Annotated in this window: 379 protein-coding genes, 2 tRNA genes, 17 pseudogenes and 1 riboswitch; of the genes and pseudogenes, 232 read left to right on the top strand and 166 right to left on the bottom strand. The window is 72.7% G+C overall.

Annotated elements, in window-relative coordinates:
* Positions 1 to 228 precede the first annotated feature (228 nt).
* The 4 genes from OYE22_RS11360 (at position 229) to OYE22_RS11345 (ending at position 5,093) form a co-directional block, all read left to right on the top strand.
* Entirely contained in the window at positions 229 to 1,365 is a 1,137-nt protein-coding gene (locus OYE22_RS11360; RefSeq protein ID WP_277324087.1) for a sugar kinase, read from the top strand.
* Positions 1,362 to 2,108: an IclR family transcriptional regulator gene (locus OYE22_RS11355; protein WP_176163749.1), complete on the top strand. Its 747-nt coding sequence runs from the start codon at positions 1,362 to 1,364 to the stop codon at positions 2,106 to 2,108. The genes OYE22_RS11360 and OYE22_RS11355 overlap by 4 nt, the downstream gene beginning before the upstream one ends.
* Before the next feature lie 259 nt (positions 2,109 to 2,367).
* Positions 2,368 to 2,781, top strand: a complete 414-nt coding sequence (locus OYE22_RS11350) for a RidA family protein (RefSeq protein WP_277320305.1) — start codon at positions 2,368 to 2,370, stop codon at positions 2,779 to 2,781.
* A 770-nt stretch (positions 2,782 to 3,551) separates the two neighbouring features.
* Complete coding sequence (locus OYE22_RS11345; RefSeq protein ID WP_277320304.1) at positions 3,552 to 5,093, top strand: SLC13 family permease; 1,542 nt, start codon at positions 3,552 to 3,554, stop codon at positions 5,091 to 5,093.
* Positions 5,094 to 5,197: 104 nt separating this feature from the next.
* Here the strand turns inward: OYE22_RS11345 and OYE22_RS11340 are convergent, their stop codons facing one another.
* Positions 5,198 to 5,743 carry a VOC family protein gene (locus tag OYE22_RS11340; protein ID WP_277320303.1) on the bottom strand — a complete coding sequence of 182 codons (546 nt, stop codon included), beginning with the start codon at positions 5,741 to 5,743 and terminating at the stop codon, positions 5,198 to 5,200.
* Between the two features lie 173 nt (positions 5,744 to 5,916).
* Between OYE22_RS11340 and OYE22_RS11335 the strand changes: the two are divergent.
* Together OYE22_RS11335 and OYE22_RS11330 are read left to right on the top strand one after the other, a co-directional pair.
* Positions 5,917 to 7,105: pseudogene (locus OYE22_RS11335) on the top strand (WYL domain-containing protein); the annotation flags it as partial.
* A gap of 78 nt (positions 7,106 to 7,183) precedes the next feature.
* A complete protein-coding gene (locus OYE22_RS11330; RefSeq protein ID WP_277320302.1) occupies positions 7,184 to 8,038 on the top strand; it encodes an alpha/beta fold hydrolase in 855 nt (284 codons plus the stop codon).
* Positions 8,039 to 8,311: 273 nt separating this feature from the next.
* Here the strand turns inward: OYE22_RS11330 and OYE22_RS11325 are convergent, their stop codons facing one another.
* Complete coding sequence (locus OYE22_RS11325) at positions 8,312 to 9,658, bottom strand: M14 family metallopeptidase (RefSeq protein WP_277320301.1); 1,347 nt, start codon at positions 9,656 to 9,658, stop codon at positions 8,312 to 8,314.
* Positions 9,659 to 9,935: 277 nt separating this feature from the next.
* Here OYE22_RS11325 and OYE22_RS11320 point away from each other — a divergent pair, with 277 nt between their 5' ends.
* Positions 9,936 to 10,886, top strand: coding sequence for a serine protease (locus OYE22_RS11320; protein WP_277320300.1), 951 nt, complete (start codon positions 9,936 to 9,938; stop codon positions 10,884 to 10,886).
* A gap of 156 nt (positions 10,887 to 11,042) precedes the next feature.
* On the opposite strand, the gene OYE22_RS11315 is transcribed toward OYE22_RS11320, so the two are convergent.
* The 6 genes from OYE22_RS11315 to OYE22_RS11290 form a co-directional block, all read right to left on the bottom strand.
* Positions 11,043 to 11,705 (bottom strand): class I SAM-dependent methyltransferase, encoded by a 663-nt coding sequence (locus tag OYE22_RS11315; RefSeq protein ID WP_277320299.1) that lies wholly within the window; start codon positions 11,703 to 11,705, stop codon positions 11,043 to 11,045.
* A 77-nt stretch (positions 11,706 to 11,782) separates the two neighbouring features.
* The gene (locus OYE22_RS11310) at positions 11,783 to 12,265 is read right to left on the bottom strand and encodes a hypothetical protein (RefSeq protein ID WP_277320298.1); all 483 of its coding nucleotides are present in this window, start codon (positions 12,263 to 12,265) and stop codon (positions 11,783 to 11,785) included.
* Positions 12,266 to 12,444: 179 nt separating this feature from the next.
* Positions 12,445 to 13,293, bottom strand: coding sequence for a helix-turn-helix transcriptional regulator (locus tag OYE22_RS11305; protein WP_277320297.1), 849 nt, complete (start codon positions 13,291 to 13,293; stop codon positions 12,445 to 12,447).
* Between the two features lie 17 nt (positions 13,294 to 13,310).
* Entirely contained in the window at positions 13,311 to 13,835 is a 525-nt protein-coding gene (locus tag OYE22_RS11300) for a DUF6879 family protein (RefSeq protein ID WP_277320296.1), read from the bottom strand.
* Positions 13,807 to 14,049, bottom strand: coding sequence for a hypothetical protein (locus OYE22_RS11295; protein ID WP_277320295.1), 243 nt, complete (start codon positions 14,047 to 14,049; stop codon positions 13,807 to 13,809). The genes OYE22_RS11300 and OYE22_RS11295 overlap by 29 nt, the downstream gene beginning before the upstream one ends.
* A 249-nt stretch (positions 14,050 to 14,298) precedes the next feature.
* A complete protein-coding gene (locus OYE22_RS11290) occupies positions 14,299 to 15,192 on the bottom strand; it encodes an NADP-dependent oxidoreductase (RefSeq protein ID WP_277320294.1) in 894 nt (297 codons plus the stop codon).
* A gap of 70 nt (positions 15,193 to 15,262) precedes the next feature.
* On the opposite strand from OYE22_RS11290, the gene OYE22_RS11285 reads away from it, so the two are divergent.
* Complete coding sequence (locus tag OYE22_RS11285; RefSeq protein WP_277320293.1) at positions 15,263 to 15,841, top strand: TetR/AcrR family transcriptional regulator; 579 nt, start codon at positions 15,263 to 15,265, stop codon at positions 15,839 to 15,841.
* A gap of 77 nt (positions 15,842 to 15,918) precedes the next feature.
* Positions 15,919 to 16,458, top strand: a complete 540-nt coding sequence (locus OYE22_RS11280) for a GNAT family N-acetyltransferase (protein WP_277320292.1) — start codon at positions 15,919 to 15,921, stop codon at positions 16,456 to 16,458.
* A gap of 75 nt (positions 16,459 to 16,533) precedes the next feature.
* Here OYE22_RS11280 and OYE22_RS11275 read toward each other — a convergent pair whose 3' ends face one another.
* Positions 16,534 to 17,856: a serine hydrolase domain-containing protein gene (locus OYE22_RS11275; protein WP_277320291.1), complete on the bottom strand. Its 1,323-nt coding sequence runs from the start codon at positions 17,854 to 17,856 to the stop codon at positions 16,534 to 16,536.
* An 887-nt stretch (positions 17,857 to 18,743) separates the two neighbouring features.
* Between OYE22_RS11275 and OYE22_RS11270 the strand changes: the two genes are divergently transcribed.
* Both OYE22_RS11270 and OYE22_RS11265 read left to right on the top strand, forming a co-directional pair.
* Entirely contained in the window at positions 18,744 to 19,274 is a 531-nt protein-coding gene (locus OYE22_RS11270) for a hypothetical protein (RefSeq protein WP_277320290.1), read from the top strand.
* Between the two features lie 40 nt (positions 19,275 to 19,314).
* On the top strand, positions 19,315 to 20,121 hold the full coding sequence (locus OYE22_RS11265; RefSeq protein ID WP_277320289.1) for a hypothetical protein: 807 nt from the start codon (positions 19,315 to 19,317) through the stop codon (positions 20,119 to 20,121).
* A gap of 5 nt (positions 20,122 to 20,126) precedes the next feature.
* Here the strand turns inward: OYE22_RS11265 and OYE22_RS11260 are convergent, their stop codons facing one another.
* The 3 genes from OYE22_RS11260 to OYE22_RS11250 all read right to left on the bottom strand — a co-directional run bounded on the left by OYE22_RS11260 (position 20,127) and on the right by OYE22_RS11250 (position 21,800).
* Positions 20,127 to 20,663 (bottom strand): GNAT family N-acetyltransferase, encoded by a 537-nt coding sequence (locus OYE22_RS11260; protein ID WP_277320288.1) that lies wholly within the window; start codon positions 20,661 to 20,663, stop codon positions 20,127 to 20,129.
* Between the two features lie 106 nt (positions 20,664 to 20,769).
* Positions 20,770 to 20,967, bottom strand: a complete 198-nt coding sequence (locus OYE22_RS11255) for a DUF397 domain-containing protein (protein ID WP_277320287.1) — start codon at positions 20,965 to 20,967, stop codon at positions 20,770 to 20,772.
* Positions 20,952 to 21,800: a helix-turn-helix transcriptional regulator gene (locus OYE22_RS11250; protein WP_277320286.1), complete on the bottom strand. Its 849-nt coding sequence runs from the start codon at positions 21,798 to 21,800 to the stop codon at positions 20,952 to 20,954. Before OYE22_RS11250 ends, OYE22_RS11255 begins: the two co-directional genes overlap by 16 nt.
* 149 nt (positions 21,801 to 21,949) lie before the next feature.
* Here OYE22_RS11250 and OYE22_RS11245 point away from each other — a divergent pair, with 149 nt between their 5' ends.
* From OYE22_RS11245 to OYE22_RS11230, 4 genes are all read left to right on the top strand, one after another.
* Positions 21,950 to 22,141, top strand: a complete 192-nt coding sequence (locus OYE22_RS11245) for a hypothetical protein (RefSeq protein WP_277320285.1) — start codon at positions 21,950 to 21,952, stop codon at positions 22,139 to 22,141.
* Entirely contained in the window at positions 22,134 to 22,430 is a 297-nt protein-coding gene (locus OYE22_RS11240; protein WP_277320284.1) for a hypothetical protein, read from the top strand. Before OYE22_RS11245 ends, OYE22_RS11240 begins: the two co-directional genes overlap by 8 nt.
* Before the next feature lie 91 nt (positions 22,431 to 22,521).
* Positions 22,522 to 23,019: a hypothetical protein gene (locus tag OYE22_RS11235; protein WP_277320283.1), complete on the top strand. Its 498-nt coding sequence runs from the start codon at positions 22,522 to 22,524 to the stop codon at positions 23,017 to 23,019.
* Between the two features lie 264 nt (positions 23,020 to 23,283).
* Complete coding sequence (locus OYE22_RS11230) at positions 23,284 to 23,790, top strand: DUF3592 domain-containing protein (protein ID WP_277320282.1); 507 nt, start codon at positions 23,284 to 23,286, stop codon at positions 23,788 to 23,790.
* A gap of 75 nt (positions 23,791 to 23,865) precedes the next feature.
* Here OYE22_RS11230 and OYE22_RS11225 read toward each other — a convergent pair whose 3' ends face one another.
* A complete protein-coding gene (locus tag OYE22_RS11225) occupies positions 23,866 to 25,206 on the bottom strand; it encodes a M14 family metallopeptidase (RefSeq protein ID WP_277320281.1) in 1,341 nt (446 codons plus the stop codon).
* Positions 25,207 to 25,447: 241 nt separating this feature from the next.
* Between OYE22_RS11225 and OYE22_RS11220 the strand changes: the two genes are divergently transcribed.
* Positions 25,448 to 26,359, top strand: a complete 912-nt coding sequence (locus tag OYE22_RS11220) for a serine protease (RefSeq protein WP_277320280.1) — start codon at positions 25,448 to 25,450, stop codon at positions 26,357 to 26,359.
* Positions 26,360 to 26,420: 61 nt separating this feature from the next.
* Here the strand turns inward: OYE22_RS11220 and OYE22_RS11215 are convergent, their stop codons facing one another.
* The gene (locus tag OYE22_RS11215) at positions 26,421 to 26,903 is read right to left on the bottom strand and encodes a DUF4188 domain-containing protein (RefSeq protein ID WP_277320279.1); all 483 of its coding nucleotides are present in this window, start codon (positions 26,901 to 26,903) and stop codon (positions 26,421 to 26,423) included.
* A 115-nt stretch (positions 26,904 to 27,018) separates the two neighbouring features.
* Complete coding sequence (locus OYE22_RS11210) at positions 27,019 to 28,299, bottom strand: amidohydrolase (RefSeq protein ID WP_277320278.1); 1,281 nt, start codon at positions 28,297 to 28,299, stop codon at positions 27,019 to 27,021.
* A gap of 473 nt (positions 28,300 to 28,772) precedes the next feature.
* Between OYE22_RS11210 and OYE22_RS11205 the strand changes: the two genes are divergently transcribed.
* The gene (locus OYE22_RS11205; protein ID WP_277320277.1) at positions 28,773 to 29,522 is read left to right on the top strand and encodes a dienelactone hydrolase family protein; all 750 of its coding nucleotides are present in this window, start codon (positions 28,773 to 28,775) and stop codon (positions 29,520 to 29,522) included.
* 211 nt (positions 29,523 to 29,733) lie between these two features.
* Here OYE22_RS11205 and OYE22_RS11200 read toward each other — a convergent pair whose 3' ends face one another.
* On the bottom strand, positions 29,734 to 30,768 hold the full coding sequence (locus tag OYE22_RS11200; protein ID WP_277320276.1) for a chitinase: 1,035 nt from the start codon (positions 30,766 to 30,768) through the stop codon (positions 29,734 to 29,736).
* Positions 30,769 to 30,955: 187 nt separating this feature from the next.
* On the opposite strand from OYE22_RS11200, the gene OYE22_RS11195 reads away from it, so the two are divergent.
* Complete coding sequence (locus tag OYE22_RS11195) at positions 30,956 to 32,278, top strand: Nramp family divalent metal transporter (protein WP_277320275.1); 1,323 nt, start codon at positions 30,956 to 30,958, stop codon at positions 32,276 to 32,278.
* Between the two features lie 216 nt (positions 32,279 to 32,494).
* Here the strand turns inward: OYE22_RS11195 and OYE22_RS11190 are convergent, their stop codons facing one another.
* Entirely contained in the window at positions 32,495 to 34,162 is a 1,668-nt protein-coding gene (locus tag OYE22_RS11190) for a glycoside hydrolase family 18 protein (protein ID WP_277320274.1), read from the bottom strand.
* Between the two features lie 697 nt (positions 34,163 to 34,859).
* On the opposite strand from OYE22_RS11190, the gene OYE22_RS11185 reads away from it, so the two are divergent.
* The 11 genes from OYE22_RS11185 to OYE22_RS11135 all read left to right on the top strand — a co-directional run bounded on the left by OYE22_RS11185 (position 34,860) and on the right by OYE22_RS11135 (position 45,149).
* Positions 34,860 to 35,741 carry a hypothetical protein gene (locus OYE22_RS11185; RefSeq protein WP_277320273.1) on the top strand — a complete coding sequence of 294 codons (882 nt, stop codon included), beginning with the start codon at positions 34,860 to 34,862 and terminating at the stop codon, positions 35,739 to 35,741.
* 142 nt (positions 35,742 to 35,883) lie between these two features.
* Positions 35,884 to 36,597, top strand: a complete 714-nt coding sequence (gene cpaB / locus OYE22_RS11180; protein ID WP_277320272.1) for a Flp pilus assembly protein CpaB — start codon at positions 35,884 to 35,886, stop codon at positions 36,595 to 36,597.
* Between the two features lie 40 nt (positions 36,598 to 36,637).
* Positions 36,638 to 38,401, top strand: a complete 1,764-nt coding sequence (locus OYE22_RS11175) for an AAA family ATPase (protein WP_277320271.1) — start codon at positions 36,638 to 36,640, stop codon at positions 38,399 to 38,401.
* A gap of 48 nt (positions 38,402 to 38,449) precedes the next feature.
* Positions 38,450 to 38,941, top strand: a complete 492-nt coding sequence (locus OYE22_RS11170) for a TadE/TadG family type IV pilus assembly protein (RefSeq protein ID WP_277320270.1) — start codon at positions 38,450 to 38,452, stop codon at positions 38,939 to 38,941.
* 141 nt (positions 38,942 to 39,082) lie between these two features.
* On the top strand, positions 39,083 to 40,426 hold the full coding sequence (locus tag OYE22_RS11165; RefSeq protein ID WP_277320269.1) for a CpaF family protein: 1,344 nt from the start codon (positions 39,083 to 39,085) through the stop codon (positions 40,424 to 40,426).
* A gap of 82 nt (positions 40,427 to 40,508) precedes the next feature.
* On the top strand, positions 40,509 to 41,447 hold the full coding sequence (locus tag OYE22_RS11160; protein ID WP_277320268.1) for a type II secretion system F family protein: 939 nt from the start codon (positions 40,509 to 40,511) through the stop codon (positions 41,445 to 41,447).
* A gap of 92 nt (positions 41,448 to 41,539) precedes the next feature.
* Positions 41,540 to 42,433 carry a DUF5936 domain-containing protein gene (locus OYE22_RS11155; protein ID WP_277320267.1) on the top strand — a complete coding sequence of 298 codons (894 nt, stop codon included), beginning with the start codon at positions 41,540 to 41,542 and terminating at the stop codon, positions 42,431 to 42,433.
* A 503-nt stretch (positions 42,434 to 42,936) separates the two neighbouring features.
* Positions 42,937 to 43,101, top strand: a complete 165-nt coding sequence (locus tag OYE22_RS11150) for a hypothetical protein (RefSeq protein ID WP_176163787.1) — start codon at positions 42,937 to 42,939, stop codon at positions 43,099 to 43,101.
* Positions 43,098 to 43,844 (top strand): pilus assembly protein TadG-related protein, encoded by a 747-nt coding sequence (locus tag OYE22_RS11145; protein WP_277320266.1) that lies wholly within the window; start codon positions 43,098 to 43,100, stop codon positions 43,842 to 43,844. Before OYE22_RS11150 ends, OYE22_RS11145 begins: the two co-directional genes overlap by 4 nt.
* A 20-nt stretch (positions 43,845 to 43,864) precedes the next feature.
* Entirely contained in the window at positions 43,865 to 44,473 is a 609-nt protein-coding gene (locus OYE22_RS11140; RefSeq protein WP_277320265.1) for a hypothetical protein, read from the top strand.
* A gap of 127 nt (positions 44,474 to 44,600) precedes the next feature.
* Positions 44,601 to 45,149 carry an OmpA family protein gene (locus OYE22_RS11135; RefSeq protein ID WP_277324086.1) on the top strand — a complete coding sequence of 183 codons (549 nt, stop codon included), beginning with the start codon at positions 44,601 to 44,603 and terminating at the stop codon, positions 45,147 to 45,149.
* Between the two features lie 347 nt (positions 45,150 to 45,496).
* On the opposite strand, the gene OYE22_RS11130 is transcribed toward OYE22_RS11135, so the two are convergent.
* Entirely contained in the window at positions 45,497 to 45,979 is a 483-nt protein-coding gene (locus OYE22_RS11130) for a DUF192 domain-containing protein (RefSeq protein WP_277320264.1), read from the bottom strand.
* Between the two features lie 173 nt (positions 45,980 to 46,152).
* Here OYE22_RS11130 and OYE22_RS11125 point away from each other — a divergent pair, with 173 nt between their 5' ends.
* The gene (locus tag OYE22_RS11125; RefSeq protein WP_277320263.1) at positions 46,153 to 46,911 is read left to right on the top strand and encodes an A24 family peptidase; all 759 of its coding nucleotides are present in this window, start codon (positions 46,153 to 46,155) and stop codon (positions 46,909 to 46,911) included.
* 188 nt (positions 46,912 to 47,099) lie between these two features.
* Here OYE22_RS11125 and mgrA read toward each other — a convergent pair whose 3' ends face one another.
* Positions 47,100 to 48,134 carry an L-glyceraldehyde 3-phosphate reductase gene (gene mgrA, locus OYE22_RS11120; protein WP_277320262.1) on the bottom strand — a complete coding sequence of 345 codons (1,035 nt, stop codon included), beginning with the start codon at positions 48,132 to 48,134 and terminating at the stop codon, positions 47,100 to 47,102.
* Positions 48,135 to 48,323: 189 nt separating this feature from the next.
* On the opposite strand from mgrA, the gene OYE22_RS11115 reads away from it, so the two are divergent.
* The 4 genes from OYE22_RS11115 (at position 48,324) to OYE22_RS11100 (ending at position 53,694) form a co-directional block, all read left to right on the top strand.
* A complete protein-coding gene (locus OYE22_RS11115) occupies positions 48,324 to 49,085 on the top strand; it encodes an isoprenyl transferase (RefSeq protein ID WP_176163794.1) in 762 nt (253 codons plus the stop codon).
* 386 nt (positions 49,086 to 49,471) lie between these two features.
* Entirely contained in the window at positions 49,472 to 50,794 is a 1,323-nt protein-coding gene (locus OYE22_RS11110; protein WP_277320261.1) for a PhoH family protein, read from the top strand.
* 392 nt (positions 50,795 to 51,186) lie between these two features.
* Complete coding sequence (locus tag OYE22_RS11105; RefSeq protein WP_277320260.1) at positions 51,187 to 51,951, top strand: transglycosylase SLT domain-containing protein; 765 nt, start codon at positions 51,187 to 51,189, stop codon at positions 51,949 to 51,951.
* Between the two features lie 126 nt (positions 51,952 to 52,077).
* On the top strand, positions 52,078 to 53,694 hold the full coding sequence (locus OYE22_RS11100; RefSeq protein ID WP_277320259.1) for an AI-2E family transporter: 1,617 nt from the start codon (positions 52,078 to 52,080) through the stop codon (positions 53,692 to 53,694).
* Between the two features lie 485 nt (positions 53,695 to 54,179).
* On the opposite strand, the gene OYE22_RS11095 is transcribed toward OYE22_RS11100, so the two are convergent.
* Positions 54,180 to 54,713 carry an alkyl hydroperoxide reductase gene (locus OYE22_RS11095; RefSeq protein WP_176163798.1) on the bottom strand — a complete coding sequence of 178 codons (534 nt, stop codon included), beginning with the start codon at positions 54,711 to 54,713 and terminating at the stop codon, positions 54,180 to 54,182.
* A 23-nt stretch (positions 54,714 to 54,736) separates the two neighbouring features.
* A complete protein-coding gene (locus OYE22_RS11090; protein WP_277320258.1) occupies positions 54,737 to 55,294 on the bottom strand; it encodes a peroxiredoxin in 558 nt (185 codons plus the stop codon).
* A 132-nt stretch (positions 55,295 to 55,426) separates the two neighbouring features.
* Here OYE22_RS11090 and OYE22_RS11085 point away from each other — a divergent pair, with 132 nt between their 5' ends.
* Positions 55,427 to 56,389 (top strand): hydrogen peroxide-inducible genes activator, encoded by a 963-nt coding sequence (locus OYE22_RS11085; protein WP_277320257.1) that lies wholly within the window; start codon positions 55,427 to 55,429, stop codon positions 56,387 to 56,389.
* Between the two features lie 327 nt (positions 56,390 to 56,716).
* Here OYE22_RS11085 and OYE22_RS11080 read toward each other — a convergent pair whose 3' ends face one another.
* Positions 56,717 to 57,247: a hypothetical protein gene (locus OYE22_RS11080; protein WP_277320256.1), complete on the bottom strand. Its 531-nt coding sequence runs from the start codon at positions 57,245 to 57,247 to the stop codon at positions 56,717 to 56,719.
* Positions 57,248 to 57,865: 618 nt separating this feature from the next.
* On the opposite strand from OYE22_RS11080, the pseudogene OYE22_RS11075 reads away from it, so the two are divergent.
* Positions 57,866 to 58,219, top strand: a pseudogene (locus OYE22_RS11075) (LysR substrate-binding domain-containing protein); the annotation flags it as partial.
* A gap of 13 nt (positions 58,220 to 58,232) precedes the next feature.
* On the opposite strand, the gene OYE22_RS11070 reads toward OYE22_RS11075, so the two are convergent.
* The 6 genes from OYE22_RS11070 to OYE22_RS11045 form a co-directional block, all read right to left on the bottom strand.
* Positions 58,233 to 58,829 (bottom strand): Uma2 family endonuclease, encoded by a 597-nt coding sequence (locus OYE22_RS11070; protein WP_277320255.1) that lies wholly within the window; start codon positions 58,827 to 58,829, stop codon positions 58,233 to 58,235.
* Positions 58,830 to 58,916: 87 nt separating this feature from the next.
* Entirely contained in the window at positions 58,917 to 61,397 is a 2,481-nt protein-coding gene (locus tag OYE22_RS11065) for an ABC transporter permease (RefSeq protein ID WP_277320254.1), read from the bottom strand.
* Complete coding sequence (locus tag OYE22_RS11060) at positions 61,394 to 62,080, bottom strand: ABC transporter ATP-binding protein (protein WP_277320253.1); 687 nt, start codon at positions 62,078 to 62,080, stop codon at positions 61,394 to 61,396. Before OYE22_RS11060 ends, OYE22_RS11065 begins: the two co-directional genes overlap by 4 nt.
* Positions 62,077 to 62,601, bottom strand: coding sequence for a PadR family transcriptional regulator (locus OYE22_RS11055; RefSeq protein WP_176163802.1), 525 nt, complete (start codon positions 62,599 to 62,601; stop codon positions 62,077 to 62,079). Before OYE22_RS11055 ends, OYE22_RS11060 begins: the two co-directional genes overlap by 4 nt.
* 236 nt (positions 62,602 to 62,837) lie before the next feature.
* Positions 62,838 to 63,248, bottom strand: coding sequence for a hypothetical protein (locus OYE22_RS11050; protein WP_348652202.1), 411 nt, complete (start codon positions 63,246 to 63,248; stop codon positions 62,838 to 62,840).
* On the bottom strand, positions 63,194 to 64,153 hold the full coding sequence (locus OYE22_RS11045) for an SPFH domain-containing protein (protein WP_277320252.1): 960 nt from the start codon (positions 64,151 to 64,153) through the stop codon (positions 63,194 to 63,196). Before OYE22_RS11045 ends, OYE22_RS11050 begins: the two co-directional genes overlap by 55 nt.
* A 274-nt stretch (positions 64,154 to 64,427) precedes the next feature.
* On the opposite strand from OYE22_RS11045, the gene OYE22_RS11040 reads away from it, so the two are divergent.
* Complete coding sequence (locus OYE22_RS11040) at positions 64,428 to 66,920, top strand: transglycosylase domain-containing protein (RefSeq protein WP_277320251.1); 2,493 nt, start codon at positions 64,428 to 64,430, stop codon at positions 66,918 to 66,920.
* A 126-nt stretch (positions 66,921 to 67,046) separates the two neighbouring features.
* Here OYE22_RS11040 and OYE22_RS11035 read toward each other — a convergent pair whose 3' ends face one another.
* The 5 genes from OYE22_RS11035 to OYE22_RS11015 all read right to left on the bottom strand — a co-directional run bounded on the left by OYE22_RS11035 (position 67,047) and on the right by OYE22_RS11015 (position 74,345).
* Positions 67,047 to 69,143 (bottom strand): SpoIIE family protein phosphatase, encoded by a 2,097-nt coding sequence (locus OYE22_RS11035; protein ID WP_277320250.1) that lies wholly within the window; start codon positions 69,141 to 69,143, stop codon positions 67,047 to 67,049.
* A 56-nt stretch (positions 69,144 to 69,199) separates the two neighbouring features.
* Positions 69,200 to 69,904 carry a class I SAM-dependent methyltransferase gene (locus tag OYE22_RS11030; RefSeq protein WP_277324084.1) on the bottom strand — a complete coding sequence of 235 codons (705 nt, stop codon included), beginning with the start codon at positions 69,902 to 69,904 and terminating at the stop codon, positions 69,200 to 69,202.
* Positions 69,905 to 70,024: 120 nt separating this feature from the next.
* A complete protein-coding gene (locus tag OYE22_RS11025) occupies positions 70,025 to 70,720 on the bottom strand; it encodes a DUF402 domain-containing protein (RefSeq protein ID WP_277320249.1) in 696 nt (231 codons plus the stop codon).
* A gap of 303 nt (positions 70,721 to 71,023) precedes the next feature.
* Positions 71,024 to 72,415: a class II fumarate hydratase gene (locus tag OYE22_RS11020; protein WP_277320248.1), complete on the bottom strand. Its 1,392-nt coding sequence runs from the start codon at positions 72,413 to 72,415 to the stop codon at positions 71,024 to 71,026.
* Positions 72,416 to 72,668: 253 nt separating this feature from the next.
* A complete protein-coding gene (locus OYE22_RS11015) occupies positions 72,669 to 74,345 on the bottom strand; it encodes a fumarate hydratase (RefSeq protein WP_277320247.1) in 1,677 nt (558 codons plus the stop codon).
* A gap of 178 nt (positions 74,346 to 74,523) precedes the next feature.
* Between OYE22_RS11015 and OYE22_RS11010 the strand changes: the two genes are divergently transcribed.
* Together OYE22_RS11010 and OYE22_RS11005 are read left to right on the top strand one after the other, a co-directional pair.
* On the top strand, positions 74,524 to 75,228 hold the full coding sequence (locus OYE22_RS11010) for a DUF1707 domain-containing protein (protein ID WP_277320246.1): 705 nt from the start codon (positions 74,524 to 74,526) through the stop codon (positions 75,226 to 75,228).
* A 225-nt stretch (positions 75,229 to 75,453) separates the two neighbouring features.
* Positions 75,454 to 75,810 (top strand): WhiB family transcriptional regulator, encoded by a 357-nt coding sequence (locus tag OYE22_RS11005; RefSeq protein WP_176163812.1) that lies wholly within the window; start codon positions 75,454 to 75,456, stop codon positions 75,808 to 75,810.
* A 176-nt stretch (positions 75,811 to 75,986) separates the two neighbouring features.
* Here the strand turns inward: OYE22_RS11005 and glpX are convergent, their stop codons facing one another.
* Positions 75,987 to 77,018, bottom strand: coding sequence for a class II fructose-bisphosphatase (gene glpX, locus OYE22_RS11000; RefSeq protein ID WP_176163813.1), 1,032 nt, complete (start codon positions 77,016 to 77,018; stop codon positions 75,987 to 75,989).
* A gap of 222 nt (positions 77,019 to 77,240) precedes the next feature.
* On the opposite strand from glpX, the gene OYE22_RS10995 reads away from it, so the two are divergent.
* Positions 77,241 to 77,825, top strand: a complete 585-nt coding sequence (locus OYE22_RS10995) for a DUF4245 domain-containing protein (protein ID WP_277320245.1) — start codon at positions 77,241 to 77,243, stop codon at positions 77,823 to 77,825.
* 209 nt (positions 77,826 to 78,034) lie between these two features.
* Here the strand turns inward: OYE22_RS10995 and OYE22_RS10990 are convergent, their stop codons facing one another.
* Together OYE22_RS10990 and OYE22_RS10985 are read right to left on the bottom strand one after the other, a co-directional pair.
* A complete protein-coding gene (locus OYE22_RS10990; protein ID WP_277320244.1) occupies positions 78,035 to 78,628 on the bottom strand; it encodes a malonic semialdehyde reductase in 594 nt (197 codons plus the stop codon).
* A gap of 243 nt (positions 78,629 to 78,871) precedes the next feature.
* Positions 78,872 to 79,150, bottom strand: a complete 279-nt coding sequence (locus tag OYE22_RS10985) for an exodeoxyribonuclease VII small subunit (protein WP_277320243.1) — start codon at positions 79,148 to 79,150, stop codon at positions 78,872 to 78,874.
* A gap of 218 nt (positions 79,151 to 79,368) precedes the next feature.
* On the opposite strand from OYE22_RS10985, the gene OYE22_RS10980 reads away from it, so the two are divergent.
* On the top strand, positions 79,369 to 79,785 hold the full coding sequence (locus tag OYE22_RS10980; RefSeq protein WP_277320242.1) for a hypothetical protein: 417 nt from the start codon (positions 79,369 to 79,371) through the stop codon (positions 79,783 to 79,785).
* An 88-nt stretch (positions 79,786 to 79,873) separates the two neighbouring features.
* Here OYE22_RS10980 and xseA read toward each other — a convergent pair whose 3' ends face one another.
* Together xseA and OYE22_RS10970 are read right to left on the bottom strand one after the other, a co-directional pair.
* Positions 79,874 to 81,097: an exodeoxyribonuclease VII large subunit gene (gene xseA / locus OYE22_RS10975; protein ID WP_277320241.1), complete on the bottom strand. Its 1,224-nt coding sequence runs from the start codon at positions 81,095 to 81,097 to the stop codon at positions 79,874 to 79,876.
* A gap of 164 nt (positions 81,098 to 81,261) precedes the next feature.
* Positions 81,262 to 82,797 carry an APC family permease gene (locus tag OYE22_RS10970; RefSeq protein WP_277320240.1) on the bottom strand — a complete coding sequence of 512 codons (1,536 nt, stop codon included), beginning with the start codon at positions 82,795 to 82,797 and terminating at the stop codon, positions 81,262 to 81,264.
* An 87-nt stretch (positions 82,798 to 82,884) separates the two neighbouring features.
* Here OYE22_RS10970 and OYE22_RS10965 point away from each other — a divergent pair, with 87 nt between their 5' ends.
* Complete coding sequence (locus OYE22_RS10965) at positions 82,885 to 83,937, top strand: 4-hydroxy-3-methylbut-2-enyl diphosphate reductase (RefSeq protein ID WP_277320239.1); 1,053 nt, start codon at positions 82,885 to 82,887, stop codon at positions 83,935 to 83,937.
* Positions 83,938 to 84,221: 284 nt separating this feature from the next.
* On the top strand, positions 84,222 to 85,043 hold the full coding sequence (gene ppgK / locus OYE22_RS10960) for a polyphosphate--glucose phosphotransferase (RefSeq protein WP_277320238.1): 822 nt from the start codon (positions 84,222 to 84,224) through the stop codon (positions 85,041 to 85,043).
* A 143-nt stretch (positions 85,044 to 85,186) separates the two neighbouring features.
* Here the strand turns inward: ppgK and OYE22_RS10955 are convergent, their stop codons facing one another.
* Positions 85,187 to 85,960 carry a DUF6542 domain-containing protein gene (locus OYE22_RS10955; RefSeq protein ID WP_277320237.1) on the bottom strand — a complete coding sequence of 258 codons (774 nt, stop codon included), beginning with the start codon at positions 85,958 to 85,960 and terminating at the stop codon, positions 85,187 to 85,189.
* A gap of 307 nt (positions 85,961 to 86,267) precedes the next feature.
* Between OYE22_RS10955 and ychF the strand changes: the two genes are divergently transcribed.
* The 3 genes from ychF (at position 86,268) to OYE22_RS10940 (ending at position 88,240) form a co-directional block, all read left to right on the top strand.
* The gene (gene ychF, locus OYE22_RS10950; RefSeq protein ID WP_277320236.1) at positions 86,268 to 87,356 is read left to right on the top strand and encodes a redox-regulated ATPase YchF; all 1,089 of its coding nucleotides are present in this window, start codon (positions 86,268 to 86,270) and stop codon (positions 87,354 to 87,356) included.
* A 204-nt stretch (positions 87,357 to 87,560) separates the two neighbouring features.
* The gene (locus tag OYE22_RS10945; RefSeq protein ID WP_081219171.1) at positions 87,561 to 87,845 is read left to right on the top strand and encodes a hypothetical protein; all 285 of its coding nucleotides are present in this window, start codon (positions 87,561 to 87,563) and stop codon (positions 87,843 to 87,845) included.
* A complete protein-coding gene (locus tag OYE22_RS10940) occupies positions 87,827 to 88,240 on the top strand; it encodes a PIN domain-containing protein (RefSeq protein WP_121799751.1) in 414 nt (137 codons plus the stop codon). The genes OYE22_RS10945 and OYE22_RS10940 overlap by 19 nt, the downstream gene beginning before the upstream one ends.
* Positions 88,241 to 88,280: 40 nt before the next feature.
* Here the strand turns inward: OYE22_RS10940 and OYE22_RS10935 are convergent, their stop codons facing one another.
* Entirely contained in the window at positions 88,281 to 88,862 is a 582-nt protein-coding gene (locus OYE22_RS10935) for a Uma2 family endonuclease (protein WP_277320235.1), read from the bottom strand.
* A gap of 76 nt (positions 88,863 to 88,938) precedes the next feature.
* On the opposite strand from OYE22_RS10935, the gene OYE22_RS10930 reads away from it, so the two are divergent.
* Together OYE22_RS10930 and OYE22_RS10925 are read left to right on the top strand one after the other, a co-directional pair.
* The gene (locus OYE22_RS10930; protein WP_277320234.1) at positions 88,939 to 89,535 is read left to right on the top strand and encodes a TetR/AcrR family transcriptional regulator; all 597 of its coding nucleotides are present in this window, start codon (positions 88,939 to 88,941) and stop codon (positions 89,533 to 89,535) included.
* Positions 89,536 to 90,660: 1,125 nt separating this feature from the next.
* Positions 90,661 to 90,918, top strand: a complete 258-nt coding sequence (locus OYE22_RS10925; protein ID WP_277320233.1) for a winged helix-turn-helix domain-containing protein — start codon at positions 90,661 to 90,663, stop codon at positions 90,916 to 90,918.
* Positions 90,919 to 92,214: 1,296 nt separating this feature from the next.
* Here the strand turns inward: OYE22_RS10925 and OYE22_RS10920 are convergent.
* On the bottom strand, positions 92,215 to 92,370 hold the full coding sequence (locus OYE22_RS10920) for a hypothetical protein (protein WP_277320232.1): 156 nt from the start codon (positions 92,368 to 92,370) through the stop codon (positions 92,215 to 92,217).
* A gap of 140 nt (positions 92,371 to 92,510) precedes the next feature.
* Between OYE22_RS10920 and OYE22_RS10915 the strand changes: the two are divergent.
* The 4 genes and pseudogenes from OYE22_RS10915 to OYE22_RS10900 form a co-directional block, all read left to right on the top strand.
* A pseudogene (locus tag OYE22_RS10915) lies at positions 92,511 to 93,311 on the top strand (helix-turn-helix transcriptional regulator); the annotation flags it as partial.
* 37 nt (positions 93,312 to 93,348) lie between these two features.
* On the top strand, positions 93,349 to 93,558 hold the full coding sequence (locus tag OYE22_RS10910; protein WP_277320231.1) for a DUF397 domain-containing protein: 210 nt from the start codon (positions 93,349 to 93,351) through the stop codon (positions 93,556 to 93,558).
* 550 nt (positions 93,559 to 94,108) lie between these two features.
* Positions 94,109 to 94,369: a hypothetical protein gene (locus tag OYE22_RS10905; RefSeq protein WP_277320230.1), complete on the top strand. Its 261-nt coding sequence runs from the start codon at positions 94,109 to 94,111 to the stop codon at positions 94,367 to 94,369.
* A gap of 98 nt (positions 94,370 to 94,467) precedes the next feature.
* Positions 94,468 to 94,737 (top strand): hypothetical protein, encoded by a 270-nt coding sequence (locus tag OYE22_RS10900; protein WP_277320229.1) that lies wholly within the window; start codon positions 94,468 to 94,470, stop codon positions 94,735 to 94,737.
* Positions 94,738 to 95,680: 943 nt separating this feature from the next.
* On the opposite strand, the gene OYE22_RS10895 is transcribed toward OYE22_RS10900, so the two are convergent.
* Positions 95,681 to 96,475, bottom strand: a complete 795-nt coding sequence (locus OYE22_RS10895; protein WP_277320228.1) for a GntR family transcriptional regulator — start codon at positions 96,473 to 96,475, stop codon at positions 95,681 to 95,683.
* 239 nt (positions 96,476 to 96,714) lie between these two features.
* Here OYE22_RS10895 and OYE22_RS10890 point away from each other — a divergent pair, with 239 nt between their 5' ends.
* The 6 genes and pseudogenes from OYE22_RS10890 (at position 96,715) to OYE22_RS10870 (ending at position 104,048) form a co-directional block, all read left to right on the top strand.
* Positions 96,715 to 97,026: a hypothetical protein gene (locus OYE22_RS10890; RefSeq protein ID WP_277320227.1), complete on the top strand. Its 312-nt coding sequence runs from the start codon at positions 96,715 to 96,717 to the stop codon at positions 97,024 to 97,026.
* On the top strand, positions 97,019 to 97,342 hold the full coding sequence (locus tag OYE22_RS10885; protein WP_277320226.1) for a hypothetical protein: 324 nt from the start codon (positions 97,019 to 97,021) through the stop codon (positions 97,340 to 97,342). The genes OYE22_RS10890 and OYE22_RS10885 overlap by 8 nt, the downstream gene beginning before the upstream one ends.
* Before the next feature lie 233 nt (positions 97,343 to 97,575).
* The gene (locus OYE22_RS10880) at positions 97,576 to 98,652 is read left to right on the top strand and encodes an FtsK/SpoIIIE domain-containing protein (protein WP_277320225.1); all 1,077 of its coding nucleotides are present in this window, start codon (positions 97,576 to 97,578) and stop codon (positions 98,650 to 98,652) included.
* A 491-nt stretch (positions 98,653 to 99,143) separates the two neighbouring features.
* Positions 99,144 to 100,475: a replication initiator gene (locus tag OYE22_RS33410; RefSeq protein WP_348652201.1), complete on the top strand. Its 1,332-nt coding sequence runs from the start codon at positions 99,144 to 99,146 to the stop codon at positions 100,473 to 100,475.
* 246 nt (positions 100,476 to 100,721) lie between these two features.
* A pseudogene (locus OYE22_RS10875) lies at positions 100,722 to 102,611 on the top strand (recombinase family protein); the annotation flags it as partial.
* Positions 102,612 to 102,851: 240 nt separating this feature from the next.
* Positions 102,852 to 104,048 carry an MFS transporter gene (locus tag OYE22_RS10870; protein WP_277324083.1) on the top strand — a complete coding sequence of 399 codons (1,197 nt, stop codon included), beginning with the start codon at positions 102,852 to 102,854 and terminating at the stop codon, positions 104,046 to 104,048.
* 64 nt (positions 104,049 to 104,112) lie between these two features.
* Here the strand turns inward: OYE22_RS10870 and OYE22_RS10865 are convergent, their stop codons facing one another.
* On the bottom strand, positions 104,113 to 105,009 hold the full coding sequence (locus tag OYE22_RS10865) for a nucleotidyltransferase domain-containing protein (protein WP_277320224.1): 897 nt from the start codon (positions 105,007 to 105,009) through the stop codon (positions 104,113 to 104,115).
* A 257-nt stretch (positions 105,010 to 105,266) separates the two neighbouring features.
* The gene (locus OYE22_RS10860) at positions 105,267 to 106,256 is read right to left on the bottom strand and encodes an NAD(P)-binding domain-containing protein (protein WP_277320223.1); all 990 of its coding nucleotides are present in this window, start codon (positions 106,254 to 106,256) and stop codon (positions 105,267 to 105,269) included.
* Between the two features lie 396 nt (positions 106,257 to 106,652).
* Between OYE22_RS10860 and OYE22_RS10855 the strand changes: the two genes are divergently transcribed.
* Together OYE22_RS10855 and OYE22_RS10850 are read left to right on the top strand one after the other, a co-directional pair.
* On the top strand, positions 106,653 to 107,657 hold the full coding sequence (locus tag OYE22_RS10855; protein WP_277320222.1) for a helix-turn-helix domain-containing protein: 1,005 nt from the start codon (positions 106,653 to 106,655) through the stop codon (positions 107,655 to 107,657).
* Positions 107,658 to 107,730: 73 nt separating this feature from the next.
* Positions 107,731 to 108,174 carry a spore germination protein GerW family protein gene (locus OYE22_RS10850; RefSeq protein ID WP_277320221.1) on the top strand — a complete coding sequence of 148 codons (444 nt, stop codon included), beginning with the start codon at positions 107,731 to 107,733 and terminating at the stop codon, positions 108,172 to 108,174.
* Positions 108,175 to 108,227: 53 nt separating this feature from the next.
* Here the strand turns inward: OYE22_RS10850 and OYE22_RS10845 are convergent, their stop codons facing one another.
* The gene (locus tag OYE22_RS10845) at positions 108,228 to 109,883 is read right to left on the bottom strand and encodes a M1 family aminopeptidase (protein ID WP_277320220.1); all 1,656 of its coding nucleotides are present in this window, start codon (positions 109,881 to 109,883) and stop codon (positions 108,228 to 108,230) included.
* 1,317 nt (positions 109,884 to 111,200) lie between these two features.
* Between OYE22_RS10845 and OYE22_RS10840 the strand changes: the two genes are divergently transcribed.
* From OYE22_RS10840 to OYE22_RS10815, 6 genes are all read left to right on the top strand, one after another.
* Positions 111,201 to 112,757 (top strand): class I adenylate-forming enzyme family protein, encoded by a 1,557-nt coding sequence (locus tag OYE22_RS10840; protein WP_277320219.1) that lies wholly within the window; start codon positions 111,201 to 111,203, stop codon positions 112,755 to 112,757.
* A 241-nt stretch (positions 112,758 to 112,998) separates the two neighbouring features.
* Positions 112,999 to 113,301 (top strand): phosphopantetheine-binding protein, encoded by a 303-nt coding sequence (locus OYE22_RS10835; protein ID WP_277320218.1) that lies wholly within the window; start codon positions 112,999 to 113,001, stop codon positions 113,299 to 113,301.
* The gene (locus tag OYE22_RS10830) at positions 113,301 to 114,899 is read left to right on the top strand and encodes an AMP-binding protein (RefSeq protein WP_277320217.1); all 1,599 of its coding nucleotides are present in this window, start codon (positions 113,301 to 113,303) and stop codon (positions 114,897 to 114,899) included. Before OYE22_RS10835 ends, OYE22_RS10830 begins: the two co-directional genes overlap by 1 nt.
* Before the next feature lie 207 nt (positions 114,900 to 115,106).
* The gene (locus tag OYE22_RS10825; protein WP_277320216.1) at positions 115,107 to 117,305 is read left to right on the top strand and encodes an anthranilate synthase component I; all 2,199 of its coding nucleotides are present in this window, start codon (positions 115,107 to 115,109) and stop codon (positions 117,303 to 117,305) included.
* Positions 117,302 to 118,288 (top strand): 4'-phosphopantetheinyl transferase superfamily protein, encoded by a 987-nt coding sequence (locus tag OYE22_RS10820; RefSeq protein WP_277320215.1) that lies wholly within the window; start codon positions 117,302 to 117,304, stop codon positions 118,286 to 118,288. The genes OYE22_RS10825 and OYE22_RS10820 overlap by 4 nt, the downstream gene beginning before the upstream one ends.
* 375 nt (positions 118,289 to 118,663) lie before the next feature.
* Positions 118,664 to 120,028, top strand: a complete 1,365-nt coding sequence (locus OYE22_RS10815) for a 3-deoxy-7-phosphoheptulonate synthase class II (RefSeq protein ID WP_277320214.1) — start codon at positions 118,664 to 118,666, stop codon at positions 120,026 to 120,028.
* Between the two features lie 136 nt (positions 120,029 to 120,164).
* Here the strand turns inward: OYE22_RS10815 and OYE22_RS10810 are convergent, their stop codons facing one another.
* Entirely contained in the window at positions 120,165 to 120,572 is a 408-nt protein-coding gene (locus OYE22_RS10810) for an ATP-binding protein (protein ID WP_277320213.1), read from the bottom strand.
* Between the two features lie 188 nt (positions 120,573 to 120,760).
* Here OYE22_RS10810 and OYE22_RS10805 point away from each other — a divergent pair, with 188 nt between their 5' ends.
* The 5 genes from OYE22_RS10805 to OYE22_RS10785 all read left to right on the top strand — a co-directional run bounded on the left by OYE22_RS10805 (position 120,761) and on the right by OYE22_RS10785 (position 124,801).
* Positions 120,761 to 122,047 (top strand): helix-turn-helix transcriptional regulator, encoded by a 1,287-nt coding sequence (locus tag OYE22_RS10805; RefSeq protein WP_348652200.1) that lies wholly within the window; start codon positions 120,761 to 120,763, stop codon positions 122,045 to 122,047.
* Positions 122,044 to 122,409, top strand: coding sequence for a hypothetical protein (locus OYE22_RS10800; protein WP_277320211.1), 366 nt, complete (start codon positions 122,044 to 122,046; stop codon positions 122,407 to 122,409). The genes OYE22_RS10805 and OYE22_RS10800 overlap by 4 nt, the downstream gene beginning before the upstream one ends.
* Before the next feature lie 66 nt (positions 122,410 to 122,475).
* The gene (locus OYE22_RS10795; RefSeq protein ID WP_277320210.1) at positions 122,476 to 123,021 is read left to right on the top strand and encodes an SMI1/KNR4 family protein; all 546 of its coding nucleotides are present in this window, start codon (positions 122,476 to 122,478) and stop codon (positions 123,019 to 123,021) included.
* 176 nt (positions 123,022 to 123,197) lie between these two features.
* A complete protein-coding gene (locus OYE22_RS10790; RefSeq protein ID WP_277320209.1) occupies positions 123,198 to 123,569 on the top strand; it encodes a YciI family protein in 372 nt (123 codons plus the stop codon).
* Positions 123,566 to 124,801, top strand: coding sequence for a DUF6596 domain-containing protein (locus OYE22_RS10785; protein ID WP_277320208.1), 1,236 nt, complete (start codon positions 123,566 to 123,568; stop codon positions 124,799 to 124,801). The genes OYE22_RS10790 and OYE22_RS10785 overlap by 4 nt, the downstream gene beginning before the upstream one ends.
* A 97-nt stretch (positions 124,802 to 124,898) precedes the next feature.
* Here the strand turns inward: OYE22_RS10785 and OYE22_RS10780 are convergent, their stop codons facing one another.
* On the bottom strand, positions 124,899 to 125,357 hold the full coding sequence (locus OYE22_RS10780) for a hypothetical protein (protein ID WP_277320207.1): 459 nt from the start codon (positions 125,355 to 125,357) through the stop codon (positions 124,899 to 124,901).
* A gap of 233 nt (positions 125,358 to 125,590) precedes the next feature.
* Here OYE22_RS10780 and OYE22_RS10775 point away from each other — a divergent pair, with 233 nt between their 5' ends.
* Both OYE22_RS10775 and OYE22_RS10770 read left to right on the top strand, forming a co-directional pair.
* Positions 125,591 to 125,995, top strand: a complete 405-nt coding sequence (locus OYE22_RS10775) for a hypothetical protein (protein WP_277320206.1) — start codon at positions 125,591 to 125,593, stop codon at positions 125,993 to 125,995.
* Between the two features lie 240 nt (positions 125,996 to 126,235).
* Positions 126,236 to 126,742 (top strand): carboxymuconolactone decarboxylase family protein, encoded by a 507-nt coding sequence (locus OYE22_RS10770; RefSeq protein ID WP_277320205.1) that lies wholly within the window; start codon positions 126,236 to 126,238, stop codon positions 126,740 to 126,742.
* A gap of 277 nt (positions 126,743 to 127,019) precedes the next feature.
* On the opposite strand, the gene ispG is transcribed toward OYE22_RS10770, so the two are convergent.
* Both ispG and dxs read right to left on the bottom strand, forming a co-directional pair.
* The gene (gene ispG / locus OYE22_RS10765) at positions 127,020 to 128,177 is read right to left on the bottom strand and encodes a flavodoxin-dependent (E)-4-hydroxy-3-methylbut-2-enyl-diphosphate synthase (RefSeq protein ID WP_277320204.1); all 1,158 of its coding nucleotides are present in this window, start codon (positions 128,175 to 128,177) and stop codon (positions 127,020 to 127,022) included.
* On the bottom strand, positions 128,174 to 130,093 hold the full coding sequence (gene dxs, locus OYE22_RS10760; RefSeq protein WP_277320203.1) for a 1-deoxy-D-xylulose-5-phosphate synthase: 1,920 nt from the start codon (positions 130,091 to 130,093) through the stop codon (positions 128,174 to 128,176). Before dxs ends, ispG begins: the two co-directional genes overlap by 4 nt.
* 349 nt (positions 130,094 to 130,442) lie before the next feature.
* Between dxs and OYE22_RS10755 the strand changes: the two genes are divergently transcribed.
* From OYE22_RS10755 to OYE22_RS10730, 6 genes are all read left to right on the top strand, one after another.
* Complete coding sequence (locus OYE22_RS10755) at positions 130,443 to 131,396, top strand: UbiA family prenyltransferase (RefSeq protein WP_277320202.1); 954 nt, start codon at positions 130,443 to 130,445, stop codon at positions 131,394 to 131,396.
* A 269-nt stretch (positions 131,397 to 131,665) separates the two neighbouring features.
* Positions 131,666 to 132,661, top strand: coding sequence for a 4-hydroxy-3-methylbut-2-enyl diphosphate reductase (locus OYE22_RS10750; protein ID WP_277320201.1), 996 nt, complete (start codon positions 131,666 to 131,668; stop codon positions 132,659 to 132,661).
* A gap of 67 nt (positions 132,662 to 132,728) precedes the next feature.
* Positions 132,729 to 133,811: a polyprenyl synthetase family protein gene (locus OYE22_RS10745; RefSeq protein ID WP_277320200.1), complete on the top strand. Its 1,083-nt coding sequence runs from the start codon at positions 132,729 to 132,731 to the stop codon at positions 133,809 to 133,811.
* A gap of 37 nt (positions 133,812 to 133,848) precedes the next feature.
* Complete coding sequence (locus tag OYE22_RS10740) at positions 133,849 to 134,415, top strand: dienelactone hydrolase family protein (RefSeq protein ID WP_277320199.1); 567 nt, start codon at positions 133,849 to 133,851, stop codon at positions 134,413 to 134,415.
* 257 nt (positions 134,416 to 134,672) lie between these two features.
* Positions 134,673 to 135,425, top strand: coding sequence for a GntR family transcriptional regulator (locus OYE22_RS10735; RefSeq protein ID WP_277320198.1), 753 nt, complete (start codon positions 134,673 to 134,675; stop codon positions 135,423 to 135,425).
* A 316-nt stretch (positions 135,426 to 135,741) separates the two neighbouring features.
* Complete coding sequence (locus OYE22_RS10730) at positions 135,742 to 135,933, top strand: SPOR domain-containing protein (RefSeq protein WP_277320197.1); 192 nt, start codon at positions 135,742 to 135,744, stop codon at positions 135,931 to 135,933.
* A 333-nt stretch (positions 135,934 to 136,266) separates the two neighbouring features.
* Here OYE22_RS10730 and OYE22_RS10725 read toward each other — a convergent pair whose 3' ends face one another.
* A complete protein-coding gene (locus tag OYE22_RS10725) occupies positions 136,267 to 137,694 on the bottom strand; it encodes an MATE family efflux transporter (protein WP_277320196.1) in 1,428 nt (475 codons plus the stop codon).
* 108 nt (positions 137,695 to 137,802) lie between these two features.
* Between OYE22_RS10725 and OYE22_RS10720 the strand changes: the two genes are divergently transcribed.
* The 4 genes from OYE22_RS10720 to OYE22_RS10705 all read left to right on the top strand — a co-directional run bounded on the left by OYE22_RS10720 (position 137,803) and on the right by OYE22_RS10705 (position 143,134).
* Complete coding sequence (locus tag OYE22_RS10720; protein WP_277320195.1) at positions 137,803 to 138,327, top strand: PadR family transcriptional regulator; 525 nt, start codon at positions 137,803 to 137,805, stop codon at positions 138,325 to 138,327.
* A gap of 77 nt (positions 138,328 to 138,404) precedes the next feature.
* Positions 138,405 to 138,809 carry an NUDIX domain-containing protein gene (locus OYE22_RS10715; protein WP_277320194.1) on the top strand — a complete coding sequence of 135 codons (405 nt, stop codon included), beginning with the start codon at positions 138,405 to 138,407 and terminating at the stop codon, positions 138,807 to 138,809.
* Between the two features lie 244 nt (positions 138,810 to 139,053).
* Positions 139,054 to 139,491 (top strand): ATP-binding protein, encoded by a 438-nt coding sequence (locus tag OYE22_RS10710; protein ID WP_277320193.1) that lies wholly within the window; start codon positions 139,054 to 139,056, stop codon positions 139,489 to 139,491.
* Positions 139,492 to 140,029: 538 nt separating this feature from the next.
* Positions 140,030 to 143,134: a SpoIIE family protein phosphatase gene (locus OYE22_RS10705; RefSeq protein WP_277320192.1), complete on the top strand. Its 3,105-nt coding sequence runs from the start codon at positions 140,030 to 140,032 to the stop codon at positions 143,132 to 143,134.
* Between the two features lie 157 nt (positions 143,135 to 143,291).
* Here OYE22_RS10705 and OYE22_RS10700 read toward each other — a convergent pair whose 3' ends face one another.
* From OYE22_RS10700 to OYE22_RS10685, 4 genes are all read right to left on the bottom strand, one after another.
* Positions 143,292 to 144,059 carry a succinate dehydrogenase/fumarate reductase iron-sulfur subunit gene (locus tag OYE22_RS10700; RefSeq protein ID WP_277320191.1) on the bottom strand — a complete coding sequence of 256 codons (768 nt, stop codon included), beginning with the start codon at positions 144,057 to 144,059 and terminating at the stop codon, positions 143,292 to 143,294.
* Positions 144,056 to 146,146: a fumarate reductase/succinate dehydrogenase flavoprotein subunit gene (locus tag OYE22_RS10695; protein WP_277320190.1), complete on the bottom strand. Its 2,091-nt coding sequence runs from the start codon at positions 146,144 to 146,146 to the stop codon at positions 144,056 to 144,058. Before OYE22_RS10695 ends, OYE22_RS10700 begins: the two co-directional genes overlap by 4 nt.
* Before the next feature lie 99 nt (positions 146,147 to 146,245).
* Positions 146,246 to 147,073 (bottom strand): hypothetical protein, encoded by an 828-nt coding sequence (locus OYE22_RS10690; RefSeq protein WP_277320189.1) that lies wholly within the window; start codon positions 147,071 to 147,073, stop codon positions 146,246 to 146,248.
* A gap of 552 nt (positions 147,074 to 147,625) precedes the next feature.
* The gene (locus OYE22_RS10685) at positions 147,626 to 147,910 is read right to left on the bottom strand and encodes a hypothetical protein (RefSeq protein ID WP_277320188.1); all 285 of its coding nucleotides are present in this window, start codon (positions 147,908 to 147,910) and stop codon (positions 147,626 to 147,628) included.
* Between the two features lie 348 nt (positions 147,911 to 148,258).
* Between OYE22_RS10685 and OYE22_RS10680 the strand changes: the two genes are divergently transcribed.
* From OYE22_RS10680 to OYE22_RS10650, 7 genes are all read left to right on the top strand, one after another.
* A complete protein-coding gene (locus OYE22_RS10680; RefSeq protein ID WP_277320187.1) occupies positions 148,259 to 150,712 on the top strand; it encodes an ABC transporter family substrate-binding protein in 2,454 nt (817 codons plus the stop codon).
* 334 nt (positions 150,713 to 151,046) lie between these two features.
* Positions 151,047 to 152,951, top strand: a complete 1,905-nt coding sequence (gene typA, locus OYE22_RS10675) for a translational GTPase TypA (RefSeq protein ID WP_277320186.1) — start codon at positions 151,047 to 151,049, stop codon at positions 152,949 to 152,951.
* Between the two features lie 976 nt (positions 152,952 to 153,927).
* Positions 153,928 to 155,559: an ABC transporter substrate-binding protein gene (locus OYE22_RS10670; protein WP_277320185.1), complete on the top strand. Its 1,632-nt coding sequence runs from the start codon at positions 153,928 to 153,930 to the stop codon at positions 155,557 to 155,559.
* A gap of 116 nt (positions 155,560 to 155,675) precedes the next feature.
* The gene (locus tag OYE22_RS10665) at positions 155,676 to 156,602 is read left to right on the top strand and encodes an ABC transporter permease (protein WP_277320184.1); all 927 of its coding nucleotides are present in this window, start codon (positions 155,676 to 155,678) and stop codon (positions 156,600 to 156,602) included.
* Positions 156,595 to 157,602: an ABC transporter permease gene (locus OYE22_RS10660; RefSeq protein ID WP_187063730.1), complete on the top strand. Its 1,008-nt coding sequence runs from the start codon at positions 156,595 to 156,597 to the stop codon at positions 157,600 to 157,602. Before OYE22_RS10665 ends, OYE22_RS10660 begins: the two co-directional genes overlap by 8 nt.
* 11 nt (positions 157,603 to 157,613) lie before the next feature.
* On the top strand, positions 157,614 to 158,672 hold the full coding sequence (locus tag OYE22_RS10655; RefSeq protein ID WP_277320183.1) for an ABC transporter ATP-binding protein: 1,059 nt from the start codon (positions 157,614 to 157,616) through the stop codon (positions 158,670 to 158,672).
* A complete protein-coding gene (locus OYE22_RS10650; RefSeq protein ID WP_277320182.1) occupies positions 158,665 to 159,831 on the top strand; it encodes a dipeptide ABC transporter ATP-binding protein in 1,167 nt (388 codons plus the stop codon). The genes OYE22_RS10655 and OYE22_RS10650 overlap by 8 nt, the downstream gene beginning before the upstream one ends.
* 176 nt (positions 159,832 to 160,007) lie before the next feature.
* Here the strand turns inward: OYE22_RS10650 and OYE22_RS10645 are convergent, their stop codons facing one another.
* From OYE22_RS10645 to OYE22_RS10635, 3 genes are all read right to left on the bottom strand, one after another.
* Positions 160,008 to 160,838 carry a DUF1206 domain-containing protein gene (locus OYE22_RS10645; RefSeq protein ID WP_277320181.1) on the bottom strand — a complete coding sequence of 277 codons (831 nt, stop codon included), beginning with the start codon at positions 160,836 to 160,838 and terminating at the stop codon, positions 160,008 to 160,010.
* Positions 160,839 to 160,966: 128 nt separating this feature from the next.
* Positions 160,967 to 161,203, bottom strand: a complete 237-nt coding sequence (locus tag OYE22_RS10640) for a hypothetical protein (protein WP_277320180.1) — start codon at positions 161,201 to 161,203, stop codon at positions 160,967 to 160,969.
* Positions 161,200 to 161,592 (bottom strand): ATP-binding protein, encoded by a 393-nt coding sequence (locus OYE22_RS10635; protein ID WP_277320179.1) that lies wholly within the window; start codon positions 161,590 to 161,592, stop codon positions 161,200 to 161,202. The genes OYE22_RS10640 and OYE22_RS10635 overlap by 4 nt, the downstream gene beginning before the upstream one ends.
* A 108-nt stretch (positions 161,593 to 161,700) precedes the next feature.
* Here OYE22_RS10635 and OYE22_RS10630 point away from each other — a divergent pair, with 108 nt between their 5' ends.
* From OYE22_RS10630 to OYE22_RS10620, 3 genes are read left to right on the top strand one after another with little or no spacing between them, the layout of a single operon-like run.
* Positions 161,701 to 162,585 (top strand): helix-turn-helix transcriptional regulator, encoded by an 885-nt coding sequence (locus OYE22_RS10630; RefSeq protein WP_277320178.1) that lies wholly within the window; start codon positions 161,701 to 161,703, stop codon positions 162,583 to 162,585.
* A 10-nt stretch (positions 162,586 to 162,595) separates the two neighbouring features.
* The gene (locus tag OYE22_RS10625; RefSeq protein WP_277320177.1) at positions 162,596 to 162,796 is read left to right on the top strand and encodes a DUF397 domain-containing protein; all 201 of its coding nucleotides are present in this window, start codon (positions 162,596 to 162,598) and stop codon (positions 162,794 to 162,796) included.
* A 58-nt stretch (positions 162,797 to 162,854) separates the two neighbouring features.
* Positions 162,855 to 163,055: a DUF397 domain-containing protein gene (locus OYE22_RS10620; RefSeq protein WP_277320176.1), complete on the top strand. Its 201-nt coding sequence runs from the start codon at positions 162,855 to 162,857 to the stop codon at positions 163,053 to 163,055.
* Positions 163,056 to 163,137: 82 nt separating this feature from the next.
* On the opposite strand, the gene OYE22_RS10615 is transcribed toward OYE22_RS10620, so the two are convergent.
* Positions 163,138 to 163,974, bottom strand: a complete 837-nt coding sequence (locus tag OYE22_RS10615) for an SDR family NAD(P)-dependent oxidoreductase (protein WP_277320175.1) — start codon at positions 163,972 to 163,974, stop codon at positions 163,138 to 163,140.
* Between the two features lie 202 nt (positions 163,975 to 164,176).
* Between OYE22_RS10615 and OYE22_RS10610 the strand changes: the two genes are divergently transcribed.
* Positions 164,177 to 164,815, top strand: a complete 639-nt coding sequence (locus tag OYE22_RS10610; RefSeq protein WP_277320174.1) for a TetR/AcrR family transcriptional regulator — start codon at positions 164,177 to 164,179, stop codon at positions 164,813 to 164,815.
* 75 nt (positions 164,816 to 164,890) lie between these two features.
* Here OYE22_RS10610 and OYE22_RS10605 read toward each other — a convergent pair whose 3' ends face one another.
* The 3 genes from OYE22_RS10605 to OYE22_RS10595 form a co-directional block, all read right to left on the bottom strand.
* On the bottom strand, positions 164,891 to 165,460 hold the full coding sequence (locus OYE22_RS10605) for a GNAT family protein (protein WP_277320173.1): 570 nt from the start codon (positions 165,458 to 165,460) through the stop codon (positions 164,891 to 164,893).
* Between the two features lie 130 nt (positions 165,461 to 165,590).
* Positions 165,591 to 166,160 (bottom strand): GNAT family protein, encoded by a 570-nt coding sequence (locus OYE22_RS10600; RefSeq protein WP_277320172.1) that lies wholly within the window; start codon positions 166,158 to 166,160, stop codon positions 165,591 to 165,593.
* A gap of 185 nt (positions 166,161 to 166,345) precedes the next feature.
* Positions 166,346 to 167,089, bottom strand: a complete 744-nt coding sequence (locus OYE22_RS10595) for a DUF6082 family protein (RefSeq protein WP_277320171.1) — start codon at positions 167,087 to 167,089, stop codon at positions 166,346 to 166,348.
* Positions 167,090 to 167,403: 314 nt separating this feature from the next.
* Between OYE22_RS10595 and OYE22_RS10590 the strand changes: the two genes are divergently transcribed.
* From OYE22_RS10590 to OYE22_RS10570, 5 genes are all read left to right on the top strand, one after another.
* Positions 167,404 to 167,610 carry a hypothetical protein gene (locus OYE22_RS10590; protein ID WP_277320170.1) on the top strand — a complete coding sequence of 69 codons (207 nt, stop codon included), beginning with the start codon at positions 167,404 to 167,406 and terminating at the stop codon, positions 167,608 to 167,610.
* The gene (locus tag OYE22_RS10585) at positions 167,594 to 168,124 is read left to right on the top strand and encodes a DUF6879 family protein (RefSeq protein WP_277320169.1); all 531 of its coding nucleotides are present in this window, start codon (positions 167,594 to 167,596) and stop codon (positions 168,122 to 168,124) included. Before OYE22_RS10590 ends, OYE22_RS10585 begins: the two co-directional genes overlap by 17 nt.
* An 11-nt stretch (positions 168,125 to 168,135) precedes the next feature.
* Positions 168,136 to 168,951: a helix-turn-helix transcriptional regulator gene (locus tag OYE22_RS10580; protein WP_277324082.1), complete on the top strand. Its 816-nt coding sequence runs from the start codon at positions 168,136 to 168,138 to the stop codon at positions 168,949 to 168,951.
* A gap of 72 nt (positions 168,952 to 169,023) precedes the next feature.
* Positions 169,024 to 169,542 (top strand): DUF6879 family protein, encoded by a 519-nt coding sequence (locus tag OYE22_RS10575; RefSeq protein WP_277320168.1) that lies wholly within the window; start codon positions 169,024 to 169,026, stop codon positions 169,540 to 169,542.
* Positions 169,543 to 169,804: 262 nt separating this feature from the next.
* On the top strand, positions 169,805 to 169,996 hold the full coding sequence (locus OYE22_RS10570) for a hypothetical protein (protein ID WP_277320167.1): 192 nt from the start codon (positions 169,805 to 169,807) through the stop codon (positions 169,994 to 169,996).
* Between the two features lie 104 nt (positions 169,997 to 170,100).
* Here OYE22_RS10570 and OYE22_RS10565 read toward each other — a convergent pair whose 3' ends face one another.
* Together OYE22_RS10565 and OYE22_RS10560 are read right to left on the bottom strand one after the other, a co-directional pair.
* Positions 170,101 to 170,370, bottom strand: coding sequence for a DUF5133 domain-containing protein (locus OYE22_RS10565; protein WP_277320166.1), 270 nt, complete (start codon positions 170,368 to 170,370; stop codon positions 170,101 to 170,103).
* 209 nt (positions 170,371 to 170,579) lie between these two features.
* Positions 170,580 to 172,859: a catalase gene (locus tag OYE22_RS10560; protein WP_277320165.1), complete on the bottom strand. Its 2,280-nt coding sequence runs from the start codon at positions 172,857 to 172,859 to the stop codon at positions 170,580 to 170,582.
* An 811-nt stretch (positions 172,860 to 173,670) separates the two neighbouring features.
* Between OYE22_RS10560 and OYE22_RS10555 the strand changes: the two genes are divergently transcribed.
* The gene (locus OYE22_RS10555; protein ID WP_277320164.1) at positions 173,671 to 174,540 is read left to right on the top strand and encodes an alpha/beta hydrolase; all 870 of its coding nucleotides are present in this window, start codon (positions 173,671 to 173,673) and stop codon (positions 174,538 to 174,540) included.
* Between the two features lie 51 nt (positions 174,541 to 174,591).
* On the opposite strand, the gene OYE22_RS10550 is transcribed toward OYE22_RS10555, so the two are convergent.
* The gene (locus tag OYE22_RS10550; protein ID WP_277320163.1) at positions 174,592 to 175,776 is read right to left on the bottom strand and encodes a Cmx/CmrA family chloramphenicol efflux MFS transporter; all 1,185 of its coding nucleotides are present in this window, start codon (positions 175,774 to 175,776) and stop codon (positions 174,592 to 174,594) included.
* A gap of 831 nt (positions 175,777 to 176,607) precedes the next feature.
* Between OYE22_RS10550 and OYE22_RS10545 the strand changes: the two genes are divergently transcribed.
* The 5 genes from OYE22_RS10545 (at position 176,608) to OYE22_RS10525 (ending at position 182,632) form a co-directional block, all read left to right on the top strand.
* Positions 176,608 to 178,242 (top strand): ABC transporter substrate-binding protein, encoded by a 1,635-nt coding sequence (locus tag OYE22_RS10545; RefSeq protein ID WP_277320162.1) that lies wholly within the window; start codon positions 176,608 to 176,610, stop codon positions 178,240 to 178,242.
* Between the two features lie 116 nt (positions 178,243 to 178,358).
* Entirely contained in the window at positions 178,359 to 179,282 is a 924-nt protein-coding gene (locus OYE22_RS10540; RefSeq protein ID WP_277320161.1) for an ABC transporter permease, read from the top strand.
* Entirely contained in the window at positions 179,275 to 180,282 is a 1,008-nt protein-coding gene (locus tag OYE22_RS10535) for an ABC transporter permease (protein ID WP_277320160.1), read from the top strand. The genes OYE22_RS10540 and OYE22_RS10535 overlap by 8 nt, the downstream gene beginning before the upstream one ends.
* 12 nt (positions 180,283 to 180,294) lie before the next feature.
* Positions 180,295 to 181,395: an ABC transporter ATP-binding protein gene (locus OYE22_RS10530; RefSeq protein WP_277320159.1), complete on the top strand. Its 1,101-nt coding sequence runs from the start codon at positions 180,295 to 180,297 to the stop codon at positions 181,393 to 181,395.
* Positions 181,385 to 182,632 carry a dipeptide ABC transporter ATP-binding protein gene (locus OYE22_RS10525; protein ID WP_277320158.1) on the top strand — a complete coding sequence of 416 codons (1,248 nt, stop codon included), beginning with the start codon at positions 181,385 to 181,387 and terminating at the stop codon, positions 182,630 to 182,632. The genes OYE22_RS10530 and OYE22_RS10525 overlap by 11 nt, the downstream gene beginning before the upstream one ends.
* Positions 182,633 to 182,650: 18 nt before the next feature.
* On the opposite strand, the gene OYE22_RS10520 is transcribed toward OYE22_RS10525, so the two are convergent.
* Together OYE22_RS10520 and OYE22_RS10515 are read right to left on the bottom strand one after the other, a co-directional pair.
* Positions 182,651 to 183,826 (bottom strand): methyltransferase domain-containing protein, encoded by a 1,176-nt coding sequence (locus tag OYE22_RS10520; protein WP_277320157.1) that lies wholly within the window; start codon positions 183,824 to 183,826, stop codon positions 182,651 to 182,653.
* Positions 183,823 to 183,969 carry a hypothetical protein gene (locus tag OYE22_RS10515; RefSeq protein WP_277320156.1) on the bottom strand — a complete coding sequence of 49 codons (147 nt, stop codon included), beginning with the start codon at positions 183,967 to 183,969 and terminating at the stop codon, positions 183,823 to 183,825. Before OYE22_RS10515 ends, OYE22_RS10520 begins: the two co-directional genes overlap by 4 nt.
* A gap of 164 nt (positions 183,970 to 184,133) precedes the next feature.
* Between OYE22_RS10515 and OYE22_RS10510 the strand changes: the two genes are divergently transcribed.
* The 3 genes from OYE22_RS10510 (at position 184,134) to OYE22_RS10500 (ending at position 186,883) form a co-directional block, all read left to right on the top strand.
* The gene (locus tag OYE22_RS10510) at positions 184,134 to 184,709 is read left to right on the top strand and encodes a hypothetical protein (protein WP_277320155.1); all 576 of its coding nucleotides are present in this window, start codon (positions 184,134 to 184,136) and stop codon (positions 184,707 to 184,709) included.
* Between the two features lie 165 nt (positions 184,710 to 184,874).
* Positions 184,875 to 185,846 carry a helix-turn-helix transcriptional regulator gene (locus tag OYE22_RS10505; protein ID WP_277320154.1) on the top strand — a complete coding sequence of 324 codons (972 nt, stop codon included), beginning with the start codon at positions 184,875 to 184,877 and terminating at the stop codon, positions 185,844 to 185,846.
* Positions 185,847 to 185,929: 83 nt separating this feature from the next.
* Positions 185,930 to 186,883 (top strand): LysR family transcriptional regulator, encoded by a 954-nt coding sequence (locus OYE22_RS10500; RefSeq protein ID WP_277320153.1) that lies wholly within the window; start codon positions 185,930 to 185,932, stop codon positions 186,881 to 186,883.
* 61 nt (positions 186,884 to 186,944) lie between these two features.
* On the opposite strand, the gene OYE22_RS10495 is transcribed toward OYE22_RS10500, so the two are convergent.
* Both OYE22_RS10495 and OYE22_RS10490 read right to left on the bottom strand, forming a co-directional pair.
* Positions 186,945 to 187,442, bottom strand: a complete 498-nt coding sequence (locus OYE22_RS10495; RefSeq protein WP_277320152.1) for a hypothetical protein — start codon at positions 187,440 to 187,442, stop codon at positions 186,945 to 186,947.
* 181 nt (positions 187,443 to 187,623) lie between these two features.
* Complete coding sequence (locus OYE22_RS10490; RefSeq protein ID WP_277320151.1) at positions 187,624 to 187,872, bottom strand: hypothetical protein; 249 nt, start codon at positions 187,870 to 187,872, stop codon at positions 187,624 to 187,626.
* A gap of 129 nt (positions 187,873 to 188,001) precedes the next feature.
* Here OYE22_RS10490 and OYE22_RS10485 point away from each other — a divergent pair, with 129 nt between their 5' ends.
* Positions 188,002 to 188,826 carry a helix-turn-helix transcriptional regulator gene (locus OYE22_RS10485; protein ID WP_277320150.1) on the top strand — a complete coding sequence of 275 codons (825 nt, stop codon included), beginning with the start codon at positions 188,002 to 188,004 and terminating at the stop codon, positions 188,824 to 188,826.
* On the top strand, positions 188,823 to 189,032 hold the full coding sequence (locus OYE22_RS10480; RefSeq protein WP_277320149.1) for a DUF397 domain-containing protein: 210 nt from the start codon (positions 188,823 to 188,825) through the stop codon (positions 189,030 to 189,032). The genes OYE22_RS10485 and OYE22_RS10480 overlap by 4 nt, the downstream gene beginning before the upstream one ends.
* A gap of 187 nt (positions 189,033 to 189,219) precedes the next feature.
* Here the strand turns inward: OYE22_RS10480 and OYE22_RS10475 are convergent, their stop codons facing one another.
* Positions 189,220 to 190,629, bottom strand: coding sequence for a hypothetical protein (locus OYE22_RS10475; RefSeq protein ID WP_277320148.1), 1,410 nt, complete (start codon positions 190,627 to 190,629; stop codon positions 189,220 to 189,222).
* A 637-nt stretch (positions 190,630 to 191,266) separates the two neighbouring features.
* On the opposite strand from OYE22_RS10475, the gene OYE22_RS10470 reads away from it, so the two are divergent.
* Positions 191,267 to 191,530, top strand: a complete 264-nt coding sequence (locus tag OYE22_RS10470; RefSeq protein WP_277320147.1) for a hypothetical protein — start codon at positions 191,267 to 191,269, stop codon at positions 191,528 to 191,530.
* Between the two features lie 113 nt (positions 191,531 to 191,643).
* On the opposite strand, the gene OYE22_RS10465 is transcribed toward OYE22_RS10470, so the two are convergent.
* Positions 191,644 to 192,273 (bottom strand): class I SAM-dependent methyltransferase, encoded by a 630-nt coding sequence (locus OYE22_RS10465; RefSeq protein WP_277320146.1) that lies wholly within the window; start codon positions 192,271 to 192,273, stop codon positions 191,644 to 191,646.
* On the opposite strand from OYE22_RS10465, the pseudogene OYE22_RS10460 reads away from it, so the two are divergent.
* Positions 192,262 to 192,516, top strand: a pseudogene (locus OYE22_RS10460) (transposase); the annotation flags it as partial. The gene OYE22_RS10465 and the pseudogene OYE22_RS10460 sit on opposite strands and share 12 nt — an antisense overlap.
* A 104-nt stretch (positions 192,517 to 192,620) precedes the next feature.
* Here the strand turns inward: OYE22_RS10460 and tgmC are convergent.
* The 6 genes from tgmC to OYE22_RS10430 form a co-directional block, all read right to left on the bottom strand.
* Positions 192,621 to 193,763, bottom strand: a complete 1,143-nt coding sequence (gene tgmC / locus OYE22_RS10455) for an ATP-grasp peptide maturase system methyltransferase (protein ID WP_277320145.1) — start codon at positions 193,761 to 193,763, stop codon at positions 192,621 to 192,623.
* Positions 193,764 to 193,877: 114 nt separating this feature from the next.
* A complete protein-coding gene (locus OYE22_RS10450; RefSeq protein WP_277320144.1) occupies positions 193,878 to 195,098 on the bottom strand; it encodes an oligopeptide/dipeptide ABC transporter ATP-binding protein in 1,221 nt (406 codons plus the stop codon).
* Complete coding sequence (locus tag OYE22_RS10445) at positions 195,095 to 196,312, bottom strand: ABC transporter ATP-binding protein (protein ID WP_277320143.1); 1,218 nt, start codon at positions 196,310 to 196,312, stop codon at positions 195,095 to 195,097. The genes OYE22_RS10450 and OYE22_RS10445 overlap by 4 nt, the downstream gene beginning before the upstream one ends.
* A 14-nt stretch (positions 196,313 to 196,326) precedes the next feature.
* The gene (locus tag OYE22_RS10440) at positions 196,327 to 197,304 is read right to left on the bottom strand and encodes an ABC transporter permease (RefSeq protein ID WP_277320142.1); all 978 of its coding nucleotides are present in this window, start codon (positions 197,302 to 197,304) and stop codon (positions 196,327 to 196,329) included.
* A gap of 128 nt (positions 197,305 to 197,432) precedes the next feature.
* Positions 197,433 to 199,220, bottom strand: a complete 1,788-nt coding sequence (locus OYE22_RS10435) for an ABC transporter substrate-binding protein (RefSeq protein WP_277320141.1) — start codon at positions 199,218 to 199,220, stop codon at positions 197,433 to 197,435.
* 163 nt (positions 199,221 to 199,383) lie between these two features.
* A complete protein-coding gene (locus tag OYE22_RS10430; protein ID WP_277320140.1) occupies positions 199,384 to 200,445 on the bottom strand; it encodes an ABC transporter permease in 1,062 nt (353 codons plus the stop codon).
* A 473-nt stretch (positions 200,446 to 200,918) separates the two neighbouring features.
* Here OYE22_RS10430 and OYE22_RS10425 point away from each other — a divergent pair, with 473 nt between their 5' ends.
* Both OYE22_RS10425 and OYE22_RS10420 read left to right on the top strand, forming a co-directional pair.
* Positions 200,919 to 202,184 (top strand): hypothetical protein, encoded by a 1,266-nt coding sequence (locus OYE22_RS10425; RefSeq protein ID WP_277320139.1) that lies wholly within the window; start codon positions 200,919 to 200,921, stop codon positions 202,182 to 202,184.
* A 156-nt stretch (positions 202,185 to 202,340) separates the two neighbouring features.
* Complete coding sequence (locus tag OYE22_RS10420) at positions 202,341 to 203,591, top strand: hypothetical protein (RefSeq protein WP_277320138.1); 1,251 nt, start codon at positions 202,341 to 202,343, stop codon at positions 203,589 to 203,591.
* Here OYE22_RS10420 and OYE22_RS10415 read toward each other — a convergent pair.
* Positions 203,588 to 205,846 carry a prolyl oligopeptidase family serine peptidase gene (locus OYE22_RS10415; RefSeq protein ID WP_277320137.1) on the bottom strand — a complete coding sequence of 753 codons (2,259 nt, stop codon included), beginning with the start codon at positions 205,844 to 205,846 and terminating at the stop codon, positions 203,588 to 203,590. The two genes, OYE22_RS10420 and OYE22_RS10415, sit on opposite strands and share 4 nt — an antisense overlap.
* A gap of 645 nt (positions 205,847 to 206,491) precedes the next feature.
* Here OYE22_RS10415 and OYE22_RS10410 point away from each other — a divergent pair.
* The 4 genes from OYE22_RS10410 (at position 206,492) to OYE22_RS10395 (ending at position 211,729) form a co-directional block, all read left to right on the top strand.
* Positions 206,492 to 206,686 carry a hypothetical protein gene (locus OYE22_RS10410; RefSeq protein WP_176163905.1) on the top strand — a complete coding sequence of 65 codons (195 nt, stop codon included), beginning with the start codon at positions 206,492 to 206,494 and terminating at the stop codon, positions 206,684 to 206,686.
* Positions 206,687 to 206,941: 255 nt separating this feature from the next.
* Positions 206,942 to 207,901, top strand: a complete 960-nt coding sequence (mshB, locus tag OYE22_RS10405) for an N-acetyl-1-D-myo-inositol-2-amino-2-deoxy-alpha-D-glucopyranoside deacetylase (protein ID WP_277320136.1) — start codon at positions 206,942 to 206,944, stop codon at positions 207,899 to 207,901.
* A gap of 326 nt (positions 207,902 to 208,227) precedes the next feature.
* Positions 208,228 to 208,596, top strand: a complete 369-nt coding sequence (locus OYE22_RS10400; RefSeq protein WP_277324081.1) for a DUF6113 family protein — start codon at positions 208,228 to 208,230, stop codon at positions 208,594 to 208,596.
* Positions 208,597 to 208,795: 199 nt separating this feature from the next.
* On the top strand, positions 208,796 to 211,729 hold the full coding sequence (locus OYE22_RS10395; protein WP_277320135.1) for a peptidoglycan binding domain-containing protein: 2,934 nt from the start codon (positions 208,796 to 208,798) through the stop codon (positions 211,727 to 211,729).
* 177 nt (positions 211,730 to 211,906) lie between these two features.
* On the opposite strand, the gene OYE22_RS10390 is transcribed toward OYE22_RS10395, so the two are convergent.
* Positions 211,907 to 212,737, bottom strand: coding sequence for a transglutaminase-like domain-containing protein (locus OYE22_RS10390; RefSeq protein WP_277320134.1), 831 nt, complete (start codon positions 212,735 to 212,737; stop codon positions 211,907 to 211,909).
* Between the two features lie 29 nt (positions 212,738 to 212,766).
* The gene (locus OYE22_RS10385; protein WP_277320133.1) at positions 212,767 to 213,942 is read right to left on the bottom strand and encodes a GNAT family N-acetyltransferase; all 1,176 of its coding nucleotides are present in this window, start codon (positions 213,940 to 213,942) and stop codon (positions 212,767 to 212,769) included.
* A 144-nt stretch (positions 213,943 to 214,086) separates the two neighbouring features.
* Between OYE22_RS10385 and fdxA the strand changes: the two genes are divergently transcribed.
* Complete coding sequence (gene fdxA, locus OYE22_RS10380; RefSeq protein WP_176163910.1) at positions 214,087 to 214,413, top strand: ferredoxin; 327 nt, start codon at positions 214,087 to 214,089, stop codon at positions 214,411 to 214,413.
* A gap of 341 nt (positions 214,414 to 214,754) precedes the next feature.
* Complete coding sequence (dapC, locus tag OYE22_RS10375) at positions 214,755 to 215,876, top strand: succinyldiaminopimelate transaminase (protein WP_277320132.1); 1,122 nt, start codon at positions 214,755 to 214,757, stop codon at positions 215,874 to 215,876.
* Between the two features lie 235 nt (positions 215,877 to 216,111).
* Here dapC and OYE22_RS10370 read toward each other — a convergent pair whose 3' ends face one another.
* The gene (locus tag OYE22_RS10370) at positions 216,112 to 216,519 is read right to left on the bottom strand and encodes an ATP-binding protein (protein ID WP_277320131.1); all 408 of its coding nucleotides are present in this window, start codon (positions 216,517 to 216,519) and stop codon (positions 216,112 to 216,114) included.
* A 461-nt stretch (positions 216,520 to 216,980) separates the two neighbouring features.
* Positions 216,981 to 218,087 carry a hypothetical protein gene (locus OYE22_RS10365; protein ID WP_277320130.1) on the bottom strand — a complete coding sequence of 369 codons (1,107 nt, stop codon included), beginning with the start codon at positions 218,085 to 218,087 and terminating at the stop codon, positions 216,981 to 216,983.
* 179 nt (positions 218,088 to 218,266) lie between these two features.
* Between OYE22_RS10365 and dapE the strand changes: the two genes are divergently transcribed.
* Positions 218,267 to 219,355: a succinyl-diaminopimelate desuccinylase gene (gene dapE / locus OYE22_RS10360; protein WP_277320129.1), complete on the top strand. Its 1,089-nt coding sequence runs from the start codon at positions 218,267 to 218,269 to the stop codon at positions 219,353 to 219,355.
* 215 nt (positions 219,356 to 219,570) lie between these two features.
* Entirely contained in the window at positions 219,571 to 220,359 is a 789-nt protein-coding gene (locus tag OYE22_RS10355; protein WP_277320128.1) for a TIGR00730 family Rossman fold protein, read from the top strand.
* A 113-nt stretch (positions 220,360 to 220,472) separates the two neighbouring features.
* On the opposite strand, the gene folP is transcribed toward OYE22_RS10355, so the two are convergent.
* Positions 220,473 to 221,333 carry a dihydropteroate synthase gene (folP, locus tag OYE22_RS10350; protein ID WP_277320127.1) on the bottom strand — a complete coding sequence of 287 codons (861 nt, stop codon included), beginning with the start codon at positions 221,331 to 221,333 and terminating at the stop codon, positions 220,473 to 220,475.
* A 122-nt stretch (positions 221,334 to 221,455) separates the two neighbouring features.
* On the opposite strand from folP, the gene OYE22_RS33405 reads away from it, so the two are divergent.
* Positions 221,456 to 222,106, top strand: coding sequence for a DivIVA domain-containing protein (locus OYE22_RS33405; RefSeq protein WP_348652199.1), 651 nt, complete (start codon positions 221,456 to 221,458; stop codon positions 222,104 to 222,106).
* On the top strand, positions 222,103 to 222,720 hold the full coding sequence (locus OYE22_RS10340; RefSeq protein WP_277320126.1) for a DNA-3-methyladenine glycosylase I: 618 nt from the start codon (positions 222,103 to 222,105) through the stop codon (positions 222,718 to 222,720). The genes OYE22_RS33405 and OYE22_RS10340 overlap by 4 nt, the downstream gene beginning before the upstream one ends.
* 183 nt (positions 222,721 to 222,903) lie before the next feature.
* Here the strand turns inward: OYE22_RS10340 and OYE22_RS10335 are convergent, their stop codons facing one another.
* Positions 222,904 to 223,704, bottom strand: a complete 801-nt coding sequence (locus tag OYE22_RS10335; RefSeq protein ID WP_277320125.1) for an enoyl-CoA hydratase-related protein — start codon at positions 223,702 to 223,704, stop codon at positions 222,904 to 222,906.
* Positions 223,705 to 224,273: 569 nt separating this feature from the next.
* On the opposite strand from OYE22_RS10335, the gene OYE22_RS10330 reads away from it, so the two are divergent.
* The gene (locus OYE22_RS10330; protein WP_003966491.1) at positions 224,274 to 224,441 is read left to right on the top strand and encodes a DUF3117 domain-containing protein; all 168 of its coding nucleotides are present in this window, start codon (positions 224,274 to 224,276) and stop codon (positions 224,439 to 224,441) included.
* Between the two features lie 727 nt (positions 224,442 to 225,168).
* Here OYE22_RS10330 and OYE22_RS10325 read toward each other — a convergent pair.
* Positions 225,169 to 225,843, bottom strand: coding sequence for an O-methyltransferase (locus OYE22_RS10325; protein WP_176163919.1), 675 nt, complete (start codon positions 225,841 to 225,843; stop codon positions 225,169 to 225,171).
* Between the two features lie 141 nt (positions 225,844 to 225,984).
* Between OYE22_RS10325 and sigE the strand changes: the two genes are divergently transcribed.
* The 5 genes from sigE to OYE22_RS10300 all read left to right on the top strand — a co-directional run bounded on the left by sigE (position 225,985) and on the right by OYE22_RS10300 (position 231,523).
* The gene (sigE, locus tag OYE22_RS10320; protein ID WP_277324080.1) at positions 225,985 to 226,761 is read left to right on the top strand and encodes an RNA polymerase sigma factor SigE; all 777 of its coding nucleotides are present in this window, start codon (positions 225,985 to 225,987) and stop codon (positions 226,759 to 226,761) included.
* On the top strand, positions 226,758 to 227,681 hold the full coding sequence (locus OYE22_RS10315; protein ID WP_277320124.1) for an anti-sigma factor: 924 nt from the start codon (positions 226,758 to 226,760) through the stop codon (positions 227,679 to 227,681). The genes sigE and OYE22_RS10315 overlap by 4 nt, the downstream gene beginning before the upstream one ends.
* A 210-nt stretch (positions 227,682 to 227,891) precedes the next feature.
* The gene (locus OYE22_RS10310; protein ID WP_277320123.1) at positions 227,892 to 229,901 is read left to right on the top strand and encodes a trypsin-like peptidase domain-containing protein; all 2,010 of its coding nucleotides are present in this window, start codon (positions 227,892 to 227,894) and stop codon (positions 229,899 to 229,901) included.
* Between the two features lie 380 nt (positions 229,902 to 230,281).
* The gene (locus tag OYE22_RS10305; RefSeq protein ID WP_277320122.1) at positions 230,282 to 230,719 is read left to right on the top strand and encodes a sec-independent translocase; all 438 of its coding nucleotides are present in this window, start codon (positions 230,282 to 230,284) and stop codon (positions 230,717 to 230,719) included.
* 192 nt (positions 230,720 to 230,911) lie between these two features.
* Positions 230,912 to 231,523, top strand: coding sequence for a hypothetical protein (locus OYE22_RS10300; RefSeq protein WP_277324079.1), 612 nt, complete (start codon positions 230,912 to 230,914; stop codon positions 231,521 to 231,523).
* Between the two features lie 328 nt (positions 231,524 to 231,851).
* On the opposite strand, the gene OYE22_RS10295 is transcribed toward OYE22_RS10300, so the two are convergent.
* The 3 genes and pseudogenes from OYE22_RS10295 to OYE22_RS10285 all read right to left on the bottom strand — a co-directional run bounded on the left by OYE22_RS10295 (position 231,852) and on the right by OYE22_RS10285 (position 235,201).
* Positions 231,852 to 233,018: an Mrp/NBP35 family ATP-binding protein gene (locus tag OYE22_RS10295; protein WP_277320121.1), complete on the bottom strand. Its 1,167-nt coding sequence runs from the start codon at positions 233,016 to 233,018 to the stop codon at positions 231,852 to 231,854.
* Between the two features lie 418 nt (positions 233,019 to 233,436).
* Positions 233,437 to 233,898: pseudogene (locus OYE22_RS10290) on the bottom strand (DUF1003 domain-containing protein); the annotation flags it as partial.
* Positions 233,888 to 235,201 (bottom strand): CBS domain-containing protein, encoded by a 1,314-nt coding sequence (locus OYE22_RS10285; RefSeq protein WP_277320119.1) that lies wholly within the window; start codon positions 235,199 to 235,201, stop codon positions 233,888 to 233,890. The gene OYE22_RS10285 and the pseudogene OYE22_RS10290, both read right to left, overlap by 11 nt.
* Before the next feature lie 346 nt (positions 235,202 to 235,547).
* Here OYE22_RS10285 and OYE22_RS10280 point away from each other — a divergent pair, with 346 nt between their 5' ends.
* Both OYE22_RS10280 and OYE22_RS10275 read left to right on the top strand, forming a co-directional pair.
* Entirely contained in the window at positions 235,548 to 236,336 is a 789-nt protein-coding gene (locus OYE22_RS10280) for a hypothetical protein (protein WP_277320118.1), read from the top strand.
* A gap of 133 nt (positions 236,337 to 236,469) precedes the next feature.
* Positions 236,470 to 237,306 (top strand): SDR family oxidoreductase, encoded by an 837-nt coding sequence (locus OYE22_RS10275; RefSeq protein ID WP_277320117.1) that lies wholly within the window; start codon positions 236,470 to 236,472, stop codon positions 237,304 to 237,306.
* Between the two features lie 48 nt (positions 237,307 to 237,354).
* Here the strand turns inward: OYE22_RS10275 and OYE22_RS10270 are convergent, their stop codons facing one another.
* Positions 237,355 to 237,975 carry a hypothetical protein gene (locus OYE22_RS10270; RefSeq protein WP_277320116.1) on the bottom strand — a complete coding sequence of 207 codons (621 nt, stop codon included), beginning with the start codon at positions 237,973 to 237,975 and terminating at the stop codon, positions 237,355 to 237,357.
* A 216-nt stretch (positions 237,976 to 238,191) separates the two neighbouring features.
* Here OYE22_RS10270 and OYE22_RS10265 point away from each other — a divergent pair, with 216 nt between their 5' ends.
* Entirely contained in the window at positions 238,192 to 239,142 is a 951-nt protein-coding gene (locus tag OYE22_RS10265; RefSeq protein WP_348652198.1) for a DMT family transporter, read from the top strand.
* Between the two features lie 99 nt (positions 239,143 to 239,241).
* Here OYE22_RS10265 and OYE22_RS10260 read toward each other — a convergent pair whose 3' ends face one another.
* Entirely contained in the window at positions 239,242 to 240,366 is a 1,125-nt protein-coding gene (locus OYE22_RS10260) for a magnesium and cobalt transport protein CorA (RefSeq protein ID WP_277320115.1), read from the bottom strand.
* Between the two features lie 486 nt (positions 240,367 to 240,852).
* Between OYE22_RS10260 and OYE22_RS10255 the strand changes: the two genes are divergently transcribed.
* Positions 240,853 to 241,464, top strand: coding sequence for a suppressor of fused domain protein (locus OYE22_RS10255; RefSeq protein WP_277320114.1), 612 nt, complete (start codon positions 240,853 to 240,855; stop codon positions 241,462 to 241,464).
* Positions 241,465 to 241,603: 139 nt separating this feature from the next.
* On the opposite strand, the gene OYE22_RS10250 is transcribed toward OYE22_RS10255, so the two are convergent.
* Positions 241,604 to 242,929 (bottom strand): MFS transporter, encoded by a 1,326-nt coding sequence (locus OYE22_RS10250; protein WP_277320113.1) that lies wholly within the window; start codon positions 242,927 to 242,929, stop codon positions 241,604 to 241,606.
* A gap of 164 nt (positions 242,930 to 243,093) precedes the next feature.
* Between OYE22_RS10250 and OYE22_RS10245 the strand changes: the two genes are divergently transcribed.
* The 3 genes from OYE22_RS10245 to OYE22_RS10235 all read left to right on the top strand — a co-directional run bounded on the left by OYE22_RS10245 (position 243,094) and on the right by OYE22_RS10235 (position 245,854).
* Positions 243,094 to 243,732, top strand: coding sequence for a DUF6758 family protein (locus OYE22_RS10245; protein WP_277324077.1), 639 nt, complete (start codon positions 243,094 to 243,096; stop codon positions 243,730 to 243,732).
* 253 nt (positions 243,733 to 243,985) lie between these two features.
* A complete protein-coding gene (locus OYE22_RS10240) occupies positions 243,986 to 244,879 on the top strand; it encodes a PHP domain-containing protein (RefSeq protein WP_277320112.1) in 894 nt (297 codons plus the stop codon).
* 369 nt (positions 244,880 to 245,248) lie between these two features.
* Positions 245,249 to 245,854, top strand: coding sequence for a MarC family protein (locus OYE22_RS10235; protein WP_176163935.1), 606 nt, complete (start codon positions 245,249 to 245,251; stop codon positions 245,852 to 245,854).
* A 282-nt stretch (positions 245,855 to 246,136) separates the two neighbouring features.
* On the opposite strand, the gene OYE22_RS10230 is transcribed toward OYE22_RS10235, so the two are convergent.
* The gene (locus tag OYE22_RS10230) at positions 246,137 to 246,289 is read right to left on the bottom strand and encodes a hypothetical protein (RefSeq protein WP_176163936.1); all 153 of its coding nucleotides are present in this window, start codon (positions 246,287 to 246,289) and stop codon (positions 246,137 to 246,139) included.
* Positions 246,290 to 246,488: 199 nt separating this feature from the next.
* On the opposite strand from OYE22_RS10230, the gene OYE22_RS10225 reads away from it, so the two are divergent.
* Positions 246,489 to 247,415, top strand: coding sequence for an NYN domain-containing protein (locus OYE22_RS10225; RefSeq protein ID WP_277320111.1), 927 nt, complete (start codon positions 246,489 to 246,491; stop codon positions 247,413 to 247,415).
* Positions 247,416 to 247,554: 139 nt separating this feature from the next.
* Here the strand turns inward: OYE22_RS10225 and OYE22_RS10220 are convergent, their stop codons facing one another.
* The 3 genes from OYE22_RS10220 to OYE22_RS10210 form a co-directional block, all read right to left on the bottom strand.
* Positions 247,555 to 248,592: an alcohol dehydrogenase catalytic domain-containing protein gene (locus OYE22_RS10220; protein ID WP_277320110.1), complete on the bottom strand. Its 1,038-nt coding sequence runs from the start codon at positions 248,590 to 248,592 to the stop codon at positions 247,555 to 247,557.
* Positions 248,593 to 248,780: 188 nt separating this feature from the next.
* Complete coding sequence (locus OYE22_RS10215) at positions 248,781 to 249,701, bottom strand: alpha/beta hydrolase (RefSeq protein WP_277320109.1); 921 nt, start codon at positions 249,699 to 249,701, stop codon at positions 248,781 to 248,783.
* A 289-nt stretch (positions 249,702 to 249,990) separates the two neighbouring features.
* Complete coding sequence (locus OYE22_RS10210) at positions 249,991 to 251,694, bottom strand: DEAD/DEAH box helicase (protein ID WP_277320108.1); 1,704 nt, start codon at positions 251,692 to 251,694, stop codon at positions 249,991 to 249,993.
* Between the two features lie 483 nt (positions 251,695 to 252,177).
* Here OYE22_RS10210 and OYE22_RS10205 point away from each other — a divergent pair, with 483 nt between their 5' ends.
* Positions 252,178 to 252,924 carry a ferritin-like fold-containing protein gene (locus OYE22_RS10205; protein ID WP_277320107.1) on the top strand — a complete coding sequence of 249 codons (747 nt, stop codon included), beginning with the start codon at positions 252,178 to 252,180 and terminating at the stop codon, positions 252,922 to 252,924.
* Positions 252,925 to 253,037: 113 nt separating this feature from the next.
* Here OYE22_RS10205 and OYE22_RS10200 read toward each other — a convergent pair whose 3' ends face one another.
* From OYE22_RS10200 to OYE22_RS10185, 4 genes are all read right to left on the bottom strand, one after another.
* Entirely contained in the window at positions 253,038 to 253,307 is a 270-nt protein-coding gene (locus tag OYE22_RS10200) for a hypothetical protein (protein WP_277320106.1), read from the bottom strand.
* A 197-nt stretch (positions 253,308 to 253,504) separates the two neighbouring features.
* Positions 253,505 to 253,732, bottom strand: a complete 228-nt coding sequence (locus tag OYE22_RS10195) for a DUF3107 domain-containing protein (RefSeq protein WP_277324076.1) — start codon at positions 253,730 to 253,732, stop codon at positions 253,505 to 253,507.
* 263 nt (positions 253,733 to 253,995) lie between these two features.
* A complete protein-coding gene (locus tag OYE22_RS10190; RefSeq protein WP_277320105.1) occupies positions 253,996 to 254,649 on the bottom strand; it encodes a TetR/AcrR family transcriptional regulator in 654 nt (217 codons plus the stop codon).
* A gap of 137 nt (positions 254,650 to 254,786) precedes the next feature.
* Positions 254,787 to 255,053 (bottom strand): hypothetical protein, encoded by a 267-nt coding sequence (locus tag OYE22_RS10185; protein WP_277320104.1) that lies wholly within the window; start codon positions 255,051 to 255,053, stop codon positions 254,787 to 254,789.
* Positions 255,054 to 255,357: 304 nt separating this feature from the next.
* Here OYE22_RS10185 and OYE22_RS10180 point away from each other — a divergent pair, with 304 nt between their 5' ends.
* The 13 genes and pseudogenes from OYE22_RS10180 to OYE22_RS10125 all read left to right on the top strand — a co-directional run bounded on the left by OYE22_RS10180 (position 255,358) and on the right by OYE22_RS10125 (position 275,669).
* Entirely contained in the window at positions 255,358 to 256,428 is a 1,071-nt protein-coding gene (locus tag OYE22_RS10180) for an alpha/beta hydrolase (protein WP_277320103.1), read from the top strand.
* Entirely contained in the window at positions 256,421 to 258,025 is a 1,605-nt protein-coding gene (locus OYE22_RS10175; RefSeq protein WP_277320102.1) for a DUF3152 domain-containing protein, read from the top strand. Before OYE22_RS10180 ends, OYE22_RS10175 begins: the two co-directional genes overlap by 8 nt.
* Before the next feature lie 337 nt (positions 258,026 to 258,362).
* A pseudogene (locus OYE22_RS33400) lies at positions 258,363 to 258,449 on the top strand (Ms4533A family Cys-rich leader peptide); the annotation flags it as partial.
* A gap of 207 nt (positions 258,450 to 258,656) precedes the next feature.
* Positions 258,657 to 260,381, top strand: a complete 1,725-nt coding sequence (locus OYE22_RS10170; RefSeq protein ID WP_277320101.1) for an ABC transporter substrate-binding protein — start codon at positions 258,657 to 258,659, stop codon at positions 260,379 to 260,381.
* A gap of 124 nt (positions 260,382 to 260,505) precedes the next feature.
* Positions 260,506 to 261,597: an ABC transporter permease gene (locus OYE22_RS10165; RefSeq protein WP_277324075.1), complete on the top strand. Its 1,092-nt coding sequence runs from the start codon at positions 260,506 to 260,508 to the stop codon at positions 261,595 to 261,597.
* The gene (locus OYE22_RS10160; RefSeq protein ID WP_277320100.1) at positions 261,594 to 262,583 is read left to right on the top strand and encodes an ABC transporter permease; all 990 of its coding nucleotides are present in this window, start codon (positions 261,594 to 261,596) and stop codon (positions 262,581 to 262,583) included. The genes OYE22_RS10165 and OYE22_RS10160 overlap by 4 nt, the downstream gene beginning before the upstream one ends.
* On the top strand, positions 262,580 to 264,619 hold the full coding sequence (locus tag OYE22_RS10155; protein ID WP_277320099.1) for an ABC transporter ATP-binding protein: 2,040 nt from the start codon (positions 262,580 to 262,582) through the stop codon (positions 264,617 to 264,619). Before OYE22_RS10160 ends, OYE22_RS10155 begins: the two co-directional genes overlap by 4 nt.
* A 152-nt stretch (positions 264,620 to 264,771) precedes the next feature.
* Positions 264,772 to 267,609 carry a DUF3492 domain-containing protein gene (locus OYE22_RS10150; RefSeq protein ID WP_277320098.1) on the top strand — a complete coding sequence of 946 codons (2,838 nt, stop codon included), beginning with the start codon at positions 264,772 to 264,774 and terminating at the stop codon, positions 267,607 to 267,609.
* Positions 267,606 to 269,813, top strand: a complete 2,208-nt coding sequence (locus OYE22_RS10145) for a hypothetical protein (RefSeq protein ID WP_277324439.1) — start codon at positions 267,606 to 267,608, stop codon at positions 269,811 to 269,813. Before OYE22_RS10150 ends, OYE22_RS10145 begins: the two co-directional genes overlap by 4 nt.
* 266 nt (positions 269,814 to 270,079) lie before the next feature.
* On the top strand, positions 270,080 to 271,141 hold the full coding sequence (locus OYE22_RS10140; protein WP_277320097.1) for an NAD-dependent epimerase/dehydratase family protein: 1,062 nt from the start codon (positions 270,080 to 270,082) through the stop codon (positions 271,139 to 271,141).
* A complete protein-coding gene (locus tag OYE22_RS10135; protein WP_277320096.1) occupies positions 271,129 to 271,878 on the top strand; it encodes a spherulation-specific family 4 protein in 750 nt (249 codons plus the stop codon). Before OYE22_RS10140 ends, OYE22_RS10135 begins: the two co-directional genes overlap by 13 nt.
* A gap of 61 nt (positions 271,879 to 271,939) precedes the next feature.
* The gene (gene moeZ / locus OYE22_RS10130) at positions 271,940 to 273,118 is read left to right on the top strand and encodes an adenylyltransferase/sulfurtransferase MoeZ (RefSeq protein ID WP_187089337.1); all 1,179 of its coding nucleotides are present in this window, start codon (positions 271,940 to 271,942) and stop codon (positions 273,116 to 273,118) included.
* 328 nt (positions 273,119 to 273,446) lie between these two features.
* The gene (locus tag OYE22_RS10125) at positions 273,447 to 275,669 is read left to right on the top strand and encodes a UvrD-helicase domain-containing protein (RefSeq protein ID WP_277324074.1); all 2,223 of its coding nucleotides are present in this window, start codon (positions 273,447 to 273,449) and stop codon (positions 275,667 to 275,669) included.
* Here OYE22_RS10125 and OYE22_RS10120 read toward each other — a convergent pair.
* The 3 genes from OYE22_RS10120 to OYE22_RS10110 form a co-directional block, all read right to left on the bottom strand.
* A complete protein-coding gene (locus OYE22_RS10120) occupies positions 275,666 to 277,270 on the bottom strand; it encodes an alpha/beta hydrolase (RefSeq protein WP_277320095.1) in 1,605 nt (534 codons plus the stop codon). The two genes, OYE22_RS10125 and OYE22_RS10120, sit on opposite strands and share 4 nt — an antisense overlap.
* Positions 277,271 to 277,339: 69 nt before the next feature.
* Complete coding sequence (locus OYE22_RS10115) at positions 277,340 to 278,872, bottom strand: alpha/beta hydrolase (RefSeq protein WP_277320094.1); 1,533 nt, start codon at positions 278,870 to 278,872, stop codon at positions 277,340 to 277,342.
* A gap of 346 nt (positions 278,873 to 279,218) precedes the next feature.
* Complete coding sequence (locus OYE22_RS10110; RefSeq protein WP_277320093.1) at positions 279,219 to 279,779, bottom strand: TetR/AcrR family transcriptional regulator; 561 nt, start codon at positions 279,777 to 279,779, stop codon at positions 279,219 to 279,221.
* A 105-nt stretch (positions 279,780 to 279,884) separates the two neighbouring features.
* On the opposite strand from OYE22_RS10110, the gene OYE22_RS10105 reads away from it, so the two are divergent.
* Positions 279,885 to 280,793 (top strand): NmrA family NAD(P)-binding protein, encoded by a 909-nt coding sequence (locus OYE22_RS10105; RefSeq protein WP_277320092.1) that lies wholly within the window; start codon positions 279,885 to 279,887, stop codon positions 280,791 to 280,793.
* Positions 280,794 to 280,848: 55 nt separating this feature from the next.
* Here OYE22_RS10105 and OYE22_RS10100 read toward each other — a convergent pair whose 3' ends face one another.
* Positions 280,849 to 283,680, bottom strand: a complete 2,832-nt coding sequence (locus OYE22_RS10100) for a lysylphosphatidylglycerol synthase domain-containing protein (protein WP_277320091.1) — start codon at positions 283,678 to 283,680, stop codon at positions 280,849 to 280,851.
* A gap of 182 nt (positions 283,681 to 283,862) precedes the next feature.
* On the opposite strand from OYE22_RS10100, the gene OYE22_RS10095 reads away from it, so the two are divergent.
* From OYE22_RS10095 to nudC, 5 genes are all read left to right on the top strand, one after another.
* Positions 283,863 to 284,390 (top strand): MGMT family protein, encoded by a 528-nt coding sequence (locus OYE22_RS10095; RefSeq protein WP_277320090.1) that lies wholly within the window; start codon positions 283,863 to 283,865, stop codon positions 284,388 to 284,390.
* Positions 284,391 to 285,157: 767 nt separating this feature from the next.
* Positions 285,158 to 288,880 carry an ATP-dependent DNA helicase gene (locus OYE22_RS10090; RefSeq protein ID WP_277320089.1) on the top strand — a complete coding sequence of 1,241 codons (3,723 nt, stop codon included), beginning with the start codon at positions 285,158 to 285,160 and terminating at the stop codon, positions 288,878 to 288,880.
* Between the two features lie 346 nt (positions 288,881 to 289,226).
* Positions 289,227 to 293,231: a UvrD-helicase domain-containing protein gene (locus tag OYE22_RS10085; protein ID WP_277320088.1), complete on the top strand. Its 4,005-nt coding sequence runs from the start codon at positions 289,227 to 289,229 to the stop codon at positions 293,229 to 293,231.
* Positions 293,232 to 293,395: 164 nt separating this feature from the next.
* Positions 293,396 to 294,805 carry a dipeptidase gene (locus OYE22_RS10080; RefSeq protein ID WP_277320087.1) on the top strand — a complete coding sequence of 470 codons (1,410 nt, stop codon included), beginning with the start codon at positions 293,396 to 293,398 and terminating at the stop codon, positions 294,803 to 294,805.
* Positions 294,806 to 295,061: 256 nt separating this feature from the next.
* Positions 295,062 to 295,994, top strand: a complete 933-nt coding sequence (gene nudC, locus OYE22_RS10075; protein WP_277320086.1) for an NAD(+) diphosphatase — start codon at positions 295,062 to 295,064, stop codon at positions 295,992 to 295,994.
* Positions 295,995 to 296,138: 144 nt separating this feature from the next.
* On the opposite strand, the gene OYE22_RS10070 is transcribed toward nudC, so the two are convergent.
* A complete protein-coding gene (locus tag OYE22_RS10070) occupies positions 296,139 to 296,381 on the bottom strand; it encodes a mycoredoxin (protein ID WP_176163963.1) in 243 nt (80 codons plus the stop codon).
* 160 nt (positions 296,382 to 296,541) lie between these two features.
* On the opposite strand from OYE22_RS10070, the gene OYE22_RS10065 reads away from it, so the two are divergent.
* The 4 genes from OYE22_RS10065 (at position 296,542) to OYE22_RS10050 (ending at position 300,149) form a co-directional block, all read left to right on the top strand.
* Positions 296,542 to 298,842, top strand: a complete 2,301-nt coding sequence (locus tag OYE22_RS10065) for an ATP-dependent DNA helicase UvrD2 (RefSeq protein ID WP_277324073.1) — start codon at positions 296,542 to 296,544, stop codon at positions 298,840 to 298,842.
* 145 nt (positions 298,843 to 298,987) lie between these two features.
* Positions 298,988 to 299,320: a hypothetical protein gene (locus OYE22_RS10060; protein WP_277320085.1), complete on the top strand. Its 333-nt coding sequence runs from the start codon at positions 298,988 to 298,990 to the stop codon at positions 299,318 to 299,320.
* Positions 299,321 to 299,463: 143 nt separating this feature from the next.
* Positions 299,464 to 299,832 (top strand): WhiB family transcriptional regulator, encoded by a 369-nt coding sequence (locus OYE22_RS10055; protein ID WP_176163965.1) that lies wholly within the window; start codon positions 299,464 to 299,466, stop codon positions 299,830 to 299,832.
* Positions 299,829 to 300,149, top strand: coding sequence for a hypothetical protein (locus OYE22_RS10050; protein WP_277320084.1), 321 nt, complete (start codon positions 299,829 to 299,831; stop codon positions 300,147 to 300,149). The genes OYE22_RS10055 and OYE22_RS10050 overlap by 4 nt, the downstream gene beginning before the upstream one ends.
* A gap of 869 nt (positions 300,150 to 301,018) precedes the next feature.
* Here the strand turns inward: OYE22_RS10050 and OYE22_RS10045 are convergent.
* Positions 301,019 to 302,449: an AarF/ABC1/UbiB kinase family protein gene (locus tag OYE22_RS10045; protein WP_277320083.1), complete on the bottom strand. Its 1,431-nt coding sequence runs from the start codon at positions 302,447 to 302,449 to the stop codon at positions 301,019 to 301,021.
* A 74-nt stretch (positions 302,450 to 302,523) separates the two neighbouring features.
* A complete protein-coding gene (locus OYE22_RS10040; RefSeq protein ID WP_277320082.1) occupies positions 302,524 to 303,687 on the bottom strand; it encodes a TOMM precursor leader peptide-binding protein in 1,164 nt (387 codons plus the stop codon).
* Positions 303,688 to 304,193: 506 nt separating this feature from the next.
* On the opposite strand from OYE22_RS10040, the gene OYE22_RS10035 reads away from it, so the two are divergent.
* The 4 genes from OYE22_RS10035 (at position 304,194) to OYE22_RS10020 (ending at position 308,451) form a co-directional block, all read left to right on the top strand.
* Entirely contained in the window at positions 304,194 to 304,775 is a 582-nt protein-coding gene (locus OYE22_RS10035; RefSeq protein ID WP_277320081.1) for a M48 family metallopeptidase, read from the top strand.
* 397 nt (positions 304,776 to 305,172) lie between these two features.
* Positions 305,173 to 306,978, top strand: coding sequence for a TerD family protein (locus OYE22_RS10030; RefSeq protein WP_277320080.1), 1,806 nt, complete (start codon positions 305,173 to 305,175; stop codon positions 306,976 to 306,978).
* An 11-nt stretch (positions 306,979 to 306,989) separates the two neighbouring features.
* Positions 306,990 to 307,673: an AIM24 family protein gene (locus OYE22_RS10025; protein ID WP_277320079.1), complete on the top strand. Its 684-nt coding sequence runs from the start codon at positions 306,990 to 306,992 to the stop codon at positions 307,671 to 307,673.
* 13 nt (positions 307,674 to 307,686) lie between these two features.
* A complete protein-coding gene (locus OYE22_RS10020; protein ID WP_277320078.1) occupies positions 307,687 to 308,451 on the top strand; it encodes an AIM24 family protein in 765 nt (254 codons plus the stop codon).
* 224 nt (positions 308,452 to 308,675) lie between these two features.
* Here OYE22_RS10020 and OYE22_RS10015 read toward each other — a convergent pair whose 3' ends face one another.
* On the bottom strand, positions 308,676 to 309,215 hold the full coding sequence (locus tag OYE22_RS10015; RefSeq protein WP_277320077.1) for an NUDIX hydrolase: 540 nt from the start codon (positions 309,213 to 309,215) through the stop codon (positions 308,676 to 308,678).
* The gene (locus OYE22_RS10010; protein WP_277320076.1) at positions 309,212 to 310,684 is read right to left on the bottom strand and encodes a zinc-dependent metalloprotease; all 1,473 of its coding nucleotides are present in this window, start codon (positions 310,682 to 310,684) and stop codon (positions 309,212 to 309,214) included. Before OYE22_RS10010 ends, OYE22_RS10015 begins: the two co-directional genes overlap by 4 nt.
* Positions 310,685 to 310,875: 191 nt before the next feature.
* Here OYE22_RS10010 and OYE22_RS10005 point away from each other — a divergent pair, with 191 nt between their 5' ends.
* The 4 genes from OYE22_RS10005 to OYE22_RS09990 all read left to right on the top strand — a co-directional run bounded on the left by OYE22_RS10005 (position 310,876) and on the right by OYE22_RS09990 (position 314,295).
* Positions 310,876 to 312,018, top strand: a complete 1,143-nt coding sequence (locus OYE22_RS10005; RefSeq protein ID WP_348652197.1) for an SDR family oxidoreductase — start codon at positions 310,876 to 310,878, stop codon at positions 312,016 to 312,018.
* A 99-nt stretch (positions 312,019 to 312,117) separates the two neighbouring features.
* A complete protein-coding gene (locus OYE22_RS10000) occupies positions 312,118 to 312,585 on the top strand; it encodes a molybdenum cofactor biosynthesis protein MoaE (RefSeq protein WP_277320074.1) in 468 nt (155 codons plus the stop codon).
* Between the two features lie 176 nt (positions 312,586 to 312,761).
* On the top strand, positions 312,762 to 312,932 hold the full coding sequence (locus tag OYE22_RS09995; protein ID WP_277320073.1) for a hypothetical protein: 171 nt from the start codon (positions 312,762 to 312,764) through the stop codon (positions 312,930 to 312,932).
* 256 nt (positions 312,933 to 313,188) lie between these two features.
* On the top strand, positions 313,189 to 314,295 hold the full coding sequence (locus OYE22_RS09990) for a PDZ domain-containing protein (protein WP_277320072.1): 1,107 nt from the start codon (positions 313,189 to 313,191) through the stop codon (positions 314,293 to 314,295).
* A gap of 199 nt (positions 314,296 to 314,494) precedes the next feature.
* Here OYE22_RS09990 and OYE22_RS09985 read toward each other — a convergent pair whose 3' ends face one another.
* On the bottom strand, positions 314,495 to 315,061 hold the full coding sequence (locus OYE22_RS09985; protein ID WP_277320071.1) for a PPA1309 family protein: 567 nt from the start codon (positions 315,059 to 315,061) through the stop codon (positions 314,495 to 314,497).
* A gap of 144 nt (positions 315,062 to 315,205) precedes the next feature.
* Between OYE22_RS09985 and OYE22_RS09980 the strand changes: the two genes are divergently transcribed.
* From OYE22_RS09980 to OYE22_RS09960, 5 genes are all read left to right on the top strand, one after another.
* Positions 315,206 to 318,223, top strand: a complete 3,018-nt coding sequence (locus OYE22_RS09980) for a UPF0182 family protein (RefSeq protein WP_277324072.1) — start codon at positions 315,206 to 315,208, stop codon at positions 318,221 to 318,223.
* Positions 318,224 to 318,264: 41 nt separating this feature from the next.
* Positions 318,265 to 318,338, top strand: a tRNA-Met gene (locus OYE22_RS09975).
* Between the two features lie 310 nt (positions 318,339 to 318,648).
* A complete protein-coding gene (locus tag OYE22_RS09970) occupies positions 318,649 to 320,550 on the top strand; it encodes a tetratricopeptide repeat protein (protein ID WP_277320070.1) in 1,902 nt (633 codons plus the stop codon).
* Positions 320,551 to 320,706: 156 nt separating this feature from the next.
* Positions 320,707 to 320,780, top strand: a tRNA-Met gene (locus tag OYE22_RS09965).
* Positions 320,781 to 321,163: 383 nt separating this feature from the next.
* Positions 321,164 to 322,207, top strand: coding sequence for a Rieske 2Fe-2S domain-containing protein (locus OYE22_RS09960; RefSeq protein WP_277320069.1), 1,044 nt, complete (start codon positions 321,164 to 321,166; stop codon positions 322,205 to 322,207).
* Positions 322,208 to 322,268: 61 nt separating this feature from the next.
* On the opposite strand, the gene OYE22_RS09955 is transcribed toward OYE22_RS09960, so the two are convergent.
* The gene (locus OYE22_RS09955) at positions 322,269 to 322,685 is read right to left on the bottom strand and encodes a Fur family transcriptional regulator (RefSeq protein ID WP_277320068.1); all 417 of its coding nucleotides are present in this window, start codon (positions 322,683 to 322,685) and stop codon (positions 322,269 to 322,271) included.
* Between the two features lie 157 nt (positions 322,686 to 322,842).
* Here OYE22_RS09955 and OYE22_RS09950 point away from each other — a divergent pair, with 157 nt between their 5' ends.
* Positions 322,843 to 324,318 (top strand): catalase, encoded by a 1,476-nt coding sequence (locus OYE22_RS09950; protein WP_277320067.1) that lies wholly within the window; start codon positions 322,843 to 322,845, stop codon positions 324,316 to 324,318.
* A 264-nt stretch (positions 324,319 to 324,582) separates the two neighbouring features.
* Here OYE22_RS09950 and OYE22_RS09945 read toward each other — a convergent pair whose 3' ends face one another.
* Positions 324,583 to 324,990, bottom strand: a complete 408-nt coding sequence (locus tag OYE22_RS09945) for a CBS domain-containing protein (protein ID WP_277320066.1) — start codon at positions 324,988 to 324,990, stop codon at positions 324,583 to 324,585.
* A gap of 194 nt (positions 324,991 to 325,184) precedes the next feature.
* Positions 325,185 to 325,976, bottom strand: coding sequence for a histidinol-phosphatase (gene hisN / locus OYE22_RS09940; protein ID WP_277320065.1), 792 nt, complete (start codon positions 325,974 to 325,976; stop codon positions 325,185 to 325,187).
* Between the two features lie 126 nt (positions 325,977 to 326,102).
* On the opposite strand from hisN, the pseudogene OYE22_RS09935 reads away from it, so the two are divergent.
* A pseudogene (locus OYE22_RS09935) lies at positions 326,103 to 326,444 on the top strand (helix-turn-helix domain-containing protein); the annotation flags it as partial.
* A gap of 658 nt (positions 326,445 to 327,102) precedes the next feature.
* Here the strand turns inward: OYE22_RS09935 and OYE22_RS09930 are convergent.
* The 4 genes from OYE22_RS09930 to OYE22_RS09915 all read right to left on the bottom strand — a co-directional run bounded on the left by OYE22_RS09930 (position 327,103) and on the right by OYE22_RS09915 (position 330,823).
* On the bottom strand, positions 327,103 to 327,426 hold the full coding sequence (locus OYE22_RS09930; protein WP_176163986.1) for a multidrug efflux SMR transporter: 324 nt from the start codon (positions 327,424 to 327,426) through the stop codon (positions 327,103 to 327,105).
* Positions 327,427 to 327,588: 162 nt separating this feature from the next.
* Positions 327,589 to 328,596: a ribosome small subunit-dependent GTPase A gene (gene rsgA / locus OYE22_RS09925; RefSeq protein ID WP_277320064.1), complete on the bottom strand. Its 1,008-nt coding sequence runs from the start codon at positions 328,594 to 328,596 to the stop codon at positions 327,589 to 327,591.
* 10 nt (positions 328,597 to 328,606) lie between these two features.
* Entirely contained in the window at positions 328,607 to 330,007 is a 1,401-nt protein-coding gene (gene aroA / locus OYE22_RS09920; protein ID WP_277320063.1) for a 3-phosphoshikimate 1-carboxyvinyltransferase, read from the bottom strand.
* Between the two features lie 102 nt (positions 330,008 to 330,109).
* Positions 330,110 to 330,823 (bottom strand): M50 family metallopeptidase, encoded by a 714-nt coding sequence (locus OYE22_RS09915; RefSeq protein ID WP_277320062.1) that lies wholly within the window; start codon positions 330,821 to 330,823, stop codon positions 330,110 to 330,112.
* Between the two features lie 443 nt (positions 330,824 to 331,266).
* Between OYE22_RS09915 and OYE22_RS09910 the strand changes: the two genes are divergently transcribed.
* The 8 genes and pseudogenes from OYE22_RS09910 to def all read left to right on the top strand — a co-directional run bounded on the left by OYE22_RS09910 (position 331,267) and on the right by def (position 340,619).
* On the top strand, positions 331,267 to 332,088 hold the full coding sequence (locus tag OYE22_RS09910; RefSeq protein WP_277320061.1) for an SOS response-associated peptidase: 822 nt from the start codon (positions 331,267 to 331,269) through the stop codon (positions 332,086 to 332,088).
* Positions 332,089 to 332,228: 140 nt separating this feature from the next.
* Positions 332,229 to 332,900, top strand: coding sequence for an alpha/beta family hydrolase (locus tag OYE22_RS09905; protein ID WP_277320060.1), 672 nt, complete (start codon positions 332,229 to 332,231; stop codon positions 332,898 to 332,900).
* 378 nt (positions 332,901 to 333,278) lie between these two features.
* Positions 333,279 to 333,941 (top strand): sigma-70 family RNA polymerase sigma factor, encoded by a 663-nt coding sequence (locus OYE22_RS09900; RefSeq protein WP_348652269.1) that lies wholly within the window; start codon positions 333,279 to 333,281, stop codon positions 333,939 to 333,941.
* Positions 333,938 to 334,210, top strand: a pseudogene (rsrA, locus tag OYE22_RS09895) (mycothiol system anti-sigma-R factor); the annotation flags it as partial. The gene OYE22_RS09900 and the pseudogene rsrA, both read left to right, overlap by 4 nt.
* Positions 334,211 to 334,949: 739 nt before the next feature.
* Positions 334,950 to 336,284 (top strand): annotated as a pseudogene (locus OYE22_RS09890) (HD-GYP domain-containing protein); the annotation flags it as partial.
* A gap of 694 nt (positions 336,285 to 336,978) precedes the next feature.
* A complete protein-coding gene (locus OYE22_RS09885; RefSeq protein ID WP_277320058.1) occupies positions 336,979 to 338,505 on the top strand; it encodes a metal-dependent phosphohydrolase in 1,527 nt (508 codons plus the stop codon).
* A gap of 328 nt (positions 338,506 to 338,833) precedes the next feature.
* Positions 338,834 to 339,832 (top strand): hypothetical protein, encoded by a 999-nt coding sequence (locus OYE22_RS09880; protein ID WP_176163993.1) that lies wholly within the window; start codon positions 338,834 to 338,836, stop codon positions 339,830 to 339,832.
* A gap of 130 nt (positions 339,833 to 339,962) precedes the next feature.
* Positions 339,963 to 340,619 carry a peptide deformylase gene (gene def / locus OYE22_RS09875; RefSeq protein WP_277320057.1) on the top strand — a complete coding sequence of 219 codons (657 nt, stop codon included), beginning with the start codon at positions 339,963 to 339,965 and terminating at the stop codon, positions 340,617 to 340,619.
* 143 nt (positions 340,620 to 340,762) lie between these two features.
* Here def and OYE22_RS09870 read toward each other — a convergent pair whose 3' ends face one another.
* From OYE22_RS09870 to OYE22_RS09850, 5 genes are all read right to left on the bottom strand, one after another.
* Positions 340,763 to 341,242, bottom strand: coding sequence for a hypothetical protein (locus OYE22_RS09870; protein ID WP_277320056.1), 480 nt, complete (start codon positions 341,240 to 341,242; stop codon positions 340,763 to 340,765).
* A 176-nt stretch (positions 341,243 to 341,418) separates the two neighbouring features.
* Positions 341,419 to 342,375, bottom strand: coding sequence for a ribonucleotide-diphosphate reductase subunit beta (locus tag OYE22_RS09865; RefSeq protein ID WP_277324071.1), 957 nt, complete (start codon positions 342,373 to 342,375; stop codon positions 341,419 to 341,421).
* Positions 342,376 to 342,473: 98 nt separating this feature from the next.
* Positions 342,474 to 344,957, bottom strand: coding sequence for a ribonucleoside-diphosphate reductase subunit alpha (locus OYE22_RS09860; protein WP_277320055.1), 2,484 nt, complete (start codon positions 344,955 to 344,957; stop codon positions 342,474 to 342,476).
* 156 nt (positions 344,958 to 345,113) lie between these two features.
* Positions 345,114 to 345,253: riboswitch (cobalamin riboswitch) on the bottom strand.
* Positions 345,254 to 345,780: 527 nt separating this feature from the next.
* On the bottom strand, positions 345,781 to 345,993 hold the full coding sequence (locus OYE22_RS09855) for a YbdD/YjiX family protein (protein WP_277320054.1): 213 nt from the start codon (positions 345,991 to 345,993) through the stop codon (positions 345,781 to 345,783).
* Positions 345,994 to 346,128: 135 nt separating this feature from the next.
* A complete protein-coding gene (locus OYE22_RS09850) occupies positions 346,129 to 348,315 on the bottom strand; it encodes a carbon starvation CstA family protein (protein WP_277320053.1) in 2,187 nt (728 codons plus the stop codon).
* Between the two features lie 942 nt (positions 348,316 to 349,257).
* Between OYE22_RS09850 and OYE22_RS09845 the strand changes: the two genes are divergently transcribed.
* On the top strand, positions 349,258 to 350,052 hold the full coding sequence (locus OYE22_RS09845) for a PIG-L family deacetylase (protein WP_277320052.1): 795 nt from the start codon (positions 349,258 to 349,260) through the stop codon (positions 350,050 to 350,052).
* Between the two features lie 110 nt (positions 350,053 to 350,162).
* Here the strand turns inward: OYE22_RS09845 and OYE22_RS09840 are convergent, their stop codons facing one another.
* Entirely contained in the window at positions 350,163 to 350,957 is a 795-nt protein-coding gene (locus OYE22_RS09840) for a GntR family transcriptional regulator (protein WP_277320051.1), read from the bottom strand.
* A 282-nt stretch (positions 350,958 to 351,239) separates the two neighbouring features.
* Between OYE22_RS09840 and OYE22_RS09835 the strand changes: the two genes are divergently transcribed.
* The 4 genes from OYE22_RS09835 to OYE22_RS09820 all read left to right on the top strand — a co-directional run bounded on the left by OYE22_RS09835 (position 351,240) and on the right by OYE22_RS09820 (position 356,019).
* Positions 351,240 to 352,511: an extracellular solute-binding protein gene (locus OYE22_RS09835; RefSeq protein ID WP_277320050.1), complete on the top strand. Its 1,272-nt coding sequence runs from the start codon at positions 351,240 to 351,242 to the stop codon at positions 352,509 to 352,511.
* Positions 352,512 to 352,603: 92 nt separating this feature from the next.
* Entirely contained in the window at positions 352,604 to 353,593 is a 990-nt protein-coding gene (locus OYE22_RS09830; RefSeq protein ID WP_277320049.1) for a sugar ABC transporter permease, read from the top strand.
* Entirely contained in the window at positions 353,590 to 354,420 is an 831-nt protein-coding gene (locus OYE22_RS09825) for a carbohydrate ABC transporter permease (protein WP_277320048.1), read from the top strand. Before OYE22_RS09830 ends, OYE22_RS09825 begins: the two co-directional genes overlap by 4 nt.
* A 39-nt stretch (positions 354,421 to 354,459) precedes the next feature.
* The gene (locus tag OYE22_RS09820) at positions 354,460 to 356,019 is read left to right on the top strand and encodes a glycoside hydrolase family 3 protein (RefSeq protein ID WP_277320047.1); all 1,560 of its coding nucleotides are present in this window, start codon (positions 354,460 to 354,462) and stop codon (positions 356,017 to 356,019) included.
* A 734-nt stretch (positions 356,020 to 356,753) separates the two neighbouring features.
* Here OYE22_RS09820 and OYE22_RS09815 read toward each other — a convergent pair.
* Positions 356,754 to 357,509 carry an SDR family oxidoreductase gene (locus tag OYE22_RS09815; protein ID WP_277324070.1) on the bottom strand — a complete coding sequence of 252 codons (756 nt, stop codon included), beginning with the start codon at positions 357,507 to 357,509 and terminating at the stop codon, positions 356,754 to 356,756.
* A gap of 80 nt (positions 357,510 to 357,589) precedes the next feature.
* Between OYE22_RS09815 and OYE22_RS09810 the strand changes: the two genes are divergently transcribed.
* Complete coding sequence (locus OYE22_RS09810) at positions 357,590 to 358,234, top strand: TetR/AcrR family transcriptional regulator (RefSeq protein ID WP_277320046.1); 645 nt, start codon at positions 357,590 to 357,592, stop codon at positions 358,232 to 358,234.
* Positions 358,235 to 358,595: 361 nt separating this feature from the next.
* A complete protein-coding gene (locus OYE22_RS09805) occupies positions 358,596 to 360,065 on the top strand; it encodes a PAS domain-containing sensor histidine kinase (protein WP_277320045.1) in 1,470 nt (489 codons plus the stop codon).
* 721 nt (positions 360,066 to 360,786) lie between these two features.
* On the opposite strand, the gene OYE22_RS09800 is transcribed toward OYE22_RS09805, so the two are convergent.
* A complete protein-coding gene (locus tag OYE22_RS09800) occupies positions 360,787 to 361,044 on the bottom strand; it encodes a WhiB family transcriptional regulator (protein WP_003953983.1) in 258 nt (85 codons plus the stop codon).
* A gap of 316 nt (positions 361,045 to 361,360) precedes the next feature.
* Entirely contained in the window at positions 361,361 to 362,329 is a 969-nt protein-coding gene (locus OYE22_RS09795; RefSeq protein WP_277320044.1) for a diacylglycerol kinase family protein, read from the bottom strand.
* Positions 362,330 to 362,720: 391 nt separating this feature from the next.
* Here OYE22_RS09795 and OYE22_RS09790 point away from each other — a divergent pair, with 391 nt between their 5' ends.
* Complete coding sequence (locus OYE22_RS09790; protein WP_277324069.1) at positions 362,721 to 363,095, top strand: hypothetical protein; 375 nt, start codon at positions 362,721 to 362,723, stop codon at positions 363,093 to 363,095.
* A gap of 117 nt (positions 363,096 to 363,212) precedes the next feature.
* Here the strand turns inward: OYE22_RS09790 and OYE22_RS09785 are convergent, their stop codons facing one another.
* The 4 genes from OYE22_RS09785 to OYE22_RS09770 all read right to left on the bottom strand — a co-directional run bounded on the left by OYE22_RS09785 (position 363,213) and on the right by OYE22_RS09770 (position 365,768).
* Entirely contained in the window at positions 363,213 to 364,118 is a 906-nt protein-coding gene (locus OYE22_RS09785; RefSeq protein WP_277320043.1) for an RNA polymerase sigma factor SigF, read from the bottom strand.
* 16 nt (positions 364,119 to 364,134) lie between these two features.
* Positions 364,135 to 364,548, bottom strand: a complete 414-nt coding sequence (locus tag OYE22_RS09780; protein WP_277320042.1) for an anti-sigma regulatory factor — start codon at positions 364,546 to 364,548, stop codon at positions 364,135 to 364,137.
* Between the two features lie 337 nt (positions 364,549 to 364,885).
* Positions 364,886 to 365,407: a GNAT family N-acetyltransferase gene (locus tag OYE22_RS09775; RefSeq protein WP_277320041.1), complete on the bottom strand. Its 522-nt coding sequence runs from the start codon at positions 365,405 to 365,407 to the stop codon at positions 364,886 to 364,888.
* A 100-nt stretch (positions 365,408 to 365,507) separates the two neighbouring features.
* Complete coding sequence (locus tag OYE22_RS09770; RefSeq protein ID WP_277320040.1) at positions 365,508 to 365,768, bottom strand: UBP-type zinc finger domain-containing protein; 261 nt, start codon at positions 365,766 to 365,768, stop codon at positions 365,508 to 365,510.
* Between the two features lie 335 nt (positions 365,769 to 366,103).
* On the opposite strand from OYE22_RS09770, the gene OYE22_RS09765 reads away from it, so the two are divergent.
* Positions 366,104 to 367,705 (top strand): Na+/H+ antiporter, encoded by a 1,602-nt coding sequence (locus OYE22_RS09765; protein ID WP_277320039.1) that lies wholly within the window; start codon positions 366,104 to 366,106, stop codon positions 367,703 to 367,705.
* 27 nt (positions 367,706 to 367,732) lie between these two features.
* Here the strand turns inward: OYE22_RS09765 and OYE22_RS09760 are convergent, their stop codons facing one another.
* On the bottom strand, positions 367,733 to 368,776 hold the full coding sequence (locus OYE22_RS09760) for a pyridoxal-phosphate dependent enzyme (RefSeq protein ID WP_277324068.1): 1,044 nt from the start codon (positions 368,774 to 368,776) through the stop codon (positions 367,733 to 367,735).
* Between the two features lie 292 nt (positions 368,777 to 369,068).
* On the bottom strand, positions 369,069 to 369,659 hold the full coding sequence (locus tag OYE22_RS09755; protein ID WP_277320038.1) for an N-acetylmuramoyl-L-alanine amidase: 591 nt from the start codon (positions 369,657 to 369,659) through the stop codon (positions 369,069 to 369,071).
* Between the two features lie 336 nt (positions 369,660 to 369,995).
* On the opposite strand from OYE22_RS09755, the gene OYE22_RS09750 reads away from it, so the two are divergent.
* On the top strand, positions 369,996 to 370,907 hold the full coding sequence (locus OYE22_RS09750) for a glutaminase (protein ID WP_277320037.1): 912 nt from the start codon (positions 369,996 to 369,998) through the stop codon (positions 370,905 to 370,907).
* Between the two features lie 190 nt (positions 370,908 to 371,097).
* Here OYE22_RS09750 and OYE22_RS09745 read toward each other — a convergent pair whose 3' ends face one another.
* The 3 genes from OYE22_RS09745 to OYE22_RS09735 form a co-directional block, all read right to left on the bottom strand.
* A complete protein-coding gene (locus OYE22_RS09745) occupies positions 371,098 to 372,036 on the bottom strand; it encodes a beta-ketoacyl-ACP synthase III (protein ID WP_277320036.1) in 939 nt (312 codons plus the stop codon).
* A gap of 267 nt (positions 372,037 to 372,303) precedes the next feature.
* A complete protein-coding gene (locus tag OYE22_RS09740; protein ID WP_277320035.1) occupies positions 372,304 to 372,618 on the bottom strand; it encodes a hypothetical protein in 315 nt (104 codons plus the stop codon).
* Between the two features lie 270 nt (positions 372,619 to 372,888).
* Entirely contained in the window at positions 372,889 to 374,139 is a 1,251-nt protein-coding gene (locus OYE22_RS09735) for a magnesium and cobalt transport protein CorA (RefSeq protein ID WP_277320034.1), read from the bottom strand.
* Positions 374,140 to 374,521: 382 nt separating this feature from the next.
* On the opposite strand from OYE22_RS09735, the gene OYE22_RS09730 reads away from it, so the two are divergent.
* Both OYE22_RS09730 and OYE22_RS09725 read left to right on the top strand, forming a co-directional pair.
* The gene (locus tag OYE22_RS09730; RefSeq protein WP_277320033.1) at positions 374,522 to 374,890 is read left to right on the top strand and encodes a hypothetical protein; all 369 of its coding nucleotides are present in this window, start codon (positions 374,522 to 374,524) and stop codon (positions 374,888 to 374,890) included.
* Between the two features lie 209 nt (positions 374,891 to 375,099).
* Entirely contained in the window at positions 375,100 to 375,567 is a 468-nt protein-coding gene (locus OYE22_RS09725) for a hypothetical protein (protein WP_277320032.1), read from the top strand.
* Positions 375,568 to 375,708: 141 nt separating this feature from the next.
* Here the strand turns inward: OYE22_RS09725 and OYE22_RS09720 are convergent, their stop codons facing one another.
* The 3 genes and pseudogenes from OYE22_RS09720 to OYE22_RS09710 all read right to left on the bottom strand — a co-directional run bounded on the left by OYE22_RS09720 (position 375,709) and on the right by OYE22_RS09710 (position 378,080).
* Complete coding sequence (locus OYE22_RS09720) at positions 375,709 to 376,113, bottom strand: hypothetical protein (protein ID WP_277320031.1); 405 nt, start codon at positions 376,111 to 376,113, stop codon at positions 375,709 to 375,711.
* 79 nt (positions 376,114 to 376,192) lie between these two features.
* Positions 376,193 to 376,723, bottom strand: a complete 531-nt coding sequence (locus OYE22_RS09715) for an NUDIX domain-containing protein (protein WP_277320030.1) — start codon at positions 376,721 to 376,723, stop codon at positions 376,193 to 376,195.
* 1 nt (position 376,724) lies between these two features.
* Positions 376,725 to 378,080: pseudogene (locus tag OYE22_RS09710) on the bottom strand (tetratricopeptide repeat protein).
* Positions 378,081 to 378,309: 229 nt separating this feature from the next.
* On the opposite strand from OYE22_RS09710, the gene OYE22_RS09705 reads away from it, so the two are divergent.
* The 4 genes from OYE22_RS09705 to OYE22_RS09690 all read left to right on the top strand — a co-directional run bounded on the left by OYE22_RS09705 (position 378,310) and on the right by OYE22_RS09690 (position 381,393).
* Positions 378,310 to 379,059: a hypothetical protein gene (locus OYE22_RS09705; RefSeq protein ID WP_277320029.1), complete on the top strand. Its 750-nt coding sequence runs from the start codon at positions 378,310 to 378,312 to the stop codon at positions 379,057 to 379,059.
* A gap of 77 nt (positions 379,060 to 379,136) precedes the next feature.
* Complete coding sequence (locus OYE22_RS09700; protein ID WP_277320028.1) at positions 379,137 to 380,048, top strand: phosphotransferase; 912 nt, start codon at positions 379,137 to 379,139, stop codon at positions 380,046 to 380,048.
* A 1-nt stretch (position 380,049) separates the two neighbouring features.
* Positions 380,050 to 380,781, top strand: coding sequence for a class I SAM-dependent methyltransferase (locus OYE22_RS09695; RefSeq protein ID WP_277320027.1), 732 nt, complete (start codon positions 380,050 to 380,052; stop codon positions 380,779 to 380,781).
* A 33-nt stretch (positions 380,782 to 380,814) separates the two neighbouring features.
* Positions 380,815 to 381,393 (top strand): HAD domain-containing protein, encoded by a 579-nt coding sequence (locus OYE22_RS09690; protein ID WP_277320026.1) that lies wholly within the window; start codon positions 380,815 to 380,817, stop codon positions 381,391 to 381,393.
* Between the two features lie 174 nt (positions 381,394 to 381,567).
* Here the strand turns inward: OYE22_RS09690 and sodN are convergent, their stop codons facing one another.
* Positions 381,568 to 381,963 carry a superoxide dismutase, Ni gene (gene sodN / locus OYE22_RS09685; protein WP_176164017.1) on the bottom strand — a complete coding sequence of 132 codons (396 nt, stop codon included), beginning with the start codon at positions 381,961 to 381,963 and terminating at the stop codon, positions 381,568 to 381,570.
* A gap of 143 nt (positions 381,964 to 382,106) precedes the next feature.
* Between sodN and sodX the strand changes: the two genes are divergently transcribed.
* Positions 382,107 to 382,616: a nickel-type superoxide dismutase maturation protease gene (sodX, locus tag OYE22_RS09680; RefSeq protein ID WP_348652196.1), complete on the top strand. Its 510-nt coding sequence runs from the start codon at positions 382,107 to 382,109 to the stop codon at positions 382,614 to 382,616.
* A 44-nt stretch (positions 382,617 to 382,660) separates the two neighbouring features.
* Here sodX and OYE22_RS09675 read toward each other — a convergent pair.
* Positions 382,661 to 383,149: pseudogene (locus OYE22_RS09675) on the bottom strand (CGNR zinc finger domain-containing protein); the annotation flags it as partial.
* Between the two features lie 97 nt (positions 383,150 to 383,246).
* Here OYE22_RS09675 and OYE22_RS09670 point away from each other — a divergent pair.
* Positions 383,247 to 384,032, top strand: coding sequence for a class I SAM-dependent methyltransferase (locus OYE22_RS09670; RefSeq protein WP_277320024.1), 786 nt, complete (start codon positions 383,247 to 383,249; stop codon positions 384,030 to 384,032).
* Positions 384,033 to 384,264: 232 nt separating this feature from the next.
* On the opposite strand, the gene OYE22_RS09665 is transcribed toward OYE22_RS09670, so the two are convergent.
* Genes OYE22_RS09665 through OYE22_RS09655 form a run of 3 tightly spaced genes read right to left on the bottom strand, consistent with a single transcriptional unit; the run spans position 384,265 to position 386,967 of the window.
* Entirely contained in the window at positions 384,265 to 385,017 is a 753-nt protein-coding gene (locus tag OYE22_RS09665; RefSeq protein WP_277324067.1) for an amino acid ABC transporter ATP-binding protein, read from the bottom strand.
* Between the two features lie 5 nt (positions 385,018 to 385,022).
* The gene (locus OYE22_RS09660; protein ID WP_277320023.1) at positions 385,023 to 385,970 is read right to left on the bottom strand and encodes an amino acid ABC transporter permease; all 948 of its coding nucleotides are present in this window, start codon (positions 385,968 to 385,970) and stop codon (positions 385,023 to 385,025) included.
* Positions 385,971 to 386,010: 40 nt separating this feature from the next.
* Positions 386,011 to 386,967 carry an ABC transporter substrate-binding protein gene (locus OYE22_RS09655; RefSeq protein ID WP_277320022.1) on the bottom strand — a complete coding sequence of 319 codons (957 nt, stop codon included), beginning with the start codon at positions 386,965 to 386,967 and terminating at the stop codon, positions 386,011 to 386,013.
* Between the two features lie 527 nt (positions 386,968 to 387,494).
* On the opposite strand from OYE22_RS09655, the gene OYE22_RS09650 reads away from it, so the two are divergent.
* Both OYE22_RS09650 and OYE22_RS09645 read left to right on the top strand, forming a co-directional pair.
* Positions 387,495 to 388,703 carry an NADP-dependent malic enzyme gene (locus OYE22_RS09650; protein ID WP_277320021.1) on the top strand — a complete coding sequence of 403 codons (1,209 nt, stop codon included), beginning with the start codon at positions 387,495 to 387,497 and terminating at the stop codon, positions 388,701 to 388,703.
* Between the two features lie 262 nt (positions 388,704 to 388,965).
* Positions 388,966 to 389,928, top strand: coding sequence for a zinc-binding dehydrogenase (locus OYE22_RS09645; RefSeq protein WP_277320020.1), 963 nt, complete (start codon positions 388,966 to 388,968; stop codon positions 389,926 to 389,928).
* Positions 389,929 to 390,083: 155 nt separating this feature from the next.
* Here OYE22_RS09645 and OYE22_RS09640 read toward each other — a convergent pair whose 3' ends face one another.
* Positions 390,084 to 391,217, bottom strand: a complete 1,134-nt coding sequence (locus tag OYE22_RS09640) for a hypothetical protein (RefSeq protein WP_277320019.1) — start codon at positions 391,215 to 391,217, stop codon at positions 390,084 to 390,086.
* A 517-nt stretch (positions 391,218 to 391,734) separates the two neighbouring features.
* Positions 391,735 to 392,319: a CGNR zinc finger domain-containing protein gene (locus tag OYE22_RS09635; protein WP_277324066.1), complete on the bottom strand. Its 585-nt coding sequence runs from the start codon at positions 392,317 to 392,319 to the stop codon at positions 391,735 to 391,737.
* A 381-nt stretch (positions 392,320 to 392,700) separates the two neighbouring features.
* On the opposite strand from OYE22_RS09635, the gene OYE22_RS09630 reads away from it, so the two are divergent.
* Both OYE22_RS09630 and OYE22_RS09625 read left to right on the top strand, forming a co-directional pair.
* Complete coding sequence (locus OYE22_RS09630; protein ID WP_277320018.1) at positions 392,701 to 394,119, top strand: MFS transporter; 1,419 nt, start codon at positions 392,701 to 392,703, stop codon at positions 394,117 to 394,119.
* A gap of 243 nt (positions 394,120 to 394,362) precedes the next feature.
* Entirely contained in the window at positions 394,363 to 394,797 is a 435-nt protein-coding gene (locus OYE22_RS09625; protein WP_277320017.1) for a hypothetical protein, read from the top strand.
* Positions 394,798 to 394,837: 40 nt separating this feature from the next.
* On the opposite strand, the gene OYE22_RS09620 is transcribed toward OYE22_RS09625, so the two are convergent.
* From OYE22_RS09620 to OYE22_RS09610, 3 genes are all read right to left on the bottom strand, one after another.
* Positions 394,838 to 395,524 carry an antibiotic biosynthesis monooxygenase gene (locus OYE22_RS09620; protein ID WP_277320016.1) on the bottom strand — a complete coding sequence of 229 codons (687 nt, stop codon included), beginning with the start codon at positions 395,522 to 395,524 and terminating at the stop codon, positions 394,838 to 394,840.
* 227 nt (positions 395,525 to 395,751) lie between these two features.
* Positions 395,752 to 396,978, bottom strand: a complete 1,227-nt coding sequence (locus OYE22_RS09615) for a PadR family transcriptional regulator (RefSeq protein WP_277320015.1) — start codon at positions 396,976 to 396,978, stop codon at positions 395,752 to 395,754.
* Positions 396,978 to 397,964 (bottom strand): DUF4097 family beta strand repeat-containing protein, encoded by a 987-nt coding sequence (locus OYE22_RS09610; protein ID WP_277320014.1) that lies wholly within the window; start codon positions 397,962 to 397,964, stop codon positions 396,978 to 396,980. The genes OYE22_RS09615 and OYE22_RS09610 overlap by 1 nt, the downstream gene beginning before the upstream one ends.
* A gap of 570 nt (positions 397,965 to 398,534) precedes the next feature.
* Between OYE22_RS09610 and OYE22_RS09605 the strand changes: the two genes are divergently transcribed.
* From OYE22_RS09605 to OYE22_RS09595, 3 genes are all read left to right on the top strand, one after another.
* Positions 398,535 to 401,354 carry a non-ribosomal peptide synthetase gene (locus tag OYE22_RS09605; RefSeq protein ID WP_348652195.1) on the top strand — a complete coding sequence of 940 codons (2,820 nt, stop codon included), beginning with the start codon at positions 398,535 to 398,537 and terminating at the stop codon, positions 401,352 to 401,354.
* A 103-nt stretch (positions 401,355 to 401,457) separates the two neighbouring features.
* Complete coding sequence (locus OYE22_RS09600; RefSeq protein WP_277320012.1) at positions 401,458 to 402,393, top strand: NAD(P)-dependent oxidoreductase; 936 nt, start codon at positions 401,458 to 401,460, stop codon at positions 402,391 to 402,393.
* A gap of 182 nt (positions 402,394 to 402,575) precedes the next feature.
* Positions 402,576 to 402,974, top strand: a complete 399-nt coding sequence (locus tag OYE22_RS09595; protein WP_277320011.1) for a nuclear transport factor 2 family protein — start codon at positions 402,576 to 402,578, stop codon at positions 402,972 to 402,974.
* A gap of 122 nt (positions 402,975 to 403,096) precedes the next feature.
* Here OYE22_RS09595 and OYE22_RS09590 read toward each other — a convergent pair whose 3' ends face one another.
* Positions 403,097 to 403,717, bottom strand: a complete 621-nt coding sequence (locus OYE22_RS09590) for a malonic semialdehyde reductase (protein WP_277320010.1) — start codon at positions 403,715 to 403,717, stop codon at positions 403,097 to 403,099.
* A 326-nt stretch (positions 403,718 to 404,043) separates the two neighbouring features.
* Here OYE22_RS09590 and OYE22_RS09585 point away from each other — a divergent pair, with 326 nt between their 5' ends.
* Together OYE22_RS09585 and OYE22_RS09580 are read left to right on the top strand one after the other, a co-directional pair.
* Positions 404,044 to 404,817, top strand: a complete 774-nt coding sequence (locus OYE22_RS09585; RefSeq protein WP_277320009.1) for a TetR/AcrR family transcriptional regulator — start codon at positions 404,044 to 404,046, stop codon at positions 404,815 to 404,817.
* Between the two features lie 137 nt (positions 404,818 to 404,954).
* Positions 404,955 to 406,019, top strand: a complete 1,065-nt coding sequence (locus OYE22_RS09580; RefSeq protein WP_277320008.1) for a hypothetical protein — start codon at positions 404,955 to 404,957, stop codon at positions 406,017 to 406,019.
* A 141-nt stretch (positions 406,020 to 406,160) separates the two neighbouring features.
* Here OYE22_RS09580 and OYE22_RS09575 read toward each other — a convergent pair whose 3' ends face one another.
* The 3 genes from OYE22_RS09575 to OYE22_RS09565 all read right to left on the bottom strand — a co-directional run bounded on the left by OYE22_RS09575 (position 406,161) and on the right by OYE22_RS09565 (position 407,917).
* Positions 406,161 to 407,018: a serine hydrolase gene (locus OYE22_RS09575; protein ID WP_277324065.1), complete on the bottom strand. Its 858-nt coding sequence runs from the start codon at positions 407,016 to 407,018 to the stop codon at positions 406,161 to 406,163.
* 380 nt (positions 407,019 to 407,398) lie between these two features.
* Entirely contained in the window at positions 407,399 to 407,686 is a 288-nt protein-coding gene (locus OYE22_RS09570) for a hypothetical protein (protein WP_277320007.1), read from the bottom strand.
* A gap of 51 nt (positions 407,687 to 407,737) precedes the next feature.
* Positions 407,738 to 407,917, bottom strand: coding sequence for a DUF6104 family protein (locus OYE22_RS09565; RefSeq protein ID WP_176164035.1), 180 nt, complete (start codon positions 407,915 to 407,917; stop codon positions 407,738 to 407,740).
* A gap of 427 nt (positions 407,918 to 408,344) precedes the next feature.
* Here OYE22_RS09565 and OYE22_RS09560 point away from each other — a divergent pair.
* The 10 genes and pseudogenes from OYE22_RS09560 to OYE22_RS09515 form a co-directional block, all read left to right on the top strand.
* Positions 408,345 to 408,680, top strand: a pseudogene (locus OYE22_RS09560) (CU044_2847 family protein); the annotation flags it as partial.
* Positions 408,681 to 408,709: 29 nt separating this feature from the next.
* Positions 408,710 to 410,872 carry a trypsin-like peptidase domain-containing protein gene (locus OYE22_RS09555; protein ID WP_277320006.1) on the top strand — a complete coding sequence of 721 codons (2,163 nt, stop codon included), beginning with the start codon at positions 408,710 to 408,712 and terminating at the stop codon, positions 410,870 to 410,872.
* A 213-nt stretch (positions 410,873 to 411,085) separates the two neighbouring features.
* Positions 411,086 to 412,090 (top strand): MoxR family ATPase, encoded by a 1,005-nt coding sequence (locus OYE22_RS09550; RefSeq protein ID WP_222624650.1) that lies wholly within the window; start codon positions 411,086 to 411,088, stop codon positions 412,088 to 412,090.
* A gap of 4 nt (positions 412,091 to 412,094) precedes the next feature.
* A complete protein-coding gene (locus OYE22_RS09545; protein ID WP_277320005.1) occupies positions 412,095 to 415,460 on the top strand; it encodes an SAV_2336 N-terminal domain-related protein in 3,366 nt (1,121 codons plus the stop codon).
* 86 nt (positions 415,461 to 415,546) lie between these two features.
* Entirely contained in the window at positions 415,547 to 415,771 is a 225-nt protein-coding gene (gene fxsA, locus OYE22_RS09540; RefSeq protein ID WP_277320004.1) for an FxSxx-COOH cyclophane-containing RiPP peptide, read from the top strand.
* Between the two features lie 689 nt (positions 415,772 to 416,460).
* Positions 416,461 to 417,588: an FxsB family cyclophane-forming radical SAM/SPASM peptide maturase gene (locus OYE22_RS09535; protein ID WP_277324064.1), complete on the top strand. Its 1,128-nt coding sequence runs from the start codon at positions 416,461 to 416,463 to the stop codon at positions 417,586 to 417,588.
* Positions 417,585 to 419,111, top strand: a complete 1,527-nt coding sequence (locus OYE22_RS09530) for an HEXXH motif-containing putative peptide modification protein (RefSeq protein WP_277320003.1) — start codon at positions 417,585 to 417,587, stop codon at positions 419,109 to 419,111. The genes OYE22_RS09535 and OYE22_RS09530 overlap by 4 nt, the downstream gene beginning before the upstream one ends.
* A 112-nt stretch (positions 419,112 to 419,223) precedes the next feature.
* Positions 419,224 to 422,223 (top strand): FxSxx-COOH system tetratricopeptide repeat protein, encoded by a 3,000-nt coding sequence (gene fxsT / locus OYE22_RS09525; protein WP_277320002.1) that lies wholly within the window; start codon positions 419,224 to 419,226, stop codon positions 422,221 to 422,223.
* Positions 422,224 to 422,361: 138 nt separating this feature from the next.
* Positions 422,362 to 422,913 (top strand): isochorismatase family protein, encoded by a 552-nt coding sequence (locus OYE22_RS09520; protein ID WP_277320001.1) that lies wholly within the window; start codon positions 422,362 to 422,364, stop codon positions 422,911 to 422,913.
* Positions 422,910 to 423,821, top strand: a complete 912-nt coding sequence (locus OYE22_RS09515; protein ID WP_277320000.1) for a DJ-1/PfpI family protein — start codon at positions 422,910 to 422,912, stop codon at positions 423,819 to 423,821. The genes OYE22_RS09520 and OYE22_RS09515 overlap by 4 nt, the downstream gene beginning before the upstream one ends.
* Positions 423,822 to 424,043: 222 nt before the next feature.
* Here the strand turns inward: OYE22_RS09515 and OYE22_RS09510 are convergent, their stop codons facing one another.
* The 6 genes and pseudogenes from OYE22_RS09510 to OYE22_RS09485 all read right to left on the bottom strand — a co-directional run.
* Complete coding sequence (locus tag OYE22_RS09510; protein WP_277319999.1) at positions 424,044 to 427,907, bottom strand: multifunctional oxoglutarate decarboxylase/oxoglutarate dehydrogenase thiamine pyrophosphate-binding subunit/dihydrolipoyllysine-residue succinyltransferase subunit; 3,864 nt, start codon at positions 427,905 to 427,907, stop codon at positions 424,044 to 424,046.
* 239 nt (positions 427,908 to 428,146) lie between these two features.
* The gene (locus tag OYE22_RS09505; RefSeq protein WP_277324063.1) at positions 428,147 to 429,235 is read right to left on the bottom strand and encodes an ATP-binding protein; all 1,089 of its coding nucleotides are present in this window, start codon (positions 429,233 to 429,235) and stop codon (positions 428,147 to 428,149) included.
* 1,853 nt (positions 429,236 to 431,088) lie between these two features.
* Positions 431,089 to 431,838 (bottom strand): response regulator transcription factor, encoded by a 750-nt coding sequence (locus OYE22_RS09500; protein WP_277319998.1) that lies wholly within the window; start codon positions 431,836 to 431,838, stop codon positions 431,089 to 431,091.
* Between the two features lie 111 nt (positions 431,839 to 431,949).
* A pseudogene (locus OYE22_RS09495) lies at positions 431,950 to 432,213 on the bottom strand (spermidine synthase); the annotation flags it as partial.
* Positions 432,214 to 432,375: 162 nt separating this feature from the next.
* Positions 432,376 to 432,582, bottom strand: a pseudogene (locus OYE22_RS09490) (spermidine synthase); the annotation flags it as partial.
* 249 nt (positions 432,583 to 432,831) lie between these two features.
* A pseudogene (locus OYE22_RS09485) lies at positions 432,832 to 433,077 on the bottom strand (hypothetical protein); the annotation flags it as partial.
* 1,316 nt (positions 433,078 to 434,393) lie between these two features.
* Here OYE22_RS09485 and OYE22_RS09480 point away from each other — a divergent pair.
* On the top strand, positions 434,394 to 434,954 hold the full coding sequence (locus OYE22_RS09480) for a rhomboid-like protein (RefSeq protein ID WP_277319997.1): 561 nt from the start codon (positions 434,394 to 434,396) through the stop codon (positions 434,952 to 434,954).
* 129 nt (positions 434,955 to 435,083) lie between these two features.
* Here the strand turns inward: OYE22_RS09480 and OYE22_RS09475 are convergent, their stop codons facing one another.
* Entirely contained in the window at positions 435,084 to 435,758 is a 675-nt protein-coding gene (locus tag OYE22_RS09475) for a winged helix-turn-helix transcriptional regulator (protein WP_277319996.1), read from the bottom strand.
* Between the two features lie 172 nt (positions 435,759 to 435,930).
* On the opposite strand from OYE22_RS09475, the gene OYE22_RS09470 reads away from it, so the two are divergent.
* On the top strand, positions 435,931 to 436,320 hold the full coding sequence (locus OYE22_RS09470) for a VOC family protein (protein ID WP_277319995.1): 390 nt from the start codon (positions 435,931 to 435,933) through the stop codon (positions 436,318 to 436,320).
* A 273-nt stretch (positions 436,321 to 436,593) separates the two neighbouring features.
* Here OYE22_RS09470 and OYE22_RS09465 read toward each other — a convergent pair whose 3' ends face one another.
* The 3 genes from OYE22_RS09465 to OYE22_RS09455 form a co-directional block, all read right to left on the bottom strand.
* Entirely contained in the window at positions 436,594 to 437,274 is a 681-nt protein-coding gene (locus OYE22_RS09465; protein ID WP_277319994.1) for a response regulator transcription factor, read from the bottom strand.
* Positions 437,271 to 438,524, bottom strand: coding sequence for a sensor histidine kinase (locus tag OYE22_RS09460; RefSeq protein WP_277319993.1), 1,254 nt, complete (start codon positions 438,522 to 438,524; stop codon positions 437,271 to 437,273). Before OYE22_RS09460 ends, OYE22_RS09465 begins: the two co-directional genes overlap by 4 nt.
* A gap of 106 nt (positions 438,525 to 438,630) precedes the next feature.
* Positions 438,631 to 440,853, bottom strand: coding sequence for an MMPL family transporter (locus OYE22_RS09455; RefSeq protein ID WP_277319992.1), 2,223 nt, complete (start codon positions 440,851 to 440,853; stop codon positions 438,631 to 438,633).
* A gap of 714 nt (positions 440,854 to 441,567) precedes the next feature.
* Between OYE22_RS09455 and lon the strand changes: the two genes are divergently transcribed.
* Both lon and OYE22_RS09445 read left to right on the top strand, forming a co-directional pair.
* Complete coding sequence (lon, locus tag OYE22_RS09450; protein WP_277319991.1) at positions 441,568 to 444,021, top strand: endopeptidase La; 2,454 nt, start codon at positions 441,568 to 441,570, stop codon at positions 444,019 to 444,021.
* Positions 444,022 to 444,465: 444 nt separating this feature from the next.
* The gene (locus OYE22_RS09445; protein WP_277319990.1) at positions 444,466 to 445,059 is read left to right on the top strand and encodes an NAD(P)H-dependent oxidoreductase; all 594 of its coding nucleotides are present in this window, start codon (positions 444,466 to 444,468) and stop codon (positions 445,057 to 445,059) included.
* Between the two features lie 294 nt (positions 445,060 to 445,353).
* Here OYE22_RS09445 and OYE22_RS09440 read toward each other — a convergent pair whose 3' ends face one another.
* Positions 445,354 to 445,938: a TetR/AcrR family transcriptional regulator gene (locus OYE22_RS09440; RefSeq protein WP_277319989.1), complete on the bottom strand. Its 585-nt coding sequence runs from the start codon at positions 445,936 to 445,938 to the stop codon at positions 445,354 to 445,356.
* A 390-nt stretch (positions 445,939 to 446,328) separates the two neighbouring features.
* Positions 446,329 to 447,171 (bottom strand): lysozyme, encoded by an 843-nt coding sequence (locus OYE22_RS09435; protein WP_277319988.1) that lies wholly within the window; start codon positions 447,169 to 447,171, stop codon positions 446,329 to 446,331.
* A gap of 209 nt (positions 447,172 to 447,380) precedes the next feature.
* On the opposite strand from OYE22_RS09435, the gene OYE22_RS09430 reads away from it, so the two are divergent.
* Complete coding sequence (locus OYE22_RS09430; protein WP_277319987.1) at positions 447,381 to 447,929, top strand: MarR family transcriptional regulator; 549 nt, start codon at positions 447,381 to 447,383, stop codon at positions 447,927 to 447,929.
* A 242-nt stretch (positions 447,930 to 448,171) separates the two neighbouring features.
* On the opposite strand, the gene OYE22_RS09425 is transcribed toward OYE22_RS09430, so the two are convergent.
* A complete protein-coding gene (locus OYE22_RS09425) occupies positions 448,172 to 449,017 on the bottom strand; it encodes a protein phosphatase 2C domain-containing protein (RefSeq protein WP_277319986.1) in 846 nt (281 codons plus the stop codon).
* Positions 449,018 to 449,534: 517 nt separating this feature from the next.
* On the opposite strand from OYE22_RS09425, the gene OYE22_RS09420 reads away from it, so the two are divergent.
* The 5 genes from OYE22_RS09420 (at position 449,535) to OYE22_RS09400 (ending at position 456,418) form a co-directional block, all read left to right on the top strand.
* Positions 449,535 to 453,152, top strand: a complete 3,618-nt coding sequence (locus OYE22_RS09420) for a nitrate- and nitrite sensing domain-containing protein (protein WP_277319985.1) — start codon at positions 449,535 to 449,537, stop codon at positions 453,150 to 453,152.
* A 5-nt stretch (positions 453,153 to 453,157) separates the two neighbouring features.
* Positions 453,158 to 453,691 carry a roadblock/LC7 domain-containing protein gene (locus OYE22_RS09415; protein WP_277324062.1) on the top strand — a complete coding sequence of 178 codons (534 nt, stop codon included), beginning with the start codon at positions 453,158 to 453,160 and terminating at the stop codon, positions 453,689 to 453,691.
* Positions 453,688 to 454,077, top strand: coding sequence for a DUF742 domain-containing protein (locus tag OYE22_RS09410; protein ID WP_176164060.1), 390 nt, complete (start codon positions 453,688 to 453,690; stop codon positions 454,075 to 454,077). Before OYE22_RS09415 ends, OYE22_RS09410 begins: the two co-directional genes overlap by 4 nt.
* A gap of 241 nt (positions 454,078 to 454,318) precedes the next feature.
* The gene (locus OYE22_RS09405; RefSeq protein ID WP_277324061.1) at positions 454,319 to 454,960 is read left to right on the top strand and encodes an ATP/GTP-binding protein; all 642 of its coding nucleotides are present in this window, start codon (positions 454,319 to 454,321) and stop codon (positions 454,958 to 454,960) included.
* 186 nt (positions 454,961 to 455,146) lie between these two features.
* Complete coding sequence (locus OYE22_RS09400; protein ID WP_277319984.1) at positions 455,147 to 456,418, top strand: styrene monooxygenase/indole monooxygenase family protein; 1,272 nt, start codon at positions 455,147 to 455,149, stop codon at positions 456,416 to 456,418.
* A gap of 36 nt (positions 456,419 to 456,454) precedes the next feature.
* Here the strand turns inward: OYE22_RS09400 and OYE22_RS09395 are convergent, their stop codons facing one another.
* The 3 genes and pseudogenes from OYE22_RS09395 to OYE22_RS09385 form a co-directional block, all read right to left on the bottom strand.
* Positions 456,455 to 457,372 (bottom strand): hypothetical protein, encoded by a 918-nt coding sequence (locus tag OYE22_RS09395; protein WP_277319983.1) that lies wholly within the window; start codon positions 457,370 to 457,372, stop codon positions 456,455 to 456,457.
* A 296-nt stretch (positions 457,373 to 457,668) separates the two neighbouring features.
* A pseudogene (locus OYE22_RS09390) lies at positions 457,669 to 458,688 on the bottom strand (chitinase); the annotation flags it as partial.
* A gap of 522 nt (positions 458,689 to 459,210) precedes the next feature.
* A complete protein-coding gene (locus OYE22_RS09385) occupies positions 459,211 to 459,480 on the bottom strand; it encodes a hypothetical protein (RefSeq protein WP_277319982.1) in 270 nt (89 codons plus the stop codon).
* Positions 459,481 to 459,588 lie beyond the last annotated feature (108 nt).

Here is a 459,588-nt window from a genome sequence, read left to right as displayed (position 1 = left end):
GGCCCCCGCCGGCCCGGCCGTGGCGCGCGGGGCCCGCGACGGGTGCCAACAGGACACGCAGCACACGCACCACACGCACCACCCGCAGGACACGTACGGGTTCCGCGAGGGGCCGGCCGCACCGCCGGGCCGGCCGCGAACGGAACTCCGCCCGACCCGCCGAGGGTTCCGGGCGGGCACAGACGACACCGCAGAGACGACGAAGACCGCGCGACAGGAGCGAGAGCGATCGTGACCGCAGCCCCGAGCAGCCCGGACGTCGATGTCGTGTGCCTCGGCGAGTCCATGGTCACCTTCGTTCCCCGACAGGTGGGCCGACTCGCCGACGTCCCCACCTTCGACCGTGGGATCGGTGGCGCCGAGTCCAACGTGGCCTGCTGCCTGGCCCGCGCCGGGCACTCCGCGCGCTGGGTGAGCCGGGTCGGCGCGGACGGCTTCGGCGACCACCTGGTGGCGGCCGTCGCCGCGACCGGCGTGGACACCGCCGCGGTCCAGCGCGACACGACCCGGCCCACCGGCGTCTACTTCCGCACGGCGGGGGAGCGCGCGGTGCGCGCCGCCGCGCCCGCCGGCGGCTCCGAGGTCGTCTACTACCGCGCGGGCTCCGCCGCCGCCGCGATGGCGCCCGGCGCCTTCGACCGGGCCACGCTGTGGAGCGGCCGGGTGCTGCACCTCTCGGGCATCACCGCCGCCCTGTCCGCCGACTGCCTCGCCCTGATGCGCGAGCTGACCACCCCGGCCACGGGCCGCCCGCTGCTCTCCTTCGACGTCAACTACCGGGTCGGGCTCTGGCGCGGGCGCGGCGCGGCCGACCAGGCCGGCCCCGAGGTGCTCGCCGACCTCGCGCGCGGCTGCGACCTGGTCTTCGTCGGCGAGGACGAGGCGGAGGCGGCCTGGGGCCTGAGCGGCCCCGAGGCCGTCCGCGCCGCGCTGCCCGAGCCCTCGGTCCTCGTGGTCAAGCACGGCGCGGAGGGCGTGACGGTCTACGCCCGCGAGTCCGCGAGCGCCGCGGCGGAGACCACCGCGCCGCCGGCCGACACCGTCACGTACGCCCCGGCCCTGCGCGTGGACGTGGTGGCCTCCGTCGGCGCCGGCGACGCCTTCGCCGCGGGCTTCCTCTCCGCCACCCTGCGCGACCTGCCGGTCTTCGCCCGAATCCGGCACGGGCACCTGATGGCCGCCGCCGCCCTCACCGTCCCCGGCGACCTCGGCACCCCGCCCTCCCGCGCCCAGGCGGACCGCCTCGCCGCGCTCGACCCGGACGCCTGGGGTGCGTTGCGCCTGTCCGCCGGCTGGACCGAGGCGGAGCCGGGCGCGGAGGTACCTACCGTAGGGGGAACCAACGCGGAGGTACGTAACCGATGAGTCAGACCGTCGACCGGGCGCTGAGCATCCTGCCGTTGCTCGCCGAGGGCCCGGCCAACCTGGAGCAGGTCGCGAACCGGCTCGGCGTCCACAAGTCCACCGCCCTGCGCCTGCTGCGCACGCTGCACGAGCACGGCATGGTCTACCGGCAGCAGGACCAGCGCTACCGGCTCGGCGCCCGGCTGTTCGCCCTCGCCCAGGAGGCCGTCGAGAACCTGGACGTGCGCGAGATCGCCCACGCCCACCTGGTCCAGCTCAACGAGAAGTGCGGGCACACCGTGCACCTGGCGGTGTACGAGGAGAACGAGGTGCTCTACATCGACAAGGTGGAGAGCCGCTACCCGGTGCGGATGTACTCGCGGATCGGCAAGCCGGTCGCGATCACCGTGGCCGCCGTCGCCAAGCTCCTCCTGGCCGACCTGCCCGAGCCCGAGCGGCGCGCCATCGCCGAGCGGCTCGACTACCCGCTCTACACCTCCCGTTCGACGCCCGGGCCCGCCGCCTTCCTGGCCGAGCTGGCCAAGGTGCGCGAGCAGGGCTGGGCCAGCGACCTCGGGGGCCACGAGGAGTCCATCAACTGCGTCGGCGCGCCGATCCGGGGCGCCGACGGGCGGGTGGTCGCCGCGTGCTCGGTCTCGGCGCCGAACGTCGTGGTCACCGCCGAGGAGTTGCTGACCCTGCTGCCGCTGGTGCGGCGCACCGCCGACGCCATCACCCGCGAGTACTCGGGGCGGCACCAGTGACCGCGCGCCGCGGGCCCACCCCGCGCGGAACCGGCGCGTTCGGGCGTGGCGTGCTCGGACGGGGCACACCCGGTCGCGCCGCGTACGCCGGGGCGCGGGCCACCACCCCGTACGCCGCGACCCGGTACGCCGCGGCCTCGTACGCCGTCCCGGCCGCGTACGCCGCCGCGTTACCGATCCGCCAGAGCCCGGCCGGCCCGTCCGGCCGACCCCCGTCCGTTGTGCCACCCCGGAAGTACGGAAGCAGAGGAACCCTCACATGAGCGACAAGCTCCAGAAGACGGCCATCACGCCCGCCACCCACACCGCGCCGCCGGCCAAGTTCTCGCACGGCGTCCGCAAGGGCAACATCCTCCAGGTCGCGGGCCAGGTCGGCTTCCTGCCCGCCGTCCCCGGCCAGTCCCCGACCCCCGCCGGGCCGTCCCTGCGCGAGCAGACCCTGCAGACGCTGGCCAACGTCAAGGCGATCCTGGAGGAGGGCGGCGCGCGCTGGGAGGACGTGATGATGCTGCGCGTCTACCTCACCGACGTCGACCACTTCGCCGAGATGAACGAGATCTACAACGAGTACTTCGCCGACCTGACGGAGGCCCCCGCCGCGCGGACGACGGTCTACGTCGGACTGCCGGCCGGGCTGCTCATCGAGATCGACGCGCTCGCCGTACTCGGCTGATCCCCGGCGCCGCGGTCCCTGCGGACCTACCCCCGTCGGAGGGCCCGCGGCGCCGGTCCCCGCCCCTTCCCGCCCCACACCCCGGGCCGGTAGCGGCACCCCCGTACGACCCCGGTGCGACATCCCGTACGACCTCGGTACGACACCCCCGCACCGACCAGTACGACATCACGACGTCTCGCGCACGACGCCCCGGCACGGCGCGCCCGAACCCCGGGCCCGCCCGCCGGCGGCACCAGGGGCGCCGCTCCGGCGCACCCCTCCCCGCGCGCCGGCCCGGCCTTTCCGCGCCGGCCGCGCCCCACCCGCGCCCGCCAGGGCCACCCTCCGTGGCCCGCGCGCCGCGCCGACCCCGCGGCCGGGACCAGCCGCCCACCCCGGGCGACCGGCCCCGCCGCACCACCGCACACCCGCACCACCGGCTCGGTGGAACGTCAACCGGGTTACAGAATCCCGGAGTTGGCGGACCGAGCGCACCGCCACACGTACGGCACGGGTGCCCGTCACCCGCTCCGGCCGGCGGCCCGACCCCGCGTCCCGCCCCGGCGCCCGCGCGGCCACCCGGGCCCGACGCCGGCACCCGGCGCGGCGACCGACGGCCCGGCCGACGGACCGGCCGCGGCCACCCCCCAACCGCTCCACACCCAAGGCACGTGACGCCCCACACCTCGCGCCCCCCGTTCCCCGTCCCCTTCTCCCCGGCACCCGGCCCGCGTTCGGCGTGCCGTGGCCCGCCCTACCCACCGACCCCTGGAAACAACGGAGTTCCCATGTTGTTCGCAGCCGCACCCGCGGCCGAGACGCCACCGCACACCGGTGGCCTCCTGCTGCTCATCGACGGCACCGCCGGCCTGCTGACGGTCGCCGCCCTCGGCATCGCGCTCCTGCTCTTCCTGATCATCAAGGTGCGGCTGCAGCCGTTCGTCGCCCTGCTCGCGGTCTCCATCGCGGTCGGCCTCGCGGCCGGCCTCTCGGTCACCGAACTCTTCGGCACCGTGCAGAAGTCCGACGCCGTCTCGCTCATCGAGTCCGGCATGGGCGGCATCCTCGGCCACATCGCGATCATCATCGGGCTCGGCACCATGCTCGGCGCGATACTCGAGGTCTCCGGCGGCGCCGAGGCGCTCAGCGCCCGGCTGCTCAGCCTCTTCGGCGAGCGCAGGGCCCCGCTGGCGATGGGCGTGACCGGCGTGATCTTCGGCATCCCGGTCTTCTTCGACGTCGGCATCTTCGTCCTCGCGCCGATCGTCTACGCCGCCGCCAAGCGCAGCGGCAAGTCCATCCTGCTGTACTGCATGCCGCTCCTCGCCGGCCTGTCCATGACGCACGCCTTCCTGCCGCCGCACCCGGGCCCGGTGGCCGCCGCCGGCCTCCTCGAAGTGGACCTCGGCTGGGTCATCCTGATGGGCGTGGTCTGCGGGATACCCGCGGTGCTCGCCGCCTGGGCGTACGCCGCGTGGATCGGTCACCGCGTCTTCGTACCCGTCCCGCAGGACATGGTGGAGGCCGCCGAGGAGGCCAAGGCCGCGGTCGCGGCCGAGCAGCGCGCGCACGCCGGCTCGACCGGCAAGGGCGGCGGCAAGGGCGGCGCCGGTGGGACCGGCGGCGAAGGTGGCGCCGGTGGGACCGGTGCCACCGAGGCGCCCGTCTCCGTCGGCACCGTGCTCGCCATCATCGGCACCCCGCTGCTGCTCATCCTCTGCGCGACGTTCTCCTCCATCGCCTTCGACCCCAGCACGGGCCGCTCGATCGTGGAGTTCTTCGGCCACCCCTTCGTGGCCCTGACCATCGCGCTGCTCCTCGCGTACTACCTGCTCGGGCTGCGGCGCGGCTGGTCGCGCAAGTCGCTGGAGACCGTGTCCACCGCGTCCCTCAAGCCGGTCGGCAACATCCTGCTGGTGGTCGGCGCGGGCGGGGTGTTCGGCGCGGTGCTCAAGGGCAGCGGCGTGGCCCAGGCGCTGGCCGACGCCTTCGACAGCGCCGGCCTGCCGGTCATCGTCCTGGCCTGGCTGATCTCGGTGGTGCTGCGGGTCGCGCAGGGCTCGGCGACGGTGGCCATCGTCACCACGGCCGGCATCGTCTCGCCGCTGCTGGCCGACGGCGACTACTCGCAGGCCCACCTCGCCCTGGTGATCATGGCGATCTCGGCGGGCTCCATCTTCGCCTCGCACGTCAACGACGGCGGCTTCTGGATGGTGGCCAAGTACTTCGGCATCTCCGAGCGCGACACCCTCAAGTCCTGGACGGTCCTGGAGACGGTCCTGTCGGTGGTGGGCTTCGTGGTGGCGGGGCTGCTGAGCCTGGTGATCTAGCGGTCCGCCCGGCGCACCGCGTCGGGCGCACCAGCGGGCGGCCCCGGCGGGCGCGCGGCGCGGCGAAGAGGCCGGCCCGCGCGCCCGCCGGGGCCGTTCGTCCGTCACCGGGGGCTGACGACGTCCAGTACCCACACCACCCCGAACCGGTCCCGGACCATGCCGTACAGCGCGGCCCACGGCGCCGGCGCCAGCGGGTGCAGCACGGTCGATCCGGCCCCGTCGGCGGCGAGCCGGTCCCACCGGGCGCCGATCTCCTCGGTGTCGTCGCCGCGCACCGAGACGAAGAAGGAGTTCCGCCCCTGCTCCCAGTCCATCCCGGACGGCACGTCGTACGCCATGACGCTGAAGCCGCCCTCCGCGACGACCTCGCCCCACATCACCCACCGCCCCTCGGCCGGGTCGGCGGCGCTGGCGGCGTCGGCGGCTGTGCTGGTGGCGCCGGTGGCGCCGGTGGCGCCGGCGGCGTCGGTGGCGCCGGCGGCGTCGGTCGCGTCGGCCGGGCCGCTCTCGCCGGCCGGGTCGGACGCGGCGGCGGCGTCCGCGTACGTCACGACGGTGGCGCGCCCGCCGAAGACGGAGCGGTAGAAGTCGAGCGCCGCGCGGGCCTCGCCGCGGAAGTTCAGGTGTGTGGTGGTCGTCAGGGACATGAGGGACTCCTCGCCTCGGTCTGGTCACGGGAGCGCCGGCGCTGCCGACGCGGTCGCGGGCCGGCTGGACCTTCGGGGCCGTTCGTGTGACCGCCCCCGGCCGCCGGACGCGAAGCCGACCGTCGCAGAGGGAGAGGACAGGATGTGTCCGCTACCCCGGCCAGAATGGGTTCGTGCCCACCACCTCCTCGCGGTTGCTCGCGCTCCTCTCCCTGTTGCAGGCCCGCCGGGACTGGCCGGGCGCCGACCTCGCCGTCCGCCTCGACGTCCACGTCCGTACGATCCGCCGTGACGTGGACCGGCTGCGCGAACTCGGCTACCCGATCGTCGCCACCAAGGGCCCCGACGGCGGCTACCGGCTCGACGCCGGCTCCCGGCTGCCGCCGCTGCTCTTCGACGACGACCAGGCCGTCGCGCTCGCCGTGGCCCTCCAGTCCACCGCGGCCACGGCCGGCTCCGGGCCCGGCCCCAATCCCGGTGGCGGGGCCGACATCGGCGAGGCCGCCGCCCGCGCCCTGCACACCTTGCGCCAGCTCATGCCCGCCCGGCTGCGGCACCGGATCGACACGCTCCGGGCCACCGTGATCGCGCCCCCGGGCGCCTCCGCCGCACCGCCCGACGGCCGCGTGCTCGCGACGCTGGCCGACGCGGTCCGCGCCCACGAGGAACTCCGCTTCGACTACGCGCCCCCGACCCCGCCCGCGCGAAACCCCGACGGCGCCACCGACGACCCACCGGCCTCCGACCACCGAGCCGACGACTCGCCACCGGCCCGCGACCACCGAGCCGACGACCCGCCGCCGGCCCCCCGACCACCGTGCTGCCACCCCGTCACCGAACCGCGCCACCACCCCCTCACCGCCGGGCCGCGAGGCCGCTCGCGTGCGGCGGCGGGTGCAGCCGCACCACCTGGTCGCCTGGGGCGGGCGCTGGTACCTGCTCGCATGGGACCTGGACCGCGCGGACTGGCGCACCTTCCGCGCGGACCGTGTCACCCCGCGTGTCCCCACCGGCCCCCGCTTCGCCCCGCGCGCGCTCCCGGGCGGCGACGTGGCCGCCTTCGTCGCCGGCCGGTTCCGTGGCGCCGACGGGCCAGGCGACGGGCCAGGAGCCGGGCCGAGCGACTGGCCCTGTCGTGGCGAGGTGATACTCGACCTGCCCGCGGCCGACGTCGCCCGCCACGCCTTCGACGGGCTCGTCGAGGAGCTGGGCCCCGGCCGCTGCCGGCTCGTCCTCGGCTCCTGGTCCTGGACCGGGCTGGCCTGCGCCGTCGGCCGGTTCGACGCCGACTTCGAGGTCGTCGGCCCGCCCGAACTACGGGCCGCCTTCGCCCGGCTGGCCCGGCGCGCGGCCGGGGCGGCGGCGGGGGAGGGCAGGTCACCCGAGGCCCGCCACCTGCCCCGACCTTGCCCAGAAGATCGTTTCGATGGAGGCTGAGGCATGCAGAATCAGCCAACCTTCGTCCTCGTCCACGGCGCCTTCGCGAACTCGTTCTCGTTCGCGCCACTCCAGGCCGAGCTAGCCCTGCTCGGACACCGCTCGGCCGCCGTCGACCTCCCGGGCCACGGCTTCGAGGCGACCTATCCCGCCGCCTACCAGGCGCCCCAGGACCTCGCCGCGCTCGCGGCGGAACCGGGCGCCATCAAGGGGGTCACGCTCGCCGACAACGTGGCCCGCGTCATCGAGATCCTGGAGCGGGCCAAGCGCACCGGGCCGACCATCCTCGTCTCCCACAGCCGGGGCGGCATCACGGCCACCGCCGTCGCCAACGCCCGGCCGGATCTGATCGACCGGCTGGTGTACGTGGCCGCCTGGTGCCCCGTCGAACTGGACGTCAACGACTACTACACGCAGCCGGAGATGGCGGACGTCGATCCCATGGCGTTCGCCAGCACGCTGGTCGGCAACCCGGCCGAACTCGGCCTGCTGCGCACCAACTTCCGCACCGCCGACCCGACGGCGCTCGCCGCGTTCAAGCGGGCGTTCGCCGCCGACCTGTCCGACGACGAGTTCCGCACCTTCCTGAACACCTTCCAGCCCGACGAGAACCTGGACGCCGGCACCTCCGCCGACCGGGCGCGGGCGGCGACCTGGGGCCGGGTGCCCAGGACGTACGTGCGCCTGACCGACGACGCCAGCGTTCCGCCCGCCGTACAGGACCGCATGATCCGCGAGGCCGACGCGCTCACCCCCGACAACCCCTTCGACGTGCGCTCGCTGGCGGGCAGTCACCTGCGCTGGCTCGTCCACCCGCGACCGGCCGCCGAACTGCTCGCGAGCCTCGCCACCCGCTGACCCACCCCGCGCCGTACCGGGCCGGCGGGCCGCGCCACCGGGCGTACGCCGGCGCATCGGCCCGACATACGCCGACCCACCGGGACGACATACCGAGACAACACACCGGGACGGCACACCGGGGCGGCGCACTCGGACAGCACACTTGAACAGCGCACTTGAACAGCGCACCCGGACAGCGCACGGCCCCGGTGCTCGGCGGTGAGGCCGAACACCGGGGCCGGTCAGGCGACTTCAGGGGGCGGCGACGGGCGCCGCCACCGCGCCAGCGACTCAGCTAGCGGAGCAGTACTGCTGCTCCTTGCCGATGGAGCGGTACATGCAGTCGGAGTTCTCCAGGAGGAGCAGCACGGCCTCGCGGTTGCGGCTGGTCTCCCGCTCGATGACCTCGTCGGGCGGGTAGAAGCCGCCGCCACCGCCGCCCGGGCCCGGGTACATCTCGAAGGTGTAGCCGAAGATCTTCTGGTTGCCCCACAGCCAGTCGTCGATCGACCCGTCGGTGACGTACAGGTCGCTGGACTGCTCGGGGGTGTAGCCGTTGGTGCCGGCCATCTTGCGGCCGACGGCGGCGAACGCGTCCCGGTCGTCCTGGGTCAGGCCGGGGGCGGTGTCCGCGGTGGTGTAGCCGAACGGCCAGAGGATGAGCTGGCTGTACGTGTGGAAGTCGATGCCGGTCTTGATCTGCTGCTTGCCGCCGACGACCCGGCTGCGCACGAAGTCCGCGACGACCTTCACCTCGGGCGCCGACTCGGCGCGCGGGCCGCGGTAGGTGTCGGAGGTCGGGGTGCCGGAGGAGCCGCCGCAGCAGCCCCACTTGAAGTCCCAGTTGCGGTTCTCGTCGGTGCCGGTGGCGCCGCCGTTGGGCTGCCGGTTCTTGCGCCAGCTCCGGTACGAGCCGCTGGCGATGTCGTACTCGCCGCCGTCCGGGTTCACGTCCGGCACGATCCAGATCTCGCGGCTGTCGATGAGCTTCTTGAGCCGCGCGTCGCTGGCGTACTTGTCGCCGAACTCGCGCAGCAGGTACAGCGCCATCTCGACGGTCAGGTGCTCGCGGGCGTGTTGGTGCGCGGTGAACAGCACCTCCGGCTCGGCCTCGTCGGTGCCGACGTTGTCGCTGATCTTGATCGCGACGATGTCCCGGCCCTGGTAGGACTTGCCGATGACGCGCTTGCTCATGATGTTCGAGTTCTTCGCGACCCGGTCGTTGATCTCCGCCGTGGCCTCGGCGTAGTTGTGGTAGCGAGAGTCGGCCGGCGGGAAGTCGCGCGGCGTGGCGTCCTTGCTGCCCGTCCGGGCGGGCGGCCCGGGCAGCGCCTTGACCTCGTAGCCGAGCGCGCGCACCCGCTTCAGCTCGGCCGGGCTCGCGGTGATGGTGACGGCGCCCTCGCGTACGGCGTCGATGGCCGCGCCGGTGCCGGCGATCTCCGTGCGCTGCCGCACGGTCTTCGGGCCGGTCACGTCGTACTGCCGGGCGACGTCGGCGGCCTCGGCCGCGGCGGGCTTGGCATCGCGGGCGCCGGAGTCCGCGTCGTTGGCGTTGGCCGCCAACGGAGCGGAGAGCGCGAGGGCTATCAGGGCGGCGACGACGGTGGTCCGCCTGCCCCTGGTTCGGAGTCGCATGAGGGTCTCCTGGTGGGGGTGGGTCCAGTAAATGCGACGTGCGAAAGCCGTGCCACCGGGGTGCGAGTGGACACGGGGCCCGCTGCGACGTACGGCGCGGGTGCCGGGGACAGTCTTGGGTTCTGGCATGCTCGGGTCAACATGTGGAGCTGATGTGAACCCGCCATTTTTTGAGGTTTCCGGTTCCTTGATTGCCCGGAGGGGTCGTTGCGCTCAGAATGCGCATGACAAAACCGCAGCACGTCCGCGGCACATCCGGAGGGAAGGACTCCCCCACGTGAACCGAACCGTCATAGGCGCGCTCTCCGCGCTGGCGCTGAGCGGCTCGTTGGTCGCCGGCGTCGGCGCCTCGTCCGCCGCGGCCCACACCACGGGCGCGACCGGCACCGGCACGAACGCCTCCGGCGCGACCCCGCCCCAGGTCAAGGCCGTGACGTACGAGGGCACGGTGGCGCTGAGCAACTGCTCGGGCTCGATCGTGAAGTTGCCCAACTCCACCGACCAGGACCCCGCCCTGGTGCTGACCAACGGCCACTGTCTGGAGGGCGGCATGCCGGGCGCCGGCCAGGTGCTCGTGGACCAGCCGTCCAGCCGGAGCTTCACGCTGCTGAACGCCAGCGCGGGCAACGCGGGCACGGTGCGGGCCACCAAGCTCGCGTACGGCACGATGACCGACACGGACGCCGCGCTCTACCAGGTCAACGCCACGTACGCGCAGATCAAGCAGCGCTACAACGTCAACGCGCTGGCCCTGTCCGCCGAGCGGCCCACCTCCGGCGCCGGCATCAAGGTGGTCTCCGGCTACTGGAAGCGCACCTACACCTGCAACGCCAACGGCTTCGTCAACCAGTTGCGGGAGGGGCCCTACACCTGGAAGGACTCGGTCCGCTACACCTCGCCCTGCAACGTCATCGGCGGCACCTCCGGCTCACCGGTCATCGACACCGCCAGCGGCAAGGTCGTGGCCGTCAACAACACCATCAACGAGTCCGGTCAGCGCTGCACGATGAACAACCCGTGCGAGGTGGACCAGAACGGCCAGGTCACCGTCCGCCGCGGGATCGGCTACGCGCAGCAGACGTACCAGATCACCCGCTGCGTCGGCGCCGGCAACCAGGTCGACCTGTCCCTGCCCGGCTGCACCCTGCCCAAGCCACGCGCGGCCCACACGGACGCCACGAACCGCCTCGCCACCACCACGACCCCGGGCCTCACCGCCACCAAGTAACGCCGGCCGCAGGCCCGTTCGCCCCCCGCCCGGCACGGCCAGGTGCTCGGTGTGCGTCAGGCGCGTGGTACGGCCCACGCGCCTGACGCGAACGATCCGCCCCCCGAGCGACCGTGAGAGGTCGGCTCGGGGGCGGGGTGTGGGCTCGTCGCGGGCTCAGGGTCGTACGCCGCGCACGATGAGCGTCCCGACGTGCCCCTCCGTCGGAGCGTCCAGGACGGTCGCCTCGACATCCTGGAACCCACTCCTGACCAGCAGGGCGGACCAGGTCCGAGGCCGATAGCTGTACCGGTAGGTGAATCTGGCCTTCCCCGCGAAGCCACCCTTGTACATGCCCTGCGGCCCGTACGCTCCGGGGATCGCCGGCGGCTGCGAAAAGGCCAGGACCCCGCCGGGGTTCAGGCGTCGCGCGAGGAGCGGGAGCAGCTTGCCCGGATCGGTGAACCACACCGCGCCGAAGACGGAGTAGATGGCGTCGTACGTCGCGTCGCTGGCCGCCAGGTGCTCCAACACCTCCGCGCAGACGAACTCCGCGCCGGCCGGTTCCCAGCGTTCGCGCAGGCGCGCTACCGCGACCGGCGACAGGTCGAGCCCGGTGACCTTGACGCCCCGGCCGAGGAGGAAGGCGAGGGCGCGCCCGGTTCCACAGCCGATCTCCAGTGCCGTCGCGGGCGCACCGAGGAGTTCCGGGCCGGGGCCGTGCCCCGGGTACTGCGTCCAGCAGAACACGGGCTCGGCTTCCAGGGCCTTGTCCTTGGTGCTTTCGGCATAGGCGTCCCACAGTTCGCGTTCGGCGTCGATGTCATGTTGAGCGGGCACCCGGTGTTCCTCGGTCTCACATGGGCTGGGGCCCCCGCCCGCGTGGGTGGGGCGGGGGGCGGCTGGCACGGGCGAAGCTAGTGGCTGTCGGGGACCTGGTTGTCACACGGCGAGCACTCGGCCGCGTCCATGGACCAGAGTTCAGCGTCCACGGCGAAGCCGTTGTCCCGGAGGATCTGCGCCGTGCGGAGCACGGTGCCGTCGCGACGCCGCGTGATCAGCGGGGCGTGGTGCTTGTACTCCCCGCCGTTGTACTCGTCGCACAGAGCGAAGTACAGCGGGGTGTCCAGGATGAGCGCGTGCACGGCCACGTCAACGGTGTACCCGACGCCCATGTCCACGCCTTTCCGCTCCATGGCCGTGATGGTGTAGGCGATGACCTGGCCCAGGAGTCGTTCAGCGGTGTCACGTGTCATGACGCTGTTGTCCCTCAACAAGAGGGCGACCTCACGCTCCCACAAGGTCAGTTCGGCGGTGGTGACGAGGTGCGGTACGCGGTGTGCGAGGGCGTTGAGGATGGCCTGCGGATCGCGGGTTCGGGTGTGAACGGCTGTGCTCATCGTGCCTACCTCCACGGAGATGCCTTCGTCGCGGAACTTCGTGCTGTCTTCCTGGCAGGTCGCGTGGACTGGTCGGGTATTGGGCCCGCGAGCGTCGAGCGGCCGCGCTGTCAGACGGTAAAGACGCTAGGAGCGGCTGTATGTCTCGGTCCACGAAGTTGCACGTGGTTGCACGGTCCTCAACGGAGCGAGTTCATCGCCCTCGTGATGCGGGCTTCGGCGGCAGCGCCGCGCTCTGCGATCCCCGATAGCTGGCTGAACGCCCTGAGATACGTGTGCACCTCGCTCGGGACCGTCACGTTGATCTCCGCTGTGAGCGTTTCCACCGCTACCCGGGCGTTGTCGAAGGCATAGAAGGTCTCCAGCGGCCAGACGGTCCGCCGAGCACCGAAGGGAATCACCCCGAGGGAGATGTTGGGGCGGCCCATCACGGATCTGAGGTATTGGAGTTGGCCCAACATGCCCGTGTCATCGCATACGCGGTAGTACAGGACCGCCTCTTCGAGGAGGAGGGCGAAGCGATGGTTGCCCTCTCGTACGACACTCGACCTTTCCAGCCGAGCTTGCACAGCCTGGGTGACGTCGTCCGTGGTTTTCTGGAAGTCGGTGATGGAGCGCAGCACCCCTGTCGCGTACGCGGCTGTCTGGAGCATGCCGGGAATGAGATTCGATGCGTAGACTCGGAAATTCCGCGTCCGTTGGTAAAGCGGCACGGTGCGTTGGTGAACATGTCGCATTCCGTCGCTGTGGATCTGCCGCCATTCCACGTACATGGACTCCGCGCTGCGCGAGGCCGCGATGAGGTCCGCTACCTGGTCCTCCGCGCCACACGCCAGACACCAGGCGCGGATATCGGTGTCTGACGGGGACGTCATTCCCCGGGCGATCCGCGACGACTTCGACTTGTGCCACCCGCACCGGACAGCCAGCTCGCGCCCCGTGAGCCCGGCGGCTCTCATGATCTCGTGCAGCCGCGCGGCCACGGCGGCACGTGCGGCTTCGGCACTGGAAAGCGGAGACGGGGGCATGAGCGGCCGGCTCCGCGTCACATGCTGTACGCGTCGTGTGGGATCGCGCGGGTCCAGACCGTCTCGAACGCCGAGGCGCACAGTTGGGCGACCTCGGGCTTGTCGCTGTGATCCGTGTGCACCCACCGGCCTTCGCCGTCGAAGATGTTGAACTGAACCAGTCGGTCGTCGAAAAGCCAGAAGTCGTTGCCGGGCAGGGCGATGTCCGATGCCTGTCGGCGAGGGAGCCAACGGACCTGCTCGCCTGCTACGACGTTGGTGAACGTGCCGGAGTGTTCGAAGCGAATGTATTCGCTTACCGGCTCCGAGAAGATGCGAGCGCGTCGCAACGACACACCTCGACCGGTGACTTCCTGTACGAGGTCGAGCCAAGGACGCCACCACGAAGCCCGGTTGGCCCGGTCCAGGCGATGGCCTTCCCGCCATCTGGCGAACGCCTCGTTCTCGTTCTCCACGCCGTAGCTGTCGCGCATTTCCAGGTGCACGGCCGACCGCTCAGCGGATCGAAGGAGATCAGCGAAGCTCGTCAGACTCTGCGACATCGAGTGCCTCCCTCAGCAGCGGGATCATCCGCCTCGGAATCCGGATCAGCGCCTCGTTCGCGGGCAGCGCGACGTCCCTGGTGCTCGCCATCGTCGTCTGCTCGTCCGCCGACCAGCCCTGAAAGAGCAGGTCCCTCGTCTCCTCGAAGACCCACGCGGCCGGGGAACCGTGGTCACCCGACTCGGGGTCCTTGCCGACGAACCGTAGTGTCATGACGACCTCCGTTGCCGAACGCGTGCCGCGTGGTCCAACGACCCTCGTGCGCACGGGTTCGCCCGTCAAGTGGGTACGACTGGTCGCGGTCGCGCGCCGAGGCGCCGCCCGAGCGCGCGTGGGCGAGGCGGGGCACGCCCGCCACCGGGGCCTGCGTCGCGCGGGCGGGCCGCCGCCTCGTACGCGGCGGTTCGTTCTGCCCGGACGGGCGGCGCTGCCGGTCGGCGGGCCGCCCGCCCCCGCCCCCACTCAGACGACGATCACCCGCCGTCCGCGCGTGTGGCCGGCCTGGCTGTCGATGTGGGCCGTCGCGGCGTCGGTGAGCGGGTACGCCTTCTCGACGGGGATGTGCAGCTTGCCGCGCGTGAGGAGGTCGACGGTCGTCGCGAGCGCGTCCGGCACGCTCCCGGCCACGCCGGAGAAGCGGACGCCGAGGTCGGGCGCGCCGAGGTCGGCGATGGAGACCACCTTGTTCGGGTCCCCGGTCAGCTCGATCAGTTCGCGGATCACGCCAGAGCCGGCCAGGTCGAGCGCCGCGTCGACCGGGCCGAGCTGGCGTACCCGCTCGACCCAGCCGTCCCCGTACGTGGTGGCGCGGGCGCCCAGGCCGCGCACGTACTCCTGGTTGGCGGGCCCGGCCGTGGCGATCACCGCGATGCCTCGGTCGCGGGCGACCTGCAACACGGCCGATCCGACGCCGCCGGACGCCCCGCTGACCAGCAGCGTCTGGCCGGGGAGTACGCCGACCTCGCCGATGACGCGCAGCGCGGTCTCCATGACGCACGGGTAGCCGGCCGCCTCCTCGAACGTGAGGCCCTCGGGCATCGGGGCCCAGTGCGCCAGCACGGCGTACTCGGCGTAGGTGCTGCTCCCCTCGCCGAACACGCGGTCGCCGACCGCCACCCCCTCCACGCCAGGGCCCACCTCGTCCACCACGCCGGCCGCGTCGAGGCCGACCCCCGAGGGCAGCGTGAGCGGGTGGGCCGCCAGCTTCTGTCCTTCCCGCACCCGCCAGTCGACGGGGTTCACGCCCGCCGCCCGTACGGCGACGCGTATCTGGCCGGGGCCCGCGTGGGGCTCCTCGGCATCGATGAGTTGCAGGACATCGGGGCCGCCGAACTCGGCGAAGCTCACTTTCCTCATGCGGCGAACCGTAGCACTAACGGTTAGCTTCTCAAAACGGTTATGGTTTCGCACCTGTTAGTCTGCGGCCATGACCGTGCCGACCGGACGCCGTGAGCGCAAGAAGGCCGCGACCCGTCAGAAGATCGCCGACACCGCCCTGCGGCTCTTCCTGGAGCGCGGGTACGACGCGGTCGGCATCCGTGACGTGGCGGCCGAGGCAGACGTGGCCGTCACCACGCTCTTCTCGCACTTCCCCGCGAAAGAGGCCCTGGTCTTCGAGCAGGACGCGGACTTCGAGCAGCGCCTCACCCGGGCGGTTACCGACCGCGCGCCGGACGCGCCGCTCATCCCCGCGCTGCGCCGCGAGGTACTGGCCCTGGTCCGCCACTGCACCGGGGACGGGGCCGGCCCGATCTGGCAGATGATCGACTCCTCGCCCGCCCTGCGGAGGTACGAGGAGTCGATGCGGCTGCGCCACGCGGAGGCGTTGGCGGCGGCCATCGAGGCCGAGTTCGCCCCGCCCCGTACCGCGACGGCCTGCCGGACGATCGCGCGGTTCGCCATCGCCGCGTACACGCTGGCCCGCGAGGCGGCCGAGCCGGAGGCCGCGTTGGACGAAACCTTCCAGATGATCGAGGCGGCCTGGGAGGCCACCCGCCCGGCGTGACGCGGGAGAGGGGGCGGTAACGGGGGGCGGGAGCGGGTGCCGGGCCAGGCCGGAACGCCCCCTGTTAGCGTGCGCGGATGGACGATCTGGGGCCCGTGGCCTGGCCACCCGAGCCGATCAGCACCGACAGGCTCGTACTGCGCGCGCCCGAGGCCCGGGACCGCGCGGCCTTCGTGGAGTTGTTCGCCTCGCCGGAGGTGCACACCTACCTCGGCGGTCCACGACCGCGCGAGGAGTTGGAGCGCGAGATGCCCGAGGTGCCCGGGCGGCGGCCCGGGAGCTTCGTCGTCGAACTCGACGGGGTGATGGTCGGCCAGCTCCTGCTCAGGAGGGCGACGGAGGACAGCCGCCCGGCCGCCCGGGGCAAGGTCGACCTCGGCTACCTCTTCCTGCCCCGCGTGTGGGGAGCGGGGTACGCCACCGAGGCGTGTGCGGCGGCGCTGGACTGGCTCGCCACCGCGCTCCCCGGCGAGCCGGTGGTGCTCACCACCCAGAGCGCCAACGTCGCCTCGATGCGTCTCGCGGCGAAGCTGGGGTTCACCGAGGTGGAGCGGTTCGATGCCTGGGGCGCGCGGCAGTGGCTCGGCATGCGGCCCCCGGCCCCGCCGTCCGGCTGAGCCCGTGACGCCACCGCCCGACCAGGCGCCCTCCCGACGCGGACCCGCCCGCGCTCCCGCCCTTCCCGGTGGGCCTCACCGTCGCGGCGAGGGGCGGTCCCCGTCGAGCGCCGACTCGACGGCCGCCCGGATGTGGTCGCTCTGGGCGTCCGAACTCCCCGGGCCCAGGTTGGCCATGACCGTCGCCTGCCGGCCGTCGACCGTGGCGCCGGCCATCGTCTCGTACCCGAGGAAGTCGCCGGAGTGCCCCCAGTAGCGGCCGCCGCCGGGCAGCGCCTTGCTCTCCAGGCCCAGGCCGTACGCCCGGTCGCCGTCGCCGCCGGTGGGCTGGGTGCGCTTCATCTCCCGCAGCTCGGCCGGTTGCAGCAGGTCGCCGCCGAGGAGGGCGGCAAGGAACGTGTTGAGGTCGGTGCCGCTGGAGATGATGCCGCCGGCAGAGCCGCCGATGGAGGGGTCGATCCGGGTGATGTCCACCAGCGGCGCGTCCTTGCCGGGCTGCGCGTACCCGTGCGGGTGCGGGCCACGGATCGTCACCTCGCTCGGCACGTACGTCTCGCGCAGGCGCAGCGGTTCGATGATGCGCTCGCGGACCTCGTGGGCGTACGTGTGGCCGGTCACCCGCTCGATGATCATGCCGGCGAGCAGGTAGTTGGTGTTGGAGTAGTCCCAGTTGGTGCCCGGCTTGTCGACCGGGGGGTGCTGGAGCGCGAGGGCCACCAGGTCACGGGGGTCGTGGTGGGCCAGCGGGTCGGCGACGATGTCCTGCGGCCTGAGGTAGTCGAGGAAGTCCGGCAGGCGGCTGGTGTGTTGGAGCAGTTGGCGGACGGTGATCCTCCGACCGTCGTTGCCGTTGCCCCGCACGACGCCGGGCAGATAGGTCTCCACCGGCGCGTCGAGCCGTACCTCGCCCTCCTCCACCAGTTGCAGCACGGTCGTCGCCGTGAACATCTTGGTCATACTGCCGATCCGGAACCGGCTGTCGCGGTGCACCGGCGCATGGCTGTCCACGTCCGCGACACCGCTGGTCAACACCGTGCTGCCGCGCCGGTCCCGCACCTCGGCGAGGGCACCGGGCACCCCGTCGTCGGTGGTCAGCCGGCGCAGGTACTCCCGCACCCCGGCGTGGTCACCGCCGTCCTTCGCCGCCCGTGCCGAGCCGGTCGTGGCGGCGGCGCTCCCCGGGAGCACGGCCCCCGCGACTCCGACCGCCACGGCGAGGGCGAGCGCCCCCGCGAGCGTGCGCCCGTGCTTCCTCACGTGGGTGTCCTGGTTGGTCACGCGTACGTCCTCAAGGGTCGGAGCCACGGCCGCGGTGACACCCCGCAGGGCGCCCTGCCCCGCCGCCTCGTGCGTCCCACTGTGCCCGCCGAAGGCGGGCCGTCGCGCTGGGGCGATCATCCGGATCGGGGGTCGGGTTAACCCCCGGACGTCCGGACGTCGTACGGGGGCCTTGCCCCGGCCCGCCCACGGTGCAATCAACGATCCGCCGGCCGACGGCATGTCGCGTCTCCGGTGTGCGGCGCCCGCCACCCCTACGCCGAGGCCGCGTTGACCGGTGCCGGCGGGTTGGGGGTGGGGAGCGAGGGCCCCGTTAGGCGCACGGGGCCGTTGGGGCATGTGTCGCCGTACGGGGGGAGAGCCCCCGGGAGTAACACGGTATTCAGCCCGTGTGTTCGAGGCGATCGGGGGGTGAAAGGGCCGTCGAACGAACCGCCACCGAGAAAGCCGGAATCCCGGGTAATTCCCCGGCCTTGTCCCCGACCTCGTCCTTGGCTCAAGCCTCCGTCGGAAACAGCGCACACGCGTCGCGAAACCACCGAGTCGGACGCGTAAAAACCGGAAGAGGCTCAATGTCACTCCCGGAACCCCTACGTGCTTGCGCTGTCGCACAGGCGCGCCTACCGTCACGTCTGCCTGTCGAAAACGCAAGGGGGAACGCGTGGTCGACAGCCTGGGCCAGTGGTACGTATCCGATACGCGGGTCGCGAAGAACCGACCCCGCGCCACGACGGAGCGAGTACGACCGATTCCGGTAAGCCGCCCGTGCACTCGCACGCCCACGGGGCCAGCGGAACAGGGCTCTGGCCGTAGCTGAGACGCGTGGGGGCGATCCGGGCGAAACCGCCGCCTCGGTCCCGTTCCACCTGCTCAGGGGTTACGTGCACGTCCGGTGAACCTCTCGACGAACGCGATTCGCGGGGGAGAGTCCGCCGGGCGCCGCGACACCACTCACCCACCCACCACAGCGACAACGTCCAGAACGTCCATACGGGGGAACAACGTTGATGAGCATGCGAAAAGCGGCCCGGGTCAGCATGGTCGGGCTCGCGGCACTGGCCCTCACCCTTCCCGCGACGGCCGCCGTCGCGGACACGGCGCCGACCGAGTTGGAGATCGTCCGCGGCCTGGCCAGTAAAGGGGATTACGCGTACCTCTCCGAAGAGGAATGGGAAATTCTCAAGGGGGCCGGGGTGTTCGAGACCCACGGCGACTACGTACACATCTCCGGGTCGGCCCCGCGCGCGGTGTCCGCGCACGGCTGGTGGAAGCGGAAAAGCGGACCGGCGAAGTACGCCAAGGTCACCATCGAGTTGCAGGCCCATGCCGGCGCGAAGTGGAAGACCATAGACACCGGCACCAAAAAGAAGGCGAAGTCCGGCGGCGGCAGCGCCAATCGTGCCCACGCCCGTAAGAACTGCAAGAATGCCACCACCGTGGTGAAGTTCCGCAGCCGGGTCGACGTGGACATCATCGGCTACTCCGACCCCCCTACGAAGCTGGTCACGCCGACCCGCAAGATCAAGTGCAAGGTCTGACCGATTGACCGACCCCCAGCAGGGATGGAAGGTGAGAGCCATGCCGAACGCGGAGCCCATGGTGGTGGGCGTTCACGGGACGCTGGAACTGCGACCGGAGATCCGTCGCGCGTGGGAGAGCGGCGAACTCGACGAGGACCTGTACAGCCTCACGGTCCAGCGCGCGGAAGCGTACGGTCTCACCTCCACCGTGCTGGGGGCCGCTCGGCCGCGCGGCGCGCGCTGGGCGCACAACGAGGCGGGCGGGGACTGGACCCAGGACGGCACCGTGCGCGAGATCGGCTACCTCCAGGTGGACGTCGCCGACGCGGCACCGGACCGGCCCCTGCCCACCCGCCCCGCCTTCACGGTCCTTACCGACGCCCTGCGCCACGTGGGGACCTTCGCCGTGGCCGGCGTACACGTCCTCGCGCCGCCCCGCCCCGGCGCGGCCGGGAGCGAGGACCTGACCTGGCCCACCGACGAGCCGGGCGGTACGACCACGGAGACGGGTGCCGAGGTGACGGTCACACTCGCCGCGCGGAACGGGAGCCTGGCCGACCGGGCGCAACCGATCCGCCAGGCCGTGACCGAACTCAGCTCCGGCAGGCTCGACCTCACCCCCGCCCCACCCGAGTCGCCGGCCCACGCGTTCGCCCACCCGCCCACCGGGACGATCCACCTGCCGGAGGCCACCACCGGCCCCGGCTTCCGCTGCCGGACACCCACCTGGTCCCTCGATGCGGCCGTCCACATCGCCGAACTGCTCCTCACCGCGCTGGGCCCGTACGGCACGGGCCCCGCACTCGTTAGCGTCGCTGGCCCGACGGTGGCGCGCGCTCGCGGGCCGATCGCGGGGAACGGCTGACCCGACTAGCTCCGCAGCATGGCGACCAGCCGGGGCGCCCCCACGAACGGGACACACTCGCCCACGCGCTCGTATCCCCAACTCTGGTACACCTCGACGACCTTCGGATGATCGATGGGAGTGAGCAGGGTGACCCGGCTTTCGGGCCGGCCGTGGAGCAACGCGTCGTGCAGGCGCCGTGCGGTGCCGGTCCCGCGCCATCCCCTGTCGACCAGCAACTCGGAGAGGGCAAAGGTACGCGCACCGTTCTCGATAGTCGCGGCCGTGTCCAGGGGTGGGGTGACACCGTCCCACCAACTGGTGTGGGAAGTCAGGGGAGCGCCGTAGGCATATCCGACCAAGGTGCCGTCGGGAGTGCGGGCGGCGGTGCAGGCGAAGTTCTCCGCGGCGAGCCAGTGATCGAGGAAGGGCGCGAACGCGTCCCGGGCGGCGAGGGGGTCGCCACTGCCCTCGTACACCGCGTCGTGCAGGTCGAGCAGTTCCTCCCGTACGGCCGCAGCGTGGTCGGCGGTGTAGTGCTGGATGGCAGACACGGTGTTCATCGCTCGCCTCCTGGGGGTTGGTTGAGCGCGGTGGCAAGAGAAGGCCCCTTGAGCGTCATTCAGTCATTGCTCAAGGGGCGTCGTCGCTGGTTGTCGTACGAGGACCTCAGCCTTGGAACTCGCCGGCTTTGATGCTGGCGATGAAGGCGCTCCAGGCGGCGGGTTGGAAGGCGAGGGTGGGGCCGTGGGGGTCCTTGCTGTCGCGGACGGGGACGACGCGGGCGGTCGTCGCGTGGTCAGGGGCCCACTCCACACACTGGCCCGCTTGCCCGCCGCTGTAGCTGGACTTCACCCATCGGTACATTCGTGTTCCCTCCGGATCTGGTGGATGAGGCGCAGCGAATCCGCTTCCGAAACGGCGGAGGCGCGCATGTGGTCAAACTTACCTGCCCACTCCCGCACGGCCTCCTGCGAGTCGTTGATGTGCCCTTTTCCTGTGGTCTCGGAGTAGAGAACGGGCGGCTCATCGTTCATGGTTGGCGACAGCAGCGTGAAAGGGATTTCTGCTGCTGGCGCGCCAGCCCGAAACGGAAGCACCTGGAACGTGAAGTGTGGTTCCGAGGCCCGCTCCAGTACGTAGTCGAGCTGTGCCGCCATGATCTTGGGGCTCCCCACTGGAATCCGCAGCGCGGCCTCGTGGATGATCAGCCAGAAGTGCGGGGGTGATTTCCGGTCCGTCACCTCACGCCGAGAGAGCCGCGCTTCCACATGAGCCTTGATCTCATCATCGCTCTTGCGTGGGGATGCGGAGCGGAAGATCGCCTCCGCGTACTCAGGCGTCTGCACCGCGCCCATCAGGAAGGTGTTGGAGTAGTCCGAGATGGATGCCGCTGCCTTCTCCAGCGCCACGTACGGCAGGAACCAGTCAGGATGGTTGCGCTCGCGGATGCGCTCAGCCAACCGGCCGAAGTAGCCACTGGTCTGGAACACCCGGTCGCACGACTCCGCGAACTGGGCCGAGCCGAGCAGGCTGCCGTTCTCGACGTGCGAGACGTACGTCCGGTCGTACGCCGTGGCCAGCGCGAGCTGCGTTTGCGTCATCCCCGCGTGCTCGCGCGCGAAGCGCACCTCGCTCCCGAAGAAGGCGTGGCCCCCAACGGGGACGTCTGGGTCCGCAGTTGATTGGCGCAGCGTCATCTTGTGCCCACCCCTTTCGGCTGTGTCCATGTGCGGGTGAGGGCAGGGCGCTCACCGCATTTGCCCTATCGAGGCTACGCAGTTTGGGTCGAAACTGTGAGGGATTCGTCACACGCGGTAATCCGCCAGTACGCCAAGGACTCGACCTCATGCCCCACACGATGACCCTCAAGGTCTACCGCAAGCGCCCCGGCGAAGAGCCGGTTCCGCTGGCCCCCGACACCACCGTCCACGTCGACCCGGAGGCCCTTACCGGTGAGGAACTTGAGGCGAAGTACCTGCCCACTGCCTGGGGTCCATGCCGGTGCCCGCGCCACCGACAGGGGCGGCCCGGTGAGTGACAACCCCCTGCACCGTGTGCTCACCGGCCGACACGAGGTGACGACCGTCTCCGGTGCCGTGCTGAGGTTCTTCATCGCCGAGGCCAAGCTGTCCGACGCGACATGTGTCTGGGAGGCCGTGTGCGACTGGGACTTCCAACACGCCTACGAGGAGTCGCTGTTCGACCGCGAAGCGATGGAACGGGGTGACCTTCGCGCCAACAGCGACCACATCCAGGTGGCTCTGGACGCCCTCGCCGGACCCGGCAGCTACTTCTGGCGGACGGGGACGCGAAGGCGGGGGTCATGACGACGAACGGTAAGACGCCCGAGGACTGTGGACTCGGCCTGGCGGAAGTCCGCAAGAGTCGCGAGGGTCGCGGTGGTCGGGAGGATGCGACATGAGCGTGGCCCAGCGGCTGCGCGTGGTCCTGGTGCTGTGGAAGCCGCGCGTCGAGAGCGACCCGGGCGACGTCACCACGGCCGGGTGGCCGCACGTACTACAGGTGCAACTCTCGGATGACGCGACGAGGTGGGAGCCTCCCGGCGTCGTCGTACGACCGGGGGAGCGGGTGACGGCCGCGGCGGCGCGGGTCGCTGCCGCGTTGGGCCTCGCTTTACCGAACCTGCACCGCGTGCTGGCCGTCGACGAGCGCCCCGCGCTGCCCGGCGTACCCGCCGAGATCGCACTGCTCATGGACGGGGGCTGGTGCACGGACGCGGACCTCGTGGAGGCGCCGGCCTGTCTCTGCGTCCACGACCGCGACTGTCGTCACCGCCGTCGCTGGGCCACCGCCGAGGAGGCGTGCGCGACGGACGCCGCCCTGGCGGTCGGGCTCAGCGCCGCCGTGGGGATCGCGCCGGCGTTCGTGGTGGATCGGGTGGGTTGGGGCGGGTAGCCGGGCGGGGCGCCTCGACGGCGAACCCGCGAGGGGAGGGAACGCGTAACCCGAGTCGGCTGCCAGCCCGTAACAGATACGCAAGACACTTCCGTGTCGCGGGACGCGGTGCCCTCGTGTGCGGGTTGCGCCGACGAGGTGAGTCGGGCACATGCTGCCAAGTTCGTGCGACCTGCGGGGTAGGACGCGATGTGGTCTGCGACCCTGGAGCCCGTTCACGTGTCTGGACGGACCGTCCACCCACGCCGTACCGAAGAGGCTGTCATGTCGGATCTCTCTGGGGTTGACCTGCCGGATCTGCTCGCGATCGTGCTCGCGGCCGGCATGGCCGGAGGGATCTGCCTGTGGCTCAAGAGAGATGACGAGCGGGAGGCGGACACCTTCCGGGTCCGCGGCGTACACACCACCGGCACGGTGGTCGGGCACGAGGTCCGCTCGGTCGTGGTGGACGCGGAGTCGGGCTGGCGGCACGACAGGCGGAGCCCCGTGGTGGAGTTCGCGGACGGGGAGGGGAACGTGGTGAGGTTCGTCTCCACTCTCATGACGCACCCGTCGGAGGCCGTGCCGGTGAACTCCCGGGTGGTGGTCATCTATCCGCCGGAAGACCCGGAGAAGGCGGAGATGGCCGACGCCCTCGGCAACCCGTCGGCGGGGCGCCTCCACCGCTCGGGGCAGTTCGTCAGTTCGTCGGGAGGCTACTGCGGGTTGTTCTTCGGCCTGTTCATCTTCCTGAGCGTCCTGTGCGTGATGGTCGTGCCGCTCTTGCTCTGACAGACCCTCATATCCCCAGCGCCACCGGACGGCCCCCGTTCGGGGACCGTCCGGCGACCGCGAGCGCAACCCGCCTCAACTACCCGCGCAGTACTGCTCCTCCTTGCCTATGGCGCGGTACATGCAGTCCGCGTTCTCCGTGAGCCTGAGGACCGCCTCGCGGTTGCGGCTGGTCTCGCGGTCGATGACCTCGTCGGGCGGGTAGAAGCCGTCGTTGCCGCCGTACATCTCGAAGGTGTACGTGAAGATCTTGTGGGCGCCCCACATCCAGTCGTCCGTCGAGCCGTCGGTGACGTAGAGGTCGCTGGCCTGCTCGGGGGTGTAGTCGTTGGTGGCGGCCATCTCCTTGCCGAAGGTGGCGAAGACGTCGTGGTCGTCCTGGGTCATGCCGTCGGCGGTGTCGTCCTCGGTGTAGCCGTAGGGCCAGAGCACCAGTTCGCCGTAGGTGTGGAAGTCGATGGCTGCCTTGATCTGCTGCTTGCCACCCACGACCCGGCTACGGACGAAGTCGGCGACGACCTTCACCTCGGGGGCGGACTCGGCGGCCGGGCCTCGGTAGGTCTCGTCACGCGGGTTGGGGCTCGAACCGCCGCAGCAGGCCCACTGGTAGTTCCAGTTGCGGTTGAGGTCGGTGCCGACGGCCTTCGTGCCCTTGTTGGGCTGGCGGTTCTTGCGCCACATCCGGTACTGGCCGCCGGTGATGTCGTACTCGCCGCCGTCCGGGTTCACGTCCGGCACGATCCAGATCTCGCGGCCGTCCACGGCCTTGTTGATCCGGTCGTCGCTGCCGTACTTGTCGCCGAACTCGCGGATCAGGTACAGCGCCATCTCCACGGTCAGGTGCTCGCGGGCGTGCTGGTGGTGGGTGAAGAGCACCTCCGGCTCGGCCTCGTCCTTGGCGACGTTGTCACTGATCTTCACGGCGACGATGTCGCGGCCCTCGACGGAGGTGCCGATGACCTTCTTGGCCATGGTGTCCGGGTGCCTGCCGACGGCCGCGTCGATCTCGGCGAGCGCCTCGCGGTAGTTGTGGTAGCCCGCGTCGTCGGCCGGGAAGTCGCGGGCGCCGGCCTTGGCCGCCGCGCCGCCGCGCTTCGGCGGGCCGGTCAACTCCTTGATTTCATAACCGAGTTGGCGTACGCGGGGGAGTTGGTCGCGGTGGGCGGTGATCACGACCGCGTCGCGGCGTACCTCGTCCACGGTGACGCCGGTGCTGGCGATAAGGGTGCGGGCGGCGGCGGTGTCGGCGCCGCGTACCTCGTACTGGCGGGGGATGGCGTCGGCGGCGCGTTCGGTGGTCGTGGGGTTGCGGGGGGAGTCCGGCTCCTGGGCCTGGGCGGCGATCGGGGCGGCCAGGGCCAGGGTGATGAGCGCGGCGATGGCGGTGGTCCGCCGGCCGCGGGTGCGCGGTCGCATGGTGCACTCCTGGGGTTCCAGTGCGACGGGTGGGGGGTGTGACGCCCGTGGCCTCGGCCCGGGCATCCCGCTCATGGTTGACGCATGTCGGGACACGGTCAAGAGGTGGCGGATAGCCGCCGTGGGCCCGGTCGGGCGGGGCGGGGCATTGTCGCGGGGCGGCGTGGCGCTGAGTATGTGCACGTCAAGTTCGTGCGTGTCACGCGCACCTCTGGCCCTCCGAACAGGGAGAACCCCCCACATGAACCGAAGCATCACCGGTGCGCTCGCGGCCCTCGCCCTGAGTGGCGCGACCCTCGTGAGCGTTGGCGCGTCGTCGGCGACGGCGGCCACCGAGGCGGGCCAACGGCCCGACGCCGCCGCACCGGTCACCGCCGACAGCCCCGCCCACGGCAAGGGCAAGCCGAAGCCCAGGCCCAAGGCCGTCACCTTCGAGGGCACCGTGGCGCTGAGCAACTGCTCCGGCGCCGTGGTCAGGCTCCCGGGCTCCGCCGACCGGGACCCGGCCCTGGTCATGTCCAACGGCCACTGTCTGGGGGGCGGTTTCCCGGCCCCCGGCGAGGTCGTCGTGGACCGCCCCTCCAGCCGCACCTTCACCCTCCTCGACGCGCGGGCCGGTGACGCGGGCACGGTGCGGGCGACGAAGGTCGCGTACGCCACGATGACGGACACCGACGTGTCGCTGTACGAGGTGGACGCGACGTACGCGGAGATCAAGCAGCGGTTCGGCGTCAAGCCGTTGGCGCTCGCGGCCGAGCGCCCGAAGGCCGGCACCGCCATCAGCGTCGTCTCGGGCTACTGGAAGAAGCAGTACACCTGCTCCATAGACGGCTTCGTGCACGAACTGCGCGAGGGGCGGTGGAGTTGGAAGGACTCGGTGCGCTACACGCCCGCGTGCCAGACCATCGGGGGCACCTCGGGCTCGCCCGTCGTGGACACCGCGACCGGCGCGGTGGTCGCCGTCAACAACACCGGCAACGAGTCCGGCGGGCGCTGCACGGACAACAACCCGTGCGAGGTGGACGAGAGCGGCCAGGTCACCGTCCGAAAGGGCATCAACTACGCGCAGCAGTCGTACCAGATCACCCGCTGCGTGGCCGACGGCAACCAGGTCGACCTGAGCCTGCCGGGGTGCACGCTGCCCAAGCCGTAGCGCGGGCGCGCCGAGGGGGCGGGCCGCCGGCCCGGCCCCTCGGGGTGGCTCCCCGCCGCCCTCAGTCCGCCAGTCGCTGCGCGGCCCGCTCACCCCGGCGGGCGACCGGTTCGACCCCGTGCGCCTCGCCGAGGCCGAACGGCGGCATGCCGTGGTAGATCGCCTCGTACGAGCCGGCCGGCACGATGTAGGTCTCGTGCCAGATGCCGACGGCGCCCTTGGCGCCGCGCGCGCGGCGGTTGAACGCCGCCCAGGCGGGGTGGTGTCGCCGCCGCGTGGCCGAGGCGTAGGCGAGCAGCTTCTCGTGTGACTCCCAGTACTGGACGACCGTGTAGGTGCGCGGTCCGGCCGTGTACGCGCGGTACCCCAGCATGCCGAGGCTCTTGTCGCGGGAGAGTTCCCGGAGCATGCGGGGCATGGCGGCGAGGACGGGCGGCCAGTGGCGCACGGCCCGCCATCGGTTGATCCGCATGCCGATGAGGAAGACCACCACGTCCCCCTTGGCCGCGGTCGTGACCCGCTCGGTGATCGGTGCCCTGCCCATGGTGTTCCCCCAGTTCCGCGCTGACTCGCTGACGCGTGCGCCTAATGAATAGTGGCACTATCCATATTTCGATAGTGCCACTATCCGTCATGGGGGGCAAGGGAGGCGCCGCGACCTATGAGCGGGCCGAGCGGCGCGCGAGCCAGCCCGCCATCGCCCGTACGCCAAGCCCGATGGCGCGCTCGTCCGGGGCGAAGTCCGGGTAGTGCGGATAGCTGGCCGTGATCGGGGCGCCGGGGGAGCGGACGCCGAGGAAGGTGAACGTGCCGGGGACGTGGTCCAGGTAGAGCGCGAAGTCCTCGCCGCTGAAGGGCGGGAACGCGGCGTGCAGCGGGGTCACCGCGGACCGGCCGAACGCGCGGCGCAGGTGGCGGGCGAGCGCGCGGCCCTCGGCCTCGGGGCTGACCATCGCCGGGAACGGATCGCCGGGGAAGCGCACCACGGCCCCCGGGTAGGAGGCGGCGATCCGCCGGACCTCCGCCCGTACCTCGACGTACCGCTCCTGCGGCCAACAGCGGTACGAGACGCCCACCGTGGCCTCCCGCGCCCTGGACTGGAGGGCGACGAACCGGGCCAGCGGGCCGGCCGGCGTCCGGGCGTCGGCGACCAACCGCTCCAGGTCGGCGGGGCCGTCGGGCAGCGCGACCGTGGCCAGCGCGCTGAGTTGGGCCGCCAGGCGCCGCGCCGCCTCGGGCGCGTCCGGCCCGGCGAGCGCCACCTCGCCCTTGTCCTGCCCGGGCAGCCCGAACCCCGCGGTGGTGGCGAACCGGCCGACCGGGAAGGGCCCGCAGTGCAGCGCGTGGATCTCCGCGACGCGCGTACGGTCGAGCACGCCCGCGTCGATCATCGCGCGGGCCCCGGACAGTGACTCCTCGGCGGGCTGGAAGAGGAGGACCACCGTCCCGCTCAGGTGGTGCCGCAGTCGCGCCAGGACCCGGGCGATGCCGACGCCCATCGTGGTGTGCAGGTCGTGGCCGCACAGGTGGGCGGGGGCCGGGCCGCCGCCGACGATGTCCTGCGGCGGGACCGCGTCCATGTCCGCCCGGTACGCCACGGTCCGGCCCGGCCGGGCGCCCCGCACCACGCCGACCACGCCGTGGCCGCCCACCCCGGTGGTGACGGCCAACCCGGCCGCCCGCAGCTCGCGGGCCACCACGCCGGCGGTGCGCCGCTCGCACCCCGGCGGCTCCGGGTGCCGGTGCAGGTCGCGCCGGAGTGCGAGCAACGCGCGCTCCAGGCGCGCCGCTTCGGCGTCCACCGCCTCCTGCGCGAGCCCCTGGCCCCGCCCGGTGGCGCCGGCCGTGCCCGCCGCCCCCCACGCGAGCCCGGCCCCCACCGCGGCCGTGCCGGCCAGCACCGTACGGCGTGCGAGGGCACGCTCCTCGGGACGATCCATGTCTGTTCCCCCTCCGTGAGCTACCGGACGCGCCTTCCGCGCGTCCGCCGGTCGCGTGGCCGCACGCCGTGCGTGCCGGCCGCCGCCGGGCGAGCGGAAGACCCGCTGTCGCCACGATCGCCGCGCGGGCGCGGTGCTGCCCAACCGGTGAGGCCCCGCCCGGGGGTGGCGCCAGGGCCCGGCGTCGGGGTGGCGGTAACCCCACGCCCGGGCCCGGTCCGGCCGCGCGCCCTTGCGTGGTCGGGGACGCGCCCGGGGGCGCTGGCACCGGCGTGAGCTGGGGGTTAGGCTGCTCGGCGATGACTACCGGGACGGCCTCGCGCCACACACGGATTGGTGACCCGGTGCTCCGCTGAGCGCCGCGCGGCCCGACACGGGCCCGTCACCCCACCGAGGAGTCGGCTCCGCCGCGCGGGCCCCGCCTCCGTCGTGTTGATCACAGCTTCGACAGGTCAACCACGACAGGAGACGCCATGCCCAGCACGACGGTTCGGATTCCCACCCAGGACGGCCAGGCCGACGCCTTCGCCGCCTACCCCGACGACGGCGAGCGGCACCCCGGGGTGCTGCTGTACGCGGACGCCTTCGGGCTGCGGCCCGAGTTGCGGGACAAGGCCCGCCAACTGGCCGACCACGGCTACTACGTGCTCGTCCCCAACATCTTCTACCGGCACGGCCAGGCGCCGGTGTTCGAGCTTCCCCCGTACATCGGGGAGGCGGAGCGGGCCGGGCTCTTCGACCAGATCATGCCGGTGGTCCAGGCACACACCGCCGAGCGCGTCACGCGCGACGCGGACGCCTACATCCGCTTCCTCGCCGCCCAGCCCGAGGTCGGCGCAGGGCCGCTCGGGACGATCGGCTACTGCATGGGCGCTTCCCTGGCGCTGCGCACGGCCGCGGCCCACCCGGACCGGGTGGCCGCCGTCGCCGGGTTCCACCCCGGGCTGCTGGTCACCGACGACGCCGACAGCCCGCACCGGCTGCTGGGCAAGCTCACCGCCGAGGCGCGCTTCGGCCTCGCGGAGGGTGACCTGACGCCCGAGGCGTTGGCCGAGCTGACCCGGGCGCTGGACGCCACCGGCGTGGACCATGCCATCGAGACCTACCCCGGCACCGTCCACGGCTTCACCATGTCCGACACCTCCGCCTTCCACCCCGCCGGCCTCCAACTCCACTGGGACCGGCTGCTGCCCCTCCTCCGCCGCACCCTGCGAGCCGGCTGAGGCGCGGTTCCGTACGCGACACCGCTCGTAGGCGTACGGGCCCCGGCGTGCCTCGGCCCCGTACGCGTGCCGGCGCCGCCCCAGCGTGGATCGCTGTGGCGGCGCCGGTGGGGCGGTGGCCGGGTGCGCGTCCGCCAGTTGGCCGCGCACCCGGCCCGTCGGGGTCCGGGCCGGCCCGGCGGCCGGGTGTGGCCGCCGGGCCGGGGGCCGGCTACGGGAGGCCGTGTACGTGCTTGCCGACCTGCGAGGAGAACTCGTCGCCGTTGCTGGCGTCCCAGTTGGTGGACCAGGTCATCGCGCCGCGCAGGCCCGGGTAGGTCTTCTCCGGCTTGAACGTGCCGCAGCCCGTGCCCTTGGTCAGGCAGTCGAGGGCGGCGTTGACCACGCTGGGCGCCGCGTACCCGCCGCCGGCCGCGCGCGGGGACGCCGGGACACCGAGGCCGACCTGTGAGGGGTCGAGGCCGTTCTCCAGTTGGATGCAGGCGAGGCCGGTGAGGAAGTCCACCGTGCCCTGCGAGTAGACCTTGCCGTCACAGCCGAGCATCGAACCGCTGTTGTAGTACTGCATGTTGACGACCGTCAGGAAGTCCTTGATGGCGAGGGCGGTCTTGAAGTACTCGCCCTGCGGCGACTGCATGTCCACCGTCTGCGGCGCCATCGTCACCACCAGACCACTGTGCTTCGCGTGGATCGCCTTGAGCGCCTTGGTCATGTACGTGGAGTTGAGCCCGTTCTCCAGGTCGATGTCCACGCCGTCGAAGCCGTACTCGTCCATCAGGGCCGAGATCGAGCTGGCGAAGGCGTCGGCCGAGGCGTCGTCGCTGACCGAGACCGCGCCTTTCTCGCCGCCGACCGAGATGATGACCGACTTGCCGGCCGCCTGCTTGGCCTTGACGTCGGCCTTGAACTGCTCCTCGGTGTAGTCCAGCGCCGGGTCGAGGGTGAAGTCCACCGCGCCGGGCTTGCCGGTGGCGTCGGCGAAGGCGACGGCGATGATGTCGTACTCGTCCTGCACGTCGCTGAGCTTCTGCACGGTCGCGCCGTTGTCGAAGTTCTGCCAGTAGCCGGTCACGGCGTGCTTCGGCACCGCCGCGCGGGCCGAGGCGGCGGGGCCCGCCTGCGCGGACGCGGCGGTTTCGGTGGTGCTGGCCTGCGCCGGGCCGACGAAACCGGCCGTCACCAACGCCGCCGCGGCGAGCGAGCCGAGCAGCCCGCTGCGGGAGATGCCTGATCGTGCGCGTACCACGACTGCCTCCGTGGGGGGAGAGAGATGGGGGGAGTGGTGCGGGTGCGCGTTCAGGGGCCCCTGAGCTTGCGGTACAAGGTGGTCCAGACCATTGCGGATGTCAACCCGTCGCGCGCCCTCTTGTGCGATCGGGTGCCGGACGGTGTCCTGATCCGCACACCACCGGCGGCGAGTGCGGAGGCCATGGATGACGCGCACCAACGACAGCGGCGAAGCCCACACCGGCCGCCCGCCGGCCTCCCGTTGGCGGGCCGTCGGGCCCGGCATCGTCGTCGCGGCCACCGGCGTGGGCGCCGGCGACCTGGTGGCGACGCTGATCGCGGGCAGCAAGTTCGGCTACACGCTGCTGTGGGCCGCGGTCATCGGCTGCCTGGTCAAGATCTCCCTCGCCGAGGCGGTCGGCCGCTGGCACCTGGCCACCGGGCACACCCTCTTCCACGGCTGGCGCACCCTGGGCCCGTGGACCACCTGGTACTTCGTCGGCTACGTGGTCGTCTGGGGCTTCGTCTACGGCGCGACCGCCATGTCCTCCAGCGCCCTGCCGCTGGTGGCCCTCTTCCCCGACTTCCTGGGCCTGAAGACCTGGGGCGTGATCACCGGCCTGGTCGGCCTCGCGTTCGTGTGGTGGGGCCGGTACGCGGTGGTCGAGAAGGCGATGACGGTGCTGGTCGGCGTGATGTTCGTGGTGGTCGTGTACGTCGCGGTGCGGGTCGGCCCGAACCTCGGGGACTCCTTCGCGGGCCTGGCCCCCACCCTGCCGGACGGCTCGCTGCTCTACACGCTCGGCCTGATCGGCGGCGTCGGCGGCACCATCACGATGGCCGCGTACGGCTACTGGGTGAACGCCAAGGGCTGGACCGGCAGCTCGTGGATGCGCACGATGCGGCTCGACAACCGGGTCGCGTACGTCACCACCGGCGTCTTCGTCGTCGCCATGCTGATCGTCGGCGCCGAGATGCTGCACTCCGCCGACATCGCCCTGCACAAGGGCGACAAGGGCCTCCTCGACCTCGGTGACGTGCTGGAGGAGCGGTACGGCGGCGGCACCGCCAAGCTGTTCCTCGTCGGCTTCTTCGCCACCTCCTTCTCCTCCCTGGTCGGGGTCTGGCACGGGGTGAGCGTCATGGTCGCCGACTTCGTCGAGCACTACCGGGCCGGTGCCGAGGCGGCCGCCGGCGGCGCCGCCCCGGTCGAGGCCGCCCCCGCCGCGGGCCCGGGCGCCATCGGCCGCCACGAGCGCTCGCTGCCCTTCCGGCTGTACCTGCTGTGGCTGACCTTCCCGCCGATCAGCCTGCTCTTCCTGGACCAGCCGTTCGGCCTGGTGATCGTCTACGGGGTGCTGGGCGCGTTCTTCATGCCCTTCCTCGCGCTCACCCTGCTGTGGCTGCTCAACTCCTCGCGCACGCCCCACCAGTGGCGCAACGGCCTCCTCAGCAACGTCATGCTCGTCGCCGCCGGGCTGCTCTTCCTCGTGCTGTGCGTGCAGCAGGTGCGCGAGCTGCCCTGGTAGCGGTCGGTCGCGGGTTCCGACCCCGAACGGGGCGGCCGTGCCACCCGCCGCGGGGGAGCGGCTGGGCGGCACGGCCGGTGGGGCGGGCGCCGCACGGTGTGCGGACCGTGCGGCGGCGCGCCGCGGGCGGCGACGCCCGGGCGTCGCGCGGGCCCGCGACGGGCGCCGCCCCCCGAAGGGCCCGCGACCCGAGCGGGTCACGGGCCGTGGCGCGGGTTACGGCAGGTTGTGCACGTGCGGGCCGACCGCGTTGGACCAGGCGTTGCCGGCCAGCGCGTCCCAGTTGGTGGACCAGGTCATCGCGCCGCGGATGTCCGGGTACGTGGTGGAGGGCTTGAACCGACCGCAGTTGGTGCCCTTGGCCAGGCAGTCGAGGGCGTTGTTGACGACGGTCGGCGAGACGTAGCCGCCACCGGCGCCGCGCGGCGAGGCCGGCAGGCCGAGGCCGACCTGCGAGGGCTTGAGGCCACCCTGGAGCTGGATGCAGGCCAGCGCGGTGAGGAAGTCCACCGTGCCCTGCGAGTAGACGTTGCCGTCGCAGCCGAGCATCGAACCGCTGTTGTAGTACTGCATGTTGACGACGGTCAGGATGTCCTTGATGTTCAGCGCCGTCTGGAAGTAGCCGCCGGACGTCGACTGCATGTCGATGGTCTGCGGCGCCATCGTGATGACCAGGTCGGGACCGGCCTTGGCGGACAGCGCGCGCAGCGCCTGGGTCATGTACGTCGGGTTGATCCCGTTCTCCAGGTCGATGTCGACGCCGTCGAACCCGAACTCCTGCATCTGCGCGTACACCGAGTTGGCGAAGTTGGTGGCCGCGGCCGCGCTGCCCACCGAGACCGTGCCCTTCTCGCCGCCGACCGAGAGGATGACCGACTTGCCGGCCGCCTGCTTGGCCTTGATGTCGGCCTTGAACTGGGCCTCGGAGTACTTCAGCGCCGGGTCCAGGTTGAAGTCGACGGCGCCCGGGGTCGTCGTGGCGTCGGCGAAGGCGACCGCGATGATGTCGTACTGGCTCTGCACGTCGCTGATCTTCTGGACGGTCGCGCCGTTGTCGAAGTTCTGCCAGTAGCCGGTCACGGCGTGCTTGGGTACGGTGCCGCCGTCCCCGCCGCCCGCGGTCGTGGTCGCGGTGATCTCGGCCGACTTCGGCGACTCACCAGCCGTGTTGGTGGCGGTGACCTGGAACTTGTACGAGGTGGCCGGCGCGAGCCCGGTCACCGTGGCCGAGGTGCCGCTGACCGCCTGCACCCGCTTGCCGTCCTGGTAGACGTGGTAGCCGGTGGCGCCCTTGGTCGGGTTCCAGCTCAGCGTGACCGAGGACGAGGTGGGCGCGGACGCGGCCAGGCCGGCCGGCGCCGCCGGCACCTCCTCGCCCGGGGTGCCGCCGCCGGGGCCGGTCAGCGTCAGGTCGTCGGCGTGGTAGGCGGGCTGCCCGTACCAGCCGTGCGTGTAGACCGTCACCGACGTGGTGTTCGGGCCGGTGGTGAACTTGGTGCTGAGCTGCTTCCAGTCGGACGCCGCCTGGCTCCAGGTGGAGACGTCCGTGGTGCCGGTGCCGCTCGCGCCCAGGTAGACGTAGCCGCCCTGCACCCAGCCGCTCAGCTCGTACGCCGAGTTCGGCTGGACGCTCACGGTCTGCGAGCACTTGGCGTTGTCGGCGCCGGCCGGGGTCGCCTTGAGCGAGGAGGCGCCGCCGTGCACCGGGCTGGCGGCGGAGCTGCCGCTGCCGCCGGAACACGTCCAGTTGTTCAGGCCGGCCTCGAAGCCGGGGTTCTGGATGAGGTTGGGCTCGGCGGCTGCCTGCGCGCCACCGCCGCCGAGGGCGACGAGCGCCGACGCGGCGAGGGCGGTCGCGGCTGCCGACGCCAACCCCCGGTTCATCCGCCTGCGGCCGGCGGGCCACCGTCTGCCTCTGGTGTACCTGTCGCGTAGTGCACGGTCCACTGACTGCCTCCGTGGGGAAGTGTGGGAGGAGGGGCTTGGGGACGGTGGCCACCGCTGGGCGTGAGACTGGTCCAGACCAATGCCCTTGTCAAGGGTGTGCGCAGGGACCCGAGGCCGCGTGCGTACGCCGCGGGCGCCGGCACGCCGCGCTCGACACCGGCCGACGCCGCCGGCCCCGACCGTCCCGCGAGCACCGGCCGCCGCCATGCCACCGGGCGCACGCCGTGGGCGCACGGGAGGCGCGGGAGCGGACGGGGTCGGGCGGGGAGGAGTACGGCGCGCGATACGGGGGACTGCGTACGGGGGAGTGGGGCGCGGGGCGCGCTCCGGGAGAGGGGGAGCGGCGTGCGGAAGGCGGTGGGTGATGTTCGGGCCGGTGGGTGGTGTGGGGCAGGGCCGCGCGGGGATGGTGGACGCCGCCGGTCCGTGACGCGCGGAGCGGTCCCGCGTGAACTCCCGGTGCCAAGGCCCGCGATAACCCCGGGGAACTGTTCTCAGCCGCCGCATTCGTGGATAAAGTGCTGAGGCATCTGTACGGGGAAGTAGCGGACGGTATCGGTCCGTGACGAGAGCGCCGCGCCGCGCGGGCCGGTCGGCGCGGACGGGTGGGGGCCCTCAGTGGACGGGAGCTGACGTGACCTGTGCGATTGCCCTCACCAGCCCCGAGTTGGTGCTCCCACCGCCCGACGGGCAGACCCCGTCGGCCGTCGTCCTCAAGGCGCCCGAGAACCAGCCACTTGAGGCGGCCGTCGCCGACGCCGCCTCCCTGCTCGACCAACAGGGCTACCTCGTCGCCCTGTTCCCGGCCGCGTCCGCGCCCGCGCTGGTCCGCCGACTGCACACGGTGCGCGCCGTCCTGGAGAGCGACCGGATAGCGCTGCTGCCCATCGACCTGCCACCGCTGGCCGTCGCGGTGTTGGCCCGGCAGTTGCGGCAGCTCTCGATGGCCGACTTCAGCCCCGGCGTACTGGCCTGCGCCGCCCGCCTACTCGCCCACTACATCTACGCCGGTGCCCAACTCGGCAGCGTCGCCCGACTGGAGAAGGTGCAGGTCACCATGGCCGCGCACGTACGGTCCTGGGTGCCGGGCAGCCAGTTCGGCGTGCTGAGCCACCCCACGCCGCGGGTCGTGGCCATCGGCCGCGACGCCAACCCGCCGGCCCCCGGCTTCACCACCCAGCTCACCATCGCCCGGGGCCAGCCGCACGCGGAGTGGATCACCTCGTCGCTCGCCGCCGCCTGGCAGGTCAGCGGCGTGCAGGAGGTGCCGCTGCCGGCCGAGTCGGCCCGCTGGTGGGGCACGCCCCGGGTGGCGGAGTTCGCCGCGGCCATCCCCGACCCGTCGGTGCTCTACCAACTCGTCGCCTCCGTTCGGCGCGAGGAGTGCCACTGGTGCGGCCTCGAACTCATCGGCGACCGGTGCGCGTTCTGTTCGTCGCCGCTGCTGCGTGACGAGGCCCCGCGCGCCCTGGCCGCACCGAACCGAAACACCCGGCCCGCCCTGGCGGCGCGTTGAGCCCACCACCGCACCACCGCACCGCCGGGCCCGTCCCGCGCCCCCGGCCCGTCGACCCGCGGCCGACGCGGCGCCCCGCGCGCGCCGCCGGTCGCCGACCCGCCTCCCGCCACCACGTCCCCGAACGAGGTCCCAGGTCTTCATGAATGCACGCCAGCGCCGCGGAGTGATCCTCCTGGTCCTGTCGGTCCTGTGCGCCGTCGGCGCGTTCATCGGAGTGCTCTCCGTCATCAACGACGTCGAGTCCAAGGTCGGCCCGGAGACCACGGCGTACCGCCTGACCTCGGACGTTCCGGCCTACAAGCCGCTGGACGCGGGCTCGTTCGAGAAGGTCTCGATGCCCGAGCGCTGGCTCCCCGACACCGCCGTCACCGACCTCGGCGACCTGCGCGGCAAGATCGCCGTCACCCCGCTGCGCAAGGGCTCGCTGCTCCAGGCCGACATGATCGTGGAGCGGCCCGCGCTCAAGCCGGGCCAGCAGGAGATCGCCATCATGATCGACGCGGCCACCGGCGTGGCCGGCAAGATCAACCCGGGGGCGCGGGTCAACATCTACGCCACCTTCGACGGCGAGCGCGAGGGCGCCAAGCCCACCTCCAAGGTGATCGTCGCCGGCGCGCGCGTCATCGACGTCGGCAAGCTCACCGCCCTGGAGCCGGACGGCGACGACCGCGACCGCAGGCGGCGCGAGACCGAGGCCGTGCCGATCACCTTCGCCCTGGAGACCCGGGACGCCCAGCGCGTCGCCTACGCGGAGTCCTTCGCCTCCCACGTACGGCTCGCCCTCGTCGCGCCCGGCGGAGACGTGGACATCGCGCCGGACGAGCGCACGTACACCCTCGACGGCGACCGGTAGCGGTCCGACGAAGCCGGAAGAAGCAGGAGGCGGTGGCCCGATGACGATCAGAATCCTCCCGACGGTCGGGGACGCGGACCTGGCCCGGTCCCTGGGCGGGCTGCTCAGCCAGCTCCCCGGCGTCGAGCCGTTCCCCGCGCTCGGCGACTCGACCGCGCTCCTGGACACCCTGGCCCAGCTCGCCGGCACCGCCGTCGACGAACTGCCCGAGGTCGTCCTGGTCCACGAGCACATCGGCCCGGTGCCGGCCCTGGAGCTGGTCCGCGAGGTCGCGCTGCGCTTCCCGGCGGTCGGCGTGGTCCTGGTGACCGCGGACGCCGGGCCCGCGCTGTACTCGGCGGCCATGGACGCCGGCGCGCGCGGCATCTGCGCGCTGCCCCCCTCCTACGACGAACTCGCCGCCCGCACCCAGGCCGCCGCCCAGTGGGCGCTCGGCGTGCGGCGCCACCTCGGCGGCGGGGGCGAGGCGCTGGCCGCCGGGCCCGGCGGGCGCCTGGTGACCGTCGCGGGCGCCAAGGGCGGCGTGGGCACCACGCTCACGGCCGTCCAGCTCGCGCTCGCCGCGCGGGCCGCCGGCCGTGGCGTGGTCCTGGTCGACATGGACCTCCAGTCCGGCGACGTGGCCTCGTACCTGGACGTGCAGTTCCGCCGCTCCATCGCCGACCTCGCGCAGATCAGCGACATCACGGCGCGGGTGCTCCAGGAGGCGGTGTTCCAGCACCCCAGCGGCATCGGGCTGCTGCTCGCGCCGGGCGACGGGGAGCGCGGCGAGGAGGTCACCGACCTGGTCGCCCGGCAGGCGGTGACGGCCCTGCGGTCCCGGTACGACCTGGTCATCGTGGACTGCGGCACCCAGATGACCTCCGCCAACAGCGCCGCGATCGAACTGGCCGACAGCGCGCTGCTGGTCACCACGCCGGACGTGGTGGCGGTGCGGGCCGCCAAGCGCATGGCGCGGCTGTGGGACCGGCTCCAGATCCGCAAGGCGGAGGAGACGACCACCGTCGTCAACCGGCACACGCGCGGCGGCGAGATCCAGCCCAGCCTGGTCGAACGGGCCACCGGCACCCGGGCGGCGCGCACCACCGTGCCCGCCGCGTACAAGGAGCTGCAACCGGCCGTCGACTCCGGCCGGATGCAGGACCTGGACGCCAAGTCGTCCGTCAGGCAGGCGCTGTGGACGCTGGCCGGCGAACTGGGCCTGACCGGCACCCCGGCCGACGCCGCCCCCGCGCAACGCGGCCGGGGCAGCCACGCGGACCGCTCCCCGACCGGGTTACGGCGCCGCCGCGCGCTGCCGGGCGGCGGCCAGGGCGGACCCGGCGACGGCGGCGCCGGCCGGACCCCGAACGGCCAGGACGGCGGCCACGGCGGTTACGGCGCGGCCGGCACCGGGCCGGAGGCGCTGACCCAGGTGCCGACCAGCCGGTTCCGCAAGCGCGGCGGGGGCGACCGGGGGCAGGTGACGGTCGAGTTCCTCGGCATGGTCCCGGTGATCCTCATCGTGCTGGCCGTGCTGTGGCAGTGCGCGCTGATCGGTTACACCTACTCGCTCGCCGGCAACTCGGCCGACCGTGGCGCCCGGGCCGCCGCCGCGCGCGACAGCGGCGGCGCCGGGGCCTGCCAGGAGGCGGCCCTGCGCGACCTGCCAGGCGCCTGGCGCGAGTCGGCCTCGGTCGCCTGCCCGACCTCGGGCGGCCTGGTGCGGGCCACGGTACGGATCAAGGTCCCGGTGCTCTTCCCCGGCGCGGGGGACTTCCCCTGGACCGTGACCGGCACGGCGGGCGCGGCGGCGGAGGAGTGAGCGATGCGCGGCGACGGCACGGTACGGGGCGGGGCGACGGGGCCGGGCATGCCTCCGGAGCCTGGCTCGACCCGGCGGCGCGGCCTGACCCCGGGGCGCGGCGTGACCGGGCGGCGCGGCCGGTCGCGGGGACCGTCGGGCCGTGGCCGGCCCGGGCGTGGCTCGCGGCGGGACGCCGGCTCGGTGGCCGTCGAGTTCCTCGGGTTCCTGCCCATCCTGCTCGCCGTCGGGCTGGCGGTGGTGCAGTTGGGGATCGCCGCGTACACCGTGCAGCAGGCGGGCACCGCGGCCCGGGCCGCGGCCCGTACGGCCACCGCGGACGACCCCGAGGCCAGCCCGGAGTCGGCCGGCCAGGCGGCGATCAGCGGCTGGCTCGCGGACGGCGCGCGGATCTCGGTGAGCGGGGGCGCGGAGGCGCGCGCCACGGCCAGCATCGAGATCCCCTCGATCATCCCCGGCGTGGACTTCGGCGACGCCCGGCGCAGCGCCACCATGCGCCGCCCGGAGCCCGACGGCCCGCCGGCGCCGGGCGATGAGTAGCCGCCCGCGCGCGCCACGCCGCCGCGGCCGCCCGCGCCCGCGGCCCGCCCCGGCCCACACCCGCCGGCGCCCGGCCCGCGTCCATCACGTCCGCCACGTCCGTCACCCCCATCACCCCCGTCCACGTTCGAGGAGCAACCCATGAGCCTGCGGGCGCGCATCGTGGCCCCCGAGCCGACCGGTGAGCAGCGGGAGAACGGCCACCTGGTCACCAGTTACCGCACCAAACTGCTGGAGGAGATCGACCTCGCCGAGATGTCCGCGCTCGCGCCGGGCGAGCGACGCTCCCGGCTCGAACGCGTCCTCGGCCACATCATCAGCCGCGAGGGCCCGGTGCTCTCCACCGCCGAGCGCGCCCAGCTCATCCGCCGCGTGGTGGACGAGGCGCTCGGCCTCGGCGTCCTGGAACCCCTCCTGGAAGACGCCTCGATCACCGAGATCATGGTCAACGGGCCCGACCAGATCTTCGTGGAGCGCGCGGGCCGGGTCGAGCGGGTGCCGGTGCGGTTCGCCTCACACGAGCAACTGATGCAGACCATCGAGCGCATCGTGTCCACCGTCAACCGGCGCGTGGACGAGTCCAACCCGATGGTGGACGCCCGGCTGCCGTCCGGGGAGCGGGTCAACGTCATCATCCCGCCGCTCGCCCTCGACGGCGCCACCCTCACCATCCGCCGCTTCCCGCGCGCCTACACCCTGCACGAGCTGATCGGCATGGGCACGCTCGACGAGCACATGCTCATGCTGCTCGCGGCGCTGGTGCGGGCCAAGTTCAACGTGGTGGTCTCCGGGCCCACCGGCTCCGGCAAGACGACGCTGCTCAACGCGTTGTCCGGGCTGATCCCGGACGGCGAGCGGATCATCACCGTGGAGGACGCGGCCGAGCTCCAGCTCCAGCAGACCCACGTGATCCGCCTGGAGTCCCGGCCCCCCAACGTCGAGGGCAACGGCCAGATCACCATCCGCGACCTGGTCCGCAACTCGCTGCGCATGCGGCCCGACCGCATCATCGTCGGCGAGGTCCGTGGCGGCGAGACGCTCGACATGCTTCAGGCCATGTCCACCGGCCACGACGGTTCGCTGGCCACCGTGCACGCCAACAGCGCCGAGGACGCGCTGATGCGGCTCCAGACGCTGGCCTCGATGTCGGACGTGGCCATCCCGTACGAGGCGCTGCACGACCAGATCAACAGCGCGGTGGACTGCATCGTGCAGCTCGTACGGAACGCGGACGGCTCGCGCCGGGTGAGCGAGATCGGGCTGCTCGACTCGCACGGTCACGAGGACTACCGGATCACCACCGTCTGCCGGTTCGACGCCGAGCCGATGGGCGCCGACCGGGTGGTGCGCGGCCGGTTCGGCTACGGACCGGTGCCCGAGCGCACCGCGGAGCGGCTGCGGCTGGCCAACGAGGCGGTGCCGCCCGCGTTCGGCGTCGCCGCCTTCCCGAACGAGCTCATCACCCGCCAGGCGCGGCGCGGATGACCACGCCGGGGGCGCGCCGGGCGACACACCGGGGAGTGCGACGGGAAGTGCGGCAGGAAACGAGAGGGGCGAGGAGGCACCGATGGACGACCTGGCCACGCTGACGGTCGGCGCGAGCCTGCTGTGCGGGGCGCTCGGCGTCGCGGGCGTGCACGCGTACGCGTCCGGCCGGGCCCGGCACCAGTCGCTGGTCCAGCGGCTCGCGGACGCCGAGGGCCAGCTGCTGCCGGGGCGCGGGCGCCGGTTCACCGGCGTGGACCGCAGGTTGCGCGGCACGCGGCTCGGCCGCGCTATCGAACTGCGCCTGACGGCGACGGGCCTTGACCTGACCCCGGGTGAATTCTTCGTCTACACGACGGGAACGGCGATCGGTCTCTGGCTGATCGCGCAGGCCACGCTCGCCACGTTCTTCGGGCCCATCGCCGCCGTCGTCACCGTCTGGGGAGCGTTCGCTTTCCTGAACTGGCAACGGCAAAAGCGCATTGAGCGATTCATCAGTCAACTACCCGAACTCGCGCGCATACTCGCCAACGCCACCCAGGCCGGACTCGCCCTGCGCACCGCGCTCGGCCTGGCCGCCGACGAGATGGAGGCGCCCGCGGGCGAGGAGCTGGCCAAGGTGGCGGACAAGCTCGCGGTCGGCCACTCCATCGAGGACGCGCTCGCCGAACTCGCCGACCGGCTGCCCTCGCGCGAACTCGTCGTCCTGGTCACCACGCTGGTGCTGGCCAACCGCGCCGGCGGCTCCGTCGTCAGCTCGCTGCGCAACCTCACCCAGACCCTGGAGGAGCGCAAGGAGACCCGTCGCGAGGTGCGCACCCAGCTCTCCCAGGTCACCGTCACCGCGTACGTGGTGCCGCTGATGGGCGTCGGCACGCTGCTGCTGATGGACAACGTGTCGAGCGGCTCCATCGAGCGCATGACCTCCTCGTTCTGGGGCCAGGCCGCGGTCGTGGGCGCCTTCACCCTCTACGCGATCGGCTTCTTCCTGATCCGCCGCATGTCCAAGATCGCCGTCTGAGCCCCGCGGGGCGACCGGCCCCGTACCGGCCCCGCACCGCCCGACGAGACCCGACCCGCGACCCCGCCCCCGACCCCGAGGAGATACAGAGGATGGGCATCGGCCTGTTGCTCGCGCTGGCCGTCGGCCTGTCCACGGCCGGTGCCTGCTACGGCATCGCGCTCTACCGCCGCGAGGCCAAGCTGCCCAGCGATCTGGCGGTCGCCCTTGAGGTGGGCGCCACCCGCACCACGGTGGTCGGCTCGGCCGTGGACCGGCTCGGCATGCGCTACGCGCCGCTGGTGCTGCGCCTGATGGGCCCGGGCCGGGTCGCCAAGGTGCGCCGCCGCATCGACCTGGCGGGCAACCCGGGCGGCCTGACCGTCGACCGGTACGCCGCCCGCCGCGCCGTCTACGGCGTGCTCGGCTTCGGCGGGGCGCTGGTCATGGCCCTGCGCGGGGAGTTCCTGCTGGCCGCGCTGCTCGTGGTCTTCGGCCTGTTCTGGATCGAGGTCGGCATCTGGGCGGCCGTACGCGAGCGCAAGGACGCCATCGAGCGCACGCTGCCGGACTTCCTCGACGTGTTGGCCGTGGTCGTCAGCGCGGGGCTCAGCTTCCGGCAGGCACTGGACCGGGTGGCGGACAAGTACGAGGGACCGTGGGCCGACGAACTGCGCATCACCCTGCGCCAGATGGACATGGGTGTCAGCCGCAGACAGGCATTCGAGGAACTGCGAAAGCGCAACGACTCCGAACAGGTGGCCCAGTTCGTCACCGCGCTCCAACAAGGTGAGGAACTGGGCTCGCCCATCGTCGAGACCCTGATTGCGATCGCTCACGACATGCGCCGTACCGACGCGCAGAACGCCCGCCGCCGCGCCGCCCGCGCGGTCCCCAAGGCGACGCTGGTCATCACCACCTTCATGGTGCCCGGCACCATGATGCTGCTCGTCGCCGCGTTCTTCATCGGCTCCGGAACCGACTTCGGCTCGGTTACGGGGGACTGACCGTGTGGTGTCAACTTGGCCGCTTGCAGGCGAAGTTGAGAGTGCGACGCGCTGTCGTGCGGCCGGCTCGACGGGGCCGGTCGGGCGGGGCGGGGCGCGTCACGCCGGCCGCGTGGGCCCGGCCCGTACCGGGAGGCTCGGGCGTCCCGATGGGCGGCGCGCGGTGGGTGGTGTGCGCCGCGACAGACGCCATTCCGTTACCGCCAAACTCTTCGCAAATGCAATCCACTATGGGACAGTCGTCGCGCGGGTATCGCGCGCCCAAGGGCGCGCGGTGCGAGGCGGCCGGGCCGAAGTGGAGGTGAGATCCATGGGCCGCGTGGGGTGTCTGCGACGAAGGCGACTTCAGAGGTTTCAACTCGGGTTGCGCGGAAGAGAATGCTTCGGGACGCCCTGTTCCGGTGCCGGTGTTTCGGCGTACTTTTCTTCTCGTGTCGCGAGCGGTACCACGGGGACCGACACGCCGAACCGGAGCGGAACGGCCGCCCATGGAGGGAAATACGATGGGGAAGCGCATTCTGGGAAACGACCGCGGACAGACCGCGGTCGAGTACCTGGGGATCATCGCGGTGGTCGTGGCGATCGTGATCGGCATCTCGGGCACGGATATCGGCAACGAGATCTTCAGCGCGATCACCGACAAGATTTCCGAGGTCACCGGCGTGTGAGACGCCTTCGACGCGTCGCGGGGCCCGGGGATTCCGGTCAGGCTTTCCCGATTTACATCACCGCGGTCGCGGGACTTCTCTTTCTCGGCCTGGCCCTTTTCGCCGTCGGCCAGGCGGGCGTCACCCGTAACGGGGCGCAGACGGCCGCCGACGCGGCGGCCCTCGCCGCGGCCCAGGATCACCGTGACGCGCTGCGCGACGAGTTGCTCGCGGCCATCGGCAGCGGCGACGCGTGGCAGGACATCCTCGACGGGATCGGCACCGGCAGCCCGCGGGCCTGCGACGAGGCGCGCTGGTTCGCCGCCGAGAACGACGCCGACGTCACCGACTGCACCGTCTCCGGCGGGCCGGTCCCCACCTTCCACGTCGCCGTGCAGACCCGTTACACCGTGGGCGACTCCATCGTTCCGGGTACGGAGTCGCGGCACGCCGAGGCGGAGGCCACGGCCGAGATCGAGCCGCGCTGCGTACGGTTGCCCGGCAAGCCCGACCCAACGCCGAGCCCCGACCCCCGCCCCACCGATGACGACGCCGACAACGGTGACGACGGCGAGGGAAACGACGCCGACGAGGGTGGCAACGGGGGCGGTGACGGGAACGATGGCGACGACAAGCCGGAAGAGAAACCCAAGGCACCGCCCGTGGAGTTCACGTGCGACGGCGAGGAGTGGTCCATCGACCCCGAGCGGCCCGACACGCTGCCGGACGTCACCGACCTCTTCTCCGTGCACCTCGCCGACTGACCAGTGAAGGGCAGCGACTGATGAGCATTCGGTACACCGCCAGGGCGCGTGGGGCGCTGGCCGCTGGAGCGGTCGCCGTCAGCGTGTCCCTGCTCGTGGCGGGTTGTGGTGGCGGTGGCGGCGGCGACGAGGGCGACGACGCCAGGCCCGCCGGCAGCCAGTCGGCCAGCGTCGGGGGCAACGCGCCGAAGGGCGACGGCGGCTCGGGCCAGGAACCGGTCTCCGACGTCGAGCCCATCGCCGAACTCCGGGGCGAGATGGGCATGGTGCTCTCACTCACCGACGCCAAGCGGGACTCCGGCGGCTTCGTCACGGTCACCGGGCAGGTCGAGAACACCGGCGACCGGATCTACACGCGCGCCAACAAGTGGCGGGGCGACGAGACCGACGTCATCAAGCACGGCTCGTCCACGGCCGGCGCGACCCTGATCGACCCGGGCGGCAAGAAGCGCTACTACGTGCTCCGCGACACCGACGGGCGCTGCCTGTGCACGATGGGGCTCGGCACCGTCAAGGCCGGCGCCACGGTGCCGGTGTTCATGCAGTTCCCCGCGCCCCCGGAAGAGGTGGACGAGGTGCAGTTCCAGATGCCGACGTTCCCGCCGGCCACGATCAAGATCGCCGGGTGACCGAGCCGTGACCCCCACCCACGCGACGGCTCGCACCGCCCACACCGGCCGTTCCGCGCGAGCCGCCCACACCGCCCGCGTCGCCCGTACGACCGTCCTCGCGCTCGCCGCCGCCTCCGCCCTCGCGTTGCCCGTCCCGGCCGCCCACGCCGACGAGGGGCCCGGCGTGCTCCAGGTCGCCGCGCCACCGGTCCAGGTGGACGCCGCGGACCCGGACCTCAAGTTGGCCGACGGCGCCCGGCTCGGTCAGGTCAAGGTGTTGGACATCAAGTCCATCGTGGAGACCGACAACGGCGAGGAGCGGCACGAGGTCACCAACGAGGACGTCACCTTCGCCCTCCAGTCCGAGGTGCTGTTCGACAAGGACAGCGCCGACCTCAACCGCCAGGCCAGCGCGCGCATCGACGTCATCGCCCGGGAGATCGAGGCCCAAGGCGCCCGCGAGGTCCGCGTCTTCGGCTTCACCGACGACCTCGGCACCACCGGGCACGGCGAGGACCTGTCCAAGGAGCGCGCGGACGCCGTGCAACGACGGCTCGCCAAGCAACTCGACTCCGGCGTGAAGTACCACATCCGTGGCTACGGCGAGGACTACCCGATCGCCGACAACAGCACCGAGTCGGGCCGCAAGAAGAACCGCCGGGTCGAGGTCAGCTTCCCGCGCGGCTCCGCCTGACACCACGCCGACGAGCGGCGAGGCCGCGCCGCACCCGGCGCGAGACCGCCGCGCCCGGCACGAGGCCGCCGTACCCGGCACGAGGCCGCCGGGCCGCGCCGCGCCGGTGGTGCGGTCCGGACGCCGCCGTCTGGCCCGGTCCCGCGGAGGAGCGGCGGCGGTCGGGCCGGCCATCTGCCACGACCGGGTGAGACGAAATAGAAGCGTAACGGACGCATCGCCTCAAAAGGGTTTAGTTCTGGCATGGGTGGCCTACAGTCGCTTACGCACTGCTCACACGCGACGAGCTGGAAGTGCATCGCGCGGGCCTGCCCGCATCCTCCTGCCCTGGGAGGGGTGCGTCCGCGTCAGGGAGACGAGCCACCAGCCGTCGCAGGGGTGCCGCGACCAGCGGACGACCCGATGCTCACGCGCACCCCGGGGCGCAGCCCCCAACGCTCCATCGCGCCCGCCTCGGCCTCCAGGACGTGGCGCGCGCGTGGCCGGGGCAGCCCGAGCCGTCCGGGCCGCATGGTGCGTACGGCGATGACGGTCAGCTCCCGGTCGAGGTAGGCGACGTCGATGGCGAACCGCATCCGGAAGGTGTGCACCCCGCTGGCCGGGCTGAGCAGCAGCGCCCCGGCGATGCCGGTCCGGCCCAACAACCCCCGGGAGCGCGCACGGTAGGACGCGGCGATCTCCAACGGCACCGCCAGCTCCGACCACCCCGGCGCCGCCCCCGGCCCGGCCTCCCGGGACCCGGCCGCCTGCCGCCCGCCCCCGGGTGGTGCGCCGCCCTCCCGCGCGCGCGGCACGCGCAACGTGCCCCGACCGTCACGCCAACGCCCCATCTCGGCCACTCCTCCGCCCACACTGCCTCGTCCGTCGTCGTCCGCCGACACCGCCGTGGCCGCCGGCGCGCGACCCGCGCGCCGTGCCGGCCGGCCCCGCGCCGCGCCGCGCGTCCGATCAGCGTTGTACCAGTCCTGCCGGCGCCCGTGGCCCGTTCCGTAGGCTCTGGCCCGTGCATGCGCTGCTGATAGCTCTCGCCGCCGGGTACGGCATCGCCGTCGGGCTCCTGGCCACCCGCCCGCTGTTCCGGCTCGCCGTCCAGCCCGACGAGCCCTGGCGCGCGGCCTGCCCGGACGGCCATCCGATCACCGGACCCGCCGCCGGCTGGCTCGGCCTCGCCCGGTGCGGCCCCTGCGGGCGCGCCGCCGACGCCGGGCCGGGCGCGTACGGGCCGAGCGGCGTGCTCGTGGCCGGGGTCTGCGCGCTCGCCTGCGCGGGGCTGGCGGCGGCCGTCGGCTCCCGGCCCGAGCTGGCCGTGTGGCTGCTGCTCGTGCCGCTCAGCGTGGTCCTCGCGGGCGTGGACCTGGCCGTGCACCGGCTGCCCGACGTGCTCACCCTGCCGATGGCGCTCGGCTCCGCCGCGCTCCTTGGGGGCGCGGCCCTGCTGCCCGGCGCCGCGGGCTCATGGTCACGCGCCGTGTTCGGCGGGCTCGTGTTGGGCGCCGCGTATTTTGTGCTGTTTCTCATCAACCCCGCGGGCATGGGGTTCGGCGACGTCAAATTGGCGATGACGCTCGGGGTCGCCCTCGGGTGGTACGGCTGGGACGTGCTCTTCCTGGGGGCGTTCACCGGCCTCCTGCTGGGCGCCTTCTACGGTGTAGCCCTAGTGCTGACAAGGCGGGCGAGCCGCAAGGCGGCGCTGGCGTTCGGCCCTTTCATGATCATCGGGGCCGGTGCCGGCGTGCTCGTGGGCGGCCTCGCGGCGGGCTGAGACGAGATTCCAGCGCGCCGTTACCTCCCGAGGTGCACGCAAGACCCCTCACGAAGGGTTATGGTGGAAACCCCCCCTCGGGCCGGTCCGTATCCCCCCCACGGACCGGCCCGCTTTTTCGTGCCCGCACACCCGCGCCCCCGCCCGCCCGGCGACCGGGCGGGACGGGGGCGCCGGGGCCGCGCCGGCTAGCGGCGGGCCCAGATGTTCACGCCCTCCGTGCTCCGCGCGTACTCGTCGATCTCCGCCAGCTCCTCGGCGCTGATCGGCGCGGCGCCCAGCGCGGCCACGTTCGCCTCCAACTGGCGCACGCTCGACGCGCCGATCAACGCCGACGTCATCCTCGGGTCGCGCAGCACCCAGCCCAGCGCGAGCTGGGCCAGCGACTGGCCGCGCCGCGCGGCGATCTCGTTCAGCCCGCGCAGCCGCCGCACCACCTCGTCGGTCAGCAGCTCCGGGTCGAGCGACTTGCCCTGCGAGGCCCGCGAGCCCTCCGGGATGCCGCTCAGGTACTTGTCGGTGAGCAGGCCCTGGGCCAGCGGCGCGAAGGCGATGCAGCCCATGCCCTCCGCCTCCAGCGTGTCGAGGAGCGCGTCGTCCTCGGTCCAGCGGTTGATCATCGAGTACGACGGCTGGTGGATCAGGGCCGGCACCCCCATCTCCCGCAGCAGCCGCGCGGCCTCCGCGGTCTGCTCCGCGTTGTACGAGGACACGCCCACGTACAGCGCCTTGCCCTGCTGTACGGCCGAGGCCAGCGCCCCCATCGTCTCCGCGAGCGGCGTGTCCGGATCGAACCGGTGGGAGTAGAAGATGTCGACGTACTCCACGCCCATCCGGCGCAGCGAGGCGTCCAGCGACGACAGCAGGTACTTGCGCGAGCCCCACTCTCCGTACGGGCCCGGGTGCATCAGGTAGCCCGCCTTGGTGGAGAGGATCAGCTCGTCCCGGTACGGGCGGAAGTCCCGGGCCAGCAGCCTGCCGAAGTTCAGCTCGGCCGAGCCGGGCGGCGGACCGTAGTTGTTGGCCAGGTCGAAGTGGGTGATGCCGAGGTCGAACGCGCGGCGCAGGATGGCGCGCTGGGACTCCAGGCTGCGGTCGTCACCGAAGTTGTGCCACAGGCCGAGGGAGATCGCGGGCAACTTCAGGCCACTGTGTCCACTGCGCCGGTACTCCATCGCGTCGTAGCGGTCGTCGGCGGCACGGTAGGGGGAGTTGTCGTTCACGGGGGTTCCTGCTTCCGCTTCGCGTGGTCGCTTCCCGGTTCCGGGGTCTGTCGTGGCCGACGCTATACGCACGTGACCGGCCCAGCTTCGCCGAACCCCCGCCCCGGCAGTAGGGTGGCGCCCTTGGAGCGGCGCCACGGACGAACCCGGACGAAGACGAAGGCGCCGCGGCATGGAGGGCTGGAGAACGTGAAGCTGCGCGACCTGGTGTACGGGCTCTACGCACGCCGGGTGGAATGGCGCCTCGATCACGACCAGGTGCCCAAGCACATCGGCGTCATCCTCGACGGGAACCGACGCTGGGCGCGCGCCGCCGGAGGCACCACGGCCGAGGGACACATCGCCGGCGCCAACAAGATCCGCGAACTCCTCGGCTGGTGCACCGAGACGGACGTCAAGGTCGTCACGCTGTGGCTGCTGTCCACGGACAACCTCAACCGCCCGGACGACCAACTCCAGCCGCTGCTGCGCATCATCGAGGGCGCCGTGCGCGACCTGGCCGCCGACGGCCGCTGGCGGGTGCACCACGTGGGCACCCTGGACCTGCTGCCCGCGCAGACGCAGACCGTGCTGAAGGAGGCCGAGGAGGCCACCCGGCACGTGAACGGGATAATCGTCAACGTCGCCGTTGGCTACGGCGGGCGGCAGGAGATCGCGGACGCGGTGCGCTCGCTGCTCCTGGACCACGCCAGCCGGGGCACCACGTTCGAGGAACTGGCCGAGGTCGTCGACGTCGAGATGATCGCCGAACACCTCTACACCCGCGGCCAGCCCGACCCCGACCTGGTCATCCGCACCAGCGGCGAACAGCGCCTGTCCGGCTTCATGCTCTGGCAGAGCGCGCACTCCGAGTACTACTTCTGCGAGGTCTTCTGGCCCGCGTTCCGCAAGGTGGACTTCCTGCGCGCGCTGCGTGACTACGCGGCACGCCACCGGCGGTACGGCGGTTAACGTCAGGTAGCGCCAGGGAACGGCAGACGACGAATCACCGACGTTGTCATATGCCCGGGCATGGGCCGCGCACTTGGCGGGAATGTTCCTCTCACGTCGGCACCCCACCCCTGGGGTGCCGGAATGCCAGCGGGCGGCATGGGTGCCGCCCGCCCGGGAGGGCCTTTGCACCCAGGACGCCCGTGCCGAACGGATGGCGCAGCCCCTGGCTTCGCCGCCACTTCGTGGACGGCGCTCGCGGAAGGCCGGCGCACGGCCCCCGCAGGGTCCGAGCCCGGCCCGTCCCCCGCCGCCGGACGGGGCCCGTGTGCCCCGCCATGGGCGGGGACACCCCACTCCCGCGACGCCGTCGCACCCCAACCTCTCCCGAGGGGGTTCGTCCACCCGTGGTGACCAGCAAGAAACGCCGCGAGCACGACCGGCGCACCTATGTCCTCGACACCAGCGTCCTGTTGGCCGACCCAGGCGCCATGGCCCGCTTCGACGAGCACGAAGTCGTGCTGCCCGTCGTCGTGGTCACGGAGCTTGAGGCCAAGCGGGCCCACCCCGAGTTGGGGTACTTCGCCCGGCAGGCGCTGCGCCTGCTCGACGAGTACCGCATCCGGTTCGGCCGGCTCGACGCCCCGATCCCGATCGGCGACCTCGGCGGCACGTTGCGCGTCGAGCTCAACCACTCCGATCCGGGCATCCTGCCGGCGGGCTTCCGCCTGGGGGACAACGATTCCCGCATCCTGGCCGTCGCCAGGAACCTCCAGGCCGAGGGGTACGACGTCACCGTCGTCTCCAAGGACCTGCCGCTGCGCATCAAGGCGTCGTCGGTGGGCCTGCTCGCGGAGGAGTACCGGGCGGAGTTGGCCATCACGGACTCGGGTTGGACCGGCATGGCCGAGCTGACCGTGGAGCCGGAGCAGGTGGACGAGTTGTTCGCCGCCGAGACCGTCCACCTGCCCGAGGCGGCGGAACTGCCCGTGCACACCGGACTGGTCCTCCAGTCGGCGCGCGGCAAGGCGCTCGGCCGGGTCACCGCGGACGGTGACGTACGCCTGGTACGCGGCGACCGGGAGGCGTTCGGCATCCACGGGCGCAGTGCCGAGCAGCGCATCGCGCTCGACCTGCTGCTCGACCCGGAGGTCGGCATCGTCTCGATGGGCGGCCGGGCCGGTACGGGCAAGTCGGCGCTGGCGCTGTGCGCCGGGCTCGAAGCCGTCCTGGAGCGGCGTCAGCACCGTAAGGTGATGATCTTCCGGCCGCTGTACGCGGTGGGTGGCCAGGAGCTGGGCTACCTGCCGGGCAACGAGGCCGAGAAGATGAGCCCCTGGGCGCAGGCGGTCTTCGACACCCTGTCAGCGGTCACGTCGGCGGAGGTCATCGAGGAGATCGTGGGCCGCGGCATGCTGGAGGTGCTGCCCCTCACGCACATCAGAGGCCGCTCGCTGCACGACGCGTTCGTCATCGTGGATGAGGCCCAGTCACTCGAACGGAACGTTCTGCTGACTGTTTTGTCCCGCATCGGGGCCAATTCGCGTGTCGTCCTCACCCACGACGTGGCGCAACGCGACAACCTTCGGGTCGGCCGTTACGACGGCGTGGTCGCGGTGGTCGAGAAGTTGAAGGGCCATCCGCTCTTCGCACACGTCACGCTCACTCGCTCGGAGCGCTCGCCCATCGCCGCCCTGGTGACCGAGATGCTGGAGGAGGGGCGGGTTTAGTCCGACTCGTCCACCACGACGCCGCGCGGCGAAGCCGGGAGCTTAGCCGCGCGGCGTCTTGTCGCGCTTGAATTTCCTCGAATAGGTGCCGCCAAACGCCATGTGAGCTTTCCCACGCAGCGGAGAATTGCGTCCGAGTCGAGGCTCCGGCAGGGTGTGGGTCCTGTCAGGCCCCGCATACGACACAGCCTCAACCCCAGCGTTGAGGCGCCCCATACAGAGCAGAACTGAACAGCGTTCGTCGTATGCCGCCCGAGCACCACGCGGACCTCTTCGGAGGGCGCACCGGGTCCGTGCCTCCCGTGACCAACCGTTCCCAGCACCACCGGGAGCGGCCGAGGGAAGCCAGCGCCAGGGGCACGATTGCGTCCGCGAGGTCACCTATGTGGACGATGCTGGAAGGAAACCGTGTGAGCCGGATCTCGGTCCGGGGATTCGCAGTGGCCTCGGCTACTGCGGTCACCACCGTCGGCGCCGTCGTGGGCGTCGCGTCAGGCAGCGACAAGGGCTCGACCACCGAACCGGTCGAGGCCACCGCGGCCGACACGACCATCCTCGCGGAGATTCCCGCCGGGCAGCAGGCCCAGGTGCAGACCGCGTCCCTGACGCAGCAGGCAGACGTCCAGTCCACCGCCGCCGACGCGGAGGCCAAGAAGTCCGCGGAGGAGTCGGCCCGCAAGCAGGCGGCCAAGGACGCATCGGCCAAGAAGGCCGCGGCGGAGAAGGCCGAGAAGGAGAAGGCGGAGAAGGAAGCGGCCGAGAAGAAGGCCGCCGAAGAGCGTGAGAAGGAGAAGGAAGAGGCCGCCAGCCGGTCCGCTTCCCGCGACTCCGTCTCCACCTCCTCCTTCCCCCAGCAGGGCTCCTACTCGGTCGCCGAGGTCCAGGCCATCGCCCGGCAGATCGTCCCGGCCGACCAGTTCCAGTGCTTCAGCAACATCGTGAACCACGAGAGCACCTGGAACTACAAGGCCACCAACCCGTCCTCGGGCGCGTACGGCTTGGTGCAGGCGCTTCCCGCCTCCAAGATGTCCAGCGCGGGCGCCGACTGGCGGACCAACCCGGCCACGCAGATCAAGTGGGGCCTCAGCTACATGAACGAGACGTATCAGGGCCCGTGTGGCGCCTGGTCGTTCTGGCAGTCCAACCACTGGTACTAAACGGCGTCAGGCCCGCTCCGGGGCCCACGTGACGTGACGAAGCCCCCGACCGCGACCGGTCGGGGGCTTCGTGTGTGTAACGTCATCCCGGACGGCCTCGGGGGGAGTGGGGGTAGGAAGTAATTCATGTCCAGATTGCCACGGTGGGTCGGCGGTCTCGGGGCCGGGCTGACCCGGCTCGCCGAGCGACTCGACGCACGACGCGAGGAGACGGGCCCGGCCGCGTCCGACGAGCCGCGCGACACGATACGTACGCCCGCGACGCGGCCGCCCGGCGCTGAGACCGTCGCCGCGTCGGGCGAGTCCACGGCCGGCGCCGGCGGTGCCGGGGCGCCCGCGCCGACAGCCGCGCGAGCGGCCGTGACGCCGCCGCGGGCCGCGCCGGCCGGCGAACCGGCGGGCGCGGGGGAGGCCCAGGTGCCGGCGCCGCCGCTGTACGCGCCGGCCATAGCGCCGCGCGCCGACCCCGTGGCCGCCGTCCCCTGGGGCGTGCGGGTCGCCGCGGAGGTGGGGTGGCGGCTGCTGGTCCTCGCGGGCACGGTCTGGGTGCTGATGCGGGTCATCAGCGCGGTGCGCTTGGTGGTCCTCGCCTTCGTCGCGGCCCTGCTGATCACCGCGCTGCTCGAACCGACGGTCTCCCGACTCCGGCGCCGGGGCGTGCCCCGAGGTCTGGCCACCGCCATCGTCTTCATCGCGGGCTTCGTCATCATGGGGCTGGTCGGCTGGTTCGTCGTCTGGCAGGTGATGGAGAACCTGGACTCGCTCTCGGAACGGGTCCAGGACGGCATCGAGGAACTGCGCCGCTGGCTGTTGAACAGCCCGTTCCACGTGACCGAGGACCAGATCAACGACATCGCGAAGAACCTGCGCGAGTCGATCGGGAACAACACCGAGGAGATCACCTCGGCCGGTCTGGAGGGCGTGACGTTCATCGTCGAGCTGCTGACCGGCATCATGCTCGCGATGTTCAGCACGCTGTTCCTGCTGTACGACGGGCCGAAGATCTGGAACTGGGTGCTCAAGCTGTTCCCCGCCTCCGCCCGGGAAGGGGTCGCGGGCGCGGGGCCGCGCGCCTGGCAGACGCTGACGGGTTACGTGCGGGGCACGGTGATAGTGGCTCTCATCGACGCGATCTTCATCGGCGTCGGCATCTTCTTCCTCGACGTGCCGATGGCGGTGCCGCTGGCCGTCTTCATCTTCCTGTTCGCCTTCATCCCGCTGGTCGGCGCGGTGATCTCGGGCGCGCTCGCGGTCGTGGTGGCGCTGGTGACCCAGGACGTCTTCACGGCGGCGATGGTGCTGATCGTGGTGCTCGCGGTGCAGCAGATCGAGGGCCACATCCTCCAGCCGTTCATCCTCGGCCGGGCCGTGCGGGTGCACCCGCTGGCCGTGGTCCTCTCGGTCGCGGCGGGCTCGCTGATCGCCGGCATCGGGGGCGCGGTGGTCGCCGTGCCGCTGGTGGCCGTCGCCAACACCGTCGTCGGCTACCTGCGGGCGCACGCCAAGGAGCAGGCGCTGCGCGCGATGCCGGGCCCACACGGGGCGACGGTGGCGGAGCTGACCCCGACCGTCCCCGCGCACGCAGCCTCCGCGCCCGCCGCCGCCCACCCCGCGCCGTCGGGGCAGCCGGCGCCGGCGGACGAGGCCGGGCCCATGCGGAAGCCGGCCGCGCCACCGGCCCAGGAACCGCCCGCGGCGCCCTCGTCGCCCGGCCCCGACCAGGCGCCCCCGCCGACCGACTGACGGCACCTCACCTCGCGTCCCGCCGGGCCCTCGTCCACCGCGACGGGGGCCCGGTCTGGTCTCGTCCCGTAGCGACGCTCCACCCGGCCGGCACGTACCCTCCCGGCGCCCGGGTCGGTCCGACGCGCCGGATGTCGCGCGCCGGGGCGGCCGCACGGCCCGGCGCCTACCAGTCCGCCATCCAGGTGAGCCGCGGGCGACCGCGCGACACGCCGCGGGGCCACGCGGGTGACCCTCGGTCGGCGTACCGGCAGTTGGCCCCCCTCACCCGGGTGGCCCCACGCCGCCCCGGCGACAGACCCCGAAAACACCCAGGGGCCTGAAACGCCCAGGCCCGAACAACACACAGGCCCCGTGGACAGCGAACTGTCCACGGGGCCCTCGTGCGGGGTGGCGCGTGCGTACCAGCGGCGTGCGCCGCGCCATCGTGCTCGTACGGCCGTGCCGGTCGTACGGGGTGAGCCGCGTCCTGCCGGCTCCGCCGGCTACTCGGCCAGGGCCGCCTCGGCGTCGAGCGTGGCGCCGACGGCCTGCAGCACGGAAGCGATCTTGAACGCCTCCTGGATCGTCTCGCGATCCACGCCGGCCTTGCGGAGCACCTGCTCGTGCGAGTCCAGGCACATGCCGCAGCCGTTGACCGCGGAGACCGCGAGCGACCACAGCTCGAAGTCGACCTTGTCCACGCCCGGGTTGCCGATGACGTTCATCCGCAGGCCCGCGCGCAGGTTGCCGTACTCCGGGTCCGACAGCAGGTGCCGGGTCCGGTAGAAGACGTTGTTCATCGCCATGATGGCGGCGGCCGACTTGGCCGCGGTGTACGCCTCGGGGGAGAGGTTGGCCTTGGCCTCCGGCTCCAACTCCCGCAGGACGCGCGGCGAGCGGGAGGCGATGGCGCAGGCGAGCACCGTGCCCCACAGCTGCTGCTGCGGCAGGTTGGAGTTGCCGATCACCGAACCGAGGTTCAGCTTGAGGTCCTTGGCGTAGTCCGGAACTGCGGACTTCAGGTCATCGAGTGCCACGGGTGTTCCTCAGTCTCGTTCGTTCACTCGCCGGAGAGCAGCGCGACCGGGTCGAGGGTCTCGTCGCCCTTGGTCCAGTTGCAGGGGCACAGCTCGTCGGTCTGCAGGGCGTCGAGGACCCGCAGGACCTCCTTGGGGTTACGACCCACGGAGCCGGCGGTGACCATGGTGAACTGGATCTCGTTGTTCTGGTCCACGATGAAGACGGCGCGCTGCGCGAAGCCGTCGGCACCCTCGACGCCGAGCGCGCGCATCAGCTCGTGCTTCGAGTCGGCCAGCATCGGGAAGGGCAGGTCCGCCAGGTCCGGGTGGTCCTTGCGCCAGGCGTGGTGCACGAACTCGGAGTCGCCGGAGACACCGAGGACCTTGGCGTCACGGTCGGCGAACTCGTCGTTCAGCTTGCCGAACGCGGCGATCTCGGTCGGGCAGACGAAGGTGAAGTCCTTCGGCCAGAAGAAGACGACCGACCAGCCGTTCTTGAAGTCCTCGGAGCTGTACTCCTTGATCTCCAGCTTGTCGGTCGAGGGGCCCTCGACACCGAGGAGCTGCCAAGCGGGGAACTGGTCACCAACAGTGAGCACGGGCTCTCCTTGTGAGCAAGGAAACCCCTGTGACAGGAGTTTCCTGGGGGCTGGACGAAGGCCACAGTGCCACAGAAGCCATTGATCGCGGAAATAGCTAAACTGGGAACAGTTGATCGGAGGTGGTTATCAGTGGTGGCGCCCGTCACACCCGGGAGCAGGCCCCGGCAGCCCAGTCTCGCCCAGCTCCGCGCCTTCGTGGCGGTGGCCGAGCACCTGCACTTCCGCGACGCCGCGGCCGCCATCGGGATGAGCCAGCCCGCCCTGTCGGGGGCCGTCGCGGCCCTGGAGGAGGCGCTGGGCGTGCAGCTTCTTGAGCGTACGACGCGAAAGGTGCTGCTCTCCCCGGCGGGGGAGCGGCTGGCCGAGCGGGCGCGTACGGTGCTCGACGCGGTCGGCGAGCTGATGGAGGAGGCCGAGGCGGCCCGGGCCCCGTTCACCGGGGTGCTGCGCCTCGGGGTGATCCCGACCGTCGCGCCGTACCTGCTGCCGACCGTGCTGCGGCTGGTGCGTACCCGCTACCCGCGGCTCGACCTCCAGGTGCACGAGGAGCAGACCGGCTCGCTGCTGGACGGGCTGGCCCACGGGCGACTCGACCTGCTGTTGCTCGCGGTGCCGCTCGGGGTGCCGCAGGTCGTGGAACTGCCGCTGTTCGACGAGGACTTCGTGCTGGTCATGCCGAAGGACCATTGGCTCGGCGGGCGCGCCGACGTGCCGCGCGAGGCGCTCAAGGAGCTGGACCTGCTCCTTCTGGACGAGGGCCACTGCCTGCGCGACCAGGCGCTGGACATTTGCCGCGAGGTGGGCCGCAACCCGGGCGCCCCGGTGGCCACCAGCGCGGCCGGGCTCTCCACGCTGGTGCAGCTCGTGGCCGGCGGGCTCGGCGTGACGCTGCTGCCGCGCACCGCGCTGAAGGTGGAGACGGCCCGCAACGACCAGCTCACCACCGGCTACTTCGCCGACCCCGCGCCCTCCCGGCAGATCGCGCTCGCGATGCGCGCGGGCGCGGCCCGGCAGCCGGAGTTCGAGTCCTTCGCCCAGTCCCTGCGCGAGGCGATGCGGGCCCTGCCGGTACGGGTGGCGGAGGCGCGTTAGGCGTACCGCCTTGGGAGGTTGGAGACGAGGTGGGCGCAGGTGCTGCGGGGCGGCTCTTTGGGCGCGCTGCGGATTTGGATGATCGGCCCGCCAAACGTTCCGGCACCCCACTCCGCGCGGTGCGTGGTGTGAGGTGCCGGAGTTTCAGCGGGCAGGGGCTAGTGCGGCCTTTTGCGGGCCCGCAATGGCGTCAGCCCGAGGGCCGGCCGCACTTCCCGTTGTGTTGTCGTTTCGGCGAGATACGCACGATCGCTCGCCGCCTTGCTACGAGTGTGCGCTTCAATCAATGCTGCGAGAGAAAGGCGCTGAAAGCTGTGCAGGCATTTACTAGTTGCAGGGGAAGACGTACCTGCTCGTGAAGTTGATGTACAGGCTGCTCGGGCTCTGCCCAGCCTTGGCGGTTACGGGCGCGCAGGCTACCTTGGGTACATAGACCGGGCCCGCGTGCTCGCTGAAATATCCGGAGTCCGTGTCGCAGTTCTTGCCGTCGATGTCACAGACCCCGACGTGCATGTACTTCTTCCCGACGGCGTTGTTGTCGAGAAGCGCGCACCCCCGCCCGTTGTTGCCGATGTAGGTGAAGAGGGCCGCCAACCGCTCGCGGGGGTCTACTCCCTCGGGCAGCGGCTTAACCTGGCTCACCTTGTCGAAGCCCGCGCCACAGATAGTGGCAGCCGCAGCGACGGCGGACGGGTCTTCGGCGACGATCATCCGGGTGTTCGCGTCCGCGTCGGCGGACAACGTGACGGTGGGCTTCTCAATGGGCTTTTCGGTGGCGCCTGCTTGAGGCGCGGTCACGAGCGCCCCGAGGAGAGCCGAAGAGGCGACAACTGAGTGGAGCAGTAACTTGCCACGCATGAGGACCACATCCTTGTATCGAAATGGCCGAAACGATTACCCCTCAGCAAACCTTGCTGTCTTTCGGTAGGTGACGGGCGGCAGTGCTCGTCTGAACGACGCTGACCATATCCGTAATTCGCTGCAGACGGCACAGGTTTATTTCTGCAGTGCCGGATGATCGCTTTCATGCGATTACGCAGAGTGGTGGCTGGATGAGGAGGAGGGGCAATGCGCAAGCTCGGAAGTCTGTCAGGTCCTTTCGGATTGCTACATTCTGTCAGCGTAGTGGTGTGCATCACATCGCCGAGAGGGCTGCAATGGGGCGATATCTTGCCTGTGTGAAAGATATGCACTGGCCTATTGGTGCATGGCAGCAAGATGACATGGGGCGCGGTCGAGACGCATCGCTGCTCATTTTCGCTTCGCGCGCTAAAGCAGACTCGCGGGATGAGAAGTGGTGCGCCCCACGGTGTGCTGGGTGTGGTGGGCCTTCGACGACTGCGGCATGCCCAAGCTATTTGGTCTGCCCCGCACCCAGCGCGGCGTGCTTGAGACGCTGGCCAGCTTTCCGTGGCGGGGAGGGTCTTGAGGCGGCCCCCGCCCCGTGTGGTGTGACGCTGTTGGTTTATTCGGGGGCTGGTCCTTCTGGACGAGGGCCACTGCCTGCGCGACCAGGCGCTGGACATCTGCCGCGAGGTGGGCCGTAACCCGGGCGCCCCGGTGGCCACCAGCGCGGCCGGGCTCTCCACGCTGGTGCAGCTCGTGGCCGGCGGGCTCGGCGTGACGCTGCTGCCGCGCACCGCGCTGAAGGTGGAGACGGCCCGCAACGACCAGCTCACCACCGGCTACTTCGCCGACCCCGCGCCCTCCCGACAGATCGCGCTCGCGATGCGCGCGGGCGCGGCCCGGCAGCCGGAGTTCGAGTCCTTCGCGCAGGCCCTGCGCGAGGCGATGCGGGCCCTGCCGGTACGGGTGGCGGAGCCGGCCTAGCGAGTGGCTGAGGTCAGGGCCGGGCGGCGTCGAGCACGGCCGCCACGTCCAGGGTGATCTCGGCGCCGATGGAGTCCGGCAGGGTGACGTGCTGGCCCGGGGCGTGCACGCGGTGCTCGTCGTACTCGTTGGCCACCGGGTGCCGCAGTACGTGCAGCCGCTCGTGCCTGCGGTCGACGATCACGTAGACCGGCACCTTGGCGATGGCGTAGGCCGTCACCTTCCGCTTGAGGTCGTTGCCGTAGTTGGCCGAGGTGACCTCGAGGACCAGGCGGAAGACGGCCGGGTCGTAGCAGTTGGCCAGGCTGGGGTGCTCCCGGTAGTCCGCGTCCACGATGGACAGGTCCGGTACGGCGTAGTCGTCCGGGCCGTCGGGGAGCCGGATGCCGATGCCCTGGATCACCCGGGTCGCGCCCCGGTGTTGAGGAACGAAGGCGAGGAGCAGATTGGTCAGCGACTCGCCGTGCGGTCCGTCCGGCGGTAGCGTGACCGTGAGCTCGCCTCCGATGATCTCGACGCGGTAGCCGGGGAGTTTGTCGGCGAGCCGCTCGGCCTCCCTGAGCAGGGCGGACGTGCCGGCGCAGGGGGGTTCGACCGCTGCGGCGGACATGGTGCCTCCTGGTGGCTGGTGTCGAGGAGATCGTCGTGGGGCGAGCTCACGGGTGGGTGCCGTACAGCGGGCTTCACCCGATCGGTATCACTCCGTCCGCAGCCCGTCCGGCCGCATCATCCGCCACAGGGGTGGCAGGCTGACCAGCGTCACCAGGGCGATGACGCCCGCGCCGATGCCGACCATCGGGACCAGGGCCGACCAGTCCTGTACCGGCCGGTCCACCATCTTGAGCAGGACGACGCCGAGCGCCGCACCGCCCGCGAGGGAGAGCGTGAGGCCGATGACGACGGGGATGGCGGTCTGCCACAGGACGGAGTAGGCCAGCGTCGAGCGCCGGGCGCCGAAGGCCACCAGGACCGACAGCAGGCGCCTGCGGTCGCGTAGTTGCTCAAGCTGGGTGACGACCATGGACGCCCCGATCAGCAGCAACGTCACCGTCGCGCCGACGAACAGGCCGGTCTGGATGTCCTCGAAGCGCTCGTTGCGTTCGATGGAGGCGTAGACCATCACGGCGGCGCCGGGGTCGGTGCGGATCGCCGTGTTCCGTACCCGCTCCAAGGAGTCCCGCACCGCGGGGTCCGTGTTGAGGTCGACGACCAACCACGGGTCGGCGAGGTCGTCGATGGGCACGGCCGACGGGGTGGCCACGATGCCCTCCACCACGTCGTCCGGCGCGTCCGCGCGCGGCGCCACGGTGCGGGCCGTCGCCGGCACCGTCCACAGGTGCTCCTCCAGCGTGTCGCCGTACCCGGGCGGGGTGACGTCGACGGCCGCGCCCGGCTTGGCGAAGCTGCTCGACGGCAGGCCGCTGCGGAAGACGTCGCCGTCCTTACACGAGCCGACGTCGTAGTAGACGCGCAGGCTCGCGCAGTCGGCGATGAACAGTTCCACGGTCTGAAGGTTCTCCGCCTTCCGGTCGGTGGCACCGGCCTTGCCGATGGTGGCCCGCACCCGGGCCACCACGTCGCGGGCGCCGGGCGTCTCGCGGATGGCGCTGATCGTGCCCACCGCGTCGGCGCTGTCCGTCACGCCCCGCGAGAAGCCGATGCGCGGTTCGTTGGCGTCGTGTCCGGTGTCCTTCTCGAAGTCGTCCTGGACGCCCGCGAAGAGCATCTGGATGGCGACCGCCCCGGCCACCGCGACGGTGACGCCGCTGACGGTACGGGCCGCCGTGCCGCTGCTCAGTTGCAGCCTGCGGATGGCCAGTTGCCAGGAGAGCGGCCCGCCCCGGAAACGGTTCACGAAGCCTTCGACCAGCCACGGGAGCAGGGCGGTCACCCCGACGAGGACCAGCACGGCGCCGGCCGCGACCTGGTAGGTGTTCAGGTCGGTGTCCGCCTGGTAGCTCACGCCGCCGACCAGCGGCAACAGCAGCCCGAAACCGAGCGCGGGCAGCGCCAGGCGCCACCACAGCCGGCGCCGTCTCGGAGCCCCGCCGCGCACCACGCCCAGCGGTTCGATGGTGATGCCGCGCAGCGCCAGCAGGGTGACCAGCACCGCGCACGCGGGCACGGACACCGCGATCAGCGCGGCGAGCGTGGGGTGCGGGGCGACGTCGGAGGGGAAGACGTTGATGTCCCACACCGTGACCGAGCCGACGAACTCCCGCCCGACCAGGAAGATCGCACAGCCCACGGCCAGCCCGAGGAGCGCGCCGACCAGCGACTCGCCGGCCGCGATCCGGTGCGTCATGCGCAGGTCGGCGCCGACCAGGCGTAGCGCGGCCAGCCTTCGGTCGCGCTGCTCGCCGCCGAACCGGACCGCCGTGCCGACGAAGATGGCCACCGGCATCAGCAGCACCACGCACACCATCACGGCCAGCAGGATGAGCACGGCGCTCATCGGTTCGCCCTCGCCGTCGTTGCCGAAGTGGTCGGTGCGTTGGGCGTTCTGCTCGGTGAGCCGGTCGCTGCCGGCCAGGTAGACCAGCTCGGCGGGGCCGAGCAGCCCCTCGTCGGCGATGGTGCCGACGATGCGGTAGTCGGCGAACCGCTCGCGCAGCACGTCGTTGCCGTCGCGCCGCAGCAGGTCGCGCAGCGCGGGCGAGACCATCATCTCGCCGGGGCGTGGCATGGCGGAGACTCCGGGCGGCGCCGGGGGCCGCGACCCCTCCGCGCGCAGCAGGCTGCCCACGATGTCCTCGCCGTGCCACTCGGTGTCGCCGCCGGCGTGCAGGAAGGTCCGGGGGCCCGCCTTGAGGTCCGCGCTCAGGTTCACGACCTGACGGGCCTGGCCGCGCTCCCTGCGGTTGTCGAGGATGCTGGGCACGGCCGCCGCGAGCAGCAGCAGCGCCACGCCGAGGCCGACGCCGACGGCGGTGAGCACCGTACGGGTCCAGCCCTGCCGGCCGCCGGTGACCGCGAACCGGGCGCCGAGCCCGAGGTCGCGGACCCAGCCGGCGAGGTCGAGCGGGCCGCGCAGGCCGCGCGGCTTACCGCCGGGGCCCGGGCCCGCGTCGACGACGGAGGCACCGGACGTCCGGTTGGCTGCGGACGCCCCAAGCGCGTCGCCCGCGCGGGTGTCGGCGGTGTCGGCGGTGTCGGGGGTGCGGGAGCGGGGGTTCACGCGGCGCCCGCCATGTCCCTGGCCTTGCCGTCCCGTACGACGACCTCGCGGTCGGAGTAGGCGGCCACCCGCGCCTCGTGCGTGACCAGGACCACGGCGGCCCGGGTGTCCCGGGCCGCGTCCGTGAGCAGTTGCATCACGCGCTCGCCGTTGAGGGAGTCGAGCGCGCCGGTCGGCTCGTCGGCGAACAGCACGCGCGGCCGGGTGACCAGCGAGCGCGCCACGGCCACCCGCTGGCCCTGGCCGCCGGAGACCTCGCCGGGGCGCTTGGCCCGCACGGTGTCCACCTCAAGGCGCTCCAGCCATTCCACGGCCCGCGCCTCGGCGGCCTTGCGGCCGGTGCCGCTGAGCCGCAGCGGCAGCGCCACGTTCTCCAGGCAGGTCAGCTCCGGGACGAGCTGCCCGAACTGGAAGACGAACCCGAACTCGCCGCGGCGCAGCGCGCTGCGCTCCCGGTCGGGCAGCGAGGACAGCTCGCGGCCGTTGTAGCGCACGGTGCCGGAGTCGGGCTGGACGATGCCGGCCAGACAGTGCAGCAGGGTGGACTTGCCGGACCCGGAGGGGCCCATGACCGCGACGACCTCCGAGGGGTGGATGGAGAAGTCCGCGCCGTCCAGGGCCGGGGTCGGCCCGTAGGACTTGCGCAGCGCGGACGCGACGAGCAGGGAACCGGCGGGGGTCATGCGCGTACCGCCTTGCTGAGTTGGTCGAGCCTGGCCGCGGTGAGTTCGAGCCAGCGCAGGTCGGCTTCGAGGTGGAACAGCGCGTGGTCGCAGATGAGCTGGTCGGCGAGGTCGCCGCCGCGCTTGCGCTGGGTCAGCTCGCGCATCAGCCGCAGGTGCTCGGCGCGCTGCGTGTCGAGCAGGTCGGCCGCGTTCCGGCCGGTCAGCAGCGCGAGGACCACCTTGGTGTAGAGGGTGGACTGAAGGTACGGTTCGGGCTTTTCGGGCTGCGCGAGCCACTGGGCGACGTCGGTTATCCCGGCGTCGGTGATGGCGTACCGCTTGCGCTCGGGGCCGCCTCCGGCCTCGATCCCGTCGACCTCCACGAGGCCGTTCTTCAGCAGGCGGGACATGGTCGAGTAGACCTGCCCGTAGTGCAGCGGGCGGTCGTGTCCGAAGCGTTCGTCGAACGCGCGCTTGAGGTCGTAACCATGGCGGGGCCCGGATTCCAGGAGCCCGAGAAGAGTGTGGCCGATGGACATGTCCGAGACTGTACATCACGTGTATACGCGGTATGTATAGCCGCTGCGTATAGCCGCGGCGTGCAGGCATCGCCCCTGGTGGGGAGGGGTTCGGCGGAATCGGGTCGGGGCGCGGGGCGTACGGGCCCGGGAAGCACGAAGCGACGCACCGCGCGGGGGCGCGGTACGTCGCCGGGGGGTCGGGGCGGGCCCGGGGAGCGGGCTCGGGCATCCGGAGTCGGGTCGGTGGAGCGCGCTCAGGCGTCCGGGTTCGGGGCCTGGTCCGGGTCCGGCTCGGGGTCCGGCTCGGGGTCCGGGGTGGTCGGGCTCGAGGTCGGGGCGGCGGGTGGCCCGGGCGCCTCGGTGGCCGGGTCGGCCGTGGGCTCCGGCGTGCGCGCCGTCTTCGGGGGGCGCCCGCGGCGCGGGATGGCGCCGACGTCGCCGGGGAGCCGGCCCGCGTCCGCGAGCGCCCGCCGCAGCAGGAACTCGATCTGGGCGTTGGCACTGCGCAACTCGTCCCCCGCCCAACGGGCCAGGGCGTCGTACACGGCGGGGTCGAGCCGCAGCAGCATCTGCTTGCGCTGCCGAGGCCGGCGCGGGGGGCGCTCCTCGGTCACTGGTAGAGCGAGCCCGTGTTCACGACCGGCTGCGGGGAGCGGTCGCCGCACAGCACGACGAGCAGGTTGCTGACCATCGCGGCCTTGCGCTCCTCGTCCAGCTCCACGATCTCGCGCGCCGCGATGCGCTCCAGCGCGTCCTCGACCATGCCGACCGCGCCCTCCACGATGTGCTGGCGCGCGGCGACCACGGCTCCGGCCTGCTGCCGCTGGAGCATCGCGGAGGCGATCTCGGGGGCGTACGCCAGGTGCGTGAAGCGGGACTCGATGATCCGTACGCCCGCCGCCTCGACCCGGGCGTGCAGTTCGACGGCGAGCTTCTCGGTGATCTCCTCGGCGTTGCCGCGCAGCGACAGGCCGCCCTCCTCGTGCGCGTCGTACGGGTACTCGATGGCGATGTGCCGTACGGCCGCCTCGGTCTGGGTGGAGACGAACTCCAGGAAGTCGTCGACCTCGAAGACGGCCTGCGCGGTGTCCTCGACCTTCCAGACCACCACGGCCGCCAGTTCGATCGGGTTGCCGTAGGCGTCGTTGACCTTGAGCACGGCCGTCTCGTGGTTGCGCACCCGGGTGGAGATCTTCTCGCGGCTGGTGAACGGGTTGACCCAGCGCAGCCCGTCGGTGCGGATGGTGCCCCGGTAGCGGCCGAAGAGCTGGACCACGCGGGCCTCGCCCGGCGCGACCGTGTTCAGTCCGCACATGGCCAGGAAGGCGGCGATGGCCAGCAGCGGGCCGCCGATGATCAGCGGCACGCCGGCCGCCGGCGTGCCGTCGTTGGCCAGCGCGATGCCGCCGACGAGCGCGCCGACGCCGCCGAAGAGGCCGAGCAGCCCGCCGAGCAGGGCGAGCCCGCCGCTGACGCTGTGCGCGGCGAACTCCCGTACCCGTGGCTCGGGCATCGCGGGCACGTCGGGGTCGTCGCCCGGGGTGGGCGTCCGTGGAGTGGTGTCGGTCATGGTGGGGTCCCCCGAGTCCGTGGGTTGGTCGCGCGCGGCACCGGGCCGGCGCGCGGCGGCGAGGTGGTCGCCCTCGCCCGTACGTAGTGTCTAGCAAAGTGATAACACATTTACGGCCGGGGCAACCCTCGGCCGCTGCCATTTGTCGGTTCTCAGTAGAGAAGTGCTCATTGTCACCTCCCGAAATGGCTTGATCGATGGGCTTTTGCCGTCTCTTGCGGTGTTAGCTACATGGTCTGACCTGGTGAGGTGAACGACTGGAGCGGCGGGAGACATGGGCCGAGCGGACGACAGGCGGGCGCGTCAGAAGCGCGCCCGCCGCGTGAGGAAACCCACTGGCGCCACGGCGGACAACGCGCCCGCGGCGATACCCGGCGGCACGCCCAGCGCGGCCACCGGCGCCGAAGGCCCCGCGCCGCGGAGCGCGCCGCGCTGGGCCGTACGCGGGCGCGCGTCCGCGAAAGCCGGCGAGGCGGGCAAGGCCGCCAAGGCCGGCGCCGCGTCGGCCAGGCCGAAGCGGACCGGCATCCGCCGCTTCTTCACCTGGCGGAAGCTGCTCGCCTACGCCCTCGGGATGGTCGCGCTTGTCATGGGCGCCCTCGCCGCGCTGTACGTGATCGTGGACGTCCCCTCGGGCAACGCCGCCGCCAAGGCCCAGTCCAACGTCTACCGCTACAGCGACGGGACGGTCTTCGCCCGCACCGGCGACATCAACCGCGAGTCGGTGAAGCTGTCCAGGGTGCCGAAGGACGTACAGCACGCGTTCGTCGCCGCCGAGAACAAGAACTTCTACAGCGACTCCGGCGTGGACCTCAAGGGCACCACCCGCGGCATCGTCAACACCGTCCTCGGCCGTGGCAAGCAGGGCGGCTCGACCATCACCCAGCAGTACGTCAAGAACTACTACCTCACCCAGGAACAGACCGTCTCCCGCAAGGTCAAGGAGCTGGTCATCTCGCTCAAGCTCGACCGGGAGAAGTCCAAGGACGAGATCCTGGAGGGCTACCTCAACACCAGCTACTTCGGCCGCAACGCGTACGGAATCCAGGCCGCGGCCCGCGCGTACTACGGCAAGGAGGTCGAGAAGCTGACCGTCCCCGAGGGCGCCTACCTCGCGGCGCTGCTCCAGGCCCCGAGCCAGTACGACTGGGCGGCGGCCGGGCCGGTCGCCAAGAAGCTGGTCAAGCAGCGCTGGAACTACGTGCTCGACAACATGGTCGGCAAGGACTGGCTGGACTCCGGCGCGCGGGAGGCCATGAAGTTCCCCGTCCCCGGGCCGCCCAAGGCGATCGCCGGCCACACCGGGCAGCGCGGCTACCTGGTGAAGCTGGCCGAACAGGAGCTGATCAGGGCGGGCGTGGACGAACAGGACCTGCTCGCCGCCGGCGGCTGGGACATCACGCTCAACATCGACCGCACCAGGCAGCGGGCCCTTGAGCGGGCCGTGGACACCGAACTCCTGGACGACCTCGACCCGAAGTCGCGACCGGTGGACGCGCGGGTGCAGGCGGGCGCGGTCTCGGTGGACCCGAAGACCGGCGGCATCGTCGCACTCTACGGCGGCCGGGACTACACCCGGCACTACGTCAACAACGCCACCCGCGAGGACTACCAGCCGGCCTCCACCTTCAAGCCGCTGATCCTCGCCTCGGCCTTCGAAAACGACGCCAAGACCCGCGAGGGCCTGCCGATCCGGCCCGGCACCATCTACGACGGCACCAGCGAGCGGCCGGTCAGGGGCAGCACGACGGCCTTCGCGCCGCCCAACGAGGACGGCCGCAGCTACGGCCCGATCAGCGTGCAGCAGGCCATGAACAAGTCGGTCAACTCCGTCTTCGCGCAGATGGCCGTGGACGTCGGCCTCGGCGACGTCAAGCGGACCGCCGTCGATCTGGGCATGAACCCGAAGGCCGGCGGCTTCGTCGAGCGGCCGGCGATGTCGCTCGGCGTGATGGGCGCCAGCCCGCTGGACATGGCCGGGGTGTACGCGACGCTGGACAACCACGGCAAGAAGGTCACGCCCACCATCGTGAAGTCGGCCGAGAAGCGCGACGACGAGGCGGACCTGCCGGACGCGGTGGGCGAGGAGGCCGTCAGCCGGAGCACCGCCGACTCCGTCACCTCCGTCCTCGCCGGCGTGGTGGACGACGGCACCGGCTCGGCCGTACGCACCGAGGGCCAGGCCGTCGCGGGCAAGACGGGCACGTCCGACGACAACAAGTCGGCCTGGTTCGTCGGCTACACGCCGGACCTGGTGACGGCCGTCGGCATGTTCGGCGAGGCCGACCAGACCAAGGGCAAGGTCAAACAGGGCGAGCAGGTCTCGCTGCGCGGCACGGGCGGTGGCGGCCGGGTCGACGGCGGCGCCTACCCGGCCCACATCTGGGCGGCGTACACCAAGGCGGCGCTGCGCGGCCAGGCCCCGTCGGCCTTCGACCTCGACACCGACCTCGGGCCGGCCGCCCCGACGACCCGGCTGCCCAGCGCGCCGCCCACGAGCCTCGCGCCGACCCCGGCCCCGACGACCAGCGAGCCGTCCCCGGAGCCGACCACACCGAGCCCGACGCCCACGCCCACCCCCGACCCGACCCCCACCTCGCCCGGGCCCACGCCGACCCCGGACCCGCCGTCGATACCTCCGACGCCCTCGCCGGACCCGACCGGCACGAGCCCGACCCCGGGCCCCGACCCGACGGGCGACCCGCCGATCGGCGCCGAGCCCGGCAAGCCGGGCCGCGAGAACCCGCGGTGGCCGCCGGCACCCTAGCCACGGCCACCCGGGACAGGCCCGGGCGCGCTCGCTCACGGAACGGGCCGTCCGGGGCCGGACGCACGGGCGCCCCGGGGCCCGGTGCAGGGGTCGCGGGGCGCGTTCCGGGTACGAGGTGGCCGGCTAACCAGGGTGGGCCGCGGCCTTGGGCGGCATGGCCAGCTCGAACCAGACCACCTTGCCGGTGCTCAGCCGGGTCGCGCCCCAGCGTCTGGCCATCCGGTTGACCAGGTACAGGCCGCGCCCGCCCTCGTCGGACGGGCGGGCCTGGCGCAGCCGAGGGAGCTGCGGCACGTCGTCGCCGACCTCGCAGCGCAGCACGTCCGTACGCAGCAGCCGCAGCGTGATCGGGCGCTCGGCGTACCGCACGGCGTTCGTCACCACCTCCGAGACCAGCAGCTCCACCGGGTCGGTCAGCTCCTCCAGGTCCCAGCGCGTCAGCGCCCGCCGGGCCAGCCGGCGGGCCTGTCCGGCGGTCTGCGCCTTGGGATCGAGGAACCAGTACGCCACGTCGCTGGGCGCGATGCCCTCGAAGCGGGCGGCGAGCAGCGCGACGTCGTCGTCCCGGTCGCCCGGGCCGAGCATGTCGAGCACCTCGTCGCACAGCGCCTCAAGCGGCGGCGGGTTCGGCCCGGTCAGCCGGGCGGTCTCGGTCAGCCGCTCGCGGAGCTGGTTGATGCCGGTCCACACGTCCCGGATGCGCGACTCGACCAGGCCGTCGGTGTAGAGCATGAGCGTCGCGCCCGCGGGCGCGTCCAGCTCCACCGCCTCGAAGTCCACACCGCCGACGCCGATCGGCGCGCCGGGCGGCACCCGCAGCACCTCGGCCCGGCCGCCGCGGTGCAGCAGCAGGGGCGGCGGGTGCCCGGCGTTGGCGACCACGATGCGGTGCGCGACCGGGTCGTAGACCGCGTACATGCAGGTGGCCATGCGGTCGGTGCCCAGGCGCTGGGCCTGCTCGTCCAGGTGGTGCAGCACCTCCTGCGGCGGCAGGTCGAGCCCGGCCAGCGTCTGGGCCGTCGTACGGAGCTGGCCCATGATCGCGGCGGAGGTCATGGAGTGGCCCATGACGTCGCCGACGACGAGCGCGACCCGGTTGCCGGGCAGCGGGATCGCGTCGTACCAGTCGCCGCCGACCCGCGCGCTCTCCGCCGCGGGCAGGTACCGGCTGGCCAGGCGCACCCCGGTGGGCTGGGGGAGCGAGTCCGGCAGCATGGTGCGCTGCAGCTCGTCGGCGATGTACACCTCCCGCCCGTACAGCACCGCCTTGTCCACGCCGAGCGCGGTGTGGGTGGCCAACTGGGCGGCGACCAGCAGGTCGTCCCGCTCGAAGGGCGGTCGCTCGGGGCGGCGGATGAAGACGGCGGCGCCGGTCACGCGGCGGCGGCCGCGCAGCGGCGCCAGGATGGCGCGGTTCCCCGTCGCCACGGTGCGGCCCTCGCCGAGCAGTTCCGGCAGCGCCGCGCGGGCCGCGGCCGAGTCGCCGAAGACCGGGCGCACCCCGCGCAACACCTCGGCCAGCGGCCCGCCGGCGCGTACCTCGCACAGGTCGGCCGCGGGCCCGCCGCCGAGCGCGGGCGACAGGTCGGGGCCCGATGGCAGCAGCGGCAGCCGGGTCTCGGTGTCGGCCTCCTCCGGAATGCGGTCGGTACGTCGCAGCCGCAGCATCACCGGGTCCACCGGGCGCTCGTCGCCGACCGGCAGCGGGTCCCGCAGGTAGACCAGGATCGCGTCGGCGAAGGTCGGCACGGTGGCTCGGCAGAGCCCGAGCACGATCTCGTCCAGGTCGATGCCGCGCGCGATGCGCCGGGTCGCGGCGCCCACGTAGCGCAGTCGCTCGCCGCCGCGCGCCGCGAGGGCGCTGGCGTCGGCCCCCGGCGTCCCGACGGCCGGGGGCTGCGCGGCCACGGGCACAGCAGGCCGCTGCGCGTCGGCGGGGGCCGGCCGCTCGGCGGGCGCCTGGGCCTGCCGGCTGACCGGGGCCGGTGCCCCGGGCGCGGCGGCCGGTGGCCCCGGATGGCGCGGCTCGGCCTCGTGCCCGGCCGGGCGCGGCCGGTGGTCGGGGTCGGGCTCAGACGTGGCGGCCGGACCGGGGCCCTGCCCCAGGCCGGTGCGTGGGTCGGGGACCGCGCCGTGCGCGTCTTCGGGCATGGCTGCGCCCGAGGCCGTCGCGGGTGCGGCGGCCTGCCTGCGGTCGTGGGAGGTGGGATGCTCCGTCACGCGTGGGTTTCCATCCGTCCGGGGCCGTGCGCCCGCGTCGGTCGGGCGCACCTGTGTCAGGCGCGTCGTCGGCAGTGCAGGAAGAGCTGGAGCTCCGGTGGCACGTCCGTGCTGGCTGGGGCGTACGCGTGCGAGTCCTCCGCCAGGACGTCGAAGCCGGCGTCCTGCACGACCTGGCGCAGTTCGTCCCGCAGGTAACCGGATACCCGAATCGTGTTGCCCAGGAACGGGATCGCGAAGTCGTCCACGTCCGCCTCCACCATGGCGATGGCCAGCAGGCCGTCGGGCTTCAGCAGCCCGTGCAGGGTGCGCAGCGCGAGCGGGATCTCCACGCGCGGCAGCATCAGCAGCGAGAAGTAGGCGCTGACCCCGTCGAAGCGGCCCAGGTCGCGCGGGCCGCCCGGGCCGAAGGGCGCCCCGGGCCGCAGCCCCGCGATGTCGGCGAGGTGGAAGGTGGCGCCCGGCACGTTGTCCCGGGCGATCTTGAGCATGCCGGGGGAGATGTCGATGCCGACGACCTCGTGGCCCGCGTCGCTCAGCTCGCGCGCGGTGGGCACCCCGGTGCCGCTGCCGACGTCGAGCACGCGGGAGTTCGCGGGCAGCGCGCCGGCCAGCCACCGGCTGGAGAGGACCTGCCCGTCCTTGTGGGGAAACGCTTCGTCGTACCGGTCCCCGATCGCGTCGAAGGCCTCGGCCTGACCGCTGCGATCGATCTCTAACCGGCCGTACGCCTCGTGCCCGTGGTGACCGTCACCGCTCACGACATCGCCCTTCTGTGACCGCACGTCAAATTCCGTACTTTGTTCGTGAGTTGCGTTTGATTGTTTCCTGCCGGAGCAGTGTTGCGGAGGACGATCCTACGTTTGAAGTCCAGGTGGACTTCAAGGGGCAGGCGACCTCGGGTGGCCCAGCGTGCGGTGCCAGTCCACCGGAAGCTCGGGTACCGGCCAGTTCGGGTCCGGGCGCCAGTCCTCCCAGCCGTCCCGGAACGGGGCCGTCCACGCGGTGATGGCCCGCACGGCGGCCCGGCCGGCGGACCGCACCCGTGCCGCCTGGCGCGGTGGCATCAGGCCCGCGCGCTGTGCCTGCGCGAACTCGTCCTCGTCCTTCCACTCCCAGCTCCGATCCGGGTAGACCGCGATGTCCAGGAAATGGTCCTCGGAGTCGACACCACCGCTCCAACGGACGCGGGGCTCCTCCAGGTTCACGTACCAGTTGCGGAAGCGCCAGCCACGGTCCCAGAACAGCCAGACCGACCACGGGTCGGCCGGCCGGGCCAGCTTGAGGACGCCGGTGCCCAGCCAGCGACACTGGGCGAGGGCGCGGGGCTTGGTGTAACGCGTGGTCAGCGGCTCGTGGTGGATCTCCGTGCCGTCGGCCAACCGCGGCTTGACGCAGCGCGTGTCGGCGGCCAGCCAGACGGCGAGCAGCTCGTCGGTGTCCTGTACGACGGTCACCGGACGGCAGATGTGGATGCGGTCGCGACCGTTGGCCCGGTAACGCCACAGGACCTGGTCCCCCGGCGACCAGTGGGCGGCGCCGGTCGCGCCCCTCGTCTCCACCGTGTCCGCTGTCATGAGCAGATCTTAGGCGCGGCAAAGCCGCCGCGCCGTGACGAATCCCATTTCCTGGAGTGCACGGGAGGCGGACACGGGGGGAACGGCTGGCGGCCGGGGGCGCGCGTCGCCCCTCGCCCGCCGCCGCCGACCTCTCGTGCGCCGCGCGACGGCGGCGCCGCGCGCCGCCGCGCCCCCGGGCCCGCGCGCCGCCCCGGCCCCACCGGCCGGCGCGCTACGGGGCCACCGGCGCGGGGCCCGAACGGGGTTCGCGCGGGGCTCGCACAAGTCCCGTACGGGGTGCCGCGCGGGCGCTCCGTGGGCCTACGGGTGCGTCATCCGCAACACGTCGAGAGCCTCGTCGAGCTGGGCGAGCGTCAGGTCGCCGCGCTCCACGTAGCCCGCCTCCAGGACGACCTGACGGATGGTCTTGCGCTCGGCCAGCGAGCGCTTGGCCACCTTCGCCGCCTCCTCGTAGCCGATGTACCGGTTGAGCGGGGTGACCACCGACGGCGAGGACTCCGCGTACTCCCTGGCCCGCTCGACGTTGGCGGTGATCCCGTCGACGGTGCGGTCCGCGAGCAGCCGGGCCGCGTTGCCGAGCAGCCGGATGGACTCCAGCAGGTTCTTCCCGATCACCGGCAGCATCACGTTCAGCTCGAAGTTGCCCGCGGCCCCGGCCGTGGCCACCGTCGCGTCGTTCCCGGTGACCTGCGCGGCCACCATCAGCACCGCCTCGGGGATCACCGGGTTGACCTTGCCCGGCATGATCGAGGAGCCCGGCTGGAGGTCGGGCAGCGCGATCTCGGCGAGCCCGGTGCGCGGCCCGGAGGCCATCCACCGCAGGTCGTTACAGATCTTGGTGAGGCCGACCGCGATGGTCCGCAACTGGCCCGAGGTCTCCACCAGGGCGTCGCGCGCGCCCTGCGCCTCGAAGTGGTTCCTGGCCTCGCTCAGCGGGAGCCCGGTGGTACGGGCCACCTCGGCGATGACGGCCGCCGCGAACCCGGGCGGGGTGTTGATGCCGGTGCCCACGGCGGTGCCGCCGAGCGGCAGTTCGGCCAGGCGCGGCAGCGCGCCGCGCAACCGCTCCACGCCGTAGCTCACCTGCGCCGCGTAGCCGCCGAACTCCTGGCCGAGGGTGACCGGGGTGGCGTCCATCAGGTGCGTGCGCCCCGACTTCACCACGGCGGCGAACTCCTGCGCCTTGCGCCCGAGGGCCTCGGCGAGGTGGTCGAGCGCCGGGATCAGGTCGGCGGTGACGGCCGCGGTGGCGGCGATGTGGATCGAGGACGGGAAGACGTCGTTGGACGACTGGCTGGCATTGACGTGGTCGTTGGGGTGCACGGGCCGGCCGAGGCGCTCGGTGGCCAGCGTCGCGATCACCTCGTTGGTGTTCATGTTGGACGAGGTGCCCGAGCCGGTCTGGAAGACGTCGACCGGGAAGTGCTCGTCCCACCGCCCGTCCGCGACCTCGCCGGCCGCGCCGGCGATCGCCTCCGCGATCTCCTTGTCGATCACCCCGAGCCCGGCGTTGACCGTGGCCGCGGCCGCCTTGATCTGGGCGAGCGCCTGAATGTGCGCCCGCTCGAGCCGCTGCCCCGACACCGGGAAGTTCTCCACCGCCCGCTGCGTCTGCGCCCGCCACTTGGCGTCCGCCGGAACCCGCACCTCACCCATCGAGTCGTGCTCGATCCGGTACTGCTCGTCGCTCATCGTCGACCCACCTCCTGGCAAGACCAGCGTCTGTCCGGTTCCAGGTGTTCCCGAGCGACCCTATCGCCCGTGAATACCGTGAGTAACGCAGCGAGAGGGCAGGTCGGAGAGGCGTACCGATGGCCTACGCGGGCCCGCCCCGGCCGCGCGGCGGCTCACGTCCCGACCGTACGACGAGCCGCCGCACGGCGAGAGCCCCCGACGCCGGGAACGCGTCCTGGCCGGGGGCTCTCTCGTACGGCAACGGCGCGGGTCAGTCCGCGGTGCGCACCGGGATGCTGGTCAGCAGGGGCTGGGTCGGGGACGGGTCGGCGAAGAAGTCGTTGCCCTTGTCGTCGACGACGATGAACGCCGGGAAGTCCTCGACCTCGATCCGCCAGACGGCCTCCATGCCCAGCTCCTCGTACTCCAGGACCTCCACCTTCTTGATGCAGTCCTGCGCGAGGCGGGCGGCGGGGCCGCCGATGGAGCCGAGGTAGAAGCCGCCGTGGGTGGCGCACGCCTTGGTGACCTGGGCGGAGCGGTTGCCCTTGGCCAGCATCACCTTGGAGCCGCCGGCCGCCTGGAGCTGCTCCACGTACGCGTCCATCCGGCCCGCCGTGGTCGGCCCGAAGGAACCGGACGCGTACCCCTCGGGGGTCTTGGCCGGGCCGGCGTAGTAGACCGGGTGGTCCCTGAGGTAGGCCGGCATCTCCTCGCCCGCGTCCAGCCGCTCCTTGATCTTGGCGTGCGCGATGTCGCGGGCGACGACCAGCGTGCCGGTGAGCGAGAGCCGGGTCTTGACCGGGTGCCGGGACAGCTCGGCCAGGATGGCGTCCATCGGCTGGTTCAGGTCGACGGCCACCGCGTCCAGGTCCGGGCCGGCGCCCTTGGTCAGCTCCTCGGCCGTGGTCTCCGGCAGGAAGCGCGCCGGGTCGGTCTCCAACTGCTCCAGGAACACGCCCTCGGCGGTGATCTTCGCGACCGCCTGCCGGTCGGCCGAGCAGGAGACGGCGATGGCCACCGGGCAGGACGCGCCGTGCCGCGGCAGCCGCACCACGCGCACGTCGTGGCAGAAGTACTTGCCGCCGAACTGGGCGCCGATGCCGATCTTCTGGGTCAGCTCGAAGACCTTCTCCTCCAGCTCCCGGTCCCGGAAGCCGTGCCCGGTGGGCGAGCCCTCGGCGGGCAGCTCGTCCAGGTAGTGCGCGGAGGCGTACTTGGCGGTCTTGAGCGCGTACTCCGCGCTGGTGCCGCCGACGACGATCGCGAGGTGGTACGGCGGGCAGGCGGCGGTGCCGAGGGAGCGGATCTTCTCCTCGAGGAACTTCATCATCGACGCCTCGTTCAACACCGCCTTCGTCTCCTGGTAGAGGAAGGACTTGTTGGCCGAGCCGCCGCCCTTGGCCATGAAGAGGAACTTGTAGGCGTCGCCGTCCGTCGCGTACAGCTCGATCTGGGCGGGGAGGTTGGAGCCGGTGTTCTTCTCGTCCCACATGGTGAGCGGGGCCATCTGCGAGTACCGCAGGTTGAGCTGGGTGTACGCGTCGTAGATGCCGCGCGAGAGGGCCTCCTCGTCGCCGCCGGCCGTCAGCACCTGCTGGCCGCGCTTGCCCATCACGATCGCGGTGCCGGTGTCCTGGCACATCGGCAGCACGCCGGCCGCCGCGATGTTGGCGTTCTTCAGCAGGTCGAGCGCCACGAACCGGTCGTTCGGGCTGGCCTCCGGGTCGTCCAGGATGCGCCGCAACTGGGCGAGGTGGGCCGGGCGCAGGTAGTGCGAGATGTCGTGCATGGCCTCGGCCGCCAGCTTCCGCAGCGCCTCCGGCTCCACCTTGAGGAACGTCCGCCCGTCCGCCTCGAAGGTGCTCACACCCTCGGCGGTCACGAGCCGGTACGGGGTGGTGTCCGGGCCAACGGGAAGCAGATCCGTGTACGCGAACTCAGGCATCGGGGGCCAATCCTCACTGCGGTTAGTCGCTGACGTCCATGGCAGGCGCTTCCCGGGGCAGAGCGAGGGGAGCGCCCACCAGAGTAGAACGGCGGTCCGACACCGTGTCGGTGAGGTGGGGCTCAGGAGACGCGGGCGCCTCTATCGCGATCTATCGCGTATCGCTAGGCTGGGGCGCGTGGACGAACACCAGCCGGTTCCCTTGACCAAGCCCGACGCCGCACCCCCGACCGCCACCCCGACGGTGGCCCCGGCCGTGCCGGCGGACGCCATCCGGGCCTCCGACGCCGACCGCGACCGCGTCGCCGACATCCTCCGCGAGGCCCTGGCGGAGGGGCGCCTGACCGCAGAAGAGCACGCCGAGCGGATCAGCGGGGTGTACGAGGCGAAGACGCGGGGTGAACTCACCCCGTTCGTACGGGATCTGCCGACGGCGGGCGCCGCGATGAGCCCGGACGGGACGCGGGCGGCACGCCCGGCCTCCGCCAGCACGCCCACGCTGCCGCCCCCGCGCAACTCGCTCACCGACAACCTGATCGCGGTCTTCGGCGGCGCCGGCCGCCGGGGGCGGTGGCGGGTCGGCCGAAAGACCAACGCGTTCGCGCTCTTCGGAGGCGTGGAGATCGACCTGACCGAGGCGGTCTTCGAGCAGCAGGAGATCGTCATCCAGGCCACCGCGATCTTCGGCGGCGTGGAGATCCGGGTGCCGGAGAACGTCACGCTGCGCTCGGCGGGCACCGGCATCTTCGGCGGCTTCGACGTCGCCGACACGGAAGCGGAGGATCCGGCGGCCCCGGTGGTGGTCGTCAGCGGCTTCGCGGTCTTCGGTGGCGTGGAGGCCAAGCCCAAGCGCGGGAAGCGGATCCGGAACCTGAACGCTTAGCGGCGCGAACGGACGGTCGAAAACCCCCAGTACGGCGGGTCGGAAACGCACAGCCCCACGCACCGAACGGAACGTCTGTACGACGCGAGGCAACCGTGTGCATAAGCACCCGCACAGCGGGTAAAGCTTCGTGCATCGTCTCTCGTACGGCTGCGGGCGCGAACGGTCGTGCGCAGCGAGGCGGGCAAGGGTGACCCAAACCGGAGCCGTCGTCAGGAGTAGACCGTGCTGCAACCGCATCACCCCCTGCAGGACGCCGCCGTGCCCCCGCAGCGTGAGCACGCTCGCGATCAGGCCGGCCCCTGGCATTCCGAGGCGGTGTGCCGCCGCGACGAAGCCGGGCTCTTCTTCGCCCCCTCCAAGGAACCGACCGCCGCCCGGCTGTCCCGGGAGGAGGCCGCGAAGCGGGTCTGTGCCCGCTGCCCGGTCATGGTCGAGTGCCGGGAGCACGCGCTCATACAGCCCGAGCCGTACGGCGTGTGGGGCGGCCTCACGGCGGCCGAGCGCCGCGTGGTGCTGGCCCGCCGCCGGCGGCGCGAGGCGGAGCTGCAGCGAGCGGTACGGGTCGCCGCGGCGGGCTGACGGCGCCCCCGCCGAGCGCCCGACTCCCGCCCGCGGCCCACGCCCCGACCTCACCCAGGTGCCACCGCTGTCCCGCGTCCCACGCGCGCGGAAAGCGGGGGAGCCGGGTCCGCCGTCCATCGGCGGACCCGGCTCCGTTGTGCCGTACCAGCGCTGTGCCGTACCAGCGCGGTGGGTCAGCGTGCGCGCTCGAAGTCGACCGAGGCGTACGCGCGCAGCTTGGACAGCCGGTGGGTGGAGTCGATCTGCCGGATCGTGCCCGACTTCGAGCGCATGACCAGCGACTGGGTGGTCGCGGTCTCGGCCCGGTAGCGCACGCCGCGCAGCAGGTCGCCGTCGGTGATGCCGGTGGCCACGAAGAACACGTTGTCGCCGCTGACCAGGTCGTCGGTCTGGAGCACCCGGTCCAGGTCGTGGCCCGCGTCCAGGGCGCGCTGGCGCTCCACGTCGTCCTTGGGCCACAGCCTGGCCTGGATGGTGCCGCCCAGGCACTTGATCGCGCAGGCCGCGATGATGCCCTCCGGGGTGCCGCCGATGCCGAGCAGCAGGTCCACGCCGGTGCCTTCGCGCACGGCCATGATCGCGCCCGCGACGTCGCCGTCCGAGATGAACTTGATCCGGGCCCCGGCCTCCCGGACCTCCTTGACGATGGAGTCGTGGCGCGGCCGGTCCAGGATGACGACGGTGACGTCCTCCGGGCTGGAGCGCTTGGCCTTGGCGATGCGCCGGATGTTCACGCCGACCGGGGCCGTGATGTCCACGAACTCGGCCGCTTCCGGGCCCGTCACGAGCTTGTCCATGTAGAAGACGGCCGACGGGTCGAACATCGAGCCGCGCTCGGCGACGGCGAGTACCGAGACCGCGTTGGCCATGCCCTTGGCGGTGAGCGTGGTGCCGTCCACCGGGTCGACGGCCACGTCGCACTCCGGGCCGGTCCCGTCGCCGACGCGCTCGCCGTTGAAGAGCATCGGCGCTTCGTCCTTCTCGCCTTCGCCGATGACGACGACGCCGTTCATCGAGACCGTGTGCACGAGCGAACGCATGGCCTTGACGGCCGCGCCGTCCGCGCCGTTCTTGTCGCCACGGCCGACCCAGCGGCCGGATGCCATGGCGCCGGCCTCGGTCACCCGGACCAGCTCCAACGCGAGGTTGCGGTCGGGGGCCTCGGGGCTGACTTCGAGGGGGGACGGCAGATGATGCTCGGTCATCGGAACGCACCTTTCTGTACGGCGACGGCCGTGTGACCCCTCCCGCCCGAAGCGGGGCAAGGAGGGCGAGGGTGTGCACGACTTTATCGGTACGCCGCGAAAATGAGCAGAGCACCCCACGTATGAGCGCGATCACTCGACCTGTGGAGATCCACCGCGCGGCGGATCGGGGCCGCTGGTCAGAGCGCTCGGGTCATAGGGGACCATGGTGCTGTGGCCGGTATGCGTGGTGAGAATCGAACCGTACAGAATCTGGTGCTGTCGTTGGGCGTGACGATGGTCGCCGCGGTGGGCATCTACGTCTTCATTCCGCACGATGACAGCAAAGACCCGATCAAGACGGTGAACACCCGCGTCGAGGTCGACCAGGTGCGCCGAACGGCCCCCTACGCCGTCGCCGCTCCCGAGGGGCTGCCCAAGGACTGGCGCGCCACCTCGGTCAGCTACCGGGGCAAGTCGGACTTCGGCGCCGTGTGGCACCTGGGGTACCTGACGCCCGACAAGGAGTACGTGGGCGTCGAGCAGAGCGACACGGACCGCGTACGGAACTACGTGGCCGACGTCACGCACAAGGCCAAGCAGCGCGGCGGTGCCGTCGAGGTCGACGGCAAGAAGTGGAACCGGTACGCGGGCGAGAAGTACAACGCGCTGGTCCGCGAGGAGCCGGGCGTCACGACCGTGGTCACCGGTACCGCGCCCGAGCGGGACCTGCTGCGCATGGTCGACGCGCTGGAGATGAAGAAGGGTCAGCGGCCCAGCTTCGCCCCCCAGGGCGCCGAGTCCGCCCCGGCCAAGCCCGCCGAGTGAGGCCCTAGCGGGCCCAGCGGGCCAGTGATCTAGCAGGTCAGTGGGCCAGCGGCCCAGCGACCCAGCGACCGTACGGGTTGGTGGGCCGGCGCGTAGGGTGCCGGGCCGCTTCCGAGACGCGCGACGCCCCCGACCCGGGTGGGGGCGGGGGCGCGGTACGGCGTGGCCGGCGGGCGGGGCCGCCGGCGGTGGCCGGAGCCGGGGTGGGCTCAGACGGTGGTGACGACCTCGTCGTAGTCCAGGCGGGGCGAGCGGGGGTTGAAGGCGCCCTCGCCCGGCTTGCCCAGGTTGACCACGGCCAGCACCTGGTGGTCGCCGTCGGCGAAGAACTCCTTGCTCAGGCCGGCCGCGTCGAAGCCGGTCATCGGGCCGGCGGCGAGACCCGCCGCGCGGACGCCGAGGATGAAGTAGCCGATCTGGAGCGAGGCGTTGAACGTGCCGGCCTGCTCGCGCACCGGGCGCTCGGCGAAGAAGGCGTCCTTGATGCCCGGGGCGTGCGGGAAGAGCTTCGGCAGTTCCTCGTGGAACTCGTGGTCCACGGCGAGCACGGCCACCAGCGGGGCGGCGGCGGTCTTCGGGCGGTTGCCCTCGGCCATGTGCGAGACCAGGCGCTCACGGGCCTCGGGCGAACGGACGAGCAGCACCCGCAGCGGCGACATGTTGAACGCCGTGGGGGCGTACTTGACCAGGTCGTAGATCGCCTTGATCTGCTCCTCGGTCACCGGCTCGTCGGTGAAGGTGTTGGCCGTGTGGGCCTCACGGAAGAGCAGGTTCTGGGCGGTCGCGTCCAGGGCGAGAGTCATGACATACCTTCTGCTTGTTTGTGCTGGTCTAGCGGCACAAGGCCGAGCTTGGCGTCTCTCACTGTACGCGTTTTAGATTAAGTTTCAACTAAAACGTTGCGGGGGTGCCCCAGGTCACGCGTTCCCGCGTGCCCGATCGTGGTGCGCCCTCGCCTTGCTCTCCCGCGCGGCACACGACGCCTCACCCGCCCGGGTCGCGTCGGCGCGGGTCAGATCGGGGTGTGGTCCGGCGGCGGCGCCGGGTCAGTCCGCGTCCTCGCCCTCGCCGGGTGTCGCGCCCGACGCGTTGTCGTCGGCGGCGGCGTCGGAGCGCTCGGCGAGGGCGGCGTCGAGCCGCGCCCGCGCGCCGTCCAGCCAGCGGCGGCAGACCTGCGCCAGCTCCTCGCCCCGCTCCCACAGCGCGAGCGACTCCTCCAACGTGGTGCCGCCCGTCTCCAGTCGCCGCACCACCTCGACCAGCTCGTCCCGCGCCTGCTCGTACCCGAGCGCGGTCTCGGTCGACTTCTCGCCCGTCTTCACCATGCCTCCAGCCTATGTGCGCGGTACGACAGCGGGGTTGCGGTCGTATGGCGTCACCCCGCAGGTCCGCCCCGGGCGGGGACCGGTCACGGCGGGCCGGCGTTACACCTGGACCGCGCCCGGGACAGGGCGCGGCGGGGAGCATCGGCCGTTCGTTCGTCGGCGTCCGTCCGCGCCCGTTGTCCGGCGTACCGGAGCCAGCCCATCGGAAGGAAACGATCGTGGCACGAACCCTGCGCAGGCTCAGCACGGCCACGGCCCTGCTCGGCGTGGTGATCCTCGGCGTGGCGGGCCCCGCGTCCGCGGCCGAGACCGCCCACAACAAGAAGACCCAGCACCTCACGGACCGGCCCACCAGCGGCATGGCGAAATCCTGCGTCGAACGCGGCATCCACCTGGCGGCGAGTACGTACGACTGGCTCCAGTCCGGAGGGATGGGGGAGCGCTCGAACCTGTACCTCGGCGAGGGCTCGTACACCTGGCGGGACTGCCTCTACCCGAAGAACGGCTACTACGAGCACTGGACGTCGCTGAACCCCGACCACCCCGACTGGGAGACGATCAAGCTCAACGGCGACTGGAAGCCGTCGGTTCCCGGCGACTGGACGTGGGGCTCCGTTCTCGACCCGCGCTTCTGACCGGTCGCCGCGCGGTGGCGAAGGGGTCCCGACGGCCTCGGCGCCACCGCCGGCCCCGGCCCGGCAGACCCGCGTACGCCCCCGCCCGCTACGACTCCCCGGCCGGTCGCTCCGCCGTCACCGTGAACGCGCCGTCGGCGACCCGGGCCCGCAGCCGCTCGCCGTCGGCGACCTCAGCGGCCTCCCGTACCACCGCGCCGTCCTCGTGCTGGAGCACCGCGTACCCCCGGCGCAGGGTCGCCGCGGGAGATAGGGCCACCACGCGCGCGCGGGTGTGGGCGAGTTCGGAGTCGGCGCGGTCGAGGAGGTGGCGCAGCGTGCCGCGGCTGCGGTGCAGCAGGGCCGCGACCTGCTCCTCGCGGTCGTCCACCATGCGCTCCGGCTGCCGCAGACACGGCCGGGCCAGGGCCGCGGCCAGGCCGCGCTCCTCGCGGTCGAGGTGGCCGCCGACCGCGCGCAGCGCGCGCTCGCGCAGGTGCCGTACCCGGGTCAGCTCCTCGCCGACGTCCGGTACGACCTTCTTGGCCGCGTCCGTGGGTGTGGAGGCCCGCAGGTCGGCGACGAGGTCGAGCAGCGGCGAGTCCGGCTCGTGGCCGATGGCCGAGACCACCGGGGTGCGGCAGGCGGCGACGGCCCGGATCAACTGCTCGTCGGAGAACGGCAGCAGGTCCTCCACGCTGCCACCGCCGCGCGCCACCACGATCACGTCGACCTCGGCGTGGGCGTCCAGCTCCTTGACCGCCTCGATGACCCGGGGCACCGCGTGCACCCCCTGCACCGGCACCGTGCGCACCTCGAACCGCACCGCCGGCCAGCGCAGCCGCGCGTTCTCCAGCACGTCCCGCTCGGCCGCCGAGGCCCGGCCGCAGACCAGACCGACGAGCTGCGGCAGGAACGGCACCGGGCGCTTGCGGTCGGCCGCGAAGAGGCCCTCGGCGGCCAGCGACTTCTTCAGCCGCTCCAGCCTGGCCAGCAGCTCGCCCACGCCCACCGGGCGGATCTCCGCCGCCCGCAGCGAGAGCTGGCCGCGCGGCGCGTACCACTCCGGCTTGGCGTGCACCACGACCCGCGCGCCCTCCGAGACCGAGTCCGCCACCTGCTCGAAGACGGACCGGAAGCACGTGACGGTCAGGGAGATGTCGTACGAGGGGTCGCGCAGCGTCAGGAACACCACGCCCGCGCCGGGCCGCCGGGAGAGCTGGGTGATCTGCCCCTCCACCCACACCGCCCCCAACCGGTCGATCCAGCCCCCGATGAGCCGGGACACCTCGCCGACCGGAATGGGCGTCTCCGCAGACGTTTGCCTAGCCATGCGCACGAGCGTAGCCGCGGCCACCGACAGCGCCCGGCGCCCGCCCGCCGCGAGCCCCGCCACCCCCGCCTCCCGCCGCGTACGGCGTGGCCGTGCCTCCACCGCGTACGGCGTGGCCGCGTACGGCCGGCGCCCGGGGTGGGCGCGTGCGCTCCCGGCCGCCGTCAGCGTGCGCCGGCGCCCGGGCCGCCGGGGCCGCTCGACGGGCCTGCCGTACCGCTCGTACCGCCCGTCGCGCGCCCGCGCCACTGCGCCGCCAGCACCACGAGGCCCACGCCCAGCCAGATCGCGCCGACGAGCTGCGCCGTTCCCGACGCCTCCACGATCACCGCGATGACGATGCCCATGCCGACCAGCGGCACCAGCACGTGCCGCAGCACGCTCGGCACCTCGGCCCGCTTGCGTACCCAGAACCAGCCGATCACCGACGCGTGCAGCAGCGCGAACGCGGTCAGGGCGCCGACGTCGACCACCGAGACCAACCGGTCCAGCCCGTCGTCGCGACGGGCCGCCCACACCGCCGCGATCAGCGTGACCACGGCGGCGCTGAGCAGCGCCCGGCGTGGCACCCCGCTGTGCGCGTTCACCTTGGCCACCACGCCGGGCAGCCGCCGGTCGCGGGCCATCGCGAACAGCAACCGCCCGGCCGCGGCCTGCCCGGCCAGCGCCGCGAACGCCGCGCCGATCGCCTTGCTCACCGCCACCAGGTCGTGCAGCCAGGTGCCCACGGAGGTGTCGACCGCGGCGTAGAAGGCGCCGCCCTGCGCGGCGGGGTCGGCGGCCAGCTCCGACGACGAGGTGGGGGAGAGCAGCGCGGCCAGATAGGTCTGCACGATGAACAGGAAGCCCGCCACCGCCAGGCAGGTCAGCACCGCGCGCGAGACCCGCGCCGGGCCAGCGGCGCTGCGCCACCCGCTCCCCTTACCCGCCGGCGCGCCCCCCTCGCCCCCCTCGCGCCCCCCGCCCTTCTTACGGCTCGTACGGCTCGTACCGGCCTTACCGCCCTCACCGTCACCGTCACCGTCGTCCAGCGTTTCCTCCGCGAACGAGGCGATGGCGTCGAAGCCCAGGTACGACAGGACGGCCACCGACACCGCGCCGAAGACGGCCGAGATCGTGAACCCGCTCTGCCCGGTCAGCGGCGAGAGCCAGTCGCGCTGCGCGCCGTGCGCGGCCAGTTCCACCAGCGCCGCGGCCACGAACACCAGCAGCACCGCGATCTCCATCGCGAGCACCAGGAACCCGACCAGCGCCGCCGCCCGTACGCCCCACAGGTTGAGCCCGGTGGTCACCACGACGGCGATCGCGGTCCACACCCACCGGTCCACCGACGGCACCAGCTCCTCCATCGCGATGCCGGAGAAGAGGTACGCGACCGCGGGGATGAGCAGGTAGTCGAGCATCGCCATCCACCCGGCGACGAAGCCGGGGCCCTCGCCCAGCCCGACCCGGGCGTAGGTGAAGACGGAGCCGGCGCGCGGGGCGACGCGGACCATCTGGGCGTACGAGTACGCGGTGAAGGCCATCGCCACCGTCGCCACCAGGTACACCAGCGCCACCGCGCCGTGCGACTTGGCGTCCAGGGTGCCGAAGACACCGACGGGAGCCATCGGCGCGATGAACAGCAGGCCGTAGACGACCAGATCGCGGAAGGTGAGCGTGCGTCGCAGTGTGGCCTGTGTGGTCTTCGGGCCGGCCATGATGCCTCCGTAGGTCGCGCGCCTCGGCTCAGTCTGATCCACCCGCGCGCCCTTTCCGCGCTGCGGCACGGCCGTACCATGGTCAGCATGACCGCAACGCCCAGCCCGACGCCCGCCACGGCCCCCGGCGGAGACGCCTCGCGCGCCACCGGCCGGGTCCTGCTCGCAGCCCCGCGGGGGTACTGCGCGGGTGTGGACCGTGCCGTGATCGCCGTCGAGAAAGCCCTGGAGCAGTACGGCGCACCCATCTACGTGCGCAAGGAAATCGTCCACAACAAGTACGTCGTACGGACCCTGGAGAAGAAGGGCGCGATCTTCGTCGAGGAGACGGAGGAGGTGCCCGAGGGCTCCATCGTGATCTTCTCGGCGCACGGCGTCGCGCCGGTCGTCCACGAGGAGGCGGCCGAGCGCCGCCTCGCCACCATCGACGCGACCTGCCCGCTGGTGACCAAGGTCCACAAGGAAGCCGTCCGGTTCGCCAAGGACGACTACGACATCCTCCTCATCGGCCACGAGGGCCACGAGGAGGTCATCGGCACCAGTGGCGAGGCGCCCGACCACGTCACGCTGGTCGACGGCCCCGACGACGTCGCGAACGTCGAGGTCAGGGACGAGTCCAAGGTCGTGTGGCTCTCCCAGACCACACTCTCCGTCGACGAGACGATGGAGACGGTGGACGCGCTCAAGGAGAAGTTCCCCCAGCTCATCAGCCCGCCCAGCGACGACATCTGCTACGCGACGCAGAACCGCCAGGTCGCCGTAAAGCAGATAGCCGCCGACTCCGACCTGGTCATCGTCGTCGGCTCGAAGAACTCCTCCAACTCGGTGCGGCTGGTCGAGGTCGCGCTCGGCGCCGGCGCCAAGGCCGGTCACCTGGTCGACTACGCGAGCGAGATCGACGAGGCGTGGCTCGAAGGCGTGCGCACCGTCGGCGTCTCCTCGGGCGCGTCGGTGCCCGACGTGCTGGTCGAGGGCGTCCTCGAATGGCTCGCCGAGCGCGGGTTCGCGGACGTCGAGGTGGTGCAGCCGATGCAGGAGAGCATCACGTTCTCGCTGCCCAAGGAGTTGCGCCGAGACCTGCGCGCCGAGGCGGCGGCAGCGGCCTCCCGTGGCCCCGCCGAGGGAGAAGCCACCGCCTGACCGGATCGGGCGTCCGGGCCCGGGCCGCCTGACCCGGCCCCGTGCCCGCCGTCGGCCGACGCTGCCCGGGCCGGGGCGCGAGCACCCCTCGCACCCCGGCCGGACCCGTTCGCCGGGCTCCGCGCGCCGACACGCTCCCGCCCGCCGGCCCGGTGGGCGGGGCCGAACCCGGTTCGGTTCGGTGGGGCGGAGCCCGGTGGGGCGGCGGTGAGCGGCGGCGAAGAAGGTGGCGGCCCCCGTCGAATCAGGGTCAGGGCCGGCCGCCCCGTCGTAGCGTGGTGTTCATGAACGTATTCGGTGTGGACATCGGCGGCTCCGGCATCAAGGGCGCACCGGTCGACCTGGAACGCGGCGACCTGGCGGCCGAACGACACAAGGTGCTCACCCCGCATCCGGCGACCCCGGACGCCGTGCTCGACGGCGTCTGCGAGGTGATCGAGCACTTCGGTTGGTCCGGCCCGGTCGGGGCCACCTATCCCGGCGTGGTGGTCGACGGCACGGCGCGTACCGCCGCCAACGTGGACAAGGCGTGGATCGGAGTGAACGCCGCGCAGAAGCTCGCCGAGCGGCTGGGCGCGCCGGTCACACTGGTCAACGACGCGGACGCGGCGGGCATCGCGGAGCTGCGGTTCGGTGCCGGGCGGGGGCGGACCGGGACCGTCATCCTGCTGACGTTCGGCACCGGCATCGGCAGCGCCGTCTTCAGCGGCGGGCAGTTGGTGCCCAACACGGAACTGGGCCACCTGGAACTCCACGGTCACGAGGCCGAGGCGCGCGCCTCCACCCGGGCCAAGGAGGAGGGGGACCTGAGCTGGCAGCACTGGGCGCGCCGGGTGCAGAAGTACCTCGCCCACGTGGAGATGCTGTTCTCGCCCGAGCTGTTCATCATCGGCGGCGGCATCAGCCGCAAGGCCGACAAGTTCCTGCCGCTCATCGAGGGCATCCGGGCCGACGTGGTGCCAGCGCAGCTCCGGAACAACGCGGGGATCGTCGGCGGGGCGATGGCCGCGGCGCTCGCCGCCCCTCCCGCCGGCTCGGCCTCCCACCCGCACCCGGCCGCGACCGCTCTGCCCGCAGCGGAGCCGGGCTCGGCCGCCGGCCTCTGAGTCGGGCTGTTCCGCGCACGGCCGCCCTGACCTGCCTGGCTGCCGTGACCAGCGGAGTCGTGGCCGCAGCCGGCGCCTCAGCTCCAGCGGGCGGCGCCGCCTCGGTGCCCGCGGTCAGGGCCTCAGCGCCCAGGGTCGGGGTCTCAGTGCCCGCGGGCGGCGGCCCGGCCGCGTCGCCCCTCGGGCCCGCGCCCCGCACGCGGAGCCGGGCGCTGGCCGTCGGCGACGTACGCGGCGTCCTCGCCCGGCGCCGCGTGCTGGCCTGGCGCCGCGTGTTGGCCCGGCGCCGGCCGGCCGGCCTCACGCTCGCTCGCGCCGGCGCGCTCGGCGCCGGCCGACTGCGCCCCGGCGTGCTGCCGGGCCCGCCGCTGGCGCCGGCCGACCAGCGCGACGCGGCGTACGAGGACGATCAGGCCGGTGATGAGCGTGCCCGTGTACAACCAGCCGACCTCGAGCGAGAGCGCGGTGACGACGTTCATCGCGTGCTCGCCGAGCCCGTCCCCGCCCTCGCCCAGCGGGACGAGCCCGACCGCGAAGGCGATCGGCACGCTCACCGGCCCGGCGATCAGGTCCGCCGGCCGCACCCACACTCCGCTCGCCGCGCAGACCAGCAGGAAGAACAGGCCGTACGCGACCGTCGAGCCGGACAGCAGCAGCGCGGCCAGGCACCCCACGGCGAGCATGGTGAGGGTGGCCAGCATGCCGGTGCCGAACCCGGTCAGCTTGGGCTCGGGCAGTCTGCGCACCGCGGCGAGCAGCGGCTCGGGCAGCGGCCCGGCGGCCCGCGCCCGGTAGACGGTGGCGTTCTCACCGGTGTCGGCGCCGGCACCGCCGACTCCGACACCGGCCGGACCTCCGGCGGGCGGCCGGGGCGGCGGTGCCGTACGGCGGGGCGTACGCGTACTGGGTCGTTCCACCGCACCAACGTAGGTCGCCCTGTGCCGGTGCAGGGGCCATGGACACGCGCTTTGACTCACCTTGATTGTGTGTTCGACCGATAGTCCGCCCGGCGGGGTACTCGATACGGCCGTACGGGCGCATGCCGGGCACAGCGGGAATCTGTGGCCGCGCGGGGGCAGGAGGTGGGCTCGTAGCGGGGTGGGGCGTTGGACCCCCGGGGTGGCCGGACGGCCGGGCGGGGGAGTGTTCGGAGCGGGCCCGTAGACTGGTGGACCGGCCCGTCCGGGCCCGCCCTACCCAATTCTCGCTACGGGAAGTCGCCACGTGTCGCTCACGATCGGAATCGTCGGCCTGCCGAATGTCGGCAAGTCGACCCTGTTCAACGCCCTGACCAAGAACGACGTGCTGGCGGCCAACTACCCGTTCGCCACCATCGAGCCGAACGTCGGCGTCGTGGGCGTGCCCGACCCCCGCCTCGACACCCTCGCCGAGATCTTCTCCTCGCAGCGCAAGCTGCCGGCGACGGTGGACTTCGTGGACATCGCGGGCATCGTCCGCGGCGCGTCGGAGGGCGAGGGCCTGGGCAACAAGTTCCTCGCGAACATCCGCGAGTCGGACGCGATCTGCCAGGTCATCCGGGCCTTCCAGGACGAGAACGTGGTCCACGTGGACGGCAAGGTCTCGCCCAAGGACGACATCGAGACGATCAACACCGAGCTGATCCTGGCCGACCTCCAGTCCATCGAGAAGGCGCTGCCCCGACTCACCAAGGAGTCGCGCCTGCAGAAGGACAAGGTGCACGTGGTGGCCGCGGCCGAGGCCGCGCAGAAGATCCTCGAAGAGGGCCGCACCCTCTTCTCGGCCGGCATCACCCGCAACACGGAGCAGGGCCAGCTCCTGCACGAGCTGCACCTGCTGACCACCAAGCCGTTCCTGTACGTCTTCAACGTGGACGAGGACGAGCTGGTCGACGAGTCCTTCAAGGACGCCCAGCGCGCCCTGGTGGCCCCGGCCGAGGCGATCTTCCTCAACGCGAAGATCGAGTCCGAGCTGATCGAGCTGTCCGACGATGAGGCCCTCGAACTCCTCCAGTCCATGGGCCAGGAAGAACCGGGCCTCGCCACCCTGGCCCGCGTCGGCTTCGAGACCCTGGGCCTCCAGACCTACCTGACCGCCGGCCCCAAGGAGGCCCGCGCCTGGACCATCAAGAAGGGCGCGACGGCCCCGGAGGCGGCGGGCGTCATCCACACGGACTTCCAGAAGGGCTTCATCAAGGCCGAGGTCATCTCCTTTGACGACCTGGTCGAGACCGGCTCGGTCGCCGACGCCCGCGCGGCGGGCAAGGCGCGCATGGAGGGCAAGGACTACGTGATGCAGGACGGGGACGTGGTGGAGTTTCGGTTCAACGTGTAGAGGGCGACACGTCATCAGATCGTTGACCTGGCAAACATGCAGGTCAGGGAGGGTCCGGCTCTTCGGGGTCGGGCCCTTTGTTATTCCCGTGCTGGGGCGGGGTGGGGGTGTCCGTGCTGGGATGTGTGTGAGCGGGGTGCCGACCGGGCCGTGAAGGTAGTGCGGACGTGGCGCTTTTCCTACTCATTTGACACAATTGATGGCATGGCTGAGGCGACGTACGGCATCGGGGAAGGGCCAGCGACGAGGGTGAGCTTGTCGCTGCCGGAGGGGACCGCGGAGGCGATCCGGGCTCGCGTGGGCAAGCGGGAGTTCTCTGCGTTCATCGCCGAGGCGGTGGAGCGTGAGTTGCGCGGGCAGGTCCTGGACGAGTACCTGGCGGACTACGAGAGCCGCAAGGGGCCGGTCTCCGAGCCGGCTCGTCAGCGGGCGCGGCAGGTATTCGACGAGGTGTTCGCCGAGGAGGCCGAGTGGCCCGCCGCAGGCTGAGTCACGAGGGGACGCTCGTCCTCGATAGCGAGGGGCTCTCGAAGCTGCTCGCTGACGAAGAACAGGTGGTGGCTCTGATCGCTGAGGCGCGCTCGCGCGGCATGGAGGTCGTGATCAGTGCGCTCACCATCATCGAGGCCGTCCACGCCCGTACGAACACGTCACGCCTGAACTGGGTGCTTTCCGGGCTGCGGGTCGTCCCGGTCGGTGACGAGGAGGCGAGGGCTGCCTCGAAGTTGCTGATGAATGCCGGGTTGCACGGACACAAGTACGCGATCGACGCGGCCGTCGCCGAGGCCGCGCTGCGACAGCACCGCCCCGTGGTCATGCTGACTTCCGATATTGACGATATGGCCAAGCTGTGCGGCGAGCGGGTGCGGCTCGTGGCGGTGTGATTTCCCTCCGAACCCGCCCCCCTATCCGCCCCCGTTCGCCTCAGTTCTTGCGGGGCGGAAGCAGTCTCGTCAGGTCAAGGCTGATCTCGAAGGGCACCGGGCGCTTGAGGGTGTCCCGGAAGATGCCGGCGGGGGCGTAGGCCGAGGTGGGGGCGTCCAACTCGTAGACGTGGACGACGGGGGCGCCGGCCTCGTCCTCGACGCACCAGTAGTGGGGGATGCCGGCCTCCGCGTACTTGCGGAGCTTGACCGTGCGGTCCCGGTGGGCGGATTCGGGGGACACCACCTCGATGACGAGCTGGACCTCGTCCGGCGTGAACCAAGTGCGGGCGGGGTCGAAGGGGGCGGTGGTGGTCAGGAGGTCCGGTTCGGGGCGGTTGCGGGCGTCGAGGCGGATGGTCATCTCGCGGCCGACGTGCGTGTTGGCGGGCGCCTGATCCATGAGGGCGACAGTCAGCAAGCTAATGAGGTGGCCGTGCCACCACCTCTGCGGGGACATCATGAAGACGAGCGCTCCGTCGATGAGCTCGGTATGGCGGGGTGCCTCGGGGAGGCGGTCCAGGTCCTCCGCGAACCAGCCTTCGGCGCGTGGTGGGCGCATCCAGTCGGGCAGTGCGGTCATGGTCCAACCGTAGCGGGCCCGCCCGCTCCCGGACCCGTATTGCAACGACCAGTCCAAAACCTGTTACGATGATCGCATGGCCCGACCGAGGACATTCGACGAGGAGCGGGCCCTGGACGCGGCTGTCTGGGCGTTCTGGGTGAAGGGGTACGAGGCGACCTCCACGCAGGACCTCTGTAGCGCCACGGGTCTGGGGCGGAGCAGTATCTACAACACCTTCAGCAGCAAGCGTGAACTCTTCACGCGGGCGCTGGCGCGGTACATGGACGTCATGACCGCCGGGCAGGTGGCCGTTCTGGAGCAGGTCGAGCGGTCGGCCATGGAGCGGTTGCGGGCGTTGTTCGACGTGGTCATCGACGGCGAGTTCGAGCGGCGGGTCGAGGGGCGCAGCGTCGGGTGTCTCACGGTGAACACCACCGTCGAGATAGCCGGCCGCGACCCGGAGATCGCGGAACTGTTGGCGCGGGACCTGGAGCGGCGGCTCGCGTCGTTTCGGGGCGTGATCGAGGCGGGGCAGCGAGCCGGGGAGATCTCGACGACTCGTGACGCGGACTCGCTGGCCCGATTCATCAACGCGGTGATCGGCGGCATGCGCGTCTCGGCCCAAGGGGGCGCCGACCGGGCCGTGTTGGAGAGCGTCGCCGATACGGCCTTGGTGGCCCTGTCTAGTTAGCCCGTTAGTCGGCCCGTCGGTCGGCTGAACCGCGTCGTCCCGTGGGGGCGGCGCGGCTCGGTGTGGGCAAGTTTTGTACTGATCTATCTAAAACCGGCGTCCGGTGTCTGGCGTTCATGTCGGTCTCGCCGACCCGCACCCCCACTCGCTCTCGTCCGTCAATTTCCATCAATTTCATCAACACAGGAGTAAATGTCGTGCCGCGTGCAATTTACGTGCTTTCGCTAGGAATCTTGGCGCCCGCGTCGGTGCGAGAGGGTAAGTGGCAAGATCACGAACACGTGGGCGGCCTGGTGCCGGTTGTGCTTGACGTGCAGTGACGGACAGTTCGCAAGCCAGCGCCCCGCCTAGCTTGATCGCTAGGCGGGGCGCTGGCCTGGTCTACGGCGGGGGGCTACTCGCGCCCCTCGGCGTCAGGGTGCGGGTCACGTACGACAAGGGGGGCGTCTCGGGGGCAGGCGCTGCGAACGAATCCGGGGGCGCTCGCTCGCTCGACGTAGCCAACTTGTACGGGCGCCTCGGTCCTCTCGCCGCAATAGACGCAGATGGCGCTGCGTGGGCTGGGTGGGCCAGCGGCGGTTAGCGCCTCGGCGTTCACGCGGCCACCCCTGGGTCACGGTTGGATATGAGGGTGTCAAGCGCTGCACTGCCGTGAACCCGCACCCCGGGATAGTCCAGTCCCCAGGTCGCCCATGCCAACTCCCTGCGTCGCCGACGGCGAACGCGGTCGGCTGCGAGGTGGGCGGCGTAGTACGGCCGAATGGCGGGGCCTCGGTCGTGGATGCGGTAGCGGCGGGGCGGCATGCTGCTGACTGGTGCTGGCGCGGGGAGGGTGAGCGCATGGCGCCTCTCGGCGGCGGGCGCGCGGGTGACGCTCCTGCGTGGCTTGCCGAGGATGGGCTGTAACAGCACGCGGAGCGCGCATTGCAGCGCTCGGAGGATAAGGTCTCGCATTGTCGTTCAGCTCCCTGAAGCTGTCTGGCGGTGCCCCGGCCAGCCGCGTAGGACCGGTTGGTCGGGGCCTTGGTGTGGTGCTTTGCCGACGGTAGAGCAACACGTCTAACACGTCTACCTGTCTACCTGTCTAAGTCGCCGACGCGTAGCCCTGTTGCCTACGCTCTCCCCATGGTCGAGAACTCCCCTGATCCACACGCTTCGCGCGCTCCGTACCTCCGCGTACTGGAAGCGGTGGCGGCGGACATTCGAGAGGGCCGGCTGCAACCTGGCGCGCGCATCCCTTCTGAGGCGCAACTCTGCGAGATGCATGGCGTGGCCCGGGAGACTGCGCGGCGCGCGGTGCGAGTTTTGCGGGAACGTGGGCTCGTGGTGACGGAATGGGGCAAGGGAACCTACGTCGTGGACCCGGATGAGGACGCCAACTAGCCTTGTTTCGGGGCGTTATACACATGGGGATATGCCCGGTGCAGCTTTTCGGCGAAATCGCCAACGGGGGGTTCTACGTACTTCCATGAATGCTCACCCGGATGATGCTTGAAAAGCAGGCAAAAATCCGTGCGCGACGCATTGGCAACACCGCAGTCGGCCCGGTATCGAATTCGTACGCCTAGGCGTCCGCCACCCCAAAAGACCCAAGCGGCGCCGAGAGCGTCGAAGTCTTTCAGGTACTGTGCATGTGGGCTGAGGTGGCCACTGCTTAGGTCGCATCCGACGGTATGCTTCACGTCGTCAGCTTCGAATACCAGACTGGCGACACAGGCTCGGAGCATTGCGCGGCTTTCGTTTCTGTAGACGGGGAAGTTGCTTTCTCGGTAGGCGGGTGCATGGCTCAGCTAGTTTGAATGCTGGGCTGCGGCAAGCGCAGTCCGCGTAAGCGGTCGTGCGGCGAAAGGGGCTCCACGCGATCGCGGAGCACCAGGAATTTCCAACCGCTCGCATTCGGGTCTGTGCGTAGGTCGAGAACCACGCGCGGTTCGCCAGGGATGTCAAGAATATCGCCGACCCTGACGGTTCCCGTCGTGATAGTGATGGGGCGCACTCTCCGTACTTCCCTCATTTTTCGTCTCCTCGCTACCGCATAAGCCTGGCGTTGCGCCGGGGGGAGCCATCCACTCGGCGCAACGCCAGGGGCACGGGGGGTTGTGCGTCCGCTGCAACTTCCGGTTCGGCGTGGTCAGTTCGACCTGACGTGATGGGCTGTCCGGGCCCGCCCCGGTCGCAGAGGGATGAGCCAACCCGGCGTGCGTCGGGTCTTCCTGTGGCTCGTGCGACCGGGGCGGGGGTCTGGGGGCCGCGCGGCGTCGGCGAGCAGCTCGGGGCCGGACCGGGTGACGGCGTAGATGACCATGAAGTATCGGCACCCCGGGTCGTTGAACTCCACGGCTACGGAACGCCGTTGGCGGAGCCTCGACAGGGCCGCACGCTGAGACTCGAAATCCGCGGCCCACCTTCGCATCTCTGCGGGGGCGTCGGGAGTCGGGTGCATCAACGGGTACGCCCGCAGACAAGGGCCGGCCCACGCAGCGTGTGCGGGGTCGGGGTCGAGACGATCGGCGATATTCATCACCTGACTCCGAACCCATCGCAAAGCGATTTTCGGAGAGATCGTCTCGGAGGTCGCGAAGACATAGGTTTCTCGCTCGCCCGTGCCGACCACCACGCCGTGCGCTGCTGCGGCGCACACGTACAACGTCACCTTAGGTGCGCCGTTGTGTCCGCTGCTCATGGCTTGCGGCCAAGGTTCGCGAGGTGCGCATCGATGGCCTGAGTCAACTGGTCTGCCAGGGCGTCAAGGTGACCGCTGTCGTGCAACTCGGCGCCTTCGACGGGGGTTTCGTCGGCGATGGGCGGTTGTGCGCCTGGAGGGGGTTCCGTCATGGGCCTAGCACTCCCTTGCAGGATCGCGCTGAGGGGGGGGGGTTACTGTCTGCGAAGTCATGGTTGCCCTATCGACGTTGCGGTTTCTACGATTCGACCGCGACAGAACCACCGTTGTCGCGCACGGAGAGTGATGGAGTGTGAAGCCAAGGCCAGAGGTGGGGCGGGGGGGTCGTACTACTTCGGCCGAACTGTTCGGCATACTCGTGCGCCGGTTGCGCATGCGAGCAGAACTGACTCAGGAACAGCTCGCGGCCGAACTGCCGGCGGACCGTTCCTTGGTCGGGTACATCGAGCAAGGCAAGCGTCGTCCGGACCTGGCGCACGTCAAGACGTTTGACAAGCTGCTCAACGCGGGCGGTCTGCTGGTCGAGATGTGGGGGGACGTGGACTGGTATGCAACTCATCCCGCGCATCCGGACTGGTTCACGGAGCGGGCGAAGATGGATGGTAAGGCGCTGGCCCTGCGGGAGTTCCAGACACAAGTGATGCCCGGACTGCTACAGACTCCGGCCTACGCTGAGGCGGTGTTCACGCGAGAGGGGCTGAGCACTGATCAGATTGACGCTCGTGTCCAAGCGCGATTGAGCCGACAAACACGTTTCCAAGATGTGGAGGGGCCCGCGCTACGGCTGGTCTTGGAAGAACACGTTCTCTACAACACCGTGGGGGGGCCAGAGATCATGCGTGATCAATGTGCACACCTTCTGCATGTGCAACGAACGGCGAACGTCTTGGTGCAAGTGCTGCCCGGGGACAGGCCGCATCTCGCGCGCCCGACAACGGCCTTCTCGGTGATCACGCTCCCTGCCGGTCGCGAAGTCGTCTATACGGAGGACGTTGATCGAGGGCATTTCATCCGTGATCCGGCTCGCGTTCGCAGCTTCGGACGGGTATACGATTCACTGCGGGCGGACGCGCTATCCGCTACGGAGACTGCTGCTCTGCTGAGAGACACTATGGGAAGGTATGGCCAGCATGAACACCCCCAACCTGAGCGTGGCAGCTTGGCGCAAGAGCAGCTACAGCAACGGCAACGGCGGCAACTGCATCGAAGTCGCCCCCGGATTCCTCGACGTCGTCCCCGTTCGTGACTCGAAGGACCCAAACGGCCCGGCGCTGACGTTTGAGCCGTCGGCCTGGTCGGCGTTTGTGGCTGGCGTCAAGTCGGGCGACTTCGACATCTGACCCAACGCTGCGCGCGCCCCCTGCTGCTTGGTCGGCAGGGGGCGCGTTCTGCTGTGCGGGGCGCTCTTAGCTGGGGGGTGGGGCTTCCTGCTGCGGGCCTGGGCGGCCTGTTGGGTCACGCTCTGGGCCTTGGTCGCGGCGGCGACGGCGGCAAGAGGTCGAGGGTCGGTCAACTCCTCGTTCTGAGGCGAGAGTTCGCGAGGGAAGGCGGCTCCGAGGAGGGGCGCGATGTGCTGGCGCTGCCAGTCGGCCCATGGGTCGGTACCGGCTGCTTCCCCCTCGGTCTTCTCCGTGTCGCCCGCAGAGATGGGTTGGCCGAACATGGTGCGGCCTCGCCACGCGCATTCGCGTCCGGCCTGGACTGCCACGGTTTGGAGCCGGTCTTTGCCGGTGTGAACGTTGCCAGCCGTGCGGCTCCGCTGGCTCACTCCTAACCCCCATGTCGGCCCATGTTCGCTGCGCGTCGAATCCCCTTGACGGTGCGTGTCGGACCTATGCACGCTAGGGCTGTCCGCTTATCAGACAACTGACAAGGTAGGAAGGTGACAGCTTGTACTACACCAGTCTGCGCTGGGCTATTTGGGCCACTGTTTTGATGTTGCTGCTGAATGAATGCTCAAAGTCGGATGCAACTCGGCGCGCGCTCAACTTCGCTCCCGCGCCGGTCGTCGGCGTCCAGCCCGTCAACTGCGATCAGGCCGTGGCGGGGTTGCACGGGGCTCCCCGGGAGGAGGCTTACAGCGCCTGCGTGCAGGCGAGTTCGGAAGAAACGGGTTTCAACGTGAACGCGCTCGGCTGGCATAGGAGTTGACGGAACGTCAGATGACGCCTGCCTAGTCCTCGTGTGTCGGTGGCTCCCCGTGAGGCGGTGGTGACTTATTGTGGGGCCCCCCGAAAAAAGAGGTGATCATGACAAATGCTGGTAATGACGAGGAGTGGGACCCTGACGCGCTGTTGTACGTGCCAGGCGTGCCGTACGTGGCTGCCTGGCAGGAGGCGCGGGAAGTGGCTGAGCACTGGGGTCGGGTAGCGAAAGAGGTGGGGGCGGAGATCCAGGCTCAAGCGATCACCGATGCCCAAGGGCGCGGAGTGGTCGAGCTGCGAGGGTCGCAACAGATCATGTGCATGCTGGCTCAACTGGTGCTGCGTGGTGCTAGGGAGGGGAAGTCCGATGGTTGATCGACGGGCTACGGGGCGTGGTCTGCGGGCTGGCGGCCGGGGTGAGGTGCACGTGGTGGTTGATGCCCGGGGGCGTGAGTATGTGGTCTGTTCGGCGTGTGGGCTGGATGAGCGGGTGACCGGTGGAGGTAGCGCTGCGTCTGTTCAGCGTCGGCACGCGCGCACGTGTGGTGGCGACGGTAGGGGGCGGCGGCGGGTCTGACTGCCTCAGCCAACGAAAGGTCACCACGATGGCGGTGCGGGCGGCTGGGCTGGCGCGCGTGTGCCTCCAGCAACCCCGTGCCGGCCGGTGTTGGTTGCTGTGGTCCTGGCCTCGGCCCCGGTTGGCCTGGTGGTCGCCAACGTGCCGGTCGGCTCGTTCTGATGGGGCGTCAGTTCGCGGGTGAGTCCGTGAGGGCGCGGAGCGCTATGGGAGGTCAGCCAGAGCGCGGTAGCTGCTGCTCCCCCTTAGCCACGGAGCGAGTGCGGTCTCCTCGCGGTGGTCATCTGGGACGGCGGGAGTACGGCGGGGCGGTCCGGGTGGCGGTGGTCGGCGCGAGGGAGCGTGCCCCGACTCCCCTCCTCCGCTGCTGGCCGGATCGACGCGCACAACAGCGGGGGGCAGTCGGCGACGTACGGGCCATGTAAACCGCTCAGCGATGCCGCAAGCCGTGGGGGCGCAATGCCGGTCCCGGCGACCGCAAGGCGACGTAGGCGAAACTGTCGTGCCTGCGTGGTGATCGGGTCGCGGGACAGGGTGAGCGCTCCTCGGGCTCGCCGCGGGCTGTGCCTGGCGTTCAGCGGCGAAAAGGGCGTGACCGGCTGCTTTGGGGTTGCCGCGGGGCATTGCGGGCGGCGGGCGCCGGGCACGACCGGCCGCCAGGCCGCAGCGTGCCCGAGCGTCCAACCGCCCGGGCGCGCCCCCGGCGCGCCCCTTGATGAAGTAGAGAAAGGTTGGACCGTTCTACACCGGCGCGTCAGAGTGTGCCGGCGTGATGCCGTACGCAAGGCGGGCCACTGCGCTGATGCGTAGCTCCTCCAGTAGGAGGGGCGCGCCGGTGGTACCCATAGTGGTGCGGGTGGCGACCAAGATGGGCACGCCGTTCGGGGCGCCAAGGGTGGTCCGTTCGTCCGGCGTCGCCGTGCGCGCGGTCACGGTCTCTTGCCAGGAAAGGCGCTGTCCTGCGGCGTGCAGTGCGGTGTAGATGCGCGCCGGGGTGTCTTCGGGGTCGATGGACAGGTTAAGCACGTCCGCCAGCATCGCGAACGGCAAGACAAGACGATGCCCCGCTCGCATCTCCTTGCCGTTGAGGTCTGGGCAACCAAGCAGCCTGTCCACCTGGAATGCGGCGGCCTGCGGGTCTAGGTGAAGCGCTTTGGCCGTGTCCTCGGCGAGTCGGATACGCGTGATCGCGGGTGGCTCAACTTGTGTGGCGTCCATGTCGCCGTGCGGGCCGGTCCTGATCACGCCCCCCGGGTGGTGGATGGTGATCGTCTGCGGCACGTCGAAGAACGGCGCGGGCGGGGGCACTAGCACTACGGTGCCGACCCCCTGGCGTGACTCGACAAGTCCCCGCTCCTGGAGGGCGGACATGGCGGCTCTGGCCGTATATCGCGTGATGCCGAACTCATGCCGCAACTGCGCTTCACTCGGCAGCTTGGTACCGGGTGGGTAGACGCCTTCGGCGATGCGACGGGCAAGGACAGTCACCACCTGGCGGTAGGGCGGCGGGGGCTGAAAGATCGTGTCGCGGTCCAACGAACTCGCTCCTCTTCGACGGGTGCCCGGCTCGATCTCGGCTCATCGGACATCTGACATCTGCGTGCCCACCAGATTAAAGGCTTGCCTGTGAGGGTCACCACCGTGCACTCTGCTTGTCGGACATCTGACATGTCCGACAAGCTGACGAGTGTGCTGGAGGCAAGTGCATGCAGCAAATACCGGTAGATACCGGGCGGCTGGAAAAGCTGATGTGTGTGGTAGCTCCGGAGCCACGCGTGGCCCGCGAAACGGGCCAAATCCGGGTGGACCGGGAGGGCCGGCACATCTACGTGGTGGGTGTTCTGGTGCGGCAGCTCGGCGCGCGCCGGGCCTGGGTCCTGGAGATCGCGGTCCCGGGCGACCCGGTGCTAGAGGAAGGCGACCCGGTCGAGATTGAGGGCCTGGTGGCCACGCCGTGGATGCTGGAGGGACGGTCCGGCGTGTCCTGGCGGGCCGACCGCATCGCGCGGGCAAAGGCGAAGACAGGTCCCGCCCCGGCAGGCGGCGACCCCACTGGCCCCGGGCGTAAGGGGGCGACGAGTGGGTGAGGTTCGGTTAGACAAGCTGATGGCCAGCCTGCGGGCAGACCTGCAAGTGGTTCAGGCAATCTACGGCGTCTTGCTCTCGGCTGTCGCCGACCCGATCCCTGTAGATCTCATGCAGGCGCTTGCGAAGCGCTTGGAATCGGCGGGCGCGTCGGCAAAGGCGGTGCTAGACCGTTTGGAAGAAATGGAAAGCATCGCGCAGCGTTTTGCCGCGCAATCCGTGGCTGAGACAGCACGTGCCAGTCACCCGGACCCGCGCGTTGAGTCCGAAGGGAAAGGGGAGGAACCGACCGGGGGTGAGCCATGGTGGCTTCCCTGATCGTCTGGGTGATAAGTGCTGGCCTTTGTGCCGGCATCATCCTGCAACGGCACTACGAGACTCGCCCTAAGCCTCAATGGGTCACCCGAATGCGGTCCATCCCGTGGGCGTGGTACCTGATCGGTTTCCCGGCGACCGCTATGCGGGTGCGGTGGACCTGGCGGCGCCTGGCACGCGAAACGGGACTGGCAATCTCTCAGAGTGCGCATTCCACGGTGGTTCACGGATCGGTAATGGATGGCAAGAAACTGCGGCCGATTCCGCCTAGGCTCGGGCATGCGAAAAGGACAACGCTCGGGTTCACCTTGCGCATTCACATGCATCCGGGGCAGACGGTAGAGCCGTACCTCGCTGCGGCTGAGGCGTTCACTCACGCCTGGCGTGTGCACGCGGTGCGAGTGACCTCGCCGCGACGCGGCCTGATCGTGGTCACGGCGCTGAAAAGCGATCCGCTGATGGGGGCGGAGGTCGGCGCTCCTCCGATGCCCTCGACCCTGCCACTTTTGACGGTGCGGGCTGGCCGTACGGAGGACACAGGAGATTGGACTCTCAGCTTTCGTGAGGTGCCTCACTGGCTGATCGCGGGTGCTACCCAAAGCGGGAAAAGCACACTCCTTTCAGCGGTGGTTGCGAGCCTGGCGCCGCAACCCGTAGCGCTCGTGGGAATCGACTGCAAAGGCGGCCTTGAGCTAGGCATGTACGACTCTCGGCTCTCCGCTCTCGCCTGCACTCCAAAAGAAGCTGTGCAGCTCCTTACCCGACTGGAACGGGAACTGCTGCACCGCATGCGCTTTTGCCGGACAATGCATGCGCGAGGGATATGGGATTTGGATAGCGAACTGCGTCCCGATCCTATCGTCGTCCTCGTGGACGAGGTGGCGGAACTCTATCTGTCGGACGGCTCTAAGGAGAGTAGGGAGCTGCGGGCTCAATGCTCGACTCTGCTTCTGCGGGTGGCGCAACTGGGGGCCGCTCTGGGAATTCACCTGGTCGTGGCCGGACAACGGATAGGTAGCGAGCTAGGACCTGGCGTTACCGCGCTGCGGGCTCAACTCGGCGGGCGCGTGTGCCATGCGGTGCACGACGAGGAAACGGCACAGATGGCCCTGGGCGACCTCGCCCCAGAAGCTGTCGAACTCGTCCAGCGGTTCTCGTCTGCGGAAAAGGGGGTGGCAATCTCTGCCGTGTCGGGCGAATGGCGGCGTGTGCGCTCGACTCGCATTAGCCGCGAAGAGTCCAAGGCAATAGCGGAAACACACGCTGGCATGACTCCATACATCCGGACTCTAATGGAAGGGGGTGACCTGTGACCCTGATAGCCGCACCAGAGGAGGTCCAGCAAAACCCGTTGGCCCTGCCTCTTATAGTGGTCCTGGGCCTCATGATGTGGTTTTTCGTCAGGTCCCGAGATGTGGCGTGGTGGATCGCTGGAATCATCTTCTGTTTCGGCGTCCTAGTCGGTATGACGCCTGCGGCTACAGGAATCTTTGCCGCCATGCAGTGGATCACCACATTTTCCGTGATTCCACAAGAGGGCCAATAATGCCACATCGCTACGTCCGATGCTTCACCTGCGGCAGGCGAAGGGAGAGAACACCATCGGGCCGGTGGCGCAAGTGCATATGTTGCCGGCGACCCAAAAACCGAAAGCGCTAGTAGCTGACTATTGATTTCACTCGGGGAGCGATACCGGAAATAGGGGCTGCACTCGGCGGCCCTGGGTACGCACAGAAAGGCATATCCCCTGAGTCTGCACTCCACCGGGCGCCCCGCTGATTGGGCGGGGCGCCCTTCCCTGAGTATGACCGAAAAGGAAATCCTGCGGCTGGTCGCTGACCCGGGCTTCGCGGACTGGCTCAACCAAATACAACGCGTTCACGGGTGCGCTCATCCCATATACCTTGCCGGCCGCACGGTCATCCGTGACCCGGAATCCGGAACGGTCCTGCACGAATACTCAACAGCAACTGCCCCGGGCGGGAAAATCGCTGTCCGGTGTCGGAACCGTAGGGAAAGCGTCTGCGCACCGTGTAGCTGGGTGCATGCCGGGGATACCTGGCATCTGGTGCGCGCCGGTCTCCTCGGCGGTAAAGGCGTGCCCCCCGCCGTCTCGCGACATCCGCGGGTCTTCGTGACGCTCACAGCTCCGAGTTTCGGGCCCGTTCATCGGCTGGGCGAGCAACGGCGTCGGTGTCGGCCTCGCAGAGATGCACCCCTCTGCCCGCACGGTAGGGAGCTGAGCTGTGCGCAAGTCCATTCGCGTACCGATCCGCTGATAGGGCAACCCCTTTGCCCGCAGTGCTATCGCTACTCGGACCACGTGCTTTGGAACGCGCTGGCGCCCGACTTGTGGTCGCGAACGGTACGGGTCATCCGGCGTCGGCTAGCAACAGCGGGAGGTATCCCGCGAGCCAAACTGAAAGAGCATTTGGGAGCGGCTTTCACGAAGGTGGCCGAATTCCAAAGGCGTGGTGCGATTCACTATCACGCGGTCATACGCCTGGATGGCCCGGACGGCCCCGCCTCCGAGCCTCCGGCGTGGGCAACAATAGAAGTGCTTTCTAACGCGATAGTGAGTGCGGTGCAATCGGTCTATTCCCCACTTCCCTACGCGCCAGAGATAGGGCATTTCGAAGCGCGTTGGGGTACTCAGCTTGATATTCACTCGATCACCGTTGGACGAGGTGCGGTGAGTGATCAGGCTGTCGCAGCGTACATAGCGAAGTACATCACCAAGGACGTAGGCAGCTTCGGGGGTACCGATCGTCGCCTTCTCACGCGCCACCAGATCGCACGGCGGCCCGTCTCGCGACACTTCCGGACGCTCATGCGCACGGCGTGGGACCTGGGCGACGCGCCCGCTCTAGCGTCCCTTCGCCTGCGGGCTCGGGCCCACACCTTGGGGTACGGCGGGCAGGCGCTCACGAAAAGCGCGAGGTACAGCACAACGTACAAAAAGCTGCGTGCAGCTCGGGCCGCGCACGCTGGTCCAGTTCTCCCCGTTGGTGAGATGGACGCGGCCTGGCGGTTCGTGGGGGCCGGGCACACTCCTGCTGAGGCTGAGATAGCGGCTGGGGTCGCCAGTGACCTCGCGTGGGCCCGTGAGGCGGCTAACGAGGTGCGCGATGCATGAGCCTGAAAGGGAAGGGGGGGAAGTCATCTGGCACCCCGAAGAGTTTTCGGAAGCTGACCGACTGCGGCTCTACCGGCTGCTTTTCGAGTGGGCGGATCATCGGGAAAACAATCAGCCAGGTTCGACGAACTCTATGTCTTGTGAGGGACGGGAGCGATAGAATACGTGGTAAAGACGCTATGGGGACCGGCGGCCACCGGTCCCCATAGCTGACGACGACTAGTGCCGAACAAGGGAGCCGTCGCTATGGCACATCTAAGCACATCGACACACGCGGCCGTGCAGGTAGTAGAGCGGGTTGTCTCCACTGCGCCCGGTCCTCGGTTGCGGGCTGTGGACTACCTGCGGGTGTCAACAGAAGATCAGTTGAAGGGTTACGGAATCCAACGGCAGTCGCGAAAGACTGTGGCCTATATCGAAAAAAAGGGCTGGATTCACATTGGTACGTACGCGGACGAAGGGGTGAGTGGAACTCTCGGCAGTGAGGAACGAGAAAGCCTAAAGCGTCTAATGCGTGATGCGACTGCGAAGCTCTTTGATGTAGTGGTGGTGCCAGAAGACAGGGTTATCGGTCGCAAGGGGCGTGCCTTCTGGCCGTGGGTCTGGGACCTGGAAGACATGGGTATTCACGTCGCAGTAGTGAAAGGCGATTTCGATAACACGACCGTCGAAGGTCGCGAAAAGATGCGTGATGCGGCTAGCTACGCAGAGAAAGAGCTAGAAGTTATCGCCTTCCGTATGCAAGGAGGGGCGCAAGAGAAAGCGCAAGAAGGTGGTTGGACCGGGGGGCGTCCGCCTTATGGTTATCGGATTGCGGATCAAGGGGTTCGCAAGATCTCTCGCCTAGAGCAGAATCCACAGGAAGTGGCTATTTTGCGGAAGGCGGCAGAGTACATCGTTCAGCACGGATGCAGTCGGCGTGAGGCTGCGGCTCGCCTGAATGGCTTGGGGCCGGAATGGTGGCGACGCTCCGGGAAGCCGTGGACTCCAAATGATTTATCGGCACGCCTGCTTTCGGATACAACACTCAAAAGCAGGTTCGTCTTCCGGAATACGGAAAAGGGGACGCGGGGACATCGAACCAGGGTTGACAGTTCTGGTAACCCTGTGTGGGGTGACACGGTGATCGTCAGTCTAGATCCCATCTTTTCCGTAGGAGAAGTTGAGGAACTGAAAGCGGCGCTTAGCGGACGTGCTCGACCGAAAAAGGAATCGGATCGCCGATACCCGCTGACTGGTCGAGTGGTCGGACCTTGTGGTCGTCCGTATGTGGGGGCTGTGCGCGTCCAAAAGAATGTGCGTGGATACCGCTGCAAGGGGTGGGATAAATTCACACCGGGGGTGCGGGATGAGCACATTACCCCTGACATGTTTACTAAGTCCTGCGGCTGCCCGGGAGTGTCGGCCCAAGCACTCGAAAAGCGAGTTTGGCGCGAAGTCGTGAAAAAGCTTGGGGACGCTGAAAGTCTCGCAGCCATGGCTAGTGACTGGTCTGCTGGTCGCAGTGACGCTACAGACTACTCGGGGGTGATTGAGAATCTAGACGAGGAGATTGCAAAGCAGCGAAAAGCAATCTCCCTCGCCCGCTCTGCTGCGGCGTTGGAAGCTGCGGAAGAACAGGCAACAGAAAGCGAAGCCAGGGAAATAATCGAAGAATCCACACGTGAGCTGCGTAAAGTCCTGGCGAGCCTCAAAGAGTCACGCGGTGAAGCCGAACGCCTGCAAAAGGAAGCGCACAATGCGGCGGGGCGTGCTGCTGGGATAGAGGCGGTTAGTGCGTTCGCGCGCTCGTTGTTGGAATCGGCCACGCTGAATTATCAGGAGGAGATTTACCGGCTGCTCGATATTCGGGTGACCATTACCGGCCCGGTTCCTAGGCGCCGTACTGGGCGGCCGTGCGCTGTCAGTGCTTGGTTCCGCGCACATGACCGACTGGTCCCTGACACGTTGTCTGACGCAGCGTGGGAACGCGTGCGGCGCCTTCTCCCTGCGCGCACTACTGCGGGCCGGGGCGTGCTCGACGCAGCGTTCTACAAGGTGCGCACGGGGCTGCGCTGGAGTGAGTTGCCGGCTACGGAGTTCGGGAGCATCGACACTGCCCGCAGTACGGTGCCCCGGTGGATGGGCTCGGGACTCTGGGATGTGATCTTGGACGCCTTGGCAACGGAACCAGGGCGCCCGGTGCCTCCTGAGCCTGAGCTGCTGCCTCCCCTTCGCATCGAGGGCCGAATCGATTCGCAGCTCATGCGCCACGCTGTTCGCGCCATTTCCTCGTCCAGTGAAACTATCGCTCTGGCGCCCGTGTCGGCGGGAAAGGGAAACCCGAACTCTGCTGGGCACCATATTTCCTCGCCCGGCGAAACTATCGCTTTCTCCATGGTCACGAGCGAATTCCTTGTCGCCGGGTTGATGCCACAGATGGCCGAGGGGTTGGACGTCAGCGTCGCGCAGGTGGGCTATCTGATCACCGCGTTCGCCGTCGCCATGGCCTTCGGTGGGCCCTTCCTGACCATCGCCCTGTTGCGGATGGAGCAGAAGCCGGCGCTGCTGGTGCTGTTCGGGATCTTCCTGGTGGGGAACGTGCTGGCCGCCACGGCGTCCACGTACGCGGTCATGATGGTGGCGCGCGTGATCACCGGTACGGCCTCGCAGGCGTTCTTCGGTGTGTCGCTGGCGCTGTGCGCCCGGCTGGCGCCGCCGGGGCAGGGCGGGCGGGCGATGGCCGTGGCGATGAACGGGCTGATGCTCGGCACGCTGCTCGGGTTGCCGCTGTCCACGCTGGTGGGCGAGCACTTCGGCTGGCGCGCGGCCTTCTGGGCCATCTCCGGGCTCGCCGTGCTGGCCGCGCTGACCACGGTCGTCGGCGTACCGGCCCTGGCGCGCGCCGAGGGCGGCGGTGACTTCCGCAGCGAGGCGGTGGCGTTGCGCGATCCGAGGCTGTGGCTGGTGCTGTCCACCTCGATGTTGATCATTGGTGCCACGTTCGCCGCGTTCAGCTATTTCAACCCGATCCTGACCGAGGTCACCGGGTTCGACGAGAGCATGGTGCCGTTGCTGCTCGTGGCGTACGGCGCGGCCACGGTCGTCGGCAACGTTATCGTCGGGCGGCTCGCCGACCGGCACACCCTGGCCGTGCTGCTGGCCGGCCTGGTGCTCAACACGGCCTTCCTGGCGGGCTTCGCGCTGCTGGCCCACGTCAAGGTGCCGGCGGTGGCGTTCATGATGGGCATCGGCCTGGTGGGCGTGACGATGAACCCGGCGATGATCACCCGCGTGCAGCGGGTGGCCAACCCCGGGGCGCTGGTCAACAGCGTGCACTCGTCGTTCATCACGTTCGGGATCATCATCGGTTCCGCGATCGGCGGCGTCGGCATCAACCACTTCGGGCTGCGCGCCCCGGTGTGGCTCGGGGCCGTCATGGCCGTGGCCGGCATCGTCACCCTCGTGCCCGACCTGCGGCGCCGGCGGGCCGAGCGGCGCGCCGACGCGGCGGCCGGGTCGGCCGCGCGCGGCGGGACCGGCCCGGCCGCCGACGACGCCCCGGTGGTTCCCGAGGCGTCTCCGGCGGCCTAGCTTGCCGGGCGCTGGCCTCCTGGCCCGGCGGGGCCTGACCTGAGGGCCCGCCGGGCCTCGCGTCCTAGCAGGTGGGCTCCTCGCCGGCCAGCAACGCGGCGATGTCGGCGTGTAGTTCGGGGGCGAAGCGGGTGTCCCAGCGCGCCGCGGCCTCGGCCGTCAGCTCGCGCGACCACCGCCAGCTCTGCCGGGCCGCGGCCCGCACCTCGGGAAGGTGGGCCGCGGCCGTGGTCGCGCGGTAGCGGGCGAGGTCGGCGGCGGGAAGGTCGGCCTCCATGGCCCGACTCGGGGTGAGCCAGTGCGCGGTGGTGTCCCGCAGCAGGCGGCACAGTTGGAGCTGGAACGGGGCGACCACCGTGTGCAGCAGGGCGTGCGCGCGGCCCGTCTCGCCCCTGGCCAGCACGTGGGCCAGCATCAGCGTCCAGTTGGCCAGCTCGTCCGCGAGTTGCTGGGCGGTCTCCACGGGCTCCGGCGGCTGGAACGTGGCGAGCCCACCGGCCGCCTCGGTCAGCCGGCCGTCGCGGTCGAGCAGCACGGCCGCCTCCGGGCGGGGCAGGTGCACCATGCCCCGCCACGAGTCGATCTCCGCGATGCCGGGCCCGGCCGCGACGAGGTGGAACTCGCCCCGCATCAGGTCGTCGAAGACGACCGCGAGGATGCCGTACAGGTTGGTGTACGCGAGTCGCAGCGGGGCCAGCCGCTCCACGAAGGCGCGGCCGTCGAAGTCGGCGAGCGCGTCGTCCTCGACGTACAGGTACGCCTCGATGTCGGAGTGCGCGTCGGCCTCGCCGACCGTCCACGAGCCGTACAGCAGCACGCCCGTCAGCCGGGGTTCGGCGGCGGCGAGTTCGCGCAGGCGGGCGATGCGGCGGTCGAGGGCGGGAGAAGCCGAGGACGCCGAGGAAGGGGAGAAGGCTGAGAAACCTGAAGAAGGTGAGGCGGGGGAGAAGGGGTGTGACATGGGTGGTGTTCTCCTGAGCGGGTGTTCGGGCGTACGGACGGAGCCCGGCGGCTCGCGGCCGGCCGGGCTGGGGGAACGCGCACTACGTCCGTGTGCCTAGGAGAAGACGCCCATGCGGGCAGCGTAGGTCGACGCGCGAGGCCGGTGCGACCGCTTTTCCGGCGACGGCACCGGCCCCGCGCGGCGCGTCCGGCCCCGCGCCGGGCCGCTCACGCGCTGGACCACCTACGCCCTGGACCACCTACGCGCCGGACCGCCTACGCGCCGGGCTCGGGCGCGGCGGTGGTCTTGCGGAACTGCTCGATCATCGCCGCGTAGCTGGACTCGCCGTGGCCCTCGGCTATGGCCTGGTCGGTCAGGGCCTGGACGAAGCGCGGCAGCGTGGTGTCCACGCCGCTCGCCTCGCTCTCGTGCAGGAGGTGGTGCATCGTCGCGAGGTGCGTGTCGATCTTCGCGTCCTCGGCCGGGTACGCCCCGGCGTCGATCTGCGCGGCGTACGCGGAGACGAAGCCGGTGACCGAGCCGAGCCACTGGTTGGCGAACGGCGCGAACTCCGTCGCCGGCACCCCCGCCGTGCCCAGCAGCGCCGCGCCGTGCAGGAAGCTGTTCAGGGCGCCCCACATCAGGCTGAGCAGCGCGACGTCGTACAGCGACGACAGGCCGTGGTCGGCGCCGAGGTGGGTGGTGCCGGCCGGGGCGAGGGCGCGCAGGGCGGGCTCGGCGGCCTCGTACGCGGAGCGTTCGCCGGCGTAGAGGATGAAGGCGTGCGGCGTGCCGACGACCGGCGGGATGGCCATGATCGCGCCGTCCAGGTAGTCGACGCCGTGTTCGGCCGCCCACGCGGCGAACGCCCTGGCCTGCGCGGACGAGCCGGAGGTGAGGTTGACCAGGAGCCGGCCGCGCAGGGCGTCGGCGAGCGGTTCGACCAGGGCGCGTACGGCGTCGTACTCCGTGACGCAGACGATCACCACGTCGCTCGCGATCACGGCGTCGCGCGCGGTCGCGGCGAGCGTCGCGCCCTGGGTGACGAGGTCGGCCGCCTTGTCGGGCGAGCGGTTCCAGACGGTGGTGGTGTGGCCGGCGCCGACGAGGGCGGCGGCCAGCGCCTGCCCCATCAGGCCGAGGCCGAGGACGCTGACGCTGGTCGGCGGGGCCTGCTGGGCCTGCTGTGTCTCCTGTGCCTGCTGGGCCTCGGGGGCGGTGGTGGCGGTCGTGGCGTCGGCGGTGTTGGGGCGCGAGGGGTTCATGGTGGGTGGTGCTCCTGTGGTGATGGGTGATGGGTGATGACTGGTGGGTGGTGCGGACGCGTAGGGAGACGGGCACGGCGGGGCGCGGCCCTGGCCGGGTGAGCGGGGAGGGGCCGCGGGCCGTGGGGTACGCCGCGCGGGGGCGTGGCCCGCCGGCCCGCGGCCCTCGGTCCCCGGATTCCGGGTCTCGGTGAGGTTCGCGGCGGGTGCCTCGCTTGGTCTCTACGCTCGCACCGGCCGAGCGCCCGGGACAGCGGCAGAACTGACGCCCTGCGCAAAATTCCTGCCAGCCGAAGTGGGCGGCGCCCGGCGGGCGCTGTCAGTGGTCTGACGTACGGTCGACGCCATGGACCATGGGTTTCGCGCTCTCGGGGGCGCTTGGCGGGGGAGTGGGGCATGAGGCCGGGCAGCGTGGCGATCGCCGTGGTGGACGACGTCGACGTGCCGCCGTGGGACCTGTACGAACTGGCGATCGCCTGTTCGGTGTTCGGCAAGCCGCAACCGGACCTCGCCGACACCTGGTACACGCTGCGGCTGTGCGCCGCCAGCCCCGACCCGGGCGGCGCGGCGGACGACGAGCCGCCGGGCGGCTTCGCGCTGCGCACCCGGTACGGGCTGGACGCGCTGGCGACGGCCGACACCGTCATCGTCCCCTCGGTGCCGATGTCGGTGGTGGACGGCGAGGCGCCGGTGCCGCCCGAGCTGGTGGCCGCGCTGCGGTTGGCGGCCGAGTCGGGCGCGCGGATGGTGTCGCTGTGCACCGGCGCGTTCGCGCTGGCCGAGGCGGGCCTCCTGGACGGGCGGCGGGCCACCGCGCACTGGATGCACACCGACGACCTGGCCAAGCGCTATCCGAAGGTCACCGTGGACGACTCGGTGCTGTACGTGGACGACGGTGACGTGCTGACCAGCGCCGGGATGACCGCGGGCCTCGACCTGTGTCTGCACCTGGTGCGCTGTGACCTCGGGGCGCGGGTGGCGGGTCAGCTCGCGCGGCGCATGGTGGTGCCGGCGCACCGGGCCGGTGGCCAGGCGCAGTTCATCGACCTGTCGGTGCCGGCCACCGACGACGCGGGGCTCGGCCCGGTCCTGGAGTGGGCGAGCGAGCGGCTGCACGAGCCGCTGACCGTGGTCGACCTGGCCCGGCGCGCGGGGGTGAGCCCGCGCACCTTCTTCCGGCAGCTCCAGGCGGCGACGGGCACCACGCCCCTGAAGTGGCTGCTCAACGAGCGCCTCGCACGGGCCCAGACGCTCCTTGAGACCACCACGCTGCCCATCGAGCGGGTCAGCGAGCGCAGCGGCCTGGGCAGCGCGGCCAACCTGCGCCGGCACTTCATGCTGCACGTCGGGGTGTCGCCGCGGGAGTACCGCAAGGCGTTCGCGGGGGCGCGGGCCTCGTGACACGCGTGGCCGGCCCGGGCGGATAACGTTCGTGGCCGACGCCGTTCGTACGCCACGCCGCTGGAGGCACTCGATGACCGCTCCGGACGCCACGACGGGCCGGCCCCCTTCCCGCCCCGCCTCCCGGCCCGCGCTTCCGCCGTCGGCCGGCCCGGGGCTGGAGGCCCAACTGGAGCGGCTGGCCGACGACATCGGTGAGCGGGTCTCGGCGGCGGTGGCGTACGGCGAGCCGGTCACCGCCGGGGGCGTGACCGTCATCCCCGTCGCCGAGGTCAGCGTCGGGTTCGGCGTCGGCATCGGCTCGGGGCCGAGCGCGGGCGTCGGGGACGGTGAGGGCGTGGGCGGCGGGGGTGCCATCACCCGGCCCCGTGGCTTCATCGAGATCAAGGACGGCACCGCGACCTACCGGCCGCTGCGCCGGCCCTGGCTGCTGGTCGCCCTGCCGCTCGCCGCCCTGCTGACCGGCGCCGCCGTGCCCCCGCTCGCCCGCCGCCTGGCCCGCCACCGCCGCGGCTGACCGCCCGAGCCGGGCGGGCGCCGCGCGGCGGTACGGCGCCCGCGCGGGCCCGGTCAGGACAGCTTCGGCCGACCCTTCTCGTACAGCCACGCGTCGAAGAGTTCGCCCAGGTCGCGACCCGACTCGCGTTCGCACAGGGCGATGAACTCCTCGGTGGTGACCGTGGCGTGCCGGTGTTCGGCGACCCAGGCGCGGACGATGGCGAAGAAGGCGCGGTCGCCGACCGTCTGCCGCAGCCGGTGCAGGGTCATCGCGCCGCGCCCGTACACCGGCGGGTCGAGGAGTTGTCCGGGCCCTGGCGGGGTGCCGGGTGGGAAGGCCCAGATGCCCTCGCTCTGGCCGTCGGAGCCGTCGTAGTAGTCGCGGAAGATCTCGTCCGCGGTGCGGCCCGCCGTGCCCCGCTCCACCTCCCACAGCCACTCGGCGTACGTCGCGAAGCCCTCGTTGAGCCAGATGTCGCCCCAGGTGCGCGGCGTGAGCGAGTTGCCGAACCACTGGTGTGCCAGCTCGTGGACCTGGAGGTAGGCGTCGGGCGGCGTGCTGTAGTACGGCTTGGTCTGGGTCTCCAGGGCGTAGCCGAGGTCGGGCGTGTCGTCGACGATGGCGCCGGTCGAGGAGAACGGGTACGGGCCGAAGATCCCGGTCTCCCAGTCCATGATCTCGGTGAGCTGGTCGGCCACGTGCCGGCTCGCCGCCGCCTGCGTCGGGTCGATCGCCACGTACTGCGGCACGTCGCCCCCGGCCCGTCGGTGGCCCTCCGGCCGCCCGTCGCCCCGTTGTTCGGTGTTCGGCCGCCCGCCGACTCGTCGCGCGTCGGCCGGCTGGCCGTCCCCGGCCCGGCTGTCGGGCTGACTGTCGGGCTGGCTGTCGGGCGGGGCGGGTTCGCGGGGGTCGTTCCGCCGTGCTTGCTGGGGTTTCTCCTGGGTGTCGATGTGGGGCTCCTCGGGGTCGGTGGCGTCGCCCGCGCGCAGGTCGCCGCGGGTGCGTACGTCGAAGGTGCCGATGGCGACCGTGGCCAGGTAGCTGGCCATCGGCTCGGCGCTGTGCCAGACGAAGGTGGTGCGGCCGTCGCGGGTCCGGCGTTCGCGCAACTCGCCGCCGGCCACGGCGGTGTAGCCGGCCGGGACGGTGACGGCGATGTCGTACGGGGCCTTGTCGCTGGGGTGGTGGTTGCCGGGGAACCAGGCCGTGGAGCCGGAGGGTTCGCCGAGCGCCACCGCGCCGTCCGTGGTCTCGATCCAACCCTCCTCGCTGTCGTCGGCGCCCACCAGCGTCCTGGGCGTCCCGGCGTACTCGACGGTCGCGGTGAACGCCCGCCCGGCGGCCAGCGCCCGGCGTGGGGTGAGCGTGAGTTCGGCGTCCTCGCGGGTGACGCCGGCCGGCGCCCCGTTGACGGTGGCCCGCAGTACCCGAAGCCCCGTCAGGTCCAGGTTGAAGGAGCTGAGTCGGCTCGTGGCGCGGGCGGTGAGGTGTGCCGTGCCGCGCAACCGGTTGCTCCTGGGCGCGTAGTCGAGGGCCAGGTCGTAGTGCGTGACGTCGTAGCCGCCGTTGCCGAGGCCGGGGAAGAGCCGGTCGCCGACGCCGGCCGCGCCGGGCCGCGCGGCGCCCGGGTCCCGGCCGGCGTCGGAACCCGACGCCCCGTCGCACGCCGCGCAGGCGATCAGCAACAGGGCGCACGTCAGCGCGCGCAGCGGATGGCGAGGTGACAAGGCGGGGCTCCTCGGTGAGGCACGGGCCCAGTCGTGTGCGGGGCCGGGGGCGCGGTGGTCGAAAACGGCGGAACACGGGGAATGGCCGTGAATCACGTCACCGACCACGATGGCCCAGGTGGGCACCGTGAAGCCGCGATTACCGCAATGTGGCGGCGTGTGTCATGGGGTTTTAACCGATCGGCGCGACATCACATCGCGGCCGCCGAGCGGCATTGCCTAGGCAGTTATCTGTCATACGCGCACCCCCTTGCGCGGCCGTAGCGTGGGGCTGCGCTCGGGGGAGCACCAGAGGGTCCACACCGCCCTCTTCGTCGCGCGGGATCGGTCTCAACTTCTGGTGTCCCTCCTTGTTTCCTTCCGGGGGTGTCCGCGACCACGTCGGCGCCCGCGATACGCAGCCGATGCGATCGAGAACGAACTGAGGGGGAATGCGACGTGCCGGGCAAGAAACGGGGGTTTCCCGCCGTGCGCCGCGTTGACCACGTCCAACTAGCCTGTGTCCGACCGGTGTCGGGCCGCGTGAACACCGTGAACGCGAGCCGAGGACACGGTAAGGGCGGAGCGCCGGGAGCTTCGGCGGCGCCGACGGAGGACTTCTTCATCGGATGGCAACACACCGGAAATTCCCCGGACCCTTCGGTCGTTGAATTTCGTTCTGTGATCTCTATGGCAGAGATTCCGGAAGGCGCTGCGCGAGGGTATCTTCCGATCGTCTGTATCGACCGCGCGCTCGCGTCATCGGGTGCCGCCCACACCGTTCGCCCGAAGGCCCGCCGGGCGGCCACCGCGAAATGCGGCGCGCCCCCGTGTCGCGTACGCCAATCCGTTCACCGTCTCATTCGCTCTTCCGCTTCCGATTCCGTGGGTGCCGCGGGTTCCCGGGGAACCCCGAGTTCCGCGAGTTCGCCGAGCGCGACGGAGCCGCGCGTGGTCCCACGGGGTCGGCGGTGCGGCGCGCGGCCGGCCGTGCCGCCACGGGCCCGCTGAGCGGCCCGCGACAGGCGGCGCCCGACCCCGGACCCGGTTCCGGGCACACCCCGTCACCATCGCGCCGACCGGCGCGACGGCGACGACCCGAGCCCCACGCCACTCGCGTCACCCCAGGCCGCCCCGGCCCCACGCGGCGCGAGTTGACCTCGTACCACCCGGCGTAAGTCGACCCCGTACCACCCGGCGTGAGCCGACCCGCGCGCACCGTCCGACCCGGCCTCGTCGCCGGGGCCGGGCGGGGGCGGGGCGGCTCGGGCCGACAGACCGAGCACCGGACGCGTCCGCGTGCACCAGGACGAGACCCAGGAAGGGGGGAGCGGACCGATGGGACGCATACGCGCCACGCTGGCACTCGCCACCGCGCCCCGGGAGGCGGCACGCAGGCACCCCGACGTACCGATCCACCTGGACCAGCCCCTAGACCTGTTCCCGGAAGCCGGGGACGCGCTGAACTTCGCGACCTTCGCGGAGCTGGTGGAGCGCGCCGCCGCGCTGCTGGTCGGCGCCGGCGTGCTGCCGGGAAACCGGGTGCTCGTCGTCAAGCGGGCCAACTTCGACGTCATCCTGCTGGCCTTCGCCTGCGCCCGGATGGGCGCGGTGCCGATCCTCACCCACCCCGACGTCGGGCCGACCTCGCTCGGCCTGCACGTGCGGCGCGGCGAACCGGCCGCGATCGTCACCGACGCGGACACCGAGTCCGCGGGCGCGCTCGACGAGGTGGGCGCGGCGCTGCCGCCGCGGCTCTACGTCGGCAAGCCCGGCCGGCACGGTGAGGCGCTCCAGGACCAGCCGCCCGGCGAGCTGCCGCACTCCATCGTGCCGCCCCGCGACGCGCCCCAACTGGTCACGCACAGCTCCGGCACCACCGGCGTGCCCAAGCTGGTGCTGCACACCGTGGAGAGCTTCGCCGGGCACGCCAAGCCGCAGGTCAACTTCCTGCGCGTGGTGCGGCTGCGGGACCCGTACCTGACCTGCGTCTCGCCGGTGCACGCGCGCGCCATGTCCGGGATGCTCACGGTGCTCGCCGTCGGCCTGCCGCTCGGCTTCATGACCGACCCCGACCCGCGCAACGCCGAGCGGATGCTCGCCCGGGTGCGCCCGGGGATCGTGGAGACGCTGCCCAACGCGTTCATCCGCTGGGAGGAGACCGCCGAGAAGCGGCCCGAACTCCTCGCCCAGGTACGGATGTTCATCAGCTCCTTCGACGCCGCGCACCCGCGCACCATCCATACCCTGCTGGCCGCCGGCCGCCCCGGCGCGCGCTACCTCCAGGCGTACGGGCAGACCGAGACCGGTCCGCTGACCATCAAGCTGCACCGGGCGAACAAGGGCTGTACCGACGGCCGCTGCGTGGGCCGGCCGATGATCGGCCACACCAGGCTGCGGATCAGCGATGAGGGCAACACCCGCCGGCTCGGCAGGGGCCAACTCGGCGCGATCTTCGGCAAGTCCGCCGGCGTCACCCCGGCCTACCTGGGCCAGGGCGACCAGCGGGTGGACGGCTGGTGGGCGATGGGCGACGTCGGCGTGGTCAGCAAGCGCGGCTGCCTGCACCTGTACGACCGGATCGTGGACCAGGGCAGCGGGATGGAGAGCCTGCTCCGGGCCGAGGACCAGATCCTGGAGGGGATGCGGCAGCTCACCGAGGCCGTGCTGATACCCGTCCCCGACGGCCCGCCCGTGCCGCTGGTGTGCACCCGCGGCGACCGCCCGCTGGACCACGCGGCCTGGGCCGAGGTCACCGCCGGGCTGCCCGAGCTGGCGCCGCCCGTGCAGTGCCGCTGGGAGGACATCCCGCACACCGCCACCTGGAAGGTCAAGCGCCTTGAGGTGGCCAGGAAGCTGGCGTCGGGGGAGTTGATCCGACTCGACGCCAGGTGAGGCGGGGCGGACGGGTGTGGCGCGCTACCCCCCGAGCCGCACCCGGTGCGCCGAGTCCCCCCTCAGGCCGCCCGCCCCGCCCACACCGAGCACCCGCCCACGCGGAGCGCCCCCACACCGAGCGCCCGCCCACGCCGAGCCCACGCCAAGCCCACGCCGAGCGGCGCCACCCTCCGTGCTTCTCCGTCCCTCTTCCATCCCTTTCCGTCCCCGAACACACCACGACAAGCAAGGGAAGCTCATGAGCGACCACCTGACCCCCGGCCACCGCCTCCTGCTGGAGTTCGTTGACCTGCCGCAGCTCATCGAGGGCGTGCCGGGCGACGCCGACCTGATCAACGCCGGCCTCAACTCGGGTGACCTGATCCGGCTGGCCCTCACCCTGGAGGAGCGCACCGGAACCCCGCTGGACGACGACGAGTTGGGCGCGCTGCACACCCTGGACGGCATCAACCAGGTCCTCGTCTCCCGCGAGGCCGCCGAGCTGACCGACGCCGCCGAGACCACCCCGGCCGCCGCGACCGCCAGCGGGGAGGCCCGCTGATGTGGATGGCGCACTTCGTCAAGCGCAACCGGCTGCTGCGCCCTGACCGCCTCGCGCTGGCCGACCCGAACCGCCGCCTGACCTGGCGGGAGTTCGACGAGCGCACGGACGCGTTGGCCACCGCGCTGCTGGAGCGCGGCGTCGAGAAGGGCCAGCGGATCGCGGTCAGCTCCCGCAGCCGGGTCGAGGTCCTTGAGCTGTACGTGGCGGGCGGCAAGGCGGGCGTCGTGGTCTGCCCGATCAACCCGTCGTTCCCCGCGCCCGAGGTCGAGCACATCGTCCGCAACGTGGAGCCGGTGGGCGTCTTCTCCGAGCAGCAGATCTTCGACCGGCTCGGCGACGCGTTCGGCGACGGCTGGCGGGTCTCGATCGGCTCCGAGGACTACGAGGAGATGGCGGCCACCAAGGCGCGCGAGCTGCCGCTGCCCCGGCAGGACGACATCTTCGCGATCCTGCACACCAGCGCCACCACCGGGCACGCCAAGGGCGTCGCGGTCACCCACCGCTCGGTCTCCGCCTGCTACACGGCGATGGCCGCCGAGGTCGGCTTCTCCGCCGACGACGTGATGGTCAACCCCTGCCCGCTGTTCCACGGCAGCGTTGTCATCGGCCTGGCGCTGTTCGCCTCCGGTGGCGCGCTGGTCCTGGAGCCGGAGTTCACGCCGCAGCGCTGGCTGGCCGACGTGGCCGAGTTCAAGGCGACCAAGACCTTCCTGGTGCCCTCGATGGCCCGCTTCGTGCTGCGTACCAAGGCGTTCGCGAACGCCGACCTGTCCAGCCTGAAGGACATCATGTTCGGCGGCGCCCCGATGCCGCAGGAACTCCTCCGCGAGTGCCTGGAGAAGTTCCCGGCCCCGATGCGCAGCATCTACGGCATCACCGAGGGCGGCGGCCCGATCGCCACCCACCTCTTCCGCCGGGGCGAGTGGCCGTTCGACGAGGAGGGCACCGTGCTGCCCACCGCCGGCCGCATGCTGCCCGGGTACCACATCGAGGTCCAGGACGACTCGGGCAACGCGCTGCCCACCGGTGACGTCGGCGAGATCTGCGTCCGTGGCGACGGCATGATGCTGCTGTACTGGCGCAACACGGAGGCCACCGCCAAGACCGTGCGCAACGGCTGGCTGCGCACCGGCGACGTCGGGTACGCCGACGAGGACGGCTTCCTCTACCTCGTGGACCGGCGCAACGACGTGCTCATCCGTGGCGGCCAGAACGTCTACCCGGCCGAGATCGAGCGGGTCCTGGCCACCCAGCCCGGCGTCCTGGACGTGGCCGTGGTCGGCGCGCCCAACGACGAGTGGGGCGAGGTGCCGGTGGCGTTCGTCGCGGCCGGCGACGAGCCGCCCACGGTGGCCGCGCTGATCGGCGCCTGCGCCCGCGAGCTGGCCAGCTACAAGCGGCCGACCGCGGTCCACTTCGTCGACGAGATCCCGCGCAACGGCGCCGGCAAGCTGCTGCGCCGGGTGCTGCGGGACCGACTCGCCGCCGAGGCGAGGGAGGCCGAGGCGGCGAAGAGCACCGAGCCGGCCGCCGCCGCGCGGGACGACAAGGCCACGGCCGGCACGGGCGGGGGCGGCTCCGGCTCCGGCGCCTGACCCGGGACGCGACAGGCGGGGCCCGGGGTGCGGCCCGGCGCCCCGCCGCCGACGCCGGACAACCGCCGTAGCGGGCGGAGAGCGCGCGTACGACACCGGCGCACGCGCCACCACGCGTCCGCCCGCTCGCACCACCACGCACCAGCGCATGCACGCACGCACCACCACACGCACCGACGTACGCAGCCATGGAGGGGAACGGTGGGGATGACCTCGACGGACACGACGGGGACGGCCCAGGAAGCGCGAGCGGAGACGGGTCGCTGGACCACTCCATCCGGGGTCGAGGTGGTCCGTACGACGGAGCACGCCGGCAGCGCCGCGGCGGCCCGCGCCCAGTTGGAGGCGGCGCTCGACGAGCGCCGCGGCATGGTCCTCTTCCGGGGCCGGGACCGGATCATCGGCTACGTGGACCCACCGCTTGAGGTGGCCGCGCGCGGCGACCGGCTGGCGGTGACCGCCCTCAACGAGCGCGGCCGGGTGCTGCTGCCCACCCTCCGTACCCTGCTGGCCGACCTGCCCGGCACGGTCCGCGCCGACGGGGACACGCTGCACGTCCACGGCGGCACGCCGCACGGCGTCTTCGCCGAGGAGGACCGCACCCGGCACGTGGGCGTCTTCGCCGCGATCCGGGCGCTGATCGCGGGGCTGGCCGTACCCGACGACGAACTGCTCGGCCTGTTCGGCGCGTTCGGCTACGACCTGATCTTCCAGGTCGACCCGATGGACGCCCGCCAGGAGCGGAACCCGCACGACCGGGACATGGTCCTCCACCTGCCCGACACGCTGTACGACCTGGACCTGCGCGGCGACACGGCGGTGCGCTTCCGCTACGACTTCCACACCCGGGCCGCCAGCACCCAGTGGCTGCCGACCGGGACTCCCAGCCAACCGTTCGTGCCCGGCCGGCCCTCGCGGGGCCGGCGCGACCACCGGGTGGGGGAGTACGCGCGGGTGGTGGAGGCGGCGATGCCGCTGTTCCGCTCCGGCGACCTGTTCGAGGCCGTGCCCAGCCAGACGTTTCAGCACGCCTGCTCCCAGACCCCGGCCCAGCTCTTCCGCCGCCTGTACGAGCGCAACCCCGCGCCGCACAGCCTGCTGATGAACCTGGGCGACGGCGAGTACCTGGTGGGCGCGTCGCCGGAGATGTTCGTCCGGGTCAGCCGCGGCATCGACGCCGACACCGACCGCTTCCTGGTGGAGTCCGCCCCGATCAGCGGCACCGCCCAGCGCGGGGCCAACGCCCTGGAGGACGCCGAGCGCATCCGCGAACTCCTCAACTCGGCCAAGGACGAGCACGAGCTCACGATGTGCACGGACGTGGACCGCAACGACAAGTCGCGGGTGTGCGTGCCCGGCACGGTCACCGTCACCGCCCGGCGCAGCATCGAGATGTACTCCACGCTCATCCACACCGTGGACCACGTACAGGGTGAACTGCGCCCCGGGTTCGACGCCCTGGACGCTTTCCTCGCCCACCTGTGGGCGGTCACCGTGACCGGCGCGCCCAAGCTGGCCGCCGTCGAGTTCATCGAGCGGCACGAGCGCTCGCCGCGCCGCTGGTACGGCGGCGCCGTCGGCCGGATCGGCTTCGACGGCTGCCTGGACACCGTGCTCACGCTGCGCACCATCCAGATCAGGGACGGCGTGGGCACCGTACGGGCCGGGGCGACGCTCCTGTACGACTCGGACCCGGTGGCCGAGGAGCAGGAGACCGAGCTGAAGGCGAAGGCCCTCCTGGAGATCCTCGCGGGCGACCCGCCGCCACCGGCCCGCGCCGAGGTGCGCGAGCGGCCCGGTGAGGGCCGCGACGTCCTGCTCGTGGACCACCGCGACTCGTTCGTGCACTGCCTGGCCGGCTACTTCCGGGAGACCGGCGCCGCCGTGGAGACCTACCGCAGCGGCGGCCACCTGCACCTCATCGGCGAGCGCCGGCCCGACCTGGTGGTGCTCTCGCCCGGGCCCGGCACGCCCGCCGACTTCAAGGTCTCCGCGACGCTGGCCGAGGCCGAGCGGCTCGGCATCCCGGTCTTCGGCGTCTGCCTCGGTCTCCAGGGCATCGTGGAGTACCTGGGCGGCGACCTGGCCACGCTGCCCGCGCCCGTCCACGGCAAGCCCTCCCGGGTGCGCCGCACCACCGTCGAGTCGGGTCTGCTCACCGGCCTGCCCGAGACGTTCGACGTCGGCCGCTACCACTCGCTGTACGCCGACCCCGGCCGGGTGCCGGAGGGCCTGCGGGTGACGGCCGTGACGGCGGACGGCGCCGTCGCGATGGCGGTGGAGGCACCCGAACGCGGCCTGGCCGCCGTCCAGTTCCACCCTGAGTCGATCATGTCGGGCGAGGGACGCACCGGCCACCAGGTGGTCGCCAACGCGGTCACCCACCTGACCAGATCCGCCCGATGACCGTGGATGCCCGCGTCGCCGAGCTGTTCGGCGCCACCACCGGCCCGGGCAGCGCGGCCCGGGCCGGTAGCGGCGCGCCCGCGCGCGGCCTGGGCCGGGGCCTCGGCTTCGGCCGCGGCCGGGGTCCGGGGCTCAGCAGGGCCCCCCGGGGCGGTGCCGTCGGCCACGGCGTCGGAGCCGGCGCGGTCGCCGGCACCCACGCCGGCGGCGCGGTGACGGTGGCGCACGCGACCGTCGGCGAACTGCCCTTCACCGGGCTGCCCGTCGCCGTGCGCGCCGCCCTGCCGGAGTACGCCGCCCCACGCCGGCGCGGCACGTACGCGGCCGGCCGACTCGCCGCGGCCCGCGCCACCGCCGCGCTGACCGGCGCGCCGCACTGGCCGCTACCGGGCGAGCGCGGCGCCCCGGGCTGGCCGGCCGGCGTGCGCGGCTCGCTCACCCACACGGATGAGCTGGCGCTGTGCGCGGTCACGGCCGCCGACGGGCTCGCCATCGGGCTCGACATGGAGCCGCTGGCGTCGGCGGACGGCCTGTACGCGGCCCGCCGCTACGCCGCCACGCCCGCCGAACTCGACCGCGCGCGGGCCGAGGCGCGACCCGAACTCGCGGTGCTGCGGCTGTTCTGCGCGAAGGAGGCGCTGTACAAGGCGCTGCCCGCGCCCCGGCAGGAGGGCCTGGCGTTCCGCTCGGTCACGCTGGAGTGGCCCGAGCCGGACCCGTCGGCCGCCGACGGGCCGGTGCTGCTGTCCGTCAGCCCCACCGCGCCCGCCCCGGCCGCGCTCCGTGGCGCCACGGCCCGATGTCGCGTCATCGGCGACCACATGGTGGCGGCCGTGACCCTGGCAGCGCCGCGCCCCGCATACGCTCCGGAGTACGCGTACGGGTACGAGACAGCCGCCCGGCACGCGGCGCACGCCTCGTACCAGGCGGACGCCTCGTACCCGGCGCACGCCGAGCGCGCGCCCGGAGCCACCGCCCCCTGACAGCACCTCCAGGCACCACGGTCCGACGTCACGGCCCGACGCCACGGGCCCGGCACCCCGCCGGGCCGCTGACCCGACTCCCACCCCGCAGTCCGAACTCCCCACACCCCACACCCCGAATGCCCCACCCCCGGTACCGGGCCCTCGGGCCCCGGGCCGTGGGCTCCGGGCCCCGGGCCCGGCACGCCGCCCGGGGCCCGCCGCACCGGATGCCGTAAGCCCCTCGCCGTCCCACCAGCCAGCCACCAACGATCGCCCCGCGGCACCTGTCCGTACCCCGGCCACCCCCACGTGGTCGACGCGACCGACGACAGTGCCACGAAGCGTCCAGGAAGGAGCGCGGCGGGTCGCACGGCCCGCCGCATACGACACCCCATGAACACACAGACGGCCGACACCTTGCCCACGCTGTCCGCGGCCGCCCCGCGGCCCGACTGGCGCTCGCTGCCCGCCGCGCAGCAGCCCGACTGGCCGGACCCCGAGGCGCTGCGCGCGACCCTGAGCGAGCTGGAGACCTACCCGCCGCTGGTCTTCGCCGGCGAGTGCGACCAACTCCGCGACAAGCTGGCCGCCGTGGCCCGAGGTGAGGCGTTCCTGCTCCAGGGTGGCGACTGCGCGGAGTCCTTCGCCGCGGTGGGCGCCGACCAGATCCGCGACAAGCTCAAGACGCTGCTCCAGATGGGCGCGGTGCTCACCTACGCCGGCTCGGTTCCCGTGGTGAAGGTCGGCCGCATCGCCGGCCAGTACAGCAAGCCGCGCTCCAAGCCGACCGAGACCCGCGACGGCGTCACCCTGCCCGCCTACCGGGGCGACTCCGTCAACGGCTTCGAGTTCACCGAGGAGTCCCGCCGGCCCGACCCGGAGCGGCTCAAGCGCATGTACCAGGCGTCGGCCGCCACGCTGAACCTGGTGCGCTCCTTCACCGGCGGCGGCTACGCCGACCTGCGCCAGGTCCACGCCTGGAACCAGGACTTCGTCAAGACCTCGCGCTCCGGGCAGCGGTACGAGGCGGTGGCCCGCGAGATCGACCGCGCCCTGAACTTCATGCACGCCTGCGGCGCGGACCCGGCCCAGATGCACTCGGCCGAGGTGTACGCCTCGCACGAGGCGCTCATCCTCGACTACGAGGCGGCCCTCACCCGTACGGACGAGCGCACCGGCCAGCCGTACGACCTCTCCGGCCACATGGTCTGGATCGGCGAGCGCACCCGTCAACTCGACGGCGCGCACGTCGAGTTCTGCTCCCGCATCCGCAACCCGATCGGCGTCAAGATCGGCCCGAAGGCCACCGCCGACGAGGTGCTCGCGCTCGTCGACCGGCTGGACGAGGACCGCGAGCCGGGCCGGCTCACGTTCATCGTCCGCATGGGCGCGGGCCACGTCCGCGACAAGCTGCCCGCCCTGGTCGAGAAGGTCACGGCGTCCGGCGCCCAGGTCGGCTGGGTCTGCGACCCGATGCACGGCAACACGTTCGAGGCCCCCAGCGGCCACAAGACCCGCCGCTTCGACGACGTCCTGGACGAGGTCAAGGGGTTCTTCGAGGTCCACCAGGGCCTTGGCACCCACGCCGGCGGCATCCACGTCGAGCTGACCGGCGACGACGTCACCGAGTGCGTGGGCGGCGAGGTCCACGCGGACGACCTCCGCCAGCGCTACGAGACCTTCTGCGACCCCCGCCTGAACCGCAGCCAGTCCCTCGACCTGGCGTTCCTGGTGGCCGAGACGTACCTGGACCGCTGAGCCACCCCCGTACCCACCCGGGCCCACCCGGCGGCCCGGCCCCTCGCACGGGGCCGGGCCGGCGCGGTGCGGCCTCCCGGGCGGGGGCGGTGGCGCGGGCCACGTCTTCGCCCGCCCGGACCGAGCGGCGCTTGGCTCAACACCGCAACTCGCCCCAGACCCGCTTGCCCCAGGGCAGCAGGTCGGTCCCCCACCGCCAGGCCAACGCCCGCACCACAACGAGCCCCCGCCCGCCCTCGTCCCGCGCGTCCACGTGGCGTACGACGGGCATCCGCTTGGTCTTGTCCACGACGGCGACGCGGATGTGGTTGGCGCTGGGTCGGGTGATGGTGACGCGGATCGGATACGAGCCGGTGTGCCTGACGGAGTTGGCGACGAGTTCGGAGACGATGGTGGTGGCGTCGTCGGCGAGGTGCTCGAGCCCCCAGGTGGTCAACGCGGCCCGCACCAATGCCCGTGCGTGCGCCGCACTCTCGGGAAGGCAGGACATGGTGGTGGTGTAGCCGGGGTGCCCGGTGTGGTGGGCCGTCGTGTGCGCGTACATGGGCGCCTCGTGAGGGTGAGGGTGGCGTGGGCGGGGCCGCCCCGTAGGGGGTTAGTGGGCAGACCCCGCTCCCTTGCAGCCGCCGGGTGGTCGATGGCCGGCGGCTGTCACTAGTGAACGGCCGAGCGGCGGGGCAGACCACGGCAAAGCCGACGCATTCATGCGGCGCACGCACTGCGTCGACTACTGTGAGCTGCGCTTACGTTACGGACGGAAGGCGGGCCGTGAAGGTCAGGCGAGGCCGGTTCGCGCGCCAGCGGCGGGCGTGTGGCTACAGTCAGGAGTCCCTAGCCGACGCGCTCGGTGTGGATCGCACGTCCATCGGCAGGTGGGAGCGTGGCGAGTCCGATCCTCGCCCTTTCCTCCTGCCCAAGCTGGCGGCCCTGCTCAGGGTGACGCTTCTGGAGCTGGACGCACTACTTCAACGGGACGCGATCACGGTGGCGCCGGTGCCCCGGACTAAGGATGGTGACCTTGACGACGTGATACGCCGCGATTTCCTCCAGATGGTGACCACGGCCACGATGCTTTCCGATCTGGGCGCCCTTGGTGAGGCGCCTGACGACGAGCATACGTATCAGTCGATGAATGACCACTTGTGGAGGCTGCACGCCCGAGCGCAGTCAAGGAGTCCTCTTTTTCCGCTCGTTCATTCTCAGATTGCGGAGCTAACGTCCGCATTGGACGGCGCTGGCTCTGAGTCCGTGCGGCGCCAACTATGCGGCGAAGCTGCCGAACTCTTCCAGCTAGCTGGTGAAGTGCTCTTCGACTGCGGAAAATACACTGATGCAGCGCACTGCTACACACTCGCGGCCAGCGCCGCAAAAGAAGTCGATAGCCCAGATCTTTGGGCATGTGCACTCACTCGGTATGCGTTCATTAGGTTGTACGCGGACCATGACTCTGGCAAGGCTGTGCAACTTCTCGACCACGCTGCGGCTCTTGCCCAACGTGGCGACAGCAGCTTGTCCACACGCCACTGGGTGGCTGCCGTGCAGGCAGAAGCCTATGCCGCAACAGGCGACGTGGACTCCTGCCAGCGTGCCCTGGACAGAGCCGTGGAAGTACACGCGCTGCGTGGCGATTCACGTAACCGGGGTTGGTTGCGCTTCGACGGCTCTCGGTTGGCCGAGCAGCGTGCTACGTGCTACGTACGGCTTCGACGTTTCGATCTGGCGGAGCCTGTGCTAGGTGAAGTCTTGCAGAAGAAGCTCTCAACTCGTCGTCAGAGCAGTGTGCTGACGGACCTCGCCATGGTGGGTGCACAACGGGGCGACGTCGACCAGGTCGTGGACTGTGCCCGGCAGGCAGTCACGCTCGCCCAACGCAATGCGTCGAGCTACACAGTGTGCAGGCTGCGCACTCTCCAGCCGACCCTCATGCATTTCCGAGCCGACCCGCGAGTCCGCGATCTCAGCGTACATATCGATGAGTTGAACACCACCGCTCCACAAAGCCGAGGGGGAGCCCTATGACCACCGAATCCGGCCAGATCTTCCGCCAAGCCTGGATCGCCGGGGTCACCCGGCACTATCCGGGCCAGCCGAAGCCCGGCTACATCGCTCCTTGGGATGTCACCCCGGAATGGGAACGCGCCGCCGCTGCCGCCGTGTTCGAGCAGGTGCGCCACTTCATCGAGATCAGCGGGGGCGCGACGCGTCAGCTCACCCGCGAGCAGCGGGGGCGCTACGTTGCCACGTGTTGGACCGCCCAGATCTACCACCGCATTGAGAACCCCAAGCCCGGGTACGTCGCGGACTACGCCGACTTGCCAGCCTGGCAGCAGGAAACCGACGCTGACATCTTCGACGCCATCGAGGAGCATCTGGGAAGCTAGCCCGTCGCCGGTTACCTGGGAGTGCACCGCCTAAGCTCGCAGGCCGGAAGCGATGTAGGGGGCTTGATGGGGCACTTCGCCGGCACCGAGGGTTTCGACGGCACGGACCTCGCGGATGACACGGACCTCTGGGACGACTCGCCGTACGCCCTGCGCGACTACGTCGATGACACGCCGCCCACGCCGGAGCTGATCGCCGAACTCGAAGCCGAACTGGGCGGCTACCGGCTGCCCCGCTCGTACGTCGCCCTCATGCGCACCCACAACGGCGGCATACCGAACCGGGCCTTCTTCCCGCTGCCCGGGGTGTCGTCCGCCGACGAGGCGGCCCACGTCGCCGTCAACGGCATCTACGGCATCGGGCGCACCAAGCCGAACTCACTCGGCGGCGAGTTCGGCAGCCGCTTCTGGATCGAGGAGTGGGAGTACCCGGACCTCGGCGTCTACTTCGCGGACACCCCGTCGGCCGGCCACGACATGCTGGCCTTCGACTACCGCGCCTGCGGCAGGACCGGCGAGCCGACGGTGGTCCACGTGGACCAGGGGGACGACTTCCGCGTCACCCCGCTGGCGGAGGACTTCGCCGCGTTCGTCCGGGGGTTGGTCGCGTAGTCACACCGCGCGCGGCAGGGCCGCCCGGGACGTCGACCGCAGGGCACGCTCCGGCCACGCCCCCGCCGAAATCCCGTGCCAGGTTTCTCGGCGGCGGATGTCAAGACGCGAGCGGCGGCTCCGACCAACCGGTCGAAGGGCCCCCGCCGGGGGCCGCGCACCACGAGGAGTACGCGATGCAGTTCCTGATCAGCATGCACATCAACCCGGCCGTGCTGGACGCGCTGACCGACGCGGAGAAGGCGGCGATCGGCGAGGGGCACGGGCAGTTCATCGAGTCGCTGAAGCAGTCCGGCGAGTTGATCACCACGCAGGCCCTCGTCGACCCGTCCCAGGCCGCCGTGGTGCGCGTGCGCGACGGCCAGCCGGTGGTCACCGACGGCCCATTCCTGGAGGCCAAGGAGCACCTGGGCGGCTTCTACCTGATCGACTGCGAGGACAGGGACCGGGCGATCGAGCTGGCCGCGCGGATCCCCGACGCCGCGATCGAGGGCCTGGGCATCGAGGTGCGGCAGGTGATGTTCGCTGACGGACCATTGGAGGCATGACAACACTCGTCGTGGAGGACCTGCTGCGCGCGCTGACGCCGCGGGTCCTCACCACGTTGGTACGGCGGTACGGGCAGTTCGACGACTGTGAGGACGCGGTGCAGGAGGCGGTCATCGCCGCCGCCGTGCGGTGGCCGACCGAGGGCGTGCCGGACAACCCGCGCGGCTGGCTGGTGACGGTGGCCTCCCGTCGCCTCGTCGACCAGATACGCAGCGAGCGCGCCCGCCGCGAACGGGAGTCCGCGCTGGCCAACGAGGTCGGGCCCGCCGAGCCGCCGGACACCGACGACACCCTGGTCCTGCTGTTCCTGTGCTGCCATCCGACGCTGACCCCCGCCTCCCAGACGGCGCTGACCCTGCGCGCGGTCGGCGGCCTGACCACCGCCGAGATCGCCCGCGCGTTCCTGGTCCCGGAAGCCACGATGGGGGCCAGGATCAGCCGGGCCAAGCAGCGGATCAGGGCGGCCGGCAGCTCGTTCGCCCTGCCGCGCGGCGCGGAGCTGCGGGAGCGGCTGCGGGTCGTCCTGCACGTGCTGTACCTGATCTTCAACGAGGGGTACACCGCCTCCTCCGGCAGCCGGCTCCACCGCCCCGACCTCGCGCACGAGGCGATCCGGCTGACCCGGATGGCGCACGCGCAGCTCCCCGGGGACGGCGAGGTGACCGGGCTGCTCGCGCTGATGCTGCTGACCCACGCCCGCCGCGACGCCCGCACCACGGCGGCCGGCGACCTGGTGCCGCTGGACGAGCAGGACCGTACGGCGTGGGACCGCGCGCTGGTCGACGAGGGCACCGCGCTGGTCAAGGCGGCGCTGGCCGGTCCGGCCCTTGGCCCGTACGCGTTGCAGGCCGCCATCGCCGCCACGCACGCCGACGCGGCCACGGCCAAGGAGACCGACTGGGCGCAGGTGCACGCCCTCTACCTGATCCTGGAACGCGTCGCGCCCAACCCGATGGTCACCCTCAACCGGGCGATCGCCCTCGCCGAGACCGAGGGCCCGGCGGCCGGCCTGGCCCTGCTCGCCACCCTGGACGGCGACGACCGGATGGCCGGACACCACCGGCTGCTGTCCGTACGGGCCCACCTGTTGGAGCGGACCGGCGACACGGCCGGGGCGTACGCGCACTACCGGCGCGCCGCGAAGGCCACCGCCAGCCTCGCCGAGCAGCGCTATCTGGAGCTTCGGGCCGGCCGGGTGAGGCCACCGACGGGGCTTCGCGAGGGGATGTAGTGAGGGCACGTCAGGGCGCGGGCCCACCGTCGCCACCTGTCGGTGAGTCCAGGCCCGCCCACCGCCGAGCGACCCGCCACGGCCCGCCGTCCGGGCGTCAGGCGTCCGCTTCCAGGTCCGTGCGCATCGCGTCCCGAAGCGTCTTGATCGCACGTATCAGCAGGTGGAGTTCCTCCTGTAACTCCTCGTCCGTCGCGCCCTCCTGGATGCGGTCCCGCACGTCGCGCAGCTTGCGCAGCGCCGCGTCGGAGTGCTCCACGACGGGCGCGGTGGCGGTGAGGGCCATCTGGTAGCGCAGCTCGTACGCGCCGCCCTCAAGGAAGATCGCGGCGGCCTGGCGCGCCCGCTCGTCCACGGCCAGGTCCGCGCGGCGGACCTCCTTGAGCCGGCCGCGCGTGCGCGTGAGGGCCGTCAGGTACTCGCCGTAGAGCTGGCGGCGGACGTCCTGTTTCCGTGTCGTCTCCTCCCGCTTCCAGCGGAGGCGGTCCGCGACGAGCGTGGCCCCCACACCGATCGTCGCGCCGAGCGCCGTGCCCACGAGTGTCCCCCAGTCCACGGGGTCACCCTAGAACGCCTGCCGTCCGTTCGGGCCGCGCGTGCGAAACGGGTCCGCTCACGCCCGCCCCTACCGCCCTCCCGTCCCCGGCAGCGTCGCGTTAGCAAAGCGTGAGCGCTCGCTGGCAGCCTCGGCGTGCAAGGGGGCCGGCCCTCGGGAGGGGCCGGCCGATGCTCGCGTACGGGTGCGCCTCCGGTGGTGCGCCGGCGCACCACCGGAGGAAGCGAACAGGTATGAAGCTCAGGAGAACGAAGGCCGTACTCGTCACCGCGGCGGCCGTGGCCGGTCTGGCCGTGGCGGCGTCGCCCGCGCAGGCGGACGTGTGCAACGTGGGTGGTGGCCGCGTCATCTGCGAGTACGCCATCGCCACGTACACCTTCGACAACGGGGTCAAGCAGGAGTTCGCGATCGGCACGGACTACGCCGTGTGGACGCGCTGGACCAACACCTCCGGCAAGTGGAACTCGTGGTCCTCCATGGGCGGCGAGGTGCGCAGCGGCGTCACCGTCTGCCCGTTGCCGCACGACACGTTCTTCATCTCGGTCACCGGCACCGACGGCAAGCTGTGGGAGCGCGTGCGCTTCAGCTACCCGAACGGTGAATGGTCCGGGTGGGAGCGCGGCTCGGGCTGCCACTGACCCGCACGCCGGCGCACGCCGGACGAAGCACCGCGAGGGCGCGCGCGGCCGGACCCCGGCCGCGCGCGCCCGCGTGCCGTCACGCCCTCATGGTCGCGGCGCCGATCACCGGTAGCGGCGGAGGTGGTCACCACCTCGGTCAGGCTGGTCCGTCAAAAAAATCCGCGCCAGGCTGTCACACGCGGCTGCCGCGATCCGTCAGGTCGGTGAAGGCAACAAGCCAGTACCGAGGAGACGATGATGAACGCACGCTTGATCACGGCAGAGGTTCCGATGGCCCCGCGGATGACCGAGGACCCCTCGGAGCTGGTCCCCGAGCTGGCGGAGGTGTCGGCGGCGCTGTTCAAGGTCGTCGGCAACGGCTCGGTACCGCGCTCCACGATCAGCCTGGTACACCTCCGCGCGGGTCAGATCGTGGGCAGCACCTATCTGACCGTTCTGCACACGGGATTCCTGCGTAAGGCACGGGTGTCGGAGGCGCAGATCACGTCGGTGGCCTCCTGGCAGGACTCGCCGTACTTCTCCGCCGCCGAGCGGGCCGCGCTGGCCCTGGTGGAGGCCGTGCTCCAGCCGGCCGCGTCGGGCGAGCGGGTACCGGACGAGCTGTACGCGCAGGTGGCCGAGTACTACGAGCCCAAGGCGCTGGCCACGCTGATGTTCGCGATCGGCCAGGTCAGCTTCTTCACGTCGATCGCGCTGGTCGCCAAGCCGGTCCCCGGCCGGTCCTTCACCGACCCCTGGAACTGATGCCCCCGGGGTAGGGCCCGAGCGCGGCTCGGGCCCTACCCGGCCCCGCCTCCGTCCGTGAGGCCGTGCCCGTACGGAGGCCGTGCACCGAGCCCGCGGGTTCGCGCCCGTACGCCCGTACGGGAGGCCGTGGCCGTACGCGAGGTCGTACGCACCCGCACCCGCTGACGCCACCGCCACCGCCGCCGCTGCCGCCGGCTCCGCGCGGCGTGCGGGAGTGGCCCCGCACGCCGAAGGGCGGCCACGCCGCAGCGTGACCGCCCCGATGCGCGGGTGCCTAGCCCGCCACGCTGATCTGCGGCTCGCCCGACTCGACGCCGGCCTTCTCCATCTCTTCGGCGATCTTCATGGCCTCGTCGATCAGGGTCTCCACGATCTTCGACTCCGGCACGGTCTTGATGACCTCACCCTTCACGAAGATCTGCCCCTTCCCGTTACCCGACGCCACACCCAGATCAGCCTCACGCGCCTCACCCGGCCCGTTGACCACACACCCCATCACCGCCACCCGCAACGGCACCTCCATCCCCTCAAGCCCGGCCGTCACCTCATCAGCCAGCTTGTACACATCCACCTGCGCCCGCCCACACGACGGACACGAAACGATCTCCAACCGACGAGGCCGCAGATTCAACGACTCCAGAATCTGGATACCCACCTTGACCTCCTCCACCGGAGGCGCCGACAACGACACCCGAATCGTGTCCCCGATCCCCTCCGCCAACAACGCACCAAAAGCCACCGACGACTTGATCGTCCCCTGAAACGCCGGACCCGCCTCCGTCACACCCAAGTGCAACGGATAGTCACACTGAGCCGCCAACTGACGGTAGGCATTGACCATCACCACCGGATCGTTGTGCTTCACCGAGATCTTGATGTCCCGAAACCCGTGCTCCTCGAACAACGAGCACTCCCACAACGCCGACTCCACCAACGCCTCCGGCGTGGCCTTGCCGTACTTCGCCAACAACCGCTTGTCCAACGACCCGGCGTTGACCCCGATCCGAATCGGCACCCCCGCATCCGAAGCCGCCTTCGCGATCTCCTTCACCTTGTCGTCGAACTGCCGGATGTTCCCCGGATTCACCCGCACCGCCGCACACCCCGCGTCAATCGCCGCGAACACGTACTTCGGCTGGAAGTGAATGTCAGCGATCACCGGGATCTGCGACTTCTTCGCGATCGCCGGCAACGCCTCCGCGTCATCCTGCGACGGGCACGCCACCCGCACGATCTGACAACCCGACGCCGTCAACTGCGCGATCTGCTGCAACGTCGCGTTCACATCAGCGGTCAACGTCGTCGTCATCGACTGCACGGACACCGGGGCATCACCCCCGACAGGCACCGAGCCCACCTGGATCTGGCGGCTCACCCTACGGTCAGCAAGCTTGGTCGGAACGGACGGCAGGCCAAGGGATACAGCGGTCATGAGACATCCTGAAGATGGTGGGCGCCGGCCGTGGCCAGCGATTCGTGGACTGTCTGGGCGATGTTGTCGGCGGTCAGGCCGGCCTCGTCCAGCAACTCGTTCCTACTGCCATGCTCGAAGAACTTCTGGGTCAGGGCGAACTCGCGTACCGGGGTCGTCACCCGGGCGTCGCGGAGGGCTTGGGTGATGGCGGAGCCGACGCCGCCGACGCGGCCGTTGTCCTCCACCGTGGCCACCAACTCGTGCTCGGCCGCCAACCCCACCAACGCGGAGTTCACCGGCTTCACCCACCGCGGGTCGACCACCGTCACCCCCACCCCACGCTCCGCCAACAACGCCGCCGCCTCCAACGACACCTGCGCCATCGCCCCCACCGACACCAACAACACCCGCGCCACACCCTGCGGCCGCGCCAGCACGTCCAACCCACCCACCGACGCCACCGGCTCGATGTCCGCACCCACCGCGCCCTTGGGATAACGCACCACCGTCGGCGCGTCCTCCACCTCCACCGCCTCCCGCAACAACGCCCGCAACCGCGCCCCATCCCGCGGCGCCGCCACCCGCAACCCCGGCACCACCTGCAAGATCGACATGTCCCACATGCCGTTGTGCGACGGCCCGTCATTACCCGTCGCACCCGCGCGATCCAACGCGAACGTCACCCCACACCCATGCAACGCCACATCCATCAACACCTGGTCAAAAGCCCGGTTCAAAAACGTCGCGTACACCGCCACCACCGGATGCACCCCACCAAGGGCCAACCCCGCCGCCGACGTCACCGCGTGCTGCTCCGCGATCCCCACATCGAAGACCCGCTTCGGATACGCCTTGGCGAACGCCTCCAATCCCACCGGTTGCAACATCGCCGCCGTGATCCCGACGATGTCCTCCCGCTCAGCGCCGAGCCTGACCATCTCGTCCGAGAACACCGACGTCCACGACGGGCCGGACGGCTTCTTCTTGGCGGAGACCGCGCCGATGGCGTGGAACTGGTCCAACTCGTGTTGCTCGGCCGGAGCGTGGCCCTTGCCCTTCTGGGTGATGCAGTGCACGATCACCGGCCCGCCGAAGGCGCGGGCCCGCCGCAGCGCCGACTCGACCTGCGCGGTGTCGTGGCCGTCGACCGGGCCGACGTACTTGAGGCCCAGGTCCTCGAAGAGGCCCTGCGGGGCGACGAAGTCCTTGAGGCCCTTCTTGGCGCCGTGCAGGGTGTCGAGCAGCGGGCCGCCGATGACGGGCGTGCCGCGCAGCCGGTCCTTGCCCCACTCCAGGAAGCGTTCGTAGCCCTGGGTGGTGCGCAGCGTCGTCAGGTGCTCGGCGAGGCCGCCACGGGTGGGCGCGTAGGAGCGGCCGTTGTCGTTGACGACGATGACCAGCGGCAGGTCCTTGGTGGCGGAGATGTTGTTGAGCGCCTCCCAGGCCATGCCGCCGGTGAGCGCCCCGTCCCCGATGATCGCGACCACGTGCCGGTCGGTGAACCCGCGCAGTTGGTGCGCCTTGGCGAAGCCGTCCGCGTAGGAGAGGGCGGTCGAGGCGTGGGAGTTCTCGATGACGTCGTGGTCGGACTCCTCCTGCGAGGGGTAGCCGGAGAGGCCGCCGCGGCTGCGCAGTCGCTCGAAGTCCTTGCGTCCGGTGAGGAGCTTGTGCACGTACGCCTGGTGGCCGGTGTCCCAGAGCAGCCGGTCGCGGGGCGAGTCGAAGACCCGGTGCAGGGCGATGGTCAGCTCGACCACGCCCAGGTTGGGCCCGAGGTGGCCGCCGGTCCTGGACACGGCCTCCACCAGGAACTCCCTGATCTCGCTGGCCAGGGCGGGCAGCTCGTGCGCGGCGAGGCCGCGGACGTCCGCGGGGCCGCTGATCCGGTCGAGGAGCGGCGTGCCGCTTGCCCCGGTCTGCGAGCGAGAACTCAAAATGCACCTCCATTACTGGCGCGTGGGCGACGCTGCCCGCGCGAAATTCCGTGGAACGGCGACCACGGTCAGGGAGTTCGTCGAGGCTGAGGAGGAGAGGGTACGGTGAGACCCTGGTGCGGCGCCCACGCTACGGCCGGCGGGGGACGTATGCGTATGGCAATTGATTGCCTGTGGCGCCACTCAGCGCGCACTGAATTGCTATGGCCAGCAGGTTCCTGTACTTCCTAGCGTGACAATCCCTTGGAATCTGGACGAGCGGCCGTGGCCGCGACGGAACCCAGAAGGTGCGCGCCGCCAGGTCGGCCATGGGAGAGCCCCCGCATCTTCGAACGGGGGGACACTTCTGATGGCGGTAGACACCACTAATCCGGTACGGCGGAGCGGGCGTTTTAACGCCTACGTCAAACTGGGTAAGTTCGCTTTTTTCGACTATGACCTGTGCGTACTGATCGTCTGGTGCGCGCTGCCGGGCCCGCTGCTGTGGGAGGCGTCGACGGGGGCGACCCTGTTGTTCTTCCTCATAGGCCAGGTGGCGATCTTCGCCGCGACGGTCACCTTCGACGACCTGACCGGGCTGCGGGACGGCAGCGACGCCGAGAACTACACGCCCGAGACCGGGCAGCTCCGCGACCTGGCCCGCAAGCCCCTGCTGTCCGGCGCGCTCACGGTGCGCCAGGCCCAGGTCTTCGGTTGGGGCTCGGTCCTGGTGGGCGCGTCCTGCTGGGCCGCCGCGGCCCTCGTCGCGCCGCACAAGCCCGGGTGGCTGCTGGTGCTGTTGCTGGTGGTGGCCGCCAGCGCGGTGCAGTACTCGTACGGTCTCAAGCTCAGTTACCGGGGCGGCCAGGAGGTGCTGATGATCGGCACCACCGGCATGGTGGTGCTGATGCCCTACGCGCTGCTGACCGGTGAGGTCAGCGGGTTGATCGTGTTGGAGACCGTCCTGTTCGGCGCGTGGGCGCTCCAGGTCGCCGCGTACTCGAACATGAACGACCTGGAGGGGGACCGCAAGGTCGGCCGGGTCAACGTGGCCACCATGACCAGCGCCGCCGGCTACCACGCCTTCCTCGTCGCGGTCGCCTCGATCGGTCTCGTCTCCACGGTCGTGGCGATCGCGGTGGACGCGGTGCCCGTGTGGTTCCTGTTGCTGCTGGCCCCGGTGTTCGTGCTGCGCGGGGCGCAGTTGCGTGCCGGCGTGGTGCGCGGCAACCCGCTGGCTGCCCGCATGCTGGGCATCCAGATCCACCGGCTGGGCGCGGTGCTGCTATGTGTAGGCAATCTGCTGTACGTCCACGCGAGCTGAACCGCGCGGCGCGCGGCGGAGCGCTCGCGCCACCGGCGCGCGGGCCGGGCCCACGACGGGGCCCGGCCCGCGCGCCGACGCCCCCGCCACGGGGTCGTGGCAGCCGTGTGACCGACGGCCATAAAGGCCGCCTGACCTGCACGGCAATTGTTTGTGACAGGAGTCTGCTATATCGCTCACACGCGTCGGAGACCAAGAATTGAGAGCGTCAGGCTTTTCCAGTCGTGCGCTACCCGTTCGATGTCCTCGATGCCTGCAGGGAGCAGTCGATGCCTTCGGTAAGTGACACCACGCTCACATCCCCGCAGCAGCGGCGGAAGCGAATCATCATGGCCGAGCCGCGGGGATTCTGCGCCGGCGTGGAACGCGCGATCGGCATGGTGGAGAAGGCCCTGGAACTGTATGGGGCCCCCGTTTACGTACGTAAGCAGATCGTGCACAACCAGCATGTCGTAAGTGAACTCGAGAAGCAGGGCGCGATTTTCGTCGATTCCGAAGACGAGGTTCCGGAAGGCTCGATCTGCGTCTTTTCCGCGCACGGCGTCTCGCCGGCGGTCCGCGGAAACGCGGTCGACCGCGAACTCAAGGTGATCGACGCGACGTGCCCGCTGGTGTCCAAGGTCCACCAGGCGGCCATCCGCTCGTCGAGCGCCGGCAACAAGATCCTGCTGATCGGCCACGCCAACCACGAGGAGGTCGAGGGCACGGTCGGCGAGGCGCCCGAGGACACCATCGTGGTGGAGACCGTGGAGGACGCGCGGCGCCTGGAGTTCGAGCCCGGCACCAACCTGTCCTACCTCACCCAGACCACACTCTCGCTGGACGAGACCAAGGACATCATCGACGAGCTGACCCGCCGCTTCCCCGACATCAAGGGCCCCGGCAGCGACGACATCTGCTACGCGAGCCAGAACCGGCAGAACGCGGTCAAGGACATCGCGGCCCGGTCCGACCTGGTGCTCGTCGTCGGCTCCGACAACTCCAGCAACTCGGTGCGCATGGTCGAGGTCGCCATCCGCCAGGGCACCCGGTCCTACCTGGTCAACGACGTCTCCAAGCTGGACGAGCGGTGGCTTGAGGGCGTGGAGTCCGTGGGCGTGACCGCCGGCGCCAGCGCCCCCGAGGTGCTGGTGCAGGAACTGGTGACCCGCCTGACGGAGTTGGGTTACGGGGACATCGGCAGCGTGACCACGACCACCGAGGACGTGGTGTTCTCCATCCCCGGCAGCCTGTTCGCACACGCCGGCACCAAGCCCGCGCGGTAGGAAGCCGCCAGGTCGCCGAACCGCCCGCCTGAACCCACCCCGTTCGCCCCGTTAGCAGGGAGACGCCGTGACCGGAACCGTGTCGAAGACCCCCGTGGCCACGGCCGACGACCCGACCGCAGAGCGCGCCGAACTGGGGCGGCTGCTGGGCGGGGTGCAGGGCCGGCTGGAGGAGCTGCTCGCCGCCGAGCGCCGCGAGTGGCACGCCGCCAACCCCGACTCGGTCGCCCTGGTGGACGCCATCGCCGAGGTGATATTCAGCGGCGGCAAGCGGCTGCGGCCCGCCTTCTGCGCGGCCGGCTACCTGGCCGCCGGCGGCGACCCGACCGCGCCCGAGGTCGTGGACGTGGCCGCGGCCCTGGAGGCGCTGCACACCTTCGCGCTGCTGCACGACGACGTGATGGACGCGTCCGAGCTGCGCCGCAACAAGCCCACCGCGCACGTGGCCCACGCCGAACTGCACCGCCGCGAGGGCTGGCGCGGCGAGCCCCGGCGCTACGGCGAGGGCGTCGCCGTGCTCGCCGGCGACCTGGCCCTGACGTACGCGAACCGGCTCGCGGCCGGGGCCCCGACGCGGGTCCGTGGCGTGTGGGGCGAGCTGTGCACGGAGCTGATGGCCGGCCAGTACCTGGACATCAGGGCCGCCGCCCGGTTCAGCCCCGACCCCGAACTGGCCCGCCACATCGCCCTGTTCAAGTCCGGCCGGTACACCATCTCGCGCCCCCTGTCCCTCGGCGGGTTGCTCGCCGGTGGCAGCGAGGTGACGCTGGCGGCGTTCGAGGAGTACGGCCTCGCGGTCGGCGAGGCGTTCCAGTTCCGCGACGACCTGCTGGACGCCTTCGGCGACACCGACGCCACCGGCAAGCCCAGCCAACTCGACTTCCGCCAGCACAAGATGACGCTGCTGATGTCCTTCGCGCTGCGCGACGAGCCCGCGATCAGCGACCTGGTCGGCGACGACCTGGCCGGCACCGACCCGGACGAGCTGTACGCGACGCTGGTCGCGACGGGCATCCGGGACCGGGTCGAGGCCGTCATCGAGGAGCGCGTCAAGGTGGCCTGCGAGGCGGTACGGGCCGCTGACATCAGCCCGGAGTGGGCGGCGGAACTGTCCACCATGGCCCACCAGGCCGCCTACCGCGACCACTGACCACCGCCCGCCCGGGCCGCACGGAGCATGATGTCCCATGACCACCATCGCGCTGTTCCACTCCGTGCTCGGCCCGCGTCCCGCCGAACTGGACGCCGCCGAGCGGCTCCGCCGCGCCGGCCACGAGGTCGTCACGCCGGACCTGTACGCCGGCGCGCGGGCCACCACCCTCGACGAGGGGTTCGCCCTGCTCGACCGGGTCGGCTGGGACACGGTGGTCGAGCGGGCCCGGCGGGCCCTGGCCGGGCTGCCGGACGAGACGGTGCTCGCCGGCGTTTCCATGGGCACCGGTGTCGTCAGCGACCTGTGGCCCGAGCGCCCGGCCACCGCGGGCGTGCTGCTCCTGCACGCGGCCGCCGAGTTGCCCGCCGCCGTCCGCCCCGGGCTGCGGGCGCAGTTGCACGCCGCGGACCCGGACGCGTTCGCGCCGCCCGAGCGCGTGGCGGCCCTGCGCCAGGCGGCGCACGCGGCCGGCGTCGCGCTGGAGGTCTTCCGCTACCCGGGCGCCGGCCACTTCTACACCGACCCCGACCTCCCCGACCACGACCCCGAGGCGGCCGAGCTGACATGGCGCCGGGTGCTGGACTTCCTCGCCTCGCTGTAGCGGGCGGCGCACGGGGACGGCGGCGGGGAGGGGCGGGGGCGGGGCGGACCTGGGCGGGCCGGGCCGCGCGTGCGGAGGGCACCCCGAGCCCGTAACTAGCGGAAACGCGCGGGAATAGTCCATTCCTGACCAGCAATGCATCACATCGGGTGATTCGCAGCCCAAAGATTGCCCGTGTTCTCGCACGGTTGCCAAGCTGATGCGGTCCGTTAACCCGCTGGGACCTGTGCTGGGACCTGTTGAAACTGGGAGGGGCCGTGGCCTTTGGCGAGCAGCCCGCTTATCTCCGCGTGGCCGGTGAGCTGCGACAGAAGATCGTCACCGGGGATCTGCCGCCGCGCACCCGCCTGCCGTCGCAGGCCCGCATCCGCGAGGAGTACGGGGTCTCCGACACGGTCGCGCTGGAGGCGCGCAAGGTGCTGATGGCCGAGGGGCTGGTCGAGGGCCGCTCCGGCTCCGGTACGTACGTGCGCGAGCGCCCCGTACCGCGCCGCCTGATCCGCACCGGATACCGCACGGTCGCCGACTGCACCCCCTTCCGGCAGGAGCAGGCCGACGAGACCGTGGCCGGCACCTGGGACGCGAGCAGCATGCAGGAGGAGGCCACGTCGGACATCGCCGCCCGGCTGCTCATCGAGCCCGGCGAGCGCGTGATGCGCACGCGGTACGTGTTCCGCGCCTTCAACGAGCCCGTGATGCTCTCCACGTCCTGGGAGCCGCTGGCCATCACGGGCCGCACGCCGGTGCTGCTGCCCGAGGAGGGCCCGCTGGCCGGGCGCGGTGTGGTGGACCGGATGGCGGCCATCGACCTGGTGGTGGACAACGTCATGGAGGAGGTCTCCGCGCGCCCCGGCCTGGCCGAGGAGACCCATGCCCTCGGCGGCGTACCCGGCCACGTGGTTCTGGTCATCTCGCGTACGTACTACGCCGGGGGCCGGCCCGTCGAGACCGCCGACGTGGTGACCTCCGCCGACCGCCATCGCCTCGCCTACCACCTGCCGGTCCGCTGACCGGGCCCCGCTCCTGACGTCCGCCGCCCCGCGCCCCGGCGCCGCCCGCCTCCGATCCGGCCCGCCGGCACGGCCCCGGCCACCGTTCGCTATCGCATCGGATGTGCCGGTGTGTGCCGGGTGGTCCGGGGCCGTTCGCCGTGCCGTCGCACCCACGACACGGGAACGCGGTGGCCGGATGCGTACCTCTTGGTGAGAACCCGTATCCGCTCCGTAAGGGTCGGGCGTAGGCTCGGGCATATGCGGACTGTGGTTTCCCAGAATGAATGTCGAGGGCGTACGCCGGGGGATGACCGGCCGAGCGAGGGGGTGCGGGATGACTGACAGCGGCCCCGAGCCGACGCTGCCGTGGCTGGTCGTCCGCGAGGACGACAACGGCAACCGCTACCGCGTCGGGCGGTACGCCACCAAGACGGAGGCCGAGCAGGTGGCCGACCGCCTCCACGCGCGCGGCGCCTGCCAGCTCTACGTGGTGGAGCGCTCCACCGCGCCACGACGCACCGCCTGACCCACCGCACCACCGGTCCCACCGCACCACCGGTTCCACCGCACGTCCTGTTCCACGGCACACCCCCCGCTCCGCGCGACTCCCCGAGCGCGCAGGCCAGCAGCGGGACCTCACCCTCACCCCGCGTTCCCACCAAGCCGCCGCACCCTGCCGGCGACCGGGCGACCCGGCTACACCGGCGCCCCGGCACGACGGGCCGCGTCGGCGCGACCCGAGGCCCGACCGCGCGCCGCGAAGCGCGGTCCGGCGGGTGGGTGCGACGCCGCGCGACCCAGTCGTCGCGGTCCACCCGGATCGAGCGGGGCGGGTCGGCGACGTGGAGCTGATCCGGGTTCAGGGCGTGGTGCGCCCGTCGGGCGTGGAGTCGTCGGCCACCGTGGCGGAGGTTTTCGGACGTCTACGGCCACGGCGCGCGACCGCCGGGCGTTCCGTACGCCGATATCTCCTGGCGACGGCCGCGCACTGCACTGCCATGGACGCCGCCATGGCGCCACAGACCCCGGGCAGCCCGGCCCCCGACAGGCCGTACGCGAGCCCCAGTTGGAGCGCCACCCCGACGGCGGTGACGCGCGCGAGCGCGGAGCTGTCGCCGCTGCCTTCGAAGACGCCACCCAGCGCGATGCAGCAGGCCAGCAGCGTGAGGTAGGGACCGATCCAGCGCAGATAGAGCGCTCCCGCCGCGATGACCACGCCCTCGGCGCCGAACGCCCGCATGATCCAGGGGCCGGCGGCGAGCAGTGTCAACGAGGCCGCCGCTCCCAACGCCCCGGCCAGCAGCAGCGCCTGCCGTCCGATGGCCCGGCGCTCGTCGCGGCCCGCCCCGAGCAGGCGGGCGGTGTGGATGGCGGCGCTCTGGCGCACCGCGTAGAACGCCATGGTCGCGACGTACGTCGCCTTGGTGGCGATCCCGTACCCGGCGGCCTCGGCGACGCCGAGCCGGGCGACGACGGCCACGAGGGTCAACGCGCCCGTCATCCGCAGGACGAAGTCGACGGACACGGGCAGCCCGACCGAGGCCGTTCGGCGAGCGTCGCGACCAAGCGAACGAGCCCGGCGCCGTAACGACCCGGCGCCGTGGGTGGGCGCCCCTCTGCCGTTCGCGTCGGCTGCCCACCGGAGCGTGCCGCCGCGGCGCAGGACGACGCAGCCGCAGACGAGCGCCGCCGTGCGGCCGAGCACCGTGGCGATCGCGGCCCCCCGCACTCCGAGGTCGCAGTCGAGGATGAGCCAGGGGTCCAGCGCGAGGATCAGCCCGTTCGCGAGCAACGCGAGCCGCATCGGGGTGCGGGTGTCGCCGGTGCCCTTGAGGATGCCGTCGACGACGTTGGTCGCGAAGAACACCGCGATGCCGGGCAGCGCGATCGAGAAGTAGTCGGTGGCGAGAGCCAGCGAGTCACTGTCGGCACCGCCGAGCACCAGGTGGGCGAGCGGCTCGCGGCACAGGTATCCGCCAATGGTGACGGTCGGCGTGATGAGCGCCCACAGGGCCCAGCCGCCGCGTACCGCGGCACGCAGCCCCGCGGGATCGCCCGCCCCGCTGGCGCGGGCGACCAGCACGGTCGTGCCTGATCCGGCGGCGAGGGCCACCCCGAGCAGCACGTTCTCGACGTTGGTCGCGACGGCTACCGCGGCGACGGCCGCCCCGCCCAGCCGCGCCACCCAGACCATGTTGATGATCCCGGCCACGACGCCCGAAAGGAGTTCGCAGTAGATCGGACCCGCCAGTGACACCAGTGCGCGCCGGTGTTCGGCCGCCTTCATCGCCGCCCCCTCTTTTCGCTGTACCTCGAAACGAGGTACAGCGAAAAGAGTTAGCATGCACCTTCGAGGCGTGCAAGGTTCGGATGGACGCGGGAAGGGGTGCGACGCGTGCTGGAGCTGTCGATGTTGGGGTTCCTCTACGAGGAGCCCCTGCACGGGTACGAGCTGAAGGCCCGCATCCGTGGCCTCAGCGGTCACCTGCGCCCGGTCAGCGACGGAGCGCTCTACCCGGCCATCGCCCGACTGGTGAAGGCGGGGCTGGTCGAGCAACGTACGGAGCCCGGCAGTGGCGCCGCGCCGCGCCGCATCCTGTCCCTCACCGAAGCGGGGCGGGCGGAACTATGGTCCCGGCTGCGGCATCCCAGGGACGTCGACATCACCGACGGCCAGCGCTTCTTCACGCTGCTCGCCTTCCTGCGCCACCTTCCGGACCGGGCGGAGCAGGTCGCGGTCCTCCGTCGGCGGCAGGACTTCCTCGATACTCCGGCGAGCTTCTTCTACCGCGACGGCGAGCCGGTGAGCGCCGAGGACGTGCCGGACCTCTTCCGCCAGGGCATGCTCCGCGTCGCCCGCGCCACCAGCGAGGCCGAGCGGGCGTGGCTGGCCGAGGCGATGGCGACCCTGACGGACTGAGCGCGGTCCGGCCCCCCACCCCCGCTCGTTAGGGTCCTGGCTGACGCGGGACGGACGACGACGGCGGAGGCGCGGCGATGGCGGCGGAACTGATCGACACGGTGGCGTGGGTGCGGGTGGAGGGCGGCAGGATTCTCTGCGCCCGGCCCCGGGGCAAGGACGTCTTCTACATCCCCGGCGGCAAACGGGAGGGCGCGGAGAGCGACCTGGAGACCCTGCTGCGGGAGATCGAGGAAGAGTTGACCGTGGTTCTGGACGCGGCCAGCGCGCGACACGTGGCCACGTACGAGGCCGAGGCGTCCGGGGTGCCGGGTGGTGCCGTGGTGCGGATGAGCTGCTACACGGCGGAGTACCAGGGGACGTTGTCGGCGAGCAGCGAGATCGCGGAGCTGGCCTGGTTCTCGTACGCGCACCGGCCGCTGGTCCCGCCGGTCGACCAGCTTCTCTTCGACGATCTTCGGGCCAGCGGCGAGTTGGCGTGAGGCCGCGCCCGGCTCGGGTACTCGCCTGAGCCGGACCCCGAGCCGGGCCCCGGCCGGGCCTCGCCGTACGGGCTCGGGTGCCCGGGCGGTCGCCTCCGGAGCACTCCGCCGTGGCGGGCCCCGGTAGGCCGAATGTGGCACCACGCCGCCGCTCGGACGATAGGCCCACCCGAATATCGGGTATGTGCTGATTAACCCCGTCTAACGTGGACAATTCGATGGGGCTCGTCGGCGTTCAGGGGAAGTGGTGGGCGTGAACGACAGCGCAGGAGCCGTGGCGTCCACGCCCGGCTTCGCCGAGTGGAGCTTTCCCGCGGCGCCCGACTCCGTGCGCCAGGCCCGGGAGCTGGTGCGGGACGCGCTGGCGGACTGGGGCCTGAAGGCGATGAGCGATGTGACGGTCCTGCTCGTCAGCGAGCTGGTCACCAACTCGCTCCGGTACGCGAGCGGCCCGATCGGCGTGCGCATGTACTTCCGACCGCTGCCCGACCCCGGCGGGCGCGCGCTGTTGGTCGAGGTGTCGGACCCGGTGGAGGACCCGCCCCGGGAACGCGCCGCCGCCCCCGAGGACGAGGGCGGGCGCGGGCTCCAGTTGGTGGCCTGCGCGTCCCGGCGCTGGGGGACGCGGCGGGGCACGGTGGGCAAGACCGTCTGGTTCGAACTCACCATCGCCGCCGAGTGAGCCACCCCGGAGCGAGCCGAAGAGGGCGGGCCCGTCAAGACCGGGGGCTTGGGCGCTGGAGTAACGCGTGGGGCGCGTGCGCCGACAGATGAGCCCACCGGGCTGGCCACGTCCCTGAACTGTCTGGTTAGAGTCGGGTCTGCCTGGTGAGGAGTCAGGCAGCAGCGGTCTGCGAAAGCGGCCTGGCCTGCCGCGATGAGCGGTCGGCGAGACCCTTCGCGGCGACGGGGGCCCGGCCGGCGCGCCATGGCCCCTCGGGGGCTGATGTGGGTCCGATGGGGAGCCGCTGAAGCCCGAACGGGTCCGTGCTGGACCCGGGGGACGGCTTGTTGAGCGTTCGCGATCGCCACGTCGCACGAGAGTGCGTCGAGACCGTGCTGTGATCGTGAAGGCCGTGCAGGGATTGGCTGGAGTGCTGGATACTCGGCCTTCTGGGCCGGTCCTAGCACCTGAGCCGGAGGAGACGGGCAGTGAGCGACATGCCAGCGGGAGCGGGGACGCCCGACGGGACGGAGACCGCGCCGATTTCGGCACCGATGTGGCAGGGCAGTCCGCCGGGCTCCATCTACGACTACGTCCAGGTGGCCTCCTTCTCGCTGGGACCGGACGGGCGCGTGGACCAGTGGAGCGAGCGCGCGGCCGAACTCCTCGGCGTGCCGGCGCACGAGGCGATCGGCCGCGACCCGGTGGAGGTCTTCGTCCCGCACGAGCTGCGCGAGCAGGGCCACCGCAAGGTCGCCGAGCTGCTCGACGGCCGCGAGTGGACCGGCCTCGTACCGTACCTGCGCCCCAAGCCCACCCCCGCCGACCAGCACACCAGCACCCCGCCCGGCGCCGCCCCGACCGCCCAGCGCCCCCCACCGCCCCGCCGCACGGCCCCACCTCCGCGCCCGGCGGCCCCGCCTCCGGCGAGCCGATATCCGACGCACCCGACCCGGCTCCGCACGCCGCCACCGAGACGCGTACCGCCCCCGGCCCGCACGGCGCGCCCGAGGCGCCCCCCGTGCCCGGCCAGCGCGGTGCGGGCGGCCCCGACGAGTGTCCGGACCCGCCCGTGGCGCGGGGCACCGGCCGCACCTGGGTAGGCGGCCGCGACCCGCGCGACGAACTCGGCGACGGGCCGTACGGGCTCGCCGAGATCTATCTGATGCCCACCCGGAACGACATGGGCGAGCGCTCCGCGCTGTGCATCGCGGTGGACGTCAGCGCGCTGCGCCAGATCGAGACCGACCTCGCGGCCTCGCAGGCCGTTTTCGGTCAATCTCCGCTGGGCTTCTTCTTCGCGGACAAGAATTTGCGCCTGATGCGGGTCAACGAGTGCTTCGCCCGCGCCTTCGGCCGCCCCGTCGACTGGCACCGCGGCCGCACCCCGTACGACTTCCTGCCGCGCGCCGAGGCCGAGCGGTTCAGCGCCTCGCTGCGCCGGGTGATCGAGACCGGGACGCCGGTCACCGGGATGCAGATCGTCGGCTCGCGGTACGGCGAGACCGAGCGGCACCGCTGGCAGGTCTCGTTCTACCGGCTGCACGGCGGCTCCGGGCGGCCGATCGGCGTCGCCGGACTGGTCATCGACATCACCGGGCGGCGCCGCGCCGAGCAGGAGGCCGCCGGCGTGCGGCGCAACCTCGCGCTGCTCAACGAGGCCGGGGCCCGCATCGGGACCTCGCTCGACCTGGAGACCACCGCCCGCGAACTCCTGGCCGTCGCCGTGCCGCAGTTCTGCGACCTGGCCTCGGTCGACCTCTACCAGGGGCTGCTCGCCGGCGACGAGGCGGTCCCTGAGCTGCGGGCCGCCACCCGCCCGTCGAGCCCGGGGCGCCGGCGGACCGGCGAGCCGGCGAAGGGCAGCGCGCCACTGCGCCGGGTCGCCTTCGCCAGCGCCGTCTCCGACGGCCCGGTGGCGCTCTCCGGCTACCCCGAGGCCGAGCCCGACGACCTGGCGGGCCCCATCGGCCTCGGCATACCCGGCGCCGCGAGCCACGCCGGCGCGTCCGGCCCGGGCGGCGGCACCCCCTTCGGCGACCGGGCGCGGCGCGCGGCGGGCCGGCGGCCGGTGCAGGTCGGCGAGGCCCACCGGTACCCGCCGCACTCGCCCTGCGCCACAGCCCTGGCCACCGGGCAGGTGCGCGTCATCCCCGGCCGGGACAGCGGCGCCGACCCGGACGCCGGGCCGGAACTGGGCGCGGTCGTACAGTCCACGCTCGCGGTGCCGATGGTGGCCCGGGACACCGTGGTGGGCCTGGTCCAGTTCTCCCGCGCGAAGGGCAGCGAGCCGTTCGGCGAGCGCGACACCGCGCTCGCCGTCGAACTCGCCGCCCGCGCCGCCGTGTGCATCGACAACGCCCGCCTCTACCGCCGCGAGCACGAGCGCGCGCTCATCCTCCAGCGCAGCCTGCTGCCGCCGGGCGACCCGGAGGCCGCCGGGCTCGACATCGCCTGCCGCTACCTGCCCGGCAGCGAGGCCACCGAGGTGGGCGGCGACTGGTACGACGTCATAGAGCTGCCCGGGCACCGCACCGCGCTGGTCGTCGGCGACGTGATGGGGCGCGGCCTGCGCGCGGCCGTGGCCATGGGCGAACTGCGTACCGCCGTGCGCACGCTGGCCATGCTCGACCTGGAGCCGGCCGAGGTGATGACCGCCCTGGACGAGATCGCGCAGGGCCTCGGCGCGCCCGGCACCACCCGCGCCTCCACCCGCACGGCGGGCCGCCAGGGTCCGGCCCGTGGCGGCAGGTCGGCCGGGGCACGCGGTGAGGCCGGCGACTCCGACCTGTCCGAGATCTACCTCGCGACCTGCGTGTACGCCGTCTACGACCCGGTCACCCGGCGGTGCACCATCGCCAACGCCGGACACCTGCCGCCGGTGCTCGTCCCGCAGGGTGGCCAGCCGCGACTGGTGGAGCTGCCGCCGGGGATGCCGCTCGGCGTGGGTGGCGAACCCTTCGAGGAGATGGAGTTCGAGCTGCCGGACGGGGCGCTGCTCGCGCTGTACACGGACGGGCTCGTCGAGTCGCGGGATTATTCCCTGGACGTCGGCATCGAGGCGTTGCGCGCCGCGCTGGCCGCCCCGCCCGCCGCCGCGGACGACGTCAGCCCGCTGGAGGGCATCTGCGACCACGTGCTGAACGCCCTCGGCACCCACCACGGTGAGGACGACACGGCCCTGCTGATGGCGCGGATGCAGGGGCTGCCCGCGCACGCGGTCGGCGACTGGCGACTGCCGCGCGAGCCCCGCTCGGTGGGCCGGGCCCGCGAACTGGCCTGTCAGCAGCTGCGCGAGTGGGGCCTTGAGGCGCTGGTGGACACGACCGAGTTGCTGGTCAGCGAGCTGGTGACGAACGCGCTGCGGTACGGCGAGCTGGGCGTGCCACCGGCGAAGCAGGGCGGCGAGATACGCGTGCGGCTGCTGCTCGACCGGGGCCTGGTGTGCGAGGTGTGGGACGGCGGGCTGGTGCAGCCGCGCCGCCGCCGGGCCCGCGACACGGACGAGGGCGGGCGCGGCCTGCAACTCGTCGGGCTGCTCAGCGCGGCATGGGGCAGCCGGCGTACGCCCCGGGGCAAGACCGTCTGGTTCGAGCTGGCCCTGCCGAGCGGCGAGACGAGCGGCGTGGACGCGACCGAGGCGCTGCTGAGCATGTTCTGAGGGCGGTTGGCCACCTCTGTGGCCCCGCGCCAAGTCGGCCTACCCGTAGGGCGGTTGACGAGCGCGGGCCCGCCCCGAGGGGGTCCGGCGCGCGGCCCGGTCCGGCACGCGCCCCGGGTGGTGCACGGCGCGGGGATCGCCCCGCGCCGTGCCCGGGTCACTGTCCGCGGCGCCTGATCTTGTTGCCCAGCCACACCAGCGGGTCGTACTTGCGGTCGACCGCGCGCTCCTTTAGCGGGATGAGCGCGTTGTCGGTGATCCGGATGCCCTCCGGGCACACCTCGGTGCAGCACTTGGTGATGTTGCAGTAGCCGAGGCCGTGTTCCTCCTGCGCGGTGCGCTTGCGGTCGATGCCGGCCTCGTCGGCGGCGTCCAGCGGGTGCATGTCGAGTTCGGCCACGCGCATCAGGAAGCGCGGCCCGGCGAACGCGGCCTTGTTCTCCTCGAAGTCCCGCACCACGTGACACGTGTCCTGGCACAGGAAGCACTCGATGCACTTGCGGAACTCCTGCGAGCGCTCCACGTCCTGCTGGGCCATCCGGTACTCGCCCGGGCCCAGCTCGGCCGGCGGGACGAACGCGGGGATCTCGCGGGCCTTGGTGTAGTTGAACGAGACGTCCGTGACCAGGTCCCGCATCACCGGGAACGTCCGCATCGGCGTCACCGTGATGGTCTCGCTCTCCTCGAAGACCGACATCCGCGTCATGCACAGCAGCCGCGGCCGGCCGTTGATCTCGGCGCTGCACGACCCGCACTTGCCGGCCTTGCAGTTCCAGCGCACCGCCAGGTCGGGGGCCTGGGTGGCCTGGAGCCGGTGGATGATGTCGAGCACCACCTCGCCCTCGTTGACCTCGACGGTGAAGTCGCGCAACCCGCCGCCCTCGGCGTCGCCGCGCCACACCCTGAAGTGCGCCTGGTAGCTCACCGGCTCAGCTCCTCGTCCGTCAGATACTTCACCAGTTCGTCCCTCTCGAAGAGCTGGAGCAGGTCCGGCCTGATCGGCGGGGTCGCCGTGCGGGCCAGCGCGATCTGCCCGGACTGGTCGCTGACCAGGCCGCCGAGCCCGGGCTCGGCGACGACCGGCTCGGCGACGACCGGCTCGGTGACGGACTCGGCGGTGGTGGCCACGCCACCCGCCGGTCCCGCGCCCACCGGTCCGTTCGCCGCGCCGCCCACCGGCTCCGCCGCCTGCGCTTCCTCGGTCGCCAGCCGGCACCGGAGGTTGACCGTGCGCCAGGCCCGGTCCATCGCGGGGTGGTCGTCGCGGGTGTGCCCGCCGCGGCTCTCCGTACGCTCCAGCGCCGCCCGCGCCACGCACTCGCTGACCAGCAGCATGTTGCGCAGGTCGAGCGCCAGGTGCCAGCCCGGGTTGAACTGCCGGTGCCCCTCGACGCCCGCCCGGCGGGCCCGCGCGCGCAGCCCGGCCAGCCGGTGCAGTGCCTCGGCCATCTCCTCGTGCCGCCGGATGATGCCCACCAGGTCGTTCATCGCCTGCTGCAACTCCTGGTGCAGGGTGTACGGGTTCTCCACCGGCCCGCCGGACGGGCTCGCGCTCGCCTCCTCGGCGCTGAACGGGCGCAGCGCCTCCGCCTCGGCCGCCGCGGCGTCGGCCGCCGCGATCACCGGCCGGTCGGCGCCGACGTCAGCGGCGTGGCGCGCCGCGTACAGGCCCGCCCGGCGGCCGAAGACCAGCAGGTCGGACAGCGAGTTGCCGCCCAGCCGGTTGGAGCCGTGCATGCCGCCGGCGACCTCGCCGGCGGCGAAGAGGCCCGGCACGCCGGTGGCCGCCGCCGTGTCCGGGTCCACCTCGACGCCGCCCATGACGTAGTGGCAGGTCGGGCCGACCTCCATCGGCTCGGCCGTGATGTCCACGTCCGCCAGCTCCTTGAACTGGTGGTGCATGGACGGCAGCCGCCGCTTGATGGTCTCGGCCGGCATCCGGGTGGACACGTCGAGGAAGACGCCGCCGTGCGGGGAGCCTCGGCCGGCCTTGACCTCGGCGTTGATGGCGCGGGCCACCTCGTCGCGGGGGAGAAGTTCGGGTGGGCGGCGGTTGTTGTCCGGGTCCTCGTACCAGCGGTCGCCCTCCTCCTCGGTGAGGGCGTACTTGTCCTTGAAGACCTCCGGGATGTAGTCGAACATGAACCGCTTGCCCTCGCTGTTGCGCAGCACCCCGCCGTCGCCCCGCACCGACTCGGTGACCAGGATGCCCTTGACCGACGGCGGCCAGACCATGCCGGTCGGGTGGAACTGCACGAACTCCATGTTGATCAGCGGGGCGCCGGCCAGCAGCGCCAGCGCGTGCCCGTCGCCGGTGTACTCCCAGGAGTTGGAGGTCACCTTGAAGGACTTGCCGATACCGCCGGTGGCCAGCACCACCGACGGCGCCTCGATGACGAAGAAGCGGCCCGACTCGCGCTCGTAGCCGAAGACGCCGGCCACCCGCGCCCCGTCCCCGCCCGCTGGCCCGGCCTCCTTGAGCACGCGGGTGACCGTGCACTCCTGGAACACCTTGAGCCGCGCCTCGTGGTCGCCGAACTCCCGCTCGTCCTCCTGTTGCAGCGAGACGATCTTCTGCTGGAGGGTGCGGATCAGTTCGAGCCCGGTGCGGTCGCCGACGTGGGCCAGGCGCGGGTACTCGTGGCCGCCGAAGTTGCGCTGCGAGATCCTGCCGTCGGCCGTACGGTCGAACAGCGCGCCCCAGGTCTCCAACTCCCAGACCCGCTCGGGGGCCTCGCGCGCGTGCAGCTCGGCCATCCGCCAGTGGTTCAGGAACTTCCCGCCGCGCATCGTGTCGCGGAAGTGCACCTGCCAGTTGTCGCCCTCGTTGACGTTGCCCATGCTGGCCGCGATGCCGCCCTCGGCCATCACCGTATGGGCCTTGCCGAACAGGGACTTGCAGATGACGGCCGTGCGCATGCCCTGTTCGCGCGCCGCGATGGCGGCCCGCAGCCCCGCCCCGCCCGCGCCGACCACGACGACGTCCCACGCCTGCCGCTCGACTTGCGTCATGTCTCTTGTTTCCCTCTCGCAGCCTTGGAGTTGCCCGGGCCCCGGGGGCGGCTCGCCGCCCGCGGGGCGGGCGCGTTGTCACCGCTCCCGTGGGCGGTGTCAGAAGAAGGTCGGGTCGTCGAAGGCTCCGATCGCCAGCAGGTACACGTACAGGTCCGCGAGCGCCACGCTGACCAGCGAGTACCAGGCGAGCCTGGCGTGCCGCGCGTTGAGCTTGCCGACCCAGCCCCACAGCCGGTAGCGCACTGGGTGCTTGGAGAAGTGCTTGAGCCGCCCGCCGACGATGTGCCGGCAGGAGTGGCAGGAGAGCGTGTACATCCACAGCAGTACGGCGTTGGCCACGAAGACGACCGTGCCGAGGCCCATGTGGCCCCACTCGTAGTGCTCGTCGCGGAAGGTGAGCACGGTGTCGTACGTCAGGATGCTGGCGACGAGCAGCGCGGCGTAGAAGAAGTACCGGTGGATGTTCTGCATGATCAGCGGGAAGCGGGTCTCACCGGTGTACTTCTGCCGGGGCTCGGGCACCGCGCACGCCGGGGGCGAGGCCCAGAAGCCGCGGTAGTACGCCTTGCGGTAGTAGTAGCAGGTCAGCCGGAAGCCCAGCGGCAGGATCAGGATCAGGACCGAGGGGGACAGGCCCCACCAGGTGCCGAACAGGGCCCAGTTGGGGCCGTCGCGCATCGGCTCGCAGTTCTCGGCCAGGCACGGCGAGTAGAACGGCGAGACGTAGGGCGCGTCGTAGTAGTCGGCGTTGGAGAACGCCCGCCAGGTCGAGTAGACGACGAAGGCGAGCAGTCCGGCCGCGGTCGCGGCGGGCGGCAGCCACCAGCGGTCGGTGCGCAGGTGGCGTTCCGGGATGGCGGCGCGCAGCGTGCCGTGCACGCCGCGCGCTCCCGTCCGGACGTGGGGGTCGGTGCCTGTGGCCAAGGGAGACTCCGCGGTGGCGTGGTAGCGGCTCGGATCTGCGGGCGGGTGGACGGGTGGCCGATGGTGGACGGGTGGGCCGGCGGTCGGACGGGTGGACGGATGGGGCGGTGAGCGGTGTGGTGCGGGTGCCGCGCGGCGGGGTTCGCGGTGCGGGCGCCGTGCGGGCCGGGTGCCGCGAGGGAGCGGGTCGGCGCGACGGGTGCGGCGCCCGGGCGGCCGGGGGCGTACGGGCGGTACGCGGGTGCGTGCGCGCGGACCGGCGCGCGGGCCGGGCGGGTGCGCGGGGGTGCGGCGGGTGGTGCGGGGCGGGGCGGTGGTGCGCCGGGCGCCGGCTCCGGCCGGGCGGTACGTGTCTCTGACCTGCGGCGGCCGGCCGGTCGCGGTGCGCCGGCGCACCGCACGCGCGAGGCGGGCGCCAGCTCCGCCGTACGCCCCGGCGTACGGGCGCTCCGGGGACGCCCGGCCGGGGGAGTGGCGCGGCCCGGGCGGCGACGCGCCGTGCGGCGCGTGCCGGCGCCCGGGCCCCGGCCTGCCGGCGGTGGAGCGGCTTCACTAGGGGGCGCGGCCCTCCCGGGAGCCCAGGCCCTCGTCCTCGGCGTCCGCCCACAGCGTGCGGTCGTAGGGGGTGTCGGGGACGGGCACCCGCTCCGTCCGGACCGGTTCCGAGGGGGACGCCGCGCGCAACAGCGCGACGCTCTCGCGGAGATGGTCCGCGTCGGTACGCACCCTGCGGACGTCCAGGCTGTCGGACCCGACCTGTTTCTCCAGGCGTCCGACGGAGCGGACCAGGTCGTCGAGACTTCGCTGAACGGCCGTCAAATCATCGTGTACGGACATGACTTGTCCTCACTTCCGCGGTTGCGGACGGCGACACTCATGCGACAGCGAGTGTCGCGCGCCGCGCCCGCTGTTGGGAAGAGATCTGCCGGGATTCTGGGCGCACACCGGTCATATCGCGCCCCTCCCGCCTCAAGACTAGACCCGCGCGAAGGCCCGGTTCGGCACCGCTAGGCCGTCCGGGTGGCGCGCCGTCGAGGCCGTGACGTCGCTGGTCAGAATGGGCTAGGCCGGCCGGGTGGCGTTGAGTTGTGACCCGCCGTGTCGGCGTGGCGTGGCGCGCGACGTCGCCTTCAGTGAGTGATCAGCCCATCCGATGAGCGGTGAAGTCACCCGGAGGTACCAGCCATGCCCGTCGACGGCGTCACGAGGGGCCCGGCGGCCCGTACCCGCCGCTGCGCCGCGCTGTTCGCGGCCGGGGTGCTGCTGCCGCTTCCGTTGCTGGCCGGGTGCAGCTCGGAGGGCGAGGACGCGGCGGCGGCGCCGGTCTCGCACGACGTGGCCGACGCCGCCCGCGCCGAGCTGTCCGGGCGTGGCACCGTGCGCTGGGCCGTGGACGCCAGGCCCGCCACCCTCAACGCCTTCCACGCCAAGGCCGACGCCGGCACCGACCGGGTGGCCGGCGCGGTGCTGCCCATGCTGTTCACCCTCGACGCGCGGGGCCGCGCCGTCCGCAACCCCGACTACCTGGAGTCGGCCGAGGTCATCGACCGCGAGCCGCGACAGGTGGTGCGCTACCGGCTCAACCCCGAGGCCGCCTGGAGCGACGGCCGGGCGCTGGGCGTGGCCGACTTCCGGGCCCAGTGGCGGGCCCTGCGCGGCAGGGACCGGGCGTACTGGACGGCCCGCAACGCCGGTTACGAGCGCATCGAGCGCATCGCGCCGGGCCGCGAACCCGGCGAGGTGGAGGTCACCTTCCGGCGCCCGTACGCGGACTGGCGGGCCCTGTTCACGCCGCTGTACCCGAAGAGCGTGATGGGCAGCCCGAAGGCGTTCAACGAGGACTCGGGTCGCCAACTCCCGGTCAGCGCCGGCCCGTTCATGCCGAGCCGGCAGGGTGCGGACCGCGCGGAGCGGGACCGGCCTGACGGCCGGCGCGAGGGCCGGGGCCAGGACCGGCACGGGCGCACGGCGGACGCCGAGGCCCCGCTGACGCTGGTGCGCGACCCGCGCTGGTGGGGCGATCCCGCGCGGCTCGACAAGCTGGTGCTGACGCCGGTGCCGCGCGCCGAGCGGGCAGCCGCGCTGGCCTCCGGCCGGCTCGACGTGGCCGAGGTGGACGCCGCCACCGCCGACCGCGTCGCCGCCGCGGGTGGCAGCGGCGAGGCGTCCGGGTTGGCGGGTGCCGGGCGGCCGGCCGGCGGGGCGCCGGCAGGGGCCGGCCCGAACGCGGCCAGCGGTACGACGCCCGAGCTCGGGGCCGGGCGGGCGGCCATGGTCAGCGCGGCCGGCGCGCTGCGCTCCTGGGTGATCGAGTACGGCCCGCGCCGGGAGCGAGCCGCCGCCGTACGGGCGGTGGCCGACGAGCGCGCGGCGGCGGCCCGGCGCGCGGCCGAGGCCAGGGCGCTCGGCGCGTTCACCGTCCGCAGGTCCCTCGCGCCCGCCTACACCCAGCTCGCCCTGAACGGCACGGCCGGGCCGCTCGCCGACGAGCGGGTGCGCCGGGCCGTCGCCCGTGCCATCGACCGCGAGGAGCTGACCGACGCGGTCTTCGAGCCGCTCGGCCTGTCGGCCAAGCCGCTCGGCAGCCACCTGACCATGGCGGGCCAGCACGGTTACCGGGACAACAGCGGAGCCCTCGGTGGCCGGGACGCCGCCGCGGCCCGCTCGCTGCTCGCCGACGCGGGATGGCAACAGGGCGACGGCCCCCTCCCGCGCCAGTCGGCGGACGCCAAGCGGGACGCCGACGAGAACGGGGAGGCGGACTCGGGCACGGACACCGGCACCGACGCCCGCCCGAACACCGGCGTGCGCACCAGCGCACCCGCTGACGCGGACGCCGCGGCCGACACGGACCCGGCCACTGACACGGACCCGGCCGCCCCCGACGACGCCCCCGACGACGCGGCGGATCGGGCCGGTGCCGCGGGCGCGGCCGGCCCGGTGGCCCGCGTCCAGGGCCGGGACCAGCCCGAACGCGACCGCCCGCAGGGCCGCGCCCCGGCGGGCGACGGAAGCGACCGGCGGGGCGCCGACCGGGCCGGGGACGCCGGGCCCCGGGCGCTGCCCGGTGGCGCGCCGGTACGGATCAAGGACGGCCGGCCGCTGCTGCTCCGGTTCGTGCTGCCCAGCGGCCCGGGGACGGAGCAGGCGCGCGAGGTCGGCGAGCGCATCGCGGCGATGCTCGGCAGGATCGGCGTCCAGACCGACATCGTGCGCGTCCCCGACGACGAGTACTTCCGTACCTACGTCGCCAAGGGCGACTTCGACCTGGCCCTCTACTCCTGGCCGGCCACGGCCTTCCCGGCCACCGACGCCCGCCCGATCTTCGCCAAGCCCCGCCCGGCGGCCGACGGCTCGCTGCTCGTGGAGCAGAACTACACCCGGGTCGGCACCCACCAGATCGACCAGCTCTTCGAGCAGGCGTCCACCGAGCTGGACGAGTCCGCGGCGCGCGAGCTGCTCCAGCGGGCCGACGCCCGTATCTGGGCCGCCGCCGGCTCCCTGCCCCTCTACCAGCGCCCGCAACTGATCGCGGCCCGCTCCAGCCTGGCCAACGTGGGCGCCTTCGGCCTGGCCACCCCGCGCTACCAGGACATCGGCTACGCGAAGTCCGAGGACGCCAAGGCCGAGCGGCGGTAGGGGAGCGGCCTGACCCCGCCCCGGCCTGACCCCGTCGGCCGCCCCGCTCCGGCCTGGCTCGCCTCCAACCCTGACCGCGTCCCGACAGCGCCTCCGCAGCCCGGTCGGGGCGCGGCCCGCACGCGAAGGATGGGGAAAGGGCAGGTAAAGCCGGGGTTGGCGGGGCCGCCCTGAGCTGGGAACCACCGGTGCCGGGCGGGGGTGGGGGACGGGCTGGGGCGGCCGTTACCGCCCTTGCCCCGTACCATGGGGTAAGGCCGAGGCTTCAGGTTTGCCCGGCAGCGCGCGTACCGGACCGTACGTCGCGATCCACAATTCCGGGAGAAGCGCCGCAGTGCCCACGCGCCACGATATTCGTAACGTAGCCATCGTCGCCCACGTCGACCACGGCAAGACGACCCTCGTCGACGCCATGCTCAAGCAGGCGGGTGCCTTCGCGGCGCACGCGGCCGAGAAGCTTGACGACCGGATGATGGACTCCAACGACCTGGAGCGTGAGAAGGGCATCACGATCCTGGCGAAGAACACCGCCGTCAAGTACCACCCCAAGGACGGTGGTGACCCGATCACCATCAACATCATCGACACCCCCGGCCACGCCGACTTCGGTGGCGAGGTCGAGCGCGGCCTGTCGATGGTGGACGCGGTCGTGCTCCTGGTGGACGCCTCCGAGGGCCCGCTGCCGCAGACCCGCTTCGTGCTCCGCAAGGCGCTCGCGGCCCGGATGCCGGTCATCCTGTGCATCAACAAGACCGACCGCCCCGACTCGCGCATCGACGAGGTCGTCAACGAGACCTACGACCTCTTCCTCGACCTGGACGCCGACGAGGACCAGATCGAGTTCCCGATCGTCTACGCCTGCGCCCGCGACGGCGTCGCCTCGCTGACCAAGCCGGAGGACGGCACCGTCCCGGCCGACAGCGAGAACCTGGAGCCGTTCTTCACCACGCTGCTCTCGCACGTGCCGGCCCCCGAGTACGACGAGGACGGCCCGCTCCAGGCGCACGTCACCAACCTCGACGCGGACAACTTCCTCGGCCGCATCGCTCTGCTCCGCGTCGAGCAGGGCGAGCTGAAGAAGGGCCAGACCGTCGCGTGGATCAAGCGCGACGGCACGGTGTCCAACGTGCGCATCAGCGAGCTGATGATGACCGAGGCGCTGACCCGCAAGCCCGCCGAGAAGGCCGGCCCGGGCGACATCTGCGCCGTCGCCGGCATCCCGGACATCATGATCGGCGAGACGCTGGCCGACCCGGAGAACCCGGTGGCGCTGCCGCTGATCACCGTGGACGAGCCCGCGATCTCCATGACGATCGGTACCAACACCTCGCCGCTGGTCGGCCGGGGCGGCACCGGCAAGGGCGCGGACGCCAAGGCCGCGGTCAAGGACCGCAAGGTCACCGCCCGCCAGGTCAAGGACCGGCTGGACCGCGAGCTGATCGGTAACGTCTCGCTGCGCGTGCTCGACACCGAGCGTCCGGACGCCTGGGAGGTGCAGGGCCGAGGCGAGCTGGCGCTGGCCATCCTCGTCGAGACCATGCGCCGGGAGGGCTTCGAGCTGACCATCGGCAAGCCGCAGGTGGTCACCAAGGAGATCGACGGCAAGGTGCACGAGCCGATCGAGCGCATCACCATCGACGTGCCCGAGGAGCACATGGGCGCGGTCACCCAGCTCATGGGCACCCGCAAGGGCCGCATGGACAACATGTCCAACCACGGCTCCGGCTGGGTGCGGATGGAGTTCATCGTCCCCTCGCGTGGCCTGATCGGGTTCCGTACGGAGTTCCTGACCAACACCCGTGGCACCGGCATCGCGCACTCCATCCACGAGGGCCACGAGCCGTGGTTCGGCGAACTGGTCACCCGTAACAACGGCTCCCTGGTCGCCGACCGCGCCGGTTCGGTCACCGCGTTCGCGATGACCAACCTCCAGGAGCGCGGCGTGCTGTTCACCGAGCCCGGCACCGAGGTGTACGAGGGCATGATCGTCGGCGAGAACTCGCGCTCCGACGACATGGACGTGAACATCACCAAGGAGAAGAAGCTCACCAACATGCGCTCCTCCACGGCCGACGTCACCGAGTCGATCGTGCCGCCGCGCAAGCTGTCGCTTGAGCAGTCCCTTGAGTTCTGCCGCGACGACGAGTGCGTCGAGGTGACGCCGGAGGCGATCCGCATCCGCAAGGTCGTCCTCGACCAGAAGGAGCGTGGCCGGGCGGCCTCGCGCGCCAAGCGCTAGGCGACACCGGCCGCGCGGGCCCCGCCGCCCGCGCGCCGAACGAGGTTCGTGGCTGACGGCCCCGGCACGGAGCGATCCGCGCCGGGGCCGTCGCCGTACCCGGCGCGCGCCCGACCTCCGCCGGCAGGGGCCCCTCCGGCGCCCCCAGCGCCCGCCACGGCGCCCGCCGACCCGCGCGGGCCACACCGGACAGACCCGCCGCCACCGGGACGTACACGGGCGAGCAGGCGGTACGCGGCGAGCCGGGCATCCGGTGAGAACCGGCCACCGGGTCGCAGAGGGCTGGCCCTTCCGCGCCATCACGTTGCGTCAGCGCGCGGCTGGCCCGCGGGCGCGAGCCGGCTCGCGGGGCGGGCGCGGGGGCGCTGACCAGACCCCGGTGCTCACCGTCGCGCGGGCGCGAGGCAGAATCTTGGCCTGCTCGGTGAACCGCCCCGCGCCGACGGGGGGTTGACGCGGCGCCGGAGTGCGTCTTGACTCACGGCTCCGCGTGCGTCGCCGCCGGGTGCGGTGCGTGACCGCGCCGGCGATCGGGCCGGGCCGCGCCCTCACGCTGTGTCGCGCCCCGGGCGCGCGGAGTCCGCTCCGCCGCCACGGGCCACCCGCTTCGAGGGTGGGACAGGGCGATGCCAGTCAACAAGTTTTCCCTCAACGGGCGTTCGGATATCGGTGAAGCCGTTCCGGATGTTGTATTAACAGTCCGTTTCGGGGGTGTCTGTCTGTGATGCCTTTGTCCGGATTTCGGTACTCCGTCCTCGGGCGATGTGACCAAAGCGAGACCCTTTAAGTGTGGTTTACGGGCCAGGCGTGCTCAATCATGGGGTCCATTGAGCTCGGGTCAATGGGTCACGCGCTGTGGGGAGCGCCGACCTACGAGCACACTCGGGGTGCCGGGTCTTATGTCGCTGTCAGGGGTGTCAGCGCGTATCCGGTGCCCTCTCTCGTAGTGACAGTGGACTCCTGAGGAGGCAATCCCATGCGCGGTGCCAGTAGCGCCAAGTGGGTCGCGATGGCGGCGGTCGTGGCGCTGGCCGCGACGGCTTGCGGCGGCGGCAACAGTGACAGCGACAGCGGCAACGACGGCCCGGTCGACAAGAGTGGCAAGGTCGTCTTCGACAACGGTGAGCCGCAGAAGCCGCTGCAGCCGGCGAACACGATGGAGTCGTACGGCAGCGCCGTCATCCGGTCGCTGTTCCAGGGCCTCGTTGACTACGAGCCGGGCACCGGCAAGATCGTCAAGGAGAACGCGGAGTCCGTCACCACGAAGGACAACAAGCTCTGGACGATCAAGCTCAAGAAGGGCTGGAAGTTCCACAACGGCGAGACGGTCACGTCGAAGTCGTACGTGGACGCCTGGAACTGGGCCGCCGCCACCAAGAACAACCAGCAGAACAGCTCCTGGTTCGCCGACATCAAGGGCTACGAGGACGTCCACCCGGAGAAGGGTGACGCCAAGAGCGACAAGATGTCCGGCCTGAAGGTCGTCGACGACACCACCTTCACCATCGAGCTGGTCTCGCCGGTCCCGTACTACGAGTACAAGCTGGGCTACGAGGTCTTCTCGCCGCTCCCCTCGGGCTTCTTCCAGGACCCCAAGGGCTACGGCCAGAAGCCGGTCGGCAACGGCCCGTACAAGTTCGTGAAGTGGGATCACAACAAGCAGATCGAGGTCGAGACGTTCCCTGGCTACCAGGGTTCGAACAAGGCCAAGAACGGCGGCGTGATCTTCAAGAACTACTCGCAGCCCGAGGCGGCCTACAAGGACCTCGTCTCCGACAACGTCGACGTGATCCGCCAGGTCCCGCCGAACGACCTGCCGAACTACAAGAGCGACCTCGGTGACCGCGCGATCGACCAGGACTACTCGGCGATCCAGACGATCAACCCGGCGTTCTACAACACGCAGTTCAAGGACATCGACGTCAAGGTCATCCAGGGCCTGTCGATGGCGATCGACCGCGAGACGATCACCAAGACGGTGCTCCAGGGCACCCGCGTCCCCGCCACCGGCTGGGTCGCCAAGGACGTGCTCGGCTACCAGGCCGACGCCTGTGGCGAGTTCTGCAAGTTCGACCCCGCCAAGGCCAAGGACCTGATCAAGCAGGGCGGTGGCGTTCCGAAGAACGCCATCAAGATCCAGTACAACGCCGACGGCGGCCACAAGGAGTGGGTCGACGCGGTGTGCGGCTCGATCCGCAAGTCCGTGGGCGTCGAGTGCGTGGGTGACTCCAAGGCCGACTTCCAGGCCGACCTGGAGGCCCGCGACAACAAGCAGGTCAAGTCGATGTACCGGTCCGGCTGGGTGCTGGACTACCCGTTCAACGGCAACTTCCTCCGTGACCTCTACGGCACCGGTGTCGCCGGCAACAAGGGCGCCTTCTCGGACAAGAAGTTCGACGACCTGGTGAAGAAGGCGGACAACGCCAAGACGCTGGAGGAGTCGGCCAAGGAGTACAACCTGGCCGAGCAGCAGCTCAAGAACACCTTCCCGGCCATCCCGCTCTGGTACTACAAGGTCAACTCTGGTTACTCGAAGAACGTCTCGAACGTGAAGTTCAACCAGAAGGGCGACCCGATCCTCACCGACATCACGGTGAAGCAGAAGTAGTCGTCGGACGTTGATGCCGAGGGGCGCCCCGAACCGGGCGCCCCTCGGGCCACGGGGGCAGCCGGTTCCTTACCTGGAGCGCGGCTGCCTTCGGCCGACCCCAGAACGGAGGCACGATGGGGCGATACGTCGCGCGGCGACTGCTCCAGATGATCCCGGTCTTCATCGGGACAACCTTTCTCATCTTCGTCATGGTGCGCACCCTGCCCGGCGACCCCATCCGGGCGCTGTGGGGTGACAAGGCGCCAGACCCCGCCCAGCTCGCCGCGCTCCGTCACGAGTACGGGCTCGACGACCCGCTGTGGCAGCAGTACCTGGACTACATGAAGGGCCTGTTCCAGGCGGACTTCGGTAAGACGGTCGGCGGACGACCGGTTTCCGAGATCCTGACGGACGCCTTCCCGGTCACCATCAGGCTCGCCATCATCGCGCTCCTCTTCGAGATGATCCTCGGCCTCATCCTCGGCGTCTTCGCCGGCATGAAGCGGGGCAAGATCGTGGACCGCGGCGTGCTGATCCTCACCCTGCTGGTCATCTCGATCCCGGTCTTCGTTCTGGCCTACATCTTCCAGACGGTGTTCGGCACGGAACTGGGGTGGACCACACCAACGGTCCAAGACTCCATGAACATGCAGGAGTTGGTGCTGCCAGGCATCGTGCTCGGCTCCCTCTCGCTGGCCTACGTGGCGCGGTTGACGCGTACCACCGTCGCGGAGAACCTGCGTGCCGACTACATGCGCACCGCGCTGGCCAAGGGCCTGCCCAAGCGGCGCATCGTCGTCAACCACCTGCTGCGCAACTCGCTGATCCCGGTCGTCACCTTCCTCGGCACCGACCTGGGCGCGCTGATGGGCGGCGCCATCGTCACCGAGGGCATCTTCAACGTCCAGGGCGTCGGTGGCGCTCTGTACCAGGGGCTGGTCCGACGCGAGGGAAGCACCGTGGTGGGCATCGTGACCTGCCTGGTCTTCGTCTACCTCGCCATGTCCCTGATCATCGACCTGCTGTACGCGGTCCTGGACCCGAGGATTCGCTATGCCTGAGATCTACGACAACCCGCAGTCCGGCCCCGGGACCCGCGCCGGCAACGCGGCGGTCGCCGCAGATCGAGGCGCGACCCCGACCAGCCCGAAGGCACCGGCCGCCGGCCCCTCGCTCGAGGACAAGGTGCGCGAGGAGAAGGCCCGCAGCCTGTGGGGCGACGCCTGGCGGGACCTGCGGCGCAACCCGTACTTCATCATCTCCAGCTTCCTCGTGGTGCTGCTGGTCTTCATCGCGCTCTTCCCGGGCTGGTTCACCAGCGCCGACCCGCGCGACGCGGACCTGACCAACCACTTCCTCAAGAAGCCGGAGCTGGGCAGCTTCTTCACGGCGGACTGGTTCGGCTACGACAACCAGGGCCGCAGCATCTACGCCCGGGTCATCTACGGCACCCGCGCCTCCATCCAGGTCGGCGTCGGCGTCACGGTCATCGTGACCATCGTCGGCGGCCTGATGGGCATGCTCGCCGGCTACTTCGGCGGCTGGCTGGACGCGCTGCTCTCGCGCATCACCGACGTGTTCTTCGGCATCCCGTTCCTGCTCGGCGCCCTCGTCGTGCTGAACGCGTTCACCGACCGCTCGGTGCCCGTCGTCATCGGCGCGCTGGCCTTCCTCGGCTGGACGCAGATCGCCCGCGTCATGCGTGGCTCGGTCATCACGACCAAGCAGGCGGACTACGTGGTCGCGGCCAAGGCACTGGGTGCCGGCACCAGCCGCATCCTGATCAAGCACATCCTGCCGAACGCCATGGCGCCGGTGATCGTCGTGGCGACCATCGCCCTCGGCGGTTACATCTCGGCCGAGGCCACCCTGTCCTACCTGGGCATGGGGCTCGCGGAGCCGACGGTTTCCTGGGGCATCGACATCTCGTCCGCGTCCAAGGTGGTGCGGAACAACCCGCACGCCCTGTTCTTCCCGGCCGGCATGCTGACCCTGACCGTCTTCGCGTTCATCATGCTCGGCGACGCGGTGCGCGACGCCCTCGACCCCAAGCTGCGCTGAGGGAGGCGTACGTGACCACCATCGACAAGACCGCGAGCGCCCCCAGCCGGCGTATCGAAGACGACGGCAAGACCCCGCTCCTCGAAGTCCGGGACCTGCACGTCGAGTTCAAGACCCGGGACAGCCTGGTCAAGGCCGTCAACGGCGTGAACTACAGCGTCCGCGCCGGCGAGACGCTGGCCGTGCTCGGCGAGTCCGGGTCCGGCAAGTCCGTGACGGCCCAGGCCATCATGGGCATCCTCGACATGCCGCCGGGCCGTATCCCGCAGGGCGAGATCCGGTTCCGTGGCGAGGACATGCTGACCATGTCCAACGAGGAGCGCCGGCAGATCCGTGGCCGCAAGATCGCGATGATCTTCCAGGACGCGCTCTCCTCGCTGAACCCGGTGCTCTCCGTGGGCTACCAGCTCGGCGAGATGTTCCGGGTGCACCAGGGGCTGTCCCGCAAGGCCGCCAAGGCCAAGTCCATCGAGCTGATGGACCGGGTCCGCATCCCCGCCGCCAAGGACCGGGTGAACGACTACCCGCACCAGTTCTCCGGCGGTATGCGCCAGCGCATCATGATCGCGATGGCGATGGCCCTGGAGCCCGACCTGATCATCGCGGACGAGCCGACCACCGCGCTCGACGTGACCGTGCAAGCCCAGGTCATGGACCTGCTCGCGGAGTTGCAGGCCGAGTACAACATGGGCCTCATCCTGATCACCCACGACCTCGGCGTGGTCGCCGACGTCGCGGACAAGATCGCGGTGATGTACGCGGGCCGCATCGTGGAGACCGCGCCCGTGCACGAGCTGTACAAGCGCCCCGCGCACCCGTACACCCGTGGCCTGCTCGACTCGATCCCGCGCCTGGACCAGAAGGGCCAGGAGCTCTACGCGATCAAGGGCCTGCCGCCCAACCTGACGCGTATCCCCTCGGGCTGCGCGTTCAACCCGCGCTGCCCGAAGGCGCAGGACATCTGCCGTAGCGAGGTGCCGATCCTGCACCCCGTGACCGAGCAGGACGGCACCGACCTGCCGGGTCGCGGCAGCGCGTGCCACTTCTGGAAGGAGACGATCCATGGCTGACCCGACCAAGAAGGACGAGGCGGCCGGCCAGAAGGACGCGCCGCAGGACGCCACCCCGAACATCACCGAGGTGGACGTGGCCGACGCCGCGTCCGTCGAGGAGGTGGAGGCCGTGATCGACGCGCCGGTCGAGCGCGGCGAGCCGATCCTCCAGGTCCGCAACCTGGTCAAGCACTTCCCGCTGACCCAGGGCATCCTCTTCAAGCGCCAGATCGGCGCGGTCAAGGCCGTGGACGGCGTCTCGTTCGACCTCTACCAGGGCGAGACGCTGGGCATCGTCGGCGAGTCCGGCTGTGGCAAGTCCACGGTCGCCAAGCTGCTGATGACGCTGGAGCGGGCGACCGCGGGCGAGGTCTTCTACAAGGGCCAGGACATCACCAAGCTGTCCGGGCGCGCGCTGAAGGCCGTACGCCGCAACATCCAGATGGTCTTCCAGGACCCCTACACGTCGCTGAACCCGCGCATGACGGTCGGCGACATCATCGGGGAGCCCTTCGAGATCCACCCGGAGGTCGCGCCCAAGGGTGACCGGCGCCGCAAGGTGCAGGACCTGCTCGACGTGGTGGGCCTGAACCCGGAGTACATCAACCGGTACCCGCACCAGTTCTCCGGCGGCCAGCGCCAGCGCATCGGCATCGCCCGCGGCCTCGCGCTCAACCCGGAGATCATCATCTGCGACGAGCCCGTCTCGGCGCTGGACGTGTCGGTGCAGGCGCAGGTCATCAACCTGATGGAGAAGCTCCAGGACGAGTTCAACCTGTCCTACATCTTCATCGCGCACGACCTGTCCATCGTCCGGCACATCTCCGACCGGGTCGGCGTGATGTACCTGGGCAAGATGGCCGAGATCGGCACGGACGAGGAGATCTACGACCACCCGACGCACCCCTACACCCAGGCGCTGCTGTCGGCGGTCCCCGTCCCCGACCCGGAGGCCCGCGACGGCCGCGAGCGGATCATCCTCTCCGGAGACGTCCCCTCGCCGGCCAACCCGCCCTCCGGCTGCCGCTTCCGCACCCGCTGCTGGAAGGCGGAGGACAAGTGCGCCAAGGAGGTGCCGCTGCTCGCGATCCCGGAACGGTTCGCCGGCCAGAACACCCCCGCGGCCCACGAGTCGGCGTGCCACTTCGCGGAGGAGAAGGACGTCGTCCACGCGTGACGCTCGCCGCTGAGGCGAGGGTGGGGACTCGCCGTCGCGGCGAGGGCTCCACGGGCTGTTCCTGACGAGAGCGCCCGGGCCGCAATGCCGGCCCGGGCGCTCTCGGGTTTTTCGGGGTCAGGAGTCGGTACCGGTTGGTCCGAGCCGAGGCCCGCCGGGTACGAACCCCGCATCCCTCACACCCGTCGCCAGCGCGCAAGGGCCAGCGAGAAGACGCCGAACAGCATCAGGCCCACGGCGATCGCCGCGAGCAGCCACGGGCCGGCCGGGGTGTCGGCGAAGGTGCGCAGGGTGTCGTCCATGCCCTTGGCCTGGCTCGCGTCGTAGTCCAGCGCGGCCCGTACGGCGAAGACGCCCGCCACGGCGAACAGCACGCCGCGCGCCACCCCGCCGACCACGCCCAGTACGTCGATCACCTTCCGGGTGCGCCGCGACATCTGGGCGTGCTTGAGGTGCTTGTGGAACGAGCGGCGCGCGGCCTGGACGACGATCCAGACGCCGGCACCCGCGATCACGAGCCCGGCGATGCCCACCAGCCACTGTCCGGCCGGCCAGCCCAAGGCGTCGGCCGTCACGTCGCGGGACTTCTTGTCGCTGGAACCGCTGCCCTGGTCCTTGATGGCGAAGGAGATCATGGAGTACGCCATGAACCCGTAGAACACGGCGCGCCCGGCGGACATCGCCCGCTTACGGGCCTTGCGGCCGTCCGGCCCCGCCGCGCCGAACAGCGCCTCCGACAGCCGCCACAGGGCCAACCCCGCGATGCCGATGCCGACGGCCCAGATCAGGAAGGCGCCGAAGGGCTGTCTGCCCAGCTCGCGTAGCGCGCCGCCGTTGTCGGCCTGTTCGCCGCCTCCGAAGGCGAGCCGTAGCGCGAGCAGTCCGACCAGGACGTAGAGCACGCCACGGGCGGCCAGCCCCCAGCGCGCGGCGGCGTCCATGGCCGAACTGTTCGCCGCCTTGCGGGCCGCGCCTCGGCCACCTCGTACCGCAGCCATCGTTCCCATGCCGCACCTCCAGGGCCTCGTGAATCGGGGGAGAACCCTTCCCGGATGCCCCGGAGTGGGGCTGGCTAACGGCGGGCTCGGGCCGCCCGGGCCCGTGGGGCTGGCTCGGGCGGCCCGCGCCGGTCACGTCACCGGCCGACGACCTCCCGATGCGCCGCGTCCAGCAACACGCCGACCTGCACCGCGGCCCACCTGGCGTTCTCGACGCAGTCGGCCTCGGCGAATACCTGTCGCAGGTGCTCCAGCCGCCGCGCCCGCTCCGGGTCGCTGACCAGCATGGCGTAGATCGCGCGCCGGTAGGTGTCCAGCCAGTTCGCGTCGCCGTCGTAGACGCGGGACGCCCACTGGGTGGGGTCGGCGTTCATCCGCCGTGCGGGGGCTTGAGCGAGAACCAGACGGCCTTGCCGCCGTCGTGCCGCTCCACACCCCAGTCGTCGGAGCCCGCCTCCACGATGGCCAGCCCGCGCCCGCACTCGTCACCGACCGCCGCCGCGCGCGGCACGGGCAGCCTGGCCCCCGTGTCCCAGACGGTCAGCCGGAAGTCGCCCGGTTGCCAGTCCATGCTGACGAACGCGTCGGCGTGCGCGTTGCGGTACGCGTTGGTCACCAGCTCCGAGGCGAGCAACTCGGCCTTGTCGGTCAGCGAGTTGAGACCCCCGGCCCGCAGCACGCTGCGCACCGTGGCCCGTACGACGCCGACGGCTCGCGGATCGTGGGGGATGAACAGGCCGTAGGACCAGGGTTGTTCAGGCATGCGCATATGGCAGCCTCCAGTTGAGTGCCTGCTGTGACTGGCGCCATACTCAAGGTAGCGAGTAGCGTGACATGTGTACAACCCGACTGAGCGATCGAGGTGGAAATCGTGGGACTCAGGAGCAACCCCAGCTATCGGCAACGCCGGTTCGGGGCGGAGGTCCGCAAGCTCCGTGAGCGTGCAGGTCTGTCCGTCACGGAAGCGGCTGAGCTGGTGGGTACTCGCCAGTCGCATTTGAGTAACGCGGAAGCTGGGCGGACTAGCTTGTCGCAGGAACGGCTCCGTCGACTTGCCGACACCGTGACAGGGATAGGTGACACGTATATTGAGGCGCTGGTCGAGTTGGACCAGGGTGCGGGCGGAGGGTGGTGGGACTCCTACCGGAACCGCGTCCGATCGTCGCTTCTGGACATCGCCGACTTGGAGTCCAGAGCTGAGCGCCTGCTGATCTACGAGCCCATGTTCATTCCGGTGCATCTCCAAACAGCGGCGTACGCTACGGCGGGCTTCAGGGGAGGCTATGCCCGCGTTTCGCCGCAGGAGCAGGACCTTGATATTGAGTTCCGTATGCGGCGTCGGCAGGTGATGGAGAGCGGTACACCTGCATACTTCCACGCGGTCATCCACGAGGCTGCACTTCACGCGACCTTCGGTGATCGCTCGATCATGAGAGAGCAGTTGGCCTTCCTGATCGAAGGCTCACGGCGCCCCAACGTGACGATTCAGATCCTGCCGTTCGATGGCCCGGTGGCTTTCGGTACGGGCTTCACTCTTGCTGTGCCTGCAGAGGCCGAGCTGAGCACGGTTGTCGTTGGGCACGTCGAGAAGTCGCTGTACCTAGGAGATAGTGACTCGCTTTCCAGGTACAACCAGTGGTTCGCTAGCCTGAGCGACAGAGCGCTGCCTCCCGTGGACGCATCGGTGCAGCCGGAGGCACACCGCGTGAAGGACTCGCTGGGGCTGATCCAGCGAATCTTGTACTCCTTGCTTTAGGAAGGCATGGATGAATCAGTTGCGTTGGCGCAAGTCGAGCTTCAGTGAGCCGGGCTCGGACACGTGCGTAGAGATAGCCAGCAGTTCCACCAGCGCCTCCCATCTCCGTGAAAGCGCCGACCCCGCCACGGTGATCACCATCACCCGCCCGGCGCTCCGCGCGCTGCTCGCGTCGGTCAAGGCTGACCAACTGGACGGCCTGGCAAGCTGAGAGGCGGGCACGGGTCGGCGTCACCTCTTACGTTGCGCATCGGCCAGGGAAGGCAAATATGTCGTCGCTTACATGGCGGAAGTCCAGCTTCAGTGAGCCAGGGTCCGATAACTGCGTCGAGCTGGCCGCCGACCCCGTCGGCGCCTCCCATCTCCGTGAAAGCGCCGACCCCGCCACGGTGATCACCACCACCCGCCCCGCGCTCCGCGCGCTGCTCGCGTCGGTGAAGGCCGGCCGCCTCGACGGCGTACAGGGTTGACCAGGACGCGTGACGCGCGGCGCGCGTCACGCGGAGAGGGGCGCCGAGTGGGCCCGTGGCCGACCAGCGGGCCCCTGGGGCACTAACCCGCCCCGATCAGCTCGCGCGTCACCTCGTGGAGGCGTGCCGCCGCCGACTCGTCGAACGCGCGACCCGTCACGGCAAGTCGGCGCTTTCTCTGGTACGCCGAGAACGCGTCGACCGGCGGCTCGTCCAGGAGGTGGGTCATCGGGGCGACGGCTTTCGGGACCGACGTGGCCAGCACGGCGAACGTCGCCCTGGTCAGGGCGCGCCACGGCGGGGGGAGGTGGTGCGGCATGCCGGTCGACACCACGCCGGGGTGGTAGCCGACGTAGCGGATCGGGGTGTCGGGGTAGCGGGACGGGTACACCGCGCCGAGTAGGTCGTTGGCGCGGAACGCCTGCAAGGTGGCCTTGAAGCCGCCGTAGCGGCGCTCCAGTTGGAGGTCGTCCCAGTGCAGGCGACCCAGCGGGACGCCAGGTGTGCCCACGTTCAGGATGACCGGGCGCGGCGCGGCCTCCAGCGCTGTGCGCAGGCCGTGACTGAGCACGTAGCGACTGAGGTAACCGAGCGCGAAGGCGTGCTCGAAGCCCTCGGGGGTGACGGAGCGGGGGCCGAAGAGCCGGTACCGCTGCGCGCACAGGACGAGCTGGTCCACCGTGGGGCTCGTGGACTGGATGCGGGCGACGAGTTCCCTGGTGGCGGCCACCGAGGTCAGGTCGGCCTGGAAGAAGGTGGCGCGGTCGCCCGCCGACTCGGCCGCCGCCTCCGCGAGGAGGGCCGCGCCCTTGGCTGGCGTGCTGCCCACGGCGATGACCCGTGCTCCGTGGCGTAGGTAGTGCAGTGCGAGCCCCTTGCCGAGCCCGTCCGTTCCCCCGGTGATGACCACCGTCCGCATCGCGGCTCCCCTTCCCCTGGCCTGTGGTGCCCGTCGGTCGTGCGCGCGGCGTACGGCATGCGGCGTACGGCATGCGCGCGTGCCGTCTGGCGCGGCCCGTAGGCACTATGCGGATAGCTCGTATCCGCTTCACCGGGACCGTACCACGAAGCGGATATGCTCTATCCAGTTGTTGGGGTGTGCGCCGATGGAGGGATGGCTCATGGGTGGTCGGGAGAGTGGTGGCGCGTCGGCGGCGGCCGGGGCCCGTCCGTTGCGGCGGGACGCCGAGCTGAACCGGCAGCGCATCGTGCGGGCCGGGCGCGAGGTCTTCGCCGTGCGGGGGTTGCAGGCCACGCTCAACGACGTGGCGCACCACGCGGGGCTCGGCGTCGGCACGGTCTATCGGAAGTTCGCCGACAAGGGGGCGCTCGCGGAGGCCGTCTTCGCCGAGGAGTTGGCCGAGATCGCGGCCTGGGCACGGGACGCGTCGGTCGAGGAGGAGGCGTTTGGCGCCCTGGCCGACTTCCTGGCCCGGGCCCTGGAGCGGGCCGCGCACAACAGGGGGTTGCGCGAGTTGATGCGGCAGGGTGCCCTGGAGGACTCCGGCCTCGCCCGGGTCCGGGCGGAGATCGGTCAGCACTGCGAGACGCTACTGGCGCGGGCGGGGGCGCAGGGTGCGCTCCGCGAGGGCGTCACGGGGGCGGACATCGCGCCGATCGCCGCGATGATCGACGCCGTCATGGCGTTGCCGGGGGAGCGCCCGTCCGACCTGTGGCGGCGCTACCTGACCATCGTGCTGGACGGGCTCCGCGCCCATCCGGGCCAGCCGCCGCTGCCGGGGGCGGGCCACGGCGGTTGACGCCACAGGGCGTGAACAGGGCCGCGTCGAGACGGAATTGGGAGCCGTGGGGTACGACGCGTCAGCGGTGTCGGTTCAGCCGCGCGCCCGCGCGGCACGGCGCTCGCGCCACTCCGGGGCGAGCACGGACCACACCTCGACGTCGCGGCGGCCACCGCCGCGCGCGAAGCTGCCCCGCAACACCGCGTCGCGCACGAAGCCGAGCCGCTGCGCGGCCTTGAGGCTGGCCGCGTTGGCGGCGTCCGCCTGCCATTCGACGCGGTGGATGCCGCGTACGTCCACCGCCCAGTCGACGAGGACGGTGATGGCGCGGGTGACCAGGCCACGCCCGGTGGCGGTCTCCTCCAGCCAGCAACCCACCTCGCAGGTCCCCTCCCGCGCGTCGAAGACGCGGAACAGGACGCCACCGATCAGCGTTCCCTCCAGCCATATCCCGTAGATACGGCCACCGTCGGCCGCCGTCTTGTCGGCGTACGACTGGAGGAACGCGCGGGCCGAGTCCAGATCGGCGGCGGCGTCGGCGAGGCCGATGTAGCGACCGATGAACTCGCGGGAGCGCTCGATGTGGGTGAAGTACTCCTCGGCGTTCCACGGTTCCAGCGGGCGCAGTTCCGCGCCGTCGTCCCCCAGCGATTTCGCGAACATCGCGCCCCCTGCCGTATCGACCGAGCTGTGTCGGCTCCGCGCCGACCAGCGGCCCGCCCGCCCGGCGGGCCACCGGTCAGCGTCTCCCGCGAACCCGATGTGGATCAAGCGAAATACGCGTGCGCGGAGGTCAGCGGCGCGTCAGGGTGTCGCGGTGCTCGCGCCACTCCGGTGCGAGCACCGACCACACCTCCATGTCCAGGCGCGCGCCACGGTGCGGGAAGCTGCCACGGAGCACTCCCTCGTACGTCATGCCAAGCCGCTTCGCCACGGCGATGCTGGCCGTGTTGGCGGTGGCCGCCTGCCACTCGACGCGGTGGATGCCGCGCTCGTCCACGGCCCAGTCGATGAGGTGCCGCATGGCGCGGGTGACCAGGCCACGGCCGACGGCCGCCTCCTCCAGCCAGCAGCCGACCTCGCAGGTGCCCATCTTCGCGTCGAGGGCGACGAAGAGCACACCACCGACCAGCGTGCCCTGCGACCAGATGCCGAAGAAGCCCCCGTGGCCGGCCGCCGCGTTGTCCGCGCGTGCCTGGAGGAAGGTACGGGCCGTCTCCACGTCGGTGGCCCGGTCGGGCATGGGGACGTAGCGGGTGACGTACTCGCGGCACCGTTCCATGTGCGCGAAGTACTCCTCGGCGTGCCACGGCTCCAGCGGGCGCAGCTCCGCGCCGTCGTCCCCCAGTGATATCGCGAACATCGCTCTCCTTCACCGCGTACGCGACTGCCCGCGTACGCCTCCCCCGGGTAGCTCGCCCACCCGCTGACCAGCGCTTACCGTCTCCCATGCGGTGCGCTGAGACAAGTGGGAATCTCTTGGGACGGCTTCGACGCCGTCAGCGCCGCCTGAGGCGCCGTGGTCGCGGCCCCCTCTGCCTGCTGGTCTCAGCGTCGGCTGCGGCTGCGACCGCGCAGGATCGATCCCAGTGCCAGGCCGGTGCCCAGGCCGACCAGGGTGCCGATCGTCGCCTGCCATGCGGAGGGCGGTCCGGCGGGAGGCACGGCCGGTGGGTCCGGGGGAGTGGGGGAGCGTACGGGCGGCCCGGAGGCGACGGCGCGGGCGTGTTCCTCGCCCACGACGACCAGGAAGCGGCGACCGACGCGGCTTCCGGACGCACTGGCGGCCCACGAGGCGTGGGCCCTTTCCCAGTAGTGCCGCCCCGCCTCGCCGGTGAACATCCCGGCCAGCATGTCGCGCAGCAGCGGCTCGGGGATGGTGCCGACCTCGTAACCCATCCACGCGTAGTTCATCATCAGGTCGGCGTAGACATGACGCTTTCGCTGGTGTGCATCGGCGATGTCCGTGTCACCCCAGACGGGCTGGTACAGCTCCATGTCGTCGAGCTCCAGGCGGGCCAGCTCCAGGTAGTACCCGCGGATTCCGTGGATCTGCTCGGCCCTGGCCTGCCGGTTCTGCGTGATCAGCGAGGCGGCGACGCCGGCCAACGCGAGCGCCGAGACGACGGCCGACGTGAACCCGTACGCGGCGCCGACCTGGCTCAGCCTGTTCCAGTCCGTGTCCCTGGCGTCGGAGACACCCTCCAGCACGAACGGCGACAACAGGAGCGCCGCGAGCACGGCCGCCGTGGCGGCGACCCAGGCCAGACCCCTGGCGGCCCGGTGCGCCACCGAGGGTGAGTTCGCCGAACGACGACGATCAGCTATCAGGTGAACGCACCCCCCACGCGCCGCCCGCCCCCTCGGCAGGCTGAACCAGGCGCAGCCTACGGGCAGCCACCGAGTCGGTGTGCGCGGCCTTGACCATCGGTGGGGAGCGGGCGGACGCCGTCAGCCGGCCGGTGCGTGCTCCTGGCCGAGCGGGAGTCGGACAGACACCGTTCGCGCCAGGTTCCCGGTTTCCCGTTCCCTCAACTGAGTTGCCTTGCCCGCCCGCTGGGCGGTTGCGAGGATCGTCCCGGACGCCAATCGACAGGGGGCAACCGGTGACGATCAAGCGACTCGCCAGTGAGTGCGACGAGGGGCCCTGCCCGACCGTGTGGGGCATAGCAGAATCGGAGAACGTCCTTGTCCAGGGCTTCAAGGTGGACGACGAGGAGGCGCTCGCCACCATGCGGTTACCGGACAACGAGACCGTCGTCCGTGTCCCGATGTCCTTGCTCTTGAGGGTGGCCCGTGAACATTTCGCCTGACGAATTCGGAAAACTCTTCACCAGCTTCGAGCGGGAAGCGTTCCGACTGGAGACCCTGGACGACTACAGCAAGTCGGGCGGAGTGGACGCCTACCGCGCCTTCCTTGCCGGCGAGCCGCAGCCGGCGGCGTACAAGTCGGCTGGCTGGGTCACCACCGTTCGTGAGGCTACGCAAGCTGGTAAGCGCATGTACCGGGTACACGTCCTCGCCCGACCGCTGAGTGACTACCTGCGGTTCGAGTTGGGTTGGGGGTACGTGCGGAACCAGGAGGCGGGCGAGGAGTTCTTCATCCTCGACACGACCGACGAGCCGAACCCGCTGTCGGACGCGCCGGACTTCTGGGCGTTCGACGAACGGACCGTCGTCACCATGCAATACGGCAACGGCGGTGAGTTCCTGGGCGCGGAACTCATCCCCGAGAAAGAAGCGCACGAGTGGCTGGAGCGGCGTGACACGGCCATGAGCCTCGCTGTTCCCTTCCGGGACTGGTGGGAGCTGCACAAGTCGGCGTGAAAGGCGTCCATATCGGTCGAGCGCTACGGGACCTCCGTGCGGCCAGCGGGAAGCAGGCCAAGGCGGTGGCCCGTAGCGCCGTCATGTCTCCCAGCAAGCTCAGCAAGATCGAGAACGGTGTCCTGGCGCCCAGCCTCATCGACGTGGAGCGCATCCTCTCGGCTCTGGAGGTCTCCGAGGAGGTCAAGGCGCGACTGGCCGAGGTGGCCCGTCAGGCAGCCACAGAGGCCACGGCGTGGCGCATATACCGACGCACTGGCGTTCACAAGCATCAGAACGAGATCAGGGCCATAGAGGCTCAGACGAGCCTCATGCGACTTTTTCAGCCTGCCTGTGTCCCGGGTCTACTGCAGACTCCCGAGTACGCCCGTGCCGTTCTCGGCCGGCACGGGTACACGGACGGAGTGCTGGAGAAGATGATGGGCGCACGCCTTCTCCGGCAGGAGGTTCTTTTTGAGGCTGACCGCACGTTCCGCTTCGTGATCACCGAGTCCGTGCTCAGGTGGCAACTGGTATCGCCGTCCAAGATGGCAGCACAGTTGGACAAGCTGATGAGTGTGTCGCGAATGCCGAACGTGACTCTGAGCGTCGTCCCGCTGGCAGCGCCGATGACGGACCTGCCAAGTTCCTCGTTCGTTCTCTTCGACGCGAACCTGGTCATTGTTGAGATTCCACATGCCGAGGTCACCACGAGTGAGGCCAGGGATGTGGAGCTGTATACGAAGAAGTTCGACGGGTTCGAGAATGTCGCGATTGGCGGCCAGGAAATGCGTGCGCTCGTTTCGCGCCTCCGAGACGACTTCTTGCGGCAACAGGAAACAGGCTAGATAGCCCCCTTTGACGGCCCGATGATGTAACCCACAGCGACTGAACTCACCCGCAACCGGAGGGCGGCAACGGTGACGCACCCCGTACGTGACGGGATCTCAAGCGCGCGGCGGTCCGCCGTGCATCTGGAGATGCGCGACAGCTACACCCCGGCCGACACGGAGTTCGCCCGCTGGCGTGCTGGCCACCGGTACAACGGGGACCCGGCGAGGCTGCCGGACTGGTGGGGAACATGGCGTGACGTGGTGGAAGAGGCGACGGCGCGCGGGGTCGTCATGCGGCGGGCTCGCATCGTCTCGGAGCCGGTCACGGAGTACATCAGGTACGAGCACGACATCACGTTCGCCAACATCGCGGCGGGGGAGTCGGTCCGCTGGCTGCCCCGCCGGCAGGCCGCCGACATCCCCTTGCCCGGTACCGACCTGTGGCTGTTCGACGGCGAGTCGGTGCTGTTCACGTACTTCTCCGGGGCGGGGGACGTCGTGGACCGCGAGTGGCGCACGGACCCGGAAGTGGTCCAACTCGTGCGCACCGCGTTCGAGTTGGTGTGGGAGCGGGCCACACCGCACGGGGAGTACGAACCGGGTTAGCGCGGCGCGGCCGAACCAAGCCGCACGTCTCGCCCTGCCCAAAGCCGTGCACGTGTGGAACCACATACTTCGCCGCGCTGGCTCCGCCACCCATCTCCGGTGGCCCGGCGGCGGCGAGTGCGACGCCCGCCCCGGCGGTGGAGCCCTGGACAGGTCGAGCGCCGGAGCGGGGGACCCGCCACAGGGGAAGCCCCTGTGGCCCGACGGGCCATGCCATCGACGGTACGGCGGTGTGGTCGCTGGCGAAAGAGGAGGTTGGTAGATGAGCGGTGCGACCGTCGAGACGTACGAGAACCGCACACCCGATGCGGAAGGGTGGCGCGGGGTCCCCTTCCGGCACCCCAGAGACCTGCGGGACGTCGCGCAGGACGACGGGGGGAAGCACGACGGCGGGCCCATGCCGCCGGAGGCTCCCCGGGAGCCGCAGCCGAGCGGGGGCGACGGGGACGCGTGACGCGTAGCCCCCTGCCCAAGCCCGCCCCCGTGAGCCGCTGAAACAATCCAGCGCCCGCGTGCCACGGCACGCGGGCGCTGGGGTTGCCGGGGGTGCGGCGAGGGTCACACGCCGCCCGGGACCGGCTGGGCCGGTTCCGTGTCGTCGTCACTGGAGAGCAGGGAGTCGTCCTGCACGCGGGCGCCGGGGAGGTGGTAGCGGGCGGAGATCAGCGCGGTGTCCACGTCACGGGTGCCCGTCGAGACGCACAGGGTGTAGGCGACGTCGTCCATACGCTGTCGGGCGGCCTCGTCTCCGGCCTCCGCGTGAAGCGTACGCAGGGCCTCGTACTGGTCGACGAGCCGCTGCAGAACCGCGGGGTGGGCCATCAGCACGTGCGTCTCCTTCCGTTAGTCGACGATCGGTTTTCGTCGGGGGACGATCGACGTCCGCTCCTCGCGTACCCGGGGTCCACACGGCGTATTCCCCTCGATATCGCGGCCTCACGGACCCGTGTCGCGGGTGGCATCGGGTGTCGGGAACGGCACGGCTCGGGGCCCGGCCCGGGGAGGCGGGCGCGGGCCCCGTGTCGTGGGCGAGGGGGTCAGATCGCGGGGGCGAACCGCTCCCAGACCCGGTGGTTGCCCAGCAGCTCCGTGACGCGGTCGAGGGCGGCGTCGCCGGACTCGGCCACCACGACGCCCGGCGCGTCGGCCGGGATGCCGGCCGCGGCCAGCACCGTGTCGGCGTCGGCCCAGCCGCCGATCGCCTTCCCGTGCCGGTACGCCTCGGAGAGCATCAGCAGCACCCGCGGGTCGGTCGCGGCGGCGGCGCGTGCCGCCTCGTCGCCGGCCTTGGCGTCGCGCGCCCCGTACGCGTCCGCGCCCGGGCCCGGCACGCCGGCCAGCAGGAGGGCGTCGAACTCGATGGAGCGGGCGGTGGCGAACGAGCGCTGGATGGTGATCGGGTCGGCGGCCGGGCCGAGCTGGCCGCCCGACGGCGCCACCACCAGCGGCACCATGCCCGCGTCCAGCACCGCCTGGCGCACCGCGCGCACCCCGTCCAGGTCACCGCCGCCACCCGTGACGATGCCGACGATCCGGCCTTCCACCGGCCAGGTCTGGCCCAGTTGGGACAGGGCCGGGCTCGGCTGGACCGGGGTGAGTTCCACGGTGGGCTCGGGCACCGGCAGGCCGAGGCCGGTGGCGACCTGTTCGCACAGCTCAGGATCGATGTTGGCCAGCACCTTGAGCTGGCGTTCCTTGACCGCGTTCTCGTAGCACTTGCCCAGCTCGAAGGTGTACGCGGCGATGATGTGCTCGCGCTCCACGTCCGTCAGGCTCTGCCAGAACAGCCGTGGCTGGCTGAAGTGGTCCTCGAAGGTGGCCGGCGACTCCCGTACCTTGCGGGCCGCCGGCACCTCGACCGGCACCTCGATGTACGCGCCGGTGTCCGCGCCGGCCAGGAACGGGCAGCCGCCGTCGAGCGAGTTGGGCCGGTACGGGGCGACGCCTCGGTGCACCGCGTCCTGGTGGAAGCCGTCCCGCAGCATGTCGTTGACCGGCGCGTGCGTGCGGTTGATCGGGATCTGACCGAAGTTGGGGCCGGCGAGCCGGGTGATCTGGGTGTCCAGGTACGAGAACAGCCGGCCGGCGAGCAGCGGGTCGTCGGTGATGTCGATGCCGGGCACCAGGTGTCCGGGGTGGAAGGCGACCTGTTCGGTCTCGGCGAAGAAGTTGGTCGGGTTGGCGTTCAGCGTCAGCAGCCCGATCGGCTGCACGGGCGCGATCTCCTCCGGGACGATCTTGGTCGGGTCGAGCAGGTCGATGCCCTCGTACATCTGCTCCGGGGTGTCCGGGAAGGTCTGGATGCCCAGTTCCCACTGCGGGTACGCGCCGGCCTCGATCGCGTCGGCGAGGTCGCGGCGGTGGAAGTCGGGGTCGACGCCGCCGGTGATCTGCGCCTCCTCCCAGACCATGGAGTGCACGCCCAGCTTGGGCTTCCAGTGGAACTTGACCAGCGTCGTCTTGCCCTCGGCGTTGACCAGCCGGAAGGTGTGGACGCCGAACCCCTCCATCGTGCGGTAGGAGCGCGGGATGCCACGGTCGGACATGTTCCACAGGGTGTGGTGGACCGCCTCGGTGTGCAGCGAGACGAAGTCCCAGAACGTGTCGTGCGCGCTCTGCGCCTGCGGGATCTCCCGGTCCGGGTGCGGCTTGCCGGCGTGGATGATGTCGGGGAACTTGATCGCGTCCTGGATGAAGAACACCGGGATGTTGTTGCCGACCAGGTCCCACACGCCCTCGGTGGTGTAGAACTTCGTCGCGAAGCCGCGCGTGTCGCGCACGGTGTCGGCCGAGCCGCGCGAGCCCAGCACGGTGGAGAAGCGCACGAACACCGGCGTCGCCACGTCCTTGGCCAGGAACGCGGCCTTGGTCACCTGGCTGGCCGTGCCGTAGCCGTGGAAGACGCCGTGTGCCGCCGCGCCGCGCGCGTGCACCACGCGCTCCGGGATGCGCTCGTGGTCGAAGTGGGTGATCTTCTCGCGCAGGTGGTGGTCCTGGAGCAGCACCGGGCCGCGCGGACCGGCCTTCAGCGACTTGTCCGTCTCGTACAGCCGCGTGCCCTGCGCGGTCGTCAGGTACTGACCGCCCTGTGCCACGTCAGCGGGGTCGGCGCCGGTCGGCTGCCCGGTGGGGGAGACGGTGGCCGGGGAGCCCTGGTCGGGCTTGGGCGGCAGGGGGCCGCGGGGCTCGGTCGGTTCGTCGACCGGTGGCGTCTCGGCGCCCGGCTTGCCGGGGATGCCGTCGGCCGGGCCGGGGACGTCGCGCAGCGCGTCGGCCAGCTTCTCGGCCGCTGCCTTGATCGGATTGGACTTGCCCATCATTCCTCCGTGCCTGGGGGACGGTGTCGTGCGGTACCGAGAGCGGCAACGTCACAGCCTTGACCGTGGGGGGCGCTCCACAAACGGCAGCGCCCGGCGAGTTCAGCCAGGCGGCGCGCGCCCGGACGAGCGTGTGGCCCCCGTCGGGTGAGGGGGCGCGGACCCGACGCGGGCCCGGCGCTCGCGCCCGGCCGTGCGCCAGGGCCCGTCGGGTGGGTGCGGCGCGGTACGCGCACCGGCGCCCGGGAGGGCCGTGGCGTGGCCGGTCGGTGGGTGGTCGTGGGCGCCGGGTCGGGCGGGCGCCGCACGCGTGGGGTGTGATCCGGCCGGCCGCGCGACGGACCCGCGCGGCGGCCGGGGATGGGGACGAGATCTAAGAGGAACACGGCGGCCCGAGTACCCGGGCGAACGCGTCCCACGCGTATGACTGCGCGTCGAGCCCAGGCCAGGCGGGGTGGGTGGGCCCCGTACTCGCCGGGCGCGACAGCGTGGGTGGGCCCCGTACTCGCCGGGCCCGACAGCATGGGGGCCCCGTACCCGCCGGGCGGCGACAGCGGGGGTGGGGGCTTCGGCGGCGCGCCGCGAACGGGAGGGTGTGTTCACGGCGCCCCAGGGGGCAGACGGAAGGCCGTGTCGGTCCAGCACCCGCCGACGCGGAGGCCGGCCGCGCCGCCGCCTGTCGGCCCGGCGTCCGGTGAGGTACGTGGGCACGTGGGTGAGTGCGTGGTCGCTTCCGACCGGGGGAGCGCGAGGCCGCTCCCGACCGGCGGACGTGGCGGGCGGTGTGGCGACGAGTGCGGAGGTGTGAGCCTTGTTCGAGGGCTTCGAGGCCGAACGGGTCCGGGTCGGCGATGCGTCGATCTTCGTACGGCACGGCGGGCAGGGGCCGCCGGTGGTGCTGCTGCACGGCCATCCCCGGACGTCGGCGACCTGGCACCGGGTCGCCCCGCTCCTGGTCCAGGGCGGCTTCACCGTGGTCTGCCCGGACCTCCGGGGGTACGGCCGGTCCACCGGCCCGGCGCCCACCGCGGACCACACCGGGTACTCCAAGCGGGCCGTCGCCGGTGACGTGGTCGAGGTGATGCGCTCGCTCGGCCACACCCGCTTCGCGCTCGCCGGACACGACCGGGGCGGCGCCGTCGCGCTGCGCCTCGCGCTCGACCACCCCGACGCGGTCTCGCGGGTGGCGCTGATCGACTGCCTTCCCATCAGCGAGCACCTGTCCCGCATCACGGCCGAGTTCGCCACGCAGTGGTGGCACTGGTTCTTCTTCGCCCAGCCGGACATCCCCGAGCGGGTCATCAACGCCGACCCGGACCGCTGGTACCACGGCGATCCGCTGAGCATGGGCCAGGAGAACCACGACGAGTGGCGCGCGGCCACGCGCGACCCCGACGTGGTGCGGGCGATGTTGGAGGACTACCGGGCCGGCCTCACCGTCGACCGGCGACACGAGGAGGAGGACCGCGCCGCCGGGAGGCACGTACGGTGCCCGGCCCTGGTCCTGTGGTCGCTGCGGGACGACCTGGAGGACCTGTACGGGGACCCGTTGCGGATCTGGCGCCGGTGGGCACCGGACGTACGGGGCCACGGCATCGACTCCGGGCACCACGTGGCCGAGGAGGCGCCGAGGGCGCTGGCCTCCTCCCTCGCGGACTTCCTGACCGTACGGCCCGAGTAGGGGGCCGGCTCACGGGGCGGCCGGCCCGACCGGGACGGCCGCCCCCTCGGCTCACGCGGTCGGTGCCTGATCACCGCGCTCGCCCGCCGAGCCCCGGCGTACGGCCGTGGCCACACCCGCCACGGCGAACGCGAGGGCGACGAGCAGGGCGCTGACCCACAGGGGCGCGCGGTAGCCGGCGCCCGCGCCGATGGCCAGGGCGCCGGCCACGGGGCCGACCGCGGCGCCCACGTTGAATGCGGCCGTGGCGAAGCTTCCACCGAGGGTGGGCGCCGCGCCCGCCGCGTACAGCGCCCGCGCGATCAGCGTGGAGCCGACGGCGAACGACAGCGTGCCCTGGACCAGTACGAACGCCACCGTGGCCACCGCGTTGCCGGCCGTCAGCGCGAACGCCGCCCAGCCGACGAGCAGCGCCGCGCCACCCGCCAGCAGCAGCGGCAGCGGACGGCTGTCGGCCACCCGGCCGCTGAACGTCACGCCGAGGAACGAGCCCACGCCGAACAGCGCGAGCAGCACCGGCAACCACCCCTCGCCGAGGCCGGTGACCTCGGTGGCCACCGAGGCGAGGTAGGTCAGCGCGCAGAACGTCGCCCCGTTGACCAGCGCGCCGAGCAGCAGCACGACGGAGAGGCGCGGCGCGCGCAGGGCGCGCAGTTCGTCGCGCGCGCTGACCGGGCCCGCCGCCGCGCCCGCCGTCGCGGGCACGGCACGCACGATGGCGAACACGGCCGGCGCCGAAACCGCGGCCACGGCCCAGAACGCGGCGCGCCAGCCCCAGAGTTGGCCGAGCAGCGCGCCGCCGGGCACGCCCGCGACGCAGGCCACGGTGACGCCGCCGAGCAGCACGGAGGTGGCCCGGGCCTTGGCGTTCGGCGGGGCCAGACTGGTCGCGGTGGCCAGCGCCACCGCGAGGAAACCGGCGTTGGCCAGCGCCGCGAGCACCCGGGTGCCGAGCAGCACCGGGAAGCTCGTGGTCACGGCGCCGATGACGTGCAGGACCAGGAACGCGTTCAGGAACACCAGCAGCGCGCGCCGGCGCGACCAGCGCATGCTGACCAGGGCCATCAACGGCGCGCCGATCATCATTCCCACGGCGAACGCCGAGGTCAGCGTCCCCGCGGTGGACACGGACACGTCGAGGTCACGGGCGATGTCCGGCAACAGGCCGGACAGCATGAACTCAGAGGTTCCCTGGGCGAACACGGCGAGGCCCAGCATGTAGAGCGAAAGGGGCACGGCGAGACTCCGAAGCGTCGGACGGATCACAACCGCCGGAAGGCCGGTGCCGGTGGTGTCGGCGGTGGTGGTCGGCGACGCGGCGGCGGGGCGCGGCGCTTCCGCGACAGGGGCGCGAGCACATCGGCTCGGCGGCCCGACCGGGAGGCGCGCGGCTACCGCGCGAGAGACCCACCGCCGCGGGCACCGGGCGTGCCGACGGCTGGGATGAGGGAGAAGAACCCGTAACGCGGTGATCCGATGGCGTGCCGTGCGCGACGCCACGTACGAAGGGAAGCAGCCCGCTACGGCGAGCGCGGCCCGGCCCCACGCGAGCGAGGCGGGTGCCGCGTCCACCACGGCCGACGGAGCCCGGGCCCGGTCAGGGCGGGGCTACGGTGCGGCGACGCGGGAAGCCACCGGATGACCGGTGGCTAGCGTCTGGACGCCTCGGGGCTGGACATGGTGCCGCAGCGTAACGGGACGACGGTCGCGGCGTCCACGCGTTTACGTAGCCGCCCCGCGCGGCTACGCGCCCCGCACCCCAACCGCTCGCGCGGCAGCGCCCCCCCCACATCCCGTCCGCCCGCGCGGCAGCCCACCCCGGCCTCGCGCGGCAGCGCACCCCGCCCCCGACCGCTCGCGCGGCAGCGCACCCGCCACCCCGGCCCCGCGCGGCAGCCCACCCCGGCCCCGCGCGGCAGCGCACCCCGCACCCCCCCGACCGCCCGCGCGGCAGCGCCCCCCACCTGGCCCAGCCCGCGACCCGGATAGCCGCGCTCGGCGTGCGGGGCAAGATCGCGCGGGGTGATATCGGGTCCTAAGTGTGCTTCGGGACCTTGAGGAGGCTCCATGCGCGGAGTCAGGCGCGCCAAGTGGGCCGTCTGCGGGCTGGCCGCCGCGATGGTGGCCGCCGGCTGTGGCGGCGGAGGCGGGGACAGCGGCGGAGGCGGCGACGGGACGGGCACCGTGCGGTCCTCGTGGGGGGACCCGCAGAACCCCCTGGAGCCGGCGAACACCAACGAGGTGCAGGGCGGCAAGGTCCTGGACATGATCTTCCGCGGGCTCAAGCGGTACGACCCGAAGACCGGCAAGGCCCAGGACATGCTGGCCCAGAAGATCGAGACCAGGGACTCGCAGAACTACACCGTCACCATCAAGAAGGGCTGGACCTTCCAGAACGGTGAGAAGGTCACCGCCAAGTCCTTCGTGGACGCCTGGAACTACGGCGCGCTGCTCGACAACAAGCAGAAGAACGCCTACTTCTTCGAGTACATCAAGGGGTACGACAAGGTCCACCCCACCTCGGGCAAGGCCAGCGCCAAGACGCTGTCCGGGCTTCAGGTGAAGAACGACACCACCTTCACCGTCCAGCTCACCCAGAAGTTCTCGACCTGGCCCGAGACGCTGGGCTACGCCGCGTTCGCGCCACTGCCCCGAGCCTTCTTCGACGACCACGACGCCTGGGTGAGCAAGCCCGTCGGCAACGGCCCGTACCGCGTGGACTCGTACAAGAAGGGCACGTCCATGCGGCTCAAGAAGTGGGACAAGTACGGCGGGCCGGACAAGGCCCAGAACGGGGGCGTCGAGCTGCGGGTCTACACCGACGTCGGCACCGCCTACACCGACCTGCAGGGCGGCAACCTCGACCTGGCCGACGACATCCCCGCCGCGCAGCTCAAGAACGTGAAGCAGGACCTGGGCGACCGGTACATCAACCAGCCGGCCGGCATCATCCAGACCCTCACCTTCCCGATGTACGACAAGCGGTGGAACACGGCGGACTCCGAGAAGGTGCGGCGCGGCCTGTCGATGGCCATCGACCGCGAGCAGATCACCGAGCGGATCTTCGAGAAGACCCGCACCCCGGCCACCGACTGGACCTCGCCGGTGCTCGGCGCCGACGGCGGCTACAAGGCGGGGCTGTGCGGTGACGCGTGCGAGTACGACCCGAAGAAGGCCAAGCAGCTCATCGAGGAGGGCGGCGGCCTGCCCGGCGGCAAGATGACGATCACGTACAACGCCGACACCGGCTCCCACAAGGACTGGGTGGACGCGGTGTGCAACAGCATCAACAACGCGCTGGACAAGGAGAACGCCTGCGTCGGCACCTCCATCGGGACCTTCGCCGACTTCCGCAACAAGATCACCGACCGGCAGATGCGCGGCCCGTTCCGCGCCGGCTGGCAGATGGACTACCCGCTGATCCAGAACTTCCTGCAACCGATGTTCTACACCAACGCCTCCTCCAACGACGGCGGTTACAGCAGCGAGGAGTTCGACGGACTGGTGGACCGGGCCAACGCCGAGACCGACAGGGCCAAGGCCGTCAGCCTCTTCCAGGACGCCGAGAAGGTGCTGGCCAAGGACATGCCCGGCATCCCGCTCTGGTACCAGAACGGCAACGCGGGCTACTCGGACCGGCTCAGCGACGTACGCCTGAACGCGTTCAGCGTGCCGGTCTACAACGAGATCAAGGTCAGCTAGCGCCCGGCTCGGCGCGCCCGTGCCCCGGCGAAGCCGCCCGGGCCCGCGCGCCGGGCCGCCGCCCGCCCGGCCCCCGGCCCCACCCGCCGCACCAACCCCCTCCCCCCGGAGCCCTCATGGGACGCTATGTGATCCGGCGGCTGCTCCAGATGATCCCGGTGTTCATCGGCAGCACGTTCCTGATCTTCTTCATGGTGTACGCGCTCGGCGACCCGGTGGCCGCGCTCTTCGGCGACCGGGCGCCCGACCCCGCCACCGCCGCGCAGATCCGCAAGGATCTCTACCTGGACGAGCCGCTGTGGAAGCAGTACCTGCACTACATGGGGCAGATCTTCCAGGGTGACTTCGGCACCGCCTTCAACGGCCAGCCCGTCACCGAACTCATGGCGGACGCCTGGCCGGTGACGGTGCGCCTGACCCTGGTGGCCATCGCCTTCGAGATCCTCATCGGCATCACCCTCGGCGTCCTCAGCGGCCTGCGCCGGGGCCGGGCCATCGACACCACGGTGCTGCTGCTGAGCCTCATCGTCATCTCCATCCCGACGTTCGTCAGCGGCTACGTCCTCCAGTACCTGTGCGGCATCAAGTGGAACACCGTCAGCCCCACCGTCTCGCCCGACGCCCCACTGAACGAACTCCTGCTGCCCGGCGTCGTCGTCGGCCTGGTCTCGCTCGCCTACGTCACCCGCCTGACCCGCACCTCGATCGCCGAGAACGTCCGCGCCGACTACGTACGCACCGCCCTGGCCAAGGGCCTGCCCCGGCACCGCGTCATCACCCGGCACCTGCTGCGCAACTCGCTGATCCCGGTGGTCACCTTCATCGGCACCGACATCGGCGGCCTGATGGGCGGCGCCCTGGTCACCGAGCGGATCTTCAACATCCACGGCGTCGGCTACCAGCTCTACCAGGGCGTCCTGCGACAGAACTCGCCCACCGTCGTCGGCTTCGTCACCGTGCTGGTCCTGGTCTTCCTGGTCGCCAACCTGCTCGTCGACCTCCTCTACGCCGTGCTCGACCCGAGGATTCGCTATGCCTGAACCCCCGCGCGGGCCGGGCGCCCGTGGCCTGCCGCCCGACCCGCACACCGCCGTCGCCCCCACCGGTGGCCCCGCCCTCGACCTGGCCAGCAGCGAGGCCCAGACCCTGGAGGGCGGGCAGCCGTCCGGCGGGCCCGGGCCCGGGCCCGAGGCCAGGGTGGGCAGCCTGTGGTCGGACGCCTGGCGCGACCTGCGGCGCAACCCGGTCTTCATCATCTCCGCGCTGATCATCCTGTTCCTGATCGTCATCGCGATCTGGCCCTCGCTCATCGCCAGCGGCAGCCCGTACAAGGCCAACCTGGCCAAGGCGCAGGAGGGCGCCGAGCCGGGCCACCCGTTCGGCTACGACGTGCAGGGCCGCGACCTGTACACCCGGGTCGTCTACGGGGCCCGCGCCTCCATCGTCGTCGGCGTGTGCGCCACCGCCGGCGCCGCCCTGCTCGGCAGCCTGCTCGGCGGACTCGCCGGCTTCTTCGGCGGCTGGGGCGACGCGGTGCTCTCCCGGGTCGCCGACATCTTCTTCGGCATCCCGATCGTCCTCGGCGGCCTGGTCTTCCTGTCCGTGATCACCAGCGGCTCGGTGTGGCCGGTGGTCGGCTTCATCGTGCTGCTCGGCTGGCCACAGATCTCCCGCATCGCGCGCGGCTCGGTCGTCACCGTCAAGCAGAACGACTACGTGCAGGCCGCCCGGGCGCTCGGCGCCAGCAACGGGCGGCTGCTGCTGCGCCACATCGCGCCCAACGCGGTGGCCCCGGTCATCGTCGTGGCCACCATCGCGCTCGGCACCTACATCTCCCTGGAGGCCACGCTCTCCTACCTCGGCGTGGGCCTCAAACCCCCGACCGTCTCCTGGGGGATCGACATCTCGGCCGCCTCCACCCACATCCGCAACGCCCCGCACATGCTGCTGTGGCCGGCCGGCGCGCTCAGCATCACCGTGCTGGCCTTCATCATGCTCGGCGACGCGGTCCGCGACGCCCTCGACCCCAAGCTGCGCTGAGGAGCCCCGCAGGTGACCGTCGTCAACGAGCCAAGCCCCAGGTCCGTCACCGAAGCACCCGTCGAACCCCTGCTCGACGTACGCGACCTGCACGTCGAGTTCCGGCTGCGGGACGGTGTCTCGCAGGCCGTCAACGGCGTCAGCTACGCCGTCCGGGCCGGCGAGACGCTCGCCGTGCTCGGCGAGTCGGGCTCGGGCAAGTCGGTCACGGCCCAGGCCGTGATGGGCATCCTCGACTCGCCCCCCGGCTACGTCACCGCAGGCCAGGTCCGCTTCCAGGGCCGCGACCTGCTCACCCTCGGCCGCGAGGAACGGCGCAAGGTGCGCGGCGCCCAGATGGCGATGATCTTCCAGGACGCGCTGTCCGCGCTGAACCCGGTCGTCTCGGTCGGCGCACAACTCGGCGAGATGTTCGAGGTGCACCGCGGCCTGTCCCGCAAGGCGGCCCGCCAGCGCGCGGTCGAACTCATGGACCGGGTACGCATCCCGGCCGCCGCGCAGCGCGTGGGCGACTACCCGCACCAGTTCTCCGGCGGCATGCGCCAACGCATCATGATCGCCATGGCGATGGCGCTCGAACCCGCCCTGATCATCGCGGACGAGCCCACCACCGCGCTCGACGTGACCGTGCAGGCCCAGGTCATGGAGCTGCTCGCCGAACTGCGCCGCGAGCTGGACATGGGCCTGATCCTCATCACCCACGACCTGGGCGTGGTCGCCGACGTCGCCGACACCATCGCGGTGATGTACGCCGGCCGCATCGTGGAGAACGCGTCCGTGCACGACCTCTACCGCGCCCCGGCCCACCCGTACACCCGCGGCCTGCTCGACTCCATCCCGCGCGTGGACCAGAAGGGCCAGGAGCTGTACGCCATCAAGGGCCTGCCACCCAACCTCATGCACATCCCACCCGGCTGCCCCTTCCACCCACGCTGCCCGCGCGCCCGGGACGTGTGCCGCGTGGACCGCCCACCGCTGTACGAGGTGACCGACCCGGGCAGCGTGGCCGACGCGGGCGGTCCCGACGCGGGTAGTCCCGACGCGAGCGGCGCCGGCGGGGGCGGCCGGACCAGCGCCTGCCACTTCTGGGAGGAGACCCTGAATGACGAGTGAGCCGATCCTGGAGGTACGCGACCTCGTCAAGCACTACCCGCTCACCCAGGGCGTCGTCATCAAGCGGCAGATCGGCGCGGTCAAGGCGGTCGACGGCGTCTCCTTCGAACTCGCCCCCGGCGAGACGCTGGGCATCGTCGGCGAGTCGGGCTGCGGCAAGTCCACCGTCGCCAAACTCCTGGTCCACCTCGAACGCCCCACCCGCGGCCAGATCCGCTACCGCGGCGAGGACATCAGCCGCCTGTCGGGCCGCGCCCTGAAGGCCGTACGCCGCAACATCCAGATGGTCTTCCAGGACCCGTACACCTCGCTCAACCCGCGCATGACGGTCGGCGACATCATCGGCGAGCCGTACGACATCCACCCCGAGGTCGCGCCCAAGGGCGAACGCCGGCGCAAAGTACAGGAGTTGTTGGACGTCGTCGGCCTCAACCCGGAGTACATCAACCGCTACCCGCACCAGTTCTCCGGCGGCCAGCGCCAACGCATCGGCATCGCCCGCGGCCTCGCCCTGCGCCCGGAGATCATCGTCGCCGACGAACCCGTCTCGGCCCTCGACGTCTCGGTCCAGGCCCAGGTCGTCAACCTGCTGGAGAAGCTCCAGGCGGAGTTCGACCTCAGCTACGTCTTCATCGCGCACGACCTGTCGGTGGTCCGGCACATCTCCGACCGGGTCGCGGTGATGTACCTCGGCCGGCTGGTCGAGGTCGGCACCGAGACCGAGATCTACGACCACCCCACCCACCCGTACACCCAGGCCCTGCTCTCCGCCGTCCCCGTCCCCAACCCCGAGGCCCGCGAACACCGCACCCGCATCCTGCTCACCGGCGAGGTCCCGTCCCCGGCCAACCCACCCTCCGGCTGCCGCTTCCGCACCCGCTGCTGGAAGGCCCGGGAACGCTGCGCCCTGGAGGTCCCCCTGCTCGCCGTCCCCGCCGAGTTCCGCGACCTCACGGGCCCGGTGGCGCACGACTCGGCCTGCCACTTCGCGGAGGAACGGGACGTGGTCCCGAACGTGGAGCCCACGCGGCCGGCGGGGTCGGGGGAGTCGGCCGGGTCGGGTGCGCCGGATGCGGCGGGCGCGGCGGGCGCGCGGGGTACGCCAGGTGAGCCGGCCGGGCCGGGCGGGTCGGGCGGGTCGGGTGACCCGGGCGAGGAGCCCGGTCCGCAGCCGCCCGAGCCGGGGGCGGGGCCGGGGGAGGCGCCGCCCGGGCGGGGGGCGGGCTCGGGCGTGTGACGCCCGGCGCCTCCGGCTTCAGACGGGCCAGGAACGGTCCGGGCTGTCCAGCCAGGCGGCCTGCCCGTCGGCCGTCACGGTCAGCCCGAACCGCTCGTGCCCCGGCCCGCCCTCGCTCTCCCACCACCGGTAGGCGGCCTCGACCTCGTCCCAGAGCCGGCGCGGCCCCGACTGCCAGACCCGGGCGCCGGCACCGTCCCGGAACAGCACGCACGCCCACGAGCGATCGTCGAGCCCGTAGAACCACACCGGCCGCGATCCGTCCCGCCGCTCCGCGACGACGTGCTGACAGCGCGGCACCCGCAGCCCGACGGCGAACCGCTGCGGCGCGAACCGCTCCCCGAGAAACGCGTCCTCCGTCAGCTCCGTGGTCGAGGCGTCCCGTTCCTCCGGCCCGCCCGTCACGTACTCGCCGTGCGCGACCGGCGCCAACCGCTGGGCCCGGAGTTTCATGAACTCCACGGGCCCGGTGAAGGGCCCCGCCGCGCTCCGCCCATCCCGCGCGACCGTGAGGCGGGCGACGCCGTCACCGTTGCCGTAGTCGGTCCCCCAGGGGAGGACGACCAGCCCGCCCGGCCGCGTCTGCCGCACCCAGGCGAACGGGACCCGCCGCACCCCGGCGGTGACGATGACCCGGTCGTACGGCGCGCCTTCGCGGTGCCCCGCGTAGCCGTCCCCGCGCACCACCCGCACCCCGGCCCCGAACCGTTCCAGGGCGCCCCGCGCACGCGCGGCCACCGCGCCGTCCACCTCCACGCTGACGACGTTCCCCGCGCCGGCCCGGTGCGCGAGCAGCGCCGCGTTCCACCCGGTCCCGGTGCCGACCTCCAACACCCGGTCACCCGGGCGTACGCCCAGGTCCGCCAGCATCCGGAAGACCACGCTCGGCATCGACGCCGAGGACGTGGGCACCCGCCCGGGCTCCCGGCCGCTGTGCGCCCCGTCGTCCCACTGGGTGACCACGGGCACGTCCGCGTCCGCGTACGCCTGCCAGGCATCCGGATCGTCCACCCGGGAGACGGCCACGCTGGTGCCCGCCGCCATGTCGAAGGGCCACATGACCTCGGGCAGAAACGCCGCCCGGGGCACGTCCGCGAAGGCGGGGGCCCAGGCCGGGGCAAGGACGCCCGCCGCGGCCAGGCGGCGTCCGAGTTCGGCGTGGCCGGAGCGCTCGCGATGGGTGTGCGCGGTCACGGCGTGTCCGCCGCCTTCTTGGGGGGATTGGGGACGCCGGGCCCGCCGTCCGGCGTGGGCGGGGCGGGCGGACCGGGCCACGGCTGCCCCGGCAGACCGTCGCCTCCGTCGCCGCCACCGCCGTGTGGGGTGTTGTCGTCCATGGTCAACTCCTCGAGTGAGTAAGTCGGTTCGACTGTCGACCTGTTGGCGGCCGGGTAGTCGAGCATCTCAGTCGGCGGGCTGGTAGCGCGGCACCTCGTACTGCCGGAGCCGATGAACGGGCTCGGTGACGTGCTGTCGGTGGCCGCTTCTACTGTGTTGCCCCATGGGGAACTACTTTCAGACCGTCGTCGACCTCGATGCCACGCGGGCGGACGCCCACACCCTGGCGGACAGTGGGCTCGCCTGGCTGGTCAAGGAGGAGATAGTGCGGGCCGAGCGCACCGACTGTGTCCTCGGGGCGCCGTTGGGGCATCCGCCCGGTCCCTCCTGGGCCAAGGCGGTCGGTCAGGAGGACTGGGAGCCCAGCGACGGACTCAGGATCGAGACCAGCCGCACCGTGTTCAACTGCGGTCAGGGCGAACCCAGGTTCGCGGTGTGCCCCCACTGTGCCGGGCGGGCGGACTTCTACACCGACCGGCTGGAGGAGATCGACGGCGCGTGGGAACCCTTCGGTGAGGCCATCAGCGACTGGAGCGACACGGGCAGCGCGGAGGTCACCTGCCCGCATTGCCGACGCCCCGCTGACCTGACCGCGTGGACCTGGTCGGACGGCTACTTCGCCTTCGGCTACCTCGGTTTCGAGTTCTGGGACTGGCCCGACCTCAGCCCCGGCTTCCTCGAAGGGCTCTCGCGCGCGCTCGGGGGGCACCGCACGGTTGTCGTGGAGGGCAAACTCTGAGGGAGCCGGCCGTCACCGGTGGGTGCGTCACTCCCGTACGTGACCCGGCGCGTGCGGACGTCATCGCTCATGTTGACCACGATGCGCGCGCCGCACGCTCACGCGGGAGTTGACCAACGGTGACTACGCTTGGACCACCGGTCATCCTCCACGTAGTGAGGCTCGATGCGTGACGACTTCGCTGATCTCGCCCGCCGCCTTCTCCGCGACAACGGTTACTCGATAAAGGCCGCCGCCCGCGCCACCCACTACGACCCCGCCTATCTGTCCCGCGTCCTCGGCGGGAAGCAGCGGCCGTCGCGCAGGCTCGCCGAAGCGCTGGACGATCTCCTGTCGACCGGTGGGGCGCTGGCGGACACGTTGCTCGACCCGGACGGCGACTCACGGGTGTCCCGCAGCGTTGCGAACCCCTCCCGGCTGGACGCCGGGACGGTGGAGGCGTTGGCCGGCGTGCTCGCCGCCTACCGACGGCTTGACGACGCGATGCGCCCAGAGTCGATCATCCCGGCAACCCTGGTGCAGATACGGGTGGTCACCCGCACGCTCAAGGGCGCCCGGGGCCCGTACCGCGACCAGCTCACGGCAGTGGCGTCGGAGTTCGTCCAGTTCGGCGGGTGGATGCTCGCCCAGGACCGACAGGATGCCCGCGCGACCACGTTCCTCGACACGGCGGTGGAGTTGGCGGACGAGATCCAGGACGGGACACTGGCCGCGCAAGCCCTCAACTTCAAGGGCTATCTCGCCCGCCAGCAAGGCAGGCCCGTAGGTGTCGCCCGCTGGTACACGGCCGCGGCTCGCACGCCGGGCGCCCACCCCGCCCAGCGGCTCGGTGACATGTTGCAGGCCGCCGCCGGAATGGCGGAGCTGGGCGAACGGGACGAGGCCCTGCGCATGGTCGAGGACGCGGAACGGCTGACGGACGCCGCGGCCTCCCTCCCCCCACCGGAAACGGCCTACTGGCTCACCCCGGAGTTCAACCGCCTGAACATGGGCCTCGCGCATCTCGGGCTGGGCCGTCACGCGGACGCGGTGGACCACATCACGGCGGGGCTCGCCGGGCTTCCCCCGGAGCTACGGGACGCGCCCTGGACGTGGGAACACCGGGAGGCGTTACGGCGCGCCCTGGCTGCTTGCTGAACGGGCCTGACCGGCGACGTGGAACGGCCGGGCGCCTCGGGTCACGCACCCGGGTTCGTCTGGTGGTTCAGTAGTTTTCCTCCATGACCGCAGACGACGACAGGGACCTCCCCCTCCAGCGCACGGTGAAAGGGGCGGCGGACCCGAGCGTCCATCAACTCCGGCTGTTTCTGGTGCTGGCGGAGGAACTGCACTTCGGCCGCGCCGCCGCCAGGCTGTTCATGTCGCAGCCGGCGTTCAGCAAGCAGATCCGCGCGCTGGAGGAGCGGTTGGGGCTCCAGTTGGTCGACCGCACCAGTCGTGCCGTGGACCTGACCTCGTCCGGGCGGGCCCTGCTGCCCGAGGCGCGGGCCGTGGCGGAGGCCATGGCCAACCTGCGGCAGGTGGCGCAGTCGCGGTCGCGGGAGATAGCCGGGCGGGTCGTCATCGGTACGGTCAGTGCCGAGCCCGCCATGCCACACACCAACGCCATCCTCGACGAACTCCACAAGCGCCACCCCGAACTCGTCATCGAGATGCGCAGCCTCAACTTCATCAACCAGTATCAGGCGCTCTCGTGCGGCGACGTGGACGTGGCCTTCCTCCGCCCGCCCGCGCCCGAACACATCCAGAGCCTGCACCTGATGGAGGAACCCCGGGTCGTCTGCCTCCCGGCCAACGACCCGCTGGCCGCCGAGGACACCCTCACCCTCGCGCACCTCTCGGACCACACCATGGTGACCATGTCGCCGGAGTCGCCGCAGGTCTGGCGCGACTTCTGGACCGCCAGCCCGCGCCCCGACAACGTGCCCGTGAAGTACGGTCCGCTCACCTTCGACGTCGAGGGCGTCCTGCACGCCATCGCCCGTGGGCAGGCGATCGGCTTCCTGCCCGCCTCCGCCCGTGACTTCTATCCGCGTCCGGGCGTCGTCTACCGCGACGTGGTGGACCTGTCGCCGTGCAGCATGGCCCTCACCTGGTTCGCCGCGAACCGGGATCGCCCCGTCGTGAGCGAGATCCGACAGATCGCCCGGGCCGTGCTGCGCGCCCAGAACTGAGCCGTTCCCCGCGCGGCGGGCCCGCGTGGCCGCGCCCGCCGTTCGGGCGTACGCTCGCCGCTCACCACGTGCCGGCGCCCGGGCCGCTTCCACGGGCGGCGGGCAGCCCCTGCCACAGCACGGCTGGCCGTTCGTCCAGCAGGAGCGTACGCAGCGCGTGGACCAGCGCCACCCGGCCCAGCTCGCCCACGGGCGTCCACACCAGTTCGTGGGCGCTGTCGCAGTCACACGAGCGGAGGGCGTTGGCGGCCAGTCGGCCACCGTCGAGCACGAGGCCGAGCTGTTCGAGGTCGTCGCCCTCGGCGGGCTGCTGGTCCACGGCGAGCAACCGCAGCGGCGGGAGCGTGAGCCCGAGCGCGCCGGCGACCCGTTCGGCGGCGTGCCGCACCGGCTCCCCGGGCCGGAGCACGACCCCGGGCGGCCCCGCCTCGTCACCCCGCGCGACCTGGAGGACGCGCGGCCACAACTGGTCCTCCTCGCGCGGGTTGGAGGTGTCGGCGGGACACCAGACGAGCAGGTGCACCCACGTCTGTCGGGGCGTCAGAAGCGCGTCGGTCACACCGCACCGCCCGGGTGCCGTGGGGGAGCGTGACGCTCCCTGACGTGCTGGTCGAGTTCGGCACTCGCCTGCACGTACGCGTCGTCGTCACGGCGAGCGCGGGCGCGCTGTCGGCGCACCATGAGGTCACGGCAGACCTGGCACCGGAGTGCGCTGCGCGGGCGCCAGTCACGGGGCCGGATCACGGGGTCGCCTCCGGGGCTCGGGACGCGGCCTGCGCGCGCTGGGGAGCCGTCCCCACGCGGTGGAGCGCCGCCTCGGCGCGGTGGAGCGGGCAGCGGCACGGGGGCCAGGCGGCGGTGGCGGCGTACGCGAAGTCCTCCCGGAAGACGGCGTCGGAGTCGACGGTGACGACGGACGGCGGACCGTCGGGGGCGGACTCCTCCCCGACGCGCGCTTGGTAGACCCGCAAGGTCATCTTGTGTTCCAAGGTCGAGTTCCCTGTAGAGCTGGCGATCACCGGTTGTGATCGATTGCCTACAAGCGTTGCCCCTGCGGGGGCTAAGATTCCAGGTCAGCCGCCATTCCAACCCGTCCTCCATAACGGGGAGTTGCACAGATGAACGAGGAGATCCTCGCCCGGCCAAAGGGCGCCGCCGCCTACTTCGGTGACGAGGTGCGAGCGCTGCGCGAATCCCTGGCCATGTCGCAGGAGAGGTTCGCGGACGAGCTGCACTTCGGGCAGAGCCAGGTGTCGAAGGTGGAAAACGGCACCGTGCTCGCGTCGGAGGCGTTCGCCATAGCCATGGATCGAGTAGTCGGTACTCCTGCGGTGTACAGGAGGCTCCGGAACAAGCTGGCCAAGCAGGGACATCCAGCGTGGTTCGTCCCCTACATCTCGCTGGAGGAATCAGCGTCGGGAGTCACCGACTACTCCTGCACGTTCCTCATGGGGCTGCTTCAAACGCCGGACTACACGGCGGCGGTCATGCGCGCCCACTTCCCACGCGAGACCGATGACCAGATCAGAGCGCGTGTCGAACTTCGCATGCGCCGTCAGGCGGTATTGGAGCGAGAGAACCCGCCTCTGCTGTGGGTGATCATGCATGAGGCGGTGCTTCGCACCTGCGTGGGAGGTGCCTCCGTCATGGCCGCTCAGCTTGATCACCTGATCGCGCTTGCACGGTCGCCCCACGTGACCCTCCAGGTGTTGCCGTACAAAGCGGGTGCCGCTCCCTCCCATCTGCCGTTTACGCTGCTTGCGTTGGAAGGCAAGCCGCACGTCGTGTACGCCGAGACACCCACCCATGGTGGGCAGGTGGACGAGGCGCCGGACGTGGTGGCTTCCGCAGTCGGCAATTTCGACCGACTACGGATGGCGGCGCTCCCCGAAGCGGAGTCGCTGGAGATGATGCGCGAGATCAGGGAGGACCACGGCAGATGAACGGCACCGGCCCGGTATGGGTCAAGAGCACGTACAGCGCGGGCGAGGGGCAGTGCATCGAGTGGGCCCCTACTCATGCGACCTCCACTGGCATCGTGCCCGTCCGGGACTCGAAGGACCCCAGCGGCCCGACCCTGGCCTTCGAGCCGGCCGCGTGGAACGCCTTCGTGGCAGGCGTCAAGGCGGGGGACTTCGGCGGCGCGTAAGCCGTTGCCCACCGACACCCGAAGAACCCCCAACCAGACGGTTGGGGGTTCTTCCATTACCAGGCCGGTGGAATGGCCTTCACGCCGTACGAGGTTGGCTGCTCACTGAGACCGCCCCGGCCCTCAGGCCGCTGCGGGACCCGTTCCCCAGCCGCCGTTCCACCGGTCTGCCGGTCCGACGGTCTCGTCAGGGCGTGACGGTCTTGGTCAGGACGACCGGGTAGCCGATGCGTCCGGTGCCGTCCGAGGGCGGGCGGTGTCCCAGCACGTCGATGGTCTTGCCCGAGACCAGTACGTCAAAGCCGTTCAGCGGCGGCGCGGCGGCGTCGGCCAGGCCGAGCGAGGTCCAGCGGGTGCCCGTGGCGTTGCCCTGCAACGCGTCGGTCCGCTCCTCGCCCTCGACGACCACGAACACCGGCGCGTCCCCGTTGACGGTCACCGCGGCCACCGGCGCTGTGCCGGCCGGCAGCGGCTTACGGGTCCAGGTGCCGTTCGCGTACCGCAGCGCGAAACCGCTCCGGGTGCCGTCGGCCGCCTTGGTCGTGCCGCCGGCCCACACCACGCCGCCCGGGCCGGGCGCGAGCGCGTCGAACTGGGCCTGTACGTCACCGAGGTCCGGCACCCGCACCTCGCGCCAGCTCTTGCCGTCGAAGTGCAGGAGGAGCGGCCGGGTGCCGGCGTCGCCGTACACCGAGCCCGCCGCCCACACGTCGTTGGCGGCCAGTGCGGTCACCGTGACCAGGTGCCAGCCGTCCCGGTCACCGCCGATGGCGGGCAGCTTCGCCGTGGTCCAGCGGGTGCCGTTCCAGTGGCTGAGCAGGCCCACGTTCTTGCTGTCGTTCTGGTCGTTGGTGGGGACCTGGGCCCAGCCCGTCGCCCAGGCGTCGGTCGCGGTGCGCGCGTCGACGGCCAGGAAGCCCGCACCGATCGTGTCCTTGGGTACCGGGGCCACCGAGTTCTTCCAGGCCCGGCCGTTCCAACGCTGGTTGACCACGCCGCCGGACGGCTCGTGGTAGTCGCCGACCAGCACCGCACTGCGGCTGGACGAGGCGTCCACGTCGTTCCACCGCTCGTTGTACCCGTTTGGCCCGGGTATGGTCGCCCGCTCCTTCCACCCGTTGCCCTTGCGGTCGTCGCGCTCCCACAGGGTGGGTACGAAGGCGAAGTTGTCCCCGTACCAGTCGAAGCGCATCCCCGACGCCCACGTGACGTGCGCGTCCACGCGCGTCAGCCGGATGCCCGTGGCGTCCGGCTCGGCCACCGTTCTCTCCTGCCAGCCGGCGGCGCGCGACGCCGGGCCGGCGGACGGGTGGGCGGGGGTGGCGTGCGGGGTCCCGGCGGGGCGGCCGGCGCGCCCGGGCTCGAACGCGTGGTGGCCGCTCGCGGTGCGGCTGATCGGTCCGGCGCCGAGCGCGGCCGACGGGTGGGCGATCCCTACCTGGGCCGCCGTCCGGCCCTCGGCCGGGCCCCCGCCCGGGGAGGCCGCGACCACTGGTGCCGCGGTGGCCGTGACTGCTGTGACGGCCAGGGCCGCGCTGACGACCAGACCGGCCCGCGATCGGCCGGCAGCACCGGAATCCGTGCTGAGCAAACTCACCGTACGTCCTCTCGACGTGCATCTCGCCCAGGCCGCCCGCCACACCGCACACGGCGCGACCCGGTCGAAGGGGCCCAGCGGCCCCTCACTCCTTTCCATGGCTGCACAGCGGTCGGAGTTCCCGATTCCACCGCCCGATCTTCACCAAATGCGGTAGCGCGCCGTCCAGTTGTGGTGCCAGGGGGCGACCTCCGTAGAGTGATCGCTATCGCGGAAGCGGCCGCCGAGGGGCGGGGGGTGACGGCGTCCTTCCCACCGACCCCGAATTCGGGGCCAACATCATGGCGAACGTGATTGTCGGAAGGTACGGGGACGTCGCGTTGAAGCGGGAAGCAAGTTGGTGAACTGGCGTCGTCGCAAGGTTGCCCGGTGGGGAGTTGGCCTCTGTCTGGCGCTCTCGTTGGTCACGGGATGCTCCCACGCGCGGGATAGGGCGAGTGCTGGGGACTACCAACCGAGAGATCGACGGAGCGCGGAAGTGGAGGGCGAGGTCGGGTCCCTGTCCAGGGAACTCCTCGATGTCCTCCGGGTCAGGGGGAAGGTCACGAAGCCCGGACCCATGGCGAGCCCGTGTCGGGTGAAGGGGGGCGGGGACGACTCGTATCGGAGCGTTCGGCATCCCTGGTCGCTCTACGGCGTGGAGAACAAGGTCCTGGAACGAGCCATGCGCAATCTCGCGGACGGGCTTCCGCAACGTGGATGGAAGATCGTCAAGCAGGGAACCGACTCCAGCCGGAACCGCAATCTGGAGATCCTCGCCGTACACCTCGAAAGTCGTACCCAGGCGGAGATCACCTGGCGCAAGGGTCTGGACGGTCACGAGCCCCTGATTTCCTTCGCGGTCTACTCTCGCTGTTTCCGCGAACCTGATACCTCCGCCACACCCACCTCCGACGGCTGAGCGAGGTGACTCGGCTAGAGCCTGTCTGACAATTCCCGTCCAATCAGCGAGGTTCGGCTGAGTTGGCAATCGGGAGGTGCGCCGACCGTCCGGCGGGGATTACCGGGCAGGGCCTACGAACGGCGGGCCAGCAGATGGGCGTCGAGGAAGCCCCTTTCGGAGGCTGGATCGTGGAGCAACCGGGCGAAGGGAACGAGCTCGGCGTCGGCCAGCAGTTCGGCCAGGCGATCCGCCGGCCAGCTGTAGGCAGGCGCCACCTTGTGGTCGAAGCGGACCGGTTCTTGTTCGTCGGTCCCGAAGAAGGAGACCAGGAGCAGGCCATCCGGCGCCAGGACGCGTGCCTGCTCGGCGAGCAGTTCCGGCAGTTCTCCCGGAGGAGTGTGGATCATCGAGTAGTGGGCCAGTACGCCGCCGAGCGTGGCGTCCTCGATCGGCAGGGATTCCATCCGCGCCTCCTGGAAGCGCAGCGCCGGATGGGCCTGCCGGGCGTGGTCGATCATGCCGGGGGCGAGGTCGAGTCCGAAGGCGTCCAGGCCCAGTTCGTGCAGCATGGCTGTCAGATGTCCGGGACCGCACCCGACGTCCGCTGCCCGCGGGTTGCCCGTCGCGCGCACCAGTTCGGCGAAGGTGCCGATCATGGTCCGGGAGAAAGGCTGTGTCTCCAGCCGGTTTGCGAACAGCGATGCGTACAGCTCGACGACTCCGTCGTAGGCCGTCCTGGTCTCGTCCTGATGATTCACCACAGGCAGGACTCTATAGCCGGTCTGATAATTGACCTTGTGGTAAGTCGAGGTGAGTTGACGGATGCGGCATGGGGGCGGATAGAGCCCCTTTTGCCCCAGGTGGACGGACGGGGCCGTCCGTGGCGTGATCACCGGCAGGTGGTCCACGGCGTGCTGTGGCGGCTACGGACCGGGGCTCCTCGGCGCGACCTGCCCGAGCGGTATGGGCCGTGGCAGACCGTCTACGAGCGGTTCGCCCGCTGGGGGGCTCTAGGGCAGCCGGGTGACAGCTCCGGTCCGGCGGCGTCGCCGGGGACGGTCGTAACCTGTGCTTGGTGACGTTGCCGTGGGCCCGGGCCGGGAGCGCGTCAGATCGGCAGATCCCACCCGGGGCCGGCCTCGGTGCCGAGCCACACCCGCTGACCGGCGGGCGAGATCGTGATGCCGAACCCTTCCTGGTGCGGTTCGCCGGCGGCCTGCCACTGCTCCACGGCCCGCTCCACCTGATCCCACAGGCGGACGGGACCCCGCTGTACGACGGTCCAGCCGCCATCAGGGCTGGGAGCCGTCCGAGCCTGTGAGCCGGTGGACACGTCCCAGAGGATCTGTTCCGCGCCAGTACCCAGGCGTTCGGCCGACGGTGCCGCGAGCTGCGCTACCCAGCCTCCGGTCCAGTCGTCGAGCTTCGTCGGGTCGATCTCGCTCGGGCGCTCGTCTCCCGGCAGCAGCGCCAGCGCCGGCCGGGGCGGGCGGTCGTGCGGCCGGGCGATCATGAAGCTGGTGTAGCCGGGCAGGAACCGACCGGTTGCCTCCCCGGGGCCGGTCACATCCAGCAAGACGAGGGCGTTGGCGAGACTCCAACCAGAGAGAGTGACGAGGATCTTCCCGCTCGGCCGGACCTGGTGTAGCCACGGCAGCGGGACGTACCGGACCGAGCACGTGGCGATCAGTCGGTCGTACGGGCCTCCGTCCGGATCGCCGCGCAGTCCGTCACCGATGATCAGCCGTGGTGCGAAGCCGGCCGCCCTGAGCGCCACAGCGGCGGCACCGCCGACCACAGGGTCGTATTCGATGCTGGTGATATTGGCGTCCCCGAGGTGGTGCGCGCCGAGGGCGGTCGAGTATCCGGTGCCGGTGCCGATCTCCAACACCCGGTGACCGGCTTCGACGCCGAGCTGTTGCCACATGCGCAGCACCAGAGACGGCAGGGTTGACGAGGAGGAGGGGGAACCGATCGCGGCCCCCTCCGCCACATCGTCGGGGCGGGTCAGCCCGTCCAGTTGGGTGATCAGCGTCTCGTCGGAGTAGATCCCCTCCAACCATCCGGGGTCGCCTTCGCGGACAGGTCGATAGCTGGTCGGTACGGTGCCCGGCACCGGCCTGAAGTAGGCCCCCGCGAACAAATCACGCGGCACCGCGCTGACGGCCCTTCGCCACTCGGGGTCCGTGAGTGCGCCGGTCTCGGTGAGGCTGTCCGCCAACGTCTCGCGGAGCTGGGTCGAAGTGCTCACGTACCGGGGCTTTTCGCTAGCCGTGCGGATGACGGCGAGGTTGAACGCATCGTAGAGCGAACGACGTTCTGCACGGCAGGTGCGGGTCGGGCGGGCGATGGCGACAGGATCTCCTCACCCCTCCGCACCACGAGCCTTCGCCACACCCCCACCCCGCAACGCCGGATCGAGAATCACCTCCTCGCCGCGCTCGGTCGTCGGGTCCTCCGGGAAGTGGCAGGCCACGAGGTGGCCCGGCTGGTTGCCGGGGATGTGGGTCAGGGGTGGTTCCTCCGACGCGCAGCGGTCGCGCGCCTTCCAGCAGCGGGTGCGGAAGCGGCAGCCCGACGGCGGGCGGATGGGTGAGGGGACGTCGCCGGCGAGGCGGATGCGTCCGCCGCCTGCGGGACGGGCGGGGCGGGCAGCGCCGTAGGTGGGGTCGTTGGCGGGGGAGTCCGTCGTCGGCCCGCCCTCCGCGAGGAACTCCGTCGCGTCCGGGACCGCCGACAGTAGGGCGTGGGTGTACGGGTGGCGGGGGTGGGCGTAGATGGACTCGCGGTCGCCCACCTCGACGATCTTGCCGAGGTACATCACCGCCACCCGTTGCGAGAAGTGCCGGACCACCGCCAGGTCGTGGGCGATGAAGACGAAGGCGATGCCGAGTTCGGCGCGCAGGCGCTGGAGCAGGTTGATGACCTGGGCCTGGATGGAGACGTCGAGGGCGGAGACGGGCTCGTCGGCGACGATGAGGCGGGGGTTCAGGGCGAGGGCGCGGGCCACGCCGATGCGTTGGCGTTGGCCGCCGGAGAACTCGTGCGGGAAGCGGTTGTAGTGCTCGGGGCTGAGGCCCACCGTCTCCAGGAGTTCGCGCACCCGGGCCTCCCGGCCGCCGGGTGGCCGGATGCGGTTGATCTCCATCGGGCCGGAGATGATCGCGCCGACCGTCTGCCGGGGGTTGAGGGACGAGTACGGGTCCTGGAAGATCATCTGGATCTCGGAGCGGATCGGGGCCAGGGCCTTGCGGTCGGCGTGCGTGATGTCCTGGCCCCGGTAGCTGATGCGGCCGGCGGTCGGTTCGAGCAGGCGGGTCAGCAGCCGTCCGGTGGTGGACTTGCCGCACCCCGACTCGCCGACCAGGCCGAAGCTCTCGCCGGCGTGCACCGCCAGGTCGATGCCGTCCACTGCCTGTACGGCACCGACCTTCCGCTGGAACGGGAAGCCGCCCGTGATCGGGAAGTGCTTGGTCAGCCGCTCGGCCACGAGGAGTGGCTCGCCGAGCGCGGGTTCGTTCCCCACCGGCCGCCCCTCGCGCGCGTCCTGTTCGGTGGGCCACCCCGTGGCCGTGTCCCGCGTCATCGGTCCCCTCCCCGGCTCGGGTCCCCGCCCGGCTCCTTGTTGACCGGGCCTCCGCCGGGCGGATCGTTCGTAGGTGCCGGGCCGTCCGTAGGCGCCGGACCGTCGTCCGTACGTGTCGCCCCCGCCGGGCCGGCGCCCGCGGACCCGCCGCCACCCCGCCGGACGGCGTCCGGCCCACCCCGCCGCACGGCGCCCGCGCGCTCCGGGCCCAGGTGGCACGCGGCCCCCCGGCCTGAGGGCAGTGCCGGGCGCTCCGTCGCGCAGCGGTCGCCACCCACCACGGCGGCGTACCCGCAGCGCGGGTGGAAGGGGCAGCCGGAGGGTGGGGCGAGCAGGCTGGGTGGGGCGCCGGGGATGGGGGTCAGTGGGGTGTCCACGGCGCCGGCCAGGGTGGGCATGGAGTCCAACAGACCCCAGGTGTAAGGGTGTTGGGGCGCGGACAGGACCTCGCGTACGGTTCCGCGCTCCACCGCGCGGCCCGCGTACATCACCAGCAGGTCGTCGGCCGTGTTGGCCACCACGCCGAGGTCGTGGGTGATCAGGATGATCGCCGAGCCGAACTCCTGCTGGAGGTCGCCGAGCAGGTCGAGGATCTGGGCCTGCACCGTGACGTCGAGGGCGGTGGTCGGCTCGTCGGCGATCAGGAGGTCGGGGTCGCAGATCAGCGCCATGGCGATCATCGCGCGCTGGCGCATGCCGCCGGAGAACTGGTGCGGGTAGTCGTCCACGCGCCGCCGCGCGTGCGGAATGCCGACCTTGGCCAGCATCTCGATGGCGCGCTGCCGCGCCGCCCGCTTGGTCGCGCCGGTGTGCTTACGGTACGGCTCGGCGATCTGCCGGCCGACCGTGTAGTACGGGGAGAGCGCGGTCAGCGGGTCCTGGAAGATCATCGCCATCTTGTTGCCGCGCAGGCGTTCCAGCGCGCGCTCGCCGGCGCCGGTCAACTCCTGGCCGTCCAGCAGGATCCGGCCCTCCACGGTGGTGGTGCGCGGGTCGTGCAGGCCGAGCACGGTGAGGTTGGTGACGGACTTGCCCGAGCCGGACTCGCCGACGATGCCGAGCGTGCGGCCCCGCTCCAGGTCGAAGGAGAGCCCGTCCACCGCCTTCACGGTGCCGTCCTCGGTGGCGAAGCGCACCCGGAGGTCGCGTACGGACAGGTAGCCGCCGGCCGCGCCCGGCGCGGGCGCCGGCGCGCCACGGGTGACGGTGGTCATCTGGGTCAGCCCTCCTAGGCGAGGCGCACGCGCGGGTCGATGACGGCGTACAGGGCGTCCACGACGATGGTGAACACCACGATCGCCGCTGAGCTGATCAGCATCACGCCCATCAGCATGGGCAGGTCCGTGAGGCGGACCGAGTCCACCGCCAGCCGGCCGACGCCGTGCAGCGTGAACGTGTACTCGGTGATCATGGCGCCGCCGAGCAGCGAGCCCAGGTCCATGCCGAAGATGGTCACGATGGGCGCGATCGCCCCGCGCCAGGCGTACCGGAAGAAGACCGTGCGCCCGGACAGGCCCTTGGCGCGGGCGGTGCGCACGTGGTCCTCGTGCAACTGCTCGACCAGCTGCGAGCGGGTCATCCGGCTGTAGTTGGCCATGAAGATCAGCGAGAGGACCAGCCAGGGCAGCAGCATGCCGCTGAACCACCTGGCGGGGTTCTCGGTGATCGGGTGGTACGCAGGCTGCTCCATGATCGACAGTCCGCTGACGAACCAGGCCAGGCACAGCACGCCCACGAAGTAGACCTGGAGCGACTGACCGAGCAGCGAGAGCGAGCTGAAGAGCTTGTCGACCCAGGTGCCGCGCCGCCACGCGGCGATCATCCCGATCCCCACGCCCATCACCAGGAAGACCACGGCCGCGCCGAGCGCTAGCGAGAGCGTGGTGGGGAAGCGGTCCACGATGGTGGGCCACACCGGCTCCTGGTTGACGAAGGAGTAGCCGAAGCACGGCGCGTCGCAGTGCCCGACGGGGAAGTCCCGGCCCGCGACGATGCCGACCATGAACTCCCAGTACTGCACGGGGATCGGCTTGTCGAGGCCGAGGTTCTCGTTGATGAGGGCCAGGGACGCCGGGTCGCAGTTCTTCCCGCAGGCCAGCTTGGCGGGGTCGGCGGGCAGCGCGAAGAAGAGGAAGAACGTGATCGCACTGATCAGGACGAGGATCACGACCGCGCCGAGGGAGCGGCGGATGAGGAATCTCAGCATGGCATCGCGGGTCTCCGGGTCGGGGGCGCGGGCCCCGGGCGGGCGCGGTCACTGCACGATCACGTTCCCGGCGCGCGGTGGACGGCCAGCACGGCGCGAGCGCGGCCGTCCACCGCGCGCGGGGGGCGTCACTTCACGAACACGGCCGTCGGGTCGACCGCGCCGTACGGCTCGTGGAACTTGACCCCGCCGATGCCCGAACCCCACAGCGTGAACAGCCGGTTGTAGAAGACCGGGACCTGCGGGATCTCCTCGGTCAGCACGCGTTCGGCCAGCCTGACCCATTCGGGGGCGGCCTTGTTCAGGTCCTCGATCCGCTCGATCCGCTCGATCTCCTTGTTGATCGCGGGGGAGTTGAGGTGGGAGTAGTTGGGCGAGCTGTCGTGGACGTTCTCGCCGCCGTAGACCGGCGGGACCACCGTCGAGCCCGAGGGCCAGTCGGCGCTCCACGAGGAGCGGTACAGGTCGTAGGTGTTGTTCACCTTGCCGATCTGCGTGTAGTACGTGCCACGGTCCAGCTCCTTCTTCTCCACCTGGAATCCGGCCGCCTCCAGGGCCCGTTCCACGACGACCGACGCGTCCTGCCCGGGCTTGTCGTTGCCGTACGCGTAGACGATCCGGTAGCCCTCCTCGCCCGCCTCCTTCAGCAACTCCTTCGCCTTCTTGATGTTGCCGCCGGGGTACTTCCGCTTCTGGAACGGGTCGAAGTCGGGGTTGTGGCCCTTGAGGGTGGGCCCGACCAGCGATCCGGCGATCTCGCCGGCCTTGGGCCCGCCGTACTGCTGGAGGTACTGGCCGCCCGGGAACGCCCAGGCCAGTGCCTCGCGGACCTTCTTGTTCTTGACCCGGCTGGTGTTGATGCTGACGACGTCCACGTACGGCTGGGTGCGGGTCAACGAGCGCGCCATCGCCCCCCGGTCCTTCAACACGGTGGAGATCTGCGCCGGGTCCACCGCGTTGTTCCAGGTCATGGCCTGTTTGTCGGCGCCCTGGTCGGCGAGGAGGCGGCGCGTGGAGTCCGTCCACTGGTGGCCGAAGGACACCTCGAAGCGGTCCACGTACTGGTGCCGGATCGGGTCGGTCTTCGGGTCCCAGTGCTTGTTGCGTACGAACGTGATGCCCTTGCCCGGCTTGAAGTCGGCGACCTTGTACGGGCCCGAGGCCACCGGCGCCTTGTTGTACCCCTCCTTCTTGTCCTTGCCCGGCGGCACCGCGCCGATGTTCGGCATGGCCACCGCGAACGGCACCTCGGCGCGCGGCTGGTCGAAGTGGAAGACGATGGTCTTCTCGTCCGGCGTGTCGAGCACCGACGCCGGCAGGTGGTCCCCGCCGTACGGGCCGTCCGGCAGCGCCTCGCGGAAGGTCTGCCCCTCGCCCGAGAGCCACTGCTGGAGGTAGAGGGGCCCGTTGGTCTGGTACTTCGCGTACAGCCGCTCGATGGAGTGCCGCACGTCCCGCGAGGTGATGGGCGTGCCGTCCTCGAACTTCAGCCCGTCCTTGAGCGTGTACGTCCAGGTCCGGCCGCCCTCCGACGACCTGCCGATGTCGGTCGCGAGGTCGCCGACCAGCTTCGTCTTCCCCGTCTTGTCGTCCACCTGGTAGCTGGTCAGCGTCCGGTTGTAGACGGTCTGCATGATCAGCTCGTCGGTGACGTAGATCTGCCCGGGGTCCAGGTACTCGTACGCGTCACGTTGCAGGACCCGTACCGTGCCGCCCTTCTTCGCGCCGGGCACCTCCTTCGCGGGGCCGGTGGAGTCGGCCGCGCTGCCCAGGGTGATGCCGTGGGCCCGCATCGTCGGCTCCGTCGAGCGGTCGCTGCCGGACCCGCCGCCCTCGCTGCACGCCGCGAGCACCAGGGCCCCGGCGGCCAGCGCGATGGCACGGGTTCTGACTTTCGATGTGCGGTTGACCGTCATGGCTGTGCATCCACCTGCCTCGTCGGACGAACACTGCTGCGCACTGTCTGCCTGGTGTTGCCTGGTTACGCCGGTCACTGTCGGGCGCGCCGACTGGCACCGCCGGGCTACGGGGCCGAGCGGGCCGGTCCGCGGTTACCTCGGCGTCTTTTCGGCGGCCGGCTCATCGGGTGGTCTTCGGGTCCATGGCGTCCCGGACGGAGTCCCCGAGCAGGTTGAAGGCCACGACGAAGACCACCATCGCCACGCCGGGGAAGAACATGTAGGTGATGTCGCCCTCGTAGAACTCGGCCCCCTTGGCGAACATCCGCCCCCAGTCCGGGGTCGGCTCTACGATCCCGACGCCGAGGAAGGAGAGGCCCGCCTCGGCGGTCACGAACATGGGGAGCATCAGCGTGGACTGCACCAGGATCGGCGTGCCCAGATTGGGCAACAACTCCTTGCGGATGATCCGCCACGGGGACGCCCCGGTCACCCGGGCCGCCTCGATGAACTCCCGCTCCCGCAGCGAGAGCACCTGGCCGCGCAGCAGCCGGGCCAACTGCATCCACCCGAGCAGCCACAACACCAGGACCAGCGCCGTCACCCGTAAATAGGTGGGTGTTTCCTTCTCCGGGCTCACGAAAAGCGCGGTGACCACCGGCATGAAGGCCACGAAGAACAACTGCTGCGGAAAGGAGAGCAGCAGATCGATGAGCCGGCCAAGGAAGTAGTCGGTGCGCCCGCCGAGATATCCGGCGGCCACTCCGATGACGATGCCGGTGACCGTGGAGAGCACGGTGGCGGCGAGACCGATGAGCAACGAGGTGCGAATGCCGTAGACGAGCTGCATCAGCACATCGCGGCCGAGTTTCGGTTCAATTCCGAACCAGAACTCGCCATCTATCCCGCCGTTGGGTTTCATCGGATAGCCGCTGACCGGGTCGAGGAGTTCCGGCCGGTCCAGGCCGTAGGTGGTGTACGCGTCCTTTCCGTACAGCCACGAGATCACCGGTGCCAGCAGCGCGACGGCGAAGAAGAACAGCACCACGAGGGCGGCGACCACGCCCGCCCGGTCGCGCCGAAAGCGGCGCCACATCAATTGCCGGGGTGAGCGGCCGACCAACTCCTTGGCCACCACCGGCTCGCCCGGACCGCTCTCTTTCGTCACCCGTCCCGGGCCCGGTGGCACGCCGCCGGCGGCGGGTTCGGGCCCTGCGGCAGCGGCCTGGAATGGACTCGTCATCGCGTAGCGCCCCCGCACTTCTCACTGGGTGTGCCGTGCTCGTGGACTACCCGCGGACGCCGCTACGCGCCGCCGGATGAGCGGGACTGTCGCAATGAATTCCCAGCTCGGTCAAGGGGGCGTCGAACGGATACCGGGCGGCTGCCACCTTCTTGAGCGAAGGTTTTGCAGATCGAGGTGGGCGCGTGCTTGACAGGCTGTACGGAAAGGCGACAGACGCCACTAAAATCTCTTTAAACCCGTTGATTTCCGGGCCGTTTCGCCGCCAGTACACGCCATCGCACCCGATCACGCCGATAGGGGAGCGCGTCGCCGACAGGAGCGCACGGCCACGGAAAGCGGGAGGTCCCCGGGGCGCCGAGACTTTTTCCGACCTCGTCGCCGCCGGCGCACTAGATCGCCCGCACGCTGGGTAGACCCCTCGTGCCGGGCGGTGCCGCTGCCCGAGCGGGGCAGTCAGGGGGGCGGCCAACGTGAGTGAACAGCAAACCATCGGGCGTGGGTTACGGATCTTCGGCGCGCTGTACTGCGCCGTGTTCGCGGCCGTCTCGCTGGCCTGGATCATCCGGGACCTGAACGAGGTCGACGAGGCGTCCACCGTGTGGTGGTACTGGGTCGGGCTGGGGACCTCCCCCTACAGCGGGGGCCTGGTCACCTCGTCCTACTACGACCTGGTCCTGCTCGTGCTCTACGTGGCGACCGGCCTGATCGTCATGCACTCCGCCGTCGCCGCCAGCGCCCTGGTCACCGTCGCGGTGGCCACCATCGCGCTGCGGTTGCCCAGCCTGTGGAACCTGCACGCCGACTGGATGGAGGGCATGCCCGGCGGCATAGCCACCCGGGCGCAACTCACGTGCTGGTCGGCGGTGTTGATCAGCGTGGCGGTGCTGTTGGCGGTCGTCGTCGCGCGCAACGCGGCCCGGCAGCGACCCCCGGCGACCGACCAGCAGCGGTACGGCACGGCCCCGCCCGCGCGGCTCGCCGAGCCCACGCCCGGCGGGGCGGGGGCGGCCTTCGCCTTCCTCGGCGGCATCGGCCTGGTCCTGATCGGCTGGCAGATCTACTACGCCCAGGACCGGGGCTGGGAGGCGTACAAGCGACAGCTCACCGGGGAGCGCTACCTCCTGACGGTCCTCGGCCAGCCCACCGGCTGGGTCGGTTGGTTCGTCGCGCTATTGGCGGTGGTGGCCGGCGCCCTCGCGCTGCGCCGGGCGCCCTACGTCCGGCCGCTGGGCCTGGTCGCCGCCCTCCTGGTCATCGCGTACTCGGTCGGTGACCTGTCGATCATCTTCAAGCTCGAGGTCCTCGACGTCATGGACAAGCTGGCCACCAGTCAGAAGCTGTACGTGTGGTCGTCCTTCGTACAGGTCGCCGCCGGCCTGGTGGCCCTCCTCGCGCTGGCCCCGCGAGGACCCGAGCACGTCACGGGCCCGCCACCCGGCTGGGGCCCCCAGCCCACACCGGGCCACGGCGGCGACGGCTACGCCACCCCCGACGGCTACGGCCCGACCCCCTCGCCCCGCGACTACCCGCCGGCCGGCGGCTATCAGGGTGGCCAACCGGCCGGTGGCTACCAGGACGGCTATCCGGGCGGCCAGCAGGGCGGCGGCTATCAGGGTGGTTACCAGGGCGAATACCAGGGTGACCAGCAGGGCGGCTATCAGGGCGGCGGCTACGGCGCCCCGCCGCCTCCGCCCCCGGCGGGCCCACCGCCCGCGAACCCGCCCGGCTCCTGGTAGGCGGGCCGCCAACTGATCGCGCGCGGCGGGCGGACGCGACCGACCGACGTAATCCGGCCGACCCGCCACCGGCGCTCTTGAGGGCGCGGGCCCTTGGGTAACCCTGCGGTGCCGGGCGGCGTCGCCGCCCGCGGGGGTGGTCAGGGGGCGGCCAACATGGGTGAGCGACGGTCCATCACGCGTGAGGTACGAAACTTCGGGGCGCTGTACTGCGCGCTGTTCGCGACCATCTCGCTGGCCTGGATCATCCGGGACCTGAACAACGTCGTCGACGGGGCCGGGCTGTGGTGGGTGTGGGTCAACCTGCCCTACCGGGTGGACGCGAGCGGCGTCGTCGCCTCGTCCTACTACGACCTGGTCCTGCTCGTGCTGTACGTGGTGACCGGCCTGAGCGTCAGGCGCTCCGCGGTCGCGGGCAGCGCCCTGGTCGCGGTCGCGGTGACCACCATCGCGCTGCGGCTGCCCAGCCTGTGGAACCTGCACGCCGACTGGATGGACGGCATCTCCAGCGGCACGGTGGCCCGAGCGCAGTTCACCTGCTGGTCGGCGGTATTGGCCAGCGTGGTGCTGTTAATGACGGTCATCGGCTCGCGCGACGCGGGGCGGCAGGCGCCGCCGGCGATCGGGCAAGGGCACGGTACGGTCCCGCCGGCCCGGTTGGCCGAGCTGACGCCGGGCGCGGGGAGAACGGCGTTCGTGGCTTTGGGCGGCACCGGTGTCCTGCTGATCTTGTGGCAGCTGCGACTCATGGCGCCGTCAGGCTGGGAGACCTACAAGGAATCTCTCGTCGGGGTGCTGCTTCTCTCCTCGCTCCTCGGTCAGCCCTACAGCTGGCCCGCCGCGGTGGTGGCGCTGTTCGCGATCGTGGCGGGCATCCGAGTTCGGAGACGGGCCCCTCATGCCCGGCCGTTCGGCCTGACAGCCGCCTTCCTGGTCACTGCCCACGGGGTCAGCAGCATGTCGCACCACCTCGAGCTCGGCCTCTGGGATCGTCTGGACAGCGGGCTATTTACCTACCTGCCCTTCGTGGAACTCCTCGCCGGTCTGGTGGCGCTCCTCGCGCTGGTCTCACAGAGTGCTGGCCACGTACCGGGGCCGTCGGGCGGCTGGGGGCCGCTACCACCGAGCTACCCGCCGGGACGTACCGAGGCAGGAGGCCACCCGGCGGCAGGCCACGGCGCCCCGCCGCTTCCCGCACGTCCGCCGCGCCCGGTGGGCCCGCCGCTCCCCACGAGCCCACCGCGCCCGTCAAGCCCGCCACCCTCGCTGAGCCCGCCACCCCCGGCGGGCCCGCCGCTGTCGGTGGAGCCGCCACCCTCGAACCCGCCCGGTCGCGGCCGGGCCCACCCGCGGCAGGCGGGCGCGCGTCACCCGCGCGGTGGCACGGGCGACGCGCCAGGCGGTTAGGCCGCGCTGCCCTCCGTGGTCGGGCCACCCGCCACATCGTCGCCACCCGGCAGTCCCAGCGAGCGGCGCAGGAAGTCCACCTGGAGCAGCAGCAAATTCTCCGCCACCTGTTCCTGCGGCGTCATGTGGGTGACGCCGGACAGCGGCACCACCTCGTGCGGGCGGCCGGCCGCGAGCAGGGCGGAGGAGAGCCGCAGCGTGTGGGCCACCACCACGTTGTCGTCGGCGAGGCCGTGGATGATCATCATCGGGCGGGCCGGCTCGGCCGCCTCGACCAGACCCTCGTCGGTGACCAGCGAGTTGCGCGCGTACACCTCGGGCTGCTCGTCCGGGTGGCCCAGGTAGCGCTCCGTGTAGTGCGTGTCGTACAGCCGCTGGTCGGTGACCGGGGCGCCGACGATCGCCGCGTGGAAGACGTCCGGGCGACGCAGCCCGGCCAGGCCGGCGAGCAACCCGCCGTACGACCAGCCACGGATGGCGACCCGCCCGAGGTCGAGCGGGAAGCGGTCGGCGAGGGCGTGCAGCGCGTCCACCTGGTCCTGGAGCGTCACCGCCGCCACCTCGTGCCGGATCGCCTTCTCCCAGCCGGGGGAGCGGCCCGGGGTACCGCGGCCGTCCGCCACGATCACCGCGAAGCCTTGGTCAGCGAACCACTGCGAGGTCAGGTACGCGTTGTGCGCCGCGAGCACCCGCTGCCCGTGCGGCCCGCCGTACGGGTCCATCAGGACCGGCAGCGGCCCGTCCCCGCTCGCGTACCCGGTGGGCAGCAGCACGGCGCAGGGGATGTTCCGCTCGCCGGCGAAGACCAGGCGCGGGGCGGCGGTCAGGACCGGGCGCTCCGCGTGGCTGGCGATCTCGGTCAGGCGCTCCCAGTCGGCCGGCGCGCGCTCGTCGTCGGCCCGTACGACCGTCACCCGCACGCCCGGCTCGGCCAGCCCCAGCGAGGGCAGCACCAGTACGTCGCCGCCGCGCACCGCGGAGGTCACGGCGGGGTCGGCGGAGAGCGCGATCGGTTCGCAGCCGCCGGGCACGTTGGGCAGCGGGCCGGCGCCGGGCCTGTCACCGCCGGCGCGGAACCACGCCCGGTAGACGCCGATCTCGCCGGGCACCCGCGGCAGGCCGGCGCCATCACCGGGCGCGGCGGAGAACAGCACGTCCCGTTCGCCGATGTCGAGCACCGCCCTGACGTGCAGGGCGTCCGAGGTGAGCCGCTGGTCGCCGACCATCAGCACGCGCGCGCCGGCCTCGTCGGCGATCCGGACCAACCGCCCGTCCGGGGTCCAGGCGGGCACCCCGGGGAAGAGGTCGAGCCACGCGTCGTCCTCGTCCGCGTGCACGGTGCGCGTCTCGCCGGTGGCGGTGTCGACCGTCAGGTAGCGCTGGGTGCGCTGGTCGCGGGCCTGCACCAGGAGCAGCGGCGGGCCGTCGGCCGACCAGTGCACCCGGGCCAGGTACGGGAACCGCCCGTGGTCCCAGGTCACCTCGGTGCGTGTGCCGTCCAGGCCGATCAGCGCGAGCGTCACGACGGCGTTGGGCGTGCCGGCCGCCGGGTAGGCCACCTCGGTCGGCTCCCGGTCCGGGTTGGCCGGGTCGGCGATCCACCAGCGCCGTACGGGGGACTCGTCCACCCGCGCGACCAGCAGCGCGTCGCTGTTCGGCGACCACCAGAAGCCGCGCGAGCGGTCCATCTCCTCGGCCGCGATGAACTCCGCGAGGCCGTACGTGACGTCCCGGCCCTCCGGCTCGGCCAGCGCCCGGTCGGCCGCGCCGTCGCTGCCGACGACGTAGAGCGTGCCGCCCGCCGCGTACGCGACGTGCCGTCCGTCGGGGGACGGGCGCGGGTCCACCACCGGCCCGTGCCCGGCGGCCGGCGACAACTCCCGCGTGGTGCCCGCGCGCAGCTCGGCGACGAAGAGCCGACCCGACAGGGCGAAGGCCGCCAACTCGACCGCACCGTCGGTCGCGTAGCCGACGACGCCGGCCGCGCCCTCGCGGCTGCGCTCGCGCCGGGCCCGCTCCTCGGCCGACAACTCCTCGCCCGCGCCGCCGAGCAACACGGCCGGGTCGGCGGCCGGGTACTCCCGCCCCTGCGCCACGTCGAGCACCCAGAGCAGGTTCGCCCGGTCGGTGCCGTGCCGCGAGCGCAGGAAGACGACGCGCGCGCCGTCCGGGGACACGCTGAACGCGCGCGGCGCCCCGAGGGTGAAGCGCTGCGTCCGCGCGTGCTGTCGAGGAAACGAGAGGTGTCCGGTCATGGGGCCGAGCCTACGGGCCGCCCCCGCGCCGGGGCGGGCCGCGGCCCGGGTCCCGGCGCGGTGCCGGGCGGGCGAGGGGGAGCGGCCGTCGCGCGCCGGGATACGCCGGGGCGCCGCCCCTGCCGCGTAGGGGTGCGGCCGGGTCGGGCGGGCCGCGGCGCGCCGGGGTGGTGCGGTGGGGCGCGCGGACCGGGCGGCGGGTGGCTCAGCGCGGGGGGCCGGGCCCGTCCGGTGGTTGGACGGAACCGGTGAGGTGGCACATGCGAACAAGCATGCGCCCCTGTCATGCCCCCACACACCGAGATGTGCGGGCCGGTGGAAAGTTATGATCCCGACCGCATGGTGGGTATGACTCAAGTTGGCCCGCCGGCCCCGGTGTTGCCGGGGCTCGTGGTGCCGGATGGCCTGCGGCGTCGGTACTTGCCGTGGGGAGCGTGGAGCGGTGGTGGCGTGGATGAACGGGCGGAGAGCGGGGTAGCTCCTCGTGCGGTGCGGCGCACGGAGCGTATGAGGGGCGGACGTTCGCCGGGTCGCGCGCGGGGTCGCGCGGGGCGTGGCGGGGGTTCGGTAGCAAGGACCTTGTCGGGAAACACCATTGAACGGCGGCCAGTAGTCGTCGACGGATGAATCTGGAGGTGAGCCGCCGTGGTGCTGTCAGTTTCGGCGGTGCTGCTGCTGGGCGTCATCACGGTCCTGCTGGTCAAGAAGAACGGCCTCAAAGCGGGACACGCCGTGGTCTGCGTGATGCTGGGCTTCTATCTCGCCGGCTCGTCCATGGCGCCCACGATCGACGAGCTGGGCACCAGCGTCGCCGACGTCATCGGCGACATCAGGTTCTAGTCGCGGGTTCCGGCGGGTTCTCCCCCTCAGGGCCGACCGCCCTCGTACGCGCCCTGACCGGGCCACCACTCCGGCGAGGCCACCGCCGCGCCGGAGCGTTGCCCGGCGCGGGTCTCGCCGTCCCGCGCGGCAGTGCGGCCCGGGCACCGCTCGGAGCGGGCCCGGCGCCGTCGCGCGCCCGGGGCCGGACGCCGGGGCGCACGCCGGCGGCCGCCGGGGGGCCCGGGTCGGGAGGCGGACTCGTAGGCTGTTCCCATGACCGTCCTTCCCGCTCGTCGTCTGCTCCTGGTGCACGCGCACCCGGACGACGAGTCGATCAACAACGGCGCCACGATGGCCGCGTACGCGGCCGCCGGCGTGCACGTGACGCTGGTGACCTGCACCCTCGGCGAGGAGGGCGAGGTGATCCCCGCCGACCTGGCCCACCTCGCCGCCGACCCGGCCACTGCCGACCCGCTGGACCCCAGACCCGCCAGCGCGCTCGGCGCCCACCGGGCGGGCGAGCTGACCGCGGCGATGGCCGCGCTCGGGGTCAGCGACCACCGGCTGCTCGGCGGCGCCGGCCGGTACCGCGACTCGGGGATGATGGGCCTGCCGCACAACCGGCGCCCCGGGGCGTTCTGGCAGGCCGACACGGACGAGGCGGCGGCCCACCTGGTCGAGGTCGTCCGCGAGGTCAGGCCGCAGGTGCTCGTCACCTACGACCCGCACGGCGGCTACGGCCACCCCGACCACATCAAGGCGCACCGGGTGGCGACGCGCGCCGCGGAGCTGGCCGCGGAGCGCGGGTTCCGCCGCGACCTGGGCGATCCGCACGAGATCGACAAGGTCTACTGGAACTGCGTCCCCCGCTCGGTGGCCGAACTGGGCCTGGCACGCGCGCACAAGCTGGCCGACACGCCGGGCGGCGCCCCGTTCGCCGGCACCGCCGCGCTGGCCGACCTGCCGGGCGTGGTCGAGGACGACGAGGTGACGACGGTGATCGACGGATCGGCGCACGCGGCGGCGAAGGCCGCGGCGATGCGGGCCCACGCCACGCAGATCACCGTGAGCGGCGACTTCTTCGCCCTCTCGAACGACCTCGGTCAGCCGCTGTTGACCACGGAGTTCTACCGCCTCGCGCGGGGGCGGCGCGGCCCGGGCCGGGCCGTCGCGGACGGCGACACCGCGTGGCCGGGCCGCGAGGACGACCTGTTCGCGGGGGTGGCCACGTGAGCGCGGGCGCGGGAGCGAGCGCCGGCAAGGGCGCGAGCGTGGCGAAGGGCGGTGCCAAGGGCCCCACCAAGGGAACGGCCAAGGGCTCAACCAAGGGAGCGGCCAAGGGCCCAACTGGGGGCGCGGCCAAGGGCTCGACTAAGGGCGCCGGTTCGGCCAAGGGAACGTCACAGGGCGCTGCCAAGGCGTCGGCGAAGGGAGCCGGTACGGGCGGAGGCGCCGGTCGTACGCCCGCGCGCAGCGCCGCCCGGGCGAGCGCGGGTTCCGGCGCGGGTGCGGGCGTCGGAGGTGGGGTGGCCGGGGGTGGCGCCTGGCTGGCCAAGCCGCTGCGCCCACTGCGGATCGCCGCGTACGCCCTGCTGGTCGTCGTCGGCGCGGTCGTCGGCATCGCCGGCGCGCTGGTCCAATCGGCGTGGTTCCCCGGCGGGTTGCTGCTGGCCCTGCTCGGCCTCGCGGCCCTGTGCTACGGCGGTCTGCACGCCACCCGGGCACGCGCCGGCGCCTGGTCGCCCGCCGGCGGATGGCTGATGGTCGTGCTGTTCCTGACCGCGACCCGGCCCGAGGGTGACTTCGTGTTCGGGTCGGGTGTCGGCTCGTATCTCTTCCTGCTGGGCGGGATGTTCGCCGGTGTGATGTGTGCCACGGTGCCGAAGGTTCCGCAACCGCCGGCCCCGGCGACCCGACTTGGGAAATGACGTCACCTTTTGGGTGTGACGTACAGATGACGCTGGGCGCGCCGCCGCGCACGCGCCGGGACTGGGGAAACGGCGGCCGACAGGTGTCGGTCGGCCGTGCCCAGTATGGTGGTGCGCGCCGCCGAGCCTCCCCTGGCCTACGGCATGGGGAACCCCAGCGCGAGATGGGGGGCGGCGGAGCTAACTGGGAGAACCTGCTTTGAGCCGTGAATCTGACAGTTCGTCCTCCGGGCCCCAGGGGCGCGGCGACGCCGCGTACCCCTCGGGTACCCCGCCGTACGGATCGCGCCAGTATCCGTCGCCGCACCCGACCCAGGAGGCCCCGTACGACAACGCCGACGCGGACGGCCCCCGGGCGCCGCGCGTGCCCGAGGAGCCGAAGACCGAGACGACGCTGACCACCCGCATCCGGATCAACATCCCGGGTTCGCGGCCGATCCCTCCGGTCGTGGTGCGGAAGCCGGTCGGCGACGACGACTCGGCGGGCTCCGGCAGCGGTTCCGCTTCTGGCGCGGCGCGCGAGTCCGGTCGCGGCGGGCAGCGCCCGGGCGGCGCGAAGGCCGGCGGGTCGGGCGGCGCGCGCCCCGGTGGCCAGGCGCGCGGCGCCGGTCGCCCCGGCGGTTCCGCTCCCGGCTCCGGTTCGGCTCCCTCCCCGGCGGCCCCCACCGCTCCCGGCACCCCCGCCTCGGCCGTGGGCCCGGCCGGCGGCACCGCCTCCGGCTCCGGCTCCCTCGCCGGTCCGGGCGACCCGGGCCCGGGCGAGGGCGAGCGCAAGGCGAGCGAGCGGACCAGCGACTGGTTCGCCCCCAGGAAGCCCAGGAACACCCAGGCCGGGGCCTCGCCCCCGGCCGCCGCCGCGCCGAGCGCGCCGACGCCGGAGACCACCCAGGAGACCACGCAGCCCTTCCCCGCCTTCGGCGCGGACGGCCTGCCGGGCGACGGCGCGTACGACGACGGGTACGCGGGACGCACCGGCTCGAAGGACTCCGCCGGCCAGGGCGGCTACCCGGACCAGGGCGCCCCCGGTGGACGCGCCGACTTCGCCGGGCCCGACCCGTTCGGCACCGGCGGGACCGGCCAGGGCGGCGGACAGCCGTACTACCCCGACTACGCCGACGGCCAGCACGGCGCCGGTCCCGGCGGCCCTGGTGGCGGGCAGGGCGATCCGCTCACCGACCCGCTGCCGGGCCCCCTCACCGACCCGCTGCCCGATCCGCTCACCGACCCGCTGGGCACCTTTCCGGGCTCCGCGCCCGAGCCCGGTGGCGTCGACGGCGCCGACCCGGGCCCCCTGCGGCCTCGCGACCGCAGCGACCTCCCGTACGACGACTGGCCGGTACGCACCGACACGCCGGCGGACGGCTTCGCCAGCCCCTGGCTCGGCGGCCAGGACGCCGCGGACCAGGCCGGCCCCGCCGGCGCGACCGGCGGGCCCGCCACCGGCGACATGCCCGTCTCGCCGCCGGACTTCGCGCCCGGGTCCGGCCCGTCCGCCGGCACGGCTCCCGGCCCCGACGCGCCGGGAGCGCCCTTCGACGCGCCGACCGGCGCCCCGGTGAGCGGTGGCCCCTTCGACGGACCCGGCCGCTACGACGGCTTCGACACGCCCGGCGGACCGGCCGGCCCGCCCCCGACCGGCGGCGGCCCCTTCGACGCGCCCGGCGCGCTGGGCAGCGGCCCCGGCGGACCGGCCGGGCCCGGCTTCGACACGCCCGGCGGGCCGTTCGACGGCCCGGGCGGCGCCGGCGGGCCGAGCCAGCACGACTTCGAGCGGCCCGGCACGGCCGGCGCTGCCGGCGACACGGCCCGGCTGACGCCGCAGCAGCCCCCCAAGAAGGCGAAGAAGGCACCGGCCGCGCCCGCCACCGGCGCCGGCGCGCCCCCCGGCCCGGGCGCCGGCGCGTCCGGCGGCCTCGGCGCGACCACCCGCGGCGGGCAGGCCGCGAACCGGCTGCCCGGCGAGCCCGAACTCACCGACAGCGAGCGCGAGGCCAAGGCGGCGCTGGACGCGCTCGCCGCCGGCAAGCGCCCGAGCGGCCCGCCGGTCTCCGGTAACACGGTGGTCAGCGGCGTACCCGCGACGGCGCCCGGCGGCGCGGGCGAGCCGCCTGCGAGCCAGCAGAGCCCCAAGCCGGCCGCCCCGGCCCCCGCCCCCAGCGGCGGTGGGAGCAAGCCCAAGAAGAAGGGCCGGTCCAAGCTCGTCATGGCGGGCGTGGGCATCGTCGGCGTGGTGTGCGTGGCGTACGGGGCGGGGCTGGTGCTCGGCCACGCGGACGTGCCCAACGGGACCACCGTGCTCGGCATCGACATCGGCGGGACCTCGAAGGAGGAGGCGGTCAAGAAGCTGGACACCCAGCTCGGCAACCGCACCACCGCGCCGATGAAGGTCTCCGTGGACGGCGAGCAACTGGAGCTCAAGCCGTCCGTCGCGGGCCTGTCGATCGACACCGAGGCCACCGTGCGGGACACCGCCGGGCGCGACTACAACCCGGTCACCGTCATCGGCTCGCTGTTCGGCGGCACCCGGGAGGCCGAGGCCAAGGTCAAGGTCGACGAGGAGAAGCTGCGGGACGCCCTCGGGCGACTCGCGGGCGAGGGCTCGGGTTCGGCGCGCGAAGGCACCATCACCTTCGAGCCCGGCCGGGCGGTGCCGGTCCACGGCAAGGCCGGCAAGGGCCTGGACGCCGACAAGTCGGTGGACGCCGTGGCCCAGGCGTACCGGGAGCGGGCCGAGACCGGCGAGAACCGGGCGGTGGCGCTGCCGAGCACGACCAGGCAGCCCAAGGTCTCGGACGCCGAGGTCGACCGCAAGATGAAGACGTTCGCCGAGCCGGCGATGTCGGGCCTGATCACCGTTCAGGCGGGCGGCCGGGAGATCCAGTTCGGCCCGGACCGCTCGCTGCCGCAGATCCTGTCCATGCGGGTGGTCGACGGCAAGCTGGTCGAGCACTACGACCTGGACGCCATAAAGCAGCTCTACGGCAGCACCTTCGACGGCGTGCTGGTCGAGCGGGGCGACGGCTCCAAGACCCCGGTCAGCCCGACGGACGTTGCGGGTGCCATGGGGCGCGCGCTCACCGGCAAGACGGTGGCCGAGCGCACGGTGGTCATCCCGAACACGACCCTGGGGTGACGCGCACTGCCCTGACACGCGCCGTCCCCTGACGCGCCGACCCGACGACGGGGCCCCGGGCAACTGGCCCGGGGCCCCGTCGTCGTGTGCGCCACGTCGCCGACCGGGCCGTCGGGCGCGCCGTGTGGTGGGCGCGCCGCCCGGTGGACCGGTGGCCGGGCCGCTGCCCGGCTGCCGCTAGTTGAGCAGGGACCGGGCCGCGCGGGCCTGGCGGCGTACCGTCTCGGCGGAGCTGGGCTCCATGGCCGAGATGACGGCCGCGTACTGCTCCATCTCCGCCGCCCCGCCCCGGAAGTCGCCGCGCTGGACCAGGAGCTGGCCCCGTTCGTAGCGCAGCCGCGCCGGGTGGCTCGGCAGCAGCAGGGACAGCTCGACCGCCCAGAGCTGGACGTCGGTGCGCTCGGGGCGGGCGGCGGCCCAGGCGCGGATGTTGTTCAGCACCCGCAGGACGATCTCCAGCGGCTCGGCCGGGGCGAGCAGCGCGGGTGACAGCGGCGCCCCCGTGGCGCCCGCCACCAGCAGCCCCGCGTCCTCGTCCGTCAGCGGTCGGCCGCCGTCGAACGGGTCCACCAGCGCGTGCGCGCCGGCCGGGTCGCCGAACCCGACCACGAAGTGGCCCGGCAGGGCGACCCCGTACACCGGCGCGCCCGCCCGTCTGGCCACCTCCAGCCAGACCACGGACAGCAGGATGGGCAGCCCCCGGCGGCGGCGCAGCACCTCGTGCAGGAGTGAGGAGTCCAGGCGCCGGTAGTCGGCCGGGGTGCCGTGGAAGCCGCACTCCTCGCCCAGCAGGCTGGCGGTGGCGCTGGCCCAGTCCCGCGGGCCGCCCGGTGCGAAGGGCAGCAGCCCGGCCAGCCGGTCCAGCTCGATCTGGGCCGCGTCCACGCCCGCCTCGCCCAGCTCCGCGTCGGCCTCCGCGCCCACCAGGAGGCACAGCAGCGCGAGGTCGGGACGCTCCTCGCGCGCCGCTTCGGCGAATCGTCGCCTTCGTTCCGTGGTGTCGTACATACGTGCCTCGTACCCTGCCGCGTACCCGCTCAGCGGGCGTCGTCCCGTGGGGCGCGGAAGTAGTGATAGGGGTGGTGCGGGCGGAAGCCGAGCCCTTCGTAGAGCGCGTGGGCGTGCGCGTTGTCCGCCTCGACCTGGAGGTAGGCCGCCGAGGCGCCCTCGGCCAGCGCGGCGCGGGACAGGGCGGCCATCACGGCGGTGGCCAGACCCCGGCGCCGGTGTTCGGGCGCCACCTCGACCGCGGCGAACCCGGCCCAGCGCCCGTCCACCACGCACCGCCCGATCGCCGCCGCCTCCTGGCCGGCCCAGACGGTGGCGAACCACACCGAGGGCCCGCCCGAGAGCACCGTGAGGCTCTCCGGCGCCGGCGTCCCGAACCGCTGGTAGCGGGCCAGCCAGGCGTCGCTGAGCGTGCGCGACAGCTCGCCCCGCGGCTCCACCGGGTCCGAGCCCGAGCCCGATCCCGAGGCGGTCCCGGCGCCGTGTGCCGAGGGCGGCGGGGCGTCGTCGGCCGGGAAGGCGTCGTCGGCCGGGAACGGCGCCGGGTCCCGGTCGGCCAGCGGCGCCAGGGCCGCCGTCCAGACCTCGGCCGTGCCCTCGTTCGTCCAGCCGCGCCGGGCCAGCTCGCTGGCCAGCGCGTCCTGCTCGGCCGTGGCGCCCTCGCTGACGTGGAAGTACGCGGGGAGTCCGCGCTCGGCGTACCATGCCCGCACCCGGCGCAGCGCCTCGTCGAGCGGCAGGCCGGGGTCGCTCAGCGGGAACACGGAGTTGGCGCGCCGGGTGAAGCCACCGGCCGCGCGCAGCTCCCAGCCCGAGCCGGAGGCCAGCCCCGCTGCGGGGTCGGCGCCGGCGGGCGCCAGCCGGGCCCGCTCGGCCGGGGGCCAGGAGCGGGCGGCGATCCGGTCGATCTCCATCGCGTCGGCGGCCGGGCCGCGCCGGCGGGCGGGCGGCGAACCGGGGCGGGCGCCGGGCACGGACGGGATGACCTTGCCCGCCACGAGCGTGTTCTCCGCGATGCGGACATCCTCGCCGGTCTTACGCGTGATCCGCACCACACCCCCAGTCCAGGATGCAAGGACCCCTACCGTGTCGGTGAACTTCTGGGGCCCACCCCCTGGATCGTTCAGGCGTCGCACCGATACGCGTTTTCCCACGTCAGCGGGGGAAATTCGGACCTCAAGTCGTCCGCCCGTGGTGAACTCCACAGCTCTGTCCGCCCCTCATGTTCGTCTCCTGCCCCGGAACGGAGATACTAGGTGTGGGCATCGACGACGCCGCGCTCCCGCGCGCCACGCGGCGGGGCCACACAAACACCGGTCCCGCCAGCCCTACCGAGGAGGAACGACAGCGTGACCTACGTCATCGCGGAGCCTTGTGTTGACCTGAAGGACAAGGCCTGCATCGAGGAATGCCCCGTCGACTGCATTTACGAGGGCTCGCGGTCCTTGTACATCCATCCTGACGAATGCGTCGACTGCGGTGCGTGTGAGCCGGTCTGCCCGGTCGAGGCCATCTTCTACGAGGATGACACTCCCGAGGAGTGGAAGGACTACTACAAGGCGAACGTGGAGTTCTTCGACGAGCTCGGCTCGCCCGGTGGGGCCTCGAAGCTCGGCCTGATCGAGCGGGACCACCCCTTCATCGCAGCGCTCCCGCCGCAGAGCCACGACGAGTGATCCGCGGCCGTGACGAGTGACCGCTGACCTCGTCCGGCCCCGCCAGGCTCCGCGCGAAGAGCGCGGTCTCGGTCCCGTACGGCCCTCCCCGCCCCCGTGGCGCGCGCGACGGGCCGCACGGGGCCGAGACGTTTTCCGGGCCGTCGCGTACGGGCCGGGACATGCGAGCAGCGTGACCGGGGCGGCCCACGCCGCAGCTGCGGCACGCGACCCCGTGCCACCAGAGCCATCACAGCCATCACAGCCATCACGACCGTCACAGCCATTGGCCCAGCGGCCATCGCAGGCGTCACAGCCACCAGCACCACAGACACCACAGGCATCACAGGAAACGAGGCACCGTGTCCCCCGTCACCGACCGCCTTCCCGTCTTCCCCTGGGACCGGCTTGAGCCGTACAAGGCCACCGCGACCAGTCACCCGGACGGCATCGTGGACCTCTCGGTCGGTACCCCGGTGGACCCGGTCCCCGCCGCGATCCAGCGCGCCCTGACCGACGCGGCCGACAGCCCCGGCTACCCCACCGTGTGGGGGACCGTCGCGCTCCGCGACGCCATCGCCGGCTGGGTCGAGCGCCGGCTCGGCGCCCGCGAGGTGGAGCACGCGCAGGTGCTGCCGGTCGTCGGGTCGAAGGAACTGGTGGCCGCCCTGCCGACGCAGCTCGGGCTCGGCACCGGCGACCGGGTCGCCTTCCCGCGCCTGGCCTACCCGACGTACGAGGTCGGCGCGCGGCTCGCGCGGGCCGAGCCCGTCCCGTACGACGAGGACCTCTTCGCCGACGACGCCAGGCTGGCCGCGTTCGACCCGGCGGGGCTCAGGCTGTTGTGGCTCAACTCGCCGTCCAACCCGACCGGCCGCGTCATGGGCGTCGACGAACTGCGCCGGGCCGTGGCGTGGGCCAGGCGGCACGGGGTGCTGCTGGTCAGCGACGAGTGCTACCTGGAACTCGGCTGGGACGCCGAGCCGGTCTCGGTGCTGCGCGAGGACGTGTGCGGCGGCTCCTTCGACGGCCTCGTCGCCGTCCACTCGCTCTCCAAGCGCTCCAACCTGGCCGGCTACCGCGCGGCCTTCCTGGCCGGCGACGCGGCCGTGCTGCGCGAACTCCTCGTGATCCGCAAGCACAGCGGGCTGATGACGCCCGCCCCGGTGCAGGCGGCCACCGTCGTGGCGCTGGGCGACGACACGCACGTCGCCGAGCAGCGGGAGCGGTACGCCCGCCGGCGCGCGGCGCTGCGCGGCGCGCTGGAGGCGTACGGCTTCCGCATCGAACACAGCGAGGCGTCGCTCTACCTGTGGGCCACGCGCGACGAGCCGTGCTGGGAGACCGTGGGCGACCTGGCCGGGCGCGGCATCCTGGTGGCCCCGGGCGACTTCTACGGGCCGGCGGGGGAGCGCTTCGTACGGGTCGCCGTGACGGCGACGGACGAGCGGGTCGCGGCGGCGGTCGCCCGCCTCAAGGGCTGACGCCCGCCTGGAGGGCTGGCGCCCGGCTGGGGGACTGACACCCCTGACGCCCGGCCCAGCCCGGGCCGGTCCGGGCCTCGTCGGGAGCCGGCGGGGCTCGGCGCCCGGTGTGCGGGTACGCGAAACGGGCCCGGCGAGCGCTCCGTCAGGAAGGCGCTCGCCGGGCCCGTCGGCCGCGTCGGGAACGGTCGCGAGCCCCGCCGTGGGGGAGACGGGGCCCACGGTGGGGGCCGCGTCAGCCGATCGGCAGGCCGGTGCCGGTGAGGTTGTCGGGCGAGAGGGCGCCCTCCAGCAGACTGCCCATGGGGGGCTGGCCGCTCTGCTGGTAGGGGGCCTGGGGGAGCGCCTTGGCCGCGAGCTGTTGCGCCTCCTCGGCCGGCCTGACCGCCTTCCTGCCGAGCGGGCCCACGACCCTGCCCGCCGCGGGCCCGGCCTTCTCGACGAGTCCGCCGCCGACCTCGCCCGCGGTCCGCGTGGCCTCCCGCGAGGTGTCGTCCACCGCCTGGCCCAGCGGGGGGCCGGCCAGGTCGTTCGGGGACGGCGCGGGGGCCGCCTGCGCCACCCCGGCGCCGACCAGGGGAGCCGCGCCCGCGGCGACCAACAGCGCGGCCCGGGCGATCCGACGCTTGAGGGGGAGGGACATAGTGCTCCTTCGACGGTGTCATGCGGATACGTCTGGTGCGCGACATCTGAATGTGCGACGCCTGATGTGGGTGTCCAGCGCGTGGACGTAGTGACTACCGCGTGAGGACTCGGAAAGTTGCGGTTTCGCAAGGTAATGAATTGTTAATGTGTCGCATTATCGCGCCAGTTGGAGCATGCCAATTACCGGCGCCCCACCCACAAAGGGCCCGCAGCACGCGCCGACGTGCTTCGTGACGCCTGGCCCCGACGCGGGGGGCCGCGCGCGCGGCGGCGTATCGCGGGCCGGGTGATGTGTGGCGTCGTGGGGCGGTGGCTGAGCGGGAAGACGGGCGCGCTGTCCCGCGCGTGGGCCTCCGGCGTGCCGCGCCTGCCGGGCCCCCGGCGGGGGCGGCCGTTGGACGGCGGCGAGAGCGGGGAGCGACTCGCGAGGGCCCGTCGAAATCACCGCGCGCGCCGGATTCACCGAGCGAGTTCGATGCGTACCTCTGTCCGGGAATTCCCCGCAGCCGAATCCCCGGAATGGGCGCCCTTTCGGGAAACCGTTCGCCAACCCTTTTCCGACGCGCTCGCCGACCATTCCCGGCCGTCGAAGGAGATGCGCGCGATGCGCAGTTCGCCGGCGTGCGCCAGCGCCCAGTGCGCCAACTCCCAGCCGCGCTGCCGCGGATCGCCGCCCGGGGCCGTCGTCCGCACCGGGACGCGCACCTCGGAGCTACCCGCGTCCCCGTCCGCCGTGCCCGGTCGCGCGCCCGGTCCTGGCGGGCCCGCCGCGCCCGTCGCCTCCTCGGCGGGGGCCGTGGGGGAAGCGTCGCCGTCGGTCGCACCGTCGCGGCCGGCGCCGGTGTCCGGCTCGCCGATGCCGCCCAGCTCGGTGGCGGCGTTCCCGGTCCGCCGCGCCTGGTCACCGCTCCCGTCGGCGCTCGGCCCGCCCACCACCGGCCCGAACTCCCGCGCGATCAGCGCCCGCAGCCGGCGCGGGTCACCGGGCTCCCCGTCGTCCGGCAGCGCCGGGCAGCGGAAGGAGCCCGCTAGGTGACCGGTCAGTGACGCGGTCAGCAACCGGGCCTTCGCCTCGTGCTTCGCGTACGCCTGCGGGAAGCCGCTGAACTGCACGCGCTGCGCCGCGACGGTCAGCGGCAGCCGCGAGTAGCCGGGCACCTTCACCAGGTCGTCGAAGAACTTGCCGGACGCGTAGACCGGGTCGAGGATCTGCCGCGTGGTGCCCCAGCCCTGCGAGGGGCGCTGCTGGAAGAGGCCCAGCGAATCGCGGTCGCCGCGCCGGATGTTGTGCAGCCCCGACTCCTGCATGGCGGTGGCGAGCGCGATGGTCACCGCCCGGTCGGGCAGGCCGCGCGACGCGGCGACGGCCGCGATGGTGGCCGCGTGGCGCGACTGCTCCGGATCGAGTTCGAGCCGCTCGCCGTCGGCCCGTACGACGCAGCGGGGCGGGCCGCCGCCACCGGTCAGCACGTGCGCCGTCGCGTACCCGATCAGCGCGAGGAGAACCGCGCACGCCACCCCGGCGCGCGCCCGCCGGGCGCGGTTGCGGAGGAAGGGGAGGGACACGCGTCACACCGTACTGGAGTGCGTGCGCCCGCCACGGCAGGGGCCGAGGGCCTGGTCGGGGCGTCACCGTCCGCCCGACTTCCCGTGCGGCGCACGGGCGCGCGCACGCGAGCGGAGGGCGGATCGCCGGGCGCGGGCGCGCTGGGACGGCCGGCGCGGCACCCCGTAGGGTCACACTCATGGAGCATGAGCACCCCGCACTTGACCTGTCCGTGGACGCCGCCGAGCTGACCGCCCGCCTCGTCGACTTCGCCTCCGTGAGCGGCGAGGAGAAGCCGCTGGCGGACGCCATCGAGCGCGCGCTGCGCGACCTGCCGCACCTGCGCGTGGACCGGGACGGGAACGCCATGGTCGCGCGGACCGACCTCGGGCGCGCCGAGCGCGTGGTGCTCGCCGGCCACATCGACACCGTGCCGATCGCCGACAACGTGCCCTCGCGCCTGACCGAGTCCGCCGACGGCGAGAAGCTGCTCTGGGGCTGCGGCAGCTCCGACATGAAGTCGGGCGTGGCCGTGCAGTTGCGGATCGCGGCCACGGTGCCCGAACCCAACCGCGACCTGACGTTCGTCTTCTACGACAACGAGGAGGTCGCCGCCGAGCTGAACGGTCTGCGGCGACTGGCCGAGAAGCACCGCGACTGGCTGGCCGGCGACTTCGCGGTGCTGCTCGAAGGCACCGAGGGCCAGGTCGAGGGCGGCTGCCAGGGCACGCTGCGGGTGCGCGTCGAGACGACCGGCAGGCGCGCCCACTCGGCGCGCAGCTGGCTCGGCGACAACGCCATCCACCACGCGGCGCCGATCCTGGACCGGCTCTCCCGGTACGAGCCGCGCAGCGTGGCCATCGACGGCCTCACCTACCGCGAGGGCCTGAACGCGGTACGGATCGAGGGCGGCCACGCCGGCAACGTGATCCCCGACGCCTGCGCCGTGACCGTCAACTTCCGCTTCGCCCCGGACCGCTCGGAGGAGGAGGCGCTCGCGCACGTACGCGAGGTCTTCGACGGGTACGACGTCGTCCTCACCGACAGCTCGCCCGGCGCGCTGCCGGGCCTGGCGCACCCGGCCGCCGCGGCGTTCGTCGCCGCGGTCGGCGCCGAGGTCGGCCCCAAGTACGGCTGGACCGACGTCGCCCGCTTCTCCGCGCTCGGGGTGCCCGCGGTCAACTACGGCCCGGGCGACCCGAAGCTGGCCCACACCCGCGAGGAGCACGTTTCGGTCAGCGCCATCCTGCGCGCCGAGGAGCGGCTGCGCGCCTGGCTGACGGCCTGAGCCGGCCGCGTTGGCCCACGCCACCGGCGTGACGACCGGGGCGCGGTTGGTCGCGCGGTTGGCCTGAACGCGCGGTGGCTGGTGCCCGTCCCGCACGCGTACCGCTGGCCTTGCTCATGTGAAACCCCGCTGGTCGGCCCGGCAGGAGGCATACGCTGAAGCGCACAGGTCCTCCCCCCGCCCGGCGGGGGGAGGAGCACGCGAAGGGAGCGCATATGGCCAATGCCGAGAACGGGCGCACGCCTACCGAGACCGGACGTACGCCGGGGGAGCAAGCCCCGCAGCGGGAGCAGCGCCTTGGGCCAGTGGTGCGTCGCCGGGGTCAGATGCAGTCGGGCACGACGGACCAACACCTCCTCGACACCCACGGCGGCAGCGGCTGGGTGCACGAGGACCCGTTCCGGGTGCTGCGCATCCAGTCGGAGTTCGTCGAGGGCTTCGGTGCCCTGGCCGAACTGGGCCCGGCGGTCAGCGTGTTCGGTTCGGCGCGCACGGCCCCGGACACGCCCGAGTACGAGGCGGGGGTGCGGATCGGGCGGGCGCTCGTGGACGCCGGCTTCGCGGTGATCACCGGCGGCGGGCCCGGCGCGATGGAGGCCGCGAACCGGGGGGCGTACGAGGCCGGTGGGGTCTCGGTCGGACTCGGCATCGAGCTGCCGTTTGAGCAGGGCCTGAACCGTTACGTCGATATCGGGGTGAACTTCCGGTACTTCTTCGTGCGCAAGACGATGTTCGTGAAGTACGCGCAGGGCTTCGTGGTCCTGCCGGGCGGGCTCGGCACGCTGGACGAGCTGTTCGAGGCGCTCACCCTGGTCCAGACCCGCAAGGTGACCCGCTTCCCGATCGTCCTGTTCGGCACCGCCTACTGGGAGGGGCTGGTGGACTGGATGAAGAACACGCTGATCGCCCAGGGCAAGGCGTCGCCCAGGGACCTGGACCTGTTCCACGTCTCGGACGACGTGGACGAGGCGGTCGCGCTGGTCAGCAAGGAGACGGGCGTCTGAGGGCCCGCTGACCGGCCCCTGCCGGCGGCTCCGCGCCCGAGGGCGCCGGGCCGCGCGGCGGGGCGCGGGGCCGGTCGCCGCGGGGCGCGGAGCCGGTCGCGGCGGGCGGCTCGTCAGGCCAGGCCGCGGCGGGCCACGGCCGGGGCCCGGTGGCCCGCGATGGCGGCCACCATGTCCAGCACCTGTCGGGTCTCGGCCACCTCGTGCACCCGGTAGACCCGCGCGCCGAGCCAGGCCGAGACCGCCGTGGTGGCCAGGGTGCCGATCACCCGCTCCTTGACCGGCTTGTCGAGCGTCTCGCCGACGAAATCTTTGTTGGAGAGCGAGACGAGCACCGGCCAGCCGGTCGCGGTCATCTCCTCCAGCCGGCGGGTGGCCTCCAGCGAGTGGCGGGTGTTCTTGCCGAAGTCGTGCCCGGGGTCGATCAGGATGGCGTCGCGGCGCACGCCGAGCGCGGCGGCGCGCTCGGCGAGGCCGAGCGTGACCCGCAGGATGTCGGCCATCACGTCGTCGTAGGCGATCCGGTGCGGCCGGGTCCTGGGCTCGGCGCCGCCGGCGTGCGTGCACACCAGGCCCACGTCGTACCGGGCGGCGACCTCGGCCAGCTTCGGGTCGACCCCGCCCCACGCGTCGTTGAGCAGGTCGGCGCCGGCCTCGCAGACCGCCTCGCCGACCTCGTGCCGCCAGGTGTCGACGCTGATCACCACGTCGGGGTGGCGCCGTCGGACCTCGGCGACGAACCCGACCGTGCGCCGCGCCTCCTCCGCCGCGCTCACCTCCTCGCCGGGGCCCGCCTTGACCCCACCGATGTCGATGATGGCGGCCCCCTCCGACACCGCCTGCTCGACGCGGTCCAGCGCGGGCTCGTCCCGGAAGGTCGCCCCCTGGTCGTAGAAGGAGTCCGGCGTACGGTTCACGATCGCCATGATCACCGGCTCGTGCGTGTCGAACCGGCGCCGTCCCAGCCGCAACATTGCCTAACTCCCTCGTCCGTGGTCCGGCAGCGACCCTAACCGCTGCGGCGTACGGCGACGGTGTCAGTGGGGCATGGCACGATCGAGGCTGTTGAATCGCGGATGCACCTCGGGGAGACGTCGTGTTCTGGTTCTTGCTCATCGCGCTCGTCGCGGTCGTCGGGGCGGTGACGCTCGTCGTGGTCGGCGGTGGCGACGGCGCGGCACTGCCCGAGGCACAGCCGGATCGGCTCCTCGACCCGCTGCCCGAGGACCGGCCGGTGGACCGCGCGGACATCGACGCGCTGCGGCTGCCGCTGGCCCTGCGGGGGTACCGGATGGCGGAGGTGGACGACGCGCTCGGCCGGCTCGGCGCCGAACTGGCCGAGCGGGACGCCCGGATCGCCGAGCTGGAGGCCGTCGTCGCCGGCACCGACGCCAGGGCGTACGCGGGCCCCGGGCTGATAGGCGACCCGGCCGCCGCGCGCGCCGCCGACGCCCCTCGGCCGGGCGCCGGCGGTACCGGCGCTACCGGCGACGCGGGTGGCGCGTCGCCCGCTCCCGCCGCGAGCGCGCCGGCCGTGGCGAAGCGGCCCGAGCCCCCACGGGACAGCGCCGTGCCCGACGGGGGTGTCTCGTCCGACGAGGGAGCCGTGTCCGACGAGGCGGGCAAGCCTGACGGGGGAGCCGAGCCCGTCGCCGGCGACGGTGACGGCGGCGAGCCCGGGACGCGGGCGGCCGAGCCCGGGTCGGGTCGCGCGGGCCGGGGCGAGGAAGAGGGGGAGCGGGCATGAGCGAGACGGGGATCTCGGTGGGGGCGGAGGCGGGGCCCGACGGCCTGCTGCGGTGTGCGTGGGGGCTGGGGGCGGAGTCGATGGAGGACTACCGCGCCTACCACGACCACGAGTGGGGCCGCCCGGTGCGCGGGGACGACGCGCTCTACGAGCGGCTGAGCCTGGAGGCCTTCCAGTCCGGCCTGTCGTGGATCACGGTCCTGCGCCGGCGCGAGGGCTTCCGGGCGGCGTTCGCGGGCTTCCGGATCAAGGCGGTGGCCGAGTTCACGGACGAGGACGTGCGGCGCCTCCTCGCCGACCCGGGCATCATCCGCAACCGGTCCAAGATCACGGCGGTGATCCACAACGCCACGGTGGCCGCCGAACTGGCCGAGGGCGAGCTGGACGAGCTGATCTGGTCGTACGCGCCGGACCACGCCGACCGCCCGGCGCCACGCACCCCGGAGGAGGTGCCCGCGATAACGCCGGAGTCCACCGCCCTCGCCCGCGACCTCAAGAAGCGCGGTTTCCGCTTCGTCGGACCGACCACGGCCTACGCCCTCATGCAGGCGTGCGGCCTGGTCAACGACCACCTGGCCGACTGCCACGTGCGGCGGGCCGGCCAGCGCGGCTAACGCCGACCGCGCCCGCCCCACGGCCCGTTGGGGCGAATGCGGGGCGGGCGCGGGGCGGGCGCGGTGCGGGCGCGGGGGGCCCGGCGCGTCGCCGTGTGCGGTGCGTACGCGGCGCGTGGTACGGATGCGGCGTGCGGGCGCGGTGCGGAACGCGGGGGTGCGCGGGCGGCGCGTGCGTGGGGGTCAGCGGCCCAGGAAGGTGGGCTTCTCCTTCTTCACGAACGCGTCCACGGCGATCCGGTGGTCCTCCGACGCGCCCGCCCTGGCCTGGAGTTCGTCCTCCTTGGCCAGCGTGTCGAGCAGGCCGTGGCCGGCCGCGTAGGCGAGGGACTCCTTGATCGCGGCGTAGGCGACGGTGGGCCCGTCGGCGAGCCGGCGGGCGATCTTCGTTGCCTCGGCGGCGAGTTCGGCGGCCGGGACCACCGTGTTCGCGATGCCGAGGCCGGCGGCCTCGTCGGCCTTGACGGAGCGGGGGAAGAGCATGAGTTCGGCCGCCCTGCCGTGGCCGATGAGCCGGGGCAGCGTCCAGGAGACGCCCGAGTCCGCGCTGAGGGCGACCCCGGCGAAGGAGGTGTTGAACGAGGCGGTGTCGGCGACGACGCGGTAGTCCGCGGCGAAGGCGAAGCCCGCGCCGGCGCCCGCCGCGACGCCGTTGACCCCGGCGACGACCGGCTTCGGCATCCCGGCGATGGCCGCGACGATCGGGTTGTAGTGCTCCTTGACGGTGTCCATGGTGGCGCCCGATGCGCGCACCGCGTCGTCGTGCAGCCGCTCGATGTGCTCCTTGAGGTCCTGCCCGACGCAGAAGGCGCGCCCGCTGCCGGTCAGCAGCACGGCGCGTACGGCCGGGTCGTCGGCGGCCTGCCGCAGGGTGTCACGCAGGGCCACCTTCAGCTCGGTGTTGAGCGCGTTCATGGCGTCGGGACGGTTGAGGGTGATCGTCGCGAGTCCATCGGTCACGTCGTAGAGCACGGTGTCGGCCATGGGTGGGTCCCCTCCGTATGGGTCCGTGGGTCCGTCGCGCCCGCGGTCCGCGGGCCCGTGGGACGTACGGGCGGCGTCGTCCGGGGCCACGGTGCGCCGCGCCTCGGCCCGCCCCGGTCGGGGTCGCCGCGCGGGGACCGCGGTGCCACGCGGCGGGGTGCCGGCGGCCCGCGCGGCCCGTACCGAGCCGCCGTGGCCGGCCGGAGCCACCGCCGTGGCCCGGTCGCGGACCGCCGCGTTCCGATCAGCCCGTGTATACGCCGGCCGGCCGGGGCGCGGAGGTCGGTGTAGGCTCCCGCGGTCCGCGATCAGCATGCCGGAGATCCGCACGCCCGTCATGTGACCTGCGTCAAAGAACCGACCTACCGTTCGGGCCGAGCCGTCGCGCGGGATCGCGGCCCGATCGCCGAATTGAGTGGTTTTGGGGGAGTCGGGCACGAAGGCGATGACCGCCGCCGTTGGTCATCGGGTCATGGCATGCGGGATAATGGCGGGGAAGCAATGTGTTCGATGCCGGTGACACCTAGGTTGTCGGCTGCGATGAGCTGGTTTCAGGAAGGGGAACGAGCATGGCGGCCATGAAGCCGCGGACGGGCGACGGCCCGCTCGAGGTGACCAAGGAGGGGCGGGGCATCGTCATGCGCGTTCCGCTCGAAGGCGGCGGTCGACTCGTCGTCGAGCTGACACCGGACGAGGCCGACGCGCTGGGCGACGCACTGAAGAAGGTCGTCGGCTAGCAGCGGGCCACAGGAATCATGCGCACTGCCCCGGTCACTGGTGAGAACCAGGAGCCGGGGCAGCGGCGTTCGCGCCGCCCGTCGGGGCCGGCCCCGCACCGGACCACGCCCACTTCCGCGCCCGCCCCACCCCGTGCCGGTCCCGGCCCGACCTCTCTGGCCCGCGCCTGTCCCGAGTCCGGCGCACCGCGCCGACGCCCGCCCCGCCCGCTGAGGGCTGCCCCGCCCGCCGAGGCCGCGCCGGGTACCGGAACCGCCGCCCGCCGTCCTCCGCTTCCCCCGGCCCGCACCCCTCGCCCGCACCCGTTCCGGGCCCCACGACGCCGTGGGGCCGCCACGCGACGTGACCTTCGTCTCTGCCCGTGGGGCGGGGTATTCGCGCGGTTTGAACCGGTTGCTCCGGCCGCTCCGGCCGGGCTCCGATGGCTGATTGCACGGCCCGGAGGCTCCGGCACCGCGGGCGCTTCCGCGCCATTCGCGGCACGGGGGGGTGGGTGGGGGCCGTGGCACGGGGAGTGGGTGGGGACCGTGGCGCGAGGGAGCGGGCGGGGGCCCGGCGCGGGGAATGGGTGGAGCCCGTGGCGCGAGGGAGTGGGCGGGGCCCGGCGCGGCGTGGGGAGTGGGCGGGGCCGGCGCGGCGCGCGTGGCGAATGGTGTCGGGGACGCGCCCGTGGCGACCGGTGTGGGGAGGCGCGGCGAGAAGCCCCCTATAGAGAAGGGTGACCGGTCAGCCGCGCTTGACCGCGCACAGCAGACCGTCGCCCACCGGGAGCAGGGACGGCTGGAGCACCGTCGACTCGCGCACGGCGCGCAGCAGCTCGCGCAGCCGCAGCACCTCCGTCGGCTGGGCGGCCGACTCCACCGTGCGGCCGTCGGCGAACACGCCCTCGAAGCAGACCAGTCCGCCGGGGCGTAGCAGGCGCAACGATTCGGCGAGGTAGTCGAGGCACTCGGCGCGATCCGCGTCACAGAAGACGAGGTCGTACCCGCCGTCGGCGAGCCGGGGCAGCACGTCGAGCGCGCGGCCGGGGATGAAGCGGGCCCGGTTCCCGGCGAAGCCCGCCGCGCGGAACGCCTGCCGGGCGAACTGCTGCCGCTCGGGCTCCAGGTCCACCGTCGTCAGGACGCCGTCGGGCCGCATGCCGTGCAGGAGGTGGATGCCGGAGACGCCGGTCCCGGTGCCGATCTCGGCCACGGCCTTGGCGTCGGCGGTGGCGGCGAGCAGGCGCAGCGCGGCGCCCGTGCCCGAGGACACCGAACGCAGCCCCGCCTCCCGAGCCCGCTCGCGAGCCCAGCGCAGCGCTGTGTCGTCGATGTGCTCGACGCCGTACGCCTCGGCGAACGCCCAGCTCGTCTGCCGGTTGCCGGTAATGGCCCTCTCCTGTCCCCGTAGTTGACGCAACGGTGACTGTATCCGCTGCGCTCGGGAACCCGCAGATGGGACCGGGCGTTGAAAGGGGACGGATAGATCGCGCGAGCACTGAACGATCAAGTCCAAATGCAGGTCAATATTGCTTATCCGGAGCTAACGGGCGAGGTGGATATGGTAGGGGCTCTACTGGAGACCACCAGAGCCGACAGGGGAGGTGCGGCTGCGACCGGTGGCCGAGGAGTGCTGCGGCGCTTTCGCGGGCCGACGGACGAGCCGAAATCCGTGACAAACACCGCTGACCGTTTCCGCACTACCGAATCCGCAGCTACCGCGACTTTCGCCACCGATGCGGATTCGCAGGCGTGGACCCCTCCCACCTGGGAGGAGATCGTCAGCACCCACAGCGCACGGGTCTATCGCCTCGCTTACCGTCTCACTGGTAACCAGCACGACGCCGAAGACCTGACCCAGGAAGTGTTCGTCCGGGTTTTCCGCTCCCTGTCGACGTACACGCCGGGCACCTTCGAGGGCTGGCTGCACCGCATCACGACCAACCTGTTCCTGGACATGGTCCGCCGCCGGCAGCGCATCCGCTTCGACGCGCTCGGCGACGACGCGGCCGAGCGGCTGCCCAGCCGCGAGCCCTCCCCGCAGCAGCACTTCAACGACACCCACTTCGACGCCGACGTCCAGCAGGCGCTGGACACCCTCGCGCCGGAGTTCCGGGCCGCCGTGGTGCTCTGCGACATCGAGGGCCTCTCGTACGAGGAGATCGCCGCGACGCTCGGCGTCAAGCTCGGCACGGTGCGCAGCCGCATCCACCGCGGTCGGTCGCACCTGCGCAAGGCCCTCCAGCACCGTTCCCCATCGGCCCGCGCTGAGCAGCGCGCGGTCGCCTCGGTGTCCCCGGCCGCGCCGGGGCTCAGCGGGGAGGTAGGGATCGCGTGACCGGATCAGGCGGTCAGTCCCCCGCCGAGCAGCACCTCGGCGACCGCCTCGCGGCACTGGTCGACGGCGAGTTGGGACATGATGCGCGCGAGCGGGTGCTCGCGCACCTGGCGACGTGTCCCCGCTGCAAGGCGGAGGCCGACGAACAGCGACGGCTGAAGAACATGTTCGCCCAGGCGGCGCCGCCCCCGCCGTCCGAGGGGTTCCTCGCGCGGCTCCAGAACCTGCCCGCCGGCACGCTCACCGGCGACGACGAGCGCTCCCCGCTCGACGGCCCGGCGCGCGACCGGGACCCTTTTGACCCGCGCGAGGAAACGTTCGCGTTCCTGCCGGCGAGTGCCCCGACCCCTCGTGAGCGCGGCTTCCGGATACACGAGGTGGACCGCTCGCTGCCCCGCAGCAGGCGGTTCGCCTTCGCCGCGGCCGGCGCCGTGTCACTGGCCGCCGTCGCGCTCGGCGGTGCGCTGCCCCTGGACGCCGCGGTGGATTCGCCCGGTGGCCGGGGTGAGGGCAACGGCACCGCGACCACGCCGCTGCGTACGGACGGCGGGGACCGCACCTGGGCCGGGGCGCAGGAGAACGCCCGCCGGTCGATGGGGTTCTTCTCGGCCAGTGGCGAGCGCTCGGCGCAGCTCGACCCGCGCACCGGCCTGCCCCTCACGGCGCCGCCCACCGCGACCACCCACCCCGGCGTGCGGCCGCGCGCGCACGAGGCGCCGCCGCACTCGATGGGCAGCGCGCTACCGCCGCTGCTCCATCCGGTGCTGTCGCTGGCGGCCCGTTCGCCAGCCGGTCAGCCCGAGGCGCGCGAGCGGCAGGTGGCCCCGGCGCCCACCCAGATGGACGTCCCCTCGCACCCGGCCAGCCAGTCGACGCCGCTGACCGGCGCCGGGGCGGACCTGGGCGGCAGCCCCCGCTGACCGTCGACCAGGACGGGCACGAGAGCACGACGCGCCGTGGGTCGGCCCCCGCCGGTCGGGGCCGGCCCACGGCGCGGCCTGACCGGCCCACTGCGCGGGTTCGGGCAGACCTGATTGAATCGCCAGTGGGTCGCGCCGACCGGGAGTGGCGAAGCACGCCCGTCGGGAGCGCGGCCCGCGCCGGGACCGCGGGCGAACTGTGGGGAGAGCATGAACGACGGGAAGACCCCGAGGCCGAAGCCGAAGTGGTGGAGCCGTCCGCACATGGGCTTCGCGGGACAACCGCACGCGGCGGACGAGGCCCCACGCGCGGCGGACGAGACCCCGCACGTGGCGGACGAGCCCACGCCGGAGCAGCCCGCGGGCCAGGACCCGACGCGTACCGACGCGGCCCACGCCGCCGTGGAGCGCGACGCGGCGGGCACCCAGGCGGGCGAGGCGTCGGACGCCACGGCCGGCGCGGCGCCCTCGGCGCCCGACGCCTCGGGTACGGACTTCGAACTGGCCAAGGCGGCGCCGAGCCAGGCCCCACGGCCAGCGGACCAGACCCCGGAGCCCGACGTACGCCCGGCCACGACCTCCGACGACGCCGCTGGCGGCACGACCACGGACGGCTCGACCACGGACGGCACGATCACGGAGGGCACGACCTCGGACGGCGCTGCCGCACCCGCCGGGGTGGCGGACGAGGGCGCGCCGGTGGAGCGGCCCAGGCCCCGGCACGAGCCCGATCCGTACAGCACGCCGCCCTACGGCGAGCCGGGCCCGTGGGCGCCGGCGCCGCCCGTGCAGCACCCGGTGGCCACGCCGGCGCACGGCACCCACGTGCCCCCGCACCACGCGAACCCACCGCACCCCGGGATGACGCCCGCGCACGGCACCGCGATGCCGGCGCACCCGACGCCCGGCCCCCAGCCGTACCCCGCGCACCAGCACCCCCAGCCCGCCGCCGGGCAGCCGGCCCCGCCGCAGGCGCCGGGGGTGTACGCCGCGCAGGCCGGGCACGAGGCCCAGGCTGGCGCGCAGTGGCAGCACTACGACCCGTGGCGCGCGCCGGTGGCGGCCGGCGCCGGGCAGCCGGGTCCGGCGCGGGCGGCGCGGCGGCGTGGCCCGCTGGTGATCGGCGCGCTACTGCTCGCGCTGCTGGCCGGCGGCATCGGCGGCGGCATCGGGGTCTACCTGGAGCGGGAGACCGGCGACAGCGAGCAGATCCATCTGCCGCAGGCCCCGTCCGACACCCAGCAGGCCAGGGACCCGGACAGCATCGCCGGCATCGCGGCCCGGGCGCTGCCCAGCGTGGTGACCATCCACGTCAAGGGCGCCGGCGAGCGGGGTACGGGGACCGGCTTCGTGCTCGACAAGCGCGGCAACATCCTGACCAACAACCACGTCGTGGAGCCGGCCGACCAGGGCGACTCGGACGCGGCCATATCGGTGACGTTCAACGGCGGCCAGACCGCCCGGGCCAAGATCGTCGGTCGGGACGCCGGGTACGACCTGGCGGTCATCCGGGTCCAGGGCGTCACCGGGCTCAAGCCGCTGGCCCTCGGCAACTCCGACTCCGTGCGGGTCGGCGACCCGGTGGTGGCCATCGGCGCCCCGTACGACCTGGCGGGCACGGTCACCTCCGGGATCATCAGCGCCAAGGGCCGCCCGATCACGGCGGGCGGCGAGAAGGTCGACGGCAGCGACATCTCGTACGTGGACGCGTTGCAGACCGACGCGCCGATCAACCCCGGCAACTCCGGTGGTCCGCTGGTGAACGCCGACGCGCAGGTGATCGGCATCAACAGCGTGATCCGCGCCGCGAACGACGGTGGGCTCGGCGGCGGTCAGGGTGGCAGCATCGGCCTGGGCTTCGCGATCCCGATCAACCAGGGCAAGCGGGTCGCGGAGGAGCTGATCAACACCGGCAAGGCGACGCACCCGGTGATCGGCGTCACGCTCGACATGAAGTTCCGGGGCGAGGGCGCGCGGGTCGCGGAGTCCGGCAGCGACGGTCCCGCGGTGACCGAGGGCGGGCCCGGCGACAAGGCGGGCATCCGGTCGGGCGACGTGATCACCAAGGTGGACGGCGTGCCGGTGCAGAGCGGCCAGGAACTGATCGTCAAGATCCGTAGCCACCGGCCCGGTGACCGGCTGAAGCTGACGCTGGAGCGGGACGGCGACGAGCGCACCGTCGAACTGCCGCTGGGCTCCGCGAGCGACATGGACCGCTGACCGAACGGGCCGACCCCCGGCCGGACGGGCCGGCCCCCGGGTCGGGCGGTGGGCCGGGCGGTGGCGCGTGTGGCGTCTGTGACAGCGCGGTGGTGCCGGAGGCGGGGTTGTGCGCCGGGCGTCACCCGGAGTTTGCTGTGCGGAGAAGGTCGGCCCGGCGGCGCGCGGCGTGTGCCGGGGCCGCCGGGGCGGTGATTCAAGGGGTCGCGGGGCGGTGGGGAGCGGGGAACACGCCGCGCGAGGGGCGGGTTCCGTCGGGTTCGTCGGGGCGCGGCGCTTGGTCTGATGTTGGTCTGGCCGTCTCCCGTACCTCACCGTGAGGCAGGTACCGTGTTGGATGGCCTGGACCGTTGGCCACGGACGCATCAAGGAGCTGCAAGGTGTTCTTCGACATAGGACCCCTAGAGCTGATCGCTCTCATCATCCTTGCGGTGCTCATCTTCGGCCCGGACAAGCTGCCCAAGGTGATCCAGGATGCCGCCCGTTTCATCCGTAAGGTCCGGGAGTTCTCGGACAGTGCGAAGGAAGACATCCGGACAGAGTTGGGCCCGGACTTCAAGGACTTCGAGTTCGAGGACCTGAACCCCAAGACGTTCGCGCGCAAGCACCTGCTCGACAAGGACGAGCTGGGCCTGAAGGAGATCCGCAACGGTTTCGACTTCAGCAAGGAGATGGCCGAGGTCGGCGACGTGACGCAGACGCGCGACACCGTTGGCGGAGTCGACTCCGCCCCCTCGTCCGGCGGCTCTGACCTGCTGCGCAAGCGCGACAAGCCGGAGCGCGACGACCGGCCACCCTTCGACTCGGACGCCACCTGATCCCATTCGGGCCGACCTGTATGGCTATCCTCCCTGTGTCCAGGTGAGGTCGCCTGAAGGGGGGCGGGCCGCCACGACGTAGGGCAACGAGGAGGCTCCGCGCAGATGGAGACGACGAGTCGGACAGACGTGCAGGACGCGGAGTCGACTCCGGGCGTGCCCGGGGAGGACGCCGCGGCGGTGCGGCAGGGCATGCCGGCCGCGGTGCGCAGGACGGTCGACGGCTACCTGATGGCCGCCTTCCCCTGGTACGGCCTCGACGAGGCGTTCGCCGGGCCCCGCTGGTTGATGCAGGTGGGCGCGGCGGCCGACGGCACCGTGGAGCACGGCGCGACCGGGCACGGCGAGGAGCCCTCGCTGAAGGTGGAGACCACCGCGGAGAGCCGGGACAAGCAGCGCTTCGCCGTCGTCGTGACGGTGGCCAGCCGCCCGGTGCGGCGCAGCGCGGACGGCACCGGGATGCTGGAGGCGACCTCCGTCTCGTCGGCCGCCTGGCTGGCGGGCTCGGGGCTGCTCTCGTGCACCTGGCCGTCCCAGATGGAGCGGGCGCTGCGGCAGGACTGGCTCGACCAGCAGACCGCGATCGCCTGGGAGCTGGCGGACGACCTCGGCGGCCCCGCGTGGTCGCGGCTCACGCTGCCCGTGGACGGCGTGCCGACCGACTTCCACTACCGCGAGTCCGAGTACGGCTGGGTGCTCGCCGGTTCGGCCCGCGAGGGCGTGCACGTCGGGGCCTACGGGCGCGGGATGAGCGCCTACGGGCTCGGGTTCTCCGTGGTCAAGGACATCACGACATACGCGTAGGGGCGTCGGCCCCGTGATGGCGGGGGCGCGGGAGCACCGGCTCCGGCGTGACCGACGCGGTGCCGTGCCGGCACGGCCGTTCCGGTCCCGGTTCCGGGCGAGGTGTGGGCGCGGTATCGGGTAGGGCCTGACCGGGGGCAGGCGGACCGGGCCGACCGGCGGCGGCTACGCGCCCGAGGGAATCGCTGCGGCACATGGCGTACGGGGCCTACGCCTCCCGGTGGAAGGGCTGGCCCGTCGTCGGTGTGATCCGGAGACGAGTGGAACGGGATACCCGGCGGCTGCTCCGAGGCGGGGGGCCCGCCCGGGAGCAGCCGCCGGGTGCGTACTAGAACTTGTTGCGCGGGGTGATGCCCAGCGACAGGCCGGCCAGGCCGCGCTGGCGGCCACCGAGCTTGCCCGCGATGGAGCGCAGCGCGCTGCCCGCCGGGGACTCGGGGTCGGTCAGGACGACGGGCTTGCCCTCGTCGCCGCCCTCGCGCAGCCGCACGTCGATGGGGATGGCGCCGAGCACCGGCACCGTCGCGCCGGTCGTGCGGGTCAGGCCGTCGGCGACGGTCTGACCGCCGCCCGTGCCGAAGACGTCCACCATCTCGTCGCAGTGCGGGCAGGGCAGCCCGGACATGTTCTCGACCACGCCGACGATCTTCTGGTGGGTCTGCACGGCGATGGACCCGGCGCGCTCGGCGACCTCGGCCGCGGCCTGCTGCGGCGTCGTGACCACCAGGATCTCCGCGTTGGGCACCAACTGGGCCACCGAGATGGCGATGTCGCCGGTGCCCGGCGGCAGGTCGAGCAGCAGCACGTCCAGGTCGCCCCAGAAGACGTCCGCGAGGAACTGCTGGAGCGCTCGGTGCAGCATCGGCCCGCGCCAGACCACCGGGGCGTTGCCCGGGGTGAACATGCCGATGGAGATGACCTTCACGCCGTTCGCCGACGGCGGCATGATCATGTTCTCGACCTGGGTCGGCCGGCCGGAGGCGCCGAGCATGCGGGGGACCGAGTGGCCGTAGATGTCCGCGTCCACGACGCCGACCTTCAGGCCGTCAGCGGCCATCGCCGCCGCCAGGTTGACCGTCACGGACGACTTGCCGACGCCGCCCTTGCCGGAGGCCACCGCGTACACCCGGGTCAGCGAGCCGGGCTTGGCGAACGGGACCTCGCGCTCGGCCTGTCCGCCGCGCAGCGAGCTGGCCAGCTCCTTGCGCTGTTCGTCGCTCATCACGTCCAGCTCGACGCTGACGTCGCTCACGCCGGGGACCCTGGCCACCGCCTCGCGCACCGAGCTGGTGATCGTGTCGCGCATCGGGCAGCCGGCGACCGTCAGGTAGACCGCGACCGCCACCGCCCCGTCCGGGGCGATCTCCACCGATTTGACCATCCCGAGTTCGGTGATCGGGCGGTGGATCTCCGGGTCGTTCACCGTCGCGAGCGCGTCGCGGACCGCCTCTTCGGCGGGAGCGGCGCCGTGAGGGCCGGTCGTTTCGGTAGCCATGCCCCGATGGTACGGCGCGCGCCCAGTGCGCGGGAAAGCCTGTGGACGGTCGCTTTCCTCACGCCCGAGGGCGCCGTATGCCGGGAATAGCCGGGCTGCCGCGCGGATGTCCCGCCCGCGCGCCGGGGGCCCCTCAGCCCCCGGCGCCGGCTCAGCCCCGCAGGGGTCCGCTTCAGCCCCGTGGGCCGCCTCGGTCCTCGGCGCCGCCCGGTCCCTGTGGCCCGCCCGTCCCGCGCGGTCGGCCGTCGCGCGGTGGCCTGCCCCGGCCGCGGGCCGCGCCGCCCCGGGGCGACTGCTCGTGGGTGGCCTCGGCGACGTCGGGGCCGTGCTCGGCGGCCCATTCGTCGGCCCGGGCGTGCTCGCGGTGGCCGGTCTGCCGCCGCGGCGCCGGCTGGTCGGCGTTGGCGGCGCGCTGCCGCTCCAGCTCCCGCACCAGGTCCTCGAACTCCGAGCGGATCCAGTCCCGGGTCGCCACCTCGCCGAGGCCGAGCCGCAGCGCGGCGATCTCCCGGGTCAAGTACTCGGTGTCGGCGATGCTGCGCTCGTTCTGCTTGCGGTCCTGTTCGAGGTTGACCCGGTCCCGGTCGTCCTGGCGGTTCTGCGCGAGCAGGATCAGCGGGGCCGCGTACGACGCCTGGAGGGAGAGCGCGAGGGTCAGGAAGATGAAGGGGTAGTTGTCGAAGCGCAGGTCGGCCGGGGCGCTGGTGTTCCACACCACCCACAGCACGATGACCACCGACATCCAGACGATGAACCGTCCGGTGCCCAAAAAGCGCGCCGTGCGCTCGGAGACGCGGCCGAACGCCTCCGGGTCCCAGCGCGGCAGCAGGCTGCGCCGCGGCTCGCGGGGTTGGTCCAGGCGGATGCGCTCACCGGCCATCGGTCACCTCCGGCAGGTCGGGGACGCTCGCGCCGTGTAGTTCGCGCTCGCGCCAGTCGTCGGGCAGCAGGTGGTCGAGCACGTCGTCCACGGTCACCGCGCCGAGCAGCGCTCCGCTGGCGTCCACGACGGGCGCGGCGACCATGTTGTACGCGGCGAGGTAGCTGGTGACCTCCGGCAGCCCGGTGTCCGGCGGCAGCGGGCTCAGGTCGCTGTCCACGAGCGAGCTGACCAGCGTGAACGGCGGGTCCCGCAGCAGTCGCTGGAAGTGCACCGTGCCCAGGTACTTGCCGGTGGGCGTCTCGTCGGGCGCCCGGCACACGTACACCTGGGCGGCCAGCGCGGGGGACAGGTCGGGGTTGCGCACCCGGGCCAGCGCGTCCGCCACCGTCGCGTCCGGCAGCAGCACGATCGGCTCGGTGGTCATCAGCCCGCCCGCGGTGCGCTCCTCGTACGACAGCAGCCGGCGCATGTCCGCGGCGTCCCGTGGGCGCATCAGCGTGAGCAGCCGCTCCTTGTCCTCCTCCGGGAGTTCGGAGAGCAGGTCGGCGGCGTCGTCCGGGTCCATCGCCTCCAGCACGTCGGCCGCGCGCTCCTCCTGGAGCTTGCCCAGGATCTCCACCTTGTCGTCGTCGGGCAGCTCCTCCAGGACGTCCGCGAGCCGGTCGTCGTCGAGCGCGGCGGCCACCTCGGCCCGCCGCTTGGCCGTGAGGTGGTGCAGCACGCTGGCCAGGTCGGCGGGGCGCAACTGCTCGAAAGTGGCCAGCAGGCTCTCGGCGCCCTGCCCCGACTCGTCCAGCGAGAAGCCCGTCACCGCCGACCACTCGACGGTCAGCGCCTCCCCGGACCGCCGGCCGCCCCCGGGCCACCTGTCGCGCAGCGTGGGGGCCTTGCCGCGCCGTACGAAGACCTTGTCGATCTCCCAGTCGCGGCGGGCCGGCAACTGGGCCACCGCCACGTCGAGGACGGTCACCTCCTCACCGGTCTCCACCAGCGTGACCCGGCGGTCGAGCAGCTCGCCGAGGACCAGGGTCTCGGTCGGGCGCTGCTCGAAGCGGCGCATGTTGACCACGCCGGTGGTGATCACCTGGCCCGACTCCACGCCGGTGACCCGGGTCATCGGCAGGAAGATCCGGCGCCGGCTGACCACCTCGACGACCAGGCCGAGGACGCGCGGCGGCCGGTGGCCGAGTCCGAGCATCGCCACCAGGTCCCGCACCCGGCCCACCGGGTCCCCGTTGGGGTCGAACACGGCGACACCGGCCAGGTGCGAGACGAACACGCGCGGGGCTGCCGCTCCCATGCCACGCGCCTCCTTTCACGAACGGACCCGAGTTGGCCGTCACCTGCCGACGGCGCGGGGTCCGACCATCTCGGGTACCTCTGTATACCTCCTTGTATCCAGGAATCCACGAATATCAGTTGATAGCCCGCGCTTCCCTACGCGGTGGCCCCGGCGGGCCGGGGGCGTTCGCCGGGCGATCGCGGTCGATATCTGATACGTGACGGTTATTCCGTTTCGATCCGGCGCGCGGCGCTTCGCTCAGTCGTATTCCCGAAAGCGCCACCTTCCCTCACGGTGCGCTGTCATCGTGCTCACACGGCACCGGTACGCTGCCCGTGCACCGGCATCAGGAGGCAGAGCGGACGTGCGCACCTGGAAGACGGCTCTCGCTGCGGCGACCTGCGCGGGACTGGCCGTCGCGACGCTCGCCGGCTGCGGCGGCGACGGCGAGAAGAAGAAGGACCCCGACGCGGGCACCAACGGCGTCGGCAAGCTTCCCGCCGACAGGATCGAGGCCAGGGCGCGCCAGGCCGCCGAACGCGCCGGCGCGGTCCACCTGACCGGCAACGTCGTCAGCAAGGGCCGTACGTACACCCTCGACATGCGGCTCAAGGGCGACGGCGGCACCGGCCAGGTCTCCACCAAGGGCAGCACCTTCCAACTGCTGCGCATCGACAAGGAGCTGTACCTCAAGGCCGGCGCCGACTTCTGGGTCCACGAACAGGGCGGCGACGCGACCCCCGCGGCCGGCTCCGGCAAGGACGGCGGCTCCGCGGCGGACCGGGCGGCGGCCAGGAAGCTGGACGGCAAGTACGTGAAGGTCCCCGCCGGCGACCCCGCGTACAAGCAGCTCAGTGGCTTCACCGACAAGGCCATGCTGCTCGACGGGTTGCTCGGGCTGCATGGTGAGATCACCAGCGGCGTGCGGGCCAACGTGGGTGGCGTGCCCACCATCCGGGTCACCGGCGACCGGGGCAACGGCGGCACGCTGGACGTCTCGCTGCGCGGCACCCCCTACCCGCTGCGCCTGCACCGCGCGGGCGGCGCGGGCGTCATCCAACTCACCGACTGGAACAAGGACTTCTCCCTCACCGCGCCACCCAAGAGCGAACTGGTCGACTACGGACAGCAGTTGCCGCAGAGCGACGGCTGACCGCACGCGACACCCGACGGGCGGCGACTGGCCGACTCTCGTCCGTCCGCGTATCCGGTGTGCGGCCTTTTAGGGGTTCGTCAGGTCGGCGGCGCCCTGGTTGGGCGTGGCCGATTTTCATAGCCTTGCCACCATGAACACCACAGCCACCGCACCCACCACGTCCACCACCTCCGCCACGACCGCCCCGCTGCGCCGGGAGCAGGAGCCCGCGAACCTGCTGGCCGGCAAGGTCGCGTTAGTCATCGGCGCGGGCCGCGGCATCGGCGCCGCGGCGGCACGCCTGTTCGCCCGGGAGGGCGCCCACGTCCTGCTCGCGTCCCGGGCACAGGACGAACTCAAGACGGTGACCGAGGACATCAGAGCCGCCGGTGGCATCGCCGAGTACACGCCATGTGACCTGGCCGACGGCGACAGCGTGCACGCCGCCGTGGAACGCGCCGTCGAGCTGTACGGCCGGCTCGACGCGGCCTTCAACAACGGTGCCACCGGCGCCCCGCCCGGCCCACTGGACCAGGTGCCACTGACCGAACTGGACCGCGTCTACGCCGTCAACCTCAAGGGCACCTGGCAGGCCATGGCCGCCGAGGTCGCCGCGATCCGGGCCACCTCGGGCACGGGCGCCATCGTCAACACCTCCAGCGTCGGCAGCCTCATGGGCAACTCCGAACTGGCCGCCTACGCCGCGATGAAGCGGGCCGTCAACAGCCTCACCGAATCCGCCGCCATCACCTACGGCCCCGAGGGCATCCGCGTCAACGCCATCGCCCCGGGCACCACGCTGACCGAGATGATGTACGACTGGGACGTCGCGTCCCCCGGCACCATCGAACGCCTCAACGCCCGGACCCCGCTGCGCCGCGCGGCCGACCCCGTCGAGATCGCCGAGGCCGCCGCCTGGCTGCTCAGCGACCGCTCCTCGTACGTGACCGGGACGGTGCTCCGGGTCGACGGCGGCCTGCGTTCCTGAGCCCGGCCCGCGCTCCTGACGCCTGCCGTGCCCGTGGGGGCGAACCGCTCAGCGCGGGTTCCCGCGGGCGTTCTTACGGGCGCGCCGGCGCAGCAGCTTGGGCAGCGCCTCGGGCATCGGCTTCCGGGTGGTGGCCGGGGTGGGGACCGGGGCGGCGACCAGCGAGCCGTCCGGCAGCGCGGCCAGCGGGGCCGGGGCCGGCTCCAGGCGCAGCACCCGGCACTCGCGCGCCCAGCGCTCGACGACCTGCGCCGAGTCGGGTGCGTTGAGCCGCTTCGGCTTGAGCTCGGCCACGGCGGCCTCCCACGCCTCGCCGCGCGGCGCCAGCTCCACCACCCGGGCCGTCCAGCCCACCAGGCGTCCGCCCTTGTCCTTGCTGCGCACCGTCACCGCCGCGGTCCCGCCGTCGGTCAGCCCGAGGCCGTCCAGCGGCTGCTCCATGAGCCCCATGCCGCGCGACGGGGCGCCGTCGCGCGCGTCGGCGGAGCCGGCGTCGGGCTCGTACGAGCCGACCAGCGTGGCGGCGCCCTCGTGCCACACGTGCCACAGCGCGCGCGGCGCGCTCCGGGTGGCACCGGCGTCACCCAGCACCCAGATCAGGCCGGACTTCTTCGTCGCCTCTTCGATCAGCGCCCGATCCGTGAGGGCCTGCTCCACGCTGTGCGTCATGAACCCAGCTTATGGGTTGGTCGCGGCGCTGACAGCGGGCCGTACGCCCGCCGTACGCCGCCCGCCCCGCCCCGGACCAGCGCCTCCGCGCCTCCCGGCCCTCCGCACCGGCCCCGGCACGCCACGCGCCGGGGGCCACGGGGTGCGGGGCGGAACCGGCCGCACGCGCGGGACGTGCCAGTACCGTCCCAGTGCGGCACGCCTTACTCTGTGGCCGTGCGCCTTCGACCGGCCAAATCAGGCGGCCTCGCCCCACGCTCCGCGACCGCCCCCGCCGCCGGCGGGGGCGGCGGGCCGCTGTCGCTCGACCTCGCCCTGCTCGGCGTCGCCATCGCCGGCATCTCGCTGTCGGCCCCGCTCATCGCGGCGACCGCGGCCCCCGCGCTGGCCGTCGCCCTGTGGCGCAACGTCCTGGCCGTCGGCGTGCTCGCCCCGGTCGCGCTGCTGCGCCACCGGGCCGAGCTGCGCGCGACGGGCGCGCGGGCGGTGGGCCTGTCGGCCGCCGCGGGTGTGTTGCTGGCGCTGCACTTCGGGCTCTGGCTGCCGAGCCTGCACATGACGTCGGTGTCCTCCTCGATCGCCCTGGCCACCACCACGCCGATCTGGACCACCGTGCTGCTGCGGCTGCGCGGCCAGCGCTCGTCGGGCCTGGTGTGGGCCGGCGTCACGGTGGCCTTCCTCGGCGTGCTGCTGCTCACCGGCGTGGACCTCTCGCTGTCGCCGCGCGCCCTCGCGGGCGACGCCCTCGCCCTGGCCGGCGGCATGGCGGGCGCCGGCTACATGCTGGTCGGCGCCGAGGTCCGGCGGACGGTGAGCACCACCGCGTACACCTGCGTCTGCTACGCCACCGCGGCCGCCGCGCTCCTGGTGGTCTGCCTCGTAGCCGGCGTGCGGCTCGGCGGCTACAGCGGGGAGACCTGGCTGAAGCTGGCCGTGCTGACGCTGACCGCCCAGTTGCTCGGCCACTCGCTGCTCAACCGCGTGGTGCGCGGCCTGGGCCCGGCGATCACCTCGACCGGCATCCTCCTGGAGACGCCGGGCGCGGCGCTGATCGCGGCCCTGTGGCTCGGCCAACACCCGCCGGCCGCCGCCTACCCCGCGCTCGGCATCATCCTGCTCGGCCTGGCCCTGGTCGTCCTGGACGGCCGGGGCAGGCGCGGCGGCTGAGCCCGACCGGCCCACCGCCGCGCCCCGGCGGTGGCCCGGGCCGAGACACGCTCTCGTCGGCCGGCCCGCGCGGGCCCCGGGCCGGCCGGTACGCGAGAGCTACAGCCAGCCGTTGCGCTTGAAGCCGCGGTGAATGGTGAAACAGATGCCCACGATGAGGGTGAGCACCGCCGGGTAGCCGTACTTCCAGCGCAGCTCCGGCATGTGCTCGAAGTTCATGCCGTACACGCCGCAGATCATCGTGGGCACGGCGATGATGGCCGCCCACGCGGTGATCTTGCGCATGTCCTCGTTCTGCGCGACGGTCGCCTGTGCCAGGTTGGCCTGGAGGATCGAGTTGAGCAGGTCGTCGAAGGAGAGCACCTGCTCGTTGACCCGGGCCAGGTGGTCGGCGACGTCCCGGAAGTACTTCTGGATGTCCGGGTCGACCAGCCGCATCGGGCGCTCGCTCAGCAACTGCATCGGCCGCAGCAGCGGTGAGACGGCCCGCTTGAACTCCAGCACCTCGCGCTTGAGCTGGTAGATCCGGCCCGCGTCGCCGCCGCGCGCGGAGGCGCGACCGCCCTTGGTGGCGCCGTTGGTGGCGGAGAAGACGTCGATCTCCACCTCGTCGATGTCGTCCTGCACGGCGTCGGCCACCGCGATGTACCCGTCCACCACCTGGTCGGCGATGGCGTGCAGCACCGCCGACGGGCCCTTGGCCAGCAGGTCGGGGTCGTCCTGGAGGCGGTGGCGCAGGGCACGCAGCGAGCCCTGGCCGCCGTGCCGGACGGTGACGATGAAGTCCCGACCGGTGAAGCACATCACCTCGCCGGTCTCGACGATCTCGCTGGTGGCGGTGAGTTCCGCGTGCTCGACGTAGTGGATGGTCTTGAAGACGGTGAACAGCGTGTCGTCGTACCGCTCCAGCTTGGGCCGCTGGTGGGCGTGGACGGCGTCCTCGACGGCCAGCGGGTGCAGCCCGAACTCCTGCGCGATGCCGGAGAACTCGCGCTCCGTCGGCTCGTGCAGCCCGATCCAGGCGAAGCCCCCTTCGGCGCGCACCCGGGCCATCGCCTCGGTCGGGCTGACGTGGTCGCTGACCCGCCGGCCGTCGCGGTAGACACCGCAGTCCACGACGGCGCTGGTGACGGACGGATCGCGGGTGGTGTCGTACTCGTTTACGGAATGCCCTCGCCGCAGGGCGGGGCGGACGGCTGCGCGCAGGTCACGAATCATCGACATACGGACTCCTCAGCGGGCCGGTCGTCAGCGGCAGAGCGCGGGGCGCAGCGCGATCCGGAAGGTGGACGTACGGTGCGTCATCGAGCCGTACGTCCGCAAAGCGGATGGCACTCCATGAGCTGGGCGCTGACGTGTTCCACGGGTGGCGGAACACGGAAAGACGGAATGAAGCGGTAGGGCATGCTCTTCCGTGCGAAAGGCGCGGGCGCGAAAGACTCCTCAACTTCCTTGCCGGCGTGGGGTTTCACCCCGTGGCAGCCGGGTACGGAAGGCAGCAGATCACCGAGAGAAGGGGCGCGTCCCGAGCGAGAGGACGGGAGAACAGTCGGTACTGCACGGTCGACTAGGATCCACCGCAGCCCCACCTCCTCCGGCCGGTCCCCCGTAGGGGACGACGTAAGTCCCTGATCAGGCGCCAAGGCTACCAGGGGTGTATGACCCCGGCGTGCCGCTTTGCCTCTTCGATACGGGTTCTATGCTCGCCGCATGGCGAATGTTCTTGAGCTGGTCGAGGCCCGGTTGCGGATGGCGCTGGGCGAGCCGGACGCCCGCGCCGCCATCACCTTCGTCGGCACCGATCGCATCGAGGTGCTGCGCTTCACGGGCGACGCCGCCGGCGACCGTGGCGGGGCCGGCGTCGTGCGCTACGCCACCCTCGGCATGTCGGGCCAGCCCATGGCGGACCCCGCGGACCCGCTGGCCGACCCGGTGCGCGGGCCCCGCGCCGAACTGCTGCTGACCGTGCGGGCGCGGCGGGCCGACACCGACAAGGCGCTTCGCCCGCTGGCCGTACTGGCCGCGTCGCCGCAGGTCGAGGGCGTGATCGTGGCGCCGGGTGGCTCGCTGGACGTGGGCGAGCCGCTGTGGCCCGGGGCGCCGTTCAGCTCCGTCCTGGTGGCCGAGCCCGGCGGCCTGGTGGAGGACCTGGAGCTGCCGGCGCCCATGGACCCGGTGCGGTTCCTGCCGCTGCTGCCGATGACGGCGAACGAGGCGGCGTGGAAGCGGGTGCACGGCGCGGCCGCCCTGGAGGCCCGCTGGCTGGCGCGCGGCACGGACCTGCGCGACCCGCTGCGCCGCTCGGTCTCGCTGGAGGACTGAAGGCCGGCCAACTCCCCGTATCGGCCTCGGCGTTGGGATCGACGCGAGGCGCGCCAGGGTGAGCAAACACACCCCGGACGCTTGTGCGGTGGCTGGCCCACGGGGGTCAACGGAGCCTTGGGGAAACGCGGTTGGGGCGTCACTCGGCCGCCGGCGCCGGGCGCGGCGGCTGCTCGGCGAAGACGCCGACGCCGTCCCGCGTCGCGTGCGCCGGTTCGAGCTCCTCGGCCCGCAGCGTGAGGGCCGAGCGGCGGGCCACCACGATGCCGGCGCCGACCAGGGCCGCGGCGGCGGCGACCACGAACGGCACGTGCGGGTCGCTCCACTCCTCGATCTTGGGCGCCAGGTAGGGCGCCGCGGCGGCGGCGAACCAGCGGACGAAGTTGTACCCCGCGCTGGCCACCGGGCGCGGCGCGTCCGACACGCCGAGCGCGAGTTCGGTGTAGACCGTGTTGTTGACGCCGATGAACGCGCCCGACGCGATGGTGCAGGCGATGGCCGTGGTGTGGTCGCCGTAGCCGAGGACCACCAGGTCGGCGCCCATCAGCACCAGCGAGGCCGCGAGCACCCGTAGCGAGCCGTACCGCTCCTGGAGCCGGGGCGCGACCAGCACCGAGAAGACGGCGAGCAGCGCGCCCCAGGCGAAGAAGACCGCGCCCGAGCGGTACGGCGACATGTCGAGCACGAACGGCGTGAAGGCCAGCACGGTGAAGAACGCGTAGTTGTAGAAGAAGGCCGAGACGGCGGCCGAGGCGAGCCCGCCGTGCCCGAGCGCCCGCAACGGGTCGAGCAGCGCCGTCTTGCGGGCCGGCACGGGCTGTTCGCGCAGGAAGACGCTGATGGCCAGGAAGCCGACCGCCATCAGCACCGCGGTGCCGAAGAACGGGTAGCGCCACTTCATGTCGCCGAGGACCGCGCCGAGCAGCGGCCCGCAGGCCATGCCGAGCCCGAGCGCCGACTCGTACAGCAGGATCGCCGTCGCGCTGCCGCTCGCGTGCTTCCCGTCCGCGCCGCGCGGGCCCACGGGGTGCGCCGCGCCCACGATGACGGCCAGTGCCGTGGAGACGAAGAGCGCGTTGCCCAGGCCCCAGCCGGCGCGGAAGCCGACGAGTTGGCCGACCGAGGTCGCGGTGCCCGAGAGCGCCGCGAAGACGACCACCAGCGCGAGCCCGACCAACAGCGTCCTGCGCCCCCCGATGCGGCTGGAGACGTACCCGGTGACCAGCATGGCCACGGCGGTGATCAGGAAGTACGAGGTGAACAGCAGGGACACCTGGCTGGGCGAGGCGTGCAGGCCGCCCGCGATGGACGGCAGGATCGGGTCGACCAGGCCGATGCCCATGAAGGCCACGACCGAGGCGCCGGCGGTCGCCCAGACCGCCTTCGGCTGGTGCGGGATGCCCCGGCCCCGGCCGCTGCCGGCGTCGAAGGGGTCCTCGTCGGCGTCGTCACGCGCGCTGTGCATGCCCTTCTCCTTGGGTCTCGCGTCGTACAGAGATCGTTGGTAATTACACACATTAAGTTAGCTGAGCTAACTAATGCAAGCTGCATCTAGTTCTGCCCAGTGAGTCGTGCCGGACGGGTGATCGTCCTTGACGCGGCGGCGAGGGGGGAGGACCGTTGACGACTATGAGGGGCGAACCCAGTTGCCCGAAGTGTGGTGGCCGGGTGCGGGCGCCCGGACTGTTCGCCGACTCCTGGCAGTGCGGGGTGCACGGAACCGTGCATCCGCTCCAGCCGGTCGTGCCGCCGAGCGTCGAGGCGCTCGCCGTCGTGGTCAACCGCGCCCAGGTGCCGGTCTGGATGCCGTGGCCGCTGCCGGTCGGCTGGCTGTTCACCGGCGTCGTCTCCGCCGGCGACGACCGCAGCGGCGGCCGGGCCACCGCCGTGGCCTGCTCGGGCCCCGGCCCACTGGGCGGCGCCGGCGAGATGCTGCTGGTCGCGGAGGAGCTCGGCGTCGGCCTCGGCGCCCGGTACGCGGGGATCGACGGCCTCGACCCGGGCCCCATGATGTGCGTCGACCGCCCCCCGCACACCAAGGTGCACGCCGCGGGCCGACCCACCCCGCTGTGGCACGTCAGCGGCGCCCCCGAGGACCGCGCCGTCTTCGCCGGCGAGGCCCGTGGCCTGTGGCTGTGGGTGATCGTCTGGCCCGAGCAGGCCGGCGTACTGCTCTACGACGAGTTCGTCCTCACCGACCTGCGGGACGCCGGCGCCGAGGTGGACCTGCTGCCGTGCGGCGCGCTGTCGCCGCGCGTGCTGTCCTGAGCGGGCGGTGCGGCCGGCGCGGATCGCGTGGCCGGCGTGGACTGGGCGGGCCGGCGCGGACCGCGCGGCCCCCGACGTCGCCCGGGGCGCGGTGTGACGGGGAGCCGACAGCGCGTCGGCGCGGCCGGGCCGGCCGTACCCGTCGGGCGCGGGGTGCTCCTCTCGTACGACTGTGTGGCCGGAGGTGCCGCTATGCCCCGGTACAGTGAAGACGTCCCCCGTCGTCCCCCGAGACCGCCCTGGAGTCCGCGTCGTGCGCATCGACCTGCACACCCACTCCACCGCGTCCGACGGCACGGACACCCCCGCTGAGCTGGTGCGCAACGCCGCGGCCAGCGGTTTGGACGTCGTCGCGCTGACCGACCACGACACCGTCGCCGGGTACGACCAGGCGCGCCGGGCGCTGCCGGCCGGGCTCACCCTGGTCACCGGCGCCGAACTCTCCTGCCGGCTGCGGCTGCCCGGCGGCTCCGGCGCGGAGGGCGACGCGCCCGACAGCGTCAGCCTGCACCTGCTGGCCTACCTCTTCGACCCGCACGAGCCCGAGCTGGCCCGCGAGCGCGAGCTGGTCCGGGACGACCGGGTGCCGCGCGCCCGGGCCATGGTGGACAAGCTGCGCGCCCTCGGCGCGCCCGTGACCTGGGAGCAGGTCGCGCGGATCGCCGGCGACGGCGCGGTCGGCCGGCCGCACGTGGCCGCCGCCATGGTCGAACTCGGCATCGTGCCCAGCGTCTCCGACGCCTTCACCCCGCAGTGGCTCGCCAACGACGGGCGGGCCTATGTCGAGAAGCACGAGCTGGACCCCTTCGACGCGATCCGCCTGGTCAAGGCCGCCGGCGGGGTCACCGTCTGCGCCCACCCGTTGGCGCTCAAGCGGGGCCAGTGCGTGCCCGAGAGCGCGATAGCCGAGCTGGCGTCGGCGGGCCTGGACGGCATCGAGGTCGACCACATGGACCACGACGAGCCGACGCGGGACACGTTGCGTGGCCTCGCCGCCGACCTCGGACTGCTCGCCACCGGCTCCAGCGACTACCACGGCAGCCGCAAGACCTGTCGCCTCGGCGAGTACACCACCGACCCGGAGGTCTACGGCGAGATCATCCGCCGTGCGACCGGCGCCTTCCCGGTGCCGGGCACCGGTGGCTGAGCCCGTCCGCGCCCCGTAGCCACCGCTCGGCCCCGCGCTTCGTGCCGGGTGCGGCCCCGCCCTCCAGGCCGTCAGCGGCCGTCACACGCCCACTGACACGCGTCCCGCGCGCCCTGCCGCGCCCTCGCCCGATTGGGTGGGGTCCGGTGTGCGCCTTGGTGCCGGCGTGGTCGCGCCCGCCGGCGTGCGCGGGGCCGCGCCCCCGCCGTCGGCGCGTTACGGGCCCCCGCGGGGCGCCCCGCTACCGCCCCCACGTCTCCCTGCCCTCACCTCCCTCGTCCCCCTCCCGTTCGTTTCGTCCGGCCCTGTCCCATCCGCTCCGCCCCCTGGCCTGTCCCAGGCCCCGGCTCTTTCCTCGCAAGGCACATCGTGTTCGACTTCGCTCTCTTCGGCTCCCTCTTCCTCACCCTCTTCGTCATCATGGACCCCCCTGGCATCACGCCGATCTTCCTCGGGCTGACCTCCGGGCGCCCCCTGAAGGTGCAGCGCAAGATGGCGTGGCAGGCGGCGACCGTGGCGTTCAGCGTCATCACCCTCTTCGGCATCTGCGGCCAGCAGATCCTGGACTACCTGCACGTGTCGGTGCCGGCGCTGATGGTCGCGGGCGGGCTGCTCCTGCTGCTCATCGCCCTCGACCTGCTGACCGGCAAGTCCGAGGAGCCGACCCAAACCAAGGACGTCAACGTGGCGCTCGTGCCGTTGGGCATGCCGCTGCTGGCTGGGCCCGGCGCGATCGTCTCGGTGATCCTGGCGGTGCAGCACGCCGACGGGTTCGGCGGTCAGCTCTCGGTGTGGTCCGCGATCGTGGCCATGCACGTGGTGCTCTGGCTGGTCATGCGCTATTCGCTGCTGATCATCCGGGTCATCAAGGACGGCGGCGTGGTGCTGGTGACCCGGCTGGCCGGCATGATGCTCTCGGCCATCGCCGTCCAGCAGATCGCGAACGGGATCACCCAGTTCATCCAGGCGGCCTGACGCCCACGGCCCGCCGCCCGTACCGCCGCGCCCCGATCCCGTGTCCCCGGGGTCGGGGCGCGGTCGTCGTTCGGACGGGCGTTCGCAGGCGTCGAGCGCCGGGCCCGCGCCTCGATGCGCGGGCGTACGCGCCGGGGGAGCGAAGGCTCGCGCCGGACGCGGGGAGTGTGTGGGGAGGGGTCTGCGGCGGCTGGCGTACGACGACGCGAGGCGCCCCCGTACCGTGTGGTGGTACGGGGGCGCCTCGCGATGGGCTGCGTCGTCGTGCGGCGACCGGTCGTGTTACCGGGCGGCGGAGTCGGCTGGACGGATGTAGATGCGCTGGCCGACGGAGGCGGCCTGCTGCACGATCCGGTTGACGGAGGCGGCGTCCACGACAGTGCTCTCCACGGCGGTGCCGTCGATGTCGTCAAGGCGCATGATCTCGAAGCGCAAGGCTTCTCCCTTCGTCTGATCCTCCTGAGGAGAACTGTGAGTAGTCGAACGCCTCGCCACCTTGCGAGGCGTTCACATGGGAACAACGAGTTGCCCCGAGCAAACATTCCCTACGCTAAGGAAATTTTTCGACATGCTAATTACTGGCACGTAACAGGAGTGGTCTTGTTTGCTGCGTCACGGCCCGGAAGGGGCCGCCATGCATGACGTCGAGCCCCCGGGCGGGGCCGATCTGGCTGCGATCGCCGCGGGGATCGAGCGCACCAACGAACTGCTCCAGCGGGTGCTGGCCGAGGTCGCCACGACGCCCTCCACGCACGCGATCTTCGTGGACGCCGGGTACGTGTACGCGGCGGCCGGCCGGCTGGTCACCGGCACCGAGGACCGCAGGGCCTTCGAACTGGACACCGAGGGCCTGATCGAGGCGTACATCGACCGGGCCCGCACGATCTTCCCGGACAGCCGGCTGTTGAGGGTGTACTGGTACGACGGCGCGCGCCGGCGCATCCACACCACCGAACAGCAGCGCATCGCCGAGCTGCCCGACGTCAAGGTCAGGCTCGGCAACCTCAACGCCAACAACCAGCAGAAGGGCGTCGACTCGCTGATCCGCACCGACCTGGAGTCCCTCGCGCGGCACCGGGCGATCGGCGACGCCGTGCTCGTCGGCGGCGACGAGGACCTGGTCTCGGCGGTGGAGGCGGCCCAGGGCTACGGGGCCCGGGTGCACCTGTGGGGCATCGAGGCGGCCACCGGGCGCAATCAGGCCGAGCCGCTGCTCTGGGAGGTCGACAGCCAGCGCACCTTCGACCTGGAGTTCTGCAAGCCGTACGTGATGCGCCGGGCCGTGGTCACCGACCTCGCCGGCGAGGCCGGGCCCGGCCACCTGCCCAGCCGCGAGGACGTGCGCTTCGTCGGGGCGCAGGTCGCCGCGCAGTGGCTGGCCAGCCGTGGCCGGGGCGCCCTCGCCGACCTGCTGCCCGGCCACCCCTACCTGCCGGGCTCGGTCGACCAGGAGCTGCTCATCGAGGCCGAGGCGCTGCTCCAGCTCTCGCTACGGGCCCACGCCGACCTGCGCCGGGCGGTACGGGACGGGTTCTGGGACCACCTGCAGGCGCAGTACTGACCCCTGGACAAGCGCCGCGCGGGCCTCGCGCGGGCGTCGGCGGGCCCGTGGCGGCGGGCCGGCGCCGCCCGCGTGGGGCCCGTCGCCGCGCGTGGTGGGCACGGCGGGCCGCCACGCGGCCGTGGCCCGCGGCGGTGGCTCAGGGCGTGATCATGACCTTGAGCGCCTCGCGCCGGTCCATCGCCCGGTACGCCTCGGGGGTCTCCTCAAGCGAGAGGGTGCGGTCGAAGACGCGGCCGGGGTCGACCGTGCCGTCCAGCACGCCGGGCAACAGCGCGTCGATGTAGGCGCGCACCGGCGCGGGCCCGCCGGTCAGCGTGACGTTCGAGCCGAACAGGCTGTCGAAGCCGACCGGCGCCTGCTCGTACTGCGGCACCCCGACCCGGCTGATCACGCCGCCGGCGCGCACGGCGCCGACGGCCATCTCGTACGCCGGCAGGTGACCGACGGCCTCCAGGACGGCGCGCGTGCCGTGGCCGCCGGTCAGCTCGCGGACGGTGGCGATGCCCTCCTCGCCGCGCTCGGGGACGACGTCGGTGGCGCCGAAGAGGCGGCCGATGTCGGTGCGGTCCTTGTGGCGGCCCATCAGGATGATCCGCTCCGCGCCGAGTTGTTTGGCCGACAGGACGGCGAGCAGGCCGACCGCGCCGTCCCCGATCACCGTGACCGTGTCGCCGGGGCGCACGCCGGCCTGCTTGGCGGCGTGGTAGCCGGTGCCGTACACGTCGGCGAGGGTCAGCAGCGACGAGAGCAGCGCGTCGTCCGCGTCGGCCGGCAGCTTCACCAGCGTGCCCTGGGCCTGCGGGACGCGCGCGGCCTCGGCCTGGGCGCCGTTGACGCCGTCCGCGCTGTACCAGCCGCCGTTCGGGCAGGCGGTGTGCAGGCCGGCGCGGCAGTACTCGCAGGTGTTGTCGGCGAAGAAGAACGGGGAGACCACCAGGTCGCCGCGGCGGAAGCCGGAGACGTCGGAGCCGAGTTCCTCGACGACGCCGATAAATTCGTGGCCCATCGCCCGGGGCGCCTCGTCGGCGGTCATGGAGTGGTAGGGGTGCAGGTCGGTGCCGCACACGCAGGAGCGCAGGATGCGCACGACCGCGTCGGTTGGCCGCTCGATCACCGGGTCCGGCGCGTCCAGGACACGCAGGTCTCCGGCCTCGTACATGAACGCTGCCCGCATCGGACCTCTCGCTTTCTACCGGGTCATCGGGGACGACGAGTCCTGTAACCCCGCGGTACACGGAGCGTCATGAAGCGTGACCTGCCGGGACCGCCGACCGCAACCGTCGCGGTCAGGCCCTGGCGGCGACGGATTTCCGCTGGTCAGAGCGGGAATATTGGCGGATTGGCAGCCGGGTCGCGCGCCGGTCAGGGCGCGGGCGCGCGCGGGCTCGGCCGGGCGGCGCCCGGCGCGCGGTCGCCGGGGCGCGGGCCCGCCGCGCGCCAGAAGTCGACCAGGGCGCGGGCCGTCTCGGCCGGCCGGTCGACCGCGGGGGAGTGCTCCGCGCCGTCGATCACGGTGCGGTGGGCCCCGAGCCTGGCCGCCATCGCGTCCATCCGCGACACGGGCCAGACGTAGTCGACGGCGCCGGACAGCACGTGCATCGGCAACGCCACCTCGGCCAGCTCCGCCACGCGGTCCTCCTCGGTCATCAACTGCCGCGCGGTGCCCGCCAGTTGCTCCCGGCGGGTGGCCAGCCAGCGGCGCTGGAGGAACTCCCGCACGGCCGCCGGCTCGCTCGCGTCGGCGGCCTCCGGCGGATCGAGCCGCCGCATCGCCCGCCACACCTCGGGCATCTCCCACGCCGCCAGCGCCTCGGTCAGCATCCGCAACCTGGCCTGCTGGCTCTCGACCACCGCGGCGGGCCCCGCGCTCATCAACGTGAGAGAGGCGAACGCCGCCGGTTCGCGCAGCACGGCGGAGCGGGCGATGAGGCCCCCCAGCGAGTGCCCGAGCAGGTGTACGGGGCGGCCGTCGCCGACCGCGGCGGCCTGCGCCAGCACGTCCAGGGCCAACTCCGCGCGCGCGTACGCCGACTCGTCGGCCGGGCCGTCGCTCTCGTACTGCCCGCGGCCGTCCACGGCCACCACCCGGAACCCGGCCTCGGCCAGCGGCGCGAGCAGCGTGATGAAGTCCTCCTTGCTGCCGGTGAAGCCCGGCAACAGCAGCGCCGTCCCGACCGTCGCTCCCTCGGGCAGCGCGTCGTGCACCGCGAAGGCGCCGCGCTCGGTGGGCAGGGCGTAGGCCCGGGCGTGCGGCGGGAGGTCGAGGTGGGGCGGCCTGCTCATGCGGTCGAGGCTAACCCGGGGTGGCGACGTCGGCCGGCCGGCAACGGGCTCGTTCGCCAGAGGTTCGCCCCGCCGCGCCCGCCCCGGCGCCCGCCGTTCCCCGCGCGCGGGCGCGGGTGCCGGGGCGGGGTGTTCGGCCGGCGCGAGGTCCTTGGCCGGCGCGGGTGGGCGCGCCGACGGAGTCGCCCGGCGGGTGCGGGTGGGCGCGCGGGCAGCGCGAAGGCCGAGGGCCCGGGACGCTGGGTGCGTCGTCGGGCCCTCGGCCTCGGTGCCGTGCGGGGTGCGCGGGTCAGCTCTCCTGAGCGGCCTCGGAGCCGGCCGCGCTGCGGCTGCGGGTGCGACGGCGGCGCGGCTTGGCCGGGGCCTCGCCGGCCTCGCCGCCGCCCGCCTCGCCGGTGGTGGCCGCGGCGGTACGGGGCGCGGCGGTCTTGCGGGCCGGGCGCGACCGCTTCGCCGGGGCGCTGGCCTCGGCGCCGGCGGCGCTGTCGGGCGCGCCGGCCTCGGTCGCGACGTCCGTCACCGGCTTGGCCTCGGCGGCCCCGGAGCGGGTGCGCCGGCGGCGGCGCGGCTGGCGCACGACGCCCGGCTCGGCGGTGGCGGCGGTGCCGTCGGCCGCGTCCAGGGCCTCGCCGGCCTTGGCCGTGGTCGTGGCCTCCGTGGCGGTCGCCGTGGCGTCGGCCGCGCCGTCCAGGTCCTGGCCGCCGCGGGTGCGCCGGCGCTGGCGCGGCGGGCGGGTGCGCGCCGGACGCTCGCGCTCCGCCGGGGCGGCGGCGGGCTTGCGACCGCGCGCGGCCCGGCCGCCGGTCTCGCCGAGGTCCTCGACCTCCTCGGCGGCGAGCCCGGCCCTGGTCCGCTCGGCCCGCGGCAGTATGCCCTTGGTGCCGGCCGGGATGGACAGCAGCTCGTAGAGGTGCTCCGAGGTGGAGTACGTCTCCTCGGGCTCGTCGAACGGCAGGTCGAGCGCCTTGTTGATCAGCTTCCAGCGGGGGATGTCGTCCCAGTCCACCAGGGTGATCGCGATGCCGGAGTTGCCCGCGCGGCCGGTGCGGCCGATGCGGTGCAGGTAGGTCTTCTCGTCCTCGGGGGACTGGTAGTTGATGACGTGGGTCACGCCCTCGACATCGATGCCGCGGGCCGCGACGTCGGTGCAGACCAGGACGTCGACCTTGCCGTTGCGGAAGGCGCGCAGCGCCTGCTCGCGGGCGCCCTGGCCGAGGTCGCCGTGGACGGCGCCGGAGGCGAAGCCCCGGCGCGAGAGCTGCTCGGCGATGTCGGCGGCGGTGCGCTTGGTACGGCAGAAGATCATCGCCAGGCCGCGCCCGTCGGCCTGCAGGATGCGCGCGACCATCTCCGGCTTGTCCATGGAGTGGGCGCGGAAGACGTGCTGCTTGATGTTGGCGACCGTCTGGCCCTCGTCGTCCGGCGCGGTGGCGCGGATGTGCGTGGGCTGCGACATGTAGCGGCGCGCGAGCGAGATGACCGCGCCCGGCATGGTCGCCGAGAACAGCATGGTCTGCCGGCGGGCCGGCAGGAACTGGATGATCTTCTCGACGTCGGGCAGGAAGCCCAGGTCCAACATCTCGTCGGCCTCGTCGAGGACGAGGCCACGGATCTCGGAGAGGTTGAGCTTCTTCTGCCCGGCGAGGTCGAGCAGGCGGCCCGGGGTGCCGACGATCACGTCGACGCCCTTCCTGAGCGCCTCGACCTGGGGCTCGTAGGCCCGGCCGCCGTAGATCGACAGGACGCGCACGTTACGTACCTTGCCGGCGGTCAGCAGGTCGTTGGTCACCTGCTGGCACAGCTCGCGGGTGGGGACGACCACGAGCGCCTGCGGGGCGTCGGAGAGCTGGTCGGGCGTGGCCCGGCCGGCCTCGACGTCGGCGGGCACGGTGACCCGCTCCAGCAGGGGGAGGCCGAAGCCGAGCGTCTTGCCGGTGCCGGTCTTGGCCTGACCGATGACGTCGGAGCCGCTGAGGGCCACCGGGAGCGTCATCTCCTGAATGGGGAAGGGGGACGTGATGCCGACGGCCTCAAGGGCCTCGGCGGTCTCGGGGAGAATCCCGAGTTCTCTGAACGTAGACAGGATGCTTGCCTCTTCTGTGAGACGCGGCGCGAGGCGGCGAAGGGGGTCGTACCGCACCGGGTACTTGGCCGACCGGGGACGGGCCGGATGGCGCGGGACCACTGCCTCCGCTCAGGCGCGCACACCGCGAGCGGTTCCCTCTCGCCGTACGTATGTCTCATACGCGCCGCGTGGAGGGCGGTCGATTTGGAGCCGATCGGGCCACCGACCGGGCATCCGCATGCGTGGAACGACCCGCCGATAATGGGCGGGCTCTTTACCACTGTACCCCGGATACGGCGCTCCATCCGGAGGCTTGTTTGAGTGCGACGATGAACACACTCCGCTCCGCCCGGGGCCGCCGGGGCTGACCAGGGGCTTCCGCGTGCCCCCAGGCGGACTATTGTGCGCGTCATGGAGACGCCCAACGCCGCTGACAGCACGCCCGACGACGCCCCCGAGAGCACCGGTATCGCCGCCCAGGACTGGGCGCAGGCGTCCGCTGAGCCGCAGTACCGGGCCGCGGTCATCGACCTGCTCGGCGCCCTCGCCTACGGCGAGCTGGCCGCCTTCGAACGGCTCGCGGAGGACGCCAAGCTCGCGCCGACCATCGACGACAAGGCGGAGCTGGCGAAGATGGCGTCGGCCGAGTTCCACCACTTCGAGCGGTTGCGGGACCGGATCGCGGCGATCGAGGCGGAGCCGAACGAGGCCATGGAGCCCTTCGCCGCCGCGCTGGACGAGTTCCACCGCCAGACGGCGCCGTCAGACTGGCTCGAGGGCCTGGTCAAGGCGTACGTCGGCGACTCGATCGCCAGCGACTTCTACCGCGAGGTGGCCACCCGGCTCGACACCGACACCCGCGACCTGGTGCTCCAGGTGCTGGACGACACCGGGCACGCGTCCTTCGCGGTGGAGAAGGTGCGCGCCGCCATCCAGGCCGACCCGCGGGTCGGCGGACGGCTGGCGCTGTGGGCGCGGCGGCTGATGGGTGAGGCGCTCTCGCAGGCGCAGCGGGTGGTCGCCGACCGCGACGCGCTCTCCACGATGCTGGTGGGCGGCGTGGCCGACGGCTTCGACCTGGCCGAGGTCGGCCGGATGTTCTCGCGGATCACCGAGGCACACACCAAGCGGATGGCCGCGCTCGGCCTCTCGGCCTGACGCGGCCGGCCGCACAGCGGCACGCCCCGGCCGTGGGGCCGGGGCGCGGGGCGCGTGTGTGCCTGGTCGTCGAGCTGAGCCGTCGGACTGGACCGTCGGACTCCGGTGGCTCCTCAGGCCGCCGCGGAGCGGCGCAGCCGCCCACTGGGGCGGCGGACGAGGAGCGACAGCAGGGCCACGGCCATGATCAGCGAGGTCGTCAGGGTCGCCGTGGGGTGGCCGTCGCCGAGCACCGAGTGTCCGAGCAGGGCGCCGAACAGCGCGGCGCCGGGGCCGGTGGACAGGACCAGCGGGGTCGACGGCAGTTGCCGCGGCAACCAGCGGAGCGCCGCGACGGCGACGGCGAGGCCGATCAGTACCGAACAGAGCGCTTCCAGGATCATGTGCTTTTCCTCCCGCGCGAGCCGTAGAGCAGTCGCAAATCGGTCCCAGCCGTACTACCCTGCGCGCGCCGGTGACAATCTTTGTCGACACATCGACGGCGGGGCCGGTGGACTGATCCACCGGCCCCGCCGTCGTCTGCTGTGGCCCGAGGGCCGGACTGCTGTGGCCCGAGGGCCGGAAGAGCGGAGCCCGGGTCTCAGAGCGCGCTGAAACCGACCTTGCGGGCCGACTGCTCACCGATCTCCACGTAGGCGAGCCGGTCGGCCGGAACGAGGACCCTGCGGCCGTGCTCGTCCACCAGGCTCAGCAACTGCGCCTTGCCACCGAGCGCGTCCGCGACGGCGCGCTCCACCTCCTCGGCAGACTGCTCGCTCTCCAAGACGATCTCGCGAGGCGCGTGCTGCACGCCGATCTTGACCTCCACGGCCATGTCCCTCCGACGGTCCGGGTTTCCCCTGGCCACCGGCCAGGAGAGGTGCGCGGTTCCCGCGCCGTACGGACACATTAGCCGCATCGCGCGGCGGGTCCGGGGGTCCGTGGACGATCACCGTCGCGCGCGGGCGCGCGAGCGGCCCGGCGCGTGCGCGACGCCCGCGCCGGCCACCGGTGACGGCGGCCGGCGCGGGCGCCTGGCGCGGTGCCGGGGGCGGCCCGCCGGTCGGGCCGGCGGGCCGCGGGTCGGTACGGCTAGCCCGCCTCCGGGCCCTGGCCGTCCGCGCCGTGCAGCGGGAAGCCCGCGATGCCCCGCCAGGCCAGCGAGGTCACGAGCTGCACCGCGGTGTCGCGCGGGATGTCGCTCTCGCTGGAGAGCCAGTAGCGCGCGACGACCTGCGAGACGCCGCCGAGCGCGACGGCCAGCAGCATGGACTGGTCGGACGGCAGCCCGGTGTCCTCGGCGATCACCTCGGAGATCGCCTCGGCGCACTGGAGCGAGACGCGGTCCACGCGCTCGCGCACCGCGGGCTCGTTGGTCAGGTCGGACTCGAAGACGAGGCGGAAGGCGCCGCCCTCGGCCTCGACGTAGGCGAAGTACGCGTCCATCGTCGCCGTGACGCGCAGCTTGTTGTCGGTCGTCGAGGCGAGCGCGGTGCGCACCGCCTGCAACAGCGCCTCACAGTGCTGGTCCAGCAGGGCCAGGTAGAGGTCGAGCTTGCCAGGGAAGTGCTGGTAGAGCACCGGCTTGCTGACCCCGGCGCGCTCGGCGATGTCGTCCATCGCCGCGGCGTGGTAGCCCTGCGCGACGAAGACCTCCTGGGCAGCGCCCAGGAGCTGATGACGTCGGGCTCGGCGCGGCAGGCGCGTGCCTCGTGGGCGCGCCTCGGTCTGCTCGATGGCTGTCACGCCGCCTCCCAGGTGGGTCGTTCCGTGCACGGTGTTCACCGCGCCCGCCATCGTACTTTTGGGTAACCGAGGCGCGCGCGGCCCGTGCGGAGAATTTCACGGACCGGGCACCGGGGGAAGCCGACAAAAGGGATGGATCATCGGTAGTCCTCTTCGTCGGTCTCCACGATCCGGTGCTGCTCGGCGACGTCGGCGGGGTTCGCCGCCGTCGGGTCGAGGTCGATGGGCTGCTCGTCCCGGTCGGGTGCGAGGGCGGCGCGCTGCTCGGCGCTGTCCGCCTCGGGCGCCTCGACGCTCCGGTCGCCGTCGGTGTCCGTGGTCGGCTCCTCGTCGGGAAAGTGCTCCGGATCGGTGGGATCGATGGGCTCGGTCAGATCGGTCGGATCAATGGGCTCGATGGGCATATGGCTCCCCTTTCCAGGGCGAGCGCCCTCTATACGAGCCTACGAGGGGTCGCTGTCGCGCGCTATGCGCCGCGACCGCGTGCGCGGCCCGGCGCACTCCCACGGCCACGCTTCCGCAGCACGGCGCCGACGCGCTGCTCGGAGCGGTATGGCAGGGGTGCGCGGGGCGCGTCAGGCGGGTGGGGCGAGTGAGGAGGTACGGAGAGGAAGGGGGAGGTAAGGGGAATGGCGGATGACGTGGTCGTTCGTACCCGTGATGGCGAACACACGAACGTGCCACGTGATCGTCTCGTAACATTGCTCCATGTCTTCCACCGACTCGCCAAGGCCGTGCAGCGCGCCCGCGTCGGTGCCGGGCGAGCCGGCCCGTGCCGGCGAGCGGCTGCGCGAGGTGCGGCTGGCCGGGTACACGCTGGCGGTGCGCTCCCGGGCGCCCGACCGCGCGGACCTGCCGCCCGCCCTGTACGTGCACGGCCTCGGCGGCTCCTCCGACAACTGGTCGCTGCTGATGGCCGAGTTGACGGACGTGGTGGACGGCGAGGCCGTCGACCTGCCCGGGTTCGGCTTCTCGCCGCCGCCCGAGGACGGCACGTACTCGCTGGCGAGCCATGCCAGGGCCGTGGTCCGGCTCATCGAGGCGGGCGGGCGCGGTCCGGTGCACCTGTTCGGCAACTCGATGGGCGGCGCGGTCGTCACCCGGGTCGCCGCCGCGCGGCCCGACCTGGTGCGCACGGTCACCCTCGTCTCGCCCGCGCTGCCCGAGGTGCCGCCCCAGCGCACGGCGCTGCCCACCGCGCTGCTCGCGGTGCCGGGCGTCACCCGCCTCTTCCGCCGCCTGACCAGGGACTGGACGGCCGAGCGGCGCACCCACGAACTGCTGGCGCTGTGTTACGGCGATCCCACGAGAGTGGACCCGCAACACCTGGCGGCCGCCGTCGCCGAGTTCGAGCGGCGGCTGGCCCTCCCGTACTTCTGGGACGTGCTGGCGCGCTCGGCGCGGGGCGTGGTCGACTCCTACACCCTCGGTGGCCAGCACTCGCTGTGGCGGCAGGCGGAGCGGGTGCTCGCGCCGACGCTGCTGGTGTACGGCATGCGGGACCAGCTCATCTCGTTGCGGATGGCCCGGCGCGCACAGGCCGCCTTCCGGGACGCCCGGCTGCTGACCCTCCTCGACGCGGGGCACGTCGCGATGATGGAGTACCCCGAAACGGTGGCGCGAGCCTTCCGTGAACTGCTGAACGACCTGGAACTGCGCGCGAAGGTGGAGCCCGTGGAGTCTGACGAAGCCGAGGGTGCCCCGGGCCGGCGCCCGGCGCGGCCCACCGGGCCCGCCGCGGGGCAGGGCGCGAGCAGGGGCGCTGCTGCGCGTGGGTAGGCACAGCGCGCGCGGCCCGCGGCCCCGCGACGGGCGCTCCGGCGTACCCGGCCCACGCCCCGCGCCGCCCGGCCCCAGACCGGCCGCGCCCGGGGGGTACGGAGAGACGTTCCCGCAGGCCGCCACGGCCCCCGCGACCGGTGAGGGCGCACCGCGCGTCGCGCCGGCCCCCGCGGACACCCCGGCGCACGGCGTCCCGTACGCCGACGGCACCCCGGCCCGTGGCGTGCCGCGCGTCGGCGCTCCGCGCTCGCGGGGCCCGGCCGAGCCCGCCACCACCCCGCCGCACGGCACCCCGGCGCACGACGGCACCGCGACCGGCGGCGGCCCCGGTGGGCATCCCGAGCAGCGCGAGCCCGGCGGCTGGGGCGCGTTGGGCGGCTCTCCTCGGCGGTGGGTCGGTCGCGGCGCGGACGGTCGGAACGTGGCCGGTCGCGGGGCGGCCGGCGCCGACCCGGCGGACGCGGGGCGCGTGCCGGTGCGCGGAGGCGTTCCCGGGCCGCGCCGGGAGTACCTGGAGGCGTTCGACGGGCCCAACGCCGGCGAGGCCGGCGACGCGGACACCGGGCGAGGCCGTCGCGGCCCGGCCGCGGGCGCCGGTGTGCCCTCGGCCAGGGAGGCCGTGGCCGGGACCGAGGACCGTCAGGAGTCGGGCACGCCGGCGCGCGAGCCAGCGGGCGAGGGTACGGACCCGGCCGCCGGCGGCTCGGCGAGCGCCGGTGACGACACGGGGCGGCCCGGCCGTGGACGGGCCGGGCGCGCCGCGCCGCCGGCCGGTGGCAGGGGTCGCACGTTCACCGGGATCGCCGCCGCGGCGGTGACCACGGTGCTCGCGATCGTGGTGGCCGGCCAGGTGACCGCCGACCCGCAGGACGCCGACACGGCCCAGCCCGGCGGCGCCACGGAGCGGACCGGGGGCGGCGAGGCGTCGCGCTCGGACGGGCGCCCCACGCCGGCCCCGCCGCCGCCCCCGCCCTCGTACGAGGAGAAGTTGGCGACCAAGTACCCGCTGGACCCGAAGCTGAAGGGGCCGGGCAAGTTCACCACCGTGCCGGGGGGCGACAAGGCGCCGGGCCGGGGCGAGGTGGTGCGCTACCGGGTGGACGTGGAGAGCGAACTGCCGCTGGAGGCAGAGCTGTTCGCGAAGGCCGTACACAAGACACTGAACGATGAGCGCAGTTGGGGCCGGGGCGGGCAGCGCACTTTCGAGCGGGTCTCCTCCGGGTCGGCGCGCTTCGTGATCAGTCTGGCCAGCCCCGGGACGACGGCCACCTGGTGCGCCAAGTCCGGCCTGGACATCACACAGGACAACGTCTCGTGCGACTCGGCGGCCACCGAGCGCATCATGATCAACGCCTATCGGTGGGCCCAGGGCGCGAAGACGTTCCGCGACGACCAGACGACGGTCTACCGGCAGATGCTCATCAACCACGAGGTGGGGCACCGGCTCGGCCGGGACCACGAGGGGTGCCCGAGCGACGGGGCGCTGGCGCCGGTGATGATGCAGCAGACCAAGCTGCTGCACACCGACGACGCCACCTGCCGGGTGAACGCCTGGCCGTACCCGGACGGCGCGAAGGACAAGCGAGGCCGGTAGCGGGCGCGGCGCGCGGCGCGCGGGGGCTCCGTGCCCCGGGCGTTGGCGTCACGGAGGCGGCGGTGGCGGGGCACGGCGCCGGTCGCCGAACGGGGCCGACGGGCTCCTCCACGGGCGTGCGTCGCGGCGCGGTGGAACGGCTCCGCCAGTGGCGTTCGGCGGTGGGGCGAGCCGCCGCCACGCCCGTCACCAGGGGTTTCGCTCGCCGACGCGCCGCGTTGCGGCGGGCGTGGGGCGGCGTTGGCCGGGCGGGCGGCCGTCCCGCATGGCGATACTCACTGTCTCCTTATATGAGACATCTTTGCCAGGTGGCGAAAAATCGTTCAGTCTTCTGCGCATGTCGCGTCGTCCTGCCATCGAGATCGCCAGCTTCGAGCTGGCGCTCATTGGCGTGACCGGACACGCCGTCGCCGACATTCACTGTCGCCAGGGCCAGCGTCACCTGACTTCCGCCTGACGCGGACTCAGGACCGGCCCGCCCCGCCCGCGCACCGCATCGCGCGTCACACGGCCTCACCGCCGTCTCCCTCATTCCGCATCCGCCCGGTGGCGGTCCGACCCGTCGACTGACGGGGCCCACCTCCGCCCGCCGCGCTCCGGATGCCTCCTGCTGCGAAAGGCGTACTTCGTCATGCGTCAACTGCCCCTCATATCCCGCCGCGTGGCCGCGGCGGCCGTCAGCGTCGTTCTGCTCGGCGGCGTGGCCGCCTGCGGACCCGAGGACAGTGACAGCAAGGGCGCCGGGGGCGGGAGCGAGGGCGCGCCCCAGAAGGGCGGCACGCTCACCATCCTCAACTCCCAGGCCCAGACGGACTTCGACCCGGCCCGGCTCTACACCTCGGGCGGCGGCAACATCCCCGGGCTCGTCTTCCGCACCCTGACCACCCGCAACCGCGAGGACGGCGCGGCCGGCGCCAAGGTCGTGCCCGACCTGGCCACCGACACCGGCAGGCCGAGCAAGAACGCCACCGTGTGGACGTACACCCTCAAGGACGACCTCAAGTACGAGGACGGCTCCAAGATCACCACGGCGGACATCAAGTACGGCATCGAGCGCTCGTTCGCGGCCGAGCTGTCCGGCGGCGCGCCCTACCTGCGCGACTGGCTGATCGGCGGCGACACCTACCAGGGCCCGTACAAGGACAAGAAGGGGCTCGACTCGATCGAGACGCCCGACGAGAAGACCATCGTCTTCCACCTGCGCAAGCCCGAGGGCGACTTCCCGTTCGTGGCGACGCAGACCCAGTTCGCGCCGGTGCCGAAGGACAAGGACAAGGGCACCGCGTACGAGAACCACCCGATCTCCTCCGGCCCGTACAAGGTCGTCAAGAACGTCGGCGACGGCGAGCGGATGACGCTGGAGCGCAACCCGCACTGGTCGGAGAAGACCGACGCGGAGCGGCACGCCTACCCGGACAAGGTGGAGGTCAAGGCCGGGCTCGACTCGGCCGTCATCAACCAGCGGCTGTCCACCGGCTCCGGGGCCGACGCCGCCGCGGTGACCACCGACACCAACCTGGGCCCGGCCGAACTCGCGCAGGTCAGCGGCGACAAGGAGCTGGCGGGCCGGGTCGGCACCGGGCACTTCGGGTACACCAACTACCTGGCGTTCAACCCGAAGGTCAAGCCGTTCGACAACCCCAAGGTGCGGCAGGCCATCAGCCACGCCATCAACCGCACCAGCGTGGTCAACGCCGCCGGCGGCTCCTCGCTCGCCGAGCCGGCCACCACCTTCCTGCCCGAGCGCGAGTTCTTCGGCCACACCCCCTACGACCACTTCCCCGCGGGCCCCACCGGCGCCCCGGACAAGGCGAAGAAGCTGCTGGCCGAGGCGGGCTACGAGGACGGTCTGACGATCACCCTCACCCACTCCACCGCCAAGGACTTCGCGACCAGCCCCGAGGTGGCCACCGCCGTACAGGAGGGGCTGAAGAAGGCCGGCATCACGGTCAAGCTCCAGGGCCTGGAGGACAACGACTACAGCGAGAAGACCAAGAGCGTGAAGGACGCGCCCGGCTTCTTCCTCGCCGCCTGGGGCGCCGACTGGCCCGCCGGCGGCCCGTTCCTGGCACCGATCTACGACGGCCGCCAGATCGTCAAGGACGGCTCCAACTACAACCACGCGCAGCTCGACGACAAGGCCGTCAACGCCGAGATCGACGCCATCAACAAGCTGACCGACCTGAAGGCCGCGGCCAAGCGGTGGGGCGCGCTGGACAAGAAGATCGGCGAGCAGGCGCTGTCCGTGCCGCTGTTCCACCCGGTCTACAAGCGGCTCTACGGCAAGGACGTCAAGAACATCGTGATCAGCGACTGGACCGGCGTGCTCGACGTCTCGCAGGTCGCGGTCCGGTGATCCGGGTGCGCACGACCACCGCACGGGTCGCGCCCCGCGCGGCCCGCGAGGAGACCTCGTGACCAGCGACGTGTTGGTCACGACCCAGGCGGGGGCCCCGGCCCCCGCCTCGGGGGCCCGCCAGGTGTGGCGGCGGCTGCGGGCGCGCAAGGCCGCCGTGGTCGCCGGCGCCGGGCTGGCCCTGCTCGTCCTGCTCGCCCTGGCCGCGCCGCTGCTGTCGGCGCTCACCGGCCAGGACCCCAACACGTACCACGACGACCTGGTGGACTCGGCCCGTGGCGGCGTGCCCACCGGCACCTGGGGCGGCGTCAGCGCCGAGCACTGGCTCGGCGTGGAGCCGGGCACCGGGCGCGACCTGTTCATCCGCCTCGTCTACGGGGCCCGCGTCTCGCTCGTGGTGGCCGTCGGCGCCACCGTGCTCCAGGTGCTGATCGGCGTGGTCATCGGCATCGCGGCCGGGTTCGGCAGCCGGTTCGTGGACGGGCTGCTCAGCCACGTCAGCGACGTGTTCATCGCGCTGCCCATGCTGGCGTTCGTGATCGCGCTGACGGCCGTGGTGCCCGCGGACTTCCCCCGCCCGCTGCTGCTCGTGCTGGTCATCGCGCTGTTCGGCTGGGCCGGCACGGCGCGCGTGGTACGGGCCCAGACGCTGTCGCTGAAGAAGCTCGACTTCGTCGCCGCGGCGCGGCTCGGCGGCTCGGGGCCCTTCCGGGTCGCCCGCCGCGAACTGCTGCCCTCGCTCGCCGCGCCCGTCATCACCTACTCGGCGATCCTGCTGCCGAGCAACATCGTGGCCGAGGCCGCGCTCTCCTTCCTCGGCGTCGGCATCCGACCGCCCACGCCGTCCTGGGGGCAGATGCTCTCGACGGCGACGACCTGGTTCCGGGCCGACCCGGCCTACGTCCTGCTCCCGGCCGGCCTGCTGTTCCTCACCGTGCTCGCGTTCACGGTCCTCGGCGACGCCCTGCGGGTGGCGCTCGACCCGCGCGAGGCGTCCCGGCTCGGCGCCGGCAGGCGGCGCGCCCGCAAGGCGGGCAGGTCCGGCGCGGTCGGTGCGGTCGCCGCGCTCGGCAAGGCCGGTGCGGTCGGCAAGGTCAGCGAGGCCGGTGCGTCCGGCCAGGCCAGTGGACCCGGCAAGGCCGGTGCGTCCGGCGGGGCCGGTGTGCCCGGTGTGTCGGAGACGCCTGGCACCGCTCAGAAGGGAGGCCCGGCATGATCCCGTATCTGCTGCGCCGGGTGGCCGGCGCCGTCCTGGTGCTGTTCGTGCTGTCGATCGTCGTGTACGCGATGTTCTACGCCGTGCCCGGCGACCCGGCCAAGCTGGCCTGTGGCCCGCGCTGCAACCCGGAGCAACTGGCACAGGTCCGCGACCAACTGCGTCTCGACGACCCGCTGCCGGTGCGCTACTGGCACTTCCTCCAGGGCCTGTTCGCCGGGCAGGACTTCTCCACCGGCACCGCGGTCCTGCACTGCGACGCCCCCTGCTTCGGCCTCTCGTACCAGAACGACCAGCAGGTCACCGAGCTGATCTCGCAGCGGCTGCCCGTCACCGCGTCGCTGGCCCTCGGCGCCATGGTGCTGTGGCTGATCCTCGGCGTCGGCACCGGGTTGCTCTCGGCGCTGCGCCGGGGCGGGATCACCGAGCGGTTGCTCACCTGGTTCACGCTGGCGGGGACGGCGACGCCGGTGTTCATCATCGGGCTGCTGCTGCTCATGCTCTTCTGCGCCCAACTGCGCTGGCTGCCCTTCCCCTCGTACGTGCCGCTGACCGAGAACCCCGAGCAGTGGGCGTGGAACATGCTGCTGCCGTGGACCGCGCTCGCGCTCATCGAGTCGGCCAAGTACGCGCGGCTGACCCGCAGCTCCCTGCTGGAGACGCTGGCCGACGACCACATCCGCACCTTCCGCGCCTACGGGGTCTCCGAGCGCGCCATCGTGGGGCGGCACGCCCTGCGCGGGGCGCTGCCACCGGTGATCGCGCTGACCGCGCTCGACCTCGGGTCGCTGTTCGGCAGCGCGATGCTCACCGAGACGCTCTTCGGGCTGCCGGGGCTCGGCCAGTTGCTGGTGCACTCGGTGCGGACCATCGACCTGCCGGTCGTGGTCGCCGTCGTGCTGGTCACCGGCGCGGCCGTGGTCATCGCCAATATCGTCGCCGACCTTCTCTATGCGGCAACCGATCGGAGGGTGACCCTGACATGAGCGAACAACGGTCAGTAGAGGCCACAACCGAGCGGAACGCGACCAAGGTCGGACCCGGGCCCGGGCCCGGGCAGAACGCGACCGAGACCGCGATCGAGACCGCGACCGGTCCCGAGCCGGCTACGGCGCGGCCGGAGCCGCTGGTGCGGGTCGAGAACCTCAGCGTCGGCTTCCCGGCGGCGGACGGCGGGGGCACGGCCTCCGGGCCCGACGCCGGGACGGCGACCGTACGGGCCGTGGACGGGCTCTCCTTCACGCTGGAGCCGGGCGCCGCGCTCGGCATCGTCGGGGAGTCCGGGTCGGGCAAGAGCACCGTGGCGTTCGCCCTGCTCGACCTGCACCGAGGCACCGGCGCCCAGGTCAGCGGCGCGGTGCGGGTCGCGGGGCGGGACGTGCTCACGGCCGACGACGCGGCGCTGCGCCGGATACGCGGCGGGGTGGCGGCCATGGTCTTCCAGGACCCGCTCTCCTCGCTCGACCCGTACCTGGCGATCGGCGACCAGATCGCCGAGGTGTACCGGGTGCACCACCGGGACGCGTCCCGGCGCGCGGCGCGCGCCCGCGCCGTCGAGGTGCTCGACCGCGTCGGCATCCCGGACGCGGCGCGCCGCTCCCGGTCCCGGCCGCACGAGTTCAGCGGCGGCATGCGGCAGCGCGCGCTGATCGCGATGGCGCTCTCGTGCGAGCCACGGCTGCTGATCGCCGACGAGCCCACCACGGCGCTCGACGTCACCGTGCAGGCCCAGATCCTCGCGCTGCTGGCCGAACTGCGGGCCGAGACGGGCATGGGCCTGCTCCTGGTCACGCACGACCTCGGGGTCGCCGCCTCCAGCGTGGACGACCTGCTGGTCATGCGCGCGGGCCGGGAGGTCGAGCGCGGCCCGGTCAACGCGGTGCTCAGCGCCCCGCGCGAGCCGTACACCCGTGCGCTGCTCGCGGCGGTGCCACGTGTCGAACAGGCGCGCGGGGACCGAGCCCGGGTCCCGTTCCCCGCGCCGGCGGAGAGCCGGAGCGAGGCCGGGACCACCGCCGGGACGGCGCCCGCGACCGTCGCCGGAGCCGTCGCCGGAGCCGCCGCCGAGGCCGCCCCCGGTGGCGAGCCGAAGGCCGCGACCGCGACGTCGGACGTGGCGCACGTGGTGGACACGGGCCCCGCCCACCCCGCGCCGGCCACGGCCGCCGAGGCGGACCGGGAGGCGAGCGGAGCGGCGGAGACCGAACTGCTGTTGGAGGTGGACGGGCTGCGCCGGGAGTTCGGCAAGCGGCGGGCCCGCACGGTCGCGGTGGACGACGTCTCGCTGACGCTGCGCGCCGGCGAGACGCTGGGCGTCGTCGGTGAGTCCGGCAGCGGCAAGACGACGCTGGGCCGGATGATCGTCCGCCTCCTGGAGCCGTCCGGCGGTTCGCTGCGCTACCGGGGCCGCGAGATCGGCGGGCTGCGCGAGCGCGAACTGCGCCCGTTCCGCAGCGAGTTGCAGATGGTCTTCCAGGACCCGGTGGCGTCCCTGAACCCGCGCCGCAGCATCGGCGAGTCCATCGCCGACCCGCTGCGCGCCGCGGGGAAGCTGACCGGGCCGGAGATCGTCGCGCGGGTGCGCGGGCTGCTGGAGCGGGTCGGCCTCGACCCCGACTGGTACCACCGCTACCCGCACGAGTTCAGCGGTGGCCAGCGGCAACGGGTCGGCATCGCGCGGGCGCTGGCGCCCGAGCCCCGGCTCATCGTCTGTGACGAGCCGGTCTCCGCGCTCGACGTCACGACGCAGGCCCAGATCGTGCGGCTGCTCGGCGACCTCCAGCGCGAGCTGGGCCTCGCGCTGATCTTCATCGCCCACGACCTGGCCGTCGTACGACAGGTGAGCGACCGGGTCGCCGTCATGCGCGGTGGCCGGATCGTCGAGGAGGGCGAGACGGACGCCGTGTACGACGATCCGCAACACCCGTACACCCGTTCCCTGCTGGCGGCGGTGCCCCTGCTGGCAGGGGCGGAACGGCCGGCGGAGGCCGTGTCGAGCGAGCGGGTGGGGGCCGTCGTATAGCGCCTCGCAACGCCGACTGGCCGTAAAAGTTACGGCTGTTCACCCCTTCTGGTGGCGCGACGGACAACCGTCCGTCGCGCCGCCCCGCCCCGCGCATAGCGTGCTGCCGCTGCCTCACGGCGGCTGCCTACCAGGGAGATCGGGGTGCGAACGTGCGCGTGGGACTGCTGACCGAAGGTGGTTATCCGTACGCGAACGGTGCGGAACGGCGGTGGTGCGACCGGCTCGTACGCGAGCTGGCCCAGCACGAGTTCGAGGTCTGCGCGCTCAGCCGTAGCGCCGGGCAGGAGTCCGCCGGCTGGCTGCCACTGCCGAGCCAGGTGCGCCGGGTGCGCACCGCGCCGCTGTGGGGCGAGCCCCCGTACGCGTCGATGCCGGGCCCCGCGCGCCCCTACCGACGCCGCGAGCGCGCGCTGTTCGCCCAGCACTTCGGCCGCCTCGCGCGAGCCATCAGCGCGGCGGCCGTCGAACCACCGGCCGTCGAACCGCCGGCCGTCGACATCCCGGGCGGCGGGGCGTCGGGCGGCGAGGTGGCGGAGGCCGATGCGACGGGCGTCGCGTGCGGCGTCGGGGCGGACTCCTTAACGCACGGCGCGGCCGGCGGCGAGGCCCGTACGGAGGCCGGGGCGGAGCCCGGTGCGCGGGCCGGGGCGAGCGCCGGCTCGGACGCCGGCGTGGGTGGCGGCGTGCCGGCGGGGCCGGTGCGGGGTCGTGCGGGAGCGGCGCGCCGCGCGCGCCAGGCGGACCGTTTCGCCACTGTGGGACACGACGCCCCACGTCCCCCCGGTTCCGACGCGCCCCCCGAGCGCCCCGGCGGGTACGCCGTCCCCTCCCGTACCTTCGCCGACGGCCTCTACGGGCTTGCCGAACTGGCCCGGGAGCGCGGCGGGTTGGCGTCGGCGATCCGCTCCGACGCGGCGGCCCGGCTGCTGGAGGCCGCCTGTCGCGCGCCGGGCGCCATGGGCGACGCGCACCGCGCGAGCGTCGCCGACCTGCTCACCGTCCTGCGCTACCTGGAGCGCGCGCTGCGCCCGCTCTCGCTCGACTGGTACGGGGCCGAGCGGGGTCCCGACGCGGCCGGGGGCCCGTGGCCGGGGCGCGGCCTGGCCGGCGTGGACCTGTGCCACGCCACGTCGGGCGGGCTCGCCGCGCTGCCGGGACTGCTGGCCAAGCGCTTCTTCGGGACGCCGCTGCTGGTCACCGAGCACGGCTCGCGGCTGCGCGAGCACTACCTCACCTCCCTTTCCCCCGACCCGACCGACCCGGTGTCGCCGCCGGGTCACACCGCGCACTCCGCGCCGGTGCGCGCCCTGATCGCCTCGTTCCACCGCCAGTTGACCGCCGAGGTCTACGCGCGCGCCGACCTCGTCACGGCCGGCGGCGCGCACACCCGACGCTGGCAGGAGCGTTGCGGCGCCGCCCCGGCGCGGGTGCGGACGGTCTACCCGGGCCTGGACGCGCGCCGGTTCGCCGCCGTGGGCGACGACGGCACGGGCAACGACCACGCGGCCGACGACGGCCGCACGCTGCTGTGGGTCGGCCGCGTCGAGCCCACGCGGGACCTGATCGGACTGCTGCACGCGTTCGCCGAGGTGCGCCGCGACGAGCCCGGCGCCCGACTGCGGATCGTGGACACCGGACCGGCCGCCCCCGGCGCGCCGGGCGCCCTCGCCACCTGCCCGCCCGACACGGCCCACCTCGACACCCCCACACCGCTGGCGATGGCGCACGGGCGGCCGACCCCGGAGGCGGTGTGCGGTCCGCTCGGCTCCGGCCCGTTCGGTTACGGGCTCGGTTGCGGGTCGCTTGGCTGTGAGGTGGGGGCGTACGGATCGCTGGCGTGCGGATCGGTCGCGTGCGGATCGCCGGGGTACGGGGCGCCGGGGTACGGGATGGTCGCGGCGGGGCCGCCGGGGCACGGGATGGTCGCGGCGAGGCCGCCGGGGCACGCCGCCGCGACGCCGTTGGCCTGCGCGGTGGCGGTGGCGCGCGGTGGTGGCTGCGCGGCGGCCGGGCGGATCGGCCTCGGATGCGCGGCGGCGGTCAGTGGCGGCGTGGCGCGGGGGCGCCGGGAGGGCGTATCGCGTCGCGCCTGGCGCCGCGCGGCGCGCGCCGGTGCGCGCCATGGCGCCGGCGGGTACGCCCGGCGCACCGCCGGGGCGCCGTGGTGCGGTGCATACGGCGCCGGCGCCGACGGTCGCGGGCCGTGGCCCGGTACCGATGGCCACGGGCCCCGGGCCGGCGCCGGGCCGCTCGGTGCGGCGGCCTACCGGGCGCAGTGCGCCGCGCTCGCCGCGCAACTCTTCCCCGACGAGGCGCCGCACGCGCACGCGGCGGGCCGGAGCCCGGTCTCCTTCGAGACGCTGGGCGACTGGGACGCGCCGAACCTGTCGGAGACGTACGCCGCCGCCAGCGTCGTCGTGCTGTCGAGCCTGGCCGACGGGGACCCGGTCGGGCTGGTCGAGGCGATGCTCCACGGGCGGGCCACGGTGTCGACGGACGTCGGCGCGGTGGCCGAGGTGGTGGGGGGCACCGGGTTGCTGGTGCCGCCGCGCAACCCGCGCGCGCTGGCGGCGGCGTGTCTGACGCTGCTGCGCGACGGCGTGCGCCGGGAGCGCCTCGGCGCCGCGGCCCGTTCCCGGGCGCTGGAACTCTTCGACGCCGAGCACAACGCCGCGGCGTTCCGCGGCATCTACCTGGAGCTGATGTCGCACGCCCCGGTGCGCCGCGCCGACGCGGAGGTGAGCGCCGACGGTGGCCCGTTGCCGTTCGCGCACCCGGCGGAGGCACACGTGCCGGGCCGCTGGACGGCGCCGGGCCGCGCGGGTGGCGCGCCGGCGCGCGAGGCAGCGGGCCGCGCCGCGCCGGACTGGGCGAGGCGATCCGACGCCGCGGCCCCGCCGCTGACGGCGTGCGCGGGCGCGCCCCGTATCGAGGTGGCTGAGGCGCCGCGGGGCCGATCGAGAAAGCGAAAGGGGGCCGAAGCATGACGCCGCCCGAGCGGGCCCCCGACAACCCGCCCTCGGCCGAGGCCGCCGCTAACCCGCCGCCCACCGCCAATCCGCAGCCGGCGGCCAGCCCGTCGCCCGCCGCCGTGACCGCGCCCGAGCGCGGCCCGCGCCCCGCGCACCACGCCGGGCCCGCCCCGCTGGCCGGCGCTACGGAGCGCCGCCCGACGGCCGAGACCACGGGGGAGGCGCGTGCCCCCGGCGGGCGGGGCGCGCCGCCCGATGCGGAACCGTCCGCTTCCGCACCCCGCCACCCGGCCCCCCTCGACCCACGCCCCCACCCCGCCGACCCGACCGACGACGGCCCGACCGCCTCGGCGGCGCCCGCTCCGATGGTGTCCGCCGCGATGTCGGTTGTCGCGACGGCCGTCGGGCGTGCGGACGCCGCGCCGTCGGACGGTGGGCGGTCGGAGGGAGGTGGGCCGGCCCCCGTGCAGTCGGACGACGAGGAGCCCGCCCCCGCGCGGTCGGCCGGCGCTGGCGCGCCGGGCCCGGGCGCCCCCGGGGAGCGGCGGCGCGGGAGGTACGTCGACCCGGTGCGGCAGTTGCTGCACCAGCACCGCGAGCTGTGCGAGCGGGCCGTCGACCCGTGGGAGATCGCCGCGGGACTTGAGGCGCGCGGGGTCGGCGACCGCTCCGCCTCGCGCTACCGGCACCGCGACGTGTTCTCGCTGGCCGAGGAGTTGTACGCCAGAACGCCGCGCGCCGGCGCACTGGCGGACGACACGGCACCACCGCCGACCGCCAGAGCCACCCGGACCAGCCCCCTCGGCGCACTCGCCGCCAGCCCGTACGGCCCCGCCACCCCGCCCGCCGCCACGGCGTACCCGTACCCCACCTCGCACGCCGACGCGTACGCCCCGTATGCGTACGGACCGTTCGAGCACGCCCCATACGGGCACGTCCCGGTCGGGAACGCGCCGTGCGGGCACGCCGCACCCGGGGGCTCGCCGTACGGTCCGCCGGCGCGGCCCGCCGCCGGGGCGCCCCCCGCCTGCCCTCGCGCGAGCACCCCCCGCGCGAACCGCCCGCGCGCGGGCGGTTCGGGGTGCGACGGTGCGCCGGGGCGCGAGGCGGGGTGTTGGGAGCCGGCCTCGGCCTCCGCGTCGCGTCGGTCTCGCCGCGTGCCGTGGCGGTGGGGGCTCGGGCCGGTGTGGTGGTGCTGGCTGTTCGGGTTCCTGCTGGGCGGGAACTGGCTGCTCACCGAGGCGCTCGCGGGCACGCTCGGTGCCGGCTGGCGCACCGGGCAGCCGCCGTACCTACGCCCCCCGGGCCCCGACGGCTGGCCCGTCCCGCACACGTGGCCCGACCTCCACGGATGGCCCGACCTCCACGCGTGGCCTGAACTCCACGCGTGGTGGGGGTCCGAGGGCTGGCGGCAGGTGGCGCCCGGCGCGGTGGGCGTGGCGGCGCTCATCGGCGCGTGGCCGCCCGCCGTCTGGTGCGCGCGGTGGTTCGCCGCGCGCGCCCGGCACGGGCTGTGGGCGAGCCGGGAGTTGGCGACGTTCGCGGCGGGCGCGCGCGGGGCGTTCGTGGGCGCGCTGACGCTGTTCGGGTGCGCGCTCGGCGCGCTGCTCGCCACGGCCTGGTGCGCCCTGACATGGCACGGGTTCGGGCCGCGACCCGGCTTCGGACCCGGGGCCGCGCTCGCCGCCGGCGCGCTCGGTCTGCTGCTGTTCGTCGCGCGCCTGCTGGCCGCGCACGGGTTCCGCCGCGCCGCGCGTCGCGGGCTCGCGCTGGCCTGCGGGATCGAGGCGTTGGCGGTGGCGACCGCGCTGGCCGCCGAAGCGCCCCGGTGCGCGGGGCTGGCCCGACCGGTCGAGCGCCTGGTCGCGGTCGGCGGGCCCGCGGCCGTGACCACTCTCGCCTGCGCCACCGGCGCGCTGGTGCTGGGCGCGTACGCGCTCGGCGCGCTCACCCGCCCCTGGGCGCACGCCATCGACACCCACCCGCCGGCCGGCGCACGCCCGCGCGCGTACGACACGGGCCCGGCCACCCGGGGCGGTCACCCCGCCGCCCCCGACCCCGGCACTCACCGCACCCCGGTGCGGGACGCCACGTCCACGCGTACGGCGACCGACGGCGTCCGCCGTCGCGGCGCGGTGCCACGGGAGATCGGCGCGGGCAGCCCCGCGCCGTGCGAGGGCTGGGCGCGGCGATCCCGTGGCCCGGCCGTGTCCCCGTAGGGCGCACGCCGCTGGCACCGCGTGCGCCACGCAAGCCGGCGCACGACCCACGACCTCCGCCGCCGCACCTCCCGGCCCACCGGGCCGGGGGCGGCGCAACCCTCACAAGGAGCAAGCGAGATGACCCACCATCGCGTCGACCGCCCCACCCGCCGAGCGGCCGGAACGCCCGGGGCCACCCGGCCCGCCGGGGCGGCCCGTCACCAGTGCCGGCGCGCCGCCGGCGCCCCGCTCGTCGGCGGCTCCACGGAACGGGGGCGCGGCTGATGCGCGTACTCCTGCTCGGCTCCAGTGGTTACATCGGGCGCTACGTCGCCGACCATCTGCTCGCCGACCCGGCGGTGCAGCTCACCGAACTCGGCCGGGGCGACGCGGCCGACGTCCGGTTCGACCTGTCCACCGGCAGCCCCGGGGCGCTGACCCGCTTCCTGGACGCCGTCCACCCCGGCGTGGTGATCAACTGCGCGGGCACGACGCGCGGCGGCGCCCGGGAGCTGACCCGGCACAACACGGTGGCCGTCGCCACCATCTGCGAGTCGCTGCGGCGCAGCGGCTGCGGCGCGCGCCTGGTGCAGCTCGGCTGCTCCGCGGAGTACGGGCCGTCGCAGCCCGGCTCGTCCACCGCGGAGGACGCCATTCCGCGCCCGGGCGGCCCGTACGGGGTGAGCAAGCTGGCCGCGACGGAGCTGGTCCTCGGCTCCGGGCTCGACGCCATCGTGCTGCGCGTGTTCTCGCCGGTCGGGCCCGGCACGCCGCCCGGGTCGCCGCTCGGTCGGCTCGCCGACACCATGCGGCGCGCGATGCAGGCCGGCGACAACGAGCTGAGGTTTCCCGGGCTCGGCGCGCAGCGCGATTTCGTCGACGTACGCGACGTGGCGCGGGCCGTCCACGCGGCATCGTTGTCGGCTGCCCAGGGTGTGGTGAACATCGGCACCGGCCGCGCCGTGCGGATGCGGGACGCCGCCGCCGTGCTGGCCCGGGTGGCGGGCTTCGGCGGCGCGTTGCACGACATGGAGGGCGGGTCGCACCCGCTGCGCTCCGTGCCGCACCCCGCCCAGCCCTCCGGCCTGGCGCACGCCGGCGGACACGGGCCGCTCGGCGCCGGCCACGGCCCCGTGGGCGGGCCCGGCCACGGCCCCGGGCACGGCCGGGGCGAGCACGGGTCCGACCACCCGACGGGGCCCGTCGGGCACGTCTACCCGGACGGTTGTGGCAGTTGGCAGCAGGCGGACGTGCGTACCGCGCGCGATCGGCTGGGCTGGCGGACGCGGATCGGCCTGGAGGAATCCCTGGCCGACATCTGGATGGAGGCGGCATGCCGTATGTGACCTCCACCGGTACCCGGCGTCCCGGCGCGGTGGCGGGCCGGCTCGGCTTCGGGGTGCCCGGCTGCGCGCACCCGCTGGTGGCGCCGGCCGAGTGGGCCGAACTGGCCCGCCCGTACACCCCGTTGCACTGGGCGGTGCTCAACGTGGCGCGCGGGCCCGGCGCCCGCCCCGACCCGCACTGCCTGGCTGCGGCGGCCCGGCTACACGAGGCGCGCGGCCGGGTGCTCGGCCACCTCGACGTGCGGTTCGGCACCCGCCCGTTCGGCGAACTGCTCTCGGACGCGCACCGCTTCCTGGAGTGGTACCAGGTGGACGGCTTCTACCTGGATCGATGTCCCACCGAGCGGCCGGGCCTGGCCGAGGTGCGCCGGATCGCGACCACCCTGCGCGCCCTGCGCGCGCCGGCGTACCTGGTGTTCGCGCACGGCACGCACCCGCATCCGAGCTACGTGGAGAGCGCCGACCAGTTGGTGACCTTCTCCGGGCAGTGGGCCGACTACCGGTGGTCGCAGGCCGCCGCGTGGACGGCCGACCACCCGCCCGAGCGGTTCTGCCACCTGGTGCACGGCGTGCCCCGCACGCATCTGGACGAGGCGCTGCGCATCGCGCGCTGGCAGGGAGCGGGCACCATCTACTTCACCGACCGGCAGGGCCACGGCCAGGCCGACGCGTGGGAGACGCTGCCCGGCTACTGGGACGAAATCGTCTCGCGCATCGGACCTGGTGTCACGGAATGAGACACCGCGTGGCAGTGTTACCAGAAGAACAACGCTGCTCCCATCAACTACGGAGTTCCCCGTGTCGCTGCCACCCCTGGTCGAGCCGGCTGCCGAGCTCACCGTGGACGAGGTCCGCAGGTACTCGCGTCACCTGATCATTCCCGATGTGGGAATGGACGGGCAGAAGCGACTGAAGAACGCCAAGGTGCTCTGTGTGGGCGCGGGCGGCCTCGGCTCGCCCGCCCTGATGTACATGGCGGCCGCCGGTGTCGGCACGCTCGGCATCGTGGAGTTCGACGAGGTCGACGAGTCGAACCTGCAGCGCCAGATCATCCACAGCCAGGCCGACATCGGCCGCTCCAAGGCGGAGTCCGCCCGCGACACCGTCCTTGGCATCAACCCGTACGTGAACGTCGTGCTGCACGAGGACCGCCTTGAGGCGGAGAACGTGATGGAGATCTTCTCCCAGTACGACCTGATCGTGGACGGCACGGACAACTTCGCCACGCGTTACCTGGTCAACGACGCGTGCGTGCTGTTGAACAAGCCGTACGTGTGGGGTTCGATCTACCGCTTCGACGGCCAGGCGTCCGTGTTCTGGAGCGAGCACGGCCCGTGCTACCGCTGCCTGTACCCGGAGCCCCCGCCGCCGGGCATGGTGCCCTCCTGCGCCGAGGGCGGCGTGCTCGGGGTGTTGTGCGCCTCGATCGGCTCGATCCAGGTCAACGAGGCCATCAAGCTGCTCGCCGGCATCGGTGAGCCGCTGGTCGGCCGCCTGATGATCTACGACGCCCTGGAGATGACCTACCGCCAGGTCAAGGTCCGCAAGGACCCCGACTGCGCGGTCTGCGGTCCGAACGCGACGGTCACCGAGCTGATCGACTACGAGGCGTTCTGCGGCGTGGTCTCGGAGGAGGCCCAGGAGGCGGCGCAGGGTTCGACCATCACGCCCAAGCAGCTCAAGCAGTGGATCGACGACGGCGAGGGCATCGAGATCATCGACGTCCGCGAGCCGAACGAGTACGAGATCGTCTCCATCCCCGGCGCCCGGTTGGTCCCGAAGAACGAGTTCCTGATGGGCGACGCCCTGCAGGGCCTTCCACAGGACAAGAAGATCGTCTTGCACTGCAAGACGGGCGTCCGGTCGGCCGAGGTGCTCGCCGTGCTCAAGTCCGCGGGCTTCGCGGACGCGGTGCACGTGGGCGGCGGCGTGATCGGCTGGGTCCACCAGATCGAGCCGGAGAAGCCGGTCTACTGACCGCGCGGCGCGCCCCGCGACCCACGGCGGCGCCACGCGGTCAGCGGCACGCGGCACAGGGGCCGGGTCCACCGTCAGCCGGCGGCGGACCCGGCCCCGGCGCGTGCCCGGCCGAGGGCCGCGCCGCCCGTCGCCCGCGCCGCCCACGTACCGCCTCCACCACCGTCCGAGGCGGCGTATGCGAAAAGAGATAAGCCCCGGATGAATTGACATCCGGGGCTTATCTCTGCGTATATTTGGTTCTTCGTGTCTTCGTTGAAGAGAAACACGAATTCAAGTCATCTGCGGGAAGCATAACGCGTCGGGAGTGGAATTGTCAACCGAGGAAATGCGGCAGGAACAGCAATTCATCACTGGCCTCTATGCCCGGCTCGATCAGCTCAGGGAGCAGGCCGAGGAGGCGATGCGGGCCGCGCTCGTGCAGGTGGGGAACGGTTTGCAGGCCAGGCTTGAGCGGGATGTGCAGGTGGCCGAGCAGGCCGGGCTGATCAGTGCGATCAACGCGGGGGAGAACGGACTCTGTTTCGGTCGCCTCGACTTCCGGGACGGCCGGAGTCATCACATCGGGCGTATCGGAATTCGCCAGGACGACGCGTCCCGTACACCCTTGGTAATCGACTGGCGGGCGGATGTCGCGCGGCCCTTCTACCTGGCCACCGGGCATTCCCCGATGGGCCTGCGGCGCAGGCGGCACATCAGCACCGAGGGGCGCACCGTCACCGCGCTGCACGACGAGCTGATGGACCTGGCGGACCCGACCCGCACCGGCCACGAGGGCGCCGACGCCGACGAGGTGCTGCTGGCCTCGCTGGACGCGGCGCGCACCGGGCGGATGCACGACATCGTCCGTACCATCCAGGCCGAGCAGGACCGCATCATCCGGGCGCCGCACCAGGGCGTCCTGGTCGTCGAGGGTGGCCCCGGCACCGGCAAAACCGTCGTCGCGCTGCACCGGGCGGCGTACCTGCTGTACGAGCACCGCGAGCTGCTGGCCCGCCGCGCCGTGCTGATCGTCGGCCCGAACCCGGCCTTCCTGAGCTACATCGGCGACGTGCTGCCCTCGCTCGGCGAGACCGGCGTACTGCTGGCCACCCTCGGCGAACTCTTCCCCGGGGTGCGTGCCACCGGCACCGACAGCCCGGCCGCCGCCGAGGTCAAGGGGCGGGCCGCGATGGCCGACGTGCTGGCCAAGGCGTTGCGGGACCGGCAGACCGTGCCGGAGTCGGCCCTGGAGGTCGACCACGAGGGGTACGGGACGCTCCAGTTGGACCGGGCCATGGCCGAGGACGCGCGCTGGCGGGCCCGCGAGAGCCGACTGCCGCACAACCTGGCCCGGCCCACCTTCGCCTTCCACGTCATCGACGCGCTCACCGCGCAACTGGCCGAGCGGATCGGCGCCGACCCGTTCGGTGGGCCCAACCTGCTCGGGCCCGACGACCTGGCCCAGTTGGGCAAGGAGATCGCGACCAGCCACGAGGTGCACGCGGCCATCGACGAACTGTGGCCGACGCTCACCCCGCAGGAGTTCGTCGCCGACTTCCTCGCCGAGCCGACCCACCTGGACGAGACGTCGGCCGCGCTGATCCGACGCGAGGGCGGGGCCTGGACCGAGGCCGACGTGCCCCTGTTGGACGAGGCGGCCGAACTCCTCGGCGAGGACGACAGCGCGGCCCGCGCCGCGGCCGAGGCCGCGCGCCAGGAGCGGATCGCGTACGCGCAGAACGTGCTGGAGCTGTCGGCGGGCTCGGAGACGTACGAGTTCGAGGACGAGGAGTCCGAGGTGCTCGCGGCGCACGACATCATCGACGCCGAGCGGATGGCCGAGCGGCACGAGGAGGCCGACCACCGCAGCGCGGCCGAGCGCGCGGCGGCCGACCGGACCTGGGCGTTCGGCCACATCGTGGTGGACGAGGCGCAGGAGCTGTCGGCGATGGCCTGGCGACTGCTGATGCGGCGGGTGCCGACGCGCTCCATGACGCTGGTCGGCGACCCGGCCCAGACGGCGGACCCCGCCGGGCTCGGCTCGTGGGAGCGCATCCTCGCGCCGTACGTGGGCGACCGCTGGGAGCACGTGCGGCTGGGCGTCAACTACCGCACGCCCGCCGAGATCATGGAGGTGGCCGCCGCGTTCCTGCGGGCGCACGACCCCGCGTTCCAGGCGCCGGGGTCGGTGCGCTCCACCGGGGTGCGGCCCTGGGCGCTGCGCGCCGAACCGGCGGAGCTGGCCGCGGCCGTCGCGCGCCAGGCGGCGGTGGCCCGGGCCGGTGGCCGGGTCGCGGTGATCGCCCCGGCCGAGCTGCACGCCGGGCTGCTCGCCGAGCTGCCGGACGCGGGCCACGGGCCCACGCCCGATCTGACCCGGGAGGTGGTGCTGCTCGACCCGCGGCAGGCCAAGGGCCTGGAGTTCGACACGGTCCTCGTCGTGGAGCCGGCCGGTTACCCGGTCAGCGACCTCTACGTGGCGCTGACCCGCGCCACCCAGCGCCTCGGGGTGCTGCACACGGGCGAACTGCCCGCGGCGCTGGGTGGGCTGGCGGCGGCCGACCGCTAGCCGCAGGTGGTGCCGTTCGGCGGCACGGTGCCGTCGATGAGGTAGTCGTTCACGGTGCGCACCGTGCACTCGTCGCCGCTGTTGTACGCGCCGTGCCCCTCGCCGCGGTACGTCAGCTCGACGCCGACGCCCTCGCCGAGTTCGCTGGCCATGGTGCGCGCGCCCTCGTACGGCGTCGCCGGGTCGCCGGTGGTGCCGATGACCAGGATCGGGGCCGCGCCGGGGGCGCTGACCTCGGGGTGCTCGCGCAACCCCGGCACCGGCCAGTCGGTGCACCCGAGCATGCCCCAGGCCATGAACTCGCCGAAGATCGGGGAGACCTTGCGGAAGGCCGGCAGCTCGGCCCGCACCTGCTCGGGGGTGAAGCGCTGGCGCGTGTCCCGGCAGGTGATGGCGGAGTTGGCGGGCTGGCCGTTGTCGTAGCGGCCGCTCTCGTCGCGGCCCGCCATGGAGTCGGCCAGCGCCAGCAGTATCGTGCCCCGCTCCGCCTCGATGGCCTCCTGGAGGCCGAGCGAGAGGTACTTCCAGTTCTCCTTGTTGTACAGCGCGGTGGCGATGCCGCTGAGGGCCTGGCCCTGGGTGAGTTCGCGGTCGCCGTCGTCGGTCGGCAGCGGTTCCCCGTCCAACGCCCCCAGCAGGGCCGCGATCAGCTCGCGCCCCTCGGCCGGGTCGTCGCCCACCGGGCACTTCGCGCCCTTGCCGGCGCAGTCCTTCAGGTAGTTGTCCAGGGCGCGCTGGAAGCCCCGCGCGTGGGCGAGCGCGCCCGCCCTGGTGTCGCTGGTCGGGTCGACGACCGCGTCCAGCACGGCCCGGCCGACGTTCTTGGGGAACAGGTGGGCGTAGGTGCCGCCGAGTTCGGTGCCGTAGGAGATGCCGAAGTAGTGCAGCTTGCGGTCGCGCAGCACCTGCCGCATCAGGTCCAGGTCGCGGGCGGCGTTCTCGGTGTCCACATGCGCCAGGACCTTGCCGGACGCGCGCTGACAGGCCGCCGCGTACGCGCGCGAGTCGGCCAGGCCCCGCTCCAGCTCCGCGGCGTCGTCGGGCGTGCCGTCCACCTCGGCCGACGCGTCCCGCTCCGCGTCGCTTGTGCAGGTGACGCCGGCGCTCTCGCCGACCCCGCGCGGGTCGAAGCTCACCAGGTCGTAGCGCTCGCCCAGGCGCGTGTAGTCCTCGGCGAAGTCGGGCAGGGTGGCGACGCCGGAGCCGCCGGGGCCGCCGAAGTTGAAGACGAGCGAGCCGATGCGCCGGTCGGTCTCGGCGGCCGGCTTGCGGATGAGGGCGAGGTCGATGGTCTCGCCCCCCGGCTTCGCGTAGTCCAGCGGGGCCTTGAGCGTGCCGCACTGCCAGGCGTCGCCGGGCTTCTCGCCCCCGCCCTGGAGCACCGTCGGCGCCGCGCACGCCTTCCACTGCACCTGTTGACCGGTGAGCTGCTTCGGCAGGTTGGGGTCGACCGGTACGGGAGGCAACGGCGTACCGGTGGAGGACTCGCGCCGCTCGCCGCCCGCCTCCTCGTCACCGCCCCCGCATCCGGCCACCGTGGCGCCGACCACGATCATGAGAGCGGCTGAGGCCAGGGCCGTGCTCCGTATATGGCGTGACATGGAAAGCGATCCTAAACGCCCCTTCCCGCACCGCTGACGTCCCCGTGCCGCCACGCCGTCACCCGCGCCTCACGAGCACGTCGTCCCGCTGGGCGGCACCGTCCCCGCCAGCAGGTACGCGTCCACGGTGCGCCGCACGCACCGGCTGCCGCCGCCGTACGCGCCGTGCCCCTCGCCCCGGTACGTCACCTCGATGCCCACGCCCGGGCCCAGCGCGCGGGCCATCCGCCGGGCCCCCTCGTACGGCGTCGCCGGGTCGCCGGTGGTGCCGACGACCAGGATCGGGGCGGCGCCGGGGGCGCGCACGTCCGGGGTGCGCCAGGTGCCGGCCGTGGGCCAGTGCCGGCACTGGAGCAGGCCCCAGGCCAGGTACTCGCCGAAGACCGGGGACGCCGCGCGGAACTCCGGCAGCCGCGCTCGCACGTCCGCCGCCGTGTAGCGCTGTCGGTAGTCGGCGCAGGTGATGGCGGTCAGGGCGGACTGCAGGGTGCTGTAGCGGCCCTGTTCGCCGCGCCCGTTCATCAGGTCGCCGAGGGCGAGCAGCGTCGTGCCGTCCCCGTCGGCCGCGTCGCGCAGCCCCTGTGTCAGGTACTCCCAGAAGTCCTCGGTGTACAGCGCCTGCGCGATGCCGTCGCTGGCCAGCGACTGGGTCAGGGTCCGACCACCGGCGCCGGGCAGCGGGTCGCGGTCCAGCCGGCGGAGCAGCGCGGTGATCTCCTCGCCGGTCAGGCAGTCGTCCGCGTCGGCGGGGCAGGCGCGCAGGTAGTTCTCCAGCGCCCGCTGGAACCCCCTGGCCTGCCCCAGGGCGCCGCTCACCGGGTCCTGGCCCGGGTCCACGACGGCGTCGAACACGGCCCGGCCGACCCGGCGCGGGTACAGGTGGGCGTAGACGCCGCCGAGTTCGGTGCCGTAGGAGACGCCGAAGTAGTGCAGCCTGGCGTCGCCGAGCACGCGCCGCATCAGGTCCATGTCGCGGGCGGCGTTGACGGTGCCGACGTGCGCGAGCACCTTCCCGGAGCGCTCCTCGCAGCCCGCGGCGTACTCGCGCTTGCGGGTCTCCAGGGCCCGGGTCTCGCGGGCGTCGTCCGGGGTGGTGTCGGCGGCGTGGTACGCGTCCAGGTCCGCGTCGCTCAGGCAGCGCACCCCGCTGCTGCGGCCGACCCCGCGCGGGTCGAAGCTGACCAGGTCGTAACGGGTGCGCAGGTCGCGGTAGTCCTCGGCGAAGGCCGGCAGGGCGCTGACGCCGGAGCCGCCGGGGCCGCCGAAGTTGTAGACCAGCGAGCCGATCCGGCGCGCCCGGTCGGTGGCCGGGGCGCGGATGAGGGCGATGTCGATGGTCTCGCCGCGCGGCTCGGCGTGGTCCAGCGGCGCGCGCAGCGTGGCGCACTCCCAGGGCGGGCCCGGCGCCGGGGTGCCCGCGCCCTCCTCGCCATCGGCCGGCTCCGGGCACCGTCCCCAGGCGAGCTTCTGTCGCGCCAGGGACGTCGGGTGCTCCTCGCCCCCGCCGTCCCCGCAGCCCGCGAGGGCCCCGCCGACCAGGAGCAGGGCCAGGGCCAGGGGCCAGGTCGACCCGCCGTGGCCCGACCGCCTCGCTCGGCTCACCTGCCACACCCGCCGCGCCCGGCCCTGTCGCCGCGGCTGCTCCGGCCGCTCCGCCCCGTCCGTCCGCCCCGCGAGCCGGCCGCCGCGCTGGCCCTGTGCCGTCGCGGGCGCCGGCCGCGTGGCCCCGGCGGACGCGCGGCGGGGGCCCGGTCGGGTCGCTCGGGGCATGGCCGTCCTCTCGCGTGGGCGCACCGGGCGGCGGTGCGCGGTGCGGCTGCTGCCCATCGTCCGCACTGGCGCCGGCCGCTGCCCGCACAGCGCGCCGGACGGGTGAGCGGGGCGCCGGGGCGAGCGGGCGGGAGCGCCGCCGGCCGGGACGCGGGGCCGAGCGGCGTCGGCCAGGCGGTCAGCGCGCGGGGCTGACCCCGGCCACGACGAGGCCGAGCAGTCGCCGCGCCTCGGCGGCCGGGTCCGGGTGGCGCTCGGTGGCCAGGGCGATGCCCGTGACGAGCGTGAGCAGGTCGGCCGCGGTCACGTCCGGCGCCAGGCCGCCGGTCGCGGCGGCCCGCCGCACCAGCGGCTCGACCGCCGTGGCGAGCTTGGCCGAGCAGTCCTCCACCTCCTCGGGAGCGGTCAGCCCGTCCTGGACCAGCGCGTCGGCCATGCCCCGGGCGGAGGCCGCGTACGTCGTGAGGGCGCCCAGCCACTCAAGGAGCGCGGCCCGCGCGTCGGCCGCTTCGGTCAGCTCGGCGGCCCGGGCGACCAGGGCCGCGATCCGCTCGCCGAACACGGCCTCCAACAGCGCGCGCCGGCCGGGGAAGTGCCGGCGCACGGTGGCCGAGCCGACCCCCGCGATGCGGGCGATCCGCTCCAGGGAGGCGTCGGCGCCGTGCGCGGCGACCTCCTGCTCGGCCACGGCGAGAATCCGCGCGTAGTTGCGCCGGGCGTCCGCGCGCTGGCCGGTCATGGCGTCATCTCCGAGATTGCTAAGTGGTGGGGGCCTCCGTATCGTACCGAAGCATAAATGGCGGGCCTCGCCATTTAGCTGTGTGTGCCCCTACCGAGGAGCGTCATGTCCGCCGACACCACCCCCGTCCTGGTCACCGGAGCCACCGGCCGACAGGGCGGCGCCACCGCCCGTGCCCTGCTGGCCGCCGGCGTCCCCGTCCGAGCGCTGGTCCGCGACCCCGCGAGCGAGCGGGCGCGCGCCGTCCGCGCGCTCGGCGCCGAACTCGTCACCGGCGACCTCGACGACCGCGACTCGGTGGCCAGGGCCGCCGAGGGAGCTCGCGCCGTCTTCTCCGTCCAACTGCCCGACCTGGCCGGGCGCGGCTTCGCCGGCGAGGTGGAACACGCGGTCAACCTGATCGAGGGCGCGCGGGCCGCCGGCGTGCCGCAGTTCGTGCACACCTCCGTGTCCGGGGCCGGCCAGCACGCCGCGTGGCTGGCGGGCCGCTGGGCCTGGATGGAGCCCTACTACGCGGCCAAGGCCGGCATCCAGGACCGGGTGCGCGCGGCGGGCTTCGAGCGCTGGACGCTCATCAAGCCCTGCTTCTTCATGGAGAACCTGCTCCCGGCCGCGGGAATCGTCTTCCCCCGAGGGGTCGAGGGCGGCCTCGTGACACTGCTGCGTCCCGCCACCCGGGTGGCCCTGGTCGCGGTCGCGGACATCGGCGCGGCCGCCGCCGCGGCCGTGACCGCGCCGGAGCGGTTCGCCGGGGTCGAACTGGAGCTGGCCAGCGACCGGCGCACGGTGACGGAGATCGCCCGGGTCCTCTCCCGGGGCCTCGGCGTCGAGCTGGCGGTGCCCGAGTTGACCGAACAGGAGGCGACCGAGGCCGGGATGCCCGACGCCGGGTTCGGACAGGCCATCCTCAACGAACACCCGCAGCCCGCGCGCCCGGAGTTCGCCCGGGAGCTGGGCATACCCCTGACCACCCTTGAGGCGTGGGCGCGCGAGCACCTGCGCGCCGCTGCCTGACGCGCGCGAACGTACCCCCGGCCGGTGGCGTGCGCGGCCGGGGGTACGCCGTCGCCTACAGCGCTTCCTTGCGGGTCAGGTAGGAGAAGGAGAGCCAGCCGGGGAGGACCGGCAGCCAGAAGGTCATCAGCCGGAACAGCAGGACCGCGGGGGCCGCCGTGTCGTACGGGAGGCCGGCGAAGGTCAGGCCGGCGATGAGCGCCGCCTCGACCGCGCCGACACCGCCGGGCGTGGGCGCCGCGGAGCCCAGGGCGTTGCCGGCGAGGAAGACGACGGCGATGCTCGCGTAGCTGAGGTCGCCGTCGAAGGCCCGGATCGAGGAGTCCAGGCACATCACGAACGCGGCCGTGAGCAGCAGCATCCCGCCGACGCCGGCGAACAGCTTCTGCGGGCGCTGGAGCAGGTCCAGCATGCGCGGGATGACCCCGGCGAACAGCGACCGCACCCGCGTGGAGACGAACCTGCGCAGCGCCGGTACGGCCGTCACCACCAGCGCGAGCACCGCCGCCGTCAGCAGCCCGGCGATGACCGTACGGGACGGCGAGAGGGTCGGGGTGCGCTCGGTGCCGGTGATGTACCCGAAGGTGCCGAGCAGGATCACGTGGCTGGCCAGGCCGAAGAGTTGCGAGGCGCCGACGCTGGCGACCGCCTGCCCGGGGCGCACCCCGGCGCGTTGCAGGAAGCGCGTGTTCAACGCGACGCCGCCGACGGCCGCCGGGGCGACCAGCTTCGCGAACGACGCCGCGACCTGCGCCAACACGGTGCGCCCGAAGGGCACCTTCTCCGGCACGAAGCCCAGCAGGCTGATCGCCGCGCAGACGTAGGTCAGGCCCGAGAAGAACAGGGCGATCGCCACCCACGCCCAGTTGGCCTCGCCGACCACCTGGCCCAGCTTGATGTGGGTGAACTGGGAGAGCAGGAAGTACGCGGCGAACGCGCCCGCGCAGAAGCTGACCAGGGTGCGCGGCTTGATGCGCTCCAGGCGGACCGGCTCTATCGGCGCCTGCGGGCGCACCAACAGCACCTGCTGCCGGATCTGTGAGAGCAGGTCCTCCTCGCGGGCCTCTTCGAGCGCCTCGTCGATGGCCCGTTTCTCGGCCTGCTTCTCGGCGTGCTTCTCCGCCTTGAGCGCCTTGCGCGCCCTGCGGTCCAGCGGCTGGGCGTCGACCTGCTCCCGGACCGCGGCGGCCTCCGCCTCGCGGGCCTCCTTCTCGGTGCGGGCCGCGGCGAGCACCGCCTCGCGCTCGCGGTCGGCGCGCTCGCGCCCGAGGTGGCGCAGGGTGGCCCGGGTGACGCGGTTGAGGGCCAGCGGCTGGAGCAGCGGCAGGCTGTCGGCGACGGCGTCCGGGCCGATGACGTCGACCGCGGCGGCCACCGACCGCTCGGCGCCCACCCGCAGCGCGAGGGTGGTGAGCAACTGCGCGATGTCCATCCGCAGCACCACGTCACCGGCCGCGATCTCGCCGCCGCGCAGGTCCGAGACGATCACCCGGCCGGAACGATCCACCAGGATGGCGTCGCCCTCCAGCCTGCGGTGCGCGATCCGCCGCGACTGGAGCGCCCGCACCTGGCGCCAGGCGCCCTCCAGCAACTCGTCGGTGATCCGCTCGTCCGGGAGCGCGTTGAGGGTCCGGCCGCCGGTGTGCTCGTAGACCAGCATCACCGCGTCGGGCCCGAGTTCGGAGGTGGCGATGAGCTTGGGCGCGTTCGCCCCGGCGGCGATGGCCGCGTACGCGAGCAGCGCCTCCTGTTCGAGGGCCTGGCGCAGCGACTGGAGGCCGCGGCGCTGGGTGATGGAGCGCAGCGCGAGCCGTTGCCAGGTGCGGTAGAAGAAGCCCTGGGCCTGTTGCTCGCGGTCCACGACGGTGACGTCGAGTGGTGGACCGTCCTCCAGGGTGACCAGGTAGCGGCGGCCCCGGTCGGCGTTGGGCGGCTGCTCGCCGCTGGCCCCCTCGTCCCAGCGCAGCGCGCTGACCGGGCTGAACCCGACCCGGCGCAGGCCGAGCAGCAGGTGCTGCCCGGTGGGCCGCACGTTGGGCGAACCGACCGCGTACAGCGTGCCGTACGCGACGGTCCAGCCGATCAGCACCGTGACCAGGATGGAGAAGGGCGTCGTGTAGCGGCCGACGAGGACGGCGAAGGCGTCGAGGAACAGCACCACCCACATGGCCACGCGCCAGCGCGGCCGGCGGGCCATGCCGACGGCCGTCATGTACGCGATGACGGGGGCGAGGTAGCCGTGCACGGGGTCGGAGAACGCGCCGCCCGGGGACTGCTGCGTCAGCGTCTCGCGCACCGAGTCGGGCGCCGAGCGGGCCACCCACAGGTCGGTGGCCAGCGACACGCCGTGGGCGAGGACGGCGGCGAGCACGCCGTCGGCGATCCGCAGCCCGTCGCGCTTGATCAGCCGCTCCATGGCGAAGGCCACCGGGAGGATGAGCACGGCGACGCTGGAGGCCAGGCCGGCGAACTCGATCAGCAGGTCGGGCGCCTGCCGGGCGCCCTTGCCGATGTCCTTCTCCAGGCCCGCGGTGGTGCCGTGGGCGAAGGCGGCGGCGGCCAGCACGAGCGCGATGCCGAGCACCCCGAGTACCAGCTTGACCAGGTCGGAGGGCCGGTGCACGCGGGCGGGAAGCAGCGGTTCGTCGCCGGAGACTTGGTCCGCGTGCAGGTCACCGTCCTCGCAGCGGTGCGCGCCGGCCGGCGCTTCACCCTCGGGGCCGGAAGGGGCGCCTTCGGCGGGGGCGGAGGCACCCGTGGAACGCTCGCGGTCGGGTTTCCCGGCCGCGTCGGCGTCGTTCTCGGCCGTGTCGGCGTCGTCGGAGTCGTCGGGGCGAGGCAGCGCGGCGGGGGCGCTGTCCTCTTCCGGAGGCTGCGCACCCTGCATCTCAGTCGTCTCTTCTTGATCTCGTATCACCTGTCACCGCCCGGAAGATGGTGGCATGGCCGCTGGGCCGGGGACGGCATCAGGGGGTACTTCGAGGTCGCGAGATACGGATGGTACGCCCCGTAGCACGGCCGTGCACAGTGCGTGATATCGGGGGCCGGCTGTCGGTGGGGTGCGGCAGGATGAGGCGGATGAGCCGCGAGAGCGAGGAACGAACCGAGCCGGACGAACTCCCCGACTACGCCGAACGGGTGTTGGCGGTCGCGGAGCGGATTCCGCCCGGCCGGGTGATGACCTATGGCGACGTCGCAGAGTGGCTGGCCGAGGAGCTTGACCCGCAGGCGCCGCCGGTGGCCGGTGGCGGCGGCCGTGGCGTGGGCGGCCCGCGCCAGGTCGGCCGCGTGATGGCGCTGTACGGGTCGGCGGTGCCGTGGTGGCGCGTGGTGCGCGCGGACGGCGCGCTGCTGCCCGGCCACGAGCGGCGCGCGCTGGCCCGGTACCGGGCGGAGGGCACGCCGCTGCGCGAGGCGGCGCGCGCCAGGCCCGCCCCCGAGAGCGAGCCGGCCGACGGTGCCGACGGGCCGGGCACGGCCCGTCGCGGCGCTGGTCGGGGCCGTGGAGCGGCGCGCTCCGGTGGCGCGTTGCCCCGCGTCGACATGCGCCGGGCTCGCTGGGACGGCAATCCGCCGCCGCCCGGCGACCGGGCGTGAGAACTCCGGGGCGCTGCCGCCACCACCCACGGCGCGCGGCGTGCGCCACCGTCGGCCCGGGGCCCCGGGCGGCGCGCCCGTACGCGGCATCTCGGGCGTGTTCGGGACAAGAGCCCGCAAGCCCGGCGCCCGTGTGGTCGGCTCGCCCCGCCCGACCGGCGCCGCGAGCCCGCGCGGGACGGCCGCGCCAGCGGCCCCGGCCGTGGGCGCGCTCGTGTGGGTGGAGCCCGCGGTGGTGTCGGACGCGGTGGTGTCGGATGCGTCACCTTCGCCGCCTCCGACACCTGCCGCCGTCGCCCGTGATCCGGGCCCGGAGTCACGCCCGGTGGCGCGCGGTGTGGCCCGGTCAGCCGCCGAAAGACGGGCCGACGGGCGGCGCCCGGCCGGTGGGTCAGGCGTCCCGCGCGTGACGGGCGGGTGGACCGGGGGAGGCCACGGGGCGACCCGGCGCCGCGCGCCGGGCGCTGCGCCCGGCGCGGGCACTGGCGTAGCGTCTGGGGCGGCCCTCACCACTCGGCCCCCGCCCGGCGCGCCCCGGCCAGCACCCGGCGCGCCCCCACCGGGGCCGGGCGCGCCGGGGCCGGTTGCGGACCCACCCGGGCGGCGATCCGGCCCGGCTTGACCCCATCCGTCGTACGGCCGCAAGGCACCCAGCACAACCACCAGGACCGGCGATCCACGTGAGTTCCTCCTCCTCGTCCCATCCCCGGCGCGGGCCGGCGTCGCCAGCGCGACACTCGCCCCCGGGGCCGCGGTCGGGGTCGCCCATGGACTCGCCCGCCCCGCACCCCGGCCACGAGGCGGCGGCGCCACCCGCCGCGACCCGGTCGGCCGGCGCGGCGCCCGAGGCGCCCGCCGCCACCGCGACCCGCGGGTACGCGCCGTACGCCGCCGGCCCGTTCGAGCCGCCCGGCGCCGCCGGCCCCGGCGGCTACCGACTGGTGCGTACGCCCCCCGGGGCGGCCACCCCTCCTGTGCTGGACGCCCGGCAGCGCGCCGTGGTTGACCACGCGGGCGGGCCGTTGCTCGTGCTGGCGGGGCCCGGCACCGGGAAGACGACCACGCTCGTGGAGGCCGTGGCCGCCCGCGTACGCCGGGGCACCGACCCGGAGCGCGTCCTCGTGCTGACCTTCAGCCGCAAGGCGGCGGTGGCCCTGCGCGACCGACTCGCCGTGCGCGTGGGCGGCGTGGCGGTGCCGTGGGCGACGACCTTCCACTCGTTCTGTTACGCGCTGGTCCGCGCCCACCAGGACGCCGACCTGTTCGCCGACCCGCTGCGCCTGCTGTCCGGCCCCGAGCAGGATGTGGTGGTGCGCGACCTGCTGGCCGGCCAGGCCGAGCTGGAGGGCGCGGGCCGGGCCGCGGTGCGCTGGCCCGACGAGCTGCGCGCCTGCCTGACCACCCGTGGCTTCGCCGACGAGGTACGGGCGGTGCTGGCCCGCAGCCGCGAACTGGGTCTGGGCCCGAAGGCGCTCGGTGCGTTCGCCGCCCGCACCGGCCGGCCCGACTGGGGCGCCGCCGCCGACTTCCTCGCCGAGTACCTGGACGTACTCGACGCGCAGGGCGTGCTCGACTACGCGGAACTGGTGCACCGCGCCGTGCTCCTCGCCGGGCGGCCGGAGGTGGCGACCGAACTGGCGGGCACCTACGACGCGATCTACGTGGACGAGTACCAGGACACGGACGTCGCCCAGGTGCGGCTGCTGCGCGCGCTGGCCGGCGGCGTGGTCGCCCGCGGCGGCGCCGTGCGGGGTGGCGCGCGGGGTGCCCAGGGTGGCGGTGCGCGGGGCGACGGTGGCCGGGGCGCGGCGGAGCGCACCGCGCTGGTCGTGTTCGGCGACCCCGACCAGTCGATCTACGCCTTCCGTGGCGCGGACGTCGGCGGCATCCTCGACTTCCCAGCCACCTTCCCGCGCCCCGACGGGCGGCCCGCCGACGTCGCCGTGCTCGCCACCTGCCACCGCACGCGCGAGCGTCTGGTGGCCGCGACCCGGGCGCTGGCCGCCCGGATGCCGCTGTTCCGGCTGCCGGCCGCCGTCGCCCGCGCCCACCGGGGCCTGACGGCGGCCCGGGACGGCGGCCGGGTGGAGGCGTACACGTACCCCACGGCCAACGCCGAGCTGGACAACGTCGCCGACATCCTGCGCCGCGCGCACCTGGAGGACGGGGTGCCGTGGAGCGAGATGGCCGTGCTCGTGCGCGCCGGCGCGCGGGCGCTGCCGGGCGTGCGCCGCGCGCTGACCACCGCCGGGGTGCCGGTGGAGGTCGACGGCGACGACATCCCGCTGCGCACCGAACCGGCCGTAGCGCCGCTGCTCACCGCGTTGCGCGCGGCAGCGACGGCGGTGCTGGCCCAGCGCCCCGACCAGGGCCCGCACCTGCCGCACCAACGCCCGGCGCCCGCACCGGCGCCTGAGCCCGAGCCCGGGCCCGAACCGGGCGAGCCCCGGCCGGGTGCGGAGCCGACGCCCCCCGCGCGCGCCGGCGCCGCCCCCCACACCGGGCCCGACACCGGCCCCGAGCCCGACGCCACTCCGGACACCGGCCCCGGCGCAGACCCCGAGGCCGCCTCGGTGGCCAGCCCCGGCACCGGCTGGCTCTCCGTGGAGACCGCGCTCACGCTGCTCGGCTCGCCGCTGGGCGGCATGGACGCGGCCGACCTGCGCCGCCTCGGTCGGGCGCTGCGCGACGAGGAGCGGGCCGCGGGGCGCGCCGTACCCCGCCCCTCCGACGTGCTGATCGCCGAGGCGCTGGCCGAGCCGGAGCGCCTCGTGGCGCACGACCCGGCGTACGCGCGGGGCGCGCAGCGGCTCGGCCTGCTGCTGCGCAAGGCGCGCGAGCTGCTCGCCGGCGGCGGCACCGCCGAGGAGGCCCTGTGGTGCCTGTGGGACGGCACGCCGTGGCCGCAGCGCCTGGAGCGCGCCGCCTGGCGCGGCGGGGCCGCGGGGCGCAACGCGGACCGGGACCTGGACGCGGTGTGCGCCCTGTTCGAGACGGCCGCGCGCGCGGAGGAGCGCACCGGCGGCCGTGGCGCCCTCAACTTCCTCGAAGAGCTGGACGCCCAGGACATCGCCGCCGACACGCTGGCCCGCCGCGCGGTGCGGCCCGACGCCGTGCGGCTGCTGACCGCGCACCGCTCCAAGGGCCTGCGGTGGCGCCTGGTGGTCGTCGCGGGCGTGCAGGAGGGCCTGTGGCCCGACCTGCGGCGCCGGGGTTCGCTCCTGGAGGCGGACCGGATCGGCCGGGACGGGATCGCCGAACCGATGCCGCCCGGCGCGCTGCTGGCCGAGGAGCGGCGGCTGTTCTACGTGGCCACGACGCGGGCCAGCGAGCGGCTGGTGGTGACCGCCGTGCGGGCCCCCGCCGACGACGGCGACCAGCCGTCGCGGTTCCTGACCGAACTGGGCGTGGAGCCGGTGGACGTGCTGCACCGCCCGCGCCGCCCGCTGTCGGTCTCCGCGCTCGTCGCGGAGTTGCGCGCCACGACCGTCGACCCGACCGCCTCGGAGGCGCTGCGGGACGCCGCCGCCCAGCGGCTGGCCCGGCTCGCGGCGCTGCGCGACGAGGAGGGCCACCCGCTGGTGCCGGCGGCGCACCCGTACCGCTGGTGGGGCCTGGAGGAGCGCACGCGCGCCGAGGCGCCGCTGCGCGACCGGGACGCGCCGGTGACCCTGTCGGGCAGCGCGCTCGACCAGTTGGTCAACACCTGTTCCCTCCAGTGGTTCCTGGGCCGTGAGGTGAAGGCGGAGCCGCCGTCCACCGCGGCGCAGGGCTTCGGCAACGTCGTGCACGTGCTCGCGGACGAGGTGGCCTCCGGCCGCACCCCCGCCGACCTCGCGGTGCTGATGGAACGGCTCGACTCGGTGTGGGACGCGCTGGCCTTCGACGCGCCGTGGAAGTCGCGGCAGGAGAAGGAGAACGCGCGCGCCGCGCTGGAACGCTTCCTGCGCTGGCACGTGATGGAGCGCGGCGGGCGCACCGTCGTCGGCAGCGAGCACGCCTTCGACGTGACCCTCGACGTGGCGGCCTACCAGGTACGCATCCGTGGCTCCATGGACCGGGTGGAGACGGACGCGGAGGGCCGCGCGTACGTGGTGGACTTCAAGACCGGCAAGCAGACCGTCACCCGCGACGCCGTGGCCCACCACCCGCAGCTCGCCGTCTACCAGCTCGCGGTGCGCGCGGGCGCGGTGGACGACCTGTTCGACGGCGCCCGCCCGGAGCCCGGCGGCGCGGAACTGGTCCAGCTGCGTCAGGGCGCGCCCCGCAAGGAGGGCGGCGACGCGCTGCCGAAGGTGCAGGCGCAGGAGTCGCTTACGACGCCCACGGACGCCGGGGAGGCGGGGGAGTGGGTGGGCGAGCTGCTCGCCACGGCGGCGGGCCGCGTCCTCGACGAGCGCTTCGCCCCGACCACCGGCGAGCACTGCAACCGCTGCGCCTTCCGCGCCTCCTGCGGCGCCCGCCCGGAGGGCCGCCACGTGGTCGAGTGACCGCGCGGGGGCACGCCCGGGCCGGCGGCCGTGGGGCCGGGCCTGGGTCTGGCGCTGTCTCTGCGCGGAGGCGTACAGGGCGCGGGGGTACGGCGCTCGCGTGGGCGTGCGGCGGCTCCTCGCGCACGGGAGCGCCCACGGTGCGGCGATGGTGGTTCTGGTCACTCGGGTGGCGCCGGGGCGTGCGGTGCGGGGTGGGTGCGCCGAGGCGCGGGCGGTACGGCGTCGGCCGCCCGGCGGCTGGGCAGGAGCGGTGCGCGGGCCCGGCCGGAGGCGGCGCACGGCCGCCGATGCGCGGGACGCGATGCGGCGGGGCCTGTCAGTGCGGGGCATTAGCCTCACTGGGGTGTCAGCACACCTCACCGACCCCGAGCAGCTCAAGGAGTTGCTCGGCATCCCGTTCACCCCGGAGCAGATGGCCTGCGTCACCGCGCCGCTGGCCCCCCAGGTGATCGTGGCCGGTGCCGGCTCCGGCAAGACGACGGTGATGGCCGCGCGCGTGGTCTGGCTGGTCGGCACCGGCCAGGTCGCGCCCGAGCAGGTGCTGGGGCTGACCTTCACCAACAAGGCGGCCGGCGAGCTGGCCGAGCGGGTGCGCAAGGCGCTGCTGCGGGCCGGCGTCGGCGAGCCGGGCGGCGGGGGAGCCCCGGCCGGTGCAACGGGCCTGGCCGGTACGGAGGACGAGGTTCCGGGTGAGCCGCGGATCTCCACGTACCACGCGTTCGCGGGGCAGTTGCTGAAGGACCACGGGTTGCGGATCGGCGTCGAGCCCGGCGCGCGACTGCTCGCCGACGCCACCCGGTTCCAGCTCGCCGCGCGCGTGCTGCGCACCGCCCCCGGCCCCTATCCGGCGCTCACCCGCTCCTTCGCCGACCTGGTGACCGACCTGCTCGCCCTGGACGGCGAACTGGCCGAGCACCTGGTCCCGGTCGAGCGACTGCGGGAGCACGACACGGAGCTTCTCGCCGCGCTCGACGCCGTCAAGCTCAGCAACGACGACCTGCGCAAGGTGCCCGACGCGGCCCGGGCCCGGCTCGAACTGCTTGACCTCGTCGGCCGCTACCGCGCCGAGAAGCGCCGCCTCGACCTGCTCGACTTCGGCGACCAGATCGCCCTGTCGGCGACCCTGGCGCGTAACCACCCCGAGGTCGGCCGGGCGCTGCGCGCGGAGTTCGCGGTCGTCCTCCTCGACGAGTACCAGGACACTTCGGTGGCCCAGCGGCTCCTGCTGTCGAGCCTGTTCGGCGCGGGCGAGCAAGCGTCGCCGGGTGAGCAGGCGTCGTCGTACGAGCGGGTGCCGGCGGGCGAGCGGGTGCCGCCGGGTGACGGCGCGCCGGGCGCGCGGGGAGTCGGCGAGGGCGTGGGGCACGCCGTGACCGCCGTGGGCGACCCGTGCCAGGCGATCTACGGCTGGCGCGGTGCCTCCGTGGCCAACCTGGACGACTTCCCGGAGCACTTCCCCCGCGCGGCCACCCGCCCCGCCCACGCCGACGGTCCGCCTTCCCTCACCGACGCCCCCACCGCCGAGGCCCCGGGGGCGGTACGGGGCGGCCCGGCCGAGCGGTTCGCGCTCAGCGAGAACCGGCGCAGCGGCGGCCGGCTGCTCGCGCTCGCCAACCGGCTCGCGGCCCCGTTGCGCGCCCGGCACGCGGGCGTGGAGGCGCTGCGCCCGGCGCCCGGCGCCGAGCGCGACGGCCTGGTGCGCTGCGCGCTGCTGCCCACGCACGCCGACGAGATGGCCTGGCTCGCGGACTCCATAGCCCACCTGGTGCGTACGGGCACCGAACCGGGGGAGATCGCGGTGCTGTGCCGTACGGCCGTGGACTTCGCCGAGATCCACGCCGCGCTGGTCAGCCGGGACGTCCCGGTGGAGGTGGTGGGCCTGTCCGGGCTGCTGCACCTGCCCGAGGTCGCCGACCTGGTCGCCGTGTGCGAGGTGCTCCAGGACCCGACGGCCAACGCGGCCCTGGTACGACTGCTCACCGGCCCGCGCTGGCGCATCGGGGCGCGTGACCTGGCGCTGCTCGGCCGCCGCGCGCGCTCCCTCGTACGGCGCGACCACGAGAGCCCCGACCAGGACGCCGACCGCCGGCTGGCCGAGGCCGTCGAGGGCGTGGACCCGGCCGAGGCCATCTCGCTGGCCGACGCCCTCGACACCTTCGTCCTCGACACCCCGGCCGCGGCCCACCCCGACCAGGGCCACGACCACGACCAGCACCAAGGCCACGACCACGGCCAGGACGCGGACCACATTGGGGACCCGGGCCCCGACCGGGCCCGGGCCGACGCGGCGCACGACCTGCCGTTCTCCCCGCAGGCCCGCGTCCGCTTCGCCCGGCTCGCCGCCGAACTGCGCGAACTGCGCCGCTCCCTCGGCGACCCACTCATGGACGTACTGCACCGCGTCCTCACGGTGACCGGCCTTGAGGTGGAACTCTCCGCGTCGCCGCACGCGCTGGCCGCCCGGCGCCGCGAGACGCTCGGCAACTTCCTGGACGTCGCCGCCGGGTTCGCCACCCGCCAGGGCGGCGCGTCCGCGCTGGAGGGCGAGCCCACGCTGCCGGCGTTCCTCGGCTTCCTCCGCACGGCCGCCCAGTACGAGAAGGGCCTGGACAACGCGCTCCCGGGCGGCGAGAACACGGTGAAGGTGCTCACCGCGCACAAGTCCAAGGGGCTGGAGTGGGACGTGGTCGCGGTGCCGGGTCTGGTCGCGAAGACGTTCCCGAGCGAACAGTCCCGCGAGTCCTGGACGGCCAGCGCCAGAGTGCTGCCGCACGCGCTGCGCGGCGACGCCGACACCCTGCCCACGGTGGCGAGCTGGGACGCCAGGGGGCTGAACGCGTTCAAGGCCGCGATGAAGGAGCACCAGCGCACCGAGGAACTCCGCCTCGGCTACGTGACCTTCACCCGCCCCCGCTCCCTGCTGCTCGGCTCCGGCCACTGGTGGGGCCCCTCGCAGAAGAAGCCGCGCGGCCCGTCCGCCTTCCTGGAGGCGCTGCGGGAGCACTGCGAGGCGGGCGACAGCGAGATCGAGTCCTGGGCGCCCGCGCCGGAGCCGGGCGAGGAGAACCCGGCGCTGCGCGACCCGGATCCGGAGCACGACCAGGACCCGACGGCGCGCGCCGACCGGACCTGGCCGCTGCCGCTCGACCCGACGGCGCTGGCCCACCGCCGCCGCGCGGCCGAGGCCGTCCGCGCCCACCTCGTACGGCAGGCCGCCCCGACCCACGCGGACGCTGCCCCGGGCCCCGGCCCGGAGGCCCCGTCCGGCCACGACGCGCGCCACCCCGCCGCCCGGCCCCCGGCTCCGGAGCGCGGCACGCCCCCACCGGCCGCCCCCACCGACGACGCCGACCCGTACGGCACCGACCCGTACGACTCCGATCCGTACGACTCCGATCCGTACGGCACCGACCCGTACGACGACGCGGCCGCCGGTCGGACCGGGGAGCCGGTGGGTGGGCGGCTGCTGCCCGAGGAGGCCCGGCTCGCCGCGTCCTGGGACCGGGACCTCGACGCGCTCGCCGGCGAACTGCGCCGGGCCCGCGCGACCGTGCGCGACGTGCTCGTCCCCGCCGCGCTGAGCGCCACCCAACTGCTCCGGCTCGCCGCCGACCCGGACGGCTTCGCCCGCGAGCTGGCCCGCCCCATGCCGCGCCCGCCCAGGCCCGCGGCGCGCCGGGGCACCCGCTTCCACGCCTGGGTCGAGTCGCGGTTCGAGGCCCTGCCGCTGCCCCTGCTCGGCCCGGACGACCTGCCGGGCGCGGACGAGTACGGCGAACCGGACGACGACGGGGGAGACCTGGAGGCGCTCAAGGAGGCGTTCAACCGCACCCCGTACGCCCGGCGCACGCCGTACCGCGTCGAGGCGCCGTTCCAGCTCACGCTCGCCGGCCGGGTGGTCCGCGGCCGGATCGACGCGGTCTACCGCTACCGCGCCCCCGCCCCAGGGACCGGCACCGGCACCGAGGCCACCCCCGAGCCGGTCGCGCCCGACGAGACCGGACACGGTGAGACCGGTCACGACGAGACCGCGCACGAGGGGTCCGCTCACGGCGGGGCCCGGTACGACGAGACCCCGCACGAGGCGGCGGCGCACCCGTACACGTACGAGATCGTCGACTGGAAGACGAACCGGGCGCAGGACGCCGATCCGCTCCAGCTCGCCGTGTACCGGTTGGCCTGGGCCGAGCAGCACGGCCTGCCGCTGTCCGCCGTCACGGCCACCTTCCTCTACGTCCGCACCGGCGACATCGTGCGGCCGCACCCGCTCCCCGGCCGGGCCGAGATCGAACGCGTGCTGCTCGGCGACGAGCCCGCCCCGCCCCACGGCCCGCGCCCCGACGCGTGACCACCGGCCACGGCGGGCACGCGCGGAGCCACCGGCCGCCGGGAGCGGGTGATCAAGGGGCGAAACAGGGCGGAAACGGGCGGGCGCGGAGGGTGAGCGAGGCCGTGCGCGGGGGCGCGGAACCGTGGCGAGCCGGGCCGCCCGGGGCGGATAGGCTCGTCATCATGAGCACCACCCCGGACGACGCTGTCCGCGCCTATGTCGAAGCCCACCGTGCCGCGTTCCTCGACGACCTCGCCGCATGGCTGCGCATCCCCTCCGTATCGGCCGACCCCGGCCGCGCCGGCGACGTCCGGCGCAGCGCCCAGTGGCTGGTGGACAAGCTGCTGGCCACGGGTTTCGTGACGGCGGAGGTCTGGGAGACCGAGGGCGCCCCCGCGGTCTTCGCCGAGTGGCCGTCCGGGGACCCCGAGGCGCCCACCGTGCTGGTCTACGGCCACCACGACGTCCAGCCCGCCGCGTTGGAGGACGGCTGGCACAGCGAGCCGTTCGAGCCGCGGGTCCACGACGGCAAGCTGTACGCGCGGGGCGCGGCCGACGACAAGGGACAGGTGCTCTTCCACACGCTCGGCGTCCGCGCGCACCTGGCCGCGACCGGCCGCAGCGCGCCCGCCGTCAACCTCAAGCTGCTCATCGAGGGCGAGGAGGAGTCCGGGTCGCCGAACTTCCCCGACCTCATCCGCTCCCGCGCCGACCGACTGCGCTGCGACGCGGTGATCGTCTCCGACACCGGCATGTGGTCCGCCGACACCCCGACGGTCTGCACCGGGATGCGCGGCCTGGCCGACTGCCAGATCGATCTGTACGGGCCTGACCAGGACATCCACTCCGGTTCCTTCGGCGGCGCCGTCCCCAACCCGGCCATGGAGGCCGCCCGGCTCGCCGCCGGGCTGCACGACGCGGACCTGCGGGTGGCCATCCCCGGCTTCTACGACGGGGTGGTGGAGCTGACCGACCGCGAGCGCGAACTCTTCGCCGAGCTGCCGTTCGACGAGGCGCGGTGGCTGCGCACGGCGCACTCGCACGCCACCTTCGGCGAGGCCGGGTTCTCCACCCTGGAGCGCGTCTGGGCCCGGCCGACCGCCGAGGTCAACGGCATCGGCGGCGGCTACCAGGGGCCGGGCGGCAAGACCATCGTCCCCGCCAGCGCCCAGCTCAAGCTGTCCTTCCGCTTGGTGGAGGGACAGGACGCGGAGAAGATCCAGCAGGCGGTGCGGGAGTGGGTGGCCGGGCGGCTGCCCGCCGGCATCCGGCACGAGATCACCTTCTGGGGCGCGACCCGCCCCTGCCTGACCCCGCTCGACCACCCGGCGCTGCGTTCGGTCGTACGGGCCATGGGCCGCGCCTTCGACAAGCCGGTGCGCTTCACCCGCGAGGGCGGCTCGGGCCCGGCGGCCGACCTGCGCGACGTGCTGGACGCGCCCGTGCTGTTCCTGGGCATCTCGGTGCCGTCAGACGGCTGGCACGCCCCGAACGAGAAGGTCGAGCTGGACCTCCTGATGAAGGGCGTCGAGAGCGCCGCCTACCTCTGGGCCGACCTCGCCGAACACTGGAAGGTGCCGGTGGCCGGGTAGCGGGCCGGCGCCCGGTCGCACGGGGCGCGGGGGCCCCGGGCGGGACCGGGGGCGCCGCCCGGAACGTGGGGCCGAGGCGCTCGCGCGGGCCGCGCGGCCAGGTCGGGACCGGGGCGCGGCCGGGACCGCGCGCGTGGTCGGTGTGGGCCGGGGCCGGGGCGGCCCGGGGACACACGCGCGCCGCGCCAGAACGTTTCGCCGAGCCGGGAAGAGAGCACAGCCATGAACCGTTCACATAGGGGGAGTTGGAAGTAACGTGACCACCTGGACCGAACGACCCAACGGCCACTCGATCCCGCTCACGGCCCCGAGCGGCGTGGACCGCGCGGCCCACCACCGGCTGGACGAGGCGTGGCTGGCCGCCGCCTGGAGCCACCCCACCACCCGCGTCTTCGTGGTCTCCGGCGGCCAGGCCCTGGTGGACGACACCCCCGACGGCCGCACGGAACTGGTGATGACGCCGGCCTTCGAGGCCCCCGTCACCGAGACCCACCGCTATTTCCTGGGCACCGACGCCGACGGCGTGCGCTACTTCGCGCTCCAGAAGGACGCGCTGCCCGGCCGCATCGATCAGTCGGCGCGCCCGGCCGGGCTGCGCGAGGCGGGCGCGCTGCTCTCCGAGCGGGACGCCGGCCTGCTGGTGCACGCCGTCGCGTTGGAGAACTGGCAGCGGCTGCACCGCTTCTGCTCGCGCTGCGGCGAGCGGACCGTCATCGCCGCGGCCGGCCACATCCGCCGCTGCCCGGCCTGCGGCGCCGAGCACTACCCGCGCACCGACCCCGCGGTGATCATGCTGGTCACCGACGACCAGGACCGCGCGCTCCTCGGTCGCCAGGTGCACTGGCCCGAGGGCCGCTTCTCCACGCTGGCCGGCTTCGTCGAACCGGGCGAGTCCATCGAGCAGGCCGTCGTCCGCGAGGTGGCGGAGGAGGTCGGCGTGACCGTCGGCGACGTCGAGTACGTCGGCAGCCAGCCCTGGCCCTTCCCGTCCAGCCTGATGCTCGGCTTCATGGCGCGCGCCACCACCTCACAGATCCAGGTGGACGGCGAGGAGATCCACGAGGCCCGCTGGTTCTCCCGCGACGAGCTGCGCGCGGCCTACGAGTCGGGCGAGATGCTCCCGCCGTACGGCATCTCCATCGCCGGCCGGCTGATCGAACTCTGGTACGGCAAGCCGCTGACCCCCTGACCCGCCTGGCCGCCCGCCGCGGCCGGCCCGGGCCTCTTCCCCCGCGCTGAACGCGGATCGCCGGGGCACCCCCGTGGGGGCACCCCGGCGATCCGGGCACGCGCGCCGGCACCACGTCGAACCGGGCCGGCTACGAGCGCGCGATCAGGCGCCGATCTTCTGCTTCACCTGCGCCAACGACGGGTTGGCGAGGGCCGAGCCGTCCGGGAACAGCACGGTCGGAACGAGCTGGTTGCCGTTGTTCACCTGCTCCACGAACTTCGCCGACTCCGGGTCTTGCTCGATGTTGATCTCGGTGTACGCAATTCCCTCGCGGTCCATCTGGCCCTTCAAACGGCGGCAGTAGCCGCACCAGGAGGTGCTGTACATCGTCACGGTGCCCGACATCGGTCCTCGCGCTCCTTCGGCTTGGCGTCGCGTGATTACGGTCGTACAACGCGCACTCACCCTCCGCCATTCCCGCCCGCCCGACCCACCTCCCGGGCTCTCCCCGCCGAGGCTCCGCCGCCACGGGCAGACCGGCCACCCGCGTCGCCATCATCGGTTCATCCGACCGCAACCCTTGGGCTGTGGACAACCGGGACGCCCCCGTCCCCGCACCTGGCAGCATGGCGGGGTGACAGCAAGCAACGCACCCCTCGCTTCCGGCGGCGGACACCCCACCGCGCTCTTCCCGAGCGCCCCGGACTCCGCCGACGCGGTGCTCGACGGCCTCGACGCCGAGCAGCGCGAGGTCGCCATGGCCCTGCACGGCCCGGTGTGCGTCCTCGCGGGCGCGGGCACGGGCAAGACCCGCGCCATCACCCACCGGATCGCGTACGGGGTGCGTGCGGGCATCCTCCAGCCCGCCAGCGTCCTCGCCGTGACCTTCACCAACCGCGCGGCGGGCGAGATGCGCGGCCGGCTGCGCCAGCTCGGCGCGGGCGGCGTGCAGGCGCGCACGTTCCACTCGGCGGCGCTGCGCCAGCTCCACTACTTCTGGCCGAAGGCGATCGGCGGCGAGATGCCCCGGCTGGTCGAGCGCAAGGCCCAGCTCGTGGCCGAGGCCGGCGCGCGCTGCTCCATCCGCCTCGACCGCAACGAGCTGCGGGACGTCACCAGCGAGATCGAGTGGTCCAAGGTCACCCAGACCGTCCCCGAGGAGTACCCGGCCGCCATCGCCAAGTCCCCGCGCGAGGCCCCCCGCGACCCGGCCGAGACCAGCCGGATCTACGCGATGTACGAGCAGCTCAAGCGGGACCGCGGAGTGATCGACTTCGAGGACGTGCTGCTGCTCACCGTCGGCGTCCTCCAGGACCGGCCCGACATCGCCGACCAGGTGCGCGGCCAGTACCAGCACTTCGTGGTGGACGAGTACCAGGACGTCAGCCCGCTCCAGCAGCGCCTGCTCGACCTGTGGCTCGGCGACCGGGACAGCCTGTGCGTCGTGGGTGACGCCAGCCAGACGATCTACTCCTTCACCGGCGCCACCCCCGACCACCTGCTCCACTTCCGCACGCGCCACCCGTCGGCCACCGTCGTCAAGCTGGTCCGCGACTACCGCTCCACGCCCCAGGTCGTCCACCTGGCCAACGGCCTGCTCGCCAGCGCGCGCGGCCGCGCCGCGGAGCACCGCCTGGAGCTGATCTCCCAGCGCGACCCGGGCCCCGAGCCGGGCTACGCGGAGTACGCGGACGAGCCCGCCGAGGCCGAGGGCGCCGCCCGCCGCATCCGCGAACTCCTCGACACGGGCGTCCCCGCCAGCGAGATCGCCGTCCTCTACCGCATAAACGCCCAGTCCGAGGTCTACGAGCAGGCGCTCGCCGACCAGGGCATCGCCTACCAGTTGCGCGGCGCCGAGCGGTTCTTCGAGCGGGCCGAGGTGCGCGAGGCCGGGCTGCTGCTGCGGGGCGCGGCCCGCGCGGGAGGCGCCGCGCCGGGCATGGAGGACGCCGACACGGCCTCCCAGGTGCGCGCCGTGCTGAGCACCCGGGGCTGGGCGCCACAGCCCCCGGCGGGCTCGGGCGCGGTCCGGGACCGCTGGGAGTCGCTGGCGGCCCTGGTGCGGCTCGCGGAGGAGTTCGTCCGGGCCCGGCCCCAGGCGACCCTGCGCGACTTCGTGGTCGAGCTGGACGAGCGGGCCGCCGCCCAGCACGCCCCCACCGTCGAGGGCGTGACGTTGGCCTCACTGCACGCGGCCAAGGGCCTGGAGTGGGACGCGGTGTTCCTGGTTGGGCTCACCGAGGGCATGCTGCCGATCAACCACGCCCGGAGCGACGAGCAGGTCGAGGAGGAGCGCCGCCTGCTGTACGTGGGCGTCACCCGGGCCCGCCGCCACCTCACGCTCTCGTGGGCGCTGTCCCGCTCGCCCGGGGGCCGCCCCTCCCGCCGACCCAGCCGCTTCCTGGACGGCCTGCGCCCCGGCTCAGGCAGCGCCGCCCCGCGCCGCTCGGCGGCCCTGGGCGCCACGGCCACCGGCGGCGTGGAGCGGGGCACCGGCCCCCGCCGCCGGCCCCGGGGGCCGGTGCGCTGCCGGGTGTGCGGTCGGTCACTGACGGACCCGGGCGAGATGAAGCTGATGCGGTGCGAGGACTGCCCCTCCGAGCTTGACGAGGGGCTCTACGACCGACTCGTCGAGTGGCGGGCGGAGCAGGCGGCCCAACTGGGTCAGCCCGCGTTCTGCGTCTTCACCGACAAGACCCTGCTCGCCATCGCCGAGGCGGCCCCCGACTCCGAGGCCCAGCTCTCCGCCATCCCCGGGGTCGTGGCGTGTAAGCTCCGTAAGTACGGCTCTGACGTGCTCGCACTCTGCGCCGGAGAGGATCTCGCGGGCCGGGACGAGCCCGGGAAAAACTCGTCGAAAAAATAGTTTGCGCGTGCGGAGGGCGTACCCATAGCCTTCCGAACACGGAGACAGCGGGCCTTCCGAGATCCGATGGATTCGTGTTGTACTGACCTTCCTGGGCTGGTCCTGACGGACGAGCCCCGAGACGCCGAGAGGAGGCGAAGACCAAATGATCACCTTGATTGCCACCACCAAACTGACCGATCGCTCGGTCGTCGCCGCCTGCCCGCTCGGCTTCTCCCTGCAGGGCACCGGTGTGTCCGTCGGCGTGCCCAGCCTCGGCCTGGCCAGCTTTGGCACCTCCGCCGTGCGCACGGAATCCCTGGCGACCCTCCCAGTTCGGGAGCTCGGTATCGAGCGACCGATCCAGGCACCCGCAGTGGCAGCAGTGGCACAGGCCGAGACCTACGCCATGGCAGCGGCTAATGGTGCCGAAAACCAGACGAAGCACCACCAGATGTGGGCCTCTCGCGGGCTTGAACCCTGGAGTGATCCAACCTGATCGGCGATCAGGTCGGCACCTTCCAGGGCCGCGAAACCCACACCGGGTTTCGCGGCCCTTTTGATTTGCCCTCCTGGCCGCCCAGGGGGGAGACGCAGAGCCCGGCCACCAGCCGGGCCAACACAGACGAGGAAGTCACCACCGTGCAACTCAAGGCGCACACCCCGTCCGTCGCGACCGACCTGATCCCCCCGCCAGACCCCTCGGAGGACTCCTTGACCCCGGCCCCGCTCACCGCTCTGACCGAGTTGGATGACGCCATCGAAAGCCTTGGCGAAGCCGTGCCCTGTCGTTCGTACGACCCGGAGGTCTTCTTCGCCGAGTCGCCCGCCGACGTCGAGTACGCCAAGTCGCTGTGCCAGACCTGCCCGCTGCGTGAGGCGTGCCTCGCCGGGGCGAAGGACCGGCGCGAGCCGTGGGGCGTCTGGGGCGGTGAGCTCTTCGTGCAAGGCGTTGTCGTAGCTCGGAAGCGGCCCCGTGGCCGCCCGCGCAAGAACCCGGTCGTGGCATGAGCACCCCCGGAACCATCGACCGCCCCGCGACGCACGACCCCAAGAAGCAGGACCCGACGATGCCAACCACCGACGAACCGACCCTGGTTCACCCCCCACGCAACACCACCGACGCGCCCGAGGCGCGACAGAACAGGACCCGCGAAATGCAACTCATCCCAGAAGCCTTGGCTCGTGCCCATATGCACGAGCGCCTGCACGAGGCTGAGTCCGAACGCAGGGCCGTGCGCCTTGCCACCGCCCGCCGCATGCAGCGTCGGGCCGAGCGCGCGTCGTTGCGCGCCCGCCGTGCCCTGGCCATGGCGGTCATGAACTGAAGGGCTGTCGGCCGGTGAACGGTCGGTAGTCCGCGGCGATCGACCGTGGCCTTGGCCGGAGGAAGGTCCCTCCGATGTCGCACCACGACCGAGGACGAGCGATCGCCAACCCGCAACAACAACGAATAGTGCCGAATTCTGGGGGCGGGTCCGAGAGGACCCGCCCCCAGCGCGTTTTCACTCGGCTCATCAGGGGGCGCGTTGGTCCCGCCGCTCGCCACGGGCGGAGTTATCGTCAGCGAGTGGACCAGACGTCACGTGAACCGATGCCGCCCGACGGCGAATCCGTCCGCTGCGCCCACTGCGGCGCCGTGGCTTCCGGAACGCCCCCGACATGGAGTTGCTCCGTCGAGAACGGCGTCCGTCATTACTTCTGCGAAGCGTGTGCTCGCGAGAACATCAGAGCCATCGAGGGACGACTCGACTCGGCTTGGTGGTAGCCCGGATCGTTCCCCAAGCTCACCGAGGCCTCGCAGGGTGGCAGGTGGTGCCGTGGGGTGGCGTGGGCTGGGAGTTGTTGAAGCGCGCACCGGTGCTTCGGCGGGGTCGCGGGATCCGGACGGAGGACGGCTGGCGAGGACGGAGTCGTCTGGCCGGAGTCGTCCGGCTCGCTATGTGCGAAGGCGAAGGCGAAGGCGAAGGGCCGGCGGTGGCGGGGGCGTTGGGGTCTCGACGCGGGTCGCGCTACCGGTCCCGCCCAGGGCCGGGGCAGGGGTCGAGGTCGGGGACTTCCGCGCCGTGGTCGGTGAGGCGGCGCGCGGCTGAGGCAGCGCCCGGGCTGGGGCAGCGCCTGGGCGAGGCGGGTCTGGCCGAGGCGGTCAGGTGGTCGGCCGGCCCGGGGCGGGGGCCCGGGCCTGAACCTGGGTCGGTCAGGCCGAGGTCTCCTCCGCGATGTCGTGCTCCAGCGCTGCCGGGGCGTCCTCCGGTGCCGGGACCGCCGACTCGTCCTCGGCTGCCTCGTCCGCGACCGCGAACCCGGGCACCCACGCCTCGATCTCGTCCCGCATCCGCACCGTGGCGCCGAGTTGGGACAGCACTCCGATGGTGCTCATGCTCACCCGGTGGATCAGCAGGTAGGAGGGCGGCAGGTTGAGCTGTCGGCCCAGGTCGTAGGCGGGCGAGCGGCGGTCGGCCAGGGTGGTCGCCTGGCCCCGTATCCACTCCCGGGTGAACGTGAACTCCTCCTGCTGGGCCGGCTCGATGATCGGGAGCAGGTAGTCCATGAGCGCCTCAGAGTCGAGCTGGAGGTCCGGCTTGATGAACCCCTGCTCGCGCAGCAACTCCTGCACCTCGTCGCCCTCGCCGTCGAGCAGCATCCGCAGCGTGACGCCGATGTGCGGCGGCAGGCCGTCGGGCAGCCGGTCCACCGTGCCGAAGTCCATGACGCCCAGCTTCCACAGCTCCGGCGGCCCGTCCTCCGCGTCACCCACGACCAGGCGGAAGTTGCCCGGGTGCGGGTCGGCGTGGAGCAGCCCGGTGCGCGCGACGCCCGAGAACAGGAACAGGGTCAACAGTTGCCCCGCCCGGTCGCGCTGCTCCCGCGTACCGTTCGCGATCACCTCGGAGAGCGGTATTCCCTCCATCCACTCGGTGATCAGTACCTGGTCGGACTGGTGGACCACACCGGGGACGGTGAAGTCCGGGTCGCCCTCGAACTCCTCCGCGTAGGTGCGCTGGGCCTCGGCCTCCAGCTCGTAGTCCAGCTCCTCGGACACCCGGTCGCGCAACTCGGCGATCAGCGGCTTGACCTCGATGCCCGGCACCAGGGGCCCGAGCAGCCGGGAGAGGCGGCCGAGTTGGGTGAGGTCGGAGAGCAGCGCCTCGCCCGCGCCCGGGTACTGCACCTTGACCGCGACAGAGCGCCCGTCGTGCCAGATGGCCCGGTGCACCTGGCCGATGGAGGCGGCCGCGGCCGGCTTGTCGTCGAACTCCAGGAACAGGTCGCGCCAGTCGTCCCCGAGCCGGCTCGCCAGCGCCGCGTGCACCGAGCGGGTGGGCATCGGGGGCGCGGCTTCCTGGAGCTTGGTCAGCGCGGCCCGGTACGGCTTGGCGATCTCCTCGGGGAGCGCGGACTCGAAGACCGACATCGCCTGTCCGAGCTTCATGGCGCCGCCCTTGAGCTCGCCGAGCACCTTGAACAACTGCTCGGCCGTGCGCTGTTGCAACTCTCGTGCGACGATCTCCGCCGGCCGGCCACCGATGCGCTTGCCAAGGCCCCAGGTGGCCCGGCCCGCGAAACCCAGTGGCAGTGCGGCCAGCTTGGCGGTGCGGGTGACCGCCTTGCGGGGTAGATCAGACATGCGCCCCTCCAACTCCAACTGAGTTCCCCCGGGGCGGACCCCAGGCCCCCGTCGTCCACCCAGCGGACGCCGGTCTACCCGGACATTGTCGCCTGCGACCCTTCACTGTTCGATGAATATCCCGCAACCGAAGCGGTCATCGTGGCGCATGCGCAGTCCGGGTGCGGCGCGATGGGCCGCAGGTCCCAGGCTAGTCCCGGCAGTGTGAGCTCCAACCGGGCCCCCACGCTGGGCGGCGCCCCACCGTCGAGGAAGGCCAGGGCCTGCGCCGCGGCCAGCCCGGCCACCGTCGTCGCCAGCGCCGCGTCGCAGGCCGGGGCGGGCGCCCGACGGCCCGACTGCCACTGGGCCAACAGCCGGGGCCAGCCGGGCTCCCGCTCCGCGCGCCGGATGGCCATGCACGCCGCGCAGCAGGTCGCCCCCGGCACCACGAGGGGGCCGACCACCCCGGTGCCCTCCAGCACCCCGGCGTACAGATGCGGGGTCCCCGTGGTGATCAGCGGCTCGGCGGTGTCCGGCTCCGGGGCGTACACCCCCAGGCCGTCGCGCGGGGCGAGCACCACCAGGCTCAGGCCACGGGGCTCGGTCGGGGCACGCGGCGAGCGGCGTGCGGGGGCCGCGCTCCGCACCAGGCGGCGGGCCGCCGCGTCCCGGCGCTCCCCGACCTGGTCCGGTGCGGTGCCCGCCGGCAGCACGTCCCACGGCTCGACGCAACCGCCGTCCTGCACGTCCACCTGGCCGACACCGGACGCCGACAGCAGGGCCGCCACCGCCGCCCCGACGCGGCCGGCGCCTTGGACCCGCACGCGCGCGGCCCGCCTGGCCCCCAGCAGCCGCAGCCCGGCATCCGGCTCCGGGTGGCGCACCGACAGGGCCGCGAGATCGGCCCGCAGGCGCTCCATCGCCCCCGGGTCGTCCCGGACGAGTGCGGCCGGGCCCTCGCTCGCCCACGGGTCGTCGATCACCCCGGCCGCGACGAGGCGGGCCACGACGGCGTCGGCCCGTCCCTCCGGCAGGCCCATCGCCCGCGCCTCCTGGCGCAGCAGGGGCAGCCCCCGAGTGCCGTCGAGCAGGCCGATGAAGCTGGCGGTCGCCGTGTCCAGCGGGCCGACCACCACGGCATGGGCCCGGGCGATGCCGAGCTGCACCGTGTCCCGGGTGCGCCACGCCCGGCGCAGCGCAGGCTTGAGCCGCGGATGCGAGGGCAGCTCCACCGTCTCGCTGGTGGGCGGCGCCATGTCGGAGGGCGACCAGCCGGCGTCCCCCGCCGCCGGCCGGCCCGCTCGCGAACCCGACGGCGGGGTCGGGGGCGGGGCCGCTTTCGGCCCGACCCTTCTCCGGGGCGGCCGTCCCGGAGTCGCCGCGGGTCGCGAGGCGGTGGTGCGGGGCAGAGTCGGGTGCGTGGAGCGCATGGTGGTTCCCCTCTTTCTCGGCCTTCGGGCGGGCAGGACGGGTGTCCGGGCGTCTTGTCGTGTGATCGCCGTGGTGATCTCCGTGGACCCAGCATGGACAGTCCGTGCGGTCGCCGTCGGAAGTTATCCACAGGGGTCCGCGATAGTCGTACAAGCTGCTCGGACGGGTGGGTGGTTCGATCGCCATCCGCGTGCGGGGCGGGACTTCGCGTACCGCTAGCGGGTAACGTCGAGGCGTGCCCGCCGACCCATCCCCTCGCTTTTCGTCGAGAGCCCGCCCGGGTGAGGGTTCCTCCAGCGCGAGCTGGGGGAGTGCCGCCGGGGAAACCCCGTTGCAGAGCGTTCCCAGAGCCAACCGCCTCCCTCCTGGCCCCCAGCGGCGCGACCCGCAGGCGAGCGCCGTCGAGATCAGGCGGAGCAGCCGGCGGCGCCGGACGGTCTCCGCCTACCGCGAGGGCGATCGCACCATCGTGTTGCTGCCGGCCCGCATGTCGGAGGCGGAGGAGCAGCGCTGGGTGGGCGTGATGCTCGACAAGCTCGCCGCGCAGGAGAGCAAACGGATGCTGGGCGACGCCGACCTGGCGGCCCGCGCGGAACTCCTGTCCGAGCAGTACCTGGCGGGGCGGGCCACGCCGAACACGGTGCGCTGGGTCACCAACCAGAACACCCGCTGGGGGTCCTGCACCCCGGCCGAAGGCAGCATCCGACTCTCGCACCGGTTGCAGGGCATGCCGGAGTACGTGCTCGACTACGTGCTGTTGCACGAGCTGGCCCACCTCCTGGTGCCCGGCCACGGGCCCTCGTTCTGGCGACTCCTCGACGCCTATCCCCGTACGGAACGGGCGCGGGGCTACCTGGAGGGCGTCGTCGCGGCGGGGCGGCTGCCGCACCTGCCCGAAGCGCGCAGCGAGTAGCGCGCCCCCGTCGTCCATCGCGCGCTCCCTCCTTCCACCCCGAGGCGTCCCGGTGAGGTCCCGGTCGAAGGCCGTCGCTCGCCCGCCCGGGGCCGATGCGCGTCCCGCCGGGCCGTGACGCCGCACCCTTCGGAACGCCCGGGTACCGGCCGGGTGGGAACCGCGAGGGCGGAGGGATTCGTCTCTCGGGTCACTGTCGCCGGACACGGGCGTCGCCGCTCCGTTCCCGGGGGCTTCCTCCCTGTTTTTGGGGGATGTCCCCGTGGCCGTGGGGCGCGCGGCAGGGAGGTCGCGCCCCAGCGGGCCCGGTCGCCCCGGTATCCCCCGTCCGTGTCGTCAGCGGTTAGCCTGACGCGCAACGCACTCACGGTTTCGGGATGGGGGACGGTCGTTACGTATGGCCAGGGAATTCCAGCGCGGCCACAAGGCCAAGATCAGCGATCTGACGGCGGGGAGGGACCTGTACGTCGGCGTGCAGATCGCCGGACCCGGGCTGTCCTTCGACATCAGTTGCTTCGGCCTCGACGGCGATGAGCGACTCTCCGACGACCGTTACTTCATCTTCTTCAACCAGCCCAAGTCGCCCGAGGAGGCGATCCAGCAGCTCGGCGCGCAGGCCGGGGACACCGAGTCCTTCCGGGTGACGCTCGACAGCATCCCGTCGCACATCCAGAAGCTGTCGTTCACCGCGACCATCGACGGTGCCGGGCAGATGTCGCAGGTCGGGCCCGGGTACATCCGCATCGTCGCCGGTGGCGAGGAGGTCGCGCGGTACGCGTTCACCGGCGCGGAGTTCAGCACCGAGCGGGCGGTGATGCTCGGCGACTTCTACCTCAAGGACGTCTGGCGGTTCGCCGCCGTCGGCCAGGGCTTCGACGGCGGGCTCGAAGCGCTGCTCAAGAACTTCGGCGGCGAGGTCGCGGAGGAGGAGCCCGCCCCGGCGCCCGCGCCGGCGCAGGGCGCCGCCCCCGGCTTCGCGCCCCCCGGCGGCCAGGCAGCCTCCGCCGCACCCGCACCCCTGCCCGCCCCCGCGCCCAGCTTCGGCGCACCCGCCGCCAGCCCGTCGCAGGCCCCCGCGCCCCAACCCCCGGCGCCCCAGCCGCAGGCCCCCGCCCCGCAGCCGTCGGCCCCCGCGCAGCCGCAGGCGCCGATGCACTCGGCCCCGACCGTGGTCGCGCCCCTCACTCCCCCCGGCGGCCCCGTGCCGCCCCCGGCCCAGCCCGCCCCGCCGCCGGGCTACCCCGGCCAGCCGGCGCCGTACGGCACGCCGGGCGCTGGTCAGGGCGCGCCCGGGCAGTTCGCGCCGGGCCAGCCCGCGCCGCCGCAGGCCCCGTACGGTCAGCCGCAGGGCCAGCCGGCGCCCTTCCCCGGCCAGGCGGGACCCGGTCAGCCCGGCGTCCAGGGCTACCCGGGGCAGCCCGCGCCCGCTCCGTACGGGCAGCCGCAGCCGGGTCAGCCGCAGGGCTACCCGGGGCAGCAGCCACAGCCGGGCCAGCCGCAGGGTTACCCGGGACAGGGCGGCGCGCCCGGTGGTCCGGCGGGCGCCGGCGTGCAGGCCGCGCTCGCCAAGTACCGCGAGGCGCCGACCGGTCAGCGCTGGACGCCGCAGAACCCCCGCCTGGTCCGGGTCGACCTCGGCATCGGTGGGCAGCCCGTGCTCGCCAAGCAGGGCACGATGGTGCTGTACCAGGGCAAGGTCGACTTCAGCTACAAGGGCGCCGGGTTCCGGGGCCGCGTCGTCGGCAACGCGACCGGCCAGGAGATGCAGCTCATGCGCTGCACCGGGCAGGGCCAGGTGTTCTTCGCGGAGAACGCGGCCGAGGTGCACCCCATCGAGCTCCAGGGTGACGCGATCTGCGTCTCCGCCGAGAACGTGCTCGCCTTCGACGAGTCGCTCCAGCACGAGGTCCGCCGCATCGAAGGGCACGGCATCCCCGGCGGCGCCCTGTTCACCATGCAGTTCCAGGGCACCGGGACCGTGATCGTCAAGACCCAGGGCACGCCCGTGGTGCTTCCCGTCACGCCCACCACGTTCGCCGACAGCAACGCCATCGTCGCCTGGTCGGCCGCCGCGCAGGTGATCATCTCCAGCCAGGTGCGGCTGCGCCGCAACGCCTTCCCCGGCCACAGCGGGGAGGCCGTCAACCTCCAGTTCCGGGGCGCGCCCGGCAACTTCATCGTCGTCCAGCCCTACGAGGTCTGAGGGAGCCCGTCATGAACCAGCAACTGCTCTCGGGCTACGCCCCGACCCCCGTCACCGCGCGGATGGAGAACCACGGCAGCAGCATGCTCAAGGTCGCCATGCAAAGCGGCCAGGACCTGTTCGCCCGCACCGGCTCGATGGTGGCCTACGAGGGCTTCGTCCAGTACGAGCCGAACCCGCCCGCCGTGCGCCAGATGGCCTCCCAGTGGCTGACCGGCGAGGGCGCGCCGCTGATGAAGTGCAGCGGCGACGGGCTCCTCTACCTCGCCGACTACGGCGCCGACGTCGTCTGCGTCAACCTGGCCGGCGACTCGCTCTCGGTCAACGGCACCAACCTGCTCGCCTTCGACGCGCATCTCCAGTGGGGTGTGCAGCGCGTCAAGGGCATGGCCAAGTTCGCGGGTCAGGGCCTGTTCAACGTCGGCATCTCAGGTACCGGTTGGGTCGCCCTGACCTCGCGCGGTACGCCGATCGTGGTGGACTGCGGGCGTGGTGAGGACGAGACGTACGTCGACCCGGACGCCCTGGTCGCCTGGTCGACCAACCTCAAGATGAAGGGGAAGCGCAGCTTCAAGGCGTCCTCGATGATCGGCCGGGGCAGTGGCGAGGCGTACCAGCTCGGCTTCTCCGGCCAGGGCTTCGTCGTGGTCCAGCCCAGCGAGGACAGCACTGACCGGCTCCGGGCGCGGGGCTGAGGGGGAAGAAGACATGCAGAGTCCGCTCTTCGGCCACACCGAGTCCCAGTCGCAGGACCGCTACGCGATGCAGAACCCGCAACTGCTGCGGGTCTCCCTGACCGGCCACGACGACGTCCTCGCCCGCAAGGGTTCGATGGTCGCCTACCAGGGGCTCATCGAGTTCGACGGCGAGTACCAGACGCCGGGCCAGCGCCGCTCGCGCGCCCAGACCGGCGAGGGCCTCGACCTGATGCGCTGCTCGGGACAGGGAGTCGTCTACTTCGCCAACCTCGCGCAGTACGTGCACGTGGTGGACGTCGACCACGAGGGGCTCACGGTGGACAGCGCGTACGTCCTCGCGCTCGACTCGGGGCTGCACTGGGAGACCATCGCGGTGGACAGCCAGTTCGGCGTCTCCGGCTCGGGCAAGTACAACCTCAACATCTCGGGCCAGGGCAAGGTCGCGCTCATGACCTCGGGACAGCCGCTGGTGCTCCAGGTGACGCCGGACAAGTACGTCAACGCCGACGCCGACGCCATCGTGGCCTGGTCCAGCTCGCTGCGGGTCCAGATGCAGGCGCAGACCCACTCGTCGGGTGTGTGGCGACGCCGGGGCAACACCGGCGAGGGCTGGGAACTCAGCTTCCTCGGCCAGGGGTTCGCCCTCGTCCAGCCCAGCGAGTTGCTGCCGCCGCAGAACGCGGTGGTGGGGCAGGGCGCCGCGGCCCAGTTCGGCATGGGTCAGCAGGGGGCGCGCGGCCAGAACCAGGGCAACGTCTGGTCGAACAACCGCTGACCCCAGGCGCCCCCCGAGGCGAGCCGGCCCGGCGCCGCGCCGCCGGCTCGCCTCGTCCGCTGCTCAGGGGGCCGGGCGGGTGTCGTGTCGCGGCCGGTCGCGCGTCAGCGCGGGCAGCGGGCGCGCGACGGCCGGGTCAGGCCCCCCGCGCGCCTCGACCTCATCAACCGGCGTACGGCCGCGCCCCGGCCCGGGCCGTCGTGCCCCGGGGCGCGCGCCGTCGCTCACAGCAGTGCGCGGGTGCGCTCCACCAGACGTACCACCGAGTCGTCGGCCACCGCGGCCACCTGGTCGTAGTCGAACCAGCGCACGTCGAGAGACTCCTCGCTCACCGTGGCCCGCGCGTCGGCGGGCGCCAGCGCCGCGTACTGCACGTCCAGGTGCCAGGCGCACGGCGTGTGGTGCTTGTCCAGGCGCACCGGGCCGCCCGGCAGCAGGGTCAGCCCGGCGATGCCGGACTCCTCGGTCGCCTCGCGCAGGGCCGCCTCCGCGAGGGTGGCGTCCCGCGGCTCACAGTGGCCGCCCATCTGGAGCCACATCCGCAGCTTGCGGTGGAGCGTGAGCAGCACCCGCCCCCCGGCCGGGTCGATGACCAGGGCACTGGCCGTCAGGTGCCCGTCCCGGCACGCCTTCCACATCCCGTCCGGGTGCGCGGCCAGGTGCTCCGCGTACGCCGTCCGCAGCCGCTCCTGCTCCCCGTCGGGCGCCGGCCACTCGCGCAGCGCGCGGGTGGCCGCCGCGTGCAGCGTCGTCGGCGCCGTCACCGGCCGCGCTCGCCGCCGGCGTCGCCCTCGTCGCCCTGCTCGCCATCTCGCTGGTCGGTGGCCGGGTCGTCGGGGGCCGCGTCGCCCTTGCTGAGGTTCGGGCCGCTCGCCGCCTCGCCGAGCATCTTGTCCAGCTCGGAGAAGTCGAGCTGCTCGCGGTGGACGAACCCGTCCGGGTCGTCCAGGTCGGCGGCGGTGGGCAGCATGTCCGGGTGCTCCCACAGCGCGTCCCGGCCGTCCAGGCCGCGGGCGTCGGTGAGCGAGGCCCACAGCCGGGCCGCGTCCCGCAGCCGCCGGGGCCGCAGCTCCAGGCCGATCAGCGTGGCGAAGGTTTGCTCGGCCGGCCCACCGCTGGCGCGGCGGCGGCGCAGCGTCTCGCGCAGCGCGTCGGCGGACGGCAGGTGCGGCGCGGCGGCGGCGTGCACGACCGCGTCCACCCAGCCCTCGACCAGCGCCAACGCGGTCTCCAGCCGGGCCAGCGCCGCCTTCTGCTCCGGCGTGTCCTCGGGCTGGAACATGCCCTGCTGGAGCGCCTCCTGAAGCTGCTCGGGGTGGGTCGGGTCGAGCTGCCCGACCGCGTCCTCCAGCTTGGCGGTGTCCACCTTGATGCCCCGCGCGTACCCCTCGACCGCGCCGAACAGGTGCGAGCGCAGCCACGGCACGTGGGCGAAGAGGCGCTGGTGCGCCGCCTCGCGCAGCGCCAGGTAGAGCCGCACCTCCTCCTGCCGTACGCCAAGGCCCGCGCCGAACGCCTCGACGTTGGTCGGCAGCAGGGCCGCCTTGCCCGCGGGGCCGAGCGGCAGCCCGACGTCGGTGGAGCCGACGACCTCGCCGGCGAGCACGCCGAGGGCCTGGCCGATCTGGGTGCCGAACATCGCCCCGCCCATGGAGCGCATCATGCCGAGCAGCGGCCCGGCCATGGCCTGCATCTCCTCCGGCAGCACGTTGCCCATCGCCGAGCCGACCTGCTCGGCGACCGGGTCCACCAGGTCCTTCCAGACCGGCAGGGTCGCCTCGACCCACTCGGCCCGGCTCCAGGCCACCGCCGACGCCGCGCCCGACGGCAACGAGGTGACGCCGTCCAGCCACAGGTCCGCCAGGCGCACGGCCTCCTCGACCGCCGCCCGCTCCTTGGGGCCGACGCTCACGTCCTTGCTCTGGCCCTCGCCCTGCCCGGCCGCGCCGCCCTGCGCCACGGTCTGCCGGGCGATGTCCTTGGCCATGTCCCAGTTCACCGGGCCGCCCTCGTACGAGAGCATCTGGCCGAGCTGCTGGAAGGCGGCGCCCAGGTCGTTCGGGTTCAGCGAACCGAACATCGCGGCGAACGGGTTGTCCGCGCCGCTGCCCCCGCCGAAGCCGAACGGATTCGCGGGTCCCGGGCCACCGCCCTGGCTGTCCTTCTTCTTGCCGTCGTCGCCGTCCTCCGGCTCCTCCGGCGGAAGGCCAAATCCAAATGGGGTGTCACTCACGGGTTTCCTCGGCTCGTAGGGCCATCGGCTCGGGGCCGACGGCGACTGCCCGACAACACCACCAGCGTAGACACCCAGCCGCTATCAGGGCTCGGTGCTTCGCCGACCGGATGCCTGCGGCAGGATGGACAGCGCCTGGTACGTACGCGTCAGTTCTCTTACGTACAGAAGACAACCGCTGGAGCCGCCCGGTGAGTTCCCCAGATCCGACCGTTCGCGCAGCGCGAAACGATCCGCCCCCCGAGCATTCGGCCCGCCAGGAGCCGCCGTCGGCGCCCCTGCGGCGGCCCGTCGTGGCCGTCACGGGCGCCGCGTCGGGCGTCGGCGCGCTGCTGACCCGCAGGCTCGCCGAGTCCGACGAGGTCAAGCGGGTGCTGGCCATCGACGAGCGCCGGGGCGAGGTCGACGAGGCGCGCTGGCACGTCCTGGACGTGCGCGATCCCATCATCGCCGACAGACTGCGCGGCGCCGACGTCGTCGTGCACCTCGCCACCGACCTGGACCTGGAGACCGACGCCGAGGCCAGGACGGCGTACAACGTGCGCGGCACCCAGACCGTGCTGACCGCCGCCGCGGCGGCCGGGGTGCGCCGCGTCGTGCTGTGCACCTCCGCCATGGTCTACGGGGCGCTGCCCGACAACGACGTACCCCTTGCGGAGGACGCCGAGCTGCGCGCCACGGCCGAGGCCACCGGCGTCGGTGACCTGCTGGAGATCGAGCAGCTCGCCCGGCGCGCGCCCCGCGCTCACCCTGGCCTCAATGTCACGGTCGTACGCCCCGCGCTGCTGGTCGGCGGCACCGACACCGCCCTCACCCGCTACTTCGAGTCGCCCCGGCTGCTCGTGGTCGCCGGATCGCGCCCCACCTGGCAGTTCTGCCACGTCGACGACCTGGTCAGCGCCCTGGAGTACGCGGTGCTCGAGAAGGCCGAGGGCGAGCTGGCCGTCGGTTGCGACGGCTGGCTGGAGCAGGAGGAGGTCGAGGAGCTGTCCGGCATCCGACGCATGGAGCTGCCGTCGGCGGTGGCCCTCGGCGCCGCGTCCCGGCTGCACCGGCTCGGCCTCACCCCGTCCCCGGCGGGCGACCTCGCGTACACCATGCACCCCTGGGTGGTCAGCGGCAGCCGGCTGCACGACGCCGGCTGGCGGCCCCGGTGGACCAACGAGGAGGTGCTGGCCGAACTCCTGGAGGAGGTCGCGGGGCGCCGCACGGTGGCCGGCCGCCGGCTGGGCCGCAAGGACGCGACGACGCTCGGCGCCGCCGGTGCCACGGTCGCCCTGGTGGGCACCGCCGCGCTGGTACGCCGCGCGCGCAAGGCCCGCAGACGCCTCTAGCGGCGGCCCGCGGCGGCGCGCCGGGCCCGCGCGGGTCGGCCGGGGTGAGGGGCCCGGGTCGATGTCGCGGCCGGCGCGGGGTGGGGCACGATGGGCGCCATGGCACACACGGACGCATCACAGGCGGGGGAGCGCGCGGCGGTCGACCCCATCAGGCTGCTGGCCATCCGGGAGACGCCGCTCTCGGTGGACGAGGTGTTCGCCGCGGTCGGCGACGCAGCGGCGGGCGGCACGGCGCTCTTCGTCGGCACCGTACGCGACCACGACGGGCCGGGCGACGCCCAGGTCACCGGCCTCGGGTACTCGGCCCACCCCAGCGTCGCGGCGGAGCTGCGGCGGGTGGCGGAGAAGGTCGTCGCCGACTTCCCGGTCCGCGCGCTGGCCGCCGTGCACCGCGTGGGTGACCTCGCGGTCGGCGACCTGGCCGTGGTGGTGGCCGTCTCCTGCCCGCACCGCGCGGAGGCGTTCGCCGCCTGCCGCCGGCTGATCGACGACCTCAAGGCCGAGGTGCCGATCTGGAAGCACCAGACGTTCGGCGACGGCACGGAAGAATGGGTCGGCGTCTGAGGCATCCTTTCGGGCCCGGGGCGCGTCTAGGGAGGTGAAGGCGCTCCAGGGGCGCGGACGAGGCACGAAGGCTCGTGCGGTTGCGTAACCCGGCCCCTGCCGTGAGCGTTGTCCTGGCAGACGATTAATCTGCTCATCTGCCAGTTGCGGGTGTGTAAGGGGATTGGAAGTCCGCTGTGGGTGTCCTCGTGTGGTTGATCATTCCGCTCATCGCCGCTGGCGCTGCCGTCGTCTACACCACCTGGGCCGCCCGCGACCGCAAGGCCGGGGACGCCGCCGAGGTCGCGGGGTACGAGCGGTTCCGTGAAGCGATGCAGCGCTCCCATTCCGGTTCAAGCTCCGTCTGACCGCCAGCTGACCGCACCACCCGGCTGGCCCACCGTTCGCGATCGCGATCGAACGGTCGCGCACCGGTCCGCCACGGGGCGTGGGGCGGCCGGCCCCGCGCCCGCCCGGGCGCCCGCACCACCGTGAAGCCGCGGTGACGCCTCCGCGAAGCCGCCGACACCCGCCCGCCTCCCGTGCCGCCAGCGGCCCCCGTACGGGCCCGTGGGCGGGCGGCCCCGGAGGTGAACTCACAGGCCCGTCCCGTACTGTCGTTCCATGCCACGCCGCACCGCCACGCTGCTCGCCTCGCTCCTGACGCTCATCGCGTTGCTCTGCGCGGGGGTGCTGATACCCGTGCCCTACGCGGAGATGAGCCCCGGCCTGACGGTCAACACGCTCGGGAAGCACGAGGGCGAGACGGTGCTGCAGATCAACGGCGAGAAGACCTATCCCACCAGCGGTCACCTGAACATGACCACCGTGCAGGTCACCAACTCGGAGTACAAGATGAACCTCTTCGAGTCGATGTACGGCTGGCTCTCGCACGACCGGCTGGTGGTGCCGCGCGAGATGCTCTACCCGGACGACAAGTCCGCGGACGAGGTCAACCAGGAGAACGCCGAGGAGTTCAGCCAGTCCCAGGAGGCCGCCAAGGTCGCCGCGTTGCGCCAGTTGAAGAAGCGCGACCTGCTGGACGTCAAGCTCGGCTCGCACATCGTGGTGGGCAGCGTCGTCAAGGGCGGCCCGGCCGAGGGCAACCTGCACGCCGGCGACGCGATCAAGGCGGTGGACGGCAAGGCGGTGCACAACCCGTCCGACGTGGCCAAGCTCGTCAGCCAGCACAAGCCGGGTGAGAAGACGGTCTTCACGGTGATCCCCGCGGAGCGGGTCGCGGCGGCCGAGAAGCAGCGCAAGGAGCCCAAGGGCGCCAAGAACGTCACCCTCACCACGATGAAGGCCCCGGAGGAGCAGCGGGCGATCATCGGCATCGAGGCGGCCGTCGACTACACGTTCCCCTTCGACATCGACATCAAGGTCGAGCACGTCGGCGGGCCCAGCGCCGGGCTGATGTTCTCGCTCGGCATCATCGACAAGCTGACCCCCGGCGACCTGAACGGCGGGGAGTTCGTCGCGGGCACCGGGACCATCGACGAGACGGGCAAGGTCGGTCCCATCGGCGGCATCGCGATGAAGACCGTCGGCGCGCGGAACAAGGGCGCCACCTACTTCCTGACCCCGGAAGCCAACTGCGCCACCGCCTCCCGGGACATCCCGGACGGGCTCACCCTGGTCAAGGTGGGCGACCTGGACGACGCGATGGACGCGCTGCGGATGATCCGCGAGAAGAAGACGGACCAACTGCCGAGCTGCCCCACGAGCTGACCGGCGACCGCGCCCGACCCGCCCCGCCTCACGGACCGCGCCCCACCGCCCCCGCTGGCCGACCCGCTGGCCGCACTGCTCCATCGGCCCCGCCCGACCGCCCCCGATCGGCCGTCGCCGGGGCGGAGCCCGAGCCCCGTCCGGCCGGGTGACGGCCGTACGGGGCTCGCGATCGCCCGCGCCCGGGCGCGAGCGGCCGTCAGTCCTCGAACGTCGCGGCCAACGCCTCCGCGAGCCCGGGCACCAGGTCGGCCCCGGTCAACACCTCGGTCGGGGAGTCCTTCTCCCGCAGCCGCAGCGCCGACTCGCGCGCGCCGTCCCGCAGCACCGCGACCGTCATGCGGACCTCCTGGCGGCCGGGCTGCTTGGCGACCCAGGCCGCCAACTGTCGCTCGTCCAGGCCCTCCGGCACGCTGGTCTCGGCCGTGGCCGGCAGCATCAGCCGCTCCACGACCAGGGCGCAGCCGGCCACGGCGTCGGGCCAGGCGATGGTGGCGAGGAACTCGTCCAGCGCGGCGCCCGCCGGCAGCTCGTCCTGCTCAATGGGGGTCAGGGAGCCGGCCGGGCCGTCGGCTTCGAGGCCGAGCTGCGCGGCGAGCTGCGGCTCGTCGGCGCGCAGCCGGGCCGTGTCGACCAGGGCGAACAGCCGGGCCGGCTGGTCCCAGCCGAGGCCGGCCGCGTACTCGTCGAGCTCCAGTACGGCACGGGTGAGCGGGCTCGCGGCCATGGGGGGCGCGGGCGTGGAATCCGGGGGAAGGTTGGACATGGTCAATATCGTGCCTTGAACGGACCCCAAAACGGGAACTGAGTAAAGCCTGAGTAAGTTGCATCAGTGGGCCCTAGTATCTCGGGGCTGCTTCACCAAGCTTCATCGACACCGAACTTCGAGGTGCGCACCTTGGCTTTCCAGATGCCGGACCGCGGCGGAGGCCCGACCGGGCCACGGATCAGAGTCGGCCGACCGTCCCGGCGGGTCCGGACCCTGCTCATGACGCTGGGCGTCCTGGCCGTGCTGGCCATGGGCTTCGTCATGTTCGCGGGGTTCTGGACGGACTGGCTGTGGTACCGCTCGGTGCACTACTCGTCCGTCTTCAGGACGACGTTGGTGACCAAGATCGGCCTCTTCTTCGTCTTCGGCCTGCTCATGGCCGTGGCCGTCGGGGTGAACATCTGGCTGGCCCACCGGCTGCGCCCGCCGCTGAGCGCGATGTCGCTGGAGCAGCAGTCGCTCGACCGGTACCGGATGGGCATCGACCCGTACAAGAAGTGGCTGCTGATCGGCGTCGCGGCGCTGGTCGGCCTGATCTCCGGAGCCTCCGCATCGGGCCAGTGGCGCACCTGGCTGCTGTGGGTCAACGGGGTGTCGTTCGGCCAGAAGGACGCACAGTTCCACAAGGACGTGTCGTTCTACGCGTTCGACCTGCCCTGGTACCGCTTCCTGCTGAGCTTCGGCTTCGCGGCCACCGTCCTCTCGCTCATCGCCGCCACGCTGGTGCACTACCTGTACGGCGGGCTGCGCATCACCAGCCCCGGCGCGCGCGCCACCGCGGCGGCCACCGGCCACCTGTCGGTGCTGCTCGGCATCTTCGTCGCGCTCAAGGCCGTCGCGTACTGGCTGGACCGGTACGGGCTCGCGGTGAAGTCGAGCGACCTGAAGGAGACCGGCAACTGGACCGGTCTGAAGTACGTCGACGCCAACGCGTACCTGCCGGCGAAGACCATCCTGTTCTGCATCGCGGTGATCTGCGCGCTGCTGTTCTTCGCGACGCTGTGGCGGCGCACCTGGCAGCTCCCGGTGATCGGCTTCGGCCTGATGGTGCTCTCGGCCATCCTGATCGGCGGGCTCTACCCGGCGATCGTGCAGAAGTTCCAGGTCCAGCCGAACGAGCAGGCCAAGGAAGCGCCGTACATCAAGAAGAACATCGAGGCCACGCGCAAGGCGTACGGCATCGACAACACGGACGTGAAGGACTACCAGGGCGAGAGCAGCAAGGACCCCAAGACGCTGCGCGCCAAGGTCGACTCCACGGCCAGCCTGCGCCTGCTCGACCCGAACGTGGTCTCGCCCACCGTCCAGCAGCTCCAGCAGGTCCGCGGTTACTACCAGTTCCCGCAGACCCTGGACGTGGACCGGTACAAGACCAAGGACGGCCAGGACCAGGACACCGTCATCGGTCTGCGCGAGATCAACACCAAGGGCATCCCCGAGCGCAACTGGATCAACGACCACTTCAAGTACACCCACGGCTACGGCGCCGTGACGGCCAAGGGCACCGACACCACCAAGACCGGCGCCCCGGCCTTCATGGAGCGCAACCTCCCGTCGGAGGGCCAGTTCGGCGACTACGAACAGCGCATCTACTACGGCGAGAAGACGACGCAGTACTCGATCGTGGGCGGCCCGCAGGAGGAGCTGGACTACTCCGGGGACAAGGGCGAGGAGAAGACGACCACGTACAAGGGCGACAGTGGCGTCAAGCTCGACAACCCGTTCAACCGCGCGGCGTACGCGGTGTCCTTCAACGAGCCGCAGATCCTCTACTCGGGGGCCATCGGCGAGGGCTCGCGCATCCTGTACAACCGCACGCCGAAGGAGCGGGTCGAGGCCGTCGCCCCGTGGCTGACGATCGACGGCGACGCCTACCCGGCGATCATCAAGGGCCGCATCCAGTGGATCGTGGACGCGTACACGACGACCAACGGCTATCCGTACGCGTCGCGCACCACCCTCGGTGACACGACGGAGGACTCGCTGACCGACGGCCAGCGCGAGGTCGTGGCGCAGGAGAACAAGGTCAACTACATCCGCAACTCGGTCAAGGCCACGGTCGACGCGTACGACGGGTCCGTGAAGCTGTACGAGTGGGACACCGAGGACCCGGTCCTCAAGACGTGGCGCAAGGCGTTCCCGGGCACGGTCAAGGACCGCGACCAGATCAGCAAGGACCTGATGGACCACCTGCGGTACCCGCAGGACCTGTTCAAGGTGCAGCGCCAGCTGCTGACCCGCTACCACGTCCAGGACCCGGAGCAGTTCTACAGCGGCAGTGAGGTCTGGCAGGTTCCCGACGACCCGACCAACAAGGTCAACTCGGTGCCGCCGTACTACCTGAGCATGCAGATGCCGGACCAGAAGGAGAAGAAGTTCTCCCTGACGACCACGTTCACGCCGAACGACCGGGACAACCTGAGTGCCTTCATGGCGGTGGACGCGGACGCGCAGAGCGAGGGTTACGGCAAGATCAGAATCCTGAAGCTGCGACCGAACAACCCGGTCTCCGGACCACAACAGGTGCAGAGCAAGTTCAACTCCGATCCGAAGATCGCCGAGAGCATCAGGCTCCTCAAGGGCGGCGACTCGACGGTGGAGTACGGCAACCTGCTGACGGTCCCGCTCGACGACGGGCTGCTGTACGTGGAGCCGGTGTACGTCCGGGGCGCGGGGACGAACTATCCGCTGCTCAAGAAGGTCCTGGTGACCTATGGCGACCAGACGGCCTTCGAGGACTCGCTGGACAAGGCGCTCGACGTCGTCTTCGGCGAGCAGAAGCCCACCGATCCGACGAAGCCACCGGGTGACGGCCAGGAACCTGACGAGCCGTCGGGCGACCCGACGGTGCGCCAGGCCCTGAAGGACGCGCAGGACGCCATCACCGCGGGCCAGGAGGCGCTCCAGAAGGAACCCCAGGACTGGGAGGCGTTCGGCAAGGCGCAGAAGGACCTGAAGGACGCGCTGGACCGGGCGGCCAAGGCGGAGAAGGACGCCGCGGACAAGGCCAAGGGCGACGGCAAGGGCGACGGGAAGAACGACGCCGCCAAGGACGGAGCCGGCGGCGACAAGGGCGGCGGGGCCGAGCAGGCGTCCGCCGACACCGGAGGCCAGCCAGCCGACAAGCCCGAGCGGACGCCGGACAGAGCGAACGGGTGAAGGAGCCCACCCCGCGTCGTGATACCTTGAGGGAACACCGACGCGGGGTGGAGCAGCTCGGTAGCTCGCTGGGCTCATAACCCAGAGGTCGCAGGTTCAAATCCTGTCCCCGCTACTTGAAAGACAAGGCCCGAATCCTCATCAGGGATTCGGGCCTTGTCGTGTCTACGGCCCGCCCGTCCCGGCATGTGGCCCTCCCCGGCGTACGGTGCGGCTGCCCGGGCAGGTGTGTCGCACGGTCCCCAAGCGGCGGGATGGGCGCCCCGACGAGTGGCGCGGCGAGCGGCGCGACGCGCCGAGGAGAGAGCGCGGAACTGGCTCCAACTGCGGTTTCAGAAGTCGTTCTGTCGGGAAGTCGACAAAACGTCGAATTGACCTCGCCCCTGCGGTATACCAGGTGTACGCCGGTTGTGGGTGGTGCAACGATGGAACGCATGGGGGACAGGGCGAGGTTGTTGGAGAAGGAGCGGCTTGTGCCGGCGCCCGACGACGGGCGCGCCGAAAGCATGCCGGGACTCGCGCTGGACGGCGCGAGCGAAGTGGACGCCGTCACCGCGGACATCGCGGGCAGCACGTACGGCGCCGACGTCGAATTCGAGACAGTGCACCGCCGGGCGGCCGAGGCCGGCGACCCGGCCGCCATGAGCGTTCTCGGCGCGCTGCTGCTGCGCCGCGGCGACCTCGACCGGGCCGAGCCACACCTCCGTGCCGCCAGCGTCGCCGGCGACCGCGCCGCCGCCAACAACCTCGGCGTCCTCCTGCACCAGCGCGGCTACGCCGACGAGGCGGCCGGCTGGTGGCGGACCGCCGCCGTCGCCGGCTCGGCCGCCGCCGCCCACGCCCTCGGCCGGCACCACCGCGAGCGCGGCGACGAGCCGGCCGCCGAGTACTGGCTGCGGCAGTCCGCCGAGTCGGGGCACGTGCTCGGCGCCTATGCCCTGGCCGACCTGCTTGAGCACCGCAGCGACGTGGGCGCCGAGCGATGGTTTCGCGCCGCCGCCGAGCACGGTCACCGCGAGGCCGCGTACCGACTCGCGCAGATCCTGCACAAGCGCGAGCGCGAGCAGCACCACCCCGACGGGCGCGGCAGGTCCGCCCGGGCCGACGGCGAGCAGAGCGAGGCCGAGCGCTGGTACCGGCAGGCCGCGGCGCGCGGGCACCGGCGCGCGGCGCTGCACCTCGGCACCCTGCTTGAGGAGCGCGGCGAGACCAAGGAGGCCGGCCGCTGGTACCTGATGTCGGCCGAGGACGGCGAGCCGCGGGCCGCCTGCGCGCTCGCGTTCCTGCTGCGCGACGCCGGCGACCTGGACAGCGCGGCCGTGTGGTGGCACCGGGCCGCCCAGGACGGCGACGGCAACGCGGCCAACGCGCTGGGCGCGCTCCACGCCGACCGGGGCGAGCCGCAGACCGCGGAGCGCTGGTACCGCGCGGCGCTGGAGGCGGGCGACATCAACGGCGCCTACAACCTCGGCCTGCTCTGCGCCAGCCAGGGGCGCACCGCGCAGGCCGAGCAGTGGTACCGGCGCGCGGCGTACGCGGGGCACCGCGAGGCCGCGAACGCGCTGGCCGTGCTGCTGCTCCAGCGCTCGGACGCGGCGGGGGCCGAGCCGTGGTTCTCCAAGGCCGCCGAGGCGGGCAGCGTGGACGCCGCCTTCAACCTCGGCATCCTGCACGCGGGGCGGGGCGCGGAGCGCACGGCGCACGAGTGGTACGTACGCGCCGCCGCCGGTGGGCACACCGAGGCCGCCCTCCAGGTGGCGATCGTGCTGCTGCGCGAGGGCGACGAGGAGGCGGCCGAAAAGCATCTACGCTGCGCGGCCGAGGGTGGCAGCGCCGAGGCCGCCTTCCGGCTCGGCGCCCTGCTCGACCGGCCGGCCGTCGTCGATCCGAGCGCGAGCCTCGGCAACGGCACGGACCGCGAGCCGGAGCGGCCGGAGTGCGAGGAGTGGTACGAGCGGGCGGCCCGCCAGGGCCACCGCCGCGCACAGGTTCGAGTTGGCATGCTCGCGTCCGCTCGCGGGGACGTGGTGAAGGCCGCGCACTGGTACCGCACCGCGGCCAAGGCCGGCAGCCGCAACGGCGCCTTCAACCTGGGCCTGCTCCTGGCTCGCGAGGGCAGCGAGCCGGAGGCGGCGCTGTGGTGGACCCGGGCCGCCAACGCCGGGCACGGCCGCGCCGCGCTGCGGCTCGCGCTGCTCGCGGCCCGGCGCGGGGCGCTGACCGAGGGCCAGCGTTGGTGCGCCCGCGCGGTCGAGCTGGGGCCCGCGCAGGTCGCGGAGCGCGCGGCCCGGCTCGCGGACGCGCTCCAGCAGGAGCAGACCGCGTAGGCACGCGGTCCGCGCGCGCCGCCGGTGGGCGCCGAGCCCCGCCGCGCGTCGGGCCGGGCCGAGGTGCGTGGGCGGTGGGAAGGCGGGGCGGCGAGGGGCGGCGGGACCGCGATTTGCCCTGGTCGTCGGGGTGGGGTTACAGTAAGTACACAACGACGCGGGGTGGAGCAGCTCGGTAGCTCGCTGGGCTCATAACCCAGAGGTCGCAGGTTCAAATCCTGTCCCCGCTACTCGCGAGACGAGGCCCGAATCCCGATCAGGGATTCGGGCCTTCGTCGTTTCGCTGCCCGGTCGTTTCGCTGACCGTCGTTCCGCTGTTCTCTGGCGCGGAGCCGTGGGGAGGGCCCGTGTGCGCCCCGTGGGCGCGGGTGGGGCGCCCCCTGGCCTTGGGCCTCTCGACCCCTTGGCGGCGTGGTCGGGCGCAAACCTCCCGGCCCAGTGTTCACGTCTTCCGGTGACGCGACGCGGGCGAATCGTTCTGCCGGAGCCGGCCGCCGCGAGGCTGGGCGCGCGGGCACTCGTTGCCCGCGCGCCCAGCCTCGCGGGTCGCGTCGCCACCGCACTCGCACCGCACCCACGGCGCCCGGGCGACGACACCCACGAAAGGTGCGCCATGCAGGACCTCGGACCGGGCCCGTCGACCCCGCCGGACGCGCCCCACGGACCCCCTGGCGTCGCCGCCGCGCCAGCCACCTCGCCCCATGTGTCACTCCCGCCCTATCCGGACGGCTGGTTCCTCATGGCGGCCAGCGACGAGGTGAGGCCGGGCAAGGTGGTCAACCGGCGGCTGGCGGACGAGGACGTGGTGCTGTACCGCACGGCCAGCGGGCGGCTGCGCGCCGTACGTCCGTACTGTCCGCACCTCGGGGCGCACCTGGGGCACGGCGGGACGGTGCGCGGGGAGAACCTGGTCTGCCCCTTCCACCGCTTCCAGTTCGATCCGGAGGGCGCCTGCGTCCGGACCGGGTACGGCACCGCGCCGCCCAGGGCGCGGTTGGGCCGCCTTGACCACCGGGAGATCGACGGACTGGTCTTCGTCTGGCGGCACGCCCAGGGGCTGCCGCCGAGCTGGGAGGTCGAGGTGCCGCCGGCGGCCGACTTCCCGAGGCCGCACCGGCGTGTCCGCACCCTGGCCGTGCACCCGCAGGACTTCATGGAGAACGCCATCGACTTCGGGCACTTCGCCGCGTTGCACCGACTCGTTGTCGACATCAGCGACCCGCCGCGGTTCGAGGGGGCGCGGATGGAGACGGCCTACCGGCTCGGGCGGGCCGCCGGGCAGCGCAACGGTATGTACTCCTTCGGCCCGTCGGTCCGCACGGTCGTGCAGGGCCTCGGGGTCATGTACGGCGAGGCGGAGAAGTACGGCTTCCGGCTGCGCATCTGGTTCTGCGTCACCCCGGTGGACCCGCGGCACGTGCGGATGTGCCTGACGGCCGCCGTGCGGCACACCCGGCCCAGCCGCACCGGGGCGGCACGCGCGGTGGCCGCGCTGCTGCCCAGGGCCGTGACGTACGCCTCCGGCCTTGAGGCCGACAAGGACGTACCCGTCTGGAAGCACATCGCCCATCTGGAGCGCCCCCGGCTGGTGGAGGGGGACGGGCCGATCACCAGGTTCCGCCGCTGGGCCCGTCAGTTCTACAGCGAGCCGCTGTGAGGCCGCGGCCGTGCGCGGCGGGCGTGGCCGGCGCGGCGCACGCGGCCGGCGGACGGCCGGGTCAGGTGTCCGTGCAGGAGGGGCAGGTGCCGCGGTAGGTGACCTCCACGCCGGTGACGGTGAAGCCGAAGCGCTCCACCACCGGGAGGTCGCTGAGCGGATTGCCGGCGGGGTGTACGTCGCGGATGGTGCCGCAGCGGCCGCACACCAGGTGGTGGTGGTCGTGGTGGGCGTTGGGGTCGTACCGCTTGGCGCGGCCGTCCGTGCTCACCTCCAGGATCTCGCCGAGCGACACCAGCTCGCCGAGGGTGTTGTAAACGGTCGCCCGGGAGATCTCGGGCAGGCGCTCCGATGCGCGGGCGTGCACCTCGTCGGCGGTGTAGTGCACATGGTCCCCGTCGAGCACCTCGGCCACGACGCGTCGCTGGGCGGTGAGTCGCCAGCCGCGCCCCCGGAGTCGTTCTAGCAGGTCACTCATGCCATTCACCTATCAGTCAGATAGGAACCAGGGTAGCAGTGTGCGTCCATGAACAGACTTTGTACGTCTCTCCATCGCTTCTTGACTTAGACAAAGTCCAATGTAGGATCGGTTACGGCTCAGGCCAAGGGACAGGACGAATACGCAGGAGGCGCACGTGACGGTTCAGGGCGAGACGGCTCAGTCGGCGGGGCCGCTGACCACGGAGGCCGGCGCGCCGGTCGCCGACAACCAGAACAGCGAGACCGCGGGCGTCGGCGGCCCGGTGTTGGTGCAGGACCAGTTGCTGTTGGAGAAGCTGGCGCACTTCAACCGGGAGCGCATTCCGGAGCGTGTGGTGCACGCCCGAGGAGCCGGCGCGTACGGCACCTTCACGGTGACCGCGGACGTGACCCGGTACACCCGCGCGAAGTTCCTCTCCGAGGTCGGCAAGCAGACCGAGACCTTCCTGCGTTTCTCCACCGTGGCCGGCAACCTGGGCGCGCCTGACGCGGTCCGCGACCCGCGCGGCTTCGCGCTGAAGTTCTACACCGAAGAGGGCAACTACGACCTCGTCGGCAACAACACTCCGGTGTTCTTCATCCGGGACGCCATCAAGTTCCCCGACTTCATCCACACCCAGAAGCGCGACCCGTACACCGGCTCGCAGGAGGCGGACAACGTCTTCGACTTCTGGGGCCTGTCGCCCGAGTCCACGCACCAGGTGACGTGGCTCTTCGGTGACCGTGGCATCCCGGCCTCGTACCGCCACATGGACGGCTTCGGCTCGCACACCTTCCAGTGGAACAACGAGGCGGGCGAGGTCTTCTGGGTCAAGTACCACTTCAAGACCGACCAGGGCATCAAGAACCTGACGGCCGAGGAGGCCGCGGTGCTCGCCGGGAAGGACCCCGACAGCCACCAGCGGGACCTGCGGGAGGCCATCGAGCGCGGCGAGTTCCCGAGCTGGACCGTGTACGTGCAGATCATGCCCGCGGCCGACGCGGCGACCTACCGCTTCAACCCGTTCGACCTGACCAAGGTCTGGCCGCACGCGGACTACCCGCTGGTCGAGTTCGGCAAGCTGGAGCTCAACCGCAACCCGCAGAACATCTTCGCCGAGGTCGAGCAGTCGATCTTCTCGCCGGCGCACTTCGTGCCCGGTATCGGCCCGTCCCCGGACAAGATGCTCCAGGGCCGCCTGTTCGGCTACGGCGACGCGCACCGCTACCGGGTGGGCATCAACGCCGACAACCTGCCGGTCAACCGGCCGCACGCCACCGAGGCGCGCACGTACAGCCGTGACGGCCTCGCCTACGACGGGCGGCACGGCGGTTCGAAGAACTACGAGCCCAACAGCTTCGGCGGGCCGACCCAGACCAGCGTCCCGCTGTGGCAGCCGATCGCGGTCAGCGGCCTCACGGGCGAGGAGGCCACGCCCTCGCACGCCGAGGACAACGACTTCGTGCAGGCCGGCAACCTCTACCGGCTGATGAGCGAGGACGAGAAGGAGCGCCTGATCGCCAACCTGGCGGGCGCCATCTCCGGGGTGACGCGCGAGGACATCATCGAGCGCGCCATCGCCAACTTCCGCAAGGCGGACGCGGACTACGGCAAGCGGCTGGAGGCCGCGGTCCAGGCCCTCCGCGGCTGAGCCGTCCGCGTGGCGGGCCCACCGCCCCACCCCCGTGGGCGGTGGTCCCCCGCGCGGGCGACTGAACAGTCGCTTGCCGTAACAACCGAAGAGGCCGAACGCCACGGGGCTCCGGCCTCTTCGCGTACCCGGACCTCTTCGCGCGTCCAGCCTCCTCGCGTGCCCGGACCTCCGCGACCCCCCGGCCGTGCCCCTGGGCGTGGACCGGGCGGCGGCGCGTCGGTGGCCGGGCGGCGCGGCTCGCGGGGCGCGTGGCGCGCGGGGTCAGCCGGCGAGTGCGCCGGTGGCCTCCTCGGCGCGGGACCAACAGCGGATGATGTCGCGGACGGAGACGAGCCCGACCGGTTCGCGCTCGTCGAGCACGATCAGATGACGGAAGCCGCCGCGCGTCATGGCCTGCGCGGCCTCGGTCAGGGTCCAGCCGGGGGCGGCGAAGACCACGTCGGTCGTGGTGTGGGCGTGGGCTCTCTCGTGGTCGGGGTCCTGGCCGGCGCCGACCGAGACGAGGATGTCCCGCTCGGTGAGGATGCCGAGCCCGCTGGTGTCGGTGTCGAGCACGACGGCGGCGCCGACGCGGCGGGCCGCCATCAACTGGGCGGCCTGACGGAGGGTGTGGGCGGGGCCGATGGTGAGGACCACCGTGGTCATGGCGTCGCGGACGAGCGTGGGCATGGAGCCACCTCCTTGGGGCCCGCTCGGCCGAGGGCACGGGAGGGTGCGACGAGAACAGGTTCACAAGCGCACAAGCGGGCGGATTCTCATGTTCACATGAGGCGGCGGGTGCGACAAGGGATCGAGCCGGAGCACATGGAGCGCCCGGGCGGGCGCGCGTGCGGCGCCCGCGAGAAGCGCGTGGCGCGCGGGGGCTACTGGAGGTGGTTGAGGAGTTCGTCGTGGAGCAGGCCGTTGGAGGCGGCGGCGTCCCCGCTGTGCGGGCCGGGCCTGCCGTCGAGGCCGGTGAACCGGCCGCCCGCCTCCTGCACGATGACCGCGTTGGCGGCCATGTCCCACAGGGACAACTCCGGCTCGGCGCACAGGTCGATCGAGCCCTCGGCCACCATCATGTACGGCCAGAAGTCGCCGTAGCCGCGGGTGCGCCAGCAGGCGCGGGTCAGGTCGAGGAAGCCGTTCAGCTTGCCGCGCTCCTCCCAGCCGCCGAGTGACGCGTACCCGAACGAGGCGTCGGAGAGCGTGCCGACCTTCGACACCGAGATCCGGGAGGCCGACGAGAGGTTGCGGCCGGTGTACGCGCCGAGCCCCTCGGCCGCCCACCAGCGACGGCCGAGCGCGGGGGCCGACACCATGCCGACCACCGGTCGGTCGCCGCCCTCGCCGCGCTCCATCAGGGCGATCAGGGTGGCCCACACCGGCACCCCGCGCACGTAGTTCTTCGTGCCGTCGATGGGGTCGATGACCCAGCGCCGCGGGCCCGAGCCCTCGCTGCCGAACTCCTCGCCGAGCACCGCGTCCCGGGGCCGAGCGCGCTGGAGCGAGGAGCGGATCAGCTCCTCGGCGGCCTTGTCGGCCTCGCTGACGGGCGTCATGTCGGGTTTAGTCTCGACCTTGAGGTCCAGAGCCTTGAACCGCTCCATGGTCGCGGAGTCGGCCGCGTCCGCCAGCACCTGTGCGAGCCGCAGATCATCGTGGTAGTCGGGCATGCTCGCACACTACCTTGGCGAAGCGGGACGATTCGGCGCTCGCGAGGGCTATTGACAGTGCCTGTCGGTGCGTCAATTCTGTGCCGCACGGCAGCCGGATGAGCTGTCCGAGCCTGGGAGGCAAGGGTGCCTACAGCGCGTGAAGCCTTACTGAGCGCGGCGTTCCGCGCCGTGGGTCGCCGGCCGTGGGGCGCGGTGCGCATGGTGGACGTGGCCGCCGCGGCCGGGGTGTCCCGGCAGACCCTCTACAACGAGTTCGGCAACAAGGACGGCCTGGCCAGAGCCCTGGTACGGCGCGAGACCGAGTCGTACCTGCGCGGCGTGGAACAGGCGTTGGCGCCCGGCGACGACGCGCGCGGCCCCGCCGACCGGCTGGCCGCGGCCGCCGCGTGGACCGTACGGGTGGCCCGGGGCAACGCGCTGGTGCGCGCGGCGCTGACCGGCTGCTGGAACGACCGGCTGCCGGCCGCGGCCTTCGGGCCCCGCGCGCTGCCCGGCCAACGACACCCGTTCGGCGCTGCCCCGGTGGAGCAGTCGGGCGAGCCGGCACCGCAGGGCCCGCTGGGTCAACCGGGCCAGCGGGGGCGGTCGCGCCCGTCGGGTCTGTCGGGGCAGTCGGGCCTGCCGGGGCAGTCGAACCTGTCAGGGCAGTCGGGCCTGTCGGGCTACCGGGGGCTGGCGAGGCGGGAGGTACCGGGTGGCGGATGGGGCGGCGAGGGCGCGTGGTCGGGGGGTGGCGCGTGGGCCGACGCGCCGGGGCCCGGTGAGGCGTTGCCGAGCCCCAGTGAGCTGATGCGCCAGGTCAGCGACCGTTGTCTGGCGGCCATCTGCGCCGACCGGCCGGCCCTGGCGACGGCCGAGTTGGCCTGGGCGTGCGAGGCCGCAGCGCGGCTGGCCGTCTCGTACGTCAGCGTCCCGGGCGCGCCCGACGAGGCGGCGGCGCTGGTCCGACGGGTGTTGGCGCCGCGCTGGGCGGCAGGCCAACAGGCCGGACCCGCCCGGCACTGACCCGCGCTCGTGCGGGAGGCCCCGGGGCGGAGCGAGGGGCGCTTGCCGTGCGGGACGTGTGCGCCGGGCTCGCGTGGTGCGGATGGCGCGCCCCCGGCGGGCCTCGGTGCGCCGGGGCTCAGTGCGCCGAGCCGGAGAGCTGGAGGCCGATGACGCCCACGATGACCAGCGAGATCGACACGATCTTGAGGGTGGAGACCAGGTCGCCCAGGAAGACCATGCCGTAGATGGCGGTGCCCGCCGCCCCGATCCCGGTCCACACCGCGTACGCCGGACCCACGTCCAGCTTCTTCAGCGCGAGCGTGAGCAGCCCGAAGCTGCCGAGCGCGAAGACGCAGAAGGCGATCGTCGGCCACAGCCGGGTGAAGCCGTGGGAGAGCTTGAGACAGACGGCGAAGCCCGTCTCCAGGAGACCGGCGACCACGACGAGCAGCCACGCCATCAGATTGCCTCCTGTGTTCGGCCTGCGTGCGATTATGCATCTACCTCGGAGATCAACGGGCAAACGTCGCCCCCGTGTTCCCGGGCGCTATGCGCGTGCTCTCGGTCCTCGCCGGCCTGGCTCACCCGGTCGGCACCCGCCGGCCGTGGCCCCTTCGCCCGCTCAGTCGCCCTCGCGCCGCTCGCGGGTGGCGAGCAGCCGGCGCAGCGAGTAGAGCCGGTCCGGGTCGGCGTGGTCGTCCGCGACCCAGGCGTCCAGCGCGCAGTCCGGCTCGTCGTGGCTGCACGCGCGCGGGCAGTTCGTCGTACCGGCCTCAAGGTCAGGGAAGGCGTGGATGACGCGGGACGGGTCCACGTGGTGCAGCCCGAAGGAGCGCACGCCCGGGGTGTCGATCACCCAGCCGCTGCCGGTCGGCAGCGGCAGCGCGAGCGCGGAGGTGGTGGTGTGCCGCCCCCGCCCGGTCACCGCGTTGACGTGTCCCACCGCTCGCTTGCGCTCCGGGACCAGCGCGTTGACCAGCGTCGTCTTGCCGACCCCGGAGTGCCCGACGAAGGCGGTGACCCGCCCCGTGAGGTGCTCCCTGACCCGGTCGGCGGCGGCCCCGTCGGCCAGTTCGTCGCGGTTGGTCACCACGTGCGGCACGTCGAGCAACTCGTAGGTGGCCAGCAGCGTCTCGGCCGGCGCCAGGTCCGACTTGGTGAGCACGAGCAGCGGTTCCAGGCCCGCGTCGAAGGCGGCCACCAGGCAGCGGTCGATGAGCCGGGGCCGGGGCTCGGGGTCGGCCAGGGCGGTCACGATGGCGAGCTGGTCGGCGTTGGCGGCCACCACGCGCTCGTACGGATCGTCGTCGTCGGCCGTCCTGCGCAGCACGGAGCTGCGCGGCTCGACCCGCACGATGCGGGCCAGGGTGTCCTTGGCGCCGGACAGGTCGCCGACCACGGCCACCTGGTCGCCGACCACGACGCCCTTGCGGCCGAGTTCGCGGGCCTTCATGGCGTGGATGGTGCGGCCGTCGACCAGGCAGGTGATCCGGCCCCGGTCCACGGTCAGGACGAAGCCCGGCGCGGCGTCCTCGTGCTTGGGCCGGATGCTGGAGCGGGGGCGGCTGCCCCGGCGGCCCGGACGTACGCGTACGTCGTCCTCGTCGGTGTGCTTTCCGTAGCGGCGCATCGTCGCGGCCTCAGCCTCTCGGCATCGGGGCCGCCCCGGGTGTGGCTTCGAGCATCCCCGTCCACAGGCCGGGGAAGTCGGGCAGGGTCTTGGCGGTGGTGGCCACGTTCTCCACCTGGACGCCGCTGACGGTCAGGCCCAGCACGGCGGCGGCGGTGGCCAGCCGGTGGTCCTCGTAGGTGTGGAAGATGCCGCCGTGCAGCGGGCGCGGGCGGATGCGCAGCCCGTCGGCCGTCTCGGTGACGTCGCCGCCCAGGTCATTCAGCTCCTTGGCCAGCGCGGCGAGCCGGTCGGTCTCGTGCAGCCGCAGGTGGGCGATGCCCCGCAACACCGACTCGGAGTCGGCGAGCGCGGCGACCGCGGCGATCACCGGGCTCAGCTCGCCCACCTCGTGCAGGTCGACGTCGATGCCGCGGACGCGGCCGGTGCCGGTGAAGGTCAGCGCGGTGCCGTCGGCCGTGGTGACCAGCTCGCAGGAGCCGCCCATCTCGGTGAAGATCTCGCGCAGCGCGTCACCGGGCTGGGTGGTGTGCTCGGGCCAGTCGGGGATGGTCACCCGGCCACCGGTGACCAGCGCGGCGGCCAGGAAGGGGGCCGCGTTGGACAGGTCGGGCTCGACCACCAGGTCGCGGCCGAGCAGCGCGCTCGGCGCCACCCGCCACACGTCGGGCTCGCCGCCCGCCTCCGGGGTGTCCACGGCCGCGCCGGCGCTGCGCAGCATGTCCACGGTCATCCGGATGTGTGGCATCGAGGGCAGTGTGGAGCCGACGTGCCGCACCTCGACGCCCTGGTTGAAGCGCGCGCCGGAGAGCAGCAGCGCGCTGACGAACTGCGAGGACGAGGACGCGTCGATGCGGACCGGGCCGCCGTCGATGCTGCCGTTGCCGTGCACGGTCAGCGGGAGCGCGCCGCGCCCGTCGTCGTCGATGCGGGCGCCGATGGCGCGCAGCGCGTCGATCACGCCGTGCAGCGGGCGCTCGTGGGAGCGGGCGTCGCCGTCGAAGCGGACCGGCCCGTCGGCGAGCGCGGCGACCGGCGGCAGGAAGCGCATGACCGTACCGGCGTTGCCCACGTCCACGGTGGCCGGGCCGTGCAGCCCCGCGGGGATGACCCGCCACGCCTCGCCGGTGGCGGGGGCGCCGGGCTCGCCGGGGGCGGCGGAGTTCGACGCGATGGTCTCCTCGATGCCGACGCCCATGGCGCGCAGCGCCTCGGCCATCAGCAGGGTGTCGCGGGAGCGGAGCGGGCGGCGCAGCCACCCGGGCTCGGCGGCGAGTGCGGCGAGGACCAGGCCGCGGTTGGTGACGGACTTGGAACCGGGCACGGTGACGGTCGCGTCGACCGCTCCGTGCGCGAGCGGAGCGGGCCAAAGCGCGAGGGCGTCATCCGGGGATGTCTCAGTGCCGGTCATGAGCCTTACTTTAGTGGCTCCGCCGGACGACGATTCTCGATCAAAAACGGTGAAACCCCTCCGTAACACGGCACTGATAGGAGGGGCCGGCGCCACAGTCGTTCACAGGTCGAGCAGCCAGCGCCCGCCGCCGATCAGCGAGCACAGCGAGACGGCGTGGAAGAGGAACATCCACAGCGCCGCCGGCACGTTCGTGAGGCGGGCGAGCTGGTCCGGGTCGGAGTCCCCGGCCTGCCCGTACCGGCGCTTGCGCTGGAGCTCGAACGGTGGCCTGACCCCGCCGAGCAGCAGGAACCACACCACCCCGTACGCGAACGCCGCCTGCACCTCCGGTTCCGTCAGCCAGGAGACGAGCAGGAAGGTCGCGCCGGTGACCACCACCGACAGCGCCCCGTACGCGTTGCGGATCATCACCAGCATGGCCACCAGGAGCGCCGTCGCGCCCCACAGCAGCGCCGTGATGTGGCCGGCGGCGAGCAGCCAGGCGCCGCCGAGGCCGAGCAGGGAGGGAGCGGTGTAGCCGGCCGCCGCGGTCAGGATCATGCCGATTCCGGTCGGCTTGCCGCGCGAGACGGTCAGCCCCGAGGTGTCGGAGTGCAGCCGTATGCCGTCCAGGCGGCGCCCGCTGAGCAGCGCCACGATCCCGTGCCCGCCCTCGTGGGCGATGGTGATGGCGTTACGGGCCAGCCGCCAGGTCAGGCGCGAGGTGACGGTGGCGAGCGCGATCAGGCCGGTGATCGCCACCAGCCACTGCGAGGGGTCGGGTTGGGTGCCGAAGACGCGGTCCCACAGCTCGGTTGCGCTGGTGCTGTCCATGCGGGGGCGACTCCTTGGTCCCGATCGGCGCTGGTGGGCGCTGGGTGGTTCACGTCGGTGCCGGGCGGTGCCGGGCGGTGCCTGGGTGAGGTCGGACGGTGCTGGTTGACAGGTGGCGCTGCTGGTCGGGCCGGGGCGGGGTGCGGACCACCGCCCGTACGGCCGCCCGTGGCCGGGCGTGGGTGGCTGGCCCGGCCGGTGGTCGGACCGGGGCCGGCCTCGGTGGTGCCGCAGTCTGGCACCTCCGGGCAGACGGTAGGAAAAACGCGGGCGCGCCGGCCCCGGTTCCGTCGGCGCCCCGGCCGGAATGCGGCGGTTGCTCCGGTATCGCGGCGAGCCCGCCCAGGCCGGTGGCCGGCCCCACCGCCCACCGGCGCACGGAACGGGGGCCGGGTGCGGCAGCATGGATGGGGCAACGGTGCGGTCGGAGGGGTTGTAGCGAGATGTGCGGACGGTACGCGGCGAGCCGGAAACCAGAGGACCTGGCCAACCTGTTCGACGTGGGCAAGTGGGAGCCGACCGAGGCGCTGGCCCCGGACTGGAACGTGGCGCCCACCAAGAACGTCTACGCCGTCCTGGAGCGGCCCCTCAAGCAGTCCGCCGACCGCACGCCGGTCCGCCAGCTCCGACCGCTGCGCTGGGGGCTCGTGCCCTCCTGGGCGAAGTCGCCAGAGGGGGCCGCGAAGATGATCAACGCGCGGGCCGAGACCGTGCACGAGAAGCCGTCGTTCCGCCGCGCCTTCGAGGCACGCCGCTGCCTGGTGCCGGCGGACGGCTACTACGAGTGGGTGACCAGCGCCGACGAGCGGCAACTGGAGGAGCGGGGCCGCAAGAAGCGGACGCGCAAACAGCCCTACTTCGTCACGCCGGCCGACGGCTCGGTGATGGCGCTGGCGGGCCTGTACGAGTTCTGGCGGGACCGCACGCTGCCCGACGACCACCCGCAGGCCTGGTGGGCGACGTGCACCGTCATCACGACCGAGGCGGAGACGACGCCGCTGGCGGGCCGGGAGGCGGGCGCGGACGGGCCGGCCTCGCTCGCGGAGATCCACCCGCGCATGCCGCTCATGCTGACCCCGGACCGCTGGGCGGACTGGCTCGACCCGGCCCGCACCGACGAGGAGTCCCTGCGCGCGCTGCTCGCGCCGCCGCCGGGCGGGCTGCTGCGCGCCTACCCCGTCACCACGGACGTGAGCAACGTCCGCAACAACGGCCCGGAGCTGCTGAAGGAACTCGCGGCGCCGGAGGAGGAGACGCTCTTCTAGCGTCGCCCGCTGCCCGCTGCCCGCTGCCCGCTGCCCGGGGGCCGTCGGCCGCCGCCCGCGAGGCGCCCCGCCCGCGCCGGATCGGGTGCCCGTGGGCGGGTGGCGTAGGGCCGTGGTGGCGCGCGGGGCAGGATGGGCGGATGCGGACGACAGCGAACGGGGCGGGCGGGGCCGGACCCGCCCCCCGGACCGAGACCGTGCCGACCCCCGCTGGCGACGCGCGGATCACCTGGCACCGGGCGCCGGACGCCCGCGCCGTGCTGGCCCTGGGGCACGGGGCGGGCGGCGGTATCGAGGCGCGCGACCTCGCGGCGCTGGCCGCGACCCTGCCGCCGCGCGGCGTGAGCGTCGCCCTGGTGGAGCAGCCCTGGCGGGTCGCGGGGAAGAAGGTCGCCCCCGCGCCGAAGACGCTGGACGTGGGCTGGCGGGCGGTGTGGCCGGCGCTGACCGGGCCCGGGCTGCCGGTGGTCGCCGGCGGGCGCAGCGCCGGGGCCCGGGCGGCCTGCCGTACGGGGCGGGAGCTGGGCGCCCGGGCGGTGCTCGCCCTCTCCTTCCCGCTGCACCCGCCCGGCAAGCCGGCGTCGTCCCGGGCCGCCGAGCTGCTGGACGCCGGGCTGCCCACGCTCGTGGTGCAGGGGGGACGCGACCCGTTCGGCCGACCCGAGGAGTTCCCCGACGGTACGGAGATCGTGGAGGTCCCGGAGGCCGATCACGGTTTCGCCGTTCCGAAGAAGGCGGCCCGTACCCAGGAGGAGACGCTGACGGTGCTCACGGAAGCCGTGGCGAAGTGGCTGGATTGGATCGCTCACTGAGTCGGGGAATGCGAACCGCAGTGCGGATGTTGTGCCCGACGTAAGGATCGAAACGTAGCGGCATCAGCACGAGGAATGGGAGTTTCCCGCATGGGTTCGCTTGCTTGCCCGTCCCGTCCGCAGACCGCCGACCTGGCGTGGTCGCAGCTTCGGGTCGACCAGTCGACGCTGGCTGGAGCGGCGGGCGGACCGGATCGTCGTCTATTCTCCGATTCAAGCGGGTCCGCATCCGGTCTCGCTACGGTGTTGGAGGAGGTGGGTCCGGTCACTGGGACGGACGCGGGGACCGACGGCACGACGCAGGGCTCGACGGGCGCGGAGCGGCAGGAGGCCGCCGCCCAGGTCAGCCACGTTGAGAACGAGACCGCCCAGGCCGAGGTGGCCGGGGCCGGGAGCGAGACCGCGGCCGAGCGGAACGCCCGTTTCGAGCGGGATGCCCTCACCTTCCTTGACCAGATGTATTCGGCCGCGCTGCGGATGACGCGTAACCCGGCCGACGCCGAGGACCTGGTGCAGGAGACCTACGCCAAGGCGTACGCGTCCTTCCACCAGTTCCGCGAGGGCACCAACCTCAAGGCGTGGCTGTACCGCATCCTCACCAACACGTTCATCAACTCCTACCGCAAGAAGCAGCGCGAACCGCAGCGCAGTGCCGCCGAGGAGATCGAGGACTGGCAGCTCGCGCGCGCCGAGTCGCACATGTCGACCGGCCTGCGCTCCGCCGAGTCCCAGGCCCTCGACCACCTGCCGGACTCCGACGTGAAGTCGGCCCTGCAGGCGATCCCCGAGGAATTCCGCATCGCGGTGTATCTCGCCGACGTTGAGGGCTTTGCCTACAAGGAGATCGCGGACATCATGGGTACACCCATCGGTACGGTGATGTCCCGACTGCACCGTGGGCGCCGCCAACTGCGCGGTCTGCTGGAGGACTACGCCCGTGGCCGCGGGCTGGTGCCGGCGGGCGCGGGGGCTGTGTCGAGTGGGGTCTCCCCGGCATCGTCAGGGGAAGAGTCGCACGATCGGAAAGGCTCGGGCTCATGAGCTGTGGTGACCCGCGAGAGACGGACTGCTCTGAGGTCCTCGACCACCTGTATGAGTTCCTTGACCACGAGATGCCCGACGGTGACTGCGCCAAGTTCGAGGTGCACATCGACGCGTGCTCGCCGTGTCTGGAGAAGTACGGCCTGGAGCAGGCGGTGAAGAAGCTCGTCAAGCGCTGCTGCGGCCACGACGACGTACCGGCCGACCTCCGCTCCAAGGTGATGGGCCGGATCGAGTTGATAAGGGCCGGCGAGACCGTGCCCGACCAGGCGTTGCTGGAGACCGACCCCGCCCGGCCGCTGCACCGCGTCAGTGGTCCCGACACCGCCGGCCGCGAGTCTGGCCCCGTGGACTCGGCGTCAACTGTCGGCTCAGCCTCGGCCGCCGGCTCCACGCCGGCCACCGGCGCGGCCGCCGCCGCCTCGACCCAGGCCGCCGCGACCCAGCCGCTCCAGGCCGCGCCGAGCAGCGGTCCGGTCGAGCGCGGTGGCCCGGAGGGCGCCACCCGCGACTGACGGCGCCCGGCCGCGGCCCGGTTCTCGGGCCCGCGTGGCCCGGCGTTTCGATTCCTTACGTACGTCCGCCCCGTACGCCGTCGGCATCCCCATGCCCGGCGTGCGGGGCGGACGTATGTGTGCCGACGGTCGGCCGTCGGCCTCGTACCCGGTGTCGGGGCGGTGGGTGATCCGTGACCAACTCTCTCGCTGTGCGCGGTAGTTGGCGGGCCGGGCGGGCGCGGGGGCGGGCCCGGGGTTACCGGTGCGAGCCGGCACAAGGGGCGTCGGCGTTCGGTGGGGTCCGCGATGGGGTGGCGTCCGAGTGGGTGTCGAACGTGTGGGCGGGCGCCGCGCCGGGTGCCACCGCCGCGCCACCTGACTGTCACCCGAAGGTGTGTATCTGTTCCCGCCGAGCGACTGATTCCACCTGAGTGGACGTTTTTCCCACGCGGCCGTCCTATTCTCCCCAACCTGACGTCGAAGCCCGTGCGACCGGGGGGAGGAGGGGACCGTGCGGACGCTCCCGCAAACCGCGCGCCTCTACATCGTCGGTGCCGTGTGCGCGGCGGCCTACTGCGCCGCTCCGGCCCTGGTCGCCGCCCCGTCCGCGGCGCTGGGCGGCGACATCGCCGAGCCGGTCGCGGGCCCCGGCGGCGCCGGTGCCGACGCCTGGTTCCCGATGGCGCTGCTGGCGCTCGGGTACGCGGGCTGTCGGGCCGCGCTCCGCCGCTCCCCGCACGGCACCACCGCCCCGGCCAGCCGCCCGCCCTTCGACTGGTGCAGCCCCGCGCTCCTGGCCGGGGCTTTTCTGTTGCCGCCCGCCGCCGCGGCGCTCGTCCCCGTCCCCGGCGCCCTCGTCGGCCGGGCCGCGCCCGCCGAACCGGGCGGTGGACCGGCCACCGCCAGCCGTGGCTGGCGCGCCGCCCGGCTCGCCCTCGCCACGTACGGGAGCGCCACGGCCTTCGCCGCGCTCGGCGGCCCGGCCGCCCTCGCCGCCGCCGACGCGCCGCGCGCGCTCCTGCCCGCGACCGGGGCGGCACTCGCGTACGGGCTGCTCCAGGCGGGCCTGGACCGTGGGGCGCGAGCCGCTGTCGGTGGCCGCCGCGCGGAGCGGGGGCGCCCCCGTGACCTGTGTGGCTCCTGCGCCCCGTACGCCGTGCACGGGCTGGTGGGGCTGGTGATGGCGCTGCTGTGGCACAGCCCCTACGGGCCGTCGGCCGCGCTCCTCGTGCTGGTGCCGATCTCCGTCGCCGGCTGGGCCTTCGGCCCCCGGGCCCCCGAGCGCGCCACGCACCACGCGGCCGTGCGCGCCCTGGTGCAGGCCGTCGACCTCAAGGACCGCTACACGCGCGGACACGGCGAACGCGTGGGCGCGGCCTCGGTGTTGATCGCCCGCGAGCTGGGAATGGCGGCGGAGCGCCTCGAGGTGCTACGGGTGGCCGGGGTGCTGCACGATGTCGGCAAGCTCGGCGTGCCGACCCGACTGCTGCGCAAGAACGGCCCGTTGACCCCGCAGGAACGCTGCGTCATCGAGCTGCATCCGGAGCACGGGGACGCGATGGTGCGCGACATCGCGTGCCTGGCGGAGGCCCGGTCGGCGATCCTGCACCACCACGAGCGCCTGGACGGCAGTGGATATCCGCACGGCCTCGCCGGGCGCGACATCCCCGAGGTGGCCCGGGTGGTGGCGGTGGCCGACGCCTTCGACGCCATGACCTCGACCCGCAGCTACCGCCGCGCGCGCCCGGTGTCCGTGGCCGTGGAGGAGCTCCGGCGCTGCGCCGGCTCGCAGTTCGACCCCCGCATGGTGCGCGCCCTCGCCCGCGCGCTGGACCGGCACGGCTGGCGACCCGATGCCGTGGCCCCGGAAGTGGCCGGGGCGGGCGAGGAGGCGGGGGCGGACGGCTCGCGCGCCACCGCCGACGGACCAGGCGAGCCCGACGGGGCGGCGGAAGCCGCGTGCGGCGTGCCGGGCGCCGCGCCGGCGTGCGGCGTGGGGGCCCCCGTACTCGGCGCCGCGTCCGACGGCGTGCCCGGCACCGCGGGCGCCGGTGCGTGCGGGGGAGCGGGCGGCGGCGGCAACGCGCGGGCGGTGGCGAGCGATCGGGACGACGCCGACGCGCCACACGACCGCGCGGGCGCGGCCTACCCGGGCGCCGCGTACGGCGGCGCGTGCGCCGGCGCCTACGGGGCCGCGTACGAGACCGAGTGTTGCGGCGCCGAGTGTTGCGGCGCTGAGAGCTGCGGCACCGAGTGTTGCGGCTCTGAGTGTGACGGTCCGCCCGACACCGAGCGCGCCTGGGGCAGGCGTGAACTGGGCGATGAGTCAGGCGAGTTGTGGCAGGTGGGCGCGGAGCGGGACGCGTTCCCCGGGGCGGCCGAGGAGCGGGTCGGCCCGGCGGCGGACGGGGCCACGGCCCCGGGCTCGTCGGGGGCGCGCGGTGTCCCCGAGATGCCCGGCGATCTCCCGTTCCCGTGCGCCGGCGCGCTGCGGTCGGTGACCGCCCCCGCGCACGCGGCGCGTCGAGCCCTGCGGACCGATGGCCAGGACTGACGCTTCCGCGCCGGACCAGCCGGCGCGCCCCGCCGCGCCGGGCGCGTCCGGTGAGCGCGGGGAGCGAGGGGCGCGGCGCGAGCGGCGCCGGGCGCGCGTGGTCGAGCGCCAACACCCCGGCGGCGCCCCCGCCACCCCAGCCCGCGCCGCTCCCGGCCCCGGCCCCGCCCCCGCCATCGTCCTCGTAGCCGCCTACGGCGCCGCCCTCGCGCTCTCCGTCGCCGCGCTCGGCCTGACGGCCCGGCGCGGCGTGGAGGCACCGGGCACGGCGCTCGCCTTCGGCGCGCTGATCGCCGTCGGGGAGGCGGCCCGCTGTCGGGTCGCGCCGGCCCGGTGCCGGGAGCCGGCCCCGCTGGCCACGACCGGCGCGCTCGCCTACGTGGCGCTCGGGGAGGTGGCGGGCGCGGGCGGTGAAGTGGCCCTGGTGACGGGCCCGTTCGGCTGGGCGCAGGCCGTCGCGGTCGTCGTCGCCGCCAGCCTGGTCGGCCTCGTGCTCCCCGTCGCGCTCGGCCAGTCGCCCCACCCGGAGCGCATCGCGCGCCGGGTGCTCGCGGTCGCCTGCGCGGCCCTGGCATGCCAACTCCCCCACGACGGAGCGCCGTTGTTGCCGCACACGGGCGCCCATTCGCTTGTCGTGCCCTGCCTGCTCGCGCTCTTCGGGGTCGCGGTAGTGAGCGAGGCGGCGCTGACCGCGCTGTTCGCGCGGGCGCGCGGCGACGGCCCGTACGCGCGCCTGCTCGGCGCGGAGTTGCGGGCCCGGCACGTGGTGGGGGCGGCGGTGTGCGCGGCGTCGGTGGTGCTGGCCCTCGCGGTGGCCACGGCGGGGGAGTGGGCGCTGCCGCTCTGCGGTGTGCCGCTGCTGCTCGCGCAGTTGGCGGTGCGCCGGCGCGCGGCCGGGCGCGAGGCCGACCGGCAGACCGTCGCCTCGCTGGCCCGCGCCACGGAGATCGCCGGTTACACGCCGCCGGGCCACGCGCGGCGGGTCGCCCGGCTCGGCCGTGCGGTCGGCCGCGAGCTGGGCCTTCCCGGCCGCGCGCTCGCCGTCATCGAGGACGCGGCCCTCCTGCACGACGTGGGCCAACTCTCCCTGGTGGACCCGTACCCGGCCGGCGCCACCGAGCCGCTGCCCGCCTCGGAGGCGCAGCGCATAGCCCGGCTCGGGGGCGCCGTCGTGCGCCAGACGGGCATGCCCGCCGAGGTCGCCGAAGCGGTCGAGCGGCAGGCCGCCCCGTACCGCGAACAGCCGCTGCCGGCACGCGTCATCCGAGTGGTCAACGCGTACGCGGATCTCACGGGTGATCCTGGCGTGCCCGCGCGCGGGGAGCCGACCGGGGTGTGCGGCACCGCGCAGCGCGCCGGCGGGCGCGCGGGGCGCGATGTGGGCGAGGGGCGCGCGGCGGCGGGTGGGGCGCCGTGGGCGCTGGGGCGGCTGTGGGAGGGGACGGAGCGGGAGTACGACCCGGAGGTGGTGGCCGCGCTGGCCCGGGTGGTGCGTCGCGGCGCCGACGCCTGATACCGCCCTGCGGAACTCACCTTCCGTGACATGGATGTGTTCGGGCAGGCGGCCCGTCCGGTGGTGTGGTGGCCGCGAAGCTGGCAGGCCCTTGTCACAACCCGTGGGTAATGAGCGGGGCCCAGAATGGGCATGGTTGGATGCGGAGCAGGGGGTGTCGCGGCCCAGGCCAGCGGCAAGGAGAGCAGTAGCGCACACGCTGCTCCGACGCAATCGCAGGGGCCGGGCTGAGATGTCCGTGAAGATGTGGCAGGTTGTCGTCAGGGAGGGCGACGCCGCCCGTAAGGGCACCGGCGCGGAACGACGCAGCAATCGGCAGGCGGGAATCGTGAGGATCTTCGGCAAGGTGCGGCGCCGGCCATCCGCCTCCTGGCGGCAGGCCACCGACCGCGCGTTCACGCTCATCGGCGACGGCCGGTACGAGGACGCGGGCGCGCTGCTGACGCGCGCCGTCGACCTGGAGCCCTGGCTCTCCGAGTCCTGGTTCAACCTGGCCCTGCTGCACAAGTTCCGGCACGACTGGGAACAGGCGCGCGCCGCCGGGCTGCGCGCCGTCGCGCTCCTCGATCGGGACTCCGGGGCCCCCGACTGGTGGAACGTGGGCATCGCGGCCACCGCGCTCCAGGACTGGCCGCTGGCCCGCCGGGCCTGGCAGGCGTACGGCCTGAAGACGCGCGGTGACCAGGCGGCCACCTCGGGTCCCGGCAGCGCCCCGGTGGACATGGACCTGGGCAGCGCGGCGGTGCGGCTCTCGCCCGAGGGCGAGGCCGAGGTCGTCTGGGGCCGCCGCCTGGACCCGGCCCGGATCGAGGTGCTGAGCATCCCGCTGCCCTCCTCGGGCCGGCGCTGGGGCGAGGTCGTGCTGCACGACGGGGTCCCGCACGGGGAGCGCACCACCGCCGCCGGCCCGTCCTACCCGGTCTTCGACGAGATCGAGCTGTGGGCGCCCTCGCCCGTCCCGACCTGGGTCGTGCTGATCGAGGCGGCCCGCGAGGCCGACCGGGACGCCCTGGAGCGGCTGGCGGCGGACGCCGGCTTCGCGGCGGAGGACTGGTCGTCGTCGGTGCGGCTGCTGTGCCGCTCCTGCTCCGAGAGCCGGATGCCCAGCGACGAGGGCGACGGCGAGCACCTGGACCCGCACGACCACAGCGAACCGGGCCACCCGGGCCCGCTCGGGCACCGCACGGCCGGCTCCGGATCGCTGTGGGTCCCCGAGCGCGAGTGCGGCATCGCGGCCCCGGCCGGCCTGGTGCGCGGCCTGCTCGACGGCTGGGTCGCGGACAGCCCGGACACCCGCGAATGGCGGGACCTGGAAGAGGTCTGCTGAGGCCGGGCGGCGCACGGCCGCCCGGGGCCCGGGCGTGACCCGGGTCGGGCGAGCGCGGGCCGGGGGCCCGGCGATGCCCGTACCCTGTAGGGCGACGAAGCAGGGATTCCAGGAAGGCTTACGGCGGACCATGGCGCAGCAAGAGACCGACCAGCAGGTGAACGAGGGGTCCTCACTGCCGGAGGCGGAGGACGGGTTCGTCATCGACACCCAGGACTGCGCGGAGCGGGAGCAGGCGCACCGCGAGCGCGGCACGGCCCGCCCGATCACCGTGGTGGGCAACCCGGTGCTGCACAAGGAGTGCCAGGACGTCACGGCCTTCGACGACGAGCTGGCCGCGCTGATCGACGACATGTTCGCCAGCCAGCGGGCGGCCGAGGGCGTCGGCCTGGCCGCCAACCAGATCGGCGTGGACCGCAAGGTCTTCGTCTACGACTGCATGGACGACGAGGGCGTACGCCACGTCGGCGTCGTCTGCAACCCGGTCCTGGTCGAGCTGCCCGCCGAGCGCCGCAACCTGGACGACTCCAACGAGGGCTGCCTCTCGGTGCCCACCGCGTACGCCTCGCTCGCCCGCCCGGACTACGCCGAGGTGCGCGGCCAGGACGCCCAGGGCAAGCCGATCAAGGTGCGGGGCACGGGCTACTTCGCGCGCTGCCTCCAGCACGAGACGGACCACCTGTACGGCTACCTGTACATCGACCGGCTCTCCAAGCGGGACCGCAAGGACGCCTTGCGCCAGATGGAAGAGGGCACGCCGCGCTACGAGACGGTGCCCAACGCCTGATTCACCCCGTAACGGCACGGCCACGGGCCGCCGTCGACCGGTACGCCGGTGGGCGGCGGCCCGTCGGCGTACCGGGCCGGGTCGCCGCGAGGAGGTTGGCCAAACTGGCGGGTGGCGCGGGGGGTTGGCCGTACCGGCTGCGGTCAGCGTGGGCGGCGGAACCAGTCGCCGGTGGCGCGCTGGGACAGCAGGACCACGACGACGATCGCGAGGAGCGCCGTCGGGCCGGTGGGGTGCTCCCGCATGGAGCCGAGGCCGGTGGCGATGGCGATCGAGGCGACGACGATCGCGGTGACCCGCGTCGCGTGCTTCCCCGTGCCGAACCGGAAGGCGCAGCCCGCCCCGACGAACCAGAACAACCCGGTCCCGGTCACCTGGCCCGCCGACCGGGAGCCGTCGGCGAGGCCCGTCATGACGGCGATGAACAGGAAGAACCCGGCCCCCACGAACAGCAGCACCTGGGCGGTCCGTACGACGCCCGGCATCTGATGCGCCGCGGCCGGGACGCCAGGCCCCGGCGGGAACTGGGGCAGCGGGTAGCCGTACGGCGCGGCCGGGTGCGCACCGGGGTCAGGGTTGGAGCCCGGGACAGGGGGCTGGCCGGGAGATTGGGAACCATGCATGGGCCAAACGCTAGCGAGGCGTCACGTCCCCACGGGCCCGATCACCCCGTCCCACCCTGGCAGGACGGTGCCTGGCAGCAACGTGACGCGACGCGGGGCGCGCCCCGAAGGTGCGCGCCCCGCGCCGCGTCAGACGAGTCCGGCGCCGGCGCCGGGAGCCGTGTCGCGAGCCGTGCCTAGAACTCGTCGTCGAAGGAGACCGAGCCCTCCACGGCGACCTGGTAGGCCGAGGCCCGTCGTTCGAAGAAGTTCGTCAGCTCCTGGACGTTCTGCAACTCCATGAAGGAGAAGGGGTTCTCCGTGCCGTACCGGACCGGCAGGCCAAGGCGGAGCAGCCGCTGGTCGGCGACGCACTCCAGGTAGGCGCGCATCGACTCGGTGTTCATGCCGGGCAGCCCCTCGCCGCACAGGTCGCGCGCGAACTGCAACTCGGCCTCCACGGCCTCCTCCAGCATCGCCGTGACCTGCCGGCCCATCTCCTCGTCGAAGAGGTCGGGCTCCTCCGCGCGGACCGTGTCCACGACCGAGAACGCGAACTCCATGTGCATGGACTCGTCGCGGAAGACCCAGTTGGTGCCGGTCGCCAGGCCGTGCAGCAGGCCGCGGGAGCGGAACCAGTACACGTAGGCGAACGCCCCGTAGAAGAACAGGCCCTCGATGCAGGCGGCGAAGCAGATCAGGTTGAGTAGGAAGCGGCGCCGGTCGGCCTTGGACTCCAACCGGTCGAGCTTCTCCACCTCGTCGATCCACTTGAAGCAGAAATGCGCCTTCTCGCGGATGGAGGGAATGTTCTCCACGGCGTCGAACGCCGCGGCACGGTCGTCCGGGTCGGGCAGGTAGGTGTCGAGCAGCGTCAGGTAGAACTGGACGTGCACGGCCTCCTCGAACAACTGCCGCGACAGGTACAGCCTGGCCTCGGGCGAGTTGATGTGCTTGTACAGCGTCAGCACGAGGTTGTTGGCCACGATGGAGTCGCCCGTGGCGAAGAACGCGACCAGGCGGCCGATCATGTGCTGCTCGCCCGGCGAGAGCTTGGCCAGGTCGGCGACGTCGGAGTGGAGGTCGACCTCCTCGACGGTCCAGGTGTTCTTGATCGCGTCGCGGTAGCGGTCGTAGAACTCCGGGTAGCGCATCGGCCGCAGGGTCAGCTCGAAGCCCGGGTCGAGCAGGTTCTTCGCCGCCTTTACCGCCTCGCTGGCGGCGTTGGTGGTGTCGGTGGTGGCCGGGCTGGTCACTGGCATGCCTCGCAGGATTCGGGGTTTTCGAGAGAGCAGGCGATCGCGTCGGCCTCGGCGGGCGTCTGCTGGGTGGGCACGGGGGCGCTGGCCGCCGCGTCCACGCCGCGCGCCGAGTGCGCGATCCGGGTGGCCGGGCGCGAGCGCAGGTAGTACGTGGTCTTGATGCCGCGCTTCCAGGCGTACGCGTACATCGAGCTGAGCTTGCCGATGGTGGGCTGGGCCATGAAGAGGTTGAGCGACTGGCTCTGGTCCAGGTACGGGGTGCGGTCGGCGGCCATGTCGATCAGGGCGCGCTGCGGGACCTCCCAGGCGGTGCGGTACAGGTCGCGCACCTCCCGCGGGACCCAGCCGAAGTCCTGGACCGACCCGTTGGCCTCGCGCAGCGCGTCGCGGGACTGCGCGTCCCACACGCCGAGCTTCTTCAGGTCCTCCACCAGGTAGGCGTTGACCTGGAGGAACTCGCCGCTGAGCGTCTCGCGCTTGAAGAGGTTGGAGACCTGCGGCTCGATGCACTCGTACACGCCCGCGATGGAGGCGATCGTCGCGGTCGGCGCGATGGCCAGCAGCAGCGAGTTGCGCATGCCGGTCCTGGCGATCCGCGCGCGCAGCGCGTCCCACCGCTCGGGCCAGTGCGCGGTGGCGCTCGGGTAGTGGTCCGGGTGCAGCACGCCGCGCGCGGTGCGGGTGGCGGCCCAGGCCGGGTGCGGGCCGACGGGGGCCTGCGCGTCGGAACCGGCCCGGGGGCGCTCGGCGAGGTCGGCGGAGGCCTCGTACGCCGCGAGCATGATCCGCTCGGCGAGCCGCGTGGACAGCTCCCTGGCCCGCGGCGAGTCGAAGGGCAGCCGCAGCCGGAAGAAGACGTCCTGCAGGCCCATCACGCCCAGGCCCACCGGGCGCCAGCGGGAGTTGGAGGCGCCGGCCTGCTCGGTCGGGTAGAAGTTGATGTCCACCACGCGGTCCAGGAAGGTGACCGCGGTGCGCACCGTCTGGTCCAGGCGCTCCCAGTCCACCGCGTCCATCGGGTCGGCGACCTGGGCCGGGTCCACGTCCGTGCGCAGGTGGGCGGCGAGGTTGACCGAGCCGAGGTTGCAGACCGCGGTCTCGCCGTCGCTCGTGACCTCAAGGATCTCGGTGCACAGGTTGGACGAGTGGATCACCGCGCCGGGCTCGGCGGTCTGGTTGGCGGTGCGGTTGGCGGCGTCCTTGAACGTCATCCAGCCGTTGCCGGTCTGCGCGAGGGTACGCATCATCCGCGCGTACAGCGTCCGGGCGGGCACCGTCTTGCTGGCCTTGCCCGCGGCCTCGGCGGCGCGGTAGGCGGCGTCGAACTCCTCGCCCCACAGGTCCACCAGGTCCGGCGCGTCGGCGGGGGAGAACAGCGACCAGTCCTCGTCGGCCTCGACCCGGCGCATGAACTCGTCCGGGATCCAGTGCGCGAGGTTGAGATTGTGCGTGCGCCGCGCCTCCTCGCCGGTGTTGTCCCGCAGTTCGAGGAACTCCTCGATGTCCGCGTGCCAGGTCTCCAGGTAGACGCAGGCCGCGCCCTTGCGCCGACCGCCCTGGTTGACGGCGGCGACCGAGGCGTCGAGCGTGCGCAGGAACGGCACGATGCCGTTGGAGTGCCCGTTGGTGCCGCGGATCAGCGAACCCCGGGAGCGGATGCGCGAGTACGACAGGCCGATGCCGCCCGCGTGCTTCGACAGGCGCGCGACCTGGTGGTACCGGTCGTAGATCGAGTCCAGCTCGTCCAGCGGCGAGTCCAGCAGGTAGCAGGAGGACATCTGCGGGTGCCGGGTGCCGGAGTTGAAGAGCGTGGGGGAGCTGGGCAGGTACGCCAGCGAGCTGGTGAGCCGGTACAGCTCGCTGACGTCGGCCAGCGCCCGCGCGGAGCCCTCCTCGGCCAGGCCGCAGGCCACCCGCAGCAGGAAGTGCTGCGGGGTCTCGACGACCTGCCGGGTGATCGGGTGCCGCAGCAGGTAGCGGCTGTGCAGGGTACGCAGGCCGAAGTAGCCGAAGCGGTCGTCGGCCTGGCCAATCCCGTGCCCGGCCCGCGCCGCGTTGGTCTCCTCCACCAGCGCGTCCAGGGCCGCGGCGTGGGCGCGGACGAAGTCCGCCGTCTCGTCCGCGATCAGCCCCTCGCGATGGCCGACGGCGACCGAGGCGGAGAAGGACACCGCGCCCTGCCCGGCGGCCTCCTCCGCGATGGCCCGGGTCAGCAGCCGCGCGGCGAGCCGCGAGTACTGCGGCTCCTCGGCGATCAGACCGGCCGCCGCCTCGGTCGCGAGCGACCGCAACTCCGCCTCGTCCGAACCCGGATGGCGCCCGCGCAGCGCGGCGGCGGCGACCTTCCCGGGGTCGGTGGCGGGCAGGTCGGCGGTGAGGTCGGTCAGTACGCGCAACAGCGCGGTGCCGGCTCCTTCGACCGCTGACTCTGAGACGGACTCGCGTGAAACGGGGTCCGCTGGCGCGATGGTCACGGGTGGCTCTCCCTCGCTCGGCAGGGGGCCGCGCGGGAGGAACGGAAGGCGCGCACGGGCGGGCCACGACCTGTGGTCGGGCATGCCACGCGGCGTCCACCGGCCCAACCCACGGGGCCCGGACGTATGCGACGCCCGGGGCCGGCAAGCGTGTCCGGCCATGGGCGCGCTGTCGGCAGGTCCTCGGACTCACGGCGCGCAAAACGGCACACGTACACCGTTGCGGGACAGTTCCGGATTCGCACCGGATTCCCCTGCGGCGACAGCGAGCACGAGCATACATCTTGTGTCGGCGATGGCGTGTGCCCCCACATCTTGTGTCGCGGCGCGGTGAATCCCGTACGGATGTGCTAACCGATCCAGGGGTCTGAGTGCCCGTCGGGCCCGTCATGAAGGGCTCGAACGGGTTGGCCGCCGACCCCTCGATTGGTGGCTTGCCACAGTCTCCGGCGTGTTGGCGGCCCACTCGGCGCGGAGCGGTGCGCGACGCGCGCCGGTCATCGTCGCGCGGACATCAGTGGCCGAAGAGGGGGGAATGGGATGCGGCCCGCGCGGCGCGCGACGGCGGTGGGGATGGGACCGATCGGCAGCGGTCGGCAGCCTTCACCGCCGGAGCCGGAGCCGGAGCCGGAGCCGGAGCCGAAGCGGACGCCGACGCCGTTCATGGCGCGCGGTGGGCGTGCGCCGGGCGCGTGGTGGAGCGCAGCGGGCGCGGGGGGAGGCACGGCGGCGCCCCGCGCGCCACGCGTGAGTCCGTGGCGCGCGGGGCGCGGGGCGCGGGGTCGGCCGGTCGGCGGGCGTCTGGCGCGTGGGCGGGGCGGCGTCAGCAGCAGCGGAAGCCGTTGCGGGGGTCCGCCTCGCGCTCGTCCATCCGTTGCCGTTCGAACTCGGCGCGACTGGCCGGCTCGGTGTCGGGGTGCTGCCGGCGGGTGTGCGCGACGTACCGGTCGTACGTCCCCTCGCCGGTGAACTCGCGTACGTACCAGCGCACTCGGCGGCCCCAGTGCGCGGCCCGGCGCGCGGCGGTGTTGGTCATCGCGATCGGCTCCTCGTCGGTGCGGACGCTGGCGGGTGGTGCCCGCGGGGTGGGCGGGCCCGTGGTGTGATCGGTGCCCGCGCGGCGGGCCGGGCGCCGGGGTGGCGTCGGCTTCGCCCGCCGCGCGGGTGGTGGTCAGGCGGAGGGGCCGCCCTGGGGGGCGCGCTCGGGCCGGCCGCTCGCCGCGGCCGCCTCGGCCAGCTCCCGCTTCTCCTCGGGGGTGGCCACGAGCCCGGCCGGCGCCACGATCCGCGACTCGACGTACGGCGCCTCGTGGAGCCGGGCGGACTCCGGGTCGCGGATGGCCCGGACGCAGGTGCGGGCCGCGTCCGCGATGACGACGATCACGAGGACGGCGAGCAGCGCGGAGAGCACCCCGTCCACGGTCGAGTTGGTGACGACCGTGTGCATCTCGTCCATGTTCTTCGCGGGTGGGAGCACCTTGTCCGCGTCGATGGCGTCCTGGTAGCGCTCGCGCTGGCTGAAGAAGCCCACCCGCGGATCGTCCGAGAAGATCTTCTGCCAACTCGCGGTCAGTGTCACCACCACGTCCCAGACCAGCGGGACCGCCGTCACCCAGGCCCACTTGAGCCGCCCGGACTTCACCAGGAGCGTGGTGCACACCGCGAGCGCGACGGCGGCCAGCAACTGGTTGGCGATGCCGAAGATCGGGAAGAGCTGGTTGACGCCGCCCAGCGGGTCGTGCACGCCGACCCACAGGAAGTACCCCCACAGGGCGACCACGACCGCGCTGCAGATCCAGATACCGGGCTTCCAGCTCACGTCCCGGAACGGCTTGTAGACGTTGCCCAGCATGTCCTGGAGCATGAACCGGCCGACGCGGGTGCCCGCGTCCAGGGCGGTGAGGATGAACAACGCCTCAAACATGATCGCGAAGTGGTACCAGAACGCCCGCATGCTGTCGCCGCCGATCACGTCGGAGAAGATCTCCGACACGCCCACGGCCAGCGTGGGAGCGCCGCCGGTACGTGAGAGCAGCGAACTCTCCTCCACGGCCTTGGCCGCGGCGGCGAGTTGTTCGGGCGAGATGGAGTAGCCGAGCCCGGCGACCGCCTCCGACGCGGACTGGACGGTGTCCCCGACCACGCCCGCCGGCGCGTTCATCGCGAAGAACAGTCCCGGGTCGATGATGGATGCGGCCACCATGGCCATGACGGCCACGAACGACTCCATCAGCATGGCGCCGTAGCCGATCATCCGTACCTGGGTCTCCTTCTCGATCATCTTCGGCGTGGTGCCGGAGGCGATGAGCGCGTGGAAGCCGGAGAGGGCGCCGCAGGCGATGGTGATGAACACGAAGGGGAACAGCGACCCGGCGAAGACCGGCCCGTCGCCGCGGCCCGCGAAGTCGGTGACGGCGTCCATCTTGAGGGTGGGCAGTGTGAAGATGACGCCGACGGCCAGCAGCCCGATGGTGCCGATCTTCATGAAGGTCGACAGGTAGTCGCGCGGCGCCAGCAGCATCCACACCGGCAGCACGGAGGCGATGAACCCGTACGCCACCATCCACAGCACCAGCGTGCTGTGGTCCAGCGTGAAGGTGTCGGCCCAGGAGGACTCGGCCACCCAGTTGCCGCCCACGATGGACAGCAGCAGCAGGACCAGGCCGATGAGCGAGACCTCGGTGACCCGACCGGGGCGCAGCACGCGCAGGTAGAAGCCCATGCCGAGCGCGATCGGGATGGTCATCGCGATGGAGAAGGTGCCCCAGGGGGACTCGGCCAGCGCGTTGACGACGATCAGCGCCAGCACCGCCAGCAGGATGATCATGATGATGAACACCGAGAGCAGCGCCGCGGCGCCACCGATCGGGCCGATCTCCTCGCGCGCCATCTGGCCGAGCGACTTGCCGTCTCGCCGGGTGGAGAAGAAGAGCGTCACCATGTCCTGCACGGCGCCCGCGAAGATCACGCCGACGACGATCCATATGGTGCCCGGCAGATAGCCCATCTGCGCGGCCAACACCGGGCCGACCAGCGGGCCCGCGCCCGCGATGGCCGCGAAGTGGTGGCCGAGCAGCACGCGGCGGTCGGTCGGGTGGAAGTCGACGCCGTCGTTGCGCCGCTCGGCCGGAGTGGCCCGCGTCTTGTCGGCGCGCAGCACCCTGGTGACGATGAAGCGCGAGTAGAAGCGGTAGGCGATGGCGTACGAGCCCAGGGCCGCCGCCACCATCCAGGCGGCGGAGACCTCCTCGCCCCGGGAGAGGGCGAGCATGGCCCAGCCGAGGGCGCCGACGAGGGCGACGGCGGTCCAGACCAGGACGGTGCGCGGGGAGATGTTCCGTGCGGTGGGAGTGCTCACCGGGCACACCCGCCGTCGTTCCGAGCCGGCGCCACAGCGCCACAGCTCGCCGCGACATCCCAGGTCAGGGGCCGAAGATGGGACCGCGCGGGCGCGATGCGCCCGGCTGACTCCTCATCTGGTGTGGTCTGGACCAATTGCCCGAGGGCTCGTACGATCGCCTTCATCTGGTTCAACTCCGCTTCCCCACGCCTGCGATGGGACCTGAACGTGCTCGACATCGTGGTGGTACTGCGGGCCGAGGGCGTGCCGCGTGGCGTCCATCGAGTCCACAACAGGAACGCGGAGACGCCCCTCGCCCTCGCCAACACCGGGTCATCCTTCCCTTCGGCCTCACACGTCACGCGCGTACCAGTTCTGGCGGCGCGGGCCCGGTCCGCGCGTCATCTGGAACCCGCCGATCCGTCCGCTCCGTTCGTCGGTCCGGCCGGTGAGCCGCTCGGTGGGCCGCCCCTCGGCTCCGCCCACGCCGGGCGGCAGGCGGAAATCCTCGCGCGGGTGACCAGGCGAAGGGAAGCCTCCGCCGGCCTCGACTCCCGGGCCGGCACCCCGCGTTCCCGCACCCGACGCCCCGCGCCGGCCACCCCCACAGGCCGCGCGAGACCTGGCCGAAAAGCGGCGGCCACGGCCACGCGGCCTTGCCCCGCCTGGGTCACGCGTGCCAGCCGCGCCGGCTTACCAGCCGCCAGCGCGGCCGGAATCCGCGCGGGGCGACCGGACCGCGTTTGACCAAGGTTTTGCCAGCTCCGGCGCCCCACCCTCCACCGCTGACCCCCTGATCAGCGGCCAGGACGCCCGTACCAACCAGGCCCGCACCGGTCCACAAAGTGGACCCGCCGCTCCACCGTCACCGCCCGTGCCGTATCACGGTGTCCAGCGCCGCGGCGCGGCCCAGCCCGCCAACGCCACCGCCCGCTCCCCTTGAGAAAGGACCGCACGCCCATGTCCGAGACGCCCCCGTCCGCAGCGACGCCCACCACCCCCGAACCCGGCACGCCACCGTGGGGGACCGTCGTCATCTCGCCACACTTCGACGACGCCGTGCTGTCGCTGGCGGCCGTGCTCCCCAGGCTGCGCGGCCCGGTCGCCGTCGTCACCGCCTACGGCGGGGCGCCGGACCCCGGGGCCGCCGTCTCCGAATGGGACGAGATGTGCGGCTTCACCACGCCACACGAGGCCCACGCGGCCCGGCTGGTCGAGGACGCCCAGGCCCTCGGCCTGCTCGGGGTGGCCCAGATCGCGCTGCCGCACCCCGACGGCCCGTACGGCAACCCCGACCAGCTCGGCCACCTCGACCAGTGGTTGCGCCAACTGCCCGCCGAAACCGAGGTGCTCGCCCCGATGGGCACCCGCCAGGACCACCACGCCCTGGTGCGCGAACAGGTACTGCTGACCCGCGTCACGCAGGGCGCGCCGCCGCCGCTGATCTACGCCGACCTGCCCTACACCGGGCACACCCCGGGCTGGAACACCGACGGGGCCGAGCAGGCGCTCGCCGCCGACCCCGAGCGCGGGGACTCCTACCGGAGCCTGGCGGAGCGCTTCCGGCTGACCCCGCGCTGGGAGGTGCGCCTCGACGACGCCGAGTGGGCCACCAAGCGCCTGGCGGTGCAGTGCTACGGCTCGCAGCTCGCCCCGCTCGGCGCGCTCGGCCACGGCCTGTTCCTGCACCGGACGGGGCCGCTGCGCACCGAGCGGGTGTGGGCCCTGGAACCGCACGCGGCGCCCGCCGCGTAGGCGGGGGGCGCGGGGCGGGCCGGCGGCCGGGCATCCGGCGGGCGCCCCGGCGTGGGGCGCCCGCCCCGCTCACGGCGCCCGGCCCGGCGGGCGGGCCACGGCGGGGCGGGTCAGTCCGCGGGACGGCGCAGACGGGCGACGAACTTGTACCGGTCGCCGCGGTAGACCGAGCGCACCCACTCCACCGGCTCGCCGTTGGCGTCCAGCGAGTGCCGGGAGAGCATCAGCATCGGCAGCCCGACGTCCGTGCCGAGCAGCCCCGCCTCGCGCGGGGTGGCCAGCGAGGTCTCGATGGTCTCCTCGGCCTCGGCCAGGCGGACGTCGTAGACCTCGGCCAGCGCCGTGTACAGCGACGCGTACTTGACCAGGCTGCGGCGCAGGGCCGGGAAGCGCTTGGCGGACAGGTGCGTTGTCTCGATGGCCATCGGCTCACCGCTGGCCAGTCGCAGCCGCTCGATGCGCAGCACCCGGCCACCGGCGGTGATGTCGAGCAGCCCGGCGAGCCGGTCGTCGGCCGTGACGTAGCCGATGTCCAGAAGTTGGGACGTGGGTTCCAGTCCCTGGGCCTTCATGTCCTCGGTGTAGGAGGTCAGTTGCAGCGCCTGGGAGACCTTGGGCTTGGCGACGAAGGTGCCCTTGCCCTGGATGCGCTCAAGCCGCCCCTCGACGACCAGCTCCTGCAACGCCTGGCGCACCGTCGTACGGGAGGTGTCGAACTCGGCGGCCAGGGTGCGCTCGGGAGGGACCGGCGTGCCCGGCGGCATGGTTTCGGTCATTTCCAGCAAGTGGCGCTTGAGTCGGTAATACTTGGGGACGCGCGCGGTGCGCGTGCCGCTCGCAGCCGCCCCGTTCCCGTTGCCCAGCGCGCCGCCGGCGCTCTGGGCGGTGCCCCCGTCGCTCCCCATGGCGTGACGCCCCGACTCCGATCCTGTTGCCGTCACCGGCTCCTCCGTTACTTCGGCTGGAGGTACGGGGGGTCTCCCCGGACAACGCAGCGCGGCTCACATCGTGGCATGGGTGGGCCCCGGGGCACCCTCATCAACGTGCTGGCGGGCCCCAGGTGTCGGTCCGATAACGGACCTGACAGCGACTCTTATACACCCTTGACACCCCTAAAGGTCTAGGCCAAGCTGCGGGAACTGGTCTAAACCATTAAAGACCAATTCCGGTTCTTTGAGGAGAGTGCTGTGAAGCGTGGGCTCATAGCGGCGACGGGTGTCGCGGCCATGTTGGTGAGCGTCGCGGCCTGTGGGTCTGACAGCGACGACAAGAAAGGCTCCGGCGCGGACGGCTGGAAGGGCGAAACCCTGACCGTCTGGGCCATGGACGGTTCCACGCCTGACGGGTGGACCAAAGACGTAACGGCTGCCTTCGAAAAGAAGACCGGAGCCAAGCTGAAGTTTGAAGTTCAGCAGTGGAACGGAATTCAGCAGAAGATAACCACGGCACTCTCTGAGTCGAATCCGCCGGACGTCATCGAGCTCGGCAACACCCAGACGCCTGCCTACGCGCAGACCGAGGGCCTGGCCGACCTGTCCGACCTCAAGAAGGAGATCGGCGCCGACTGGACGGAGAACATCAACGCGTCCTCCGTCTTCGACGGCAAGCAGTACGCGGCCCCGTGGTTCGCGGTCAGCCGCGTCGTCCTCTACAACAAGAAGATCTGGGACGAAGCCGGCATCAAGGAACTGCCGAAGACTCGTACCGAGTTCTTCAAGGCGCTCGACACCATCGACAAGAAGACCGACGCCGAGCCCATCTACATGCCCGGCCAGAACTGGTACTTCTTCGACGGCCTCACCATTGGCACCGGCGCCGAGCTGGTAAAGAAGGACGGCGACAAGTACGTCTCCAACCTTTCCGACCCCAAGGTCGGCAAGGCCATGGACATCTACAAGCAGTACGCCGCCTTCAGCCAGGCCCCCAAGGACAAGGACGAGGCCACTCCGCAGCAGGCCGAGGTCTTCGCCAAGGGTAAGACCGGCGCCTTCATCGGCATGGGCTGGGAAGCGGCCACCGCCATCAAGGCCAACCCGAAGATTGAAAAGGACATCGGCTACTTCACCGTCCCGGGTGAGACGGCGGACAAGCCCGAGGGCGTCTTCCTCGGTGGTTCCAACCTGGCCGTGGCCGAGGGCAGCGACAAGCAGGAACTCGCGAAGGAATTCCTGAAGATCGCGCTTTCCGACAAGTTCGAGGGCCAGCTCGCCAAGGAAGGCGGCGTGATCCCGAACAAGGAGTCGCTGCAGAGCCAGCTCAAGGGCAACAAGGCCGCCGAGGCCATGGCGCCGGCGACCGTGGGTGGCACCACCCCGCTGATCCCCGAGTGGGCCGCGGTCGAGAACACCCCGAACCCGATCAAGACGTACATGACCGCCGTTCTCAACGGCAAGTCGCATGAGGAAGCCGCCAAGTCGGTCGAGGGCGAGCTCAACAAGCGACTGAGCCAGGACCTCTAGCCGCAGGCTCACACGCGCACGCTGCCGGGGGTTGGGATACGCCACCCCCGGCAGCGCACCGACTACGTCCGGCCCAGGAAGAGAAGACGAGCATGTCTGTGCAGACCGAACGTGCGAAGACGGCACCGGGAACTGCCGTCCGCAAGAGCGGAGGACCGCCCAAGGGCGGGCCACACGCGAAACGGAAGGGGATCAGCGGCAATCTCCTGCCGTACGTGCTGCTTCTCCCCGCGCTAGCCGCGACCCTGGTGTTCCTCGGCTGGCCGATGGTCAAGAACGCCACGCTGTCCCTGCAGAACGTCAACCGACGTCAGTTGATCCGCCGGCTCACCGAGTGGACCGGGTTCGACAACTACGAAGAGACCCTCAAGAGCGAAGAGTTCTGGCGCGTCGTCGGTCGCTCGATCGTCTTCACCGGCGTCAACGTCATCCTGATCATGGGGATCAGCACCCTCGTCGGCCTGCTGCTCGCCCGGCTCGGCAAGAAGATGCGGCTGACGCTCCAGATCGGCCTGGTGCTCGCGTGGGCCATGCCCATCATCGCCGCCACCACCGTGTACCAGTGGCTGTTCGCCCAGCGCTTCGGCGTCGTGAACTGGGTCCTGGACAAGCTGGGCTGGCACTCGATGGCCGACTACAACTGGATCGGCTCCCAGTTCTCCGCCTTCTTCGTCATCACCCTGCTGATCGTCTGGCAGTCCGTGCCCTTCGTGGCCCTGAGCCTGTACGCCGCGACCACCACCATCCCGAACGAGCTCTACGAGGCCGCGTCCCTCGACGGCGCCGGCGCCTGGAAGAGCTTCACCACGGTCACCTTCCCCTTCATCAAGCCGTTCCTCTTCGCCACGACCTTCCTTGAGGTCATCTGGGTCTTCAAGGCACTGCCCCAGATCTTCGCGCTCAGCGAGGGCGGACCCGACCGGCTCACCGAGACCCTCCCGGTCTACGCCTTCGTCGAGGGCGTCGGAAACCAGCACTACGGCATGGGCGCCGCCATCTCGCTGCTCACCATCCTGGTGCTGCTGGGCCTCACGTCGTACTACCTCCGCATTGTCTTGAAGCAAGAGAGGGACGAGCTGTGAAGCGTTCACTCCTCGGCCGCATCTGGCCCAACGCGACGGCGATCGTCCTGTTCATCGGGTTCGTCTTCCCCGTGTACTGGATGTTCAACACGGCCCTGAAGCCCACCGGCGACATCCTCAGCGAGGACCCGGTCTGGTTCCCGTCCTCGTTGACGTTCGAACACTTCGAGACAGCGGTCAACGCGGACAACTTCTGGACGCTGGTCCGTAACTCCCTCACCGTCACGCTGCTGGCCGTGGGCCTGTCGCTGCTGGTCGCGCTCGGCGCCTCGTTCGCCATCGCCCGCATGCGGTTCAAGGGCCGCCGGGGCGTCATCCTGGTCTTCATGATCGCCCAGATGGCCCCCTGGGAGGTCATGGTCATCGCGATCTACATGCTGGTGCGCGATGCTGACATGCTCAACAGCCTGGTCCCCCTCACCCTCTTCTACACGGTCATGGTGCTACCCCTGACCATCCTCACGCTGCGGAACTACATCGCGGCGGTGCCCAAGGAACTGGAGGAGTCCGCCATGGTCGACGGCTGCTCCCGCGTCCAGGCGTTCCGCAAGGTGATCTTCCCGCTGCTCGCCCCCGGGCTGATGGCCACCTCCCTCTTCGGCTTCATCACCGCCTGGAACGAGTTCCCGATGGTGCTGATCCTCAACAAGCAGGACCAGGCCCAGACGCTGCCCGTGTGGCTCTACAGCTTCCAGAGCAACTTCGGCAACGACTGGGGCGCCACCATGGCCGCCGCCTCCCTGTTCGCCCTCCCGATCCTGATCCTCTTCCTCTTCCTGCAGCGCCGGGCCGTCGGCGGCCTGACCTCCGGTGCCGTCAAGGGATAACGGGACAACGCGCCTTAACCGCAAGGGACACACCGCACGATGAGCACCACCTCCGCCTCCGCCCGCACCGACTCCCTGAGCCGAGACGCCCTCGCCGTCCTCCAGCCGGGCTTCCGGGGCACCACCACCGCCCCCGACTGGCTGCTCCGCAGGATCGACGAGGGGCTCGCCTCCGTCGCCCTGTTCGGCCGCAACATCGAGCGGCCCGAACAGGTCGCCGCGCTCACCGGACAACTGCGGGCGGAACGCGGAGACCTCCTGGTGGCCATCGACGAGGAGGGTGGCGATGTCACCCGCCTTGAGGTCAACGAGGGTTCCTCGTTCCCCGGCAACCTGGCCCTCGGCGCCGTGGACGACCCCGACCTCACCCGCGCCGTCGCCCGGGAGATCGGCCGCCGCCTCGCCGAGGTCGGCGTCAACCTCGACTGGGCGCCGTCCGCCGACGTCAACGCCAACCCCGACAACCCGGTCATCGGCGTCCGCTCCTTCGGCGCCGACCCGAAGCTGGTGGCCCGGCACACCGCCGCCTACGTCGAAGGCATGCAGGCGGCCGGCGTGGCCACCAGCGTCAAGCACTTCCCCGGGCACGGCGACACCGCCGTGGACTCCCACCACGACCTGCCGCGCATCGACGCCGACCTGAACGTCCTGGCCGACCGCGACCTGGTGCCCTTCCGGGCCGCCGTGGCCGCCGGCACCAAGGCCGTCATGAGCGCCCACATCCTGGTGCCCGCGCTGGACCCGAACCGGCCCGCCACCCTCAGCCCGGAGGCGCTGCACGGACTGCTGCGCCGCCCCGTGGCCGACGGCGGCTTCGGCTTCGACGGGCTGATCATCAGCGACGCCATCGAGATGAAGGCCATCTCCGCCGCGTACGGTGTGGAACGCGGCACCGTACTGGCCCTCGCCGCCGGAGTGGACGCCATCTGCGTCGGCGGTGGGCTGGCCGACGAGGAAACCGTGCGACGCCTGCGCGACGCCCTCGTCCAGGCCGTCCGCGCCGGCGAGCTGAAGGAGGAGCGGCTCGCCGACGCGGCGGCTCGGGTCCGTGCCCTGGCCGACTGGGCCCGCCTGGACGCCCGGGGCGCGGGATCGGCCGGGGGCCCGCCCCGGTCCGTGGCCGCCGCCCCCGAGGGGGGGCTCGACGCCGCCCGTCGCGCGGTACGCGTGACCGCCGGCCCGCGCGCCACCGCCCCCCTCACACGGCCGGCCTACGTCGCCGCCTTCACGCCGATGGCGAGCATCGCGGTCGGCGACGACACCCCGTGGGGCGTCGCGGCCGAACTGGCCCGCCTGCTCCCCGGCACCGAGACCGAGGCCCTCAACAACGCGCGGGTCACCGAGCACGGCGTACCCGAGACCATCGCGCGGGTGTGCGCGAACGCGGGGGAGCGCCCCATCGTCGCGGTCGTACGCGACGTCCACCGCCACACCTGGATGACCGAGGCTCTCGCCGCCCTGGTCGCCGCGCGACCCGACACGATCGTGGTCGAGATGGGCGTCCCCCAGGCCGCCCCCGTCGGCGCCCTGCACATCGCCACCCACGGCGCCGCCCGCGTCTGCGGCCGCGCCGCCGCCGAGGTCATCACGGGGCGGTAGCGCGCTGGGGCGTTGCGTTGGCGGGGCGTTGGCTGGGGTGTTGGTGGGGTGGAGGCGTTGCTGCGGCGGGGCGTTGGCTGGGGTGTTGGTGGAGGTGGGGGCGGGGCTGGGGGAGTTGGGGGAGGTTGTTGGGTGAGGGTGGGGGCCCTCCCCCAACAACCTCCCCCTCGCCCACCCTCCCCGCCCCTGCGCCCAGCCCGGCTCAGCCTTAGTCGGGCCGGGCCAGCCTGGCAACCCGCCACGGCAGGCCCCCCTTGGCGCCCCGCCACGACGGCTCGCCTCGCCGCCCCGCCACCTCGACGGCCCCCGGCCCCCCCGGCCCCCCGGCCCCGCCCCCGAGCCCGGGGCCATCGGCAGGCTCACCGCGGCCAACCCCCTGGCCAAGCCAGCCTCCCCGTGCAGGCCAGCCTCCCCGTGTACGTAACCTCCCGTGCAGCCCGGCCTCCCGCGCAGGCCGTCCTCCAGCACGCCGGCATAGCCTCCGGCGAGGCGACCACCGCCCTCCGGCCACCGCTCGTCCCCCAGCCCCGGCCCGCGCCCCCCGGCTCCCCCCCCCACCTGCCGCAGCAACCCCGCCCCCGGTACGCCCGCCTGGGTCACGGGCCCCCGAAGCCGTCCCCCGCCGTGGGCTCCGCGGACCACCGCCCCGCCACCAGGCCACCCGCACGCCACCTCCCCACGAAGGCGACACCGGACCACGGGGGACGAACGCACCAGGACTCGTCGCACGTGGGCTACAGCAGCGCACCTCCCGTCGCGTCGATCCACTGGCCGGTCACCCAGCGGCTGTCGGAGGAAGCGAGGAAGGCGACGATGTCGGCCACGTCGTCGGCCTTGGCCACGCGGTTGAACGGGGACTCCGCGGCGACGGCCTGCCACGTCTCGGCATCGCCGCGCAGCCAGGCCGCGTTCATGTCGGTGTCGACCACGCCCGGCGCCACCGCGTTCACGGTTATCCCGCGCGGGCCCAGCTCCTTGGCCAGGGTCAGGGTCAGTACGTCGATGGCACCCTTGGTCATCGAGTAGGAGATCAGCTCGGGTGTCGCGGCGCCGCGCGTCAGCCCCGTGGAGATGTTGACGATGCGCCCGCCGTCCCGCAGTCGCGGGAGACCCAGTTGGGTGATGAAGAACGGCGCCTTGGCGTTGACCGCGAAGACGTGGTCGAAGGCTTCGGGTGTCACGGCGGCGATCGGCTTGCCGGCCTCGACGATCCCCGCGTTGTTCACCAGGATGTCGAGGCCGTCCGCCTGCTCGTCGAAGGCGGCCCACAGGGCCTGCGCGTCTCCCGGCACGCCCAGCTCGGCCCGCAGCGCGAACGCCTGTCCGCCCGCCGCCTCGATGGCCGTCACCGTCTCCTTGGCCGCCTCGTCGTTGCTCCCGTAGTGCACCGCGACTCTGGCGCCGTCCCGCGCCAGTCGCTCGGCGATCTCCCGCCCGATGCCCCGACTGCCGCCGGTGACCAGCGCTGTCTTGCCCTTGAGCGCGCCCATGGTCACGCCCCCCTCTTTCTTTAGGAGTCGATACATAAAGACCGTAGCACATTATCTAGTGGGCGCTATAGAATGGGGTCATGGCTACCACGAACGAGGGATCCGAGGGGACGGTGAGGCGGGGGAGGCCCCGCTCCTTCGACCGGGACGCGGCGCTGCGGGCCGCGACCATAGAGTTCTGGGACCGCGGCTTCGAGGCGGTCTCCATCGCCGACCTGACGCGGGCGATGGGCGTGAAGGCGCCGAGTCTCTACGCGGCCTTCGGGGACAAGAAGACGCTCTTCGAGGAGGCCATCGAGTCCTATCTGCGCGAGTTCGGCAGCTTCATCGACCGTGCCCTGGAAGAGGAGCCGACCGCGCGCCGCGCCGTGGCGCGCATGTTGCACGAGGCCGCTGCCTGGCAGACGCTGCCGGGGTATCCGCGCGGGTGCATGCTAATCAGCGCCGCGACCAACTGCACCCCGCAGTCCAACGAAGTCGCCCAAGGCCTGGTCGAGCGTCGGAACAAGGGGATCGCGGCGGTCGAGCGGCGTATCGCCGCCGACATAGAGGCGGGCGTACTGCCGAGCGACACCGACGCGCACGCCCTCGCCGTCTACTGCACGGTCGTGCTCCACGGCATGGCCCAGCAGGCCAGGGACGGCGTCGACCGGGCGACGCTGGAGATCGTGGCCCACACGGCGATGGCGGCCTGGCCCGCGGAGACGGGTGACATACCCGGCTGAGCGCCGGCGTGCACGGGCGGGCTGGGCGCGGTGCTCGCGGGTGCCGCGTAGGGGAGTGGAGTGGCGGGTCGGCGCGCCCGCGGGGAAGGCCGGTGGGCTCGGAAAAGACCCGCGGGCCGCGGCGCCAGGGCGGGACCCTCAACCCGCCCGGCACCGCAGCCCGGAGTTGCATCGGCCGGTTCGGCCGACCTGAGGCTTCGGCGCGGTCAGGGCAGAGAGCGCCGTGAGCCTCGGTCCACTCTCCTGTGCGGGAGAGTGGAGGTCGCGTACGGCCATTGTGGACTAGACCATTCTCCGCTGTCTACGGCTGTGCGCGGACTGGCTCGTGGGAGGGCCCGGGTAGGCTCGCCGGGTGCCCTCCATGAACGATCTCGTACGCCAGCACACCGCTCTGGACGACTCCGACCTTGAGTGGCTCCACCTGCTGGTTTCGGAGTGGCAGCTGCTCTCCGACCTGTCCTTCGCCGACCTCGTGCTGTGGGTGCCCACCCGGGACGGGACGCGGTACGTCTCGGTTGCCCAGATGCGGCCCAACACCGGGCCGACCTCGTACCAGGACGACATGGTGGGACACCTCGTCCCGCGCGGACGCCGGCCGATGCTGGACGCCGCGCTGGACGAGGGACGGATCGTGCGCGAGGGGGACCCGGAGTGGCGCGAGGAGGTGCCGGTACGGGTGGAGTCGATCCCGGTCCGCCGCGACGGCCGGGTGCTCGGCGTCATCGCCCGCAACACCAACCTGCTCACCGTGCGGACCCCGAGCCGGCTGGAGCTCACGTACCTGCAGAGCGCCTCCGACCTCGCCCAGATGATCGCCGCCGGGGCCTTCCCGTTCCCCGGGCAGCAGGTGGACATGGACGCCTCGCCGCGCGCGGGGGACGGGCTGATCCGGCTCGACGCGGAGGGCGTCGTGCAGTACGCGAGCCCCAACGCCCTCTCCGCCTACCACCGGCTCGGCCTCGCCGCCGACCTGGTCGGGCACCACCTCGGCCGTACCACCGCCGAACTCGCCCCCGCCCGTGGGCCGGTGGACGAGGCGCTGGTCAAGCTGGCCAGCGGCTGGGCGCCGCGCGAGTTCGAGGTGGAGGGTGACGAGGGCGTCATCCAGGTGCGAGCCATTCCGCTCAAGCCCAAGGGTTCCCACATCGGCTCGCTCGTGCTGCTGCGCGACGTCACCGAACTGCGCCGCAGGGAGCGGGAGCTGATCACCAAGGACGCCACGATCCGCGAGATCCACCACCGGGTGAAGAACAACCTGCAGACCGTGGCCGCCCTGCTGCGCCTCCAGGCCCGGCGGATGGACTCGGAACAGGGACGCGAGGCGCTCAACGAGGCCGTGCGCAGGGTGGGTTCGATCGCGATCGTGCACGAGACGCTGTCGCAGAACCTGGACGAACGCGTCGAGTTCGACGAGATCGCCGACCGGGTGCTGGCCATGGTCGCGGAAATCTCGCCCGGCACCGTCGCCGGCCGGCGCACCGGACGGTTCGGCATCCTGGACGCCGAGGTGGCCACGCCCCTCGCGATGGTCCTCACCGAGGTGCTGCAGAACGCACTTGAGCATGGCTTTGGCCCAGGTGAGCAGGGCACGGTCGAGGTCGGCGCGGTCCGCGGCGGCACCAGGACCGAAGGCCGGTTGCTGGTCACCGTGCAGGACGATGGGCGCGGCCTGCCCGAGGGCTTCGACCCGCGCGAGGCGGGGAACCTCGGCCTGCAGATCGTACGGACCCTGGTGGAGGGGGAGTTGGGCGGCACCTTCACCATGGTCCCGGCCCCCACCGGCGGCGCCCGGGTCGTCCTCGACCTGCCGGTGCGCGCGGAGAAGAGCTGACGCCCTCGGTGGTCGGCATCCGGGGGTTAGCAACCCACGCCCCCGGCCTGCCCGGCACCGAGGCGCCGGAGGCCGAACCGTGCGCGCGAGCCCGATGGGTGCCTGCAACGGCCCGCGACGCGCCTCGGCAACGGTGTTCGCGGGCGTGAGCGTCGCACGTGCGGCCGAACGATGTTCGCCCGGTCTACGGACGTACGCAGGAGCGAGACCGACACGCGAAGTTGACGGTACGTCAGGCAAAGTCGCCCATTCGTTATGGGCGGCGGTGCCGCACGGCGCCCCGGATGGCCGATCGGCGGGCCCGCGCGGCGGCCGGCGGCCGGGCTCGCGAGCGGGCGCGTCGTCGATCGATATCGGACCGTTGCCTACGCCTACGCCCTCCGGGTCGTGCGCGGGGCGTTGTGCGGCGCGGCTGTCCGGACATCACGTCAGCGGTGCGGCGGCGGCCGCGTGCTCCGGTGTACGGAATCCCGGCCTCGCGCCCAACGATTGGCGCGGCCTGGCGCGCCCGCAGGGGCGGCGGGGGACGCGCGCGGGGAGCCGGTCGATCGGGGCGGGTGGGCACAGCACTGAGCCCCGGACCCATCTGGTCCGGGGCTCAAAGCTCACGTTGCTGTGGGGGCACCGCCCTTGGCACCTCCCGGTCCTGGGACCGGGGGCGGAGCCTGGCAGAGCATCGGGGGTACTGCGCGCTGCGGCTCGGGGGCCGAGGGGCTGCGGGTCAGGCGCTGGCGTTGCGCGCCCGGTTGCGAGCGGCGCGGCGCTTCATCGCGCGGCGCTCGTCCTCGCTGAGGCCACCCCAGACGCCGGAGTCCTGGCCGGACTCCAGCGCCCACTGCAGGCACTGCTCCATGACGGGGCAGCGACGGCAGACGGCCTTGGCTTCCTCGATCTGCAGCAGCGCAGGACCGGTGTTGCCGATGGGGAAGAACAGCTCGGGGTCTTCCTCGCGGCAAACGGCGTTGTGACGCCAGTCCATGGCTGCTCCATCTCCTCGTATTGCGGGTTCATTGCTTGTGAATGTGAACGCTTTCACGAATCCCCCCGCAACGGAAGGGCCGCCGCCCAGTTGCCCGGTGCGGACCTGAAGTCATAAGGAGGGGGATTCGGGCTCTCAAGGGGGCCTGGTGCGGCCGTCCCGATCGCCATGAAGAGACTCGCAAACCTCGGCGGCGGATACAACCCCTTCCGGAAAGTTTTTTTTGAATCCACGGTGTCGCCTCAGTCACAGCCGTACTTCCACAGGGTGGAAGCCAGGCTAAACGTTCGAGTGGAAGGAGTTTTGGCCCTGCCACTCACACAATCACACGCAGTGCATGCCGTACGCCTGTGAACGTCACGCTCGTACGCAGTCCCAGGTGGTCACCGTCCATCTGGAGGGGCAACGGCGCCTGCGATTGCAAGGTGAAGTCGGCGAGGTCGTGCAGTGACACCGCGTGCTTGCCGTGCGGTCCGCGCTCGGGCGTTGACGTCAGTAGGTGGGTCGCGTAGCGCGTCACCGCCGGGGTCGTCAGCTTGGTCAGTCCGAGCACGTCGAGGCCGGTGTCGAAGGACGCCTTGGGCGACGCGTAGATCGGGCGGTTGCCGAAGAAGGTCCACGGCGAGGTGTTGCAGACTATCGACAGCGCCAGGTCGGTGATCGGGTCCTCACCCGGCCGTTCGATCGTGATGGTGCCCTGCCGGCGGTGCGGTTCGCCGAAGAACTGCCGCAGCGCCTGCCGCACGTACAGCGCGTGGGTCGAGCGCTTGCCGCGCTCGCGCTGCTGCTCGACCCGGCCGATGACCCCGGCGTCGAACCCGAAGCCCGCGCAGAAGGTGAACCAGCGCGCCGGCACGGCCTCGTCCGCGGAGCCGGGGGTGCCGGCCGCGAGACCGAGGCCCACCGTGCGTTCGCTGCCCTCGCGGAGCGCGGCGAGCAGGGCGCCGGTCGCCTCCACGACGTGGTTGGGCAGGCCCAGCGCCCGCGCGAAGACGTTGGTGGAGCCGCCCGGGACCACCGCCAGCCGCGGCAGGTCGCTCGGCGCGGGCCCGTGGTGCAGCAACCCGTTGACCACCTCGTTGACGGTGCCGTCGCCCCCGAGGGCCACCACCACGTCGTACGTGCCGCTCTCGGCCGCCCGGCGGGCCAGATCGCGGGCGTGCCCCCGGTACTCCGTGTTCGCGACCTCCAGCTTGAGATCGCTGGCGAGTGCGTGGATCAGCACATCACGGGTGCGGGCACTGGTGGTGGTTGCTGCCGGGTTGACCACGAGAAGCGCGCGCATGCGATGCAGACTACCTACCTGCTCATACCGCCCCCACCCCCTGGGTGTGGTTGCACGGCCACGGGCCGGCGCTGGCCGGCCCCCCGGCGGCCGTGGTGGCAGGCCGCCGACGCACTACCCTGCTGGGGTGAGCAGCAAGCAGAACCGCCGACCCGCGCAGCGCGGCAAGAAGCCCGCGGCAGCGGCCAGGAAGACGCGACCGGCCAAGAAGGCCGTCGCGGACCAGGCCGCGCCCCAGTCGGCCGCGCGGGACGAGTCTTCGGTCACACCCGCCCGCGCCGGCGGCCCGGCGGGCGGGCGCGCGGCGGGGCGGGACGGGGAGCCCGGCGCCTCGGGCGCGCGGGGGGCCTCGGACGCCCCGCAGGCGCCGTCCGGGCCGCGGCCGGCCCGGATCACCGGTGCCGCGGTCATCACCGCGGCCGAGGGCGCGCTGCTCGCCGCGTACGGGGTCTACCTGATGGTGATGGGCCTGGCCGGTGATCCGGACAGCCCGAAGCAGGCGGAGATCCTCGCGGTGGTCTTCTTCGCGCTGGCCGCGCTGCCGCTGGTGGCCGCGCGCGGGCTGTGGCTGCGCCGTCGCTGGAGTCGGGGGCCGGCGATGATCACGCAGATCATGGCGTTGCCCGTGGCCTGGACGCTGATCAACTCGGGTGGCGCGCTGATCGCGGGCGGGATCGCTATCGGTGTGGCGGCCCTCGCAGCCCTCGTGCTGCTCGTCAACCCCACGGCCACCGAGGCGCTCGGCATCGGGCCACGGGACGCGTAACGGACCCGCCCGCGCTGCAGGCCACTGCCGGACACCGCTGGCGCGGCCGTCAGCGGCGCGGGCCGCGGCTCCGGCGTCCCCGCTGGGCAGGGCCGCCGGTCGCCGGGCGGGGCGCGCCTACTCCTCCACGAGGAGCTTCTCCCGGAGCTGGGCCAGGGTGCGCGCGAGGAGTCGGGAGACGTGCATCTGGGAGATGCCGACCTCCTGGGCGATCTGCGACTGGGTCATGTTGCCGAAGAACCGCAGCAGCAGGATCTTCTTCTCGCGCGGCGGCAGGTCCTCAAGCAGCGGCTTGAGGGACTCCCGGTACTCCACGCCCTCCAGGGCCTCGTCCTCGGCTCCGAGGGTGTCGGCCACGGCGGGTGACTCGTCGTCCGTGTCGGGGACGTCGAGGGAGAGGGTGCTGTAGGCGTTGGCGGACTCCAACCCCTCCAGGACCTCCTCCTCCGAGATGCCGAGATGCTCGGCCAGCTCGTGCACGGTGGGGGCGCGGCCGTGCCGCTGGGACAGCTCCGCGGTCGCCGTGGTCAGGGCCAGCCGCAGCTCCTGGAGCCGGCGCGGAACGCGCACGGCCCAGCCCTTGTCGCGGAAGTGGCGCTTGATCTCGCCGACGACCGTGGGCGTCGCGTACGTGGAGAACTCCACGCCACGGTCGGGGTCGAACCGGTCGACCGACTTGATCAGTCCGATGGTGGCGACCTGGGTCAGGTCGTCGAGGGGCTCCCCACGGTTGCGGAAGCGGCGTGCGAGGTGCTCCACCAGGGGGAGGTGCATGCGTACGAGGCTGTTGCGGAGTTCGGCCCGCTCGGGGGAACCGTCGGGGAGCTCGCGCAGCTCTATGAACATCGCTCGTGCGCCGCTTCGGTCCTGTGGATCGTGGGTCCGCTGTGCGTGCTGGTGCTGATCCATGTGGTCCGCCCGCTCTGGTCCGTCGCCGGTCGGCTCCGGGTCCGTGGGATGCGGCCCGTCCGGCTGCTGCGGGATGGCCGGGGCGCGCACCCCCCGCGATGATGCAGTACTCACGGAGCCCCCCTTTCCGTTACGGCTGCCCGGGCCCGGCGCCGCGCTTCTTGTGCAGGCTGATGCTGACCGTCCGGTCGTCGGCGACCGTCGAGTCGACCTCGCCGGCCAGCGCGGAGAGCACCGTCCAGGCGAAGGTGTCGCGCTCGGGAGCGCGGCCGTCGGTGGTGGGCGCCGAGACGGTCACCCGTAGCGCGTCGCCGACCAATCGGAAAACACAACTGAGGACGCTGCCGGGAACCGCTTGTTGCAGGAGGATCGCGCACGCTTCGTCGACGGCGATGCGCAGGTCCTCGATCTCGTCGAGGGTGAAGTCCAAACGGGCCGCTAGGCCGGCTGTGGCCGTACGCAGCACCGACAGGTAGGCACCCTCAGCGGGCAACCGGACTTCCACGAAGTCCTGGGTCCCGGGCTCGCCTGCGATCTGGGACACCCTCACCTCCAAGGTGACACAAGCTGGTTGAGCTGATATGAACGCCGGCCGTCAGCCCTTATGGTGGAGGCGGACGATCCGGCGCGGCACACGGTTCGCCTGCGACGCTATCGCGATCTGTGGCCTCGTGTCGCCCGGACGGAGCATGGCTCGCCCAGGGTGAGTACGGGGCCGGAGGCACGCGACTGTCACTCATGGTAAGCATATGAGTACGCACAGTGGCTAGGGGTTGGCGGCCTCGAATCGAAACAGATGGCGTCGCGTTGCTCACCCCGCCCGCCGTCCGCGCTCGGTTTCACGGGCGTCGTGCCTGGTCAGCGCGGGGTGGCGGGAGAGGTCAGCCGTTCTTCTCGGCGAACGCCGCGAGTTCCCGCAGCGGGGCGCCGGTCAGTCGTCGCACCGTCCACTCGTCCATCGCCTTCGCGCCGATGGACTCGTAGAACGCGATCGACGGCGCGTTCCAGTCAAGGACCGACCATTCGCAGCGCTCATACCCGCGCTCCACGCAGATCCGCGCCAGCTCGGCCAGCAGCGCCTTGCCGTGGCCGGCGCCGCGCGCCTCCGGGCGGACGTACAGGTCCTCCAGGTAGACGCCGTGGGTGCCGGTCCAGGTGGAGAAGTTGCGGAACCACAGGGCGAAGCCGACCGGCTCGCTCGCGCCGGAGCCCGTCGCGCCGGCCGCCGGCTCGGTGGGCTGCTCGGCTATCAGCCCGAAGACCGCCGGGTGCGCGCCGAACAGCGCCTCGTGGAGCTGCTCCTCGGTGGCCTTGGCCGCGTCCGGCTCGCGCTCGTACCCCGCGAGCTCGCGGATCATCGTGTGGATCACGGGGACGTCGGCGGGCGTTGCTGGTCGGATCATGCGGCCAAAGGTAGCGGGAGCCGCTGACAGCCGGCGGGTCGGGCCAGGTCACGGGCCGGCCGGGGGTGCGTCGTGGGACCGGTCCGGGGCCGGCGAGGGCTCAGACGAGGGTCTGGTCGACGAAGCACCAGCGCCAGTCCTCGTTCGGTTCGAAGGAGCGCATGACGGGGTGGCCGGTGGCCGCGTGGTGGGCCGACGCGTGCCGGCGCGGGGAGGAATCGCAGCAGCCTACGTGGCCGCAGGTCAGGCAGAGTCGCAGGTGGACGGGGTGGGTACCGGCCGCGACGCACTCCGGGCAGGTCTCGCTCTGGGCGGCGGGCTCGGGGCGTGGCAGCTCGGCGGCGTGGGCGCATTCGCTCATGACGGCCAGATTAGGTCGCTTCGTCGGATGAGGGCGGGTGACGAGGTGCCCGGGCGGCGCGGGGCGCCGGGCGTGCGCCGGCGCCGCGAGACGCGTCGGCACACCCCCCCGACCAGCCGGCGGCCGGTGTGGCCGGGGGAGCGGCGGCGGCCCCGGGGCGGGGCGTCGTAGCCGACGGGGCGCGGTGGGGGCGTGGCTCGGGTGGCCGGAAACAGGCGGAGCGTTGGGGGCTGTTCGGGCGCGCGGGACGGGTGCGGCCGCGTGACGCGGGGGAAGCATGGGCCGTCAGAGCCGTGCGAGACGTACGGGTCGCGAGATGGGATGGGCGTGGGCCGATGGACGTCGTTCCCCTGTTGACGCTGATCGCGGGCAGCGCGGCGATCGCCGGCGCGGCGCGGCGCACCTCCGTGCCGGGGCCGCTGCTGCTGGTGGCGGCCGGCCTTGTGGCCTCGTACGTGCCCGGCGTGCCCGCGTACGTGCTCGATCCGCACGTCGTGCTGCCGCTGCTGTTGCCGCCCCTGCTGCACACGGCCGCGCTGGACAGCTCCTACCTGGACCTGCGCGCCAACGCGCGGTCGGTCGCGCTGCTCTCGGTCGGCTACGTGCTCTTCGCGACGGTCGCCGTCGGCTGGATCGCCTACCTCGTGGTGCCGGACCTGCCGCTGACCTCGGCGCTGGTGCTCGGCGCGGTGATCGCGCCGCCGGACGCGGTGGCCGCGACCGCCATCGCGCGCAAGGCCGGGCTGCCCTCCCGGATCACGACCATCCTGCAGGGTGAGTCGCTGGTCAATGACGCGACCGCGATCACGGCGTACAAGGTCGCGCTGGCCGCCGCGGTCGGCACGGGCGCCACGTGGGGTTCGGGCCTGCGGGAGTTCCTGGTCGCCGCGGTGGGCGGGGTCGGCGTCGGGGTGGTGCTGATGGTGCCGCTGCACTGGCTGCGCACCCGGCTCACCGAGCCGCTGTTGCAGAACACGCTCTCGCTGCTCATCCCGTTCGTGGCGTACGCGGTCGCCGAGCAGGTCGAGGCGTCGGGGGTGCTGGCCGTGGTGGTCGTGGCGCTGCACCTGGGGCACCAGCTCTGGCAGGTGGACTTCGCGACCAGGCTGCAGGAGCGCGCGGTGTGGGCGGTGGTCTCCTTCGTCCTGGAGTCGACGGTCTTCGCGCTGATCGGGCTGCAGCTACCGGTCGTGCTGCGGGGGCTCGACGGGTACGGGACCGGCGAGCTGCTCTGGTACGCCCTGGCGGTGTTCCTGGCCGTGGTGGTGGTGCGCTACCTCTGGGTCTTCCCGGCCACCTTCGTGCCCCGCCTGCTCTCGGCGCGGATCAGACGCCGGGAGCCCGACGTGAACTGGACCGCGCCGACCATCGTGGGCTGGGCCGGGATGCGCGGCGTCGTGTCGCTGGCCATCGCGTTCTCCATCCCCACCGCCGCGCACGGCGGGGACCACTTCCCGGCCCGCGACCTCGTGCTGCTGCTCACCTTCAGCACGGTGATCGCCACCCTGGTCGTGCAGGGGCTGACGCTCCCGGCGCTGATTCGCGCGCTGCGGCTGCCCGGGCGCGACGTACAGGCCGAGACGCTGGCCGAGGCACAGGCGCAGAGCGCGGCGTCCCAGGCGGCCGAGGAGCGGCTGGCGCGGTTGCTGGCCGACGAGCGCAACCAGTTGCCGCAGCCGTTGGCCGACCGGCTGCGCACGGTCGTGGAGCGGCGCCGCAACGCCGTCTGGGAGCGGCTCGGCACGGTGAGCGAGGTGACGGGCGAGTCGGCGGACGAGACCTACCGGCGGCTCTCGCGCGAGGTCATCGAGACGGAGCGGAAGGTGTTCGTGCGGCTGCGGGACGAGCGGCGCATCGACGACGAGATGCTACGGACGCTGCTGCGCCGGCTGGACCTGGAGGAGGCGGCCGCCTACCGCGAGGGGGAGGGCGAGTAGCGCCGCCCGGGGCACGGGAAACGTCGGTCACGGTGCGGGGGCCGGGCCCGTGATGACCGCGGTGACGGTGCTGCCGCCGGCGATGGCGCCCGTTTCGACCAGGGAGGTCAGGCCGTAGAGCAGCTTGGCGACGTAGACCCGGTCCAGGACCAGGCCGTGCCGGTCGGCGAAGTCCGCGGCGAAGGTGTCGAGTTCGGGTGTCGTACGCGCGTACCCGCCGCAGTGGAACCGGCCGTCCAGCTCCCAGTCGCCGACCCGGGCGCCGAACGCCTCGGTCTGGAGCGCGAGGACCTCCGCCGCCAGGAAGTCGCCCCTGAGCACGGGGAACCCGATGGCCCGCGGGCGTGGCCCGGAGCCGGCGGCCCGTGCGTTGGCCCGTTCGGTAGCGGGCTCGGGGGTCTGCTCGGCGGTCCACTGGGCAGGTTGCCCGACGGCCTGGTTGATCGGGGGATCGACCGTGAGGCCGGACGTGGGATCGATCGAGGGATGGTCGGTGAGTCCGGCCGCGAGGCCGGCCAGGGTGCCGCCGGTGCCGCAGGCGACGCCGACGACGTGCGGACCGTCGGCCGGGTCGAGGGCCGCGCGCAGCTCGCGACCGAGCGTTCGGCAGCCGGTGGCGGCCAGGGCGTTGCTGCCACCCTCGGGTATGACGTAGCAGTCGCCGAACCGCGCGCGCAGGGCCTCGCGCACCTCGGGCTCGGCCTTGCGCCGGTACGCGGACCGGGTGAGGAAGTGCAGGCGCATGCCGTCGACGACGCACCGTGCGAGGACCGGGTTGAGCGGCCGGTCGGCCAGCTCGTCGCCGCGTACGACGCCGATGGTGGCCAGGCCCAGGAGGCGGCCGGCGGCGGCCGTGGCGCGCAGGTGGTTGGAGTAGGCGCCGCCGAACGTCAGCAGGGGGCGCGGGCCCGTCGCGGCGGCGGCGCGCAGGTTGAGCTCCAGCTTGCGCCACTTGTTGCCGGGAAGGTCCGGGTGGATCAGGTCGTCCCGCTTGAGCAGCAGGCGCACGCCGCGGCGGGCGAACCGCGCGTCGGCCACCGCCTGGAGCGGCGACGGCAGCGCGGGCCGCAGCGCGTCGAGCCGCGCGCCGGCGCGGTCGTCAGCGGCGTTCGCGGAGCGTGGGTCGCGGTCGCGGGGCTGGGCCTGATCGGGGTGCGGGGGCGGCTGAGGCGGGCCGGGGGTGCTGCTCACCGTTCCATTGTCGGGCCGGTTCGGTTCGGCCCGGTCCGGTCCTGCTCGCCGCCAGGCGTCCAGGTCGGCTCGCTGTCGCGCGTCCGGCCGGTCCGGGGCGGGCGGGGCGCCGGGGGGTCCGGGTGGGGCACAGCGCCGGAGTGGTGGGGGTGGCGGTGCTGTGCCCGGCGCGCTACTTCAGTCGCTCCCCGACGCGCTGTCGCATGTCGTCCATGGTGAAGCCCTTGGGGTCCACCTTGCCGGGCTGCCATTCGAGGTGGCCGATGACCGAGCGCTCGGTCCACCCGTGCTGGCGGCACACGGCCGCGGCGGCGCGCTCTATGGCCTCCAGTTGCGCCGCCGGCCAGGGGTCCTCGCCGTCGCCCAGGTTCTCGCACTCGAAGCCGTAGAAGTGGCGGTTGCCGTCGGTGTTGCTCTCGTTGTCGGGCGGGAGGCGCTTCTCGGCGATCACGGCTCGCAGGACGTCGTCGTCGCCGCTCCCCGCGTGGTTGGCGCGGCCGTAGCCGACCAGGTGCACCGTGCCGTCCTTGGTGATCACGCCGTGGCACAGCGGGCCCGGCAGGCTCGGATGGCCGTCGCGGCACAGGTTGACCGTCTCCTCGGCCCCCGAGGTGACGGTGTGGTGGATCATGACGCCGTGCACCGGGCCCCAGGGGCCCTTGTGGTCGCGGTTGTGGTGCTCCCAGTCGCCGACTTCCTTGATTCGTAGGCCCTCGTCGCGCAGCGCGTTGATGAAGTCCCGCGCGGACATGGGTGGGGACATGGCCGCCTCCGTTCGGTGCGCGGCGGTCGCCGATCGCGAACCGCCTCTATGACCTGCTTGTACCGGAACGTTCGGCATCGGACTAGCCGTTCGGAAGCAGTGCGAACCGTTCTGGCCGCTCGGTCCGGTACGAGGCGGGCTCCGGCCCAGGTGGGCGGGGTGCTGTCCGTTGGCGGATGGGCGGATCGGGGGGCGCGTACGGCAGGGGCGTACGCCGGTGTGGTCGGTGGTGCCACGCAGTGCATGATGGCGCCGACGTCCCTCGGCGAGCCCGTCCGGGACGCGCTCGCACCGCGAGCACGGACACGACAGTACGCACGACAGCACGGGGGGCACGTGGACTACCAGGGAGCGTTGGAAGTGGTGGCCGCCGCGGTCCGGTCGCAGGTGGGCCAGGGACAGGTGGCGCAGTACATACCGGCCCTCGCCGCGGTCGACCCCGGGCAGTTCGGCATGGCGGTCGCCGACATGAACGGCGAGGTCTACGGGGTGGGGGACTGGCGGGAACCGTTCTCCGTCCAGTCCATCTCCAAGACCTTCAGCCTGGCGCTGGTCCTGGCGCGGGACGGCGAGGCGATCTGGCAGCGGGTGGGCCGAGAGCCGTCCGGCAACGCGTTCAACTCGCTGGTGCAGCTCGAATACGAGAACGGCGTGCCGCGCAACCCGTTCATCAACGCCGGGGCGCTGGTCGTCACCGATCGGTTGCAGAGCCTCACCGACGACGCGAGCACCACGCTGTTGGACTTCCTGCGGGCCGAGAGCGACAACCCGGACCTGGCCTTCGACCCGGCCGTCGCGCTCTCCGAGACCGAGCACGGCGACCGCAACGCCGCCCTGGCGCACTTCATGGCCAGCTACGGCAACCTGGAAAACCCCGTGCCCACCGTCCTGCAGCACTACTTCTGGCAGTGCTCGATCCGGATGAGCTGCCGCGACCTCGCGCTGGCCGGCGGCTTCCTGGCCCGCCACGGGCTGCGCGCCGACGGCAGCCGACTGCTGTCGCGGCGCGAGGCCAAGCAGGTCAACGCGGTCATGCTGACCTGCGGCACCTACGACGCGGCGGGCAACTTCGCCTACCGGGTCGGGCTGCCGGGCAAGAGCGGCGTCGGGGGCGGCATCATCGCGGTCATCCCCGGGCGGTGCACGCTGTGCGTGTGGTGCCCCGGCCTGGACGCGCGCGGCAACTCGGTCGCCGGGGTCGCCGCGCTCGACCACTTCACCACGCTCACGGGCTGGTCGGTGTTCTGAGCCCGCGCGCCCGCGCGCAGCGGGTGTTCAGCCCCTGCCTCGGGGCGCCGAACCCGCACCCCGGGCGTCCCGAGTGCGGGGCCCGCCCCCCGGATGTCGCCGCGGGCCCGCGGCGGCCGGCGACCCGGTCCGGACCCGGTCCCGGCGGGAACGGGTCGGCCAGGTCAGTCCCGGCGGCCGGGGCCCGGCGTCAAGGGCAGGCGATGACCTGCCCGGCGTACGAGAGGTTGCCGCCGAAGCCGAACAGCAGGGTCGGCGCGCCCGGCGGGATCTCGCGGCGCTCGACCAGCTTGGACAGGGCCAGCGGGATGCTGGCCGCCGACGTGTTGCCGGAGTCCACGACGTCGCGGGCGACCACGGCGTTGACGGCGCCGAGCTTGCGCGCCACCGGCTCGATGATCCGCAGGTTCGCCTGGTGGAGCACCACGGCCCCGAGATCCTCGGGCTCGATGCCGGCCCGCTGACAGGCGGCCCTGGCCAGCGGCGGCAGTTGCGTGGTGGCCCAGCGGTAGACGCTCTGGCCCTCCTGGGAGAACCGGGTGGGGCTGCCCTCGATCCGCACGGCGTCGCCCATCCCCGGCATCGAGCCCCACAGCACCGGGCCGATGCCCGGTTCCTCGGAGGCCACGACCACGGCGGCGCCCGCCCCGTCCCCGACGAGCACGCACGTCGAGCGGTCGGTCCAGTCGGCGACCGACGTGAACGCCTCAGCCCCGATGACCAGGGCCTTCGTCGCGGACCCGGCGCGCAGCGCGTGATCGGCGGTGGCCAGGGCGTGGGTGAAGCCGGCGCACACGACGTTGATGTCCATCAGGGCCGGCGAGCCGAGCCCGAGCCGGGCGGCGACCCGGGCGGCCGTGTTGGGGCTGCGACCTTCCGCCGTGCAGGTGGCGACCAGCACCAGATCGATCTCGGCGGGCGCGAGGCCGCTGCTTGCCAGCGCCTTGGCCGCCGCCTCCGCCGCCATCATGTCGACGCTCTCGTCGGGGCCGATGATGTGGCGGGTACGGATGCCGACCCTGCTGCGAATCCACTCGTCGCTGGTGTCCACCATCCTCGCCAGGTCGTCGTTGGTGAGCACCCTGGTGGGCTGGTAATGGCCGAGGGCCAGCACGCGTGAGCCGGACATGCGGACGCGCCCCTTTCTCCGAGCTGGCGGCGGGACGCAGGGGGACGTCGATGGCGTCGTCCCACCGTTGCAGTGCCTACCAGTCTGCGGGCCGCTCGCCAGGGCGTGGGTGTGCGATCCGCCAATGTTCAGGGGCGAGATCTGGAGTCTTCGGCAGTCATGAATGGTGGTGCGTGCCCTTTGGATGTGGTGCCACGTTCGGTCGGATGTCTCTCGACCGTCGGCGAGTCGTACCTCTGGGCCTGGCGTGGCGGGGGTGACGACCGACTACGGCGCGCTCGCGGCCCGCGAGGAAACGGCGCCGGCGGGCACGCCGGACGGGGCCGCCCGGCGGGGCGCCCCGCGGTGCACGCCCGCGTGCGCGCCGCCGTCCGACGCGGTGGGCGCGTCGCCGGTGTGGCCGGTGTGATCGGTGTGGCCACCGGTTCGCCCGTCGATACGGCCGTCGGTCGGCAGGTCACGGCCCGGCCCCGCGGGCGGGGCCGCGGTGGCGGTGAGGGCGATGGTGCCGGAGAGCCCGGCCAGCGCCGCCAGGGTGACGGCGGCGGGGCCGAGCCGCCCGATGCGGCGGTGTAAGGCCATCGGTGGATCTCTCGTCTCGCGTGGGGCGCGGCTGGGGCGGGGTGGCACTGCGGGCGCGCCGAGCGGCGCGCGGCCGGCGGCACGCGCCGTACGGGCCGTCGCGGCACGGCGTTCCTCGTACGCATGTTCAGGGCCGTCGGTGGACGCGGGGTGGCGCGGGCGTGGCCGGAGGTGAACGGTCTGGGGCCCGGCGGGGCCGGCGACCAGGCCCGGGGACCAGGCTCGGCGGCTGAGACCGGTGGTTGAGACCGGTGGCCGGGGGCGCGCGGGTCAGAGCCAGCCGCTGCGGCGGAAGGCGCGGTGCAGCAGGACGCAGAGGGCGACGAGCGAGGCCAGCACGACCGGGTAGCCGTAGCTCCAGCCGAGTTCCGGCATGTGGTCGAAGTTCATGCCGTACAGGCCGCAGACCATGGTGGGTACGGCGATGATCGCCACCCAGGCGCTGATCCGGCGCAGGTCCTCGTTCTGCGCGACGGTCACCTGCGCGAGCCCGGCCTGCAGGATCGAGTTCAGCAGGTCGTCGAACGAGGTGACCTGCTCCGCCACGCGCGTCAGCCGGTCGGCCACGTGCCGCAGGTACGCCCGTACGTCCTCGTCGACGAGCCGGGACGGCTGGGTGGCCAGGGCGTGCAGCGGGCGTTCCAACGGGGCCACGGCGCGCTTGAGCTCCAGGAGTTCGCGCTTGAGCTGGTAGATCCGCTCCACCTCGTCGGTGCGGCCGGCGCGGCCGGTGCGGCCGATGTGCCCGGCCTGGGCGAGGTGCTCGGCGCGGTCGGACGGCCCGGAGCGGTCCGCGCGGTCTGCGCCGCCGAACCGGCGCGGCGTGCGGCCCTGCGGCGTCGGCGCGAACACCTCGCTCTCCACGGCGTCGATGTCGTCCTGCACGGAGTCCGTGACGGCGAGGTAGTCGTCCACCACGTGGTCGGCGATCGCGTACAGCACGGCGGCCGGCCCGTGGGCCAGGAGTTCGGCCCGCGCCTCCAACTCCTCGCGCACCGGGCCGAGCGAGCCGTGTCCGCCGTGCCGGATGGTGATGACGAAGTCGGGCCCGACGAAGGCCATGATCTCGCCGGTCTCCACGATCTCGCTGCTCGCCGTGGACCGGTCGTTCCCCACGTACCGCACCGTCTTGAACACGGCGAACAGCGTGTCCGCCGCGTACCGTTCCACCTTCGGGCGCTGGTGTGCCTGGAGGGCGTTGGCCACGGCCAGCGGGTGCAGCCCGAACAACTCGGCGACGTCCGCGAACTCCTCGTACGCGGGCTCGTGCAGCCCGATCCAGACGAACCCCGGCGGCCGACGCCGCCCGCCGGTGCCCTGCGCGGGCACCGCGGGCCGGTCCTCGCGAACCCGCCGGATGGCGTCGGCGGCGGGGAGGTCGCCCTGCTGGCGCTGGCCGTCGTGGTAGACCGCGCAGTTGACCACGGCGCTGCCCAGCGGCGAGCGCGCCGGATGACTGAGGTCGACGCCGCGCGGGCGCCGCCGCCCGATGCGGACCGCAGTCCGAAGGGTGCGGATCATCGACACGGCGGCTCCTGCGAGGTGAGGGAGCGCTCAGTATGCCGGGTGCGGGTTGCCACGGGGCGGCGCGGCGGCGCCCGTTCCGGGCGGAGCCCCGCCACGCCCCCGGCGACGCGGCGGCCGGCGACGCGGCGACCGGCGCCCGGCCGGCGCCCGCCGGGCGCGCGCCGCGCGACCTCCCGGTGGCCACGAGATGGCCGGCGGGCGGCCGCCTGCCGCGCGCCGGTCCGCTCCCCGGGACGAATCGGGCGGAGCCCAACAGGCTGCTCTCGCCCCCTTGTCGAAGCGGCCGAGCATCGGAAAGATCACCCCGAAGAGCGGCGACGCACGCCGACGCCGTCGCCCGCCACCGCATCGTCGGTTTCCCGGAGAGGGCCCCGCCATGAGCGAGCTATCAGCGGCTGACGGCAACAGCGTCCACCTGCCCGCCCCCGAGGTGGACGACGTGGTCGACGGAGCCCTCGCGGCGACGGACGCGCCGTACGGGGCGACGGTCAGGGTCGCGCCGTACGCGGGCATGGCCAAGGGTGACGTCATCACGGTCACCTTCGGCGACCTCTACACGGACGTCTCGCCCGTCTCCACCTCCTGGGTCGGCCGCGAGATGGCCTTCGTCGTCCCCACCGAGGTGCTCGCGGCGGCGAAGACGGCGGTGGCCGTCGCCTACTCGGTGGAGCGCAGCGGCGGCGGGTCGCTCGGGTCCGAGACGACGACGATCACGGTGGTGCCGCGGCGGGTGGAGGGGGACTGACGGGGGAGGGCTCGTGTTCCGCCGGCTTCGGGGGCGGACTGTCTTCTCGTTACGGGCGCGCGGCGCGGTCAGGGGTGGCCTCGGCCGGGTGACCACGTCGGCCAGCGGCATGGTCTTCTGGACGGCCCGCACCTCGCTCGCTGTGTGGCACGGCGCCCGCCGTCGCGGCCGACGACCGCGCCGGCGGAGTACCGGCCGAAGGGAACGTCGTGATCTTCCTCGTGCCGGTGGTGCTGCTCGCGGCGGTCGCCGCGGTCGTCTTCCTCGTACTCCAGTGCCTTCGCGCCGCTCTGCCGGGCGGCGGGCGCTGGACCGGGTGGCGGCGCGCCGCTGCCGCCGCCGCCTTCGCCTGTGCCGCGACGGCCACGGCCGCCTACGCGCTGGGAGCCTTGAACCTCATGATGACCGTCTCGGCGGCGCAGGACGGCGGGGCGGACTCCGCCCCGTTCCCCTATGACCACCCGTGCCGGGCCCAGTTGTCGGGGGCGGTGGACTACGAGGTTCAGTTCCACACCCTGCGCACGGTGTGCGTCCTGGCCGACGGAGAGCGCAGGGCGGTGCGTGACGTACCGCAGGCGGTGCGGATGGCGGCGGCGACCTCGGGGGTCTGCGCCGGCGCGCTGGCGGGAGCGGTGTGGGTGACGGGGCGCACGCGCGCGTCGGTGCCCGGTCACTGAACGACCGCACCCGGCCCACCCCCCGTCACTACTGACAGCGGGCGGACCGGGTGCGAGGAAGAGCCGTGGGCGGGCGCCGGGTGGGGGCTCGCCGAAAAGAGGCCCGAGAGAAGCCGGTGGACAACTCGGGCTTCGATGCTCTCAGCATTGGGGGCTGGCCGGTGACTTGCGGGGCTGTACGAAGGACCACGGGCGAACACAGGTGTAACCAGGAGGGAGGTCGCAGTCCCTCAGCTCCCTGTACCTCGCGTTGGCCTCCCCGCTGGCGCGCTGACCGGCGGGGAGTCTGCGGAGGAACGGGTCGCGGTCAGGGTCGAGGAAGGCCTGACGCGGCTCGTCCGTGGCTTCACGATCAGAGAACGACTCGGAGTCGCCAATGTCCTCGGCGTCGTACCTCTCGTGGAGACGGGTGACCACCGCCAGGCCCACGGTCAGAGTCACGCCGAGGGCGATGCGGATTTTCGGCTTGTGCTTTCCGTACCAGTTCTTCGTCTTCTCGACGAAGGAGGTGGGCTCGCAGTCTTCGGGGAGAGGGGAGTCGGTCACCTGCACAGATCTACTCGACTCGTTCCCCACCTGTCAGGCAATCATCTGACATCGGCTGATCAAGTGCAGTAGCGCTCGCCTACTTCCATCCGTGTAGCGATACTTGGGGTCCGTCGGTCAGATAGCGCTGGAGGGCGCTGGAGGTGGTCTCCACGAAGTTCTCGGGGATGGCGCCGGCGTCGACCCAGCCGACCTGGGAGTGCTTGCGCGGTTCGCGGTTCTCGGGCTCACCGGCCCACTCGTGCGTGATGAAGACGACCGTGAGGAAGCCGTTGGGGGCCTCAACGCCCCAGGCGCCGTGGATGAGGTGGGCGACCTTGAGGGACTCGGGCTTCACCGTGAGGCCGGTCTCCTCGTAGAGCTCGCGGACCGCGGTCTCCGTAATGGGTTCGCCCGGTTCGCTCTTGCCGACGGGGAGGTCCCACGTGCCCTGGCCGAACTTGGCGTTCTCGCTGCGTTGGAGGAGGACGACGCGGTTGGTGGCCTTGTCGTGGACGATGACGGCGGCGACCAGCAGTGTCATCGATTCGAGCGCCGGCTTGAGGGCCTTCGGCTGGTCGTCGGTCTGCTGAGTCACGGTGTTCCCTTCGTCGGGCGGGTTGTTGGGCATGCTAGGCGAGGGCCTCGCGGGCGCGGCGGGTGAGATCTGCGGCGCCGGGAACGCGACGGCGCTGGTAGACCGCGAGCGTGGAGCGGATTGAGGTGATCGCCTTCCGGGTCCGGTCGGAGGTCATGCCCTCCATGAGGACTAGGGCCTGGTTCCAGGCGGCGACGGCTTCGTCGGCGCGGGCCTGGGCAGCGAGGCTGTCGCCGAGGTCTGCGTGGGTGAGGGCGTGGACGCGCTTGTACTTCTCGGGGTCCCAGCGGGTGAGGGCCTCTCGGTGCTGCTGTTCGGTGCCGAGGTGGTCGGCGAGGTCGGTCAGGGTGCGGGCGGTGTGGCTGGCCACGGTGCCGGCGGCGGGGCCGCTGACGCGGGAGTAGCTGGGCTGGGGGCCGTCGCCCCGTAGGAGGGCGTCTTCGGCGGCGAGCAGGGCGCGCGCGGCCGACGGATTCTCGTCGGTGGCCGCTTAGGCGCGGGCGTGGGTGATGTGAAGGAGCGCCTCGGTCTGGCCGTCGACGTGGCCGAGACCTGCGCGGAGGGCGCCTTCGACGAGGTCGACGCAGTGGTGGGGCTGTTTGAGGCTCAGAGCTTGGTGGGCGAGGGCGCGCATCATCCAGGCGGCGTGGCCGTGGGGGTCGGCTTCGCAGGCGAGCTGGTAGCCGACCTGGTAGTAGCGCTGGGCGGCGCCTTCCTGGCCGAGGTCGTGGTGTTTCCACCCTGCGAGGTAGGCGAGTTCGGCGACGGCGCCGAAGGCGGCCCGGCGTAAGGCTTCGCTTGGGAAGCGTCCGCGCAGCATGGGGGCGGCTGTGTCGGCGAGGTAAGCGGTGACGGTGGTCAGGCCGTGCCCGCCGCCGAGGCGCTCGTCGGCGGCGCTGAAGGCCGCGGTGATCTGCCGTACGACGTCCACGTCCTCTGTCCCGACCCGGGCGGTGCCGGTGCGGGCGCGGAGCATGCGGGCGGTGGCTTCGTGGTCGTATCCGAGCGGCATGGCGACGCCGGCGGTGGTGAAGGCCGCGATGGCGAGGAAGCGGCGGCGCTCGACGTCGGCCCGACCCAGGTCGGTGGCGGCGAGGACGGGGTCGGATTCCGCCGGAGCATCGGTATCGCCGACCTGGAGGCCGATCTCGGTCTGGGTAATCGTGCGCCCCGCTCGGCGGGACAGCGCCTCGGCCAGGTACTGGCCTACCCGGCCCGACGGGGTGCGGGTGCCGTTCACCCAGTGCGAGATGGCCGACTTGTTGGTCTGGAGGATCTCGCCGTTCTCGGCCGCGATGCGCCGCACATCTCTGGCGAGGGCCTCGTAGGTGCAGCCGACAGTCCCGATGACATCGCGCAGAAGGGAGTTGGGTCTTCTCTGCGCCGCCACGATCGTCTCCGTTTCTGGAGCTGTAAACCGCGTATACCGCTTCAACCGGCTTCCACCGTACCCACTGAGCGTGACCACCGGTTCACTTGTCAGCAGCCGCCCGGAACGGCGCGACCGTGATCCCGTGATCCGGGCTCCCCTTGGTCCGGGCGGCCCCGAGGTTCCGTACGCCCATACCGGGCTCGGGCATTCCTGTGCTCGAACCCGGCCGATCAGAGACGGAGACACGGTGACCACCATCGACACCACGGCCATCACGGTCGAGCTGCCCGAGGCGCTCGACCCGCGCTGGAGCCGCCTGCCCGGCATCCAGGTCGACGGCCGGCGCATCACCATCGACCCGGCCGAGTACTTCTTCCGCTTCGAGTCGAACACCTGGCTCGTCGCCGACTGGGAGCTGGTCAAGGCTCAGCTCCTGGACGTGGACGAGACGACCGAGAGCGCGGTCGAGCAGCTCGCGCTCGACTTCATCAAGCAGCACAGCGAGTCCACGTCCGACGCGGCCCGCGTCCTAGTCACCGCGTACGAGGTGTACGCCTACCTCTCCCGCGACGAGCACCTGGCCGGCCTCGGCCTGCCGCAGATCACCGCCGAGCACCTGCGGATGCTCCGCCAGGCGGCCACGCTCATGGCGCTCAACAAGGTCGAGGTGGACGGGCACATCTCCAACGTCGGCCCGTGCTGGTTCTTCCCCGCCGCCACGTCCGTCATCTTCGACCTGGACGACGAGACGGGAGGGATGCTCGACGAGGTCTACCACGGCGGCTGGTTCAACGAGCACCGCCGGATCGAGTCCGTCAAGGCCCACGCCGCGCTCGGCGGTCGGCTCGTGCACGGCTGCCAGTCCGTGCCGGACCAGTCCGGCGGCGTGGTCGCGCCCTACGGTGCCTCGATGGCGAACTTCCGCGACGACCTCGCCGCGTTCAAGGCGGGCTGGATCGAGCAGGTCTACGCCCACCGCGTGAACCCCGCCGCGTAACCACCACCCGATCAGGCTCCGGGGCGAGCCGGCACCCCTCGCCCGCCCCGGACGCCGCCATCCCCCGGAGCCTCCACGTGACGACGAACCCCAGCGCCGAACTCCTCGACAACCTGCTCACCGCGACCGGCCAGACCACCGCCGCACGGGAGGAGGTGCGCGTGTGGTCCATGTCCGGCGTCGAGCGGGTCACCTTCCCCGACAGCTCCACGGCCATCTTCAAGTACGCCAAGAAGCCGTTCGACGGCGAGGACCAGGCCCTCCGTCTGGCCCGCACCCTCGGTGTTCCCGTCCCCCAGGTCCAAGCCTCCGCTGTCCTGGACGGATGGCTCGGCATGCTCATGGAGGACCTCGGACCGTCCGTCCGCGAGGCCGACGACCTCGACGGCGTCGCCGCGGCCGTGATCCTGCACGGCAGCCGTACGGCTCCGCCCTTGCCCGTCCTCGACCAGCAGCGGCTGCGGACGCTGCCGGCCCGGGCGCTGGAACACCTCGAACGGCTGCGCAAGGCCGACCGGTGGCAGGACGCCGATGATGTCGAGGACGCACTCGACCGGGTCACCCAGGCCAGCGAGGCCCGCTCAGCCGGAGCGACGATCGCTCCCTTCGGCTGGGTGCACTCCGAGTTTCACCCCACCAGCCTCCACATCGGCGAGCGTGGCTGGCGGCTGCTCGACTTCGCCCGCGCCTTCACCGGCCCCGGCCTGCTCGACCTCGCCAGCTGGCACGGCACCATCGATCCGCCGCACCCCGTGCGCCTGCGCGTCTTTCTGGAGCAGTACGTCACCGCCGGCGGCACCCCCGACGCCCTCGTCCCGCGCGGCGGGCTCGCCGCCGAGAACTGGGCCCTGGGCTGGCACCGCATGTGGGCCGTCGAGTGGTTCATGGAGCAGTCCATCCGCTGGATCGACGACCCGGCCACCGACCCCGCCTACATCAAGGCTGTCCGCCGCCACCTCAGCGACGTCCTCCGCCTCCTGGAGATCTGACGTGCTCGCCCAGGCATCCTCATGGCACGCCCACGCCCTCCAGCGCACCGCCGCCGGCCTCGCCGAACCCCTATCCGTACCCGCCCGGATGGAATGGACCGCGAGACCCGGTCAAGGGCCCGGAGCTGACATCCTCGGCCCTGAGCTGCGCGGCAAGCGGCTCCTGGAACTCGGCTGCGGCCCCGGCCACAACGCCGCCCACCTCGCCACCCTTCCCCAAGCTCTCGGCTCCGCGCGAGCAGGGGAGGCCCCAATCGGCGCCCACGTCACGGGCGTCGACCTGGTCGGCCTTCAGATCCGCCGCGCCCGTTCCCACTACGGACGGCTGAACAACCTCACCTTCGTCGCCGGCCACGCCCTGCACTACCTGCACACCTCCGACGAGCGGTTCGACGCCATCTACTCCGTCTTCGGCGCCATGGGCCTCGTCGCCCCTGAGCTCCTGCTGCCGGCCATCGCGCAGCGACTCACGCCTGGCCGGGTGCTCGCCTTCTCCGTCCCGCACCCGCGGCGCGGCGGTCGAAGCCCTTCCGGCGACGACCGTCCTCGCCGCGACCACGTCACCCTCCCCGACCGCGCCCGGCTCCCCATCGCCCGCTGGGAGTTCTCCACGGACCGCTGGGAGAAGCACCTCAGCCGAGCGGGCTTCTGGCTCACCTCGGCCCAGGAGTTCCACGACCCCCGCATGGGCCACTGGCCCACCACCCTGCTGATCCGCGCTCGCAGGCTCTGACCAGCCGTTCGCCCGGCTTCCCCTGGAGGACCGATGCGCCCGCCCTACCTGCTCATCGACATCGACGGCGTCCTCATACCCTTCCCTGGCGCGGACGGCTTGGCCCCGGTCACCCACACCCGCCACGACGTCGTTCCCGCCGGCCGCAGCGCCGACAACCCGGTCACCGTCTGGCTCGACCCCGCCCACGGGCCCCTGCTCATGGACGTGATCCGCACCGGCCTGGTCGCCCCCGTCTGGTGCAGCAGCTGGCGGCAGGACGCCACCACCCTCATCGGCCCGCTCCTCGGCCTTCCAACCCTGTCGTACGTCGACCTGCCACGTCCCCAGATCATCACCAGCCACCCCAATGGCTACCTCTGGAAGCGCGACCACGTCGATGCCTGGCTGGGTGATGCCCCAGCCGTCTGGATCGACGACGACTTCACCGCCCTCGACCACGACTGGGCGGCGAAACGCTCCGCTCGCGGCGCGGCGACTCTCCTGGTGCAACCCGACCCCCGCGTCGGGCTTCGGGCCGGCCACCTGGTCGAGGTACGTGAGTGGGCTGGGCGGCTGCTCGCCACGCGGGCTGTCGCACGGGTCGCTCCGAGCGAAACCGACCCCCCGTAACGCGACCCGCCCCACCCGCCGCCTCCCGGCGGCGGCCCCCCGCCCCCCCACACGACCGCACCCGGCCCACCCCCCGTCACTACTGACAGCGGGCGGACCGGGTGCGAGGGAGAGCCGTGGGCGGGCGCCGGGTGGGGGCTCGCCGAAAAGAGGCCGAAAGAAGCCGGCGGCGGCTCAGGCCTTCTTGGTCTCCCAGAAGATCTTGTCCACCTGGGCGATGTAGTCCAGGGCCTTCTGACCCGTGGCGGGGTCGGTGGAGCCCTTGGCCGCGCTCAGGGCCTTCAGCGTGTCGTTGATGAGCTGGTGCAGCTCCGGGTACTTCTCGAAGTGCGGGGGCTTGAAGTAGTCGCTCCACAGCACGGAGATGTGGTGCTTGGCCAGCTCCGCGCGCTGCTCCTTGATGATGGTGGCGCGGGCGCGGAAGTGCTCGTCCTCGTTGGCCTGGTACTTCTCCTGGACTGCCTTGACCGACTCGGCCTCGATGCGGGCCTGGGCCGGGTCGTACACGCCGCAGGGAAGGTCGCAGTGGGCGCTGACCTTTACCTTGGGGGCGAACAGGCGGGAAAGCATAGAGCTGTCCTTCCTCGTGATCGTCTTCTCAGGTGCGAGATTACTCCGTGGGGGAAGGCTTTTCTCGGGTGGCCCGGGGGGCTTAGGACAAAAGTCCGGTGTCGGACTGGGACTGATGGAGCGACGGACCGGGAGGTGCCGTGATGCCGGAGCGGACGCGGGAGCGTGACCGCGAGCGCGGGCAGGGGGAGGACGGCGAGCGCCACGGGCTGCTGCGAATCGGTCTCGCCGAGGTGTACAACCCGTCGATGGTGCCCACCCTGCGCCCGGGTGACCAGCTCGTCGTGCGGTACGGGGCGGGCGTGCAGGTCGGCGACGTGGTCGTGCTGCGCCATCCGTTCGCGCAGGACCTGCTGATCGTCAAGCGTGTCGTGGGGCGGCGGCCCGGAGGCTGGTGGGTGGAGGGGGACAACCCGTACGTCCACAACGACAGTCGCGAGTTCGGCGCCGTCCCGGGCGAGCTGGTGGTCGCGCGGGCGCTGGCCCGGCTGCGTCCGCCGCCGGGGGCCGGTCAGCGCTCGGTGGCGGGGCTGCTGTCGTGGGCGGCGTCGGCGGTGCGGCCGGTGGGCTCGGGGCGGGGGCCGTTCGGCCGGCTGGCCGGCCGCTCCGGGCGCTCGGAGCGCTCGCTCTCCAGGCGCTTGCGGGCGCGGTAGGCGGCGACGTTCGCGCGCGTGGCGCAGCGGTCGGAGCAGTAGCGGCGCGAACGGTTCGTCGACGTGTCGAGGTAGGCGTTGCGGCACGGTGACGCCTCGCAGATGCCGAGCCGGTCGGCGCCCAGCTCGGTGAGGTGGAAGGCGAGTCCCATGGAGGCGGTGGCCGCGTAGCTGGCGCCCGCGTTGGCGGCGTAGTCCGCGATGTGCATGTGCCACTTGGGCCGGCCGTCCTCGTCCCGTACCTCGTGGCCCGAAATCTGCGGGCTCACCGGGAACTCCAGCAGCAGCGCGTTGAGCAGGTCGACGGCCAGTACCTCGTCGCCTCGGTCGGCCGCCTCGAAGACGGCGCGCAGTCGCCCCCGCACCCCGCGCAGCCGGGTCACGTCGGCCTCGGTGGCCCGCCGCGCGACCTGCTGGCTCGGGCCGAACAGGTCCCGTACGGCCTCGACCGAGGTGAGCCCGTCGGTGCCGCGCTCGGGCTCCTCGCTGTTGACGAGTTGGACGGCGAGATCCGAGTAATAGGCCAGTTCCACTTGTAGTCCTTACGGAGGCGGTCTATGGTCGTCGGTGCAGTGGGTAATGACTGCTCTGGATGTCAGGGTATTACGTAGAGGTCATGGGAGAGTCGCGATGACGGAGACGATCACGGCCGCGGGCGCTGACTGGCGAGCCTGGCAGGCCAGTTGGGACCGGCAGCAGGAGTGGTACATGCCGGACCGCGAGGAGCGGTTCCGGGCCATGCTCGACATGGTCGAGGCGGCGGTCGGCCCGGCGCCGCGCGTGCTCGACCTCGCCTGTGGCACCGGCAGCATCAGCGACCGCGTGCTGGCCCGCTTCCCCGAGGCCACCAGCACCGGCGTCGACCTCGACCCGGCGCTGCTGACCATCGCGCGCGGGTACTTCGCGGACGAGCGCCGCGTCGAGTTCGTCACCGCCGACCTGCGGGACCCCGAGTGGCGGAGCAGGCTGCCGCACGCCTCGTACGACGCGGTGCTCACCGCGACCGCGCTGCACTGGCTGAACAGCGACGCGCTGAGCACGCTGTACGGGCAGGTCGCGGAGCTGGTACGGGAGGGCGGGGTGTTCATGAACGCCGACCATATGCCCGTCCCGTCCACGCCCCGGATCAACGCCGCGGAGCGGCGGTTCCGCAAGGCCCGGCAGGAGCGCGAGCGGGCCGAGGGCGTGCAGGACTGGGCCGAGTGGTGGCGGGCGGTCGCCGCCGACGAGGTGCTGGGCGGACCTGCGGCCGAGCGGTTCAAGATCTTCAACAACCCCACCGAGGTCAGCAACGACCACGACGGCAACGACGAGTCGGTGGAGTGGCACGTGGCGGCGCTGCGCGCGGCCGGGTTCGACGAGGCCCGCCCGGTGTGGTGCTCGGCCACCGACGCCGTGGTGCTCGGACTCAAGTAGGTCCGACGGCTCGGGCCCGCGCCGCCCCCGCTTCGCGGGCGGCGCGGGTGGCCGGCCGCCCCGGAGCCGGGTACGTGCCGAGGTGGGCGGGCGTGCGGGGGCGGCACGGGCCGCGTGGGCCCGTGCCGCCGTCGCGTCTGTCTCCTCATCCGCACGCGCCGCCGCCCCGCCGTCGCCGGCCGGGCGGGCGCCGGGCTCCGGGAGGCCGGTAACCGGGTCTGGCGCCGGCCGCTCACAGCACCTTGGACAGGAACGACTTCGTGCGCTCGTGCTGCGGGTTGGTCAGCACCTCACGCGGGTGGCCGGTCTCGACCACCACGCCGTCGTCCATGAAGACCAGCGCGTCGCCGACCTCGCGGGCGAAGCCCATCTCGTGGGTGACGACGATCATCGTCATGCCGGACTCGGCGAGGTCGCGCATCACGTCGAGCACGTCGCCCACCAGCTCCGGGTCGAGCGCGGAGGTCGGCTCGTCGAAGAGCATCAGCTTGGGCTCCATGGCCAGCGCCCGCGCGATGGCCACCCGCTGCTGCTGTCCTCCGGAGAGCTGGGCCGGGTAGTTGCCGGCCTTGTCGGCCAGGCCCACCCGGTCGAGCAGCTTCAGTGCGCGCTCCCGGGCGACCGCCTTGGACTCCCGCTTGACCTGGACCGGCGCCTCCATCACGTTCTCCACCGCGGTCATGTGCGGGAAGAGGTTGAAGCGCTGGAAGACCATGCCGATGTCGCGGCGCTGCGCGGCGACCTCGCGGTCGCGCAGCTCGTAGAGCTTGTTGCCCTGCTGCCGGTAGCCGACCAGGTCGCCGTCGACGTACAGCCGCCCGGCGTTGATCTTCTCCAGGTGGTTGATGCAGCGCAGGAACGTGGACTTGCCCGATCCCGAGGGGCCGATGAGGCAGAACACCTCGCGCGGGGCGACCTCCAGGTCGATGCCCTTGAGTACCTCGATCGCGCCGAAGGACTTGTGCACGCCCTCGGCCTTGACCATGGCGGTCACGCGCCGCCACCCCCCTTCGTGCCGCGGGTGCTCAGCGAGCCCACGTTGGCCTTGACCTTCTGCCACGGCGTGGGCGGCAGTTGACGCAGGGAGCCGCGGGCGAACCGCCGCTCCAGGTAGAACTGGCCGATGCTCAGCACGCTGGTGACCACCAGGTACCAGATCGCCGCCAGGAAGAGCATCTCGACCGTGCCGCCCGAGGTCTGGCCGACGTTGGTGGCCGCCTGGAGCAGGTCGTAGTACTGCACCGCGATCACCAGCGAGGTGGTCTTGAGCAGGTTGATGAACTCGTTGCCGGTCGGCGGCACGATCACCCGCATCGCCTGCGGCAGCACCACCCGGCGCAGCGTCTTGGCCTGGCTCATGCCCAGCGCGTGCGACGCCTCGGTCTGCCCCTCGTCCACCGACTGGATGCCGGCCCGGCAGATCTCCGCCATGTACGCGGCCTCGTTGAGGCCGAGGCCGAGCAGCGCCGCCAGGAACGGCGTCATGAAGTCCGCCCACTCGTCCTGGTAGATGGGGCCGAGGTTGATGTACTCGAAGACCAGGCCGAGGTTGAACCACAGGAGGAGCTGGACGTAGACCGGGGTGCCGCGGAAGAACCAGATGTAGGCCCACGCGATGGACGCGGTGACCGGGTTCTTCGACAGCCGCATCACGGCGAGCACGACGCCGAGGGCCACGCCGAGCGCCATCGCGACGATCGTGAGCCAGATCGTGTTGCGGACGCCCTTGAGGATGTCCTTGTCGAAGAAGTAGTCGGGGACGGCGCCCCAGTTCACCTTGCCCTGCGCGAAGGCGTTGACGAGCAGGCCGAGCAGGCCGAGCGCGATCACCGCCGAGACCCAGCGGCCGTAGTGCCGGACCGGGATGGCCTTGATCGCCTCGGGGGCAGGAGCCGGGGCGCCCGAGGGCCCCGTCACCTTGTCGATGTCAACAGTCACAGGTGCTGCCTTTCAGCATGAACCGTCACGAACGGGGCGGTCAGGAGCCGCCGTTGATCTTCGCCTCGGTGACGGCGCCGGCCTCGACGCCCCACTTCTTGAGGACCTTCTCGTACGCGCCGTTCTTGATGATCTCGTCGAAGGCGGCCTTGAGGGCGTCCCGGAGCTGGGTGTTGTCCTTGCTGATCGCCACGCCGTACGGGGCGGCCTCGACCTGCTCGCCGACGATCTCGAAGTCGTTGCCGCCGCCCGAGGTCTGCACGGCGTACGCGGCGACCGGGAAGTCGCTCGCCGCGGCGTCGGCGCCACCGGCCCGCAGCCGGGTCTGGGCCTGTACGTCGTTGTCGAACGCCTCGATGGCGATCGTCCCCCTGCCCTTGTCCTCGCACGCCTTGACCTGGTCCTTGGCCAGGTCGTGGGAGACGGTGCCGCGCTGCACGACGATCTTCTTGCCGCACAGGTCGTCCCAGGTCTCGATGGACTGGGTCTTGCCCTTACGCGTGTAGATCGAGACGCCGGCCTGGAAATAGTCGACGAAGTCGACGCCCTCGCTGACCTTCTTGCCCTTTTCGGGGTCGATGCCCTCCTGGCGCTCCTTGGTGTCGGTCATGGCCGACATGGCGATGTCGTACCGCTTGGAGCGCAGACCGGTGAGGAGGGTGTCGAAGGTGCCGTTGGCGAACTCGAACCGCACGCCCAGCTCCTTGCCGAGCGCGTCGGCGAGGTCGGGGTCGATGCCGACGGTCCGTCCGCTCTTCTTGAATTCCACCGGCGGGAAGGCGATATCCGACCCGACCTTGATCACGCCCGCATTCTGGACATTTTTTGGCAGCTTGTTGAAGAGGCCCTTTCCGGAAGCGGAGCCGTCCACCTTGTCCCGCTGATCGCCGCAGCCGGACAGCAACAGGGCGCCGGTGACCGCGAAGGCGGCGACGGCGAACGACCTGGGTGTCCGAGGGGTGGCCATGCCCGGCCGACGAGAGCGGCTGGCGGTCATACTGGTTCCTCCTGCGGATGAGGGAAGCACCGACGGGGCCGGCACACACCTTCGGGTGTCGCGGCCGTGTGTGATTGGGGCATCTTGCCATCCGGGCCAGCGCATATGGGGGGCCGGCGAGGTCAAAATCGGATAACGGGCAGCTCGCACGGTGCGGTGTCCGAACGACGTCAGTCATGACGTCCTGACGGCGCACCGGGAAACGCCCGGGTGACGGAATGGCTACCGCCGCGTGACCGCGGTGTCGCGGTACATGGATATTCGGTAGCGATTGACCTGCTTTCGGTGTTAACGCGGGGTTGCCGCATCGCACCGCGACGGAACTCACTCGTTCGGGAGTGCGCTTCTCCGGTAAAAAAGACGGTTACACCCCTCACCCGGGGCTCAGGGCACGTGTGCGGCGTGCCCGGCGTTCGCCCACCTCCGCCGCGGCTATCCGCGGGGCGGAAGGCGGACGCGGTGCCCGCCCGCTCCGCAACACAGGGGGCGGCTACCCTCACCAGATATACGACAAAGGGGTCAAGAAAGTGGCAGCGGAGATCGTGAATCCTCGCAGCGACAGCGACGGTACGACGGACGAAGAACTCTTCGACCCGGCCTTCGCGTTGCACCGGGGCGGCAAGATGGCCGTCCAGGCGACCGTGCCGATGCGCGACCGGGACGACCTGTCCCTCGCCTACACGCCCGGTGTCGCCAAGGTGTGCAGCGCGATCGCCGAACAGCCCGAGCTCGTCCACGACTACACCTGGAAGTCCCAGGTGGTGGCCGTGGTGACGGACGGCAGCGCGGTGCTCGGACTTGGCGACATCGGCCCGGAGGCCTCCCTCCCGGTCATGGAGGGCAAGGCCATCCTCTTCAAGCAGTTCGGCGGCGTCGACGCGGTGCCGATCGCGCTCGACTGCCGGGACGTCGACGAGATCGTCGACACCGTCGCCCGGCTCGCGCCCTCCTTCGGCGGCATCAACCTGGAGGACATCTCCGCGCCGCGGTGCTTCGAGATCGAGCGCCGGCTGCAGGAGCGCGTCGACATCCCCATCTTCCACGACGACCAGCACGGCACCGCCGTCGTCACGCTGGCCGCGCTGCGCAACGCCGCGCAGCTCACCGGCCGGCCGCTCGGCGGGCTGCGGGCCGTCATCTCGGGCGCGGGCGCCGCCGGCGTCGCCATCGCCAAGATCCTCGTCGAGGCCGGCATCGGCGACGTCGCCGTCTGCGACCGCAAGGGCATCGTCTCGGCCGAGCGCACCGACCTCACCGACGTCAAGCGCGACCTGGCCGGCTTCACCAACAAGGCGGGCCTGACCGGCTCCCTGGAGCAGGCGCTGGACGGCGCGGACGTCTTCATCGGCGTCTCCGGCGGCACCGTCCCCGAGTCCGCGGTCGCGACGATGGCCAAGGACGCGATGATCTTCGCGATGGCCAACCCGAACCCGGAGATCCACCCGGACGTGGCGCACAAGTACGCCGCGGTCGTGGCCACCGGCCGCAGCGACTTCCCGAACCAGATCAACAACGTCCTGGCCTTCCCCGGCATCTTCGCCGGCGCCCTCCAGGTCCGGGCCTCCCGGATCACCGAGGGCATGAAGCTGGCGGCGGCCGAGGCGCTGGCGGCCGTGGTCGCCGACGAGCTGAGCGCCGACCGCGTGATCCCCTCGCCCTTCGACGAGCGGGTGGCCCCCGCCGTCACCGCGGCCGTGGCCGCCGCCGCGCGCGCGGAGGGCGTCGCCCGCCGCTAGCCGCGGCGCGCGAGCCGCACGCCGGCAGTGAGGCGGGCCCACTCCCAGGTCGGGGGTGGGCCCGCCCTCGTACGGGAGCGCGTACGCCGGGGGTCGGGGGCGCCTGGCGGCGCGGCCCAACGCGGCCGGAGGCGGGGGCGGTGGGCCGGCGCGGCGTTGGTTCAGGCCAATACGGCACCGGGTGTGGGCCGTGCGAGGGGTGGGGGCAGCGTCACACCGTCGCCCGGTTCCGTCGGGCCCGGCGCGCGCCTAGGGTCGGGGCATGTTCGCTGCCTACGCCGCTCGCATCGACCCTGACCAGCCGCTGTCCGGACTGGAGTTGGGGGACCGCCCCGAGCCCACCGACCGGGCCGGCTGGACCACCGTCAGCGTCAAGGCCGCGTCGCTGAACCACCACGACCTGTGGTCGCTGCGCGGCGTGGGGCTCGGCGAGGAGAGCCTGCCGATGATCCTCGGCTGCGACGCGGCCGGCGTCGACGCCGAGGGCAACGAGGTCGTGCTGCACTCGGTCATCGGTCAGAGCGGACACGGCGTCGGCGCGCACGAGCCCCGCTCCATCCTCACCGAGCGCTACCAGGGCACCTTCGCCGAGCGCGTCGCGGTGCCGGAGTGGAACGTGCTGCGCAAGCCGAAGGAGCTGTCCTTCGAGGAGGCCGCCTGCCTGCCGACGGCGTGGCTCACCGCGTACCGCATGCTGTTCACCAACGCCGGCGTGCGCCCGGGCGACTCCGTGCTGGTGCAGGGCGCCGGCGGGGGCGTGGCGACCGCGGCGATCGTGCTGGCGAAGGCGGCCGGGCTGCGGGTGTACGCGACGAGCCGGGACGAGGCCAAGCGCGCGCGGGCGATGGAGCTGGGGGCGGTGGCGGCCGTCGAGCCGGGCGCCCGGCTGCCGCAGCGGGTGGACGCCGTGATCGAGACGGTGGGCGCGGCGACCTGGTCGCACTCGGTCAAGTCGCTGCGGCCGGGCGGCACCCTGGTCATCTCCGGCGCCACCTCGGGCCCGAGCCCCAAGGCCGCGGAGTTGAACCGCATCTTCTTCCTGGAGCTGAAGGTGGTCGGCTCGACCATGGGCACCAAGGACGAGTTGGAGGGCTTGCTGAACTTCTGCGCGGCCACCGGCGTGCGCCCGGTGATCGACACCGTGCTCCCGCTGGACCGGGCCCGCGAGGGCTTCGCGAAGATGGCGGAGGGCGACCTGTTCGGCAAGGTCGTCCTGACGGTGTGACATGACCTGACGGGCTTGGGGCCACTGCCCGCCGTGCGCGCGCGTCGGGCGGAGCCGCGTGCGACCTTCCCTCACCGTTCCGTACGGACGGCGGGGGTGGGGGAGTGGGGGCCGCCCGAGCGGTGCGCGGCCCCGGACCACCCGTGTTCCCGTCCTCAGAGCGTCAGCGCGTACGCCTGCCAGCGGCTGGTGATGCGCGCCCCGAGCAGTTCCGCGGCGCGGCGCAGCGGCGGGTCGGCTATCTCGCGGATGTCGAGGTCGGCCGCGTCCGCGCTGGCGGTGCGCAGGTGGGCTATCAGCCCGGCGATGCCGGCGGCGAGTTCGGTCGGTGAGGTGTCGAGCGGCGCGGTGACCTCCAGCAGGGCCCGACCGTCGATGAGGTCGGCGGCGAACTGGGCGGTGAGCGAGCCGTCGGCGCCGAGCAGGTCGAGCACGTGGCCCTGCGGCGCGCGGTGCGCCAGGTACGCGTCGACGCCGGCGGCGTCCCAGGGCGGCTCGGGCACCGCGTGTTCGCCGGGACAGGACCGCGCCGCCACGCCGCCCGACCCTTCCAGCTCCGGCAGGGCGTCGACGAGGTCGGGGGGGACCTGGCCGGACCGGCGGTCGTGCTGGGCGTGCACGGTGTTGTACAGGCGGACGTACGCCTCGACGGCCGGGTGCGGGCCCGGCGGAAAGGGGCGCGGGGTCTCGCGCAGGAGTGCCGGCGGCAGGCCGGACGGCGGGGCCCACGCCTTGAGGTCGGGCACCGTCCAGTGCCGGCCCAGTTCCCCGTCGACGCGGGCCCCCAGCGCGTCGGCGGCGCGCCCCGCGGGGCCGGTGTCGGGGCCGCTCCAGTTGATGGTGGCGAAGCCCAGCTCCTTGGCCCGGGCGGCGGCGTGCCGCAGCAGCAGCGTCACCAGCTCGACCGCGCGGGGGGGTTCCGGGGTCTCCTCGCGCGTCCCGTAGCGCCCGGGGGCCAGTCGTCTGCGTACTCCGGTGGCCAGGGTGTGGTCGAAGACCACCGCCGCCGACTCGCCCGGTGGCTGTAACAGCCGTCCCCAGCCCAGGAGTTCGCGCCCACCACGGACGATCACCACGCCCCGGCAGGCGAACGCGTCGGCCCGGGCCGAGTCCGCCCGCGCGATCGCCGGTGGGGACTCCACCCGGGCCGGTCGTCGCGCCGTCCTGGAGGCCGGTGGCCACTCCTGGCTCCGGTGCGGGTCCACGAGGTCGGCCAGCTCCTGCGCGAGCAACTCGTCGGCGCCGGCGGCGGAGTCGAATTCCACCGTGATGGCGGCGGGCAAGGACATACGGTTCCCTCTTCCGCGTCGTGCGCGCCGCACGATGCGGCACGGCCAGTAGACCTCCCAGTACATCTCACGGGCGACGCACGCACGACCCGCCCAGGGCGGAGATACGCCTCCTCCGTAAGGCGGGCGTAGTCAGCCCTGCGGAGCGCACGACGGGTCCGGCGGCGAGCGGATGGCGGACCGCCCGCCCGGGGCCCGCGCGTGCCGGCCCGGCCCGGCCCACCGGACGCCGCCCCTCCACGCGGCGTCCGACCCGGGCCGGCGCCGGCCGGCCGGGGTGGTGCCGTATCGCCCGGTCGGCCATACCGGCAGGTCAACCGCCGGGCGCGGGGCGGCGAACGGGGCCGGCGCCGGTCGCGGGGCGGGGCCGTGGCGGACGCCGGGCGGTGCCCGGCCTGCGAGGCGAAGGAGGTTGCGGAAGGGGCGCGACCGGCCATGTCATGTACCTACTCCGCGGGGAGTACGGTCCGGGCCGGCAAGGCGATGTGAGTGCGCGTCACATTTTGCTGGAGCGCGGTCAGTTCGGGCGTGTCGTGGCCGAGGAGGCGACGGCGCGCTTGGCTGCGAAGCGGCGGGCCTTGTTGCGGTTGCCACAGACGCGCATGGAGCACCAGCGTCGGCTGCGGTTCTTGGACACGTCCCAGAAGACCCACGCGCACTCGTGTTCCGCGCAGCGCTTGAGGCGCGCGGCGTCGCCGGCGAGCACCAACTCGCTCCAGGCGACGGCCACGGCGGCCAGCCCTCGCCGGACCGGCGGCAACCCGGGAGCGGGGACCAGCGCCAGGCCCACGCCCGCGCCCCCGGCCGCTGTCTCCGCTGCGGCGGACTCGGCTCCCACGCCCGCCGCGGGGTCGGCGTCGTGCGCTGGCGCGGCGTCCTGCGTTGGCCCGGTGGCGGTGGTTGCCGTGGGATCGGCGGCCGGGGGCGCTCCGCCCACGGTGGCGAGCAGCGGCAGCTCGCGCAGGGCCAGATCCGCGTCGGCGAGCAGCGCGGCGGCGGGCTGGTCGCCCACCGGTACGCCGAGCCGTTCGCGCAGCCCGCCGCGCAGCCGCAGGGCGAGCGCGAGGTCGTCGGGGCCGGCGTGGTGCGGGCGCGCCAACAGGTGCTGCCCGACCAGCCAGTCGGTGAGCTGGTCCGGGGTGCTCAGGTCGTCGGTGCCCAGCTCCACGTCGACCGTGTTCGCGAACGCCTCGACGAGCCGGGCCGTCGCCGGTTCCTCGTACACGTGCCACCTCCCTCGCGCGCCGACCGCGCGCCGCCACCCGCCGCGCTCCGTCGCCTGTCCCTTCCAACCTCGCTCCCAAAGGCTAACCGGTCAAGCGCTTGACCGGTTGACGGCGCTCGTGGGTCGTGTCAGGCTCCGTCCCGTTAACCAGTCAAAGGCGATAGCCGGTTACGGCGGGCTGGTGGGCCCTCGGTGTAGCCCGGGGCGGCCCGCCGGACCGCCGTCGGCGAGGGAAACGTGATGGAGGGGGACGGTTCGATGAGTGTTGATGCCGCGACCACGAGCGGTGCCGCCGCGACGGTGTCCGCGTCCGCGACCGCCGCGCGGCCAGGGGCGACGCGGGCGGGGGAGGCGGCCGGGGCGGCGCGGCCGCGCTCGCGGAACACCGCGGTGCTGCTGGTCTTCACCGCGATCACCAACCTCGCGGACGGGGTCACGAAGATCGCGCTGCCGCTGATGGCGGCCCACCTCACCACGTCACCGGCGCATGTCTCGCTCGTCTCGCTCACCCTGACGGCGCCCTGGTTGCTGGTGGCGCTGCACGTCGGGGTGCTGGTCGACCGGGCCGACCGCCGCCGGCTGCTGTGGCTGGCGGACGGCATGCGCATGCTGGCCGTCGGCGGGCTGCTGCTGGCCCTCGCGGCGGGCGGCATCACGCTCTGGGGGCTCGCGCTGGCCGGCCTCGTGCTCGGGGTCGCCGAGGTGATCGCGCTGACCTCGGCGGCGGCCCTGATACCGGCCGTGGTGCCGCGCCCGGCGCGCGAGCGCGCCAACGCGCTGATCACCGGGACGGAGACGGTCGCCAACGAGTTCTGCGGCCCCTTCGTGGGCGGCCTGCTCGTCGCCGCGGGCACCGGCGTGGCGCTCGGCGCCACCTGGGTCACCTACCTCGCGGCCAGCCTGGTTTTGTTGCTGCTCACCGGCCGCTTCCGGGCCGCGCGGAGCGCGCCCGGGACCGCCGCGCACGCCGGCGCGCCCGCCACCACTGCCACCGGCGCGCCCGCCACCGCCACCGCCGCGCCCGCCGACCCGTTGGACGGCGGCGACCGGTCCAAGGCCCCGGCCGCCGCCGTGCACGCGCAGATCGCCGAGGGGCTGCGGCACCTGTGGGGCCAGCGGCTGTTGCGCACCATGGCGCTGATCCTCACCGTGCTGTGCGCGAGTTGGGGCGCCTGGCTCGCGCTGATGCCGCTGGTGGCGACGCGGACCATGGGCCTGTCGGCCGACGAGTACGGCATCGTGCTGAGCGCGCTCGGCGTGGGCGGGCTCGCCGGCGCGACCACGGCGACCTGGGTGAACCGGCTGCTCGGCCGCCGCTGGGCGATGTTCGCCGACCTGCTGGGCACCCTCGCGATGATGGCCGTGCCCGCGCTCACCACACAGTTGTGGGCCGTCGCCCTGTCCGCGTTCGTCGGCGGGATGGGCGGCACGCTGTGGACCGTCAACGCCCGTCTCATCGCGCAGAACCTGGTGCCCGAGGCCATGATGGGCCGCTACAGCGGTGTGGCCAGGCTGCTGAGCTGGGGCGCGCTGCCGGTGGGGGCCGGGTTGATGGGCGTGCTGGCCGAGTGGTGCGGCGTGCGGTGGGCGTTCCTCGTCTTCGCGGCGACCGTCGTGGCCACCGTCCCGGTGTTCCTGCGCGTGGTCACCTCCGACGCGCTGCGTGCGGCGGAGTGAGCGGCGCCGGTCCACTCGCCGCCCGTCGCGCGCCGGGGCGTGCGCCCGGGTGACCGGCCGCCGACCCGGTGGCGCCGCCGCCCGGCGCCAGCCGGCGTGTTCGCCGGCTCTCGCCGGGTATGGGCGCCGCGGGTACGGTACGTAGGGGGGTGTGCGGTGCTGAGCGAGACACGGAGACGGGTGAGGCGTACGTCGCCGGATACGGAGCGGCCAACTCACGTGAGGTCGGCGGAGCGCGGCGGCGTGCGGGGGCTACTGTCCGCGATCGGGCTGCTGCTCGCCGTCGTCTGCGTCGTCGGCCTCTTCGTCGGGCGACAGGCCCAGCAACTGGCCACGGGCGAGGACGCCACCGTACGGACGGTCGCGCGCTGCGCGGAGGGCGGCGGCCTCGGCACGGAGCCCGAGCACTGCGAGGGGGAGTGGCAGTTCGCTGACGGGCGCACCAGCATGGGCGACATCCACGGCCCGGAGGTGGCCAAGGGCGACACGGTGTTCGCCGGCCGGGGCTGGGCCTACGCCTCGCAGACCCGGCTGAGCCTCCAGGTGTGGATTCCGGTGGGGCTGTGCGCGGCGTGCGTCGGCGTGGCCGGAGCCTTCTGGTTTATATACCGGCGCGACCAGCGGGCCGCCGTCCGCATGAAGCCGGCCCCCGTGCCCGGCGGCACGGCCCGCTCCTGACGGCCCGCCGCCCGCCGCCGTCCGCGCGGCACGCGATGCCTCACGGTGCCGGAACGTTCACCACGCCGCGGTACGGGAGGTACGGCGTGAGCCCGAGCGGCCGGACGCCGGGCAGCGCGGCGATGGTCTCAGCCAACGCACGCGACGTACCGCCCCGGGTGAACGCGCGCCAGGCGTCGAGCGTCGTCCACTCCGCGTAGTTCAGTACCTCCGTGCCGTCCGTACTGAGGTGGAAGTGGGCCGCGACCATGCCCGGCACCGGGTGCTCGCGCAGGCCGGCGATCACCGTGTCGGCGAGGCGACGCTGGGCGTCGAGCCCGTCCGTCTCGAACTTGACCGTCACGACGGCGCCGACCTCGGCCCCGCCGGTCGGGGCGCGGTAGCTGTCGTGGAGTCGGTAGCGGGTCAGGCCGGGGCGTTCGATGCCGGGCAGTTCCTCGTCGATGGCGCGGATGAGGGCGGGGCGTTGGGTGCGTACGAAGGTGTGGTGGTCTTCGTCGTTGGTCCACTGGGCGTAGTTGAGGACGTGTCCGCCGTCGGTGCTGAGGTAGGTGGTCAGGGTCAGCATGGCGTCGGGGCGGTCCAACTGCTCCCAGGAGTCGATGACGGAGTCGGCGGCTGGTCGCTGGTGTGCGGGGTCGCTGACCACCCAGCGGCTGGCCAGGATGGTTCCGGCGTCGGGGCGGGTGATGTCGGGCAGGGTGACGGGGTGGAACGGCGTGACCATGGCGTGCTCCTTGGCGAGTCGTGTGGCGCGGGCTCGTCGATCGCCCGCGCCCCCGACTCTGGTACCTCAACCTTGGTTGAAGTCAACGCCCTCCCGAGCCCCCCAACGCCGCCCCGAGCCCCCGTCGCCCAGCCACCTCCCCGCCCCGTCGTGCGCTCCAGGCCACCGCGTCGCCACCGGGCCCGCGACCGAACGCCCCCGGCGCTCGATCGCGGGCCCGGTCGGCCTCACTCCGTGGGGCGGGCGCGCAGTACGCCGTCCACGTGGGCCGCCGCGTGCGCCAACTGGGCACGGACAGCGGCGAGTTGGTCGGCGGTGACGCCGTGGTCGCGGGCGGCGTCGCGGACGCCGTCGCGGAACCGGTCGAGCAGCCGTTCCAGGTCGCGGGCCGGGTTGGTGGAGCCGGCGTCGTCGGCCGTGGCCCAGTCGGGCAGCGGCCCCACGGTGGCGTCAGCGGCCCCGGCGGTCGCCCCGGCGCTGGCCGTCGCGTCCGGGGACTCGTCGGCCGTGGCGTACGGGTCGGGCGCGCGCTCAGCCGTGGGCTCGGCGCCGGTGTCGGCACGGGACGGGTCGGGGGTGGTCGGCCCGGTGCCGGCCTGGCTCATGCGGGTCATGGCCCGGGTGACCTCGGACAGGCCCTCGCGCAGCGCGCCCTGCCAGTCCCCGGCCCGTAGGTGCGCCTGGGTCTGCTCCTGCACCCGGTGGGCGATCCGCTCGACCTCCTCGCGCGCGAAGTCCCGGGCGTCCTTGGCCTCCCTGCGGGCGCGCTGGGCGTCCTGCTTGGCCCGGCGGCTCTCCTCCTTGGCCCGGCGCGCCTGTTCCTTCCACTCCTCCTTGGCCCGCCGCAACTCCTCCCGCGCCTGCCGCCACGCCTCCGGATCAGCCCACGGTCCGCTCTCCCACGGGGCCCCGCCGCCCTTACCGCCGCCCGCCGCGCGCCCCGGCTCGCCGGCCGCGCCCGCCGTACGGCCCCGGCCCCCCGGTCCGTGTGGGACCTCCCGTCCGACCCGCTGGTCGCCGTGGTGCCCCGGCCCGCCGTCGGCCGAGGGAGGCGCCGTGCCCGTCGCCCGGGCCTGGCTGGCGGCCTCGCGCATCTGGCGGCGCAGATCGCTGGCGGAGCCCCGTACGTCCTCGCGGATCTCGGCGGCCAACTCCGCGACCGACTCGCGGATCTCCAGCTCCAGGTCGGCCAGTTCGCCGCCCCGGTCGGAGAGTTCGGCGCGGCCGGCGTCGGTGAGCGAGTAGACCTTGCGGCCGCCCTCGGTGGCGTGCGTGACCAGGCCCTCGGCCTCCAACTTGGCCAGCCGGGGGTAGACGGTGCCGGCGGACGGCGCGTACAGGCCGTGGAAGCGCTCTTCGAGCAGCCGAATGACCTCGTAGCCGTGGCGCGGCGCCTCGTCCAGCAGCTTGAGCAGGTACAGGCGCAGGCGGCCGTGGGCGAAGACGGGGGGCATCAGAGGACCTTCTTGTCGGACGGGCTGGCCTGGGGAGGGTCGGAGGGTTCGTGTTGCCGGGGCACGGCCGGCTCGGGCGGTCCGTCCGGCGCCGTGGGCGCCGAGGGCCCGTCGGGGGCCGCGCCCTCGTCCGTCGACGGGCGGCGCAGGACGGCGATGGCGCCCGAGATGCTGGTGGCCTTCAGCCGCCCGCCCACCGTGCCCAGTGTTCCCGTGATCTTGCCGCCGGCGCCACCGGGGCAGGCCCACGCGCCCCACGGACCGCTCCAGGGGCTGCCGTCCACCGTGAGGTCGTCGAAGGCGTTGGAGAGTTGGCCGCTGGTGGTCTGGGCATCCACGGCCACGTTCGCCGGGTCCGGCAGGCGGATGGCGATCTCGCCGGAGACGGTGTTCAGGTGCAGGTCGGCGGGGGTGGCGGCGGGGGCGATGTCCAGCACCATGTTCCCGCTGATCGAGTCGGCCTTGACGGCCGGACCGGTGCCGTCGATGACGGTGAGCTCGCCCGACACGGAGTTGAAGCGCAGTCGCCCGCCGAGGGACTGGGCCTCCACGCTGCCCGACACGGTGTCGGCCCGCACCTCGCCGGTGAGCCCGACCAGGGTGCTGTCGCCCGAGATGCCCCGCACCTCGGTGCGCCCGCTGAGCCCGGAGACGACGGCGGTGGCGTGCACGGTGCCCACCTCGGCGCGGGTCCCGGTGGGCACGGTCAGGGTGATGTGCGCCGCGCGCTGCCAGCCCTTGCGGTCCAGCAGCTTGAGGAAGCCCTGCCAGGGCAGGTCCTCGTACGCGATGCTCAGCACGCCTCGGTCCAGGCTGACCGTCAGCGGTGGGCCGTCGATCTCGGAGAGGTGCAGGCTGGCGGGGCCGGTGTCGGTGCCGACCACGTTGACGGTGCCGCCGACGACGCGCACGTGGAGCGCGGTGACCGGCGCGTCGAACGTCAGCTTGCGTGGCGCGTTGAGCGACCACTCGGACCGGTCTGTCATGTGGGGCCTCCCCAGCTGGAGCATGGACGCAACATATCGCGTCTACTGCTCAACACGATATATCGCGGGTGGCGGAAGTCAAGCGCCGTCGTGGCGCGGTCTGGCGGCCCGGTGCGGCATAGCGGCATGGCGGCGCGGCGCGGCAGCGCGACACGGCGGGTGGGCACGACGCGTTGCTCGGCGGCTGGGGCCCGGCTCACCCCGAGGTGGGGCCCCGCTCGGTGGGGGATGAGGGGGCGGTGAGGGCGCGGGGAGACCCGTGTCCGACGGATGGCCCACGAATCTTCGCCACTGCTACGTTCTCCTCCCATGTGGCGGCCCGCGTAGGAAAGGTGACGGGCTGTCACGGACGGTCTCGTGAGGCGGCGCAGTACCCCCGCGGTGGCGGGGGAGTTCCGGAGGGGAGCCGAGATGAACCGGAGCGAGGGATCGGTGGGATCGGCGGAGGTCCCACCGTGCGCGGTCGGGACACCGGACGCGGCGAGGAGGCCGGAATCCGTCGCCCGACTGCTGCGCGAGGCAGCGCGGAGCCATCCCGATGCCGGCATTCGCTACCTCCCAGACGATCCGATGGGAGAGAGTGCCTTTCAGCCATATCCGTTCCTGCTCGCCGCCGCCGAGCGGCTCGCGGCCGGCCTCGCCCGTCACGGTCTGGCCCCGGGTGACGCGGTCGGGCTGCTCCTGGACCGGCCACGGGAGGTGATCCCGGCCTTCTGGGGCTGCGTGCTCGGCGGCTTCGTGCCCTGCCCGCTGCCGCCCCTGCCCGACGATGCGGACCGCGCCCGGGAACACCTCGTCCACCTCGGCGAACTCCTCGACGGTCCACTGCTGTTGACCGCCGACCCGGTGGCCAGCGCGCCACCACCGGAGGCCCGGGTGCGGATGGTCCGCCTCGACGAGCTGCGCGCGGGGGCCGAAGCCGAGCCGGAGGCTGTGGGGCTCGCGGGGCCCGAGGGGAGCGCGAGGCCCGTGGGAACGGCCGCCGCGCCGGCGGCCGTGGCCCCCGACGGCCTCGCGCTGCTCGTCCTCACCTCGGGCTCCACCGGGCGGTCCAAGGCGGTGCGCCTCACCCACGCCAACCTGCTGTCCTCGATGGCGGCCAAGGCCGAGCGGCAGCGCCTGACCAGCGCCGACCGTACGCTGAACTGGATCGCGTTCGACCACGTGGCCGCGCTGCTTGAGGCCCACCTGCTGCCGCTCGCGGTGGGCGCCGAGCAGTTCCACGTGTCGAGCACGCGCGTGCTCGGCGATCCGATGGAGTTCCTCCGGCTGATCTCCCGCCACCGCGTCACGATGACCTTCACGCCGAACTTCCTGCTCGGTCTGCTCAACGCGGCCGAGGCGCCCACGGCCGGTGCCCCCGAGGCCGCCGCCCCCATGGACGGCGCCGCAGACGCGTCCGCCGCCGAGCGGCTCGACCTGCGTTCGCTGCGGCACATCGTGAGCGGCGGCGAGGCCAACGTGCGGGCCACCGGCGAGGCGTTCCTCGCCCGGTACGCCCCGTACGGGCTGCGCGGCGACGCCCTGTGGCCCGCCTTCGGCATGACCGAGACCTGCGCCGGCAGCGTCTACTCGCGCGGCTTCCCGTGGGTGGACGCGGGCCGCGAGTTCGCCTCGCTCGGGCAGCCCGTGCGCGGGCTGCGCGTCCGCGTCGCCGACGCCCGGGGGCGGGTGTGCCCGGCCGGTGAGGTGGGCGAGCTGCAACTGCGCGGGCCGATGATCACCGACGGCTACCACCGGGACCCGGACGCCACGGCCCGCGCGCACACCCCCGACGGCTGGTTCCGCAGCGGCGACCTGGGCCGGATCGACGGGCTCGGCGACGGCGTGCCCAGCCTGCTGGTCGGTGGTGAGGCGGGGCCGGGGCACCTCGTCCTGGTGGGCCGGGCCAAGGACAGCGTCATCGTCAACGGCGTCAACTACTTCAGCGCCGACATCGAGGCGGCCGTCGAGCGCCTGGACGGCGTCGCCCCCGGCCACGTGGCGGCCTTCCCCACCCGCCGACCCGGCCACGACACCGAGGAGTTGGTGGTCGCCCTGTGCCCGGAGCCGGCCTCGGCGAGCGGGGCCGCGCTGCACCGGCTGCTGAACGCCGTGCGCGCCACCGTCGTGGCGCACTGGGGCTTCCGGCCGGCCCACGTGCTGCCGCTGCCCGCCTCCGCGTTCCCGAAGACCAGCCTGGGCAAGACGCTGCGGCAGCGGATGCGGGAGCGGCTGGAGGCGGGGGCGTACGACGCGGTGATCGCCGAGGTCGCCGCGGAGGCCGAGCAGCAACTCGGCGGCCACGTGGCGCCCGAGGGGGCGACCGAGCGGGCGCTCGCCGACATCTACGCCGAACTCTTCGAGCGCGAGCCGGCCCGGGTCAGCGCCACCGCCAGCTTCTTCGACCTCGGCGGCACCTCGCTCGACATCCTCCGGCTCCGCCGCCTGGTCGCGACCCGGCTCGCGGTCGCCGAGCTGCCGGTGATCACCGTGCTGACCGCCCCCACGGTGCGCCAGCTCGCCGCGCGGCTGGACGCCGGCCCGCCCGTGGCGGCCGGTCCCGAGGCGTACGACCCGGTCGTGCCGTTGCAGACCGGTGGTGACAAGACCCCGCTGTTCTGCGTGCACCCGGGCGTCGGTGAGGTACTGGTCTTCGTCAACCTCGCCCGCTACTTCGCCGGGGACCGGCCCTTCTTCGCGCTGCGGGCACGGGGCTTCAACCAGGGGGAGCGGCCGTTCGGCAGCTTCGCGGAGATGGTCGAGACGTACGTGCGCGCCATCCGCGCCCGGCAGCCGCGCGGCCCGTACGCGATCGCCGGCTACTCGTACGGCGGTGCCGTGGCCTTCGAGATCGCCAAGAGGCTGGAGGCGCTGGGGGAGCGGGTGGGTTTCGTGGGGAGCCTCAACCTGCCGCCGCACATCAAGTACCGCATGGACGAGCTGGACTTCGTGGAGACCGCCACCAACCTGGCCCTCTTCCTCGACCTCGTCGACCGGCGGCGCGCGCGCGAACTCCCCGCCGAGCTGCGCGCCCTGCCCGCCGAGGACCGCCTCGCCCGCCTCCTGGACCTCGCCCCGCCGCGCCGGCTGCGCGACCTCGATCTCGACCTGCCGAAGTTCACCGCGTGGGCGCGTCTGGCCAGCGGCCTGACCGCGCTCGGCCGCGAGTACCGGCCGAGCGGAACGGTGCGGTCCATGACCGTCTTCTACGCCGTACCGCTGCGCGGCACCAAGGAGGACTGGTTGGCGCGCGAGCTGCGCCGCTGGGACGAGCACACCCGCTCGCAGAATCGTTACATCGAGGTGCCCGGCGAGCACTACACGATGCTCGGCCCGCGCCACGTCGCCACCTTCCAGGCGATCCTGCGCCGCGAACTCGACCACGCCCTCGGCGAGGGGAGCCCGTGAGACGGCGGCGCGCATCCCGCGCGGCCACGGCGGCCCCGACCCAGGGCCGTGGACGGTCGCGCACGACAACCGAACCAACCCCGAACCAAGCCGAGGAGAACCGGTGGAAGGCAAGAAGATCCTGGTCACAGGCGGTACCGGGCAGGTGGCGCGGCCGGTGGCCGAGGCGCTGGCCGAGCGCAACGAGGTGTGGTGCCTGGGCCGCTTCGGCACCCCGGGCGTGGCCCGCGCCCTCGCCGAGCGCTCCATCACCACCCGGTACTGGGACATGAACGACACCTCGCCGACGGCCCTTGACGGCCTGCCCACGGACTTCACCCACGTGCTGCACAGCGCCGTGCGGCGCGGCGAGGACGGCGACTTCGACGCGGCCGTCGCCGCCAACGCCGTCTCCACCGGCCGCCTCATGGCGCACTGCGCGAGCGCCGAGGCGTTCCTGTACGTTTCCACGGGCGCCCTGTACGCGCGGCAGACCCTCGACCACGCCTACCGCGAGAGCGACCCGCTAGGCGGCGTCGCCGACTGGCTGCCCGCCTACCCCGTGGCCAAGATCGCCGCCGAGGGCGCGGCGCGCGCCTTCGCGCGGGTCCTCGGACTGTCCACGACCATCGCGCGCCTCAACATCGCGTACGGGCCCGGGGGTTACGGCGGCGTCCCGATGCTCTACTTCCGGCGCATGCTCGCCGGCGAACCCATCGCGGTGCCCCTCCAGGGGCAGAACTGGTGTTCCCCGCTGCACACCGACGACCTGGTCCGCCAGGTGCCGCTGCTGTGGGAGGTGGCCACCACCGGTGCCACGATCGTCAACTGGGGCGGCGACGAACGGGTCGGCATCACCGACTGCCTGCGCTACCTGGAGGAGCTGACCGGCGTCGCGCCGCGCCTGGTCCCCAGCGAGGTCACCCGCGAGACGTACGCCTTCGACCCGACGGTGCGGCGCGGCCTGATCGGTGACTGCGTGGTCGGCTGGCGCGAGGGCCTGCGCCGCACGCTGGCGGCGCACCACCCGGAACGGTTGCTGGCCGACGCGGGCGCGTAGGGGCGCGCCGGCCGACGGACGCGCCGCGACGACCGAGCCGACACCACACGGTAGAACGGCGGCACGGCAGAGCGCTGCACGGCAGGACGCCGCACGAAAGAGCACGGCACGCCATGAACCCGTACGACCGACACGCGCCACCAGCGCGAGGCAACCAGGCCACACCAACGAGGAGTTCACCGGTGACGTCCCAGAACATCCAGGCGATCCGCGCGGCGTACGCGGGCTTCGCCAGCCGCGACATCGAGGCCGTGCTCGCGGTCATGCAGCCCGACGTGGAGTGGGTGCATCCCGAGGGCATGGCCGAGTACGGGCTCGGCGGCACGAAGCTGGGGCACGCGGGCATCCGGGAGTTCCTGGCCCGGGTGCCGGCCGTGCTGGGCGGGATGCGGCTGGCCCCACGGGAGTTCGTCGAGGACGGGGACCGGGTGGTCGTCTTCGGCACCCGCGAGGTCACCTCCCGCCGGGGCACCACGGCCGAGTTGGACTTCGTGCACTCGTGGACGATGCGCGACGGCAGGGCGGCCCGGATGGAGGACATCTTCGACACGGTGGCCTTCCACCGGCTGATCGAGAGCTGAGCCGGGGCCGTGGCGGACGGGCGAACCGGCCGCCACGGCCCCGGCCCCGCGCGGCCGCCTCCGCGCACGCGGAACGCGCCGGCGCACGCGGGCCGAGCCCGCGTGCGCCGGGGTGTCCGCCCTCAGACGGAGCGCACGACCTCGTCGTACGCGAGCCGGGGGAGGCGGTCCCGCCAGGCGTCGGGGCCGGGGCGGCCGATGTTGACCACCAGCAGCGCCTGGTGCCGGCCGTCGGGGAAGAACTCGGCGGTGACGCCCTCCGGGTCGAAGCCCGACATCGGGCCCGCGGCCAGTCCGGCGGCCCGCACGCCGAGGATGAAGTAGCCGATCTGCAGGCCCGCGTTGAAGCGCGCGGAGGCGGCCCGGACGACCGGGTCGGCGAAGACCTTCTGCGGGTTGTCCATGGTCGGCACCAGGCGGGGCAGTTCCTCGTGGAAGTCGAGGTCGGCGGCGAGCATCGCCACCAGCGGCGCCGTGGAGGTCTTCGCCCGGTTGCCACGGGACATGTGCGGCACCAGCCGCTCCCGCGCCTCGGCCGAGCGGACCAGGACCACGCGCAGCGGCTGCTGGTTCATCGAGGTCGGGCCGTACTTGACCAACTCGTAGATGGCGGCGACCTGTTCGTCGGTGACCGGCTCGTCGGTGAAGGTGTTCGCGGTGCGGGCGGCCCGGAACAACTGGTCCTGGGCCTCCTGGTCCAGCGTGAGGTGCGTGCTGACGTCGCTGTGTACCGGTGCGGTCATCGAGGCGTCTCCTGACGGTGGCGGACGGGAGAGGAGGAGTCGGGGAGCGGGAAGGAAGCCAGCGGGCGTCCCGAGAACGTTCGGGAGACCGGCGCGCATTTCATGGACTGCGCTGTCTAGTTCGCGCTCGGAGTGAAGGCTAGAGTCGGCGGTCACACGAGGGCAAGGCCGGTCACGCACGGTGGGCGCGTGCGCGTTCGGGGCCGTGGTCGCTGTGCGACCGGGGCGCGCGGGCGTGCGCCCCGGGTGGTCGCGTGGCGGGCTCCGGTACGCGACGACGTGCGGGCGGGGGCCGAGGGTGCCCGCGCGGACGGGGGAGGACGGGCGTGAGCGCGCAACGGGTGCACGGGCCACGCGAGGAACGCCGAGGCGGCGCGGTCGGGCGGCCGGCCGGTCGGCTGGCGGCCAAACGGGAGGCCATCCTCCAGGCGGCGGTGGAGATCTTCCTGCGCGAGGGGTACGACCGCGCCAGCGTGGACGCCATCGCGGAGGAGGCGGGCGTCTCCAAACAGACCATCTACAACCACTTCGGCGGCAAGGAACGCCTGTTCCTCGCGGCGGTCGAGGGCGAGCGCGACCGGGTCGCCACCCGGTTCGCGGCCCCGTCACCGACCGCGCCCGCCGGGTCGCGAGCCGGAGCGCTGGCCGGGGTCGAGCCACCGGGCGGGTCGCCCGGTGGCGAGGGGCCGCCGGTGCCCACGCCGGCGCCCGGGGGCGTGCCGCCCGCCCCGGCGGACGCCCGTACCGCGCTCGCCGCCTACGGCCGGCAGGTGCTGACCGTGCTGCTCGACGAGCGGGCCTCCGCGCTGCGCCGGCTGATCATCGCCGAGGCCGGGCGCTATCCGTCGCTGCGGCCGGCCTGCGCGCACGGCGAGCCGGAGTCGCTCGTCACCGCGGGCGCCGACCTGCTGCGGCGGCGCACCGAGAGCGGCGAACTGGCCGTCCCCGACCCGAGCGGCGCCGCGCGACAACTGGTGGCCCTGCTGGTGCAGCGCGGGCTGCACGCCTCGACGTACGGGACCCAGCCGCTGGCCGAGGAGGAGGCGGCGACGCTGTGCGAGGAGGCGGCGGAGCTGTTCGTACGGGCGTATCGGGCCTAACGCATGCGGGCACATCGGGCTTGACTCGGGAGTCCGGGGCATAAGAGGGGGAGCTGGTCTGGGGAGGACTCCGGCTGTTCCGGGGTATATGCGGGCGAGTGGCCTGATTCCGGATGAACCCTCCTAGCGTGGTGACCATGCCTGACTTCTCTGCCCCCCGCCCCGGCGTACCGCGGCCCCGGCCCGTCAGTGGCGCGCTGCTGCTGTGCCGGGCCGACCCCGACGACGTACGCCCATCGGCCAGCCTCCTGCCGACGCCGCTGCTGCTCGCCCCGGCCGGCGCGGGCTGGAGCGTGCTGCTGCCCGCCGAGCCCGACGAGCCGGCCGCCGCACCGGGCGCGGCGCGGGCCGACCCGGCCTCGGCGCGGTCCCGGCCGAGGGTGGGGCCCGGGGTCGCCGCGCTCAGCCGGGCCGGGCGGGGCGTCGTCTCCGCCGCCGGTTCCGGGGCGGTGGCCCGGGCCACCGGGCGCCGCGGGGTGGAGCGGCGACCTGTGGTCGCCGACTCGACCGACCTCGCCGACCTGGCCCGCACGGTCGCCGCCGGCGAGCCCTGGCCGGTGATCGGGGTGTGGTGGGGCGCCGAGGGGGCCGGGTTCACGGTCGCGTCCGGCTTCCGGCGCCCGCTGACCTTCGTCTGGCCGGTCGGCGGGACCCCGACCGGCGACCCCGAGGCCGCCCGCGCCCTGGTCTCCCGGCTCGGCCTCGACCCGGTCCTGGACGGCGCCGCCATGGACGAGCTGACCGGGGCGGCGCCGGCGCACGCCGGCCCGAACCCCGCGGCGGCCGACTCGGCGCACGCCGGGGCGGACGAGGAGCCCGTCGCGGCGGCCACGCGGCGGCTGATCGGGCTCGTCGCGGTGGTCTCCCGGGCGGGCCTGCGGCTGCCGCCCGGGCTCACCCCCGGGGCGCCCGAACCCCGACTGCGCGCCGCCGCGCAGGCCGCCCCCGGCGCCGAGACCCTGGTCTGGCGCGGCTGGCGGGACGCCGTACGGGCCGAGTTGGACAACCTGGACGGCGGGTCCCGCGGGTCCTGGCCGCGCGGCCCACGGGCCGGCGCGGTGTGCGCGGCCCAACTCGCCGTCGGCCTACCGCTCGCGGCCTGGGGCCTGCGCCGGGGCCGACCGGCCTGGGCCCTGCTGGGCGCGCTGCTGACGGCGGACGGCGCGGCCGGTCTGGTGCGGGGCGGGGCGCGCGACGGGTAGCGGCGCGCGGGCCCGCGCTGGCCGGGTGCGCGCGGGCCGGGTCACGCTGCGCGGGCCGGGCCGTCGGGGCCGTACCGGGCCGACCGGGCCGGCCGGGCCGGGGCCGGCCCGGCCGGGGGTGGGGAGCAGGCTTCGCGCCGGTTAGCGCGGCACCAGCGGGATCGTCTCCTGCGGGGTCAGGGTCGGCGCGTACCGCGCGCCCGCCGTGCTCGGGCGCAGGTCCTTGTGGACGGCCTTGGCCACCGCCTGAATGGTGTTCACGCCGTCCTGCATGGTGCGGTTGTCATGACTGAGGACGGTGATCGTGTAGTCCTTGCCGTCCTTGCTGAACGCGCCGATGCTGTGCACCCGCCAGCCGTGCGTGGCGCGGGAGAGCCAGCCGTTCTTCACGTGGATCCTGGTACCGCTCGGCGCGCCCGCGGGGGTGCCCCAGCGCTGCGCGGCGACCACCTGGTTCATCAGCTTGCGGACGTAGGCCCGCGACGCGTCGGTGAGCACCGTGTTCTTGGTCATGACCAGGTGCAGCAGCCGCTGCTCGTCGCGCGCCGTGATCTGGGTGAGCCCCCAGTAGCCGCCGCTGCCCGGCACCGTCTTGGTCATGCCGGCCGCGCGCAGGAAGTTCTTCACCCGGGTGACGCCGAGCTGCTTCCACAGCGCGGTGGTGGCGTCGTTGTCCGACTTGGTGATCATGGCGGTGGCGAGCTTGGTCTCGCGCTGCGTGAGCGAACGCTTGGACTTCTGGGCGTCCCACAGGAGGGTGCCGAGCACGGTCACCTTCACCACGCTGGCCGAGTCGTACTTCTGGTCGGCGCGCAGCGTGCAGACCGTACCCGTGCTCGGGTCGTTCAGCGCCACCGCGGCGGTCGTACGCCGGCCCTTCAGCGCCGCGTCGACGTCCTTGGCCAGCTTGGCGGCGAGCCCCGCCTTCTTCGAGGAGCACACGGTCTTCGGCGCGGCCGCGGCGGCCGTGCCGGCGCCGGTGGCCGGCGGTACGAGCACGCCCGCGGCCAGCGCCGCCGCGAGGGCGCCCAGGGCCGGAACGGACGTGCGCGACGTGCGGAATGTACGGGATGTGCGGAACGTACGGCGTATTCGGTCGTGCGGCATTGCGGTCCCCCCACTGGCGGCTGCGCGCTGCGCGCCGCCCACGGCGTCTCATCGGCGCACCGGCGTGCGCCCCGCATCCAAGACGGGCCGAGGGGGTCGAAAGGTTGTGCGGGAGATGTTCGAACTTCGTGACGGATGTGACCACAGTGCTGTCAGGGCCCCGCCGGAGGGTGGCGCGCGTAGCGCGGGGCGTACGCCGGGCGCCCTACGAGGCGTACGCGGCGGCTCGGCCAGGCCGTGCGCCGAACGTGGCCGAGGACGCGAAGCGTCGTTCAGAGGCTGCGGATGGCCTCAGCCAGGTCAGATCCGTAGGACGCCCAGCAGATCACCGCGCCGTCATCCTCGAGCTGCCCCATGAACCATTCGTCGTCGACCCTCGCGAGGCACAACTCGTGGAACGCGAGAGTCACGTCAGGCCGGAGCGGCTCGTAGTCGTTCTGACCGGCGACCTCAACCTCAACGACTACGAGCCGGTCGGAGGAGAGCGAGACGGCGCTTGGATCTCCGGAAAGAGCGCGCACGCGCTCGATCGTCCACCCGGCGGGCAGTCCTGAGTTCACCGAGCCATGGTCCCAGGCGGCCGCCCGTCACGGCCACCCAGGGACCCGGGGCTACTCGTCGTCCTCGTCGTCCAGCCGGGCCAACCAGGTCGCCAGCCGCTCCACCGGGATCTCGAAGTCCGGGTTGAGGTCGACGAACTCGCGCAGCCGCTCGGCGAGCCACTCGAAGGTGACCTCCTCCTCGCCGCGCCGCTTCTCCAGTTCCTCGATGCCGCGGTCGGTGAAGTACAAGGCGTGCTCCGCAAGAGACGTAAGGGGGCGATGGGACCCGGCCGACCCCGCTGGCACGGGTCCGGCCGTCACCCTCCAGGATAGGCGCTGCCCCGCACCACCCCCCGGCCCCGCCCCCCGCCCCGGGCCTCCCGCCGCCCCCGCCCTCACCGCGCTTCCGACCCACCCGGCACCGCCCGCGTGCCGGCCCGCCCCGGCCCCCCCGGTCGCGGCGACCGACCACGACCCCCTCGCCCCGGCTGCCCCGTCCCGGTCGCCCCGCCCCCGCTCCGTCCCCACTCGGCGCCCGCTCCCGGCCCCGCGCCCGGCTCGCGCCGGCGCCCGCCGAAGCCGGGCCCGCCCCCCGTCCGGATGCCGTGCGTCCGGCCCCTCGCGCCGCACCCACCAGCCGGCTAGCCTTTTCCAACGGCTGGGGAGCGGGGGCGAGATGAGCGAAGACATCACCCGTGTCGAACTACCGGATGGCACACCGGTATGGGCGCGTATTTCAGGCGCGGAGGAGCTCACGGGGGGCGCACGGGGAAGCTACGCGGACACCGGGATCGCCGACCGGGTGCTGGCGCGGATGGAGAGCCTGGACGCGCTGATCACCGGCGTCTCGCGGTCGCTCGCCGACGCGCTGCGCGAGGCGCGGCCCGACCAGGTCACGGTGTCCTTCGGTATCGAACTCACCGGCCGCGCCGGCAAGGTCGTGGGGCTGCTCGCGGACGGCGAGGCCAAGGGGGCGATCACCGTGTCCCTGACGTGGGAGGGCGGGCCGCCGGCCGACCTCGGCTCGGGCGGGTGAGGAGGGTGAGCACCGGGGGCGCACACGACGCCGACGTGGACCCCTTCGAGACCCTGGCCCCCCTCATCGCCGCGGCGACGGTACGCATCCACGCGCCGGGCCCCGGGTATGCCCCGGACGGGCCCGCTCCGCGGCCCTGGGGCAGCGGCTTCTTCATCGCCCCGAACTGGGTGCTCACCTGCGCCCACGTGGCCATGCGCGGGAGGGGAGGCGGGCGCGAGGTGGGGCTGAGCTTCGGCGGGCGCACCGTGCCCGGCGTCGTCGAGTGGGCGCAGCCGGAGACGAACCCGGCCGGCGGCCTGTGGCCCGCGCCCGACCTGGCCCTGATCCGCATGCTGGAGCCCGCGCCGCACGGCTGCGTCTGGCTCTCCGAGCGCACCGCGAAGGTCTTCACCCGTAAGGAAGTCGCCTTCTTCGGCTGCACCGAGGAGGACGGCGAGATCGAGGACATCAGCGGGCGCTGCACCATCAGGGGCGAGCTGGGTACCGACGGCCGGCTCAAGCTCGGCAACGAGGACGAGATCCCCGAAGGCTGCTCCGGCGGCCCGCTGGTGGACCTCGACCGGGGCGAGGTCATCGGCGTGCTCAAGGCCAGGCGGGGCAACGGCCGGGACGGCGGCCTGGCGATCTCCGTCGTCCAACTCCGCCGACTGCCGTCCCCGGCCGGGCCGGTGCTCGACGAGCGCCAGGACCTCTACCAGCGCGTGATGCACGCGCACGACCGCTACCACGCGGACCAGCACCGCAACGACCACGTCGGCCGCGCCACCTGGACCGACGGCCTCAGCGAGCTGCGGGCCACCGCGAGCCGCGCGCTCACCCCGGGCCAGCGGGTCGAACTCCTCGGCCTGATCGCCGAGTTGCCGCCCCCGGTCAGCGCCCGTGGCCTGGACGAGCTGGTGACCGGCCTGCGCGGGCAGTCCTACGAGGGGCGACTGCCCGCGCCGCGCGGCTGGCGGGACGGCCTCGGCCTCCTGTACGACCTGCGGCAGGGCCGGAACGAACTGGAGGCGCTGCTGCGCTACGCGGTGCACGTGGCGACCGCTGACCGGCCCTACCCCGCGGCGCCGGGGGTCGAGCGCGCGCTGGGCGACTGGGCGGCTCGGGCCGCCGCCGACGCCGAGTTGCCCCGCGCCTTCCGCAACGCGCTCAGCGGTGAGCGGGCCGCGCGGCTGCGGCTGCGCCGGGACGCGGCGTCCGCCGAGGTCACCCACTCCCGGCCGGGCCCGCACGCCTTCGACGCGCCGGGCGCGCGCCCGCGTGAGGTGGACGCGGCCGGCCGGGCGCCGGTGACCTCGGAGACCGTCGCGCGCTCGCACACCCTGCTGGAGATCATCCCGCGCGGCTGGGAGCGCGGCAGTTACGACTGGCGGGTGTGTGTGGCGCGCCCGTCGGGGGAACTCGTCTCGGTGGACGAGGACTTCGGCATCCGGGGCCTGGACGAGCCGCCCGAGCGGCTGCGCGCGGCGCTGGGCGAGTCCTTCCGGCGCGGCGACGAGCCGAACCGGCCGGTGACGCTGCAAGTCGCCCTGCCGTACGCCCTGTTGGGCTTCCCCGTCGACCAGTGGCGGGTGCCGCCCCGGGAGGACCGGCCGCTGGGGAGCGTGCGGCCGGTCGTGGTGCGCTGTGCCGACCGCGAGCCGGCGGGCCCGGTGGGCATGGACGGGGGCGTTGGGGCGTACGACGCGGAGCCGGGAGGTGAGGTCGGCGAGGTGAGTACGCCGCGCCAGTCCCGGTGGAAGCGGGCGCACGTGGGGCCCATGCGCCCCTTCGTGCTCGACTGCGACGGCGGGCGGCCCGAGCCGGTGCCCACCGTCGCCGAGCTGCTGGCCTGGGACAGCTTCCTGCTCCCGGTGCTGTGCCGGTCCGCCGACCCGGGCGCCGACCCGGGCGCCCTACGCCAGGTGATGGACGGCGGGCACGACGTGGTGCTGTGGCGACGCGCACCGGTGGGCCGCGACGGGGTGTGCGCGGACTTCCACCGGGGCGCGACCGGTACGGTCGCCCACGCGGGGCAGGCCGACCGACTGCCCAGCACCGTCTGGCACCTGCGCGCCGACCTGGAGGACGGCGTCCCCGAGGCGTACTGGGCCGAGGGCGTCGCCCTCCTGTACGACGACCCCACGCGCCCGCTGCCGGGGACCGACCAGCCGCTGGAGGCGCCATGACGACCGGTCGCACCCCGCCCTGGGCGTCCCCGCCACGCTCGACGCCTTTCAGCGATACCGTCGAGTCAAGGTCGGCGCTCCCGCCATCGACAACCGAGCGACGAGGAGCAAGCTGTGACTGTGCCTGACAGCAACCCGGACCCCGGCCCCGACGCCGCCGAGCCGCCCGAGACCGGTGGCGGCGGTGGTGGCCGCGGCGCCCCGAGCGAGTGGCTGATCTACCGGGGCACCGGGGAGCCGCACCCCGGCATCTCCGCGCTGCCCAAACCGCCGCCCTGGCGCGACTTCGACGGCGCCCCGCTGGTCGAGCCGGGCCCCGGCACCGACAGCGCCTCCACCCGCAGACTCGGCGCCTACCGCCACATGGCCGCCCTGCACCGGCCGAGCGGCGAGGAGTTGGAGATCATCAACGCGGCGCTGTACCTGCGCCGCCCCCTCCTGGTCACCGGCAGCCCCGGCACCGGCAAGTCCACCCTCGCCCACGCCGTCGCGTACGAACTGGGCCTGGGCCGCGTGCTGCGCTGGCCCATCGTCAGCCGCAGCACGCTGGTGGACGACGGGCTCTACCGGTACGACGCCATCGCCCGCCTCCAGGACACCCAGATCGCCGCCAGCAGCCGGGCGGCCGGCACCGGCCCGGTCAGCGTGCCCGGCGGCATCGGTAGCTACATCCGGCTCGGCCCGCTCGGCACCGCGCTGCTGCCGACCGCCGGGCCGCGCGTGCTGCTCGTCGACGAGCTGGACAAGAGCGACATCGACCTCCCCAACGACCTGCTGAACGTCCTGGAGGAAGGCGAGTTCGAGATACCGGAACTCCAGCGGCTGGCCGAGCGCGAGCCCGAGGTGGACGTGCTCACCGACGACGGCGCCAAGGTCACCATCAGGGACGGCCGGGTGCGCTGCCGGGCCTTCCCGTTCGTCGTCCTCACCAGCAACGGCGAGCGTGACTTCCCCGCCCCGCTGCTGCGCCGCTGCATCCACCTCGAACTCGGCCAGCCCGACCACGAACGCCTGGCCACCGTCGTGCGCGCGCACCTGGGCGAGGAGTTGGCACGCGTCGGCGACGATCTCGTGCTGCGCTTCCTGGAGCGCTCGCGCAGCGAACTCCTGGCCACCGACCAGCTCCTGAACGCCATCTACCTCACCCACCACGCCGCCCCACCCACCCGCAACCGGCTCGCCGACATGCTCATCCAACGCCTCGACCGGCCCAGGTGATGTCATGCAGGACTCGGCCCCGCGGCCCCGCCGCGCCGCAGCAAGCCCGCTCGCGGACCTCATCGAGGTGCTGCGCGGCGCCGGCCTGGACCCGGCGCACGGCGAACTCGCCGACGCGCTCTGGCTCGCCCGCTACGCGCGGCCCGACCAGGGGCCCCAGTCCACCACGCAGGCCACCGACCCCCTGACCGCGCCACTCCCGGCCGACACCGGTCGCGGGGCCAGGGCCGGCGGCCCCGACCCCGCGGGCCCCGGCCCCGCCGAGGCGCCGGCGTCGGACGCGGGCCGCCCCGAGCCCGGCCGGGCCGCCCCGCGCCCCAGCCGCGTCCCCCTCTACCCCGGCACCGCGCCCCGGCAGGCCGGACCGCCGCCGGCCGGCGCCAAGCCCCCGACCGGTGGCGTGCCCATCCGCGTGCCCGAGGCCGCGGCCCTGCCCCGGCCCCTGGAGCTCCAGCGCGCCCTGCGCCCCCTCCAGCGCTACCGCGCCGCCGCGCCCCCGCTGCGCCGCGCCCTGGACGAGGGGGCCACGGCCGACCACAGCGCCCGCGCCGGCGGCCTGGTGCTGCCCGTGTTCCGCCCCGTCTCGCGCGGCGACGCCTCGCTCCAACTCCTCATGGACGCCTCGTCATCCATGTACGTCTGGCAACGCCTGCTGCGCGAACTCCAACAGGTATTCGGCCAGTTGGGAGCCTTCCGGGACGTCGCGGTGCAGTACCTGCACGACGGGCCCGACGGCACGCCCGCCGTCAGCCGCCACTTCGACCCGGGCGCGGCCCCGCTGCGCTCCGCCGACCAGCTCACCGACCCGACCGGACGCCTGGTCACCGTCCTGGTCAGCGACTGCGCGGGCCCGCTGTGGCGCAGCGGCGCCGCCCACCGGCTGGCGTACCGGCTGCTGCGGCACGCCCCGGTCGCGGTCCTGCAACCCCTGCCCCAGCGCCTGTGGGCCCGCACCCGGCTGCCCGCCTCCTTCGGCGCCCTGGTCCGTGGCCAGGGCCCGACCTCCTCGGCGCCGCTGCACTTCGTCCCCGACGCCGGAGCCGCCGGCTACGGCCTGGGCCGCGAGGAGCAGCGGCGCGCGGGCGCCGCGCCGGTCCCCGTACTGCCCCCGGCGCCGGCCGCGCTCGGCGCCTGGGCCCGGCTGCTGACCGGCACCGGGGCCGGTCCCGTGGAGGCCGCCGTCGGCTGGGTACGGGCCGACCAGGCGCCCGCCGCGCCGGCCAGGTCGCGCGGGCCGCTGTCACCGACCCAGCTCGTCAGCCGGTTCCGCGCCACCGCGTCGCCCGGCGCCGGCCAACTCGCCGTCTACCTGGCCGCCGCCCCGCTGTTCCTGCCCGTCATGCAACTCGTCCAGCGCACGATGCTGCCGGACTCCGGCCCCGCCGAACTCTCCGAGGTGCTGCTCGGCGGGCTGCTGCGGCGCCGCGAACGGGAGCCGGGCGGCGACGGGCGCTGGTACGAGTTCGCCGACGGCGTGCACGACGAACTCCTCGCCTCCCTCGGCCGGGACGAGGCCCTCCTCGTGCTCAAGCACTGCTCGGAGTACGTGGAGCAGCGGTTCGGCAAGGGCGGGCCCAACTTCCCCGCCCTCGCCATCGCCCAGCTCTCGGTCGACGGGCAGGCACCGGGGGCCGCGCCCGCCACCGTCGACGACGCGGACGGCGCGGGCCCGGCCCGGCCGGCGCAGCCCTTCGCCGAGGTCGCCGCGCGCGTCCTGGAACGCTTCATGCCGGACACCCCGGCCCAGGGCGTCTCGCTCGCCCGCGAGGAGGCGCCCCGCTCGCTGGCGGTGCGCCGGGCGGCGCTGCTCATCGAGCGCTTCGAGGCCGACGGCCTGGTGCAGAGTTTGGTGGACGCCGTCCAGTTGCTGCGCCGCGCCGCGGCCCAACAGCGCGCCCTCGCCCAGGGCATCGACCCCGAGCTGTGGAGCGACCTCGCGCAGGACCTGCTGCGCCTGTGGCGGCTGCGCGGTGGCGCCGACCTGCTGCGCGAGGCGCAGGACGCCGCGCAGACCGCCGCCTCCTACCCGGGCTCGGTGCGCGCCCGCACGGTGCTGGCCCGGGTGCTGCACGCCGGCGCCGGCGACCGTGACGCCGCCGGCGACCCACGGGCGGCGCTCGACCTGCTGCGCCGCGCGGACCGCGAGTTCACCGCGGTGTGCGCCACGGTCGGGCTCGCCCCCGGCGAGGCGCTCGCGGTCACCCTGGACCGGGTGCGCGTCCTGGAGGAGCAGTGGCGACTGGGCGGCGACAGCGGACTGCTTGAGGAGAGCGTCGGCATGCTGGAGGCGTTCGCCGACGCGTGGCCGGCCAACTTGCCGCAGCCCAGCGGGCTGTCCCTGGCGCGCGGCCGGGCGCTGCTGCGGCTGGCCGGCGCGGCCCCCGACCGCGAGCGCGCCCGCACCTACGCCCGGCAGGCCGCGACCTCGCTGGACCTCGGGCGCGCCGGGCTCGAAGCCGAGGGCGCGACGGCCGAGGTGCTCGCCCGGGCCGCGCTCGACGTGGTGGACGCGCTGCTGGTCGCCGAGGAGGGGCCGGAGCAGGCCGCCGCACTGGTGGCCGAGGCGCTGGCCCTGGCTTCGGACCGGCCGCTGCGCGCGGAGGTCCTGGCCCGTGACGCGCGGCTGTGCGTGCGGCGGTACGAGGCGGCCGGCGCCGGGCGCGGCGACGTCGCCGAACTGGACGCGGCGGCCGAGCGGTTCGCCGAGGCGAGCCGGCTGCTCACCCGCGATCGCGCCGGCTACAGCGACCTGATCGCCGAGTGGGGCACGGTGCTCATCGAGCGCGCCGAGCGGCCCGGTGGCGACGCTCACGTCTTCGAGGCGGTACGGGTGCTGCGGGACTGTCGCATGGAGACCCCGGCCGGCGACCCCCGGTTGCCGGAGCGGCTGATGATGCTGGGGCGCGCCCTGGCCATCCGCTACCGCGAGGCCGAGGACCTGGTGGACCTGCGCGAGGCGGAGTACCTGTTCGGGCTCGCCGCGCACGGCGCCGACGACCCGCTGCTGCGCGCCCGCTGCTGGCTCCAGTTGGGCGAGGCCCACCGCAGCACCTACCGGCACACCCGACGCGCGGAGCGGCTCGACCAGGCGGCCGACGCGTACCGGCGGGCGGCGGAGGCCGCGAGCGCGGACGACCCGGGCCAGGGCCCGGCCCGCGCGGACGGCGCCCCCGTCGACCCCGAGGCGGCGCGGCTGGCGGCTACGGCGCACCACTGGCGCGGCGTCGTCTACGAGACGGGCCAGCGTCCCCGGGCCGCGCGCACCGCGTACGAGTCGGCCCTCGCGCGGTGGCGCGCGCTCCCGGACGGTGGCGGCGCGCTGGGCCGGCGCACGGCCGAGCGCCTGGCGGACCTCGCTCGCGGCCGATAGCGGCCCCCGCCACGGACGCGGGTGTTTCCAGCACCACCCGTCGGGGAATGCCCGGTGGGCCGTGACGCGGGGAGGGTGAGGCTGACATGAGCCGGGACAGCACTGCACACGAGGCAACCGCACAGCACACGGGCGAGACGGGCCGGGCCGGGGCCGAGGGGTCGGCGGGGCCGCTGCCGGACGTTCTCGGCCTCGATCTGGCCACCCTGCGCACGCTGGAGCATCCCGTCCTCGACGAGGTGCTCGGCGAGCTGCGCGACCGGGTGGCCCAACCACGGGAAATGCTGTGGGCGTTCAACAGCGCCTGCTGACCGCCGCCACAGCGGGGGCGCCCGACCGGCGCACTCACCCGACGCACCCGAGCGCCGGTGCGCCTTCCGCGCCCGGGCGCACCGGGCCGCGACCGGCGCCCAAGCCGGGCCCGGCCGCGCTCCGTGGCGCCGCCGCGTGCTCCGGCGTACGCCTGTGACCAGGCGCGTTCGCCGCGCGGTGGGCCGCGCGGAGCCGCCCGGTCGCCTCCGGGCATGCTTTCCGCCCGGCCGTGTGGGGTAGTGGACAGAGGGGCATCGCCGGGGGCGGCGCCCACCGCGCGCGGGCCAACGGGCGGCGCGCGCGGCCGAGTCGGGGCACCGCTCAGGCGGCGCCGGTGGGGCCGGGAGACGGCCGAGGGGGCCTGGTACAGCGTGCGTCGCGGGCCGTGCGCGGTGCGGTACGGGTGCGCGGCGCGGTGTGTGGTCGAGGTGGCGGTGGGGTGGCGCCGGAGCGCCCAGCGGGACGGTGAGGGGGATGAGGAGCAGTGGAGGGAGCGGCGGGGGAGCGGCGGCCCGTATCGACCGCCGCCACGGCCCCACACCGAGCGGCCATCCCCGTGCCCGCTCCGCGCGCCCCCGCCCGGCTTCCCGCCCAGGCCCACTCCGCGGACCGGGCCCCGGCACCGGCCCCCGACGCCCGCGCCGGGCCCGCTGCCGTCGGTGCGCCACGGGTTCCCTTCCGGCAGTTCATCCTCAAGGTCAACGGCCGGTGCAACCTCAACTGCCGCTACTGCTACCTCTACGCGGGCCCGGACGGCGGCTGGCGCCACCGGCCGGCCGGCGCCAGCGACGCCGTGCGCGCGCGGGTCGCCCACCGCATCGCCGAACACGCCAGCGCGCACAGCCTGCGCGAGATCTCCCTCGTCCTGCACGGCGGTGAGCCGCTGCTCGCCGGGGCCGACGCCCTGGCCGCCACCGTCGGACAGGTGCGCGCGGCCGTGCCGGCAAGCTGCGCGGTGCACGCCGTCATCCAGACCAACGGCACCCTGCTCACCGAGGCCGGCCTGCGCACCCTGCGCGCCGCCGGCATCCGCGTCGGAGTGAGCCTGGACGGCGGCCTGGAGCGGCACAACCGGGAGCGGGTCGACCACGCAGGCCGCCCGTCCTGGACGGCCGCGACGCGCGGCCTGCGCCTGCTGGCCGGGCACCCGGAGGCGTACGCCGGCGTGCTGTGCGTCGTGGACGTGGCCGGCGACCCGGCCGAGGTGTACGCGTCGCTGCTCGCCTTCGAACCGCCGATGCTGGACTTCCTGCTCCCGCACGGCAACTGGAGCGCCCCGCCACCCGGGCTGACCGCCGCGGGCCTTGGCCGCGCCCCCTCGTCCGCCGCCCGCGCGGCCCCGTACGGGCGGTGGCTGGCCGCCGTCTTCGACCAGTGGTGGCGCGCGGACCGGCGCCGGGTGCGGGTGCGGCTGTTCGAGGAGTGTCTGGCGCTGCTGCTCGGGCTGCCGGCCGCGACCGAGTCGCTCGGCCTCCAGCCGTTCACGGCGGCGGTGGTGGAGACCGACGGCGCCATCGAGCAGAGCGACGCGCTGAAGTCCGTGTACGAGGGCGCCGCAGCCACCGGCCTCGACGTCTTCCGGCACTCCTTCGACGACGCGCTGGCCCACCCCGGCGTCGCCGCCCGGCAGGCCGGCGCCGCCGCGCTCGCCGCCGACTGCCTGCGCTGCCCCGTGGTGCGGGTCTGTGGCGGCGGCCACTACGCGCACCGGTACGGCGCCGGCGCCGGCTTCCGTCACCCGTCCGTGTACTGCGCGGACCTGCGTCACCTGATCGAGCACATCGCGGGCCGCGTCACCGAGGCGGCGGGCGCGTGAACGAGCCGGTCCCCACGTGGATGCTCCGCGAACTCGGCCGGGCCGACGGCGGGGCGCGAACCCTCGGCGCCCTCGTCGACGGCCAACACGCCCGCCGCCTGCTGCTGTTGCGGCTGCTCCTGGACGCCGTGCGCACGGCGCCGGCCACCGTGCTCCCGCCCGCCGCCGCCGCGCTCGCCCACGAGCACTGGACACTCCTCGAAGACGTCGACCGCGCCGCCCCCGAAGCGGCCCGCGCGGCCCTGTACTACCCGCTGGCCGGCCCCTGGGCCGAGCGCTGCGTACGCGGCCTGACCGGACCGCCACCGCTGTCGCCCGCGCAGCAGCCGCCACCACCGGCCGGCGCCGGCCGTCCCGGGCAGCCGGCGGTCGCCGCGGACCTCGCCCACCTCGGGGGGTTCGCCGTGGCCGCGGCGGCGCGCGGCGGACGTACCTTCCGTACCCGCCTGGCCGTCCGGGCGGGCCAGGTCACGCTGCCCGCGCTCGGCGCCCTGCGAGTGCGCCCCGCCGCTCCGAGCGCGCCCCCGCCACGCGGCGAGCCACCGCCCGCCGGTCGCCGCGGGGCGGGCCCCGCCCCACACCCAGCCCGCCCCGGCCCGTACGCCGCCGCCGGGAACACCGTGTGGGTGCGGGGCGCGGAGGGCGTGCTGACCGTGTCCGGGGCCGGCATCGCGCCGGCCGTGCTGCGGCCCGACGGGCGCGGCGGCTGGCGCTCGGACGACCCGCGCTGGCGCCCGGTGCACGCGCTGGCGGACGGCCCCGTACGCATACTCCTCGACGACGCCGACCCCTACCGCGCGGTGGACGACGAGGCCCGGCAGCACGGCCTGTTCGACTTCGGCACGCTCACCGTGGGCCAGCGCGAGCGGTGGCACGCGACCTGGCGCGCCGCGCTGCCCCTGCTGACCCTGACCGGGCAGCGCCCCCTGGTGGACGCCGGCCTGTTGAGCTGCGTCATCCCCATGACCCGGCCGCCCGGGGCCGCGCGGCGCGCCGACGGCGCCGCGCACTCCAGCGGCACCCGCCGCGAGGCGTTCGGCGCCGTGCTGGCCAGCGCGCCCGGCGGGCCCGCCACGCTGGCGGCGACGCTGGTGCACGAGCTGCACCACGCCAAGCTGGCCGCCGTCAGCGACCTCACCCCGCTGCACACCGCCGGCCCCCCGCGTCGCTACTGGGCCCCCTGGCGCCCCGACGCCCGCCCCTTCGACGGCCTGTTGCACGGGGCGTACGCCCATCTGGCGCTGGCCGACTACTGGCAGCGGGTGGCGCTCGCCCCGGTCGACCCGGAACTGCGCGACCTGGCCTGGGCCGAGCACGCGCGCTGCCGCGAGCAGGTGGGGGCGATACTGCCCACCCTGTCGGGCTCGCGCCAACTCACCTCGGCTGGCAGGGTGTTACTCGAGGAGCTGGTCGCGCTGCACACGAGGATGAAGGGCACGCCCCCGCCGGCGAGGTACCTGGCGCGTGCGGCGGCCTACGTGGAAACGGCCCGTCTCACCTGGCGGAGGCAGCACACACGATGAACTGCCCAGGGGTGAAACGCGGGTGTATGTTCCCCACACAGTGGCTGACGGGTCGTCGGATGGACCCGGGCGCTGTTCAGATCGCATGGAGCAACACGAGGGAGACGGTCGGATGGCCGTAGTGCGCAAGTCCCCTGCTGCCGCCGAACGGCAGCCCGTCACCATCAGCTACGCCGGCTTCAACCGCGCCTGGGCCGCCTGGATCGGTGACCGGCTCGAACGCCACGGCCACCGGGTCGCCTTCCAGCGCTGGGACCCGCCGGTCGAGACGCCGCTCGAAGACGCGCTGCGCGACCTGATGCTCGCCGAGGGGCGGATCCTCCTCCTGCTGAGCGACTGGTACTTCCGGCTCGGCCCGCGCACCCACGACCAGTGGAACCACGCGCTGCGCACCGTCGTCGCGCCCAACACCGACCGGTTCGCGGCCGTCACCGTCACCGACGCCGCCATGCCCACCGCGACCGCGGCCCTCAACGTCACCGAACTCGGCGTCGCGGGCCCCCGCGAGGCCGAGCGCAGGCTCCTGGCCCGCCTCGGCACCCCCTACAGCGCGGCCCCGGCCACCGCCGCCGAGCCCACCGGCCCCCGCTTCCCCCGTGACCAGCCGCGCGTCTGGGGCGGCGTGCCGCGCCGCAACATCCGCTTCACCGGACGCGAGGGCGCGCTGAGCGAGATCTACCACCAGCTCAACGGCGCCGAGGCCAGCGCCGCGGTGGTCACGCTGCTCGGCATGTCCGGCGTCGGCAAGACCCAGACCGCCGCCGAGTACGTGTACCGCTTCGGCTCCGAGTACGACATGGTCTGGTGGGTCCCCGCCGACCAGCGCGGCACGCTGCGCCAACGGCTGGCCGAACTCGCCCCCGCGCTCGGCCTGAGCGCCGGCCCCGAGTACGGCGAGCGGCTGCGCGCCGTGCACGACGCGCTGCGCCGCGGCACCCCCTACAGCCGCTGGCTGCTCGTCCTGGACGGCGCCGACGACCCGGAGACCGTCGCCGACCTGCTGCCCAGCGGCCCCGGCCACGTGTTGATCACCTCGCAGAACCGGGACTGGGACGAGCACAACACGTCCCTGGTCGAGATCCCCGTCTACGAGCGCGAGGAGAGCGTGGCCTTCGTCCGCCGCCGCGCGCGACGCATCTCCGCGCACGAGGCCGACCTGCTCGCCGACGCGCTGGGCGACCTGCCGCTCGCCCTCGACCAGACCGCCGGCTCGCTCAACGACTCGACCATGCCGGTCGAGGAGTACATCGAACTGCTGCGCACCGGCGCCGACATCGAGGTGGGCCTCAAGGTCGCGGCCGACTTCCCCATGACGTACTACACCGCCTTCTCGATACTGCTCAACCGGCTGCGGGAGTCCGTGCCCGAGGCGGTCGACCTGCTGCGGCTGTGCTCCTTCTTCGCCCCGGGCCCGGTCCCGCTCGGGCTGCTGCGCGAGCTGCCGGCCCGCGACCTGCCCGAGCAGTTGCGCGGCCTGATGGACGACCCGCTGCGCTGGACGTCCTCGATCAGCAAGCTCGTGCAGTACTCGGTGGTGCGCACCGAGAACCCCGAGGACGGCACCGACGAGCCCACCGCCGGCACCGAGGTGCTGCACCTGCACCGCATGGTCCACCAGACCGTGCGGGCCGGCATGCCCGAGGAGGACCGCGCCGAGTACTCCCGGGTCGCCCGCCGGGCGCTGGCCAACTCCGACCCGGGCCGCCCCACCGACACCCGGCTGTGGCCCCGGTACGCGGAACTCGTCCCGCACCTGGAGGCGTCCGGCTCCTACGTCAGCACGCACGGCGCCGTGCAGCGCCTGGTCCTCAACTGCCTGCGCTACCTCTTCCTGAGCGGCGAGTACCGCACCGGCCTCCAGATCGCCGAGCGGGTCACCCCGAAGTGGCACGAGCTGCTCGGCCCCACCCACCCGCGCGTCTGGGACCTCGCGTACCACCACGTCAACCTGCTGCGCTCGGTCGGCCGGTACGCCGAGGCCGAGCAGCTCGACCGGGCCGCCGCCGACCACCTGCGCGCCGAGCGCGGCGAACACGACCTCGACCTGCTGCGCGCGGTCACCGGGCTCGCCGCCGACCTGCGCGCGCTCGCCCGCTACGACGAGGCGCTCGACCTCCAGCAGTCGGTGCTGCGCGAGTACACCGACCTCGTCGGCGAACAGGACTCGCGCACGCTGGGCGCGCTGAACAACCTCGCCGTCTCCTACCGCGTGCTCGGCCGGTACACGGAGGCTCTGGAGATGGACCGGCGCGCCCTGGAGGCCCGCCGCGAGCACTTGCGCCCCCGGCACAACTGGACCCTGTTCTCCGAGATCAACTACGCCTGGGACCTGCGCCTGCTCGGCCGCTACGAGGAGGCCATCTCCATCCAGGAGCCGAGCGTCGAGGTGCACCGGGACGTGATGGGTCCCGACAACCCGCAGACGCTGCGCGCCGAGCACAACCTGGCGATGTGTCTGTACCGGCAGGGGGACCGCACCCGTGGCATCACCCTGCTCGGCGACGTGTTGGAGCGCTGCGAGCGGGTGCTGGGCGACACCGACCCGCTCACGCTGATGGCCGCCTCCAGCTACGGCTGCATGCAGCGCGAACACGGTGACCTGGACCTGGCCCGCCGGCTGGGCGAGGGGGTGCTCAACCGCTACCGCGAGATGCTCGGCCCCCGCCACCCGTACGCCGTCGGCAGCTCCGTCAACCACGCGCTGGTGCTGCGGGCCGCGGGGGAGCGGCAGCCGTCGGCGATGCTGGTCGAGGAGGCGCTGGTCACCATGACCGCCGCGGTCGGCGAGCGGCACCCGTGGACGCTGGGCGTCGCCCTCAACGCCACCGCGACCCGCAACCTGATGGGCGACCCGGAGGGCGCCGCCGAGCTGAGTCGCAGGACCAGCCAACTGGCCGCCGAGGTCCTGGGCTCCCAGCACCCGTTGGCGCTCTCGTGTCAGGTGGCGCTCGCGGCCGACCTGCGCGTGCTGCGCGACCGGCAGCAGGCCGAGAAGGTGGAGGAGGCGGCGCTGAGCGCGCTCTCCGACACCCTCGGCTCCCAGCACGTGCACACCATCTCGGCCCGCTCGCGGGCCAGGCCGTTCTGGGACTTCGAGAACCACGCGCACTAGCCACGCCGCCCGGCCCGGCCGGGCGGCCGTTCGCGCCGCCGCCCGGCCCGGGGCCGGCGGCGGGCTGACCAGATCGGTCCGCCGCCAGCCTGGATCGGGCCTGTCGACCGCCCGTACGCGCTGGCCACCATGGGTGGCATGAAGCGAGCACTCATCGTCATCGATGTCCAGGAATCCTTCCGCGCCCTCCCCTCGTGGGAGCGGATCGGCAACCCGAAGATCGCCGAGCCGGTCAACCGACTGGTCCGGCTCGCCCGCGCGAGCGGCGACCTCGTGGTGTGGGTGCTGCACACCGCGCCCGGCAGCGGCACCCCCTTCGACCCCGACTCGGGACACGTCCGCTTCCTCGCGGAGTTGGACGAGCCGGCGCCCGACGAGCCCGTGCTGCGCAAGACGGTGCACAACGCCTTCACCACCACCAACCTCCAGCACCTGCTGACCCGCGCGGGCGTGGGCGAGATGTGGCTGTGCGGCATCCGTACCGAACAGTGCGTGGAGACCACCACCCGGCTCGCCAGCGACCTGGGGTACGCGGCCGTCCTCGTCACCGACGCCACCACCACCAACCCGCTCGGCGGTCTCAGCGCCGAGGAGATCATCGAGCGCACCGAGGTGGCCCTGCGGGACCGGTTCGCCCGCATCGCGACGGTGGCGGAGCTGGCCGCCGAACAGGGATCATCGACCGGGTGAGCCACGTCGTCTTCGTCCTGCTGCCCCAGGTCCACCTGCTCGACGTCGCCGGGCCGGCCCAGGTCTTCGGCACGGCGGTGAGCTGCGGGCAGCCCTACCGGCTCAGTTACGTGGCCGAACACGAAGACGTACCCAGCGCCCAGGGGCTGCCGCTGACCGCCGGGACCCGGTGGCCGACGCTGGGGCCGGGCGACCTCGTCGTGGTCCCCGGCTGGCAGACGACCACGCTGCGCGCGGGGCCGGGCCCCGGCCCCGCGCTCCTGGAGCGGATGCGCGCGCACCACGCCGCGGGGGGCACCGTGGCCAGCGTGTGCGCCGGGGCGGAGGCGCTGGGCCGAGCCGGCCTCCTGGACGGCCGCCGCTGCACCACCCACCACGCGCACCAGGACGAGCTGGCCGCCCGCTACCCGCGGGCCACCGTCGTCCGCGACGTGCTGTTCACCTCCGACGACCGGGTGGTGACCTCGGCGGGCATCGCCAGCGGCATCGACCTGGCGCTGCACCTGCTCTCCGTACGACACGGCCCGGCGCTGGCCGCCCGGGTCGCGCGCGGCATGGTCGTCTACGCCCGCCGCAACGGCCACGAACCGCAGACCAGCGCCATGCTGCGGCACCGCGCGCACCTGGACGACACCGTCCACCGCGTCCAGGACCTCATCGACGCCCGCTTCACCGAGCCCCTGACGCTCGCCCGGCTGGCCGACCACGCCGGCGTCAGCCAACGCACCCTGACCCGGCTCTTCGGCCGCGCCACCGGCGGCCTGACTCCGCTGCGCTACCAGCAGACGCTGCGCCTGGAGCGCGCCGCGCACCTGATCAGCCACGGCGCGACGGTGGAGGCCGCCGCGCGGGACGTGGGCTTCGAGGACGCCCGCATGCTCCGCAGGCTGCGCGCCCGCGCCGCTTGAGCCCCGCGCCACCTGACGCCAGCGCCGCGCCGCCCCGGGGGCCGCCCCCGCCTCGTCTTCCGCTCCGAGCCCGCCGCGCCCCGGGGCCACCTCGGAGCCGCCCCCCGCCACGCGCGAGGGCCCGGCCCCGTTCGGAAACGGGGCCGGGCCCTTGCTTCGTACCGCTTCAACGGCCCGCGCGGCCGGCTTCCGCTCTCAGCGGGTGCCGGCCGCACGTCGCCACTAGAGGTCGAACACCTCGTTGACCAGTGCCTGCTGCTCGGCCTGGTGCCGCTTGTTGGAACCGACGGCCGGGGACGAGGAGTGCGGCCGGGAGACCCGACGCAGTCGCTCGGCCGGCGGCAGGTCGGCGCCCACGCCCAGGTCCAGGTGGTCGATCAGGTTCAGCGCGATGAACGGCCAGGCGCCCTGGTTGCCGGGCTCCTCCTGCGCCCAGACGTACTGCTGCACGCCCGGGTACTTGGCCATCTCGGCCTGGAGCTCCTTGCCGGGCAGCGGGTACAGCCGCTCGATACGGACCAGCGCCGTGTCGTTCGCGCCCCGCTTGTCCCGCTCGGCGACCAGGTCGTAGTAGACCTTGCCGGAGCAGAAGACGACCTTGCGCACGTTCGCCGCGTTGGCCTCGGCCACCGGGTCGCCGATCACCGGGCGGAAGCCGCCGGTGGTGAACTCCTCCGTCTTGGAGGCCGCCGCCTTCAGCCGCAGCAGCATCTTCGGCGTGAAGATGATCAGCGGCTTGTGGTGCGGGTTGTGCACCTGCCAGCGCAGCAGGTGGAAGTAGTTCGACGGCAGTGTCGGCATGGCGACGGTCATGTTGTTCTGCGCGCACAGCTGCAGGAAGCGCTCGGGGCGGGCCGAGGAGTGGTCCGGGCCCTGGCCCTCGTAGCCGTGCGGCAGCAGCAGCGTGACGCCGGAGGTCTGGCCCCACTTCTGCTCGGAGGAGGAGATGAACTCGTCCACGACGGTCTGCGCGCCGTTGACGAAGTCACCGAACTGCGCCTCCCACATGACCAGCGACTCCGGCCGGGCCAGCGAGTAGCCGTACTCGAAGCCCATCGCCGCGTACTCGCTCAGCAGCGAGTCGTAGACGTTGTACCGGGCCTGGTCCTCGGAGAGGTAGAGCAGCGGGGTGTAGTCCTCGCCGGTCTCCCGGTCCACCAGCACCGCGTGGCGCTGGCCGAACGTGCCGCGCCGCGAGTCCTGGCCGGCGAGCCGCACCGGCGTGCCCTCCATCAGCAGCGAGCCGATGGCCAGCGTCTCACCCATGCCCCAGTCGATCGTGTCGTCCTCGATCATCGCCATCCGGCGCTGGAGCTGCGGCAGCAGCCGCGGGTGGACCGTGACCCGGTCGGGCACGTTGACCTGCGACTCGGCGATCCGCTTGATGACCTCCCGGGAGACCGCGGTCTCCACGTGCACCGGGAACTCGGCCTGCGGCTGCGGCACCTCCGCCGGGGCGGGGGCCGACGTGGCGTCCCGCACCTCGGTGAAGACCTTCTCCAGTTGACCCTGGAAGTCCTGCAGCGCCTGCTCGGCCTCCTCCAGCGTGATGTCGCCCCGGCCGATCAGCGACTCGGTGTACAGCTTGCGCACCGAGCGCTTCTTGTCGATCAGGTCGTACATCAGCGGCTGGGTGAAACCGGGGTTGTCGGTCTCGTTGTGGCCACGGCGGCGGTAGCAGATGAGGTCGATGACCACGTCCTTGTTGAACGCCTGGCGGAACTCGAAGGCCAGCCGCGCGACGCGGACCACGGCCTCCGGGTCGTCACCGTTCACGTGGAAGATCGGCGCCTCGATCATGCGGGCCACGTCGGTGGCGTACATCGAGGAGCGGGACGCGGCCGGGGCGGCGGTGAAGCCGACCTGGTTGTTGATGACGATGTGCACGGTGCCGCCGGTGCGGTAGCCGCGCAACTGCGACATGTTCAGCGTCTCCGCGACGACGCCCTGGCCCGCGAAGGCCGCGTCACCGTGCAGCGCCACCGGCAGCACGGTGAAGTCCGTGCCGCCCTTGCCGATGATGTCCTGCTTGGCGCGCGCGACACCCTCGACGACCGGGTCCACCGCCTCCAGGTGGGAGGGGTTGGCGGTCAGCGAGACCTGGATCTGCTCGCCGTCCAGGCCCGTGAAGGTGCCCTCGGCGCCCAGGTGGTACTTCACGTCGCCGGAACCGTGCATCGACTTCGGGTCGAGGTTGCCCTCGAACTCCCGGAAGATCTGCGCGTACGACTTGCCGACGATGTTGGCCAGCACGTTCAGCCGGCCACGGTGGGCCATGCCGATGACGACCTCGTCCAGGCGCGCCTCGGCGGCCGAGTCGATCACGGCGTCGAGCAGCGGGATGACCGATTCGCCGCCCTCGAGCGAGAACCGCTTCTGGCCGACGTACTTGGTCTGCAGGAACGTCTCGAACGCCTCGGCCGCGTTCAGCCGGCGCAGGATGCGCAGCTGCTCCTCGCGCTCCGGCTTGGAGTGCGGGCGCTCCACCCGGTCCTGGATCCACTTGCGCTGCTTCGGGTCCTGGATGTGCATGAACTCGATGCCGGTGGTGCGGCAGTACGAGTCCCGCAGCACGCCGAGGATGTCGCGCAGCTTCATCATCGACTTGCCGGAGAAGCCGCCGACCGCGAACTCGCGCTCCAGGTCCCACAGCGTGAGCCCGTGCTCGGTGATGTCCAGGTCGGGGTGCTTGCGCTGGCGGTACTCCAGCGGGTCGGTGTCGGCCATGACGTGGCCGCGGACCCGGTAGGAGTGGATCAGCTCGAAGACGCGGGCGGCCTTGGTGACATCGTCGTCGTGCGAGGCGTCGATGTCCCGCAGCCAACGGATCGGCTCGTACGGGATGCGCAGCGACTTGAAGATGTCGTCGAAGAACTCGTTCTCGCCCAGCAGCAACTGGTTCATCACGCGCAGGAACTCGCCGGAGGCGGCGCCCTGGATCACGCGGTGGTCGTAGGTGCTGGTCAGCGTCATGACCTTGGCGACACCGAGGCGGTTCAGGGTGTCCTGCGAGGTGCCCTGGAACTCCGCCGGGTAGTCCATCGCGCCGACGCCGATGATCAGGCCCTGGCCGGGCATCAGCCGCGGCACCGAGTGCACGGTGCCGATGCCGCCCGGGTTGGTCAGCGACGCGGTGACTCCGGTGAAGTCCTCCATCGTCAGCTTGTTGTCCCGGGCCCGGCGGACGATGTCCTCGTACGCCTGCCAGAACTCGAAGAAGTTGAGCGTCTCGGCCTTCTTGATCGCCGCGACGACGAGCTGCCGGTCACCGTTGGGCTTGACCAGGTCGATGGCGAGGCCGAGGTTGATGTGCTCCGGCTTGACCAGCGTCGGCTTGCCGTCCTTCTCCGTGAAGGAGTAGTTCATCGACGGCATGGCCTTCAGCGCCTGCACCATGGCGAAGCCGATGAGGTGCGTGAAGGACACCTTGCCGCCGCGGGCGCGCTTGAGGTGGTTGTTGATGACGATGCGGTTGTCGAACAGCAGCTTCACCGGAACCGCGCGCACGGACGTGGCCGTGGGCAGTTCGAGCGAGGCGTTCATGTTCTTCGCGACCGCGGCCGACGGGCCGCGCAGCGTCACCAGCTCGGGCCCGGCGCTCGGTGTCTCCTGCTTCGCGGCGGGCTTGGGGGCCGGCCGGTCGGCGGGGGTGGCCTTGGCGGGCGCGGCCTTGGCGGCGGGCGCGGCCTTGGCCGGCTCCGCCTTCGCGGGCGCGGGTTGCGCGGCGGCGGGTTGCGCCGCGGCGGGTGCCGGGGCGCTGGCCGCGGGTTGCCCGGCGGCCTGGGGGGCGCTCGCGGGCGCCTGCGGTGTGGCCGGGGCGGAAGCGTTCGGTGCGGCCCCGGTTCCCGGGCCCGGCGGAGCTGCTACTCCCCCCGCCGCTGCCGGGGCCGACGCCCCGTCCTTGCCCGGCTTGTAGTCGGCGAAGAAGTCCCACCAGGCTCGGTCTACCGAGTTCGGGTCCTGGAGGTACTGCTGGTAGATCTCGTCGACGAGCCACTCATTGGGTCCGAACTCGGCGGGCGGGGTCTTCCCCTGCCCGTCGGGGTCGGTCGAGATGCTCGAAGTGTTGGGGGACTGTGGCGACACGGCGGCAACCGCCCTCTTCCGCTTCCTAAGGTGGTGGACAGCGGAAATAAAGGCTACGCCTGTTGGGACGTTTGGTGCAGGCCGCACGGGCCATGCGTCGCATACATCACATTGATCGACGGGTTTCGAGGCATGACTTGGCGGGAAACACACGGGGTTCCCCGCATGACACCCGTACCAGGCAAGGGCGCGCCGCGCCCGCACTCGGTCGAATGCGTGCTTCCGTCACCGACCATACGTCAACGTGCCTCCCGCACGTTGCCCGGAAGAGTGACCTGGATCCGGCACCCCCGGGGGGATTCGGCCACTCTGATCCGACCTCCGTGGAGATCCACGGCCCAGCGAGCGATGGCCAGGCCGAGCCCGGTGCCGCCGTCGCTACCGGGACCCTTGTGCTCGGGCCCGCCCCGGTTGAAACGCTCGAAGACACGGTGCCGCTCGGCCTCGGGAATCCCCGGCCCCTCGTCCAGCACCTCGAGCACCAGGCTCTGTGGCGCCTCGCCGCCGCGCGCCCGCACCGTGACCCGGCCGCGCCGGGGGCTGTGCTTGATCGCGTTGTCGATCAGGTTGGCCACCACCTGGTGCAGTCGCTCCGTGTCCGCCGTCGCGGTGAGGTCGAGGGGCGAGACGTCCAGGTGCAGGTGCACGTCCCCGCGCGCGCTCACCCCGGACGAACCGGCCGCCGCCGCGCGCGCCCCGCTGGCCATGCTGGCCTCCTTGAGGATGCCCGCCAGATACGGCCACACCTCGAAGGAGCGCGCGTGCAACGGCACCACGCCGTTGTCGAGGCGCGACAGGTCGAGCAACTGCTCCACGAGCCGGCCGAGCCGCTCCGTCTGCTTGAGCGCCGTACGCATCGTCTCCGGATCGGCGTCCGAAACGCCGTCCACCACGTTCTCCAGCACCGCGCGCAACGCCGCGATCGGCGTGCGCAGCTCGTGCGAGACGTTGGCGACCAGTTCCTTACGGTGCCTGTCGACCGCCTCCAGGTCGGCGGCCATGCGGTTGAACGACGCCGCGAGGGCACCGAACTCGTCCCGCCGGCCGGCCGCCCGCACCCGCCGCGTGTAGTTCCCGTGCGCCATCGCCTGGGTGACCTCGGTCATCTCGTCCAGCGGCGCGGTCAGACCGTGCGCCACGAACTGCGTGACCAGGAGCGAGGCGATGATCGAGAAGATCGTGATGATCCGCAGCTCGGTCTCCGACCGCACCGCCACGAACACCAGCAGCGTCGTGATGATCACCGAGACGATCACCAACGCACCCAGAGCGGCCTTCACCGAACGGTACGGATCAAGCGGGCGCAGCGCCTCCCACAACCAGCTCAGCGCCGCCGCGACCCGCTTACGGGCACGCGGGAACCGCCACTTTTGCCCTGCGCGATCCGCCGACTCCGTCACCCACCGCCCTCGCACCGGCATCCGCCACCCTCGCACCGGCATCCGCCACCCTCGCTCGTCCACGCGCCGCTCCCGCCGTTCCGTATGTCGTTCCCTTCGCCACTCCTGCCACTCCCCGCGCCACGACCGCTCCCGCGCCAGCCGCCCCTCGCCCTTGTCGACGCCCGTACCGCGGGTCCCCGCGGCCCTCACGGGTGCCTCGGGCGGCGTGTGGGGGTGATGTGTCCTGTGGGGACGACACCGTTGGCGGGGGCGGTGCTGCGTCCCGTGGGAGCTGCGCCCCTTGTGAGGGCGGTGCATCCCGTGGGAGCTGTGTCTCTCGTGGGGGTGGTGCGTCCTGTGGGAGCTGTGCGTCTCGTGCGGGCGGCGCCTCTCGCGAGGGCTGGGGCAGGGGAGGGGGAGGTCGGGTTCGGGGGAGTGGTGGGTGCGGCGGGGGCAGGGGATGTCCGGGGGGTTGTCGGTGTGGCGGGTGGCGTGGGCGTAGTGGCCTCCGGGAGCTTGGGGCGCGCCGTGCGTGCTGGGCTGCGGGCTTGGTGTGTGGTCGTTGGCGTCGGGTCGGGGGCCGACGCCGGGCTCGCCGGGGAACTGGGCGGGTGGGACCCGCCGGGGAAGCCGGGAAGGCGGGGCACGCTGGAGGAATCGGGCGGGTTGGGGCGACCGGGCGTGCCGTGCGTATTGCCCGCACTCCGCGTATGGGGCCGATCGTGGGGGCCGCGCCCTGCTGGCTGAGTCCCGCGCTGGCCGCGTTCGCCGCGGGCGCTGTGTACGCGGTGTGCGCGGCGCACGCGGCGTCCGCCACGGGCTTCGGGCATGTCGCGCGTGTCGCGTACGTCATGCCTGCTCCGTTCGACTGACGCGGCGCCCCCTGCGGGCCGGGCACGCCCTCGCCAGCCGTGGCCAATCCGGCCCCGGCCTCGGCCTCGATGCGGACCGCTACACCGGCGATAAGCACCGCCCGGACAGGCCGAGCCGCGAGGCGAGCGACACACGTACCCGTGGCGGCGCCGGCCGAACCACGGAAGGCCAAACGCGCGGCAGTACGCCCGACACACGGAGCCCCGGCGGCGCCCTCCGCCAGCCACGCGGTGCTGACCGTGCCCCAGGAGGCGTACTCGTCCATCCCCCCGCGCCTACCGTCTGCCGCGACGAAGGTCGGCGAGGCGCCGGCGGGCGAGGTGTAGGCGGACGAGGCCACGGCATCGAGCAGCGCCACGGCATCGAGCACTGCCACAGCACCGAGCACTGCCGCAGCACCGAGAACTGCCGCAGCATCCGCAGCGACGCTGGCCGGAGCGACCGTTTGCCGCACCGGTCCGGTCGAGACAGTTCGCCCCCACACAGCGTTCCCCGAACTGGCGCACGCGTGGGCGGCTGGGCGGATGTCATTCATGTGGTGCTTGGCCCCGTTCGCTGGTCAGCCCGCATGGTGCGGGGGCGTGCGCATGGTCGTGGGCACGGGCGCGCCCGACCCCGTGGCCGGCCCCACCAGCCGGTCAGTCGGATGCGATCGGTCGATCAGAGCCGAACCTCTGGTCGGAGGTCCTCGGCCGCACGGGCACGGCGGCGCCGACCGGCCTGACACGCGGCCTGCCCGTTCCGGGTGACCGGCCATGGCCTGCCGCGGGCGGCCCGCCGGCCACTAGCGACGGGCCGCGCGGGGCCGACCGGCCGCACCCCGGAGGAGTGCCCGAACCGACAACGGGTGCTCCCGCGCACGGACGGTGCCAGGCGCGCATCGCGGGCGGCGGCCGGGTCCGCCAAGCCGACCCGGCGCTCACCATTCATGCGGCCGGCGTCTCCAAGGCGTACCCGACGCCGTGCACCGTACGGATACGCTCCGCGCCGATCTTGCGCCGCAGCGCCTTGATGTGGCTGTCCACGGTGCGCGTGCCCGACGCGTCGGCCCAGTCCCACACCTCGGCCAGCAACTGCTCTCGTGAGAGGACCGCGCGAGGCGTGTTCGCCAGGCAGACCAACAGATCGAACTCCGTCGGCGTGAGGTGAACGTCCGAACCCCGCACCCGCACCCGCCGCTGCGCGTGATCGATCTCCAACTCGCCGAGCCGCAGGATGCCCGTACGGGGCGTGTGCGCGGCGAGCGCCGCCCGTTCCACCCGGCGCAGGAGCACGTGAACCCGCGCCGCCAGTTCGCGCATCGAGAACGGCTTCGTCATGTAGTCGTCGGCACCGACCCCGAGGCCCACCAACATGTCGGTCTCGTCGTCGCGCGCGGTCAGCATGAGCACCGGCACCGGTCGCTGCGCCTGGACCCGACGGCACACCTCAAGTCCGTCGAACCCCGGCAGCATCACATCGAGCACCAGCAGATCGGGCTGCCACGCCTCGGCCGTGTCCACGGCGGCCGGCCCATCCCCGGCCGTACGCACCTGGAATCCCTCGGCTCGCAGCCGAGCCGCTATGGCGTCGACGATCGTGGGATCGTCCTCTACGACGAGCACCCGGCGCTGCGCCCCATTGGCCCCGTTGGCAGCTCCCGCTGTGCCGCCCAGGCCGTTGTGTGTCTGCTCCATCTGCCCGCCCCTGCTGCGTTGTCCCTTGCCTGGCGCGCCGGGGTTGGTCATCCCTGGCTACCCAGGCAGCATTCGCTGGCAAGCAGCGTAAACGCAGTGTGCTTGGCTCGGCTACGCACCGCGAATCGCGAGGTGAACCACGTCTGGGACGCCTCGGGCAACGGTGATCTCTTCCGTCCGTACGGACGTGAAACCGGCATTCCGCAACGCCTCCTCAAACGCTGTCGACGGCTGCGCGGACCAGATCGCGAGCACTCCGCCGGGGTTGAGCCGCTCCCGGCAGGCCGCGAGCCCCGCGGGAGAGTACAGACCGCCGTTGTCCTCGGTCACCGTCCAGTCCGGGCCATTGTCGATATCCAGACACAGCGCGTCGTACCTCTGCTCCGCGTCGCAGGCGCGGGAACCGCTCACCGGTATCGCCGCCCCGTCCCGTGTGGGCGCGGTCCGCCCCGCACTCCGAGAGGCGGAACCGTGCTCGTCGGCATCGTGCTGGGTACTCGGTGCGGCGCTGTGGTTGGCACTGTCGGGGGACGGCCCGCGCAGATAGGCGACCAGGTCCGTGTGCAGGATCTCGGTCCGTGGGTCGGCGAGGGCGGGCCCGGTGAGTTCGGCGAGCGGTCCCCGCAGATGCCAGTCGATGACCGCCTGTTCCCGCTCGGCGACGACGATGCGCCCCCACCGCGGCTCTGCTACCGCCTCGACCAGTGAGAACCCGACCCCCAGCCCCCCGATCAACACCGCGGGCCGAAAATCCACGTCCTGAGAGCCTCGCCGCATGTGCGAGCCACTCATCCCGCCCGAGTCGCCGCCCGACCCCCCGCCGTGTATCGCGCACCGCGCCTCCGCAGCGAGCACAGACGCCAACTCGTCGCTCGCGGCCGGTACGGAAGCGGTGGTCGGCGAGCTGGCACCGGTCGCAGCCGGGGCGACACTGACATCGCCAACGGAGCCAGAACCGGAGCCGGAGCGGGCGCCCGACTCCGCACCCTGCGTGAGGGCGTTCAGCGCGGCACGGATCAGCAGCCGCTCGGACCGGCCGTCGGAGGTGTCCATCAGGAAGCAACCATTGGCAATGATCTCCCACACGGCTTCCGCGCCCTGCCCACGCCGCCGCAGCACCACCTCCCCGTAGGGCCCCTCACGACGCTCGACGGTCACCGGCCGGTCATCGGTGTCATACGGCGCGGACTCGTACGGCACAGACTCATACGGCGCGGACTCGTACGGCGCGGCGGACATGGCGCTGACCTCCGAAGGTGTGGCGGCACAAGGCTGACGGGCGGAACCGGGCCATTTTCGCCACAGCCGGGTGAGGCGGTCCAACGCGATAGGAACGCGTTGCCGGGCCAACGCGGCGCGAGCCCGTAAGCCCGCCACCCAGCGGGCGATGAAAACGAGCCCTGCGGGGTTGTCTACAGTGGCGATCATCACACTCCTTTCCTGGGGCATGTGGTTCCCGTTTGGCAGAGGGTGGAGCCTTGCGGCGCGTGGCCGCGCCATTCGTGAGAGGGGCTTCAAGGGCGGTGACCTGGTCGAAGACACCCGCTGAGTCGGCCGGCGATACGCCGCGCCGCACCGCCTGGCCCCGCTCGGTCTGGTCCCGCTTCGCCTGGTCTGGTTCCGCCTGGTCTCGCTCCGCCCGTCCCCGCACCGCGTGGGACCGGGCTATCGCCCCTCCGAACCTCACGTCCGACCACCCCCCTCTCCCGTACGACGAAACCCGCGACGAGCCCCGGTCGGACCGCCCCGCGCGCCACGCTCCTACACCTGCCACCGCCACACCCGCCCGCGCCGCACTCACGCCTCGCGCGCCCGCGCTCCGCGCACTCACGCTGGACGTGCTCGCTTCCCACCCGGCCCCGTCGGACGCACTCACGCCCCACGCGCACACGTCTCACGCGCTCACCCCTGGCCCGCGTACCTCCCAAGCACTCTCACTTGACGCCATCGGCCCGGCCTCATCGTCCGGATCGCTCGACTCGGCGCCCTTGGTCACTGGCTCAGACGGCCCGGCCGGCTCATCCGACTCGTCGTTCTCCGGCCGACCCGTCACGCCACCCCCTCCTCCGGCGCGGTCTGCCGCGACGACCAGCGCCGGGACCTCACACTTCCTCGCCCCTCGACCCGCAGTTGAGGCCGCCCGTGCCGAGATCGAGCGGCCCTCGACTCGTCCCGTGGCCGTGACGCCCGCTCACCGCGAGTCCCATGCACCCCATATCGCCATGGCGCACACCGCCTCGTGTGTCGCCGTATCAGATGCGACCGCTCCTCACGCCGCTCCGCCCGGGAAGGTGAGCGCCGCACCACGGGCGGCGGTGCCGACGGCGAACACACCCCACCTACCTGCGGCCTCGCGCCGCACCGTGCCCGGCACGGGAGATGGCGGGCGACGCCCTCGCCCAGAGTCGGCGACGCGGCCCAGACGTTGGCGGACGAACCCTGGCACTGGGTGGTCCCCGGCCCTCGCCTGGCGTGACAGGCGGGAGTGGGGTGCGCGGCTGGCATCTGCCCTGCCGAGGCCCGCCCGTACGCCCTTCACGTTCTGCTACGCCGTCGTGCTGCTGGTCACCGGCCTGTTCGTCACGTTGGGCGATCCGGGAGCGGTGAACGGTGCGCTGGAGGGTTCCAGCTCCGACGCCTCGAACCTCGCGCATCGGCCGCTGTTCGCGCTGGTAACCAGCGGTATCTGGGTAGCGGGCGGACTCACGTCACCGTCCATCGTGCTCTTCCCTTTCGTGTTGGGCGCGCTGGAGCGTCGGGTGGGCGCTTGGCGCACGGCTGCGGTGTTCGCACTCGGGCATGTGCTGGCCACGCTGTTCACGGAGTTGCCGGTCGCCGCTTCCGTGGCCTCCGGTCATCTACCGCCCAGCTCTCTTGATCGGCTCGACTACGGGATCAGCTATGGGCTGTTGGCGAGTCTGGCGGCGCTGGCTGGCCTCCTCGTGCGATGGGTTCGGTGGGCGGTTCTGGTGAGCCTGGGGGCGGTGCTCGCGTGGGACCTGATGGAACTCGCTGACCCCCTCACGAACTGGGGCCATGTGCTCGCCGTGCTCATCGGGTTGGCCTGCTGGTCGCCGCTGCGCAGTCGATCGACGCGGCACCTAGAGCAGCGCTGATCCGCGCGGAGCGACAGTGGCGCGGCCAGAGCTGCGGTGACGCCGCGGTAGCGCTGACGCCCCGCCGGGTGGTTGATGAGGTAGGCGGGTGGAACCGTGGCCGGCGCACGGTCCCACCAGCAGGGCGGGCTACCTCTGGTCGGATTGGGCAGCGGGCTCGGGGAGTGAGAAGAGGGAGAGGAAGCGCTCGACCGCGGTCAGGTCACCCTTTACGGCCAGGTCGCTCGCATGTGTCGCCTCCGTCATGTCACGCCCCCCGTATATGACGGAGGCGAGCGCGTCAGGGGGCCCCTCTATCGTCGCGTCCGGCGCCGACGTTGTACCTCTGTCGATCTCGAACACGCCGTCCGCGACCCTGGCGTGGAAGCTGTGCTGGCCCAGGTGCAGCTCGTACACCGCCTGGACACCGCTGGCCGCTTCGGGGTCGAAGTTCGTCCTGAGAGAGAGGACGAACGAGGTCGGGCTGATGCTCGCGTCGCGCTGATGGGCGGGGGACCGGGCTCCCCAGCGGCCGAGGTCGCGAATGATCGGCTCCAGCTCAAGGCCCCACTCGGTGAGTTCGTACACCCGAGCGTTGGCCGGAGGCGGAAGCGTGCGGCGATACACGACGCCTGCCTCCTCCAGCTCGTCGAGTCGGTGGGAGAGGACGTTGGTGCTGATGCCGGGCAGGTCGGCGCGCAGGTCGCCGTATCGCTTGGGACCCAGGAGGAGTTCGCGCACCACCAGGAGGGCCCAGCGTTCTCCGACGAGGTCGAGGGCATGCGCCGTGCCGCATGCGTCGTGGTAACTCCGCTTCGTGGCCATGGCGCCATCCTACGCGAGCAACTCCTGAAAAGAAAGCATCCACTTGTTTTTTAGGAGTAAGGCTTGCTACCTTGTCTTCACGGCCCCCTGGAGCGGTTGCGGGGATGTCCCAGTGCGGCACGGTGCCTGGCCGGCGTGGCCAGGGTCGTCATCGATCAGAGGAGTCACCGCGATGCGTACGGCCTTCATCAACCTGCCGGTCAGCGACGTCAAGCGATCCGTGGAGTTCTTCGGACGGTTGGGCTTCGAGTTCAACGACGAGTTCTCCGACGAGAAGACGTCGTGCATGATCGTTGAGCAGAACATCTTCGTCATGCTCCTCGAAGAGGACCGCTTCAAGGACTTCGTCAACGGCGACATCGCCGACGCCAAGAGGGTCACCGAGGTCATCACCTGTCTGTCCGCGGAGTCCAAGGAGGAAGTGGACGACACGGTCGCTCGGGCCATAGCGGCTGGCGGCAAGCCGTGGAAGCCGGCCCTGCGGGAGGGGCCGATGTACGGGGGCAGCTTCCAGGACCTGGACGGTCACGTCTGGGAGCTGGTGTACGCCGCGCAGGCGTGACGTCTCCGACAAGCCGGCACAGGTGACGGCACGGCGCTGGGCGCACGAGCGCGGTCGGCACGGCCGCGTGCGACTGGTGCGTGTCAACCGGCTCCGCGACAGCCCGACTGCTGTGGTCTGGCGCTGGCCCGCTACGGGGGTGCGGGTCGCAGTCCGGGTACTCGTCGCGAACGACGGCCGCTGTGCCTGCTGGGCAGGTGGTCGGCATCAGCGCCGTGTCATCGGCCCAAAGTCGCCCGCCCGAAGGCGTGTTGGGGACGGACGACGTAAGCGTCAGGAGTGGGGAGGCGCAGGGCGTACGAGGCCGTTCTGGTAGGCGATGACGACGAGTTGAGCACGGTCACGCGCGCCGAGTTTGGTCATGGCGCGTTGGATGTGGGTGCGGACGGTCAGCACGCTCAAGACGAGTTCCTGGGCGATCTGGTCATTGGATTTGCCGTGGGCTGCCAGAACGGTGACTTCTTGTTCGCGCGGGGTGAGATCAGCGAGGCGTTCGGCTGGGGCGAGGGGCGGACCGGAGGTGGGAAGGGTGAGGAAACGGGTGATCAGAGCCTGGGTGGCTCCGGGCGACAGGAGGGCTTCGCCGGCGGCGACGGTGCGGATGCCGTTCAGTAGCGCGTCCGTGGTGACGTACTTGCCGAGGAAGCCGCTGGCGCCCACCCGCAGCGCCTGGGCGACGTACTCCTCAGTCTCGAACATGGTCAGGATCAGGACGCGGGTGCTGGCGAGATCGGGGTCCGCGCAGATGCTGGCGGTGGCGGCGAGGCCGTCGGCACCGGGCATACGAATATCCATGAGGACGACATCGGGCCGGTGCGAGCGGGCCTGTTCTACCGCCTGACGACCGTCGGCGGCCTCGCCGACGACCTCCATGTCGTCGCATGAGTCGATCAGGAGCCGGAAGGTGCCGCGCAGCAGGGCCTGGTCGTCAGCGAGCAGGACGCGGATGGTCAACGGGTTTCCTCGTGTCGTGGTCCGGCTGGGGCGTCCGTCGGAGGGTCCGTCGGGGCTTGCGCCAGGGTGCGGGGCTGAAAGGGGAGGGCGGCGGCGACTTCGAAGCCGCCTTCGAGGCGGGGGCCGGCGCGTAGGTCGCCGCCGATGGAGTGGGCGCGCTCGCGCATGCCCATCAGTCCGTACCCGCCGCCGGGCACCGGTGGGACGGCTCCGCCGTTGGCTGTGCCGTCGTTGGTGACGGTGATGAGTAGGCGTGCGTCCTCGTAGCGGAGCTGGACTCGGGCCGCGTGGTCGGACGCGTGCTTCGTCGCGTTGGTCAGGGCCTCCTGGATGATCCGGTAGGCGGTCAGGTCCACTCCCGGGGACAGGGGTTGAGCCTCCCCCTCGGTGCTGACCGTGACCGTCAGGCCGGCCGATGCGCAGCCGGCGACCAGCGCGGGGAGGCGGTCCAGGCCCGGGGTGGGCTCCAGCGGGTCGGTGTCCGGGTCGGCGGTCTGGCGTAGGACACCCACCGTGGCGCGTAGTTCCAGGAGTGCGGAGGAGGTGGTTCCGACCAGGTCGGTCAGGATTCCACGGGTCTGTTCCGGATGGGTGTCAGCGAGGTGGGCGGCGGTGCCGGCCTGGGCGTGGGCGACGGCCATGTGGTGGGCGATGGCGTCGTGGAGTTCGCGGGCGATGCGCATGCGTTCCTCGGCGACGCGGAGCCGGGCCTCCTCTTCGCGGGTGCGTTCGGCGTGGGCGGCGCGGGCCTTGACGGATTCGAGGTAGGCGCGACGGAAGCGGCTCCCGCCGCCCAGGGACACCGGTAGCAGCAGCCACAGCACCGTGCCCACAGTGCGCAGGATGAAGTCGTCGCCGAGCGGGGCGGCGGCGAGCGAGGTGGCCACCAGCACGGCCATGGTCGCCGAGCCGTAGAGGGCGGTGGTGCGCGAGTCGGTGAGCGCGGCGAGCCAGTACAGGGCGGTCATGACGGGGGCCAACAGCAGGGGACTTGGCAGGTAGCCCAGGGCGGTCAGCACGGCCGCCGCGGTGGCGGTGACCGCGAGGGTGGCGCGCGGGTGGCTGCGACAGGCAAGGACGGCCACTCCGGAGACGACGAGAATCCAGGCGGGCCACAGCGCGGGTGGAGGTGAGGACTCGGAGGTGCTGATCCGAGCCCCGAGGAGAGTGCACACGCACACCGTCACCGCGGTCACCACGTCGGCGGCCCGAGCGTGGCGTTCCGCGTACCGTTCGAGGAGGTTGATCATCGTGGTCTCCGTAAGGGGCGTGCCGTGGTCCATGGTCGCTGATGAGGACGGCGGGCGCGCGGACCGCCCGAGGCAGCTCGCTCGGGCGGTCTCGCGGGGGAGTTGGTCACACGCGTGCTTCGACCGATCCGTCCGCGTGCGGGCCCGGGCTGTCGGGCCGTGCGTGACCGAGTCCCTCGCCCTCCACGTCGACGCGGGGCAGCAGGCGGCCCAGCCACGACGGCAGCCACCAGGCCCGGTCGCCGAGCAGGGCCAGGACGGCGGGCACGATCGCCATGCGGACCACGAAGGCGTCGAAGAGCACCGCGGCCGCCAGGCTGAACCCGAGCATCTTGATCAGCGAACCGTCCTCCCCGATGAAGCCCGAGAAGACCGCGACCATGATCAGCGCGGCGGCCGTGACCACCCGGGCGCTGTGCTGGAACCCGGACACGACCGCCTGACCGGCGGTTTCCCCGCGGGTGTACGCCTCCCGCATGCGAGAGACCAGGAAGACCTCGTAGTCCATGGCCAGCCCGAAGACGATACCCATCATGAAGATCGGCATCAGACTCATGATCGGCCCGGTCTGCTCCACTCCGAAGAGGTCCGCCGCATGACCCTCCTGGAAGACCAGTACCAGCACGCCCAGCGCGGCCAGTACCGAGAGGACGAAGCCCAGGGCCGCCTTGACCGGTACCAGCACGGACCGGAAGACCACCAGCAGCAGGACCACCGCCAGGCCGCCCACCACCGCCAGGTACGGCACCAGCGCGGACTGCACCTTCGCCGCGATGTCGATGTTCAGCGCGGTCGTGCCGGTGACCTCGAACGTCGCCGAAGCCTGCTCCTCCACCGCTGGCCGGTCGTGGCGGATCGTCTCCACCAGGTCCTTGGTCTTCTCGTCCGTTGGGCTGGTGGACGGGGTGGCGCGGAAGACGGCGGTGTCGCCGGCCTCGTTGAAGCCGGCCCGCGAGACCGACACGATGCCGTCCGTGGCGCTGATCCGGTCGCTGATGGCGCGTACCGCCGCCCGCGGGTCGGCCGCCTCCCTCGCGTCCACGACGATGGTGAGCGGACCGTTGAAGCCCGGGCCGAAGCCCTCGGCGAGCGCGTCGTAGGCCCGTCGTTCGGTGGTGGCGGTGGACTTGGCCTCGTCACCCGGCATGCCCAGTTGCAGCGACGTCATCGGCACGGCCAGCGCGCCCAGGCCCACCACGCCGAGGACCAGTACCGCTACCGGGCGGCGCAGTACGAAACGGGCCCAACGCGCGCCCAGGTTGCCCCGCCCGCCCGCGCCGCCGTCGCGAGGGGTGGTGGTGCCGGCCTTGCGTACCTTGCGCGACAGCACCGCGTTCGGCCAGAAGCCGAGCAGCGCGGGGACGACCGTCAAGGCCACCAGTACGGCGACCGTGACGGCCCCAGCGGCGGCCAGGCCCATCTTGGTCAGCGTGGGAATGCCGACGACCGACAGGCCCGCCAGCGCGATCACCACGGTGACCCCGGCGAACACGACCGCCGATCCGGCGGTTCCCACCGCCACCCCGGCCGCCTCCTGCGGCGGCAGGCCGCGCCCGCGCTCCTCGCGGTAGCGGGAGACCACGAACAGGGCGTAGTCGATGCCCACCGCCAGGCCCAACATCATGCCGAGGGTGAGCGTGTCCGCCGAAAGCCCCAACGGGCCCGCCAGCAGCACGATGACGAACAGACTCACCGCGACGCTCACGACCGCGGTCAGCAGCGGCAGTCCCGCGGCGGCCAGCGATCCGAAGGTGAACAGCAGCACGACCGCCGCCGCGGCGAGGCCCACGATCTCCGCGGTTCCGCCGGGCCCGCCGCCGCTGTCCATCGCCGACCCGCCGGTCTCCACCGTCAGGCCCGCCGCCCGTGCCTGTTCCGCCGCCTCGTCCACCGCGGTTCGGCTGGCGTCGGTCACCTCGGAGGGACCCACCTCGTAGGTGACGGTCGCATACGCGGTCGCTCCGTCCTCGCTGACGGCCTCCGACGCGAACGGGTCCTCGACGTCGGCCACCTGCGGGCCGCCGCCCAGCGAGCCCACCGCGTCCTCGACGGCCTTCCGCGCGTCGCCGGCGGTCACCTTCTGCCCGTCCGGGGCGACGAAGACGACCTGGGCGGTGGCGCCGTCCGCGGCGGTTCCGGGAAAGCGCTCCTCCATGAGATCGAACGCCTTCTGCGATTCGATCCCCGGCATCGAGAACTCCTCGTCCGAGGGGCCCGACGCCCCCGCGGCGCCCACCACTACCGCGGCCAGCACGCCCAGCCATATGAGGACGACCCTGCCGCGTCGCCGAAAGGCGCCGCGGCCGAGCCGATACAGAAAAGTCGCCACGTCAGGGTCTCCCTATCCACAAGCGATGACCTCTCAAGGCTCGTGGGAGAGGGCCCGTCCCGTCGTCATGCCGCTACGGACACTGCGGCCTACTGAAACCACACGACCACCTACTGAAAACGCAGTAGGCGCCCGGGGCGCCACCGTCCCGAAGCGCCCCGCCGCCACCCGCAAGCGCGCACCGACCGCCGCCCGCGCCAGCACCTACCGACAGCCGTCCGTGCCAGCGCGTACCGACCGCCGCCGCCTGAGGCCGGGCGCGCGCCGGTGCCACCAGGTACCCGCGCTCCGCCACGCACCTAGACGCCCCCGGCCGTCTGCCAGCGTCACGTGCGGCGCCCCGCGCCTCCACACCCACGGCCCGATGGCCCGCCGCCCCGACAACCCGCTCCGCCGAACCGTCAGCCCAATGGGGCCGACCGGCCGACACCGCCTCGCCCCTCCGAAGACTGCCGCCGAAATCGACACCATCAGTCAGCACCGCCCCGCTCCCAGTCCCCGCCTCGCCGGCCCGGGGAACCAGGCAAAGTTCCTGCTCAACGCGGGATCAGGCGCGGAGTAAAGCCGCCGGGCGAGTGGTTTGCCCACATGGGCCAGCAGTCGGCCGAGCCACCACGGCGTCTGATCGCTCACAGCGAACACAGGTGAGGGAACACGAGGCGCCTCATATGCATTGAGTGTGTGTAGCTCAACTTGCCTGCCGAAGGGGAGATCATGGCTTCGCTGTCTACACCGCTCACCCTGCCTGTGCTGCCGCTCGACGACGAGGTGGTACTGCCCGGCATGGTGGTGCCGCTCGATCTGACGGACGCGGACGTACGAGCCGCCGTGGAAGCGGCCCAGGCCGCCGCGAGGTCCAGCGGGAACGGCACCGGGAGTGCGGGAAAGCCGCAGGTGCTGCTCGTGCCGAGGATCGAGGGAACGTACGCGGGGGTGGGCACGCTCGGCACCGTCGAGCAGGTGGGCCGCCTCTCGGACGGGGACCCCGGCGCACTCATCCGTGGCGTGCACCGGGTGCGGGTCGGCGCAGGGACCACCGGGCCGGGGGCCGCTCTGTGGATCGAGGGCACCCCGGTCGAGGAGACCGGCCCGGATGCCAGCGAGATCTCGCCGGGCTCGCAGGCCGAGCTGATGAAGGAGTACAAGGCGCTGGCCACGAGCTGGCTGCGCAAGCGGGGCGCCTGGCAGGTCGTGGACCGGGTGCAGCAGATCGACGACGTCGCGCAGCTCGCCGACAACTCCGGCTACTTCCCGTTCCTCACCATCACCCAGCGCCTGGAACTCCTGGAGACCCTCGACCCGGTGGCGCGCCTCAAGCTCGCCATGGGCTGGCTCCGGGAGCACCTGGCCGAGCAGGACGTGGCCGAGTCCATCGCCAAGGACGTACAGGACGGCGTCGACAAGCAGCAGCGCGAGTTCCTGCTGCGCCGCCAGCTTGAGGCGGTACGCAAGGAACTCGCCGAGCTCAACGGCGACAGTGAGGACGAGTCCGGCGACTACCGGACCCGCATCGAGGCCGCTGACCTGCCGGAGAAGGTGCGTGAGGCGGCGCTCAAGGAGGTCGACAAGCTGGAGCGGGCCTCCGACCAGAGTCCCGAGGGTGGCTGGATCAGGACCTGGCTGGACACCGTTCTCGAACTGCCGTGGAACCGCAGGACCGAGGACGCGTACGACATCAGGGGCGCCAAGGAGGTGCTGGACGCCGACCACGCCGGACTGGTGGACGTGAAGGAGCGCATCACCGAGTACCTCGCGGTGCGCAAGCGGCGAGCGGACCGTGGCCTGGGTGTCGTGGGTGGCCGTCGGGGTGGCGCGGTACTCGCGCTCGTCGGCCCTCCCGGCGTCGGCAAGACCTCGCTCGGTGAGTCGGTGGCCCGTGCCATGGGGCGCGAGTTCGTGCGGGTCGCGCTCGGTGGCGTGCGGGACGAAGCCGAGATCCGCGGCCACCGGCGTACCTACGTGGGCGCCCTGCCGGGCCGGATCGTACGGGCCGTCAAGGAGGCCGGTTCGATGAACCCGGTGATCCTGCTGGACGAGATCGACAAGGTCGGCTCCGACTTCCGGGGCGACCCCGCCGCCGCGCTCCTCGAGGTGCTCGACCCGGCGCAGAACCACACCTTCCGGGACCACTACCTGGAGGTCGAACTGGACCTGTCCGACGTGGTGTTCCTGGCCACCGCCAACGTGCTCGAATCCATCCCCGAGGCGCTGCTCGACCGGATGGACCTGGTGCGCCTGGACGGTTACACGGAGGACGAGAAGGTCACCATCGCCCGCGACCACCTGCTGCCGCGCCAGTTGGAGCGGGCGGGCCTCGAACCGGGCGAGGTCACGCTGGAGGACGCGGCGCTGCGCAAGCTGGCGGGCGAGTACACGCGCGAGGCGGGCGTACGGAACCTGGAGCGGTACGTGGCGCGGCTGCTGCGCAAGGTCGCGGCCCAGCACGCGCTCGGCGAGCGGGAGCTGCCCTTCACCATCGGCCCGGACGAGCTGCGACCGCTCATCGGCCGACCGCACCACACCCCCGAGGCCGCCCAGGACCCGGCCGAGCGGCGTACCGCCGTCCCCGGCGTGGTCACCGGGTTGGCGGTCACCGGCGCCGGCGGTGACGTGCTCTACGTCGAGGCGTCGCTGGCCGACCCCGAGACCGGTGGCGCGGGGCTCACGTTGACGGGACAGCTCGGCGACGTCATGAAGGAGTCCGCACAGATCGCGCTCTCCTTCCTGCGCTCGCACGGGGCCGAACTGGAACTGCCGGTCGCCGATCTCAAGGAGCGCGGCGTCCACCTGCACGTGCCCGCCGGAGCGGTGCCCAAGGACGGGCCGAGCGCGGGCATCACGATGACCACCGCCCTCGCCTCGCTGCTGTCGGGCCGCCAGGTGCGCCCGGACGTGGCGATGACCGGTGAGGTGTCGCTGACCGGGCGGGTGCTGCCGATCGGCGGGGTCAAGCAGAAGCTGCTGGCCGCCCACCGCGCCGGGATCACGACCGTGGTCATCCCCAAGCGGAACGAGCCCGACCTGGATGACGTTCCGGCCGAGGTGCTCGACCGGTTGGACGTGCACGCCGTGTCGGACGTGCGCCAGGTGCTGGAGCTGGCGCTGAGCCCCGCCACGGACGCGGACCTGGTGGCGAGCGCGGACAGCCGGACGCAGGTCGCCGCGTGACCTGACCCCGGCCGGACCGTGCCCGAACGGCGACGCCGAGGCCGGCGTTCCCCCTTCACTCGCGGTGGAGCGGGGGGCGCCGGCCTCGGCGTGTCAGCCCCATGGGAGCGCGAAGTGACGGGTCGCTATACGGCGCCCGCGAGGTCAGCGTCCCGTACGCGTACGAGGGTGCTCAGCTCGCGGGCAGGGGCCCCTGACCTTCGGAAACGGAAGGCAGCAGGGGAGAGGGGCGCCCGAGGTCCCGACAACTGGCGCAGCGCATGACAGCCAGTCAACTCGAAAGGGTGAACGACTCGTTGACTGTCTCGATGACCTTGACAGGCAGACAGGTCTGTCTGTTAATTTTGGAGTGTCAGACAGACCTGTCTGTTCGCTACTGAACTCGCCCGTGCGGCCTCGCTGCACGCACCGGTCGTACGCATCGCCTCCGAACAGGAGACTTCCGTGGCATCCGAGCCCCGCACCCTGGTTGTCCTCGCTCATCCGCAGTTGGCCACCTCGCGCGTCAACACGGCCCTCGTCGATGCCGCCAGGAGTGTTGCCGGCGTCACGGTCCACGACCTGTACGCCACGTACCCCGACGGGCGCATCGACATCGCGCACGAGCAGGGCCTGCTCCTGGAGCACGACCGGATCGTGCTCCAGTTCCCCTTCTACTGGTACGCGGCGACCCCGTTGCTCAAGCAGTGGCTCGACGAGGTCTTCGTGTACGGGTTCGCGTACGGCACCGATGGCTCCGCCCTGCACGGCAAGACGCTGCGGGTGGCGACCACCGTGGGCGGCCCCAGCGACGCCTACAGGCCCGGGGGAGCGAACCGCTTCTCCGTCTCCGACCTGCTGCGCCCCTTCGACGTCACGGCAGGCGTGACCGGCATGCGGTACGAGGAGCCGTTCGTGGCCTACGGGACGCGCCGGATGGACGAGTCGGGGCTGACGGCCCAGCAGGACGCCTACCGGGCCGTCCTGCGTACCAGCGGTACGACCGAGACCGCCCGAATAGTGCCGGCCGCCGCCGAGGAGTCGAGTCTGGCCGCCTGAGCGCGCCGGCGGCACCCGCGAGGTGTCGTCGTCCTCTCCGCCCGGGTCCCGGCACGGCATCCTCGCCGTGCCGGGCTCCTTCGCGTCCGGAGCCGGCGCCCGCTCCTCCGCGCGATCCCGCGATCCCGCGAGGGCTGTAGGGGCCAGGGTGGTGTCGCCGATAGTGGGGAAGGCCGAGCGAAGTTCCCCGCCCCGCGGGGCAAGCTCAGGCAGGGGTGACCGCGGGCGGGTGGTCGGGAGGCTGGCGCCTCTGCCAACTGGGGGACCGCCCGCCAGCTGGCGGGCCCGTCCCCGCTAGGCCATGGCGGGGTCCGGGCAGGCGACGGAGATGAGGGTGCGGGCCGCCGCTCGCGCGGCTTCCGTGAACTCCGGCGTCGGCTCCAGGGCCGCGGCGGACATCACGCCGTCTATCAACACGCTGAGCTGCTGGGCCAACAGGACCGGATCGTCGGCGCCCGCGGCGACGGTGAGCTCCCTCAGCCAGGCACGCACGGCTTGCTTGTGTTCGACGCTGGTGGCGTGCGGGGCGGTGCCGGGCTCCGTCTCGCTCGCGGTGTTGATGAAGGCGCAGCCGCGGAAGCCGTCGCAGATGGTCGCGGTGCGCAGCGCGTCGAACAGCCCGAGTATCTGCTCGCGGGGGTCGGAGCCGGCGCTGGTCGCGGCCTCCCGCAGGGCACCGCGCCAGAGTCCGTCGGCGCCGTGGAGATACGCGATGACGAGATCGTCCTTGGAGCGGAAGTGAGCGTAGAGGGTCGCCTTGGCGACGCCGGATTCGGCAATGATGCGGTCCACACCCACGCCACGCACGCCGTGAGCGTTGAACAACTCCGTCGCGGTATCCAGAATCCGACTCCGAGCGGGAGACCGCTTGCCAGCCATGCGTCACGCTCCAAGAGGTGGGTGCCTGGTTCGGGCGCCGGCTCGGTGCCGCGTCAGGTACGCGCCGGAGCCTACGCCAACGTTCTTCAGGATACAGACAGACCTGTCCGTATGGCTGTAGTGGAACCCACTGACATGGGGTCAAAGGCAGTGCGTGGCGCCAACGGCGCCGAAGTGGGGGCGCGAAGCGGGGTGCGGCCCCTCTCGCGGAGGGCGAGAAGGGCCGCACGGCGCCGGGACCGCGACCGACGCACTCACGAACACCGGGGGAGGGCGCTGGAAAGTGATCTCACGCAATCACGATCACGGAAGAGCGATGCGAGAAGAACGGTGCGACGGGGGTCGCATAACAGCGTTCCGAACACGACGCCGGGATGTCGGCGAGATCGATTAGCCGTTGGCGAGTGCCTTGAGGCGGTCGTACGCACCGTTGAAGCGATTGTGGTCGCCAACGATCGGCCCCGTGGAGGTGTACTGCCACATGGTGTGGAAGCCCCAACCAGCGGGAAGTTCGCCCACCGACGAGCCATAGCGCGGAACCCACAGGGGATTGGTGTTGCCGAAGCCCGCGTAATTACCCGTGCAGGTCTTCCACCAACTGGTGGACGTGTAGATGACGGCGTCACGACCGGTGCGTGCCTTGTAGGTGTTGAAGAAGTCCCGCACCCAGTTGATCATCGCGCTCTGGCTCAACCCGTAACACGTGGCGCCATACGGGTTGTATTCCAGGTCAAGTGCCCCCGGAAGCGTCTTGCCGTCACGCGACCAGCCCCCACCATTGCTGGCGAAGTAGTTCGCCTGCTGGGCTCCGCTGGAGACGTTGGGCAGCGCGAAGTGGTAGGCGCCACGGATCATGCCCACGTTGAAGGAGCCGTTGTACTGCTGGGCGAAGTCCGGGTTCTTGTACGTCAGGCCCTCGGTGGCCTTGACGTACGCCCAGCGCACCCCGCTGTTCCACAGCGAGGACCAGTTGACGCTGCCCTGGTGGCTACTGACGTCGACGCCCTCGACGGAGGCGGCGCGTGAGGAGGGGGGCTGATTGTGGGGGTTGCCGCCCTCCCGTTCCAGGATGGTGGAGCCCATCCAGTCCTTTTCCGGGTGGGGAATGGGCTGGTCGTCAGCGGTGGCCGCACCGGGCAGCGTGAACGCCAACGTCATGGCGAGGAACGTTGCGAGAAACCCGACCACTGCGGTGAGGGAGCGGCGGGGGGAACCGGGTCTGTGCGTGGGCATGGGTATGCCTCCGATGGCCTCGGTGGGGGACATGTGACATGGCTTTGTAATGACCATGTCACGCTTCCACTCTACGGGCGTAGATGGGGGAATGGGAAGAGGTCCTGGGTGGAGTCGCGGTGTATTCCTGCAAAATACTGGCGGAGCTGCGGCAACGCGTCGCGGCGCGACGAGACTTTCACGTGCTGAAAAGCCGGAGAGGTGCTGACGTGCACAACACCGGGGTCGGGGGAACTGGCGACGGCGAGGGTCGAGCGGGGGTCGACGGCGCCTTTCTGGCCCTTGAGCGTGAGTTGTCCGTCTTTCTCCGGCGCGCTCGCGCGAACCTGGGCGAGATGGCGCGAGAGGTGCATCCCGACCTGGAGCCCGCCGCGTACGGACTGTTGGCCCGGTTAGGTGAGGTCGGGCAGATGCGGGCCACGGACCTGGCCGCGTACTTCGGTGTCGGCAAGGCGACCATGAGCCGCCAACTGCGCGCACTGGAGCGGCTCGGGCTCGTCGGTCGGGTCCCCGACCCGGACGACGGGCGGGCGTGGTTGGTCCATCTGACGGATGAGGGGAGGGCCAGGTTCACCCGGGTGCGCGGCGGCCTGCGCGCCCGCTACGCCCAGCGGCTGGAGGGTTGGGACCGCGCGGAGGTGGCCGAGCTGGCCCGCCTGCTGCACCGGCTCAACGCCGGCCACGAGACGGAGTCGGCCACACCAGGGCTGGAGCCGCCCCCGGAGTCGGGCCGTGAGTCCGCCGCGCCCGAGCGGTAGCCGGGGGCTGAGCGGTAGCCGACGCCCGAGCGGTAGCCGAGAGCCGGGCGGCCGGGCGCGCGGGGAGTGCGGCCGATTCAGCTCGCGCCGCTCACCGTCCGCCCCGCCCCGCCCGTCGCCACGAAGGTCGACCCACCTTGCAGCGGAGACCGGCCCACCCGGCCCGAACCCCCAAAGCGGGGACGGCCCCCACATGTGCTTCTGACCCGGTGGGGTTCAGAGGGCGATCGCGTGGCGGTCGGTCACAGCTCGGCGTAGATCGCCGTCGCGTCGTCGTGCGGCTTGCCGCGGGGGAAGGTGACGCCGTCCGGGTCGGCTTCCTCCGCGACCCGTACCCGATCGAGCAGGGCCTGTGCACCCTCCTTGCGGAGCAGGGCGAGGCTCTCCGTCCAATCGCCCTCGCGGAAGATCTCGACCCAGCGCGTGGCCCCGTCGCTGAGCGCCGCGAGGGCCCGCGCCTCGGTGCGCGGGGTGGTGCCGGTGACGGCTCGGCGGGCGACGTCCGGGTCGGCGGCGGCGGTGAAGAAGCCGCCCTCGGCGTTGCGCAGGGCCTCAACGGCCCGCCCGTACTCGGCGCCCGCCGCGCGGCGCTCGGCCGAACCGTGGGGGAGCGCGCGGGTGGCGGCGCGGAGGGCGCGCACGCTGTGCGGTAGTTCGTCGAGCCGGGAGTCGAGCACCGGCGTCACCGTGCCGTCGGGCGACTCGATCAGCAGGGAGGAGTCGGAGAGCACCAGGTGCTCCACGTGGTCGGCGTCCCAGCGGACGACGACCACGGTTGCCTGGGGCGTACGAACATGAGAAAGGTCACATGTGTCGCGATGGGCGTCGGCGGTCCGGGTGATCGCCGCCGCCAGGCAGTCGGCGAGGGGCATATCCCGCCGCGAACCGGACAGTTCGAGCAGGGCGCCACCGAGTCGGGCGGTGAACCAGGGGACTGAGTGGGCGCACCCGTACGGGTTCGGCGGGGGCGTGACGCCGTCGAGGAGTACCAGCGCTCCGCCCTGCCCGGATGCCGGGAGGGCTATGGACGCGTAGTCCTCGTTGGGGCGTTGGGGGTCCCCGGGGGCGGTGGCCAGATCGAGACGCATGGCGCCAGTCTGCCGGACCGTCATCCGCTCCCGCCGAGAGGCGAAAGGGGTTCGGGTATTGGCCCATACCAAAGGGCTCTCGCGGGTTTCGGTGAGGTTAATTCGCGCGGAACTGGCCCCCGAAGGGCTGCGGGCGGGCATCCTGTCAGGACACCGTGGTGTTTTCCACTTGGTCGAGTCAGCGCGCGTGCGCGGTCTGTGGTGCAAGTTGATGGCCAACTTCCGATTGATGTTCACTCGTTCGAGTGGCCGGGCTGTCGATGCGTGCCCGCCGCACGGCGGTACTGGAAAGGTCGGTTTCCGTACCAGGAGTGGGTACGAGCGTGGCGTCACACGGTCGAGCGCACGGTCCCAGAGCAACTGCGGAGCTGTCGTCACCTCCTGGAACCACGGTGGGTCGGGCGAGAGAAGAATGTGGGCACCGGTGCGGAAAAGACGGCTTCGGGGCAGCAAGGGCAGTCCGGGCGAGCGCAATCCCGTGCCGGAGCGTCGGGCACGGGTGCGCAACCGACTCGTCGTGTCCGTGACCGTGGTCGCCGCCGCGGTCATCGCGGCCGGAGCCCCCGTCCTCGTCACGGCGACCCGTGACGTCCAGGACGCCCAGCGCGGCGTCGATCGCGCCGAGGCCGCCGTGGCGGCCGTCTCCCTCGCCCACTCGCTGGCCGACGAGCGCGACGCGATGACGGAGTACGTGGCGACCGGGCGCTCCGCCGCCCTCGGCGGGGGCGCGTCGAAGGCCGTGCGCGCCCGGGTGGACCGACAGATCGGGGAGCTGCGCGACAGCGCGAGCGACGCCTCCGTGACGTTCGCCGACGCCACCAAGCGGCTTGGCGGACTGCCGAAGGCCCGGCAGCGAGCGCTGTCGGGGCCCGGTTCGGCCGTCGAGACCTTCGACGCGTACACCGGCGTGGTGCGGGCCCTGTACCGGGCCGCCGGCGTGGTCGAGCCCAGCTCCCTCGGCCCACTGGGCCGCGCCGTGGAACAGGCGTCCGGGAGTCGGGCGCTGTTGCTCGGAGCCCTGGCCTCCGGTGGCCGCCAACCGGACCTCACCGCCTCGGCGCAGCGCACCCGACTGCGCGAGGAGGCGGCGCTCGCGGACTTCGCCCAGCTCGCCCCCGGGCCCGCCCGCAAGCGCCTGGAGCGCGCCGCCACCGGCCGCGACGTCGCCGCGGCCGAGCACTACCTCGACCAGCTCACCGACGCCCCCCGCCTCACCGCCGCCGACCTCGCGCTCGATCGGGAGCGGGTCGACGCCGCGCTCACCGCCCGCGTCGACCGGCTGCGCGGCGCCGAGACCGCGTTGGCCGCTGACGGGCTGACGCGCGCGGAGCGGACGCGCGACGACGAGATCACCGCGCTGGAGCTGCGGGCCGCGCTGCTGCTCGGGTGCCTGCTGCTCGCGATCGCCGTGAGTGTGCGCACGACCCGTTCGGTGACGCGCCCGCTGGTCGCGCTGCGCGCCGGGGCCCGCCGCCTGGTCGAGGACCCGACCAGCGCGGAACCGGTGACCCTCGGGCGTCGGGACGCGGCCCGTGGGGACGAGTTCGCCGGGCTCGTACAGTCCGTCAACCAGCTCCACGAGAACCTGGGCAGCCAGCGCGCGCGGGTCGCCAAGCTCGCCGCGGAGCGCGGCCACCTGATCGAGGAGCGCCAGCACCTCGCGGCGCAGATCGCCGAGATCCGGCAGGAGTGCGAGGAACTGCGCCGGCTCAGGGACGAGGTGCAGGCCCGACTCGACGGCCTCCGCGACCGGGTGCACAGCAGCTTCGTCAACCTCGCCCTGCGCACCCTCGGCCTGGTGGAGCGGCAGCTGACCGTCATCGAGACAATGGAGGAGAGCGAGCAGGACCCGGAGCGGCTCGACACCCTCTTCACGCTCGACCACCTCGCCACCGGGATACGCCGGTACAGCGAGAACCTGCTCGTCATCGCCGGCTCCGAGCGCCAGTCCAACCACCCGGGGCCGGTGCCGTTGCTGGACGTGCTGCGCGCCGCGATCAGTGAGGTGGAGCGGTACCAGCGCATCCGTATCCAGGCGCTGCCGCCGCAGGCGCAGGTCGCCGGGTTCGCGGCCGACAGCATCAGCCACCTGATCGCGGAGCTGCTGGAGAACGCCACCGTGTTCTCCCCGCCCGGCACCGAGGTGCACGTCTCCGGCTGGCTGATGGAGAGCGGCGAGGTGATGCTCTCCGTGCAGGACGAGGGCATCAGCATGACGCCGGAGCGCTTCGACGAGCTGAACGCCCGGCTCGCCGACCCCGTTCCGGACTACTGCCAGGGCCCGCAGCCTGACGATCCGTTGGGGCTCGGGCTGTACGTGGTCACCCGGCTCGCGGCCCGGCACGGTGTGCGGGTCCAGTTGCGCGAGCAGAAGCAGGGCGGGGTCACCGCGGTCGTCGTGCTGCCTCGGCAGATCCTTCCGCAGCCGCCGGCCGTGGCGGGAAGCGCGCGCTCGGTGGCCCTGCGCACGGACCCCGCCGGTGGTGCGCCGGCGCAGCTCGGCGAGGCGGCACCGCACACCGCGCCCGTGCCGAACACCGCGCCCGTGCCGACGAGTCAGGCGGCCGGGCCCGAAGCCGGCGTCCTGGACCAGTCCGACGCGTACGACCCGGCCGCCTCCCGCACGGCCCACGACCCGGTGTCACACGACCCGGCCGCGCATGACCCCGCCGCGTACGGTTCGCCAGCGCATGGTTCGGCGGCGCACGACGACGGGGTGCGCGCCGTGGGCGACGACCCGGGCGCCGAGCACGCGCCCCCGACCGCGCACGCCGCACCCGTCACTCACGCGCCCCCCGCCGCCCACGTGACTCCCACCGACCACGCCGCCCCCGGGGACGAGGGCACCGTGCCCCGGGGGGCGACCTTCTCGGGTGCCGGGACGGCCACGCGGGTGTCCGGTGTCGCCGCAGCGCCCGGTGCCGAGCCCTGGGGTGACGACCCGTCGGCGACGGGCCAGCCGACGGGGCGCCGGCGCGCGCGGCGCGCGCACCCCGAGCCGAACGCCCCGCTCGCCGGCCGCGAGCACCCCGAGCAGTACCGGCCCGGCGAGGCCCGTCCCATGCCGTGGACGGGCGAGCCGTGGGGGCCCGGCCTCGGCGAGGCGGAGCCGGGGGACGGTGAGCCGCTGGTGCCGAGCCAGCGCGAGGGACAGCCGGCGACGCCCGGCCCGCGCGCTGACGGGCCGCCCGCCGGCGGTCGCGGAGACGCCGAACCGCCCGGTCAGTGGTCGGACGCGCCGCCGCGAGCCCGGGCGCGTAGCGCGGCGGAGGGGCCCACGGCGGCGGGTGACCCGCTGGTGGCCGCGGCCGAGCGGGCCATAGAGCGCTCGGCCCGCCAGGAGCCGGACGCCCGGCCCGACGCCCCGCGTGAGCCCGTACCGACCCTGTGGACCTCCTCCGCCCCGCGTCCGGCGGAGCCGGGTTCGGTGAGCCCGGACGTGCGTGGCCCGCTCGCCGCCTCGGGTCCACGAGGCGGTGCCGCCCTCCCGGACGAGGCGCACGCCGACGCCGCCCGCGCCGACGGGCCCCGTACCGACAAGGGCCTCCCCAAGCGGACTCCGCGGGTGGTGGCGCCGCGCAAGCCCGTGGCGGGCGAGCGGCGCAAGGTCGACGCGGAGATGTTGCGGCGGCGGCTCGGTGGGTTCCAGCAGGGCGCGCGGGACGGCCGCCGGGACGCCGAGGCGGAGATCGCGGAGCGCCTGGCCGCGCGAAGCGGCCCCGCGCCGGGGGACCAGCGGGGTGACCAGCCACCGCCCGGCCAGGCGCAGGAACCGCCCGTGGCCCCGCACCACGAGGCACCACCGGCGCTCGACCAGCCGGCCCACGCCGCCACGCCCCACGCCGCCACGCCCGACGCCGCCGCGCCGGGGCACGGGAGCGAGCCGGAGCGAAGCCGGCGAACGCCCGGCCAGGACCACGTCGAGGGCCGGGGGCCGGGGCAGTCCGACCAACCCACGTACGACCAGGAGCAGCATCATCAATCGCCGTACGACCAGGAGCGGCATGACCAGCCGCCGACCGGTCGGCAGCCAGAGGATCGACAGCCGCGACAGCGGCACGCGCGACAACGGGACACGCAACACCAAGCGGGGGCGCTGGACGAGGGTGGAAACGTCGAGGAGGCACGCAGTTGACCGCAATGTTCCGGGGGGCGCCCCCCGAGACGCCGACCGAGGCTCCGGCCAGGCCGCAGGCGTACGGGCTGAGCAACGAGGCCCGCAACCTGCACTGGCTGCTGACCAATCTGGTGGAGGAGGTGCCCGGGGTCATGTCGGTGGCCGTGGTCTCCTCCGACGGCCTGTTGTTGCTCTCCTCCGATCCGGAGGAGACCGCGGCGGCGGCCAGGCCGGCCAAGCCGGCGCAGGGGCAGGACGGGCCGAAGGGTTCGAGCGCCGACCTGGCCACCATCGTCTCCGGGCTCGGCAGCCTCACGCTGGGTGCGGCGCAGCTCATGGACGGTGGGAGCGTCAAGCAGACGATGGTCGCGATGGACCAGGGCAGCCTGTTCGTGATGTCGATCAGCGACGGCTCGCTGCTCGGCGTGCACGCGACGCCCGACTGCGACATGACCGTGGTGGCGTACCACATGGCCCTGTTCGTCGGCCGGGCCGGGCACGTGCTCACGCCGGAACTGCGCAGCGAACTGCGCAGGTCGGTGGAGTCGGCGCGATGAGCGCGACCTCCCAGTTGCCGAGACGGCGACCCTCGCGCGTGCGCCCGTACAGTCTGACGGGCGGTCGGACGCGGTGTGGGCACGTGTTGCTGGTCGAGACGTTCGTGGCCGCGTTGGAGGCGCCCGAGGAGCGGCGGGAGCTGACCTCCGGCGGCCTGAACAGCCGGGTGTTGCCGGAGATCAGGGCCATCGTCGCGCTGTGCCGCCGGATGCGTTCGGTGGCGGAGGTGGCCGCGCTCCTCAAGATGCCGCTCGGCGTCGTGCGGGTGTTGCTCAGCGACCTCGCCGACCAGGGAAAGATCCGCGTTTACGGCGCCGGGCGGGAGCCTGGGCAGCCGGACCGCGCGCTGCTGGAAAGGGTGCTCGGTGGACTCCGCAGGCTCTGAAACGGTGACGGCGATACCCGCCGTCGCGGACCCGCCGTCGGACCGGGCCCCGACGGGCGACCCCGCCGCCGACCTCCCCGCCACCGGCCTCCCCGCCGCCGCGGACGGCTCCGCTCCCGGCGTCGTCGTCGGTGGCGCGGCGCGGGTTGGCGCACGGGCCCTGGCCGGCGCCGACGACGGCACGCAGGAGAGCATCGACGGCAGCATCGACATCGTGGGGCACGCCGGCGCGCCCGCCGGCGTGGTCGGCCTCGACGAGCGCGCGGCGGCCGACGAGGTGGCGAGGCTGCTCGCCGCCGAGGAGGGCCTGCAGGGCTGGCAGTTCGACCGCTCCCGGGCGCCCACCGCGACGAAGATCGTGGTGGCCGGCGGGTTCGGGGTGGGAAAGACGACGTTCGTCGGCTCGGTCTCGGAGATCACCCCGCTCCAGACCGAGGCGCTGATGACGCAGGCCAGCGCGGACGTGGACGACATCGAGGCCACTCCGCACAAGACCACGACCACCGTCGCGATGGACTTCGGACGCCTCACCCTCGCGTCCGACCTGGTTCTCTACCTGTTCGGAACGCCGGGCCAGCAGCGGTTCTGGTTCATGTGGGACGACCTAGTGCGGGGCGCGATCGGCGCGATCGTTCTGGTCGACACCCGCCGCCTGGAGGACTCCTGGCCCGCGCTCGACTACTTCGAGAGCGGCGGGCTGCCCTACGTCGTGGCCGTCAACCACTTCGAGGGCACCGAGGTGTACACCGCCGACGATGTGCGCGACGCGCTGTCCGTGCCGCCGCACGTGCCCATCGTGATCATGGACGCGCGGCGGCGGGACACGGTGGTGGAGACGCTGCTCGCGCTGGTCGGCTACGCGCTGGACCGCACGCCGGAGTGACGCGCCCCCCCCGCGCGACCGGGCGCGGACGCCGTAGCCCCGCCGCCTTCCGTGGCCGGCGCCGCCGCCGGAGAATCCCCCCTTTGTTGTTGTACGTGTCGTCGACTCGGCGATCGCGCTCGCCCGTCGGTTCACGCCGGGGGCGGGCGGCGGGCGCCGGGTCGCGCTGTGTGAGAGAGAGCTGTCATGCGGAAGATCCTCATCGTCGGGGCCGGCCAGTCCGGCCTGCAACTCGCCCTCGGCCTGCAGTCCCACGGGTACGAGGTCACCCTGATGTCCAACCGCACGGCTGACGAGATACGCACCGGGCGGGTGATGTCCACGCAGTGCATGTTCCACACGGCGCTGCAGCACGAGCGCGATCTGCGGCTGAACTTCTGGGAGGACCAGGCGCCGCGCATTGAAGGGCTCGGGGTGTCGGTCGCCGGGCCGCCCGACGAGGCGACCGGCTCCTCCACCCGGCTGATCGACTGGGTCGGCAGGCTGGACGGCATCGCCCAGTCCGTGGACCAGCGGGTGAAGATGGCCGGCTGGATGGAGACGTTCGCCGAGCGCGGCGGCCAGCTCGTGGTGCACGGCGCGGCCGTCTCGGACCTCGACTACTTCTCCCGCGCCTACGACCTGGTGATGGTCGCCGCGGGCAAGGGCGAGCTGGTCTCGATGTTCGGCCGGGACGCCAGCCGCTCGCCGTACGAGACCCCGCAGCGGGCGCTGTCCGTCGCGTACGTGCACGGCATGGGGCCGCGCCCCGAGCACCCCGAGTTCGACGCGGTGCGCTGCAACGTGGTGCCCGGCGTCGGCGAACTGTTCGTGATGCCGACGCTGACGCTCTCGGGCCGCGCCGACATCCTCTTCTGGGAGGGCATCCCCGGCGGGCCGCTCGACGCGTTCCAGGGCGTCAAGGACCCGAACGAGCACCTGGCCCTGACGCTGGAGCTGCTGAAGAAGTTCACGCCGTGGGAGTACGCGCGCTCCACCGCCGTCGAGCTGACGGACGCGCGCGGCACGCTCGCCGGCCGGTACGCGCCGACCGTGCGGCAGCCGGTGGGGCACCTGCCGTCGGGCGGCGTGGTGCTCGGGGTCGCCGACGTCGTGGTCGCCAACGACCCGATCACCGGCCAGGGCTCCAACTCCGCGAGCAAGTGCGCCGCCTCCTACCTCGCCTCCATCCTGGAGCGCGGCGACCAGCCGTTCGACGCAGCGTGGATGCAGGCGACCTTCGACCGGTACTGGCAGACGGCGCAGTACGTGACCAAGTGGACCAACGCGATGCTGGCCCCGCCGCCGGAGCACGTGCTGAACCTGTTCGGCGCGGCCGGCGACCTGCAGCCGGTCGCCGACCGCTTCGCGAACGGCTTCAACGACCCCGCGGACTTCGAGCACTACTTCTACGACCCGGACCTGGCCGCCGCCTACCTCGCGCGGGTCGGCGAGGCGGCGCCCGGGGTGCCGGCGTAGCGAGCGGGCCGCGCCCGGCCCGGCACCTCGCGCGGGCTATCGGCCGCGCGGGCGGGCCGCGGCCGGCGGCGTGCCGGGCGCGGCGCCGGCCGCCGGCCCGGCCGGTCGCGCGCCGGCGCGTGGCGGGGCCGCCGGCGGGGCGCTCGCGGGACCCCGGGCGCCGGTGGCCGGAGCGCCCCCGGCGGCAGCGGGATCGCGCGCCGCTGCGGTGCCGGGGGCGCCGTATGCGCCGTACGTCTCAAGCCGCTGGAGCGCGGCGAGCCGGTCGGCGGTCAGGGAGGCCAGGAGGCGTTCGACGGTGGCGAGCCGGGCGCGCACGATGTCGCGCTGGCGCTTGTGTCGGTCGGCCAGCGTCTGCCTGCGGTCCAGTGCCCGGCGGGCGTGGGTGGCGTAGTAGTCCGTGGTGATCTCGGCGTCGGCCAGCCGGGCCGCGACGGCGGCCGTGCGGCCGGCCGCACGGCGCAGCTCGTGCTCCTCGTCCAGCACCCGGCCCGGGTTGTCGCTGAGCAGCAGCCGGACGGCCGGCGAGAAGCCGAGGCTGTACCGGTACTGCTGCCGGGCCAGCCGCCCGGCGCTCTCGCGGGCGGCGGCGAGCCCGGTGCGGGCCTCGGCGAGCCGGGCCATCAGCCGCTGGGTGGTGCGCCGTTGCCGGACGAGTTGACGCTCGATGGCCCGGTAGCGCGCGCTGGCCTCGTCGGTCGCGCGGTAGTGCGTCTTGAGCTGGGCCAGCAGGACGCTCACGGGTACGCCCCCGGGCGCGGCCGTGCGTGCCGGCGCGCGCTGGGGGCCGGCGTGTGGGCCCGGTGCGCGCGGGGGTTCGGTGGTGCGGTCGGGTCCGTGGTGCGGCGCGGGGGCCGGGGGTGGCGCGCCGACGGCGTGCGGCGCGGGCAGCGCGAGCCCGGCGCTCGCGGCGAGCGCGAGGGCGTACGCGCCTCGTACGCGGTGTCGCGGCACGGCTCACCTCCACGGGCTCGACGGTCCCGGGCCCGGTGGCCCGGTCATCGGATCGTGGCACGGTTAGTCGTATAAACCGCATATTTGCGAGGGGTGGGGCCGCTCGCTCACCCGCTCGGCGTACCGGGCGCGCCTGAGTGGCGGGGCGGCGGGCGCGGGCCCGGCCAGGGGCCGCGCCGGCGACGCGGTGGGGGCCGTCGTCGGCGGCGCGGCCGGGGCGGGGCGCCTGGTGGGTGGCGCGGCGGTCGGCGTCCCGCCGCTCACCGGGCGCTGGGGTGTCCCGCCCCGCGGGCTGGCTATCCGCGCCCGTAGTAGGCGTCGAAGTTCTTCGAGAACTCCCGCTTGTTGAAGTTGTCCCAGTTGATGGACCAGGTCATCAGGCCGCGCAGGGCGGGCCAGGTGCCGTGGGTCTGGTAGCTGCCGCAGTCCGTCTTCTTGGTGAGGCAGTTCAGGGTCTTGGTGACCTCGCCGGGCGCGGTGTGCCCGTTGCCCGCGTGGGTGCTGGCCGGCATGCCGATGGCGACCTGGGAGGGCTTGAGCGCGGGGAAGACGTTGTTCTTGTTGCCGGCCACGGGGAAGCCGGTGAGCAGCATGTCCGTCATGGCGATGTGGAAGTCGGCGCCGCCCATGAAGTGGTGCTGGTTGTCCAGGCCCATGATCGGGCCCGAGTTGTAGTCCTGTACGTGCAGCAGCGTCAGGTCGTCCCGCAGCGCGTGGATGACCGGCAGGTACGCGCCGGCGCGCGGGTCCTGACCGCCCCAGGGGCCGGAGCCGTAGAACTGGTAGCCGAGCTGCACGAAGAACGTTTCGGGCGCCATGGTGAGCGTGAAGTCCGGCCCGTACTTGGCCTTCAGGGTCTTGACCGCCGAGATCAGGTTCACGATGGCGGGGGTCTTCGGGTTCTTGAAGTCGGTGTCGCCGGTGTTCAGCGAGAGCGAGTGGCCCTCGAAGTCGATGTCGAGGCCGTCGAGTCCGTAGCGGTCGATGATGGCGCTCACCGAGGAGACGAACTTGTCGCGGGCGCCGGTGGACTCCAGGCGGACCTGGCCGTTCTGGCCGCCGATGGAGATGAGGACCTTCTTGCCGGCGGCCTGCTTCGCCTTGATGGCGGCCTTGAACTCCTCCTCGGTCTCCACGTTCGGGCACTCGCTCTTGGGGCAGAGGCTGAACCGGATGTCGCCCGAGGTGGTGGAGGTCGGCTCGCCGAAGGCCAGGTCGATGATGTCCCAGCTGTTGGGGACGTCGGCCATCCGCGTGTAGCCGGAGCCGTTGGCGAAGCTGGCGTGCAGGTAGCCGACCAGGGCGTGTTCCGGGAGCGCGGTCGGCGCGGCGGCGGGCGCGGGTGCCGGGGCCGGTCGCGATGTTGCGGGTGGGGCGGATGGGGCGGGGGCGGCCGTCGCCGGGGACGGGAGGGTGAGCGCGGTGGCGGCGACGGCGCTCGCCGCGGCGAGCAGCACGCCGAGCGATCTTCCGCGGCTGCGCGGACGGGGACGGGGGGTGCGAGCGCATGGGGGCTCCTTGGGGGCTTCGACAGCGGTACGGGTGGGGCGTACGGGGTCGAGGCGGAGAGGCGCTTCCGTGGGGTGGGGGACGGCCAGGGAGGCGCGGAAGCGGCTCTCTCCGCGCAAGCAGCAAACAAGGACTAGACCAGAAGTGTCAATGGTCCGGACCAAAACTGAAGCGCGGGTGCGGCCCCCGGACCCGCTGGTCCCGGGGCGTGCGGCCGGGCCGCGCCGCCGTCAGCCAACCGCCCGCACCGCCGGGGCGGGGGTGGTGCGGGCTTGCGGGTGGGCGGTGTGGTGCGCCGGAGGCGCGGTGGAGTCCGGTGGCGCGGTGGGTCAGCGGTTCGGGCGGGACCAGGGCCACTTGAGACCCTCGCGCGGCCTGCCCTCCGGGGCGTACTCGTACTGCCAGCCCCGGGGCACGCCGAGGCGGCGGGAGAGGGCGACGGGGACGCGGACGTAGACGTACACCGTCGGCGGGGTGCCGTCGTCGTTGGGCACCGGCACCTCGTACGTCCTGGGCGGCTGCCCGGTCGCGCCGGTCAGCACCGGCAGTACGCGACCGTCCAGCGGCCCGCCGACGAAGGGCGTCTCTACGCTTCTCACGCCCCCAGTGTCACATCGATGGCGCCGCTCCGAACCGTGGCGGTGTGCTGGCCGCGCGGCCCGGCGGGCGGCCGCGCGGACGCGACGAGGGGCCAGCTCGGTGCGGGC

The organism is Streptomyces sp. 71268, from assembly GCF_029392895.1.
Taxonomy (GTDB): domain Bacteria; phylum Actinomycetota; class Actinomycetes; order Streptomycetales; family Streptomycetaceae; genus Streptomyces.
The sequence above is the reverse complement of the archived record's forward strand: the minus strand, read 5'-3'. Positions and strand labels throughout refer to the sequence as shown.

Excerpts from the sequence above, each read along its gene's own strand:
- OYE22_RS11355 (WP_176163749.1), top strand. The coding sequence starts at position 1,362 with ATGAGTCAGACCGTCGACCGGGCGCTGAGCATCCTGCCGTTGCTCGCC.
- OYE22_RS11350 (WP_277320305.1), top strand. The coding sequence starts at position 2,368 with ATGAGCGACAAGCTCCAGAAGACGGCCATCACGCCCGCCACCCACACC.
- OYE22_RS11345 (WP_277320304.1), top strand. The coding sequence starts at position 3,552 with ATGTTGTTCGCAGCCGCACCCGCGGCCGAGACGCCACCGCACACCGGT.
- OYE22_RS11340 (WP_277320303.1), bottom strand. The coding sequence starts at position 5,743 with ATGTCCCTGACGACCACCACACACCTGAACTTCCGCGGCGAGGCCCGC.
- OYE22_RS11330 (WP_277320302.1), top strand. The coding sequence starts at position 7,184 with ATGCAGAATCAGCCAACCTTCGTCCTCGTCCACGGCGCCTTCGCGAAC.
- OYE22_RS11325 (WP_277320301.1), bottom strand. The coding sequence starts at position 9,658 with ATGCGACTCCGAACCAGGGGCAGGCGGACCACCGTCGTCGCCGCCCTG.
- OYE22_RS11310 (WP_277320298.1), bottom strand. The coding sequence starts at position 12,265 with ATGAGCACAGCCGTTCACACCCGAACCCGCGATCCGCAGGCCATCCTC.
- OYE22_RS11305 (WP_277320297.1), bottom strand. The coding sequence starts at position 13,293 with ATGCCCCCGTCTCCGCTTTCCAGTGCCGAAGCCGCACGTGCCGCCGTG.
- OYE22_RS11300 (WP_277320296.1), bottom strand. The coding sequence starts at position 13,835 with ATGTCGCAGAGTCTGACGAGCTTCGCTGATCTCCTTCGATCCGCTGAG.
- OYE22_RS11295 (WP_277320295.1), bottom strand. The coding sequence starts at position 14,049 with ATGACACTACGGTTCGTCGGCAAGGACCCCGAGTCGGGTGACCACGGT.
- OYE22_RS11290 (WP_277320294.1), bottom strand. The coding sequence starts at position 15,192 with ATGAGGAAAGTGAGCTTCGCCGAGTTCGGCGGCCCCGATGTCCTGCAA.
- OYE22_RS11285 (WP_277320293.1), top strand. The coding sequence starts at position 15,263 with ATGACCGTGCCGACCGGACGCCGTGAGCGCAAGAAGGCCGCGACCCGT.
- OYE22_RS11280 (WP_277320292.1), top strand. The coding sequence starts at position 15,919 with ATGGACGATCTGGGGCCCGTGGCCTGGCCACCCGAGCCGATCAGCACC.
- OYE22_RS11275 (WP_277320291.1), bottom strand. The coding sequence starts at position 17,856 with ATGATCGCCCCAGCGCGACGGCCCGCCTTCGGCGGGCACAGTGGGACG.
- OYE22_RS11270 (WP_277320290.1), top strand. The coding sequence starts at position 18,744 with ATGAGCATGCGAAAAGCGGCCCGGGTCAGCATGGTCGGGCTCGCGGCA.
- OYE22_RS11265 (WP_277320289.1), top strand. The coding sequence starts at position 19,315 with ATGCCGAACGCGGAGCCCATGGTGGTGGGCGTTCACGGGACGCTGGAA.
- OYE22_RS11260 (WP_277320288.1), bottom strand. The coding sequence starts at position 20,663 with ATGAACACCGTGTCTGCCATCCAGCACTACACCGCCGACCACGCTGCG.
- OYE22_RS11255 (WP_277320287.1), bottom strand. The coding sequence starts at position 20,967 with ATGTACCGATGGGTGAAGTCCAGCTACAGCGGCGGGCAAGCGGGCCAG.
- OYE22_RS11250 (WP_277320286.1), bottom strand. The coding sequence starts at position 21,800 with ATGACGCTGCGCCAATCAACTGCGGACCCAGACGTCCCCGTTGGGGGC.
- OYE22_RS11245 (WP_277320285.1), top strand. The coding sequence starts at position 21,950 with ATGCCCCACACGATGACCCTCAAGGTCTACCGCAAGCGCCCCGGCGAA.
- OYE22_RS11235 (WP_277320283.1), top strand. The coding sequence starts at position 22,522 with ATGAGCGTGGCCCAGCGGCTGCGCGTGGTCCTGGTGCTGTGGAAGCCG.
- OYE22_RS11230 (WP_277320282.1), top strand. The coding sequence starts at position 23,284 with ATGTCGGATCTCTCTGGGGTTGACCTGCCGGATCTGCTCGCGATCGTG.
- OYE22_RS11225 (WP_277320281.1), bottom strand. The coding sequence starts at position 25,206 with ATGCGACCGCGCACCCGCGGCCGGCGGACCACCGCCATCGCCGCGCTC.
- OYE22_RS11220 (WP_277320280.1), top strand. The coding sequence starts at position 25,448 with ATGAACCGAAGCATCACCGGTGCGCTCGCGGCCCTCGCCCTGAGTGGC.
- OYE22_RS11215 (WP_277320279.1), bottom strand. The coding sequence starts at position 26,903 with ATGGGCAGGGCACCGATCACCGAGCGGGTCACGACCGCGGCCAAGGGG.
- OYE22_RS11210 (WP_277320278.1), bottom strand. The coding sequence starts at position 28,299 with ATGGATCGTCCCGAGGAGCGTGCCCTCGCACGCCGTACGGTGCTGGCC.
- OYE22_RS11205 (WP_277320277.1), top strand. The coding sequence starts at position 28,773 with ATGCCCAGCACGACGGTTCGGATTCCCACCCAGGACGGCCAGGCCGAC.
- OYE22_RS11195 (WP_277320275.1), top strand. The coding sequence starts at position 30,956 with ATGACGCGCACCAACGACAGCGGCGAAGCCCACACCGGCCGCCCGCCG.
- OYE22_RS11190 (WP_277320274.1), bottom strand. The coding sequence starts at position 34,162 with ATGAACCGGGGGTTGGCGTCGGCAGCCGCGACCGCCCTCGCCGCGTCG.
- cpaB (WP_277320272.1), top strand. The coding sequence starts at position 35,884 with ATGAATGCACGCCAGCGCCGCGGAGTGATCCTCCTGGTCCTGTCGGTC.
- OYE22_RS11175 (WP_277320271.1), top strand. The coding sequence starts at position 36,638 with ATGACGATCAGAATCCTCCCGACGGTCGGGGACGCGGACCTGGCCCGG.
- OYE22_RS11170 (WP_277320270.1), top strand. The coding sequence starts at position 38,450 with ATGCCTCCGGAGCCTGGCTCGACCCGGCGGCGCGGCCTGACCCCGGGG.
- OYE22_RS11165 (WP_277320269.1), top strand. The coding sequence starts at position 39,083 with ATGAGCCTGCGGGCGCGCATCGTGGCCCCCGAGCCGACCGGTGAGCAG.
- OYE22_RS11160 (WP_277320268.1), top strand. The coding sequence starts at position 40,509 with ATGGACGACCTGGCCACGCTGACGGTCGGCGCGAGCCTGCTGTGCGGG.
- OYE22_RS11155 (WP_277320267.1), top strand. The coding sequence starts at position 41,540 with ATGGGCATCGGCCTGTTGCTCGCGCTGGCCGTCGGCCTGTCCACGGCC.
- OYE22_RS11150 (WP_176163787.1), top strand. The coding sequence starts at position 42,937 with ATGGGGAAGCGCATTCTGGGAAACGACCGCGGACAGACCGCGGTCGAG.
- OYE22_RS11140 (WP_277320265.1), top strand. The coding sequence starts at position 43,865 with ATGAGCATTCGGTACACCGCCAGGGCGCGTGGGGCGCTGGCCGCTGGA.
- OYE22_RS11130 (WP_277320264.1), bottom strand. The coding sequence starts at position 45,979 with ATGGGGCGTTGGCGTGACGGTCGGGGCACGTTGCGCGTGCCGCGCGCG.
- OYE22_RS11105 (WP_277320260.1), top strand. The coding sequence starts at position 51,187 with ATGCTGGAAGGAAACCGTGTGAGCCGGATCTCGGTCCGGGGATTCGCA.
- OYE22_RS11100 (WP_277320259.1), top strand. The coding sequence starts at position 52,078 with ATGTCCAGATTGCCACGGTGGGTCGGCGGTCTCGGGGCCGGGCTGACC.
- OYE22_RS11080 (WP_277320256.1), bottom strand. The coding sequence starts at position 57,247 with ATGCGTGGCAAGTTACTGCTCCACTCAGTTGTCGCCTCTTCGGCTCTC.
- OYE22_RS11070 (WP_277320255.1), bottom strand. The coding sequence starts at position 58,829 with ATGTCCGCCGCAGCGGTCGAACCCCCCTGCGCCGGCACGTCCGCCCTG.
- OYE22_RS11060 (WP_277320253.1), bottom strand. The coding sequence starts at position 62,080 with ATGACCCCCGCCGGTTCCCTGCTCGTCGCGTCCGCGCTGCGCAAGTCC.
- OYE22_RS11055 (WP_176163802.1), bottom strand. The coding sequence starts at position 62,601 with ATGTCCATCGGCCACACTCTTCTCGGGCTCCTGGAATCCGGGCCCCGC.
- OYE22_RS11045 (WP_277320252.1), bottom strand. The coding sequence starts at position 64,153 with ATGACCGACACCACTCCACGGACGCCCACCCCGGGCGACGACCCCGAC.
- OYE22_RS11040 (WP_277320251.1), top strand. The coding sequence starts at position 64,428 with ATGGGCCGAGCGGACGACAGGCGGGCGCGTCAGAAGCGCGCCCGCCGC.
- OYE22_RS11025 (WP_277320249.1), bottom strand. The coding sequence starts at position 70,720 with ATGACAGCGGACACGGTGGAGACGAGGGGCGCGACCGGCGCCGCCCAC.
- OYE22_RS11020 (WP_277320248.1), bottom strand. The coding sequence starts at position 72,415 with ATGAGCGACGAGCAGTACCGGATCGAGCACGACTCGATGGGTGAGGTG.
- OYE22_RS11015 (WP_277320247.1), bottom strand. The coding sequence starts at position 74,345 with ATGCCTGAGTTCGCGTACACGGATCTGCTTCCCGTTGGCCCGGACACC.
- glpX (WP_176163813.1), bottom strand. The coding sequence starts at position 77,018 with ATGACCGAGCATCATCTGCCGTCCCCCCTCGAAGTCAGCCCCGAGGCC.
- OYE22_RS10995 (WP_277320245.1), top strand. The coding sequence starts at position 77,241 with ATGCGTGGTGAGAATCGAACCGTACAGAATCTGGTGCTGTCGTTGGGC.
- OYE22_RS10990 (WP_277320244.1), bottom strand. The coding sequence starts at position 78,628 with ATGACTCTCGCCCTGGACGCGACCGCCCAGAACCTGCTCTTCCGTGAG.
- OYE22_RS10985 (WP_277320243.1), bottom strand. The coding sequence starts at position 79,150 with ATGGTGAAGACGGGCGAGAAGTCGACCGAGACCGCGCTCGGGTACGAG.
- xseA (WP_277320241.1), bottom strand. The coding sequence starts at position 81,097 with ATGGCTAGGCAAACGTCTGCGGAGACGCCCATTCCGGTCGGCGAGGTG.
- OYE22_RS10970 (WP_277320240.1), bottom strand. The coding sequence starts at position 82,797 with ATGGCCGGCCCGAAGACCACACAGGCCACACTGCGACGCACGCTCACC.
- OYE22_RS10965 (WP_277320239.1), top strand. The coding sequence starts at position 82,885 with ATGACCGCAACGCCCAGCCCGACGCCCGCCACGGCCCCCGGCGGAGAC.
- ppgK (WP_277320238.1), top strand. The coding sequence starts at position 84,222 with ATGAACGTATTCGGTGTGGACATCGGCGGCTCCGGCATCAAGGGCGCA.
- OYE22_RS10945 (WP_081219171.1), top strand. The coding sequence starts at position 87,561 with ATGGCTGAGGCGACGTACGGCATCGGGGAAGGGCCAGCGACGAGGGTG.
- OYE22_RS10935 (WP_277320235.1), bottom strand. The coding sequence starts at position 88,862 with ATGACCGCACTGCCCGACTGGATGCGCCCACCACGCGCCGAAGGCTGG.
- OYE22_RS10930 (WP_277320234.1), top strand. The coding sequence starts at position 88,939 with ATGGCCCGACCGAGGACATTCGACGAGGAGCGGGCCCTGGACGCGGCT.
- OYE22_RS10925 (WP_277320233.1), top strand. The coding sequence starts at position 90,661 with ATGGTCGAGAACTCCCCTGATCCACACGCTTCGCGCGCTCCGTACCTC.
- OYE22_RS10920 (WP_277320232.1), bottom strand. The coding sequence starts at position 92,370 with ATGACGGAACCCCCTCCAGGCGCACAACCGCCCATCGCCGACGAAACC.
- OYE22_RS10910 (WP_277320231.1), top strand. The coding sequence starts at position 93,349 with ATGAACACCCCCAACCTGAGCGTGGCAGCTTGGCGCAAGAGCAGCTAC.
- OYE22_RS10900 (WP_277320229.1), top strand. The coding sequence starts at position 94,468 with ATGACAAATGCTGGTAATGACGAGGAGTGGGACCCTGACGCGCTGTTG.
- OYE22_RS10880 (WP_277320225.1), top strand. The coding sequence starts at position 97,576 with ATGGATGGCAAGAAACTGCGGCCGATTCCGCCTAGGCTCGGGCATGCG.
- OYE22_RS33410 (WP_348652201.1), top strand. The coding sequence starts at position 99,144 with ATGACCGAAAAGGAAATCCTGCGGCTGGTCGCTGACCCGGGCTTCGCG.
- OYE22_RS10870 (WP_277324083.1), top strand. The coding sequence starts at position 102,852 with ATGGTCACGAGCGAATTCCTTGTCGCCGGGTTGATGCCACAGATGGCC.
- OYE22_RS10865 (WP_277320224.1), bottom strand. The coding sequence starts at position 105,009 with ATGTCACACCCCTTCTCCCCCGCCTCACCTTCTTCAGGTTTCTCAGCC.
- OYE22_RS10860 (WP_277320223.1), bottom strand. The coding sequence starts at position 106,256 with ATGAACCCCTCGCGCCCCAACACCGCCGACGCCACGACCGCCACCACC.
- OYE22_RS10855 (WP_277320222.1), top strand. The coding sequence starts at position 106,653 with ATGAGGCCGGGCAGCGTGGCGATCGCCGTGGTGGACGACGTCGACGTG.
- OYE22_RS10850 (WP_277320221.1), top strand. The coding sequence starts at position 107,731 with ATGACCGCTCCGGACGCCACGACGGGCCGGCCCCCTTCCCGCCCCGCC.
- OYE22_RS10840 (WP_277320219.1), top strand. The coding sequence starts at position 111,201 with ATGGGACGCATACGCGCCACGCTGGCACTCGCCACCGCGCCCCGGGAG.
- OYE22_RS10835 (WP_277320218.1), top strand. The coding sequence starts at position 112,999 with ATGAGCGACCACCTGACCCCCGGCCACCGCCTCCTGCTGGAGTTCGTT.
- OYE22_RS10830 (WP_277320217.1), top strand. The coding sequence starts at position 113,301 with ATGTGGATGGCGCACTTCGTCAAGCGCAACCGGCTGCTGCGCCCTGAC.
- OYE22_RS10825 (WP_277320216.1), top strand. The coding sequence starts at position 115,107 with ATGACCTCGACGGACACGACGGGGACGGCCCAGGAAGCGCGAGCGGAG.
- OYE22_RS10820 (WP_277320215.1), top strand. The coding sequence starts at position 117,302 with ATGACCGTGGATGCCCGCGTCGCCGAGCTGTTCGGCGCCACCACCGGC.
- OYE22_RS10815 (WP_277320214.1), top strand. The coding sequence starts at position 118,664 with ATGAACACACAGACGGCCGACACCTTGCCCACGCTGTCCGCGGCCGCC.
- OYE22_RS10810 (WP_277320213.1), bottom strand. The coding sequence starts at position 120,572 with ATGTACGCGCACACGACGGCCCACCACACCGGGCACCCCGGCTACACC.
- OYE22_RS10800 (WP_277320211.1), top strand. The coding sequence starts at position 122,044 with ATGACCACCGAATCCGGCCAGATCTTCCGCCAAGCCTGGATCGCCGGG.
- OYE22_RS10795 (WP_277320210.1), top strand. The coding sequence starts at position 122,476 with ATGGGGCACTTCGCCGGCACCGAGGGTTTCGACGGCACGGACCTCGCG.
- OYE22_RS10790 (WP_277320209.1), top strand. The coding sequence starts at position 123,198 with ATGCAGTTCCTGATCAGCATGCACATCAACCCGGCCGTGCTGGACGCG.
- OYE22_RS10785 (WP_277320208.1), top strand. The coding sequence starts at position 123,566 with ATGACAACACTCGTCGTGGAGGACCTGCTGCGCGCGCTGACGCCGCGG.
- OYE22_RS10775 (WP_277320206.1), top strand. The coding sequence starts at position 125,591 with ATGAAGCTCAGGAGAACGAAGGCCGTACTCGTCACCGCGGCGGCCGTG.
- OYE22_RS10770 (WP_277320205.1), top strand. The coding sequence starts at position 126,236 with ATGAACGCACGCTTGATCACGGCAGAGGTTCCGATGGCCCCGCGGATG.
- ispG (WP_277320204.1), bottom strand. The coding sequence starts at position 128,177 with ATGACCGCTGTATCCCTTGGCCTGCCGTCCGTTCCGACCAAGCTTGCT.
- OYE22_RS10755 (WP_277320202.1), top strand. The coding sequence starts at position 130,443 with ATGGCGGTAGACACCACTAATCCGGTACGGCGGAGCGGGCGTTTTAAC.
- OYE22_RS10750 (WP_277320201.1), top strand. The coding sequence starts at position 131,666 with ATGCCTTCGGTAAGTGACACCACGCTCACATCCCCGCAGCAGCGGCGG.
- OYE22_RS10740 (WP_277320199.1), top strand. The coding sequence starts at position 133,849 with ATGACCACCATCGCGCTGTTCCACTCCGTGCTCGGCCCGCGTCCCGCC.
- OYE22_RS10730 (WP_277320197.1), top strand. The coding sequence starts at position 135,742 with ATGACTGACAGCGGCCCCGAGCCGACGCTGCCGTGGCTGGTCGTCCGC.
- OYE22_RS10725 (WP_277320196.1), bottom strand. The coding sequence starts at position 137,694 with ATGAAGGCGGCCGAACACCGGCGCGCACTGGTGTCACTGGCGGGTCCG.
- OYE22_RS10715 (WP_277320194.1), top strand. The coding sequence starts at position 138,405 with ATGGCGGCGGAACTGATCGACACGGTGGCGTGGGTGCGGGTGGAGGGC.
- OYE22_RS10695 (WP_277320190.1), bottom strand. The coding sequence starts at position 146,146 with ATGACGCAAGTCGAGCGGCAGGCGTGGGACGTCGTCGTGGTCGGCGCG.
- OYE22_RS10685 (WP_277320188.1), bottom strand. The coding sequence starts at position 147,910 with ATGTCCGTACACGATGATTTGACGGCCGTTCAGCGAAGTCTCGACGAC.
- OYE22_RS10680 (WP_277320187.1), top strand. The coding sequence starts at position 148,259 with ATGCCCGTCGACGGCGTCACGAGGGGCCCGGCGGCCCGTACCCGCCGC.
- OYE22_RS10670 (WP_277320185.1), top strand. The coding sequence starts at position 153,928 with ATGCGCGGTGCCAGTAGCGCCAAGTGGGTCGCGATGGCGGCGGTCGTG.
- OYE22_RS10665 (WP_277320184.1), top strand. The coding sequence starts at position 155,676 with ATGGGGCGATACGTCGCGCGGCGACTGCTCCAGATGATCCCGGTCTTC.
- OYE22_RS10660 (WP_187063730.1), top strand. The coding sequence starts at position 156,595 with ATGCCTGAGATCTACGACAACCCGCAGTCCGGCCCCGGGACCCGCGCC.
- OYE22_RS10650 (WP_277320182.1), top strand. The coding sequence starts at position 158,665 with ATGGCTGACCCGACCAAGAAGGACGAGGCGGCCGGCCAGAAGGACGCG.
- OYE22_RS10645 (WP_277320181.1), bottom strand. The coding sequence starts at position 160,838 with ATGGGAACGATGGCTGCGGTACGAGGTGGCCGAGGCGCGGCCCGCAAG.
- OYE22_RS10640 (WP_277320180.1), bottom strand. The coding sequence starts at position 161,203 with ATGAACGCCGACCCCACCCAGTGGGCGTCCCGCGTCTACGACGGCGAC.
- OYE22_RS10635 (WP_277320179.1), bottom strand. The coding sequence starts at position 161,592 with ATGCCTGAACAACCCTGGTCCTACGGCCTGTTCATCCCCCACGATCCG.
- OYE22_RS10625 (WP_277320177.1), top strand. The coding sequence starts at position 162,596 with ATGAATCAGTTGCGTTGGCGCAAGTCGAGCTTCAGTGAGCCGGGCTCG.
- OYE22_RS10620 (WP_277320176.1), top strand. The coding sequence starts at position 162,855 with ATGTCGTCGCTTACATGGCGGAAGTCCAGCTTCAGTGAGCCAGGGTCC.
- OYE22_RS10615 (WP_277320175.1), bottom strand. The coding sequence starts at position 163,974 with ATGCGGACGGTGGTCATCACCGGGGGAACGGACGGGCTCGGCAAGGGG.
- OYE22_RS10610 (WP_277320174.1), top strand. The coding sequence starts at position 164,177 with ATGGGTGGTCGGGAGAGTGGTGGCGCGTCGGCGGCGGCCGGGGCCCGT.
- OYE22_RS10605 (WP_277320173.1), bottom strand. The coding sequence starts at position 165,460 with ATGTTCGCGAAATCGCTGGGGGACGACGGCGCGGAACTGCGCCCGCTG.
- OYE22_RS10600 (WP_277320172.1), bottom strand. The coding sequence starts at position 166,160 with ATGTTCGCGATATCACTGGGGGACGACGGCGCGGAGCTGCGCCCGCTG.
- OYE22_RS10570 (WP_277320167.1), top strand. The coding sequence starts at position 169,805 with ATGAGCGGTGCGACCGTCGAGACGTACGAGAACCGCACACCCGATGCG.
- OYE22_RS10560 (WP_277320165.1), bottom strand. The coding sequence starts at position 172,859 with ATGGGCAAGTCCAATCCGATCAAGGCAGCGGCCGAGAAGCTGGCCGAC.
- OYE22_RS10545 (WP_277320162.1), top strand. The coding sequence starts at position 176,608 with ATGCGCGGAGTCAGGCGCGCCAAGTGGGCCGTCTGCGGGCTGGCCGCC.
- OYE22_RS10540 (WP_277320161.1), top strand. The coding sequence starts at position 178,359 with ATGGGACGCTATGTGATCCGGCGGCTGCTCCAGATGATCCCGGTGTTC.
- OYE22_RS10535 (WP_277320160.1), top strand. The coding sequence starts at position 179,275 with ATGCCTGAACCCCCGCGCGGGCCGGGCGCCCGTGGCCTGCCGCCCGAC.
- OYE22_RS10525 (WP_277320158.1), top strand. The coding sequence starts at position 181,385 with ATGACGAGTGAGCCGATCCTGGAGGTACGCGACCTCGTCAAGCACTAC.
- OYE22_RS10515 (WP_277320156.1), bottom strand. The coding sequence starts at position 183,969 with ATGGACGACAACACCCCACACGGCGGTGGCGGCGACGGAGGCGACGGT.
- OYE22_RS10510 (WP_277320155.1), top strand. The coding sequence starts at position 184,134 with ATGGGGAACTACTTTCAGACCGTCGTCGACCTCGATGCCACGCGGGCG.
- OYE22_RS10505 (WP_277320154.1), top strand. The coding sequence starts at position 184,875 with ATGCGTGACGACTTCGCTGATCTCGCCCGCCGCCTTCTCCGCGACAAC.
- OYE22_RS10500 (WP_277320153.1), top strand. The coding sequence starts at position 185,930 with ATGACCGCAGACGACGACAGGGACCTCCCCCTCCAGCGCACGGTGAAA.
- OYE22_RS10485 (WP_277320150.1), top strand. The coding sequence starts at position 188,002 with ATGAACGAGGAGATCCTCGCCCGGCCAAAGGGCGCCGCCGCCTACTTC.
- OYE22_RS10480 (WP_277320149.1), top strand. The coding sequence starts at position 188,823 with ATGAACGGCACCGGCCCGGTATGGGTCAAGAGCACGTACAGCGCGGGC.
- OYE22_RS10450 (WP_277320144.1), bottom strand. The coding sequence starts at position 195,098 with ATGACGCGGGACACGGCCACGGGGTGGCCCACCGAACAGGACGCGCGC.
- OYE22_RS10445 (WP_277320143.1), bottom strand. The coding sequence starts at position 196,312 with ATGACCACCGTCACCCGTGGCGCGCCGGCGCCCGCGCCGGGCGCGGCC.
- OYE22_RS10440 (WP_277320142.1), bottom strand. The coding sequence starts at position 197,304 with ATGCTGAGATTCCTCATCCGCCGCTCCCTCGGCGCGGTCGTGATCCTC.
- OYE22_RS10435 (WP_277320141.1), bottom strand. The coding sequence starts at position 199,220 with ATGACGGTCAACCGCACATCGAAAGTCAGAACCCGTGCCATCGCGCTG.
- OYE22_RS10430 (WP_277320140.1), bottom strand. The coding sequence starts at position 200,445 with ATGACGAGTCCATTCCAGGCCGCTGCCGCAGGGCCCGAACCCGCCGCC.
- OYE22_RS10420 (WP_277320138.1), top strand. The coding sequence starts at position 202,341 with ATGGGTGAGCGACGGTCCATCACGCGTGAGGTACGAAACTTCGGGGCG.
- OYE22_RS10415 (WP_277320137.1), bottom strand. The coding sequence starts at position 205,846 with ATGACCGGACACCTCTCGTTTCCTCGACAGCACGCGCGGACGCAGCGC.
- mshB (WP_277320136.1), top strand. The coding sequence starts at position 206,942 with ATGACCGTCCTTCCCGCTCGTCGTCTGCTCCTGGTGCACGCGCACCCG.
- OYE22_RS10390 (WP_277320134.1), bottom strand. The coding sequence starts at position 212,737 with ATGTACGACACCACGGAACGAAGGCGACGATTCGCCGAAGCGGCGCGC.
- OYE22_RS10370 (WP_277320131.1), bottom strand. The coding sequence starts at position 216,519 with ATGTCCCTCCCCCTCAAGCGTCGGATCGCCCGGGCCGCGCTGTTGGTC.
- dapE (WP_277320129.1), top strand. The coding sequence starts at position 218,267 with ATGGAGCATGAGCACCCCGCACTTGACCTGTCCGTGGACGCCGCCGAG.
- OYE22_RS10355 (WP_277320128.1), top strand. The coding sequence starts at position 219,571 with ATGGCCAATGCCGAGAACGGGCGCACGCCTACCGAGACCGGACGTACG.
- folP (WP_277320127.1), bottom strand. The coding sequence starts at position 221,333 with ATGTTGCGGCTGGGACGGCGCCGGTTCGACACGCACGAGCCGGTGATC.
- OYE22_RS10340 (WP_277320126.1), top strand. The coding sequence starts at position 222,103 with ATGAGCGAGACGGGGATCTCGGTGGGGGCGGAGGCGGGGCCCGACGGC.
- OYE22_RS10335 (WP_277320125.1), bottom strand. The coding sequence starts at position 223,704 with ATGGCCGACACCGTGCTCTACGACGTGACCGATGGACTCGCGACGATC.
- OYE22_RS10330 (WP_003966491.1), top strand. The coding sequence starts at position 224,274 with ATGGCGGCCATGAAGCCGCGGACGGGCGACGGCCCGCTCGAGGTGACC.
- sigE (WP_277324080.1), top strand. The coding sequence starts at position 225,985 with ATGGTAGGGGCTCTACTGGAGACCACCAGAGCCGACAGGGGAGGTGCG.
- OYE22_RS10310 (WP_277320123.1), top strand. The coding sequence starts at position 227,892 with ATGAACGACGGGAAGACCCCGAGGCCGAAGCCGAAGTGGTGGAGCCGT.
- OYE22_RS10300 (WP_277324079.1), top strand. The coding sequence starts at position 230,912 with ATGCCGGCCGCGGTGCGCAGGACGGTCGACGGCTACCTGATGGCCGCC.
- OYE22_RS10295 (WP_277320121.1), bottom strand. The coding sequence starts at position 233,018 with ATGGCTACCGAAACGACCGGCCCTCACGGCGCCGCTCCCGCCGAAGAG.
- OYE22_RS10285 (WP_277320119.1), bottom strand. The coding sequence starts at position 235,201 with ATGGGAGCGGCAGCCCCGCGCGTGTTCGTCTCGCACCTGGCCGGTGTC.
- OYE22_RS10275 (WP_277320117.1), top strand. The coding sequence starts at position 236,470 with ATGAACACCACAGCCACCGCACCCACCACGTCCACCACCTCCGCCACG.
- OYE22_RS10270 (WP_277320116.1), bottom strand. The coding sequence starts at position 237,975 with ATGACGCACAGCGTGGAGCAGGCCCTCACGGATCGGGCGCTGATCGAA.
- OYE22_RS10260 (WP_277320115.1), bottom strand. The coding sequence starts at position 240,366 with ATGTCGATGATTCGTGACCTGCGCGCAGCCGTCCGCCCCGCCCTGCGG.
- OYE22_RS10255 (WP_277320114.1), top strand. The coding sequence starts at position 240,853 with ATGGCGAATGTTCTTGAGCTGGTCGAGGCCCGGTTGCGGATGGCGCTG.
- OYE22_RS10250 (WP_277320113.1), bottom strand. The coding sequence starts at position 242,929 with ATGCACAGCGCGCGTGACGACGCCGACGAGGACCCCTTCGACGCCGGC.
- OYE22_RS10245 (WP_277324077.1), top strand. The coding sequence starts at position 243,094 with ATGAGGGGCGAACCCAGTTGCCCGAAGTGTGGTGGCCGGGTGCGGGCG.
- OYE22_RS10225 (WP_277320111.1), top strand. The coding sequence starts at position 246,489 with ATGCATGACGTCGAGCCCCCGGGCGGGGCCGATCTGGCTGCGATCGCC.
- OYE22_RS10220 (WP_277320110.1), bottom strand. The coding sequence starts at position 248,592 with ATGCGGGCAGCGTTCATGTACGAGGCCGGAGACCTGCGTGTCCTGGAC.
- OYE22_RS10215 (WP_277320109.1), bottom strand. The coding sequence starts at position 249,701 with ATGAGCAGGCCGCCCCACCTCGACCTCCCGCCGCACGCCCGGGCCTAC.
- OYE22_RS10210 (WP_277320108.1), bottom strand. The coding sequence starts at position 251,694 with ATGACGCTCCCGGTGGCCCTCAGCGGCTCCGACGTCATCGGTCAGGCC.
- OYE22_RS10205 (WP_277320107.1), top strand. The coding sequence starts at position 252,178 with ATGGAGACGCCCAACGCCGCTGACAGCACGCCCGACGACGCCCCCGAG.
- OYE22_RS10200 (WP_277320106.1), bottom strand. The coding sequence starts at position 253,307 with ATGATCCTGGAAGCGCTCTGTTCGGTACTGATCGGCCTCGCCGTCGCC.
- OYE22_RS10185 (WP_277320104.1), bottom strand. The coding sequence starts at position 255,053 with ATGCCCATCGAGCCCATTGATCCGACCGATCTGACCGAGCCCATCGAT.
- OYE22_RS10180 (WP_277320103.1), top strand. The coding sequence starts at position 255,358 with ATGTCTTCCACCGACTCGCCAAGGCCGTGCAGCGCGCCCGCGTCGGTG.
- OYE22_RS10170 (WP_277320101.1), top strand. The coding sequence starts at position 258,657 with ATGCGTCAACTGCCCCTCATATCCCGCCGCGTGGCCGCGGCGGCCGTC.
- OYE22_RS10160 (WP_277320100.1), top strand. The coding sequence starts at position 261,594 with ATGATCCCGTATCTGCTGCGCCGGGTGGCCGGCGCCGTCCTGGTGCTG.
- OYE22_RS10155 (WP_277320099.1), top strand. The coding sequence starts at position 262,580 with ATGAGCGAACAACGGTCAGTAGAGGCCACAACCGAGCGGAACGCGACC.
- OYE22_RS10145 (WP_277324439.1), top strand. The coding sequence starts at position 267,606 with ATGACGCCGCCCGAGCGGGCCCCCGACAACCCGCCCTCGGCCGAGGCC.
- OYE22_RS10140 (WP_277320097.1), top strand. The coding sequence starts at position 270,080 with ATGCGCGTACTCCTGCTCGGCTCCAGTGGTTACATCGGGCGCTACGTC.
- OYE22_RS10135 (WP_277320096.1), top strand. The coding sequence starts at position 271,129 with ATGCCGTATGTGACCTCCACCGGTACCCGGCGTCCCGGCGCGGTGGCG.
- OYE22_RS10125 (WP_277324074.1), top strand. The coding sequence starts at position 273,447 with ATGCGGCAGGAACAGCAATTCATCACTGGCCTCTATGCCCGGCTCGAT.
- OYE22_RS10120 (WP_277320095.1), bottom strand. The coding sequence starts at position 277,270 with ATGTCACGCCATATACGGAGCACGGCCCTGGCCTCAGCCGCTCTCATG.
- OYE22_RS10110 (WP_277320093.1), bottom strand. The coding sequence starts at position 279,779 with ATGACCGGCCAGCGCGCGGACGCCCGGCGCAACTACGCGCGGATTCTC.
- OYE22_RS10105 (WP_277320092.1), top strand. The coding sequence starts at position 279,885 with ATGTCCGCCGACACCACCCCCGTCCTGGTCACCGGAGCCACCGGCCGA.
- OYE22_RS10100 (WP_277320091.1), bottom strand. The coding sequence starts at position 283,680 with ATGCAGGGTGCGCAGCCTCCGGAAGAGGACAGCGCCCCCGCCGCGCTG.
- OYE22_RS10095 (WP_277320090.1), top strand. The coding sequence starts at position 283,863 with ATGAGGCGGATGAGCCGCGAGAGCGAGGAACGAACCGAGCCGGACGAA.
- OYE22_RS10090 (WP_277320089.1), top strand. The coding sequence starts at position 285,158 with ATGGACTCGCCCGCCCCGCACCCCGGCCACGAGGCGGCGGCGCCACCC.
- OYE22_RS10080 (WP_277320087.1), top strand. The coding sequence starts at position 293,396 with ATGAGCACCACCCCGGACGACGCTGTCCGCGCCTATGTCGAAGCCCAC.
- OYE22_RS10070 (WP_176163963.1), bottom strand. The coding sequence starts at position 296,381 with ATGTCGGGCACCGTGACGATGTACAGCACCTCCTGGTGCGGCTACTGC.
- OYE22_RS10060 (WP_277320085.1), top strand. The coding sequence starts at position 298,988 with ATGATCACCTTGATTGCCACCACCAAACTGACCGATCGCTCGGTCGTC.
- OYE22_RS10050 (WP_277320084.1), top strand. The coding sequence starts at position 299,829 with ATGAGCACCCCCGGAACCATCGACCGCCCCGCGACGCACGACCCCAAG.
- OYE22_RS10045 (WP_277320083.1), bottom strand. The coding sequence starts at position 302,449 with ATGTCTGATCTACCCCGCAAGGCGGTCACCCGCACCGCCAAGCTGGCC.
- OYE22_RS10040 (WP_277320082.1), bottom strand. The coding sequence starts at position 303,687 with ATGGCGCCGCCCACCAGCGAGACGGTGGAGCTGCCCTCGCATCCGCGG.
- OYE22_RS10030 (WP_277320080.1), top strand. The coding sequence starts at position 305,173 with ATGGCCAGGGAATTCCAGCGCGGCCACAAGGCCAAGATCAGCGATCTG.
- OYE22_RS10025 (WP_277320079.1), top strand. The coding sequence starts at position 306,990 with ATGAACCAGCAACTGCTCTCGGGCTACGCCCCGACCCCCGTCACCGCG.
- OYE22_RS10020 (WP_277320078.1), top strand. The coding sequence starts at position 307,687 with ATGCAGAGTCCGCTCTTCGGCCACACCGAGTCCCAGTCGCAGGACCGC.
- OYE22_RS10000 (WP_277320074.1), top strand. The coding sequence starts at position 312,118 with ATGGCACACACGGACGCATCACAGGCGGGGGAGCGCGCGGCGGTCGAC.
- OYE22_RS09990 (WP_277320072.1), top strand. The coding sequence starts at position 313,189 with ATGCCACGCCGCACCGCCACGCTGCTCGCCTCGCTCCTGACGCTCATC.
- OYE22_RS09985 (WP_277320071.1), bottom strand. The coding sequence starts at position 315,061 with ATGTCCAACCTTCCCCCGGATTCCACGCCCGCGCCCCCCATGGCCGCG.
- OYE22_RS09980 (WP_277324072.1), top strand. The coding sequence starts at position 315,206 with ATGCCGGACCGCGGCGGAGGCCCGACCGGGCCACGGATCAGAGTCGGC.
- OYE22_RS09970 (WP_277320070.1), top strand. The coding sequence starts at position 318,649 with ATGGAACGCATGGGGGACAGGGCGAGGTTGTTGGAGAAGGAGCGGCTT.
- OYE22_RS09960 (WP_277320069.1), top strand. The coding sequence starts at position 321,164 with ATGCAGGACCTCGGACCGGGCCCGTCGACCCCGCCGGACGCGCCCCAC.
- OYE22_RS09955 (WP_277320068.1), bottom strand. The coding sequence starts at position 322,685 with ATGAGTGACCTGCTAGAACGACTCCGGGGGCGCGGCTGGCGACTCACC.
- OYE22_RS09945 (WP_277320066.1), bottom strand. The coding sequence starts at position 324,990 with ATGCCCACGCTCGTCCGCGACGCCATGACCACGGTGGTCCTCACCATC.
- hisN (WP_277320065.1), bottom strand. The coding sequence starts at position 325,976 with ATGCCCGACTACCACGATGATCTGCGGCTCGCACAGGTGCTGGCGGAC.
- OYE22_RS09930 (WP_176163986.1), bottom strand. The coding sequence starts at position 327,426 with ATGGCGTGGCTGCTCGTCGTGGTCGCCGGTCTCCTGGAGACGGGCTTC.
- rsgA (WP_277320064.1), bottom strand. The coding sequence starts at position 328,596 with ATGCGCCGCTACGGAAAGCACACCGACGAGGACGACGTACGCGTACGT.
- aroA (WP_277320063.1), bottom strand. The coding sequence starts at position 330,007 with ATGACCGGCACTGAGACATCCCCGGATGACGCCCTCGCGCTTTGGCCC.
- OYE22_RS09915 (WP_277320062.1), bottom strand. The coding sequence starts at position 330,823 with ATGGACAGCACCAGCGCAACCGAGCTGTGGGACCGCGTCTTCGGCACC.
- OYE22_RS09910 (WP_277320061.1), top strand. The coding sequence starts at position 331,267 with ATGTGCGGACGGTACGCGGCGAGCCGGAAACCAGAGGACCTGGCCAAC.
- OYE22_RS09905 (WP_277320060.1), top strand. The coding sequence starts at position 332,229 with ATGCGGACGACAGCGAACGGGGCGGGCGGGGCCGGACCCGCCCCCCGG.
- OYE22_RS09885 (WP_277320058.1), top strand. The coding sequence starts at position 336,979 with ATGGCCAGGACTGACGCTTCCGCGCCGGACCAGCCGGCGCGCCCCGCC.
- def (WP_277320057.1), top strand. The coding sequence starts at position 339,963 with ATGGCGCAGCAAGAGACCGACCAGCAGGTGAACGAGGGGTCCTCACTG.
- OYE22_RS09870 (WP_277320056.1), bottom strand. The coding sequence starts at position 341,242 with ATGCATGGTTCCCAATCTCCCGGCCAGCCCCCTGTCCCGGGCTCCAAC.
- OYE22_RS09865 (WP_277324071.1), bottom strand. The coding sequence starts at position 342,375 with ATGCGCTACCCGGAGTTCTACGACCGCTACCGCGACGCGATCAAGAAC.
- OYE22_RS09855 (WP_277320054.1), bottom strand. The coding sequence starts at position 345,993 with ATGACCAACACCGCCGCGCGCCGGGCCGCGCACTGGGGCCGCCGAGTG.
- OYE22_RS09845 (WP_277320052.1), top strand. The coding sequence starts at position 349,258 with ATGTCCGAGACGCCCCCGTCCGCAGCGACGCCCACCACCCCCGAACCC.
- OYE22_RS09840 (WP_277320051.1), bottom strand. The coding sequence starts at position 350,957 with ATGGGGAGCGACGGGGGCACCGCCCAGAGCGCCGGCGGCGCGCTGGGC.
- OYE22_RS09830 (WP_277320049.1), top strand. The coding sequence starts at position 352,604 with ATGTCTGTGCAGACCGAACGTGCGAAGACGGCACCGGGAACTGCCGTC.
- OYE22_RS09820 (WP_277320047.1), top strand. The coding sequence starts at position 354,460 with ATGAGCACCACCTCCGCCTCCGCCCGCACCGACTCCCTGAGCCGAGAC.
- OYE22_RS09815 (WP_277324070.1), bottom strand. The coding sequence starts at position 357,509 with ATGGGCGCGCTCAAGGGCAAGACAGCGCTGGTCACCGGCGGCAGTCGG.
- OYE22_RS09810 (WP_277320046.1), top strand. The coding sequence starts at position 357,590 with ATGGCTACCACGAACGAGGGATCCGAGGGGACGGTGAGGCGGGGGAGG.
- OYE22_RS09805 (WP_277320045.1), top strand. The coding sequence starts at position 358,596 with ATGAACGATCTCGTACGCCAGCACACCGCTCTGGACGACTCCGACCTT.
- OYE22_RS09800 (WP_003953983.1), bottom strand. The coding sequence starts at position 361,044 with ATGGACTGGCGTCACAACGCCGTTTGCCGCGAGGAAGACCCCGAGCTG.
- OYE22_RS09795 (WP_277320044.1), bottom strand. The coding sequence starts at position 362,329 with ATGCGCGCGCTTCTCGTGGTCAACCCGGCAGCAACCACCACCAGTGCC.
- OYE22_RS09775 (WP_277320041.1), bottom strand. The coding sequence starts at position 365,407 with ATGATCCGACCAGCAACGCCCGCCGACGTCCCCGTGATCCACACGATG.
- OYE22_RS09770 (WP_277320040.1), bottom strand. The coding sequence starts at position 365,768 with ATGAGCGAATGCGCCCACGCCGCCGAGCTGCCACGCCCCGAGCCCGCC.
- OYE22_RS09765 (WP_277320039.1), top strand. The coding sequence starts at position 366,104 with ATGGACGTCGTTCCCCTGTTGACGCTGATCGCGGGCAGCGCGGCGATC.
- OYE22_RS09755 (WP_277320038.1), bottom strand. The coding sequence starts at position 369,659 with ATGTCCCCACCCATGTCCGCGCGGGACTTCATCAACGCGCTGCGCGAC.
- OYE22_RS09745 (WP_277320036.1), bottom strand. The coding sequence starts at position 372,036 with ATGTCCGGCTCACGCGTGCTGGCCCTCGGCCATTACCAGCCCACCAGG.
- OYE22_RS09740 (WP_277320035.1), bottom strand. The coding sequence starts at position 372,618 with ATGGCCTTACACCGCCGCATCGGGCGGCTCGGCCCCGCCGCCGTCACC.
- OYE22_RS09735 (WP_277320034.1), bottom strand. The coding sequence starts at position 374,139 with ATGATCCGCACCCTTCGGACTGCGGTCCGCATCGGGCGGCGGCGCCCG.
- OYE22_RS09730 (WP_277320033.1), top strand. The coding sequence starts at position 374,522 with ATGAGCGAGCTATCAGCGGCTGACGGCAACAGCGTCCACCTGCCCGCC.
- OYE22_RS09715 (WP_277320030.1), bottom strand. The coding sequence starts at position 376,723 with ATGCCCAACAACCCGCCCGACGAAGGGAACACCGTGACTCAGCAGACC.
- OYE22_RS09690 (WP_277320026.1), top strand. The coding sequence starts at position 380,815 with ATGCGCCCGCCCTACCTGCTCATCGACATCGACGGCGTCCTCATACCC.
- sodN (WP_176164017.1), bottom strand. The coding sequence starts at position 381,963 with ATGCTTTCCCGCCTGTTCGCCCCCAAGGTAAAGGTCAGCGCCCACTGC.
- sodX (WP_348652196.1), top strand. The coding sequence starts at position 382,107 with ATGCCGGAGCGGACGCGGGAGCGTGACCGCGAGCGCGGGCAGGGGGAG.
- OYE22_RS09670 (WP_277320024.1), top strand. The coding sequence starts at position 383,247 with ATGACGGAGACGATCACGGCCGCGGGCGCTGACTGGCGAGCCTGGCAG.
- OYE22_RS09665 (WP_277324067.1), bottom strand. The coding sequence starts at position 385,017 with ATGGTCAAGGCCGAGGGCGTGCACAAGTCCTTCGGCGCGATCGAGGTA.
- OYE22_RS09655 (WP_277320022.1), bottom strand. The coding sequence starts at position 386,967 with ATGACCGCCAGCCGCTCTCGTCGGCCGGGCATGGCCACCCCTCGGACA.
- OYE22_RS09645 (WP_277320020.1), top strand. The coding sequence starts at position 388,966 with ATGTTCGCTGCCTACGCCGCTCGCATCGACCCTGACCAGCCGCTGTCC.
- OYE22_RS09640 (WP_277320019.1), bottom strand. The coding sequence starts at position 391,217 with ATGTCCTTGCCCGCCGCCATCACGGTGGAATTCGACTCCGCCGCCGGC.
- OYE22_RS09630 (WP_277320018.1), top strand. The coding sequence starts at position 392,701 with ATGAGTGTTGATGCCGCGACCACGAGCGGTGCCGCCGCGACGGTGTCC.
- OYE22_RS09620 (WP_277320016.1), bottom strand. The coding sequence starts at position 395,524 with ATGGTCACGCCGTTCCACCCCGTCACCCTGCCCGACATCACCCGCCCC.
- OYE22_RS09615 (WP_277320015.1), bottom strand. The coding sequence starts at position 396,978 with ATGCCCCCCGTCTTCGCCCACGGCCGCCTGCGCCTGTACCTGCTCAAG.
- OYE22_RS09610 (WP_277320014.1), bottom strand. The coding sequence starts at position 397,964 with ATGACAGACCGGTCCGAGTGGTCGCTCAACGCGCCACGCAAGCTGACG.
- OYE22_RS09605 (WP_348652195.1), top strand. The coding sequence starts at position 398,535 with ATGGGAGAGAGTGCCTTTCAGCCATATCCGTTCCTGCTCGCCGCCGCC.
- OYE22_RS09590 (WP_277320010.1), bottom strand. The coding sequence starts at position 403,717 with ATGACCGCACCGGTACACAGCGACGTCAGCACGCACCTCACGCTGGAC.
- OYE22_RS09580 (WP_277320008.1), top strand. The coding sequence starts at position 404,955 with ATGCCTGACTTCTCTGCCCCCCGCCCCGGCGTACCGCGGCCCCGGCCC.
- OYE22_RS09545 (WP_277320005.1), top strand. The coding sequence starts at position 412,095 with ATGCAGGACTCGGCCCCGCGGCCCCGCCGCGCCGCAGCAAGCCCGCTC.
- fxsA (WP_277320004.1), top strand. The coding sequence starts at position 415,547 with ATGAGCCGGGACAGCACTGCACACGAGGCAACCGCACAGCACACGGGC.
- fxsT (WP_277320002.1), top strand. The coding sequence starts at position 419,224 with ATGGCCGTAGTGCGCAAGTCCCCTGCTGCCGCCGAACGGCAGCCCGTC.
- OYE22_RS09520 (WP_277320001.1), top strand. The coding sequence starts at position 422,362 with ATGAAGCGAGCACTCATCGTCATCGATGTCCAGGAATCCTTCCGCGCC.
- OYE22_RS09500 (WP_277319998.1), bottom strand. The coding sequence starts at position 431,838 with ATGGAGCAGACACACAACGGCCTGGGCGGCACAGCGGGAGCTGCCAAC.
- OYE22_RS09475 (WP_277319996.1), bottom strand. The coding sequence starts at position 435,758 with ATGGCCACGAAGCGGAGTTACCACGACGCATGCGGCACGGCGCATGCC.
- OYE22_RS09470 (WP_277319995.1), top strand. The coding sequence starts at position 435,931 with ATGCGTACGGCCTTCATCAACCTGCCGGTCAGCGACGTCAAGCGATCC.
- OYE22_RS09460 (WP_277319993.1), bottom strand. The coding sequence starts at position 438,524 with ATGATCAACCTCCTCGAACGGTACGCGGAACGCCACGCTCGGGCCGCC.
- lon (WP_277319991.1), top strand. The coding sequence starts at position 441,568 with ATGGCTTCGCTGTCTACACCGCTCACCCTGCCTGTGCTGCCGCTCGAC.
- OYE22_RS09440 (WP_277319989.1), bottom strand. The coding sequence starts at position 445,938 with ATGGCTGGCAAGCGGTCTCCCGCTCGGAGTCGGATTCTGGATACCGCG.
- OYE22_RS09435 (WP_277319988.1), bottom strand. The coding sequence starts at position 447,171 with ATGCCCACGCACAGACCCGGTTCCCCCCGCCGCTCCCTCACCGCAGTG.
- OYE22_RS09425 (WP_277319986.1), bottom strand. The coding sequence starts at position 449,017 with ATGCGTCTCGATCTGGCCACCGCCCCCGGGGACCCCCAACGCCCCAAC.
- OYE22_RS09415 (WP_277324062.1), top strand. The coding sequence starts at position 453,158 with ATGTTCCGGGGGGCGCCCCCCGAGACGCCGACCGAGGCTCCGGCCAGG.
- OYE22_RS09410 (WP_176164060.1), top strand. The coding sequence starts at position 453,688 with ATGAGCGCGACCTCCCAGTTGCCGAGACGGCGACCCTCGCGCGTGCGC.
- OYE22_RS09400 (WP_277319984.1), top strand. The coding sequence starts at position 455,147 with ATGCGGAAGATCCTCATCGTCGGGGCCGGCCAGTCCGGCCTGCAACTC.